410 protein-coding genes, 12 tRNA genes, 1 other RNA gene, 2 pseudogenes and 3 riboswitches (1 of these 428 cut by a window edge) are annotated in these 453,669 nt (G+C 67.1%); of the genes and pseudogenes, 152 read left to right on the forward strand and 273 right to left on the reverse strand.

The window, feature by feature from the left end:
* Positions 1-158: 158 nt before the first annotated feature.
* The 3 genes from AC06G6_RS10865 to AC06G6_RS10875 form a co-directional block, all read right to left on the reverse strand.
* Positions 159-704 (reverse strand): AAA family ATPase, encoded by a 546-nt coding sequence (locus tag AC06G6_RS10865; RefSeq protein ID WP_479821902.1) that lies wholly within the window; start codon positions 702-704, stop codon positions 159-161.
* 90 nt (positions 705-794) lie between these two features.
* Positions 795-1,811 (reverse strand): NAD-dependent epimerase/dehydratase family protein, encoded by a 1,017-nt coding sequence (locus AC06G6_RS10870; protein WP_479821904.1) that lies wholly within the window; start codon positions 1,809-1,811, stop codon positions 795-797.
* 46 nt (positions 1,812-1,857) lie between these two features.
* Positions 1,858-2,586 (reverse strand): SOS response-associated peptidase, encoded by a 729-nt coding sequence (locus AC06G6_RS10875; RefSeq protein WP_479828634.1) that lies wholly within the window; start codon positions 2,584-2,586, stop codon positions 1,858-1,860.
* A gap of 111 nt (positions 2,587-2,697) precedes the next feature.
* On the opposite strand from AC06G6_RS10875, the gene AC06G6_RS10880 reads away from it, so the two are divergent.
* From AC06G6_RS10880 to AC06G6_RS10895, 4 genes are all read left to right on the forward strand, one after another.
* Entirely contained in the window at positions 2,698-3,183 is a 486-nt protein-coding gene (locus AC06G6_RS10880; protein WP_479821906.1) for a P-loop nucleotide/nucleoside kinase family protein, read from the forward strand.
* 118 nt (positions 3,184-3,301) lie between these two features.
* Positions 3,302-3,559, forward strand: coding sequence for a mycoredoxin (locus tag AC06G6_RS10885; protein WP_056429693.1), 258 nt, complete (start codon positions 3,302-3,304; stop codon positions 3,557-3,559).
* A gap of 165 nt (positions 3,560-3,724) precedes the next feature.
* Positions 3,725-4,810 (forward strand): S-(hydroxymethyl)mycothiol dehydrogenase, encoded by a 1,086-nt coding sequence (locus AC06G6_RS10890; protein WP_479821908.1) that lies wholly within the window; start codon positions 3,725-3,727, stop codon positions 4,808-4,810.
* Positions 4,807-5,454: an MBL fold metallo-hydrolase gene (locus AC06G6_RS10895; protein WP_479821910.1), complete on the forward strand. Its 648-nt coding sequence runs from the start codon at positions 4,807-4,809 to the stop codon at positions 5,452-5,454. Before AC06G6_RS10890 ends, AC06G6_RS10895 begins: the two co-directional genes overlap by 4 nt.
* Before the next feature lie 87 nt (positions 5,455-5,541).
* Here AC06G6_RS10895 and AC06G6_RS10900 read toward each other — a convergent pair whose 3' ends face one another.
* Positions 5,542-6,315 (reverse strand): lipoate--protein ligase family protein, encoded by a 774-nt coding sequence (locus AC06G6_RS10900; protein ID WP_479821912.1) that lies wholly within the window; start codon positions 6,313-6,315, stop codon positions 5,542-5,544.
* Here AC06G6_RS10900 and AC06G6_RS10905 point away from each other — a divergent pair.
* Positions 6,308-6,691 carry a DUF2177 family protein gene (locus tag AC06G6_RS10905; protein WP_282383559.1) on the forward strand — a complete coding sequence of 128 codons (384 nt, stop codon included), beginning with the start codon at positions 6,308-6,310 and terminating at the stop codon, positions 6,689-6,691. The two genes, AC06G6_RS10900 and AC06G6_RS10905, sit on opposite strands and share 8 nt — an antisense overlap.
* Positions 6,692-6,759: 68 nt before the next feature.
* Here AC06G6_RS10905 and AC06G6_RS10910 read toward each other — a convergent pair whose 3' ends face one another.
* Both AC06G6_RS10910 and AC06G6_RS10915 read right to left on the reverse strand, forming a co-directional pair.
* Positions 6,760-7,563 (reverse strand): thioesterase family protein, encoded by an 804-nt coding sequence (locus AC06G6_RS10910; protein ID WP_479821914.1) that lies wholly within the window; start codon positions 7,561-7,563, stop codon positions 6,760-6,762.
* Positions 7,564-7,888: 325 nt separating this feature from the next.
* Positions 7,889-8,173 carry a DUF427 domain-containing protein gene (locus AC06G6_RS10915; protein ID WP_479821916.1) on the reverse strand — a complete coding sequence of 95 codons (285 nt, stop codon included), beginning with the start codon at positions 8,171-8,173 and terminating at the stop codon, positions 7,889-7,891.
* A 204-nt stretch (positions 8,174-8,377) separates the two neighbouring features.
* Between AC06G6_RS10915 and AC06G6_RS10920 the strand changes: the two genes are divergently transcribed.
* Both AC06G6_RS10920 and AC06G6_RS10925 read left to right on the forward strand, forming a co-directional pair.
* Positions 8,378-9,088 (forward strand): endonuclease/exonuclease/phosphatase family protein, encoded by a 711-nt coding sequence (locus tag AC06G6_RS10920; protein ID WP_479828635.1) that lies wholly within the window; start codon positions 8,378-8,380, stop codon positions 9,086-9,088.
* Positions 9,089-9,099: 11 nt separating this feature from the next.
* Entirely contained in the window at positions 9,100-10,794 is a 1,695-nt protein-coding gene (locus AC06G6_RS10925) for a SulP family inorganic anion transporter (protein WP_479821918.1), read from the forward strand.
* A 14-nt stretch (positions 10,795-10,808) separates the two neighbouring features.
* Here AC06G6_RS10925 and AC06G6_RS10930 read toward each other — a convergent pair whose 3' ends face one another.
* Positions 10,809-12,488, reverse strand: a complete 1,680-nt coding sequence (locus AC06G6_RS10930; protein ID WP_479821921.1) for a DUF5671 domain-containing protein — start codon at positions 12,486-12,488, stop codon at positions 10,809-10,811.
* Positions 12,488-13,069, reverse strand: a complete 582-nt coding sequence (locus AC06G6_RS10935; RefSeq protein WP_479821923.1) for an LpqB family beta-propeller domain-containing protein — start codon at positions 13,067-13,069, stop codon at positions 12,488-12,490. Before AC06G6_RS10935 ends, AC06G6_RS10930 begins: the two co-directional genes overlap by 1 nt.
* Before the next feature lie 181 nt (positions 13,070-13,250).
* On the opposite strand from AC06G6_RS10935, the gene AC06G6_RS10940 reads away from it, so the two are divergent.
* Complete coding sequence (locus AC06G6_RS10940; protein WP_479821925.1) at positions 13,251-14,708, forward strand: DUF5129 domain-containing protein; 1,458 nt, start codon at positions 13,251-13,253, stop codon at positions 14,706-14,708.
* Positions 14,709-14,713: 5 nt separating this feature from the next.
* On the opposite strand, the gene AC06G6_RS10945 is transcribed toward AC06G6_RS10940, so the two are convergent.
* From AC06G6_RS10945 to AC06G6_RS10960, 4 genes are all read right to left on the reverse strand, one after another.
* Entirely contained in the window at positions 14,714-14,905 is a 192-nt protein-coding gene (locus AC06G6_RS10945) for a DUF1918 domain-containing protein (protein ID WP_354350379.1), read from the reverse strand.
* A gap of 61 nt (positions 14,906-14,966) precedes the next feature.
* On the reverse strand, positions 14,967-15,977 hold the full coding sequence (locus AC06G6_RS10950; protein WP_479821926.1) for a serine hydrolase: 1,011 nt from the start codon (positions 15,975-15,977) through the stop codon (positions 14,967-14,969).
* Between the two features lie 171 nt (positions 15,978-16,148).
* On the reverse strand, positions 16,149-17,342 hold the full coding sequence (locus AC06G6_RS10955; RefSeq protein ID WP_479821927.1) for a type II toxin-antitoxin system HipA family toxin: 1,194 nt from the start codon (positions 17,340-17,342) through the stop codon (positions 16,149-16,151).
* The gene (locus AC06G6_RS10960) at positions 17,342-17,539 is read right to left on the reverse strand and encodes a helix-turn-helix transcriptional regulator (RefSeq protein ID WP_479821928.1); all 198 of its coding nucleotides are present in this window, start codon (positions 17,537-17,539) and stop codon (positions 17,342-17,344) included. The genes AC06G6_RS10955 and AC06G6_RS10960 overlap by 1 nt, the downstream gene beginning before the upstream one ends.
* A gap of 241 nt (positions 17,540-17,780) precedes the next feature.
* Here AC06G6_RS10960 and AC06G6_RS10965 point away from each other — a divergent pair, with 241 nt between their 5' ends.
* Positions 17,781-18,368: a dihydrofolate reductase family protein gene (locus AC06G6_RS10965; RefSeq protein WP_479821930.1), complete on the forward strand. Its 588-nt coding sequence runs from the start codon at positions 17,781-17,783 to the stop codon at positions 18,366-18,368.
* 57 nt (positions 18,369-18,425) lie between these two features.
* On the opposite strand, the gene AC06G6_RS10970 is transcribed toward AC06G6_RS10965, so the two are convergent.
* Positions 18,426-19,166 (reverse strand): C40 family peptidase, encoded by a 741-nt coding sequence (locus AC06G6_RS10970; RefSeq protein ID WP_479821932.1) that lies wholly within the window; start codon positions 19,164-19,166, stop codon positions 18,426-18,428.
* A gap of 4 nt (positions 19,167-19,170) precedes the next feature.
* Positions 19,171-19,339: riboswitch (cyclic di-AMP (ydaO/yuaA leader) on the reverse strand.
* A 203-nt stretch (positions 19,340-19,542) separates the two neighbouring features.
* Between AC06G6_RS10970 and AC06G6_RS10975 the strand changes: the two genes are divergently transcribed.
* The 3 genes from AC06G6_RS10975 (at position 19,543) to AC06G6_RS10985 (ending at position 21,178) form a co-directional block, all read left to right on the forward strand.
* Positions 19,543-19,812 (forward strand): hypothetical protein, encoded by a 270-nt coding sequence (locus AC06G6_RS10975; RefSeq protein WP_479821934.1) that lies wholly within the window; start codon positions 19,543-19,545, stop codon positions 19,810-19,812.
* Positions 19,813-20,068: 256 nt separating this feature from the next.
* Positions 20,069-20,611 carry a GNAT family N-acetyltransferase gene (locus AC06G6_RS10980; protein ID WP_479821936.1) on the forward strand — a complete coding sequence of 181 codons (543 nt, stop codon included), beginning with the start codon at positions 20,069-20,071 and terminating at the stop codon, positions 20,609-20,611.
* Positions 20,612-20,953: 342 nt separating this feature from the next.
* A complete protein-coding gene (locus AC06G6_RS10985; protein WP_479821938.1) occupies positions 20,954-21,178 on the forward strand; it encodes an ASCH domain-containing protein in 225 nt (74 codons plus the stop codon).
* Positions 21,179-21,293: 115 nt separating this feature from the next.
* Here AC06G6_RS10985 and AC06G6_RS10990 read toward each other — a convergent pair whose 3' ends face one another.
* The 3 genes from AC06G6_RS10990 to AC06G6_RS11000 all read right to left on the reverse strand — a co-directional run bounded on the left by AC06G6_RS10990 (position 21,294) and on the right by AC06G6_RS11000 (position 23,112).
* Positions 21,294-21,803, reverse strand: a complete 510-nt coding sequence (locus AC06G6_RS10990) for a hypothetical protein (protein ID WP_479821940.1) — start codon at positions 21,801-21,803, stop codon at positions 21,294-21,296.
* Positions 21,804-22,180: 377 nt separating this feature from the next.
* On the reverse strand, positions 22,181-22,648 hold the full coding sequence (locus tag AC06G6_RS10995; protein ID WP_479821942.1) for an NUDIX domain-containing protein: 468 nt from the start codon (positions 22,646-22,648) through the stop codon (positions 22,181-22,183).
* Complete coding sequence (locus AC06G6_RS11000; RefSeq protein WP_479821944.1) at positions 22,645-23,112, reverse strand: AAA family ATPase; 468 nt, start codon at positions 23,110-23,112, stop codon at positions 22,645-22,647. The genes AC06G6_RS10995 and AC06G6_RS11000 overlap by 4 nt, the downstream gene beginning before the upstream one ends.
* A 143-nt stretch (positions 23,113-23,255) precedes the next feature.
* Between AC06G6_RS11000 and AC06G6_RS11005 the strand changes: the two genes are divergently transcribed.
* Positions 23,256-24,188: an aminoglycoside phosphotransferase family protein gene (locus AC06G6_RS11005; protein WP_479821946.1), complete on the forward strand. Its 933-nt coding sequence runs from the start codon at positions 23,256-23,258 to the stop codon at positions 24,186-24,188.
* An 8-nt stretch (positions 24,189-24,196) separates the two neighbouring features.
* On the opposite strand, the gene AC06G6_RS11010 is transcribed toward AC06G6_RS11005, so the two are convergent.
* Positions 24,197-24,772, reverse strand: a complete 576-nt coding sequence (locus AC06G6_RS11010; RefSeq protein WP_479821948.1) for a GNAT family N-acetyltransferase — start codon at positions 24,770-24,772, stop codon at positions 24,197-24,199.
* Between the two features lie 156 nt (positions 24,773-24,928).
* Between AC06G6_RS11010 and AC06G6_RS11015 the strand changes: the two genes are divergently transcribed.
* The 4 genes from AC06G6_RS11015 to AC06G6_RS11030 all read left to right on the forward strand — a co-directional run bounded on the left by AC06G6_RS11015 (position 24,929) and on the right by AC06G6_RS11030 (position 28,164).
* The gene (locus AC06G6_RS11015) at positions 24,929-25,405 is read left to right on the forward strand and encodes an HIT family protein (RefSeq protein WP_479821951.1); all 477 of its coding nucleotides are present in this window, start codon (positions 24,929-24,931) and stop codon (positions 25,403-25,405) included.
* 685 nt (positions 25,406-26,090) lie between these two features.
* The gene (locus AC06G6_RS11020) at positions 26,091-26,687 is read left to right on the forward strand and encodes an RNA polymerase sigma factor (RefSeq protein WP_479821953.1); all 597 of its coding nucleotides are present in this window, start codon (positions 26,091-26,093) and stop codon (positions 26,685-26,687) included.
* Entirely contained in the window at positions 26,653-27,672 is a 1,020-nt protein-coding gene (locus AC06G6_RS11025) for a CU044_5270 family protein (RefSeq protein ID WP_479821955.1), read from the forward strand. The genes AC06G6_RS11020 and AC06G6_RS11025 overlap by 35 nt, the downstream gene beginning before the upstream one ends.
* Before the next feature lie 72 nt (positions 27,673-27,744).
* Positions 27,745-28,164: an SMI1/KNR4 family protein gene (locus AC06G6_RS11030; RefSeq protein ID WP_479821957.1), complete on the forward strand. Its 420-nt coding sequence runs from the start codon at positions 27,745-27,747 to the stop codon at positions 28,162-28,164.
* A 74-nt stretch (positions 28,165-28,238) separates the two neighbouring features.
* Here the strand turns inward: AC06G6_RS11030 and AC06G6_RS11035 are convergent, their stop codons facing one another.
* The 7 genes from AC06G6_RS11035 to AC06G6_RS11065 all read right to left on the reverse strand — a co-directional run bounded on the left by AC06G6_RS11035 (position 28,239) and on the right by AC06G6_RS11065 (position 33,315).
* Positions 28,239-28,778, reverse strand: a complete 540-nt coding sequence (locus tag AC06G6_RS11035) for an NUDIX hydrolase (protein WP_479821959.1) — start codon at positions 28,776-28,778, stop codon at positions 28,239-28,241.
* Between the two features lie 165 nt (positions 28,779-28,943).
* Entirely contained in the window at positions 28,944-29,837 is an 894-nt protein-coding gene (locus AC06G6_RS11040) for an aminoglycoside phosphotransferase family protein (protein ID WP_479821961.1), read from the reverse strand.
* Between the two features lie 119 nt (positions 29,838-29,956).
* Positions 29,957-31,030 (reverse strand): DNA polymerase IV, encoded by a 1,074-nt coding sequence (locus AC06G6_RS11045; protein ID WP_479821963.1) that lies wholly within the window; start codon positions 31,028-31,030, stop codon positions 29,957-29,959.
* A gap of 111 nt (positions 31,031-31,141) precedes the next feature.
* Entirely contained in the window at positions 31,142-31,792 is a 651-nt protein-coding gene (locus tag AC06G6_RS11050; RefSeq protein WP_479821965.1) for a DNA alkylation repair protein, read from the reverse strand.
* A gap of 85 nt (positions 31,793-31,877) precedes the next feature.
* The gene (locus AC06G6_RS11055) at positions 31,878-32,291 is read right to left on the reverse strand and encodes a DUF2750 domain-containing protein (RefSeq protein WP_479821967.1); all 414 of its coding nucleotides are present in this window, start codon (positions 32,289-32,291) and stop codon (positions 31,878-31,880) included.
* 50 nt (positions 32,292-32,341) lie between these two features.
* A complete protein-coding gene (locus AC06G6_RS11060; protein WP_479821969.1) occupies positions 32,342-32,662 on the reverse strand; it encodes a GYD domain-containing protein in 321 nt (106 codons plus the stop codon).
* 194 nt (positions 32,663-32,856) lie between these two features.
* Positions 32,857-33,315: a universal stress protein gene (locus AC06G6_RS11065; RefSeq protein ID WP_479821971.1), complete on the reverse strand. Its 459-nt coding sequence runs from the start codon at positions 33,313-33,315 to the stop codon at positions 32,857-32,859.
* Between the two features lie 257 nt (positions 33,316-33,572).
* Here AC06G6_RS11065 and AC06G6_RS11070 point away from each other — a divergent pair, with 257 nt between their 5' ends.
* Positions 33,573-34,130 (forward strand): hypothetical protein, encoded by a 558-nt coding sequence (locus AC06G6_RS11070; RefSeq protein WP_479821973.1) that lies wholly within the window; start codon positions 33,573-33,575, stop codon positions 34,128-34,130.
* Between the two features lie 2 nt (positions 34,131-34,132).
* Positions 34,133-34,672: a hypothetical protein gene (locus tag AC06G6_RS11075; RefSeq protein ID WP_479821975.1), complete on the forward strand. Its 540-nt coding sequence runs from the start codon at positions 34,133-34,135 to the stop codon at positions 34,670-34,672.
* Here AC06G6_RS11075 and AC06G6_RS11080 read toward each other — a convergent pair.
* Positions 34,669-35,181, reverse strand: coding sequence for a mycothiol transferase (locus AC06G6_RS11080; RefSeq protein WP_479821977.1), 513 nt, complete (start codon positions 35,179-35,181; stop codon positions 34,669-34,671). The two genes, AC06G6_RS11075 and AC06G6_RS11080, sit on opposite strands and share 4 nt — an antisense overlap.
* A gap of 117 nt (positions 35,182-35,298) precedes the next feature.
* Complete coding sequence (gene ggt / locus AC06G6_RS11085; protein WP_479821979.1) at positions 35,299-37,131, reverse strand: gamma-glutamyltransferase; 1,833 nt, start codon at positions 37,129-37,131, stop codon at positions 35,299-35,301.
* Positions 37,132-37,460: 329 nt separating this feature from the next.
* Here ggt and AC06G6_RS11090 point away from each other — a divergent pair, with 329 nt between their 5' ends.
* The 3 genes from AC06G6_RS11090 to AC06G6_RS11100 all read left to right on the forward strand — a co-directional run bounded on the left by AC06G6_RS11090 (position 37,461) and on the right by AC06G6_RS11100 (position 40,004).
* Positions 37,461-38,441: a methionine ABC transporter ATP-binding protein gene (locus AC06G6_RS11090; protein WP_479821981.1), complete on the forward strand. Its 981-nt coding sequence runs from the start codon at positions 37,461-37,463 to the stop codon at positions 38,439-38,441.
* Positions 38,438-39,139, forward strand: a complete 702-nt coding sequence (locus AC06G6_RS11095; RefSeq protein WP_307465493.1) for a methionine ABC transporter permease — start codon at positions 38,438-38,440, stop codon at positions 39,137-39,139. The genes AC06G6_RS11090 and AC06G6_RS11095 overlap by 4 nt, the downstream gene beginning before the upstream one ends.
* A 61-nt stretch (positions 39,140-39,200) precedes the next feature.
* Complete coding sequence (locus AC06G6_RS11100; protein ID WP_479821984.1) at positions 39,201-40,004, forward strand: MetQ/NlpA family ABC transporter substrate-binding protein; 804 nt, start codon at positions 39,201-39,203, stop codon at positions 40,002-40,004.
* Here AC06G6_RS11100 and AC06G6_RS11105 read toward each other — a convergent pair.
* From AC06G6_RS11105 to AC06G6_RS11125, 5 genes are read right to left on the reverse strand one after another with little or no spacing between them, the layout of a single operon-like run.
* Positions 39,976-41,019, reverse strand: a complete 1,044-nt coding sequence (locus AC06G6_RS11105; RefSeq protein ID WP_479821986.1) for a phosphotransferase enzyme family protein — start codon at positions 41,017-41,019, stop codon at positions 39,976-39,978. The two genes, AC06G6_RS11100 and AC06G6_RS11105, sit on opposite strands and share 29 nt — an antisense overlap.
* On the reverse strand, positions 41,016-42,044 hold the full coding sequence (locus AC06G6_RS11110) for a hypothetical protein (protein WP_479821988.1): 1,029 nt from the start codon (positions 42,042-42,044) through the stop codon (positions 41,016-41,018). The genes AC06G6_RS11105 and AC06G6_RS11110 overlap by 4 nt, the downstream gene beginning before the upstream one ends.
* 10 nt (positions 42,045-42,054) lie before the next feature.
* On the reverse strand, positions 42,055-43,992 hold the full coding sequence (locus AC06G6_RS11115) for an ABC transporter ATP-binding protein (protein WP_479821990.1): 1,938 nt from the start codon (positions 43,990-43,992) through the stop codon (positions 42,055-42,057).
* A complete protein-coding gene (locus AC06G6_RS11120) occupies positions 43,989-45,023 on the reverse strand; it encodes a phosphotransferase (RefSeq protein WP_479821992.1) in 1,035 nt (344 codons plus the stop codon). The genes AC06G6_RS11115 and AC06G6_RS11120 overlap by 4 nt, the downstream gene beginning before the upstream one ends.
* The gene (locus tag AC06G6_RS11125) at positions 45,020-48,697 is read right to left on the reverse strand and encodes a glycogen/starch synthase (RefSeq protein ID WP_479821995.1); all 3,678 of its coding nucleotides are present in this window, start codon (positions 48,695-48,697) and stop codon (positions 45,020-45,022) included. Before AC06G6_RS11125 ends, AC06G6_RS11120 begins: the two co-directional genes overlap by 4 nt.
* Positions 48,698-48,968: 271 nt before the next feature.
* On the opposite strand from AC06G6_RS11125, the gene AC06G6_RS11130 reads away from it, so the two are divergent.
* The 4 genes from AC06G6_RS11130 to AC06G6_RS11145 all read left to right on the forward strand — a co-directional run bounded on the left by AC06G6_RS11130 (position 48,969) and on the right by AC06G6_RS11145 (position 51,880).
* Positions 48,969-51,212: a transglycosylase domain-containing protein gene (locus AC06G6_RS11130; RefSeq protein ID WP_479821997.1), complete on the forward strand. Its 2,244-nt coding sequence runs from the start codon at positions 48,969-48,971 to the stop codon at positions 51,210-51,212.
* 152 nt (positions 51,213-51,364) lie between these two features.
* A complete protein-coding gene (locus tag AC06G6_RS11135; RefSeq protein ID WP_479821999.1) occupies positions 51,365-51,514 on the forward strand; it encodes a hypothetical protein in 150 nt (49 codons plus the stop codon).
* Entirely contained in the window at positions 51,511-51,780 is a 270-nt protein-coding gene (locus AC06G6_RS11140; RefSeq protein ID WP_479822002.1) for a hypothetical protein, read from the forward strand. The genes AC06G6_RS11135 and AC06G6_RS11140 overlap by 4 nt, the downstream gene beginning before the upstream one ends.
* A gap of 27 nt (positions 51,781-51,807) precedes the next feature.
* Positions 51,808-51,880: transfer RNA gene (locus tag AC06G6_RS11145), tRNA-Lys, on the forward strand.
* A 677-nt stretch (positions 51,881-52,557) separates the two neighbouring features.
* On the opposite strand, the gene AC06G6_RS11150 is transcribed toward AC06G6_RS11145, so the two are convergent.
* From AC06G6_RS11150 to AC06G6_RS11165, 4 genes are all read right to left on the reverse strand, one after another.
* Positions 52,558-54,582: a plasmid pRiA4b ORF-3 family protein gene (locus AC06G6_RS11150; protein WP_479822004.1), complete on the reverse strand. Its 2,025-nt coding sequence runs from the start codon at positions 54,580-54,582 to the stop codon at positions 52,558-52,560.
* Between the two features lie 147 nt (positions 54,583-54,729).
* On the reverse strand, positions 54,730-55,125 hold the full coding sequence (locus tag AC06G6_RS11155) for an Asp23/Gls24 family envelope stress response protein (RefSeq protein ID WP_479822007.1): 396 nt from the start codon (positions 55,123-55,125) through the stop codon (positions 54,730-54,732).
* Positions 55,118-55,732, reverse strand: a complete 615-nt coding sequence (locus AC06G6_RS11160) for an Asp23/Gls24 family envelope stress response protein (protein WP_479822009.1) — start codon at positions 55,730-55,732, stop codon at positions 55,118-55,120. The genes AC06G6_RS11155 and AC06G6_RS11160 overlap by 8 nt, the downstream gene beginning before the upstream one ends.
* The gene (locus AC06G6_RS11165) at positions 55,723-56,319 is read right to left on the reverse strand and encodes an RNA polymerase sigma factor (RefSeq protein ID WP_479822011.1); all 597 of its coding nucleotides are present in this window, start codon (positions 56,317-56,319) and stop codon (positions 55,723-55,725) included. Before AC06G6_RS11165 ends, AC06G6_RS11160 begins: the two co-directional genes overlap by 10 nt.
* A 254-nt stretch (positions 56,320-56,573) precedes the next feature.
* Here AC06G6_RS11165 and AC06G6_RS11170 point away from each other — a divergent pair, with 254 nt between their 5' ends.
* The 5 genes from AC06G6_RS11170 to AC06G6_RS11190 are packed head-to-tail and all read left to right on the forward strand — an operon-like array spanning position 56,574 to position 58,944.
* Positions 56,574-57,014, forward strand: a complete 441-nt coding sequence (locus AC06G6_RS11170) for an Asp23/Gls24 family envelope stress response protein (RefSeq protein ID WP_479828637.1) — start codon at positions 56,574-56,576, stop codon at positions 57,012-57,014.
* A 57-nt stretch (positions 57,015-57,071) separates the two neighbouring features.
* Positions 57,072-57,251, forward strand: a complete 180-nt coding sequence (locus AC06G6_RS11175; RefSeq protein WP_307465510.1) for a hypothetical protein — start codon at positions 57,072-57,074, stop codon at positions 57,249-57,251.
* A 26-nt stretch (positions 57,252-57,277) separates the two neighbouring features.
* Positions 57,278-57,694 (forward strand): Asp23/Gls24 family envelope stress response protein, encoded by a 417-nt coding sequence (locus AC06G6_RS11180; protein ID WP_479822014.1) that lies wholly within the window; start codon positions 57,278-57,280, stop codon positions 57,692-57,694.
* The gene (locus AC06G6_RS11185; protein WP_479822016.1) at positions 57,691-58,278 is read left to right on the forward strand and encodes a DUF6286 domain-containing protein; all 588 of its coding nucleotides are present in this window, start codon (positions 57,691-57,693) and stop codon (positions 58,276-58,278) included. The genes AC06G6_RS11180 and AC06G6_RS11185 overlap by 4 nt, the downstream gene beginning before the upstream one ends.
* Before the next feature lie 48 nt (positions 58,279-58,326).
* On the forward strand, positions 58,327-58,944 hold the full coding sequence (locus AC06G6_RS11190; protein WP_479822018.1) for an Asp23/Gls24 family envelope stress response protein: 618 nt from the start codon (positions 58,327-58,329) through the stop codon (positions 58,942-58,944).
* 524 nt (positions 58,945-59,468) lie between these two features.
* On the opposite strand, the gene AC06G6_RS11195 is transcribed toward AC06G6_RS11190, so the two are convergent.
* From AC06G6_RS11195 to AC06G6_RS11215, 5 genes are all read right to left on the reverse strand, one after another.
* Positions 59,469-60,191 (reverse strand): SDR family NAD(P)-dependent oxidoreductase, encoded by a 723-nt coding sequence (locus AC06G6_RS11195; protein ID WP_479822020.1) that lies wholly within the window; start codon positions 60,189-60,191, stop codon positions 59,469-59,471.
* 19 nt (positions 60,192-60,210) lie between these two features.
* On the reverse strand, positions 60,211-60,978 hold the full coding sequence (locus AC06G6_RS11200) for an SDR family NAD(P)-dependent oxidoreductase (RefSeq protein ID WP_479822022.1): 768 nt from the start codon (positions 60,976-60,978) through the stop codon (positions 60,211-60,213).
* Positions 60,975-62,369, reverse strand: coding sequence for an MFS transporter (locus AC06G6_RS11205; protein WP_479822024.1), 1,395 nt, complete (start codon positions 62,367-62,369; stop codon positions 60,975-60,977). The genes AC06G6_RS11200 and AC06G6_RS11205 overlap by 4 nt, the downstream gene beginning before the upstream one ends.
* Positions 62,369-63,256 carry a polysaccharide deacetylase family protein gene (locus AC06G6_RS11210; RefSeq protein WP_307465522.1) on the reverse strand — a complete coding sequence of 296 codons (888 nt, stop codon included), beginning with the start codon at positions 63,254-63,256 and terminating at the stop codon, positions 62,369-62,371. The genes AC06G6_RS11205 and AC06G6_RS11210 overlap by 1 nt, the downstream gene beginning before the upstream one ends.
* Positions 63,257-63,320: 64 nt before the next feature.
* On the reverse strand, positions 63,321-64,340 hold the full coding sequence (locus AC06G6_RS11215; protein ID WP_479822027.1) for an asparaginase: 1,020 nt from the start codon (positions 64,338-64,340) through the stop codon (positions 63,321-63,323).
* A 297-nt stretch (positions 64,341-64,637) separates the two neighbouring features.
* On the opposite strand from AC06G6_RS11215, the gene AC06G6_RS11220 reads away from it, so the two are divergent.
* Positions 64,638-65,651: a LacI family DNA-binding transcriptional regulator gene (locus AC06G6_RS11220; protein ID WP_479822029.1), complete on the forward strand. Its 1,014-nt coding sequence runs from the start codon at positions 64,638-64,640 to the stop codon at positions 65,649-65,651.
* 3 nt (positions 65,652-65,654) lie between these two features.
* Here the strand turns inward: AC06G6_RS11220 and AC06G6_RS11225 are convergent, their stop codons facing one another.
* A complete protein-coding gene (locus tag AC06G6_RS11225) occupies positions 65,655-66,152 on the reverse strand; it encodes a hypothetical protein (RefSeq protein WP_479822031.1) in 498 nt (165 codons plus the stop codon).
* Positions 66,153-66,542: 390 nt separating this feature from the next.
* Between AC06G6_RS11225 and AC06G6_RS11230 the strand changes: the two genes are divergently transcribed.
* Both AC06G6_RS11230 and AC06G6_RS11235 read left to right on the forward strand, forming a co-directional pair.
* Positions 66,543-68,690, forward strand: coding sequence for a transglycosylase domain-containing protein (locus tag AC06G6_RS11230; protein ID WP_479822033.1), 2,148 nt, complete (start codon positions 66,543-66,545; stop codon positions 68,688-68,690).
* Between the two features lie 133 nt (positions 68,691-68,823).
* A complete protein-coding gene (locus AC06G6_RS11235) occupies positions 68,824-71,235 on the forward strand; it encodes an alpha/beta fold hydrolase (protein ID WP_479822036.1) in 2,412 nt (803 codons plus the stop codon).
* A gap of 65 nt (positions 71,236-71,300) precedes the next feature.
* Here the strand turns inward: AC06G6_RS11235 and AC06G6_RS11240 are convergent, their stop codons facing one another.
* A complete protein-coding gene (locus AC06G6_RS11240; protein WP_307465534.1) occupies positions 71,301-71,516 on the reverse strand; it encodes a hypothetical protein in 216 nt (71 codons plus the stop codon).
* A 267-nt stretch (positions 71,517-71,783) separates the two neighbouring features.
* Here AC06G6_RS11240 and AC06G6_RS11245 point away from each other — a divergent pair, with 267 nt between their 5' ends.
* Positions 71,784-72,272, forward strand: coding sequence for an SRPBCC family protein (locus tag AC06G6_RS11245; protein ID WP_479822038.1), 489 nt, complete (start codon positions 71,784-71,786; stop codon positions 72,270-72,272).
* Positions 72,273-72,338: 66 nt separating this feature from the next.
* On the opposite strand, the gene AC06G6_RS11250 is transcribed toward AC06G6_RS11245, so the two are convergent.
* The gene (locus AC06G6_RS11250; protein WP_479822041.1) at positions 72,339-73,763 is read right to left on the reverse strand and encodes a phenylacetate--CoA ligase family protein; all 1,425 of its coding nucleotides are present in this window, start codon (positions 73,761-73,763) and stop codon (positions 72,339-72,341) included.
* A gap of 190 nt (positions 73,764-73,953) precedes the next feature.
* Here AC06G6_RS11250 and AC06G6_RS11255 point away from each other — a divergent pair, with 190 nt between their 5' ends.
* Positions 73,954-74,373, forward strand: coding sequence for a cupin domain-containing protein (locus AC06G6_RS11255; protein WP_479822044.1), 420 nt, complete (start codon positions 73,954-73,956; stop codon positions 74,371-74,373).
* Between the two features lie 30 nt (positions 74,374-74,403).
* Positions 74,404-74,829, forward strand: a complete 426-nt coding sequence (arr, locus tag AC06G6_RS11260) for an NAD(+)--rifampin ADP-ribosyltransferase (RefSeq protein WP_479822046.1) — start codon at positions 74,404-74,406, stop codon at positions 74,827-74,829.
* A gap of 21 nt (positions 74,830-74,850) precedes the next feature.
* Here arr and AC06G6_RS11265 read toward each other — a convergent pair whose 3' ends face one another.
* Entirely contained in the window at positions 74,851-75,585 is a 735-nt protein-coding gene (locus AC06G6_RS11265; RefSeq protein ID WP_479822048.1) for an NUDIX hydrolase, read from the reverse strand.
* Positions 75,586-76,015: 430 nt separating this feature from the next.
* On the opposite strand from AC06G6_RS11265, the gene AC06G6_RS11270 reads away from it, so the two are divergent.
* From AC06G6_RS11270 to AC06G6_RS11280, 3 genes are all read left to right on the forward strand, one after another.
* Positions 76,016-76,753 (forward strand): SPFH domain-containing protein, encoded by a 738-nt coding sequence (locus AC06G6_RS11270; RefSeq protein WP_479822050.1) that lies wholly within the window; start codon positions 76,016-76,018, stop codon positions 76,751-76,753.
* Positions 76,754-76,762: 9 nt separating this feature from the next.
* Positions 76,763-77,665 (forward strand): diacylglycerol kinase catalytic domain-containing protein, encoded by a 903-nt coding sequence (locus AC06G6_RS11275; protein WP_479822052.1) that lies wholly within the window; start codon positions 76,763-76,765, stop codon positions 77,663-77,665.
* Between the two features lie 209 nt (positions 77,666-77,874).
* Positions 77,875-79,749, forward strand: coding sequence for an HNH endonuclease signature motif containing protein (locus tag AC06G6_RS11280; RefSeq protein ID WP_479822054.1), 1,875 nt, complete (start codon positions 77,875-77,877; stop codon positions 79,747-79,749).
* 12 nt (positions 79,750-79,761) lie between these two features.
* Here AC06G6_RS11280 and AC06G6_RS11285 read toward each other — a convergent pair whose 3' ends face one another.
* The 7 genes from AC06G6_RS11285 to AC06G6_RS11315 all read right to left on the reverse strand — a co-directional run bounded on the left by AC06G6_RS11285 (position 79,762) and on the right by AC06G6_RS11315 (position 86,076).
* Positions 79,762-80,430, reverse strand: coding sequence for a DNA alkylation repair protein (locus tag AC06G6_RS11285; RefSeq protein ID WP_479828639.1), 669 nt, complete (start codon positions 80,428-80,430; stop codon positions 79,762-79,764).
* Between the two features lie 128 nt (positions 80,431-80,558).
* On the reverse strand, positions 80,559-81,143 hold the full coding sequence (locus AC06G6_RS11290) for an N-acetyltransferase family protein (protein ID WP_479822056.1): 585 nt from the start codon (positions 81,141-81,143) through the stop codon (positions 80,559-80,561).
* On the reverse strand, positions 81,109-81,501 hold the full coding sequence (locus tag AC06G6_RS11295; RefSeq protein WP_479822058.1) for a VOC family protein: 393 nt from the start codon (positions 81,499-81,501) through the stop codon (positions 81,109-81,111). Before AC06G6_RS11295 ends, AC06G6_RS11290 begins: the two co-directional genes overlap by 35 nt.
* Before the next feature lie 66 nt (positions 81,502-81,567).
* Positions 81,568-82,191, reverse strand: coding sequence for a carboxymuconolactone decarboxylase family protein (locus AC06G6_RS11300; RefSeq protein ID WP_479822060.1), 624 nt, complete (start codon positions 82,189-82,191; stop codon positions 81,568-81,570).
* Positions 82,192-82,434: 243 nt separating this feature from the next.
* Positions 82,435-83,523 carry a class I SAM-dependent methyltransferase gene (locus tag AC06G6_RS11305; RefSeq protein ID WP_479822062.1) on the reverse strand — a complete coding sequence of 363 codons (1,089 nt, stop codon included), beginning with the start codon at positions 83,521-83,523 and terminating at the stop codon, positions 82,435-82,437.
* 162 nt (positions 83,524-83,685) lie between these two features.
* A complete protein-coding gene (locus AC06G6_RS11310; protein ID WP_479822064.1) occupies positions 83,686-85,308 on the reverse strand; it encodes a helix-turn-helix transcriptional regulator in 1,623 nt (540 codons plus the stop codon).
* A gap of 162 nt (positions 85,309-85,470) precedes the next feature.
* On the reverse strand, positions 85,471-86,076 hold the full coding sequence (locus AC06G6_RS11315) for a cysteine hydrolase family protein (protein ID WP_479822066.1): 606 nt from the start codon (positions 86,074-86,076) through the stop codon (positions 85,471-85,473).
* Positions 86,077-86,464: 388 nt separating this feature from the next.
* Between AC06G6_RS11315 and AC06G6_RS11320 the strand changes: the two genes are divergently transcribed.
* From AC06G6_RS11320 to AC06G6_RS11345, 6 genes are all read left to right on the forward strand, one after another.
* On the forward strand, positions 86,465-87,232 hold the full coding sequence (locus AC06G6_RS11320) for a hypothetical protein (RefSeq protein ID WP_479822068.1): 768 nt from the start codon (positions 86,465-86,467) through the stop codon (positions 87,230-87,232).
* Positions 87,233-87,342: 110 nt separating this feature from the next.
* The gene (locus AC06G6_RS11325; RefSeq protein ID WP_479822070.1) at positions 87,343-88,218 is read left to right on the forward strand and encodes a PhzF family phenazine biosynthesis protein; all 876 of its coding nucleotides are present in this window, start codon (positions 87,343-87,345) and stop codon (positions 88,216-88,218) included.
* Between the two features lie 41 nt (positions 88,219-88,259).
* A complete protein-coding gene (locus AC06G6_RS11330; protein ID WP_479822072.1) occupies positions 88,260-88,739 on the forward strand; it encodes a DUF2087 domain-containing protein in 480 nt (159 codons plus the stop codon).
* Between the two features lie 222 nt (positions 88,740-88,961).
* Complete coding sequence (locus AC06G6_RS11335; RefSeq protein WP_479822074.1) at positions 88,962-89,756, forward strand: hypothetical protein; 795 nt, start codon at positions 88,962-88,964, stop codon at positions 89,754-89,756.
* Between the two features lie 256 nt (positions 89,757-90,012).
* Positions 90,013-91,335, forward strand: a complete 1,323-nt coding sequence (locus tag AC06G6_RS11340; RefSeq protein ID WP_479822078.1) for an alpha-amylase family glycosyl hydrolase — start codon at positions 90,013-90,015, stop codon at positions 91,333-91,335.
* 309 nt (positions 91,336-91,644) lie between these two features.
* Positions 91,645-92,100, forward strand: a complete 456-nt coding sequence (locus tag AC06G6_RS11345) for a hypothetical protein (RefSeq protein ID WP_479822081.1) — start codon at positions 91,645-91,647, stop codon at positions 92,098-92,100.
* 625 nt (positions 92,101-92,725) lie between these two features.
* Here the strand turns inward: AC06G6_RS11345 and AC06G6_RS11350 are convergent.
* The 3 genes from AC06G6_RS11350 to AC06G6_RS11360 all read right to left on the reverse strand — a co-directional run bounded on the left by AC06G6_RS11350 (position 92,726) and on the right by AC06G6_RS11360 (position 94,699).
* Complete coding sequence (locus AC06G6_RS11350; RefSeq protein WP_479822083.1) at positions 92,726-93,373, reverse strand: endonuclease/exonuclease/phosphatase family protein; 648 nt, start codon at positions 93,371-93,373, stop codon at positions 92,726-92,728.
* A gap of 567 nt (positions 93,374-93,940) precedes the next feature.
* Positions 93,941-94,183, reverse strand: coding sequence for a hypothetical protein (locus AC06G6_RS11355; protein WP_479822085.1), 243 nt, complete (start codon positions 94,181-94,183; stop codon positions 93,941-93,943).
* Positions 94,184-94,309: 126 nt separating this feature from the next.
* Entirely contained in the window at positions 94,310-94,699 is a 390-nt protein-coding gene (locus AC06G6_RS11360) for a hypothetical protein (RefSeq protein WP_479822087.1), read from the reverse strand.
* A 389-nt stretch (positions 94,700-95,088) separates the two neighbouring features.
* On the opposite strand from AC06G6_RS11360, the gene AC06G6_RS11365 reads away from it, so the two are divergent.
* The gene (locus AC06G6_RS11365) at positions 95,089-95,388 is read left to right on the forward strand and encodes an antibiotic biosynthesis monooxygenase family protein (RefSeq protein ID WP_307462801.1); all 300 of its coding nucleotides are present in this window, start codon (positions 95,089-95,091) and stop codon (positions 95,386-95,388) included.
* Positions 95,389-95,467: 79 nt separating this feature from the next.
* On the opposite strand, the gene AC06G6_RS11370 is transcribed toward AC06G6_RS11365, so the two are convergent.
* Positions 95,468-97,585 (reverse strand): AfsR/SARP family transcriptional regulator, encoded by a 2,118-nt coding sequence (locus tag AC06G6_RS11370; protein ID WP_479822093.1) that lies wholly within the window; start codon positions 97,583-97,585, stop codon positions 95,468-95,470.
* A 1,194-nt stretch (positions 97,586-98,779) separates the two neighbouring features.
* Positions 98,780-99,067: a hypothetical protein gene (locus AC06G6_RS11375; protein ID WP_479822098.1), complete on the reverse strand. Its 288-nt coding sequence runs from the start codon at positions 99,065-99,067 to the stop codon at positions 98,780-98,782.
* 76 nt (positions 99,068-99,143) lie between these two features.
* On the opposite strand from AC06G6_RS11375, the gene AC06G6_RS11380 reads away from it, so the two are divergent.
* Entirely contained in the window at positions 99,144-99,497 is a 354-nt protein-coding gene (locus tag AC06G6_RS11380; RefSeq protein WP_479822102.1) for a hypothetical protein, read from the forward strand.
* A gap of 220 nt (positions 99,498-99,717) precedes the next feature.
* Here the strand turns inward: AC06G6_RS11380 and AC06G6_RS11385 are convergent, their stop codons facing one another.
* The 4 genes from AC06G6_RS11385 to AC06G6_RS11400 form a co-directional block, all read right to left on the reverse strand.
* Positions 99,718-101,571 carry a DUF4209 domain-containing protein gene (locus AC06G6_RS11385; RefSeq protein WP_479822104.1) on the reverse strand — a complete coding sequence of 618 codons (1,854 nt, stop codon included), beginning with the start codon at positions 101,569-101,571 and terminating at the stop codon, positions 99,718-99,720.
* A 243-nt stretch (positions 101,572-101,814) separates the two neighbouring features.
* On the reverse strand, positions 101,815-102,009 hold the full coding sequence (locus tag AC06G6_RS11390) for a helix-turn-helix domain-containing protein (protein ID WP_479822106.1): 195 nt from the start codon (positions 102,007-102,009) through the stop codon (positions 101,815-101,817).
* 626 nt (positions 102,010-102,635) lie between these two features.
* Positions 102,636-102,845 (reverse strand): hypothetical protein, encoded by a 210-nt coding sequence (locus tag AC06G6_RS11395; protein ID WP_443195777.1) that lies wholly within the window; start codon positions 102,843-102,845, stop codon positions 102,636-102,638.
* Between the two features lie 115 nt (positions 102,846-102,960).
* Positions 102,961-106,983, reverse strand: a complete 4,023-nt coding sequence (locus AC06G6_RS11400) for an NB-ARC domain-containing protein (RefSeq protein WP_479822109.1) — start codon at positions 106,981-106,983, stop codon at positions 102,961-102,963.
* A gap of 138 nt (positions 106,984-107,121) precedes the next feature.
* On the opposite strand from AC06G6_RS11400, the gene AC06G6_RS11405 reads away from it, so the two are divergent.
* From AC06G6_RS11405 to AC06G6_RS11415, 3 genes are all read left to right on the forward strand, one after another.
* The gene (locus tag AC06G6_RS11405; RefSeq protein WP_479822111.1) at positions 107,122-107,697 is read left to right on the forward strand and encodes a KH domain-containing protein; all 576 of its coding nucleotides are present in this window, start codon (positions 107,122-107,124) and stop codon (positions 107,695-107,697) included.
* Between the two features lie 42 nt (positions 107,698-107,739).
* Positions 107,740-107,907: a hypothetical protein gene (locus tag AC06G6_RS11410; protein WP_479822113.1), complete on the forward strand. Its 168-nt coding sequence runs from the start codon at positions 107,740-107,742 to the stop codon at positions 107,905-107,907.
* Positions 107,908-108,036: 129 nt separating this feature from the next.
* Positions 108,037-108,606, forward strand: a complete 570-nt coding sequence (locus tag AC06G6_RS11415) for a RusA family crossover junction endodeoxyribonuclease (RefSeq protein ID WP_479822115.1) — start codon at positions 108,037-108,039, stop codon at positions 108,604-108,606.
* Between the two features lie 136 nt (positions 108,607-108,742).
* Here AC06G6_RS11415 and AC06G6_RS11420 read toward each other — a convergent pair whose 3' ends face one another.
* On the reverse strand, positions 108,743-108,919 hold the full coding sequence (locus AC06G6_RS11420; RefSeq protein ID WP_479822117.1) for a nucleotide-binding domain-containing protein: 177 nt from the start codon (positions 108,917-108,919) through the stop codon (positions 108,743-108,745).
* Between AC06G6_RS11420 and AC06G6_RS11425 the strand changes: the two genes are divergently transcribed.
* The gene (locus tag AC06G6_RS11425) at positions 108,918-109,202 is read left to right on the forward strand and encodes a hypothetical protein (RefSeq protein WP_479822119.1); all 285 of its coding nucleotides are present in this window, start codon (positions 108,918-108,920) and stop codon (positions 109,200-109,202) included. The two genes, AC06G6_RS11420 and AC06G6_RS11425, sit on opposite strands and share 2 nt — an antisense overlap.
* 766 nt (positions 109,203-109,968) lie before the next feature.
* Here AC06G6_RS11425 and nrdF read toward each other — a convergent pair.
* The 9 genes from nrdF to AC06G6_RS11470 form a co-directional block, all read right to left on the reverse strand.
* The gene (nrdF, locus tag AC06G6_RS11430) at positions 109,969-110,943 is read right to left on the reverse strand and encodes a class 1b ribonucleoside-diphosphate reductase subunit beta (protein WP_024368367.1); all 975 of its coding nucleotides are present in this window, start codon (positions 110,941-110,943) and stop codon (positions 109,969-109,971) included.
* 95 nt (positions 110,944-111,038) lie between these two features.
* The gene (nrdE, locus tag AC06G6_RS11435) at positions 111,039-113,159 is read right to left on the reverse strand and encodes a class 1b ribonucleoside-diphosphate reductase subunit alpha (RefSeq protein WP_307462838.1); all 2,121 of its coding nucleotides are present in this window, start codon (positions 113,157-113,159) and stop codon (positions 111,039-111,041) included.
* A gap of 38 nt (positions 113,160-113,197) precedes the next feature.
* Entirely contained in the window at positions 113,198-113,719 is a 522-nt protein-coding gene (nrdI, locus tag AC06G6_RS11440) for a class Ib ribonucleoside-diphosphate reductase assembly flavoprotein NrdI (protein WP_479822122.1), read from the reverse strand.
* A gap of 42 nt (positions 113,720-113,761) precedes the next feature.
* On the reverse strand, positions 113,762-114,007 hold the full coding sequence (nrdH, locus tag AC06G6_RS11445; protein ID WP_024368364.1) for a glutaredoxin-like protein NrdH: 246 nt from the start codon (positions 114,005-114,007) through the stop codon (positions 113,762-113,764).
* Positions 114,008-114,489: 482 nt separating this feature from the next.
* A complete protein-coding gene (locus AC06G6_RS11450; protein WP_479822124.1) occupies positions 114,490-115,386 on the reverse strand; it encodes a tetratricopeptide repeat protein in 897 nt (298 codons plus the stop codon).
* Between the two features lie 126 nt (positions 115,387-115,512).
* Positions 115,513-116,751 carry a class I SAM-dependent methyltransferase gene (locus AC06G6_RS11455; RefSeq protein ID WP_479822126.1) on the reverse strand — a complete coding sequence of 413 codons (1,239 nt, stop codon included), beginning with the start codon at positions 116,749-116,751 and terminating at the stop codon, positions 115,513-115,515.
* Entirely contained in the window at positions 116,748-118,121 is a 1,374-nt protein-coding gene (locus AC06G6_RS11460; RefSeq protein WP_479822128.1) for a class I SAM-dependent methyltransferase, read from the reverse strand. Before AC06G6_RS11460 ends, AC06G6_RS11455 begins: the two co-directional genes overlap by 4 nt.
* On the reverse strand, positions 118,118-118,849 hold the full coding sequence (locus AC06G6_RS11465; protein WP_479822130.1) for a DUF1365 domain-containing protein: 732 nt from the start codon (positions 118,847-118,849) through the stop codon (positions 118,118-118,120). The genes AC06G6_RS11460 and AC06G6_RS11465 overlap by 4 nt, the downstream gene beginning before the upstream one ends.
* Positions 118,846-120,231 carry an NAD(P)/FAD-dependent oxidoreductase gene (locus AC06G6_RS11470; RefSeq protein ID WP_479822132.1) on the reverse strand — a complete coding sequence of 462 codons (1,386 nt, stop codon included), beginning with the start codon at positions 120,229-120,231 and terminating at the stop codon, positions 118,846-118,848. Before AC06G6_RS11470 ends, AC06G6_RS11465 begins: the two co-directional genes overlap by 4 nt.
* Before the next feature lie 185 nt (positions 120,232-120,416).
* Here AC06G6_RS11470 and AC06G6_RS11475 point away from each other — a divergent pair, with 185 nt between their 5' ends.
* Positions 120,417-121,349 (forward strand): LysR family transcriptional regulator, encoded by a 933-nt coding sequence (locus AC06G6_RS11475; protein ID WP_479822135.1) that lies wholly within the window; start codon positions 120,417-120,419, stop codon positions 121,347-121,349.
* A gap of 32 nt (positions 121,350-121,381) precedes the next feature.
* Here AC06G6_RS11475 and AC06G6_RS11480 read toward each other — a convergent pair whose 3' ends face one another.
* Complete coding sequence (locus tag AC06G6_RS11480; RefSeq protein WP_479822138.1) at positions 121,382-122,788, reverse strand: aldehyde dehydrogenase family protein; 1,407 nt, start codon at positions 122,786-122,788, stop codon at positions 121,382-121,384.
* 118 nt (positions 122,789-122,906) lie between these two features.
* Between AC06G6_RS11480 and AC06G6_RS11485 the strand changes: the two genes are divergently transcribed.
* Both AC06G6_RS11485 and AC06G6_RS11490 read left to right on the forward strand, forming a co-directional pair.
* Positions 122,907-124,802, forward strand: coding sequence for a BCCT family transporter (locus AC06G6_RS11485; protein WP_479822139.1), 1,896 nt, complete (start codon positions 122,907-122,909; stop codon positions 124,800-124,802).
* A gap of 63 nt (positions 124,803-124,865) precedes the next feature.
* Positions 124,866-125,372 carry a DUF2004 domain-containing protein gene (locus tag AC06G6_RS11490; protein ID WP_307462763.1) on the forward strand — a complete coding sequence of 169 codons (507 nt, stop codon included), beginning with the start codon at positions 124,866-124,868 and terminating at the stop codon, positions 125,370-125,372.
* Between the two features lie 170 nt (positions 125,373-125,542).
* Here AC06G6_RS11490 and metE read toward each other — a convergent pair whose 3' ends face one another.
* Both metE and AC06G6_RS11500 read right to left on the reverse strand, forming a co-directional pair.
* Positions 125,543-127,885 carry a 5-methyltetrahydropteroyltriglutamate--homocysteine S-methyltransferase gene (gene metE, locus AC06G6_RS11495; protein ID WP_479822141.1) on the reverse strand — a complete coding sequence of 781 codons (2,343 nt, stop codon included), beginning with the start codon at positions 127,883-127,885 and terminating at the stop codon, positions 125,543-125,545.
* 28 nt (positions 127,886-127,913) lie between these two features.
* Positions 127,914-128,873, reverse strand: a complete 960-nt coding sequence (locus AC06G6_RS11500; RefSeq protein ID WP_479822143.1) for a methylenetetrahydrofolate reductase — start codon at positions 128,871-128,873, stop codon at positions 127,914-127,916.
* 496 nt (positions 128,874-129,369) lie between these two features.
* Between AC06G6_RS11500 and AC06G6_RS11505 the strand changes: the two genes are divergently transcribed.
* Positions 129,370-129,573 carry a hypothetical protein gene (locus AC06G6_RS11505; RefSeq protein WP_479822147.1) on the forward strand — a complete coding sequence of 68 codons (204 nt, stop codon included), beginning with the start codon at positions 129,370-129,372 and terminating at the stop codon, positions 129,571-129,573.
* Positions 129,574-129,607: 34 nt separating this feature from the next.
* On the opposite strand, the gene AC06G6_RS11510 is transcribed toward AC06G6_RS11505, so the two are convergent.
* From AC06G6_RS11510 to AC06G6_RS11520, 3 genes are all read right to left on the reverse strand, one after another.
* Entirely contained in the window at positions 129,608-130,810 is a 1,203-nt protein-coding gene (locus AC06G6_RS11510; protein ID WP_479828640.1) for an ROK family transcriptional regulator, read from the reverse strand.
* 134 nt (positions 130,811-130,944) lie between these two features.
* A complete protein-coding gene (locus AC06G6_RS11515) occupies positions 130,945-132,111 on the reverse strand; it encodes a class I SAM-dependent methyltransferase (protein WP_479822150.1) in 1,167 nt (388 codons plus the stop codon).
* A gap of 147 nt (positions 132,112-132,258) precedes the next feature.
* Complete coding sequence (locus AC06G6_RS11520; RefSeq protein ID WP_479822152.1) at positions 132,259-132,546, reverse strand: DUF3040 domain-containing protein; 288 nt, start codon at positions 132,544-132,546, stop codon at positions 132,259-132,261.
* A 263-nt stretch (positions 132,547-132,809) separates the two neighbouring features.
* On the opposite strand from AC06G6_RS11520, the gene AC06G6_RS11525 reads away from it, so the two are divergent.
* Positions 132,810-133,964: an FAD-dependent monooxygenase gene (locus AC06G6_RS11525; protein ID WP_479822154.1), complete on the forward strand. Its 1,155-nt coding sequence runs from the start codon at positions 132,810-132,812 to the stop codon at positions 133,962-133,964.
* A 36-nt stretch (positions 133,965-134,000) separates the two neighbouring features.
* On the opposite strand, the gene AC06G6_RS11530 is transcribed toward AC06G6_RS11525, so the two are convergent.
* Entirely contained in the window at positions 134,001-135,329 is a 1,329-nt protein-coding gene (locus tag AC06G6_RS11530; RefSeq protein ID WP_479822156.1) for a DUF2254 domain-containing protein, read from the reverse strand.
* Positions 135,330-135,492: 163 nt separating this feature from the next.
* Positions 135,493-135,846 (reverse strand): zinc ribbon domain-containing protein YjdM, encoded by a 354-nt coding sequence (locus tag AC06G6_RS11535; RefSeq protein ID WP_479822158.1) that lies wholly within the window; start codon positions 135,844-135,846, stop codon positions 135,493-135,495.
* A gap of 86 nt (positions 135,847-135,932) precedes the next feature.
* Here AC06G6_RS11535 and AC06G6_RS11540 point away from each other — a divergent pair, with 86 nt between their 5' ends.
* Positions 135,933-136,433, forward strand: coding sequence for a DoxX family protein (locus AC06G6_RS11540; protein WP_479822160.1), 501 nt, complete (start codon positions 135,933-135,935; stop codon positions 136,431-136,433).
* A 79-nt stretch (positions 136,434-136,512) separates the two neighbouring features.
* Here the strand turns inward: AC06G6_RS11540 and AC06G6_RS11545 are convergent.
* The 13 genes from AC06G6_RS11545 to AC06G6_RS11605 all read right to left on the reverse strand — a co-directional run bounded on the left by AC06G6_RS11545 (position 136,513) and on the right by AC06G6_RS11605 (position 150,450).
* Positions 136,513-136,585, reverse strand: a tRNA-Ala gene (locus AC06G6_RS11545).
* Positions 136,586-136,800: 215 nt separating this feature from the next.
* Positions 136,801-136,873, reverse strand: a tRNA-Ala gene (locus AC06G6_RS11550).
* Between the two features lie 140 nt (positions 136,874-137,013).
* Positions 137,014-137,415: a ribosome silencing factor gene (rsfS, locus tag AC06G6_RS11555; RefSeq protein ID WP_307462736.1), complete on the reverse strand. Its 402-nt coding sequence runs from the start codon at positions 137,413-137,415 to the stop codon at positions 137,014-137,016.
* A 115-nt stretch (positions 137,416-137,530) separates the two neighbouring features.
* Positions 137,531-138,943: a hypothetical protein gene (locus tag AC06G6_RS11560; protein ID WP_479822163.1), complete on the reverse strand. Its 1,413-nt coding sequence runs from the start codon at positions 138,941-138,943 to the stop codon at positions 137,531-137,533.
* 7 nt (positions 138,944-138,950) lie between these two features.
* Complete coding sequence (nadD, locus tag AC06G6_RS11565; RefSeq protein ID WP_370871286.1) at positions 138,951-139,595, reverse strand: nicotinate-nucleotide adenylyltransferase; 645 nt, start codon at positions 139,593-139,595, stop codon at positions 138,951-138,953.
* A 55-nt stretch (positions 139,596-139,650) separates the two neighbouring features.
* Positions 139,651-139,890: a hypothetical protein gene (locus AC06G6_RS11570; RefSeq protein WP_479822165.1), complete on the reverse strand. Its 240-nt coding sequence runs from the start codon at positions 139,888-139,890 to the stop codon at positions 139,651-139,653.
* An 80-nt stretch (positions 139,891-139,970) separates the two neighbouring features.
* Positions 139,971-141,365 carry a glutamate-5-semialdehyde dehydrogenase gene (locus tag AC06G6_RS11575; protein ID WP_479822168.1) on the reverse strand — a complete coding sequence of 465 codons (1,395 nt, stop codon included), beginning with the start codon at positions 141,363-141,365 and terminating at the stop codon, positions 139,971-139,973.
* A 26-nt stretch (positions 141,366-141,391) separates the two neighbouring features.
* Positions 141,392-142,603 (reverse strand): glutamate 5-kinase, encoded by a 1,212-nt coding sequence (gene proB / locus AC06G6_RS11580; RefSeq protein ID WP_479822170.1) that lies wholly within the window; start codon positions 142,601-142,603, stop codon positions 141,392-141,394.
* Positions 142,593-144,179 (reverse strand): GTPase ObgE, encoded by a 1,587-nt coding sequence (gene obgE, locus AC06G6_RS11585; RefSeq protein ID WP_479822172.1) that lies wholly within the window; start codon positions 144,177-144,179, stop codon positions 142,593-142,595. Before obgE ends, proB begins: the two co-directional genes overlap by 11 nt.
* Positions 144,180-144,294: 115 nt before the next feature.
* Complete coding sequence (gene rpmA / locus AC06G6_RS11590) at positions 144,295-144,558, reverse strand: 50S ribosomal protein L27 (protein WP_120949928.1); 264 nt, start codon at positions 144,556-144,558, stop codon at positions 144,295-144,297.
* A 61-nt stretch (positions 144,559-144,619) separates the two neighbouring features.
* Positions 144,620-144,928 (reverse strand): 50S ribosomal protein L21, encoded by a 309-nt coding sequence (gene rplU / locus AC06G6_RS11595; RefSeq protein WP_282380108.1) that lies wholly within the window; start codon positions 144,926-144,928, stop codon positions 144,620-144,622.
* Positions 144,929-145,282: 354 nt separating this feature from the next.
* Positions 145,283-146,938 carry a bifunctional hydroxymethylpyrimidine kinase/phosphomethylpyrimidine kinase gene (locus tag AC06G6_RS11600; protein WP_479822174.1) on the reverse strand — a complete coding sequence of 552 codons (1,656 nt, stop codon included), beginning with the start codon at positions 146,936-146,938 and terminating at the stop codon, positions 145,283-145,285.
* Positions 146,921-147,018, reverse strand: a riboswitch (TPP riboswitch). (Overlaps the previous gene by 18 nt.)
* Before the next feature lie 105 nt (positions 147,019-147,123).
* On the reverse strand, positions 147,124-150,450 hold the full coding sequence (locus AC06G6_RS11605; protein WP_479822176.1) for an Rne/Rng family ribonuclease: 3,327 nt from the start codon (positions 150,448-150,450) through the stop codon (positions 147,124-147,126).
* A 471-nt stretch (positions 150,451-150,921) separates the two neighbouring features.
* On the opposite strand from AC06G6_RS11605, the gene AC06G6_RS11610 reads away from it, so the two are divergent.
* Positions 150,922-151,590, forward strand: a complete 669-nt coding sequence (locus AC06G6_RS11610) for a vitamin K epoxide reductase family protein (protein ID WP_479822178.1) — start codon at positions 150,922-150,924, stop codon at positions 151,588-151,590.
* A gap of 119 nt (positions 151,591-151,709) precedes the next feature.
* Here AC06G6_RS11610 and ndk read toward each other — a convergent pair whose 3' ends face one another.
* The 4 genes from ndk to ileS are packed head-to-tail and all read right to left on the reverse strand — an operon-like array spanning position 151,710 to position 157,347.
* Entirely contained in the window at positions 151,710-152,129 is a 420-nt protein-coding gene (ndk, locus tag AC06G6_RS11615) for a nucleoside-diphosphate kinase (protein ID WP_479822180.1), read from the reverse strand.
* A gap of 40 nt (positions 152,130-152,169) precedes the next feature.
* Positions 152,170-152,613: a DUF4233 domain-containing protein gene (locus AC06G6_RS11620; RefSeq protein ID WP_479822182.1), complete on the reverse strand. Its 444-nt coding sequence runs from the start codon at positions 152,611-152,613 to the stop codon at positions 152,170-152,172.
* A 3-nt stretch (positions 152,614-152,616) separates the two neighbouring features.
* The gene (locus tag AC06G6_RS11625; RefSeq protein ID WP_479822184.1) at positions 152,617-153,975 is read right to left on the reverse strand and encodes a bifunctional folylpolyglutamate synthase/dihydrofolate synthase; all 1,359 of its coding nucleotides are present in this window, start codon (positions 153,973-153,975) and stop codon (positions 152,617-152,619) included.
* Positions 153,976-153,978: 3 nt separating this feature from the next.
* The gene (gene ileS, locus AC06G6_RS11630) at positions 153,979-157,347 is read right to left on the reverse strand and encodes an isoleucine--tRNA ligase (RefSeq protein ID WP_479822186.1); all 3,369 of its coding nucleotides are present in this window, start codon (positions 157,345-157,347) and stop codon (positions 153,979-153,981) included.
* Between the two features lie 328 nt (positions 157,348-157,675).
* Here ileS and AC06G6_RS11635 point away from each other — a divergent pair, with 328 nt between their 5' ends.
* Complete coding sequence (locus AC06G6_RS11635) at positions 157,676-158,734, forward strand: endonuclease/exonuclease/phosphatase family protein (RefSeq protein WP_479822188.1); 1,059 nt, start codon at positions 157,676-157,678, stop codon at positions 158,732-158,734.
* A 94-nt stretch (positions 158,735-158,828) separates the two neighbouring features.
* On the opposite strand, the gene AC06G6_RS11640 is transcribed toward AC06G6_RS11635, so the two are convergent.
* Positions 158,829-159,602, reverse strand: a complete 774-nt coding sequence (locus AC06G6_RS11640) for an SDR family oxidoreductase (protein WP_479822192.1) — start codon at positions 159,600-159,602, stop codon at positions 158,829-158,831.
* A gap of 245 nt (positions 159,603-159,847) precedes the next feature.
* On the opposite strand from AC06G6_RS11640, the gene valS reads away from it, so the two are divergent.
* Positions 159,848-162,466: a valine--tRNA ligase gene (gene valS / locus AC06G6_RS11645; protein WP_479822195.1), complete on the forward strand. Its 2,619-nt coding sequence runs from the start codon at positions 159,848-159,850 to the stop codon at positions 162,464-162,466.
* Between the two features lie 96 nt (positions 162,467-162,562).
* Here the strand turns inward: valS and AC06G6_RS11650 are convergent, their stop codons facing one another.
* From AC06G6_RS11650 to AC06G6_RS11685, 8 genes are all read right to left on the reverse strand, one after another.
* Positions 162,563-162,856, reverse strand: coding sequence for a putative quinol monooxygenase (locus AC06G6_RS11650; RefSeq protein WP_479822197.1), 294 nt, complete (start codon positions 162,854-162,856; stop codon positions 162,563-162,565).
* A gap of 145 nt (positions 162,857-163,001) precedes the next feature.
* A complete protein-coding gene (locus AC06G6_RS11655; protein WP_479822199.1) occupies positions 163,002-164,840 on the reverse strand; it encodes a glycoside hydrolase family 15 protein in 1,839 nt (612 codons plus the stop codon).
* Positions 164,841-165,254: 414 nt separating this feature from the next.
* The gene (locus AC06G6_RS11660) at positions 165,255-165,827 is read right to left on the reverse strand and encodes a mycothiol-dependent nitroreductase Rv2466c family protein (RefSeq protein WP_479828642.1); all 573 of its coding nucleotides are present in this window, start codon (positions 165,825-165,827) and stop codon (positions 165,255-165,257) included.
* Positions 165,828-165,968: 141 nt separating this feature from the next.
* Positions 165,969-167,249 carry an ATP-dependent Clp protease ATP-binding subunit ClpX gene (gene clpX, locus AC06G6_RS11665; protein ID WP_307462695.1) on the reverse strand — a complete coding sequence of 427 codons (1,281 nt, stop codon included), beginning with the start codon at positions 167,247-167,249 and terminating at the stop codon, positions 165,969-165,971.
* 213 nt (positions 167,250-167,462) lie between these two features.
* Positions 167,463-168,122 (reverse strand): ATP-dependent Clp protease proteolytic subunit, encoded by a 660-nt coding sequence (locus AC06G6_RS11670; protein ID WP_307462833.1) that lies wholly within the window; start codon positions 168,120-168,122, stop codon positions 167,463-167,465.
* Between the two features lie 38 nt (positions 168,123-168,160).
* The gene (locus tag AC06G6_RS11675) at positions 168,161-168,802 is read right to left on the reverse strand and encodes an ATP-dependent Clp protease proteolytic subunit (RefSeq protein WP_307462693.1); all 642 of its coding nucleotides are present in this window, start codon (positions 168,800-168,802) and stop codon (positions 168,161-168,163) included.
* A 245-nt stretch (positions 168,803-169,047) separates the two neighbouring features.
* Complete coding sequence (gene tig / locus AC06G6_RS11680) at positions 169,048-170,469, reverse strand: trigger factor (RefSeq protein ID WP_479822202.1); 1,422 nt, start codon at positions 170,467-170,469, stop codon at positions 169,048-169,050.
* Positions 170,470-170,538: 69 nt separating this feature from the next.
* Positions 170,539-170,613 (reverse strand) — tRNA-Pro (locus tag AC06G6_RS11685).
* 131 nt (positions 170,614-170,744) lie between these two features.
* On the opposite strand from AC06G6_RS11685, the gene AC06G6_RS11690 reads away from it, so the two are divergent.
* A tRNA-Gly gene (locus tag AC06G6_RS11690) sits at positions 170,745-170,815 on the forward strand.
* Between the two features lie 243 nt (positions 170,816-171,058).
* Here AC06G6_RS11690 and AC06G6_RS11695 read toward each other — a convergent pair.
* The 3 genes from AC06G6_RS11695 to AC06G6_RS11705 form a co-directional block, all read right to left on the reverse strand.
* Complete coding sequence (locus AC06G6_RS11695) at positions 171,059-171,997, reverse strand: Fpg/Nei family DNA glycosylase (protein ID WP_479822204.1); 939 nt, start codon at positions 171,995-171,997, stop codon at positions 171,059-171,061.
* Positions 171,997-172,437: a ribose-5-phosphate isomerase gene (locus AC06G6_RS11700; RefSeq protein WP_479828643.1), complete on the reverse strand. Its 441-nt coding sequence runs from the start codon at positions 172,435-172,437 to the stop codon at positions 171,997-171,999. The genes AC06G6_RS11695 and AC06G6_RS11700 overlap by 1 nt, the downstream gene beginning before the upstream one ends.
* A 170-nt stretch (positions 172,438-172,607) precedes the next feature.
* The gene (locus tag AC06G6_RS11705) at positions 172,608-173,609 is read right to left on the reverse strand and encodes a hypothetical protein (RefSeq protein ID WP_479822206.1); all 1,002 of its coding nucleotides are present in this window, start codon (positions 173,607-173,609) and stop codon (positions 172,608-172,610) included.
* Between the two features lie 146 nt (positions 173,610-173,755).
* Here AC06G6_RS11705 and pepN point away from each other — a divergent pair, with 146 nt between their 5' ends.
* Positions 173,756-176,311, forward strand: coding sequence for an aminopeptidase N (gene pepN / locus AC06G6_RS11710; RefSeq protein WP_479822208.1), 2,556 nt, complete (start codon positions 173,756-173,758; stop codon positions 176,309-176,311).
* A 128-nt stretch (positions 176,312-176,439) separates the two neighbouring features.
* Complete coding sequence (locus AC06G6_RS11715; protein ID WP_479822210.1) at positions 176,440-176,925, forward strand: OsmC family protein; 486 nt, start codon at positions 176,440-176,442, stop codon at positions 176,923-176,925.
* Here AC06G6_RS11715 and AC06G6_RS11720 read toward each other — a convergent pair.
* A complete protein-coding gene (locus AC06G6_RS11720) occupies positions 176,922-177,932 on the reverse strand; it encodes an NAD-dependent epimerase/dehydratase family protein (protein WP_479822212.1) in 1,011 nt (336 codons plus the stop codon). The two genes, AC06G6_RS11715 and AC06G6_RS11720, sit on opposite strands and share 4 nt — an antisense overlap.
* 137 nt (positions 177,933-178,069) lie before the next feature.
* Here AC06G6_RS11720 and AC06G6_RS11725 point away from each other — a divergent pair, with 137 nt between their 5' ends.
* Both AC06G6_RS11725 and AC06G6_RS11730 read left to right on the forward strand, forming a co-directional pair.
* The gene (locus AC06G6_RS11725; protein ID WP_479828645.1) at positions 178,070-178,735 is read left to right on the forward strand and encodes a mechanosensitive ion channel family protein; all 666 of its coding nucleotides are present in this window, start codon (positions 178,070-178,072) and stop codon (positions 178,733-178,735) included.
* Positions 178,736-178,739: 4 nt separating this feature from the next.
* Positions 178,740-179,198 (forward strand): globin, encoded by a 459-nt coding sequence (locus AC06G6_RS11730; protein WP_479822214.1) that lies wholly within the window; start codon positions 178,740-178,742, stop codon positions 179,196-179,198.
* Between the two features lie 38 nt (positions 179,199-179,236).
* On the opposite strand, the gene AC06G6_RS11735 is transcribed toward AC06G6_RS11730, so the two are convergent.
* Positions 179,237-179,944, reverse strand: a complete 708-nt coding sequence (locus AC06G6_RS11735) for a Pr6Pr family membrane protein (RefSeq protein WP_479822216.1) — start codon at positions 179,942-179,944, stop codon at positions 179,237-179,239.
* 39 nt (positions 179,945-179,983) lie between these two features.
* Entirely contained in the window at positions 179,984-180,643 is a 660-nt protein-coding gene (locus tag AC06G6_RS11740; RefSeq protein ID WP_479822218.1) for a DUF8185 domain-containing protein, read from the reverse strand.
* 63 nt (positions 180,644-180,706) lie between these two features.
* Here AC06G6_RS11740 and AC06G6_RS11745 point away from each other — a divergent pair, with 63 nt between their 5' ends.
* Complete coding sequence (locus AC06G6_RS11745) at positions 180,707-181,687, forward strand: acyl-CoA thioesterase (protein ID WP_479822220.1); 981 nt, start codon at positions 180,707-180,709, stop codon at positions 181,685-181,687.
* A 128-nt stretch (positions 181,688-181,815) separates the two neighbouring features.
* On the opposite strand, the gene ettA is transcribed toward AC06G6_RS11745, so the two are convergent.
* Both ettA and ssb read right to left on the reverse strand, forming a co-directional pair.
* A complete protein-coding gene (ettA, locus tag AC06G6_RS11750; RefSeq protein ID WP_479822222.1) occupies positions 181,816-183,498 on the reverse strand; it encodes an energy-dependent translational throttle protein EttA in 1,683 nt (560 codons plus the stop codon).
* 111 nt (positions 183,499-183,609) lie between these two features.
* The gene (gene ssb / locus AC06G6_RS11755; protein ID WP_479822224.1) at positions 183,610-184,176 is read right to left on the reverse strand and encodes a single-stranded DNA-binding protein; all 567 of its coding nucleotides are present in this window, start codon (positions 184,174-184,176) and stop codon (positions 183,610-183,612) included.
* A 262-nt stretch (positions 184,177-184,438) separates the two neighbouring features.
* Between ssb and AC06G6_RS11760 the strand changes: the two genes are divergently transcribed.
* Positions 184,439-184,514 (forward strand) — tRNA-Arg (locus AC06G6_RS11760).
* 85 nt (positions 184,515-184,599) lie between these two features.
* Here the strand turns inward: AC06G6_RS11760 and AC06G6_RS11765 are convergent.
* Positions 184,600-185,613, reverse strand: coding sequence for a magnesium and cobalt transport protein CorA (locus AC06G6_RS11765; RefSeq protein WP_479822226.1), 1,014 nt, complete (start codon positions 185,611-185,613; stop codon positions 184,600-184,602).
* Between the two features lie 215 nt (positions 185,614-185,828).
* Here AC06G6_RS11765 and AC06G6_RS11770 point away from each other — a divergent pair, with 215 nt between their 5' ends.
* Both AC06G6_RS11770 and AC06G6_RS11775 read left to right on the forward strand, forming a co-directional pair.
* Positions 185,829-186,374 (forward strand): LapA family protein, encoded by a 546-nt coding sequence (locus tag AC06G6_RS11770; RefSeq protein ID WP_479822228.1) that lies wholly within the window; start codon positions 185,829-185,831, stop codon positions 186,372-186,374.
* Positions 186,375-186,397: 23 nt separating this feature from the next.
* Positions 186,398-187,033, forward strand: coding sequence for a GNAT family N-acetyltransferase (locus tag AC06G6_RS11775; RefSeq protein ID WP_479822230.1), 636 nt, complete (start codon positions 186,398-186,400; stop codon positions 187,031-187,033).
* 20 nt (positions 187,034-187,053) lie between these two features.
* Here the strand turns inward: AC06G6_RS11775 and map are convergent, their stop codons facing one another.
* Positions 187,054-187,821 (reverse strand): type I methionyl aminopeptidase, encoded by a 768-nt coding sequence (gene map / locus AC06G6_RS11780; protein WP_479822232.1) that lies wholly within the window; start codon positions 187,819-187,821, stop codon positions 187,054-187,056.
* A 43-nt stretch (positions 187,822-187,864) separates the two neighbouring features.
* On the opposite strand from map, the gene AC06G6_RS11785 reads away from it, so the two are divergent.
* Entirely contained in the window at positions 187,865-188,545 is a 681-nt protein-coding gene (locus tag AC06G6_RS11785) for a DNA alkylation repair protein (RefSeq protein WP_479822234.1), read from the forward strand.
* Here AC06G6_RS11785 and mptB read toward each other — a convergent pair.
* A complete protein-coding gene (mptB, locus tag AC06G6_RS11790; protein ID WP_479822236.1) occupies positions 188,538-190,094 on the reverse strand; it encodes a polyprenol phosphomannose-dependent alpha 1,6 mannosyltransferase MptB in 1,557 nt (518 codons plus the stop codon). The two genes, AC06G6_RS11785 and mptB, sit on opposite strands and share 8 nt — an antisense overlap.
* A gap of 201 nt (positions 190,095-190,295) precedes the next feature.
* Between mptB and orn the strand changes: the two genes are divergently transcribed.
* From orn to def, 4 genes are all read left to right on the forward strand, one after another.
* Positions 190,296-190,910, forward strand: a complete 615-nt coding sequence (gene orn / locus AC06G6_RS11795; RefSeq protein ID WP_479828648.1) for an oligoribonuclease — start codon at positions 190,296-190,298, stop codon at positions 190,908-190,910.
* 191 nt (positions 190,911-191,101) lie between these two features.
* Positions 191,102-191,174 (forward strand) — tRNA-His (locus tag AC06G6_RS11800).
* Positions 191,175-191,280: 106 nt separating this feature from the next.
* Complete coding sequence (locus tag AC06G6_RS11805) at positions 191,281-192,435, forward strand: acyl-CoA dehydrogenase family protein (RefSeq protein ID WP_479822240.1); 1,155 nt, start codon at positions 191,281-191,283, stop codon at positions 192,433-192,435.
* A gap of 38 nt (positions 192,436-192,473) precedes the next feature.
* Positions 192,474-193,046, forward strand: coding sequence for a peptide deformylase (gene def, locus AC06G6_RS11810; protein WP_307462654.1), 573 nt, complete (start codon positions 192,474-192,476; stop codon positions 193,044-193,046).
* Positions 193,047-193,096: 50 nt separating this feature from the next.
* On the opposite strand, the gene AC06G6_RS11815 is transcribed toward def, so the two are convergent.
* Both AC06G6_RS11815 and ppk2 read right to left on the reverse strand, forming a co-directional pair.
* Positions 193,097-193,801 (reverse strand): alpha/beta fold hydrolase, encoded by a 705-nt coding sequence (locus AC06G6_RS11815; RefSeq protein WP_479822242.1) that lies wholly within the window; start codon positions 193,799-193,801, stop codon positions 193,097-193,099.
* 73 nt (positions 193,802-193,874) lie between these two features.
* Positions 193,875-194,789: a polyphosphate kinase 2 gene (gene ppk2 / locus AC06G6_RS11820; protein WP_479822244.1), complete on the reverse strand. Its 915-nt coding sequence runs from the start codon at positions 194,787-194,789 to the stop codon at positions 193,875-193,877.
* A gap of 136 nt (positions 194,790-194,925) precedes the next feature.
* Between ppk2 and AC06G6_RS11825 the strand changes: the two genes are divergently transcribed.
* The 4 genes from AC06G6_RS11825 (at position 194,926) to AC06G6_RS11840 (ending at position 198,143) form a co-directional block, all read left to right on the forward strand.
* Positions 194,926-195,906, forward strand: a complete 981-nt coding sequence (locus AC06G6_RS11825; RefSeq protein ID WP_479822246.1) for a 1-phosphofructokinase family hexose kinase — start codon at positions 194,926-194,928, stop codon at positions 195,904-195,906.
* On the forward strand, positions 195,903-196,424 hold the full coding sequence (locus AC06G6_RS11830; protein WP_479822248.1) for a hypothetical protein: 522 nt from the start codon (positions 195,903-195,905) through the stop codon (positions 196,422-196,424). The genes AC06G6_RS11825 and AC06G6_RS11830 overlap by 4 nt, the downstream gene beginning before the upstream one ends.
* 148 nt (positions 196,425-196,572) lie before the next feature.
* Positions 196,573-197,253: a haloacid dehalogenase type II gene (locus AC06G6_RS11835; protein ID WP_479822250.1), complete on the forward strand. Its 681-nt coding sequence runs from the start codon at positions 196,573-196,575 to the stop codon at positions 197,251-197,253.
* Between the two features lie 59 nt (positions 197,254-197,312).
* A complete protein-coding gene (locus AC06G6_RS11840; RefSeq protein ID WP_479822252.1) occupies positions 197,313-198,143 on the forward strand; it encodes a hypothetical protein in 831 nt (276 codons plus the stop codon).
* Positions 198,144-198,230: 87 nt separating this feature from the next.
* Here the strand turns inward: AC06G6_RS11840 and AC06G6_RS11845 are convergent, their stop codons facing one another.
* The 3 genes from AC06G6_RS11845 to AC06G6_RS11855 form a co-directional block, all read right to left on the reverse strand.
* Positions 198,231-199,034, reverse strand: a complete 804-nt coding sequence (locus tag AC06G6_RS11845; RefSeq protein ID WP_479822254.1) for an HNH endonuclease family protein — start codon at positions 199,032-199,034, stop codon at positions 198,231-198,233.
* Between the two features lie 129 nt (positions 199,035-199,163).
* Positions 199,164-199,373 carry a hypothetical protein gene (locus tag AC06G6_RS11850; protein ID WP_307462644.1) on the reverse strand — a complete coding sequence of 70 codons (210 nt, stop codon included), beginning with the start codon at positions 199,371-199,373 and terminating at the stop codon, positions 199,164-199,166.
* Between the two features lie 79 nt (positions 199,374-199,452).
* Complete coding sequence (locus tag AC06G6_RS11855) at positions 199,453-200,913, reverse strand: glyceraldehyde-3-phosphate dehydrogenase (RefSeq protein WP_479828651.1); 1,461 nt, start codon at positions 200,911-200,913, stop codon at positions 199,453-199,455.
* A gap of 299 nt (positions 200,914-201,212) precedes the next feature.
* Here AC06G6_RS11855 and AC06G6_RS11860 point away from each other — a divergent pair, with 299 nt between their 5' ends.
* Positions 201,213-202,064 carry a glycerophosphodiester phosphodiesterase gene (locus tag AC06G6_RS11860; RefSeq protein WP_479822256.1) on the forward strand — a complete coding sequence of 284 codons (852 nt, stop codon included), beginning with the start codon at positions 201,213-201,215 and terminating at the stop codon, positions 202,062-202,064.
* 5 nt (positions 202,065-202,069) lie between these two features.
* Here the strand turns inward: AC06G6_RS11860 and AC06G6_RS11865 are convergent, their stop codons facing one another.
* Together AC06G6_RS11865 and rnpB are read right to left on the reverse strand one after the other, a co-directional pair.
* Positions 202,070-203,680, reverse strand: coding sequence for a GMC family oxidoreductase (locus AC06G6_RS11865; RefSeq protein WP_479822258.1), 1,611 nt, complete (start codon positions 203,678-203,680; stop codon positions 202,070-202,072).
* Between the two features lie 161 nt (positions 203,681-203,841).
* An RNA gene (gene rnpB, locus AC06G6_RS11870) (RNase P RNA component class A) lies at positions 203,842-204,235 on the reverse strand.
* A 72-nt stretch (positions 204,236-204,307) separates the two neighbouring features.
* Here rnpB and AC06G6_RS11875 point away from each other — a divergent pair.
* Together AC06G6_RS11875 and AC06G6_RS11880 are read left to right on the forward strand one after the other, a co-directional pair.
* Positions 204,308-205,183 carry an alpha/beta hydrolase-fold protein gene (locus AC06G6_RS11875; RefSeq protein ID WP_479822260.1) on the forward strand — a complete coding sequence of 292 codons (876 nt, stop codon included), beginning with the start codon at positions 204,308-204,310 and terminating at the stop codon, positions 205,181-205,183.
* 89 nt (positions 205,184-205,272) lie between these two features.
* Positions 205,273-206,037, forward strand: coding sequence for a YaaA family protein (locus tag AC06G6_RS11880; RefSeq protein WP_479822262.1), 765 nt, complete (start codon positions 205,273-205,275; stop codon positions 206,035-206,037).
* A 60-nt stretch (positions 206,038-206,097) separates the two neighbouring features.
* Here AC06G6_RS11880 and AC06G6_RS11885 read toward each other — a convergent pair whose 3' ends face one another.
* The gene (locus tag AC06G6_RS11885) at positions 206,098-206,835 is read right to left on the reverse strand and encodes a zinc ribbon domain-containing protein (protein ID WP_479822264.1); all 738 of its coding nucleotides are present in this window, start codon (positions 206,833-206,835) and stop codon (positions 206,098-206,100) included.
* 123 nt (positions 206,836-206,958) lie between these two features.
* Positions 206,959-207,876 carry a Nif3-like dinuclear metal center hexameric protein gene (locus AC06G6_RS11890; protein ID WP_479822266.1) on the reverse strand — a complete coding sequence of 306 codons (918 nt, stop codon included), beginning with the start codon at positions 207,874-207,876 and terminating at the stop codon, positions 206,959-206,961.
* Positions 207,877-207,955: 79 nt separating this feature from the next.
* Between AC06G6_RS11890 and msrA the strand changes: the two genes are divergently transcribed.
* From msrA to epsC, 3 genes are all read left to right on the forward strand, one after another.
* Positions 207,956-208,480 (forward strand): peptide-methionine (S)-S-oxide reductase MsrA, encoded by a 525-nt coding sequence (msrA, locus tag AC06G6_RS11895; RefSeq protein WP_479822268.1) that lies wholly within the window; start codon positions 207,956-207,958, stop codon positions 208,478-208,480.
* Between the two features lie 68 nt (positions 208,481-208,548).
* A complete protein-coding gene (cysK, locus tag AC06G6_RS11900; RefSeq protein ID WP_479822270.1) occupies positions 208,549-209,484 on the forward strand; it encodes a cysteine synthase A in 936 nt (311 codons plus the stop codon).
* 38 nt (positions 209,485-209,522) lie between these two features.
* Positions 209,523-210,107, forward strand: a complete 585-nt coding sequence (gene epsC, locus AC06G6_RS11905; protein WP_479822272.1) for a serine O-acetyltransferase EpsC — start codon at positions 209,523-209,525, stop codon at positions 210,105-210,107.
* Positions 210,108-210,163: 56 nt separating this feature from the next.
* Here epsC and AC06G6_RS11910 read toward each other — a convergent pair whose 3' ends face one another.
* Positions 210,164-210,997, reverse strand: coding sequence for an oxidoreductase (locus AC06G6_RS11910; RefSeq protein ID WP_479822274.1), 834 nt, complete (start codon positions 210,995-210,997; stop codon positions 210,164-210,166).
* A 141-nt stretch (positions 210,998-211,138) separates the two neighbouring features.
* Positions 211,139-212,575 (reverse strand): NADP-dependent phosphogluconate dehydrogenase, encoded by a 1,437-nt coding sequence (gene gndA, locus AC06G6_RS11915; protein ID WP_479822276.1) that lies wholly within the window; start codon positions 212,573-212,575, stop codon positions 211,139-211,141.
* A gap of 237 nt (positions 212,576-212,812) precedes the next feature.
* Here gndA and AC06G6_RS11920 point away from each other — a divergent pair, with 237 nt between their 5' ends.
* Positions 212,813-213,541: a FadR/GntR family transcriptional regulator gene (locus AC06G6_RS11920; RefSeq protein ID WP_479822278.1), complete on the forward strand. Its 729-nt coding sequence runs from the start codon at positions 212,813-212,815 to the stop codon at positions 213,539-213,541.
* Here AC06G6_RS11920 and AC06G6_RS11925 read toward each other — a convergent pair.
* From AC06G6_RS11925 to AC06G6_RS11935, 3 genes are read right to left on the reverse strand one after another with little or no spacing between them, the layout of a single operon-like run.
* On the reverse strand, positions 213,538-214,596 hold the full coding sequence (locus AC06G6_RS11925; RefSeq protein WP_479822280.1) for an L-idonate 5-dehydrogenase: 1,059 nt from the start codon (positions 214,594-214,596) through the stop codon (positions 213,538-213,540). The two genes, AC06G6_RS11920 and AC06G6_RS11925, sit on opposite strands and share 4 nt — an antisense overlap.
* Positions 214,596-215,366, reverse strand: a complete 771-nt coding sequence (locus AC06G6_RS11930; RefSeq protein ID WP_479822282.1) for an SDR family oxidoreductase — start codon at positions 215,364-215,366, stop codon at positions 214,596-214,598. Before AC06G6_RS11930 ends, AC06G6_RS11925 begins: the two co-directional genes overlap by 1 nt.
* Before the next feature lie 13 nt (positions 215,367-215,379).
* Positions 215,380-216,297 carry an NAD(P)-dependent oxidoreductase gene (locus AC06G6_RS11935; RefSeq protein WP_479822284.1) on the reverse strand — a complete coding sequence of 306 codons (918 nt, stop codon included), beginning with the start codon at positions 216,295-216,297 and terminating at the stop codon, positions 215,380-215,382.
* A 63-nt stretch (positions 216,298-216,360) separates the two neighbouring features.
* Here AC06G6_RS11935 and AC06G6_RS11940 point away from each other — a divergent pair, with 63 nt between their 5' ends.
* Entirely contained in the window at positions 216,361-217,425 is a 1,065-nt protein-coding gene (locus AC06G6_RS11940) for a D-2-hydroxyacid dehydrogenase (RefSeq protein WP_479822286.1), read from the forward strand.
* Between the two features lie 789 nt (positions 217,426-218,214).
* Here the strand turns inward: AC06G6_RS11940 and AC06G6_RS11945 are convergent.
* The 9 genes from AC06G6_RS11945 to AC06G6_RS11985 form a co-directional block, all read right to left on the reverse strand.
* Positions 218,215-219,564 carry an MFS transporter gene (locus AC06G6_RS11945; RefSeq protein ID WP_307462613.1) on the reverse strand — a complete coding sequence of 450 codons (1,350 nt, stop codon included), beginning with the start codon at positions 219,562-219,564 and terminating at the stop codon, positions 218,215-218,217.
* A 166-nt stretch (positions 219,565-219,730) separates the two neighbouring features.
* Positions 219,731-220,528, reverse strand: coding sequence for an IclR family transcriptional regulator (locus AC06G6_RS11950; protein WP_479822288.1), 798 nt, complete (start codon positions 220,526-220,528; stop codon positions 219,731-219,733).
* Between the two features lie 209 nt (positions 220,529-220,737).
* Positions 220,738-221,568, reverse strand: coding sequence for a fumarylacetoacetate hydrolase family protein (locus AC06G6_RS11955; protein ID WP_479822290.1), 831 nt, complete (start codon positions 221,566-221,568; stop codon positions 220,738-220,740).
* A gap of 277 nt (positions 221,569-221,845) precedes the next feature.
* Positions 221,846-222,136, reverse strand: coding sequence for a hypothetical protein (locus AC06G6_RS11960; RefSeq protein WP_307462607.1), 291 nt, complete (start codon positions 222,134-222,136; stop codon positions 221,846-221,848).
* A gap of 82 nt (positions 222,137-222,218) precedes the next feature.
* Entirely contained in the window at positions 222,219-223,337 is a 1,119-nt protein-coding gene (locus AC06G6_RS11965) for an acyltransferase family protein (RefSeq protein ID WP_479822292.1), read from the reverse strand.
* Between the two features lie 96 nt (positions 223,338-223,433).
* A tRNA-Val gene (locus tag AC06G6_RS11970) sits at positions 223,434-223,509 on the reverse strand.
* 82 nt (positions 223,510-223,591) lie between these two features.
* Positions 223,592-224,485, reverse strand: coding sequence for an NAD-dependent protein deacetylase (locus AC06G6_RS11975; protein WP_479822294.1), 894 nt, complete (start codon positions 224,483-224,485; stop codon positions 223,592-223,594).
* 31 nt (positions 224,486-224,516) lie between these two features.
* Positions 224,517-225,035, reverse strand: a complete 519-nt coding sequence (locus AC06G6_RS11980) for a peroxiredoxin (RefSeq protein ID WP_479822296.1) — start codon at positions 225,033-225,035, stop codon at positions 224,517-224,519.
* Complete coding sequence (locus tag AC06G6_RS11985) at positions 225,032-225,448, reverse strand: DUF3052 domain-containing protein (RefSeq protein ID WP_226761795.1); 417 nt, start codon at positions 225,446-225,448, stop codon at positions 225,032-225,034. The genes AC06G6_RS11980 and AC06G6_RS11985 overlap by 4 nt, the downstream gene beginning before the upstream one ends.
* A gap of 397 nt (positions 225,449-225,845) precedes the next feature.
* On the opposite strand from AC06G6_RS11985, the gene aceE reads away from it, so the two are divergent.
* The 6 genes from aceE (at position 225,846) to fabF (ending at position 233,893) form a co-directional block, all read left to right on the forward strand.
* Positions 225,846-228,626, forward strand: a complete 2,781-nt coding sequence (gene aceE / locus AC06G6_RS11990; RefSeq protein ID WP_479822298.1) for a pyruvate dehydrogenase (acetyl-transferring), homodimeric type — start codon at positions 225,846-225,848, stop codon at positions 228,624-228,626.
* Between the two features lie 179 nt (positions 228,627-228,805).
* Positions 228,806-230,050, forward strand: a complete 1,245-nt coding sequence (locus AC06G6_RS11995; RefSeq protein WP_479822300.1) for a PucR family transcriptional regulator — start codon at positions 228,806-228,808, stop codon at positions 230,048-230,050.
* Between the two features lie 87 nt (positions 230,051-230,137).
* Positions 230,138-231,067, forward strand: a complete 930-nt coding sequence (locus AC06G6_RS12000) for an ACP S-malonyltransferase (RefSeq protein ID WP_479822302.1) — start codon at positions 230,138-230,140, stop codon at positions 231,065-231,067.
* Positions 231,064-232,125: a beta-ketoacyl-ACP synthase III gene (locus AC06G6_RS12005; protein ID WP_479822304.1), complete on the forward strand. Its 1,062-nt coding sequence runs from the start codon at positions 231,064-231,066 to the stop codon at positions 232,123-232,125. Before AC06G6_RS12000 ends, AC06G6_RS12005 begins: the two co-directional genes overlap by 4 nt.
* 131 nt (positions 232,126-232,256) lie before the next feature.
* The gene (locus AC06G6_RS12010) at positions 232,257-232,502 is read left to right on the forward strand and encodes an acyl carrier protein (RefSeq protein ID WP_079554778.1); all 246 of its coding nucleotides are present in this window, start codon (positions 232,257-232,259) and stop codon (positions 232,500-232,502) included.
* A 155-nt stretch (positions 232,503-232,657) separates the two neighbouring features.
* The gene (fabF, locus tag AC06G6_RS12015) at positions 232,658-233,893 is read left to right on the forward strand and encodes a beta-ketoacyl-ACP synthase II (RefSeq protein ID WP_479822306.1); all 1,236 of its coding nucleotides are present in this window, start codon (positions 232,658-232,660) and stop codon (positions 233,891-233,893) included.
* A 131-nt stretch (positions 233,894-234,024) separates the two neighbouring features.
* Here fabF and AC06G6_RS12020 read toward each other — a convergent pair whose 3' ends face one another.
* The 5 genes from AC06G6_RS12020 to AC06G6_RS12040 form a co-directional block, all read right to left on the reverse strand.
* Positions 234,025-234,528, reverse strand: a complete 504-nt coding sequence (locus AC06G6_RS12020) for a DUF3145 domain-containing protein (RefSeq protein ID WP_056426723.1) — start codon at positions 234,526-234,528, stop codon at positions 234,025-234,027.
* A gap of 301 nt (positions 234,529-234,829) precedes the next feature.
* Positions 234,830-235,756 (reverse strand): tyrosine recombinase XerC, encoded by a 927-nt coding sequence (locus AC06G6_RS12025; RefSeq protein ID WP_479822309.1) that lies wholly within the window; start codon positions 235,754-235,756, stop codon positions 234,830-234,832.
* A gap of 111 nt (positions 235,757-235,867) precedes the next feature.
* Positions 235,868-237,058: a DNA-processing protein DprA gene (gene dprA, locus AC06G6_RS12030; protein WP_479822311.1), complete on the reverse strand. Its 1,191-nt coding sequence runs from the start codon at positions 237,056-237,058 to the stop codon at positions 235,868-235,870.
* Between the two features lie 73 nt (positions 237,059-237,131).
* Positions 237,132-238,679, reverse strand: a complete 1,548-nt coding sequence (locus AC06G6_RS12035) for a YifB family Mg chelatase-like AAA ATPase (RefSeq protein WP_479822313.1) — start codon at positions 238,677-238,679, stop codon at positions 237,132-237,134.
* A complete protein-coding gene (locus AC06G6_RS12040; protein ID WP_479822315.1) occupies positions 238,680-239,036 on the reverse strand; it encodes a YraN family protein in 357 nt (118 codons plus the stop codon). It lies immediately after the preceding gene.
* 243 nt (positions 239,037-239,279) lie between these two features.
* Here AC06G6_RS12040 and AC06G6_RS12045 point away from each other — a divergent pair, with 243 nt between their 5' ends.
* Positions 239,280-239,900 (forward strand): hypothetical protein, encoded by a 621-nt coding sequence (locus tag AC06G6_RS12045; protein WP_479822317.1) that lies wholly within the window; start codon positions 239,280-239,282, stop codon positions 239,898-239,900.
* Positions 239,901-240,232: 332 nt separating this feature from the next.
* Positions 240,233-240,637, forward strand: coding sequence for a hypothetical protein (locus AC06G6_RS12050; RefSeq protein WP_479822319.1), 405 nt, complete (start codon positions 240,233-240,235; stop codon positions 240,635-240,637).
* 267 nt (positions 240,638-240,904) lie between these two features.
* On the opposite strand, the gene AC06G6_RS12055 is transcribed toward AC06G6_RS12050, so the two are convergent.
* Positions 240,905-241,075 (reverse strand): hypothetical protein, encoded by a 171-nt coding sequence (locus tag AC06G6_RS12055; RefSeq protein ID WP_479822321.1) that lies wholly within the window; start codon positions 241,073-241,075, stop codon positions 240,905-240,907.
* A 497-nt stretch (positions 241,076-241,572) separates the two neighbouring features.
* On the opposite strand from AC06G6_RS12055, the gene AC06G6_RS12060 reads away from it, so the two are divergent.
* Entirely contained in the window at positions 241,573-242,388 is an 816-nt protein-coding gene (locus AC06G6_RS12060) for a hypothetical protein (protein ID WP_479822323.1), read from the forward strand.
* A gap of 174 nt (positions 242,389-242,562) precedes the next feature.
* Positions 242,563-242,916 carry a hypothetical protein gene (locus tag AC06G6_RS12065; RefSeq protein WP_479822325.1) on the forward strand — a complete coding sequence of 118 codons (354 nt, stop codon included), beginning with the start codon at positions 242,563-242,565 and terminating at the stop codon, positions 242,914-242,916.
* 21 nt (positions 242,917-242,937) lie between these two features.
* Here the strand turns inward: AC06G6_RS12065 and AC06G6_RS12070 are convergent, their stop codons facing one another.
* The 12 genes from AC06G6_RS12070 to AC06G6_RS12125 form a co-directional block, all read right to left on the reverse strand.
* On the reverse strand, positions 242,938-243,264 hold the full coding sequence (locus AC06G6_RS12070; protein WP_069952106.1) for a DUF2469 domain-containing protein: 327 nt from the start codon (positions 243,262-243,264) through the stop codon (positions 242,938-242,940).
* A 99-nt stretch (positions 243,265-243,363) separates the two neighbouring features.
* A complete protein-coding gene (locus AC06G6_RS12075) occupies positions 243,364-244,035 on the reverse strand; it encodes a ribonuclease HII (RefSeq protein ID WP_479822327.1) in 672 nt (223 codons plus the stop codon).
* Between the two features lie 11 nt (positions 244,036-244,046).
* Positions 244,047-244,910, reverse strand: a complete 864-nt coding sequence (lepB, locus tag AC06G6_RS12080; protein ID WP_479822329.1) for a signal peptidase I — start codon at positions 244,908-244,910, stop codon at positions 244,047-244,049.
* Complete coding sequence (gene lepB, locus AC06G6_RS12085; protein WP_479822331.1) at positions 244,911-245,591, reverse strand: signal peptidase I; 681 nt, start codon at positions 245,589-245,591, stop codon at positions 244,911-244,913.
* 118 nt (positions 245,592-245,709) lie between these two features.
* Positions 245,710-246,069, reverse strand: a complete 360-nt coding sequence (gene rplS, locus AC06G6_RS12090; RefSeq protein ID WP_307462529.1) for a 50S ribosomal protein L19 — start codon at positions 246,067-246,069, stop codon at positions 245,710-245,712.
* Positions 246,070-246,298: 229 nt separating this feature from the next.
* Positions 246,299-247,108 (reverse strand): tRNA (guanosine(37)-N1)-methyltransferase TrmD, encoded by an 810-nt coding sequence (trmD, locus tag AC06G6_RS12095; protein WP_479822333.1) that lies wholly within the window; start codon positions 247,106-247,108, stop codon positions 246,299-246,301.
* A complete protein-coding gene (gene rimM, locus AC06G6_RS12100) occupies positions 247,109-247,753 on the reverse strand; it encodes a ribosome maturation factor RimM (RefSeq protein ID WP_479822335.1) in 645 nt (214 codons plus the stop codon).
* Between the two features lie 113 nt (positions 247,754-247,866).
* The gene (locus AC06G6_RS12105; protein ID WP_224046810.1) at positions 247,867-248,109 is read right to left on the reverse strand and encodes an RNA-binding protein; all 243 of its coding nucleotides are present in this window, start codon (positions 248,107-248,109) and stop codon (positions 247,867-247,869) included.
* A 1-nt stretch (position 248,110) separates the two neighbouring features.
* The gene (rpsP, locus tag AC06G6_RS12110) at positions 248,111-248,533 is read right to left on the reverse strand and encodes a 30S ribosomal protein S16 (protein WP_104175432.1); all 423 of its coding nucleotides are present in this window, start codon (positions 248,531-248,533) and stop codon (positions 248,111-248,113) included.
* A 204-nt stretch (positions 248,534-248,737) separates the two neighbouring features.
* Complete coding sequence (locus tag AC06G6_RS12115) at positions 248,738-249,175, reverse strand: hypothetical protein (protein WP_479822338.1); 438 nt, start codon at positions 249,173-249,175, stop codon at positions 248,738-248,740.
* A 444-nt stretch (positions 249,176-249,619) separates the two neighbouring features.
* Entirely contained in the window at positions 249,620-250,495 is an 876-nt protein-coding gene (locus AC06G6_RS12120) for a VOC family protein (RefSeq protein ID WP_479822340.1), read from the reverse strand.
* A gap of 80 nt (positions 250,496-250,575) precedes the next feature.
* Entirely contained in the window at positions 250,576-251,676 is a 1,101-nt protein-coding gene (locus AC06G6_RS12125) for an amidohydrolase family protein (protein ID WP_479822342.1), read from the reverse strand.
* A gap of 77 nt (positions 251,677-251,753) precedes the next feature.
* Positions 251,754-251,861: riboswitch (TPP riboswitch) on the forward strand.
* Here AC06G6_RS12125 and thiC point away from each other — a divergent pair.
* Positions 251,856-253,682 (forward strand): phosphomethylpyrimidine synthase ThiC, encoded by a 1,827-nt coding sequence (gene thiC / locus AC06G6_RS12130; RefSeq protein ID WP_479822344.1) that lies wholly within the window; start codon positions 251,856-251,858, stop codon positions 253,680-253,682. (Overlaps the previous riboswitch by 6 nt.)
* Here thiC and AC06G6_RS12135 read toward each other — a convergent pair.
* Positions 253,679-254,428, reverse strand: coding sequence for an alpha/beta fold hydrolase (locus tag AC06G6_RS12135; RefSeq protein WP_479822346.1), 750 nt, complete (start codon positions 254,426-254,428; stop codon positions 253,679-253,681). The genes thiC and AC06G6_RS12135 overlap by 4 nt on opposite strands.
* Before the next feature lie 58 nt (positions 254,429-254,486).
* Positions 254,487-256,073, reverse strand: a complete 1,587-nt coding sequence (gene ffh / locus AC06G6_RS12140; protein ID WP_479822348.1) for a signal recognition particle protein — start codon at positions 256,071-256,073, stop codon at positions 254,487-254,489.
* Positions 256,074-256,225: 152 nt separating this feature from the next.
* On the opposite strand from ffh, the gene AC06G6_RS12145 reads away from it, so the two are divergent.
* On the forward strand, positions 256,226-257,614 hold the full coding sequence (locus AC06G6_RS12145) for a glucose-6-phosphate dehydrogenase (protein ID WP_479822350.1): 1,389 nt from the start codon (positions 256,226-256,228) through the stop codon (positions 257,612-257,614).
* Between the two features lie 91 nt (positions 257,615-257,705).
* Here AC06G6_RS12145 and AC06G6_RS12150 read toward each other — a convergent pair whose 3' ends face one another.
* Positions 257,706-258,044, reverse strand: a complete 339-nt coding sequence (locus AC06G6_RS12150; protein ID WP_024366371.1) for a P-II family nitrogen regulator — start codon at positions 258,042-258,044, stop codon at positions 257,706-257,708.
* Positions 258,041-259,414 carry an ammonium transporter gene (locus AC06G6_RS12155; protein WP_479822352.1) on the reverse strand — a complete coding sequence of 458 codons (1,374 nt, stop codon included), beginning with the start codon at positions 259,412-259,414 and terminating at the stop codon, positions 258,041-258,043. Before AC06G6_RS12155 ends, AC06G6_RS12150 begins: the two co-directional genes overlap by 4 nt.
* A gap of 246 nt (positions 259,415-259,660) precedes the next feature.
* Between AC06G6_RS12155 and AC06G6_RS12160 the strand changes: the two genes are divergently transcribed.
* Both AC06G6_RS12160 and AC06G6_RS12165 read left to right on the forward strand, forming a co-directional pair.
* The gene (locus tag AC06G6_RS12160; protein WP_479822354.1) at positions 259,661-260,911 is read left to right on the forward strand and encodes an MFS transporter; all 1,251 of its coding nucleotides are present in this window, start codon (positions 259,661-259,663) and stop codon (positions 260,909-260,911) included.
* A gap of 98 nt (positions 260,912-261,009) precedes the next feature.
* Complete coding sequence (locus AC06G6_RS12165) at positions 261,010-262,701, forward strand: hypothetical protein (protein WP_479822357.1); 1,692 nt, start codon at positions 261,010-261,012, stop codon at positions 262,699-262,701.
* Between the two features lie 99 nt (positions 262,702-262,800).
* Here AC06G6_RS12165 and ftsY read toward each other — a convergent pair whose 3' ends face one another.
* The gene (gene ftsY / locus AC06G6_RS12170; RefSeq protein ID WP_479822359.1) at positions 262,801-264,012 is read right to left on the reverse strand and encodes a signal recognition particle-docking protein FtsY; all 1,212 of its coding nucleotides are present in this window, start codon (positions 264,010-264,012) and stop codon (positions 262,801-262,803) included.
* 245 nt (positions 264,013-264,257) lie between these two features.
* Between ftsY and AC06G6_RS12175 the strand changes: the two genes are divergently transcribed.
* Both AC06G6_RS12175 and AC06G6_RS12180 read left to right on the forward strand, forming a co-directional pair.
* Positions 264,258-265,169: a hypothetical protein gene (locus AC06G6_RS12175; RefSeq protein WP_479822361.1), complete on the forward strand. Its 912-nt coding sequence runs from the start codon at positions 264,258-264,260 to the stop codon at positions 265,167-265,169.
* Positions 265,170-265,270: 101 nt separating this feature from the next.
* Positions 265,271-265,660, forward strand: coding sequence for a hypothetical protein (locus AC06G6_RS12180; protein WP_479822363.1), 390 nt, complete (start codon positions 265,271-265,273; stop codon positions 265,658-265,660).
* A 164-nt stretch (positions 265,661-265,824) separates the two neighbouring features.
* Here AC06G6_RS12180 and smc read toward each other — a convergent pair whose 3' ends face one another.
* On the reverse strand, positions 265,825-269,430 hold the full coding sequence (smc, locus tag AC06G6_RS12185) for a chromosome segregation protein SMC (protein ID WP_479822365.1): 3,606 nt from the start codon (positions 269,428-269,430) through the stop codon (positions 265,825-265,827).
* A 367-nt stretch (positions 269,431-269,797) separates the two neighbouring features.
* On the opposite strand from smc, the gene AC06G6_RS12190 reads away from it, so the two are divergent.
* Positions 269,798-274,549 carry a DUF4082 domain-containing protein gene (locus tag AC06G6_RS12190; protein ID WP_479822367.1) on the forward strand — a complete coding sequence of 1,584 codons (4,752 nt, stop codon included), beginning with the start codon at positions 269,798-269,800 and terminating at the stop codon, positions 274,547-274,549.
* 96 nt (positions 274,550-274,645) lie between these two features.
* On the opposite strand, the gene AC06G6_RS12195 is transcribed toward AC06G6_RS12190, so the two are convergent.
* The 8 genes from AC06G6_RS12195 to coaD form a co-directional block, all read right to left on the reverse strand.
* On the reverse strand, positions 274,646-275,674 hold the full coding sequence (locus AC06G6_RS12195) for a TolB family protein (RefSeq protein ID WP_479822369.1): 1,029 nt from the start codon (positions 275,672-275,674) through the stop codon (positions 274,646-274,648).
* Complete coding sequence (locus tag AC06G6_RS12200) at positions 275,671-276,963, reverse strand: MFS transporter (protein ID WP_479822371.1); 1,293 nt, start codon at positions 276,961-276,963, stop codon at positions 275,671-275,673. The genes AC06G6_RS12195 and AC06G6_RS12200 overlap by 4 nt, the downstream gene beginning before the upstream one ends.
* Positions 276,964-276,967: 4 nt before the next feature.
* Complete coding sequence (locus tag AC06G6_RS12205; RefSeq protein ID WP_479822376.1) at positions 276,968-277,660, reverse strand: hypothetical protein; 693 nt, start codon at positions 277,658-277,660, stop codon at positions 276,968-276,970.
* 132 nt (positions 277,661-277,792) lie between these two features.
* Positions 277,793-278,767: a bifunctional DNA-formamidopyrimidine glycosylase/DNA-(apurinic or apyrimidinic site) lyase gene (mutM, locus tag AC06G6_RS12210; protein ID WP_479822378.1), complete on the reverse strand. Its 975-nt coding sequence runs from the start codon at positions 278,765-278,767 to the stop codon at positions 277,793-277,795.
* Positions 278,768-278,776: 9 nt separating this feature from the next.
* A complete protein-coding gene (gene rnc, locus AC06G6_RS12215) occupies positions 278,777-279,538 on the reverse strand; it encodes a ribonuclease III (RefSeq protein WP_479822380.1) in 762 nt (253 codons plus the stop codon).
* A gap of 21 nt (positions 279,539-279,559) precedes the next feature.
* Positions 279,560-279,763: a 50S ribosomal protein L32 gene (gene rpmF / locus AC06G6_RS12220; RefSeq protein WP_009356569.1), complete on the reverse strand. Its 204-nt coding sequence runs from the start codon at positions 279,761-279,763 to the stop codon at positions 279,560-279,562.
* A gap of 36 nt (positions 279,764-279,799) precedes the next feature.
* Entirely contained in the window at positions 279,800-280,324 is a 525-nt protein-coding gene (locus tag AC06G6_RS12225; protein ID WP_282380402.1) for a YceD family protein, read from the reverse strand.
* A gap of 174 nt (positions 280,325-280,498) precedes the next feature.
* The gene (gene coaD / locus AC06G6_RS12230) at positions 280,499-280,999 is read right to left on the reverse strand and encodes a pantetheine-phosphate adenylyltransferase (RefSeq protein ID WP_463902806.1); all 501 of its coding nucleotides are present in this window, start codon (positions 280,997-280,999) and stop codon (positions 280,499-280,501) included.
* A gap of 48 nt (positions 281,000-281,047) precedes the next feature.
* Here coaD and AC06G6_RS12235 point away from each other — a divergent pair, with 48 nt between their 5' ends.
* From AC06G6_RS12235 to AC06G6_RS12245, 3 genes and pseudogenes are all read left to right on the forward strand, one after another.
* On the forward strand, positions 281,048-281,905 hold the full coding sequence (locus tag AC06G6_RS12235; RefSeq protein WP_479822382.1) for an SDR family NAD(P)-dependent oxidoreductase: 858 nt from the start codon (positions 281,048-281,050) through the stop codon (positions 281,903-281,905).
* A pseudogene (locus AC06G6_RS12240) lies at positions 281,902-283,111 on the forward strand (aminotransferase class I/II-fold pyridoxal phosphate-dependent enzyme). The gene AC06G6_RS12235 and the pseudogene AC06G6_RS12240 overlap by 4 nt, the downstream one beginning before the upstream one ends.
* Positions 283,111-283,893 (forward strand): spermidine synthase, encoded by a 783-nt coding sequence (locus AC06G6_RS12245; protein WP_479822384.1) that lies wholly within the window; start codon positions 283,111-283,113, stop codon positions 283,891-283,893. The pseudogene AC06G6_RS12240 and the gene AC06G6_RS12245 overlap by 1 nt, the downstream one beginning before the upstream one ends.
* Here the strand turns inward: AC06G6_RS12245 and rsmD are convergent.
* The 4 genes from rsmD to thiL are packed head-to-tail and all read right to left on the reverse strand — an operon-like array spanning position 283,890 to position 288,889.
* The gene (gene rsmD, locus AC06G6_RS12250; protein ID WP_479822386.1) at positions 283,890-284,495 is read right to left on the reverse strand and encodes a 16S rRNA (guanine(966)-N(2))-methyltransferase RsmD; all 606 of its coding nucleotides are present in this window, start codon (positions 284,493-284,495) and stop codon (positions 283,890-283,892) included. The two genes, AC06G6_RS12245 and rsmD, sit on opposite strands and share 4 nt — an antisense overlap.
* A gap of 30 nt (positions 284,496-284,525) precedes the next feature.
* Positions 284,526-286,775 carry an ATP-dependent DNA helicase RecG gene (locus AC06G6_RS12255; protein WP_479822388.1) on the reverse strand — a complete coding sequence of 750 codons (2,250 nt, stop codon included), beginning with the start codon at positions 286,773-286,775 and terminating at the stop codon, positions 284,526-284,528.
* Positions 286,765-287,826 (reverse strand): DAK2 domain-containing protein, encoded by a 1,062-nt coding sequence (locus AC06G6_RS12260; protein ID WP_479828653.1) that lies wholly within the window; start codon positions 287,824-287,826, stop codon positions 286,765-286,767. The genes AC06G6_RS12255 and AC06G6_RS12260 overlap by 11 nt, the downstream gene beginning before the upstream one ends.
* A gap of 22 nt (positions 287,827-287,848) precedes the next feature.
* A complete protein-coding gene (gene thiL, locus AC06G6_RS12265) occupies positions 287,849-288,889 on the reverse strand; it encodes a thiamine-phosphate kinase (protein WP_479822391.1) in 1,041 nt (346 codons plus the stop codon).
* A gap of 168 nt (positions 288,890-289,057) precedes the next feature.
* On the opposite strand from thiL, the gene AC06G6_RS12270 reads away from it, so the two are divergent.
* The 9 genes and pseudogenes from AC06G6_RS12270 (at position 289,058) to AC06G6_RS12310 (ending at position 302,977) form a co-directional block, all read left to right on the forward strand.
* A complete protein-coding gene (locus AC06G6_RS12270) occupies positions 289,058-289,654 on the forward strand; it encodes a YdcF family protein (RefSeq protein WP_479822393.1) in 597 nt (198 codons plus the stop codon).
* Positions 289,655-289,722: 68 nt separating this feature from the next.
* Positions 289,723-290,004, forward strand: a complete 282-nt coding sequence (locus AC06G6_RS12275; RefSeq protein WP_479822395.1) for a hypothetical protein — start codon at positions 289,723-289,725, stop codon at positions 290,002-290,004.
* Positions 290,005-290,065: 61 nt separating this feature from the next.
* Positions 290,066-291,211 (forward strand): non-hydrolyzing UDP-N-acetylglucosamine 2-epimerase, encoded by a 1,146-nt coding sequence (gene wecB / locus AC06G6_RS12280; RefSeq protein ID WP_479822397.1) that lies wholly within the window; start codon positions 290,066-290,068, stop codon positions 291,209-291,211.
* Positions 291,212-291,446: 235 nt separating this feature from the next.
* Positions 291,447-292,145 (forward strand): phosphocholine cytidylyltransferase family protein, encoded by a 699-nt coding sequence (locus tag AC06G6_RS12285; RefSeq protein WP_479822399.1) that lies wholly within the window; start codon positions 291,447-291,449, stop codon positions 292,143-292,145.
* A 110-nt stretch (positions 292,146-292,255) separates the two neighbouring features.
* Positions 292,256-294,040, forward strand: coding sequence for a TIGR03767 family metallophosphoesterase (locus AC06G6_RS12290; protein WP_479822401.1), 1,785 nt, complete (start codon positions 292,256-292,258; stop codon positions 294,038-294,040).
* A gap of 281 nt (positions 294,041-294,321) precedes the next feature.
* On the forward strand, positions 294,322-297,927 hold the full coding sequence (locus tag AC06G6_RS12295) for a CDP-glycerol glycerophosphotransferase family protein (protein ID WP_479822403.1): 3,606 nt from the start codon (positions 294,322-294,324) through the stop codon (positions 297,925-297,927).
* A gap of 116 nt (positions 297,928-298,043) precedes the next feature.
* Positions 298,044-298,277 (forward strand): annotated as a pseudogene (locus tag AC06G6_RS12300) (tetratricopeptide repeat protein); the annotation flags it as partial.
* The gene (locus tag AC06G6_RS12305; RefSeq protein WP_479822405.1) at positions 298,278-301,832 is read left to right on the forward strand and encodes a CDP-glycerol glycerophosphotransferase family protein; all 3,555 of its coding nucleotides are present in this window, start codon (positions 298,278-298,280) and stop codon (positions 301,830-301,832) included.
* Positions 301,833-301,924: 92 nt separating this feature from the next.
* Complete coding sequence (locus AC06G6_RS12310; protein ID WP_479822407.1) at positions 301,925-302,977, forward strand: XcbB/CpsF family capsular polysaccharide biosynthesis protein; 1,053 nt, start codon at positions 301,925-301,927, stop codon at positions 302,975-302,977.
* A 64-nt stretch (positions 302,978-303,041) separates the two neighbouring features.
* Here the strand turns inward: AC06G6_RS12310 and AC06G6_RS12315 are convergent, their stop codons facing one another.
* From AC06G6_RS12315 to AC06G6_RS12360, 10 genes are all read right to left on the reverse strand, one after another.
* Positions 303,042-305,585, reverse strand: a complete 2,544-nt coding sequence (locus AC06G6_RS12315) for a fibronectin type III domain-containing protein (RefSeq protein ID WP_479822409.1) — start codon at positions 305,583-305,585, stop codon at positions 303,042-303,044.
* Between the two features lie 260 nt (positions 305,586-305,845).
* On the reverse strand, positions 305,846-307,363 hold the full coding sequence (locus AC06G6_RS12320; RefSeq protein WP_479822411.1) for a glycosyltransferase: 1,518 nt from the start codon (positions 307,361-307,363) through the stop codon (positions 305,846-305,848).
* A 16-nt stretch (positions 307,364-307,379) separates the two neighbouring features.
* Positions 307,380-309,167 (reverse strand): glycosyltransferase, encoded by a 1,788-nt coding sequence (locus AC06G6_RS12325; RefSeq protein WP_479822413.1) that lies wholly within the window; start codon positions 309,165-309,167, stop codon positions 307,380-307,382.
* Positions 309,168-309,354: 187 nt separating this feature from the next.
* Positions 309,355-310,629 (reverse strand): UDP-N-acetyl-D-mannosamine dehydrogenase, encoded by a 1,275-nt coding sequence (wecC, locus tag AC06G6_RS12330; protein ID WP_479822415.1) that lies wholly within the window; start codon positions 310,627-310,629, stop codon positions 309,355-309,357.
* Complete coding sequence (locus tag AC06G6_RS12335) at positions 310,616-312,523, reverse strand: glycosyltransferase family protein (RefSeq protein WP_479822417.1); 1,908 nt, start codon at positions 312,521-312,523, stop codon at positions 310,616-310,618. The genes wecC and AC06G6_RS12335 overlap by 14 nt, the downstream gene beginning before the upstream one ends.
* Positions 312,523-313,410: an ABC transporter ATP-binding protein gene (locus tag AC06G6_RS12340; RefSeq protein ID WP_479822419.1), complete on the reverse strand. Its 888-nt coding sequence runs from the start codon at positions 313,408-313,410 to the stop codon at positions 312,523-312,525. Before AC06G6_RS12340 ends, AC06G6_RS12335 begins: the two co-directional genes overlap by 1 nt.
* A complete protein-coding gene (locus AC06G6_RS12345) occupies positions 313,397-314,251 on the reverse strand; it encodes an ABC transporter permease (RefSeq protein ID WP_479822421.1) in 855 nt (284 codons plus the stop codon). The genes AC06G6_RS12340 and AC06G6_RS12345 overlap by 14 nt, the downstream gene beginning before the upstream one ends.
* 32 nt (positions 314,252-314,283) lie before the next feature.
* Complete coding sequence (locus AC06G6_RS12350; RefSeq protein ID WP_479822423.1) at positions 314,284-316,035, reverse strand: glycosyltransferase family 4 protein; 1,752 nt, start codon at positions 316,033-316,035, stop codon at positions 314,284-314,286.
* The gene (locus AC06G6_RS12355; RefSeq protein WP_479822425.1) at positions 316,032-317,294 is read right to left on the reverse strand and encodes a glycosyltransferase family 4 protein; all 1,263 of its coding nucleotides are present in this window, start codon (positions 317,292-317,294) and stop codon (positions 316,032-316,034) included. Before AC06G6_RS12355 ends, AC06G6_RS12350 begins: the two co-directional genes overlap by 4 nt.
* An 8-nt stretch (positions 317,295-317,302) precedes the next feature.
* A complete protein-coding gene (locus tag AC06G6_RS12360; protein WP_479822427.1) occupies positions 317,303-317,878 on the reverse strand; it encodes a hypothetical protein in 576 nt (191 codons plus the stop codon).
* A 263-nt stretch (positions 317,879-318,141) separates the two neighbouring features.
* Here AC06G6_RS12360 and AC06G6_RS12365 point away from each other — a divergent pair, with 263 nt between their 5' ends.
* Complete coding sequence (locus tag AC06G6_RS12365) at positions 318,142-318,645, forward strand: DUF3515 family protein (protein WP_479822430.1); 504 nt, start codon at positions 318,142-318,144, stop codon at positions 318,643-318,645.
* A 4-nt stretch (positions 318,646-318,649) separates the two neighbouring features.
* On the opposite strand, the gene AC06G6_RS12370 is transcribed toward AC06G6_RS12365, so the two are convergent.
* Genes AC06G6_RS12370 through murA form a run of 4 tightly spaced genes read right to left on the reverse strand, consistent with a single transcriptional unit; the run spans position 318,650 to position 322,977 of the window.
* Entirely contained in the window at positions 318,650-319,795 is a 1,146-nt protein-coding gene (locus tag AC06G6_RS12370) for a D-alanine--D-alanine ligase family protein (protein WP_479822432.1), read from the reverse strand.
* Between the two features lie 2 nt (positions 319,796-319,797).
* Positions 319,798-320,850 carry an NAD(P)H-dependent glycerol-3-phosphate dehydrogenase gene (locus AC06G6_RS12375; protein WP_479822434.1) on the reverse strand — a complete coding sequence of 351 codons (1,053 nt, stop codon included), beginning with the start codon at positions 320,848-320,850 and terminating at the stop codon, positions 319,798-319,800.
* Complete coding sequence (locus AC06G6_RS12380) at positions 320,847-321,641, reverse strand: lysophospholipid acyltransferase family protein (RefSeq protein WP_479822436.1); 795 nt, start codon at positions 321,639-321,641, stop codon at positions 320,847-320,849. The genes AC06G6_RS12375 and AC06G6_RS12380 overlap by 4 nt, the downstream gene beginning before the upstream one ends.
* 10 nt (positions 321,642-321,651) lie before the next feature.
* Positions 321,652-322,977 (reverse strand): UDP-N-acetylglucosamine 1-carboxyvinyltransferase, encoded by a 1,326-nt coding sequence (murA, locus tag AC06G6_RS12385; RefSeq protein WP_307462443.1) that lies wholly within the window; start codon positions 322,975-322,977, stop codon positions 321,652-321,654.
* 489 nt (positions 322,978-323,466) lie between these two features.
* Here murA and AC06G6_RS12390 point away from each other — a divergent pair, with 489 nt between their 5' ends.
* A complete protein-coding gene (locus AC06G6_RS12390) occupies positions 323,467-325,581 on the forward strand; it encodes a PIG-L family deacetylase (RefSeq protein ID WP_479822438.1) in 2,115 nt (704 codons plus the stop codon).
* A gap of 100 nt (positions 325,582-325,681) precedes the next feature.
* Here the strand turns inward: AC06G6_RS12390 and leuD are convergent, their stop codons facing one another.
* A complete protein-coding gene (leuD, locus tag AC06G6_RS12395) occupies positions 325,682-326,284 on the reverse strand; it encodes a 3-isopropylmalate dehydratase small subunit (protein ID WP_463903899.1) in 603 nt (200 codons plus the stop codon).
* Between the two features lie 9 nt (positions 326,285-326,293).
* Entirely contained in the window at positions 326,294-327,748 is a 1,455-nt protein-coding gene (gene leuC / locus AC06G6_RS12400; protein WP_307462438.1) for a 3-isopropylmalate dehydratase large subunit, read from the reverse strand.
* Between the two features lie 124 nt (positions 327,749-327,872).
* Between leuC and AC06G6_RS12405 the strand changes: the two genes are divergently transcribed.
* Both AC06G6_RS12405 and AC06G6_RS12410 read left to right on the forward strand, forming a co-directional pair.
* Positions 327,873-328,592 (forward strand): IclR family transcriptional regulator, encoded by a 720-nt coding sequence (locus AC06G6_RS12405; RefSeq protein ID WP_124092291.1) that lies wholly within the window; start codon positions 327,873-327,875, stop codon positions 328,590-328,592.
* 17 nt (positions 328,593-328,609) lie between these two features.
* Entirely contained in the window at positions 328,610-329,146 is a 537-nt protein-coding gene (locus tag AC06G6_RS12410; RefSeq protein WP_479822441.1) for a DUF1697 domain-containing protein, read from the forward strand.
* 107 nt (positions 329,147-329,253) lie between these two features.
* Here AC06G6_RS12410 and AC06G6_RS12415 read toward each other — a convergent pair whose 3' ends face one another.
* The 23 genes from AC06G6_RS12415 to AC06G6_RS12525 all read right to left on the reverse strand — a co-directional run bounded on the left by AC06G6_RS12415 (position 329,254) and on the right by AC06G6_RS12525 (position 355,949).
* On the reverse strand, positions 329,254-330,870 hold the full coding sequence (locus tag AC06G6_RS12415; RefSeq protein ID WP_479822443.1) for a GTPase: 1,617 nt from the start codon (positions 330,868-330,870) through the stop codon (positions 329,254-329,256).
* Positions 330,867-332,612: a dynamin family protein gene (locus AC06G6_RS12420; protein WP_479822447.1), complete on the reverse strand. Its 1,746-nt coding sequence runs from the start codon at positions 332,610-332,612 to the stop codon at positions 330,867-330,869. Before AC06G6_RS12420 ends, AC06G6_RS12415 begins: the two co-directional genes overlap by 4 nt.
* 96 nt (positions 332,613-332,708) lie before the next feature.
* Positions 332,709-332,781, reverse strand: a tRNA-Glu gene (locus AC06G6_RS12425).
* Positions 332,782-332,911: 130 nt separating this feature from the next.
* Positions 332,912-332,983, reverse strand: a tRNA-Gln gene (locus AC06G6_RS12430).
* Positions 332,984-333,139: 156 nt separating this feature from the next.
* Entirely contained in the window at positions 333,140-333,886 is a 747-nt protein-coding gene (locus tag AC06G6_RS12435; RefSeq protein WP_479828654.1) for an HAD family hydrolase, read from the reverse strand.
* A 2-nt stretch (positions 333,887-333,888) separates the two neighbouring features.
* Positions 333,889-335,421, reverse strand: coding sequence for a glutamate--tRNA ligase (gene gltX / locus AC06G6_RS12440; RefSeq protein WP_479822449.1), 1,533 nt, complete (start codon positions 335,419-335,421; stop codon positions 333,889-333,891).
* 35 nt (positions 335,422-335,456) lie between these two features.
* A complete protein-coding gene (locus AC06G6_RS12445; protein ID WP_479822451.1) occupies positions 335,457-335,696 on the reverse strand; it encodes a hypothetical protein in 240 nt (79 codons plus the stop codon).
* A gap of 11 nt (positions 335,697-335,707) precedes the next feature.
* On the reverse strand, positions 335,708-336,484 hold the full coding sequence (locus AC06G6_RS12450) for a fumarylacetoacetate hydrolase family protein (protein WP_479822453.1): 777 nt from the start codon (positions 336,482-336,484) through the stop codon (positions 335,708-335,710).
* Positions 336,485-336,511: 27 nt separating this feature from the next.
* Entirely contained in the window at positions 336,512-337,285 is a 774-nt protein-coding gene (locus AC06G6_RS12455) for an MBL fold metallo-hydrolase (protein WP_479828657.1), read from the reverse strand.
* A gap of 66 nt (positions 337,286-337,351) precedes the next feature.
* Complete coding sequence (locus AC06G6_RS12460; RefSeq protein WP_479822456.1) at positions 337,352-337,726, reverse strand: DUF1304 family protein; 375 nt, start codon at positions 337,724-337,726, stop codon at positions 337,352-337,354.
* A 174-nt stretch (positions 337,727-337,900) separates the two neighbouring features.
* Positions 337,901-339,013, reverse strand: a complete 1,113-nt coding sequence (locus AC06G6_RS12465) for a branched-chain amino acid aminotransferase (protein ID WP_479822458.1) — start codon at positions 339,011-339,013, stop codon at positions 337,901-337,903.
* Between the two features lie 124 nt (positions 339,014-339,137).
* Positions 339,138-340,190, reverse strand: a complete 1,053-nt coding sequence (locus AC06G6_RS12470) for a 3-isopropylmalate dehydrogenase (RefSeq protein ID WP_479822460.1) — start codon at positions 340,188-340,190, stop codon at positions 339,138-339,140.
* 85 nt (positions 340,191-340,275) lie between these two features.
* Positions 340,276-341,028: a class F sortase gene (locus AC06G6_RS12475; RefSeq protein WP_479822463.1), complete on the reverse strand. Its 753-nt coding sequence runs from the start codon at positions 341,026-341,028 to the stop codon at positions 340,276-340,278.
* 96 nt (positions 341,029-341,124) lie between these two features.
* On the reverse strand, positions 341,125-341,736 hold the full coding sequence (locus AC06G6_RS12480; protein ID WP_479822468.1) for a hypothetical protein: 612 nt from the start codon (positions 341,734-341,736) through the stop codon (positions 341,125-341,127).
* Positions 341,737-342,226: 490 nt separating this feature from the next.
* Positions 342,227-343,786, reverse strand: coding sequence for a methionine--tRNA ligase (gene metG, locus AC06G6_RS12485; RefSeq protein WP_479822470.1), 1,560 nt, complete (start codon positions 343,784-343,786; stop codon positions 342,227-342,229).
* Positions 343,787-343,795: 9 nt separating this feature from the next.
* Positions 343,796-344,563 (reverse strand): ABC transporter ATP-binding protein, encoded by a 768-nt coding sequence (locus AC06G6_RS12490; protein ID WP_479822472.1) that lies wholly within the window; start codon positions 344,561-344,563, stop codon positions 343,796-343,798.
* Entirely contained in the window at positions 344,560-347,349 is a 2,790-nt protein-coding gene (locus AC06G6_RS12495; protein WP_479822475.1) for an ABC transporter permease, read from the reverse strand. Before AC06G6_RS12495 ends, AC06G6_RS12490 begins: the two co-directional genes overlap by 4 nt.
* A gap of 203 nt (positions 347,350-347,552) precedes the next feature.
* Positions 347,553-349,148: a phosphoglycerate dehydrogenase gene (serA, locus tag AC06G6_RS12500; protein ID WP_479822477.1), complete on the reverse strand. Its 1,596-nt coding sequence runs from the start codon at positions 349,146-349,148 to the stop codon at positions 347,553-347,555.
* A 126-nt stretch (positions 349,149-349,274) separates the two neighbouring features.
* Positions 349,275-350,300, reverse strand: coding sequence for a ketol-acid reductoisomerase (gene ilvC / locus AC06G6_RS12505; RefSeq protein ID WP_463957349.1), 1,026 nt, complete (start codon positions 350,298-350,300; stop codon positions 349,275-349,277).
* A gap of 91 nt (positions 350,301-350,391) precedes the next feature.
* Positions 350,392-350,904: an acetolactate synthase small subunit gene (ilvN, locus tag AC06G6_RS12510; protein WP_282380452.1), complete on the reverse strand. Its 513-nt coding sequence runs from the start codon at positions 350,902-350,904 to the stop codon at positions 350,392-350,394.
* A gap of 2 nt (positions 350,905-350,906) precedes the next feature.
* The gene (locus AC06G6_RS12515) at positions 350,907-352,805 is read right to left on the reverse strand and encodes an acetolactate synthase large subunit (protein ID WP_479822480.1); all 1,899 of its coding nucleotides are present in this window, start codon (positions 352,803-352,805) and stop codon (positions 350,907-350,909) included.
* Between the two features lie 354 nt (positions 352,806-353,159).
* A complete protein-coding gene (ilvD, locus tag AC06G6_RS12520) occupies positions 353,160-354,881 on the reverse strand; it encodes a dihydroxy-acid dehydratase (protein WP_479822481.1) in 1,722 nt (573 codons plus the stop codon).
* Between the two features lie 129 nt (positions 354,882-355,010).
* Entirely contained in the window at positions 355,011-355,949 is a 939-nt protein-coding gene (locus AC06G6_RS12525; RefSeq protein ID WP_479822484.1) for a LysR family transcriptional regulator, read from the reverse strand.
* A gap of 104 nt (positions 355,950-356,053) precedes the next feature.
* Here AC06G6_RS12525 and AC06G6_RS12530 point away from each other — a divergent pair, with 104 nt between their 5' ends.
* The 3 genes from AC06G6_RS12530 to AC06G6_RS12540 all read left to right on the forward strand — a co-directional run bounded on the left by AC06G6_RS12530 (position 356,054) and on the right by AC06G6_RS12540 (position 358,561).
* Complete coding sequence (locus AC06G6_RS12530; protein WP_479822486.1) at positions 356,054-357,166, forward strand: sunset domain-containing protein; 1,113 nt, start codon at positions 356,054-356,056, stop codon at positions 357,164-357,166.
* A 48-nt stretch (positions 357,167-357,214) separates the two neighbouring features.
* Entirely contained in the window at positions 357,215-358,369 is a 1,155-nt protein-coding gene (locus AC06G6_RS12535) for a PQQ-dependent sugar dehydrogenase (RefSeq protein WP_479822488.1), read from the forward strand.
* Positions 358,370-358,485: 116 nt separating this feature from the next.
* A tRNA-Lys gene (locus AC06G6_RS12540) sits at positions 358,486-358,561 on the forward strand.
* A 118-nt stretch (positions 358,562-358,679) separates the two neighbouring features.
* Here the strand turns inward: AC06G6_RS12540 and AC06G6_RS12545 are convergent.
* From AC06G6_RS12545 to AC06G6_RS12555, 3 genes are all read right to left on the reverse strand, one after another.
* Positions 358,680-359,561 carry a hypothetical protein gene (locus AC06G6_RS12545; RefSeq protein ID WP_479822490.1) on the reverse strand — a complete coding sequence of 294 codons (882 nt, stop codon included), beginning with the start codon at positions 359,559-359,561 and terminating at the stop codon, positions 358,680-358,682.
* A gap of 403 nt (positions 359,562-359,964) precedes the next feature.
* Positions 359,965-360,105, reverse strand: a complete 141-nt coding sequence (locus tag AC06G6_RS12550; protein WP_479822492.1) for a hypothetical protein — start codon at positions 360,103-360,105, stop codon at positions 359,965-359,967.
* A 110-nt stretch (positions 360,106-360,215) separates the two neighbouring features.
* Positions 360,216-360,689, reverse strand: coding sequence for a MarR family winged helix-turn-helix transcriptional regulator (locus AC06G6_RS12555; RefSeq protein ID WP_307460564.1), 474 nt, complete (start codon positions 360,687-360,689; stop codon positions 360,216-360,218).
* Positions 360,690-360,806: 117 nt separating this feature from the next.
* Between AC06G6_RS12555 and bcp the strand changes: the two genes are divergently transcribed.
* The 7 genes from bcp (at position 360,807) to AC06G6_RS12590 (ending at position 369,452) form a co-directional block, all read left to right on the forward strand.
* Entirely contained in the window at positions 360,807-361,280 is a 474-nt protein-coding gene (bcp, locus tag AC06G6_RS12560) for a thioredoxin-dependent thiol peroxidase (protein ID WP_479822494.1), read from the forward strand.
* A 43-nt stretch (positions 361,281-361,323) separates the two neighbouring features.
* Positions 361,324-361,548, forward strand: a complete 225-nt coding sequence (locus AC06G6_RS12565; RefSeq protein WP_479822496.1) for a hypothetical protein — start codon at positions 361,324-361,326, stop codon at positions 361,546-361,548.
* A gap of 94 nt (positions 361,549-361,642) precedes the next feature.
* Positions 361,643-361,724, forward strand: a tRNA-Leu gene (locus tag AC06G6_RS12570).
* Positions 361,725-361,954: 230 nt separating this feature from the next.
* Complete coding sequence (locus AC06G6_RS12575) at positions 361,955-362,629, forward strand: fasciclin domain-containing protein (protein ID WP_479822501.1); 675 nt, start codon at positions 361,955-361,957, stop codon at positions 362,627-362,629.
* 305 nt (positions 362,630-362,934) lie between these two features.
* A complete protein-coding gene (locus AC06G6_RS12580) occupies positions 362,935-364,554 on the forward strand; it encodes an ABC transporter substrate-binding protein (protein ID WP_479828659.1) in 1,620 nt (539 codons plus the stop codon).
* Between the two features lie 79 nt (positions 364,555-364,633).
* A complete protein-coding gene (locus tag AC06G6_RS12585) occupies positions 364,634-366,139 on the forward strand; it encodes a malate:quinone oxidoreductase (protein ID WP_479822503.1) in 1,506 nt (501 codons plus the stop codon).
* 70 nt (positions 366,140-366,209) lie between these two features.
* Positions 366,210-369,452 (forward strand): efflux RND transporter permease subunit, encoded by a 3,243-nt coding sequence (locus tag AC06G6_RS12590; protein ID WP_479822505.1) that lies wholly within the window; start codon positions 366,210-366,212, stop codon positions 369,450-369,452.
* Between the two features lie 23 nt (positions 369,453-369,475).
* Here AC06G6_RS12590 and AC06G6_RS12595 read toward each other — a convergent pair whose 3' ends face one another.
* From AC06G6_RS12595 to AC06G6_RS12610, 4 genes are all read right to left on the reverse strand, one after another.
* Entirely contained in the window at positions 369,476-373,720 is a 4,245-nt protein-coding gene (locus tag AC06G6_RS12595) for a Pls/PosA family non-ribosomal peptide synthetase (RefSeq protein WP_479822507.1), read from the reverse strand.
* 96 nt (positions 373,721-373,816) lie between these two features.
* Entirely contained in the window at positions 373,817-375,214 is a 1,398-nt protein-coding gene (locus AC06G6_RS12600; protein WP_479822511.1) for an aspartate kinase, read from the reverse strand.
* A 209-nt stretch (positions 375,215-375,423) separates the two neighbouring features.
* Entirely contained in the window at positions 375,424-376,695 is a 1,272-nt protein-coding gene (gene ectB / locus AC06G6_RS12605) for a diaminobutyrate--2-oxoglutarate transaminase (RefSeq protein WP_479822513.1), read from the reverse strand.
* A gap of 321 nt (positions 376,696-377,016) precedes the next feature.
* Positions 377,017-378,033, reverse strand: coding sequence for a M20/M25/M40 family metallo-hydrolase (locus tag AC06G6_RS12610; RefSeq protein WP_479822515.1), 1,017 nt, complete (start codon positions 378,031-378,033; stop codon positions 377,017-377,019).
* 241 nt (positions 378,034-378,274) lie between these two features.
* On the opposite strand from AC06G6_RS12610, the gene AC06G6_RS12615 reads away from it, so the two are divergent.
* The gene (locus tag AC06G6_RS12615; RefSeq protein ID WP_479822517.1) at positions 378,275-379,405 is read left to right on the forward strand and encodes an LLM class flavin-dependent oxidoreductase; all 1,131 of its coding nucleotides are present in this window, start codon (positions 378,275-378,277) and stop codon (positions 379,403-379,405) included.
* The gene (locus tag AC06G6_RS12620) at positions 379,405-379,869 is read left to right on the forward strand and encodes a MarR family winged helix-turn-helix transcriptional regulator (RefSeq protein WP_479822519.1); all 465 of its coding nucleotides are present in this window, start codon (positions 379,405-379,407) and stop codon (positions 379,867-379,869) included. Before AC06G6_RS12615 ends, AC06G6_RS12620 begins: the two co-directional genes overlap by 1 nt.
* A 102-nt stretch (positions 379,870-379,971) precedes the next feature.
* Here the strand turns inward: AC06G6_RS12620 and AC06G6_RS12625 are convergent, their stop codons facing one another.
* The 6 genes from AC06G6_RS12625 to AC06G6_RS12650 are packed head-to-tail and all read right to left on the reverse strand — an operon-like array spanning position 379,972 to position 385,182.
* Positions 379,972-380,643 carry a PfkB family carbohydrate kinase gene (locus AC06G6_RS12625; protein WP_479822521.1) on the reverse strand — a complete coding sequence of 224 codons (672 nt, stop codon included), beginning with the start codon at positions 380,641-380,643 and terminating at the stop codon, positions 379,972-379,974.
* Positions 380,640-380,798 carry a PfkB family carbohydrate kinase gene (locus AC06G6_RS12630; RefSeq protein WP_479822523.1) on the reverse strand — a complete coding sequence of 53 codons (159 nt, stop codon included), beginning with the start codon at positions 380,796-380,798 and terminating at the stop codon, positions 380,640-380,642. Before AC06G6_RS12630 ends, AC06G6_RS12625 begins: the two co-directional genes overlap by 4 nt.
* Before the next feature lie 24 nt (positions 380,799-380,822).
* On the reverse strand, positions 380,823-381,884 hold the full coding sequence (locus AC06G6_RS12635; protein WP_479822525.1) for an NAD(P)-dependent alcohol dehydrogenase: 1,062 nt from the start codon (positions 381,882-381,884) through the stop codon (positions 380,823-380,825).
* Positions 381,885-381,926: 42 nt separating this feature from the next.
* On the reverse strand, positions 381,927-382,844 hold the full coding sequence (locus AC06G6_RS12640; RefSeq protein ID WP_479822527.1) for a carbohydrate ABC transporter permease: 918 nt from the start codon (positions 382,842-382,844) through the stop codon (positions 381,927-381,929).
* A complete protein-coding gene (locus AC06G6_RS12645) occupies positions 382,841-383,809 on the reverse strand; it encodes a carbohydrate ABC transporter permease (RefSeq protein ID WP_479822529.1) in 969 nt (322 codons plus the stop codon). The genes AC06G6_RS12640 and AC06G6_RS12645 overlap by 4 nt, the downstream gene beginning before the upstream one ends.
* Before the next feature lie 23 nt (positions 383,810-383,832).
* On the reverse strand, positions 383,833-385,182 hold the full coding sequence (locus AC06G6_RS12650; protein WP_479822531.1) for an ABC transporter substrate-binding protein: 1,350 nt from the start codon (positions 385,180-385,182) through the stop codon (positions 383,833-383,835).
* Positions 385,183-385,455: 273 nt separating this feature from the next.
* On the opposite strand from AC06G6_RS12650, the gene AC06G6_RS12655 reads away from it, so the two are divergent.
* On the forward strand, positions 385,456-386,394 hold the full coding sequence (locus tag AC06G6_RS12655; RefSeq protein ID WP_479822533.1) for an AraC family transcriptional regulator: 939 nt from the start codon (positions 385,456-385,458) through the stop codon (positions 386,392-386,394).
* Between the two features lie 18 nt (positions 386,395-386,412).
* On the opposite strand, the gene AC06G6_RS12660 is transcribed toward AC06G6_RS12655, so the two are convergent.
* Together AC06G6_RS12660 and AC06G6_RS12665 are read right to left on the reverse strand one after the other, a co-directional pair.
* Positions 386,413-387,219 (reverse strand): transglutaminase-like domain-containing protein, encoded by an 807-nt coding sequence (locus tag AC06G6_RS12660; RefSeq protein ID WP_479822536.1) that lies wholly within the window; start codon positions 387,217-387,219, stop codon positions 386,413-386,415.
* 74 nt (positions 387,220-387,293) lie between these two features.
* The gene (locus tag AC06G6_RS12665) at positions 387,294-388,121 is read right to left on the reverse strand and encodes a hypothetical protein (protein ID WP_479822538.1); all 828 of its coding nucleotides are present in this window, start codon (positions 388,119-388,121) and stop codon (positions 387,294-387,296) included.
* Positions 388,122-388,278: 157 nt separating this feature from the next.
* On the opposite strand from AC06G6_RS12665, the gene AC06G6_RS12670 reads away from it, so the two are divergent.
* Positions 388,279-388,953 carry a DUF1684 domain-containing protein gene (locus AC06G6_RS12670; RefSeq protein ID WP_479822540.1) on the forward strand — a complete coding sequence of 225 codons (675 nt, stop codon included), beginning with the start codon at positions 388,279-388,281 and terminating at the stop codon, positions 388,951-388,953.
* A 4-nt stretch (positions 388,954-388,957) separates the two neighbouring features.
* Positions 388,958-389,470 carry a GtrA family protein gene (locus AC06G6_RS12675; RefSeq protein ID WP_479822542.1) on the forward strand — a complete coding sequence of 171 codons (513 nt, stop codon included), beginning with the start codon at positions 388,958-388,960 and terminating at the stop codon, positions 389,468-389,470.
* 117 nt (positions 389,471-389,587) lie between these two features.
* Here AC06G6_RS12675 and AC06G6_RS12680 read toward each other — a convergent pair whose 3' ends face one another.
* From AC06G6_RS12680 to AC06G6_RS12705, 6 genes are all read right to left on the reverse strand, one after another.
* Entirely contained in the window at positions 389,588-390,745 is a 1,158-nt protein-coding gene (locus AC06G6_RS12680) for a cysteine desulfurase family protein (RefSeq protein WP_479822544.1), read from the reverse strand.
* Positions 390,742-391,764, reverse strand: coding sequence for a carboxylating nicotinate-nucleotide diphosphorylase (gene nadC, locus AC06G6_RS12685; RefSeq protein ID WP_479822547.1), 1,023 nt, complete (start codon positions 391,762-391,764; stop codon positions 390,742-390,744). The genes AC06G6_RS12680 and nadC overlap by 4 nt, the downstream gene beginning before the upstream one ends.
* Complete coding sequence (nadB, locus tag AC06G6_RS12690; RefSeq protein WP_479822549.1) at positions 391,761-393,509, reverse strand: L-aspartate oxidase; 1,749 nt, start codon at positions 393,507-393,509, stop codon at positions 391,761-391,763. Before nadB ends, nadC begins: the two co-directional genes overlap by 4 nt.
* Complete coding sequence (gene nadA, locus AC06G6_RS12695) at positions 393,506-394,807, reverse strand: quinolinate synthase NadA (RefSeq protein WP_479822551.1); 1,302 nt, start codon at positions 394,805-394,807, stop codon at positions 393,506-393,508. The genes nadB and nadA overlap by 4 nt, the downstream gene beginning before the upstream one ends.
* Complete coding sequence (locus tag AC06G6_RS12700) at positions 394,804-395,514, reverse strand: NUDIX hydrolase (RefSeq protein WP_307460573.1); 711 nt, start codon at positions 395,512-395,514, stop codon at positions 394,804-394,806. The genes nadA and AC06G6_RS12700 overlap by 4 nt, the downstream gene beginning before the upstream one ends.
* 207 nt (positions 395,515-395,721) lie before the next feature.
* Complete coding sequence (locus tag AC06G6_RS12705) at positions 395,722-396,195, reverse strand: Lrp/AsnC family transcriptional regulator (RefSeq protein ID WP_479822553.1); 474 nt, start codon at positions 396,193-396,195, stop codon at positions 395,722-395,724.
* A gap of 176 nt (positions 396,196-396,371) precedes the next feature.
* Here AC06G6_RS12705 and AC06G6_RS12710 point away from each other — a divergent pair, with 176 nt between their 5' ends.
* The 6 genes from AC06G6_RS12710 to AC06G6_RS12735 all read left to right on the forward strand — a co-directional run bounded on the left by AC06G6_RS12710 (position 396,372) and on the right by AC06G6_RS12735 (position 401,875).
* Entirely contained in the window at positions 396,372-397,784 is a 1,413-nt protein-coding gene (locus tag AC06G6_RS12710) for an amino acid permease (RefSeq protein WP_479822557.1), read from the forward strand.
* Positions 397,785-397,921: 137 nt separating this feature from the next.
* Complete coding sequence (locus AC06G6_RS12715; protein WP_479822559.1) at positions 397,922-398,956, forward strand: thiamine pyrophosphate-dependent enzyme; 1,035 nt, start codon at positions 397,922-397,924, stop codon at positions 398,954-398,956.
* 100 nt (positions 398,957-399,056) lie between these two features.
* Positions 399,057-400,040, forward strand: a complete 984-nt coding sequence (locus AC06G6_RS12720; protein WP_479828662.1) for an alpha-ketoacid dehydrogenase subunit beta — start codon at positions 399,057-399,059, stop codon at positions 400,038-400,040.
* On the forward strand, positions 400,033-400,362 hold the full coding sequence (locus tag AC06G6_RS12725) for a biotin/lipoyl-containing protein (RefSeq protein WP_056426240.1): 330 nt from the start codon (positions 400,033-400,035) through the stop codon (positions 400,360-400,362). The genes AC06G6_RS12720 and AC06G6_RS12725 overlap by 8 nt, the downstream gene beginning before the upstream one ends.
* Positions 400,363-400,366: 4 nt before the next feature.
* Positions 400,367-401,194 (forward strand): alpha/beta fold hydrolase, encoded by an 828-nt coding sequence (locus AC06G6_RS12730; protein ID WP_307459543.1) that lies wholly within the window; start codon positions 400,367-400,369, stop codon positions 401,192-401,194.
* A 24-nt stretch (positions 401,195-401,218) separates the two neighbouring features.
* Positions 401,219-401,875 carry a phosphoribosyltransferase gene (locus AC06G6_RS12735; protein WP_479822562.1) on the forward strand — a complete coding sequence of 219 codons (657 nt, stop codon included), beginning with the start codon at positions 401,219-401,221 and terminating at the stop codon, positions 401,873-401,875.
* 141 nt (positions 401,876-402,016) lie between these two features.
* On the opposite strand, the gene AC06G6_RS12740 is transcribed toward AC06G6_RS12735, so the two are convergent.
* The 3 genes from AC06G6_RS12740 to AC06G6_RS12750 form a co-directional block, all read right to left on the reverse strand.
* Complete coding sequence (locus tag AC06G6_RS12740) at positions 402,017-403,372, reverse strand: MFS transporter (protein WP_479822565.1); 1,356 nt, start codon at positions 403,370-403,372, stop codon at positions 402,017-402,019.
* Between the two features lie 193 nt (positions 403,373-403,565).
* Positions 403,566-405,020: a 4-hydroxyphenylacetate 3-monooxygenase, oxygenase component gene (gene hpaB, locus AC06G6_RS12745; RefSeq protein WP_479822567.1), complete on the reverse strand. Its 1,455-nt coding sequence runs from the start codon at positions 405,018-405,020 to the stop codon at positions 403,566-403,568.
* 36 nt (positions 405,021-405,056) lie between these two features.
* Positions 405,057-405,593: a flavin reductase family protein gene (locus tag AC06G6_RS12750; protein WP_479822571.1), complete on the reverse strand. Its 537-nt coding sequence runs from the start codon at positions 405,591-405,593 to the stop codon at positions 405,057-405,059.
* A gap of 172 nt (positions 405,594-405,765) precedes the next feature.
* Between AC06G6_RS12750 and AC06G6_RS12755 the strand changes: the two genes are divergently transcribed.
* From AC06G6_RS12755 to hpaD, 3 genes are all read left to right on the forward strand, one after another.
* A complete protein-coding gene (locus AC06G6_RS12755; RefSeq protein WP_463965040.1) occupies positions 405,766-406,482 on the forward strand; it encodes an IclR family transcriptional regulator in 717 nt (238 codons plus the stop codon).
* A gap of 115 nt (positions 406,483-406,597) precedes the next feature.
* Positions 406,598-408,103 carry a 5-carboxymethyl-2-hydroxymuconate semialdehyde dehydrogenase gene (hpaE, locus tag AC06G6_RS12760; RefSeq protein WP_479822577.1) on the forward strand — a complete coding sequence of 502 codons (1,506 nt, stop codon included), beginning with the start codon at positions 406,598-406,600 and terminating at the stop codon, positions 408,101-408,103.
* Between the two features lie 86 nt (positions 408,104-408,189).
* Entirely contained in the window at positions 408,190-409,263 is a 1,074-nt protein-coding gene (gene hpaD, locus AC06G6_RS12765; protein ID WP_479822579.1) for a 3,4-dihydroxyphenylacetate 2,3-dioxygenase, read from the forward strand.
* A gap of 80 nt (positions 409,264-409,343) precedes the next feature.
* Here the strand turns inward: hpaD and AC06G6_RS12770 are convergent, their stop codons facing one another.
* The 6 genes from AC06G6_RS12770 to AC06G6_RS12795 all read right to left on the reverse strand — a co-directional run bounded on the left by AC06G6_RS12770 (position 409,344) and on the right by AC06G6_RS12795 (position 417,022).
* Positions 409,344-410,750, reverse strand: a complete 1,407-nt coding sequence (locus tag AC06G6_RS12770) for an MFS transporter (RefSeq protein WP_479822581.1) — start codon at positions 410,748-410,750, stop codon at positions 409,344-409,346.
* Between the two features lie 124 nt (positions 410,751-410,874).
* On the reverse strand, positions 410,875-413,997 hold the full coding sequence (locus tag AC06G6_RS12775; RefSeq protein WP_479822583.1) for an AAA family ATPase: 3,123 nt from the start codon (positions 413,995-413,997) through the stop codon (positions 410,875-410,877).
* Entirely contained in the window at positions 413,994-415,172 is a 1,179-nt protein-coding gene (locus AC06G6_RS12780) for an exonuclease SbcCD subunit D (protein WP_479822587.1), read from the reverse strand. Before AC06G6_RS12780 ends, AC06G6_RS12775 begins: the two co-directional genes overlap by 4 nt.
* 73 nt (positions 415,173-415,245) lie before the next feature.
* The gene (locus tag AC06G6_RS12785) at positions 415,246-416,232 is read right to left on the reverse strand and encodes an MIP/aquaporin family protein (protein WP_479822589.1); all 987 of its coding nucleotides are present in this window, start codon (positions 416,230-416,232) and stop codon (positions 415,246-415,248) included.
* A gap of 80 nt (positions 416,233-416,312) precedes the next feature.
* Positions 416,313-416,669 (reverse strand): DUF202 domain-containing protein, encoded by a 357-nt coding sequence (locus tag AC06G6_RS12790; protein WP_479822591.1) that lies wholly within the window; start codon positions 416,667-416,669, stop codon positions 416,313-416,315.
* Complete coding sequence (locus AC06G6_RS12795; protein ID WP_479822593.1) at positions 416,666-417,022, reverse strand: YidH family protein; 357 nt, start codon at positions 417,020-417,022, stop codon at positions 416,666-416,668. The genes AC06G6_RS12790 and AC06G6_RS12795 overlap by 4 nt, the downstream gene beginning before the upstream one ends.
* An 88-nt stretch (positions 417,023-417,110) precedes the next feature.
* On the opposite strand from AC06G6_RS12795, the gene AC06G6_RS12800 reads away from it, so the two are divergent.
* Positions 417,111-418,226: an ADP-ribosylglycohydrolase family protein gene (locus tag AC06G6_RS12800; RefSeq protein ID WP_479822595.1), complete on the forward strand. Its 1,116-nt coding sequence runs from the start codon at positions 417,111-417,113 to the stop codon at positions 418,224-418,226.
* A gap of 69 nt (positions 418,227-418,295) precedes the next feature.
* Here the strand turns inward: AC06G6_RS12800 and AC06G6_RS12805 are convergent, their stop codons facing one another.
* Together AC06G6_RS12805 and AC06G6_RS12810 are read right to left on the reverse strand one after the other, a co-directional pair.
* Positions 418,296-418,847, reverse strand: a complete 552-nt coding sequence (locus AC06G6_RS12805; protein WP_479822597.1) for a DUF4395 domain-containing protein — start codon at positions 418,845-418,847, stop codon at positions 418,296-418,298.
* Between the two features lie 80 nt (positions 418,848-418,927).
* Positions 418,928-419,947: a 3'-5' exonuclease gene (locus AC06G6_RS12810; protein ID WP_479822599.1), complete on the reverse strand. Its 1,020-nt coding sequence runs from the start codon at positions 419,945-419,947 to the stop codon at positions 418,928-418,930.
* Positions 419,948-420,108: 161 nt separating this feature from the next.
* On the opposite strand from AC06G6_RS12810, the gene AC06G6_RS12815 reads away from it, so the two are divergent.
* Entirely contained in the window at positions 420,109-420,876 is a 768-nt protein-coding gene (locus AC06G6_RS12815; RefSeq protein ID WP_479828663.1) for a VTT domain-containing protein, read from the forward strand.
* 111 nt (positions 420,877-420,987) lie between these two features.
* On the opposite strand, the gene rdgB is transcribed toward AC06G6_RS12815, so the two are convergent.
* The 6 genes from rdgB to clpS all read right to left on the reverse strand — a co-directional run bounded on the left by rdgB (position 420,988) and on the right by clpS (position 425,412).
* Positions 420,988-421,665: an RdgB/HAM1 family non-canonical purine NTP pyrophosphatase gene (gene rdgB, locus AC06G6_RS12820; protein ID WP_479822601.1), complete on the reverse strand. Its 678-nt coding sequence runs from the start codon at positions 421,663-421,665 to the stop codon at positions 420,988-420,990.
* On the reverse strand, positions 421,662-422,420 hold the full coding sequence (rph, locus tag AC06G6_RS12825; protein ID WP_479822603.1) for a ribonuclease PH: 759 nt from the start codon (positions 422,418-422,420) through the stop codon (positions 421,662-421,664). The genes rdgB and rph overlap by 4 nt, the downstream gene beginning before the upstream one ends.
* Before the next feature lie 92 nt (positions 422,421-422,512).
* A complete protein-coding gene (locus AC06G6_RS12830) occupies positions 422,513-423,310 on the reverse strand; it encodes an MBL fold metallo-hydrolase (protein WP_479822605.1) in 798 nt (265 codons plus the stop codon).
* Positions 423,307-424,335, reverse strand: coding sequence for a glutamate racemase (murI, locus tag AC06G6_RS12835; RefSeq protein ID WP_479822607.1), 1,029 nt, complete (start codon positions 424,333-424,335; stop codon positions 423,307-423,309). Before murI ends, AC06G6_RS12830 begins: the two co-directional genes overlap by 4 nt.
* 149 nt (positions 424,336-424,484) lie before the next feature.
* Entirely contained in the window at positions 424,485-425,051 is a 567-nt protein-coding gene (locus AC06G6_RS12840) for a DUF2017 domain-containing protein (protein ID WP_479822609.1), read from the reverse strand.
* Entirely contained in the window at positions 425,044-425,412 is a 369-nt protein-coding gene (gene clpS, locus AC06G6_RS12845) for an ATP-dependent Clp protease adapter ClpS (protein ID WP_479822611.1), read from the reverse strand. The genes AC06G6_RS12840 and clpS overlap by 8 nt, the downstream gene beginning before the upstream one ends.
* 154 nt (positions 425,413-425,566) lie before the next feature.
* Between clpS and AC06G6_RS12850 the strand changes: the two genes are divergently transcribed.
* From AC06G6_RS12850 to AC06G6_RS12860, 3 genes are all read left to right on the forward strand, one after another.
* Positions 425,567-426,895 (forward strand): nicotinate phosphoribosyltransferase, encoded by a 1,329-nt coding sequence (locus tag AC06G6_RS12850; RefSeq protein ID WP_479822613.1) that lies wholly within the window; start codon positions 425,567-425,569, stop codon positions 426,893-426,895.
* On the forward strand, positions 426,895-427,590 hold the full coding sequence (locus tag AC06G6_RS12855; RefSeq protein WP_479822615.1) for an isochorismatase family protein: 696 nt from the start codon (positions 426,895-426,897) through the stop codon (positions 427,588-427,590). Before AC06G6_RS12850 ends, AC06G6_RS12855 begins: the two co-directional genes overlap by 1 nt.
* Before the next feature lie 61 nt (positions 427,591-427,651).
* Positions 427,652-428,002 (forward strand): hypothetical protein, encoded by a 351-nt coding sequence (locus AC06G6_RS12860; RefSeq protein WP_479822617.1) that lies wholly within the window; start codon positions 427,652-427,654, stop codon positions 428,000-428,002.
* 113 nt (positions 428,003-428,115) lie between these two features.
* Here the strand turns inward: AC06G6_RS12860 and AC06G6_RS12865 are convergent, their stop codons facing one another.
* From AC06G6_RS12865 to AC06G6_RS12900, 8 genes are all read right to left on the reverse strand, one after another.
* Entirely contained in the window at positions 428,116-429,894 is a 1,779-nt protein-coding gene (locus AC06G6_RS12865; protein ID WP_479822619.1) for a DEAD/DEAH box helicase, read from the reverse strand.
* A gap of 222 nt (positions 429,895-430,116) precedes the next feature.
* The gene (locus tag AC06G6_RS12870; protein WP_443094306.1) at positions 430,117-430,425 is read right to left on the reverse strand and encodes a DUF3039 domain-containing protein; all 309 of its coding nucleotides are present in this window, start codon (positions 430,423-430,425) and stop codon (positions 430,117-430,119) included.
* 91 nt (positions 430,426-430,516) lie between these two features.
* Positions 430,517-431,299, reverse strand: a complete 783-nt coding sequence (nagB, locus tag AC06G6_RS12875; RefSeq protein ID WP_479822621.1) for a glucosamine-6-phosphate deaminase — start codon at positions 431,297-431,299, stop codon at positions 430,517-430,519.
* A 144-nt stretch (positions 431,300-431,443) separates the two neighbouring features.
* Positions 431,444-433,015, reverse strand: coding sequence for a transporter (locus AC06G6_RS12880; RefSeq protein ID WP_479822623.1), 1,572 nt, complete (start codon positions 433,013-433,015; stop codon positions 431,444-431,446).
* Positions 432,997-433,803, reverse strand: coding sequence for an ABC transporter ATP-binding protein (locus AC06G6_RS12885; protein ID WP_479822625.1), 807 nt, complete (start codon positions 433,801-433,803; stop codon positions 432,997-432,999). The genes AC06G6_RS12880 and AC06G6_RS12885 overlap by 19 nt, the downstream gene beginning before the upstream one ends.
* 108 nt (positions 433,804-433,911) lie before the next feature.
* Positions 433,912-435,012, reverse strand: coding sequence for an NADH:flavin oxidoreductase/NADH oxidase (locus tag AC06G6_RS12890; RefSeq protein ID WP_479822627.1), 1,101 nt, complete (start codon positions 435,010-435,012; stop codon positions 433,912-433,914).
* Positions 435,012-436,022, reverse strand: a complete 1,011-nt coding sequence (locus tag AC06G6_RS12895) for a co-chaperone YbbN (RefSeq protein ID WP_479822629.1) — start codon at positions 436,020-436,022, stop codon at positions 435,012-435,014. Before AC06G6_RS12895 ends, AC06G6_RS12890 begins: the two co-directional genes overlap by 1 nt.
* A gap of 145 nt (positions 436,023-436,167) precedes the next feature.
* Positions 436,168-438,006 carry a hypothetical protein gene (locus AC06G6_RS12900; RefSeq protein ID WP_479822631.1) on the reverse strand — a complete coding sequence of 613 codons (1,839 nt, stop codon included), beginning with the start codon at positions 438,004-438,006 and terminating at the stop codon, positions 436,168-436,170.
* Between the two features lie 329 nt (positions 438,007-438,335).
* Here AC06G6_RS12900 and AC06G6_RS12905 point away from each other — a divergent pair, with 329 nt between their 5' ends.
* Positions 438,336-439,508, forward strand: a complete 1,173-nt coding sequence (locus tag AC06G6_RS12905) for an AI-2E family transporter (RefSeq protein WP_479828665.1) — start codon at positions 438,336-438,338, stop codon at positions 439,506-439,508.
* Positions 439,509-439,592: 84 nt separating this feature from the next.
* Here AC06G6_RS12905 and AC06G6_RS12910 read toward each other — a convergent pair whose 3' ends face one another.
* Both AC06G6_RS12910 and AC06G6_RS12915 read right to left on the reverse strand, forming a co-directional pair.
* Positions 439,593-440,405 carry an alpha/beta hydrolase gene (locus AC06G6_RS12910; protein ID WP_479822633.1) on the reverse strand — a complete coding sequence of 271 codons (813 nt, stop codon included), beginning with the start codon at positions 440,403-440,405 and terminating at the stop codon, positions 439,593-439,595.
* 47 nt (positions 440,406-440,452) lie between these two features.
* Entirely contained in the window at positions 440,453-440,806 is a 354-nt protein-coding gene (locus AC06G6_RS12915) for an ATP/GTP-binding protein (RefSeq protein WP_479822635.1), read from the reverse strand.
* Between the two features lie 59 nt (positions 440,807-440,865).
* Here AC06G6_RS12915 and nucS point away from each other — a divergent pair, with 59 nt between their 5' ends.
* Complete coding sequence (nucS, locus tag AC06G6_RS12920; RefSeq protein WP_307459645.1) at positions 440,866-441,561, forward strand: endonuclease NucS; 696 nt, start codon at positions 440,866-440,868, stop codon at positions 441,559-441,561.
* A gap of 29 nt (positions 441,562-441,590) precedes the next feature.
* Here the strand turns inward: nucS and AC06G6_RS12925 are convergent, their stop codons facing one another.
* Complete coding sequence (locus AC06G6_RS12925; RefSeq protein ID WP_479822637.1) at positions 441,591-442,115, reverse strand: P-loop nucleotide/nucleoside kinase family protein; 525 nt, start codon at positions 442,113-442,115, stop codon at positions 441,591-441,593.
* A 341-nt stretch (positions 442,116-442,456) separates the two neighbouring features.
* On the opposite strand from AC06G6_RS12925, the gene AC06G6_RS12930 reads away from it, so the two are divergent.
* Positions 442,457-442,660, forward strand: coding sequence for a cold-shock protein (locus AC06G6_RS12930; protein WP_024365900.1), 204 nt, complete (start codon positions 442,457-442,459; stop codon positions 442,658-442,660).
* Positions 442,661-442,739: 79 nt separating this feature from the next.
* Here AC06G6_RS12930 and AC06G6_RS12935 read toward each other — a convergent pair whose 3' ends face one another.
* The 11 genes from AC06G6_RS12935 to atpB all read right to left on the reverse strand — a co-directional run.
* Positions 442,740-445,100 carry a bifunctional lysylphosphatidylglycerol flippase/synthetase MprF gene (locus tag AC06G6_RS12935; protein WP_479822639.1) on the reverse strand — a complete coding sequence of 787 codons (2,361 nt, stop codon included), beginning with the start codon at positions 445,098-445,100 and terminating at the stop codon, positions 442,740-442,742.
* Between the two features lie 190 nt (positions 445,101-445,290).
* Complete coding sequence (locus AC06G6_RS12940; RefSeq protein ID WP_479822641.1) at positions 445,291-446,679, reverse strand: alpha/beta hydrolase; 1,389 nt, start codon at positions 446,677-446,679, stop codon at positions 445,291-445,293.
* A 5-nt stretch (positions 446,680-446,684) separates the two neighbouring features.
* Positions 446,685-447,116 carry a DUF2550 domain-containing protein gene (locus tag AC06G6_RS12945; RefSeq protein WP_282382449.1) on the reverse strand — a complete coding sequence of 144 codons (432 nt, stop codon included), beginning with the start codon at positions 447,114-447,116 and terminating at the stop codon, positions 446,685-446,687.
* A gap of 10 nt (positions 447,117-447,126) precedes the next feature.
* On the reverse strand, positions 447,127-447,411 hold the full coding sequence (locus AC06G6_RS12950) for a F0F1 ATP synthase subunit epsilon (RefSeq protein WP_307459655.1): 285 nt from the start codon (positions 447,409-447,411) through the stop codon (positions 447,127-447,129).
* Between the two features lies 1 nt (position 447,412).
* On the reverse strand, positions 447,413-448,867 hold the full coding sequence (gene atpD, locus AC06G6_RS12955; RefSeq protein WP_282382444.1) for a F0F1 ATP synthase subunit beta: 1,455 nt from the start codon (positions 448,865-448,867) through the stop codon (positions 447,413-447,415).
* 80 nt (positions 448,868-448,947) lie between these two features.
* Positions 448,948-449,841 (reverse strand): F0F1 ATP synthase subunit gamma, encoded by an 894-nt coding sequence (locus AC06G6_RS12960; RefSeq protein ID WP_307459658.1) that lies wholly within the window; start codon positions 449,839-449,841, stop codon positions 448,948-448,950.
* A 76-nt stretch (positions 449,842-449,917) separates the two neighbouring features.
* On the reverse strand, positions 449,918-451,555 hold the full coding sequence (gene atpA / locus AC06G6_RS12965) for a F0F1 ATP synthase subunit alpha (RefSeq protein WP_282382575.1): 1,638 nt from the start codon (positions 451,553-451,555) through the stop codon (positions 449,918-449,920).
* An 82-nt stretch (positions 451,556-451,637) separates the two neighbouring features.
* Positions 451,638-452,462 (reverse strand): F0F1 ATP synthase subunit delta, encoded by an 825-nt coding sequence (locus AC06G6_RS12970; protein ID WP_479822644.1) that lies wholly within the window; start codon positions 452,460-452,462, stop codon positions 451,638-451,640.
* The gene (locus tag AC06G6_RS12975; RefSeq protein ID WP_479822646.1) at positions 452,462-453,010 is read right to left on the reverse strand and encodes a F0F1 ATP synthase subunit B; all 549 of its coding nucleotides are present in this window, start codon (positions 453,008-453,010) and stop codon (positions 452,462-452,464) included. Before AC06G6_RS12975 ends, AC06G6_RS12970 begins: the two co-directional genes overlap by 1 nt.
* 57 nt (positions 453,011-453,067) lie before the next feature.
* Positions 453,068-453,271 (reverse strand): ATP synthase F0 subunit C, encoded by a 204-nt coding sequence (atpE, locus tag AC06G6_RS12980; protein WP_009356484.1) that lies wholly within the window; start codon positions 453,269-453,271, stop codon positions 453,068-453,070.
* 78 nt (positions 453,272-453,349) lie between these two features.
* Positions 453,350-453,669, reverse strand: partial view of a F0F1 ATP synthase subunit A gene (gene atpB, locus AC06G6_RS12985; RefSeq protein WP_479822648.1) — the final stretch only. It continues 481 nt past the right edge of the window; the window shows 320 of its 801 coding nt (coding positions 482-801); its start codon lies off the right edge, out of view; the stop codon is at positions 453,350-453,352.

The raw sequence follows: 453,669 nt of genomic DNA on the forward strand, positions 1-453,669 counted from the left end.
ACACGGCGGCACGCTTTTCGAGCCGGTGTGCAGTGGGCTACGAACAGCGGGGGTGCCGCGTCTCTACGGCGGCACCCCGCAGCTTCCGAAGCAACGGAAAGAAGGTTCCCGGGGGGATCGCGCCCCGCAGGTTGAGCAGCCGTCCCAGCTGTGTGGCCTTAGCCATCCGTCGCAGCCTTAAGTTCCGTCGGGATGGCCGCGGCAATGCCGGCGGCAACCTCCTGCGCTGTGAGTCGGGACGTGTCGATAACCAGGTCGGCGCCAGAGATCATCCAGTCCCGGGAGGCGGAATACTCTGCGATGTGGTCCATCCGCCACTGCCTGCCGGTTAATTCCAGCTGATCATTCTCAATCCGGTGCCGAAGGCTGGCTTCGTCCGCGTCCAGCACGACATGGAATATCTGCTCGCCGAGGCCGCTGAACGTCTCTTTCAGTTCTCCCCAGTACTCCTGCCGCAACACGGTCTGCACTGCCACGAGGTGTTGTCCGGTCTGCCGGCGGATTGCCACCGCAGTAGCCGGGACCAAGGCGCGCCACGCGGGCAGGTCCTGGAAGTCGGTGAATGCCTGGTCCTTCAAGCTGTGCACGAGCATGTAGCCGACCACCTCAGGATCAAAGTGCCGCAGAGCAGGAAGCCTCTCCACGAGCGCCGTACCAGCGGTCGTCTTCCCCACGCCGAAGGTTCCGTTGATCCAGATCATCATGCGCTCGACGGTACCTTCGCCCCGGGGAGGCCGGCGGACCGGACCGGGCGTGTCCCGGAAGCGACCGCCAGGCTCGTGCGGGCCGGGCCGTCACGAATTCAGGTGCCGGTCTTCCAGCCGGTAGTCGAGGAAGTGGCCGAAGAACGGATCGTGGGCCACCGGGTCCGCCCCGGACGCTGCCGTGTTCACGAGCCAGTCGATCTGCCGCGGAATTGTCCCGGCGTAGGTTCCGACCGGTTCGTAGCCGAGTTCGAGGGAAGCACCGGTACTCAGTACCACCGGCGGCCGGAAATCCCACGGATGGTCGCCCAGGCCCTCGGGAGCGGTTTCGTCGAGCAGTACTTCATCCCATTGGTGACCGAGGTGCCGGGCGATTGTCTGTGCGATCTGACGGGCATTCGGCGCGTCCGGGTCGGCACTGTTGAGAATGCGCACACCCGGCCTGGACGAAATGCATTCCACGAGGGCGGCCGTGTTCACCGCGGCTGTGGTGTGGTCGCCGCCGTGGCCGGCGTGCGCGAGGAACACCGCCGGGCGTTTGTCGAGGACCCGCTTCACGAACATCCATTCCCGGGGACGCCCGGCGCCTTCGCCGTGAACCTTGGACGCCCGGATCACGGTCACGGGATGGCCGCTATCCAGCAGGGCGTGCTCCGCGGCAACTTTATTGGCCCCGTAACCTTCGCGGGAGTCGTAGTCTCCCCCGCCGGGGTCCATGGTCGGGTGGTTCTCGGTGATGGGGGCCTCGAAGCGGGGAGCGACGTCGGAGTTGACGTGGTTGCCGGCGGCGTCGACATAGACGGCTTTGCTGGACAGCATGACGGTCGCGGTCACATCCCCCAGATGCGGTATGAGCGTCGCGGCATCGTCCGCCATGAAACACACACCGTCCACCAGGAGGTCGGCGCCGCGTCCAATCACCGTCGCCAGGGCCGCACTGTCGCGACGATCGGAGGCGAAAAAACGCACTCCCGCGTCCGCGAGGTCGGCCGGCATCCTGCGGCCGTCGCGGCCCGTGACGTCCACTGCCCACCCGGCTTTGATAAGCCGCCACGCGATGGCGCGGCCGAGCACTCCAGTGCCCCCAAGGATTACGGCCCGTTTCATCCGTCCACTCTAGGCGCGGCGCCACCGCCGGGCGCTTCGCTTCGGGCTAGAACAGGCTTCCCACCGGCTGGATGAGTTCCGGGGAGTCGTTCTTTACGTTTCCGACGGCGGTGCCGACGGCGTCGATCGTCCAGCCTTCCGCGACGTCGTGCGCCCCGGCACGGACCAGATCCACCAGTCCGGCGGCGTCGTCGGCCTGCGGGTCCAGCCACGCCTGCATCGTCCCCCGGTCCATCGGCAGAGGAACCCGGTCGTGCAGGGCCGTGAGTTCGGCCAGCATTCCCCCGGCATAGCCCTCCGGCGGCGAGTCAGTGGTCATAATCGACGTCGAGAGCAGCCAGCGCTCCGGGTCGTCCTCGGCCTTGGACGGGTCCTTCCACCATTCGTAGAGTCCGGCGAAGACGATCGGGCGGCCGTCCCTCGGGTGCACGTAGTAGGGCTGCTTGCCGCGGCCTTCGCCCTTCCATTCGTAGTAGCCGTCGGCGGGGACCGCGCAGCGACGGGCCCGGGTGGCCTTCCGGAACGCCGGCTTCTCCAGCACGCTCTCGCTGCGGGCGTTGATCATCTTCGAGCCGATCCGCGGGTCCTTGGCCCAGGAGGGCACCAGTCCCCAGCGCGCCAGGTGAAGCTGCCGGACCGGCTCCCCGTCCACCAGCCGTTCGAGCAGGATCGGCACGTCCGCCGTCGGGGCGACATTCCACGACGGCGGAACCGCGATCTCCTCCTCGAGTTCCGCGTCGAACTCGGCCAGCAGGTCTCCGACGGCCCGGGCCATCACGTAGCGTCCACACATGGCACCAGCATGCCACCGCGCCCAATCCCTGTCATCCGCCGCGGCGTCCTGCGTGCTCACTCGCCCAATCACACCGTCCCCTAGACTCCGTGCATGGCAAAGACTGCGACCGTGGTGCTGATGTGTGGACTGCCCGGCTCGGGCAAGACCAGCTACGCGAAGACGCTCGAACGCACCGGGTACGTCCGCCTCTCCGTTGACGAGGAGATGTGGCGCCTGGACCGGGCCCTGGCGGCCCGCTTCGGCACCCCGGAGTACTTCGAATTCACGCTCGCCGTGGAACGACAGGTGCGTTCCCGCCTTGTGGATCTGATATCAGAGGGCCGCGACGTCGTTGTCGACCTTTCCTTCTGGTCCCGCCGGCGGCGCGAGGAATACAAAGCGGTCATCACAGCCCACGGCGCCGCTTGGCAAGTCGTGTATCTGGACGTACCCCGGAACGAACTGCTCCGGCGTCTTGCGCTGCGTCAGCTGGACCCGGGACCGAACTCAGCGCCGGTCGGACCGGACGACCTGGACAGGTTTCTGGCCGGCTTCGAAGCCCCCGCGGATGAGGGCGAGACCATCATCCGCCTGTGACCGCGCCCGCCCTGCGGGAATACCGGTCCCCGGGTTACGGTTGTTGGCAGTAATGTACGATTTTTTGTCGCAAACGGCGCTGCCACCGCGCGCCGTCAACCAGCTTGAGGAGAACTTCGTGGACTTCACCCCCGAATCCGGCACCATCACCATGTTTTCGACCACCTGGTGCGGCTACTGCAACCGCCTGAAGAAGCAGCTGGACGCCCAGGGCATCGGGTACACCGAGATCAACATCGAGGAAGTGGACGGCACCGCAGATCTCGTGGAGAAGCTCAACGGAGGCAACCGCACCGTTCCCACCGTGCTGTTCCCGGACGGCACCGCCGCCACCAACCCCTCCGCTGCCGAGGTCAAGAGCCGCCTCGCGGCCTAAGGCGCACCCCTGAACAGATGACGACGACGGCGCGGCCACCCACGGGGGGCCGCGCCGCACCGCGTTGTACGGCAGAATCTTGCGTGAGCGAAGTCTTGCGTGACAGAAGCTTTGAGACACGAGTATTTGCGGCCAGAACCGCGACCGAGCAGAGGAGCTATTTCCATGGTCCATAAAGTCAAAGGCGCAGTAGTCCGCTCCAAGGGAGGACCCGTCACCCTGGAGACCATCCTGGTCCCGGATCCCGGACCCGGCGAGGCCCTGGTGGACATTCTCACCTGCGGTGTCTGCCACACCGACCTGCACTACAAGCAGGGCGCCATCAACGACGACTTCCCGTTCCTGCTCGGCCACGAGGCCACCGGTGTCGTCAGCGCCGTGGGCCCGGACGTCACCGAGGTGGCCCCGGGCGACCGCGTGGTGCTGAACTGGCGCGCCGTCTGCGGCGAATGCCGTGCCTGCGCCAAGGGCCAGCCGCAGTACTGCTTCAACACGCACAACGCCGCCCAGAAGATGACGCTCGAGGACGGCACCGAACTCACCGCGGCGCTCGGCATCGGCGCCTTCGCTGAGAAGACCCTCGTCGCCGCCGGTCAGTGCACCAAGGTGGATCCCGAGGCTGACCCGGCCGCCGTCGGCCTGCTCGGCTGCGGCGTGATGGCAGGCATCGGCGCCGCCATCAACACCGGAAACGTCAAGCGCGGCGATTCCGTCGCCGTCATCGGCTGCGGCGGCGTGGGCGTGGCGGCCGTTGCCGGCGCCGCGCTTGCCGGCGCCACCACGGTGATCGCCGTCGACATTGACCCGAAGAAGCTCGAACGCGCCAAGGACCTCGGAGCAACCCACACCGTGGACTCCTCCGCCGTCGACCCGGTCGAGGCGATCCGCGAACTGACCGGCGGCTTCGGCGCCGACGTCGTGATCGACGCCGTCGGTCGTCCCGAGACCTACAAGCAGGCGTTCTACGCCCGCGACCTCGCCGGCACCGTGGTCCTCGTGGGCGTACCCAGCCCCGAAATGACCCTGGAACTGCCGCTCCTGGACGTGTTCGGCCGCGGCGGCTCGCTCAAGTCCTCGTGGTACGGCGACTGCCTCCCCTCGCGGGACTTCCCCATGCTGATCGACCTCTACCGGCAGGGCAAGCTGGACCTGGACGCCTTCGTCACGGAGCGGATCACCATCGACCAGATCGAGGAAGCCTTCGACAAGATGCACTCCGGCTCGGTGCTGCGCTCGGTCGTGGAACTGTGAGCGGCGGGCCCGTGAACGGCCTCCGGATCGACCGGCTGGTCACCTCGGGCACCTTCTCGCTCGACGGCGGCACCTGGGACGTGGACAACAACGTCTGGGTCGTGGGCAACGACGCCGAATGCGTTGTCATCGACCCGGCGCACGACCCCGACGCCGTCGAGGCAGCGGTCGCCGGCCGCAAGGTCACCGCGATCCTGCTCACGCACGGCCACGATGATCACATCGCCGCCGTCGGCGAGGTCCGCCAGCGCGTCAACGCGCCCGTGTACCTCAACCGCGAGGACTGGATGCTCTGGGAGCGGGTGTTCCCGGGAACCGAACCGGACCACGCGATCGAGGACGGAGACACCTTCGACGTCGCCGGCGCACGGCTCGTGGCGCTGCACACGCCGGGACATTCCCCCGGCTCCATGTGCTTCTCCCTCGAGAGCGAGGGCACCGTGTTCAGCGGCGACACCCTGTTCCAGGGCGGACCGGGTGCCACCGGCCGGTCCTACAGCGATTTCCCCACCATCATCGAGTCCATCCAGGCCCGGTTGCTGACCCTGCCGGCGGAAACGGTGGTGCGGACCGGCCACGGCGATCCGACAACGGTCGGCGCCGAGGCGCCGCAGCTGCAGGAATGGATCGCCCGGGGCCACTAACTGACTCGCAGCAGGGGCCGTTTTGAGCGCTGAGAACGGCCCCTGCTGCCAGCTAGATGGACCCGCCGTTCCTGGCCCGCGCCGGTCTCAGCCGAGCAGGCTGCCGAAGTCGCAGTAGGCCAGGGTGGCGTAGCGGGCGTAGGTGCCGATCACGGCCGCCTCGATGGCGTCCACGTCCAGGTGCGGGACAAGGTCATTGACGGCACCTGCCGTGGCCGGGTCCCAGTCCAGGCCGAGGGCGGCGTAACTGGCCTCCAGCACCGCGCGGATCGGGGCCGAGTTCTCCACCACGATGACGGAGCTGAACAGCCAGCCGCCGGCGACCACCCGCTGGGCCGTGCCGATCAGCTTGAGCTGGTGCTGCGGAAACTCCGGGTCCTGGCCGTGGACACTGAATTCCCCGGGGCAGTACTCGCCGGGGATCTCCCCCACCGCGGCGTCGACGCCGGCGCTGCGCAGGGCACTGGCCAGCAGCTCGCCGAAGAAGGAAAACCGTCGCTTGGCCCCGGCGATCGCGTCCGAGTCCGGTTCCAGGTGGTCGATCACCAGGGTTCCCTGATGGTACGCCGCGGCGCGTCCCCCCGCCTTGCGGACCAGCGGTTCGAAGTCCAGTTCGCGGCAGGCCTGCGCGGCGGCCTCAAAACCCGGCAGGTGCGTGTCCCGCTGCCCGAAGGCCACGGTGGGCGCCGGCCGGTACAGCCTGATCATGGGGCCCACACCGCCGGTTTTGACCTTCCGCAGCAGCTCCAGGGCGAGGTCCAGGTCCGCGGCGGCGCCCAGGGATGCCTCCTGCCGGAATATCGTCAGCGTCCGCGCTGCGTCTGCGGCCTCCGGCATCTTGTTATGCTCCCATATGGTCATTTTGCAGTTCCTCGTTGTAGCCGCCGCGTTCGCCGTTATCGATTCCGTCTGGCTCAAGTCGATGAGCAAGTTTTACCGGCGCCATCTGGGGCACCTCATGGCGGACAAGCCCCATCTAGGGTACGCCGTCGCCTTCTATGTCCTGTACATCGCGGGGATCGTCTTCTTCGCCCTCCGGCCGGCGCTCGACGGCGGCAGCTGGCTCACGGCGCTCGGGTACGGTGCGGCGCTGGGCACCTTCGCCTACGCCACCTACGACCTCACCAACGCCGCGACCCTGAAGAACTGGCCGCTCATCATTGTGGTCGCGGACATTGCCTGGGGTGCCGTGCTGACGGGCCTGGCCACCGTAGTCGGCTGGCTCGTCTTCCACTAATACCGGCACCGGCCGGCCAGAGCCGGCCGCCCGGCCGCCGCGGGACGACCGGCGGGACCGGCTGAGCCCTACGACTTCCGGAGCGTCAGGATCTGCTCGGCGCGGCCGAACGGCCCGGTGAGGTCGTGGAGCACGGTCGAGGTCAGTCCGATCCCGTCCGTGCCGAAGGACACCTCGTTGTCCAGCCCCAGCCACTCCCCTTCGGGGCGCCGGTACATGTGGATCTGGAGGTCCAGGTTGGGGAAGGAGTAGCTGCCCTTGCCCGGGGGAACGCGGGCGGCAATGCCGTTGGCGGTGTCCACCAGGCCGACCAGCCGGGCGAGGTCGCTGTTGTCCTTCCGGTCCGTCAGCGGATGCCCGGTGTGCAGCCAGACCGTGCCCGACCCGGCGCGGTGCCCGGCGGCGATCCGCATGTCCAGCGACGCGATGTAGCCGCCCGGCCAGATGCTCGCGGCGTCGTAGGGTTCGCAGTCCTCCGGCGCGGGAATCCTGGGATCCTCAAAGGCCGCGATGGCGCTGGTGTCGGAGGTGATCATCCGCCACGCCGTGGCGCGGATCGCGGTGCGGCCGCCGGCGGTCAGCTCGGCCTGCACCAGTTCGATCGTCCGGCCCGGGCGGAGGGTCGTGGTGACGACCTCGAACTCGCCGCCGGGAATCAGGCCAAGAATCTCGTAGCTCAGGCGCGCCATCCGCATGTCGTCGCGCGGCTCATGCCGGTCCAGGCAGTCGGCCATGATGCCGGAGGCGGGAGCCATGTGCTGCTCGTGCTCATTCCAGGCGCCCTGGGCGTGGATGGTGGAGCGGAAACGCCCGCCGCCCAGTACCTCGTAGTAGAAGTCGCCCTCGGCAAGCTCCGGTTGTTCAGCAGTCATCAACGTCTGCCCTTTCGCGTGGCTGGTAATCCCAGAACACACTATCGCTTCCGTGCCGGGGCCAGGCCCACGGCGCAGCCAGCCTGCGCCGCCACTGCCGAACCTTTCACAACTTCCCCTATACCGGGGCCTCATGGCCGGTATAAGTCCGCCACCGTCAACTCACAGGGCGGCGGGACTCTCGACGGGGCGCAGGAGCAGGGCACCGTCGCCGCGGGCGAGTACACGGCAGCGCGGGGCCCCGGCGGCCGCTAGGCACACACGAAGGGGCCGCGCCCACTGCGCGGCCCCCGTCGTGCCATATGAAGCCCTGTGTGCCGGCGTGTCAGGCCTCGACGCGGACGCCCCGCCAGAAGGCCACATGGTCCTTGATATGCCCGGCGTCGGACTTCGGCTCGGCGTAGAACCAGGCGGCGTCCTGGTTCCGCTGGCCGTCCACCACAAGGCTGTAGTAGCCGGCCTGGCCCTTCCAGGGGCAGAAACTGCTGTGGCTGCTGTCCTCCAGGTACGCGGGGTTGACCGAGGAGCGCGGGAAATAATGGTTTCCCTCCACCATGACCGTGCTGTCACTCTCCGCGATGACCGCGCCGTTCCACATTGCCTTTGCCATGGTGTTGTCTCCTGCTCGTAGCCGGGAAGTGCATTACGCCGGGCAGCCGTGGCCGCCCGTCAGTGGCTCAACGACCGGGCCGACCCATTGATTCCGCTGTCTTCCCGCCCGCACGCGCGGCCGCCGGTCCCACTCGATTGGCTGGACTGGGTAGACTCGGAATCAGACTTTCCGCGACTATTCCACCGAAGAGGTGCTCCCCTGATTCGAGTCATCAGCTACAACCTGCGAAAGCACCATGCCATCGGTGAGCTGGTTGACCTGGCCCGCAATTTTGAGATTGATGCCCTGTGTCTCCAGGAGTGCGACACGAACGACCTTCCGGACACCATAGGTGACCTGCACCTTGCCGACGCCACCAAGGGCAACCGGCTGGGCCTGGCGATCTACTACCGCATGGACCGGTTCACGGCGTACGAGACGAAGACCTTCGCGCTGAAGAAATCGCTGCACGACCGCGTCCTGTCCCCCGCGCACGAGCGGCTGATCGGCACCCGGGTGATCGACAATGAGACGGACCACGACCTCGTCATCGCGTCGTTCCACGCGGCCCCGCTGACGGCGTCGAACTCGCTGCGGCGAAACCAGATCCATGCCGCGCACGCGGAACTGCTCAGCATGGGCGGGGGCCTGATGTCCCTGATGGTGGGCGACTTCAACTACCCCTTCTTCACCACGAAGCTCACGGCCCAGATGAAGGATGCCGGCTACGACCTGACCCTCAGTGACCGGCGGACGTACACGCGGTACAAGGTCTTCAAGGGCCACTTCGACTTCGCCACCTCCCAGGGGCTCAACATCGAGAATGTCGAAACCCTGCCGCGCGGGGCATCGGACCACCTCCCCATCCTTATTTCGGCGGAGTACGGCCAGGACGCGCCGGTGGCCGGCGACTCCGCGGCCCCTGCCGCGTAGCCAGGGCCACCGTGCGCGGCGCCAGGGCACTGAAACTCCCGCCCGGCCTCAGGATGATGCGGGACTATGAACGCCCCTGGCTGAAATCCGATCTGGCCTCCGGCGCCGCCCTCAGCGCGTTCCTTATTCCGGCCGGCATGGCCTACGCCGAGGCAGCCGGGCTGCCGGCCGTCACGGGACTCTATGCCTCGATCATCCCCCTGCTCGCCTACGCGGTCTTCGGGCCTTCGCGGGTCCTGATCATCGGACCGGATTCCAGCCTGGCACCGATGATCGCCGCCGCCGTCCTGCCGCTGGCCGGCAAGGATCCGGACGAAGCAGTGGCCCTCGCCGGCCTCCTGGCCCTGCTGATCGGAGGCCTGCTGCTGGTCGGCAAGGTCTTCAGACTGGGGTTCGTCACCGGGCTGCTGTCCAAGCCCATCCGCGTCGGCTACCTCAACGGAATCGCGATTGTCATCATGCTGAGCCAGCTGCCCAAGCTGCTCGGCATGTCGGGCACGGGCGGGTCACTGGTCAACAGCGCCACCGGGACGGCGCAGGCGGTGGCCCAGGGCGGCATCAATCCGTTGGCGCTGCTGTTCGGTGCCGGCACCATCGCCGTCATCGTCGGATGCCGCTTCCTGCCGTGGAAGCTCCCGGGTGTACTGCTCGCCGTCGTGGCCGCCACGGCGCTGACGGCCCTCCTGGACCTGACGGCGGCGCTCCCCACAGTGGGGGCCCTGCCCCAGGGCCTGCCGGCTCCGGCCCTCGGCGGTATCACCATGGACGACGTGATCGCCCTGCTCGGCCCGGCAGCGGGCATCGCGCTGATCGCCTTTGCCGATACCACGGTGCTCTCCAAGAGCTTCGCCGCCCGGAGCGGTGTCCAGGTGGACGGGAACCAGGAAATGGGAGCCCTCGGCGTGGCGAACATGGCCAGCGGCCTCTTTGGCGGGTTTCCGATCTCCGGCAGCACCTCCCGCACCCCGATCGCCGTCGAGGCCGGCGCCAAGAGCCCGCTGAGCGGAGCCGTTGCCGCCGCCCTGGTGGTGCTGTTCATGATCCTGGCACCCGGACTGACGACCTTCCTCCCCTCCAGCGTGCTGGCCGGAGTCGTGATGGTCGCCGCGGCGTCGATCCTCGACGTGAAAACGCTCCTCCGGCTGCTGCGGATGAGCCGGACCGAGGCCGCGCTGCTGGTCGCGACCTTCCTGGGCGTCGCCTTTGTGGGGGTGCTCGAAGGCATCGTGGTCGCGATCGGCCTGTCCCTGATCGCTTTTGTGCTGCGCGCCCTCGACCCTTACCGCACCGAACTGGGCAGTGTGGGAGACGTGCCCGGGTACCACGACCTGACCCGGCACCCCGAGGGCCAGCGCGTCCCCGGGCTCGTGATTGCGCGCTTCGACGCCCCGCTGTTCTTTGCCAACGGCGCCGTCTTCACCGAACACATCCGCACGCTCGTGGCCAACGCCCCGGAACCGGTCCGGTGGGTGATCGTGGCCTCGGAGGCCATCACCGGCCTGGACACCACCGCCCTGGATGACCTCGTGGCCCTCGACGACGAGCTGGCGAAGCGCGGCATCAGCCTGGTCTTCGCCGAAATGAAGGGCCCCATCAAGGACCGCCTGATCCGGTTCGGCGTCAGCAGCCGGTTCGGCGCGGACCATTTCTTCCCCACCGTCACCAACGCGGTGCGGAGCTACAAGAGGGCGTTCGAGCTGGAATAGGGCCCCCCGGCGCCTCAGCCCAGCAGCGGGATCACATCGATCCTGCCGTCCGGGCTGACCGTCACGAGCACCTGTTTTCCGGTGACACCCTCGAGTTCCCCGGCAAGCCGGCCGGCGAGCTGGCCGTCGTCGGCAGCGGCAGCGGCGCCGGCCCCGACGTCGGCCCGCCTCCAGACGGTCACCCCGGCCCCCGTGACGTCCTCGATGGCCCGGTGCAGCGGCGCCGGATCGGTGCCGGTCACCAGGACGACGTGGCCGATCGTCCGCTTCCGGGCGGGCTGCGCCGCCGCGAGGACGGCACGTTCGTGGCGCCACACGGCGAAGTGGTAACCGGCGACGAGGCCGGTGGCCACCAGCAGACCCAGCGGGGCCCGGATCCTGTCGACAACGCTGCCGCCCGAGATGTCGCCCAGGACGTACTCGAACATCCGGTAGCCGATGACCAGCAGGGTGATGACGGCGACCACGGCGCTGAGGCCGAACACCACAATCAGGTAGATCCGGCGGGCGTTCTGCCAGTTCCCGGTGTCGCCGGCAGGGCCGGGCGCCGCCGCCGAAGGGGTCCTCTCCAGGGGCTTCCAGGTGAGCCACCAGACCACGCCGCCAACCAGGAGCGAACTGATGCCGCCTAGCAGGAGGGTGCGTGCCCCCGAGCCCGCCAGCGGGTTCGCCGCCATGGCCAGGGCGGCGTTCACGATCACGCCGATCCCGGAGGCGGCGGCCACCAGGGCGACGCCGGACGTCACCAGCCGGCTTCCCTGCCGGATGGCTTCGGAACTGTCGCGGGCCAGGCCGCGGTGGTACACCCAGACCAGTGACCCGATCGCTGCGGCGGCGACGGCCGGCGCCAGCGGCTCGAGCAGCTGGTTCATCGGTTCGGTGCGGTCGAAGGCGAGCCGCAGCAGGACGAACACCGTGACCCCCGCACCGCCGAGGGTCAGCACCCCGGCGCCGAGGACCCCGACGGCGATGAGCCCGACGCTGGCGAGATCGCCGCGCAGCCGCCGGCCGCCGTCGTGCTGCCAGTGCCACCACCAGACCAGACAGCCGCCCGCGGCCCAGACGAGGGACTGCAGTGCGGACACCCACCAGGGCTTGCCCACCGCCGAGGCCGCCAGCGCGCCGCGGAGCGCGGCATCCAGCAGGACCGACAGGGCTGAGACGGCGCCGCTGACCCCGATCACGAGCCCGATGTAGCTGCTGAGGACCGTGGGGGCGTCGGCTATGTCCACGGGCCGCTTCCGCGGGTGCCGCCACATCCACCGGTGCCAGGCCCAGACGGCTGCCCACACCAGCCCGGTGGCCAGGGACGGGCGCCACTGCAGCGACCGGCCGGAGATCAGCGTGGTCACCGTGCTGAGCAGGTTGCTCGTCGCCAGCACCAGGGAAAGCACGTAGGCGCCGGTCACATACAGGCCCCAGCCGACGGACGCCCGCTCCGCCTCGTCGTCCAGGCGCCGCCAGACAACCCACCACAGGAGCGCGGCCAAGGGTCCGCCGATCAGGGCGAAGGCCAGGGAGCGGGCCAGCCCGGCCACGTCCCCGGTGGCCAGCACGGTGTCCGCCACGAGGAGCCGCCCCAGCAGTCCGCTGAGCCCGACGGCGGCGACCACCACGAGGGCGAAGAGCAGGAGGTAGGTGATGAGGCGGCGGACGGTCCGCTGGGCTCCGCCCACGGCGGAGACAGCGCTCATCACTTCACCGCCGGGTTCTGGCACACCGTCAGCTGCCAGGGGGCCCTGTCGATCAGCCACTTGTCCCCTGTCTTGACCAGGTCGAAGCCGTCCTCGATCTGGTACTCGGCACTTCCGAACGGCCCGCCGCCCTCGGACACGGTGATCAGCACCTTCACGTCCGCCGAGGCCGGCCGCTCGGTCGTTGAGACGAGGGTGACGCGGAGGTTGTCCCCCGGCATCCGTTCCATGGTGGTGCTGCAACGGTTCTTGGCGGCGTCGGTCAGGTAGGCGGCCGCGGCAGCCTCGTCCCCGGCGATCACGGCGGCGGAATACCGCTGGACCACCCCGGCGGGAGTGGCCTCGTCCACCGGTGCCGGCTCGCCACGGGTGAACACCACAATCAGGGCGACGACCACGATGACGGCAATTGCGGCAAGAATGGCTAGCAGCGTGCGGTCCGGCCGGCGCGGCTCTGCTGCGGTCCCCGCGCCCGGCGGTGCTTCCGTTGCCCGCCCGGCCGGTTCTGCTGCCGGTACTGCCGCCGGCGGTGCTGCCGGTTCGGGCACATCCGGCTCGGGTTCTTTAGCCTCTGGACTCATGCCGTCAGTATGTAGCAACCGGGGCGCGCCGTCATGGTGTCTTTCGGCCCGTCCCGCCCTGACCTGCATTGACGCCGGCGCCGGACGGCTCTGGCCATCGGCCGGCGCCACCCCCGAAAGACAGGTCCCCGCTCGGCGCGGGCACGTCGACGCGGCCCCCAGCAGGCACTACGCTCGGGAAATGGGTATCGTGCGGAAAGTCCTGGGCCTCCTCGCTCTGGTGCTGATCGGGCTGGTTGGGACCGGGCCGGTGGCGCAGGCCGTCACGCCGGTGGACATCGTCGTGGAGGACCAGGCCGGGGTGCTGGACCGGAACACCCTCCTGCCGGCCGTGCAGGCGATCGATTTCTACCAGCCCACCAAAGTGGCCGTCTACACCTACAACGGTTCGGCGTCGGACAACCTCAACGAGGAAGTGCTGCGCTTTGCCCGCACCGCGCATCCGGAATGGATCAGCGAGGACGGACAAAAGTGGGCGAACGGGCTCTTCATCTTCGCCCTGGACCCGGTGGGCCAGCACGTAGGGACGTACACGGGTGAGGACCGGAAGGTCTCGCCCGAACAGCGCGAGGACATCCAGGAGGCCTCCAAGGAACTCTTTCGCGATGCCCAGTGGACGGACGGCACCATCGCCGGGATCCAGCGCGGCGCGGAACTGATCAATCAGCCGTGGTACCGCTCCACGGCCTTCCTCGTCGTGGCGTGGGGCAGTGTCGCGGCCGCCGTCGCGGGCGCCGGCACCTGGCTGATCGTGCGCTGGCGGACCCGGGTGGACAGCCGCAAGGAACTGGCCCGCGGCGACGCCAGCTACTCCAACGTCAGCATGGACCTCCAGGTCACGGAGCTCAACGCCGGCACCATCCCGGAAGCCTCCCGCTACGGCAGCACCGTCCTCGAGAAGCACCGGACCTTTATGGCCAAGTACAACACCGCCACCGGCCTCGCCAACCAGGTCCATGCCCTGTCGCCCAAGGACCTGAGCAGGCGGCCGAACCTGAAGCTGGTCCGCCGCTACGCCGACGCCGCTGCTGAACTTGATGCCCTCGACGACGTCATTGCCGACACCAACGCCCTGTTGAACCGGGGCTCCGCCTGGGCCCCCGCCTGGGACCGGCAGCTGGCCCCCTTCCGCGCCGACCTGGCCGCGATCGAGCAGATGCTCAGCAAGCGCAACGCCGAGGGCGACTCCGCAACGGCCGCGGCCCTGCGCTCCTTCCGCGATGAAACCCACCGGGAGATCGAGCGGTGGACCACGGAACTCGCGGACGGAACCATCACGCCCGAGACGGCACTGGACCGGCTCCGGGACGCTCGCACCCACCTCTCCGAGCTGCTCAAGAACCACGCCGATACCGTGATTGCCGGCTTCGCCAAGAACGAGAAGGAATCCCGGCTCATGCACCAGGAGATGGAGGACGCACAGGCCGGAAGCAAGGCCAAGTACGGGCGCACGTACGAACCCAGCATCCTGGGCACCGTGTACCCCTCGTACTACTTCCTCTCCGTGCCGACGTTCAACTCAGGCTTCAACAGCGCTGTCAGCAGTGTCAGCAGCTCCCGCGGCGGCGGCGGCAGCACCACCGGCTACGGCAGCAGCGGCGGAAGCTTCTCCGGCTCCGGCAGTTCCTCGAGTTTCTAGCGCGGTCAGGCGCCCTTGCTGCTCTCGACGACGAAATCGCCGCCGGGGAACAGGATGGTCTCATGGCCGTCGTCAAATCTGACGTGATATGGCGGGGCCCCGTCGGCCCCCTTGACCTCCAGGATTTCGCCGTGCCGGTCCGATGACTCGACCGTTGTGCCACGGATGATGATGCGGTCTCCCTGGGCTGCTTTCATGGCATTCACCTCCCTTCTCCAGCGTACGGTTGTGTGTCCTCCGGGGGAACGGGCGCTTTCGTCAAAAGAGTCCGGTGGCGACTGTTTTGGTGAGTTCGTGGAAGACGCGGGCCCGGGTAGCCTCCCCGTCCCGGCCCAGCGTGTAGACGACAAACACATACGCCCGCTCCCCCTGCACCAGGATGCTCGCGTCGTGCAGGTTCCCGTAGAGCAGCCCGTACTTGTGGAAGACGCTGACCCCCGCGGGTGCGGCGGCCGGGATCAGTGTTTCGTAGTTGGTCTGCTGCATGTAGGACAGCAGCTGGGCGGTGTTGGCGGCGTTGAGCAGCCGGCCGCTGTACAGCTCAGACAGAATCGTGGCCATCTCGGCGGGCGTCAGGCTGTTCACGGTCCGGTCGTAGGGGATGCCCATCGAGGCGGCATAGTTGATCAGTCCCCTGTGGCCCACGGCGGCGAGGATCAGTGCCCACGAATCGTTGTTGCTCTGCTGGACCATTTGGCGGATCTGCTGGCCGGCGGTGGATGCCCCCATCGGGGTTGCCAGCGAGGCCTTGCCGGTTTCGACCAGATGGTAGTAGGCGGCGGCAGCGAGGATCTTTCCGGTGCTCGCGGCCACAAACTTGGTCTTGTCCCCGTATTCGTGCACCGTGCCGTCAGCCACATCGATCAGGGCCACACCCACCTGGTAGCCGCTGTTGGCCGCGATCACGGCATTGATTTCCGCGTCCAGCGCCGGCCCGATGGCGGGCGCGGGGGGCGTGACGACGGCGGGTGACGGCGTCGGAGGTGCTGCCGACGGCGTTGCGCCGCCGGACGCGGACAGCGGGTCGGCGGCACCGGCCGGGGCGGACACCGACGCGGCCGGCGCGGCCCCGGCGTCGACCGGATCCCTGGCCTGCATGGTGCCGTAAACAGCGCCGGCCGTGATCAGTCCGAGGACGGTCACCAGGGCAATCAGGAACTGCGGGCGGATCCCGCCCGTGAACCCCAGCAGGCGCGGCCCGGACCTACGGGTTGACTCTTGTGTGTGCCGGCCGCTGCTGTAGTGCCGGCCGGGTCCCCAGGATTCCACCGGTCTCAACCCCGGAACATCAACGGGGGCGCGACGTCGGCAGACGCCGCAGGCAGGCTCGTGGGCATGCTTTTCCTCCGAAAGTAACGAACCGCGGCGCGGCTCCAAATTTCCTGCATTCTTCTACCGGGCGGGCCGGAGTGCAAGTGGCCACGCCCGCGGGGTCCGGGATCAACCGGACAGCTCCCGTCGACGGAACCGGAGTTCCCGCAGGGCCCCGTGCAGCGGGGACCCCGTGAAAGGCAACTCCTCCAGTCTAATCCCGGCGGCCGCGGCAAGCGCGGTCCGGTTCGCTGCGACGGCGGCCCGCTCCGGCAGGCCCAGCGAACCGGCCAGCTCCGCCCAGTGCCTGGCCTTGAGGTGGCGGGTCTTGCCGGAGACCGGCAGCGCGAGGGTCTCGTCCCCGTACAGCAGGGTGCACGGGACATCGAAGACCGGGGCCATCACGAATCCGCGCGGGCTGCCCAGGACCGCGAGGTTTTTCGCGTGCAGGTCCCCGTTGCCCGTCAGCCAGGCAAAGACGAACTGCAAATAGAGGTTGCGGCTCGCGAGCAGCGGAGCCCTACACGCGGCGGCGAGTGCCGTTGCCACCTCCTCGGAGCTGACGCCGTACTTGGACGCCGGCGGCAGGCCCAGGACCTGCGTCCCGTCCTCCAGGGGCAGCCGGACCCAGGTTCCGGCCGGGCCCTTGACCCGGTCGAACCGTTCGACCAGCAGCCCCCGCAGGCCGTTCCGGTCCTGGATCACCGAGAATCTGGCGACCGGGATCTTCAGGGCCCGGGCCCCCTGCAGGTGCGCCGCCTCGTTCTCCACCAGGTGGGGATGCTCCGGCGGGTCGAGTTTGAGCAGGTAGCGGTGGCCCCTGACGGCCAGGGGCGTGGTCAGCATCGAGGCGCTGGTCTTGCGCTGGACGCCTGGCAGCCCGTGGAGGTCCACGGTGTTGACCAGGAGGGAGAAGTCCAGCGTCTCCGGCTTCGAGGTATCGGCCAGGGCCGGCGGGTCCGCCGGGATCTCGCCCGCCGGGACCACCTGGACGTCTCCGGGGACATCGGCCCCCACAGCCAGCAGCAGGGTCAGTTCATCGTCAAAGCTGGTCTTGGTCGCGTTCTTCAGCACGGAAAGCCGGTGACCCTCGGGAAGCAGCCCGGCGAAAAACGCCGGCAGTGCACCTCCCGGGGTTTCCACCGCCTCCCCGGTCCGCGGGAGGGAGAGGGCCACGGCCGGCCCGGTGCCGGCAAGGTACTCCGCGGTATAGCTGAACCGGACCCCGCCGAACCCGGTCCTGCTGAGGTGCCCGGCCAGGATCCCGCCCTTGTAGACGTCCGCATCCCGGACGAACTTCAGGTCCTGCAGTTCGGCTGCCATCAGCGCACTGTCAGCTGCAGGCCCAGGACATCGCTCACGGCCACCACGGCCCGAAGCGAGGGGTTGCCCGTCCCAGTCTCGATGGCCCGTACGGTGCGCACCGAGGTCCCGGCCAGATGGGCCAGGTCCTCCTGTGTGATCCCGGCATCCCTGCGGGCGCTCCGGATGCTGGCTCCAATCGACGACACATCACCCATTGGGCTGCTCCATTCGGCAGGATGTTGCCGGTTGCGGACATCCAGTCCTTCTATCGTGGGGCGTCGCTTCGGTTTCGGCAAGATGCTGCCGGTTCGGATCGCATTGCCCCGTTCGCCAGCGGCTGGACGTGCGGAACGGCAAGAAGCTGCCGCCCGGCGTCGGACGATCCCTCCCCTGCCGCGGCTGCAGGGTGCGGCGTACGCTGGGAGCCCGGCCGACAGCGAACAGAAGGAGCCCGTCATGCGCAAGGTCATCTTTATGATGCAGGTGTCCCTGGACGGATTTTTCGAGGGTCCGGAGCAGGATCTGAGCTGGCACCTGGTTGATGATGAACTGCACCGCCATTTCAACGACGAGCTGCGGACCATGGGCGGCTTCCTGGACGGCCGCGTCAGCTACCAGCTGATGGCCGATTTCTGGCCGACGGCAGACCAGGACCCCTCCAACCCGGCTCCGATGGTCGAGTTCGCGGGGATCTGGCGGGACATGCCGAAAATTGTGTATTCCAGAACCCTGGCGTCGGCCGGCTGGAATACCGAGGTGGTGCACGACGTGGTCGCCGAGGAGGTGGCCAGACTCAAGGACCAGCCCGGCGGTGATCTGGCGCTGGGCGGCGCCGATCTGGCGGCATCTTTCCGGCGGCTCGGGCTGATCGACGAGTACCGGATCTACGTGCACCCGGTCCTGATCGGACGGGGCAAGGCCCTGTTCCGCGAGACGGACGCGGTCACGCCGCTCCGGCTGCTGGAGGGCCGCACGTTCGGCAACGGCGTGGTGCTGCTGCGGTATGCGGTCGAGCCGGACCCCGGACACGCAGAAGACCGGTGATCCGCTGCCCCCAAGGCAACCGATCGACCGGCCTTCGACGTGCTGTTAGCGGTGCTGCTAGCCGGCGCGGACGAACGTCACGGAGCCGGTCGCGGTCAGCCAGGACAGCGGGTGCGTCATGGTGGCGTTGACGCCGTTCATTCCGCCGCTGATGGCCTGGCCGTTGCCGGCGTAGATCGCGACGTGGCCGGACTGGACGATGATGTCGCCGGGCAGGGGTGACGCGACGACCTTGCCGTACTTCAGGAAGGCCTGCGGGCCGATGTTGCCCACCGGGATGCCGGCCGAGTTCAGGGCCTTCTCCACGACAGCGGTGCAGTCCTGGGTGATGCCGATCTGGCCGTACGCCACGGCCAGCAGGGTGGCGTTCACTCCACCGGCTGCCGGGGCAGCTGCGGGGGCGGGTGCCGGTGCGGCCTGGACCTTGACGGTCGCCTTGGCAGCGGGGGCGGCGGCCGGGGCCGGCGCCGGTGCTGCGGGGGCCTTCGGGGCCGCCACGGGCTTGGGCGCCTCGACTACGGGCGCCGGCGTGGTGGCAACAGCCGGGCGCTCGAAGGTGATCTGGACTGTCGAGTCCGCCAGGACGGGCGCGGAGACCTGACCCTTGACGTCAACTGCCGACGCCGGTGCCGAGTCCCGCTCGGTCGGTACATCGGCTGCATTCGCGGCCATGGCGCCGCTGAGCACCATTCCGGAAGCGGCTACGAGAACCGCGGCCTGGCGGCCAATGGTGCTGGCGGTGCGGCGGTTGGTGCGAAGGGCGGCGCGTTTGGGCGCACGGGTATTGATAAAAGTCATTGAAAGAGCCTCTCCCAATGCCTGCGAGGTGAGCTGTCGGATTCGGATGGGAGGCACCCGGCCGCGTTGGCCCGTTCATGACGGACCGTGCGGCTTCACCCCAAGACCCCTGGAGAACAGCGGGTCAAAATTGGTTTCCCCGTCTCTGCCGGACGTTGCTGCGAGTTATCCCCAGGCCGCGGCAGAGTTAGGCAATCGGCTGGGAAGAGCCCGTCTCGGAAACAACAGGCACCTAACAACGGTAACGGAATGATTACGGGCTGTCACATCGAGCCCAGGTCGGCCTGTGGCCGCCGTTTGTGCTACGGACGCCGCTGGAACCTGCCCCGGGCATAGGATGATGCCATCACCGTTCGCCCGAAACGGAGGCCCGAAAATGGACAGCCCCGACCTCACCCGGCACTGTGTCGCCATCTGCCAGCTGAGCACTCAGCCGCAGGAGGACTTCAACGTCAACACCGAACTGCTGGTGCTGGAAAACGGGGAGGTCCACGTTTCCACCTGGGACGCCGAGCCCCGCGACGGAGGCTTCGACGTGCATGTCCTGAACGACCGTGTCGACGCCCTCGGCTTTATGGTGATTACCGACTGGGAGTTCTTTGACGAAAAGGCCTATGCCGTGGTGGAACGCCGGCCCGGAAGGTAAGTCCGATTCCAATTCGGCAGCAGGCCCGGTAAACCTCCGATTCCAATCCCGACGCGATTTTGACATATTGCAGGCGTCATTTAATTACACCTTGGAGATTGGACACGGAACGTATTAACGGAGCGGCCTCGGCTGTTGTCAATTTGAGAAGTCTTCTGGACGAAATGTCCAAAGTCGCCTGCACGGCCACCACAGGTGCGCAAGGGGAACGCTAAGCGGGCATCAATGGAGGGCAGGCCGCGAGTACTGTTGACTGGTGTTTGAACCGCGTCAGCTCAGTGAAAATGTCAGTATGCGCACATTGCGTGCGAGTGATGCGTCAGCGCTTGCCGATGCGTATGTGCGCAACCGTGAGTACCTTTCGACTTGGGAACCGGTGCGAACCGAGGAGTACTACACCGAAGCTTGGCAGGCTGCGGATATTGCGAGCCGCCTTGTTGTGGCTGGTGCCGGGGAAGGGTTCCCCTTTGGGTTATTTGCTGGCGACATTCTTGTCGGCCGATTCAACTTGTCCGGCATCGTGCGAGGACCCTTCCAGAGTGCAGGGCTAGGTTACTGGGTGGATAGCAACTACGCGGGCCGTGGTCTGGCATCCGCTGCCGTCCAGACGATCGTCGAAACGGCACGTGACGTACTTGGCCTGCACCGCTTAGAGGCGAGCACTCTCTTGCACAATGCTGGTTCACAACGGGTGCTATTAAAGGCGGGATTCCGGCAGATTGGGATGGCTCCACAGTACTTGGAAATTGCCGGGAAATGGCAGGACCACAACCTTTACCAGGTTGTCCTTCACGAATAGGACCCTGACCTGCCGTCTACAAAAATCCAGCGCTAATTACGACTCTCCCCGTTTAGGGATCCTTTCCCGGGCACTAGAACGCACCACTACGGCTCGCCTGTATGGCCGCGCCTACCGTCGCTTTGGACAACAAACCGTGGCCCATGCCGCCGCCACCTCTCAGCCTGTGCCGGACGCTGAGAAGCAGCCACTCTATAACTGGGCCGTCATGCTCAAGAAGGTGGGACAGTCTAGGATTTTCCGCATGCTATCTCCAGACGAAATTGCTGGTTTACCGGTCGAAGAGTACGGGTTTCCGGGCCCCCTGCGAGATGCACTCGTGGGGTGACCGAGGTCCGAGTAGTGCCTCTCGGCGCCGTTGATGCGGCTCACGCCATCGACGAAGGCGAGGGTTACCAGGCAGTCTCCGACTGGCGTGCAGGCCACGAGGAATTCTGGCACAGCCCCGATTTTCGGGCCGCCATGCGTGACCCCGCCTTTGCGGTCTCGGACTCGACGGAAGCTGTCTTAGTGCGCTTCCGTGTCCCGTCGAGCGCTGAACTCCCAGCAAAAGTCGGGCCTAGTTAGTGCGCAGGGAAGGATCCTTTCTCCGAGTTCGAATACGCCTGGGCGTGATGACCTCCCGTTAGTTCAGGCACATGCGGCAGGCCGTTCTAAGAAAGGTTCGCCACACATGTTTTCCCTACAGGCGCGGGAGCCAGCCGAGGTCGCGGACATGGAACGTCCGCGCAGGCGTCACGTACTCGGTCATGACCCCGTATTTGGTGTTAACGAACGCAGACCCGGTGACGCGGGGGTCTTCAGTGGAAATTAGGGCAAGCCTGGCTCCTTCATCTTCCGCTTCAGCTCCCGCCACCCGGAAGTCGTCCGGGATGCCGCCCCAGATGCGCATGGACAACGGGAAGAACAATGCGATTTCCGGGGGGAGGTAATCGTCCCGGTCCCGGGGCGCCTGATCGACCTTCCCGGTGGCGTACTCGATCCTGCCGCCAGTGGCGGGTGTGAATGACCAGGTTTTGTTTTCGTCGGTGACCGTCCAGATCCTGTCGTTGTAGCTGACCATGACCTCTGCCGACCGTGTGGCGCCATCTTCCAGGTTCACCTGATCGACGGTGCCGCCCAGCCTGCGCTGCATGAGGGAGCTGCGCACGGCGGTCAGAATCGACAACAGGGCCTCAAAGGATTCGTCCACAACGGGTGTCCTCTACATGGGGAACAGTTGACAGGATTTTGGATGCCAACCTATCCGAAAAGCTGTGACGTGCTGATCATATCTGCGTGACCCCGCGATATTCTGCTCCAAGCGGCTGAACCTTGCCCCCGGCCATGGCCTTGGGTGCGTTGCCCCACCATAGCGTTGTGGCTTCTGGGAAGCATGCTGGGTCTCGGCTGGCAGACCTGGCTGCTGACCCCAAGGGCCGCCGTTGGCGCAGCGGCCGCCATTGGCCGTTGGGCAATCCGCAAGGACGTCCTGTCCTCGGCTTCTACAACCGCCCCGACTGACCGCCCGCTGCACGATCCTTCACAGGCGGCGTCTGACTGCCACCGCTTGTACGAGTGGAAGCGGGATCAATCGGCGATACCTGCAGGGAATCCGAAGGAGATGATCCCCGGCATTCCTGACCTGAGTGACTCAAAAACGTGGAGCTCATGTGGAACCACCGATGTCGGCAAGTCATCGAGGTGGAACCATCTGAGATCGGAAGCCTTGCCTTGCTCCATAAGGCGTGGCTGGGACGGCCAGGCCGTGCACTGGAAGAAGAAGTCCACTCTCCCCATATGCGTTTCGTCCTGCTTCCGGTGCATGACGACCAATGGCAAAAGCGAATTCGCGGTGATTGCGACGCCAAGCTCTTCCTGGACTTCCCGGGCGGCTGCCTCATGAGCAGACTCATGGGCTTCAACGTGGCCGGCGGCCGCTGTGGCCCAATACCCATCAAGGTATCCAGTTCCCCGGCGCAGCTGCAGAAGTACAAAATCGCCGCGCCTGAAGATGACATAGCTGACTGGCGTTAGCTGCCGTCGGCCATCGTTCACCGGGCATCAGGCGCGATCGGCCGAGCGATGACGCGACGTTCAACCTCATCCGCAAGTTCTGCGACCGGCCGACGCCCATCGAGTTCGAGCGTTGCGCCGTTTCGGAGCAGTGGTTCGACGTCGAGAACATACCGGCGGATCGCAGACTGGTCATCCTCGGACCTGCCATATCGATTGTTCGTACGGACCGAGACCCGGTCAATCAGGACTTCCACCGGTGCGCTCAAGAGAACGACAGCAGCGAAACGGTCGTAGAAACGTCTTTGATTCTCGACAGTTCCCGAGACGACCAGGGACAAATCCGACGCGAGAAGTGCAGACATGCGTGGTTCATCCCAAGTGCCGTCCGGGAGCACCCAGCCGTCGTAGTCCGTGTCGATAGTTCGATAGCCCCGCCGGGACAACTCCTGCAGCACAGTCGTTTTTCCTGCCCCTGACATGCCGGTGATTAGAACTCGAGCCATGACAGCCAGCCTATTCGGTTCGTACCCGGTGTGACTGTTAACCCCGAACGGCGATTAAGTCGCAAACTTGAAATGGCGGTTTTGCCATTCCGTTTGCGGAACCCCTAGCGGGACATTTGCGTAAAGCAGCTAACGTAGCCAGCATGGCTATGCATGATGATGAGTTGCACATTGACGAGCAAGTCGCTCGCCAGCTAATCATCGACCAGTTTCCGGAATGGAACTTTAAATGTGTCCGTCGCATTACAACGGACGGAACTGAGAACGCCATCTTTCGAATAGGCGCCGGCCTTACGGCACGATTCCCGCTGCGCTCCGCCGATCCAACCGATTTGAGGGCGGAGCTCGCCCGGGAAGCTGCGGCAATGCGCGAGTTGGCCGCATGTTGTCCGGTCGCGACACCGGCGCCTGTTGCCATGGGCGATCCGGGTTACGGCTATCCATTGCCGTGGACTGTTCAGACCTGGATCCACGGGGCTGTTGCAGCACCCCACGACTTAGCGCACTCTGAAATGTTTGCCCATGACCTCGTGGACCTCATACGTTCGCTTCGCGCTGCCGACACTAAGGGAGGCCACTTCGCCGGCTCTGGGCGTGGTGGAGACCTTCATGATTCCGATGCGTGGATGGAAGTCTGTTTCCGAGAAAGTGATGGACTACTTCCGGTCGATCGGCTCCGCGCACTCTGGGCGGAATTCCGGAGCCTGCCAAATGACGCCCCCGAGGTGATGACGCACGGTGATTTGATTCCCGGCAATCTCCTCGTTGGGAACGGCCGATTGGTTGGCGTGCTGGATGGCGGGGGTTTCGCTCCGGCCGACCCATCACTCGATCTTGTCGCCGCATGGCACATGCTCGATGACGAGAGGAGGTCAAGCCTCCGCAGTGAGCTGGCTTGCGATGACCTTGAGTGGTGGCGCGGAGCCGCGTGGGCATTCCAGCAGGCGATGGGCCTGGTGTGGTACTACTGGGAGACGAACCCAAGGATGAGCGCGCTTGGGCAGGCCACCTTGGCGCGCATCCTCAACGACCCGGTACTTTCGGCGCTTACCTCCGCTAGCCCAGGTGCCCGTTAGCCGATCCTCTACTGACGCAGTGGTACGTCGGTTTCAAGAATCGACATGTAGTGAACATCAATCCATTGCTCGTCGAACCACAGCGCGTCCCGGCCCGTTCCTTCGTAGCGAAATCCTACTTTCTCATAGACATGCCGGGCGCGCGGGTTGAAGGCATAAACCTCAAGAGCTATTCGGTGAAGACCAAGCTCGTGTATGCCGTGCCGGACAATCAGCTCGGTCGCCTCACTGCCAAGCCCTCGGCCGCGGCCTTCGGCGCCAACGAAAGCACGGAAGCCGCAGGAGCGATTCAACTCGTTCCAGTCGTTAAGCACGACTTCTCCAACCATCGCGTCCGTCGCCTGATCGATCACGGCGAGGACGAGACGGTCATCAGCGGAGCTCCAGCGTTCATACGTCGCGCGGAGGTCATCAACAGTCCAAGGCAGCGTCGTCTGCCTGCTGGAGTGCACTGTTCCGGTCAGAATTGCGGCTTCGGCGTCCTGAAGTATCCGATGCATGGTAGGTGCGTCCTGAGCCTGAACCGGTCGCAGTTTGACGCGTCGGCCCTCGATTGTCGGCTTATGCGTGAAGATCGTGGTCATGCGGCTAGTTTGTCAGGAACTTTCAGAACCTCGCCCGAATGCCGGTCCTCTTAGGGAACCATCCTGTGGGGTCTAAATGGAACGCTCTTTGCAGAGCGCTGTGGCGTGTCCGGCGGCGGATCCGGGACAGCCCGGCCTTACTGGCAAAATTCCCTTATGCCCACGAACGAAAATGACTGCCTCTTTTGCCAGATAGTTAGAGGCAGCGTGCCCTCCAACATCGTCTTCGAGGACGATCTCGTCTTCGCTTTTATGGACACCAGTCCTATAAATCCGGGCCACCTCTTGGTCATTCCCAAAGACCACGCAGCCTACCTTGAGGAACTGGACGAGGAAACGGGGGCGCATATGTTCCGCATAGGCCACAGACTCGCCAAAGCGATAAGGCGAAGCAGACTTCGCTGCGAGGGCGTGAACCTTTTCCTGGCAGACGGCGAAGCCGCCTTCCAGGAGGTATTTCATGCCCATCTCCATGTCTTCCCTCGATACACCGGCGACAGCTTCCGGATCGATGCGGACTGGCAGCGTCGCAGCCTGGCGGACCTTGAAGAGTCAGCAAATCAAGTTCGCTCTGGGCTTCAGGGGCTGGCTTCTTCGGTCCAACTCACCCTGGGTGGAACATTCAGTCAATAGGCCTGCCTTTGAACCAACCCTCTGCGGGACAGCCCTCGCCGTCGTCCCGAGAAACTAGGGTCAAGGCTGGAGGCTAGGCTCGTCAGCGGCAGTACTACATGGACATCTGCTGGACCGCGCTCGGTATGAACCCCAGAGTGTTGATCAATGCCAGCGTGGCTATGCCATACCCAATGGACAGGGCAGCAACGGCTAGCCCGCGGCCTCGTTCGCCTCTTAGATGGATCTGATTGAGGGCAACGTGTGCTGCTCCCACTGCAAATACAGCGAGACCCGCGACGCCGAATACCCAGAATCCTGAGGCGGCGATGACGGCGAAAATGATGGCCGCAACGGCCAGTTTGTTTAGTCGGCCAGTTGATGTGCGAGCCGGCACCATAGGCGTACTCATCTCGGTTCCCCCAACCTCGTTAGTACAGGCGAGTTTAGCTGGCCCCGCCCGCAGACAGAACGGACCTGAAGCATTCAGTTTCGGGAACTCTGAATGGGACACCTTCGGTATGACGCTGGCCCGTCCCGACTTTCAGTTTTCCTCCGTGACCCGTGCGCGGCGCCCCCGGCGGTGCTGCGACGGTTGGGAATCGGAATTCCGCGTTAGTGGGTGTCGTTCGTGTCCTGGCTACCGTCGGAATGGCCCCGGCTAAGCTTCCGTGAACTCTTTTCCTCCGAAGGGGCAATACATCTTGTGACGACCGACAGTGAACTAATCCATAGATCTCGCGATGATCCCGGGGCCTTCGCTGTGCTGTACGACAAATATTGTCGCGCAGTGCACCGATACGCGGCGACCAGGGCAGGTGAGTCCGTTGCCGATGACGTGATGTCGCAGACCTTTTTGGTTGCCTTCGAAAGCCGGGAGTCCTTCGACCACGCGTGGGAGGACGCCAGGCCCTGGCTCTTCGGTATCGCAACCAACCTGCTTCGGCGCCATCACCGCACCGAAGCAAGAAGACTCAAGGCATTCGCCAGGGCAGCCGGCCGCGACAGCTACGGCGACGGAACGGAACGCGTTGCCGAACGACTTGACGCCGCCGCTGCTACGGCAAACCTTGCTGCGGCTGTGCGGAAGCTCAGCCCGGCCGACCGGGAATGCCTCCTGCTTTACGCCTGGGCCGACCTCACCTATGAAGGCATAGCCCTGGCAACTGGCGTGCCGGTGGGCACCGTCAGGTCACGACTCAACAGGGCCCGGCGCACTCTTCGTGATGCAGCCGCCCTCCACTACATCGATGACAAGGAGATTGATCATGAACGAGCTAACGCTCCTGCAGGCAATGCGTGACAAGACGCTTGTAGCCACCGACGCCGCAGTAGAAGACGGGCGCAGGAAGCTGCTCCACCGCATCGACCCTTCCCTGCCACACCACCGACCGGCTCCCCGCCGGCGGACTGCTATGAAAATCGGAATTGCCTCCTTAGCGACAGCTGCAGTGGTGGCCGTTCTCGTCGCGGGTGACGTAGTTGGCCCCACAGGCTGGCGCGGCGCTGCAACAGCCCAAGCAGCACAAGTACTCAACGAAGCCGCCCAAACCACCATCAAAACGGCGGACCCCGTAGTCAACCCAGGGCAGTACCTGAAAATTCAAAGCAGCAACCTCTGGGGCTCTTTCACCACCGACGAAAACGGCAAAGAGTTTCAGTGGCTCGACACGGAGCACATGACCATGTACATCCCCGCCGACCGCAACGATGAGTGGGTGTGGGAACGATCAGGTCGGATCCCGACAACGTTCTTTGACGAAGCATCCAAACAGCATGCTCAAAGCATCGACACGGGCGGACCCACGGCCCATGTACTGCGAGGCGCAAACGGGGGCTTCTACGGCCCCCCCGATCAATCCGGATTCCCCTCATCCGAGTACCTGAAATCCCTCCCCCGCGAACCGCACATGCTCCTGAACAACATCTTCAAAAGGACCCTCGGGCAAGGCCAGTCCATAGACGGCCAGGCGTTGGTATTCATCGCGGACCTGCTCCGCACGGGCATGGTTCCAGCAGATCTCCGAGCCGCCCTCTACAAGGCCGCAGCACTCATTCCCGGAGTCACGGTCACGGATGACCAAGCCACCCTGGATGGACGAAAAGGCATCGCAATCGGACGCGTGGAGGAAGTCTCACATACTCGACAGGACATCATCATCGATCCCAAAACCGGCCTACTAATCGGAGAACGCCAAGTTATCACCCAAGCACAAGGGACCATGCCAGCCGGAACAGCCATCACGTTGACGACCATCGAAACCTCAGTGGCCGACACCGCACCATAGGACCCGGGACCTAGCGCGACCCCCAACGAACGTGAGGGAGGGGCCCGGAAGCCGGTGCGGCATGATGGTGGCATGCTCGTGGAACAGATTCAGCACTGGGGTGAGGCAACTTTCGGTGTCCCAGCATCGGCGGACGCTGTCCGAGCGTGCGAAGCCCAACTTGGGCACAAGCTCCCTGACCAACTTCGACAACTCCTGGCAGAGACGAATGGCATCGAGGGTGAGTTCGGGCTAGGCCTGCTTTGGACCGCGCACCGAATCGCTGAGGACAACGCCTATTTCAGGAATAACTCAGACTTCCGGCGGCTCTATATGCCCTTTGCAGGACTCGTCTTCTTCGCTGACGCCGGCAACGGCGACCAATTCGCCGTCAGTCTCAGTGGAAATCACGAGGTCTACGTCTGGAACCACGTGGATGACAGCCGGGTGTGGGTCGCGCCGACCGTCATGCGCTATCTCGAGGATTGGATGACCGGAACACTCAACGTCTGAGGAGCACGATGTCGACGGTATCGTCTGACAGTTTGGAGAATCCCAGTGGACGACGGCTGTTCGCGGCCGATGCGTCAGCCAGTTAGTGAGATTGCCCTGCGCCGGACGTATTCCAAGCGCGCACCGAAGCCTGTTGGCACCTGATCGGGCAATTCGTCGATTGGGAACCATCGGACGTCGTCGCTTTCATCGCTCACGGCGATCTCGACATCAGGGTCGATGGTTGCAGCGAATCCAACATCCCAATGGGCGGTGCATGAGAATCCCGCGTGCAGATCGTGGCGGTCAAGATCAACGATCGCGGTAGATAGCAGGAGGACGTCGACAATTCCGGACTCCTCGCGGGCCTCCCTTTGTGCTGCTTCCGCCACCGATGCGTCGTTCGACTCGATGTGACCGCCGAACTGCACCCAGAACTGCCCCTTGCGATGGAAGCACAGAAGAACGCGGTCGAATGCAGGCGAAAAGACGAAGCAGGACCCTGTGACATGCTCCGGGCCGCCATCGCGGCGCAGCGCCGCGTCCCCGGCAAAGGTCAGGAACCGCAGATACGCGTCTCGCGATCCTGACTGAGGAACTTCCTGGAGGCTGGCGAGCAGATCGTCAAGAGGCATGGGGCCATTGTGGCGCACAAGACAACGAACAACTCAATGCCGCGACAAAGGGACCGGTGTCCGTTGTCGACTCGCGCCCGTTAGCCGGTCCCCCACCGGCGCAAGCGCCACGACCGGGCCACGGCGCCGGCCGGGCCTCATGGAGGCGCTGGCCTCGGCGGAAGCTCAGCGGGTGTTGGCCAGGTTGCGCATGAGGGTGACGTCCTCGGTCCTGATGCCCCGGCGGGCGAGTGAGACTGCCATGATCGGGGCGAAGTTGCAGCACCACTGCCACAGCCGGTCTGCGTTGACTTGGTCAGCAGTATCACTGAGCTGACGGCACCGGCGGCGGATGTCCGCTTCGCTGGCCGCTCCAGTTAGGGCGAGGTCGGTGAGGTCCATCGCTGGATCGCCGATACAGGGGCGCGGGTCGATCGCGACAATCCGACTACCGTTACCCGTCCGCAGAATATTCCCGGGATGAAGATCGCCGTGAAGAAGCGAATCCCCTTCATTTGCCATATCCAACGCAGCCTCGCGACATCGGCGCCAAACCTTTGCCCCAATCGGGGATTCCCTCAGGCTGCGCCGGCGTCGATCCCACAACTCGAAAACGAACCCCACGCGTTCACGGGCAAGGGGAACGCCAGCCGGCCGTGTCCTACGCGGCATGTAGAGGTCGCCGATGAGACCGGCAACGTCGGCGATTCCCCATGCACCGGCGGTGAGCTCAGCGGAGTCGGGAACCCATTCGAGCAGGATCGCACTACGGGTGGCGTCCACGTCCACCAGATCGACGACGGTGAGAGCGTCCGTCCAGTACGCCAGTGCAGCCGCCTCTTGCTCCGTGACCGCCCTGTCAGGTGAGAGCTTGAGTGCGTACCGTGATTTCGTCCTGGTCGAGACGCACTCGACAACGGCGCCCGTCCCGCCCGCGCGAACAGACTGAGGCTCGAGCGCCCACTCCTCACAGACCTCCTCAACAAGCGCTGCGAAGTCGTCGATCCAGGCCGCAGCCCCGGAGCCGAATCGATTGAGAAGTCGGTCACGGGCAGCTGTAGGCAGCGCAACCAGTGTCATGTAGCGATGTTAGGTGCTGCCGCGCCGCCGCTGCGAAGACGCTCCGGTCAGGCGTTGAGGCAGTTCACCCACGGGTTCCCCGGACGGGACGGAGGCGACGAATCAGACGAACGACGCCGTCACCAACCGCCGCGGGTCGGCGTATGTCCCTTGCGGGCATCGTCGGGCATTGCCATTTCGGCCCGCAGGCCCAGGAGCCGGATCGGACGGCCCGCTTCGATTCCGGCTGCGAGGTCCAGGGCCCGCGCGAGGATTTCGTTCCGGTCGAATGTCTCGGGGATCTTCCTCGCGTGGGTCTTGGTGAGGAACGGCGCGTACCGGACCTTGAGGGTTAGCCCAACCACGGGCCGTCCTTCGGCGGCAACGTCCTCGAGGACACGAGCTGTCAGGTCCCGTACGGCGTCGTCCACCTGGGCGGGCTCGGTCAGGTCCCGCTGGAAGGTGGTCTCCCGGCTATGCCCGCGGGCAACCCACGGGGTGTCGTCCACAACGCTGGCGCCGTCCCCGCGTCCGAGCTCCGCGTACCAGGGACCCATCCTGGGGCCGAACTCCGGGACCAGGTCTTGGGGGTCGGACGCGGCGAGCTCGGCAACTGTGTTGATGCCGAGCTTGGCCAGCCGGCCCGACACTTTGGTTCCGACGCCCCACAGCTCGCTGGTGGGCCGGCTGCCCATGACGTCGAGCCAGTTCCCTGCGGTGAGCCGGAAGACGCCGGCCGGCTTCCCGAAACCGGTGGCGACCTTGGCCCGGACCAGGGTGTCGCCGATGCCCACGCTGCAATGCAGCTGCGTTCGCGCCAGGACAGCGGCCTGCACCTCACGGGCGTAGGCTTCCGGATTCTCCGTCTCAATCCCTACAAAGGCTTCATCCCAGCCGAGCACCTGCACGGTGGCGCCGGGCTGCGCGCGCAGGGTGGCCATCACCGTTTCAGACGCCGCGAGGTAAGCCTCATGATCGACGGGCAGGATCACCGCGTCGGGCACTTTCCGGGCCGCGACGCGCAAGGGCATTCCGGAACCCACGCCGAACGCCCTGGCTTCGTAGGATGCGGTCGACACCACGGCCCGTTCCCTGGGGTCACCCCGGCCGCCGACAATGATCGGCTTGCCCGCAAGCTCCGGCCGCCGGAGCACCTCGACCGCCGCGATGAACTGGTCGAGATCGACGTGCAGCACCCACGGGATTCCGCTCACGCCACCAGTCTGCCCTAAACTCCCCTGGCAAGCATCGGCTCTCATCGAGCTTGGGTATTCACCTGGCCTCAGGTTTGCGGCCGGGTTTGGCTTAGTGTCTGATTCGCCGGGTCAGAATTCCAGGTCCGGGCGGTGTCTGGCGGTCTCGGCGAGCACGAGGGAGACCGCCTCGGCGGCGATCGCACCGCCGTCGTCCTCGTGGTTCTGTCCGGGCGGCGACGGCGGCACCAGGCGGGCGTGGCGCACGAACCGGGGCCAGTCGCCCGCGCCGGCGCGGAGCGCGCGGAGCGGGGACAGCAGGGCGGCCCGGCGCACCCAGCCGTCGGGGTCCCGCGCCCACCGGTCCAGGACACTGTCCGCGCGCACCCTGCCGACGACGTCGAGTCCCTCGATCAGGGGACCCACGACGTCGACGGCGAGCGGATCGACGAGGGCGCCCAGGCGTGCACTCCGCACGAAGCCCTCGACCCGGGTCAGGTCCGTGTTCGTCAGCAGACCGACGCTGGATTGCAGGAGCACGACGGCGGCGAGGCGGCGTTCGTAGACGGGCACCTCCCACAGCTCGGTGCTGAGGGCGGTGACCTCATCGTGTGTCAGCCCGGGGTGGCGGCGGAGGGCGTCGCGGACCGTCCCGCGCACGGCTCCGACGGATGCGCCGTAGTAACGGTGGCCGCGGCCGTGGCGTGCCTCGGACTCCTCCGCGCGGCTCCACGACGACTCACGCTGAAGCGCAAGATCGATGAAATCGCCGGCATCGCTCATGAGGACATTCTCCCGCCTGCCGCGGCGCGCGGGTGAAAATAGGCCGATCTGGGCCGGATGTGAATCCTCAGCGCATTAGTGGCTATTACCGTGGCTCCCCGGAGGATCCTTCGCGCGCTGAAATCGACGCCATAGCGGAAGCCGGCTTGACGTCGTATCCAGTTGCACGCGGCCCTGACCAGTTCAGCCCCAACAGCAAGCCATCCTGCTCGAGGCGCGGAAGCCATATCGAGCGCCACTCGCCGAGAGGAATCCCAGTGACTTCAAAACCGGTGTAAGCATCGACGCTGGAAACGATCTTTTCTGCACGAGAGGCCAAGGACCAGAACGGCATCGCCCGCCGTCCGCCCGCCCCCAACGGCGCCGGAAATCCTCCCGAATCACGAATTGTCCAAACCTGGCCCTCCCGCAGAACTTCTCGGTAGAACGCCTCAGCGTGTGCGGCACTAATGCTCATGCGCACATCATCCCAGACTGCTCTGTGATCGGTCGGCAGCATGAGGAATTCGAGGGGAACGCCCGGCACGCACGTCGCCCGCCGCCGGTGCCTTACTGTCCGGGTGCCCGGTAGGTCGGGGTCTTCTTGGCCGCGTCGTCAATATCCTCCGGCATCATGAGCGGTTTCAGGCGCACATTCACGGATCCCGTTGCGTTGATCATGAGCGACAGCGCGGCGGCGTCGGAGGCCTCCGGGACCTCGAAGACGCCCAGCACGTCGGTCTCCCCGAAGGCGTAGTAGAAGCACTCGAGCGAGCCTCCGACGGATTTGAGGGCGTCCACAAGCGCATCGCGGCGCTTCGTCCCGCCTTCGCGCATGAGGCCCTTAATGCCCTCGCCCACGTAGTTCGCTTCGAACAGATACTTGGTCATGGTTTTTCCCGTCCCGTGAAGTCCAGGACTCGGGCATCCGCAGGTGTGTCCAGAACTCTTTGCGGGTTGGTCCCGGAGTTGGTCCCCAGAGTGGGGCTGTGGCCACATCCTAGGCCCTCCCCGCACGCCCTTACAACGGGTTGCCGGTGGGTTCCCGGCCGCGAGGAAACCGGATTAGGCCGGCGGCCGGCAGCTCAGGAAACCTTGGGCCGGACCACGAGGACGGGACACGGCGCATGGGTGATGATCTGGGTGGCCGCCGACCCCAGGTCCAGGCCGGGAAATCCCCCGTGTCCGCGGGCGCCAACGACGACGAGATCCGCGTCCCTGGCGGCCTTGATGATGGCTGACGCCGCGGAATCGCTGTGAACGATCTGCCCGGTGGCGGCCACCCCCTCGCTTTCAGTGGTCGCCAGGGCATCAGCCTGGACCGTCTCGGCGATTTGTTGCGGGGATTCCTCGGCCACGATCTCGCCGGCGGCCGTTTCGAGCACGGCCGGAAACCAGGACAGCGGCGGCTTGCTCCAGACCGTGACCAGAAGGATCCGGCCGCTGCGCAGCTTGGCCTCGTCCATGGCCCACCTCAGTGCGTTTTGCGAATTCTTGGAACCGTCAAAACCAACCACAATCACGAACGAGCCTGTACTGGTCATTGTCTTTCCAATCCCTAGCCTCGGGGGCAGCCTGGATCTTTCAGTCTCGATGACCGTGAAAGTCAGTGTCAAGGTCCGCGCCATCGCTGTGGAGCCTCCCGGGTTCCCAGCAAAGTTGAACCACAGACCCTATGACAACCCGTCCGGAGCCTCTAGTCTCTTGCCATGAGAGTTGGGGGCGGATGTCGGCGGCTGGGTTCCCGCCGTCATGGGCAGGGTTGCCTCAACGGCGCGGCGCGACGGCGGGCGGGTGGCTCATGAAGACCGATACATCCCCGGGCCATGACAATTACGACGCCTTTCTGGCGAGGCTGGACGCTGCCACAACTTCCCTGAGCACCCGGGCGGCGTCGCTGGAGAAGGCACTGGCCGCCGTCTCGCTGCTCCTGGACCCTTACGAATCGGCCGTCACGAACTGGGAACGACGGCGCCTCCACGTCAGCGGGCAACTCGCCCGGCACTCCGGGTCGCAGCAGTCCCGCACCGCCCTGGGCGAACTCCACGACGTGGCGGTCAACATGGAAGCGATGTTCCGGGACCGTGCCCAGCGCATCAGGGACAAGTTGTCGGTGATGCAAGGCCGTCGCGAGGCAATCGACAAGTCTCTGCTGGAACTCGAGCTGAGCAGGGTCAAACTCACGTCGTCCCGGCTGCTCTCAGAGGACCGGGAAAAACTCAGCGCGGTCTTTTCCGCCCTCGCCGGTCCCGCCGTGGCCACCTCGGCCCCGCCCGACCGGGGTCTGCTGAGCGATCTCAAGGAAGCACGCAGGGCGGTCATTTTGGCGGAAGCGCTGATGGAAGTGAAGGGGTACTAATCATGGACAATCCACGGCACGATCAGTCCCGGCAGCACACTGTCGCCCTGGTCCGGTGGTCCAAGAAACCCGGCGAGAATCCCCTGGTCCGGTTCGTCATGTTCAGCGTCCTCGCCTTGATCCTGTGCCTCATCCTGATGATCTTCATCCACGGCCTGAGGAGCTTCGGGGCCATTGTGCTGTTCACGGTCATCGTCGCGGCCGTACTGACGGGTCCCTCGGTCTCGCGTCGAAGGGCTTTCATGACGGGGCTGACAAAACGGGTAAACGACACGATCGCCGAGGTGACGGGAACCCCTGGTGACCAGCTGTCGGTCAAGGAATTCCGGCGTATGGTCAAGAGCGGCGAGCGGCTGCCGCTCCTCGTTGGCGGGGTGCCCGGGCTGAACCTGCACGTGGAACGGGTGGCATCGGCGGAGACGGAAGCCCCGGAGAAATGGATGGCCGTGTTCACCGTGGTCCCTCCAGAAATCGGGACCGCCAGTTTCGATCGGCTGGTTGCCGCGGCGAACGACGCGCACCCCGGGACCAGAGGTTCCTAGGCGGCCGGCGCGGGCTTCAGGCCCCTGGCGTACGCGGCCTGCCCGGCGTGCTGGAGGCAATCGGCAATCGTGCTGACCAGCCGCACACCAAGCGTGACGGGCGGATCCCAGCGGGTGTCGACGATGCGGTCGAAGTCCGCATCGCCGAGGCTGGCCAGGAACTCCCCGGTCTGCCGGTGCACGGCGTCGTAGTAGTCGAGTAAGAGCCCGGGCGGTGCCTTCACGGCGTCGACCTGGCTGCTGGAATGGCCGTAGCCGGTGTCGCGCTCGGACAGCGGCAGCCCGAACCGCCCGGCAAACCCCTGCGAGGTCCAGACCTGTTTCAGGCCGGCGGCGGCGGCCACCTGTGCGTCCTCGACCCGGCTGAGGTGCCAGATCAGCCACGCAATGGAGTTACCGTTCCCCGAAGGCCGACGGAGCAGAACCTCGTCGTCGGCCCCGTCGAGTGTGGCGGCCACGGTCTCGCGGATCCGGGCGAATGCGTCGAGCAGCAGTTCGTTGGATTTCATCGGGTCCCCTCTCTGCGCATTTCAGGTGAGCCCCCATGCTTGCATGGATGCAGCACCACGAGATAGGGCGCTCCCCCGGGCTTTGTGGATCCGCCATGTGGCCCTCCCCGCCTCGTTTCACGGCTTCGGCGACGGTGTGAGCACCATCGCCGATCCGCCGCCGCGCCTCGCCGGCTCGGCCGCTGCGACCATGCGGCCGTCGGGCAGGAACTCGATGGCGGTCGCGGCCCCGATTTCTGCCGCCGAAGTGAAGGCATCCCCCGACGGTGTGAACTGATGGCCGTACCGCTTGAGCTCCTTGCCGTGCAGCGCGATGAATTTCGGCTCGGCCGTGACCGCGGCCGTGTTCCGTTGCGAGGCGCGGGGTGCCGCGATGGCCTTCGAGATGTTCATGCCCAGGTCCACGCGGTTCAGGATCGTCTGCAGGACGGTGGTGATGATGGTCGATCCACCGGGCGAACCGAGCGCGAGGAACGGCTTGCCCTCCTTCAGGACGAGGGTGGGCGCCATGGACGAGCGCGGGCGCTTGCCCGCCTGGATCCGGTTCGGGTCGGTCTTGTTGAACACGGTGGAGAAGTCGGTCAGCTCGTTGTTGAGCAGGAAGCCGCGGCCGGGGACCACAATGCCGGATCCTCCGGTCTGCTCGATGGTGAGCGTGTACTCGGCCACGTTGCCCCACTTGTCCGCGACCGTCAGGTTGGTCGTCGAGATGTTCTCGGTGTCCTTTTCATCGACGGGCGCCGCGGCGGTGGCGGGGCACACGCCGTCGTACGAGGACACGTCACCCGGCAGGACGGGCTTGGTAGCGGCCTTCCGGGGGTCGATCTGGCAGGCGCGCTCCTTCCCGAACAGCGGGTCGGTGAGTGCTGCGGTGGGGACGTTGCCAAATGCCGGGTCTCCCACGTAGTTGCCCCGGTCCGTGAAGGCAAGCGCGCTCGCCTCGAGGTAGTGGTGCAGCGCCCCGGGCGCGGACATCCCGGACAGGTTGAACGTGTCCAGGATGTTCAACGCCTCTCCCGTGGTCGTGCCGCCGCTGCTCGACGGCGCCATGCCGTAGACCTCCAGATCGCGGTATTCCACCTTCGTGGGCTCCTGGTCCAGGGCGCGGTAGGCGGCCAGATCCGCCGTCGTCATGGAGCCGGCCGGAACGGGCAGTGTGGTGCCGGCGGTTTTGGGCGGAGCCTGGACGGTGGCCGCGATCTCGGCGGCGAGCGGGCCGGCGTAGAAGCCGCTCGTGCCCTCCTTCGCGAGGAGCCGGTACGTCTCGGCGAGGTCATGGTTCCGGAAGACGCTGCCGACGGCGGGGGCGTCCCCGCCCGGGAGGAAGAGGCTGCTCGTCGAGGTGAACGCCTCGAAGCGTGCACTGTTGTCGAGGGTCTGCTGGCGGAACGTTTTGTCGACCACGAAGCCGCGGGTGGCCACCTTGATGGCGGGCTTGAGGGCATCGCCGAGGCTGACAGAGCCCCACCGGTCCAGGGCACGCTCCCACGTCGCCGGCGTGCCGGGAACGCCGACGGCGACGCCACTCGTGACGAGTTCGGGCGTGAAGTTGTAGGGCTTTTCCGTCGCTTTGTCGATGAACGCGTCTTCAGTGATGCCGGCCGGTGCGGTCTCGCGGCCGTCGATCGTGCCGACGTCGCCGGTCTCCGCGTCGAAGTACACGAAGTAGCCTCCGCCGCCGATACCCGCACTGTACGGCTCCGTCACTCCGAGTGTTGCGGCTGCGGCGACGGCGGCGTCGGCAGCGTTGCCGCCCCTGCGGAGCACCTCGATGGCCGCGGCGGATGCCTCCGGGTCTACCGTGCTCACGGCGCCGCCGTACCCGGTGGCGGTCGAGGTCTTGACCGTTTCCCGTGGATCCGCGAACGCGGGGCTGGCGACGGCGCCGCCCGTTACGCTCAGGGCCACGGCCGCCGTGACGGCAACCATCCGACGTGTCACATGTGTCATAATCGCTCCCGAGTATTTGTGATGCGCATTGACATTTCCTGTCACGCTACTACGCGGCGGTGAGACACTCAAGACTGCCCGCCGCGGCATCGGCACCCCGGGCATGGCCGGCCGGCCGCTTCCGGCCGGGCGCTTCCCGCGCTGGGGCTGCATCGGCGCCATCTCCCCGTGGCGGCGGAATTATTTCGCCGCGGCGGCAGATTTCGTGAAAAGAAGTTCGGATTAGGTGCCGCTATCTTCTGTTTGGCAGAATTTGTGACTCGTGCGCGGCAAAAAAGTCCGCCCTCACCCTGCGGAAGCGCGGGATTCCAGCCATCACAGGGAGAACCATGATTTCCGTAAGCCGGGTCTCGAAGAGCTATGGCTCCGGGGCGACGGCGGTCCGGGCGCTTGACGACGTCTCGCTGTCCGTCGGCCGCGGCGAAATATTCGGCGTCGTTGGCCAGAGCGGTGCCGGCAAGAGCACGCTGATCCGCACCATCAATTCACTGGAGCGTCCGGATTCGGGCAGCGTCAGCGTCGACGGCCGCGAGATGACCACGCTTGCCGGCACGGAGCTGCGCGCGGCCCGGCACAACATCGGCATGATTTTCCAGCACTTCAACCTGCTCAGCAGCCGGACCGTGCAGGCGAACGTGGAGCTCTCCCTGGAGATCACCGGCGCCGGGCGGGCCGCAAGGCGGGCCCGGGCACTCGAGATCCTCGAACTCGTGGGCCTGCACGGCAAGGCCGCCGCCTATCCCGCACAGTTGTCCGGCGGGCAGAAACAGCGCGTCGGCATCGCCCGGGCGCTGGCGTCCAGCCCATCGGTCCTGCTCAGCGACGAGGCGACCTCGGCGCTCGATCCGGAAACCACACGGCAGATCCTTGATCTCATCCGCCAGCTCAGCAAGGACCTGGGGCTGACCGTGCTGCTCATCACCCATGAAATGGATGTCGTGAAGCGGATCTGCGACTCCGCCGCCGTCATGAGCGGCGGGCGGATCCTGGAGCAGGGTCCCGTGGAAGAACTGCTCACAACCGAGAAGTCACTGCTGGGCCAGGCCCTCTTCCCCCTCGGGGAAATCCCGGAAACCTCCAGCGCCATCGTGGAGATCACGTTCAACGGCGTCACCACGGACCGCCCCGTGATCGCCCAGCTGGCACGCAAGCACGGCATCGACGTCGGCATCCTGGGTGCCGCCGTTGAAACCATCCACGGGCGCCAGACCGGACGCACCAGGCTCGAACTGCCCGGCGACACGAAGACCGTCGCCGGCGCCGTGGCCGATCTCCGTTCCCAGGGACTCTTCGTGGAGGTACTGCAGTGATCGACCGCAATGACCCGTACTTCTGGTCCGACCTCCTGGACACCATCCTCAAGGGTGCCGGTGAGACGTTCTACACCGTGGGCCTGAGCCTGCTGTTCACGGTTGTTTTCGGCCTCGCCGCGGGTGTCCTGCTCGTGACCACCGAGTCCGGCGGCCTGCTGTCGAAGCTCTTCGGGAGCCGGGCGCTGGGGTTCTTCGTCAACCGGGTGCTGGACGTCGTGGTGAACATTGGCCGGTCCATCCCGTTCATCATCCTCATGATCCTGCTGATTCCCTTTACCCGGCTGCTGGTCGGGTCCTTCATCGGACCGACCGCGGCCGTTGTCCCGCTGACCATCGCCGGCATTCCGTTCTTCGCCCGGCTGGTGGAGATCGGCATCCGCGAAGTGCCCGTCGGGCTTGTCGAGGCCGCCCAGTCCCTGGGTGCCACCCGCTGGACCATCCTGACCAAGGTCATGGTGGCCGAGGCGGTTCCGGCCTTGGCCCTCGGCCTCTCCACCACCGTGGTCGGCCTCATCGGCTACTCGGCCATGGTGGGCGCCGTGGGCGGCGGCGGCCTCGGGGATGTCGCCTTCCGCTACGGCTACCAGCGCTACAGCCCCGAATACATGTTCGGCGTCGTTATCCTCCTCGTCCTGCTGGTGCAGGTGTTCCAGTCCCTGGGCAACTTCGCGGCGCGGCGCCTGTCCCACCGGTAGCCGACCCGCCGGACCGAAAATTTCCTTCCTCCACACGTTCCATTCTGCGAAAGAGTTCCAAATGTTCCGTTCACATGTCCTGAAGGCCGCCGCCACCGGAGTGGCCGCCATCCTCGCCCTGTCCGCCTGCGGCGCGGGCACCTCCACCGGTTCGGCCGAGACCATCAAGGTGGGCGCCCTCGCGGTGCCGGCCGGGGACATGCTCAAGCATGTCCAGCGGGAGCTCGCCGCCAAGGAGGGCCTCACCGTGGATTACAAGGAGTTCAGCGACTACAACACGCCCAACCCCGCCGTGAGCGACGGCGACATCGACGCCAACCTGTTCCAGAACACGACGTTCATGGAGACCTACAACAAGGCTTCCGGCAAGGACCTCGTCAGCGTGGGCAAGGTCTACCTGCCGCCGATGGCCCTGTACTCCAACAATGTCCCCAGCCTGGAAGAGCTTCCCGTCGGCGCCTCGATCGCCATCCCGAACGACCCCACCAATGAGTCCCGCGCCCTGAAACTGCTGGCGTCCAAGGGGCTGATCGAGGTCAGCGACAACCCGATCACGCTCAAGGACGTCAAGGCGAACCCGAAGAACCTCCAGTTCACCGAGATCGAAAACGCCAGCCTGCCGCAGGCCCTCAACGACAAGGACGCGGCCATCGTCACCCTGGCCTTCGCCCTTCCCGCCGGCCTGAGCGCCGACAAGCAGCTGCTGGTCGAGGGCAAGGACAGCGCCTACTACAACGTCCTGGCCGTGAAGTCCGAGATGAAGGATGATCCGCGCGTGCAGAAGCTGTACAAGATCCTGACCTCGCAGGACATGAAGGATTTCCTGCAGACCAAGTTCAAGGGCCTGGTGATCCCGGCGAGCTGACGGGAATCTGGCGGGCGGCCTGGCGCAGCACCCCACGGCAGACGCCGGCCAGGGCGTCCCTGTGCCCGTCCAGCCAGGCCAGCCGCTGGTCCTCGAGGCGGATCTTGTCGTAGTCGTTGCCGGAGAGGTGCTCCCCGTCGAGGGCACGGCTGCGCCGCCCGAGGCCCCGCTTCAGCCGCTTGGCCTCCAGCAGCAGCGGCAGCGCCTCCATCTCCGCCGCCGTAGGGTGCATCTCCTGGCTGTAGGCGGCGAGCAGTTCAGTGACGCGGTCGAGATCGAGCGCCACCTTGTTATCGGCGTCCCCGGAGCCGGTGTAGACCTTGCCGACGTCGTGCACGGCGACGGCGAGATCCAGCACCCGCACGTCCGGGTGGGCGCTGTCGAAGTCCAGGACCCCCACCACCTGCCCGCCGTCGAAGACGAGGCTGCCGCGCCGGGCGCCACCGTGGACCACGGTCCGGGGCAGCTCCGGCAGCAAACCGGCCAATCGCCCGGCCACGTCCCCGGCACGGGTCCGCAGCGCCGGGTCCACACCCGGCTCCGCGGCCCTACCGCGCAACTCCCTGAGCAGGGCCGGCTCGGCCACCGGTGCCGGCTGGTCGGCGACGACCCGGTGGTAGCGGCCCAGCGTGTCCCCCAGCGCCCGCACGTGCGCGAGCGAGCCGTCGTCGAACGGCTCCCCCGCGACGCCGCGGGTGGCGATCCACCACCGGCCGAAGAGCTCGACATGATCGACGCCGGTGCGGGCCGGGACCAGTTCCGGCGCCGGGAACCCCCGCGCCCGGAGCAGCCGCATCAGGGCCAGCTGGCCGGCGAGTTCGTCGAGCGGCTTGGACCGGTAGGAGCGCCGCAGATAGTGGATGCCGTCCGCGGATGCCACGCGAAAGTGCTCGTTCTTGCCGCCCGGCACCAGGCTGATCGAGGCCCAGCCGCCCAGCGGCCACAGGGCGGAGAGCTCGGCCAACGGGAGTTCCTCCCCGGCACGGTCCAACAGCACGCCCGCCGCGGTGGTCATGCCCCGGCCCGCCCCTCTACCACCCGGTAGAACTCGTCCCGGTACAGCCTGAACTCGGCATCGCCGCCGTCCCGCCAGTCGGCCTCCCCGGACTTTATGCTGCGGTTGACGCTATGGAGGATGTAGCGCGCCCAGTGGAAGCGCAGGTTCCGCAACAAGTCTCCGCGCGTCGCCTCGCGGTAGGCGTCGAGGAACGCCGCGCTCGCCTCGTCGGCCCGCGTGATGTCGCCGGTGGCGTCATACACGCCCACCCGCATGCGGTGCAGGAATTCGGCGGCATCGCGGGCCGGGTCGGCCGGCGCGCTGCGGTCCAGGTCAATGACGGTCACGGTGTTCTCGGTCAGGAAGACGTGGATCGGCCGGTACTGCCCGTGGCTCTGGGCCTGGACGCCGTCCACCGTGTCATACGTGAGGCCATCCAGCCGTTGGAGCATGCCCAGTGCCGTGTCGACGTAGCCCGGGTCGTCGGCAACCACCTTGGCCAGGCGCTTGGCCAGGCTGGTCAGCTCGCCCGTCACGAGGAGGGACTGCGGCGCCCCGACCCGAAGGTCCACGCCATGCAGGTGGGCGAGCCAAGACCCGGCGCGGGCGGAGGCGCGGGTGAGGTCCGCGACGTTCCCGCCGAGCAGCTCAGACAACGGCCGGCCGGGCGCGCCCCGGCACAGCAGGACCTTTTCCTCTCCGTACCAGGCCAGCGGCTCGACGGCCTGGAAATCGGAGCCGGCCCCCAGCCCGGCGCCGCGCAGCGCCTGCAGCTTGGCGTGGACCGCGGGACCGTCCTCGAAGGGGAAGAGCTTGGCGAACACCGGGGGCCCGCCGTCGAGTTCGACCTGAACGGTGGCGGCCCCGGAGCCGTCCAGCTGGATCACCTGCGTGGTCCAGGCCCCGCCGCCGCCTGCGGCGTCCGCGCCCAGGTGGGGACGGACGTACCGGTTGAGGAATTCCGGGGTGCGGACACGGTCGGCACGATCGGCCTGCTGCTCCATCACCTGGCGCATCTGGGTGCGGATCTGGGTGCGGTTCATGCGTCCTCCTTTAGTGGAAGCTCTGGTCGGGTCCGATATCGAACGGCCTGGCGGCGTGGCGCCCGTAGCCGGCGGCGCCGCCGTTGAGGAAGGTCCGGGGGCCGGTGATCCCCTGGAGCAGGCACATCTCGGTGTAGAGGCCGCCCGCCGCGATGAGGCGGCGGTGCGTGCCGCGTTCCACCACCCGTCCCGCGTCGAGGACGACGATCTGGTCGGCGGCCATCGCGGCCGCCATCCGGTGCGTGATGATCACCGTGGTCCGTCCGGAGCTGACCTGCCGAAGGGCGCGCAGCACGGCGTCTTCGGAACGGGCGTCCAGGCCCGTCGTCGGTTCATCGAGCACGAGGACGGGGCAGCCCTGCAGGACCGCGCGCGCCAGGGCCAGGCGCTGCCTTTGCCCGCCGGAGAGGGTGACCCCGCGCTCGGCCAGGACCGTCTCGTAGCCGTCCGGCAGTGCCTGCACGAAGTCATGGGCCTGGGCCGCGCGGGCAGCGAGCACAACCTCGTCCATGGAGGCGTCGGGCCGGGCGTACGCGATGTTTTCCCGAACCGACGCCCGGAACAGCAGGGCATCCTGCGTGACGAGTCCCACCTGCGTGTGCAGGCTCGCGCCCGTCAGATCGCGCAGGTCCGCGTCGTCCAGGAGGACCCGGCCGCTGGTGGGGTCGTGCAGCCGGCACAGCAGGGCGGCGACCGTTGACTTCCCCGCACCCGTGGGCCCCACGACCGCGAGGGTGCTGCCCACCGGAACGGTCAGGTCGATGTCCTGCAGGACGGGGCGGTCCGCGGTGTAGGCGAACCCGACGCCGTCGAGGCTCAGCTTCTTCCGGGGTGGGCCGGCCGTGCGGGCTCCGGGCTTGTCCTGCACCGCCGGGCGCCGGTGGAGGGTGTCGGCGATGCGGGCGGCGCGGACGCCGGCGCGCGTCAGCTGGGCGGGCAGCTTGGACAACGACCGTGTGGGTCCGAAGAAGTCACGCAGGTATGACGTGAAGATCACCAGGTCGCCCGGGGTGAGGGCGCCCGCCAGCACCCGCTGGGCGCCGAGCCAGACGAGGCCGGCGATGGCCACCGCCACCACCGAGTCCACCGCGGCACTGAAGGCGACGCTGGTGCGCGCGGAGCGCAGCACGGCGGCGACCGAGGCGTCGGAACGCTCCCGGAAGCGCTGGGACTCGTGCTCTTCCCGCCCGGTGGCCTTGATCAGCTTGACCGCCACCAGTGACTCCTGCGCGAGCGCCGCCAGGTCGCCCTCGATCGCGCGGGAGTTCTCCTCCACCGCGCGGATGCGGGCGCGGAAGCTGGCGACCGTCAGCAGGAGCAGGGGGAGCACCAGCAGCAGCGCCACGCTGAGCTGCCAGTCCAGGACCAGCAGCACGCCCGCCATGCCGGCCAGCGTGAGGACGTTCGTCGCGGCGTCGACGAGCGTCACGGTGAGCAGCGCGCGCACCTTGTCGACGTCGCCCGTCAGGCGGGTGGTCAGTTCACCGGTCGGCGTCCGCTCGTGGTAGCCGAGCGGCAGCCGCTGCAGATGGTCGTACAGCTTGGTGCGGATGGCGGCGGCCACCCGCTCGCCGACCACGGTCTGGACGTAGCTGCGCGCGGCCCCGACCAGGGAGTCCAGGATGGCGATGCCGGCCAGGGCCACGACGACGAGGGCGAGGATGCGCTGCACGTCCTGTCCGCCCGAATCGCCGGTGGGCAGCAGCACTTCGTCGAAGAGATATTTCAGCGGCCACGGTTTGAGCAGCGCGACCCCGGTGCCGGCGACGGCCAGCAGCCCGGCCAGCACGCAGCCTGGCCACTGCGGCCGCAGGAACGGCCCGAACGTCCGCAGGATCAAGCGCGCGCTCATCACCGGCACGGAGGAGGCAGCGGAGGGATGCGCGGCGCCCGCGTGCGCGGCTGCCCCGGCGCCGGGACGGGTGCCCCGGGTGACCGACCCGCTCACCGGAATCCGCCCCCTGCCGCGGCCTCCACGGCCGCTTCCCAGGCGTCGAGCCAGTCCGGCACGAACGAGGAGTCACTGACCGGGCGGACCACGAGGCGGTAGAAGAGGACCTCGGCGAAGGTGCGGGCCACGTACGCCGGGGCGGACCCGACGGCCTCGGCGGCGCCGCCGCCGTCGGCGTAACCGTCCAGGAACGCCTCCACCCAGGGCACGGCCGCTGCCAGGTCCCCGTGCCGCGATGCGCCCATGGTCAGGGTCTGCCCGATGAAGTGGCCGAGGTCCCGCGCGGCGGGGGCCCGGGCGGCCCGGTCGAAGTCGATGACCACAACGCGGTGCTGGTCCAGATGGATGTTCTTGGGCTGGAAGTCCCCGTGGGTCACCACCGGCGGGCCGCCGGCGCTGGTGTTGGCGGCACGGGCCAGCACCGCCAGGGTCGCGTCCCTGAGCCGGCCCAGCCTGACGGCGGCCTGCGGCAGCAGCCCGGCCAGCGCCGCGGTGTACTCGGTGAGCTTGAGCTGTTCGAAATCCGCGGCCAGGTCCGGCACCTGGACGCCGCGGACACCGTGCAGCCGCGCGAGCCAGCGTCCGGCCCGCCCGGCCTCGGGTGCGGCCGCTCCCAGGTCCCCGTCCAGGAGCGAGTGGAGGGTTGTGGCCGGCGCCTCCTCCTGCGCGAGGAGCTGACGGGCCGGGTCGAACCCGTACGGGGCGGGAACCTGTAGTTCGGGGCCGTCGAAGCCTGCCCGGCGCAGGCTCGCCAGCAGCCGCCACGCCTGTTCCCCGCCTCCCGCCCGGAAGCCCTTTCCAATCACGGCCAGCGGGGCCGACGGGCCCTGGCCGGCGTCGAGCGTGACCGTCCACCGGACCACCGGCCGGCTGCGGGAAGGGTGCACAACCGAGCGGGCGAGCACCTGCGCCCGGCCCGGCGGCAGGGAATCGAGCGGGGGCGGCGCGGCGAGCAGCGACTCGGCGATCGCGAGCCGTTCGGCACGTGGAGTGCCGGCGGACGTGGCCGCCACGGCGCCGCTGCTCACCGCCGGCCTCCCACCGGGTCGCGGCTGCTGAGCACAGAGAGCCGTTCGCGGCCCGTCCGCAGGGCCCGCGCGGCCGCGTCGTCGTCGACGTCCCCGACCCCGATGAGCAGGTGAAAGAAGCGCGCGTCGGCGCGCACGCGCACGAGGACCCCGTGTCCGGGTTCGGGTCCGGCGGGGTCGCACCACGTGGTGTCCTCGTCGTCCGCCAGTGCCAGCCACACCCCGGCCCCGCGGTTGCGGGCGCCCTGCCAGTTCCGTCCCCCGCCGCGCATAAGGTCTGCCGAGCCGTGGCGGAGCAGCCGGTAGTAGTCCGGGGACAGGCACGTCTCGACGGTGATCCCGGCTGCCGCCGCGGGCAGTTCGTAGGCGACCAGCAGCGCGGTGCTGGCGTGGTCCAGGATGATCCGTTTGCGGAGCCCGTGCAGCGGACTGTCCGCCTGCACATTCACCAGCTCCACCCGGACCGCTCCGTCCCCGGTATGGATGGTCGCCTCGTGGCGGTCATGGACTCCCCCGACGTCGGCAAGCCCGCCGGGGTGGTTGCCGGGGACGTCCATGTAGCTGTTCAGGTCCTCCTGGCGGTTCCAGTCGTCGGTGGGGTTCCCGATCACCAGCACGCCGCCGTCCGGGCCGCGGCACGCCAGGTAGACCAGGCGCCCGCCGCACGCCGGGGACAGCACGGCGAAAAGGTGCTCGTTCCGCAGGACCAGCTCCTCCGTGCCGTCGTCGTCGATGTCGACCAGTTCGGCCCCGAGCGGGCGAACAGGGCTGCCGAACCACCGGGCGGCGGAGGCCAGCACGCCGGTGGCCCGCCCGTGGCTGGCCACCGCCTTGGCCCAGGCGGCCGGCGGCCGCTCCGGCTGCTCCGTGTCGTGCCACGCCGTCTCGTACCCCGAGGCGAGCAGGTGTTTCCAGGCCAGCGCCGTGAGGCGCGGTTCGGCGCCGGCACTTTCCGCACCGGCCACCGCGCGGCGGGCCCGGGCGAGGTGCTCCTGGTACGGGCGCCAGGCCTGGTCCTGGTCCCAGCCGCGGTAGTCCTCCCCCGCGTGCCAGTCCTGGGCCAGCTCCACGAACGTGCCGCGCTCGACGACGCGGACGCCGGGAATCCGCCGGCGCTGGCGGAGCCACGCGGGCAGATCCACCGGCAGCAGGTGCGGCTGGGTGGCCAGCCAGCGCAGGAACTCCTCATACCGTCCAAGGGCACTGGGGTGCCACGGGCCCACCCCGGCGCTCTTCTCCATGTCGTCGGCGTACACCAGGAGGGTGTCATCGCCGGGGGCGGTCGGGAGTTCTGCGGCGCGGGACAGGCTGCGCCAGTGCCTCCGGTCGTCCGGCGGAATCCAGTACCGCAGCCGGGTCGACATCGGCACCACCTGCATGCCGTTGCCGCCCTCGATGCAGTACGGGCGCAGGGCGTCGGCCGGTGGCGGACTCGCCGGATCCGCGCCGTCGAAGTCCGCCCTGTCGCTGCCCCCGTGCGCGCCGTCGGTGGGATAGAGCAACCGGTCGTCGAGCAGGACGTACCGGTAGCCGCCGTTGGGCAGGTCCGGGTCGGCCAGGACCCCGGCCAGGCGCTCGGTATCCCACACCCGTTCGGGGATCCAGCAGATCTCCAGGTCCTCCGGCGCGCACCCCAGGTGGCGGCGGTAGAGCCAGAACAGTTCGTGCAGCTGCCGCCGGTTGAACTCCGGGTCGAAGGCGGTGAGAACGTTCTCGGAATACGTTCCGCCGATGAGGGAGAGCAGGCCGACGTCGCGCAGCCGGCGTACCTCGGCGAGAAACCAGGGGTGGTGCCAGGCGACCGCCTCGACCATGGTCCCGGACAGGTGGAGGGCCACCGGCGTGCGGTATTTCTCGTGCAGCTTCAGCAGCGCCGCGTAGCCGGTCACGATCGCGGTGAGGCCTTCCCGGTCCTGATAGCCGTCGGTGACCAGGAACTGGTTGGCGTGATGGACGAGCGCCAGGGGAAGCGGTGCCGGGCGCGGCCTGCACCGGGACACCGGGGTCCCGGCCGGCGTGGCGCCGGGCCGCCCGGGACCCCGGACCAGGTCCTGACCCCGGGCAAGGTCCGGACCCCGGACGACGTCGGGACCCCGGACAAAGTCCGCGGCGCACCGCGAGCGCACCGCCTCGTCGTACAGTGCGATGTATTCACCGGCGGGCGCCCGCCAGGAGAAGTCCGCCTCCATCGCCCGCTGCTGCAGCCGGCGCCACTCGGGCCCGCGCCGGTACACCGCGAGGGCGCTGTCTACGGCCGAGAGCATCGAAGCGACGCGGCGCTGGACGAAGACGAAGCCCAGACCCGCGGCCGGATCGTCGGTGTAGTCCTTCACCGTGTCCGCGAGGCCGCCGGTCCGGCGCACGACGGGGATCGTGCCGTAACGCAGGGCGATCAGCGGTGTCAGCCCGCAGGGTTCGAAGACGGAGGGCGCCAGAAAAAAATCCGCCCCGGCGTAGATCTGTCGAGCCAGGGGTTCCTGTGTGGTGGGGTGGTACGCGACCTGGCCGGCGAGACGCCGGACCGCGGCCTGCAGCTCCCGTCGGTACCGGGGCGCCCCCTCGCCCATCACCACCACCTGGGCTCCACGGGCCACGATCTGGTCCAGTGCCGAGGTCAGCAGGCCCACCCCCTTCTGCGACACCAGCCGGGCGACCATGCCGAAGAGCGGACGGTCCGGGGCGCGCTCCAGGTTGCTGATCCGCTGCAGGACCTGCTTGTTCGCGGCTTTTCCGGCGAGGGAGGAGCCGTCATAGCGGGTGTCGATCCACGGATCCCGCCAGGGGTCGAACTCCTCGTAGTCAATACCGTTGAGAATGCCGCGGGCGGTGTCCCCCCGGGTTCGTAGCAGTCCGTCCATCCCTGCCCCCTGTGCCGGGGTGAGGATCTCCTGCATGTAGCGGGGGCTGACGGTGTTGACCCGGTCCGCGAAGGCGATGCCCCGCTCGAGCAGTGTCCCGGCCGGGGGCAGACCGATCAGCTGCTCGGTGGCGGCCCCGACCCTCCCCTGATAGGCGATGTTGTGGATGGTGAAGACGATCCCGGTGCGCTCGAGAACACGCCGGTGCGGTCCCTGCCGGGCTTCCTGGGCCACCAGGCCGCAGTGCCAGTCGTTGCAGTGGATGACGTGCGGACGCCATGCGTCCAGGGCCGCCAGCGTGGTGACCGCCTTGGAGAACAGCACGAACGGCATCACATCGTCGTCCTGGTAGCTGTACGGGACCTCGCGGTCGAACCACCCGGGGAGGCCGAGCGTAAAGACTTCCACTCCCCCCAGCGACGGCAGGCGCCGGACCATGACGGTCTCGGCTACGGGGCCCAGCGGCACCTCGAAGGTCAGCACCGGGATCCCGCCGAGCCCCCGGTACCCCGGGATCACGAGGCGGACGTCGAAACCCAGCCCGGCCAGCTTCTTCGGCAGCGCGCTGCTGACGTCGGCCAGTCCGCCGACCTTGACGAACGGATAGGCTTCCGCGCTGGCGAACAGCACGCGGTGCGTCCGTGGCGACGGGACGCCGGGGCGGAGTTCGCCGAGCTCGTCGGGATCGTCGACGTCGGTCATCCCCTGCGGCCGGGTCGGCCGGAGGTTCATCGGCTGCAGCGGGTTGTGGCCGCCGGCGAGCGCGGTGTCCATCACAGGGGTCCGCAAGTATTCGAATGGAGCCGGAATCTGCATTGTCCCACCTCACTCCAAGGCGCCGAAAAGGACCTTCAGCGTTTGTTGTGTGGAGTAAGTCTTGTCCCGTCCGAAGAGGGGTGTCAACATCTAAGCGAAATGACGGCCAGACCATCCGGTTCGGATGAGGTGCCGTCCGGCCCAGCGCCTCTACGGTCAGGAGACGGGCGGCGGAAGGTTCGACGGCGGCCCTACCAGTCGCGCCGGTCAGCCGAACCAGGGACCTGCGGCAGCGTGATCATAATTTTAGAGCGTGGCATATGGGGGAAACATGGCGCTGGCGAGTCGTGCAGGATCGAAGTCAGCCGCCGGCGTCGGCGCCGTCCTCGGCTACCTCGCTGTGAGCGTGATCTGCGGCGTTCTTGCCGCCGGCCTCGTGGTCCCCGCCGTCGCCGGGGTCGGCGTCGCCCTCCGGGAATCGGTGGGGTTCTACAATCGTCTCCCCACGGAGCTCACCGTCGACCCGCCGTCGCAATCAACAAAAGTCCTGACCGCTGACGGGAAGACCATCGCCACCTTCTACGCGGAGAACAGGGTGCGGGTGAGCCTGGACGAGATGTCGCCGTACATCAAGGACGCGATTGTCGCCATCGAGGACCGCCGCTTCTACGAGCACGCCGGTATCGACCCCCAGGGAATCCTTCGGGCCCTGTCGTCCAACCTGACCAGTGGCGGCAGGCAGGGCGCCTCCACCCTGACCCAGCAGTACGTCACCAACGTCCTCAACGAGTCCCTGGTGTCGGCGGACAAGGGAGACCGGATTATCCTCAACGGCCAGAAGGACATCGGCGACAAGGTGCGCGAAATGCGGCTCGCGATCGAGCTGGAGAAGAAGTACTCGAAGGACCAGATCCTGGAGGGCTACCTCAACATCGTGTTCTTCAGCCGGGATGCCTACGGCATTGAGGCTGCCTCGCGCCATTTCTTCAGCACGAGCGCCAGGAGCCTGAGCCTGCCGCAGGCCGCACTCCTTGCCGGCCTGGTGAAAAGTCCCAGCTTCTACAATCCCGCCGTCAACCCGGACAACGCCATCCAGCGACGCAACCACGTGCTCGACGCCATGCTCGACCTCGGCAAGATCTCCGAAAAAGAGCACGCCGCCGCCGCAGCCACCGGGGTGGAGCTCACCCTCAACCCGGGGAAACAGGGCTGCGCGGGGGCGGAGATGGCAACCTACTTCTGCGACTACGTTTCGCACCTCATCCTGAACAACCCGGCCTACGGCGTCGACCTTGCCTCCCGGGTGAGGAAGCTGTACCGCGGTGGCCTGACCATCACCACCACGCTGGACAGCCGGCTGCAGCAGGCCGCGCAGGCCCAGGTAGACGCCACGGCCGGGGCCAACCCGGACAAATGGGGCGCGTCGCTGGTATCCGTCGGGCCGGGCACCGGACAGATCCTGTCGATGGCCCAAAACACCGTGTTCCTCCCCGAACCGGAAAAATTCGATACCCAGCTGAATTTCAATGTCGATTCCAAGGACGCCGACGGGAATGACCTGAACGGCGCCGGCGGGTTCCAACCCGGGTCCACCATGAAGCCGTTCACCCTGGCCGAATGGCTCAACGAAGGAAAGTCCCTGGCCGACACGGTGGATGCTTCCCGGCGGTCTTATCCCCTTGATTTCAAGTGGAAATCCAGCTGCGGCAAGGTGCTCGGCGGCTACAGCACAAAGCAGAAGAGCCTCGGCGCCGCGGATGACCTGCAGAACAACGACGCCGGCTACTACCGGCCCATGCGCGTCGACTACGGGCTCTACAACTCCATCAACACCGCCACCTTCGCGGAGGCCGCCAAACTGGATTTCTGCGGAATCCAGAAGGTGGTGGATGCCGCAGGAATCCACAGCGGGCTGGATAACGCCCAGGTCAACATGCATCAGCTGGGCAACCTGCTGGGCGCGATTGGGGTGGCGCCGCTCGTGCTGGCCAATGCCTTTGCCACCTTCGCCAACGACGGCAGGTACTGCGAGCCCGTCGCCATTGTGGAGGTGACCGACGCGGCAGGGCAGCAGCTCCCGGCCCAGACCAAGTCCTGCCGTGACGCCATCAAGCCCGAGGTTGCCCGGGGCGTGAACTCCGTGCTCCAGGATGTGCTGAAAAAGGGGTCCGGCGTGTACATCAAACCCAAGGTCCACACCAGTTTCCCGGTCGCGGCCAAGACCGGCACATCCAACACCAACGGCGCCACGTGGGTGGTCGGCTACACCAGCGGCCTGGCCACCGCATCCTTCTTCGGGGACGCCCTGGAAGGCCAGAAACGGCCCGGGCAGAACATCACCGTCAACGGCAAGTTCTACAAGAGCATCGACGGTTACATGCTCGCCGGCCCGCAGTGGGCCAACTACATGCTCGAAGTCGCCGGACTCTATCCCGCCGAGGCCTTTCCGGCGCCGCCCGAGTCGATGACAAAAAAGTCCGATCGAAAGGACACTGCGTTGAAGACCACCAAGAAGTCGGCCCGAAAGGATGCGGATCGGCGGGACTCCGACCCACGGGATTCTGATCGGGACTGAGCGGCGGCAACGCCCCTGCGGACTTTCAGGACCACGCCGGGAAGAGGGGAAAGGGGCAATTATTATGGAATTGTGACGCCGGCTGTTCCGGAGTCGGTATTCTGGAAGTGGTCAGGCAGCGGCCACACGTGATTCGTAGAGAGATGGTGTCTATGGCAAGCAATCTGGATGTCACCGTCGCCGTGAACATGGATTCCGGCACCACCAACCCCACCCCTTTCGCAAAACCCACCCGCAACCATGGCCAGGCATTGGCCGCCGTGGCCCGCCGGACCTCACCCACTCTGGAGATGGCCGCTTGACGATCAACCGCCAGATTCCCCAAGGCGTGCCTTCCTCGCAGATCTTCGGCACTTTCCGTCGCTGGCCACTGGTACCGTCCGCCGAGCTGTACCGGCTCCAGGCCGCGCTGACGCAGTGTGTGGAGCTCGCCGGGTCCCAGGCGGCCCAAGAACTTCTGGCGCTTGTTTCGGAGGAACTCCGGCAGCGGAGCGCCAAGGAGCCTCCGGAAACCCGCAGCCCTTCCGGGCAGGCCCGGGCGCCGCGGAACCGGGCAAGCGAAAACTGACGCACCGTCACCGGCGGCGCGTTCCTGGCACCCGTAGCTCAGCTGGCAGAGCAGGGGACTTTTAATCCTCGGGTCGTGGGTTCGAATCCCACCGGGTGCACCGATGCGCATACCCGGGGGGCGCATCTCTCGAACAAGGTGGGGCGTACTCGGCCGGCCGCTGCGGGTCCAGGGCAGTTCCTGTGACCCGCCCTGGACCGAATGCCCGGCCTCAACAACAGTCGCAGCGGACCTTTCCGCCGTGGCAATACCTTTTATACTCCCAGGGCGTCCCGCCGGAAAGAGCCATTTTCCCGGGATGCAGCCGGACGCCGCACTCCGCCCGACCCGGTCGCAGGACAAACCGGTCGCAGGACAAAGCTGCGCGGATGTGGCCCGCCCCCAAAATAATGCGGGCCACACCCACGCCAGCCGGGTCCCTGAGTCCGCCGCCATGCTTGACGTGCGGAACCGGTCGGGGGCACGATGGGGCGGCTTTGCGGAGCATTTCGTCGCCGACTACTCAGCTGGTTCCGGGGCAGGCACGAAGGCCGGAGGCTCTGTGGGATGCGGGCGGGTCGGTCCGACGTGTTCCACCGGCCCGTGCCTGCACAGAGGTTGGGGCGGGGGGCGCGGCCCCGCAAGAGGCATCACCGTGGGTCTGGCTGTCATAGAGAACTCTCCACGAAGCTGAGAGGCCGACTGCCTGACCGCCATCAGGATAACAAAAGGTCCCGCCGGTAAGAAGGGCACGCGCACACCGCCGGAGGATCCTGATGGCGCGCCCGCGGGCAGCTGTCAGGACATGACGTCAGCGAGGTCCTCGTTGGCCGCTTCCACGTCGAACGCCTTCGGGTCCAGAGTGTCTCCCGGCAGCATTCCCAGCCATTCCCGGTACTCCTTGTGGTCCTCGTGGTGCGGATCGTTGACCGCCTGGACAATGTTCGCCCACCCCCAGGTGCCGCCGCTGTCCTCCGCCGGCGCCATGCCGCGTCCCGCGGTGCATCGCGGGAGCTGACCGCCGTCGTTCGCCAGAATCTTCTCCAGCTTTATGGCGAGCACCCAGTTGTCACCGAAGTCGTAGGTGTAGCCCATGCTGCTGCCCACGGTCGGCAGCAGCTCGCCGACGGTCGCCGCCGATTCGTCGCGGGAAGACTCGCCGTAGAACTCGTCGTCACCGTCCGGATTCACGGGCGCATAAGCGGTGCCGCGGAATCCCCCGACCCGGAACTCGTGCAGGTGATAGTCCAGCCACCCGAACACCGCCTGGATCACCTGGTGCAGCTGAGGGAGCGGCATGCCTGCGGGAACCAGGACGCGGCGCCAGATGGGCGGCTTCGAACCGTTGAGCGTAACCTTCAGCTGCAGAATCGTCGTCTCCGCCGGCGGCGGCACTTCCCGGACCACGGCCAGCACCGGGGCCCGACGTGCCGGCTCCGAATTTGCACGGCTCCCCTCGGTCGGCCCGAAGCCGGCCGAATCGAAGTCAGCCGGCTCGAAGCCGGTCGGCTCGAAGCCAGTCGGTTGAAAGTCAGTCGGCTCGAAGCCGGTCGGTTCGAAGCCGGCATCGTCCCGAGCCTGAACGATCCCCAGGTCCGCCAGCAACCATTCGTCGTCGAAGACATTCGCGATGCAGCGGACGAGGGGCGGCGGCACGCGGAAGTGGGTGTCGATGGCCAGCAGCCCCAGCTCCGCGAGCTCTTCGAGGCGGCTGACGGCCACGCCGGTCAGCAGCCCGGCCATGGCCCGTTCCGCAGGCGGCGCGTGGTCCGGGGCGGCCAGAACACGCGTTTTCTCCGGCGGATCCGAAGTTGCCGCCGCGAGCAGGAGCGATGCCTGCAGTCCCGATACCGTCCGTTCCCACGGCTGCGCCGGATCCCATCCGAGCACCGCCGTGTCCAGGAACTCGTCAACGAAGAACACCAGTTCCCCCAGCCGCTCCGAAGGCCCGCCGGCCAGGAACACACCGGAATCCGCAGAGGGAACAGCCTTCGTCGACGTGATCTCAAGGAGCTCGGTCGCCTCCAGCGCGTTCCAGAGCTGGGCCAGCAGCGGCACCTCGTACATGCTCCGGACCGTGGGCACAGGGCCCTCCGAACCGGCGGTGCCCGGCAGCGGGACCCCGGACTGTTTGGTGCCACCCCTGACGGTGACGCCGACGCAGGCAGCGGCGGCTTCAATGTCCCGCAGGCGAAGCGCGCCCGTGGCTGTGACGGGCTTCCCCTCGCCGATCCATCGCAGCAACGCCGTGGCGCGCCGGATGAGCGGCAGCTCGGAGAAGGCCGCCAGGGCCTCCTCATCGGGGATGTCCGGCACGTCGAGGAGGCTCACGCCACCGTCGTCCTCCCCTGTCGTGTCGAGGAAGTCCATGACTGCCGCCAGCTGATCCGCCGAGCCGCTCCACCGGCCGGTCTCAACGAGAAACTCGACGAAGGCGCCAACGGAGTGGACAACGAAGTGCGTGCTCTCGAAGAGACCTGCCTCCGCGGCCGCGGCGCCGGCAACGTCTCCGGCGTCGTCCAGCGTGGCCAGGATTTCGTCTGACACGGCCGCCGACAAGCCAGAAGGTTCAAGGCTTGTCACGTCGGCCGCGGCCGTTGTGTCCATGTAGCGGCCCAGGACGGCCTTGATCGGCTCCAGGCATTCCAGGGCGGCAACCGCCGAGCCGGGTGAGACCTCCTCGAACCAGCGGACAAATGCCGGTGTGAGCGCGTCCACGGCCCGGTCGGCCCGGACAGCGCTCAGGGATTGGGGCGCGGAGGCGCGGTTACCGGGACCCCCCGCGCCCTTGCCCTTGTGCCGGTTCCCGCCGTTCCTGCTCATGGTTCCCCCGCCTGTGTGCGCATTGGTATTACGACGACGGTACTAACCCTGCGGTCGGCGTGCCAGTGCCTCGCGGTACTCAGGCGCCGCAATGCTGCGGACGGCTGCGACTGCAACATGGTCGTGGAGCCATTGATTGCACGGGTGTTACCTGATCGTTGGACCGCGGTGGTGTTCTATGGCGAGGATGGTGATGTCGATCGCGCCCGGGGTCAGGCCGGTGTGGCTGATGCTTTCACGCACGCGTTGTTGTACCGCTTCGGCGACATCGAGGGCGGGGTAGGCGATGTCGGTGGCGATATCGAGGTGGACGCGTGCGGTGCCGTCGCTGATTGTCGCGGTGACGCCGTCGTGCCGGTACGTGCCGTTTTGGCTGCGGGGATTGCGTAGGTGCCGCAAGGCGGCGGGACCAAGCCGGGCCAGGAGGCCTTGGACAGTGGGTTCGAGTCTGAGGACTCCGGGTGTCTCCAGCGTGGTGCGGGTGGCGAGGGAGGCGATGAGCTGGCTGGTGATGATGGAGCCTTGGAGGGGCGGGTCAGACATCGTACAGGTCCTCCACGGTGATGTTGACGGTTCCGGCGCCAATACCGACGCCGGCCGGAATCGCGTTGCTGATCTCGTGTCGCAGCGCCTCCGCCATGAGGGGGATGTCGACGCCCGGGGCTGCGGCAACCCGAAGGTTGACTATGAGGCGAGGGCCGGCAGTGGTGGCAGTGCCGGTGGTTCCGGACGGGTGGTCTTCCCCGGTGAGGCTGGCGGCGGCCGGGCCTATTTCGATGCGGCAGCGTCGTGAGTGAACCCCGGGGATCGCTGCCGCCGCGAACCGGACGAGGGAGCTCAGGGCCTGTTCGCTGATCTCCGTGGTGCCGTTGTCTGCGCTGCGCAGGAGGATCCTGCTGCCGCGGCGGACTTCCGCGCGGGCCACGTCCATGATGGCGTCTTTGATCCCGGGGCCGGGTTTCAGCGCGGGATCGTGCAGGTCGCTTTCGCGCAGCGCACGGGTTGCTTCACTGAGTCTTTCGAGCCGGGTTCTGGCAGTCCGGCAATGTTCGCACTGTTCCTCGTGTGCGGTGGGAGGCCGCTCGATGGCGGCCCAGATGCTGTCGATGCTGCGGCCGCAGCCGAGCCGGGGGACGTCGTCTAACGCCATTGGCTCATCCCTTCTGCTATCTGATGGCGTGCCCGGGCGAGTGTGCCGCGAACTGCTGCCGGGCTGATCTTCAGTGTGACACCGATCTCGGCGTAACTGCGTCCGTGCATTTCCCGCAGCAGCCAGCAGGCCCGTTGTGCCGGGGGAAGCGTCTTCAGGAGTGCGGTCAGGCCGTCCTGTTCGGCGGACCATTCAGCCTCGTGGGCCGGATCCCATCCGGCCGAAACGAAGCGGGCGCGGGCTCCCGGCATGGCGTCCATGTCGTCCGAGTCGACGATGCTCTCGGCATGGGCGGACCGCTTGCGCAGCACGTCCAGGCACTTGTTCGTCGCCAGCCGGTAGATCCAGCCACCGAAAGCGTCGGCATCAGCGAGCATGGGGAGACCACACCAGCCCGTTGTCAGAGTCTCCTGCACGATGTCTTCGGCTTCGCCGCGGTCGTTGAGCATCCGGTACGCCAGCCGAAAGAGTCTGTACTGATACGTGAGCACCAGGTGTTCGAATGCTGCCAGGTCGCCGTCCTGGGCGCGGGCGACGATGCTCCCCTCGTCCAGGTCCGGTTCGAAGCCGGGGCTGTGATCACCCATGCGCTGTCCATCCCGTCCGGTGACTTGCCGGTGTCTGGCCCAATATGCCACAGCCAGGCAACGCCGGGAACAGTGAGGAGGTTCCGTTGCCCGGCGGGGAAAATAATTCGTGCCGTCACGTGACGATTCCGGTTGGGTTTCGTCCCTATCGGTGTACGTACGTTCACCAGTCCCACGAGGAGATGTTTTCCATGACAGAGACACCCAAAACCCCCGGAGTTGCGAGCGGCGTCATGGCAGCGCCTGACGAGCAGATGCGCGGCGGCGCGCTGGAACAAGTGAAGGCGAGGGACGCGCTGCACACAGACCGCGGCGACACCACAATCGAGGAAACCGTGGTGCAGAAGCTGGCAGGCATCGCCACCCGCGAGGTTCCCGGTGTGTACGCCATGGGCAGTGCCGGCCGGCGGGCCTTCAGCGCCCTGACCGAACGCATCCCCGGCTCCCAGACCAATGTCAGCGGCGGGGTCACCGTGGAAAAGGGTGAGCGTCAGGCCGCCATCGATGTCTCCATCGTCATCGACTACGGGTTCTCGGTGGTGGAGGTCAGCCAGGCGATCCGCCGCAACATCATCCAGTCCGTTGAGCGCGCCACCGGATTGGAAGTGCTGGAAGTGAACATCAACGTCACCGATGTTCACCTGCCCGAGGAGGAACACGACGAACAGCAGGTCCAGAAGACCCAGCTGCAGTAACCACCTCACTGTGTCCCCTGCCAGGAAATAACCGGTCGTTGAGGAAAAAGGATGGCTATGTCTACTACACGTTGGTGCGTGACCATAGGTCTCGTACTGGGAATCGTTTTGGGCTTCGGCGGCTGGCTGGCTCTTCTGGCCACGGTGGTCCTCGGATTCATTGGACTGCTGGTCGGCCGGGTCGCGGAAGGAAAACTCGATGTCCAGGCCCTGTTCGGTAGAGCATCGAGCCGATGAACCCGCCAGGAGCCCACGCTCTGCCCTTGCCTGGGGAAGGGGCCGGGGTCGGGGTCGGGGACACCGTCCCGGGCTTCGCCGAGACGGGCACACGAGGGCACACGGTCCTGGCGGCCAGGGTGATCGAGAAAATCGCCGCCCAGGTCGCCAGCGACGAATCCTCCGCCGGCGGGTCCTCCGGCGGATTTCTGGGAATCGGAACGCGTGCTGATCTCTCCGCCCGGCCCAAGGCATCCGTGGTAATCACCGGGAACATCGCGACCCTAAGCGTTGAGATCGGGATGCTGTATCCGGTGCCGCTGCGCCAGGCCACCGAGGAACTGCGCCGCCGGATCGCGACCAGGGTGACCGACCTGACCGGAGTAGACGTCCGACAGGTCGACATCAGGATCGCGTGGCTGACCACCGGAGCCGACACCAACGGCCGAAGGAAGCTGCTGTGAGCCGGCACGTCCAACGGTCCACGCGCCTGAGGCACCGGCCCAGCCGCGCTATCCCTGCCCTTATCGCCGGAATAGTGCTCCTGGCCGCCGGCGCCGCACTGGTCTGGCTGAGCGTCACCCGGCTGGTCACCGGGTCGTGGCCGACCGTGCTGCAGGGGCCCAGCGACTGGCTCGCCGCGCTGGCATGGAATGACCCCGCCGTGGGGCAGATCGGGATAGCCGCCGTCATCGCAGGGGTCATCCTCTTGCTCTGCGCCATCATTCCAGGAGGGTTCAGTGCCCTCACTATCGATGATTCGGGCACGGGCGCCGGGGTTGAGGCGCCACCGGTGCAGGAGCAGGAGACAGTGATGACCCGCCGCGCCGTCGCCCACCTGGCCAAGGCCCGGTGCGTGCAGATCGACGGCGTCGGCTCGGCCTCCGCGACAGCCACCACGCGGCGCGTCCACGTGAACGTGACGACTTCCCTGCACGAGCCGGGGGACCTGCGCCAGAGGATCACCGACGCCGTCCGGGCCCGTCTCGAAGAAACCGGGCTCTCGCCGGTGCCCCAAGTCACCGCCACGGTCCGGTCCAGAGACTGAAACCGTTCGCGCACCCGCCTACCGCGACTATATGAAGGACGGCTTCCGATGAGGCAGAACGCAGGAACACTGAACCGGATCTGGCTGGCAATTCTCGGCATCCTTTGCCTGGCCGCCGGCACCGCACTGCTCCTGCAGACGAACGGGACACTGCAAACTCTCCTCAGCACCGCCCCCGCATGGCAGTCCGTCATCGCCGGTGACCTGCAGGCATTCCTCGCGCAGCCGTGGGTGGCGGCCACCGTACTCATCATCGGAGTCATCATCGGGGTCCTGGGGCTGCTGTGGATCATCGCCCAGATCCCGAGAAGGAACAGGGCAGGCGCCTACCGCCTCCACGACGACGGCAGCCAGGGATTCACCCTCTGCGACCCGTCCGTCCTCGCCGCCGCCGTCGAAAAGCAGATCAACACCCTGCCCGGTGTCGTCACGTCCGCAGCCCTGCTGCGTGGAACCGCCATGGCCCCCGACCTGACCCTGAAGGTGACGGTCAATGACAGGGCCGACATCCGGGACGTTATTCACCGCATCCAAACAACCACCCTGCCGGAGCTGTCCAGCGCCCTGGAGGTGCCCCTGCAGAGCAGCCGGCTGCAGATCGACGTCAGCGGACGAACCCAAAGCACCGGAACCGTCGTGCATTCCACCGGCACCGTCGTCTACTAGCCACTGAGCAGCACCCAGGCGGAGCTCTCCGGCGCATCTGAAGTAAGTAAGGTTGCTGCCTCAAGTGCTTCGCTTTACGATCCCAGCGCAGTGTCCCTAGCGCGCGCCATCTGGTAGCCGAGGGTCAATACCCGGAGAGACAAGCCCTCCGGAGGCAAGTCCGCTGCCGCCAGGACCGACCCGTCGTCCGCACCCCCGATGTGCGCCGCGGCGCCAGGATTTTCCGCAGCACGGGGCTCGTGCGCAAATCCATTCAAATCCCAGGACCGCATTCCCGGGTTGCTAAGGAGAACAGCGGACCACACAGCCTCCACCGTCGTGATGGCCGCGGAGGCCCCCGTTGGTCCCGAAACCAGCCAGCCGTCGCTGGTGGCGGCCACTTTGGGGGCCCCGGGCCATGTTTGGCAGATGGCGTTGATCGTTTGGGCGACAATGAGGTGCTGTCGCATCGTTCGGTTCGACCCCAGTACGGGGTCGCTCACAACATTTCGTCCGCACGCGCCGCACATGTGAGGTATCCCTTCCTAGGGCATGACGTCGCCGGAATTTGGCCCAAGCGTCTGGCCGACATACAGGTTGCCGCCCGGATCGCTGGCGAGAAGCAGCGCCGTAGGCGCCACCTCGGCCGGAAGGCCGAAGCGCAGAAGCGGCAGTCCGGCACGCTTCGCCGTTTTCCATTCCTCGGAAATTCCTTCAACCAGGGGCGTCTCAATAGGGCCAGGGGCGATGCTGTTGACCAGCACGTTGTCGCCGGCCGTTTCCAGGGCCAGAGCCTTGGTCAGTCCGACGACGCCGGCTTTGGCAGCACTGTAGTGGCTGAGTCCCGTTCCGCCTTTGATGGCCAGCTGGGAGGCGATGTTGATGATACGGCCCCACTTCTGCTGCCGCATCTCCCCCACCACCTCCCGGCAGCACAGGAAGACACCCGTCAGGTCAACCGAAATCGTCTCGTTCCACATGGCCAGGGTCATGTCTTCCAGCCGCGATTCGGTCAGCAGGCCCGCGCTGTTCACGAGAATATCGATGCTCCCGATCTGGGCGCGTGCGGCGGCGAAGGCGACCCTTACACTGGCCTCGTCTGAGACGTCGACGGCGATGGTTCCCGCCACGCCCGACCGGTCCAGGACAGCCACTCTGTCGCCGTTGGCGGTGAAGGCGTCGGCGATGGCCCTGCCGATGCCGCTGGCTCCGCCGGTGACCACTACACCCCGGCCCTCTGTGGGACGCGAGGCTTCTGAGTTGTTCATTCCTGTCCTTCCAGGGCTTTCAGGCGCGCATCTTGATGGTGAGACCGCCGTCGACTATCAGTGACTGGCCGGTGACGTAAGAGGCGTCCTCGGAGGTCAGGAAGCCAATCACGCTGGCGACCTCCTCGGGCCGTCCGACCCGGCCCCACGGGATTTCCAGCCCGGCGCGTTGCAGCCCCTCAGGACCGAGCGAGTTCACCGGGTCCAAGGACTGGGGCGTCTCGATAAGACCGGGAATCACAGCGTTGGCGCGGATGCCGCGCGGTCCCAGCTCGGCGGCCACGCTGCGGATCAACCCGAGTACGCCGGCCTTGGCGGCCGCGTAATGGGCATGCTCCTCCCACCCGTAGACTCCCCCGGCAATAGAGGACACGGCCACCATCGCTCCGCCGCCGGTCATCCGCACGGACCCGGCCCGCAGGGTCCGCAGGACGCCGGTAAGGTCGACGTCGAGCATGTCGTCCCAGCGCTCATCAGTCATCTCGGCCAGGGGCGAGTTGCGCAGAATTCCTGCGTTGGCCACCGCGTAGTCCAGTCGGCCGTACTCCGCCAGGGCGCGTTCGGCGAACGCATCAACAGACGGTGTGCTGCGGACATCGACTTCGTGGACGACTCCCTGACCGCCTGCGTCCGTCACAAGCCGGAGGGTTTCTTCCGGGTCGTGCGGGTCACCGGGAAAGGTGCCGATCACCGAATGCACGCCCCGGTGGGCGTAGTGGACGGCAACGGACCGTCCAATGCCGCTGGCCGCTCCGGTGATCACGGCCACCCTTGTTTCCGGTGTCATGCTTCCACCTCGTGCGGGTGGTCCTCGAGCAGGGCCTCGACCGGGGGCTTCGCGGCGATCATCAGGAGGCCGGAGAACAGCGTTCCGGCCGCGCCGACCCACAGGGCTGCAGCGCCGGTTCCTGCGCTGGCGGCTGCCAGCGTGAACAGGAACCCGCCGAGAATGGTGCCGGGCTGGCTCATCGCGCCGATGAAGGCGGTGCCGGTGGCACGGCAGCTGACGGGGTAGCACTCGGCCATGAAGTACTGGATCGCGGCGTACGGTCCGACCAGGAAGAACAGTCCGGCACCATAGGTTGCGATGATCATGAAGGGGCTGGTGGCGATCGGGCTGAGCATGATGGTGAAGGAAATGCCGGAGAGAATCCAGCCCCCGATGATGGTCCGCTTCCGGCCGATCTTGTCACCGAGCCAGCCGTGGAAAACGTAGCCGAAGTACGCCAGCAGGTTGATGACGATCAGCATCCAGAAGGCATCGGTGAGTTCCACACCCTTGGCGTTCTTCAGGACGGAGCTGCCGAGAATGCTGAAGATCAGGATGCCGAAGAAGTTGAAGATCCAGGCCAGCGAGAAGACGATCGTGTTCCGGCGCAGGTGCGGCTCCCAGATTCGCTTGAGCGGGGCAGCGGAAGAGTGTTCGACGCCGAATGCGCGGGCCAGGGAGTGGGCTTCCTCGGTCTTGCCGCTCTTCTCAAGTTCGGTCAGCTTGTGGTGCAGCTCGAACTGCGGCGTCTCCTTGAGCTTCTTGGCAATGACCCACACGATGATGACGGCCGGAACGGTTGCCATGAGATAGAGGGCCCGCCAGCCAAGGGACGGAAGGAAGACGAGGGCGAGGGCACTGGCGAGCAGGAAGCCCAGCGGCCAGCCGCCCTGGATGAAGGAGTAGTGGAAGCCGGGGCGCTTGCGCTTATCGGCGACTTCGGTGACCTGGTAGACCTCGTTCATGTAGGTCGCGTTGACGGCCTGCTCGGAGAATCCGAGCCCGCCGAAGGAACGCACCAGCACGAGCAGGCCGTTGCTGAGGAACGGGATTCCGGTCGGGATCAGGGCCGTCAGAGCGGAGACGATGGCCGTTCCGCCGACGGTGGTCATCATGCCCTTGCGCCGGCCGAGCCGGTCAATGACCGGGCCGATGCCGAAGCAGACGATCGCGGTGCCGACGGCGATCCAGGTATTGATCGCATAGGCTTCGGATTCGGTCCAACCGAACTCTTCCTGCATGGCCGGCAGGAGGGTGCCGAAAAGCCCAAAGTCGAACACGGCGACGGTCCAGGCACACAGGGCCAGCACGGTGGCGGTGGTCGTGTGGTGCTTGGAGAATGTCGGGAAGCGGCGCTTCTCGTTGGGGGCGGGCTGCGTCAGGTCGACGGCGGGCTGCTGGGTGGTCATTACTGGTTTTCCTTTCGGGGGCTGCGTGCGAGGAAGGAGTCCGCGATCTGGTCGAAGGTGAGCCAACTGACGCCTTCGTGGGAGTTGATGTGTTCGATGAGGCGTTCGAGCATGAGCAGGACCTGGGGGCGGCCCGAGACATCCGGGTGGATCGTCATGGTGAAGGCCGCCTGGTCCATTTCGCGGTATACCCAGTCGAACTGGTCGCGCCACATTTGTTCGATGTCCCGGGGGCTGACGAAGCCGTGGGAGTTCGGGGCCGCCTTGATGAACATCATGGGAGGAAGGTCGTCCAGGTACCAGTTGGCGGGGATTTCGACGAGGTCGGTTTCCTTGCCCCGGACGAGCGGCTCCATCCAGGTCTCGGCGGCCTTGGTGTAGTCGATCTTCTTCCAGCTGTCACCGACGCGCACGTAGTAGGGCTCGAAATCGCGATGCATCAGGGAGTGGTCGTACTTGATCCCGCGTTCGAGGAGAATCTCGTTGGTGACCGGGGAAAACTCCCACCAGGGAGCGACATAGCCGGTGGGGCGACGGCCGGAGACCTTTTCGATGAGTTCGATCGACCGGTCCAGGATGGCCGTCTCCTGCTCGCGGGTCATGGCGATGGGGTTTTCGTGCGAGTATCCGTGCACTCCGATTTCGTGCCCCGCGTCCACGATCATCCGGGTCAGGTCCGGGAACGTCTCGATCGAGTGGCCGGGCACGAACCATGTGGCGGGCAGGCCGTACTTCTCGAAGAGGCGGATGAGGCGCGGGCCGCCGACCTCGCCGCTGAACAGGCCACGTGAGATATCGCACGGGGAATCCTCGCCCCCGTAGGAGCCGAGCATTCCGGCCACGGCGTCCACGTCCACGCCGAATGCGACTTGGATGTCCTTAGTCATGGGATCCACCTTTCATTGCGTTTTTGTTGAGGTTTTGTTGGTGCGGTTTTGGTTTGGGGCGAAACTAGTCCGGGAGCGTGCCCCGGCGGGCGAAGGTTTCCGCAATGCCGGCCGCGGGGGTATCAAGCCTGAGTAGCAGGCTGAGAAGGACCAGCGACTGGGATGGTCTGAGCAGACCGGAGGGTATGGCGCCGGCCGCGCGGAGGTCGGCACCGCCGCCGTCGCCGTATCGGGGAACGACTGCGCCGGCTTCCACCCGCGTGCTCGTCACCACCACGACCCCGGCCGCGATTGCGTCGGCGACGTCCCGGCACAGCACGCGGTTGGCGTTGCCCGTTCCGGTTCCTTGGAGCACAACCCCTGCCGCACCGGCCTGAAGGGAAGCCTGCAGGAGCGTGGAATCCGCTCCGGGATAGACGGCTATAAGGTCCACACGCGGTGAGCCGGCGCCGACGCCTGGTAACGGTAACGGGGCAAGGCCGCGCTGTGCTGCATGTATGTTGACCTCGCCGGAGCCGGACACTGACCCGGCCGTTCCGAAATCCGGGTCGGCGAACGCGTCGAGCCGGGTCGTGTGGCTCTTCCGAACTCCAGCAGCCGGGAAGATGGTCCCGGCAAACGCCAGCAGCACGCCCTTTCCCCGGGCGTGCGGAGAACCGGCAACGGCGATCGCGCGAGAGAGATTGCCGGGACCGTCCGGCGTCGGGGAGTCGGCCGCCTCCTGCGCCCCGGTGAACACCACCGGACGAGGATCATCGTGGGTGAGATCAACAAGATAGGCGGTCTCCTCCATCGTGTCCGTACCGTGGGTGACCACGACCCCCAGAACCTGCGGGTCGGCCAGGGATTGCCTGATGCTGGCGCAGATCGCGATCATGTCATCGACCGTCAGCAGGTACGAACCCTTGCGGAAGACGTCACCCACCCGGACCGGATACGAAGCTTGCACCCCCAAGCTGGCGAACACCTGCTCTCCCGAGTCCGACGCCACGGCGGCTCCCCCGGCCTCCGACGCACGGGAGGATATTGTTCCTCCGGTCGCCAGGAGCACCACATGGGGGCCAGCCAATTCTGTGAGAGTCATTTCCGCTCCATCTGTCCTGCATCTTCTGTCAGACGCTTACCCAATCGATTGGGTTGTGGGATAAAAATTATCCTTGCGATGTTTCCCGCGTATGCCTGCGGGTGTTTCGAGGGTGTAAACGCCTCGCCCTTGGGCCCGAACCACGCCTACCCAATCGATTGGGTAAGCGGTAAATTGACTATAGAATGTGATGTGTGGCACGTCAAGGGTCTTCCGAACCAGAGAGCGGCCTGATATTGGGCAGGATTAGTGGCGACATCTCTTTTGGCTGAGGCAGGTAAGCGATTGGAAGGAACCATGGCCGGGAACACGACCGTCACGTTGAGGGATCTGGCGGACGAGCTTGGCATCCACCCGTCGACCGTGTCCAGGATCCTTCACTCGGACTCCGCCGTGGCGCGAGGGGCGGCCTCCGTGGCGACGGCCGAACGTGTGCGGGATCTGGCACGGAAACGGGGGTACTCCCCAGACCCGCAGGCCGCCGGTCTGCGGACTCGGCGCACGCGCCTTATGGGAGTGATCGTGCCCCGGCTTTCGGACCTTGTCCTGGCAACCATGTACGAGGGCATGGATGAGGCCGCGGCGGCGCTGGGCTATTCGACTTTCGTCATGAACTCCCGCGACGACCCCCAGGAACAACGACGGAAGACTGACACCATGCTGGCCCGTCGCGTGGACGGACTGATCATCGGTGACGCGCACCTGGACGGTGACCTGCTGCGGGAGTTGACGGACCGGAAGGTGCCTTTCGTCCTCGTGAACCGCCGTGTCTCGGGCTACCCGTCCGCCACGTGCGACGACGTCCTTGGTGGCACACTTGTCGCCGACCACCTGTGGAGCAAGGGGCATCGGAACGTAGCTGTCATCGCCGGTGAGCCCTACGCCAGCACGGCCGTTGACCGGACGGCGGGCTTCGTGGACCGTTGGCGTACGCTGGGCGGCAAAATCCCCCAAGACTCCATCGTCTGGTCTCGGTTCGATACCGCCGGCGGACGGGAAGCGGCCGAAAATATCCTGACCCACTGCCACCCCGCCCCGACTGCACTGTTCGCCGTTAACGACTTTGCGGCGATCGGCGCCATGGGAGCACTGCGGTCCCACGGCCTCACTGTCGGCGACGACGTGGCGGTGGTTGGTTTCAATGACACCTCGCTGGCCGCGGAACTCCCCATTCCGCTGTCCTCGGTTCGCTCGCCCATGCTGGACATCGGGAGGACTGCGGTGCAACTCCTGAAACGGCTACTGGACGGCGAAATTCCCGAGCCGGTCAGGCTGGAACCAACCCTCTGCGTGCGGGAAAGCAGCGCCTGAAGCTCAGGCCCTTTCTGACTCTGCCCGGCGTTTGAGATTCGTAAACTGACGGGTCTGCATGACCCAGTGAGAGGGCTCCAGCAACAAGACACTCAGGATGGGCTGCAGCCACTTCGGCCGGAACGACCAGTACCCGCTGACGACGAGCCGGGTGCGCCCGCCTGCCTCGTCCTTCAGCTCGAACCCCCACAGCGAGTCGGTGAAGTATCGGGGACGCTGTCCCGCCGGATCGAACGGGTGGCCCCGCAGATCAAGCGACATGCGCAGACCCAGGAACCGCTCCGGTTCCATCGCCGCGACCTCCCACCACTGGCTGCCGTCCGGTGTGCCCGCCAGATGGTCGCCAACAAAGATCTCCTGCCACTCGGGGTGAACTGTCCAGGCGCTGGCGCGCCCGAAGTTGTCCAGCCTGTCCCAGCTGTACCACCCCGCCCGGTCGGTCCCCATCTGCGCCAGCCAAGCCCACACGCGCGAGCGGGGCGCGTCAATGGTCACGGCCATGGTTCCGCTGCGGGTCCCCTCCGGGATAAGCCCGTCCCCCGGATAGGGCCCGTTGGCTTCCGCTGCGGTGGCGCCGGCGCGCAGCAGGCGCGGCCGCACCACTGCCAAGTAGGCCGTCACAACAGCGGCTGCAATGGCAGCAGCTCCAGACCGGGAAGCCCAATTCGCCGCGCGGTGTGTCATCGTGTCTCCCCTCAGGGCTCGGGTGTTGCCGAAAGAATGCGAGGATGCGCCGGGACGTCCGCAGTGATTCCGAAGAGGGGTCCGGTCTATCAGTACGGGACTGGAGGCGGGAAGAGTCCTTGGCCCCTGGGGACTTCCGGCACTGGTCCCCCGGCGTCGTGGCGGCCTATTCTGGACGCACATTTTGAGCTCGACAGCTGGACAAACATGGCGCCGAAGAAGCGGAATCGATCTCGTCTGGCCGTGGCCCTGTGGAGGGTCCTCGGATTCCTGACAGTGAGCGCTGTCTGCGGTGTTCTGGTCGCCAGCCTGGCGGTCCCCGGCGTCGCTGCTGCCGGCGTTGCCGTCAGCAGGTCAATCATCTTCTTCAACAACCTCCCCGCGGAACTGGCGGTTGCTCCGCCGTCGCAGTCAACCAAAGTGCTGAGCTCGGACGGGAAGCCGATCGCCACCTTCTTCGCGGAGAACCGCGTGAGGGTGACTCTGGACGAGATGTCGCCGTACATCCGGGACGCGATCGTCGCCATCGAGGACAGCCGCTTCTACGAGCATGCCGGCGTCGACCCCCAGGGGATTCTCCGGGCGCTCACGACAAACCTGACCAGCGGCGACAGACAGGGCGCATCCACCCTGACCCAGCAGTACGTAACGAACGTGATCAATGAGTCCCTGGTGTCGGCGGAGAGGACCGATCAGGTCATCCTCAGCGGGCAGAAGAGCATCGGCGACAAGGTACGGGAGATGAAGCTCGCCCTCGAGCTGGAAAAGAAATTCACCAAGGACCAGATCCTGGAGGGCTATCTCAATATCGTGTTCTTCAATCGGGACGCCTACGGCATTGAGGCCGCAGCCCGGCATTTCTTCAGCACTCCCGCAAAGGACCTGACCCTGCCGCAGGCTGCCCTGCTCGCCGGCCTGGTCAACAGCCCCAGCTTCTACGATCCCTCAGTCAACCCGGACAACGCCATCAAGCGGCGCAACCAGGTCCTGGACAAAATGCTCAGCGACGGGAAAATCCTTCAGGCTGATCATGACGCGGCTGTCGCCAGCGGTGTCGAACTGAAGATCACACCTGCAAAGCAGGGGTGTTCGGCGGCTGACATGGCGCCGTACTTCTGCGACTACGTCTCCCACCTGATCCTCAACAACCCGGTGTACGGCATCGACGCCACCGCTCGCGAGAGGAAGCTGTACCGCGGCGGCCTGACCATCACCACGACGCTGGACAGCAGGCTTCAGGCTTCCGCGCAGGCGCAGGTAGACGCCACCGCTGGGGCCAACCCGGACAAATGGGGCGCGTCGCTGGTCTCGATCGGTCCCGGCACCGGCAGGATCCTCGCGATGGCGCAAAACACCGTGTTTCTGCCCGCCCCCGGAAAATTCGACACCCAGCTGAACTTCAACGTCGATGCAAAGGACGCCGACGGGAATGATTTAAACGGCGCCGGCGGGTTCCAACCCGGGTCCACGATGAAGCCGTTCACCTTCGCGGAATGGCTCAATGAAGGCAAGTCCATGGTCACCGAGGTGGATGCCTCCCGGCGGACGTATCCGCTGGACTTCCCGTGGAAGTCCAGCTGTGGAAAGGTCCTCGGGGCTTACAACACGGCCGAAAAGGCCCTCGGCGCCGCGGACGACCTGCAGAACAACGACGAGGGCTATTACCGCAAGATGCCCGTCAATTACGGGCTCTACAACTCCATCAACACGGCCACCTTCGCGGAGGCCGCCGAGCTGGATTTCTGCGGCATCCAGAGAATGGTGGATGCCGTGGGACTTCACAGCGGCGTGGATAATGCCCCGGTGAACATGCATCAGCTGGGCAACCTGCTGGGTGCCATTGGGGTTGCCCCGCTCCATCTGGCCAACGCGTTTGCCACGTTCGCCGCTGACGGCCGGTATTGCGCCCCGATCGCCATCGCGGGCGTGACCGATGCCGCGGGTCGGGAACTGCCGGCCCAGATCAGCGACTGCCGCAGCGCGGTGAAGCCCGAGGTCGCCCGGGGCGTGAACTCCGTGCTCCAGGATGTGCTGAAACTGGGGTCCGGCGTGTACATCGAACCCAAGGTCCACACCAGTTTCCCGGTCGCGGCCAAGACCGGCACATCCAACACCAACGGCGCGACCTGGGTGGTCGGCTACACCAGCGGCCTGGCCACCGCGTCCTTCTTCGGAGACGCCCTGGAAGGCCAGAAACGGCCCGGCCAGAACGTCACCATTAACGGCAAGTTCTACAAGAACATTGACGGCTACATGCTCGCCGGCCCGCAGTGGGCGAACTACATGCTCGAGGTCGCGGGCCTCTATCCCGCCGAGGCTTTCCCGCCTCCGCCCGAGTCCATGACCAAGCCGTGACCCGCAGTGTCCGTCAGGTCCTCCCGCAGCAGCAGGGCGGCGGCCGCCTGAACGCCGGATGAGTGGCGGCGGTGCCCGTCACCTCGCCGCCGGTGTTCTGCGCCCGGAAGTTGTTACTTGGTAACTTGGCCTCATGAGCGAACACGTTGATGTGTTGATTGTCGGAGCCGGGCTGAGCGGCATCGGTTTCGCCGGCCGGCTGAAGCGTGAAGCGCCTGGGAAGACCTTCACGATCCTTGAGTCCCGCGGCGCGGTGGGAGGCACGTGGGATCTTTTCAGGTACCCGGGCATCCGCTCCGACAGCGACATGTACACGCTCGGCTACTCCTTCCGGCCCTGGGCCGGCGCCAAGGCCATTGCCGACGGCGATTCCATTCGCGAATACATCGAGGCGACGGTCGCGGACGAGAAACTCGAACCGCGGATCCGGCTGCATCACCGGGTCGAATCGGCCGAGTGGTCAAGCGAAACCGCGCTGTGGACCGTCACGGCCGCCCGCACGTCCGGCGGCGAATATCGACGGGACGATCCGGCGTCGCCCGCCGGCCCGTCGGTCACGTTCACCTGCTCGTTCCTGTCCGTCTGCTCGGGCTATTACCGGTACGACGAAGGATTCACCCCGGCCATCGAGGGGGCCGGCACGTTTGCGGGATCGATCGTCCACCCGCAACACTGGCCCGCCGATCTTGATTACGAAGGCAAGCAGGTGGTGATCATCGGCAGCGGGGCGACCGCAGTGACACTCGTGCCCTCGATGGCGGGCTCGGCCGCCAAGGTCACCATGCTGCAGCGCTCCCCCACGTATATTGCACCCGTGCCGTCCCGGGATCACCTGGCCGACCTTCTTCGAGGCAAGGTGCCCGCGCAACTGGCTTACGACGTCGTACGGGCAAAGAACATCCTATTTTCGATGCTGACCTACCAGCTCAGCCGGCGGCGGCCGGAAACGATGAAGGCGATCCTCCGCAAGGCAGCCATCGCCAAGCTGCCGGAGGGCTTTGCGGTCGACACGCACCTGGCCCCGTCGTATCAGCCCTGGGACCAGCGGCTCTGCGCGATCCCCAACGGCGACCTTTACCGCGCCATCAGCGCGGGCACTGCCGACATCGTGACCGACGAGATCTCGCGGATCACTCCGAGCGGGCTTGACCTGGTCTCGGGGAGATCGATTCCGGCCGACGTGATCGTCACGGCGACAGGGCTGAACCTGCTCGTGCTCGGCGGGCTGACTCTCCGGGTCGACGGCGAGGCGGTGGACGTCGGCAGGACCCTGACCTATAAGGGCATGATGCTCGACGGCGTTCCCAATTTTGCGCTCACTGTCGGCTACACCAACGCGTCGTGGACGCTGAAAGCGGATCTGGTCGCCGGCTATATCTGCAGGCTGCTGAAGTACCTTGACCGGCATAACCTGCAGTGGGTCACGCCCAAGGCTCCCGCCGACGTCGTGAACGCTGAGCTGACGTCCCTGATCGATCTGAAGGCGGGCTACGTCCTTCGCGACGCCGACAGCCTGCCCCGGCAGGGCACCGGCTCGCCATGGCGGCTGCACCAGAACTATGTGCGCGATGTGGCCCTGCTCAGGGCCGGCAGGCTGACGGACCACGTTCGTCTCGGCCGGCGCGGGCAGCAGGTGAATGCGCCCGGACGGGAAACCCCGGAGGCATGCCGAGGCCCTCTCGACCTCCCGGGAACAGCGCACATCGACGTCGGAGGGACGCGTTTGCGCTACCGGAAAACCGGCGCCGGGAACCCCGTCCTGCTCCTGCACGGCATTGGCCAGAGCCTCGAGGACTGGAACGAGCAGCACCAGCGTCTCTCGGCACGCCATACCGTCTACAGCGTTGACCTGCCCGGCTTCGCGTACTCCGACCGGCTCTCCGGGACGGCGACTCTGGCGAAGCTTGCCGGCGCCCTGCCCGCCGTCCTCGACGCCCTCGGGGTGGCCGAACCCCTTTCGGTCATCGGCAATTCGCTCGGAGGTGCCGTCGCCATGAAGTTCGCGGCCGACCATCCCCACCGCGTCTCAGCCCTGGTGCTGGCCAACAGTGCGGGATTCGGCCAGGAGGTTGCCCTGGTCCTGCGCCTGCTCACGGTCAGGCCGCTCGCTGCGCTGCTCATGCGCCCGGACGAAGCAGCTTCGCGCCGCACGGTCCAGTCGCTCTTCTATGACAAGGAGCTGGCGACCGGCGCCCGCGTCGACCATGCATTCGCCCTGTCACAACGGGCGGCCCACAGCCGGACCACCCTCGACATTGCCCGCGATCTCGGAACGATCGTCGGCATCAGGACCGAATGGCGAACGGCCCTCGTCGAGGCTCTTGCGCAAACGGACATTCCGACGCTCGTGCTCTGGGGGGACCACGACCATGTCCTCCCTTACAGCCAGCTGAGGGCGGCGACCGCGGCGTTGCCCCGCGCCGAGTCGCACGTCTTCTCGAACACGGGGCACATGCCCCAGATCGAACGGCCCGACGAGTTCGCCGCGGTTGTGGAGCAGTTCCTGTCCCGGGTCATGGCGGGCCGCCAGACGGCAGACATCTGACACGAAAGGCGCATCTCTGTCATAGAGATGCGCCTTTCGTGTCAGCGTTACGACGTCGAGGTGGTTCAGGCGTTCGAGACCTCGGCCGCCTTTGAACGGATGAAGTCATGGTCCTCCTGGGATATGACCGTCTCGCCGTGCTGCCCACTGGCGAGATCCTCGCCCGCCGCCTTGGAGACAACCGCGGTGATGGTCCTGGGAAGGATCTGGCATCCGGGGTTGTCGATAAACCACTTCCGCGTTGCAGGGTCCAGACGGTCCCAATGGTCCTTAATGTGCATCTGACGATGCCGCCTTCCTTCTCGGTGTGCGGTTCGGGGTGATCATGGCGCGCTGCCAGAGGTCATGGTGCTCGCCCCAGCCCCACAAGTTAACGCCTTGCCCGGGAGGAAGACTAGGGCCAGAGTCCCTCTATTTTCGTGGGTGCCGTGCCTTCCCAAAAAGAACTTCAGTTTTCGGTGGAAAATTAGGCCCTCCGGCAGCAAGATCTAACTCAGAGGCCGGCGCGGGGATCAAGGTCGCACAACAGCCAAGGGGCACCGATGCTGGTGATCGAATCGAGGGTCGACGTGCCGGGTTTGACGGGCCGTGACGTCACCGACTTCATGGTGTCCTGCACCGATGAGCAGTACCGGAGGTGGTGGCCGGGCACCCACCTGCAGCTCCACGTGCTGGGGCGGGCCACCGGCGGGGTGGGTGACGTGGTGGTCATGGACGAGTTCATCGGCCGGCGCCGGTTGCGCCTGCGCGGAGTGGTGGAGGCGGTCGAGCCGGGCCGCAGGCTCGTGTGGCGCTTCCGCAAGCTCGTGCCACTCCCGGCGCGGCTGTCTCTGCAGCTCTCCGCGGTGCCGGGCGGGGTGTCGGTTCGCCACACGATCACCGCCGGGTGGCCGGGAATCGGCCGCGCGCTGGACCCGCTGCTGCGCCTGTACTTCACGCCCGGGTTCACCGCGGACCTGGATGCCCACGTGCGCACGGAGTTCCCCTTGCTGCGGGACTATCTCCGGCCCGGTTCCGCATCCCGCACTGATAGCTGACCGCCGCCCTCGGCCGGGTCCCGCTGCCGGTCCCTCAGGGCGCGGCCCCATCGGCGCGTTCACCGGTTATGGCGACGGCGGCCTCTGCGGCAGGGGGATCACGGTGCGGTACTTGCCGCCGGTGGTCTGCTCCGGGGGCTCCGGCGCAGATTCCACGGTGACGTTGGCCAGACCCAGGTTGGTGAGCACGGCGGCGATCCCCTCCCGTACGCCGGCCCGGACTCGTTCGGGGTCCGCGCCCGCGTCCGGGAGCAACCGCACGGACAGTCTGGTGGGGCCGGTCTGGACGATCTGGAACAGCTCCACCCCCGGGGTCCGGTCGACGACGGTCCCCAGCGCCAGCGGCGGGACCGTCACCACGCCGCTGCCGTCCGCGGCGGGGAAGCTGAGCACGTCCGAGGCCCGCCCTTGCACCCGGATCGCCGGTGCCGGGTCCCCGCACGGACAAGGATCGGGCCTGACCAGGACGCGGTCGCCGACGTCGTAACGAATGATCGGCTGGACGCGATTAGCCAGGTTCGTGATCAGAACCGTGGACGAGACGGTGCCCGGCGGCACGGGGCGGTGGTCGGCGTCGACCGGTTCGACGATCACCCAGTCCTCGAGCAGATGCAGCCAGCCCTGGGCACAGCCGTAGGCGGAGTAGCCGGACTCGGTGCATCCGTAGACCTCCCGCACGACCGCCCCGAAGGCCAGCTCCAAACGGTCCCGCTCGTCCGGCGGCAACCCCTCGGCCGTGCTGAGTACCAGCACCGGGTGCACCTGCAGCCGCCCGGCCTGCTGCTCAGTGGCCAGCAGGCGCAACACGCTGGCGTAGCCCCCAAGCAGCGCCGGGCCGAAGCCGTTGAGCTGGGCCACCAGCCGGGGCATGGGCGTGTGGACCGAGAACACGCCAAGGCTGCGGTGACGCCGTGGCTTCTCCCGTCGCTCCCGGGTGCTGGCGGCCACGGACAGGAAGTGCCCTCCGGTGGCAACCACCTCGGCGAACCGGGCCCCGCGGCGCACGAGCCGCAGCACGTCCCGCCAGGACAGCCACTTTGCGGCCAGGATGCCCATCAGCCCGGAGGTCACCGCCCAGTACCGGTCGTCGAGCACGAAAATGCCCCGGGTTCCGGTGGTGCCGGCAGTGGTGGCCACCAGGTACTTTCCGGCGAACCGGCCCCCGATCCGGACCGGGTCCGCCACGAACTCCTGGACCCCGGCCAGGGTCACTGCCGGATCGGTGGCCACCTCGTCGAAGTGGGCCATCAGCTCGCGTTTGTTTGTCACCGGCAGGGTCGTGACGTCGTCGATGTGCTCGGGCAGCCCCTGGTACCGGTCGCGGTAGAAGGCAGAGTGTTCACGGGCGTAGGCGACCAACTCGGCCAGGCGGGCCGTCTGCCGGCGCCGGATCTCTGCCGGGCCCTGCCGGTGGGCCCGGAGTGCGTCCCACCATACCCAGGCCGCGCTCCTCGCCCGGTCCCCCGCCACCGACCGCCGTCGTGTCTCCATGGCCTGACTCTAAATCTCATCCTCACCCCGGAACAGAGGCCTTGGACAGGTGGAGTCCTGCTGCTCCTGAGTGACGGGAGACGGGGGACCTTGGTCTCTGGGAGCGCAGCACGGCAATTCTTACCATGGGCAGGGACGGATGGCCGAGGCACACCGGCCGGGCACGAGTCACCGCGCTAAAGGAGAAGAGATGTCGAAAGTATCGAAGGCCACCGCTTCCTCACACCAATCGTTCCCAGGCTACGTGGACGTTTTTGAGCAGGAGATCGGCGACTGGACCGTAACTTTGGAAAGCAATTTTGTCGACATGGATCAGGCGCCGTTCTTCAAGGGTGCACCGAATGATCAGTGTCAGGCCAACCACCTCGGCTATGTGCTGAAAGGGAAGTTCGGTGTCCGGAGAAGCGACGGGGTCGAGGAGATCTTCGAGGCCGGTGACGCGTTCATCATCGAGCCCGGGCACATTCCAATCATGTTCGCCGGGTGCGAGTTTGTGGCCTTCACGCCCGCCAAGGAGGCGCAGGAGCAGAGCGCGGTGATGATGCCAAACATCGTGAAGTTCGCCCAGGACCACGGAATAGAACTGCCAGGCTTGGAAACGTCCACCTAGGATGGGAGCCCAACTCCGAGGAGCGTATGCATGGAGAACCACCGACCATCATCGGGGGCCAAAGACCCCGGGCCCTTCTACCACGGCACGAAGGCTGACCTTCAGCCTGGCGACCTGCTGAAACCCGGCCACACCTCGAATTTCGGGGGACGCAGGAGCGCGAACTACGTCTACCTGACTGCCACGCTGGACGCGGCCACCTGGGGAGCGGAACTCGGGGTGGGCGAGGGTCAGGGCAGGATCTACCGTGTGGAGCCCACGGGCCCGTTTGAGGATGACCCCAATCTGACGGACAAGAAGTTCCCGGGCAACCCGACGAGGTCTTACCGCACACAGGCGCCGCTGCGGGTAGTTGACGAGATCCTGGATTGGCAGCCGCACTCCCCCGAGGCGCTGAAGAACATGCGGGACCACCTTGAAGAGCTCAAGCGGCTTGGAATCGAGGCAATCAACTGAACCCCCGCGCGGTCCCTGGCGTCAGTCACGGGGCCGCATGAGTGGCGGGTTGAGCACCGCCCTGATCGGCTGACCAGCGGCCGGACGGGCGGCGGCGGCCAGCCGGAAAAGCGCCGCCGGGCGGCCCGTCTCACCCGTCGTCATCCGCCCCGTCTCTTCCAGGAAACCAGGCGTTCCCGTGGCCTTGCGGTGGAAATTCCGGGGGTCCAGGCGCGTGCCCCAGACGGCCTCATACACGGTCCGGAGCTGCGCGACGGTGAACTCATCGCCGCAGAAGGCTGCCCCCAGCGGCGAGTATTCGAGCTTCGATTTTGCTCGCTCCACCGCGTCCGCGAGGATCCGCCCGTGGTCAAAGGCGAGCTCCAATTCCCCGTCCAAGACCTGGCCGACCGGGTACCAAGCGGCGTGTTCGGCGTCGCTCCCGGCGGACAGGACGGGAAAGTTGGGTGCGAGCAGGAGGTGGGCCACGGTGAGGACATCCCCGCGCGGGTCCCGCCCCCGCGGCCCGTAGCTCCCCAGCTGTTCCAGGTGGCCAGGGACCTGCTCGACTCCGGTTTCCTCCGCCAGTTCCCGGCCCGCCGCCGTCACCAGGTCCTCACCGGGCAGCACGAAACCGCCCGGCAGCGCGAGCCTGCCACGGAAGGGCTCGATGAGGCGGGTGACCAGCAGGACGTTCAGGACGTCGTCGACCACGGTGAGGGCGGCGACGTCGACCGTCACCGGGAAGCAGGCAGGCGCCGGGTGGGATTCAGGCATGAACCCATAGTAGGGACTTATCGTCACCTTGACAATAAGCCGGAGGTGCCCCTAGGGTTTGGTTATCGTCAAGTTGACGACAATACTGAACGGATTAGGAGAATCCCATGGCCAGCATCAAGCGCTACCCCTGGATCAGCCACTTCCTGGGCAGCCCCACCGGCCACGTCGTCCACCTGCAGAAGGGCCAGGTCCGGCACCAGGGCGTGGGCCAGGCCTTCTGGTTCCGGCCGGCGAACTCCGTTCTCAGCGAGGTTCCTGTGGATGACCAGGAACTGCCCACTCTCTTCCACGCCATCACCCGTGACCACCAGGACGTGAGCGTCCAGGCCAACGTGACCTACCGCTTCATCGACCCGGTGTCCGTCTCTACCCGGCTCGACTTCGGCCTCCAGCCGGCGGCTCGGCCCAGGCAACCGGCAAGGAGCAGGTGGCGACCATCATCGGCCAGCTGTGCCAGAGCCACGCCATCGACCAGATCGCCACCACGACGCTCGCCGAGGCGCTGGAACGCGGAGTCAGCCAGCTCCGCAGCATTCTCACCCAAGCCCTCCGTGCGGACGCCCGGCTCCAGTCCACCGGCATCGAGATCCTTGCGGTGCAGGTCCTGGCGGTCCGGCCGGAAGCCGACGTCGAGCGGGCACTGCAGACGCCCGTCCGGGAACAGCTCCAGGCCGAAGCGGACCGGGCCGTGTACGAGCGCCGGGCCGTCGCCGTCGAACGCGAACGGACCATCTCCGAAAACGAAATGGCGAGCCAGATCGAACTGGCGACCCGCCGCGAACACCTGGTCACCCAGGAAGGCGCCAACGCACGGCGTCAGGCCGAGGAAAAAGCCGCCGCGGGGCTTATCGAGGCGCAGGCCTCGGCCGAGCGCCAGGGCATCAACGCCTCCGCGGAAGCGAACCAGATCCGACTCGTCGGCGAGGCAGCCGCGGCACGCGAGGCCTCCACCATGGACGTATACCGGGACGTGGAACAGGCCACCCTGCTGGCGCTGGCCCTGCGCGACGCTGCCGCATCACTGCCCAACATCGGGAACCTCACGATCACCCCGGACCTGCTCAGCGGGGCGCTCGCCGGGCTGTTCAGGGAGCCAGCGGCCAGCCCGGCTCCGGCTGCTGCGGCCGGCGGCAGGGCTGCGACAGCCGTCCGGGTCGGGAAGTAGCATCCGGTCATGGCAAACCCCCGTCTCGTCATCGTCCACCGGCGCACCGAGCTCCAGGAACTCCTAGACCGGCACGCCACCCGCGGCCAGGCCGAATTCTTCCTGCGGACCCGCGGCCGCACGCTCCAGGAGGTGCAGGAGCGCCATGACAGACTCACCGCGGCCCTGGCGACCGTCCGCGCCGCGGTTCCGGGCGAGTGGCGTCATGCCGAGGTGGAACGCGCCGACCTGAGCCGCTTCCTGCTCACCCCGGAGGACATCATCGCGGTGGTGGGCCAGGACGGGCTCGTGGCCAACGCTGCGAAGTATCTCAACGGCCAGCCCGTCATCGGGATCGACCCGGAACCGGGGGCGAATCCGGGTGTCCTGGTCCGGCACACGCCCGGCGCGGCGGCGAAGCTGCTCAGGGAGGCCGGCCTTGCCGGCCCGGTGAAACGGCTGCGCTGCCGGGAACTCGCCACAGTGACAGCACGGCTCGACGACGGGCAGGAACTCTCGGGGCTCAACGAGGTATTCATCGGGCACGCCTCGCACCAGTCGGCCCGCTACCAACTCACCACCCCGGACGGCCGGGCCGAACGCCACTCTTCCTCAGGCCTGATCGTCTCCACGGGCACAGGCGCCACGGGCTGGTGCGCCTCCATCGCCCTGGAGCGCGGAGGACGCGCGTTGCCCGCACCAACGGATCCCCGGCTCGCGTGGTTCGTCCGTGAGGCCTGGCCCTCCCCCATCACCGGAGCCTCCTTGACCGAGGGGATGCTGGCCGCGGGCGAAGCACTGCGCGTCACCGTGGCATCCGATCAGCTCGTGGTGTTCGGCGACGGCATGGAGGACGACCGGCTCACCGCGTCCTGGGGGCAGGAGATTCTGGTGCAGCTGGGGGAACGGCCGCTGCGGCTGGTGGATGTTTAAGCTGGCCAGGCTGGTCCGCGTCAGGAGTGGTCGGCGCCTCAATCGGAGGCCAAATTGGCCCCGCTCAGGGCGATGCAGCCCCGGGCTGAGCCTTCAGTTCCGCGATTTGTTCAGGCCGACGTCGGGAGGCACCGTGGTATTCCAGCAGTGAAGCATCCGCTGGGTCCGGGCGATCATAAATTGTCGTAGCCACCCGATAATCTGCGGGTATGGAAAGCACAGTGTGGAGTGCGGAGAGCAGGGCGGCCCTGGCGGCTGTCGCCGCATCCGTTGCCGCGCTGACCGCAATCAGCGGCGCCGGGGCAGACCACGCTGATCCGTCCGGCATTGATCAGTCCGGCATTGATCAGTCCGGGATTGATCAGTCCGGCGCCGTTCCGTCCCGGGACGCCGAGTCTGACCCGCTGTGGGCTGATCCGTTGCGGGATCGGGCGGATTCCTGCCTGGACGGGCTCTCAGGGTGGGCCGTTCTGGAAGCTAGTTCGGCCGCGCTGAAGGTGCATCTGACCGCTGATTACGCGGAGGCAACCCGGGCGATGGCGTCCCCGACCGCGTCCCTTCATGACCACACCGTCCAGGAGATGGCGATGGTCGCCGAGGTCGCGTGTGTCCTGACGGTGAGCGAAAACGCCGCCGGTGCCCTGCTGGGTCAGAGCCAGGCCCTGACAACGCAGCTGCCGCTGACCCTGGAGGCGTTGCAGGCCGGGACGATCTCCTGGTCCCACGCCCGGATCATGGTGGACGAAACGACGGACCTGGGCCCGGCCGGGGCGGCGGCGCTGGAAGCGCACTTCCTGGACCCCGACGCGCCCAGCCCGGCCCGCGGGTGCCCGGCCGGGGAGCTCGTCCCGGGCCGGTTCCGCGCCAAATCCCGCACCTGGCGCGAACGCCACCACCCGGACAGCATCGAGAAACGCCATGCCAAGTCCGCGAAGGACCGGCGGGTCGAGTTCGCCCCGGACCGGGACGGGATGGCCTGGTTCTCCGCGTATTTGCCGGCGGTGACGGCCGCGGGGATCTGGGAACGGACCACCGCCGCCGCCCGCGCCCTCCAGGGCCCGGAGGAGACCCGGACCCTGACCCAGCTCCGCGCCGACGTCGCAGCCTCCCTGCTCCTGGGCCCCGGTGCCGGCGCCGACGGCAACGGCGGCGCTGATGGCAACGGTCTAACCGGGGAGGTGCCGGTCCCGCGGGCGCAGGTCCTGATCACCGTCCCGGTCCTGTCCCTGCTCGGCGCCGGGGACGAACCGGCGATGCTGGACGGATACGGGCCGATCCCGCCGTCGATGGCCCGCCGCCTGCTCGCCGACGGCGCGGAGTCCTTCCACCGCGTCCTGACCGACCCCCGCGACGGCGCCCCGCTGGAAATCGGACGGACGAACTACCGCCCCACCAAGGCCATGCGGCTCTGGCTGCACCTCCGCGACGGCCGATGCCCGTTTCCCGGATGCAACAACCAGTCCCTGGACAACGAGGCCGACCACCTCCTGGCCTGGGCCGACGGCGGCACCACCGGCATCACCAACCTCGGCCAGCCATGCCATAAGCACCACGGCCTCAAACACGGCTCCGCCTGGACCCCCTCCGGGGCCAGCAAAGACAAACCACCCGGCTGGACCTCGCCCTCCGGCCGGTACTATCCCAGCGAACAGCAGGACTGGGAACCACCCGACTGGCCACCCCACCTCCAGCCCGACGGCGACGGCTTAGACGAAGAAGGCCCGCCCGCGGACGACGGACCGGGCCAGTACTTGCCCCCGGATCCCGGTCGGGATCCCGGTCTGGACCTGCCCGCGGAACCCGGCTGGGATCCCGAACTGGACCTGCCCGCGGATCCCGGCTGGGATCCCGACCTGGACCTCCCCGCGGACCTGGACTCGGACCCAAACCTGGAACTGCCGCCGGATCCCTTCCCCGACTGGCACGAAGTCACGGCCGGGCACGAAGTCCCCCCGACAGGTAAGCACGATCGGGGCTGGCCTGCCCGTTCCAAAGTGTCCGGCCATATCGGCGTCCAAGCCGTGTCGGTGGCCGAAACATTTGTCGCCGCGTTCTTGGCTGCTCACGAAGATGTCCGGACCTGAGCCTGAACTCTTCTACTTGTCGGGCAGTCGGCGCACCATTTCGATGATCCAGCTGGGCGCGAACGGGGACGTGCAGCCCGGGGAGGTCGGGTAGTCCTTGAGCACCTGGAGACGCTCACCGATGTCGATGGCACGAGTGCGGTGCTCTGCGTGCTCGATCCCGATCTGAGCCAAGCAATGGTTCATTGCCCACTGCAGGCGATCCGGAGAGTCTTTCATCTCCGCCTCGATGACATCGAGCAGTCCGGCGAGGTCGAGGCCCTCGGGCTTCTTCGCCACGCGTTCGGTGGTCAGTGCCCAGCCCGCACTCGCCACCACGGGATCCGGATCGGCGGACCAGGCCAGGCGCAGTTGTTCACACTGCGTGTTCTTCTTGACCACGTAGTTCACGAGCCAGTCGTGCACCTTGGGTACTCGCGACTCACGCAGCATGCGGTCCAACTCGTCAGGCTCGAACGCCTTCGGGCGGCAGATCAGGATCGCCAGCAGTCTCGCCGGGGTGTCATTTGTCGCCCACAGCCGGCGCGCGAGTTCCTGTTGTGTCTTCAGTCTCTTAGCCAGAGCGCGCAATTTGCTGAGATTCACACCGTGATCGTCACCGTGTTTCTCGTTCACCTCGCGTGCCCTCGGGTCCTCGAGCTGCGCCAGCTCGGCCATCACCTCGGCTACCGTCGTCTCCATCACTTCGGCCTCCTGTCGATTAGGTCAGAGATTCAGCCTACGACGGAAGCCGATCCCCTGTTGTACAGGCACGGCGGCAGCGTCCCGCATCGGGCTGCAAACCGGACGTGGCGAGCAAGCGACTGTTCCTATCTGACCATGCGGGCGTCGACAATCGCTGGAGCACCGGGGTCGGTCTGCTCCGCACCATCAAATTCGAACCCGTTGCGACGATAGAACGCCACCGCCCGATTATTGTCCCTGGCAACCCACAACATGGCGGGACCGTCCCCCGCCGTGGCATCAAGCAACGCCTGTCCTACTCCGGTGCCATAGCGCTCTGCCGCTACGTAGAGGCTGAACAACTGACGATCGCGCGGAAGTTCCTGGCCTTCCGGTCCAAAGCTGGGGCCGAAGAACGCGAAACCGATGATCTGCCCTCTGCACTCCGCAATCCTGATGCTCCATTCGGCACGCGGATTCCCGAGGATGTGACTCCACATCTGGTAGCGACTTTGGACATGCTCTTCGGTGAAGAAGTCCTCAGAGAGCAGATGAGAATACGTCTCCCGCCACGAGGCCACGTGCAATTCAGCGATCTGTGGTGCGTCGGGGAGCGCGGGCTCGCGCAGCGTGAACGGCATCACCACATCCTGCCAGAATCCCCGGCCCGGACGGCTGATGACGCCGAGCCGCCTGCTATGGGGCGAGTCCGGGTTCATAAGTTCCTGCACTCCACTCCTGTCCTTGTGGGTCCAGCACTCGTGCGCGACGAGCTCCCCACTCAGTGCTTTCGGGCTCGATCACGCTCGTTCCCCCAGCGGCCACGGCCTTGCGGTAGAAATCATCGACGTCGTCCACGAGCAGGTAGAGCCCCCGGCCGGTAGATCGACCGATCAAACCGGGTCGCTGGTACTCGGCATCATCACTGGCCACCATGAGGACAACGTCTCCGAGGCGAACTTCTGCGTGGAGGACCTCGCCCCCGGCCCCGGCCTGGCGGCGGACCACGTCGAAGCCAACCCGCCGCAACCAATCCAGTGCAGCCGGTGCATCCGGGTAACTGAGGTAGGCAAAGAGTTTTGCATCCATGACGGGAGCGTATTACGGCTCGCATCCCTTGAAAAGGAGAAGAATTGGAAGGCTTTATCCCCGGACTCAATCATTTCCGGAATCGCCGGAGTCGACGCCGGACCCGGGCCGATGAACCCGGACCAGCGGTGCCAGCAGCGCGTCTTGGAGCTCGTCGCTGATGCCTTCGGGGACGTCCAAGTCGACGCCCATAGCCAGCAATGCCCTGCTGAAGAAGTTTCGCGCGGCCGCTGCCAAGGTGATGTCGGCGATCTCACGGTCGCTGAAACCGACGTCGCGCAGTCGCTGCGCGTCGCTCTCGGTCATGGAAGCCGCATCTGTGCTGAGCTTTACCGCGTAGTCCATCATGGCCACCTCCGCCTCCGGAAGGCCCGCATAGTGGAAGTCCTTCGCGATGGCACGCAACTGCTCTTCGCCTATTATCCTGAGCGTCTTCTTCCCGTGAGCCAGCCTGCAATGACCGGATCCGATGGCCTGGGCCGCTGCCAGCGTCACCAACTCGTAACGGCGGATGCCCAAGGATGAGCTGATGGCTCGGGTGAGGGACTCCCAGGCGAGGTAGGCCTCCGGGTTCAGGCTCATGGCCTTCGTATGGCTCGGGACGTAGCCGAGCGTTCGGCGGTCGGCGTCGTAGATCTCCGCCGTCAGGCCGTAGGCCTTGGCCTCGGGCGTCATTCTCAGGATCGTCATCGGAGGCTCCTCAGATTGGCCTGCTGCGGCAAATGGTCGGCGCTGACCCTCCCGGCAGTGGGGGCCGCGATTCTGACCCATTTTGGCCTTGTGCCTGGCGTTTGTAAATGAATCACCCGCGAGCTGCTTTCAGACATGAAACTGCCCCCCCGAAAGTCAGAACTGGATTCTCAGTTCCAACTTCCGGGGAGCAGTTCAACGGTACGGCCGGGGCTCATCGGATTTGGGTTTGGCGTTAGCGAGCTACTTTCTGGCGATGAAGTAGGCGTTGAACGGATCCGATTCGATGTCCTTGGACTCCACGTTCGCGAAGCCGGCGTCGGCGAGCATCGACTGCGCGAGCTGTTCGCCCCAGACGGTGCCCAGCCCGTCGCCGTCGAGCCCGAGCGAAACGCTCATGCAGTGGAACGTTGAGATCGCGTACAGGTAGCTGCCCCAAGGGAGCGCAATGTTCTCCTCCACCTTGCTGGACGCCTTGATGTCCACCATCAGGAAGACCCCGTCCGGCCGCAGCGCCCGGTGGATGTTGCGCAGCACCGCCGCCGGATGCGCCTGGTCGTGGATGGCGTCGAAGGCCGTTACCGCGTCGAAGCGGGCCTCGACGTCGAGGCCGGTCACGTCAACGACGTCGAAGCTGGCGTTCGCCAGTCCCAACCGTTCCGCCTCGCCGCGGGCGGCGCGGATGGCTCCTTCGGAGAAGTCGTAGCCGGTGAACCTGCTGGCGGGAAAAGCCTGGGCCATGAGGTTGATCGCGTGGCCGCTGCCGCAGCCGATGTCGGCGACGTCGATGCCGGCCTTCAGCCGCGCAGGCAGACCGGGGACCAGCGGCAGGATCACGTCCAGCAGTGCTGCGTCGTGCACCGCGGCGCTGGTCTGGGCCATGTTCCGGTGGAAGTGGGGGTAGTCCTCGTAGGACAGCCCGCTGCCGTGCCGGAAACGCTCGATGATCTTCTGTTCAACTTCGCCCATCATGGAAATGTGCTGCATCAGAATCGCCATATTGTCCGGGCCCGCGGCGCTGGTCAGGACGGCAGCATGCTCGCGGGGCAGCCAGTACGTCCCGGCCGCAGGGTCGTAGTGGACCACGCGCGCCGCGGTCATTCCGCCCAGCCATTCGCGCACATAGCGCTCGTTGAGGTCGCTGGCGTCGGCTATCTGCTCGCTGGTGGCGGCAGGCAGGCCGGCCAGCGTCTCGAAAAGGCCGGTCTGGTGCCCGACGCTGGTCAGCAGGGCGGTCGCCGCATCGTTCAGGATCCCCACGAAGCGTCCGGCAAAAGCACTGGAGGCCTCGGCGTCGAACTCCGCCAGTGATGTTTCCAGCTCGATGGTCATTGTTGTTCCTTTCTTTGCTACAGGCGTCTGTGCCTGATTGATTCCAGCGTAGGAATTGCCACCTGCCGCCGGCATCGGGCGAACGATGTGTTCTGTGCGGAGTCCATGGGGCGAATCATGCAGACGCCCGTCTGGCAGGTGCTGGCCGGACGGCAGCGGTATTTAGCGGCGCCGCTTCAGGCCGTGGTCGTGAGCCCAGGCTGCGGCGGCCGTGCGCGAGGAGACGCCGATCTTGGCATAAATGTTCGCCAGGTGCCTGCCGACTGTCTTCTGGCTGATGAACAATGCCTCGGCGGTTTGCTTGTTGCTGGCTCCCGCGGCGGTGAACGCCAGCACGTCCGCCTCGCGCTCGGTCAGCCCGCCGGGAAGCCGGCCGCCGTCGAGCCTGCGGACATCCGGCAGGGCACCGAGTTCGCTGTAGATCGCCAGCGCGGTCGCGGAGTCCGCGGCGGCCACGCTGTTCTGTCCCAGCCCGCGGTGCGCCTGGGCGAGCAGTTCGTAGGCTCTGGCCGTGTCGTAGCGGGCGTGCAGGGTCCGGTACTCATGCACGACGGCCTGTAGCACGGGCAACGCCTCGGCGTGCTGGGACTGTGCGATCAGTATGGCGGCGCGGGCGTGCCCGGCCCAGGCACGGAAGCCGGCGGTGGCGAACATTGATGCGGTTTCCTCCAGCCGGGCGCAGAGCCGCTCGGCCTCATCAGAGTGTCCGAGAGCCAGGGCGATTTCGACGCCGGAGAGCAGCAGCCGTGCGCATGCCAGCCGGTCCCGCCCGGCCAAGGCGGCGCAAAGGCCGGCCCACGCGGCCTCGTTCTTTCCGGCGGCATGCTGGAGCAGCGACGCCCCCGGCTGCGGTTCGGTTCCCAACGCCGAAGCCCGGGCATAAGCTCTCTCAGCACCGTTGCTGTCCCCGCGAAGCCGGCGTATTTCGCCCAGTTGGTAGTAGGCCTCGCCCGCCACCCAGTTGTTCAGGCCCACGAGCTGCGCCCCACTCTGCTCGATTGCAGGTTCCGCCGCGTCCCAGCCGCCTTCGATGCTCAGCAGCTGCAGCCGGTGGATGCGGCAGATGCCGGCATACACCACGTCTCCCACGAACTGCTCGCCCCATTGCTCGGTGGCGTCGGTCCAGGCGCGCATCCGGTGCAGGTCGCCCAGCTCGTGGCACGCGTGGATCACGGTGCAGTAGATTTCTCCTGCCCATTCGGGCGGAAGACGGCCGGCGACGACCGGAAGCATTGCCTCGTCCAACTGGGCAAAGCCCGCGGCGGTCTTGCCGCTGCGCAGGTCTGCCAGGCCGGCGAGCACCAGACCGAAGGACTTAAGTGCGGGGACGCGGAGGCTCCGGCCCAAATCCTGCAACTTGGCCGCGGTCTCCCTCGCCGGGCCCAGGTCCGCAAGACTAAGCGAGAGGCAGGCATCGAGGTAGAGCAGATAGCCGTGCTCCGGACCTTCCGGAAGATCCTGCAGTAGTCCCCGGGCACGGTTCACCCAACCGGAAGCGATGACCACATCGCCGCGGATGAACCACAGCAGCCCCAGGTGCAGGGCCTTCATGGCCGCGTCGGATGCGTCGCCGTCGTCCAAAAAGCGGTGGTAGACGTCCTCGGAAACCTCTAGCGATTCCTTGATCTGCCCGAGCCACCACGCGGCTCTGCCCAGGAGACTCAGGTCCCCCGGCTCCAGTTCCGATAGTTCCCGGGCCTGAGTGAGCTGCCGGTAGGCGGCATGCCAGTCACCGCGGGCGTACGCCGTCCGCGCCGTGGCGAGCAACCCGTCTAAGTCGTCCATCCCAGACACCACTTCAACGGTAGCGCCGCGGATAGCCGCCGGTCGAGCCGCTCCCGGGGGCAATGCTGGTGACCGGCGGGACACCCGGTTCAGAGCGGAGTCAAAACAAGGGCCGCACCATGGCCTTGCGCCTGACAGTGCGGCCTTCGTTCTTCTGCAGGGCTAGGAGAGCTGGCTGGAGAATTCCTCGGCAGTCATTGGGGTGGAGAACATCGGGTAGTCATACGCGATCGCGTTGTCGTGTTCCTCAACCGATGTTGCAGCGACACAGTCACTCAGCGTGACGACCTGGTATCCGTTCTCGTAGCCACTGCGCATGGTTGATTCGACACAACAGTTGGTCAGGAACCCGCCCAGAACGATGGTGGTGATGCCTTTGCTGCGCAGGATGAAGTCCAAGTTTGTGCTTGCGAACGTGTCCAAACCCCGTTTGCCTTCGATGACGATGTCGCCCTCGACCGGCGCCAGCTCGTCGATGATGGCTGCACCCCAGGTTCCCTTGACGAACACGCCACCGTCCACGACCCCCTTGAGGATTCCGTACGGGTGCTTGCCAAGCTCGTTGTAGCCCTCGGCAAACATGATTGGTGCGTGCATTACCGTGACCCCGGCTGCACGGGCCGCCTCTACAACGCGAGCCGTGTTGGCGAGCATGTCCGTTTTTTCCATGACCGGTCGGACAGCGTCGTGCAATCCGCCACCCTCGGACGTGAAGTCGTTCTGATATTCGATGAGTACAACGGCGGTGGTGTTCGGATCAAGCTTCAAGGCATCCTCCTGGTCGGCCGCGAACCGTCCGCGGCAGTGCCGACGGTCGAGGTCAGAGTAGCTGCGGCCACTCCATAGAACAAGGGTCCGTCCCCGCCAGCCGCTGAAGCCCGAACCGGTCCTTGTCCTGGGTACCCGTCCTGGTCGGCTGCTCCCCACTCCGACGGCCCACGCCGCCGTCAGCCTTTAAACAGCGACGGCTCCAGCCGGTGGATGTGTCCGCAGCCGCAACCATTCGTCCGGCTCGTCAACGTCGCGACCCCTGTGCACCGGATCCGCCTGGCCGCCGTCAAACCAGACCAGAACTTTTCCGATCAGCTGCACGGGATCGCGCATACGCCGCCTCGGCATCCGTCGAGTGTCTGTGGCGACCGGTAGCCTCGTCATCATGACTGAAAGCCCGCAACTGGTGAACCAAGCACGCGATTGGATCGCAAGAGCACGTTCATTTCACTACCGACAGCTCACCCGGCACCGCAGGGTGCGGCGCCTCGGACGCATGAGATTCACCACGGGGCAGGCCGTAACCAACGCGACCGCCTTCTTTGTTGCCGGGTCGACGGGCACGGCAGGCCTTCCAGACTGGACCCTCTGGGGTGTTTTGCTCGCGGGCTTCCTGGGAGGCAAGTACGTGTTTCCCGTCCCGGACAGCAGCATCGCCAGTCGCAGAGGTCCTGCCGACGTCGTCAATAAAAGCGCTGCTGGGCTCGACAGGATGACACCGGACGAAATCCGGGCCTACGAAAACAACATGGTTCTAAAGCACCGGATCAAGGGCCCACCAGGGCTGGGCGCCGCACAGGCGCTGCAACGCCAGCGCGGCGCGACCCGGACAGCCGAAGAGGCCGCTGGCATAGCCCCTGGAAGGTTAGCCGGGCTGTCACTGGTTGACGCGCAGGCCTTTGGCGCCATTGCAGCACAGCATGAGCATCTGGAGAGCCGGTGGCTGGCCTATGAGGTTGACCCGCACCTGCAGTTCGACTTTCCGGCGATGTCCGACACTGCTTTCCCCGCTACTGCCGCGATGATCAGGGCGAGGCGGAACGCCGAGCAGGCAAAATCGGAAGGCAACCCGGCGAACTACCGGTCCGCTGTAGGGGCATTCGGTGCGGCGCTGACGGCCGCGGAGACCGCCGCCGGCGTTCCCCGGAAGTAGGCCACCGGACTACCGGAGGCGGGGGTCCATGGGCCTCCCGGGCGCCTGCCTGCCACTTGGTGACGATGGAGTAGGCGTTGAACGTGACCTGACATGGGAGGATCGGGGGTATGGAAAACACCCCCGAGGTCCTGCGTTATGCGGCCTTTTCCTCGACGCCGGACGGCGGCAATCCTGCCGGGCTGGTCCTGGATGCCCGCCACCTGGATGAAGCCGGGATGCTGGCGGTGGCGGCCGCCGTCGGGTATGCCGAATCGGCCTTTGTGACGGACAAGGGCGTCGACGGCGACCCGCGTCGGAGCCGGGTTCGGTACTTCTCGCCGATCGCCGAGGTGCCATTCTGTGGCCATGCGACGATTGCGTTGGCCGTGGCACTGAGCATTCGCGACGGGGCTGGATCATTCACCTTCGACACCCCTGTCGGTCCGGTCGTCATAGAGACAGCGGGCGAAGGAGCCGACATCACCGCATCGTTTACCGCCGTTGAGCCACAGGTGGCCGAATTCGACGACGCCGTCCTGGCTGAACTCCTCGGGTTGCTCGGCGTCGGGGTGGGCGATCTCAATCCGGCCTATCCGCCGCGGATCTCGTATTCGGGCAACTGGCATCCGGTGCTGGTCTTCGCCGACCGTACCCTTTTCGATTCCTTTGGCTTCGATCCGGAGGCAATGCGCCGCCTCATGGACGAACAGGGCTGGGCCGCAACGGTGACGATCCTGCACCGCATTGCCGACGGCGACTTCGAAGCCCGGAATCTGTTCCCGGTGGGCGCTATCACGGAGGACCCCGCAACTGGGGCCGCCGCGGCTGCGGTCGGCGCCTACCTGCGCATCCTGGGCTTGGTCGAGCCTCCGTCGAGAGTCCTGATCCACCAGGGACGGCACGTCGGCCGGCCGGGCTTGCTCACAGTGGACATTCCCGCTGCCGGCGGAGCAGTCGTCAGCGGCGGTGCCGTCCGGATCCCGAGCAAGGAAAAAACGCTGTGACCGGAGGGACAAGGCTAAGCGGACCGAACTGGCGGCGAGTGGTGGCAGCCCTTGCCAACAAGGACGCGCGGACCGCCTACGCACAAATCGTGCTGGGCGCCAGGCTCCCCGAAGTGGCTGCTGGGCTGAATGCCCGACGGCGAGACAGGGCCATCGCCGCCCTGCTGGAGTCCGGGCTCGTCGAACGGAATGCTGCCAGCGAACTGGAGGCGTCCGAGGCGATCTTCAGCGACCTGCTCACGCAGCAACCCCGACGACAGGCGCAGACCGGGGTGGCTCGCTTCATGCGACTGGGCAGGATCGAGCGGTATCCGGCCAACACGACGGAGCGGCGGGAGCTCCTCGCCTGGATTGTCAGCGAAGCCATCGAGCCCGGCGAGCACTTAACGGAAAAGCAGGTAAATGAACGGCTCCTCAGTTATTCCGATGACGTCGCATTGCTGCGCCGTTACTTGATCGACTTCGGACTGTTGGAACGGACGCCCTCCGGCTCCTCCTACTCACGGCACGACGAAACATAGGGTTGGAAGCGACGCCCGGCCCCGCCGGCCGTGCCCACCAACAACATCCCGATGTCCGTGGATCATCGATCCTTCTCCACCTCCACCGGAGGCGGCAGTGGACTGGACCCTGGCGCTCGTTTTGCGGGTGAGAAGCATCTCAAATAATTACGGCCCCCGTGGAGAACCAGCCGCAGGCAGGTAACGTTATCTATTCGTAACATTCCCTGACTGAAATGCGTTGTGAATATGCCTGCAGACTCCACTATCGAAGACAAGCCCAAACAGCTCCTCGGACTCAGTGGCGCCCAGACTATTGGATCGGCTCTGGCCGCGGTGACCTCTGCGTTGGTGGGGTCCTTTCTCGGCGTTGCCGGGACGCTAATCGGCGCCGCGCTCGGCTCGATCGTTGCCACGGTCGGCGCCGCGCTCTATGCCCGAACACTCAGTTCGGCGGCCACCGTAGCCTTGAAGAAGATCCCCCAACGACGCACGGGCGGACTTCCCGCTGACGACGGCGACATGCTCCCCGCCAGCGCGCCGGCCCAGAGCGACGAACCTCGAGCCAAACGTGGGAGGAGCAAGTTCACCCCCAGGACCTGGATCAGGGTCGGGGTGGTCAGTGCTGCCGCATTCGTTGTCGCGATGGTCGGTGTGACCGCTGTCGAATTCGGAACCAATCAGCCCATCTCCAGCCTTGTCTCGTCGACGTCGAGCATCGACGGCGGTGCGACCGGGCACACAACGACGCTGGGCAAAGCATTGACCGGCAATCCGACGGTCCCCGCCGAAACAGACGAATCGGCGGAGAACCTGGAGGAAGTGCCTGGGCAAGTCGAGGAAGACGCCAACGAAGAAGGCGGCCTGACAACGGACGGCAGCCCCAGCCTCGGGGACAGCGGCTCGGCCGGAACTGAAGACCCGGGAGCCGACGAATCAAGCGACACCATGCCGGGAGACCTCGCCCCAGAAACTGAACAGACTCCGGAGCCGGAGGTGCCCTCGGATTCGGGACCGGCCGAGCAGACCGCACCGTGACGGCGAAGATACCGACGCCGGCCCGATAGGAAGCCCGTCTTACTGGGCACTGCTCGAAAGGCGCTACCGAGCTCGACAGTATGACCCCAGAGGAAATCCGGGTTTACGAGAACAGCATGGTGCTCAAGCACCGGCTCTCACCTCAACACCGGGCGGCCGCCTCCCGGTCGATATAGGCTAGACGGGACGCCGGCCCCGCCCGGGCCAGCCCGCCGGCCTCTCGGCCGGCCGGAAACGGACGGAAGGCATCATCGCCATGAACGAACCTGACTGGGTCCAACACGCCATCTGGTGGCACGTGTATCCCCTCGGCTTCGTCGGCGCTGAGAAGACCGGAACTACGGAACCCGCCGCTGAACACCGCTTGCTGGACCTCGTCCCGTGGCTCGACTACGCGGTAAAACTCGGGGTATCGGGGCTCGCCCTTGGCCCCATCTTCGAATCGGAGACGCACGGCTACGACACCACGGACTACTTTCGGATCGATCCCCGGCTCGGATCCGAGCAGGACTTCGACACCCTGGTGGCGGAGGCACACCGCCGCGGGTTGCGCATACTCCTCGACGGCGTCTTCAACCACACCGGGCGTTCCTTCGCGCCGTTCCAGGAGGTCCTTGCCCGCGGGCAGGCGGCGGACACCGCCTCCTGGTTCTCGCTGGAGTGGCCCAACGGTGCCGCGGCCGGCGTCGAACCGACGTACCGCGACTTCGAGGGCCACCACCACCTCGTCGCGCTCAACCATGAGGAGCCGGCGGTCGCCGACTTCGTGGTGGACGTCATGGAGCACTGGCTGCGCCGTGGTGCGGACGGTTGGCGACTCGACGCCGCCTACGCCGTGCCGTCGTCGTTCTGGGCCCAGGCCACAGCACGCGTCCGGTCATCCCATCCGGCCGCGTACTTTGTGGGCGAATACATCCACGGCGACTACGCAGCGGAGGTTCGGTCCGGCGGACTCGATTCCGCCACGCAATACGAGCTCTGGAAGGCTGTCTGGAGTTCCCTCAACGACGCGAACTTCTACGAACTCGCAGCCGCCTTCGAACGACACAACGCACTCCTGGCCTCCTACGTACCGCTCACCTTCATCGGTAACCACGACGTCACGCGCATCGCCAGCAAGCTCACCGATGCAGCGCTCGTGCCGCACGCCGTCGTCGTCCTGCTCACAGTCGGCGGAACGCCGTCCATCTACTACGGCGACGAGCAGGGCTACCGGGGCGTCAAGGAGGACAGGGCAGGGGGCGACGACGACGTCAGGCCGCATTTCCCGTCCGCCCCCGACCAGCTCTCGGCGCTGGGAGGACCCATCTTCGCCGTGCACCAGGAGCTCATCGGGGTGCGGAGACGGAACCCGTGGCTGCACCGAGCAACCACGGAAGTCCTCCAGCTCGCCAACGAGGTGCTTGTGTACCGCGTCGCGCTCGACGGTGATGCACTCGTGGTCGCTCTGAATCTCTCGCATGACACCCAGCGGATCAGCTCGGCAGGCGCCGCCTCAGTGCTCGCCGGTCAGGCGGCACTGGATGTCGGTGCGAAAGCTGTCATGGTCCCGCCGCGAGGGTGGGCCGTCCTCGGCTAAGACGGTGACGAGGACAGACACACTCGATTACCGAATCCCATTTGGGTTCGCTCATCAGCGCGATTGGAAGAATGTCGACGTCGGGTCCCGGGCGAAAAGGCTCGCCCGGATGCACGGGGGTGTTTCTCCTTTTGTTGATCGCCGAGGACTACGTTGTGGTTGTGATTCCGATCTATTGGGACCATTCTGCAAAGTTGGACCATTTCCTCGATTGACAGTGACTTTAGGCACCAAATAGTCCCCTGGGCTGTTACGTTGTTCCCAGCTGGGGGGCATTGGGTACTCCCTGCACTCTCGAGGGGAACTCACATGAGCACTGAATATCCACGCCTCGGCTACCCGGCCATTGCTGCGGAACCTGAGGACGCCAGGCGCTCCCGTAAGGGACGGACAAGCATCGGAGTCGGGCTACTTGTAGTGGGCGCCCTTGCCGCGTTTGGCATGGTCTGGTTGTACATGCAGTACGGCTCTCTCATCGATACCCTCAGCGAGAGCGAGAGGGTCGAAGTCGTCACATTCGACGCCCTGAATATCCTCTTCATTCTCGGCCTGCTCGGAGTCGGGATTTGGAACATCGCAGCACGACGCAGCAAATCCCTGGCTCCCCCTATTGCGGCGCTGGCCCTGTCCGGCATCGGCCTTGCACTTGCCGTCACCAACCTCCTGGACACCTTGAATACGGAGGGAATGAGGCCAAACTATTTCGCGTTATTTCTCTACCTAGGCATCCTCGTGCAGACAGTCAGGCTCTTACGGGGGCGTTGATCAGCTTCAAGCCAATTTTCAGGTCCTTCGCCAGGGACGGGCCGACCCCAGCGGTCGCTCAGGAGTCTGCGGTCTATGTCGTCCTCATCCAGCCACTCGGCAGTGATCGGAACGTCTTGGGCCGGCGCCACATTCCAGCTCGGCGCAGTCGGGCTGCCCTCGCTCCCATTCCTTCCCGGTGGCCGTTAGCAGCGCCGCCGGAGGCTTGCCGGGGGAAGGCTCGGCAGGCGTGGGTAGGCCAACTTCTGTGAACCGTGACCATTTAGGTTAGGAAATGAACACGTAGCGTGGAATCTCACACGGAGTTTCGGAGACGCGTGAAGCCCCAGAGTGGCTACTCTGGGGCTTCAGCGGGGAAAGTTCCTCCGGTCGGTAGAGGAGGAGGAAAGATGTAGATGTACAGGCTACTTGGTCCTGAGGACCGTTCCCCTGTCCACTAATTTCACGGTGGCCTTGGCCTAGTCCCACCCCGTGGACAGGCAAGATGGTCCTTTTCTCCACGCGCAGGAAAGACCCGAAGGTCAGTCCAGGCGGGGCTCGCGGGAAGTCTCCACTTGCCGCCGCCAGTTCGGTGCAGCGCGCAGCAAGGTTGCCGAGCAGACTTCGGCGCCTCAAAACCCGCTTGTTACTGGGCGATGTCCAAGATCAACGGCATGTGGTCGCTATGCGCCAACCAGTCTTCGGAATTTCCTACTCGAAGATCGGCCGGGATGCCGTCGCTCAGGAATGCGAAGTCAATGTGATGCCCGAAGCGGAGGTTCCGGGTGTGAAAGTACGTTTTCGTCGGCTCCGCCCCTTGCTCGTTCACCGCGTCGCGGTGGTAGACGCTGCTGAGCCCAAGCCCAGAAAGCTTTTCGACCAGCATGCTGTGGTTCCTGCCCGGATGCGTCCTGTCCCAGACTGTGTTGCTGTTGAAGTCCCCCATGAGCAAGGCGTTGCCGCCGGTAAGGAATCCGGCGTGGCGGTCGACTATCTGATGGGTGACGCGAACATACCTTAGATCGCGATTCAACTGATGCGCCCAAAGGGCAATGACATTTAGGCCGTCGATCGAAAAGGGAAGATGCCAGGGCAAATTGGGATCCGCGTGTTCTGAAATTTTGTAGCGCGCGTTGGCGAATCCAATAACTCCGAGACCTTTGTTCAGGTTGCTGCCGGTCCATGCGGCGAAGGGTTGCTCAGCCGCGGAAATGTCCTTCTTGGCGACCTCTTGGAGTACGACGACGTCGGGCTGCAGCGCCTCGATCAGGTGCCGTTTCTTGTAGTACGCCATAGAGCAGTTCCACGAGACGATTCGCACTGGGTTCCTTTTTTGTGCTCGGCGAAGGTGCTGATGGCATCTTACCGGCGCCCCTTACCCCCGCGGCGACTCAGGGGTAAGGGGCGACGCCACGACAGCCGCGCGATGCCACAGGAGGCTCGTCGGGTCCGCCACTGCAGTCCCGCTGACGCCGCGACACAGGCTGATAACCACAGCGGGTGGCCGCGCGCAGGTGGGTGGTAGTTCCGCCCTCAGATCGAACGAAGTCGTTCTATCTGGCGGAGCTTATCGTCCTGCTTGACGTGAACACTGACAAGGACGCGACCGCCGTCTGACTTGTAGTGGATCCGTCCCATGTCCTCGCTGCCCGCTATACCGGTCGAAAGCTTAGAAACTTCCGCCAGCCGCGCATGCCTTCGAGGTCCTTCCCAACGAATTGTCCCATGTCGATCTGAACAAGTGACCGGAGCAGCAGGGGTGGATGCGCTGGGTGTCGACGAACATGTCTGGGCCACACCGGCCCGCCCGGCACCAGACACCGGGGACGTGGACCAAACCCGAGACGCGAACGGCGTTGCATCACGGGTGGACGCGAAGCTCACCGCCTGGGGGGATGCTGCGAGCGAGCTCGGGCTCTTTGAGCGACTTGACGCTGTCGAAGAAATAGATCCCGCACACATCGCCCGTCTCCGGGTCCCGGCCATACACCTTCTGAACAAGCCCTGGCACTTCCTGGAAGCGCGGGCGTCTCTCCAAGAGCCTTCTGTCGAACTCGCTCTGCTCGAGGTCGGACTTGATGCGTACGTAAAGGATGGCAGCCACGCTCGATCACCTCCGGGAACCGTAGCGGTTCTGTCAGTTTGTCGATAGGTTTTCGTACTCGGCACAGCCTCAAGTGGCACGTCCCTATCCGGCTCCTACCCGGCAAGCACCGCCCGGTAGAGAAAGCTAGCCACTGGCAAAACGGGCGAAACCGGCGTGAACGTCACGGACTATAACGGATCCGGTGCCGAGGAGCTGAGCCTTCGCTCGGAGTTGCGCCATCAAATCCTCGGTTGGGCGACCGAATACTTCGATTGTTCTTAGCTTGATGAGCGGTGCCACTGGCAGGAACTTGGGGCCCGCTACCATCATATGCAGCTCCAACGAAGCTACGTCAGGATGAAAATGGAGGACGCTCATGACGGATCCGTCCTCTGAGAAATAGACGCAGTATGAGATGATCCGCGGCTCGTTCTGCTCAACGAACGCGGCGAGCTCGGCCATGGCTGCCTTGAGCTCCTCTAGTTTGCCGGCGCGGACGTCGGAGGTATCAAGGTAAGCGATGGAATCACTCATGTCATCTCTCCGTTGACGGTCCCCCGCTGCCCCTAGGACCTGACTACTAGGCACAATTGTCCTCTCAATCCTGGACGAGAGTGCGGCGTTTTTGGAACTTCTTCCTGCCCCTTACTGTGCAAGACCCGCCGAGCTAATCCATTCGGAAGCAGACTAAGCCGATAGACCCGCCACCGAAAGCCGAAAATACTGCCGATTGCGGTTGAGGCAATTTCAGGAACTGAACGATTTCCCATGCCATTTGGGTATGCCGGGGGGCTTCCTTGGACCGTCCCGGTTTGGCAGACCCTGTGAGAGGCACCTTCCTGCTGCTGACGCGAAGCAGGGAACGCGTGGGGAACGGTCCACGCCTACGGTTAAAGGAGAGTTTCTGGAAGGAGGTGAGACCAATGGCAGACCACTATGCCTCGGGAACCTGGCAGGTGACCGAAGGCCGCGATCAGGAGTTCATAAACCGGTGGACGGAGTTCCTGCAGTGGTCCCGGGCGAACTACCCGTCGATCGTCGTGGCGAACCTCATTCGTGACCGACGTGTCCCCGGTCATTACGTTTCGTTCGCGGAATGGACCGATGAGGCGTCCCGGGACGCGTGGAAGCAGAACCCGGAGTTCGCGACCCACTTCGATGCCTGCGTTGCGCTGTGCGAGCACATGAGCGGTGCCGACTTCGACCGGGTGGCGACCGTATAACGCGTCGTCTGTACATCGGTTCCGAGTTCTCGCTGAGTCACGCCACGGTGGCCCGTGTGGCGGCCGGTTGGGTCGGCGATCAGGTCACCCGCCGCGCGGCAGCGAGCGTCCGTAGCGCGCCGAGTTGCTCGAACACAGTGGCAGCGTCGTCCAGCAGGTATCTATCCGCCGGGCCGCCCGCGCCGGTGGATGCGGCCTGCAGCCTGCAGCGGGCGGACCAGAACGGCTGATGGGCACTTTCGTAGAGGCGCGCCGCGGATAGGAATCGTTCGCGTGCCCCGACCGCGTCCGCGTCGGTCAGCGCCAGCGAACCGCGGGCGGACTCGGCCATGGCGGTCCAGGCCGAGCTTTGGAAGGATTGTGCAACCCGCTCGGCCGCCTGAGCGAACACGGCTGCTCCCGCCCTGTTGCCCAGCGCAGCGAACGCTTCGGCCGCCGTCGGATACAGCAGGGCGGTGCAGCTCGGACATTCGCCGTAGCGCGCCGCGGTCGCCGCCGCGGACCGGACTACGCGGACGGCCTCGGCCGGCTCGCCCTGCTCCAGCGCGTCCAACGCCGCGGTTGCATACAGCCGACCCCAGGCATGCCGGGCCAGGGGCGACACCACTGCGATCGCCATCCCGTGACGGAGGCACGCCGCCGCCGCCGTGCTGTCGCCTCGCATTACCGCGAGCTCGGCAAGCCGCTGCCAGGGCAGCGCGCCGGCGCGGGCGTCGAGCTCAGCGTACAGTTCCGTGCTGCGCTCCAGGCATCCGGCGGCTTCATCCCAGCGACCCCGCAGCAGCAGCGATTCCCCGAGCAGGCACCAGGCGAATGCCTGGGCGTGGCGCGCACCCCGGTCGATCGCCAGCGTAAGTGTGCCGCGGGCATAGTCTTCGACCGTCTCGCACAACCCGTCGCCGTACAGGTGGTATTCACCGATGCAGCAATGGAATTCGAAGATCCTTCCCAGCCGCGGATCGTCGTCGCCCGCATCTCCGAGCCGCCCGATCTCGGCCTGAAGACCGAGCCGCCAGGCTCCGCGGATATGGCAGATGATGGCGAGTGTTTCCTGCACCGCGGCGACGTCCTCGCCGGTTCCGTAGGCCTCGGCCGCCGCCAGGCTGGCTTCCGCTGCGGCTTGCGCCTCGGCGAAGCGACCCACGGCCCACAGCCAGTTCGCGCGCGCCTCCAGAACTCGGGCCTTCTCGGCATCGTCCTTCGTGCCCGCGAGCAGTCCCTCGGCCGCCCGTACGTGCCGCTCCGCAGCAGCAGCGTCCTGCGACATAAGGTAGGCCTGCGCGGCCTTGCGGTGAAGCCGCGCCGAGCGGAGATCAGTGCTGGAACCTTGCAGGCGCGCAATCGCCGCAGCGAACGCTTCGGCCGCGCCCTGAAAATCACCCGACACCAACCGCAGGCCACCGACCTGCTCCAAAAGCTCGCCAGCCAGCTCAGGCTCCGCCGGCCGGCCTGATCGGATCTGCTCGAACAACCGTTCCGTGGCAGGGTCGGGCTCGACGCCTAGTTCCAGGTTCAGAGCCGCACGCAGACGCTCGTGCTCCTGCAGCGCATCGTGTCGCCGGCCCGCCAGGGAATACACCCGCATCAAAGCGACGCCGGCCTCCTCGTGGAGGGGATCGGCTGCTATGACCCGGCGGAGCGCCGATACGGCGCCGTCGAAGTTCGCACGGGCCTCCAACAGTCGTGCCTGTTCGACCAACAACGCGAGAAAATCCGACCGGAGCGACGCTTCCTTCGTGATAGCCCAATCCTCGTAGCGGTCTTCCGGCAGCAGATCCCCGTCATACAGTTCTATGGCCGCCGAATACGCGGCCGGGTCGCCGGTCCGGCGCGCCGTCAAAACTGCAGTCTCGAACGCCTCAACATCAACCCACGTTGACTCGCGGTCCAGCCGCAGCTGCTCACCCGAGACGAGGTACCGGTCCAAGACCGACAGGCTCGGATCCAGGACCCGCCGCGCCTCGTGGACCACCTTGCGAAGCTGACCACCTGCCGCAGCCGGGTCCAACCCGGGCCACAAATAGTCCAGCACTTGATCCCGCTGCAACCGGTGACCGGGCGCCAACGCCAGAAGCTTGACCACAGCCTTCGACTTACGCAGACGCCACTCACTCTCCACGATGGACCGCCCACCCACCGACACCCGGAAGCCGCCCAGCAACCGGATTCGAACCACGCCATCGACGTCACCCGTCATTCATCTAGATTCCCACCGCAATGCTGTCAACGACAGTGCCCGGAACTGGCGAACCGAGCACGCGATTGGATTGCAAATGCCCGTTCATTTCACTGCCAGCAGCTCACCTCGCACCGCAGGGTGGGGCGCCTCGGAAAGACCCGCCTGACATTCGCCACAGGCAAGGCCATACCAACTTGAGCGCCCTGTTTGTTCTCGGGTCGACAGGCCCAGCAGGCTTACCGGATTGGGCTGTCTTCGGTGGTTTGCTCCGGGGCTTCCCGGGAGAAGGCACTACGGCGAACTACCAGTCCGCCGTGGCCGCCTTCGGCGGGACGATGACGGTAGCCGAGGCCGCCGCCGGAGTGCCCTAAAACTAGGCCACCGGACTACCAAATCTCATCTATTCGCTCACCCCGCGCATTGAAGTCAATTTCGTCGTCAGGTCCCGGCCGAAAAGGCTGGGCCCAGACGCATGCGAATGTTTTTCAAGGAACGACGAAGGCCCCGCACGTTGGATTCAACGCGCGGGGCCTTTTCGTTGACAGCCGAGGACCATGTTGTGGCAATCGGCAGGGATGGATCATCAACGACGACGAACAGGACTGTGAGATGTAGATCAATTTGGAAGATCTTCCAACAAGGAATCGCCGGGATCACGCCGAGGCACGTGCCTGCGAACCAGGTCATCGCGGCCAGTCCAATTGGAAGTTTGTGGCGCCGGTTCCGTAGTTTTGCCGAATCTGTCAGGTGCAGTTCCGACGCTTGAAACACCCTGCCCATGGTGCACAGATCTTCGCAACCACTGCATGTGCAGAGTTGGCGTGCACGGTGAACATACCGGGGCGCCCGGGCATTGCTCACGCAGCGCTGGGCCCCGGCTGCGCACTGCTAACTGTAGCTAGACAACTATTCTGATCTCCGCATTCGCATTTGGCTTGAACCATCAAATGTTGATGGCTGCGGTCTCGATTGTCAGAGAATCGGGACCCTCCCTGAGGTCTATGTTGTCCAGATGCTCGTAGAACGGTACACCGTCTGTGTAGCGGTCTATTTCTGTCCGTACCGCTGGACGGCACTCGATAATGATGTTCGGGGCCAATACTGGCATGTTGCCTAGTAATGTCCACGTGTTTGCCGGGCAGAATGTGTACCCTACGTAGCTCATTTTGCTACTCCAAATCGTTCTGGGCGTTGAGGACGGTCTCAAAATTCTCAAGCTGCTTGCGCAGGCTTTCGTGCCGGAAGCCGACCCATCGCCGCGTATATCACTGAAGCCAGATGAGGTTCGCTTTCGATGGGAAATTCTTTCGGGACGAGGTAGCTGAGGGCGGTCTCATCGCTAATTACGTGTCCGGCAATCAGGCCCAAAGGATGCTCGCGCAACAAAGCAGCGATCGTCTCCGGATTCGGGCATGGGTACTCTATGCGCTGCAATCGGGCGTGGCGCAGCGCCGCCGCCACGGCTCTCAAATCGGGGGCCAGAGCGAGGGCAATGTCCATGACTTCTATGTCGTCCGCTGTGAATTCGGCGCCCCGCGGACCTCCTGCCCAAGCCAGATATGAATCTGCTTCCCGCATGGACACACACTCCATTCATGTCACCCAGATCGAGCTCGGGTTTTCCAGAAACTTGGTGAATCCCAGAAGAGTAGCGGTTAGCCCGTTACTCCGCGACGGCCGCGGGGAAGAGTGCCTACATCCCCGGGACTCGGACGGCGGCCAACGCTCTGCCGCGCCGGGTGTATCTGTTCCTCATGTCGGGTTCAGGTGGCAGCGCAACGGTGTCGACATCAAGGGTGCGGGAGCAGCCACGTACAAGCTGACCGCGGCCGGCAGGGGCAAGTCCATCACCGTCATCTCATACTTCATCGTGGCCGGGACAACGATCACCGGGATGGAACTTTTCAGCGCACCGGTTACCGTCCGCTAGCTGAGACCACAGGGCCACTTGCTCAACAGGTTCCGAGCAGCTGGCCTTTGGCGTGTCCGGCGCCTGATAGCCCAAAAGTCCGGCTTCCCGTATGGCCTCGGCATTGAATACCCTGCCGACTCCAGGCGGGGACTTGTCCATGGGGGAAAATTGCAAAGAAAAATCATCCGTCTCGGCGCCGCCGGGGCACTCACCGCACTGGACGTTTCAGCCGTCGTGATTACGTCTCAGGCGTCTGCTGATCGGGCGTCCCTTGGCGTGACGACTTGTTGCTTCCCCGGCGACGGTTCCAGTAAGGGGCATACAATAAGCGCAGGACAAACCACCATGCGTAGAAGATTTCAGCAGTGTTATGGGAGGCGTCATCGAACAGGCCGTGGGCAGCTAGGTTACGGATATTTGGACCTATTGGTCCACAAAACAGTGCCCTAAGCTCATAGGCCAGATTCACTCCTAGGACATCTATCGCTTCATCCATCTGCATGAGAGCCGTTAGGCCAATTTCGTTTTCCACTCCAGTCGCGTCGATTGTACTGGTGCTAACACCGGCTTCGCGTAGCGCGTGGCGAATGAAGTGCTCGACCTGAGGGGTGAGGACATACACGGCGCTCGAAAAATCGCCGGTATATCCATGCATCAGTCCCCGTGCAACGGTCGCCACACGATCTCGAGGAACTATGGACGATCCGAGGGCAATGTTTTGAAAGTCCCCAATGGAAAGCGCGTGCTCATTGGACAGCTGATGGTATGCGGGCGCCAGCGCACCCTGAACAAGAAGCCTGATGCTGATTTCGAAATTTTGCACCATCTGGGTCCATACGCGCGTTTCAATCCCGTATGTTCTGCCGGTACTGTCAGTTCGGTGCACAACTCTGCCGTCGCGCGAATAGTGAACGCTGGGGAAAAGGCTGCTCAAGGGGTGGTCCCTAAGTAGCTGCTCAGCAAAGGCCAAGTCCTCTCGGAATGACCTGATGCCAGCCAATGACACGAACTCAAACATGGCCGTGACTGCGTCTTTTCCGGCTACTCGGTCCACCGAATCACGTGCGGCATCCCGCAGATCAACGGATTCGGTGGCAATTGTCTCCATCTCGGAGAGGCCGAGCAATCCGCAAGCCCGCGCTAAACTCGCGAGCTCATCTCCCAAGGCTTCGATGTCGAACGCTTGCCTCTGGGCTCGCGACAGTTGCCGGTATGTCTGCAGCGCCGACTCATAGAAGCTTGCTGCAGCCAAATTGCTTGAGTTATCTGCTGCTCTTTGTGATTCTGCTTCCCGAATCCAACTGTCAACTTGCTCTCGGACCATGGAAGCAGCATTTTGCGTATTTCGAGCTCGGGAGTACCAATCCTGCGCAAGACGTAAATATCGGCGCCTAAGGTTCTCCTGGCCAGGCAGGGCAGAAGCCACTGCTTCGAATTTTTGAGCGATGGTGGGGGCGAAGTCGACACCCAAGCGGTGGGTCAGCAACATTTCTCCGAGTTGCAACAGCTGGACACCCTCAGTCGCTTGTAACAGCTGCTCCCGGAGCCTTGACTCAATGGTGGCGAGCTGGTTACGACTCGCGCCTCCCAGTCTCTTGGAAAGATCTACAGCGCGACTCCAGGCTGCCCGTCCGTCGGCTGACCAATGAGACTTTTCGAGCGACCACATCTGGTAAGACTCAATGGCAGCCGCAGCAAACGTTGCACGCTCACGACGCTCCCCTAGGACCCAAAGCAGGTCCGCGGCACGGGCACGCACTCGATAGTCGTCGATGTGCTTCACGACATGCCGAAGGAAAGTGACCTCCTCCACAACAAAATCTTCCACGGCCATGGTTCGCCCTTGGGGCGTTGCAATCAGCACGCCGAAGGGGTTCGGTGAAGGATCGTTCGAAAGTCGGAGTGAACAGATCCGTGCAAGAAAGGCGAGGACAGAACTGGCCTCAGGATCAGATTCCGCGATTGTCTGCGCGGCCTGTGAAAAAGCCGACCACAACTGCGCATAGGATCGATCGGTCGTATCGGCTACCGTGTCCTCCCAGCGTGAGCGGAAGAGACCTGCAGCGGTCAGAGGTAAGGCAGAATTTTGCATTAATGTAGTATCTCAATCCTGGCGCTGATTCAGCGCAACCTTGAACCGACGGGCCCGCATCCGCGGCTCAATCGAACGTCCGCCGGGCCTCGTAGGAGCCCCCCGCTGGTGAACGACAGAGCATAGCGATCGTGTGAGTGGATGCTTGTGGTCAACGGGGGCCTCCTTTCGGGAATTGGGCAGTGGGTCAGGATATGTGGGCTGACATGCACTAACGTCGAGGCATTTTGAAGGGACAGCCAATCAGTCGGGAACGAGTGCCGATGCATCGGCGCCACCACCGCGGACCCAGTCGTCGATCTCGCTGGCTTGGAATTTCCAAAGGCGCCCGATCTTATGCGCGGGCATGCCTTTGTCGGCGATCCAGGAATAGACAGTGTCCTTCGTGATGCCGAGATGAACAGCGATGTCGTCAGCAGAGAGCCAAGGCTCGGGCATGTCGGTCCTCTCAGTACTTTTGCGGCCGCAGGGACACGCGACCCTGATAATACCTGAGAGTCCCCTTTTGACCCGGTTTGACCCGTCGTGGCGGGGTGACACCTATCCTCAAAGAGGTGTAAGGCTTATTGTGGTCCATTTCGGAACGCGATCAGAGGGTGAGCCGTGTGCCAGACGCTTAGGTGGGCGAACTGATGCTCCGCTCCGGGCCGGCCTACGCTCACCCCGTTGTACGCGAAGCGGCCGATGGTGGCGTGTATCTGGCAGGCGCATGAGACCACGCTGGTCCGTGACTGGATGCATGTCGGGCGACAGGAGACAGTACCTGTCCACGGCCTATAGAGCAGTTGCAACGTCGCGCGCGCTCTCTCCGATGGTGTGCTGGATAGGATGGCGTTCCTCCTAGCGGAGGGAGTCGACGAACTGTTTCCAGTGCCATGAGAATAGTGTGACGTTCACATCATGCGAACTGCATGTGGCGTGGGAAATCATCTGGGTGATGAAAGTTCACGAAGCGGGCCCTGCACGATTTGTGTAGATCGGCAGGCTACCTGGTCCCGAGGACCATTCCCCTCCCCTGCGCTCACGCGGCGGCATGAGCCCGGCCGCATCGTCCCGTGGTCAAGCTAGTTGGTCCTTTTTGCATCGGACTCGAGGCGGAGTTCGGCTACCAGGTCGTCGAACGGCATGCGCCGGTCACTGGCCAGACGGCGGCTGGCTTCCTCTTCCAGCCGGATCTCGCCGGGCTGCGCCTCGGTGTTCGTCTCGTTGGTCCCGATCGAGGTTAAGGGCCATCGTGCGTAAGTGTCCTTCTGTGAGTTCTTGGTCGTTCTCACTGACCTTCGCACGATGGCTTTTCACATCGCCGGAGCGACACATCAAGCCCGGGAATCCACACCACTGCCAGGGACGCTACCTGCAATTTTGTTGGCCAGGCGGTTCGGCTGGCACTCACGTGTCCTCGGCAGATTTCGGGAACCGCCGTCGAAGATCGTCCAGACGTGTCTGTGTTTCTTCTGCCTCGACGGAGAGTTCTAGGTCGCGAAGGTAAGTTCCGAGACGATCGAGAAGATGTATGAGGTGTTGCATGTGGTCATCTGGGTCTAGCTCAGCAGGCAACTGGAGATGGCCAACAGCTCGGGTAATTGCCTGCACGGCCTCATTACGACGGTCGAGTGCGCTTAACGATTCTCCGAGGAGACCAAGCGCGTGTGCGAGCGAGACTTGGAGTTCGTTGTCGCTGGGGTCGCCGTCAACTAGTGCCTGCCAAACGTTGGCTGACTGTTCGGCGGCGATAGCGGCTTCGGAATGCTCCAGTAGCTGGTTGTGGGCGTAGGCAAGCATGAAAAAAACAACCGCCATGCTCCTGCGTTGGTCCCTGGCTCCACTCGACATGGTGCGATAGATCGCGATGGTGTCCATTAGAGGTTGAATGGAATCTTGCCATCGGCCTGCGGCGAAAAGAGCCTTCCACAATTCTTGAAGGGCAACGCCGAGCGTTCTCATTGAATCGTGGTCATCGGGAGTCTCAGCAAGTGACGCCTGGCAGGATTGCACTCTTTGTGTCAAAGACACGACGGCTTCGTCCGTATCGCCCTTCTGGAGGAGGGCCTGCCCGAGAAGTGAAGTAGCTGCGCTTGAGAATATCCGTGCTTCATCTTCCAGTCCTTCGAGGCCTTCAAGGACTTCGAGGGCTCTTCGCGCGTGCCTCACCGCAGCATCCGGTTGGCCAGTCCCCGCGTGAGAGGAAGCCACCCAATAGAGTGATTGCCCGTACTCCAACCGTCTCTTGTGGTCTGCGGGAGACATCTGGCACAGCAATTCCGCGATGTTCGCCCGACTCGCGAAGTGCGTGGCAGCCACCTGAAAGCGGCCAGCCCTTAACGAGGCAAATCCGGCTTGGAAGTAGGCGTTGGAGAGTTCGATGGGATCTTCCCCGGGGGACGCGTCAGCCTTGGCTCGAGTGAGTTCGAGGCGTCCTTCTGCCAAGCCGGCTGCATCCTCCCACCGCTCGTGCTTCATTGCCGATTGAGCCAGCCTGACGAGCAAGAACGGGAGGTCGTCCTTAATCAATGCGCGAATCTTCGAGTCAACCTCCCGATCGTCGCGATCGGGGTTCTGATTTGAGCGGGCGGAGTATCTCGACGCTGAAGAATCGACGTTGGCTTGTGCCTCTCTGACTCGCCCCTGGTGCAACTGAACGCTGGCAAGGAGAAGAGGATCGCATCCCGTTCGTTCGAACCACTTTTCAGCTTCCCGCCACTCGCCCAACTGGGAGCACACGTACGCCAACCTTGTGTGGATACGCTTGAGTCGGACCAAGCGGCCAGATTCCGTCTTTTCGTTGAGGCGGGCTGCCTGAAGCAAATAACTCTTCGCCTCGGTGAGTCGTCCTGCTATTGCCAGCTGCTGCCCAAGCTTTGCGAGCGTTGATGCCTCCTCATCCACATCACGATCTTCAACTGCGCCGGCGGGCGGTCGGCTCTCCCAGAGTGATAGAGCGCTATCGAGCGCCGCCCGGGATTCGTTATCGTCCGATAGGTTCTGATAAATCTCGGCCAGTGCCAACCTGTCCGAAATCGGGGCGTCGCTCGTCGACTTTCGTGCGGCCCATCGTTTTAGCAGTTTTGCAGCCTTTCTACGACGTTCTAGAGACAGTTCGGGCTGATCCATTTCTGCCTCGATGTCTGCCAGGGAGACGAGGTATTCTGCCCGCAAATTGTCGTTGAGATCCGGGAGTGCCGCAAGGTCGCGGTATATCGAGGAAGCGGCATTCAGAATCTTGTGCGCTTCTGAGTGTCGTCCCAGTTCTCGTTGAGCGCATCCAATGTTCGCTAAGCGCTCCGCCAGGTCAGCACGCCCGACAGCACCGCCACGGACTAGGTGCGGTTCCAGTAGTTCCAGTTCCCACAGATCCCGCTTGATACTTGTTTGGTCCGTCGATGGCGCGGAGAACCCCACAAGCGCGGTTGCCGTGCTTCGCGTCAAAGCGTTCAGCTTGGGTAACGCCGCGATGGGTCCTACGGCCGCACGAATATTCTGGTGCTGTGCGTTGGCGGGATTCGACGTGAGCTCACGCAGCCACTGCTCGGCCAGAACGGCGCCAGCTAGGGCGAGTTCCTCGGGGGCTGAGGCCTCACGGATGGCGCGAGCTGCCAATTGATGAATCGCGAGGCGGCCAACCTGCCAGCTTCCTGTGAGCTGGATGATTCCGTAGTCAACGAGGCGTTTGACCCCAGGATGCATTCTCGTCCTGGTTGCCGGCAGATCTGCCTCACCTGCAATCCACTCGCAGACACTATCCCGCTGCCAGAGCCACGTGGGGTGTCCATCTGGATCCTGCAGGGCCGCGACCATTGCTGTCCGTTCCACCACACCGTTCGGCATGCCTCGAGCAGCTTTGTCTAATGCGACATTCCACGTGGCGCCTATAAGCGTTGGATAGCCTCCAGCATCAGAATAATCGGCCGCTTCATCCATTCGCGGGGACTCATGGAACTCTTTGACCCAGTCAGAGACAGTCATCCTGTTGGCGGCAATTGTGGAAGCCGCAATGGACAGCGCCAACGGGTGGTGCCTCACTGTGTCGGACAACCCGGCCCTGTCATGCGCGGACGTCTCGGGCAGGCGGGTATTGAGAAATTCTTCAGCCTCGCCCGGAGAGAACAGCTCCGCTTCGACCTGATGGCCAGAGCCGCTGAGCAGATGGGAGGCGCTCGATGTTGTGATGAGAACCCGTCCCCTCGGATTCGTCCCGGGTGGGACCAATTTGCGCTCGATTAGTTCTACGGCGTTCGCGTCGTCGAAGACGATCAGCCAGCGCATGTCGGCCGTTCTCAGATGATCGAGTAATCCGCGCGCAAGCTGGTCTTCGCGATCGCGGGCGTTTGCTACTACGGAGTTTTTGGGGCCACCATCAAGTCGTTCCGCTGCCCGTGCCAATTCTTGGGTTACGGCCACGGCATCGGCGGACTCCACCCAAATCAGCAGGTTGTGACGCTCGTCGTCTAAACTCCTGAGCGCTTCCTGCATGATCTTGCGAGCCGCGTAGGTTTTCCCCAAACCAGGCCCGCCACGCAACCACACACGCCGATCGCCGCTGTCGCCCCAATGGCGGTCAATCTCGTTGTCGAATGCACGAGGCTGATAGCGGTCCCCCACCTCCGCAAAGTTCCCAACAAGTATCTGATCGGTTGGCGATCCTTTTGATTGTTGCGGTAACGCGTCAGCTGGTACTTGGACCGCAGAGATGGGGAGGCCGGCGTCATCCACCTGGTCAGCAGTTGTCGATGCCCAAACAATCCTTCTGGTTCCTGACGTGGGGTCGTTCAGCATTTTCGCTTCCCCAACCGCTGGCGCTGACTTCGTATGGGAGCCGAGGAACCACTGGGCGGCTAGTACGGCGAGCCTAGCCGTCTGCCTGCGGAAAGTGGCGCCAGCAGATTTTCCTTGAACCCCTTTTTGGTTTCCACGATCGGTCCAATGCATCGTCGCAAAGTCCTTGTGGGCGCCGGGGACTGGAATGTCGGCCCAGACTTGCTTCCCATCCTTGAGGATTGGTCCTGGATGCAACGGCAGCGAAGGACGCTGGTCATTGTGTTCCAGATTCCAGGCCACCTGAGCCAGGAGAAGGACCTCACGCTGGCTCAGGGCGCGGTTCTTATTGAGAACGCTACGCACCGTTCCGTCATCAGCCAGACTCACGAAAGCCTCATAAAGCGAGTTCCTCAGCGATTCGGTGTTGGCGGAATCGACAAAGCTGTCGACAAATTGTCGCGCTGCGAAGGGCAATTCGGGGCGCTCGAACGCATTGGGATCGAGGTGTTGACTGTCCGTCAGGCCGTATCGTTCGACCAAACTATGCAGATAGGCGGCGAGAACCACCACAGGCTCCGCTGTGTTCGGAGAGTCTCCCAAAATGAATTCGATTGCCTGTGTGAGTGTGCCGTTAACACCAATCTCCGCGTTTCCCATGACTGGATTTTCTCACCTGTCGCACTTCATCTGCGCCAAGGCATCGCTAGGCATACGGGCGGTTGATGCCTAGCGGTGCCTCGTTCGATCGTGGAACCAGCGTCAACTGACGCATCTGGAACGGAAGGAACGCTGGACATGAACACAACCACTGCGGTGCTACTTATCGGGGCGGCTATTCTCGCTGCTTTTTCTCTTTGGATATTCACTTACCTGAGAATCCAACGGTCATCCCGGCCCCGATTTGCCGTACCGCCTGTTTACACGAATCATGCAAGGGAGCGGATGCTCGAACGCCAGGTGCAGCAGCGCCACATAGAAGAGGTTCTTGCCAAGCCCAGTCGACAGATCCCGGATCGGGATAATGAGAGCGTGCGGCTCGAGCGCCAGATTGATGGACGGATCCTGAAGGTCTGGGTAGTGGCAGAACCCTGGACAACCGCGAATGCGGCGACAGTTAAGTCGACGGCGTGGGCTGACGTAGTGCAGACGTTTCAGATCCCTGATGGTCAAACTGGAATCGTCATCGGGGTTGGGGGCTCTAGCATTCGCCAGATCGAGGCCGCGTCGAACTCTCGGATAAGTATCGGCAGGACTGGGATGGTGACAGTTTCGGCCAGCTGTGCTGCGTCCGTTGAGAAGGCCAAACAGATGATCTTCAGAGTCATCGATCGCGCCCATGGCGCGGGCTCCAGCGGCTATCGAGCAGCCTGAAGTGCTCGTGCGTAATCCTACGAAAAACGTAAGGAGGTGATCATGATGACCAGCAAGAATTCCAATGGCGCAGCTAAAGCGGGAGCCGTACCCCGCACGGTTTCTCCGGCGCGCCTCCAGCAGAAGACTGGCTCAGCCAACGCGTTCGGCAGCTACGAAAAGGTGAAGCATTCCAACAACACCTTCAGCATGCGTACAACGAAGAAGTGACTCGGAAGTAGGAAAGCGCCTCGTCCGGATAGCCACTAATGGCGGCCCCGGACGGGGCGCCATTCATAGGAAAGAAGATGCGTCCCCTCTAGATGAGATCAAGCCAATCCGGCACGAAAGCAGGCCTACATGAAGGAATTAGCGGCTGCCGTAGTGGAGGCCACGGACATCGTGAGGCTATGCGATGTAAAGGTTGAAATTGATTGGTACGTTGATTCGTGGGTCCGGTATGCGACAAGTCGAGTCGCGGACATCGATAACATCGTGAAGCCGACACTGGATGCTGTGTCAGGTGTAAACGGAATCATCGCGGATGACGGCCAAGTTCAGGCGGTTGACGTTCCGTGGATAGACAAACTTGGCATCAAACAGGACTTCCGTCTTCGTGTGGACCCACTCTCCAAAGCCGACATTGCATACCAGCGGCAGAGCCTTCGAATCGCTGAGTTCGGCCCCTCCCTGTGCTTTCCCGTCCCAGGTGATTTCACCGCTACACAAGTGTCACTTTGGCTCGGCAGCGTAAAGCACCTCGTAGATGCACGACAGCAAGCCATCGACCGCGGTGCTTCAGAGTACGAGCTTCAGAGGATGTCCCCCATACAAAGATTTTTTCCTAGTTCCTGGCTCAAACTAAACGGGTTCGCTCCAATTCCGTGGGAGCAGATGATAGAAGCCGATCCCCCGGACGGGACGGCCTAGGCCGCTATAGAACACCTACCGCAATACTTCTGCGTGAGCCCTGCAGCACTTGGATGTAAAAATCCGCTTTGGAAGGGCTGCCACGCTCCTGGCTGGCCGTGCAGTGGCTTATGCGCCACCCGGGCCAGCCGACGGATTAAGCGATCAGCACGGGCTCACGTGTCCTGGCCACGCAGACGCCATCCTTAACTATGTAGCACTCGACATAGTGGTTACCGGCGTACAGCGTCCGTGAGCCGAATGGGAGATTTCGCTGGTGGACTTGGGCCGGAGCCCGTGCCAACGCCGTCCTCGTCTCGGGGTTGCTTGACATGGCACCTGAGTTGCTGGACGAATCGCGGGCCTACAACAACTGGCAAATCGGATTGCGCGGCGACACCACCACTCCGGGTTTGGCTGAAGCCATGCGCGAGATCCGGAGTGTGCTTCAAGACGAGCCGCAAAGGCTCCTGCCACAGGTTGATGAGCGTGCTCTCAGGACACTGAAGTTTGCAGAACTCTTGCCCGCTTCATTGGCCGTGAGCACCTTCGCGGAGCGAAACAGCGACCATGAGGGTGCTTCGGTGGTCGCCGCAAGATCCATCGCGTCCGTCTGATTCGAGACCCGGAGAGTGTCAGCGCTGGTCGACGCCCTCCGGCACTAATAGGCTCGCCGTATGCCACGAGCAATCACCAACGACGGTACTGGACGTTTCCTGGTCACGACGGCTACAGGGAGCCAGTACGTCGTCAATCTAGACGACCGAACCATCTCGCGGAAAACGCCGGCGACCGCGCTGTTAGTGGATTTCTTGGATGCTGGGTTCTCGAAGCTTCCTCGCGATGGCGAAGCAATGGAACTCCTGATGCTTGAGTCATGTTAGGTCGGATCTTCGGCGGTCTTCTGGATCCAGGCGCGCGACGACCACATTCCCACCTTCCGTAGGACATCGCCCGTTGCCTGCATCGAACCGCTCGATTAGCGTGCACAATGCCTGCATTCCTAAAAACTCCGCTGAACCTAACTCCCTGCACGGACGACATCAAGCCATGGGCTGCTGAGAGCTCACAAAGCGGGCCCTGCACGATATACCGTGCAGGGCCCGCTTTGGTGGTAGCTACTTGGAAGACTCCCAACTAAACCGTCTACTTCATCCAAATAGTGACACTCTCTCAACGAGGTCGACCACGCTAAGGACCAAAAGACCGATTAGTTTGTCCAAGGATCTTTTAGCTCGTCCAAAGGACCAAGTTGCCTGTCCATCTACAATTTGCCGTGCAGGGCCGCTTTAGTGGCATCTACTTGGAAGACTTCCAACTCGGCGATGCGTTTCTTCCAAATAGGGTGCCATTCTTCCAATTAGGTCGACATCTCACAAGGACCTAGAAGTCCCAGTCGTCATCCTCAGTGTTGACAGCCTTGCCAATCACGTACGACGAACCCGACCCCGAGAAGAAGTCGTGGTTCTCGTCAGCGTTCGGCGACAGGGCCGAGAGGATGGCCGGGTTCACGTCGGTGACGGAGGCCGGGAACATGGCCTCGTAGCCCAGGTTCATCAGTGCCTTGTTGGCGTTGTAGTGCAGGAACTTCTTGACGTCCTCGGCCAGGCCGACGGAGTCGTAGAGGTCGTGCGTGTACTGGACTTCGTTTTCGTACAGCTCGAAGAGCAGCTCGAAGGTGTAGTCCTTGATTTCCTGCTTGCGCTCCTCGGACAGGCCTTCGAGGCCCTTCTGGAACTTGTAGCCGATGTAGTAGCCGTGGACGGCCTCGTCGCGGATGATCAGGCGGATCAGGTCGGCCGTGTTGGTCAGCTTGGCCCGTGAGGACCAGTACATCGGCAGGTAGAAGCCCGAGTAGAAGAGGAAGCTCTCCAGCAGTGTGGACGCCACCTTGCGCTTCAGGGGATCGTCGCCCTGGTAGTAGTCCATGACGATCTGGGCCTTCTTCTGCAGGTTCACGTTCTCAGTGGACCAGCGGAAAGCCTCGTCGATCTCCTTGGTGGAGGCCAGCGTTGAGAAGATGGAGGAGTAGCTCTTCGCGTGCACGGACTCCATGAAGGCGATGTTCGTGTAGACAGCCTCTTCGTGCGGGGTGATCGCGTCCGGAATCAGCGAGACGGCGCCGACGGTGCCCTGGATGGTGTCCAGCAGGGTCAGGCCCGTGAACACACGCATGGTGAGCTGCTGCTCGTCCGGGGTCAGCGTCGCCCACGACTGCACGTCGTTGGACAGCGGGATCTTCTCCGGCAGCCAGAAGTTGTTGACCAGGCGGTTCCAGACGTCCACGTCCTTGTCGTCCTGGATGCGGTTCCAGTTAATGGCTTCAACGTGGCTAAGCAGCTTGACCTTCTCGGTCATGTCATCCCCTAAAAGTTGGGTTGGTTCTTTAGTTAAAGCGTACGACGGCGGGCGGGCGCCCGCCGTCGTACTGAAACAAAATCAACCGATGTCGGTTACAGCATGCAGCTGACGCAACCGTCCACCTCAGTCCCTTCCAGCGCGAGCTGGCGGAGACGGATGTAGTAGATGGTCTTGATGCCCTTCTTCCAGGCGTAGATCTGGGCCTTGTTGATGTCGCGCGTGGTGGCGGTGTCCTTGAAGAACAGCGTCAGGGACAGGCCCTGGTCCACGTGCTGCGTGGCGGCTGCGTAGGTGTCGATGACCTTCTCGTAGCCGATCTCGTACGCGTCCTGGTAGTACTCCAGGTTGTCGTTCGTCAGGTACGGCGCCGGGTAGTACACGCGGCCCAGCTTGCCTTCCTTGCGGATCTCGATCTTGGACGCCACCGGGTGGATCGAGGAGGTGGAGTTGTTGATGTAGCTGATCGAGCCCGTCGGCGGGACGGCCTGCAGGTTCTGGTTGTAGATGCCGTGCTCCATGACGGAAGCCTTCAGCTCGCGCCAGTCATCCTGGGTGGGGATGTGGATGTTCTGGAACAGCTCGGCGACCTTGGCGGTCTGCGGGACCCATTCGCGGTCCGTGTACTTGTCGAAGAACTCGCCCGAGGCGTACTTGGACTTCTCGAAGCCGCCGAAGGTCTGGCCGGTCTGGATGGCCAGCCGGTTGGAGGCGCGGACCGCGTGGTACACCACCGAGTAGAAGTAGATGTTGGTGAAGTCCAGGCCCTCTTCGGAGCCGTAGTGGACCCGCTCGCGGGCCAGGTAGCCGTGCAGGTTCATCTGGCCGAGGCCGATGGCGTGGCTCTGGTCGTTGCCGCGGGCGATCGAAGGCACCGAGGTGATGTTGGACATGTCCGAGACGGCCGAGAGCGAGCGGATGGCCGTCTCGATGGTCAGGCCGAAGTCCGGCGAGTCCATGGTCTTGGCGATGTTCAGCGAGCCCAGGTTGCAGGAGATGTCCTTGCCGGTCTGGTCGTAGGACAGGTCATCGTGGTACGTCGTGGGCTGGGAGACCTGGAGGATCTCGGAGCACAGGTTGGACATGATGATCTTGCCGTCGATCGGGTTTTCCCGGTTCACGGTGTCCTCGAACATGATGTACGGGTAGCCGGATTCGAACTGGATCTCGGCGAGGGTCTGGAAGAACTCGCGTGCCTTGATCTTGGTCTTCTTGATCCGGGAATCGTCCACCATCTCGTAGTACTTCTCGGTGACCGAGACGTCGGAGAACGGCATACCGTAGACGCGTTCGACGTCGTACGGCGAGAACAGGTACATGTCCTCGTCCTTCTTGGCCAGCTCGAACGTGATGTCCGGGATGACGACGCCGAGCGAGAGGGTCTTGATGCGGATCTTCTCGTCCGCGTTCTCGCGCTTGGTGTCCAGGAAGCGGTAGATGTCCGGGTGGTGCGCGTGCAGGTACACCGCGCCGGCACCCTGGCGGGCACCGAGCTGGTTGGCGTAGGAGAAGCTGTCCTCCAGGAGCTTCATCACGGGGATGACGCCGGAGGACTGGTTCTCGATCTGCTTGATCGGCGCGCCGACCTCGCGGATGTTGGTCAGCGCGAAGGCCACGCCGCCGCCCCGCTTGGACAGCTGCAGGGCGGAGTTGATGGAACGGCCGATCGACTCCATGTTGTCTTCGATGCGGAGCAGGAAGCAGGAGACCAGCTCGCCGCGCTGGCGCTTGCCGGCGTTGAGGAAGGTCGGGGTGGCCGGCTGGAAGCGGCCCTCGATGATCTCGTCGACCATCTGCAGCGCGAGCTGCTCGTCGCCGCGGGCCAGGTGCAGGGCCACCATGCAGACGCGGTCCTCGTAACGCTCCAGGAAGCGCTTTCCGTCGAACGTCTTCAGCGTGTAGGAGGTGTAGAACTTGAACGCGCCGAGGAAGGTCTCGAAGCGGAACTTCTTCTTGTACGCGCGGTTGTAGAGCTCGCGGATGAAGTTCATCGTGTACTGGTCGAGGGTCTCGCGCTCGTAGTACTCGTTCTTCACGAGGTAGTCGAGCTTTTCCTCAAGGTCGTGGAAGAACACGGTGTTGTTGTTGACGTGCTGCAGGAAATACTGGTGCGCCGCCTCGCGGTCCGCCTCGAACTGGATCTCCCCGTTCGGGCCGTAGAGGTTCAGCATGGCGTTGAGCTCGTGGTAGCCCAGGCCCTGGAAGGCAGCCGGCATGGCCTGCTTCTCACCGGGGACGGTGTGCTTCTCGACGGCTACTTCTGTTCTTGCGACAGTCGTGTCCAAAATTCTTCCAATCCTTGTTGTACTCGGCTGACGTCTTCCGGCGTCCCCATGAGTTCGAATCGATATAGGTGCGGGACCTGGCATTTGGCGGCGATGATGTCGCCGGCCATGCAGTAGTTGTCCCCAAAATTCGTGTTTCCCGCCCCGATCACGCCCCGGAGCTGCTGCCGGTTGCGCGGATCATTCAGGAAGCGGATGACCTGCTTCGGAACTGACCCTTCTCCCCCGGTGCCGCCGTAGGTGGGAAGCACCAGCACGTAGGGTTCCGTTGCCACGAGCGCGGGTTCCCGCGAATGGAGCGGGATCCGGGCCGCGTCGACGCCGAGCTTCCTGATGAAGCGTGCCGTGTTCTCCGACGAGGAGGAGAAGTAGATGAGGTGGCTGCCGGTGATACGGACTGCACTTGAGTTCGGAGCGTTTGAGGTCCGGGCGTCTGCCGTCACCGGCTCGGCGCCGGTGGTCGGCGTCGTGGCGGCTGTTGCCAGTGCCATGGAGTCGCTCACCTCATCTGACGTGTTTTCGTTTGAAGCGGTTCAGGCTACGGCGACGGCGTAGGCCTGCGCCAGTTCTTCGATCTTGTCGGGGCGGAACCCGGACCAGTGGTCCTGGTCGGTAACGACAACCGGGGCCTGCATGTAGCCGAGGGCCTTCAGGCGCTCGAGGGCATCCGCATCCTGCGAGATGTCGACGCTCTGGTAGGTGATGCCCTTCTTATCCAGCGCGCGGTATGTCGCGTTGCACTGAACACAGGCCGGCTTCGTGTAAACCGTTACGGTCATGGTCCCTGTCCCCTTTGTTGAAGTCTTTGGTACTGCGAAATGTGTACTGCTCTGGAGCTGCGGCCGTTGAGCTGAGTCTCTGGTGCCAGTTGTCCGGGCGGGCCGCTCCGGGACAGGAATCCTGATCCGATACTGGCCTTGCCTGGCGAGCACTGCTGCTCCGCTGGAACTGTATGTCGATACTACATGTAGTGCAAGAGCCCGATGTGGACCCCAAGATGATGTATTACAAGTATGTCATTTAATGCACCGCCAGTCCACAGGCGGGGTGCCTCAAAATGTCCGGATTTCCGCCGTTTTACCGGACGAAATCCACAGGCTGTGGAGTACCTTTGCACAATTAACTCCCCTGCGTGTCGCGCGGAAGACGGCGTGTCGCGGCTGTGACCGCCGGGGGTCCGGAGTGCGCTTAAGCACTAGATATGGTGTCCGGAAACACGCGCAAAGCGGACACCGGGGGCACCCCGGGGTCTACCCGGGGTTCACCAGAGCAGATCGAGGCTGTGCATGTCGATTCCCGGCCTGCCGGCCAGCCACGCCTCTATCAGTTCACCAAGGTCTGCCTCGTGGCCGGCCAGTCCCAGCCGCCGCGCAACGGAGGATGCGGGCAAGTGGTCGTGTCCGTCCCCGGTTGCGCCGTGCGAGCACTCCGAACACATCAGTCGGATTCCGGACCAATCGTCGAGACCGAGCCCCCGCTGTTCAAGAAGGTCCGACAGTGCCTGGACGTCGTCAGCGGTCGCGCCGGTGACCTCGGCCTGCCACGTGGGCAGGCCGGACTCCTCAAGGCGTCCGAGTTGGTCGAAGACCGACACGTCCTGTCCGTCGAGCCGGCGGGTCCCCTTGGGTTCCCCGTCATGGAACACAACGTCCCGGAACCGGTGGCCGGACTCGGGCAGCGGAACGCTCGCGATGACCGCATGGGCCGGGCTCCGCCGCCAGCACCAGACCACCTCAGTGGCACCGGCCGCATACAGCACCTGATGGGGAAGACTCGGCCGGTCAGGGTTCAGCCGCACCGGCGCCATTCCGCAGTCGGCATCGATCGGCCCCGCATCGCCGCTGAACCCGTCCAGCCCATAGGCGACCCACGCGCGCCGGGCAGTGGCCCAGTCACGCAGCGCCGTTGAGGCGATGCCCAGGTTCCAGGCGGCGGGATTGGCCCCACTGAACTCTTCGGCATCCTTCGGGGTGAAAAGTTCCAGCGCCCGGGCGTTCCGGTCGAGGCCTTCCGCCCAGTTGCCCAAGGCCTTGGACAGCAGGCCCGCTTGAAACCAGCTGTAATACGAGGTGGGGGTCAGCTCCAGCAGCTCGGAGGCAAGCGCTGCCGCCCTTGCGGCGTGGCCCGTCTCGTCCGCGGCCTTCCAGTCTGACCACACGTCACGAGGCCCCCGTTTTTTCCCAAAGCCAGCCCAAATTTGTCCCATAATCCGTACAGTATGCGAAGGGTTTGGTCCCGCCGGGTCACCACGCGCGGAAGGCCGGCGTCATCCAGCCGTCGCTGCCTACCCGCCGGCCTCCGGCCTGCTGCAGAGGATCTGCTCCACGCCCATCCGGCGCTCGGCGAAACTGCGCAGCGCGCCCACGAGGTAGAGCCGCCAGACCCGGGCGATCTCCTCGCCCATCATCGCGACGGCGGCCGCGTGGTTCTCCTCGAACTTCGCGTACCAGGCCTCGAGGGTCCGGACGTAGTCCCGGCGCATGCCCTGCACGCCCTCGATCTCCAGGCCGGCGTCCTCCAGGAAGCCCAGCGTCTCCCCCACCGGACGCATGTGCATGTCCGGGGCGATGAAGGATTCGATGAACGGCCCGCCGCCGGGGTGTCTGCCGCGGCGGGACATCTGCTGGACCAGCACCCGGCCGCCGGGCGTGACGTTGTTGAACAGCGCGGCGGCATAGACGGGGTAGTTCCGCTGGCCGACGTGTTCGCCCATCTCCAGGGAGGCGACGGCGTCGAACGGCCCGTCGGGTATTTCCCGGTAGTCCTGGATCCGGATCTGCACATGCCCTTCGAGGCCGCGTTCGCGGATGCGGGCGTCGATGAACGCTTTCTGCTCCCCGGACAGGGTCACGCCGACCACCTCGGCGCCGTAGTGCTGCGCGGCGTGCAGGCTCAGCGAGCCCCAGCCGCAGCCGACATCCAGCAGCCGCATCCCCGGTTTGAGGCCGATCTTGCGGCAGACCAGGTCCAGTTTGTCCCGCTGCGCGTCCTCCAGCCCGTAGTTCGCTGAGGAGTTCGTCCAGTACCCGCTGGAGTAGGCCATCTGCGGGTCCAGGATCAGCGCATAGAAGTCGTTGCTGAGGTCGTAGTGGTGGCTGATCGCGGCGCGGTCGCGGATCAGGCTGTGCAGCCTGCCCTTGACGCGGGCCTGGCTGGCCGGCGGCGGGGGCGGCGCCCCGAGCGCCCCGGCAGCACGGGCAATCCGTGCGGCCCCGGCCAGCACCGCGGGGGTGGGCCGGATGCCGGAGAGGCCCCGGTCCCGGACCACCTTCCAGAGGTGCTCGAGGACGGAGTTGAGGTCGCCGTCGACGTCCAGCTCGCCGGTGACGTACGCCTGGGCGGCGCCGAGTTCGCCGGGCGCCCAGAGCAGCCGCCGGACGGCGTCCGGCGAGTTCAGCCTGACCACGGGGGCGCCGGCCGGGCCGGCCTCGCTGCCGTCCCAGACCACGAGCCGGACCGGGAGGTCCCCGCCGGCCAGCGGCCGCAGGACCTCCTCGATCAGGGCCGCGAGCGGCGCCGTCATGCGGCGGATCCGCCGGTCGCCTCGCCTGCTGTCCGGCGGTCCAGCACGATCTGCTGCACGTCGAGGTAGCCGGTCTCGAAGCCCGCGCGGGAGTAGCAGAGGTAGAACAGCCACATGCGCTGGAAGATTTCGTCGAACCCCAGCGCCTGGACGTCGGCGGAGCGGGCCATGAAGCGCTCCTCCCAGAGCCGCAGCGTCTGGGCGTAGTGCTCCCCCATGGCGAGGCGTTCGCGGACGCGCAGCCCGGTCTGCTTCTCCGTGATGTCCTCGATGGCCCGCACGGAGGGAATGACGCCGCCCGGGAAGATGTACTTGTGCACCCAGGTGTAACTGGAGCGGGTGGCAAGCAGCCGGTCGTGGGCGATGGTGATGGCCTGGATGGCGACCTTCCCGCCAGGCGCCAGGACCCGTTCAATCGTCTGGAAGTACGTGGCCCAGTACTCGAAGCCCACGGCCTCGATCATCTCCACGGAAACGACCGCGTCGTACTCGCCCTCCACCGCGCGGTAGTCCTTGAGCTCAATCGTGACCGCGTCCGTGTAGCCGGCGTCGGCGACGCGTTTGCGGGCCAGCTCCTGCTGCTCGCTGGAGAGAGTGACGGAGTAGACGGTGGCGCCGCGCTGGGCGGCCCGGAGGGCGAGCTCGCCCCAGCCGGTGCCGATTTCCAGCACCCGGGTGCCCTGCCCGACGCCGGCCTTGTCCAGCAGGCGGTCGATCTTTGCCTGCTGCGCGGCGGCCAGGCCGTTCCAGGCGACGCCCTTCAGCGCCTCGCCGGATTCCGGGAAGATCGCGCTGGAGTAGGTCATGGTGTCGTCCAGGAAGGTGGCGAAGAGCTCGTTGGAGAGGTCGTAGTGCCGGGAGATGTTGGAGCGGGTGTTCTGCTCGGTGTTGCGTTCCTTCCGCGGCTGGCGCGGCAGGTAGAGCGCGCGGAGTTTCTGCAGCGGCTCGGGCACCAGCGTCCCGACGCGGGCGGCGAAGACCTCCATGACGGCGGTCAGGTCGTCGGCGTCCCACTCTCCGGCCATATACGACTCCCCGAGGCCGATCAGTCCGCCGTCGCCGAGCCGGGCTGCGAACGCCTCGGGACGGTTCAGGGTCATTACGGGGTACGTCTGCCCGGGAGTGGCGGGCTTGCCCAGGACGGTGCCGTCCGGGTAGCGGACCTCCAGCGGCAGCCGGCGGACCGCGGCCTTGAAGATGGCCTCGGCCACCCGGCCGGCGACGGCGACCTTCAGGCCGGCGGGGACGGTGGCGATGCTGGGCCAGATGCCGGCGTCGACCACGGCGGGCGGTTGCGGGACGGTGTAGGGGGCGGCGGCCTCATTGGTCCGGCTCACAGCGCCGGATCCGGTCGCTTCGGTCATAGTCACTGAACTGCCTCCTGTGAAGGGTGGTGTGGTCGTTTTATGAGGGGCAGCCGGCGTGCCCAAAGCTTAATTCCCTGCCAGCGGATCTGCGCCGAGACGCGCAGGGGTGCCAGCGGGACCGCGAGCGCCGTGGCGAGGATGTTCCGCACGGTGGCGTCGTGGCGCTCGCCGTCCACGCTGGCGATAAAGGGCTGCTGCCCCTCGCGCTCCAGGACGATCGAGACGGCGAGCCGCTCGCCGGGTTCCGGGAGCTTCATCCGGTACTGGCCTGCGACGTCGTTGAAGGGTGAGACGTAGAACGCCTTCGGGACGCTGGCCCGGCCGGCGTCGTCCGTCTCCAGGAGATAGCAGTGCCGTTCGCCGTAGGTGTTGTGGACCTCGGCGAGGACGCAGCGCAGCTCCCCGGCTGCGTTGTGGCACCAGAACAGGCTCAGCGGATTGAACACGTGCCCGAACACCCGGGCGCTGGCGAGCATGGTGATCCGGCCGCCGTCGAGGTCTATCCCCCGGGTGGCCAGGAACGCCTCGACGTTGCCGCGGAGCGTGCCGTCCGGGTCGCCCAGGTGGTCCGCGACGTTGAAGCCGGCGAGGGGCCGGAGCAGTCGGGGCAGCACCGGCAGCCGGTCGACGTCGACGTACCAGCTGTAGCTGCGGTAGGTGAAGGCGTTCTTCAGCGGGGTGCGCCGCACATGCGCGATGGAGGTGCGGTAGATGGCAGCTGTGGCGCTCATGAGCCCTCCGCGGGGACGGTCTGCAGATCCGGGTCCAGGGAAACCGTACCAAGCGCGACGCCGGCGTCGTCCCACTCGCGGCCGAGCCGCGCCGCAGCCCGTACCCCGGAGAGGGCGCCGTCCTCGTGGAAACCCCAGCCGTGGTACGCGCCGGCGAAGGCCAGCCGGTCGTCGCCGAGGGCGAGGATCCGCTGCTGCGCCCGGAGGGAGTCCGGGGTGTACTGCGGGTGCTCGTAGACCATCCGCTCGATCACGGTGCTGTCCGCGATCAGCTCGGATTCGCCCAGGCTGACGATGTAGCGCCCGCCGTCCACGGGGGCCAGCTGCTGGAGCCGGGTCATGTCGTAGCTGACCAGGACCTTGTCCGGGCGGGCATCGCAGGAGGGCAGCCGGTAGTTCCAGGACGCCTTGGCGTTGTCGCTGGACGGCAGCACTGCGGCGTCGCGGTGGAAGACGGTGTGGTTGACCGAGTACGGCATCCCGCCGAGCGCGGCCCGCTCGGCTGGCGAGGCGTCGGTGAGCATGCCCAGTGCCTGGGCCGGGTGGGTGGCGATCACGACGGCGTCGAAGGTTTCCGTGGTCAGTGTTCCCGCACCGGTGCTGGTGGTCAGCACGACTCCGTCCGCGTGGCGGCGCACGCCGGTGACCGGGGTGGAGAGGCGGATTTCCGGCAGCGCGGCGGCAACCTTCTCCACGTAGCTGCGCGAGCCGCCGGTGACGGTGCGCCACTGCGGGGAGCCCGAGACGCCGAGCAGGCCGTGGTGGGCCAGGAAGGTGAAGAGGTAGCGGGCCGGGTAGGCCAGGGCGGTGGTGGGGTCGCAGGACCAGACGGCGCTAACAATCGGGGTCATAAAGTGCGAGATGAAGTAGCTGCTGAACTTCTCCCGTGCCAAGAACTCGCCGAGGGTCAGCTCCGGCCCGCCTGGACTGTTCTCCGCGGCGAGCAGGGCGCGGGCCCTGCGGTAGAAGCGCATCACCTCGAGCAGCATCAACAGGTAGCGTCCGCGCAGCAGCGTGGCGGGCCGGGGAAGGATGCCGCGGCCCTTGGCCCGGGCGCCGGCGTATTCCAGGCCGCAGCCGTCGCAGCGGACGGACATGCTCATCTCCGAGTCCTGGGTTTCGATGCCCAGTTCGGCGAAGAGCCGCAGCAGCGTGGGATAGGTCCGTTCGTTGTGGACGATGAAGCCGGTGTCGATCCCGAGCACGGGGCCGCCGGCCTGCGGCACGTCGTGGGTGTGGGCGTGCCCGCCGAGCCTGGAGTCGGCTTCGAACAGGGTCACGGAGTCCTGCCGGTTCAGCACGTAGGCGGCGGTCAGTCCCGCCACACCGCTGCCAATCACGGCTACGCGCCGGCCCTCGGGAATCCCTGCTGCATCTGACACTGATCTGCTCCTGTTGGCTGGTACATCGATTGCCTGGATCGTTCCGGGTGAATCGTCTTATGGACAATTCGTCGCCGGAGGGCTGACGGATGTGTGCGACTTTCCACCTTTTTACTTCGAACCAATGTGCCAGAATGAAGCGGGATTGCGGTCCCGCCTCACCGGAACCTGCGAAGGGCAGCCCTTTGATTAACCCCGTCCACCTGCGGACCCTCGTCGAAGTGACCCGGCTGGGATCGTTCGCGGCGGCCGCCACCCGGCTCGGCTACACGGCGTCGGCCGTTTCCCAGCAGATGTCCGCCCTGGAACGTGACACCGGCGTCGAACTGTTCCAGCGCTCGGCCCGCAGCATCCAGCCCACCGAGGCGGCCCTGGTCATGACCCGGCACGCGGCCAAGGTCCTCACGGACATCGACGCGCTGATGGCGGCGGCCTCGCGCACCGGGGACACCACCCGGCAGGAGCTCCGGCTGGGCATCTTCCCCAGCCTGGCGACGTATGTGCTGCCGCGGATCCTGGCGAACCCGGCATGGAAGAAACTCGGCATCGACCTGCGCGTCTCCGTGGCCGAGCCCGCCCAGACCATCCAGGGCCTGCGCACCGGCGGTGAACTCGACGTCGCCCTCGTTTACCAGGTGGGGCAGTCGGGCCTCGCGTGGCCGCACACCGTGAAGCGGCAGTGGATCGGCGACGACGACTTCCGGGTGGTGCTGCCGGCGGCGTGGGGAATCGGCACGGAGTCGAAGGTCGCGGCCGACCACCTCTCCGACATGCCGTGGATTGTGCACCACCCCGGCACGTCCGACGCCACGGTGATCGAGCGGCTCTTCGCCAGCTGCAACCTGCACCCCCGGGTCGTGGCGTACAGCGATGACTTCCACGCCAGCCTCGAAATGGCCGCGGCCGGGCTGGGTGCGGCACTGGTTCCCGAATTGGCCCTGCTGCACCGCCCGGCCGGGGTGGTGGTGCTCGACGTGCCCGAGATCCGGCTGGCCCGCAACGTCTTTGCCCTGCTGATCAACGAGAAGCAGACCGCTCAGGTCCAGCTCTTCGTCGAACTGCTGGCCGACACCTTCAACTCCCCGGCGCTGAAGCAGGCGGTCCCGCGCCAGGGCTGAGTCATGCAGTCAGCGCCGGATCAGCCCCGGGTTCAGCGGCGGCGGAGCCGCCTGCGGAGCCCGGTGCCCATCCCGGCGAGGGCGCTGATGATCCGGTGTTTGGTCTTGGTATAGGGCGGGTAGATCAGCTCCAGGGTGTCCGGCCGGAACGTTTTGGCGAGGGTGGACCGCTCGTGCGAGAACGTCCGGAGCGAATGCTCCCCGTGGTAGGCGCCCATGCCGCTGCCGCCGACCCCGCCGAAGGGCAGCCCCGGAACCATCAGGTGCGCCGCCGGGACGTCGAAGCACAGCGCCCCCGAGGAGGTGCGTTCGGCGAACGCCCGGCGGGTGTCGGCGTCGTTGCTGAACACGTACAGCGCCAGCGGCTTGGCGCCGTCGTTGATCATCCGGATCGCCTCGTCCCGCCCGGCGACCGGGACCAGCGGCAGCAGCGGGCCGAAGATCTCCTCCCCCATGACGGTGTCCCCGGGGGCGGGGCGCAGCAGGGTCGGGGCGAAGTGGCGGCTGGCGGCGTCCCGTTCGCCGCCGTGGACCACGGTGCTGCCGTCGGCGAGGGCGGCGATACGGGCGAAGTGCCGGTCGTTGACGATCCGGCCGTAGGACTCGCTGCGGGCGGAATCCGTGCCGAAGAGCGCACCGATCGCGCTGACCAGTTCGCGTTCCAGCGGAACCAGCACGTCCTCGGTGGCCAGGATGTAGTCCGGCGCCACGCAGGTCTGCCCGGCGTTCATGAACCGGCCCCAGGCGAGCCGCTTGGCCGCCTTCGCCAGGTCGGTGGTGGAGTCCACGTAGGCCGGAGACTTGCCGCCCAGTTCCAGGGTCACCGGCGTCAGGTGCTCCGCCGCGGCGCGCAGCACCACCTTGGCCGCGGCTTCCCCTCCGGTGAAGAAGATGTGGTCGAAGCGCAGCGCCAGCAGGGCCGTGGTTTCCGGGATGCCGCCCTCGACCACCTCCGCCGCGCCGGGCAGGTACTCCGGGATCCAGCGTGCCAGGGCCGCCGAGGTGGCGGGTGCGTGTTCGCTCGGTTTGAGCACCACGGTGTTGCCGGCGGCGAGGGCGCCGGCCAGCGGGGCGAGCAGCAGCTGCAGCGGGTAGTTCCACGGGCCGATCACCAGCACCACGCCCAGCGGGGTCAGTTCGGTCCAGGCCTTGGCGGGCTGGACGGCGAGCGGCACCGCGACGGGGCGGGGCCGCAGCCAGGCCTCGAGGTTCTTCTCCAGGTGCGCGGCCTCGGCGGTGACAAAGCCGATCTCCGTCAGCAGGGATTCCGTGGCGTGCTTGCCCAGATCGCTGGCCAGCGCGTCGGCAAATTCCGTCCGGCGCTCGGCCACCATCCGGCGCAGGCTGCCGAGTTGCTCCAGCCGCCAGGCCAGCGGGCGGGTGGCGCCGCTGTCGTAGATTGCACGGGCGCGGGCGACGGCGGGGGCAACGGTCTGCATCCGCTTAATGTACCGCCAACGGGCCCGATATCCCTCAGGTATGGAAGGACCCGGGAAGGATCCGTCAGGCCTGGAAGGAATTCAGGTGTCTTTTGGCCCTTGCGCGTAGCCTTGAAGAATGCCTGAGCAAACAAGAACGCGCATAGTCCAACCCTGGGTCTTCTGGCCCGCAGCCGTGACGGTGACGCTCTTCGCGGCGTTTGCCCTGCTGGCTCCCGCAACCGCCGAAGCGATGTTTGGTGCCATCCAGGCCACCATCATCAATTCGTTCAACTGGTACTACGTCCTGATTACAACCTTTTTCGTGGGCTTCAGTCTGTTTCTGGGATTCAGCCGGTACGGAGACATCAAACTGGGCCACGACGACGACGAACCCGAGTTCTCGCTGATGGCCTGGTTCGCCCTGCTGTTCGCCGCCGGCATGGGAATCGGGCTCGTCTTCTACGGCGTCAGCGAACCTCTTAGCCACTTCGCCAATCCGCGTCCGGGGGTCTCGGGAACGCCGCAGGAGCTGGCGGAGCAGGCCTTGACCCAAACCTATTTGCACTGGGGCGTGCATGCCTGGTCCATCTACGTGGTGATCGGACTGGCCCTCGCCTACGCCATCCACCGGCGCAAGCGCCCGGTGTCCATCCGCTGGGCCCTTGAACCGCTCCTGGGCAAAAGCGTCCAGGGCGGATGGGGCAACGTGATCGATGTTGTCGCCCTCGTCGGCACTCTCTTTGGCGTCGCCACCTCATTGGGCCTGGGCGTCCTGCAAATCAGCGCGGGGCTGGAGAGCATTAATCTGGTGCAGCCTAGCCAGGGTTCCGAAATCATCATTATCATCGTGATTTCCTTTTTCGTGTTGCTGTCTGTCCTCTCGGGAGTGACCAAGGGCATGAAGTGGCTATCCAGCGTCAACTTGATTCTTGCCGGAATGCTGGTGCTGTACCTGCTCGTCTTTGGACCGTCCACCTTCCTGCTCCGCGAGTTCGTGCAGTCCATGGGCTCGTATATCCAGAACTTCGTCAGTCTCTCCTTCAACGTCAATGCGTTCTCCGGAGATGCCGGCGCGGCCTGGCAGGCCTCCTGGACGTCGTTCTACTGGGGCTGGTGGATCTCCTGGGCCCCCTTTGTGGGTATTTTCATCGCCCGGATTTCCCGCGGGCGGACGGTCCGGCAGTTCGTTGCAGGAGTCATCCTGGTGCCCAGCCTGGTTGGCATCCTTTGGTTCAGTGTCCTCGGCGGAACCGCCCTGGCGGTGCAGCTCGGCGGAACGGGCAACCTCCTGGAGCCCGACGGCAGCGTCAACGTGTCCAGCGCGCTGTTCGACATGCTCTCCTACGTACCTGGCTCCTCGGTCCTGACTGTTGGCGTGATCCTCCTGATCACCATCTTCTTTGTCACGTCCGCCGATTCCGGCGCCCTCGTCATGGGCATGATCGCCACCGGCGGCCAGGTCAACCCGAAGAAGCGGGTGCGGACCTTCTTTACCGTCATTACCGCGGTGCTGGCCATTGCGCTGCTGATATCCGGTGGCCTAGTGGCGCTCCAGACGGCGGCGATCATCATCGCCCTGCCGTTCAGCATCATCATGCTGCTGATTTGTTGGGCCACCATCATCGCCTTCAGCAGGGAGCGCCGGGCCTACGAACGGGCCCGCCGCGCCCAATTGGTCGATCACATCGGCGACTTCTACAACCTGGAGGTCGAGGAGCTCTCCGAACACGGCATCCTCGGCAGCAGTCCCCGCTGGATGCAGATGCTCCGCCGTCGGGGCGCCCCGACCGGGACCGCCGTACCGGACGAATTCATGCCAAGCCCCGAGCCGTCCACCGCCGCCGTGGACACCGTCATGGCGGCCGGGCAAAGGCCCAGGCACGCCTCCGAGCGGGCGCTGGAGGTTGAAAACGCCGAAGCGGACGGCGTCCTCATCGCCGACGTGGACACCGTGGTGGAACATGACCCCATGGCTGCCCGAGACGTCCAGGACGTCCCCGATCGCGGGGACGCGACGCCGAGCCGGTGGTAGGCCAACCAGACAAAGACCGCCGGAATGCTGGAATGGGCCGGTTTTGAGGACTATGTTGAAGGTATGAACAAGGTAGCGAGCAAGCACTTCGGAGAGGTTGAGCTCAACCACGGAAGGGACCACAGTTTCACCGCCAAGCATGAACTGGCGGGCCAGACCGTGGAGCTTGACCTGAATGTCAACGCGCATGACCACTTCGATGAAGCGGCGATGCATAAAGTTGACTACCGGCTGCGCTTCCTGCCCGAACTCGTGGACCAGGTCCGGGAAATGATCGCCGAGGAACTGGAACAGGACGGCACAAGCCCGCAGGAGTACCGGCACTTCCACTGCAACGCGATCAAGGACGAACACCTGAGGAAGGTCTTCGGCGTCGAGGACAAGAGCCAGCTCACCGATGCGGTCTTCCTCAAGGCGCTCAAGCTCGGCCATGTGGGCATCTTCCCCGGCCAGCCGGAGCGCTACTTCGTCCTGGACTTCACGCTCGGCCAGCACTTCACCGACGAGGTCCTGGTCGCGTCAGCGGACGAGGACGGCGTCGTGGACGACGAGATCCTCTGGGAATCCTGAATCGACTGCTCCGCAACGGCCCTTCTGAACCCTCAAAAGGGCGGTTGCTCAGCACTCGATGAGTCAAACGTACGACGGCGGCCGGTCACCTTTGAAAGGTGGCCGGCCGCCGCTGTTGGTTCAGCTCCTCGCGTCAGTTCATCCGGTGGCCGGGTGAGCTGGGCTGCCTGCTACCTGGCGGCCTGCAGCAGTTCGGCGCGGACCGTCTTCGTGGCGTGGACCAGGTTGCGCAGGGACTCTTCGGTCTCGGCGTAGCCGCGGGTCTTCAGGCCGCAGTCCGGGTTGACCCAGAGCTGGCGGGACGGGACGTGCTTGACGGCGGTGCTGAGCAGTTCGGTGACTTCCTGCTCGCCCGGGACGCGCGGCGAGTGGATGTCGTAGACGCCGGGGCCCACGCCGCGGCCGAAGCCGTGGGACTCGAGGTCGTGGACGACCTCCATGCGGGAGCGGGCGGCCTCGATCGAGGTGACGTCGGCGTCGAGGCCGTCGATCGCGTCGATGATGGCGCCGAACTCGGAGTAGCACAGGTGCGTGTGGACCTGCGTGGCGTCCCCGGCGCCGGCGGTGGCGAGGCGGAAGGACTTCACGGACCAGTCCAGGTACGCGGCCTGGTCGGCCTTGCGCAGCGGCAGGAGTTCGCGGAGGGCGGGCTCGTCCACCTGGATGACCTTGATGCCGGCCGCTTCGAGGTCGGCGATCTCGTCCCGGAGGGCCAGGGCAACCTGGTTGGCCGTCTCGCCGAGCGGCTGGTCATCGCGGACGAAGGACCAGGCGAGGATCGTGACCGGGCCGGTGAGCATGCCCTTCATCGGCTTGTTGGTCAGGGACTGCGCGTACCGGGCCCATTCCACCGTAATGGGGGCGCTGCGGGTGACATCGCCCCACAGGATCGAGGGGCGGGTGCAGCGGGAGCCGTAGGACTGGACCCAGCCGTGCACCGTGACGTCGAAGCCCTCGAGGTTCTCGGCGAAGTACTGGACCATGTCGTTGCGCTCGGGCTCGCCGTGGACCAGGACGTCGAAGCCGAGCTCCTCCTGCAGCTCCACAACGCGCTTGATCTCTTCCTTCATCAGCTGCTCGTACTGTTCGGTGCTGAGCTCCCCCTTGTTGGCGCGGGCCCGGGCGGTGCGGATCTCGCCGGTCTGCGGGAACGAGCCGATGGTGGTGGTGGGCAGCGGCGGCAGGTGCAGGGCCTTGGTCTGCGCGGCCTCCCGGACGCTGTAGTCGGAGCGGCTGAAGTCGGCGTCGGTGAGGGCGGCGGTGCGGTTCCGGACCTCGGCGCGGCGGACGCCGTCGGCGGCGGCGCGGTCGGCGATGATGCGCGTGGCCTCGTCGATGGCCGGCTGGACGGCGGCCGGGTCGGTCAGCAGGCCGGCGAGGGTGACGACCTCGGTGGTCTTCTGGTCGGCGAAGGCCAGCCAGCTGCGCAGCTGCGCGGAGAGCTGGGTCTCCTCGTCGACGTCGTGCGGGACGTGCTGGGTGGAGGTGGAGGTGCTGACCGCCAGTTTGGCGACGGACTTCTTCAGCTCCGCGATCTTCTCCGCGGAGGCGGCAAGATCGTTGCGCCAGATGTTATGGCCGTCCACGACGCCGGCGACGAGGGTCTTGTTGCCCAGGGCGGTCAGGGCCGCGGCGGAGGGAACGGCGCCCTTGAAGACGTCCAGGTGCAGGGCGTCGATGCCGGTCGCGGCGAGCGTGCCGAGCTGGCCGTTGAGCGCGCCGTACGGGGTGGAGACGAACAGCTGCGGGCGGTTGGCGGCGGCGGAGAGCGCCTCGTAGGAACGGGCGACGGCGGCCTGGATCTCGGCGGCGGGGATGTCCTGGTCCACGACGAGGGCGGGCTCGTCCAGCTGGACCCAGCCGGCGCCGGCGGCGGCCAGCTTCTCCAGCAGGGCGGTGTAGACCGGCAGCACGTCCTCGAGGCGCGACAGCGGGCTGAAGCCGGCCGGGGCGTCGTCGGAGGCCTTGCTCAGCAGCAGGAACGTGACCGGGCCGACGATGTACGGGCGGGTCTGAATCCCGTTGGCGAGGGCGTGCTCGAACTCCTCGACGATGCGGCTGGAGGTCAGCGAGAAGCTGGTCTCCGGGCCGATCTCCGGGACGAGGTAGTGGTAGTTGGTGTCGAACCACTTGGTCATTTCCAGCGGCTGCTGGTCCTTGGTGCCGCGGGCGAGGGTGAAGTAGCCGTCGATGTCGAGCTGGCCCTCGGCGTTCAGGAGGTTGCCGAAGCGGGCGGGCACGGCGCCGAGATGTGCGGCGGCGTCGAGCACCTGGTCGTAGTACGAGAACGTGCCGGGAACGGCGGCGGCTTCGGTCAGGCCCAGGCCCTGGAGGCGCCGGGCGGTGCCGAGCTGGATCTCCTTGGCGGCGGCGTCGAGGGCGGCGGCGTCGATCTTGCCAGCCCAGTATGCTTCCACGGCCTTCTTGAGTTCGCGGCGGCGGCCGATTCGCGGGTAGCCGAGGATCGAGGCGGAGGGGAACGGAGCGGGGTTGATCTTGTTCTGTGCAGTCATGGGAAAGTCCTAAGCGTTGGGGGGGTGGTTAGCTGGCGAGCTGGCGGCGGCCGGCCGAGCGCTGGTAACTGCGGCGCGGGCGGGGCAGGGCGAGTTTGTCCAGCACGTCAAGGGCGGCGGTGTGTTCGTTGAAGGTGTAGATGTGCAGTCCGGGAGCGCCGGCGTCCAGGGCCGCGTTGGCCAGGTCCACGGTGGCGCTGACCCCAATCCGGGTGCGCTCGGCGTCGGTCTCGGCGGCGGCGAGCCGTCCGATCAGGACCGGGTCCGGTTCGACGCCGGTCAGCTCGCTGAGCCGGGCGAGCCGGCGGAGGCTGGTGAGCGGCATAACGCCCGGGATGATCGGGATGGTGACGCCGGCCCGGCGCGCCCGGGTCAGCAGGTCCGCGTACTGCTCGGTGTGGAAGAAAACCTGGGTGATGGCGAAGTCCGCGCCGGAGCGCTGCTTGGCCAGCAGCACCTCGACGTCGTGCGCCTCACTCGGGGATTCCGGGTGCCGGGTAGGGTAGGCGGCGACGCCGACGGCCACCTTGCCGGCGCAGAGCAGCGCGGAGCGGCGCTGTTCGACGCGGCGGATGAGCTCGATCAGATCCTGGGCGTAGCGCAGCGATCCCTCGGCAGGGGCAGCGCCGTCCTTGGGCTGGTCGCCGCGCAGGGCCAGGATGCCGCGCACGCCGACGTCGAGCAGTTCGCCGATGATCTCGGCGAGCTCCTCCGGGGAATTGCCCACGCAGGTCAGGTGGGCCAGCGGCCGCAGGGTGGTTTCCTGGACGAGGCGGTTGATAAGCTCGACGGCGGTGTTCCGGTTGGAGCCGCTGGCGCCGTAAGTCACGGACACGTAGTCCGGGTCCGTGGCCTCCAGCTCGCCGATGGTGGTCCAGAGAGATTCGGCGGCCGCGGGCGACCGCGGCGGGAACAGCTCATAGGACAGCGCGACAGGGGCCGTGCCGACCAGTTTTGGATGGGTGTCAATAAGGCTTGGTGGAGACATTTGCGTCCTTGGCTGTGAACACTGACAGCTGCGCCCGGGTGACGGGTGCCGTCGGTGAATTGAGTTTGGGGAACACGGAGGGAACTCCAGCAGGGCGCAGCCGCGACTGTTACGCCTGATACGAAGTTGTCCGTGAGCAAATGTCAGGCCCACATGGGGGCACCCACACCCTCCTGGGCCGCTGTGAGGCTGGCCGTGAGCGGAGGATCGCTGACACGTTACTGAGGTAACTTGGATAGAACTCTACGGGCGGTCCGGGAGGCTGTTCAAGTCGGCCCCCGAATTAAGACGCAGGTTTACGGCATATTTCGTCCCGGCACAGAATATTCTTCGTCCGGATGCTCACCAGGGCCTGTCCGTGAGCGGTCCGGTGCCGTTGCCGTTCAGATACTCTTCCTGCTGCAGGCCGCGGTTGCGCTCCTGCTGCGCGGACTGTCCGGAGTTACTGCAACGGGGAGCACTCCCCATCGCGACCGCGCAGGACTATCCTTTTGCCATGATCCAGCTTCCAGCCAGCTACCAGGAGTATCTCGCCGGCAAAAGCGAGAGTTTCATCAACACCGTCCGGCCGATCCTGATGCAGTCCGCAGCGGATAAGTCGCACGGTGTCCGGGTCACCTACAACCCCGGTCCCACCGGCCACCAGGCGCACGTGGACGAAACAATCCCGTTCGGCTCCGTCGTCGAGGACATCGACTGACGCCTGGGTCCCGGGACAGGTCTGCCGGCCGGCTCTAGCCCTCCAGCAGGAGGCGCTGCGAGCGGGGTGCCAGCGTGTGCTCCAGTACGAGGCAGGCGGCGCCGATCGCGCCGACGTCCTCGCCCACACCAGTGCCGACCACCTCGATCTCGTGGATCTTCCGGGTGGCGCTGCCTTCCCGGACCAGCTCCGGTATCCGTTCGAGATACCACTGCGACAGGCAGGTCCAGAACGGTCCGCCGAACACCACACGGTCCACGTCCAGGGCATTGGTGACGGTCGAGACGGCGCGGGCCACGAGGACGGCGGAGTGGTCGATGATCGCCTCCGCCCTCGGGTCGCCGGCGGCCGCGGCCGCACACAGCGCGGTGAAGCTCTCCTGGATGGCAGGACCCGTCACCGCTTCCACAGGACCGTCCAGGACCCCGGCCTCGACCGCCCGGGCCACTAGCACCTGGGGAATGCAGGTGGACTTGACGCAGCCGCGCATGCCGCAGTCGCAGGGTGCGCCGTCGGGATCAACGATGATGTGCCCGATCTCCCCGGCGTTGCCGGAGGTGCCGCGCACCACCTCGTCATTGAGCACGATCCCGCAACCGATTCCGGTGCCCATGTACATAAAGACGAAGCTGCCGGCGCCGCTGGGGCCGCCCGCCCAGGTCTCGGCCACGGCGGCACTGGTCACGTCCTTGTCCACGATGGTGGACAGTCCGGTGGCCTCGGCGAGGGCGTCGCGGAGCGGCACGCGGTCCCAGCCGAGCAGGAGCGGGGGGTCGACGACGGTGCCCTCCTCGAGGTCGATGGGTCCGGGCGAGGCGATCCCCAGGCCGGCGATCCGGGCCGGGTCCACGCCGGACTCCGTGATGAGCTGCTTGATTTCGGCGGCGATGGTGTCGATGACGGCTCCGGGGTCGCTGCCGCCCGGGGTCTTGATCCGGGAATGCTTCACCACGGCTCCGACCAGGTCCAGCACAACGAACGTTGTCACGGCGGGATCCAGGTGGACGCCGACGGCGTACATGCCGGAGGACTTGAGCCGGAGCATGGTGCGCGGCTTGCCCGGTCCGGTGCCCTCCTTGCCGGCTTCATAGATCAGGTCCTGGTCCAGCAGCCGGCGGGAGATGTTGGAGATCGTCTGCGGGGACAGCCCGACGATCTGGGCCAGTTCGACCCGGCTGAGGCCGGCCGGGGAACGCCGGATGGCATCGAGGATGACGGTGAGGTTGAAGTCCCCCATCCGGGGCAAATTGGTTCCGCGCCTCGGCGAGGGCTGGCGGATCTCAGTCACTGATACCCCTAAACGTCTTTGGCTATGCACTGCTTATCTCAGAATCGTACGTTACGCCCCTGTGACCGCCCACACGCCCCGCTTCACACTTCGGAGGTTTTCCGGATGCTGGCGGTCACCGTGAATTTCGGGTTCCTGCCGACCTCGCGGGTGGGGCCGATCAGCCGTTGCAGCGCGGGCCGGTAGTGCAGGTGGCTGTTGAACACGGTCCAGAGCTCCCCGCCCGGCGCGAGGACCCGCCCGGCCGCCTCGATCAGTTTGAGGCCGGCCCCGGCATGCACCGCGGCTCCGACGTGGAAGGGCGGGTTGAGCAGGATCAGATCGGCGCTGGCCTCCGGCAGCGAGGACATGGCGTCGTCCTGGAGGACGGTGACCTGGGCGGCGAGGCCGTTGACTTCCGCCGTCGCCCTGGCGGAGTCGACGGCGGAAGCGGACTGGTCCGTGGCCGTGACCCGGGCTCCGGGGTTGGCGCGGGCGTACACGGCGGCGAGGATCCCGGTACCGCATCCGAGGTCGATCACGTGCCGTGCCGGCGGCATCTCGGGCAGGAATTCCAGCAGGAACCGGGTCCCGATGTCCAGCCCGGTGCCGGCAAACACGGCGCCGCGGGCGCACACGGTCAAGCCAAGTTCGGTGTTGACCTCGGTGACCGGGAACGGCGGGGCGCCGGTGGCGGGCCTGGGGCCGCGGGCCAGCAGGATCCGGGATTTTTGCCGGGCACGCTGGGGCTGGACTTCGCTGAAGTGGCGCTCCAGCACCGCGTTCATGCCCAGGCTCATGTGCTTGACCCGGCCGCCGGCCAGCAGCACGACGTCGGGCGAGGCGTGGCGGGCGATGGCGTCGGCAACCTCCTCCAGCTCCGCCAGGGACTTGGGCAGCTGGAGGAGCACCACGCCGGCCCCGGACAGGAGCCCGGCGCCAAGCGGCAGCTGTTCGAAGCCGCCGGCGACGCCGAGGGTCCCGGCGTTGTGGCGGAGGGCGTGCTCACCGGTGATGAGGTCCTGGTGCACCCGGACCGGACCGGCCCAGCCGGCCGCGTCGAGTGCCAGTGCCCCGATGGTCAGCGCCCCGTAGCGGTCCCCCACAACGGCGAGCCGGCTGCCGGGCTGCAGCTCACCGGCAGCCAGAAGGTCCGCGGCGGTGTCCAGGAGGAGCCTGTCCGTGGCGTCCCAGGCCTGCAGGTTGGCCGCCTCCACGTCCGGGAACCTGCCCAGCCGGGAGAAGAGGGAATCAAGATTGGTGTCCGCCACGCGCGAGCTGCCGCCTTTTGTGAGTCAGGTTGTTCGGACCACGAAAATGAGGGCCCCTGCAAACTTATCCTGAAAGCGTCACGGTGCACGATGGAAACCAGCCGCGGGGCGGCGCTGACCGTGTCAGCCCGGCGTCGGCGAAGGGGCTCAAAACGGGTAGCCGGATCCATCGCGTGGCCGCAGGCCCCCGAGGAACCAGTTTGCACCTGCGCACATCAGCAGGAAACCGATGACGCCGATGATCAGGATCTGCGTGATGATCCCTGCAATGACCAGCACGAAGCCGGCCACCGTGGCCAGAATGCCCCAGACCGACCTGGCAGCCATACCGCGGGGCCGTCCCGACTGAAGTTCGAGGTTCAGCTCCGGATCGGTCGCAGCCAGGTCCTGCTCGAGCTTCTCCAGACGCCGGCGCTCTTCATCCGACAGCGGCATGGGAACCTTCCTCCCCCAGAACTACGGCGAGGAACCCGGCGCCGGGAATGGGCGCCGGTGACCCGGCCATCGGCACCGGCCGGGCACTGGACGGTGCTTGCGTTCATTATCTGCCTGTTCCCCGCCACTATCCATAGGGCCGTCGGGCGGCCGTCTGGGGCCAGGGGGACGGCCCGGCCGCCGCTCCGCGCCGCGTGACGAAGGAGGGCGCCCAGTCCTCCGGAGTGCTTGCCGGATCGCGCGGGCCCGGGAACACTGAGGCTATGAGGGCGGTCGTTTGCGGGGCCGGGATCAGCGGGCTCTCCGCCGCGGCGTTCCTGGCCCGCAACGGTTGGCAGGTGTCCTTGGTGGACCACGCGGAGGGACCGCGCCCGCAGGGTTACATGATCGACTTCTTCGGTCCCGGGTGGCAGGCAGCCGCCAGCCTGGGCATCCTCCCCCGGCTGCGTGAGCTTGGCTACGAGATCCAGAGGTTGGACTACGTCGGGCGGAACGGCAAGGCCCGGGCGAGCCTGCCGTTCTCCGGATTCGCCGAAGTCGTCAGGGGCAAGCTGACCAGCATCCTCCGCCCGGACCTGGAACTTGCCATCCGCGAAATGCTGCCCACCGCCGTCGAACTTCACTACGGCCGTACCGTGGCCGCTGTCGGGCAGAGCCGTGACGCCGTCACCGTGACCCTCGATGACGGGCAGGTCCACGACGCGGACCTGCTCATCGGCGCGGACGGTATCCACTCCGTAATCCGGGAGATCGTTTTCGGCCCGGAGGAAGAGTTCTTCCACTACCTTGGCTTCCAGGTTGGCGCCTACTCCTTCAGCGACCCGGAACTCGCCGAGCGCATCGGAGACCGGTTCGCCGTCACCGACACCCGCAATGCTGCGATGTTCTTCTACCGGCTGCGTGACGGCAGCATCACTGCGATGGCCGTGCTCCGCACGGACAACCCCGCACTCCCGGATGACCCTCAGGCCCTGCTGAGATCCAACTACCGTGACCTTGGCTGGATCTGTCCCGCCGCCCTCGACCGCTGCCCCGAAGACATCTACTACGACCACGTCGCCCAGATCAGGATGCCGCGCTGGCATACGGGCCGCGTGGTCCTGCTCGGCGACGCCGCCGCCGCGGTGTCCCTGTTGGCAGGCCAGGGCGCTTCCCTCGGGATGGCCGCCGCTTATGTCTTGGCTGAGGAACTGAATCAGCACCCCGGGATCAGCAGCGGGCTCGCGTCCTTCGAAGCACGGCTGCGCCCCCTGGTGACGGAACACCAGAAAGCCGGTGTATCGGCCGCCCATTGGTTCGTGCCGGCGACCCGGGGCGCGTCCTTCGTCCGCCGCACCGCCATCCGGCTGGCGAAAATTCCCGGGATGACGCGGGTGATCAGCTCAGCAGTTATCGGCAAATCGGGAGCCGCGCTCTAGGCCCCGGGACGGGGTCGAGGAAGCTCAGCCGGGGGGTTAGGTGGAGCCCACCGCAGCTGCCAGCTCCAACAGATGCTGCCGCTCGGCTGGTGAGTAATCTCCAGCGCTGATAGCCGCGCTCATCCGTTCCCGGTGGTCAAGGATCTCCGACCGGTACTGGCCATTCCGGTCGCACCACGTGATCTCCTGAAGGAGTCCCAAGAGGCGCGCGGCGACGTCGGGGTCCGCTGCACCATAAAGCCTGAGCTGGTTCATGGCCATATCCAAGAGGTCCTTGAAAGTGGGCAGTGCGAGGACCACCCTTACCCGCCCCTCGTCATCGGTGAGGTGCTCGGGGCCCGGGTTTCTCTCCGCCAGCCGACACAGTAGCGCGGAGAGGTGCCCGATGACGTGCACCGCCGTGGTGGGGTCGTTGATGCCCGGGGACAGTGCCCGTGCGGCGACGTCGACCAGCTGGCGGAATCCGAATCCGGCGTCCTGGACGCTGGTGCGTTCAAACCCCGTTGCGACGGCGGAGTTGACGCTTGTGCTCAGCCCTTGCCGGATTTCAGGGGTGAAGGGTGCACCGGCCGAGACCGGCCATGCGGTTGCAAAAGGGACGCCTTCCACCAGAGAACTTCCCGGTTGACGGTCCAGCCGTATTATTCCTCCCGCGTCGGCGGCCGCCTGCATGAGTGCTGACTTATCAGACGATGTCAGGAATCCGGAGTGGGCGGCCCTGATACGGAATGCCGGGTGAGCTGGTTCCGGTTCCGGTTCCGGCGCCGGTCCCCGGCCCGGGCGGTCCTGGGGAAAGACACGGTCCATGGTGCTCTGCGTTTCGACGTTGACCCGCCGCATCATCGTCTCCACTCGGATTTCGCGGGTGAGGTGAGCCAGGAAGAGCACCAGGCCGATAACGCTGGCAATGGCCAGGACGAAAGCCATCGTGACGGAGATTTCGGGAACAAACGCCTCATTCCCGTTGCCTTCATCGCGGACGCTTCGAAGGACAGTCAAGGAGAAAGCGTACGCCGCCAAGAACAGGGCCAGCGTGACGTGGACGAACCGGTCCGAGGTGAATGTCCGCAGCAACCGAGGGGAGAACTGGCTGCTAGCCAGCTGCAGCGTGACCACCGTCAGGGAAAACGTCAGGGACGTTACAGTGATGAGGGACCCGGCGATGGCCTGCAGGACGGCTCTTGCCGCCTCGGGTCCGCCGCTGAAGAGGAAAACAGAAATACCGTCGGGCAACCGGCCGTCAACAGCAGCGTCCAACGCGGGCAGCATTGTTCCCAGGACAACGGCCAGGGCTACTGCTGCCGTCGGGAGGGGCCACAACTCCGTGCGCAGCGCGTCGCTCCATCGTGCGGTAAGGCCGTTCATCGGCCGCAACCGGGAAGCAGCCAGGGCGTATCAGCCATAACTTCCTACTCGCGTGGGAGGGCTAGGTCTGAGCCATGTCTAACACGATGCGGGGCCTTGGCCAAACCACGGCCCGCGGTCACTGGACCCTCCATCCGCAGGGGACATGCTGATCAGATCCCGGTCAGCTCTTCTTGACCACGCTGGATTTGAGCTGCATGGGACCAACGCCGTCCACCTTGCAGTCGATGTCGTGGTCGCCGACGCCGTTCACGAGCCGGATTCCGCGGACCTTGGTGCCGACCTTGATCACGGTGGAGCTGCCCTTGATTTTGAGGTCCTTGACGACCGTGACGGTGTCCCCGTCGGCGAGGATGTTGCCGACCGCGTCCTTGATCGGTTTGGCTTCCTGGTCCTCGGACTCCGGTTCCGCGGCCGGTGACCACTCATGCGCGCATTCCGGACAGACCAGGAGCGCCCCCATCTCATACGTGTATTCGCTGGAGCATTCGGGGCACGGGGGCAGGGTCTCGTTCACGTGCCCAACTTTAGTCGAGCAGGCGGACGAGGGGCCGGTCAGGCCCGATTGCTAAGCTGATTTCCCCAGAGTGAAGGCGGCGCCCCATGGCCGACAGCCCAGTCCAATCCCCCGGTCCGGTTCCATCCCACCGACCGGCGCCGCCCCGCGCCGCGGACTCCCGGCTGCACTCAGGGTTGCGGACCGCCGGCCTGTTGCTGGGCGTCTTTCTGGTCCTGGCCGGTGTCAGCCATCTGGGATGGAGCCGTGAGGCGTTCTATGCCCAGGTGCCGCCCTGGCTGCCGCTGGACGTGGATTTCGTCGTGGTCGCGTCCGGGCTGGTGGAAATCGGCCTGGGGCTGGGCCTGCTGCTGCTCAGGCGGTGGCGGGTGGCCCTCGGCTGGATCGTGGCGGCCTTCTTCGTCCTGGTCTTCCCGGGGAACATCTCCCAGTTCGCCACCGGCACCGACTCGTTCGGACTCAATACGGACCAGAGCCGCGGGCTCCGCCTGCTGTTCCAGCCGCTCCTCGTGCTGTGGGCCCTCTGGTCCACCGGCGCGTGGCGCGCCTGGTACGAAGGCAGGAAATCCGGCCGGCGGGCCCGCTGAGAGCGCGGCCCGACCCGCGAGCCACAGGTAGGCACCTGCAAAACAAAGGAGGCCCTGCTCAGTGAGCAGGACCTCTTCGTGGAGCTGAGGGGACTCGAACCCCTGACCCCCTGCATGCCATGCAGGTGCGCTACCAGCTGCGCCACAGCCCCGAATTACCCGGCAAGACTTTCCTGAAAAGGACCGTCTTCCCTGAAGCAACCTGTTTATCTTAAACCACAATCCGTGCTGACGCGAATCGACACGCCGCCCCTGCCGACAGCCCGGAGAAACTTGGGACGGGCCGCGATCCTGCAGGGACGGCGGCCAGCGTCATCGGATAAAAAAATCCGCCGGAATCTTTCGATTCCGGCGGATCATTATTCGGTGGAGCTGAGGGGACTCGAACCCCTGACCCCCTGCATGCCATGCAGGTGCGCTACCAGCTGCGCCACAGCCCCGAATTTTCGTTGCTCCGACCCCGTCAGCAAATGCTTTCGGCCCCGGCTTTTTGGTCCGGATCTCTCCGAAGCAACTCAAATATCTTAGAACAGCCTTTCGGAAAATTCCAAATCGGGCATATTCCGTTGTGCTCCCGCTGCTACTCCGATTCGGAGGCTGCCGCGGCCTTGGCGGAGGCATCGTCCCCGAGCTGCAGGTCCACGACGGGGCAGTCCTTCCAAAGGCGCTCCAGGGCGTAGAACACGCGGTCTTCCTCGTGCTGGACGTGGATGACGATGTCGCCGTAGTCCAGCAGGACCCAGCGGCCGCCGGAGCGTCCTTCGCGGCGGATCGGCTTGAGCTCGAACTTGGAGAGTTCGTCTTCGATGCCGTCCACGATCGCGTTGACTTGGCGCTCAGACGGGGCGGAGGCAATCAGGAAGATGTCGGCCAGGGCCAGCCGTTCGCTGACGTCCATCGCGATGATGTCCTCGGCGAGTTTCTCCGCGGCAGCTCGGGCTGCGTGGCGGGCTGTAGCGATGGCTGATTCTGTTGCAGTCACGGGACTCCTTGTTGGGAAAAGCTGTTGTGAAAAGCTTGTTGGGTGAAAAAGCTGGTGTAGCGGAAAAATGTGCAATGGCCACCGGCCGCAATGGCGCGGTCAGGGACGGAGGTGCCTACCCGGAGAGGCCGGTGATGATCAGCATGATGCCGGCGATCAGCGCAATCACACCAAGGGCCAGCACCGCGAGCTGCACGAGGCGCAGCCGCCGCGCCCTGCCGAGGCCGGCGGTGTCCGCGTCGAGGGGATCAAGACCGTAGGCGGTGTTGGCGGCGACGGGTGACCTGCCGGCGAACTCCTCCTCGGGCGGGAGTGCGGCGGGGATCCCCGCCGTGGGGCTGGTGGGTGCCGGAGCTGCGCTGGCAGCCTTGGCGGCGGCCTCGGCGCGGGCCAGCACGCCGGCACGGCCGGTGGTGGCGCCCGCACCGCGCTGGCGGGAAGGACCCGGACGGCGGTTGCCGGACTTCCGGGGCTGCTCAACCCGGGGACCCGGGTTGGTGACGACTGGCACGTGGGACGTGGCAGGGCGCTTCAAGACGGGCCGCTCCACGCCGGGGACCTTGACGAATTCCAGGGGGGTGACCATGGCCAGGTTATTGGCCGTGGTGGGGTCATTCCGCACCGGTTCGGGCTTGCTGTTCTGCTCGGCGAGTTTCTGCTTGGCGGCGGCTCGGCGGTTTAGAACCGCGGCCCGCTCGGCCAGGGCGATCTGCTCCGCCAGCACCCCAGGGTCGACGGCTTCCGGGTCGGTGGCGTTGATGTGCTCCATTTTGGCCAGCTGGTTTTGGGCCTGCTGGGCCAGCAGTTCCCGAGCCGCGAGGGCCTGCTCCACGGTCATGCCCTCGGGTCCCTTGGCGCCCCGGCCGGCGGTGCCGCCGTCGGACTTCTGCCCGGGGGCTTGAGCGCCGTCTGCGGGAGCGCCGTCCACACCGGGCTGCGCGCCCGCCGCGTCCGGCGCAGCAGGGGTTGCCGGTGCAGCCGCGGCCGGCTGTGCGCCTGCGGGTGTGTTGGCCTGGCGGACGGCCGGGGTGGCCCGGGTTCGCGGGGAGGCGGGGACAATCAGGTTTGCGGAGGTTGCCGGGGCCGTTTCTGCAGCCAGCTGCAGCAGCCGGAGCTGGCGCCGGGTGGGCGGTCCGCCGCCGGAGAGATTGCCTTCTTTTTCGGCGAGTTCCTTGATGGTGCGCAGGGTGGCGCGGTCCCGGGCGCGGACCTGCGATGACCGCTCGGGGCCGGACGTGGTGCGGACCGTATCGACGGGGCCCGGATTCCGGCGCCGGCCGGTGACTTCGGCCTCCGTGGGCTCGCCGGGGTCGACAGCGCCGGAGGCAACTCCGCCGGCGGGGTTGTTTGAGGCAGGGTTGTTGGAGGCAGCGGTGTTGGAGGCGGGGTTGTCGGAGGCACCGGTGTTTGAGGCAGGGGGAACCGCGCCGGGACCTGGGGTGCCGGGCTCCTGGTTCGCTTCCAGGCGTTCATCTCTGGCCAGCCGCAATTGGCGGCGGCTGCGGATCGGTGGCTGTTCCTGACTCATTGAAAACTCATTCGGTGCTGGCGGGTTGGGCTATCTCGGTGCTTCGGTCATAGCGGGCGGCGCCATTGCCGGCGGAGGTGTTCCCGGTGTCCGGGTCGCCGCCGTAGAGCCCGTATTTGGCGATGTACTGCACTACGCCGTCGGGGACGAGGTACCACACGGGGTTCCCGGCCGCGACCCTGGTGCGGCAGTCCGTCGAGGAGATCGCCATGGCGGGGACTTCGAGCAGGCTGACGTCCTTGCGGCCCATGCCGTCCAGGACGTGCCCGGGCCGGGTGACCCCGACGAAGTGCGCGAGGGACCAGAGTTCGTCGATGTCCTTCCAGGACAGAATCTGGGCCAGGGCGTCGGCGCCGGTAATAAAGAAGAGGTCCGCGTCCGGACGCAGGGTGTGCAGGTCCCGGAGGGTGTCGATCGTGTAAGTGGGTCCGGGCCGGTCCACGTCCACCCGGCTGACGGTGAAGCGCGGGTTCGACGCCGTCGCGATGACGGTCATGAGGTAGCGGTGCTCGGCCTCGCTGACCTTCTTGCTCATCTTCTGCCAGGGCTGGCCCGTCGGCACGAAGACCACTTCGTCCAAGTCGAACTTGGCCGCGACCTCACTGGCCGCGACAAGGTGCCCGTGGTGGATGGGATCGAACGTGCCGCCCATCACACCCAGACGCAGGCGGCGCTTGGCGCCGCGCTGCTTCACGATCGCGGAAATATTAGTGCCCTTGGCCGTGATCGTGCTTGTTCGGGTGCTGGCGGTGCGGATCCGCATGCTCCTCCACGGCCTCGTGGCGCTTGCCCAGGTTGGAGTAGGACAGCGTGATGAACAGCATGACCAGAAGCACCGCGAACATCACAGCACCGACGACGAACGGCGGAGCGATAATCGGCGCGAGTTCCTCGTGGCCTGATTCGCCAGCGGCGCTGACGATGGTGGCGATCTGCTGCAACAGCATGTTCTCCCCTAGTGAGTTCAAGATTTGACGACGGCGGGAATCCCCGCCGTTACGGACTTCTGTTCCATGTTACAGCGTCGCTAGGACCTGATCTGGCCCTCGCCCTGGACGATCCACTTGGTGGTGGTTAGTTCCGTCAGGCCCATCGGTCCGCGGGCGTGCAGTTTCTGGGTGGAAATGCCGACCTCGGCGCCCAGGCCCAGTTCGCCGCCGTCGGTGAAACGCGTGGAAGCGTTGACGATAACGGCGGCCGAATCCACCTCCGCGATGAAGCGCTCGGCGTTGCCGAGGTCGTTGGTCAGGATGGCTTCGGTGTGGCCCGTGGACCAGGTACGGATGTGCTTGACGGCGTCGTCGAGGCTGTCCACCATGGCCACGGCGAGGTCCAGGTCCATGTACTCGGTGGCCCAGTCCTCCTCGGTGGCGGGGACTGAGTCGACCGTGGCCGGCAGCGCGGCGCGGATCCGTTCGTCGGCGTGCAGGGTGACGCCGGCGGCGCGCAGGGCCGCGGCGACGGCGGGCAGCACGGTCGACGCGGAGTGGACCAGCAGGGTCTCCACGGTGTTGCAGACGCTGGGCCGCTGGGTCTTGGCGTTCAGCAGGATCTCCACGGCCATGTCCTCGTTCGCGGAGGCGTCCAGGAAGATGTGCACGTTGCCTTCGCCGGTCTCGATCACGGGCACCTTGGCGTTGGTCACAACGGACTGGATCAGGTCCCGGCCGCCGCGGGGAATCAGGACGTCGACGCGGCCGCGGGCGCGCATCAGCGCGTTGGCGCCCTCCCTGCCGTACTGGTCGACGCTCTGCACGGCGTCGGCGGGCAGCCCTACCGAGTCGAGGGCGTCGCGGAGCACGGTGACGAGGGCGGCGTTGGTGGCAGCGGCGGCGGTCCCGCCGCGCAGGATGACGGTGTTGCCGCTCTTCAGGCCCAGCCCGGCAATGTCCACGGTGACGTTGGGGCGCGCCTCGTAGATGGCGGCGACGACGCCCATGGGCACGTTGACCTGGCGCAGCCGCAGCCCGTTGGGGAGGGTCTGGCCGCGGACCACGTTGCCGACCGGATCCGGCAGGTTGGCGAGGTTCTCCAGGGCGTCGGCGAGGCCCTGGATGCGGGCGTCCGTGAGGGTGAGCCGGTCCAGCAGGGCCGCGGACGTGCCGTTGGCCTTGCCGGCTGCGACGTCCTGGGTGTTGGCGGCAAGGATCTGGGCCTTGCGTTCCAGCAGCGCGGCAGCGATGGCACGGAGCCCGCGGTCCTTCCAGGCCCGGTTGGCGCGGGACATGCTGCGGGCAGCCTGGCGCGAGCGGTCGGCGATGGCGTGGACGGCTGCCTCGACGTCGCCGGCCGCACCGCTTTCCGCAGCGATTTCCGGGCCGGTCCCGCGGGTGGCGTCCGCCGGTTCGTCCGCGGGTAGCAGACCTTCGGCGAACAGCTTTTCGGCGAGCACGGCAGAGCGGGGGGTGAGGGCCTCAGTCATGCTTCCAGTTTAGGCGAGCGGCAGGCTCAGACCAGCACCAGATCGTCAACATGAACAACGACCCGGTCATAACCGCGGCCCAGGGCCTTGCCGAGCTCCTTCGTGGAGCGGCCCAGCATCTGCGGAAGTTCGGCAGCACCGTAGTTGACCAGGCCGCGGGCGATCACGGTGCCGTCGGGGGTGACCATTTCCACCGCGTCGCCGGCTTCGAAGTGCCCGTGAACCGCGGAAATACCGGCCGGCAGCAGCGAGGTGCGGCGGTCACGCACGGCGTTAACCGCACCGTCGTCGAGCACCAGGGTGCCTTCCACGGAGGCGAGGTGCGCCAGCCAGAGCAGGCGGACCGGCTTGCGGGAGCCGTTCACGGAGAACCAGGTGCCCACGTCCTGGCCCGCCAGAGCGGCGGCGGCGTTGTCCGTGGAGGTGACGAGGGCGGGGATGCCCGACCCCGCGGCGATAGTGGCCGCTTCGACTTTGGTGACCATTCCCCCCGTGCCGGTCCCGGCCGTGCCGGTGCGCCCGATGGTCACGCCGTCGAGGTCCTGGGGGCCGGTGACGTGGGAAATCCGCTTGGCGCCGTGCGCGGGGGGACCGTCGTAGAGGGAGTCGACGTCGGAGAGCAGCACGAGGGCGTCGGCGCGGACCAGGTGGGCGACGAGCGCCGCCAGCCGGTCATTGTCGCCGAAGCGGATTTCGTGGGTCGCGACAGTGTCGTTTTCGTTGACCACGGGCACGACGCCGAGGTTGAGCAGCCGGTCCAGGGCGCGCAGGGCGTTGGTGTGCTGGCTGCGGCGCATGAAGTCTTCGGCGGTGAGGAGCACCTGGCTGACCGTGACGCCGTGGGCCCCGAAAGCGTGCGTGTAGCGGGCCATCAGCAGTCCCTGGCCCACGCTCGCGGCCGCCTGCTGTGTGGCGAGGTCTCGGGGGCGCTTGGCGAGACCAAGCGGGGCGAGCCCGGCGGCAATCGCGCCGGAGGACACCAGAATGATCTCGGTCCCGGCGTTGCGCTTATGGGCGAGGGCGTCCGCGAGCTCGGTCAGCGCCTCTTCGGAGATGCCGCCCTTGATGGATGTCAGCGAGGACGAACCGACTTTAACGACGATCCGCCGGGCCCCGGACAGCACGGAGCGGTCGGGGGCCGGCGTGCCGCTTGCCGTGTCCGTTGGGCGGCTCTCCGCCGCACGGCGGTGATCCGGGGAGACTGCCGCACCGGGTGCAGTGACGGCTTTACTCGTCATCTGTTGCGCCCAGCCCACTCTCCTTGAGCGGCTTGTCACGGCGTCCGCTGACGGATTCGGTCCAGATTCCGGCCTTGCGCTCGGCTTCGAGTTCGGCGCGGGCGGCAGCCTTGGCCTCGCGGCGCTCGACCTGCTCGTCGCGCTTCTGTCCGCGGGTGGGGCGGTCGCCGATGTCGGCGAAGCGCACGTCGGTGCCGCGCGGGGCGGCCAGCAGTTCGGCGCCGGCCATCATGGTCGGCTCCCAGTCGAAGACAACGCCGTCGTCCTCGCCGATGACGACGGTGTCGCCCGGCTTGGCGCCCTGCTTGAACAGTTCGTTTTCGACGCCGAGCTTGGCCAGGCGGTCGGCGAGGTAGCCGATGGCTTCCTCGTTGGTGAAGTCGGTCTGCTTGACCCAGCGCACGGGCTTGTCGCCCAAGACGCGGAACAGCGGTTCGAGGTTCTTCTCTTCGCGGCGGATCTTGAAGCCGGATTCGTTGACCGCACGCGGCTTGAGGATGGGGGCGTGCACCTTCGGCGGGGCGGCGGCGAGCTCGTCGCGGGCTGCCTGGACGATTTCTCCCATGGCGAAGCCGAGCTGGCGGAGGCCCTCGTGGCTGGTTGCCGAGATCTCGAAGACCTTGTAGCCGCGGGATTCCAGTTCCGGACGGACAAACTCGGCCATGTCCTTGCCGTCGGGCAGGTCCACCTTGTTGAGGGCAACCAGGCGGGGACGGTGGTTCAGCGGCACAACCTCGCCGTCGGCTCCGCTGTAGCTCATGTCGACCGCGTACTTTTCCAGCTCGGCCTCGATGATGGCGAGGTCGGAGAGCGGGTCACGGTCCGATTCGAGCGTGCCGCAGTCAAGGACGTGCACCAGGGCGGCGCAGCGTTCGACGTGGCGCAGGAAGTAGTGGCCGAGGCCCTTGCCCTCGCTGGCGCCTTCGATCAGGCCCGGGACGTCGGCGATGGTGAAGCGCACGTCGCCGGCCTGGACCACGCCGAGGTTCGGGATCAGGGTGGTGAACGGGTAGTCGGCGATCTTGGGCCGAGCGGCCGACATGGCCGCGATCAGGCTGGACTTGCCGGCGGAGGGGAAGCCGACCAGGGCGATGTCGGCGATGGATTTCAGTTCCAGGACGACGTCACTGGATTCGCCTTCGATGCCGAGCAGCGCGAAGCCGGGGGCGCGGCGCTTCTGCGAGGAGAGCGAGGCGTTGCCGAGGCCGCCGATGCCGCCGGCGGCCGCGATGTATTCGGCGCCTTCGCTCACCAGGTCAGCGAGGACCTCGCCGTCCTTGGACTTGACCACGGTGCCGACGGGGACCGGAAGGATCAGGGTTTCGCCGTGTTTGCCGGCGCGCCAGTCGCCCATGCCGGGGCCGCCGTTGGTGGCGTGGCGGTGCGGGGCGTGGTGGTAGTCCAGCAGGGTGGTGGTCTGCGGGTCGACACGCAGGATGACGTCGCCGCCGTTGCCGCCGTTGCCGCCGTCGGGACCGCCGAGCGGCTTGAACTTCTCGCGGTGAACGGAGACACAACCGTGACCGCCGGTACCGCCGGATACGTGCAGTACTACCCGGTCTACAAAGCTGGCCACGTGGATCTCCTCAGTGCTGTTCCCCGGGGTCCAAAGACTCCCAAGATGATTGTAATGCGGTTAAACACCGGTGGAGCGGACCTAATGGCCCGCCCCACCGATTTAAGACTTGTTGTTACTCTGCAGCTGCAGCAGTCACAATGTTCACGACGCGACGACCGCGGCGGGTGCCGAACTCGACAGCGCCGGGGGTCAGTGCGAACAGGGTGTCGTCGCCGCCGCGGCCAACGCCGGCGCCCGGGTGGAAGTGGGTGCCACGCTGGCGGACGATGATTTCGCCTGCGGAAACTACCTGGCCGCCGAAGCGCTTGACGCCAAGGTACTGGGCGTTTGAGTCACGACCGTTGCGAGTGGAACTCGCGCCTTTTTTATGTGCCATTTGGAAATGCCTGCCTTAAAATTCTGGGGAATCTGCTGAAAACCTGAACCGTAACGATTAGTTACTTGATACCGGTGATCTTGACCTTGGTCAATTCCTGACGGTGACCCTGGCGCTTCTTGTAACCGGTCTTGTTCTTGAACTTCTGGATGACGATCTTGGGACCGCGAAGGTCCTCAAGGATCTCAGCCGTAACCTTTACCTTGGCCAGGTCCGTAGCTGCAGACGTGACCTTGTCACCGTCCACCAGGAGCAGTGCGGGCAACTCAAAGGTGCTGCCGGCTCCACCGGGGACGCGGTTCAGGGTAACGAAGTCTCCAACGGAAACCTTCTCTTGCCGGCCGCCTGCGCGGACAATCGCGTACACCACTGGGGAACTCACTTCTCTCGACGTTTATTACTAGATTTGCGTGCGGAACCTGGGTCCAAAGTTTCTGGTCCGGCTCACGCTGTGCCTCTACGCCGGTGGGTTCCCCGGGGGGACCCATGAGCTATCCCGTGGACAATCGCACTCGAAATCAAGTGGAGCGTCCTCAAGGTCATAACCCAAGTGTTGGCGTAAGCACCGAAGATCTAGACTACGCTAATTTTGCCTTCGGCCGCAAATGAGGCTGGTTCCGAAGGGAGGTACGTGATAGGCGCCACTCTGTATGGACAGGGTGTTGCCGCAACGACTTCCGGAACCGTGCCCACCTATCGTACAGGCTCCGCCCGGCTCCCCGGGTCAGGCGTGCAGCCGCGGCGCGTCGAAGAAGTCGACCTCGTAGCGTGCGGACTGCCGGAAGGCCACGGTCATGGCCTGCCGTTCACTCTCCGACGCCGCCCGTCCCGCCGCGTCGGCATAGGCGACCGCCTGCCGGGTGGCGGCGGCGAACTCCTCATCCGCGTAGGTGCGCAGCCACACCGCATAGGGGTGCGCGTCCGGGGCGCCGGCGGCGAGGAACTGCCCGTGCAGGGTCTCCCCGACCTCGGCATAGAGCCAGAAGCACGGCAGCACGGCGGCCACCAGCACCCCGTAGCTGCCGGAGACCGTGGCGGCCAGCAGGTGGTCCACGTAGGACTTGGTGACCGGCCCCAGCGTCACGTCGGCGGTGCGGGTGCTCAGCCAGGTCCGGTGCAGCTCCGATTCCACTTCCAGGCAGTTCTGGGCGGAACGGGCCCAGAAGAGCTGCTCGGCCTCCGTGGGTGCGATCGCTGCGGCGCGGGCCAGGACCCGGGAATAGCCGTTCAGGTACAGGGCGTCCTGGGCGAGGTAGTAGGCAAAGTCCTTCTCCGGCAGCGACCCGTCGGCCAGGGCCCTGATGAACTCCAGGCCGTAGATCGCGTCGAGGTCCCCGGCGGCCGCGTCCCGCAGCGCCGCGGCGAAGGCCCCCTCGGCCGGGACCCGGCCGGTCCCGCCATGGTGCTGGGTGTGCTGCTGGACGTGGTGGAAATGATGCACCGGGCCGTTGCCGGTGCCGACGTCGAGGTCCGCCGAGGCGCGCAGCGCCTCCTGCAGCCACGGCTTGACCTGGCGGAGCGCGGCCTCCCAGTCCCCCGGCCCGTCGTGTCCCATGATTCTGGCCTGCACTGTCGCCATCGCCGAGGACAGCGAGCATCCGGTGCCATGGCTGTTGCGGGTGGGCACCCGCTCCCCCGGCACCACAACGACGTCCTGGGCCAGCACCCCGACGGTGTTGACCAGCGCGTCCGGGCAGCCGGCGGCTCCATCCTGGTGGGCCCTGGTGCCCGAGCTGCCCTCGCTGCCTTCGTTGCCCGGGTGGCCCCCGGGGCCGCTGCCGCCGTCGAGGTGGCCGCCCTTCACCAGGACCGTGGCCCCCGTTTGGGCCGCGAGCCGTTTGCCCTGCTGCAGGGCCGCGGCCCAGGTCCCGGCGGCGGGCTCCCTGAGCAGGATCGCGAGTTCGGCGAGGTTGGGGGTGATCAGGTCCGCGTAGGGCAGCAGCGCCTTCAGGGCCGCCTCGGCGGACTCCTGCAGCAGCCGGTCCCCGCTCGTCGCGACCATCACGGGATCCAGGACCACGACGGCGGGCCGCGCCTTCTCCAGCCAGGTGCGGACGGCGTCGATCACCTCGGCGTCCCCCAGCATGCCGATTTTGACGGCGTCGATGGTGATGTCCGCGCTGATGGCGTCCAGCTGTGCGGCGAGGAACGCCGCCGGCGGGACATGCACGGCGCTGACGCCGCGGGTGTTCTGCCCGGTCAGGGCCGTGATGGCTGCCATGCCGTAGCCGCCGTGCGCGGCAATGCTCTTGAGGTCGGCCTGGATTCCTGCGCCGCCGGAGGGATCGGAGCCGGCAATCGCGAGCACCCGAGGGATCCGGGGCGCCGACGGGGCGGGGACACACGGAAGAAACGATGAGGTGGTGGTCAAGAGAGACATCCCTTCGCCGGTGCTAACCGGACAGGTTCAACGGGTCTGGATCTCAGCCGGCTCGATGCGCGGCACCCCGTGTCAGGGACCCAGCCTAGCCGGATCCCTTAACGAAGTCGCGGGCACGGCCCGAACCTGGTCGTATTGCTACGCCGTCCGGACCGCGCCCGCGGCCTTGCTGAACTGTTCCGGTGTTAGAGCTCCGAAGCCGGAACCCCGACACCGAGGATGATCGGCTCGCCGGCGGCAGGCTTGGCCGCCGGCGTGGTGGCTGCCGGGACCTTGGCCTCATGCACCGAAACGGCGGCGGTCTGCCGGGTTTCCTGGCGCTGTTCCACCGAGGTCTCGTTGGCTGCGCCCTGCGCGCGGCTGGCGCTGCGGTTGCGGCGTCCGCGGCGGGCCCGGGAGGTGCCGGCCTCGGCTTCAGCCTCGGTCTGGGAACCCGGAGCCTGGGCCCGTCCCGGTCCGGTTCCGCCCGTGCGCGCCGGAGCGGCCGTTGCGGTCCGGGCTGCCGGAGCCTTCGTTGCCGGGGCACTCACCGGCGCAGCCTTTTCCTGCGGAGCCTTTTCCTGCGGAGCCGGTTCCTGCCGAGCCGGTTCCTGCGCGGCCGGAGCCGCGGCTGCCTCGGCTTCACCCAGGTGGGCGAAGGCCTCGGTCAGGAGATCCAGGGTCAGCGAGGGCGCGCTCGTCTCGTCGGCGTGTTCCACGAACGGCAGGGCGACCTGCTCGCCGCCGAACGTCAGGACGGCTGCGGGACGTCCCGCAGCTTCCTCCGTCGCGGCCAGCTCGACGGCTGCCTCGAGGGCGGCCTGGCGGGTCCCGGCGTCGCGCGCGGTGGCTGCCTCGCCGTCATGGAGGTGGGCGGCGTGCGCCGCTGCCGCGATGTTCGCCAGCGCGGCGCGGGTGGCCTCGGCCTTGGCGTGGCGCTCGGCCTCGGTGGGCTCGGCGTGGACTGCTGCCGGGGCGGACTGCTCGTCCGCGCCCTGGCCGCCCCTGCCGCGGCGGCGGCTCTTGCGCTCCGTCCGGGCGGCGGGCTGGTGCTCGGTCCGCGGGACGTGGTGCTCGGCGGCCACGACGTTGGCGCGGCGGTGCTCCACCGGCTCGTCGTGGGTGACGATGCCGCGGCCGGCGCAGGTTTCGCACTGCTCGCCGAAGACTTCCAGCAGCCCGGTGCCCATCCGCTTGCGCGTCATCTGCACGAGGCCCAGCGAGGTCACCTCGGCGACCTGGTGCTTGGTCCGGTCCCGGCCCAGGCACTCCACCATGCGGCGCAGCACGAGGTCGCGGTTGGATTCGAGCACCATGTCGATGAAGTCGATCACGATGATGCCGCCGATGTCGCGGAGCCGGAGCTGCCGGACGACTTCCTCGGCCGCTTCGAGGTTGTTCTTGGTGACGGTTTCCTCAAGGTTGCCGCCGCTGCCGGTGAACTTGCCCGTGTTGACGTCCACCACGGTCATGGCTTCGGTGCGGTCGATCACGAGGGACCCGCCGGAGGGCAGGAAGACCTTGCGGTCCAGGGCCTTGTGGATCTGCTCGTCGATGCGCCACGCGGCGAAGATGTCCGTGTCCTTGGTCCACTTCTCCAGCCGGCCCACCAGGTCCGGCGCCACGTAGGTGACGTAGGCCTCGATGGTGTCCCAGGCTTCCTCGCCGGAGACGATCAGCTTGGAGAAGTCCTCGTTGAAGACGTCACGGACCACCTTGATGGTCAGATCGGGTTCGCCGTAGAGCAGCTCGGGGGCGAGGATCTTGGTCGAGGAGGACTGTCCCTCGATGCCTTCCCACTGGGCGCGGAGGCGGTTGATGTCGTGCGTGAGCTCTTCCTCGGACGCCCCCTCGGCGGCGGTGCGGACGATCACACCGGCATCTTCCGGCAGGCGGTCCTTGAGGATCCGCTTCAGGCGGTTGCGTTCGACGTCGGGCAGCTTGCGGGAGATTCCGGTCATGGAACCGCCGGGAACGTACACGAGGTAGCGGCCGGGCAGCGAGATCTGGCTCGTGAGGCGGGCACCCTTGTGCCCGACCGGGTCTTTGGTGACCTGGACCAGCACGGAGTCGCCGGACTTCAGCGCGTTCTCGATCCGGCGCTGCTTGCCCTCGAGGTTGACGGATTCCCAGTTGACTTCACCGGCGTAGAGCACGGCGTTGCGGCCACGTCCGATGTCAACGAAGGCGGCTTCCATGGACGGCAGCACGTTCTGGACCTTGCCCAGGTAGACGTTGCCGATCAGGGAATCCTGCTGGGTCTTTGACACGAAGTGCTCGGCCAGGACGCCGTCCTCGAGGACGCCGATCTGGATTCTGTCGTCGCGCTGGCGGACGATCATCTGGCGGTCGACCGATTCGCGCCGGGCCAGGAACTCGGCCTCGGTGATGACGGTGCGGCGGCGGCCGGTGTCGCGGGATTCGCGGCGGCGCTGCTTCTTCGCCTCAAGCCGGGTGGAGCCCTTCAGGGACGTGACGCGGTTGTTGACGGGCGCCTCGGTGGCTGCACGGGGCGCCCGGACGCGGGTCACCGTGTTGGGCGGGTCGTTGTCTTCCCCGCCGGTCAGTTCCAGGTCCTGGTCGCCACGGCGGCGGCGGCGGCGGCGGCGCGAGGTCACGCCCTCTTCGAGCTGCTCCTCGGAGTCCTCTTCCGCTTCTTCTCCGGTGTCCTCGGATTCGTTCTCGGCGCCGGGCTCAGTGTCGGATCCGCGGCTGCTGCGTCCACGGCGTCCGCGGCTGCGGCGGCGACGGCGGCTACCGGCGTCCTCGCCTTCACCTTCCTCGCCCTCTTCTTCATCGGCTTCCGCCACGACGGCGGCCGCCGGGGCCGGGCGCACGACGGTGGCCAGGTCGGGGGCCTGGAAGATCATCGAGGTGACCGCTCCCGGCTCGAGGAAGAGCGAGCCGGCGGAGGCTGCTGCGGCGGGTGTTTCTGTTGCTGCTGCTGCGGCGGGCGCAGCGGCGTCGGCTGGTGCTTCCACGGGGGCGGTTGCTGATGTTGCTTCCGGCGTCACGCCGGAGCCTGCCGCCGCAGGGGTCTCGGCGGCCGGGGTCTCAGCGGCCGGCATCTCCGCCGGGGTCTCAGCGGCGGGGGCAGCGGCCTTGGCGCGGCTGGCGCGGCGCCGGACCGGCTTCTCCACCGGAACGTCAGCGGCCGGTGCGGCGGCGGTCTCTGCCGGGGCGGCGGTCTCAGCGGCGGTTTCAGCTGCCGCGGCGTCGTCGGCGAAGGCCGGGAGGGGTTCGGCCGGCGCGGCGACCTTGCGGGTGCGGGAGCGGCGGACGGGTGCTTTGGCCTTGGCTTCCGCGGCCGGAGCCTCGGTTGCGCCGGTTGCCTCCGCGGGGACTGCTACGTCGGCTGCGTCCCCGGAAGCGGCTGCCGTGTCCGCTGCGTCCGCGGAGGCTTCCTTCTTCGGAAGGGCCTTGCGGCGGGTCCGGACCGGCCGCTTCGGCGGCGTTGCCGCGGCTGCGGCGTCTACGGGTTCCCCGGCACCGAGGGCGTTGTCGTTAGTCGTTACAACCTGGTCATTATCCATATGTGGCGACACTCCTGCCCCTGAGTGGCCGCCACATCCGGCACCCGTTGGGGCAAATATTTGTCAACACCCGCGGGCATTGACAGAAGTCAATTGGATACCCTCAGGTTCGCACCGGCAGTGGGGTGCGGCAGCCCTGGAGGGCCGGCGGAATTGTTCTGAAACCCGTTGATCTACACGTCACAACCAGGTGCCGTCCAATGGCATTGCGGGACAGCCTGGATCAGAGGATCCGTGGCTCCCTGCTCATCATTGGCGGTCTTGGGAACAAAGTCGCCGGACCGGAATCCGGATGTGGATCGGGTTCCAGCCACGATCATTGTCTCACAGGACCCGCGAAATCAGGCGTAAGCAGGCATCCGGCCCGCACCGTGGACCGAATCACTGGGGACCGCACAGCGCTTCCCGGGCTTCGTCCAGTCTCCGGCGATAGAATCGGATCAGTTGCACCGACCAAAGGACTTTCATTCCATGCCCACCATCTCCAGTGCCACCAGTGAGGCGGCCGAGCAGCAAGGCTCCAGCACGTCAGTCGCGGAACGGCCGTTGCCTCCGATGACCCGGGACCGCCCGTTCGCGTGGCTCCTGCTGATCACCGGCGTCGTCGGCTGGCTTGCCTCCGGGGCTCTGGTGCTGGAAAAGCTGGAGGTCCTCAAGGACCCCAGCCATGTGACGGTGTGCGATGTGAACCCCTGGATCTCCTGCGGGCAGGTCATGCAGACCTGGCAGGGTTCGGTGTTCGGCTTCCCCAACATGTTCATGGGGATCGTGGCGTTCGCGGTCATCATCACCACGGCCATGGGCATACTCGCGGGAGCCACGTTCGCCCGCTGGTACTGGCTGGGCCTTCAGGCCGGCGTGACGCTGGGCTTCGCGTTCGTGGTGTGGCTCTGGTCCCAGGCGCTGTACTCCATCCACATCCTGTGCCCGTTCTGCATGGTCGTCTGGGCCGCGATGATTCCCCTGTTCGTCTGGGTCACCGTCCGCAACGTGGCCCATGGCGTCATCCGCCTGCCCGCCGGCGCCACCAGGATCCTGGGCGACTCGGGCTGGATCATCACGGCGCTGCTCTACGTCGCCGTGGTCGCCACCATCTTCTTCGCCTTCATCCAGGTCTTCATCGGGACCTCCGGCTACTAGGCGCACCGCCCGCGCCGAACCACCGCGAGGTGACGGTCCGCCGAGGTGACAGTTAAGGCCCATGTTCGTGACGAACATGGGCCTTAACTGTCACCTCGGCGGGAGGATGGGTCCGGAAGTTAGTCCTGGAACCAGATTTTGATCTCGCGCTCCGCGGAGTCCACGGAATCCGAGCCGTGGACCAGGTTCTGCTGCACCTTCAGGCCCCAGTCGCGGCCGAAGTCGCCGCGGATGGTCCCCGGGGCCGCCGTCGTCGGGTCCGTGGTGCCGGCGAGCGAGCGGAAGCCCTCGATCACGCGGTGGCCCTCGAAGATCGCCGCGACGACCGGTCCGCTGAGCATGAACTCGACCAGCGGCTCGTAGAAGGGCTTGCCCACGTGCTCCTCGTAGTGCTGCTCGAGCAGTTCGCGGCTCGCGTTGACCTTCTTGAGCTCGGCCAGGGTGTAGCCCTTGGCCTCGATGCGGGCGATGATGCTGCCGGTCAGGTTGCGGGTGACGCCGTCGGGCTTGATCAGGACGAGGGTGCGCTCAATGCTCACAGCTGCTCCAATGTGTTGGGGGCGGGATTCGGAAATAAGTCTAGTTGCTTTGATCTTCGGGGTGGGCTGCGTCCCAGGCGGCCTGTTCGCGTTCGCGCTGCGCGGCTTCCCGGTCGATCCGGATGCCGGTGCGGATGCCGTACCACCAGGCCACGGCGAAGAGTCCGCCGACCAGGAACATGGCCGGTTCCAGGATGCCGGTCAGGATCAGCACGATCTGCAGGATCCAGCCCAGGGCCACTCCCCACGGTCTGGTGAGCACCGCGCAGGTCAGGGCGTAGACCAGGCTCAGCGTGATCCCGACCGAGAAGATCAGGACCGGCGGGAATTCGTCCCGGCGCAGCCCGAAGACGGTGAGGGTGCCGAAGAGCACCACGAAGGCCTCCAGCAGCAGCACCGTCGAGGCGAACAGGACTTTGGTGGAGCGGCGCTTCTTGGGCATGCCGGGCTGCCATTCGCGCTGGGCTTTGGTGAGTTTCGCCATGGGCTACGCCTCCGCCTTTCCGAGCAGGATCCGGGCTTCCGCGACGAGCGTGATGGACCCGGTGACGAGGACGCCGCCGGCGAGGTCGTCGTTGGCTTCGGCCCGTTCCACGGCCCATTCGAGGGCGTCGTCGAGCTTTTCGGCCACGTGGATGTTGTCCTCGCCGAAGCCGAGCTCCAGCGCGAGTTCCGCTAGGTCCTCGGCCGGCACCGCGCGGGGCGAGTTGGACTGCGTGAAGCAGTATTCGGCGGCCAGGTCCCCGAGGGATTCCTTGAGCTGCCGGAGGATTTCCTCGGCATCCTTTTCCCGCAGGACACCGACCACCACCACCAGCTTGGTGAAGCTGAACGCCTCATGGATCGCCTCGGCGGAGACCCTGATGCCTTCGGGGTTGTGCGCGGCGTCCACGATGATGGTCGGCGCGGTGCGCACCACCTCCAGCCGGCCCGGCGAGGTGACGGAGGCGAACGCCTCCTGCACCAGCCCGGCGTCGAGCGCCTTTTCGGCGCCGAAGAAGGCCTCCAGGGCGGCGATCGCGACGGCGGCATTCTCGGCCTGGTGCGCGCCGTGCAGCGGCACCAGCAGGTCCTCGTAGCGGCCCGCGATGCCCTGGATGGTGACCATCTGGCCGCCAACGGCGACGGTGCGGGATTCGACGCCGAACTCGACGCCTTCGAAGCGGAACGGGACGTTGGTTTCCTTGGCCTTTTCCAGCAGCACCTGGGCCGCATCGCGGGGCTGCGCCGCGCTGACGAGGAAGCCGCCGGGCTTGATGATGCCGGCCTTTTCGTACGCGATGTCCTCGGTGGTGTCGCCCAGCAGGTCCGTGTGGTCCAGCGAGATCGGGGTGACCACAAAGACCTGGCCGTCGCCGACGTTGGTCGCGTCGGTGATGCCGCCCAGGCCGACTTCGATGACGGCGACGTTGACTGGCTGGTCCGCGAAGATGGCGAAGCCCAGGATGGTGAGGCATTCGAAGTACGTCAGCCGGGGCTGGCCGTCGGCCTCGAGTTCGCTGTCCACGATGGCCAGGTACGGGCGGATCTCGTCCCAGATCCGGACGAAGGTCTCATCCGACACCGGGGCGCCGTCGATGCTGATCCGTTCGGTGACCTTGGACAGGTGCGGGCTCGTGTACCGTCCGGTGCTCAGCCCGTGCGCGCGCAACCCGGCCTCGATCATGCGGGCCGTGGAGGTCTTGCCGTTGGTGCCGGTGACATGGATGATCGGGAACGCCTTGTTCGGCTCCCCGAGGATGTCCATGGCCCGGTGCAGCGGGGCCAGCCGGGGCTCCATCTTGTTTTCCGGCGCCCGGCCCAGCAGCTCGGCGTAGACGCTTTCTACGGAGAATTCGTCGGTCATGGACTACGCCTCAACTTTCTTGGCAACGCTGACCTGGGGTTCCTTGACGTCGGCCGCAACAGTTGCCAGCTCGATGGTCAGGGTTTCGGTCTTGACGAGTTCCGCGTTGGCCAGCAGGGCCTCTACGACGTCCTGCCGTGCGGTGACAGTGGTGTGGATCCGGTCGCTGACGTTGAGTCCGGCGTCCTTGCGGGCCTGCTGGATGGCGCGGACCATGTCGCGGGCCGCGCCTTCGGCCTCGAGCTCCGGGGTGACCTCGGTGTTGAGGACCACGAAGCCGCCGCCGGGCAGGACAGCGGCCGCGCGCGATCCCTCGCCTTCCGCGGCTTCCGCCACGACGGTTTCCAGGGTGTATTCCTGCGGCTCCAGTTCGAGGCCGCCGGCGGTGACCACTCCGGCGTCGCTGAGCGACCAGTCCCCGGATTTGGCGCCCTTGATGGCCTGCTGGACGTTCTTGCCCAGCCGCGGGCCCGCGGCCCGGGCGTTCACCACGAGCTTCTGCTCGATGCCGAACTCCGCCGGGGAGGCGCTGTCGGCGTCGAGCAGGCGGACGGAGCGCAGGTTCAGTTCATCGGCGACGACGGCGGCGAAGCCTTCCAGCGCGTCCGCGCCGGGTGCCACGACGGTGAGTTCCTGCAGCGGCAGCCTGACGCGGAGGTTGGCGGCCTTGCGCAGCGAGGAGCCGGTGGAGCAGATCTGCTGGACCCGGTCCATGGCCTCGACGAGTCCGGGGTTGGCCGGGAAGAGGTCCGCGTCCGGCCAGTCGGCCAGGTGCACGGAGCGCCCGCCGGTGAGGCCGCGCCAGATCTCCTCGGAGATCAGCGGCAGCAGCGAGGCCGAGACCCGGCAGACCGTCTCCAGCGCGGTGTAGAGGGCATCGAAGGCGTCGACGTTCTCGTCGAAGAACCGCTGGCGGCTGCGGCGGACGTACCAGTTGGTGAGCATGTCCAGGTAGCTGCGCAGTTCGTCGCAGGCGCCGGAGATGTCGTAGCTGTCCAGCTGGGCGGTCATGTTCCGGACCAGGTCGCCGGTGTTGGCCATCAGGTACTGGTCCAGGGTGTCGGCGTAGCCGTCGTGGCGCAGCTTCGCGTCATAGCCCTTCCCGCCGTTAGCGGCGTTCGTGTACAGCGTAAAGAAGCTGTACACGTTCCACAGCGGCAGGATGACCTGGCGGACGCCGTCGCGGATGCCCTGCTCGGTGACCACGAGGTTGCCGCCGCGCAGGATCGGGCTGGACATCAGGAACCAGCGCATCGCGTCGGAGCCGTCGCGGTCCAGGACCTCGGAGACGTCCGGGTAGTTGCGCAGGCTCTTGGACATCTTCTGCCCGTCCGAGCCCAGGACGATGCCGTGGCTGATGACGTTGCGGAAGGCCGGCCGGTCGAACAGGGCGGTGGACAGGATGTGCAGCATGTAGAACCAGCCGCGGGTCTGGCCGATGTACTCGACGATGAAGTCCGCCGGGTTGTGGGTGTCGAACCATTCCTCGTTCTGGAACGGGTAGTGGACCTGGCCGTAGGGCATGGAGCCGGAGTCGAACCAGACGTCCAGCACGTCCTCGACGCGGCGCATGACGGACTGGCCCTCCGCCGGGGTGCGCGGGTCATCAGGGTTGGGCCGGGTCAGTTCGTCGATAAACGGCCGGTGCAGGTCCACCTCGCCGGCCTTGTTCAGCGGCAGGCGGCCGAAGTCGGCCTCGATCTCGGCGAGCGAGCCGTAGACGTCGGTGCGCGGGTAGTCCGGGTCCGTGGACTGCCAGACCGGGATGGGACTGCCCCAGTAGCGGTTCCGGCTGATCGACCAGTCGCGGGCGTTGGCGAGCCACTTGCCGAACTGGCCGTCCTTGACGTTGCCCGGGATCCAGTTGATGTCCTGGTTCAGCTCGGACATGCGGTCCTTGAACTTGGTGACCTCGACGTACCAGGAGGACACGGCGCGGTAGATCAGCGGGTTCCGGCAGCGCCAGCAGTGCGGGTAGCTGTGCTCATAGCTGGCCTGGCGGACCAGGCGGCCCTGGGCGCGGAGCACCTGGGTGATCGGCTTGTTGGCCTCGAAGACCTGCAGCCCGGCGATCTCGGCCAGCGGGCCGTGGCTGAACAGCGGCAGGAACTTGGCACCTTCGTCCACGGAGAGGACGACGGGGATACCGGCCTCTTCACAGACCTTCTGGTCGTCCTCACCGTAGGCGGGTGACTGGTGGACGAGGCCGGTACCGTCGGTGGTGGTGACGTAGTCGGCCACGAGGAAGCGCCAGGCGTTCTGGTTGCCGTACTTCTCGTCGTCCGCGAAGTAGTCCCAGAGCGGCTCGTACGTCAGGCCCTCGAGTTCGGTGCCGGTGTGGCTGGAGGTGACCGCGGCCTCGGCCGCGGCGGCACCCGCGGCGCCGTCGCCGTAGCCAAGATCCTTGGCGTAGGTGCCGAGCAGTTCGGCGGCCAGCAGGAAGCTGCCCGTGACGGGCGCGTCCGTGGAGGCGGCCTTGACGCCGTTGGGTCCGGCCGGCAGGACCACGTACCTGATGGCAGGCCCGACGGCGAGCGCAGCGTTGGTGGGCAGCGTCCAGGGCGTTGTGGTCCAGGCGAGCGCCTGCACGCCGGCGAGCTGCTGGGACAGCTCCGACTCCCCCGCCGTGATCGGGAAGGTGACGGTGACGGTCTGGTCCTGGCGGTTCTTGTAGACGTCGTCATCCATGCGCAGTTCATGGTTGGACAGCGGCGTCTCGTCCTTCCAGCAGTACGGCAGCACGCGGTAGCCGTTATAGGTGAGGCCCTTTTCGTGCAGCTGCTTGAAGGCCCAGAGCACGGACTCCATGTACTCGACGTTGAGCGTTTTGTAGTCGTTTTCGAAGTCGACCCAGCGCGCCTGGCGGGTGACGTAGCTCTTCCACTCGTCGGCGTACTTCATCACGGAGGCGCGGCAGGCGTCGTTGAACTTGTCGATGCCCATGGCCTCGATCTGGGTCTTGTCCGTCATGCCCAGCTGCTTCATGGCTTCCAGCTCGGCGGGCAGCCCGTGGGTGTCCCAGCCGAAGCGGCGCTCGACGCGGCGTCCGCGCTGGGTCTGGTAGCGGCCCACCAGGTCCTTGGCGTAGCCGGTCAGCAGGTGGCCGTAGTGCGGCAGGCCGTTGGCGAAGGGGGGACCGTCGTAGAAGACGAATTCGTTGCTGCCACGCTCTCCGCCGGGAAGATCGGAGGGGCGCTGGTCGATGCTGGCCTGGAAGGTGCCGTCCTCGTCCCAGTACTTGAGGATGCGCTCTTCGACCTCCGGGAACTTCACGGAGGCCGACACACCAGAGGTGTTGGAAGCTGCGTTGGAAGCAGAGGTGGAGGCGCCTGCGCCGGACGTGGCGGCGGAGGCCTTCGGGTAATAAGTCATCTCGACATCCTGGGTTGAGCTAGTGAATAAATGGATTCATTCAGGATGCGAGGACGGCCCCTGCACTGTCTTTCGACAACACCGGCACCGCGGTACCACCTCACTTACCGTCGCCGGGCCCCTGCAACGGGACAGAGCACCGGCGTCGGCCGCTCATTACTGCTGTGACGGGCTTACCCGTCCGGTTCTACCGGCCCTGGCGCACGATGTTGCAGGTAAGTCGTGGCGCCTGGGCGTTCTTCCGGAAGCTCACCGGTGATGGCCGGGTCAAAGCTGCTGTAAGAAGTCTAACAACTCGAACGGGCCCGCAATGCCTACACTGAATCCCATGATGTTCCGGACCCGTGGCCGCGTTGCCCCGCGAATGCCTGCCGGCGGGGCAGCGGCCGGCTGGCGGTGGCTGGCGGGGCTGGCGGCGGCACCCGTTGTGGTGGTCTCCGTCTTCCGTGCCGTGCCGCGGGAATGGCCCACCACCGCGGTCCAGCTGGTGTCCTTCACGCCGTGGCTGGTGCTGCCTGCCGGCGCCTCGCTGCTGTTCGCGGTGCTGGGCCGGCGGCGATGGATGGCGGGCGCAGCGGCCGGCCTCGTGGCCGTGCAGCTGTTCTGGCTGGTCCCGCTGGATTACGCCCGGGCCGCACCGGAGGCCGCGGCCGGCTCCGCGCCGGATGCCCTGGCTGACGCTGTGGACGGAACCGTGGAGCTGCGGACAATGAGCCTGAACGCCAAGCTGGGCAAAGCCGACGCGGCGGAGATCGTCCGGCTGGTCCGCGAGCACGGCATCACGCTGCTGGCGCTCCAGGAGTACACCCAGGCCCTCGAGGACCGGCTGGATGCTGCCGGCCTGCCCGCTCTGCTGCCGAACAGGATCAGCGATCCGGCGGACCGTGCCGCCGGCAATGCCGTGTACTCGGTCCACGAGCTGGTGCCGGCAGGCAAGGTTTCCGGATCCCATTTTCCGATGCCGATGATCCGGGTCATTGCGGAGTCCCAGGGGCAGCGGGCCGTCTTCGAACTGACGAACGTCCATGCCCGTGCTCCCGTGGGCGTGGGGCTGCCGAAGTGGCGCAGCGACCTCGCCGCACTCGGCCGGCTGGTGTTCCTGCCGGGGAATGTGGTGCTGGCCGGTGACTTCAACGCCAGCTATGACCATGCCGAATTTCGGCAGCTCCTGCAGGGTGGGGGCCGGAAACTGGTGGACGTGGGAATGGCCCAGGGCTCTCGCCTGATCCCCACCTGGCCCATGGAGGACCTGTTTCTTCCCGGCATCACGATTGACCACATAGTGACCACCCCCTCGGTGCGCAGCGCAGACTACGCTGTGCACCGTGTGTCCGGGACGGACCACGCCGCCATCATCGCCACGCTGACCGTCCGGGCCGACGGCTGAGCCAAAGCAACGCGGAGTCACCTACGGCCAATAAACCGGCGGTTTATGGGCCGTAGGTGACTCCGCGTTGCAGTTCCGGCGCCGGGGTACGCGGCTAGCCCTTGCGGATCAGCTTGTAGTTGGCGGCCTGCGCCACCGGGCGGATCACGATCTGGTCGAGGTTGACGTGGTGCGGCGCGACGACGGCGTAACGGACGACGTCGGCGACGTCCGCCGCGGTGAGCGGCTTCTCGACGCCCTGGTACACCTTGGCGGCGGCCGACTGGTCGCCGAGCCGGTTCAGCGCGAACTCCTCCGTCTGGACCAGGCCGGGGGCGACCTCGATCACGCGGAGATTGTGCTCGGCCTCCTCGAGCCGCAGGGCGCCGGTGAGTGCGTGCTGGGCGAACTTGGCCGCGTTGTAGCCGCCGCCGCCCTCATAGGCGGACAGTCCCGCCGTCGACGTCAGGTTCAGGACGGTGCCTTCACCGCAGGCGCGGAGCATCGGAAGGAACGCCCGGGTGAGCTTCATGGTGCCCAGGACGTTGACCTCGAACATCCATTCCCAGTCCTCGGTCTTGGCCTCGGCCACCTTGTCCGCGCCGCGGGCGCCGCCGGCGATGTTGATGAGCGTGTCGATGCCGCCGGCACCGGTCACCTCGTCCAGGAGCCGTGCGACGTCGGCGTCGTCGGTCACGTCCGCCGGAAGCGCGATGGCGCCGGTTTCCGCGGCGAGCGCCTCCAGCCGGTCCGCACGGCGGGCGACGGCGTACACGGTCCATCCCTCGGTCCGGAGCGCACGCACGGTGGCCTCGCCGATTCCGGTGCTGGCGCCGGTGACAACCGCTGCTTTGGCTGCTGATGCCTTGATGTCGATTTCCTCAGTCATGGCACCACCCTAACGGCTCAGCCCCGGTTCAATCCCGCGCGAGGAACTCCTGCAGCACCCGGGCATGGTTGGTCTGCTGGTCCCTTGCCCCGAACATAGATGCGCCTGATCGCGAAGATTCCGGCAGGACTTCCGCGGGAATTGCCCATCTGCGCATGCTACTTCACGTCACTTCCGCTGCGGCCAGACCCGGACAACCCCTCGGCGGTGTCTTCAGTGGTCGAAGTAATGGAAGAATTGGGCCCATGGCTGAAGACACGCAGGGTACAGACACGCCCACCACCGCCCCCATCAACGTTCCGGACAAGCCCGCCCTGGAGGGGCTGGAAGACGCCCTCACCCGGCGCTGGCTTGACGAAGGGACCTACAAGTTCAACCCGGACACCACGCGGGAGCAGGTGTACTCGATCGACACTCCCCCGCCCACGGCGTCGGGTTCGCTGCACGTCGGCCACATGTTCTCCTACACCCAGACCGACGTCCTGGCCCGCTACCAGCGCATGACCGGCAAAAACGTGTTCTACCCGATGGGCTGGGACGACAACGGCCTGCCCACCGAGCGCCGCGTGCAGAACTACTACGGCGTGCGCTGCGACCCGACCACCGCCTACGACGCCGGCTACCGCCCCCCGGCCGAGCCCGCCAAGAACCAGCGCGACTTCGACGTCGTCTCGCGCCGGAACTTCATCGAGCTGTGCGAGGAGCTCGCCGTCGAGGACGAGAAGGTCTTCGAGAACCTGTTCCAGACGCTCGGCCTGTCCGTGGACTGGGACCTGACCTACCGCACGATCGACGACAAGTCCCGCGCCATCTCCCAGCGCGCCTTCCTGGCGAACCTCGCCGCCGGCGACGCGTACATGGCCGAGGCACCCACCCTGTGGGATGTCACCTTCCGCACCGCCGTGGCCCAGGCCGAACTTGAGGACCGCGAGGTCGCCGGCGCGTACTACCGCTACCCCTTCTTCACCGAAGACGGCGAGGAGATCTACATCGAGACCACGCGCCCGGAACTGCTGGCCGCCTGCGCCGCCCTGGTGGCGAATCCCGACGACGAGCGGTACCAGCCGCTGTTCGGCAAGAAGGTCACCTCCCCGCTGTTCGGCGTCGAGGTGGAGGTCAAGGCCCACCCGCTCGCCAAGGCGGACAAGGGCTCCGGCATCGCCATGGTCTGCACCTTCGGCGACCTCACCGACGTCACCTGGTGGCGCGAACTCCAGCTGCCCACCCGGGCAATCGTGGGCCGCGACGGGCGCATCATCGGCGAGACCCCGGAGTGGATCACCACCGCCGAGGGCCGCGCGACCTTTGAGTCGATCGCCGGCAAGACGGTCTTCAGCGCCAAGGAAGCCGTGGTGGAGCTCCTGGCCGCCGCGGAACTCCTCGACGGGGAGCCGAAGAAGATCATGCACCCGGTGAACTTCTTCGAGAAGGGCGACAAGCCCCTCGAGGTCGTGACCTCGCGCCAGTGGTACATCCGCAACGGCGGCCGGGACGCCGAGCGGCGCGAGCGGCTCATTGCCCGCGGCCACGAAATTGATTTCCACCCGGCCTTTATGCGCTCACGCTACGAGAACTGGATCTCCGGGCTGAACGGGGACTGGCTCGTGTCCCGCCAGCGGTTCTTCGGCGTGCCGGTGCCCGTCTGGTACCCGCTCGACGCCGACGGCAACCCCGACTTCGCAGCTCCCCTCGTCCCGTCCGACGCGCAGCTCCCGGTGGACCCCGCCGCGGATTCGGCCCCGGGTTACGAGGAGGCCCAGCGCGATGCGCCGGGCGGATTCACCGGCGACGCCGATGTGCTGGACACCTGGGCGACATCCTCGCTGACCCCGCAGATCGTGGGCGGCTGGAGCACCGACGAGGCGCTCTTCGCCAAGGTCTACCCGTTCGACATGCGCCCGCAGGGCCACGACATCATCCGGACCTGGCTGTTCTCCTCCGCGGTCCGCGCGGACGCCCTGCAGGACTCCGCGCCGTGGAAGCACGCGGCGATCTCCGGCTGGATCCTGGACCCGGACCGCAAGAAGATGTCCAAGTCCAAGGGCAACGTGATCGTCCCCACCGATGTGCTGGAGGAGTACGGCTCGGACGCGGTCCGCTACTGGGCGGCTTCGGCCAAGCTCGGCGCGGACACGGCCTACGAGATCGCGCAGATGAAGATCGGCCGCCGGCTGGCGATCAAGCTGCTCAACGCCTCCAAGTTTGTGCTGAACCTGGGCGCCACGGAGAACTCGGTGGTGTCCGGTGACCTGTCCGTGCTCGGCAACCCGCTGGACCGGGCCGTGCTGGCGCAGCTCTCCGACGTGGTCCAGCAGGCCACGAAGGCGTTTGAGAATTACGACTACGCCCGGGCCCTGCAGATCACCGAGAGCTTCTTCTGGCACTTCACCGATGACTACGTGGAGCTGATCAAGGACCGCGCCTACGGCGCCGCCGGCGAGGCCGAGCAGGCGTCCGTCCTCGCGGCGCTGGCGACGAGCCTGGACACGCTGCTGCGCCTCTTCGCGCCGTTCCTGCCCTTCGCCACAGAGGAAGTCTGGAGCTGGTGGCGCACCGGTTCCGTGCACCGCGCCCCGTGGCCGTCCGCCACCACGATCGACGGCGACACGAACCTGCTGGCCACCGTCGGTACCGCGCTCAGCGGCATCCGCAAGGCCAAGTCGGAAGCCAAAGTCAAGCAGCGCACCGAGGTGCTGTCCGCGACCATCACGGCCTCGGAGTCCCTCACCATTCAGCTGAAGGCCGGCCTGGCCGACCTCAAGGCCGCGGCCAACGCCCGCGAGCTGACCCTGGCGGTGGGCGACGGCGACCTGACCGTCAGCGACGTCGTCCTGGCGCCGGCCGAGGAGCCCGCGCAGGCCTAAGGGCCGCCATAACGGCACCCACGACGGGGGCTCCCCGCCCGGCTCAGGCCGCGCGGGGAGCCCCCGTGCTCTTCCCAGGGTCGTGCGGGCCGGACCTCAGACTTCGAAGGAGGTCTCGAAGTGCGTCAGCACCGGTGGGGCGGACAGGAGCTCCCCCAGCCCGCTCGCGCCGTCGCCGGCCCGCCACTCGCGGTAGGCGGAGTCGTGCTCCAGCGACGCCCACTGTTCGACCACAAGAAAGTGCGCCGGATCCTTGCTGTCGACCAGCACATCGACTCCGAGGCATCCGGCGAACGCCCGCGTATCGGAGAGGATCTCGCGGAGCACGGCCGGCGCGGTGGGCAGGGCTTCCGCTGTGAGGGTCAGGTCAAGGTGGGCTGTAATGGGCATGGCGCTCCAAAGTTCGCAGGGGGTACGGGACACAGGACACTGCCGGGCGGGATGCCTGGAGCTCCCGGCCCGGGACCGGTGCCCTGCCATTGGAGGCAACAGCGCCGCCGCCGGGCTTGTTCCTTCGGATCTGCCCGGCGGGCATTTACCGCTGCTGCCTTCCGGATCCCCCGCTGCGCCGTTCCGCTTCGCTGATGGCCCAGGCGGCGTTGACCAGGCCGATGTGGCTGAACGCCTGGGGGAAGTTTCCCAGCTGCTCACCGCTGTCCGGAGCAATTTCCTCGGCCAGCAGTCCCAGGTCAGTGGCGAACCCGGCGGCCCGCGCGAAGACGTCGCGCGCCCGGCCGTTCTCGCCGGCGAGGGCCAGCGCCTGCGCCAGCCAGAAGGTGCATAACAGGAAGGTCCCCTCCTCGCCGGCGAACCCGTCGTCGGCGCGGTAGCGGTAGACCAGGCCCCGGGGATCGGTGAGCCGTTGTTCAATCGCCTCGATCGTGGCGCGCATGCCCGGATCGTCCGCGGGCAGGAAGCCCACGATGGCGAGCATCAGGGCCGACGCGTCCAGGTCCTCGGAGCCGTAGGCCTGGGTGTAGGCATTCGCTGCAGGGCTCCAGCCGTTGGCGCGGATAGAGGCCGCGATCTGCTCACGGGCCTCCGCCCAGCCCGGGATCCGGTCGGGCGTGCCCAGGATCGCGGCCAGGCTGATGGCCCGGTCGACGGCCACCCAGCACATGAGCTTGGAGTGCAGATAGTGGCGTGGCTCCCCGCGCACCTCCCAGATGCCGTGGTCCGCCGAGCGCCAGCGTTTGGCGGCGGCGTCGGCCGCGTCGGCCAGGAAGCGCCGGGTGTCCGGTGCGAGCCCGGCGAGGTACTCCGGCAAGGTGGCGGCGGCGTCGAGCAGTTCACCGTAGACGTCGAGCTGGCGCTGGTTCCACGCGCCGTTGCCAACCCGGACCGGGGTACTGGCGCGCCAGCCGGGCAGGTGCGCCAGCTCGCGTTCGGGCAGTTCGCGTTCCCCGCCGATGCCGAACATGATCTGCAGCTCCTCGCCGGCGGCCAGCTGGCGTGCTGCGGCCGTGGCGAGGAACTGGAAGAATTTCCCTGCCTCGTCCGGGCAGGCGGACACCCACAGTGCCTGCAGGGTCATGCTGGCGTCGCGGATCCAGGTGTAGCGGTAGTCCCAGTTGCGGGTGCCCCCGGCCACCTCCGGCAGGGACGTGGTCGGGGCGGCCACGATGGCTCCGGTCGGGTAGTAGGTGAGGGCCTGCAGGACCCGTCCGCTGCCGGCGACGAGCTCCTGCCAGGGTCCCTGGTAGTGCTGGTGGATGTCCGCCCAGCTGGTCCAGCCCTGAAGGGTGTCGGCGAGCCGGCGGCTGATGCCTGTCTGGCTCCAGCCAGGCTCGCCGTCGTCGGACGCGGCCTGGTGCTGGAGGGCGAAGCCGGCAATGTCTCCGGCGGCAAGCGTGAGCCGGGCCGTCGCGGTGCCGTCGTGGAGCGCGAAGGCGACCGGGCTGGACAAGGACAGCAGCCCGGTTCCCGCGCCGGCCACGAGTCCGCCGTCGACCGCGCGCAGCCGGGGACGGCTGAGGCCGTAGTCCGGGCGCGGGCTAAAGACGATGTCCACCTCGGCTGTTCCCGCGGTGCAGCTCACCTGGCGCAGCAGGGTTGCGGGTGAGTCCGCGCCCAGGTCGTGGCCCCGCTTCCCGTCGCCCATCACGAGGGCGTCGGTGACCGTGACGCTACCTTCCGCAGCGGTGTGGGTGGTCTCCAGGACCATCGTGGGGCCGACGTAGCGGCGGCTGGTGGTGTGGGGGCCGACGGCGCGGATTGACCAGTACCCGGCGTCAGGGCCGAGCAGCCGTCCGAAGACCGAAGGGCTGTCAAAACGCGGGAAGCACAGCCAGTCGACGGATCCGGAAACGCTGACCAGGGCTGCCGACGAGCAGTCGGAGAGCAGGGCGTAGTCGGCGATGGGTTCACTGCTCATGGGCACCCTGTTCGTGGGCTGAGCCGGTCCGGTGACACGCTGTGCTGTGCGAAAGCTGTTTTTGGCCGCTAACCCCTGTTTTTGGGCAAAGGGGAAGCCCCATCAGCGTGTTGCCGTTGGTGGGGCTTCGACTTTTCGATTGTCACGTGACGTCTTAGACAATCTGGCAGGATCCTTGGATTTTCAGGTCTTCCTACCTCGTCACTGGTAGCCATCATCTGACTTTGCCGAAGGCTGCGTCGGATGAGTGTCACTGAATCTTTGGTTCCTGCGTCCCGCTTCTTTCGAAGTGGGTAAGTTCTATTGTGATCCCGGCGTTGAGGATGCGCAAGAGCCCCGGAGGAACTACATCAGAGTAGTTCTTCCGGGGCTTTCCGCTGCTCTCCGGGCGCCGTTTATTGCCCGCCCGGGCGGCTAGTTGAAGACGGGGCTTTCGGTGCGGCTGCGCTTGATTTCGAAGAAGTACGGGAACGATGCGAGGGTCACCGAGGCGTCCCACAGGCGGCCGGCTTCCTCTCCGCGCGGGATCCGCGTGAGCACCGGGCCGAAGAAGGCGGTGCCGTTGAAGGCAACGATCGGCGTGCCGACGTCCTGGCCCACCAGCGCAATTCCGGCCTCGTGGCTGGTGCGCAGCGTGGCGTCGAATTTATCGCTCTCGCCTGCCGCCGCGAGTTCCGCCGGCAGGCCGACCTCGGCGAGGGACTTGGAGATGACCTCGGCGATGTCCTTGTTGCCCTCATTGTGGATTTTGGTGCCCATGGCGTCGTAGAGCGCCTTGACGTGCCCGGTGCCGTGCTGCTCGGCGGCGGCCGTGATGACCCGCACCGGCGCCCAGGCCTTGGTGAGGAATGCCTTGTACTCCTCCGGGAGTTCCTCGCGGCCCTCGTTGAGCATGGCCAGGCTCATGACGTGCCATTCGGTGCTGATGTCCCGGACGTCTTCCACCTCGCTGATCCAGCGGGACGTCACCCAGGCAAAGGGGCACATCGGATCAAACCAGAAGTCAGCTTTGTTGGTTTCAGGCACAGGTGTTCTCCTTGGGAAGTCTGGGGGAAGGGTGCACAGCGCTGGCCCAGCGACCGGCCGCACCACAGGTGACAGCGTGCGGCGGGGCTTGTTTATTCCGGATCAGGCGGACTTGCGGCGCTTGACGTCGTGGGCGATCATCGTGGGCGCGGCCTTCTTGGAGACCACGTCTTCGGTGATGACGACCGTGGCGATGTCGTCGCGGCTGGGCAGGTCGAACATCACCGGGAGCAGGACTTCCTCCATGATGGCGCGGAGCCCGCGGGCGCCGGTGCCGCGTTCCAGCGCCTGGTCCGCGATCGTGTTCAGCGCCTCCTCGTCGAAGACCAGCTCCACGCCGTCGAGCTGGAACATCTTCTGGTACTGCTTCACGAGGGCGTTCTTCGGCGTGGACAGGATCTGGATGAGCGCGGACCGGTCCAGGTTGGAGACCGTGGTGATCACCGGGAGGCGGCCGATGAATTCCGGGATGAGCCCGAACTTCAGCAGGTCCTCGGGCATGACCTCGCCGTAGGAGTCGGCGTTGTTCTTGACCTCATTGAGCGGGGCCCCGAAACCGATGCCCTTGCGCCCGGACCGTGAACCGATGATCTCCTCGAGGCCGGCGAAGGCGCCGGCGACGATGAAGAGCACGTTGGTGGTGTCGATCTGGATGAATTCCTGGTGCGGGTGCTTGCGGCCGCCCTGCGGCGGAACCGAGGCGACGGTGCCCTCAAGGATCTTGAGCAGGGCCTGCTGCACGCCCTCGCCCGAGACGTCCCGGGTGATGGAGGGGTTCTCGCTCTTGCGGGAGATCTTGTCGATCTCATCGATGTAGATGATGCCCTGCTCGGCCTTCTTGACGTCGTAGTCGGCGGCCTGGATGAGCTTGAGCAGGATGTTCTCGACGTCCTCGCCGACGTAGCCGGCCTCCGTCAGCGCGGTGGCGTCGGCGACGGCGAAGGGGACGTTGAGACGGCGGGCCAGGGTCTGCGCGAGGTAGGTCTTGCCGCAGCCGGTGGGGCCGATCAGCAGGATGTTGGACTTGGCGATCTCGACGTCGTCGTGATGGACGCCTTCGGCGAGGCTGCCGCTCTTGGGGGCGTGCCCGGCCTGGATGCGCTTGTAGTGGTTGTAGACCGCGACGGCGAGGGAGCGTTTGGCGGGCTCCTGGCCGATCACGTACTCCTGCAGGAAGTCGAAGATCTCGCGGGGCTTGGGCAGTTCAAAACTGCCCAGGTCAGCTACTTCGGCGAGTTCTTCTTCAATGATCTCGTTACAGAGTTCAATGCACTCGTCGCAGATGTAGACGCCGGGCCCGGCAATGAGCTTCCGGACCTGCTTCTGGCTCTTTCCGCAGAAAGAACACTTCAGCAGATCCGTGCTCTCGCCAATCCGAGCCATATGTGAACCCCTTTAGAATCTTGCTGCCGGCCGTGTTCCACTCCTGCGCAGCGCTGCACCCGTTACTGGAATCACGGACGCGCCTTGGAAGGCGCCAGCCGTGACATGTTCCACTCTAGGTCACTTTGGGCCTGATGGGTGGAAAGCCGACGCCGGTGCGGCCACAAAAGTGGGCCGCACCGGCGTCGGGTACTGCTTTGACGTGATGGCCTGCTACTTGGAAATCGCCTGGGGCTTCATCTTGCGGGAATCCAGCACCTGGTCGATCAGTCCGTACTGCATGGCCTCGGCCGCGGTGAGGATCTTGTCGCGCTCGATGTCGTTGTTGACCTGTTCCGGCGTCCGGCCGGAGTGCTTGGCCAGCGTGTCCTCGAGCCAGGCCCGCATGCGCATGACCTCGGCGGCCTGGATCTCCAGGTCGGAGGCCTGGCCGCCCTGGCCGCCGGAGAGCGAGGGCTGGTGGATCAGGACGCGGGCGTTCGGCAACGCGAGGCGCTTGCCCGGCGTGCCGGCTGCGAGGAGCACGGCGGCGGCACTGGCGGCCTGGCCGAGGCAAACGGTCTGGATCTCCGGGCGGATGTACGTCATGGTGTCGTAGATCGCCGTCATGGCGGTGAAGGAGCCGCCCGGGGAGTTGATGTAAAGCGTGATGTCGCGGTCCGGGTCAGTGGACTCGAGCACCAGCAGCTGCGCCATCACGTCGTCGGCCGAGGCGTCGTCGACCTGGACGCCCAGGAAGATGATCCTGTCCTCGAACAGCTTGGTGTAGGGGTCCTGGCGCTTGAAGCCGTAGGGGGTGCGCTCTTCGAACTGCGGCAGCACGTAGCGGCTGCTCGGCAGGTTACCGGCAGTCGAACCGAAGTTGTAGTTCATGTTCATTGCTCCTGAATTCATTGCTGTCTACGTGCCGGTCAGTTCTCGGTGTCAGCGTCGGTTGAGTCCGTGACTGAGGCGGTGTTGTCGGCGTTGGTTCCGCCGCCGCCGGCCACGGATCCCGCGTGCGCCGCGATCTTGTCGAAGAAGCCGTATTCGAGGGCTTCCTTGGCCGTGAACCACTTGTCGCGGTCGTTGTCCTTGAGGATGGTCTCGACCGTCTGCCCGGTCTGGTCAGCCGTCAGTTCGGCCATGACCTTCTTCATGTGCAGGATGAGCTCGGCCTGGATCTTGATGTCCGAGGCCGTGCCGCCGATGCCGCCGGAGGGCTGGTGCATCAGGATGCGGGCGTTGGGGGTGGCGTAGCGCTTGCCCTTGGTGCCGGAGGAGAGCAGGAACTGTCCCATCGAGGCGGCGAGGCCGGTGGCCACGGTGACGACGTCGTTCGGGATGAACTGCATCGTGTCGTAGATGGCCATGCCGGCGGTGACGGATCCGCCCGGGGAGTTGATGTAGAGGTAGATATCCTTCTCGGGGTTCTCGGCCGAGAGCAGCAGCAGCTGCGAGCAGATCGCGTTGGCGTTCTCGTCGCGGACCTCGGAGCCGAGCCAGATGATGCGCTCTTTCAGCAGGCGGTTGTAAATGTAGTTATCCTGGGCTGCCGGATCGACAGTAGCCATCCGGGGTGCCCCTGCTTGCTGTGACATATGTACTTACCTCTCGCTGGCGACGGTGACGCCACTGGACGACATCACTGAACTTTCCTACATGGACACTAACGGTTTTCCCGGCTCCATTGTGCTCAGGCGCGGGGCTGTTCGCTGACGGCGCACGATTGCCCGGGAGGGTTCATCACCGGCTTAAAAAGCCGCACCCCCGGATCAGCGATCCGGGGGTGCGGCAGGAACTGCGGGAACAGAAAGTGCTAGAACTTCACTGCTGCCGGGTCATCATTCTTCGCGGTCTCGGCTGCTGCTTCCTCGGAAGCGGCGTCCTCGACGACGTCCTCGGACTCGGCTGCCGCCTCGGCTCCAGCCTCGACCGGTGCCTCTTCGCCGCCGGGGCGGACGAAGTCGCTGAGGTCAACCTTGTTGCCCTCGGAGTCCGTAACCTCGGCCTGGCCGAGGACGACGGCCAGTGCCTTGCGGCGGCGGACCTCGGAGACCATCATCGGGACCTGGCCGCTCTGATCGATGATCTGGGCGAACTGGTTCGGGTCCATGCCGTACTGGCCGGCAGTGGTGACGATGTAGTCGATCAGCTCGTTCTGGCTGACGTTGACTTCTTCCTTTTCGGCGATGGCGTCAAGGATGATCTCGTTCTGGAAGGCGCGCTCGGTGTTGGCCTTGACCTCGGCGCGGTGCTCCTCCGTGTCGTGCTCGCCTTCGCCGTGGGCGTTCTCGGCGTTGAAGTGCTGCTCGAGCTGCTCTTCGACGACGGAATCCGGGACGGGGACCGCTACGAGCTCAACGAGCTTGTCGAGGACCTTGTCGCGGGCTTCGACGCCCTGCTCGACAACCTTGGACTCGGCAGCCTGCTTGGCGAGGTCCTCGCGGAGCTCGGCCAGGGTGTCGAATTCGGACGCCAGCTGGGCGAAGTCGTCGTCGGCCTCGGGAAGCTCGCGCTCCTTGACCGACTTGACGACAACCTTGACCTGGGCCGACTCGCCGGCGTGCTCGCCGCCCACGAGGGTGGTGTCGAAGATGGCGTCCTCGTCGGCGCTGAGGCCGGTGACGGCTTCGTCGAGGCCTTCGAGCATGGTGCCGGCGCCGACCTGGTAGGACAGGCCGGTGGCGGAGTCAACCTCGGCGCCGTCGATGGTGGCGGTGATGTCGATCGTCAGGAAGTCCTTGTCGGCGGCCGGGCGGTCCACGGACTTCAGCGTGCCGAAGCGGCCGCGGAGTTCGTCCAGGGCCTTGTCGACGTCGGCGTCGGTGGACTCCGCGGCGGCAACCTCAACCTTGATGCCGGCGTAGTCGGGCAGTTCGATCTCGGGGCGGACGTCAACCTCGGCGTGGAACTTCAGTTCACCGTCGGTGGCGGACGGGTCCGGGACCTCGGTGATTTCGACCTCGGGACGGCTCAGCGGGCGGATGCCGGTTTCCTGAACGGCTGCCTGGTACCAGCCGTTGAGGCCTTCGTTGATGGCAGTCTCCAGCACGTAGCCGCGGCCGACGCGCTGGTCAATGAGCTTGGAGGGGACCTTGCCCTTGCGGAAACCGGGGACCTGGATCTGCGAAGCAACAGTCTTGTATGCCTCTGCGATGCTGGGCTTCAATTCCTCAAAGGGGACCTCAACATTGAGCTTGACCCGCGTGGGGGTGAGGTTCTCGACAGCGCTCTTCACAGTCTAAGTACTCCTGGTTTTTAGGGGGTGGGGTTCTGCACCGCCAAGGGTCTGGCAGTACCTGCAGAGTCGGGGTGACAGGATTTGAACCTGCGACTTCCTGCTCCCAAAGCAGGTGCTCTAGCCAAGCTGAGCTACACCCCGTAAGTGCACAGAACAGTCTACGGTCAAATTGCGCCGGTTTGCACATTTGACACCGGGGCCCTGAATTAGGTTTAGTTGTATCCGGCTTCAACAGCCGCCCGGAAGTCTTGCTGAAGTTCCAGCATGTTCCCGGGGACGTAGCTTAGTGGTAAAGCCTCAGTCTTCCAAACTGATGATGCGGGTTCGATTCCCGTCGTCCCCTCCGAAATATGACAAAGAAGCCCCTCTCCGGAGGGGCTTTTTTCGTATCCGGGTCCCGCACTCCGGTGCTTGCGCACTCCGACTCCCTGGCGTCCGCCCTGGCACGTTCGGCCCGGCCGCGGATCGGGGCTACTTTGACACGGACACGCAGCAACTGGCGGGGCCAGGGACCGGAATCGCAGCCAAAGGCGCCCCGGAGGGACGCCGGCTCACGTCCGATCCGCAGCTGTCCCAGGCCGATGAGTCAGCCGCGCTGGCAGGACGGGCACCAGTAGAGCTTGCGGGCACCGAGGTCGGTCAGGGCCACGGGTGTGCCGCAGTCCCGGCAGTCCAGTCCCTGCCGGCGGTAGACGAAGTGGGATTCCTCCGGGGCGGGAAGGCCGCGGGATCTGCCGCCCGGCGCGGCGCCGGCGGGTCCGCTCCAATAGCGCGGGGGTGTGGTGATGATCCGGCCGTCGCGGACGCCGTCGGACATCATCGCGACGGTGTCGTCCCACAGCTGTCCGGCCGCCTCCGCGGCCAGTCCCCGCCCCGGCAGCCAGGGGTCCAGCCGCTGCCGGAAGAGGAGCTCGGCGCGGTACACGTTGCCGACGCCGGCGATGACCTTCTGGTCCATCAGCAGGGCCGCGAGCGGTGTGCGTTTGGCCAGGACCGCGGCGGCGAAGGCGTCCCGGTCGCCGGGGCCGTTCCGCAGCGGGTCGGGGCCAAGCCGTGCCAGCACGGCTGCCGCCTCCGCTTCCGTGACGGTCTCGCAGGTGGTCGCGCCGCGGAGGTCGGCCCAGCCGTGGGCCCCGGCGAGCCGGACGCGGACGGCGCCGACCGGGGCGGGCGGGCCCTCGTACGCGGCCGGCCCGTCGGCTCCGGCCGCTGCCCCGCCGTCGTCGTAGACCTCCCGCTCCCCCACTTTGCGGGGCGCGCCGATGCTGGACGCGCCCCGGAAACCGGCGTCGCCGCCGAAGTCCCAGGCACCGTACAGGCCCAGGTGGACGTGCAGCAGCAGCCCGTGCTCGAACTCCAGGAAGAGGTGTTTCCCGTGCGCCGCGGAGCCGGTGAGGGCGTGGCCGTCCAGCAGCGCCGCGCCGTGAACGAAGCGGCCCTGCGGGCTGGACACGGCGAGCCGCTCCCCCGTGAAGACGTCCCCGAACTGGCGTGCCAGCCGGTGGACGGAGTGCCCTTCCGGCACTAGGCGATGACCTCGCCGGTGCGCTCATACGCGGCAATCTTGCCGATCCGGCGGACGTGGCGCTCGTCGTTGCTGAAGGGTTCGGCCAGGAACGCCTCGATGATTTCCGTGGCCTCCTCGACGCTGTGCTGGCGGCCGCCGACGGCGACGACGTTGGCGTCGTTGTGGTCGCGGGCCAGCTTCGCGGTGGAGAGGTTCCAGGCCAGCGCCGCGCGCACGCCCTTGACCTTGTTGGCGGCGATCTGCTCGCCGTTGCCGGAGCCGCCAAGGACGATTCCGAGGGCGCTGGTGCCGGCTTCCTGGTCCGCCACGACCGCGAGGGCTGCGTTGATGCAGAAGGAGGGGTAGTCATCCAGGGCGTCGTAGACCTTGGGTCCGTGGTCGATGACCTCGTAGCCTTTGGCGCCGAGGTGGCTGACGAGGTGGGCGCTGAGTTCCATGCCGGCGTGGTCGGTGGCGATGTGCACGCGCGGGAGGTCAGAGGGGGTCACGGCGTATCCGTTCAGTTGGGCAGATCCGTGGAGTCACGTGGGCTGCAGGGCGGTTCTGGGGGCTGTTCCCAGCCTACTAGGGCACGGGCCGGCGGGCGGGCCTGGCCGCCGGGCGGGCTTCACACACCCGCGGCGCCGCCGGGCCGGTGCGCCCGCTCCGCCACCCGTGAGATCACCTGCGCGACATTGTCCGCCGTCGTGGCGCTCCCGCCGCTGACGGTCAGGGTGCGGCCGTCGGAACGGTCGACGACGACTGCCGGTCCGCTGCTGACGAGCAGCGCCGTCGTGGTGCCGTGGCTGCGGTATCCCCAGCCGCCGTAGTCGGCTGCCCTGACCTCTTTCGGCGTCGCCCCCTCGATGGCCGCGGCCGGCACGTCCATCACCCTGACGAAGCCGGCCGCGAAGACCCGCAGCCCGCTCCGGTCCACCCGGATGCGGGCGAACAGGCACGCAGCGGCCAGCAGGGCGAGGGCCACGAGGAGCGCGGCGAGCCACGGCACGGCGATGGTCAGGAGCGCGGCGGGAAGCAGGGTGGCGATCCCGAGCATCACGAAGACCGAGCTGCGGGCGTGGACCCACAGGCTCACCGAGTCGCGGGCCAGGTCGGGGTCGAGCTCGCGGGCCAGGGCTTCGGCCATGGCCCGGTCATCGTCCGTGGACCAGCGTTCGTCGGCTTTGAAGACAAAACCCATGACGACGCCCAGGCCCAGGGCGGCCCCGCTGCCCATGGCGAGGACGGCGACATCCACCCGGGCGTCCCTGGCGTCCGGCAGGCCGAGCTGTCCAACCAGCACGGCGGCGAGGACGGTGGTGACGAACAGGCTCACGAACAGCCCGGCACCCATCATGATCCGGCGCATGATGGCCGGACGGGACAGCGGCACTGCCTGCACCAGCACGGCCCCGCCGAACAGCACGATCATGGCCGCACCCACGCCGACGACCGCCCCAAACGGCGCGAAGTCCGCGGCGGCGCCCTCGACCCAGCGCACGGCCAGCGGCTCGGGCAGATCCGGGCGGAGCAGGACAGCGCACACCACAAACGCCGCGGCGAGCACCAGCGGGAACCCCACGGCGAAGCGCAGCGCCCGGACGTCTACGGAATCCCGAAGCTTTCCCATATCCCCAACGCTACCCCCGGTGATTCGGCCTTAGTACTGTGGTGTGACCCAGGCAACTTGCCAAGCGCCCAACAAGTGAAAGAATGATTTCACAGTACCGAGTTCTCCCATCCCCACGCATCCCTGGAGGCCCCACTTTGCCCGGAATGAACCTGACGCGCACCGAAGCACGCGAGCGCGCCGAACTGATCACCGTCGACTCCTACGAGGTCGAGCTTGACCTGACCCGCGGGGAAAAAGTCTTCGGCGCCACCACCGCCGTGAAGTTCACGGCCAGGCCGGGGTCCTCGACGTTCATCGACGCCGTCACCGACGCCGTGCAGAGTGTGACCCTGAACGGTCGTGAGCTGGACCCGGCGGAGGTGTCCGACGGGATCCGCATCCAGCTGCCGGATCTGGCGGCGGACAACGAGCTGCTCGTCGTCGCCGAGGCCCCGTACATGAACACGGGCGAGGGGCTGCACCGCTTCGTGGACCCGGTGGACCACGAGGTCTACCTGTACACGCAGTTCGAGGTGCCGGATTCCCGGCGGATGTTCGCCGTATTTGAGCAGCCCGACCTCAAGGCCAGCTTCACGTTCACGGTCATTGCCCCCTCGCACTGGGACATCGTCTCCAACTCCCCCACCCCGGTGCCGGTCGAGACGATCCCCGGCACCGACGGCGGCGCCCGCTCCGTCTGGGAATTCACCCCCACGCCGCGGCTCTCCTCCTACGTCACGGCTCTGATCGCGGGGCCGTACCAGTCCGTCCGCAGCGAAGTGGTCTCCGCCGAGGGGAAGGTCACCCCGCTGGGCATCTTCGCGCGCAAGTCCCTGATGCAGTACCTGGACGCCGACAACATTTTTCAGCTCACCCGCCAGGGATTCGAGTTCTTCGAGGCGCAGTTCGGCTGCCCGTACCCGTTCGAGAAGTACGACCAGCTCTTCGTGCCCGAGTTCAATGCCGGCGCCATGGAAAACGCCGGGGCCGTGACCATCCTGGAAGGCTACATCTTCCGCAGCAAGGTCACGGACGCCCAGGTGGAGCGCCGCGCCATCACCGTGCTGCACGAGCTCGCCCACATGTGGTTCGGGGACCTCGTGACGATGCGCTGGTGGAACGACCTCTGGCTCAACGAGTCCTTCGCCGAATACATGTCCCACCTGGCCGCCGTGGAAAACACCCGGTTCGACCGCGCCTGGACCACCTTCGCCTCGGTGGAGAAGTCCTGGGCCTACCGCCAGGACCAGTTGCCCACCACCCACCCGATCTTCGCCGAGATCAACGACCTCGAGGACGTCGAGGTGAACTTCGACGGCATCACCTACGCCAAGGGCGCCTCGGTGCTCCGCCAGCTGGTGGCGTGGGTGGGGCCGGAGGAGTTCATGGCCGGCGTCCGCGAGTACTTCCGCAAGCACGCCTGGCAGAACACCGAGCTCAGCGACCTGATGGCCGAGCTGGAAAAGGCGAGCGGCCGGGACCTGGACCAGTGGGGCCAGCTGTGGCTGGAGACCGCCGGCGTGAACACGCTCAAGTCCGAACTCGCCGTGGGTGACGACGGGACGATCTCGTCCTTCGCGATCCTGCAGTCCGCCACCGAGTCCCAGCCCACCATCCGCCCGCACCGGCTCGCGGTCGGCTTCTACAACCTCACGGCCGCCGGGAAGCTGGAACGGGTCCACCGCGAGGAGCTCGACGTCGCCGGCGGACGCACCGAGGTGCCGTCGCTGGCCGGGCTGGCCCAGCCGGACCTGATCCTGCTCAACGACGACGACCTCGCCTACGCGAAGGTCCGCCTCGACCCGAAGTCCCTCGCCACGGCCACGGCCCACCTCAAGGACTTCAGCCAGAGCCTTCCCCGGACCCTGGTGTGGGGCTCGGCCTGGGACGCGGCCCGCGACGGCGAAACCCCCGCCCGCCGCTACGTGGAACTGATCCTGGCCAACATCGCCGAGGAATCCGACTCCTCGGTGATCCAGGTCCAGCTGCGCCAGCTCGCGACCACACTGAATTTCTATGTGGCTCCGGATCACAAGGAAGCCACCGCGGTGGCCGCCGTCGACCGGCTCTGGGAACTCGCGTCCGGCGTCCCGGCAGGCTCCGACGCGCAGCTGCAGTTCGTCAAGTCCTATGCCCTGCTGGCCCGCAGCGCCGCACAGCTGGACACCGTCTCCGGCCTGCTGGAGGGCGGCCTGACGCTGGAGGGCCTCACCGTGGACCAGGACCTGCGATGGGAACTGATCACCTCCCTCGTCGCCGGCGGCCGCGCCGGGCAGGAGCAGATCGACGCCGAACTCGCGCGCGACAACACCGCCACCGGGCAGAACGCGGCGGCCCTCGCCAAGGCCGCCATCCCGACGGCCGAGGCCAAGGCAGCGGCCTGGGACTCGATTGTGGTCAAGGGCGAGCTGTCCAACGCGCTCCAGGGCTCAGCCGTCAGCGGCTTCACCCGGGTGCTGGACACCTCCCTGCTGGAGCCGTACGCGGAGAAATACTTCGACGCGGTCCCGGGCATCGTCAAGGAGCGCACGCACGCGCTGGCCCAGCAGATCGTCGTCGGGCTCTACCCGGCGCAGCTGACCACGCAGGCGACCGTGGACCGCACGGACGAGTTCCTGGCCGCGCTGCCGGAGGACGGTGCCGCCCTGCGGCGGATGATGCTGGAGAACCGCGACGGCGTCGCCCGCGCGCTGCGCGCCCGCCAGGCCGACGTCGACTAAGGGGTCCTGTCCCGGAGCCCCGCCATCGGTCCCACACCCCAAGTAGCTCGCAGCAAAGGACGTTCTGGGCGCTCTAAACGGCCCCTGCTGCGAGCTACTTGGGCGGGGACGTGTCCTAGGCTGAAGCCATGAGCCTCGACGAGCACCGCTATGCGCTGACAGTCCGCTGGACCGGGAACCTGGGCGAGGGGACGGCGTCCTACCGCGGCTATTCACGCGACCACGACATCGAGATCCCCGGAGTGCCGGTCCTGCACGGTTCCGCGGATCCGACGTTCCACGGCGACCGCACCCGCTACAACCCGGAGCAGCTGCTGCTGGCCGCCCTGTCCCAGTGCCACATGCTGTCCTTCCTGCACGTGGCGGTGAAGCACGGGGTGGTTGTCACGGGGTATGAGGACCGGGCTGAGGGGCTGATGCGGACCAACCGGGACGGCAGCGGACAGTTTGAATCGGTCACGCTCAGGCCCCGGGTCACCCTGGCGGCGCCGGCGGCCAAGGAGCTCATGGAGGAGCTGCACGCCGGGGCGAACCGGGTCTGCTTCATCGCCCGGAGCGTCAACTTCCCGGTGCTGCACGAACCAAGCACGGTGACCGAGGGCCAGGGCCCCTAACGGAGGGCCCGGTATTCGGCCAGGATCCGGCGTTCGGCCTCCTGGCTCATCCCGGCCCTGCGTTCGCGGCCGAGTCCGCGGCGGCGTTCGTCCGCCAGAGTGTCCCGCAGCGTGTCCGCCCAGGGTCGGATGAGCAGCCCGGCGGCCCGGGCCGCGGCACTGCTGCGGGTCGCGAAGCCCTCGTGGCCCGGCGGCAGCCACAACGGCAGCGAGTCCGGACCGGCCCAGTAGTTCGCCCCGCGGGACACCAGCCAGTCCTCCGGAGCGGCGACCACCTCGGCGGAACCGCCGGCGAGCTGGCGCGAGGCCTTGAGATACTCGGCGAACGGCACCGGCTCCCCAACAGCGTTCAGCGTCCCGGTGGTCCCGTTCCGGGCGGCGGTGAGGATCCAGGCCGCAAGGTCGCGGACGTCGATGATCTGGGTGGCGTCCGTGGGGATGCCCGGGACCAGGACGGGGTCCGCGTCCCGGGCGAAGCGGGCCGGCCAGTACCCGTAGCGGTCCGAGCCGTCGCCCGGGCCGCCGATGAGCCCGGCCCGGCAAATGTGGGCCCGGTCCCCGGCGAGTTCAGTGGTCCAGTGCTCGATGGCGGCTTTGGCTTCGCCGTAGTTCCCGGCGCTGAGTTCCGTCCCGGGCGGGAGCGGCGCCAGGACTTCGGCGGCTTCGTCCGCCCCGGCCACGGAATGGTCTGCGTAGACGGAGCAGCTGGAGATGAAGGTCCAGTGCCTGGCGGAGCCGGCCAGCGCCTCAAGTGCCTCCCGCGCCTGGTCTGGGTCCCGGGAAACGTCGACGACGGCGTCCCAGGCCCCCTCGGAGTCGGCGGCCCCGCGTGCGGCGGTATACGCGGCGGCGCCTTCCGCGCGGTCCGCCCGCAACCAGGTGGCGCCGTCCGGGGGCGCGCCAGCGGTCCCGCGCGCCAGGCACGTGACCTCGTGGCCAGCGGCCAGGGCCTGCCGGGCTGTTTCAGCTGAGAGGAAGGCCGTGCCTCCGAGAACCAGGATGCGCATGTGGCTACGCTACGGCGCTAATGTTGAATGAGACCAGAGCGTTATGCGCCCGGCGAACGTCGGCCGCCTCCCATGACGCCTTGCCCGGCGATACCGGCCGGCAGCAGATCCGCAGCAACAAGGAGTACCCCCGAACGATGTTCAGCATGACCACCGAACCCATCACCCCGCCGGACATGTCGGCCATGTCGGAGATCAACGTGGCCGGTGTCCTCATCAGCTTGGGCGTCGGCATCACCGTGTGGCTGGTGGCGTCTTTCATGATCTCCGTCATCACCAAACGCATCGCGGCGGGATCCACCCTGTTCAAGAAGCCGTACTTCCGCTGGGCGGCGCCCGCGCTCCGCGCACTGGACCACGAACGCCGCGTCCAGCGGGCCCACACCATCGGAGCGTTGCTCAGCAGCGTGGTGGGCGTGCTGGTGGCCGTCCTCACCAGCGTGTACGTGCTCAAGAGCCTGAACGTCGACGTGGCGCCGATCCTGACCAGCGTCGGTATCCTCGGTATCGCCATCGGCTTCGGCGCCCAGCAGCTGATCCGCGACTTCCTGGCCGGCATCTTTATCACCATCGAGGACCAGTACGGGATCGGCGACATCATCGAGACCTCAGAGGTGGTGGGCACGGTCGAGGCCATGAACCTGCGGATCACCCGGGTCCGGGCGGAGGACGGCGCCATCTGGTACCTCCGCAACGGCGAAATCCTGCGGGTGGGCAACCGTTCCCAGGGCACCTACATTCCGCCCGTCACGCCGCCGGCGGACGAGGCCGACAGCGCGCCCCAGCAGAAGGCCGGAGAATAGAACCATGACGATTCCCAGCGCCGGCGAACCCCGCCAGCCCAAGCAGCTGCTGCAGAACGACCCGTTCACCCAGCCCGGCTACACGGACAACTTCTACGACGCCGTGGGCGGCCACGAGACTTTCGTGAAGCTCGTCGACGTGTTCTACGACGGCGTGGCGACTGATCCGCTGCTGCGGCCGATGTATCCGGAGGAGGACCTCGGCCCCGCCAAGCGGCGCTTCCTGATGTTCCTGGAGCAGTACTGGGGCGGCCCGACGACGTACGGCGAGGAGCGCGGCCACCCGAGGCTGCGGATGCGCCACATGCCCTTCCGGGTCACCCCGGAGGCCAAGGAGCGGTGGCTGTTCCACATGCGCACCGCCGTGGATGCCCTGGAACTTCCCCCGCTGCACGAGGGGACGCTCTGGGACTACATGGAGCGGGCGGCCCTCTCCATGGTGAACAGCCCCTCCGGAGCCTGAGACCGGTCCGGGGGCGCCGGGTCCCTCGCGGACCGCGATCAGCGCCGCCCGTGCCCCGCGGCCAGCGCGGCGCGCCCGTTGCCGGCGGCATGTACGAGGACGGCGATCACGAGGAACGCGACGAGCACCTGCGCGGTCGTCGCCAGCGCGGCCGCCCAGCCGCCGTCGAGCGTCGGATCGAGGAAGTCGTAGACATACCAGCCGTCGACCGCCCCGCGCAGCCAGGAGAACACGAGGAAGGCGGCGGGGTAGCTGAGCCACAGAAGCGGCCGCGACCAGTTCCCGCGGACGGTCCGGGTGACGAGCAGCCAGTCGAGCGCGACGAACAGCGGAGCGAGCCGGTGGTGCGCGAGCTGGGGCCAGTACATGTCCCAGCTCCACCACGGCTCGTCCGGCGGGGCCACCAGCACGGCGTAGATGATGCCGGTCATCACCAGATAGAAGACCAGCGCGCCGAACAGGTGGTCCCACCACTCCGGCAGCCGGGTCCGGGGCCGGGCGGCGGATGCGATGAGCACGACCCCGAGGACGAGGTTGGACTGGACCGTGAATTCCGAATAGAGCTGGAAGATGTCCACGTCGCTGCCCGGGAGCGTCGCGTCGTATGTCTTTTGGGCGAGGGCGACAAGAACAAAGGCGCCGACCGCGCAGCGGAGCATGCGGATCCAGCCCCGGTCCGGATGCAGCGCATCATTGAAGCCGAGGTGTCGCTCGACCGGGGGATCCAGCACCGATATGCCGCTCATGCGCCCAGTCAATCAGGCCGGCCGCCGCTGTCGAAGGACCTAAAGTCCCGAACCGGTGCGGGCCAGGACGTGCCCGCGGGCGCCGCTGAGCCGGAACCAGCGACCGGCCCGGTAGAGCTGCTGCTCGCCGTCGGCGAGGAAGCCGAGGGTGAGGGCCGCGAAGGCGGCGCCCAGCGGAAGCCCGCCGGCGCCCGGCAGCTCCCGTCCCCAGACCGCGGCGCGGGCGTTGTTGACGATCAGGGCTCCAGGTTTGTCCGGGATGATGGCGGCGATCTCGGTAATGCCGGCTTCGGCAGACCGGCGCAGCGCGGCGTCCTGCAGCGTGGCCACGGCTTCCCACCCGGTGCGGGGCGCACCGACGCCGGCCCAGGATTCGGTGACGGTCACCGGCGGTAGCGGCAGCTCGACGTCGTTCTCCCCCGCGCGTGCCAGCCGGTCCAGCACCGCCGAGATCGGGACGGTGACATCCGTGTCCGCCGGCTGCGCCAGGGCCATGGTCCGCAGCCCGAGGATCGTCGGTGTCGATTCCCCCAGCAGCCGCGGCCGCAGCACACACACGTAGGCGGCCAGCACCGGGCCGGACGCCTGAAGACGGATGGCGCCGTCGTCGATGGACCTGGCACGGGTGGCGAAGGTGCGCAGATCGGCGAGGTCGCGGGGATCGGTGAACTGCAGGGGCTGGGTTAGGACGTCAGACACAATATCGACTCTACCGGCTGTGCCTCTTTGGGGCGGTGCCGGAGTGACGTCTAGAGTCGAACCATGACTGAAGCCGAAGCCGGATTGCAGGGGCCGCCGACACAGGACCCCACCTCCTCGCTCCTCCAACTGTTGAACCTCGGTGAGCTGGAGGGTGCCCGGACGGATGAGGACATTTTTATGGGTCCCTCGCAGCAGCAGCCCCGGCACCGCGTGTTCGGAGGCCAGGTGCTTGCCCAGTCCCTGATCGCCGGGAGCCGGACGGTTCCCGAGGGGCGGGGCGTGCATTCGATGCACGGATACTTCCTGCGCCCGGGAGACGCCAACAAGCCGATCACCTTCGGTGTCCAGCGGCTCCGGGACGGCCGCTCGTTTTCGGCGCGGCGTGTCCACGCATACCAGGAGGGCATGCCCATCCTGTCCATGATCGCCTCGTTCCAGGACGAGGACGAGGGAATCGAGCACCAGTCCGAGATGCCGGCCGGCATCCCCGGGCCGGAGTCGCTGCCCAGCACGGCGGACCTGCTGGGCAAGTACGACCACCCCGTGGCCCGCCACTGGGCCTACGAGCGGCCCTTCGACATCCGGCACGTCGACCCGGCCCTGTACGTCTCGGCCAAGGGCGACAAGGAACCGCGCAATGCCGTCTGGATGAAGACGTTCGGTCCCATGCCGGACGATCCGGGACTGCACCGCGCCGCCCTGGCCTACGCGAGCGACTACACCATCCTGGAGTCGATCCTCCGCAAGCACGGGATGAGCTGGATTACTCCGGGCATGTCGGTGGCGAGCCTGGACCACGCCATGTGGTGGCACCGGCCGGTCCGGGTGGACGAGTGGCTGCTGTACGTGCAGGAATCCCCCAGCGCCCAGGGCGCCCGCGGGCTGGCGACCGGCAGGATCTTCAGCCGCGACGGACTCCATGTGGCCACCGTGGCGCAGGAGGGCATGATCCGGGTTCCGACGGACCTCAAGAACAAGGTCAAGGGCGCCGTCCAGTCCAAGGTCCTGCAGCACCAGATGCGCAAGGCCGAACGCGCCTGAACCCACCACGCCTGATCCACCGCGCCTGATCCACTGCGCCGCGGATCCTGCCTACAGGTGACAGACGAAAGGCCGGCTCCCCCATTGGGGAGCCGGCCTTTTCCTGTTCCGCGTGGTGCCTTGCGGGCTTAGTCGCGGGTGAGGCGGCGGTGGGTCACGCGGTGCGGCTTGGCTGCATCCGGGCCCAGGCGCTCGACCTTGTTCTCCTCGTAGGATTCGAAGTTGCCCTCGAACCAGTACCACTTCGAGGGGTTCTCCTCGTCGCCTTCGTAGGCGAGGATGTGGGTGGCCACCCGGTCCAGGAACCAGCGGTCGTGCGAGACCACAACGGCGCAGCCCGGGAATTCGAGCAGGGCGTTTTCGAGGCTGCTGAGCGTTTCGACGTCGAGGTCGTTAGTGGGCTCATCAAGGAGCAGCAGGTTTCCGCCCTGCTTGAGGGTCAGCGCGAGGTTCAGGCGGTTGCGCTCACCGCCGGAGAGCACCCCGGCCTTCTTCTGCTGGTCCGGGCCCTTGAAGCCGAAAGCGGCGACGTAGGCACGGGACGGCATTTCGACGTGGCCGACCTGGATGTAGTCGAGACCGTCCGAGACAACTTCCCAGAGGGTCTTGTTCGGGTCGATGCCGCCGCGGCTCTGGTCGGCGTAGGAGATCTTGACCGAGTCACCGATCTTCAGCTCGCCGCCGTCGAGGGGCTCAAGCCCGACGATGGTCTTGAACAGGGTGGTCTTGCCGACGCCGTTGGGGCCGATGACACCGACGATGCCGTTGCGCGGCAGGGTGAAGGACAGCCCGTCGATCAGGGTGCGGTCCTCGAAGCCCTTTTGCAGGTTCTTCGCCTCCAGGACGAGGCCGCCCAGGCGCGGTCCCGGCGGGATCTGGATCTCTTCGAAGTCCAGCTTGCGGGTGCGGTCGGCTTCGGCAGCCATTTCCTCGTACCGGGCCAGGCGGGCCTTGGACTTGGTCTGGCGGCCCTTGGCGTTGGAACGGACCCACTCGAGTTCTTCGGTGAGGCGCTTGGCCTGCTTGGCGTCCTTCTTGCCCTGGACTTCCAGGCGGGCGCGCTTCTTCTCGAGGTACGTGGAGTAGTTGCCCTCGTAGGGGTACAGGTGTCCGCGGTCCACTTCGGCGATCCACTCGGCCACGTGGTCGAGGAAGTACCGGTCGTGGGTGACGGCGAGGACAGCGCCGGGGTAGCTGGAGAGGTGCTGCTCGAGCCAGAGCACGCTCTCGGCGTCGAGGTGGTTGGTGGGCTCGTCGAGGAGCAACAGGTCCGGCTTCTGGAGCAGGAGCTTGCAGAGGGCGACGCGGCGGCGCTCACCACCGGAGAGCAGGGTGACGTCCGCTTCCGGCGGCGGGCAGCGGAGGGCGTCCATGGCCTGCTCGAGCTGGGAGTCGAGGTCCCACGCGTCGGCGGCGTCGATCGCTTCCTGCAATTGACCCATTTCCTCAAGGAGGACATCGTAGTCAGCGTCGGGGCTGGCCATCTCTTCGGAGATCGCGTTGAAGCGCTGGATCTTGCCGATGATCTCGCCGACACCTTCCTGGACGTTGCCCAGGACGGTCTTGTCCTCGTTCAGCGGCGGTTCCTGCAACAGGATGCCTACCGTGTAGCCGGGGCTGAGCCGGGCCTCACCGTTTGAGGGAGTGTCCAGTCCGGCCATGATCTTGAGAATGGTGGACTTACCTGCACCATTCGGGCCCACGACGCCAATCTTGGCCCCCGGGAAGAAGGACATGCTTACGTCATCGAGGATGAGTTTTTCGCCAACGGCCTTGCGGGCCTTGGTCATTGTGTAGATAAATTCCGCCATGCCTACAAATCTAGTGGTTCCGCCGGGATAACTCACATTCATGCCGTCGGCATCCACCACCTGCCGCGGCCCGGTGCCGGCCCCACGGGGCGTGACGCCGGCGCTGGCCGGTCAGGCGGCCGCCCCTTTCAGTTCGCCGGTTTCCTCATCGAGCTCTTCCTCTTCGCCGCTGATGTCGTCGACGAAGACACCGCGGGCGGCGGGCCCGTCGTCGTCGTTGTTCTCGTCGTAGTCCTGGTCGCCCTCCTCGCTCCCCTCACGGTTGCCGTCCGGCGGGAGCGCCGGCGCGCCCGAGGGTCCGCCAGCGGCCTGCGGACCGCTGGCGGCCGTGCGGATGAAGTTGGCCGAACCCCACGTGAGGTCGTGACCGACGGAGTCGGCGTCGATTTCAGCCGAGTGATAAATCCGGCCGTCATGTTCCCAGCTCCGCAACTTGAGCCGTCCGACGACGATGACCTTCTGGCCCTTCTTGACGCTGCAACCGATGTTTCCGGCCAGTTGCCGGTATCCCTGGACCCTGAACCAGTTGGTGTTCCCGTCAATCCAGGCGTTCGTGGTGCGGTCGTAGCGCCGTTCGGTGGAACCCAACCGGAAGTTCGCCGTCGCCACACCGCCGGGCGTCGTCGAACTCTTGGGCTCGGTGGCAACGAAGCCACGGACCGTGATGTTCTCGCTCATGCTCATGTCCTGTCTCGAAATGTCGTGCCCTAGCAGGCTCTTTCAGCTTCGCGCCAAGGACGACCCTCGGCGAGGTCCCAGATGCGCCATGTGGATAACCGGCCCCCTTCCGTCGGCCAGGGCTAGCTGCCGAACGCCCATGCGCGTGCCGGCGAGGCCGCGCGTTTCGGAGCGGCCGGGTGTTGCTGACGGCGGACGCCCGCAGGGCAATGTAAACTTTTTGAGGCGTCCCCCGGCAGCAACCGGGCGGGTACGCCGGTACGCCCCAGTAGCTCAGGGGATAGAGCAGCGGCCTTCTAATCCGCCGGTCGGGGGTTCGATTCCCTCCTGGGGCACCAGAGCGCGGTTCTGGCCTGCCGGACTTTCCGCAGGCCAGAACCGCGATCCCCACAGGCCCGGGCGCCCACGCACGCAGCGGCGCCGCTAAATCCATTTGTTGCGCTTGAACGTCCAATAGAGCAAGCCGCCCATGACGATCATCAGTCCCAGTGCCATCGGGTAGCCGAAGACCCAGTCCAGTTCGGGCATGCTGCGGAAATTCATTCCATAGATCGTGCCGATCAGCGTCGGTGCGAACAGGATGGCCGCCCACGCGGAGATCCGTTTGACCTGCTCGTTCTGGGCGTAGCTCGACTCCGTCAGCAGGCGCATTTCGTCGTTCTGCCGCTGGGCCACGAGCGCTGCGTTGACGGCGAGGGCGTTTTGCAGCAGGGCGCGGAAGGCCGCGACCCGGTCACTGAGCCGCAGCACATGGTCCAGGACGTCCCGGTAGTGGTCCTGCAACTCGGGGCGCGGCTGGTGGTCCGGGGCTTCGGCCATCAGTGACTGCAGGATCATGGTCAGGGGTGCCGTCGCCCGCTGGAACATGATGACCTGGCGGGAGAGTTCGTAGATCCGCCGCGACACGCCCGGGTCGGCGGCGAACAGTTCATCCTCGATTTCGTCGACGTCGTTTTCCAGGCCGGCAGCGACCGGCTCGTACTCGTCCACGACCTGGTCCAGGATCGCGTAGAGCACGGCGTCCGGACCCAGCGCCAGGAACTCAGGCTGGGATTCCATCCGGCGGCGGACCCGGGCGAGGTCCGGTGATTCGGCCCGGCGGACGGTGACCACAAAATCCGCCCCGCGGAAGACGTGGATTTCGCCGAACTCAACCTTCTCCAGGTCGTCAAGGTAGCGGGCCGGGCGTAGCACCAGGAAGAGCGTTTCGCCGTAGTGTTCCAGCTTGGCCCGCTGATGGCCGGCGAGCGCGTCGTCCACGGCCAGGTGGTTGAGGTCGAATTCCTCGGCCACGGACAGCAGCTCTGCCGCGTCGGGCCGGTAGAGCCCGATCCACGCCATGCCCTGTCGCTGCCGCAGGATGAAGTACGTCTCGTCCAGGTTCTCCGGGTCCGCGGTCCGGTAACCGTTCACGTACACCGCGTTGTCGATAATCACGGCAGCGCCTCCTCCACCAGGCATTCCTTGGCTGCGACGCTATACCGTCGTCCGCCCCGTGCCAACAGCCCGTATCCGCTGCCCACCATCTGCCGCAGCGCGCCCTCCGCGCGCATAACCGCCCGTCAGGCATCGGCACTCTTAGGATGGAGTGGACCGGCAGGACACCAGGGACAGCCTGTGCGTTCTGCCCGCAACTGAAAGGTACGGCCGCCATGACCCAGACACCCCGCGGATTTGACCCCCACGATCCCAACAGTCCCAACGGCGCGTCGCCCACCCGCTCCCCCGGGGCGGCTGACCAGTATCCGGAGGCGGCTGACGTCCCGGCCGGGTCCGCCGAGGCGGGGTACACCACCGGCGTCCCCGCGGGCGGCACCGATCTTGTGTCCGGGGCGCCGGCTGCCGCAGCGCCGGCGCCGATCGAGGAACCCTCCCGGACCGGGACGCCCGAAACACCGGCGCCCGCCCCGGAACCGCGCCAGGTGACCCGCGCCGGTATGGTCTGGGCCGCGGTTGCCTGCGCGCTGGTGGTGCTGATCCTGCTCATCGCCTTCATCCTGCAGAACCAGGAATACGTGCAGGTGAAGTTCTTTGGCCTCCAAGGCTCCGTTCCGCTGGGCATTGCCCTGTTCATCGCGGCCGTCGGCGGCGGAGTGCTCGTCGCCATCGCCGGGGCCGCCCGCATCATTCAGCTGCGGGTCGCGGCGCATCGGGAACGCGCCAGCCGTCAGACCGGCACGGGGACGCGAAAGCGCTGACACCGGCAGGAGCTGACCTTTCCATGGGTGATCCAGACCCCCGCGGGCAGGGAGCCCTGAGCACCGCGGCGGCGGACTGGCCCGACGTCGAGCGCCTCTTCGGCGTCCGCGGCGAGCCGTCGGGCTGCTGGTGCCGCTTCTTCGCCCTCACGGGAACGGATTGGTCGGCGTCCACCCCGGAGCAGCGGAAAGGCCAGTTGCGGGCCAGGTTCGACGGCGGCGGCCCGGCTCCGGGGGTGCTGGCCTTCCGCGGCGGGAACCCGGTCGGCTGGTGCGCCGTCGAGCCCCGCGGCTGCTACCCCAGGATCCTGCGTTCGAAAGTTCTGACAACGGCGGCCCCTGAGGCGGTCCCGGACCCCGGCGGGCAACAGCTGTGGTCCGTGAGCTGTTTTGTGGTCTCACCCGGCCAGCGGCGGACCGGAGTGGCCCGGGCGCTGCTCGCGGCCGCCGTCAGGCACGCCTTCGCCCACGGCGCGACGGTGGTGGAGGGATATCCGGTCGACCCCGCGCAACGGCCCAAGGCCGGCTCTGCCGACCTCTATCACGGCACCCTGGGGCTGTTCCTGGCTGCCGGATTCGACGTCGTCAGCGACGCGGTGCCCGGCCGCGCCGTCGTCCGCCTGCCGGCGCCGCCACAGGGCGCCGCCACCGTTCCGTAAGGAGGCGCCGGCACCGTCCCCTAAGGCAGGGTCAGGATGACCGGCCCGTCCTTCGTGATGGCCACGGTGTGCTCGCTGTGGGCCGCGCGGCGGCCGTTGGCCGAGCGGAGGGTCCACTCGTCGTCGTCGTGGAAGTAGTCGTCCTTGCCGCCCAGGATCAGCATCGGCTCAATCGCGATGACCAGCCCCTCGGTCAGTTTGATGCCGCGGCCGGGCCGGCCGTCGTTGGGAACGTGCGGCTCGGCGTGCATGGTCCTGCCGATCCCGTGGCCGCCGTGGTCTGCCAGCAGCCCGTAGCCGGCGCGCCGGGATGCCCCGCCGATCGCGTAGCCCAGGTCCCCCATCTTGTTCCCGATCCGGGCAGCCTCGATGCCGCGGGCCAGGGCGGCCTCGGTGGCGTCGATCAGGGCCAGGTCCACGGGATCGGCGGTGCCCACGATGAAGCTGACCGCAGCGTCCCCGCACCAGCCTTCCAGGAACGCCCCGCAGTCCACGCTCAGCAGGTCGCCGTCCCGGAGCCGGTAGTCATTGGGGATGCCGTGCACCACGGCATCATTGACGGACGTGCAGATCACCCCGGGAAAGGGCACCGAGGCCCACCGCGGCTGGTAGTTCAGGAAGGCCGGCGTCGCCCCGGCGTCGGCAATGGCCGCCGCGGCCAGCTCGTCCAGTTCCTTCAGGGACACGTCGACGGCGGCAGCCTCCCGGACGCGTTCCAGCGTATTGGCCACCACCCTGCCGGCTTCGCGCATCAGGGCAATCTCGGCGGGACTCTTGATCATCGACATGCCTTCAACTCTAGGCCAGCCGAGGCGTGGCTAAAGTTGCCCCATGGCCAACCGTGAACTCATCTCCGCGATCCGATCGGCGCTGCGGGCCGCCGCCGATCCGGCCCGGGCTGCGGGGGCACAGGCCTACCTGAAGTCCGAGATGCCCTCGCTGGGCGTCCGCGTGCCTGAGGTCCGGCGGATCGTGAAGGACGCCGCCAAACAGCTGCCGCCCGGTTCCCTCCCAGAATTGCAGTCCACCGCGCTGGAGCTGTGGCGCGGCGCCAGCTGGCGGGAGGAACGCTACGCCGCCATCGACCTCACCGGCCTGAGGCTGGCCGCCGGTGAGATGAGCATGCTGCCGCTGTACGAGGAAATCATCCGCAGCGGCGCCTGGTGGGACCTGGTGGACGGGGTCTCACACCGGCTCTGCGAGCTGCTGCAGAGCCACCGGGAGGACATGTCCATCGTGCTCCGCCGCTGGAGCACGGACGCGGACTTCTGGATCCGGAGGGCGGCCATCACGGCGCAGCTGGGCGCCAAATCCGCGACGGATCCTGCCCTGCTCGCGGCCGTCATCGAACCCAACCTCGCCGACCGCGAGTTCTTTATCCGGAAGGCGATCGGCTGGGCCCTGCGTGACTACGCCGCGACGGATCCGGACTGGGTCCGGGCCTTCGCGGCGCGGCACGGCGAGGCGCTGAGCCCGCTCTCCCGCCGGGAAGCCCTGCGGAAACTCAGATAACCGGGCGGGTGGTGACCGGTTCCTCGGACTTGCTGAAGAGCAGCTTGGTCTTGGGGTCGAGGAAGATCAAATAGAGGGCGAAGAGCAGGGCAATGATCGCGGCGGCGTTGCGCGCCAGGGCCAGCGCCAGGCCGAGATCCGCTGTCTGCAGGTAGGGGAACACTTCCAGCTGGTCCGAAATCGCGTACACCATAAAGAACGACACGATGAAGTACAGGGCCTTGACCTGCCAGTCGTCGCGGATGCCGGTGACGGCGAAGAGCGGAATAAGCCAGACGACGTACCAGGACTGGATCATCGGGGCCAGGACGACGACGGCGGCGAACGCCAGGGTGAGGCGGCGGATCAGCCGGTCGTAGTCGCCGCGGAAGATCTGCCATGCGATGATGCCGAGCGCCAGCAGCTTGCCGGCGTCATACACCCACTTCGCCAGCCCCCAGCCGTCGAGTCCGAAGGCGTTGAAGATGGAGGCGACCACCAGGCCCAGCAGCCCGACCGGGGCGTACCAGATCCAGATGCTGCCCGGGGCGGAGAGGCCGTTGATCCAGCCGAAACCGAAGCCGTTGACCAGGCTCATGGCGTACAGCAGGCCCAGGCTGATCCCGGCGGTGAGCCCCCAGAACACGAACTTCCGCGGCCAGCTGGCGTTCTTTCCCGCCCAGAGGAGGCCGATGAAGGGCAGGAAGACGATGGTGATGGGCTTGACCGAGATGGACAGGGTGACCAGGACCAGGCCGAGGATGACGCGCCGGGTGGCGCAGTAGTACAGCCCGGCCAGGGCCAGTCCGATCATGAGGGCGTCGTTGTGGACGCTGGCGATGAAGTTGGTGAGGAAGAGCGGGTTGGCGGCGGTCAGCCACAGGGCGCGGTGCGGGTTGACCCCGTGCAGTTCGGCGAGCTTGGGCACGTAGATGATGCACAGCACGATGCCCACCAGTGCGGCGAGGCGGAACAGCATGATGCTGGCTTCCGGGTGCACGTTGGTGGACCAGACGACCAGCTGCTCGATCCAGAGGAAGAGCTGTCCGTACGGCACCGGCGCCTCGGTCCACATCTTGTCGGCCCCGAGCTGGAAATAGTTCGACAGCGCGGAGATGCCGTTTTCGTACGGGTTGAAGCCCTCCACCATCAGGCGGCCCTGCCCGATATAGGCGTACACGTCGCGGCTGAACAGCGGTACGGAGAACATCAGGGGCAGCCCCCACAGGACGACCGCCTGCAGCGTGGCCTTGCGGGCCTCCGCTCCCCAGACCCGCACCCGCTGGCCGAGCCTGAGCCAGGCGCGGACGAGCAGCATCCCGCCGACGGCCAGCAGCACAATGCACAGGGCGACGCCGACGGCTTCGGTACGCATCCAGATGAACAGCGGAATGCGGCGGAGCTCGGAAGCCGGCGCAAGCCAGCCCACGCCGAGCGAACCGATCGCCATCAGCAGGGAACCGACGAATCCCGCCAGCAGCGGTGAACGGGCATTGTCCACTTCAGCAGCGGTTGCCGCCGGGGACGTGCCGGCAGCCGTTTTCCCCGCCGCAGGCACAGGCACCGTCATCTCAGGATCGTCCAATCTGTTGTGGGGCTCTTCCGCGCGCTCTGCCAGCCGTGGGAACCGGCCCGGGGCACGCCGCGACGACGAAAAATTTTCGACGCCCGCGTACCCGAAATCCTAACATCGGGCTGCCCTGCGGTGCCGGAACGGTAGGCTGGGCGCGTGCCTATATCTAATGAACGCATCGTCTGGATCGACTGCGAAATGACCGGCCTGGACACCATCAACGACGCCCTCATCGAGGTGGCCGCGCTGGTGACGGACTCGGAGCTCAATATCCTCGGCGACGGAGTCGACGTCGTCATTAAGCCAGATGACGCCGCGCTGGCGCAGATGAACGACTTCGTCCGCGACATGCACACCCGCTCCGGGCTGCTGGCGGAACTCCCGCACGGCAAGACCATGGCGGAGGCCCAGACCATCGTGCTGGACTACATCAAGAAGTGGGTGCCGGAGCCCAAGAAGGCCCCGCTGGGCGGCAACTCGGTGGGAACGGACCGTGTCTTCCTGGTCCGTGACATGCCGGACATCGTGGAGCACCTGCACTACCGGGTCATCGACGTGAGCACCATCAAGGAACTGTCCCGGCGCTGGTACGCGCGGGCCTACTTCCAGTCTCCCGCCAAGCTCGGCGGCCACCGGGCCCTCGGCGACATCCAGGACTCCATTGACGAGCTGCGGTACTACCGCGAGGCCGTTTTCGTCCCCGCCCCGGGGCCGGACAGTGCCACGGCGCAGCGGATCGCCAGGAAAGTCATGGGCGGCGTCGCGGAGGAACCGGCACCCGCCGAGGCGTCCTCCGCGACCCCGTCGCAGTAGCGCCTGTGCCGACCTCGCGGCTGACCCCGCGGCCGGCCCCCGCCCCGCCCGCGGGAGTAATCTGCGCCACGTTTGCGGAAAATTTTGGTGAAAACCCGAAAAGTGGCAAAAGCAGCCCCGAAGAGCAGGTAAGCTATTTGTCGTTGCCTTTTCAGCCAGCCGGTTAGCCGGAAGGCATGGCGGGGCACATGGTGGGCGTAGCTCAGTTGGCAGAGCGCCTGGTTGTGGTCCAGGAGGTCGCGGGTTCAACCCCCGTCGCTCACCCTCATGAAGGACGGCAGTAATTGTCCGACCTTAGACGAAGGCCGTACCGGATATCCGGTGCGGCCTTTGTTGTCTGTCCATGGAACCGTGAACGGAAGGAACCGCAGTGAAGCGCACGCTTTTTGAAGAAGACCACGAGATGTTCCGTGAGATGGCTGCCGAGTTCAACACCCGCGCCGTGGCACCCCACTACGCCCAGTGGGACCAGGATCACATGATGTCGCGGGACCTGTGGACCTCGGCCGGCGAGCAGGGCCTGCTGGGCCTGGCCGTTCCGGAGCAATTCGGCGGCATGGGCATGAACGACTACCGCTTCCGCGCCGTGCTGGACGAGGAGTTCGCCAAGAGCAACCACCTCGCGGTGGGCCTGGCCTTCCACCTGCACGATGACATGGTCCTCCCCCACCTGCTGGCCTACGGCTCCGACGACCTCAAAGGCCGCTGGCTTCCCGGCATGGTCTCGGGCGAGACAGTCACCTCGGTCGCCTGGACCGAGCCCGGCGCGGGTTCGGACCTCCGCGGCATCCGCACCAAGGCGGTGCGCGACGGCGACGACTGGCTGATCAGCGGCCAGAAGACCTTCATCGGCAACGGCATCTCCGGCGACGCCTCCCTGGTCCTGGCCCGCACCGACGGCGGCAACGGCCGCGGGAACCACAACTCCTTCTCCCTGTTCATGGTCGGCAAGGGCGAGGGCTACAACACCGGCAAGCAGCTGGACAAGATGGGCCTCAAGGCCTCGGACACCGCGGAACTGTTCTTCGACGATGTCCGGGTTCCGCACGCGGACCTCGTCGGCGAGGAGGGCAAGGGCCTGCAGTACGCCGCCGAGCAGCTCCCGCAGGGCCGGCTCGCGATCGCAGTGGCAAGCTCCGCCGTCGTCCGCGCCATCTACGAGGAGACCGTCAGCTACACGAAGGACCGCAACGCCTTCGGGGAGCGGATCATCGACTTCCAGAACAGCCGCTTCGAACTCGCCGACATCCTCACCGAGGTCGAGGTCACCGAAACCTACGTGGACCAGGCCATCCGTGCCTTCAACGCCGGAGAGCTCGACGCCGCCTCCGCCGCCCGCGCCAAACTGTGGGCGTCCGAGCGCGCCAAGTCCGTCACGGACCGCTGCCTCCAGCTCTACGGCGGCTACGGCTACATCCTGGAATACCCCGTGGCGCAGGCCTTCCTGGCGGCCCGGCTGCTGACCATCTTCGGCGGCACCAACGAAATCATGCGCGACGTCGTCGGCCGCACCATCGCCGACTGACCCGCCGTTCACCACAGCACCAGAGGAACTTCACTGACATGACCGTTCTGCCCATCACGATCTGGGGCGAGCCCGTGCTCCACCGCCGGGCCGCCGAGGTTGAAGTCTTCGACGACGAGCTCCGGACCCTGATCGCCGACATGTTCGAGACCAACGACGCCGCCAACGGCGTCGGTCTCGCCGCGCCCCAGGTCGGGGTGGGCAAACGGCTGTTCATCTACAAATACGACAACGACGACGGCGCCCCGCCCTCCGGCGCCGTCGTCAACCCGGTACTGACCCTCTCCAAGATTTCCGGCGCCCTGCCGGATCCGGACGAGGAGGAGGAAGGCTGCCTGTCCTTCCCCGGCGGGCAGTACCCGCTCAAGCGCGCGGAATGGGCCCGGGTGCAGGGCTTCGACGGGGACGGCAAGCCGGTCGATTTCGAGGCGACGGGCTGGTTTGCCCGGGTGATCCAGCACGAATACGACCACCTCGACGGCAAGCTCTACGTCAACCGGCTGATCGACCGCTACGCCCGCAAGGCCATGAAACAGGCCAAGAAGAGCGGCTGGGGCGTTCCCGGGCTGACGTGGATGCCGGGCGTGGACCCGGACCCCTTCGGGCACTAGGGTCCGGTTTAATTCTCCCGATCTACTTCTCTCCGGTGACTTCTGCCGGCCTACGGCTCCCGGCCGACGGCGGCCAGGATCGCCGCCCCCAGTTCGGCCGGCCTGGTGAACTGGGGCCAGTGCCCGGTGGGCAGGTCCACGTAGTCGACGTCGCGGACCCGCCCGAGTTCGGCGACGTACGGGTGCCCGGCCGCGATCATTTCGATCAGCATGGCGGACGGGAACTCGCAGGCGATGACAGTGGCCGGGACGTCGAAGCGGGCCTCGTTGTGCAGCCGCTGCTGGTCCTGGGCCACGCCCTTCGGCTGTGGGACCGCGCGTGCCCGGAACATGGCCCGCAGCTCCTCGTTGAGGTCGGTGAGGTCCTCGTCCTCGAACAGCTCCCAGGGCGGGAGCGGCACGTCGTCGCCGTCCTCCGGCAGCTCGTCATTGATGACGCCGCCCTCGCCGAGCGGACCGCTGTCCACGTAGATGGCCCGGACCACCCGGTCCGGGCGGGCGTCGACGGCGCCGTGAATGATGGCACCCCCGCCCGAATGGCCCACCAGGACCACCGGGGCATCGAACGCGTCGATCGTGGCCACGACGGCGTCGATGTGGGTGCGCAGGCCGATGCCGGCGCGCGGCGCGTCGGCCGATTCCAGCCCGGGCAGGGTCAGCGGGTGGACCTGATGCCCGGCGGCGGCGAGCGGCGGAGTCACCTCCTCCCACGACGAGGCGTCCAACCAGAATCCGGGAACCAGGATGATGTCCATGCCGGTACCCTACCCGCCCCGGACCGCGGGCGGCACGGTCCGGGGCGAAAAACCTCCATCCGGCATAGGACAACTACCCCTCGCCGGATTTCTGCAGTATCGAGGCGTGGTCCGGAACGTACCGGAACAACTCCCGGGGCGGGCGCGTGTAGTTGACGGCCTTGGGCCTTTCCGGCAAGGTCACCTGCTCCGTCCGGACCTCCGTGTAGTCGATGCTGGAGAGCAGATGGGCGATCATGTTGATCCGGGCCCGGCGCTTGTCCTCCGCCTCGACCACGTACCAGGGCGATTCGGCGGTATCTGTCTGCATGAACATGTCGTCCTTGGCGCGGGAATAGTCCTCCCAGCGGAGGATAGACTCCCGGTCCATCGGCGAGAGTTTCCATTGCCGCATCGGGTCATCCAGCCGGGACTTGAAGCGCCGTTCCTGCTCCGCGTGGCTGATTGAAAACCAGTATTTGAACATCAGGATGCCGTCCTGGACCAGAAGGCGTTCAAAGACCGGGCACTGGGCCATAAAGCGCTTGTGTTCCGCGGGCGTGCAGAATCCCATCACGTGTTCGACGCCGGCCCGGTTGTACCAGGAGCGGTCCATCAGGACGATCTCGCCCGCGGCGGGCAGATGCTGCACGTAGCGCTGGAAATACCATTCACCGCGCTGCCGGTCCGTCGGCGCGGGCAGCGCCACGATGCGGGCGACGCGCGGATTCAGGTACTCCGTCAGCCGCTTGATCGCGCTGCCCTTGCCGGCGGCGTCGCGTCCCTCAAAGATCACCAGCACACGCGCCCCCGTGCTCCGGACCCATTCCTGCAGCGCGACGAGTTCGGCCTGGAGCCGGAAGAGTTCGGCCTCATAGACGCTCAGGGGCAACCGCCCCTTGCGTCCCTTGGCGCCCTTCCGGCCGGACTTATTCTTGCCGGCGCCGGACTTGCCGGCGGCGTCCTTGCCGGAGCCGGACTTGCCGGCGCCGTCCTTGCCATGTGCCATGGTTCCCGTTCCACTCGTTGCGGCGGACTTTCGTGTCGCCAGTCCTGCCGCGCCCATTCTCGCCGAGCGGGCGACTGCGGCACAAGGGGACCTCCTGCCGGGGACACCGGCAACCTCAGGCTCCTATGCTTGGGCCATGGAAGCCCCCCGACCGATGCCGATGCAGCCCATTCTCACACTCACCGTCAACCCCGCCCTGGACGTCAGCACCACGACTGAGCAGGTCATCAGCGGCCACAAGCTGCGCTGCGGCACCAGCCGCCTCGACCCGGGCGGCGGCGGTGTGAACGTGTCCCGGGTGGTCCAGCGCCTCGGCGGCCGGACCCTGGCGGTCTACACTGCCGGGGGACCCACCGGAGAGGCGTACCGCCGGCTCATCGAAGCCGAACGCGTCCCCACCCTCGCCGTGCCGATCCAGGGAAGCACCCGTCAGGACTTCACCGTCGATGAGACGACGACGGGCAAGCAGTTCCGCTTCGTGCTGCAGGGCCCCGAATTGAGTGAGCCCGAGTGGCGTCTGTGCCTGGCACTAGTGGCGGATTCGATTCCCGCGGGCGGGTATGTCGTGGCCAGCGGAAGCCTGCCGCCAGGCGTCCCGGAGGATTTCTACGCCCGGGTGGCCAGGCTGGCGCGGCAGCAAGATGCGCGCTGTATCGTGGACGCCTCCGGACCGGCCCTGGCCGAGGCCCTCGCCGAAGGGGTCTTTCTGGTCAAGCCGAGCCGGCGGGAGCTCGGGCTGCATTTTGGAACGATCCTGGAGAGCGCCGAAAGCCAGGTCGAGGCGGCCGCGGCGCTGGTCGCGGACGGCTCTGCGGAACATGTCGCGCTGACCCTGGGCGGCGAAGGTGCCGTGCTCGCCTCGAAATCCGGGATTCTGCGGCTGGCCGTGCCCCGGGTGAAGGTGACCAGCACCGTCGGAGCCGGCGACAGCTTCCTCGCCGCGTTCGTCCTCCGGCTGGCCCAGGGCCGTACGCTGGAGGAGGCGCTCCGGGCCGCGGTCGCCGCCGGAAGCGCCACAGTGACGACGCTGGCCACCGAGCTCTGCCACCGCGGCGACGTCGAACGGCTGGAGGCGCAGCTCACCGCCGAGGCCTTGGACGGGGGTACCGGACAGTGAAGACGGGTCCGGCCGGGCTGGCTGCGGCGCTGCTGCTGGCTGCCGCCGCCGCGGGCTGTTCCGGCTCCGAACCCAACGTCTGCCCTGCCATTGCGTGGTTCAACACCCTCACCGTGTCCCTGGATGGCAGCGTGGAGAAGGTCAGCCTGGTGGATTTCTGTGCGGAAGGCGTCTGCTCGGTCCGCGCGGACGGCCCGGCGCGTGTTCCCGAGACCTCCCTCACCCCGGGCGCCGTGCCCGCCCCGGCCACAACCCTGGCGGTCACCCCTGCGCCGTCCCGGTCCCTGCCGACACCATCCGCGCCGGGCTACAGCCCCTTCACGGCGGCGCGGGTGGACGACCGGACCTGGCAGGTCAGCCTCATGATGCAGTCCCCGAAGACGGTGACCATCAGGGCGTACTCGGCAGACGGCAGCGTTCTGGCGCAGCGCGACGTGGAACCGCGCTGGGCCCGGGTGGGCGGCAGCGAGGCCTGCGGCGGCCCGGAGACCGCCGGCCCCGTCAGGCTCTTTATCTAGGCGAACAGGGGTCCTTGTCCGGTTCCGTCGCCGGCGGGGCCTTGGGCCGGTGCGCCGTGACGCCGGCGATGGGCCTTGCATGGCTCCGGATGGACGCGGAAGGCGGCAGACTGGGACGGGAGACCTGCACACCACACCGGGAGAATCCATGACCACCGCCTTGCCAGTCATCGTCTTTGATGTCAACGAGACCCTCTCTGACATGTCCCCCATGGGGGTACGCTTCAGCGACGTCGGGGCACCGGCTGAACTGGCAAAGCTTTGGTTCGCGACGCTTCTGCGCGACGGCTTCGCACTTACGGCCAGCGGAGACAACGGATCATTCGCCGCCATCGGGGCCGAGGTACTCCGGGAGCTACTGACCGGGGTGGAGGTTGACCGCCCTCTTGACTCGGCGGTCGAACATGTCATGGGCGGCATGACCGGCCTCGCGGTGCATCCGGATGTCCCGGCCGGGGTCCGCGCACTCTCCGCCGCCGGGTTCCGGCTGATCACGCTCAGCAACGGCTCGGCCCAGATCGCCGGGAAGCTGTTCAGCGAGGCTGGGATCCGTGACGAGTTCGAGATGTTGCTTTCGGTTGAAGACGCGCCGGCTTGGAAGCCTGCGCGTGCATCCTACGAATATGCGGCCGGGGCCGCCGCAACCGAGACGTCGGCCATGCTGCTGGTCGCCGTCCATCCCTGGGACATCCACGGTGCGGCGCGTGCCGGATTGCGCACCGCCTGGCTGAACCGGACGGGAGCGGCCTACCCGGGGTACTTCGAGGCTCCGGAGATCACTGTCACCGCTTTGACGGAGCTTCCAGAATTTGTGGCGGCAACGGACTGACGCGGGCAGGTGACAACAGTGCGGCGGATTCAGGGACACCCGGATGTCATTCCGGCACCATGAAGTCCTACGCGGAGATGAGCAAGCAGGAGGCCGCCGCAGCGCTGCAGGAGTTTCTCGATGAGCGGCCACTCGCGTTGGAGCATCTGACCCGATATCTAGCCGAACATTCCGACGGTAGTGTCAACCTCGACGGGACAGTGGAGAGCCTCGTACCCCTCTGGCGCTGGGTGAAATCGGTACTGACCGAGAGGACGACGGAAACCGCGGAGTCTGATGCCTCGACCAGCCCCACATGGCTTCGGTATGGTATCGGCTCAGAGCCGATCCTGTCGCCCGAATCAATTGCGGTCATCGATGGGGTCATTTCCTACCTGTGCCGGGTCGTGGAGCAAGGAGCCCCCGAAGCCCGGTGGAGGGTCGGATACAACCGCATCAGGTCCTACATGTGGCAGAACCACCCCGTGCTCGCCCACGACAACGAGGAGGTACCCCTTCCTCACCTCGTCCCTGGACTTGCCCGAGGACAGGCCAGCGGGGGGCGCCCATCAGATGACGATAAGCTGGCCCGCATGGCTGCGGCGGTCATTGACGCGCTGAACGGTATCAACGAGGAATCAGCCGCCGAGGATGAACCGCTTGTCGAGGTCGAGGACCTGGGTGAAGACGAGCTCCGCGGGCGGGAGCTTGAGGTGTCGTTGCGCGAGGACGTCGCCCACGAGTACTCCCGCATGGTGGACCGTATGGTCAAGAACCTGGCGAGAGAGGACGGGATTACCGGCGTCGTCCGTGAAGACCGCGAAGTACTCCTTGTCACCACACCCGGCTGGAACACCGCGCAGCTTCAGGAATGGGTCACCCGGTACCTCCAGAACAAAATGCGTGGATAAGAATTTGCAGCGCTGTGAGTACGGCCTGTTGCCCGGTCAGCCACGAATCTCCTTACCGGCCGGCCCAGGCCTATCCATGGATGAATTCTACTGAGCGGCCGCGACAACCGTCTGCTGCCCCGGACAGGAGGCGAGGATCCGCTGCATGGCGTCCTTTTCCGCCGGAGTGACCCACAGCCGGTAGGCGCCCTTGACGGAGACCTGCCGGGCGACGTAGTGGCAGCGGAAGGCTTTGTTCGGGGGAAGCCAGGTGGCGGCGTCGGCGGCGCTTTTGTCCTGGTTGGCCGGGCCGTCGACGGCGATCAGGTTCAGCGGGTCGTTCGCCAGGGACTCGCGTTGCTCGGCGGTCAACTCCTGGGCGCCCTTCTGCCAGGCATCCCCCAGCGCCACCACGTGGTCGATCTGCACCTCCACGCTGCTCCCGGCTCCCCTGCGGAACGTGAGCCGGCGGCCGGTGTACGGTTCCCGGAAGGTGCCGCCGGCGACCTGGCAGCGGGAGTCCCCGGTGAACTCGGTGCCCGAAAGGTCGCGGCGCAGGATGTCGTTGCGGGTGTCACAGCCGTTGCGGTCCACGTCCAGCCAGGCCCGGCCGAAGGCGCTGCGGTCGTAGTTGTCCAGGCCCGCCCGGCCCTTGACCGGGAGCGTGTCCAGCAACGCCGCGGCGGGACCCCGGGGAACGGGCCGCACCGCAGGGACGGGGTTCATCCAGCCGGCTGCCAGCACCGGCACCTCGCGGGGTCCGTCTGTGGGCGGCTCGGCAATGACAAACTGCCCGGTGGTGAAGAACCAGCCGAGACCCGCGACAACGGCGAGTGCCGCGGCGCCCAGCAGGACCCACGCCTGGCGGGACCGCCGTCGTTCCCGCCGGAATTCCGGCCAGGTGAGCGTCAAGACGGCCCCCGGGCAGGGAGTCCGGGTCCGGAGCGTCCCGGGGCGGGCCGATTTCTTTCCACCCTTGAAGCCTAGGCCCGGCCACCGCCGCTGCAGGCGTTATCCACAGTGTGGAGGACGGGTGCCGTGCTAGTTCTCTTTCGTCACCCGCACCAGGTCTTCGTTGGCGAGGGCCAAAAGGGATTCAAGTTGCCGGACCCGTGCCTCGTCGACATCACCGGCCGCATGTTTGGCGCGGGCATCGTCGAGAAGCCGTTTGGCTTCCTTGGCGTTCCGCCGGGCAACGTCCAGGGCGTGTTCCAGAGTGGTTTCGTGCTCCACAGCCGAGTTCTGTTCCATTGCACCATTGTGGTGCCCTTTCCCGGCCGATTCCAGAGGAACCGGCCGGGAAAGGCGGAACAGATTCACGGAGGTGGGGTCAGGCCGTGACCTCGACGGGCAGGCCGGCTGCCTCCAGGGTTGCGGCTGCGTCCTTGGCGGGGAACGACGGCGGGTTCACGCCGGCCATTTCCTCCATCACGCGGACCACCTGGCAGCTGTAGCCGAACTCGTTGTCGTACCAGACGTAGAGGACGAGGTTCTTGTCGTTGGAGATGGTGGCCAGTCCGTCGACAATCCCTGCACGGCGCGAGCCGACGAAGTCCGTGGAGACAACCTCGGGTGAATCGATGTAGTCGACCTGCTTGCGCAGTTCAGAGTGCAGCGACATTTCCCGCAGGTAGTCGTTGACCTCGTCCTTGGTGGTGCCGTTTTCCAGGCTCAGGTTCAGGATGGCCAGGGACACGTCCGGGGTGGGGACGCGGATGGAGCTGCCGGTGAGCTTGCCGAGCAGTTCCGGCAGGGCCTTGGCCACGGCCTTGGCGGCACCGGTCTCGGTGATGACCATGTTCAGCGCGGCGGAGCGGCCGCGGCGGTCACCCTTGTGGAAGTTGTCGATCAGGTTCTGGTCGTTGGTGAAGGAGTGGACCGTCTCGACGTGGCCGTGCACGACGCCGTAGCGGTCGTTGATCGCCTTGAGCACCGGGGTGATGGCGTTGGTTGTGCAGGAGGCCGCGGAGACGATCTTGTCCGAGTCGGTGATGGTGCCGTGGTTGATGCCGTGCACGATGTTCTTCAGGTCGCCCTTGCCCGGGGCGGTGAGCAGCACCCGGGCAACGCCCTTGCTCTTCAGGTGCTGGGACAGGCCGTCGGCGTCGCGCCAGCGTCCCGTGTTGTCGACAACGAGGGCGTCGTGGATGCCGTAGGCGGTGTAGTCGACCGTGGCCGGGTTGTCCGAGTAGATGACCTGGATCTGGACGCCGTTGGCGGTGATGGTGTCGTTCTCGAGGTCCAGCTTGATGGTGCCTTCGAACGAGCCGTGGACCGAGTCGCGGCGCAGCAGGCTGGCGCGCTTGGTGAGGTCGTTGTCCGAACCGCGGCGGACCACGATGGCGCGCAGGCGCAGGCCGTGCCCGCCGCCGGCCTTTTCGATCAGGAGGCGGGCCAGGAGCCGGCCGATGCGGCCGAAGCCGTAGAGCACGACGTCGGTGCTCGTGCGGTCGTCGCCGCCGCGCTTGCCGACAACCTCGGCGAGTTCCTTGCGGAGGAACTCGTCCAGCGTGGCGCCGTTGCCCTCGACGCGGTACTTCTCGGTGAGGCGCGCAATGTCGATGGCTGCGGCGCCGAGCTCCAGTTTGGTCAGGGCATCCAGCAGCGGGGCGGTCTCTTCGAGACGCAGTTCTTCCTTGCTCATCCGGCGGGCGAAACGGTGTGCCTTGAGGATGTTCATGGTGGACTTGTTGATCAGGCTGCGGCCGTGGATGGACGTGACCACGTTGTTCTCGCGGTACAGCCGGCCGATCACCGGGATCATGGCCTCGGCGAGCGCCTCCCGGCCCATCCACGTATCAAGACAAGAATCTGACGTCTGGCTCACAGAAATACCTTCCTAGAATCCACCACATACGGCGTCGTATGCGGTTGTCGGCTGCCGGAGGGTGTCCGGAACCTCGGCGCCGGCAGGGATTCGGTCCACCCCGGGCGCCTGTGTCGAGCAAAGAAAAACGCCGGCTGCGAACGCAGACCCGGCGGCAGAACTTCTACGTTCACCGTCCAGTCTACCGGCGGCCCGGCACGGTCCGGTCCCCGGTGACGCGTGAAATGACTCACACAGAGCCGGGGGCCAGCTACGCTGGGGCGATGTTCAAGATTGGGGCTCTGCTGCTGGGCGTCGCGCTGTGCTCCGGCTGCGCAGCGGCGGCACCGCCGGCTAGCCCGGCGTCGTCAAGCCCGGCGTCGTCAAGTCCAGCGGCGGCGGCGCCGGCCGGCCCGGCGTCGTCGGGTCCAGCATCAGCGGCACCGTTCACCCTGGTGGCGCACCGCGGCGGAGCGCTGGTCTATCCCGAGTCCTCCGCGGAGGCCTTCGAGGCCGTGGGCAGGACGGCGTACCCGATCGAAACGGATCTGCGGCAGCTCCGGGACGGGACCCTCGTTCCGCTGCACGACGCCGCCGCCGAGCGGAGCATGTCCGGCCTGAGCGGCCCTCCCGCCGGCATCACCGCGGAGCAGTGGGCCGCGGCCCGCATCAGGCACCCGCTGGGCGGCGCCGAGGGCACCCCGACGACGTGGGAAGCCATGCTGGATCTGTACGGCGGGCGGAACATCCTGGTCCCCGAACTGAAGGACCCTGCGATCGATCCGGCCGCCTTCGCGGAGACCATCCTGGAGCGCGGCATCCAGGACAAGGTGGTGGTGCAGACGTTCAGCTTCCCTGCCGCCCAGGCCCTGGCCCGGTCCGGGCTGCAGGTGCTGTATCTCCTGCGGGACGGGGAGGAACCGGATCCGGCGTCGATCAGCTCCAGCGGCATCGGTCACGTCGGCCCGCACCAAAGCATCAGCCCGGGCTACCTGGGCAGGCTAAAAGACTCCGGGCTGACCGTGTGGCCCTATACCGTCAACGACGCAGCAACCGCAGCGAGGCTGCGGGCGGAAGGCGCGGACGGAGTCTTCACCGACACTCCGTGGGAGCTGGCGGAGCAGCTGGGCCTCTAGTCCGCCTACCGGGCGTCCTGGAGAATCATGTCGACGGCCTTTTCGGCGATCATGATGGTGGGCGCCTGCGTGTTGGCACTCACGAGCCGGGGCATGATCGAAGAGTCAACGACACGCAGCCCCTCGAGTCCATGGACCTTCAGCCTCGGCGAGACCACCGACTCATCGGTGGTCCCCATGGAGCACGTACCGACCGGGTGGTAAGAGGTCCTGCCGAAGGAACGCACGAATTTCACGTACTCGTCCCGGGTTTCCACCCGGCTGCCGTCGCCGATGTGCTCCGCCTTGGTCAGCGCCGCCATCGACGACTGCTCCATGATGCCGCGGCTCTGCTGCACCCCGGCGATGGCCATCTCGAGATCGTAGTCGTCGGCAAGGTAGTTCGGATCGATCAGCGGTGCCTTGGCGGGGTCCGAGGACGCCGGGCGGACCGTTCCCCGGCTCCGCGGCCGCAGGAAGTATGAGTTCAGCGTCGCCCCGAATCCGGGCTTCAAGGCCGTGGCGCCGGTCCCCACCCGCGCGGCCGGCAGGAAGTGGAACTGCAGGTCGGGGCTCGTCTCGTCCGTGTTCGCATAACTGAACCCCCCGGCCTCCACCAGGGTGGACGCGAACGGGCCCGACCGGAACGCGAGGTACTCGACGCCGGCCAGGACCGTGGCCGGGCGCACCTGGTTCAGCCGGTCCAGGCTGTGGTAGTCCGTGAGTTCGTAGACGATGTCGACGTCGCAATGGTCCTGCAGGTTCTTGCCGACGCCCGGCAGGGCGTGCACGGTCTCGATGCCGGCGGCGGCGAGGTCCGCCGGGTCGCCGATGCCCGAGAGCTGCAGCAGCTTGGGGGAACCGAACGCGCCGGCCGAGACAATCACCTCGCGGCTGGCGGTATACGTCCGCATGCTGCCGCCCTCGATCGCCTGGATTCCGACGGCCCGGCCGTTGCTGATGATCACTTTGGAGACGGTGACGTTGGCGCGGACGGTGAGGTTGGGCCGCCTACGGGCGGGCCGGAGGTAGGCGACGGCGGCGCTGCACCGGCGCCCGTTCTTCGTCGTGGTCTGGTAGAAGCCGACGCCGTACTGCTCGGCGCCGTTGAAGTCGCTGTTGTAGGGCAGCCCGAACTCCTGGCCAGCCTTGACGAAGGCCGCCGAGAGCTTGTGCGGACGCAGGAGGTCCGAGACGCCGAGCGGACCCTCGGTCCCGTGGTGCGGTGCCGAGAGCCGGCTGTTCGACTCCGAGCGGACAAAGTACTTGTTCACCTCGTCAGCGGACCAGCCCTCGCAGCCATAGTCCGTGACCCAGCCGTCATAGTCCTCGGCCACGCCGCGCGTGAAGACCTGGGAGTTGATGGACCCCCCGCCGCCCAGCACGCGGCCCTGGGCGAGCGGGATGCGCCGGCCGTTGCTGTGCTTTTGCGGCACGCTCGCGTAGTCCCACTGGTAGGGCCCGCCCTTCAGCTTCGGGAAGCCGGCCGGGACGTGAATGAACGGGTGGCGGTCGGATCTGCCCGCCTCGAGGAGCAGGACGCGGATTGAGGGGTCTTCGCTGAGCCTGCCGGCAAGGACGCTGCCGCCGCTGCCACCGCCGGCAATCACGTAGTCGTATGCTGCCTCGTCCGACACTCTTGCTCCTAAGCTTTCCGCTGACCCCACCGCTGCTTGAAACGCTCCCTGCAGTCTCTGGTCCCGCCGCGATGATGTCAAGCATTCGGGTCGGCCAGTATCCGCGCAGGCAGAGGGCCCTCGGCAGCGGAAACGGTGGCGGGGGTTCCCCGCGGTGTGAATGGATGGGTTGACCGATACGCCGGGTTCTGTGTTCCCGCGCCGTTACCGGGGCGGGAGTAGCGGCCATCCATCTACGAACGCCGTTGCCGACGCCCTCCAGCAGCCTACCCGGACACTCGGGCGAGCAGCCCTCAAACGTGCCCTGTCTGGCCTTGCTCCGGGTGGGGTTTACCTAGCCTTCCCGGTCACCCGGGAAGCTGGTGGTCTCTTACACCACCGTTTCACCCTTACCTGCCCTGCGGCCCGTGCACGCACGCGCCGCACGCAGGCGGTCTGTTCTCTGTGGCACTGGCCTGCGGGTTACCCCGAGTGGGCGTTACCCACCACCCTGCCCTGCGGAGCCCGGACGTTCCTCGAGCCACTTGCGTGACGCGCGGCCGCCTGGTCAACCCATCCGCTGTCCATTCTACGGTCAGGGCGGACCCGTCCGCGGACACCCCCGGCTGCTGAGCCTATGATCGGGGAATGGAGGATTCCGTTCTGAGCCGCCGCCGGCTGCTGGGGCTGGCAGGAATCGGGCTGGGCGCCTCAGCGCTCTCTGCCTGCACCGACGGACTCACACCCGTGGAGACGGCCCCTCCCGCCGTGACCGTCCCGCCGGCCGCTGCCGCCCCGTTGACAGTCCGGACCGCCACCGGCTCGTTCGTCTCGGCCTTCCGCCCGGGGGTTGCCAGCCACTGGTCGCTGGCGGCGCCTGACATGCCGCCCGGCGCGCATCCCGGCCTGCCCATCGCGCTCTTCCTGCACGGACTCCACGGCAGCCACTCCGTCCTGCTGGACGACCTGGCGGCCCACGAGGCCCTCCAGCGGCACCTCGACGCCGGCGGCGCCCCGCTCGCCCTGGCCGCCGTGGACGGCGGGGACACCTGGTGGCACCGCCGCGCCGACGGCAGCGACACCCAGTCGATGCTGGTGCAGGAGTTTGTTCCGTTCCTCGGCGGTCAGGGGTACGACCTCGGCAGGATCGGCCTCTTCGGCCTCTCCATGGGCGGCTTCGGTTCGCTCCTGCTGGCGTCCCAGGGCCGGCTGCCGGGCGTCAGGGCCGTGGCGGCCATGAGCCCGGCGGTCTGGGAGTCGTATGAACCAAGCATGGAAGGCGCCTTCGACGGCCCGGCCGACTTCGCGGCCCACGATGCGTTCGCGCTCCGGCCCAGCCTCGCGGCGCTGCCCAAGCGGATCGACTGCGGCACTGGGGACGACCTCTTTGCCACGGTCCGGGACTACCGCGCGGAACTCCCGGGAACCGTCGAAGGCGGCTTCCAGCCCGGCGGTCACGACTACAGCTACTGGCGTTCCATCCTGCCTGAGGTGCTGTCCTTCCTCGGCCGCAACCTCGGCTGAGCCGGCGTCCCCGCACGGGGTCTGCCGGTTTCCGGCAGCAGCCCGGGGGCGGTACCGTCCCGGCAACGGGCCGCCGCTAGGATTGGACGGTGCTGATTCTGCTGCCGCCCTCCGAAGGCAAGACGCCCGCCACCGCCGGCGACGCCGTCGACTGGACCACCCTGAGTTTCCCCGGACTGAACACCTACCGGGCCAAGGTGCTGGAGGGACTCGGAACGGTCAGCGCGCACGAGGACGCCCTGGCGCTCCTGGGCGTCGGCGCCTCGCTGCGGGCCGACGTCGAACGCAACACGAGGCTGCACGCCGAGCCGGCAGCGCCCGCCCACCAGGTCTACTCCGGGGTGCTGTACGACGCGCTGGACTACAACTCCCTGACGCCCGCGCAGCGGGGGAAGGCGGACGGGTGCGTGCTGGTCATTTCCGCGCTCTGGGGTGCCATCCGCTTCGGCGACCGGGTGCCCGCCTACCGGCTGTCGATGGGGACCGCCCTGCCCGACGTCGGACGCCTGGCGTCCTTCTGGAAGCCGCAACTCAATACTGCCCTCGCGGCCGCCGCGGAGGGCGAACTGCTGGTGGACTGCCGGTCCAGCACGTACGCCGCGGCGTGGGCTCCCCCGCCGACGCAGACCGTCGCCGTCAACGTGTTCACCGAGGTCAACGGCGTCCGGAAAGTGGTCAGCCACTTCGCGAAGCACACCCGGGGCGAGCTTGCCCGGCATCTGCTGACCCGCCGGGGCAAGGCGCCGCGGACGCCCGCGCAGCTGAGACAAGCGGCGGCCGAGAGGTGGGCGGCGGAACTGGTCGAGGGCACGGCGCGGAAGCCGCACACCCTCAACCTGATCCTGGCTAACTAGCTGGCAGCAGAGGCCGTTTTGGGGGCCCATAACGGCCCCTGCTGCCAGCTGGTTGGGTGGTCAGGCCCAGTCGGCGGAGCGGACCAGGATGCAGCCGGAGTCCGGGCAGAAAACTACGTCGTCCTCGGCCGCGGCCTTGATCTCGGCGAGGTCACCGGGGCTCAGCTGCATACCCGAGCCCTCGGAGGTTCCGTGGAAGAGGCGGGCCGCACCGACACCGCGCTTGGCCAGGGTCTTCTCGTAGATCGCCAGCAGGCCGGCGTCCATCCCCTCGGCGAACTCGGCGCGCTTGCCGCGCACCACGGTGGCCTCGGCGGCGATCTCCGCGAGCTGTTCGTCCAGTTCGGCGCGGATAGAACCGAAGGAGCCCTGGATGTCGTCGACAATCTGCTGCTGGCTGGCCTGGCGCAGGCGGAGGGAATCCAGCCGCTCCAGGACTTCGAGCTCAACATCTTCGAGGTCGGAGCGTCGCTTGTTCAGTGACACCAGGTCGCGCTGCAGGGCCACGAGGTCCTTGGAGAGGCCGGTGCCGCTGTTGAGCCTCGCTTCGTCGCGTTCAATCCGGGAGGCGACCTGCTCCACGTCCGCTTCGGCGCGCTTGAGCTCGAGTTCGGCGTCGTGGACTGCCACCTTCGCGGCACCGAGTTCGCCGTTGGCCACGCCGAGGGCTGCTTCAAGATCGGTGATCCGGGAGTCGCTTTCAAGGCTTCGGCGGCGGTTGGACAGGGATTTGAGCTTCGCATCAAGTCCCTGCAATTCGAGCAACTTCAACTGTTCCGCCGGTGCTGCCTTGGCCACTATTTACCTCCGCTTGTTCCCTGCCGGCTGGAGCCGGGCACCTATTCGGCGCTCCCTAGACTCTAGCGCCTAGCGTGCTCCCCGGCTTCGCTACGCTCACCCGGGGCCCCTCGCACGCCAGGCTTAGCCCGGAGTCAGAATGAAGTCCCATGGATCGCTGTTGGTGGTGCTGACCCGGATCTCGACGGCGTGCCCCTGGTCGCCCAGCACATTGCCCAGGGCCTCCGCCGCGGCCGGCAGCCACAGCCACTCGCTGGCGAAGTGGGAAACATCGATCAGGTACGGCCGGTCATTGACGGCTTCCTCCCGCGCTTCCGACGCCGGATGGTGCCGCAGATCCGCGGTCAGGTAGACGTCGGCGTTGCTCGCACGGACCTCTGCGAAGAGCGAATCCCCGGCGCCGCCGCAGAGCGCCACCCGGCGGACCAGCCCGTCCCGGTCCCCGGACACACGCACCCCGCCGGCGACCGCGGGCAGGATGCCGAAGACGCGGGCGGCGAAATCGCCCAGGGTCAGGACCTCCCCGAGGTCTCCGACCCGCCCGATGCCTTCCTCCGGCAGCCCGTTCGCGGCCGGGGTCAGCGGGGCCACGTTCTGCAGGCCGAGGGCGTCGGCCAGGACATCCGAGACACCGCCGACGGCGGAATCTCCGTTGGTGTGCACCGTCAGCAGGCCGGTCCCGGACTCAATCAGGCGGTGCACGGCCCGGCCCTTGGCGGTGGTCGCCGCGACCGAGGTGACACCCTTGAGCAGCAGCGGATGGTGGGTGATCAGCAGTTCCGCGCCGAACTCGATGGCCTCCTCGATCACCTCAAGGGTGGGATCAACGGCGAAGAGGATCCTGCTCACCCCGGCGGACGGGCGGCCGGCCACGAGGCCCACTTCGTCCCAGTCCTCCGCGAGCGATTCGGGCCAGAGCTCCTCGACGGCCAGCAGGACCATGCCCAGGGTGGGCGTCCCGGGTGTTTCCCCGGATCCGTTGCCGGCGGCGCCGTTTCCTTCGGAAGGGCCGGCTGAAACGTCGGTGTTTACAGGTTCCATACCCCCATTTTTACCCTATCGGGCGGCCTCCCCCGCAGACGCCGGGAATCATCGGGGCCCTTCAACCATTGAAGAGAGCATGAGAACTTTTGTCCTCGGCGGAGGCTGCTTCTGGTGCCTCGACGCCGTTTACCAGAAAACCAAGGGTGTCAGCGCCGTCGTTTCGGGCTACACCGGAGGCCATGACCGCGACCCCGACTACTACGCCGTCTGCTCCGGAACCACCGGCCATGCCGAGGTGGTGGCGGTGACGTTCGATGAGGAGATCGTCCCGGCGGAGGTCATCCTGGACATGTTCTTTGTCCTCCACGACCCCACCACGCTCAACCGCCAGGGCTACGACGTCGGAACGCAGTACCGCTCCTCGATGTTCTATGAGACGACCGAGGAGAAGATCCTCTTCGAGGAGGCGATCGAACGGAACCAGCCGCTCTGGGCCCATCCGATCGTCACGGAAGTCAGCCGGCTGCCGGTGTTCCACCGGGCGGAGGAAATCCACCAGGACTACTACGGCAAGTTCCCGGAGCAGGGCTACTGCCAGGTGATCATCAATCCGAAGCTGGCCAAGGCCAGGAAATATTACTCTGCATGGCTTAATCCTTAACGAGGGCCCGCGGGCCCTCGTTAGGCTGACCTCAGTATCCCCTCTTCAACAGACAGGCGCAGACACCCATGGCACGGATCTATGACGATGTTACCCAGCTGGTCGGCGGCACACCGCTGGTCCGGCTCAACCGCCTGGCCGAAGGTCTTGACGCCACCGTGGCCGTCAAGCTGGAGTTCTACAACCCGGCCAACAGCGTCAAGGACCGCATCGGTGTCGCGATCGTCGACGCCGCGGAGAAGTCCGGCGCCCTCAAGCCCGGCGGCACCATCGTCGAAGGCACGTCCGGCAACACCGGCATCGCCCTGGCCATGGTGGGCGCGGCCCGCGGCTACAAGGTCATTCTGACCATGCCGGAGACCATGTCCACCGAACGCCGTGTCATGCTGCGTGCCTACGGTGCCGAGATCGTGCTGACTCCCGGTTCCGAGGGCATGCGGGGCGCCGTGGAGAAGGCCCAGGAGATCGTCGCCAACACGGAGAACTCGATCTGGGCCCAGCAGTTCGCCAACGAGGCCAACCCCGAGGTCCACCGCCAGACCACGGCCGAGGAAATCTGGTCCGACACCGACGGCAAGGTGGACATCTTCGTCGCCGGAGTCGGCACCGGCGGAACCGTCACCGGCGTCGGGCAGGTGCTCAAGGAGCGCAAGCCCGACGTCCAGATCATCGCCGTCGAGCCGAAGGACTCCGCCATCCTCAACGGCGGCGCCCCGGGCCCGCACAAGATCCAGGGCCTCGGCGCGAACTTCGTCCCGGAGATCCTGGACACCAACGTCTACGACGAGGTCATCGACGCCACCCTTGAGGACTCAGTCCGCGTGGCCCGCGAACTCGGCGTCAAGGAAGGCATCCTCGGCGGCATCTCCTCCGGCGCGATTGTCTGGGCAGCCTTGGAGCTCGCCAAGCGCCCGGAGAACGCCGGTAAGCTGATTGTTGCCATTGTCTGCGACTTCGGTGAGCGTTACATCTCCACCGTGCTGTACGACGACATCCGCGGCTAAGTCCAGAACGCTGTCCACGAATTCGTAGAAAGGTCTTTGTGAGCTTTTTCGCAAGACTGAAGGAAGACCTCGACGCCGCCCGGTCACACGACCCGGCGGCTCGAGGTTCTTTCGAGAACTTCTTTGCCTACTCCGGCCTGCACGCGATCTGGTTCCACCGCGTGACGCACCGGCTGTGGCAGAATCCGGCGCTGCGCTTCCCTGCCCGGCTGATCTCCCAGCTGGCGAGGTTCCTCACGGGGATCGAGATCCATCCGGGAGCCACGATCGGCCGCCGCTTCTTCATCGACCACGGCATGGGCGTCGTCATCGGCGAAACCGCCGAAATCGGCGAGGACGTCATGATCTACCACGGTGTGACCCTCGGTGGCCGCTCCCTGGCCAAGGTCAAGCGCCACCCCACCATCGAGGACCGCGTCGTGATCGGCGCGGGAGCCAAGATCCTGGGCCCCATCACCATCGGCCGGGACAGCGCCGTGGGCGCCAACGCCGTGGTGGTCAAGGACGCGCCGGCAGAGTCGATCCTGACGGGCGTGCCGGCCACCTGGCGGCACCGGGACGCCCAGCGGGAGACCAAGCCCGCCGTCGACCCGGCCGAATACCTGATCGACTACCACATCTAGACTCAATACCGGATCAGACCGGTGATTCCTGCTCCCCCGGAAACGGGACGCTGACGCTACGCGGGGAACCGCTTGTAGACGTTCCAGATGACGACGTCGAAGGCCCGGTCCGGCAGCAGCCGGCGCAGCAGCAGGATGGCCCGGGCGCCCTTGCCCACCGGATAGCGCGTCTTGGGCTTCGGGGACGTCGCGGCGTGGACGATGGCGTCGGCAATGACGTCCGGAGGCGTGGACATGCTGGAGCCGACGGTGGACGCCAGCGCCGCGGCCACCACCTTCGCCTGGTCCATGTAGGGCCCGCGGCCGGACGTGGCCAGCAGGCTGTCGCCGGAGATGGCGCCCCACTCCGAGGCGGTTCCGGACGGCTCGATGATGGACACGTCGATGCCGTGCGGCTTGAGTTCGACCCTCAGGGAATCGCTCAGGCCCTCGACGGCGAATTTCGTCGCGTGGTACCAGGCGCCCAGCGGCTCATACATCTGTCCGCCGATCGAGGACACGTTGATGATCCTCCCCCGCCCGGCGGCCCGCATCCCGGGGAGCACCAGCTGGGTCATCCGCGCCAGCCCGAAGAGGTTGACGTCGAACTGCCGGCGCCCCTCAGCCAGCTCCACTTCCTCCAGCGAGCCGTAGGAGCCGTAGCCGGCATTGTTCACCAGGACGTCGACCCGGCCGTGGGCGGCAATCACCTGCTCGACGGCGGCGGTCATGGATTCCTCGCTCGTGACGTCCAGCTCCACGACCGTCACTCCGTGGGCCTTGAGGGGCTCCATTTTCTCGACCCGGCGGGCACCGGCGTAGACGGTGAAACCGCGGGCCGCGAGCTTCCACGCGGTCTCGTAACCGATTCCGGTGGAGGCACCGGTGACAAATGCTACGGGCTGGGTCATCTGCTGCACTCCTGGGACGCTGGCGGGAACGGTTGCTGGAACTGACACTGCATGACGGCCGGGACGGGATCCCGGGGAAACACGAACGGCCGGTGCTCCCAGAGTAACGGGGAGCACCGGCCGTCCGGCGTCAGTGGCGGACTAGTGGGTGTCCACTGCCTCGATTTCAGACTTGTCCTCGCCCCAGAGGGTGTGGAAGGTGCCTTCGGCGTCGACGCGGCCGTAAGTGTGCGCGCCGAAGAGGTCGCGCTGGCCCTGGATCACGGCGGCCGGCAGTCGCTTGCGGCGCAGGCCGTCGTAGTAGGCCAGCGAGGAGGAGAACACCGGCACCGGGATGCCGAGCTGGACCGCGGTCGAGACCACCCGGCGCCAGGCCGGGAGGACGTCGGCGATCGCCTTGGTGAACGCCGGGGCGAACAGCAGGTTCGCCGGCTTCTCCGCCGCGGCGTAGGCCTTGGTGATCTCCTTGAGCAGTTCGGCGCGGATGATGCAGCCGCCGCGCCACAGCGAGGCGATCTCGTCCAGCTTCAGGTCCCAGCCGTATTCCTTGGCGGCCGAGGTGAGCATGTCCAGCCCCTGCGCGTAGGAGACCAGCTTGGAGGCGTAGAGCGCCTGCCGGACATCCTCGACGAAGCTCTCGGGGACCTCGATGTCGGCCTCGGCACCGGCGAGCAGCTCCTGGGCCAGCTTGCGTTGCTCCGTCTGGGAGGACAGCGCCCGGGCGAAGACCGATTCGGCGATGCCCGAGGTCGGGGAGCCCAGTTCGAGGGCGGAGATGACCGTCCAGCGGCCGGTGCCCTTCTGGCCGGCGGCGTCCACCACGACGTCGACGAACGGTTTGCCGGTCTTCGCATCCACGTGGCCGAGGACCTCGGCGGAGATCTCGATCAGGAAGGAGGCCAGGTCGCCCCTGTTCCACTCTTCGAAGATCTTGGCCTGTTCGGCCGGCTCGATCCCCGCGCCGGAGCGCAGCAGGTCGAAGGCTTCACCGATGACCTGCATGTCGGCGTATTCGATGCCGTTGTGGACCATCTTGACGAAGTGGCCGGCGCCGTCGGTGCCGATCCAGGCGCAGCAGGGCTTGCCGTCGACGTGCGCGGCGATCTTTTCCAGCAGCGGGCCCAGGGCGTCGTAGGACTCCTTCGAGCCGCCGGGCATGATCGAGGGGCCGTTGAGGGCGCCTTCCTCACCGCCGGAGACGCCGATGCCGACGAAGTGCAGGTCCTTCTTGGCGAGCGCGGCCTCGCGGCGGCGGGTGTCCTCATAGTGGGAGTTGCCGGCGTCGATGATGATGTCGCCCGCTTCCAGGAGCGGCTCGAGCTGTTCGATCACGGAGTCGACCGGCTTGCCGGCCTTGACCATGATCAGCACCCGGCGCGGCTTCTCCAGGGAATCGACGAGCTCCTGCAGGGTCTCCGTGCGGACAAAGTCGCCGTCCGTGCCGTGCTTTTCCAGCAGGGCGTCGGTCTTTTCGACGGAACGGTTGTGCAGGGCAACGGTGAAGCCGTTCCGGGCCAGGTTGCGGGCGAGGTTGGCCCCCATCACCGCAAGGCCGGTGACACCGATGTGTGCTGACATCAAAACTCCAATTCATTTCTGTGCAACATGTGCAGTTCGTCCCGCGGGGAAGGCGGAACTGTCTTCTTGGGATCAGTGGCTGTCAATAAACCATATGTATTTCCGGCGGCTGCTGGAAAGCAGTGCCCACGTGGCGGAATATGGCGCGTCACAATCAGTCTATGATTTCCGGCCTGCCTGCGCCCGTCCGGGCCGAAACGGGGCTGGATCCGCGTCCGCCCCACTATGCTTACGACTATGTCAACCAGCCTCCACCACCGCGCGATTGAGCACCTCGGCACCCGCATCGTCGCGGGCGAGCTCCCGCCCGGACACATCATGCTGGCCGAGCACCTCGAGGACGAACTCAAGGTCTCCCGTTCGGTGGTCCGCGAGGCGGTGCGTGTGCTTCAGTCGCTCGGACTGGTCGAAACCACGAAGCGGGTGGGCATCCGGGTGCTGCCGGCCGACCGCTGGAACCCCTTCGACCCCCAGGTCATCCGCTGGCGCCTCGCCGGCGAGGGCCGCGGCGCGCAGCTGCGCTCCCTCGCAGAGCTGCGCACCGCCGTCGAACCCGTCGCCGCCGAACTGGCCGCCACCAACGCCCCCGAGGAGATCCGCCGCGAACTCGTGGAGGTCTCGCACGAAATGCGCGACGCCGGCCAGGCCGGGGACGTGCCGCGGTTCCTGGAGCTGGACATCCACTTCCATTCCCTGCTGCTGACCGGCTCCGGGAACGAGATGTTCGCCAACATGGTGGGTCAGGTGGCGGAGACGCTGACCGGGCGCACGGTGCACGGCCTGATGCCGGACCACCCCCGCGACACGGCGCTGCAGTGGCATGTGGACGTGGCTGAGGCGATCGCCGCCGGAAACCCGGCAGCGGCCCGCGAGGCCTCGGACCGGATCATGCGGGAGACCATCTCGGAGATGGAACCCGAATGGAAGGACCAGCCCAGGGTGTTCGTCCCGGTCCAGCGGCCCTAGCACCCCCGGAAGTCCAGCAGCACCTTGCCGGACACGGCCGCGTTCCGCGCCACCTCGAAGGCCTCCAGCCCCCGGTCCAGCGTGAACGTGTGGGTGACCACCGGGTCCACGAACAGTGACCCGTCCGCGAGGGCGGCCACGACGTCGTCGATTTCGTCGTTGAAGCGGAAGGACCCCAGTAGCTCCAGTTCGCGGGTGATCGCCAGCGAGATCAGGACCGGCTGCGGGCCCGAGGGCAGGAGCCCCACCATCACCACTTTTCCGCCCCGGGCGGCACCCTGCACCGCGGACGCCAGCCCGTGGTGGCTGCCGGAGGATTCGATGACGACGTCGGCCTCCACGGCCGCGATGGCCTCTGCCTCATCGCCCTTGAGGACCTCGTCCGCGCCCACGGCCCGGGCTATCTCCAGCGGCCGTGCGTGCATGTCCACGGCCACGATCCGCCGTGCGCCGGCCCGTTTGAGGACGGCCACCGCCAATGCGCCGATGGGGCCGCAGCCGATCACGAGTGCCGTCTTGCCCGCCACGTCGCCGGCACGCGAGACGGCGTGCCACGCGACACTGGCCGGTTCCACCAGGGCCGCGGTCCTGAGCTCCAGGCCCTCGGGCAGGGGACGGAGCATCCGGGCCGGAAGAGTGGCGTACCGGCTGAACGCCCCGTCGGTGTGGGGGACGCGCGCGGCGCTGCCCAGGTATGTGCAGCCCGGGGAGAGATTCGGGCGGTCCGCTGGATACCGGGCGGCGCCAGGGCCGGGCGTGGCCGGATGCACCGCGACGGCCGTGCCCGGCCCGGGCCCGGTGCCGTCACCGGCCGCCACGAGCACCGTTCCCACGATCTCGTGGCCGAGGACCATCGGCTGCCGGAGGACCGACTCACCGGCCGCACCGTGCATCCAGTAGTGCAGGTCCGAGCCGCAGATGCCGCCGAACGCCACTTCGACCACCGCTTCATCGGGAGCCGGTGCGGACACGGGTACGTCCTCGATCCGGAGGTCGCCGGCGGCATGGGCCACCACGGCGGCCGCTGTTGCCGGCAGTTCCGGGACGCCGCGCATCAGACCACCACCGTCATTCCGCCGTCGATGAAGATGGTCTGGCCGTTGACGAAATCCGAGCCGTCGGACGCGAGCCACACCGCCGGGCCGGCCAGGTCCTGCACGGTCCCCCACCGGTGCGCCGGGGTCCGGCCCAGGATCCAGGCGTTGAACCCCTCATCGTCGACGAGGTTCTGCGTCATTTCGGTGTGGATGTAGCCGGGCGCAAGGCCGTTGATCTGCAGGCCGGACCCCGCCCATTCGGCCGTCATGGCACGGGTCAGGTTCCGGAGCCCGCCCTTGGCGGCAATATAGGGGGCGATGGTGGGCCGGGCCAGGTCCGCTTGCACCGAGCAGATGTTGATGATCTTGCCCCGGCCGCGGGGAATCATGTGCCGTGCGGCCGCCCGCCCCACCAGGAATGCGCTGGTCAGGTCCGTGGAGATCACCCGGTCCCAGTCGGCGACGTCCAGGTCCAGCATCGGGACACGGTGCTGGATGCCGGCGTTGTTGACCAGGATGCCCAGCGGTCCGACGTTCTCTTCCACCCAGGCCACCCCTCCGGCCGCCTCGGCGTCGCTCGTGACGTCGAAAGCGCAGCTGTGCACCCGGCCGGGCGGATAGTCCGCGGCCATGGCGGCCTCCGCTGCCTTGAGCCGTTCGGGGTTGATGCCGTTGAGCACCACCGTGGCACCGGCGTCGGCGAGCGCCCGGGCCAGGGCGTTGCCGATCCCCCGGCTGGAGCCGGTGACCAGTGCGGTCCGGCCGGTCAGGTCAAAAAGTCCACTCATGGTTCGCTGATCCTCAATTGGTCGTGGCTGCTGTGTTGCCGCTGAGATTCGAGATGGTCTGGCGGACGACGGCAAGGTCCTTCTCGCCCAGCCCCTGGCGCAGCAGTTCCGCATACAGCTCGACGCCGGCCGCCGCCATCGGCGCCGCGGAGTGCACGGCGGCGGCGCTCTCCAGCACAAAGGAAAGGTCCTTGTGCATGAACTTGGCGGGGCCGGTGGGTTCGTAGTTCCTGGCGGCGAGCCGCGGCCCGACATTGTCCAGGACGCGGCTGCCGGCCAGTCCGCCCGCGAGCACCTCATACAGGGCGGCGACGTCCAGGCCGGAGCATTCGGCGAGCTCCGCGGCCTCGGCGAGCGCCGCCGTCGTGGTTCCGACGATGAGCTGGTTGCACGCCTTGGCCAGCGATCCGGCGCCCAGCGGACCGAGCCTGCGCACGGTGCTGCCCATGGCGGCGAAAAGCGGCTGGAGCCGCTGGAAGTCCCCTTCGCTGGCGCCCGCCATGATGGCCAGGGTCCCGTCCACGGCGCCTTGGGTGCCGCCGCTGACGGGGGCGTCGACGACGACGGCGTTGCCGCCGCTCGCCCGGCCCACCCTGGCACCGAACTCCTGCACCGCGGCGGGCGAGACGCTGCTCATGACCACCACGGCGGTGCCGGCCGCCGGCGGGGCCGCGGTCCAGGCCGCGAGGAGTCCGGCCGCGGCGTCCTCGATGTAGGACAGGTCCGGAAGCATAAAGATGATGACCGGCGTGTCGCGGAGTTCCTCGACCCCTGCCACGCGCGCGCCCCCGAGGGCTGCGAACCGGTCGAGGGCGCCCGGGGACCGGTTCCAGGCGGTGACGGCCCACCCTGCGTTGAGGAGATTTGCCGCCATTGGCGCCCCCATCAGGCCCAGGCCCACAAAGCCGGCTTCCCTACGGTCCCGTTCCATGCTGCCTCACTTCGTCGTGGATTACTCTCCGAAATCTGTTCAGTATCCTAGCCTCCATTCAGTATGATGAACAGCATGACGCCTAAAACCACCGTCGCGATCGCAGTCCCGCTCGAAGCAGAGCTTGTGGAGCGCATCCGCGCAGTAGATCCCTCCGTTACCGTCCTCTACGAACCCGAACTGTTGCCTCCGGAGCGCTTTCCGGCAGACCACTCCGGAGATCCGGACTTCCGCCGGACGCCGGAGCAGGAGGAACGCTACTGGGACATGCTCGGCAGGGCACAGGTCCTGTACGGGATCCCCAACGAGAGCCCGGCGGGCCTCGCGCGGGTTGCCCGCAGCAACCCCCACCTCGAGTGGATCCATGCCATGGCGGCCGGCGCCGGCGGTGCCGTGAAGGCCTCGGGGCTCGACGCCGGGGCACTGCAGAAGTTCCAGGTGACCACGTCGGCCGGTGTCCACGCCCTGCCGCTCGCCGAGTTCGCCGCGCTCGGAATCCTCAACGGTTTCAAGCGCAGCGCGGAAATGGCCCAGGACCAGGCGGTCCGGGTCTGGCCCGAGCTGCGCACCCCCACCCGGCTGGTCAACGGCTCCCATCTGGTGGTCACCGGGCTCGGCGAGATCGGGCTCGAGACTGCCAGGATCGCCCGTGCGCTGGGAATGACTGTCAGCGGCACGAAGCGGTCCGTTGAACCCATCGAGGGCATCCGGGAGGTCGCCGGCAACGACGGGCTCGCCGGCCTGCTGGCCACGGCGGACGCCGTCGTCAACACCCTTCCCGGCACGCCCTATACCGAGAGGCTGTTCAGCCGCGAGGTCTTTGCGGCGATGAAGCCCGGGACGGTCATGGTGAACGTGGGCCGCGGCACCGTCGTGGACGAGGACGCCTTGCTGGAAGCACTCGACAACGGCCAGGTTTCGTATGCGTGCCTCGACGTGTTTGCCGTCGAGCCGCTCCCGCAGGACAGCCCGCTGTGGCACCACCCCCGGGTGATGGTGTCCCCGCACACCTCGGCCCTCAGCGCGGCCGAGAACCGGCTGATCACTGAACGCTTCTGCAGCAACCTGCGGACCTTCCTCGACGGCGGCGAACTCCCCCACGTCGTCGACACGGTCCACTTCTACTAGGCCGCGGCTTCTCAGCGGTCCGGGCCCTGCGGCTCCAGGGACTCCGGCGGCTCCGGCGGCTCCGGCGGCCTGGACCTGAGGACCGCGCCGGCCTGCGGCGGCCTGGACCTGAAGACCGCGCCGCGCGGCCGGTTCCGCACCCAAAAGGGCGGCCCCTCCGAAACGCACTGCAACCCAAGGAACTGGATTCGGACTAGGAATCTGGCTTTCGGAGGGGCAGTTCAAACGGCGGGGCCGCTTTTTTCTGTGCAGGTGTGCGGGAGGAATTGCGCCCCGGCTCGTCCGCCGCGACGGACCTTCCGCTCCCCGACGCGCGGCTTGCCCGGCGCCCCGGTCCGTCCCCGGCGACGCACTTTCCGCTCCCCGACGCACGGCTTGCCCCGCGCCCCGGTATTCCCGCGTCACGTGGAATTTGCTGCGTCATGAGGCCTTCTCCGCGTCGCCATACCACTCCGGAGCCCACGACGTCCGGGCCGCGACACGACTTCTTTCCCGCGACGCGACGCCTTCTCAGCGATCTGAGGCCTGATCGGCGTCCCGCTAGTCCCGTGTCACCCGACATTTCCCGCCTCACCGGGCCTTTGCGGCATCGCCAGGCGGTGCTGCGGCTGTGCGATTTCCCGCATCCCCAAACCTCTGCCATCCCGCGCAGCCAACGCACCCCCCGCGTCGCCGCCAATCCGCACACCAGGTCGCCCCGAAAAACGCGGGAAGGCCGCAGCCCTTCCTGAAGGGAAGGGCTGCGGCCTCGGGTCCGGCGCCGGCGGGCGGCGGAATGCCCGGGAGCGCCTAGCTGGCATCCTCCGTCAGAAGAAGGTCGCGCCCCACCGTTTCCGGGGTGAAGAACGTGGTGACAAAGGAGATGGCAGCAAGAACCAGCGAGTAGATGGCGAGCACCAGCCAGGAATGATCAGTGGCGGCCAGGAGGGCGGCGCCCACCAGCGGCACCAGCCCGCCGGCGAAGACAGCCGAGAGTTCGCGGCTCATGGCCACACCGGTGAACCGGTACCGGGAGCCGAAGAGTTCGGGCAGGAGCGGGCACTGCGGGCCGAGCATGGACTGAACGCCCAGGGCGATACCCACCACCATGACGATCCAGACGAGCGTGACGTTGCCCAGCGTCACCAGGTAGAACGCGGGCAGCGCGATGAGGGCCTGGAAGAGTGCCCCATAGCGGTAGACGGGCACCCGCCCGAACCTGTCCGAGAGCGCACCGAAAGTCACCACCATAATGGCGGCGAAGCCGGCGGCGATGAGCAGGCCCACCGGGCCGATGAACTTGTCCCCCGGGAATACACCGTCCTTCGACGCCATGAAGGCGATGAGCAGGGCGGAGTAGATCGAGGAGTTGCCGTTCTCGCCCATCCGCAGGCCGATGCCGATCAGGACGTTCTTCTTGGAGTGCTTCCAGAGCTGGCCGAGGGGGTTCTTAGCCACGCTCTTGTGCTTCTCCAGCTCCTGGAAGACGGGCGTTTCCTTCAGCCGCAGCCGGATGAAGACGGCCACCGCAATCAGGACCACGCTGGCAAGGAACGGCACCCGCCACAGCCAGCCCTCCAGGACGTCCTTGTCAGCCATGGCAATCAGGGCAAACGTTCCGGCACCGAGCAGCGTACCCAGCTGGATCCCGACAAACGGGAGAGCAGCGAAGAAGCCCCGGCGGTGGCGCGGCGCGACTTCGGAAATCAGTGTCGTGGCGCCCGCCTGCTCGGCGCCGGCGCCCAGTCCCTGAAGGATGCGCAGGGTCACCAGCAGGACCGCTCCAAGCATGCCGGCCTGTTCGAAGGTCGGAAGCAGTCCGATGGCAAAGCTTGCCGTGCCCATCAGGCCGATCGTGAGGATGAGGACCAGTTTCCGGCCGAACCTGTCGCCGATGTGGCCGAAGATCATCCCGCCGAACGGCCGGGCCGCGAATCCCACCCCGTAGGTGGCAAACGAGGCGATCAGGGCGCCGTCCTCGCCGAGCGGCGAGAAGAACAGCGGGCCGAAGATCAGCGCCGAAGCCAGGCCGTAAATGTAGAAGTCGTAGTACTCCAGAGCGGAGCCCACGGAGCTGGCAAGAGTTGCCCTTCGCAGCTGTTCCGGATCGACGACGGCGCCGTCCGCTTTAGCCAGCGGTGTATTAGTACTAGTTGTCACAAGCACTCCCTCAAGAACACTCCAGACCCCCGTTGGCCTGGTGGGATGTGAGCAACCCCTGAGGGGCCGATCACCATGTTGAACAGCGTACAACAGGCTGATCGATTCGCCTACGTAATATCGGATTTATTTTTGGTGCACGTTTCGTGGACGGCGGCGGCCGGCGCTACCCCATGGGGTTGCCCAGGGACCGGGCCAGTTCTTTCAGTTCCTTCACCATCAGTGCACCCTGCTCGTCCGAATAGGTCGCCTTCAGCGCGGTGACGGACAGGCCCAGGCTGGGTCCGTGCGCGCCACGGGTGGGCACGGAGACGGCCAGGCAGACGACGCCGGTGGTCGATTCCTCATCCTCGAAGGCGTAGCCCTGTTCCCGAATGACGGCGAGCTGGGCCTTGAGCTCCGCCCCGGTGCGCAGGGACTTCGGCGTCAGGACGGGCAGCTGGGCGTCATCAGGAAACATCTCGGCCACGTCGTGGTCATGCAGCCGCGCAATCAGCGCCTTGCCGACGGCGCAGAGGGAAACCGGCATCTTGTCGCCGATGTTGGAGGTGAGGCGAACCGCGGGATGGCCTTCGTAACGGGCCAGGTAGATGACATTGGTCCCATCGAGCATGGCGATGCGGACCGTCTCGCCCGAGAGGGTGGGCGCCTGCTCACAGAAGCGGTAAAACTCCTGGACCTCGTCCAGCCGGCTCAGGTACGCAGCGCCGAGCTCAACCAACTTTCGCCCAAGGGTAAATTCGGCACCCTGACGGTTGATGAGCCTTGCCTCCTCGAGGGCAAGCAGGAGGTTCGAGGTCGAGGATTTGGGGATGCCCAGTTCCCTGGCGAGGTCGCTCAGCGTCAGCCGCCCGGTCGCAGAGGAGGCCAGCGCCTCCAGCACAGCAGCGGCGCGGGTGACCGCCGGCGCGGGTGAGGCGCTCCCCGATCCGTCAGTCGTGCGGGCAACTCGGGAATCGGCCATGATTCTCCTTCAGGGATCGCGTGCAGGGCGCCGGCGCCCTGCATTCGGGGCTGTTCAGTCAGTTGAACACTAACCATCATAGTGTCGGGTGCGCCGAACCGCCTCCCCCGGGGCTGCGATTAGCAGCCAGGATCGGAGGCGGCGGCGTGCGCGGGAGGCGGAGGGTGCGCGTCAGGCGGTGGCTTGCGCGTCAGGCGGAGGTGTGCGCGTCAAGCGACGGCGGCCACCGGATTCGTCAGCTCACCGATGCCTTCAATTCGGCACGTCACGGTGTCACCGGCGCTGAGGCTTACGCACTCGGCAGGGAAGCCCGTCAGTACCAGATCGCCAGGGTGCAGCGTCATGAAAGACGTCAGGTAGACGAGGATTTCATCCACGCCCCAGCCGAGATCGGCCGTACTGGCGGCCTTGAGCTCGGCGCCGTTGTGCCTGATCCCGATCGCCAGGTCTGCACCGTTGAGGCCCGTGACGATCCATGGCCCGGCCGGAGTGAAGGTGTCCCGGCTCTTGGCGCTGGTCCACAAGGCGTCCGACTGCTGCAGGTCCCGGGCGGAGACATCATTTCCAATGGTGAAACCCAGGACCGCGGTCCGTGCATTGCTGAGCGTCAGTCCCCGGACCTTGCTGCCGATGACGATTGTCAGTTCCGCTTCCGGGTCAACACGGCCCACCCCCGGCCCCAGTTCAATTGCATCTCCCGGGCCGACCACACTGGTCGCGGCCTTGTGGAAAGCCTGCGGCGGGAGATCCCGGCCCGCCTGGCCGGTGTTGTGCGCCATTCCCAGGACGTTGGCCGGGACACTTGGCGCCAGGAAAATGAACGAGCCCTCGCCAACGGTGTCGCCGGCTTCCCAGCCCCTGCGGGCCGCACTGCCGGCATTCGCCGGAGAACCCGGGAACGGCGACCCGATCACCGTCCACACTCCTCCTGCTTCGCTGTCGAAGTCCGGGGCCTCGTTGGCGACGAAAAAGTGCTCGTCCCCGGAATCCTCGGACAGCGGGCGGACCCGGGCAATGCGGCGGGCGATCGTGGGAACCATGAAGACATCCTAGGCCGCCGTCGCGGGCCGGGACGGAATGTGTCAGACCGGTCCTGCCCCAGGCCGGGCGGTCAATGAGCCGCCAATTTCCCCATCGAATAGGCATTTGTGCAGCTCAGAGTCGCCGCGGCGTGTTTCACATTTCCGATTATTCACGGTATATTCATACACAAGCCTTCCACCGCGGCATCCCCCAATAGTCGCGGTGGAAGGCTTTTCCAATGCCCCGGCACCTGTTGCACGCGACGCCGTTGGGCATGCCGGGAAGATGCTTGGGTCATGCCGCGTCCGCGATCGCCTCCCGGAGCCGCCAGCCCCCGCCCAGGCCGTCACGGATGATTTCCATCGTGGTGAGGGCAGAACCCGAGTTGCGGCCCAGTCTCGCCTGGACCTGCCAGACCTCGACGTCGACCCGGCTCAGTCCTTTGGGCATCCGCCGCTCTGCCTCCCACCAGCTCACCCGCTCGAACCAGCGGACGGGCTCCGCGCCGACAATCCATTCCCGGCCGGCGCGCACCACCGCCTGGGGCCGTCCATCCGGGCCTGATTTCACCATCACGTGTTCCATGTCCGCAACGGTAGGGTGAGGCTCCGACATTCCGGCGGCGCGGCTGACGGGAGTCCGGGTTCTGCCGGCAGACCGGTCGAGGCTAAAGCCGGGCGACAGTCTCCCGCTGGTCAGGGACGGCGCCTTGCCCGCCGCCCCCGGCATCGGCCTTGCGCACGGCCACCAGCGGCCGCAGCCGCTTCTCCAGGGGACGTTCGACGAGCTGGTAAAGGAGCGCCGACAGGGCGATGGATACGACCAGGACGCCAAAAGAAATGCCAACTCGTTGGTGGAGGCGGAGCGGGTGCAGCATCAAGGCCACCCGGATAACCAGTTCGTGGATGAGGTAGAGGGAAAACGACCACTCTCCCAGTCGGACCATGACAGGCGTGCTGGACAGTCCCGTTCCGCCGGCAAGGTCGCGCTTGGCAAAACCCGCCACCAGGGCAGCGATGCCGGGCATCATCAGAAGTGTGGCCGTTTCCGGCCGGAAGATTTCCGGAACTATCGGAACGACCGCCTCCAGCAACACGAAGGATCCACCTGCGATCAGCGCCCCGGTCGTTGCTCCGAACCGCGGCCGCCAGCCCCTGCGGAATGCGAACGCCAGGCACACGCCGATGGTGAAGTCCACCAACCTGAATGCCGGCAGGATGTACAGAAGGTCCCCCCACGGCACGGCCGTCCAGAAGGTGAACAGCACCCAGTAGGCGACAGCAGCAGTGCCGAAGACCGCTGCCGCTGCGCCCAGGACCGCTTTGACGTTGTAGCGGGACAGCCACGCGGCAAGAAGCGGGAAACACAGGTAAAAGAACGCCTCGGCCGACAACGACCATGAAACCCCGTTGAAGGCGTTGGCCCATTCCTGATTCCACGCTTGCACCAGGAGGAGTACGGCCGGAAGCCGCTCCAGGGACACGGCGCCGTCGTTGACGGATAAATAGGCCGCGGCCAACAGTGTCGTCAGTGCGTGGAGAGGCCAAATCCTGGCAAATCTACGCCAATAGAACACGCGCTTACTGGTCGTTGGCCGGAAGGACCACGCGAGAACGAAGCCAGACAGCACGAAGAAAAACGCGACGCCCGTATACCCGAGCACTATGAAGGGTCCTATTTCAGGAAGCACGAACGCCGAGATGTGGTAGAGCACTACGATCAGCGCGGCGATGAACCGCAGGCCGGTCAACGAGTTCAAACGAATTTCCGACACTGGCGGGCTCACAGGGCTTCCTAGCGTCAGGGATTGAGGTAAAGGGCTACCGGAGTATGCAAAACCCCGCCGTGCGGGCCGGTCAGCCTGCAGCAGCGGGGTTTTCTTTGGTGGGTCCTACCGGGATCGAACCGATGACATCCACGGTGTAAACGTGGCGCTCTACCAGCTGAGCTAAAGACCCAAACAGCGGTTTTCCACGCCTCAGCGCTTGAACCAACGAAGAGTTACTGTACCGGATGCGGCGGGCAGAATGCCAATCGGGTTCAGAGCGGCGGGAGCTCGTCGGCGAGCCACCGGAGCGACTCGCTGACGCCGGCGTTGAGCTTGACCGTGGCCAGCTCGTCCCCGCGGGTCTGGCCCCGGTTGATGATGACCACGGGCTTTCCGTGTTTGGCCGCGTGCCGGGCAAACCGCAGGCCGCTCATCACCGTCAGCGAAGAGCCGGCCACCAGAAGTGCGGCGGCCTCATCCACCATGGCGTAGGAGCGTTCCACCCTGTCTTTGGGCACGTTCTCACCGAAGTAGACGAAATCGGGCTTGAGGGTGCCGCCGCAGGCCGGGCAGTGGGCGACGATAAAACTCGCAATCAGGTCCTCGTCCTCGACCGTGGCGTCGGCATCCGGGGCCATTTCCACCACACCGGCGGCCAGGGCCCGTTCCAGGAAGCCGGGGTTGAGCTCCGTCAGCACGCCCGCCAGCAGCGTCCGGCTGTACCGCCGGTGGCAGGCGAGGCAGACGACCTGGTCAAAACGGCCGTGCAGGTCCACCACGTTGACGCTTCCGGCATCCTCATGCAGCCGGTCCACGTTCTGGGTGATGAGGCCGGTCAGCAGCCCGCGGTGCTCCAGCCGGGCGACGGCGGTGTGGCCGTCGTTGGGGTCGGCCCGGCGCAGGTGGGACCAGCCGATGTGGTTGCGGGCCCAGTAGCGGCGGCGGTTGTCCGGCTCGCCGATGAATTCCTGGTACGTCATGGGCGCCCGGGGCGCAGCGCCTGGTCCTCGGTAGTCCGGGATGCCGGAGTCGGTGCTCAGGCCGGCGCCGGTCAGCAGCGCGAACCGCTCCCCGGCCAGAATGCCGTGGATCTCCTGCAGGACTTCGAGCTCGTCGCGGGCCGGTTCCGCGGCGGGGACCGGGGGCAGGCTCGCAAAGCCAGTCATGCCGATCCCGGGCCGCCGCGTCCTCACCGCGTCAGTTTCCTGCGAGTCCTGCCAGGGCGGCGCGGTAGCCGGCGAAGTCCCGGGCCTGGCCGCGGGGGTTCACCACCACGTAACGCACGATTCCGCTCGCGTCGATGATGAAGGTTCCGCGCTTTGCCATCCCGCTTCCGGGATCGAACACCCCGTATTGTTCGGCGACGGCCCCGTGCGGCCAGAAGTCGGCGAGCAGGTCGAAAGCGTAGCCTTCCTTCTCCGCGTAGGCCCGCTGGGCGAACTTGCTGTCCACCGAGATACCCAGCACGACGGCCTCGGCACCCTCGAACAGCGCCAGGTTGTCCCGGATTTCACACAGTTCCCCCGTGCAGATGCCGGAGAAGGCGAACGGGAAGAACACGAGGACGACGTTGCGTCCCATCAGTTCGGAGAGCCTGACGGGTTCGCCGTACTGGTTCAGCAGCTCGAAGTCCGGGGCTGACTCGCCGACGGCGGGCACAGTCCGCCCGTCAACTGCCTGGTCCGCGATCACGCGAACCGCGGCGGCTTGGGTCACTTGTTCTTCCGCGTGACCCGAGTGGCGCTCCAGTCCTTGGAGACGCCCGCAGAGGTCGTGTAGTGCAGGCCGGCGGTGGGCGCGGCATCCTGGATGTCGGCCGGCGAGACGTAACCCACCCGGCCGGACTTCGGGGTCAGCACCCAGATAACGCCGCCTTCAGCCAGGGTGGTCAGCGAGTCAACCAGGGTGTCAACGAGGTCACCGTCGCCGGAACGCCACCAGAGAATGACGGCATCTACTACTTCATGGTCGTCCTCATCGAAGAGTTCCGAACCGGTGAGATCTTCGATGTCGTCGCGCAAGTCGAAGTCGACGTCGTCGTCATAACCGAATTCCTGAATCAGGTCCCCGGTTTTGAAACCCAGTTTTTCCGCCACATTTACCGAAGTGGCGGCGTCGGCCTCGCTCACGTGTTGCTCCTATGCTTGGTGTTTTCAATAGCTCTAGTGATTTCCATTACTCCAAGCCAACACCCTTTGCGCCTGCGCTTCAAGCTGTTGGCCCCGCGATCCGCCATATTCTGCGTCACACACGGCGATCCGAGTACCGCCGGGCGGCACATCGTCACACAACCAGTATGCCGGTCAAATACGACAGGACCCCCATGCGACAGCTACGCATCCCCGAGCGGTCACAGCTAGAGTGGCTGATGACGACTACGCCCGAGAGGGCGAACGCCCCGCTGACGCAGGCGGGCATAGTTGTGATTGGACCTTGCCCGGCGCACATGACCGGGCAGTTGTAACCGATACGTCGCACACGTCGCGTTCACGCCAGGCAGTTACCCTGCCGGAGCTGAGGGCGCCGATGAATGCGCTCAAAGAGAGGTTGGACGTGGCTGCAGGAGAAGAGACCTCCCATATCCTCAGCGGGTTGACTAACCAGCTGCCTGATCGTGATCCGGAAGAGACCGCCGAGTGGCTGGAGTCCCTGGACACGCTGATTCAGGAACAGGGCACCGAGCGTGCCCAGTACATAATGCGCAGCCTGCTCCAGCGGGCCGGCGCGCAGTCCGTGGGTGTTCCGATGGTCACGACCACGGACTACGTCAACACGATCCCGGTGGACCAGGAAGCGGAGTTCCCCGGGGACGAGGAAATCGAGCGGAAGTACCGGGCCTGGCTGCGGTGGAACGCCGCGGTCATGGTGCACCGGGCGCAGCGGGCCGATATCGGCGTCGGCGGGCACATCTCGACCTATGCCGGGGCCGCGACCCTCTACGAGGTCGGGTTCAACCACTTCTTCCGCGGCAAGGACCACCCCGGCGGCGGGGACCAGGTCTTCTTCCAGGGCCACGCCTCCCCCGGCATGTACGCCCGGGCCTTCATGGAGGGCCGGCTCTCCGAGGAGGACCTGGACGGGTTCCGGCAGGAGAAGTCCAAGGAAGGCCATGCCCTCTCCTCGTACCCGCACCCGCGGCTGATGCCGGAGTTCTGGGAGTTCCCCACGGTCTCGATGGGCATCGGGCCGATGAACGCGATCTACCAGGCCCAGTCCAACCGGTACCTGCAGAACCGCGGCATCAAGGACACCTCGGACCAGCAGGTCTGGGCGTTCCTGGGCGACGGGGAAATGGACGAGCCCGAGTCCCGCGGCCTGCTCCAGCTCGCCGCGAACGACAAGCTGGACAACCTGAACTTCGTGATCAACTGCAACCTCCAGCGCCTCGACGGGCCCGTGCGCGGCAACGGCAAGATCATGCAGGAACTCGAGGCGTTCTTCCGCGGCGCGGGCTGGAACGTCATCAAGGTCGTCTGGGGCCGGGAATGGGATGACCTGCTGGCCAAGGACGAGGACGGCTCGCTCGTGAAGATCATGAACGAAACCGTCGACGGGGACTACCAGACCTACAAGGCCGAGTCCGGCGCGTTCGTCCGCGAGCACTTCTTCGGGCAGACCCCGCAGACCAAGGAAATGGTCCAGGACCTCACGGACGACCAGATCTGGAACCTCAAGCGCGGCGGCCACGACTACAACAAGGTCTACGCCGCGTACAAGGCCGCGACCGAGTTCAAGGGCAAACCCACCGTCATCCTGGCCCACACGGTCAAGGGCTACGGCCTGGGCACCCACTTCGAGGGCCGCAACGCCACCCACCAGATGAAGAAGCTCACCCTCGCGGACCTGAAAGCCTTCCGCGACCACCTGCGCATCCCCATCACCGACGACCAGCTCGAAACGGACCTCTACCGGCCCCCGTACTACCACCCCGGCATGGACTCCCCCGAGATCCAGTACCTCATGGAACGCCGCCGCGCCCTCGGCGGCTTCGTCCCCGAACGCCGCTCCAAGCACACCGACGTCACCCTGCCGGGCGACAAGGTCTATGAAGTGGCGAACCGCGGCTCCGGCAAGCAGCTGGCGGCCACCACCATGGCCTTCGTCCGCCTGCTGAAAGACCTCATGCGGGATAAGGAATTCGGCCAGCGGATCGTTCCGATCATCCCGGACGAGGCCCGCACCTTCGGCATGGACGCGTTCTTCCCGACGGCGAAGATCTATAACCCGAACGGCCAGAACTACCTGTCCGTGGACCGCGAGCTCGTCCTGGCCTACAAGGAGTCCATCTCCGGCCAGATCGTGCACGCCGGAATTAACGAGGCCGGTTCGGTGGCGGCGTTCACCGCCGCGGGCACGTCCTACTCCACCCACGGCGAACCGCTGATCCCGATCTACGTCTTCTACTCGATGTTCGGCTTCCAGCGCACCGGAGATTCCTTCTGGGCCGCCGCGGACCAGATGACCCGCGGGTTCATCATCGGCGCCACCGCCGGCCGCACCACCCTGACCGGCGAGGGCCTGCAGCACGCCGACGGGCACTCCCCGATCCTGGCCTCAACCAACCCGGCCGTCGTCACGTACGACCCTGCCTACGGCTATGAGATCGGCGTCATCATGCGCGACGGCCTCAACCGTATGTATGGTCCCGGCCTGGCGGACAACGACCCGTCGCGGAACGTGATGTACTACATCACCGTCTACAACGAGCCGATCTCCCAGCCGCCGGCACCGGCGGAACTCGACGTCGAGGGCATCATCAAGGGCATTTACCTGCTGGCACCGGCCAAGATCGACGGCCCGCGCACGCAGATCCTTGCCTCCGGTGTGTCCGTCCCCTGGGCCCTCGAAGCCCAGCGGGTCCTCGCCGAGGACTGGGGTGTCTCCGCCGACGTCTGGTCCGTGACGTCCTGGACCGAGCTGCGCCGCGACGCCATGGCCGCCGAGGAAGAGGCCTTCCTCAACCCCGGCCACCCGGCCCGCGTCCCGTTCGTCACCGAACAGCTCGCCGGCGCGACCGGTCCGATCGTGGCCGTCACCGACTACATGAAGGCCGTCCCGGACCAGATCCGCCAGTTCCTGCCGAACGAGTTCGCCTCGCTCGGCGCGGACGGCTTCGGCTTCTCCGACACCCGCGCCGCGGCCCGCCGCTTCTTCAAGAACGACATCCACTCCGTGGTCGTCCGTTCGCTGCAGATGCTGGCCCGCCGCGGCGAGGTTGATGCCCAGGCTCCGGCCCAGGCGATCGAGAAGTACCGCCTGCACAACGTCAATGCCGGCACCACCGGCAACGCGGGCGGCGACTCCTAGAGTCATCGCGGCAAATGCGACGGCGGTCCCCACCGAAAGGCGGGGGCCGCCGTCGGCGTTTGATCCCCGGGACCCTTCCGGCGCCGGACCCCGGGAGGGGCGCATTGTGATCCAGCACAAGGTGACTTGTAGCCTTTGCACAAATGGAGCTTGGACCGCGGGCACCGTATGCTCGATGCATGGCCGAGCCGATCACCACTCCCGCAAAACGCAAGCCCACCTCGAGGGGGATGCCTCCGGAGAAGGTTGAGACGCTCAAGAAGCTCCGGGCGAGCGTCGGCCAGCTCTCCACGACGACGCTGCGCCAGCTCGAGAAATCCCTGCCGTGGTACAGCCGGCTGAACTCCGACGAGCGCTCCGCCCTGGGCATGGTGGCCCAGAACGGCATCGCCGCCTTCGTCACCTGGTACGAGCGCCCCAGCTCGCCGTCGTGGATCCTGTCCGACGTTTTCGGCACGGCCCCGACCGAGCTCACCCGCTCCATCAGCCTGCAAAAGGCCCTCCAGCTGATCCGGATCGTAGTGGAGGTGGTCGAGGACCAGGTGCCTGTGATCGCTCCGGAGGCGGACCAGGGCGCACTGCGCGAGGCGGTGCTGCGGTACTCCCGGGAGGTGGCGTTCGCCGCCGCCGACGTCTACGCCCGGGCTGCCGAAACCCGCGGTTCGTGGGACACCCGGCTGGAGGCGCTCATTGTGGACGCCATCCTGCGCGGCGAAAACACCGATGCCCTGCGGTCCCGGATTGCCGCCCTCGGCTGGAAGGCGCAGGAGCGCTTCACCGTTATGGTCGGCAATTCGCCGTCGGAACCCAACGCCAGCTACGTCAGCGAGCTGCGCCGCACGGCCGGCCGGTTCGCCGAAGACGCCCTCGTCGGGATCCAGGGCGACCGGCTCATCCTGATCCTCGGCGGGGTCCACGACCGCGAAACCGCCTACCTGAAGCTGGCAGAGCTCTTCGCCCCGGGCCCGGTGGTCTACGGCGCCGAAGCGGGTTCCCTGCTGGAGGCCAGCGGCTCCGCCCAGTCCGCGTTCGCCGGGCTGACCGCCGCCCGCGCGTGGCCCGCCGCGCCGCGCCCGGTCGCGGCCGATGATCTCCTGCCGGAGCGTGTCATCTCCGGCGACGATGCCGCCCGGCGCTCCCTCGTCAAGAACATCTACCGTCCCCTGCTCGCGGCCTCGAACGGCCTCGTGGAGACGCTCGGCACCTACCTCGAACTGGGCCATTCGCTCGAAGCCACGGCCCGCGAACTCTTTGTCCACGCCAACACCGTGCGCTACCGGCTCAAGCGCGTCTGTGACGTCACGGGCTGGGATCCGCTGCTGCCGCGGGAGGCCTTTGTGCTCCAGACGGCCCTCGTCGTCGGCCGGCTCGCGGCCCCGCCCAGGCCCGCCACGGAACGACAGCCTTCGCGGAATAGCCCCTGAGAAGTTGTAGACTTCCTACAAAGTGACCCTGTGAGCTTGGTGCATGAATGCACCGATAATCTCGCCGTAGTTTGGAAAGCTGGATACGTGCTTGCAATCGTCTGCCCTGGACAGGGCTCCCAGACCCCTGGTTTTCTCGCCCCCTGGCTGGAACTGCCTCCCGTCGCAGGCCACCTGGCCTCCCTCAGCGAAATCGCAGGCATCGACCTCACCGCCCACGGAACAACCTCCGATGAGGAAACCATCAAGGACACCGCGGTTGCGCAGCCGCTGATCGTCGCGGCCGGACTGGTGGCCGCGAGGTCCCTGTTCGACGTCGAACTCGGCACCCTGCCGGTCATCCTCGCCGGCCACTCCGTCGGCGAAATCACGGCGTCCGCCCTGGCCGGTGTACTCACTGAAACCGAAGCCATGACGTTCGTCCGCGAACGCGCCAACAGCATGGCGGCTGCCGCTGCGGCCACTCCGACCGGCATGAGCGCCGTGGTCGGCGGCGACCCGGCCGAGGTCCTGGCCGCGATCGAGGCCTGCGGTGCCACGGCAGCCAACGTCAACGGCGCCGGCCAGACCGTCGCGGCCGGGACCCTGGACCAGCTCAAGGCCCTCGCGGAGAACCCTCCGGCCAAGGCTCGGGTCATCCCGCTAAAGGTCGCCGGCGCATTCCACACCCAGCACATGTCCCCCGCCGTCGCGGCGCTGCAGGCGCTGCGGCCCACACTGCACCCGCGGAACCCGCAGGTCCCCCTGCTCTCCAACTTCGACGGCGCGGAAGTCACCAGTGGTGACGCCGCCGTCGAGAGCCTGATCGCCCAGGTGTCCCGCCCGGTCCGCTGGGACCTCTGCGTGGAATCGCTCGTCAAGCGCGGCGTGACCGGCGTGATCGAACTGGCTCCGGCCGGGACGCTGGCCGGACTCGCCAAGCGCGGCATGCCGGGTGTAAAGACCGTGACCGTCAAGACCCCGGATGACCTGTCCGCCGCCCTGGCCTTATTCGCAGAACTGGAAGGACAGGCATGAGCGTGCCCACGTTGAAGCAGGCCCCCCTGCACGAGAACACCCGCATCATGGGGGTCGGCGCATACCGGCCCAGCGTGATCGTCACCAACGATGACGTCTGCCAGTGGATCGACTCCTCCGACGAGTGGATCCGCCAGCGCACCGGCATCATCACCCGGCACCGCGCCCCCGCCGACATCAGCGTGATCGACATGGCCGAGGGCGCTGCCCGCGAGGCCCTGCAGAAGGCCGGCATCGAGGCCTCCCAGCTCGGCGCCGTCATCGTCTCCACCGTGACGCACCCCTACGCGACGCCGTCCGCCGCCGCGAGCCTCGCCGACCGCCTCGGCGCGACGCCGGCGCCGGCGTTTGACATCTCCGCCGCGTGCGCCGGGTACTGCTACGGCATCGCCCAGGCCGACGCGCTGGTCCGCTCCGGCGCGGCAAACTACGTCCTCGTGGTCGGTGCGGAAAAGCTCTCGGACGTCATCGACAACACCGAGCGCACCATCTCCTTCCTTCTCGGCGACGGCGCCGGCGCCGTCGTGATCGGCCCCTCCGACACCCCGGGCATCGGCCCGTCGGTGTGGGGCTCGGACGGCAGCAAATGGGACGCGATCGGCATGACCGGCTCCATGCTGGACCTCCGCGAACTCGCCGCGGCGGGCAAGCAGGGCGCTGCCCTGAGCGCCGAGGAAGCCGCCGTCACCGACGCGGCGGTCTGGCCGACCCTGCGCCAGGACGGCCAGACGGTGTTCCGCTGGGCAGTCTGGGAGATGGCCAAGGTGGCCCAGCAGGCGCTGGACGCCGCCGGCATCAGCGCCGATGACCTCGCGGCCTTCATCCCGCACCAGGCGAACATGCGGATCATCGACGAGATGGCCAAGAAGCTGAAACTCCCGGAGACCGTCATCATCGCGCGGGACATCGCCGACGCCGGCAACACCTCCGCAGCGTCCATTCCCCTTGCCACCCACCGCCTGCTGCAGGAAAACCCTCAGCTCAGCGGCGGGCTTGCACTGCAGATCGGCTTCGGTGCCGGACTGGTTTTCGGTGCCCAAGTGATCGTGCTTCCGTAGGCGTCCTTGTCTTCCCCGTCTTTCCCCCAGCTTCAAACCCCACAGCAAACCGAACCCTCGGTTTGAACCATTTCCGCCCGAAGCTGCCGGCACACCGGCAGCCCACGGCAATAACAAGAAAAGGAGCCATCATGGCTAGCAACGAAGAGATCCTGGCCGGCCTGGCTGAAATCGTCAACGAAGAGACCGGTCTGGCCACCGAGGCTGTCGAAATGGACAAGTCCTTCACCGAGGACCTGGACATCGACTCCATCTCGATGATGACGATCGTCGTCAACGCCGAAGAGAAGTTCGGCGTGCGCATCCCGGACGAAGAGGTCAAGAACCTCAAGACCGTCGGCGACGCCGTCAGCTTCATCTCCAACGCACAGGCCTAAATTCGGCCCCGGCCGGTCCGGGGGCGCAACTGCACCCCCGGACCGCGCCATTTGCAGCACCATCCAGTGCAACACCCCAGAGTTTTTCAAACGCAGGCCCCGGTAACCTTTCCCAAGTCCCGGATACGGCAGGCGCACCGACAGAGAGTGATCCCATGGCACGCAAAGTAGTCATTACCGGTCTGGGTGCCACCACACCCATCGGCGGCGATGTCCCCACAATGTGGAAGAACGCGCTGAAGGGCGTCTCCGGAGCGCATACGCTCGAGGACGACTGGGTGGCGAAGTACGAGCTCCCCGTCCACTTTGCCGCCCGCGCTTCCAACGCCGCGACCGAGGTCCTGAGCCGGGTCGAGGCCAAGCGCATGGACCCGTCCACGCAGTTCGCGGTTGTCGCGTCCCGCGAGGCCTGGGCCGACGCCGGCATCACCGAGGTCGACCATGACCGCCTGGCCGTGGCTTTCGCCACCGGCATCGGCGGCGTCTGGACCCTCCTGGACGCCTGGGACACCCTGCGCGAAAAGGGCCCCCGCCGCGTCCTGCCCATGACCGTGCCCATGCTGATGCCCAACGGCCCGGCTGCGGCGGTCAGCCTTGACCTGGGTGCCCGCGCCGGCGCCCACACCCCCGTCTCCGCCTGCGCGTCCGGCACCGAGGCCGTTCACATGGGCCTGGACCTGATCCGATCCGGCAAGGCCGACGTCGTCGTCTGTGGCGGCGCCGAAGCCGCCATCCACCCGATGCCGATTGCCGCGTTCGCGTCCATGCAGGCACTCTCGCGCCGCAACGACGACCCCGAGCACGCCTCGCGTCCCTACGACCTTGGCCGCGACGGCTTCGTCATGGGCGAGGGCGCCGGTGCCCTGGTGCTGGAGGCCGAGGAGCACGCCCTGGCCCGCGGCGCCCGGATCTACGCCGAACTGGCCGGCACCTCGGTCACCGCCGACGCCTACCACATCACCGCCCCGGACCCCCAGGGCCTGGGCGCCACCCGCGCGCTGAAGGCTGCCATGTTCGACGGCCGGATCCAGCCGGAGGACGTCGTGCACGTCAACGCGCACGCCACCTCCACTCCGGTCGGCGACAAGCCCGAATACGCGGCCCTCAAGGCCGCCCTGGGCAAGCAGCTCGACAGCGTCGCAGTCTCGGCCACCAAGTCGCAGATGGGGCACCTGCTGGGCGCCTCCGGCGCGGTCGAAGCCGTGCTGACCGTCATGGCCATCTACGACCGCAAGGCGCCGGTGACCATCAACCTCGAGAACCAGGATCCGGAGATCCCGCTCGACGTCGTCACGACGGCCCGTGACCTGCCGTCCGGCAGCATCTCGGCGCTGAGCAACTCCTTCGGCTTCGGCGGCCACAACGCCGTGATCGCGGTGCGGAGCATCTAGCTCCAACTGCCCGCAGCACGCCAACGACGGATGGCGGCAATGTTCCTGGTGGACATTGCCGCCATCTGTCGTTTGGCGCTGCTATGGAGTGTGTTTGCGGCGGGATCTGGCGGTCCGGCCGGCCCGGTGGTCTAGCCGACCTGGTGGAGCCAGCGCACGGGGGCACCTTCGGCGGCGTGCCGGAAGGGCTCCAGTTCCTCGTCCCAGGCCTCGCCGAGGGCCAGGGAGAGCTCATGGTAGACCGCTGAGGGGTCGCCGGCGCCGGATTCGTAGGCGTAGCGGATGCGGTCCTCGGAGACCATGATATTGCCGTGCACGTCCGTGACGGCGTGGAAAATACCCAGTTCCGGCGTGTGCGACCAGCGGCCGCCGTCCACGCCCTGGCTGGGCTCTTCCGTGACCTCGTAGCGCAGGTGCGCCCACCCCCGGAGGGCAGACGCCAATTGAGCCCCCGTGCCCGGGTTCCCGGTCCACGACAGCTCGGCCCGGAACATTCCGGGCGCAGCTGGCTGAGCAGTCCACTCGAGGTCCGTCCGCTTGTCCACAACAGAACCTATGGCCCACTCAACGTGGGGGCACAGGGCAGTTGGGGCCGAGTGAACGAACAACACACCGCGGGTCAGTGCAACAGACATTCCATCCTCCATAGCTGTAGGTACGTCTTCCCCAACGACCTCTGCCTGGATGTCTGTCTGTTGCGCGGGTCCGCCGTGAGACGGGTGGTCCTTGCCAGACTATTAAGCTATTGCCCGGTTCCTGGGTGGAACTTGATGCTCAAGAGCTTCAAGCGACACTTGAAAGTTGCCGGGCGTGACTCCTATTCTGCCGTACGCCTCCGCATTACGCCAGTGTAATTCGGCGCGTCTTCCCCGGCGCGCCGCGCGGCATGCCGTAAAGGGCCATTTCCGTGAACAGGCCCGGCCCGCAGCGCCGGGCTCAAGCCCGGGGATGGGCCTGCTGGTAACTTTGCCGGAGCCTCTCGACGGAGACATGAGTGTAGATCTGGGTGGTGGCCAGGCTGCTGTGGCCCAGGATTTCCTGCACCGCCCGGAGGTCGGCCCCGCCGTCGAGCAGGTGGGTGGCGGCGGAGTGCCGCAGGGCGTGCGGACCGGTGGCCGCGGTATCCCCCAGGGCCTCCAACAGATCGTGGACAACACTGCGGACCTGCCGCTGATCCACGCGTTTGCCGCGGGCACCGAGGAAGAGCGCCGGGCCGGAGGCGTCCGAGGCGAGGGCGGGCCGGCCCCGGCGCAGCCAGTCGTCAACGGCGAGCGCGGCGGGCACGCCGTAGGGCACAGTGCGTTCCTTGTTGCCCTTGCCGAGCACCCGCAGGGTCCTGCGGTCGGGATCGAGGTCGTCCACGTCGAGGCCGGCCAGCTCGCCGACCCGGATCCCGGTGGCGTACAGCAGCTCCAGCATGGCGCGGTCCCGCAGCGGCAGGGGACCGCCTTCGGCGGCCGCGGACTCCGCGCCCTCGACCAGCCGGAGGACCTGCTGCTGATGCAGCACACCGGGCAGGGACTTCTCCCGCTTCGGCGCCTTCAGCCGCAGGGCGGGGTCCGAGTCGATCAGTTCCTCGCGGATGGCCCAGCCGGTGAATGCCCTGGCGGTGGCCGACCGGCGGGCCAGTGTGGCGCGGGACATCCCGGCTTCGCTCTGCGAGCCGAGCCAGCGGCGCAGGGTGCCAAGTTCCAGCCCGGCGAGGTCTTCCACCCCTTCGGACGCCGCGTGCTCCAGGAGGCTCCCGACGTCGGAGAGGTAGGCGCGCACCGTGTGGGCCGAGCGCCCGCGTTCCGCTTCCAGGTAGCGGCCGAAACCCTGGGCCGCCACGGCCAGCGCGGCGGGGATCTGTTGTGTGGACACCCCCTTACTCTCGCAGGAATCGCCGGCTGATCAAGGAGCCCGACGGCGAGCCGCGGTCCGGTGCCGGGCCAGGACCTGCCGCCGCACGCCGCCGCGGACGCCGGCGGCCGGTCAGCCCGCCGTGCCGGACCGTTTCCAGCCGCCGCGGCGTGATTCGGCCAGACCCAGCAGCCCGAGGCGGCCCAGGCCCGCCCGGACCGAATCCGCGGACAGGCCCGCGACGGCGGTGAGCTTTTCGACCGTGGTGGTGGCCCGCAGTGGCAGGGCGTCCAGCAGGATGAGATCCTCCAGGGTCAGCCCGTCCTGGACTGCCGCCCGGCCTGCCTTGACCTCGGGCAGTGATTCCCCGCTGGGCGAGGCGAGCTCCGCAACCTCCCCGGCGTCGGTGACGCAGACCGCCCCTCCTTCCCGGAGCAGCCGGTGGCAGCCCGCGGAGTTGGCACTGTGCACCGACCCAGGCACCGCACCGACGGCTCTGCCCAGCGTTTCCGCGTGATGCGCCGTGTTCAGCGCGCCCGATCTCCACCGGGCCTCCACGACGACCGTGACGGACGCCAGCGCAGCGATGAGCCGGTTGCGCTGCAGGAACCTGTAGCGCGTCGGGGCGGAACCCGGCGGGACCTCGGCCAGGACCGCTCCTTGGTTCGCGACGGTCCTCAGCAGCTCCTCGTTGCCGGAGGGGTAGAAGCGGTCCACTCCCCCGGCCATCACGGCGATGGTGGGCATGCTGCCAGACGAGCCGCCGGCGAGGGCTGCCCGGTGCGCGTGCGCATCAATGCCGTAGGCGCCGCCGGAGATGATCGTGAAACCCCGCTGTGCCAGCGAATATGCGAGGTCGCCAGTGACGGAGGCGCCATAGGAGGTGCTGTCCCTGGACCCGACCAGCGCAACGGACTTGGCGGCCGCGGGCAGCTCCTGTTCGATGCCGCGCCACCACAGACAGATTGGTTCCTGGAGTCCGAGGTCCGCCAGCTGGCGGGGCCATAGTTCGTCCGAAGGAATAATGAGGCGGCCGCCGAGCCGCTGCATTGTCGAAAGGTCCCGCGCCGGTGCCAGATCAGGGACCCTCGGTGCCCAGCGCTGCCGGGCGGTCGCCAGTCCCGACCAGCCGCTGCTGGAGCTGTTCTCGTCCAGCACCTGGAAGATCTCCCGCTCCAGCTCGGCTCCGGGGGCCAGCTGACCGGTGGCAATCTTCAGCGCGTCCTCCGCCCCGGCGATGCGTACGAGCGCGAGGCCTGCAGCGTCCTGCGGTTCAAACAGGCGGGACAACGCTGCCCGGGCCGTCCGTTCGCTCTCTGTCATGGTGTTGTCCTTTCGCAGGCTGGCGGTCAGTGATGGCGCCGCGCTCCTGCGGCGGCGTCGGCGGAATGTTCTGCTAGGCGGCGACGGCCGCCTGCCGGAGATTGAGGGCGAGTCCGATATCGTCCGGCTCCGGGACGGCCCGCAGGGCCAGGTCGGCCAGGGTCCACGCGAGGCGCAGCACGCGGTCGTAGCCGCGGGCCGTCAGCACGCCGCGTTCCATGGCGTGGTCAAGGATCCGGGTGGTGGGGGCGCCGAGCCGCAGGGCGCCCCGCAGGACGCGCCCCGGGACCTGGGCGTTGGTTTCCATGCCGAAGGGCAGCAGCCGCTTGAGCTGCCGCTGGCGTGCAGCGTGGACGCGCGCCGCGATGGTGGCGGTGTCCTCCTCGGCCCCGGGCACTCCAAAGTCGGCCAGCGACACACGCTCAACCTGCAGCTGGATGTCGACTCTATCCAGCAGCGGCCCGGACAGTCGGGCAAGATACCGCCGGCGCATTGTCGGGGTGCAGATGCAGTCGACGCCTTTGCCCGTGGCTTTGCCGCAGGGACACGGGTTAGCCGCGAGCACGAGTTGGAAGCGGGCAGGGTACGCCGCTGTTCCTGCCGCACGGTGCAGCACGAGCTCACCGCTCTCCAGAGGCTGCCGGAGGGCATCCAGGACCCGGCGCTCGTATTCCGGAGCCTCGTCAAGGAACAGCACTCCCCGGTGGGCCCGCGATGCGGCCCCGGGCCTCGGCAGCCCTGAGCCGCCTCCGATGATGGCCGCTGCGGTGGCGGTGTGATGCGGGTTCTCGTACGGGGGCCTGCGCACGAGCTGGAGTGAGGCTGAGGTCAGCGAGCAGAGCGAATGGATGGCCGTCACTTCCATGGCCTCGGCGTCACCGAGGTCCGGCAGAAGGCCGGGCAGCCGTTCGGCCAGCATCGTTTTTCCCGCACCCGGAGGGCCTGTCAGCAGCAGGTGGTGAGCGCCCGCGGCGGCGACTTCCAGGGCCCGCCGGGCGTCCCCCTGCCCGGAGACGTCCCGCATGTCCGGCGGTGAATAGGGCAACGTCTCAGCTCCGTCCTCCGGTTCGCCCGGGTCAGGGGCGGGGTCGAAGTCCAGGGCCAGATCCCGCGGATCGGCGCCGAAATCGAAGGCCAGGCGGGCCAGCGTGGTGTATCCCTGCACGCGGGCGCCGGGCACGAGCCCGGCTTCGGCGGCGTTGGCCTCCGCCACAACGACGTCGGCGTAGCCTGCCCGCACGGCGGCCATCACGGCGGGGAGGACGCCGCGGACCGGCCGCAGCCTGCCGTCCAGGCCCAGTTCTGCGATGAAGACTGTCCGGCCGGTGGAGCGAACATCGTTGGAGGCCAACAGGGCGGCCATGGCGATGGCCAGATCGAAGCCGGAGCCGCGTTTGGGCAAGGACGCCGGGATGAGGTTGGCCGTGATCTTCCGGCGGCTCAGCGGTATCCCGGAGTTCTGGGCGGCCGAGCGGATCCGTTCCTTGGCCTCGTTCAGCGAAGCATCCGGAAGCCCCAGGATGATGAACGCCGGCAGCGTCTGCCCGATGTCCGCCTCCACTTCGACGATGTAGCCGTTCAAGCCGACGAGGGCCACGGCGTAGGTCCGGCCGAGTGTCACCTATCCCACCCCTTTGAGGTGCTCCACGGCGGGGTCGCCAATGCCGTCGTCGAGCACGGCGATCACATCGACCCGGCGCAGCGGCATCCGGAGTTCATGGTCGCGGCACCACGCGGAGCCCAGCCGGTGAAGCCGGGCCAGCTTGTCCACACCGACGGCCTCGAACGGATGCCCGTACGCGAGGGACCTGCGCGTTTTCACTTCGGCGATGACCAGAGTGTCGCCGTCGAGGGCGACAATATCGATTTCACCCTCGGAACACCGCCAGTTGCGGTCCACGACCCGCATCCCCTGGGCCTTGAGGTAAACGGCCGCGAGTTCCTCCCCGCGCCGGCCCAGCACGTCCTTTGCTCTCATGGAACCAGCGTGTTCCCGAACGGGGCAACGGCACAGGAGCTCACCGCCCTATGTGGGTAACTTCCGAAAGTTGCCGCGGGACGCGGAACCATCGCCCTCTGCATCATCGGGACAGGGTCATGCGCACGGAACGTGCTCATCTAACGGGACACAGCGAAGGGCCGTTCCGGCGGATTGGGCGGGCACTATCTTTCGTATCTTGACGACTAGCGTAAGACGCCTCGCTCGGTTTACCGTGGGTACATGAATTCGACTACCGCCCTCAACGACTTGCAGAGCCAAGCTGTGAGCTCGCTGAGGCGCTATTACACGGTCGCAGACAACGAGCGGACCGAGACACTGCGCGAGACCGCCCGCGCCTTCATTTCGGCGCGCGAGCACTTCTTCACCCGGGAGGGGGCTCCAGACTGGCTCGGCCGGACCTATGCTTACCGCAGCTGGGTCCGCGAGGTCATGAGTCAGGCGAGCGTCCCCGGCAGCGATCTCTCGACGATCCAGGCGGCTATCCGCTATCACACCGGAAACGTCCTTCGCGATCGCCTGGATGACGGCGCACTGGAAGAACTCGGTCTCCGCTCGGCGAGCCCCCGTGAACGGTCCGTCGAAAAGCGCGAGCGCAACAGCGAAACCCTAGCCCTCTTCGGCGCCGGAGCCCCGATCTCCGACCCCGAGGTCGTCGAGTCTGCAGCCGCCCTGGTCGGGACGTTCCTACGCCGAATTGCCTTGGACGACCTCTCCGCGAAGGACCGCAAGCGGATCGCAGCGGCCCTTCGTGACATGTGTGAACGCGCCAGCCTCGTCGCCGACGAGGCAGAGCGCCACGGAAGCAGCCCTTCGAGGCACGAAGCGACGCACAGCAGGTAACTTGCGTCCCCTCGTCATCATCGACCCCTTGGACCTTCCCGGCTGAGCAGATTAACCCTCCCTGGCCCCCTTCTGCTTTGTCCAGCTGAAGGACAAGGCAGAAGACGTCCCGGAACGACGACCCGGCCTGATGCGGGTTGTGGCGTAGGGCGCCTCGCGCCAGGGAATGTAATTTTGCCTCCTGCCGGGGCCGCCGCCGCCTCCTGGACACTGCCTGCGTTGCATCCCTGCCTGGCGGGGAGACGTCCGGCGCCGGCGCTGAGGCGACCGTCGCCAAGCAGTCGGCATCCCGGCACAGACCATTGGCAACTATTCCGAAGGGACCCTGCGAAATGATCCACGGCGACCGAGACGACCTCCTCTGGCTGGCCGGACTCCTGGAAGGTGAAGGCACCTTCGATGCCCACTGCGGGAAGTATCCTCGCATCCGCCTTGCCATGACCGACCGGGACGTGGTCGGCCGCGCAGCATCCCTCATGGACACGACGCTTCGCTTGTCCCTTCACCCCGCGCCGATCAAGGCGACCTGGCACTCCGAAATCTCCGGTCCCCGGGCCGCCGAGATCATGCGGGAAGTCCTGCCCCATATGGGCGCCCGCCGTTCGGCGAAGATTGCCGAAGTCCTCGGCGTCGTTGCCTTCCTCGCCCAGGCCACGGCCTCGAAACGGGGCGCCTCGGCTCCCGGCCCCCGAGTGACCAGACCCGCCGGCATCCCGAAGCCGGAGTCAGCCGCGTAAGGCGCTTTCCGAAAGGATTATGTCAGTGGAGGTTCGGGATCCTGGCCGCCGGAAGCTCCCTGCCGCAGCATCTGTCGGGATCGCAGCTAGTCCCTAGATCTGAGACGCTCCCCGGAATCACCATGCGGCAGTGCTGTCGATGCCTTCGCTCAGCGTCCCGTGAGGCCAGGGCGGGCGGAGCGCTGCCTGGAAACAACGCTCCCCGGAGAATCAACGACCTTCACGTCGACGAGACCCTGCCGACGCCGGGGAGCCGTTTCCCGGGCCCTAGGACGGTACCCAGTCCCTCACATAGGAGCCGTCCGTGAAGACGGCGATCCAGTGGCCGGGAGCTTCGGGGACGGGGAGGACGACATACCCCTCTGGAACCTTCCCCAGAAAAGATTCGTCGTCCTCCGCGCACTCGCGGGACGGCTCCGGCCCTGTCATTTCACTCATCGGCGATACCCCCCAGGTGTACCGATATTTCTTGCGTGAGGCGCCCCACTGCTTGAGCCCTCGGCGCAAGTCTAGGCCACAAGCAAGGAGAGCACTAGGGCCGGGGCAGGCCCTTCCTTTTCGAAAATAGTCACGAACTTCCGTCGCGCAGATATGAATCCCTGGCGCTCCGGCCCGGGGTGAGCAACCGCAGCTGGCCGAGGCGGGAAGGTCCGCAGGGCCGTCGCCGCCGGCCCGGTTGGCTCATGACGGGTCCGGACCGCGGCCAGATCCGACTCCGGGGCGGGGCGCCTCCGAAGCCGGCCTGGAGGTTCTCCGCCCCGCGCTACGCCGGAGTGAAACCGTTATCGAACGCGGGCGAGGTTGCGGCTCAGTAACCTTTTCCCCAAGGAATTCACGCGAGACGCCTTGCGCAAGTACCTTCTAAATTATAGCAATCACCCGAGCCCCAGCGCCCGTCGCGCCGGGCTCTTGACGCCAGAACAGGACACGAGAACATGTGCAACTTCGACAAGGCGCTCTGTGACATCTTCGACCGCCGCGTGACGACCGGCAAGCTTCCCCTGAAGAAGGAACGTGAGGCAATTCGCGCGGCGAAGTGCGGCGACGACGCGGCGACCCTGAAGCTCCTCTACGCATACGCCTGCGCACTTCGCAAGGTCTCCGGCAGGTACCGTGGCGCCGGCGGCGCCTGGGCCGGCGGGCCTTGGGACTCCGGGCTCGCGGCCGACCGCCGGATGGCCGCCGTCGAAGGATTCCTGGAAGCTCTCTACGCCTTCGACCTGGACGGCATACACTCACGGCTCGCCGCCACTGTCGAGGGCTACGTCGCCAACTCCATCAGTACGGCCGTTCTCGCTCCGGTCGCCATGAACGTCCCCGAGCGGACCCTGAAGCGCTTCTACTCAATCCTCCGCAAGGCCGACGGTGACCCGGTCAAGGGCGCCATCCTTGCTCCGCGGTACAGCATGACCGCTGAGACCTTCAACTCCGTTCTAACGGCCCTCCGGGGCACCCGGTCCCTCGACGACCCGGGCGACGACGCCCCCAGTGGCGGCCCGAGCCGGATTGAAGCCTCGGTCTGCGGCCCGGACTACTATGACGACGTCGAGGATAGGCTCCTCGTCGAAGCCGCCTTCGCCGCAGTAGACGACCTGGAAGAGGAAGTCTGCCGCCTCGCCTACGGATTCTCAGACTGCGACCCGATCCCCGACTCCGAAGTCGGATACCGCCTTGGACTCTCACGCCCGAAGGTCCAGCGCGTCCGCGCCTCCGCACTCGGCAAGATGCGCGACGCCGTCGGTGTCACGTGAGGCGCTTCCCGCGAAAAGGTTTGATTCGAGTGCTGTGCGTGCGTCGGCTACCGGAGAGGTGATAGACGTCCAGACCGGCACAAAGTGTCGTGGCCCCGTCGTAGCCTGCAAATGCCGGCGCCCACCAGGCCGCCGGCGGAGATCGTCAGTTGTTCCAGAAGAAGGAGACCGAAAATGACCACGAAGTCAACCTGCGAGCCGTGGTGCGACGAGCACAATGAAGCTGCAGGCGAGTGCCTGACGCTACGCTGCCTGTACCCACACTGTGCTCACCACACATGGCCATCCGGCGCCCCTGAATCCGCGGCCTCGGCCGCGCAGTTCAAGGCCATGGCTGGCTTCCCGGATCACGTCAACTCAATTTTCATCGAGGTCAGCTACGTCCCGGCAGAGGAGGACCGCCCGGAGATGGTCCTTCGCTTTCGGGACATCAGCAAGGACGCGGACTCGGCGACGCTCAGCACGACAGCACTCGGTCTCAGGCAACTGCACGCCGGCCTTGGCAACTTTCTGCAGGAGCTCGAATAGCCGGCCCGCGGGGACTCCGGGTCAGTTCCCGAGATCCCCGGCCTTGGGCAGGGCGAGTTCCTCGCTGCGCGGCAACTCTTCGACGTTGACGTCCTTGAAGGTGATCACGCGGACGCTCTTGACGAAGCGGGCGGAGCGGTAGACGTCCCAGACCCAGGCGTCCTGCAGCGTCAGATCGAAGTAGACCTCGCCGTCGGCGCTGCGGGCCTGCAGGTCAACGTGGTTGGCCAGATAGAAACGCCGTTCGGTCTCGACCACATAGCTGAACAGCCCGACAACGTCGCGGTATTCGCGGTAGAGCTGTAGCTCCATGTCGGTTTCATAGTTTTCAAGGTCCTCGGCACTCATGGTTCCATCTTGCACCATCCGGCGAGCCCCGTGCGCCACCGCCCGTCGCTCGCCACCGCCGCCGGCGCCGTCGTCGTCCGCGCGGGAGCGGTGCCGACCTCAGTCAGCGAGCAGCTGCCAGCTCACTCGGTGATACGGTGTGGGCCCGGCGGCGCGGAGCGCCTCCTTGTGCGTGGCGGTGCCGTAGCCCTTGTTCTCGTCCCAGCCGAAGGCGGGGTACTCGTGGTGCAGTTCGCGCATCATGCCGTCGCGCTCGACCTTGGCCAGGATGGACGCCGCGGCGACGCTCAGGCATTGCATGTCAGCCTTGACCAGCGTGTGCACCGGCGCGTCGCAGCCGGGCTCCGCCGGGCCGTCGTCGAACAGGGACGGCTGGGTTTCGGGCGACAGCCAGTTGTGGCTGCCGTCCAGCAGCACGACGTCCGGGATCACCCCGGCGGCCAGGACCGCAAGCCAGGCGCGCGTTCCGGCGAGCCGGAGCGCGGCGATGATGCCGAGGGCGTCGATCTCATTCGCGGAGGCATGCCCGACGGCGGAGGCCACACTCCAGCTCCGGACCAGCGGCACCAGGCGCTCGCGGTCCGCCACTTTGAGCAGCTTGCTGTCCCGCACATCGGCGAGCAGCTTCTGCTGCTGGAGGTCCACAACGGCGATTCCCACACTGACGGGCCCCGCGAGGGCGCCGCGGCCCACCTCGTCGACGCCGGCAAGCAGCCGGGCGCCGGAGCTGCGGAAGCGCCGTTCGTAGTCGAGCGTGGGGGCCTCGGACATGGTGTCAGCCGCTACTTTCCGGCCGGGTCGGGCACGTCGCGGAAGACGTCCGGGTAGTTGTCGAGGGCGGTGATGCGGTTCAGCGGCCAGGCAATGACGGCGGCCTTGCCTTCGATGTCGGCGATGTCGACGAAGCCGCCGTTGCTGTCCGTGTGGGCGCGCGAATCGGCCGAATGGTTCCGGTTGTCACCCATCACCCAGACCTTCCCCTCGGGGACCACGACGTCGAATTCGCGGACCTGGGGCACTTCGGCGGGGTTGATGTAGGGCTCGTCCACGGGTGTGCCGTTGACCAGGAGCCTGCCGCCGGCGTCGCAGCAGGCCACGCGGTCCCCCGGCAGGCCCACGACGCGCTTGACGAGGTGCTGCTCCGAGTTATCCGGCAGCAGGCCAATGAACGTCAGCCCGTCCTGTACCCAGGTGAAGGGACCCGCTTCCTTCTCCGCCATGGGAACCAGCCAGCCCTGGGTGTCCCTGAACACCACGACGTCGCCGTGCTCCAGGGCGAACGGCTCCGGGACCAGGAGGTTCACGAAGATGCGGTCGTTCACGTCGAGGGTGTTGACCATGGACTCCGAGGGGATATAGAACGCCCGGAACAGGAAGGTTTTGATCAGGAAGGACAGCACGATGGCGACCAGCACCACGGTGGCCACCTCCTTTGCCCAGAGGAACAGCGGGCTGTGCCGCTCCCGGGACTTCGCCCGGCGCGCACGCTTCGACGCGTCTCCCGCATGGGCCGGACCGCCTGTGAACCCTCGATCCGCGCGGACGTCAGGCACAGCCGGGTGCTCCGCGGCGGGGACCGCTGAGGAGGCAACCCGGGGCTGGTCCTGCCCCTGCGGATCTGGAGTCCGGGGTCCGGTCTCGGGCATTTACTGTCCGTTCTTCGCTGTTGTTATGGCGGCCTCCGCGGGCCGTCCTACTGCTGTAAATCTATCAATCGGCCAGATGATCTGGACCGGTCTGCCGATCACCCGGTCCAGCGGCACCATGCCTCCGCCGGGGGCGCCGAGAAGACTGCGGGAGTCGGCCGACAGTGCGCGGTGGTCCCCCATCAGCCAGAGCCGTCCGGCGGGCACGATCACGCTGAATTTCAGCTCGCTCGGGGCGTCACCCTCGTAGAGATAGGGTTCCGCAATTTGCTGGCCGTTGACTGTGAGCCTGCCGCCGGCGTCGCAGCAGACCACGTGGTCGCCGGGGAGCCCGATGACGCGTTTGATGTAGGTGGTGTCGCCGCCGGAGAGTCCGACCCAGTGCCCGACGCCGCCGAAAAAGTCCAGGAGCGGACCGTTGCCGCTGTCCAGCGGGGCGAAGGAGCCTCGTCCGTCGAAGACAACAATATCGCCGCGGCCCACCGGCTCGGTGCGGAAGTCCGTGCGCGAGACGAGGATCCTGTCCCCCTCGCGGAACATCGGCTCCATCGAGGCGGAGGGGATGTAGTAGACATCAAGCCACAACGAGCGGACCAGGCCGCTGATGAGCACAGCCAGCAGCACGGCCAGGAACGCAAAACGCCAGCCGAGTTTCCTGGGCTGGCGTTTTGTGTGTTCCATGATCCGTATCCTCTAACGCTTTTCTGAACTGAACAGCGCTGTTGCGGATGCTCCGTCGCTGGCCGGACACGGTCCGTGGGACCCGCGTTGGAAGCCTGCGGTGGAAGTCGGAAGAGTCCTACTTCTTGGGCTGGAAGTCGCGCTTTTCCTTGATCTTCGCAGCCTTGCCGCGCAGATCGCGCATGTAGTACAGCTTCGCGCGGCGCACGTCACCCTTGGAGACGAGCTCGATCTTGTCGATGATCGGGGAGTGCACCGGGAAGGTACGCTCCACGCCAACACCGAAGGAGACCTTGCGAATGGTGAAGGTTTCGCGCAGGCCATCGCCGTGGCGGCCCAGGACGAAGCCCTGGAAGACCTGGACGCGGGAGTTCTTGCCTTCGATGATGTTCACGTGAACCTTGAGGGTGTCACCCGCGCGGAAGACAGGAACATCGGTGCGCAGCGAGGCTGCGTCTACTGAATCGAGGATATGCATTGATTCACTCCTGGTGAACGCCACAGGTCCTTCACGTGGGGTCACGACGGCCAAGCCCGGGCGCAAACGCGGCCCGGAAATTCCCGCCGAAAATTTGTGAATCCGGATCCGTCAGGAATTGACGGGCCCGGGGTGCCGCGCTGTTGGTGACGCTCCCCCTGTGGCAGGTTCGCACCCAGCAGGCACAAGCACTAATTTTGCCACATCCGGGGCCGTCCAGCCAATCCGGTCAGGCGGAATCCCCGCCGGCGTCCGCCCTGCGCATGAGATGGCCATCGACGATGTCGTAGCCGAGGTCCGCGAAGGCGGTGCGGTCCGCGCGGGGCAGCTTGGCGGCGTCGAACTGCTCCAGCAGGTCAGGGCGGCGTTCAGCGGTGCGCCGGTACTGCTCGTGCCGGCGCCACTGGGCGATCTTGCCGTGGTTGCCGCTGAGCAGCACCGCAGGGACCTCGCGGTCCCGCCAGCTGGAGGGCTTGGTGTAGACGGGGTACTCCAGGAGACCGTCCGAGTGCGACTCCTCCACGAGCGACTCGGGGTTGCCCACGACGCCGGGCAGCAGGCGCCCGATGGCCTCCACCATCGCCAGCACCGCCACTTCGCCGCCATTGAGGACGTAGTCGCCCAGGCTCATGGGCCGCACCGTGAAGTGCCCGGCCGCCCATTCCATCACGCGCTCATCGATGCCCTCGTAGCGGCCGCACGCGAACACCAGCCGCTCTTCCCCGGCGAGTTCATGGGCGGTGGCCTGGGTGAACCGTTCCCCCGCCGGTGACGGCACAATCAGGACCGGCTTGGCCGCGTCGCCGGGGCGGTCCGCCGCGACGGCGGCCAGGGCCTGCGCCCACGGCTCGGGTTTCATGACCATGCCGGCGCCGCCGCCGTACGGGGTATCGTCGACGGTCCGGTGGCGGTCCGTGGTGAAGTCCCTGAGATCGTGGACGTTAAGCTCCAGCAGACCGTCCTGGCGCGCCTTGCCAATCAGCGACAGTTCCAGCGGCGCCAGGTACTCGGGAAAGATGCTGACGACGTCGACCCGCATTTAGGCCTTGTCCCCGGTGTCTGCGTGGCCTTCGGCGCTGTCACGGTCGTCGGCGCCGGCGGCAGCTGCGGACGCCGGCTTGTCCCCGGATGGCTCATCCGCGGCCGGCTCACGGACGGGATTGGCCTCGTCCTCGACGTTCACCTCGAAGAGTCCCGGCGGTGGCGTGACCAGGATGTAGCCCTCCCCGACGTTGACCTCGGGGACAATCTGCTCGACGAAGGGGATCAGGACTTCCTTGCCGTCCGTGGCGGTGACGACGAGCAGGTCCTGGACCGGGAGGGTGCGGAGGCCGGAAACCTTGCCGACAACCTGGTCACCGACGCGGACTTCCAGGCCCTCGAGCTCGTGCTCGTACCAGCCCTCGTCGTCGTCATCGGCGTCGAGTTCCTCGGTTTCGATGAACAGTTTGGCTCCGCGGACGGTCTCCGCCTCGTTGCGGGTCTCGATCTCCTCGAAGGCGAGCAGCAGGATGTCCTTGTTCCAGCGGGCGCTGAGGATGGTCAGCGGGCCCGCCGAGGCAGGCTCCACCACGAACTGGGTTCCCGGGACGAAGCGGTCGCCGGGCGCATCGGTGAGCACCTGGACGGTCACCTCGCCGCGGATGCCGTGGGGCTTGCCGATTCGTGCCACCTGAAGCTGCATCTGTTCCTCTGTTCGGGGTTGGTGTGTGGGTGGGGCTGCGGGGGAAAACAGTCCGGCCCCTCCACCATTATCTGGTGAAGGGGCCGGACTCAAGAAAAGTTTTGCTGGAAGCGTTACCGGCGGCGGTCGGTGTCGACGACGTCGACCCTGACCGGCTCGCCGTCCGCCAGTGCTGCCACCACAGTGCGCAAAGCGCGTGCGGTGCGGCCCTGGCGACCGATCACCCGTCCGAGGTCGTCCTGATGAACGCGCACTTCGAGGGTGTCCCCGCGGCGGTTGTTCTTCGCACTGACCTTGACATCGTCAGGACTGTCAACGATCCCGCGGACGAGGTGTTCGAGCGCTTCTGCCAGCAATTTACTCAGCCTCGGTGGTCTCTGCTGCGGCGTCGGCGGGAGCCTCGGCTGCATCGTCCTTCTTGGCCTTCTTGGTGATGGCTTCCGGGATGATCACGGAACCCTTTTCCGGGGTAACGAAGGCAGCCTTGGGAGCCTTGGTCTTCAAGGTGCCCTCCTGGCCCGGGAGACCCTTGAACTTCTGCCAGTCACCGGTGATCTTGAGGATCGCGGCAACCTGCTCGGACGGCTGTGCGCCGACGCCGAGCCAGTACTGGGCACGGTCCGTGTCGACCTCGATGTACGAGGGCTCTTCGGTCGGGTGGTACTTGCCGATCTCTTCGATGGCACGGCCGTCACGCTTGGAGCGTGCGTCCATGACGACGATGCGGTAGTACGGTGCGCGCATCTTGCCAAAGCGCTTAAGGCGAATCTTTACGGCCACTTTTGTGGTCACTCCTGTTTCTGAAACGGGGTCGAGCCCGGCGTTCTGCACCCGTGGGGCGGGCCGTACTAGGGGGTTCTAAAAGGACAAGATCCGGACGCGGAGAGAGGGGCCACGCAGATCGAGTACCTGTTTATTGTGCCAGATCAGCGGCGGGAATTCGACTTGACACCCGCAACCGGTCGATTTGGGGGCTGAAACGGGTCAGGAAGTCCAGACGTAGAGGCCGGATTTGCTGGCGGGGTCGACCTCGGCGGCCAGCTCGGCGAGCTGCCGGACGTAGCGGGCGGCCTGCTCCGCACCGAAGGGCATGTCCTCTTCGGCGGCCCAGCTTTCGGCGACGTCGTCCAGGACGTTGCCCTCGCCCTCGGTCTCGTAGCTGAGCAGCTCGGCCAGGGCACGGATCATCGCCGGCGGCACGCCGAGCAGGGAGTCGCTGGCGACATCGACCATCGCGAGCTCGTAGTCGGCGCCGGAGGCGTGGACGGCAGTGCCGGCCAGGTCGCCCAGGCGTTCGACCTCGAAGTCGGTGATGTCCGCCATCCGGACGGCCCCGGAGCCAGCCGCCGCCCCGCCGTCGAGGGCGGCAGCACGCTTGAGGGCTTCATCGTGGGTGGAAACAAAGACTTCGGTGAATCCCATGGAGCTCGTCCTTAGCTGTCCGGCGGCGCTGGGCCGCTGTTTTTTGGCGTCACTTCAGCCTAGCCGCTCCGGCCCGGCCGGCATTCAGGCGGGACATGCCCTCCCCTGACTGTGACCACTGGACGTAAAGCCACTATGTCCGTTCCTGGCCGCGAGCGGTGGACATGCCCCACGGGCCTGCCAGCCAAAAACGGACATGCCCCACGGGCCTGCCAGCCAAAAACGGACATGCCCCACGGGCCTGCCAGCCAAAAACGGACATGCCCCACGGGCCTGCCAGCGAAAAACGGACATGCCCCACGGTGCCGTCAGCGATATGTGGGCATGCCCTCCGCTGACCTGCACCAGTGGACATATGGACACTATGTCCATTCGCTGCCGCCTGCGCGGGGCATGTCCGCGGGGGCGGGTAGCCGCGGAAGGGGTGGCCGGCCCGGCGGGCACTCAGCGGACGGCGACGCGGATGCGGTTGCGCCACGGGTCCTCGAAGCGCAGCTCGGCGCCGGTGTGGTGGGACTGGACCCCGGCGGTCCTGAGGCGGTCGGCGAGGGCTCCGACGTCGTCTCCTGCGGGGACTTCGATCAGCACCTCGCCGAGGCCCAGGGTGTCGCGGCGGGGGCCGGCGCCGCGGCTGTTCCAGACGTTCATGGCCATGTGGTGGTGGTAGCCGCCGGCCGAGACGAACAGCGCCTGCCCGTGCCATCCCGCCGTCTTTTCGAACCCGAGCGTTCCGACGTAGAAGTCCTGCGCGGACTGGACGTCGCCGACCTGCAGGTGGACATGCCCGACGCCGGCCCCGGCCTCGCGCTGCCCGGTCACGGATTCCTCGGTGAGGTGCTGCTCGAGGTAGCGCTGCGGCGGCAGGGCCAGGCTGTCCATCACCACGGTCTTGCCGTCCCAGGACCAGGCGTCGCGGGGACGGTCCCAGTAGAGCTCGATGCCGTTGCCCTCCGGATCGGTGAAGTAGAAGGCCTCGCTGACGAGGTGGTCCGCGCTGCCGGCAAAGGACTGCGGCTCGAACTGTGCCGCACTGGCGACGGTGGCGGCCAGGGAGGGCTGGTCCTCGAACAGCAGGGCCGTGTGGAAGAGTCCGGCCTCGCCGCGGGACGGGACGCTCAGCCCGGGCGCCGGAGCCAGGTGGACCAGCGGCTTCTGCCGGCGGCCGAGATAGAGCCCGCCGTCCTGCTCGGCCACGACGTCAAGGCCCAGGGCGCGCTGGTAGTAGTCCGTCATGAGCTTCATGTCGCCGACCTTGAGCATCACGGTGCCCATGGCGAGTTCGGCGGGAAGAAGATCCTGGGTGCTGGTGTCTGCAGTCATGTGATCGCTCCGGTGCTTTGCTGGCCACCGACCGTCGATGACCCTCATAGAGTTAAATTACTTGAAGCTTCAATTTATTCCTAATGGGCGGGCTGGTTCCTGGGGACCAGTTCTCCGCGCAGGACGATGTGCCGGAGGTCCTGCAGGGTGGCCAGGTCGTGGCGCGGGTCCTCGGCGCAGACCAGGACGTCGGCGCTGGCGCCGTCGGTGATCCCGTCCGCCCCAAGCCAGTTCCGGGCGGCCCAGGCGCCGGCGTCGAGGGCCGCTGTGGCGGGCAGTCCGGCGGCGTGCAGCGCCCGGAGCTCGTCCACGATGCGCCCGTGTTTGATCACGCTGCCGGCGTCCGTCCCGGCGTAGATCGTGACGCCGGCCTCGAAGGCCGCCAGCACACGTTCTGCCCGGCGCTCCCACAGGGCGCGCATGTGGGCTGCGTAGCGGGGGAACTTGGCCGCTGCCTGCGCGGCAATGTCCGGGAACGTGGCGATGTTGATGAGTGTGGGGACGATCGGCACGCCCTGTTCGACGAAACGCGGCAGGTGCCTGGGGAGCAGGCCCGTGGCGTGCTCAATGCAGTCGATCCCGGCGTCGAGCATGTCATCGAGGGTGTTCTCCGCGAAGCAGTGTGCCGTGACGCGGGCGCCTTCGTCGTGGGCGGCGGCGACGGCGTCTTTCAGCGTCCCGGCCGGGAAGCTGGCGGCGAGGTCGCCGGCGTCGCGGTCGATCCAGTCCCCGACGAGCTTGACCCAGCCGTCGCCGGCGCGGGCCTGTTTGCGCACGGCCTCGACCAGGCCCTCGGGTTCCACCTCGACGGCGAAGCCCCGGAGGTACCGCCGGGTCCTCGCGATGTGCCGGCCCGCGCGGATAATGCGGGGCATGTCGGCGCGGTGCTGGAGCCAGCGGGTGTCGTGGACGGCGCCGGCGTCGCGGACGAGCAGGGTTCCGGCGTCGCGGTCGGTCCGGGCCTGTTCTTCCGCCAGCCCGTCCGGGACGTCCCCGCCGGGGCCGAGGCCGATGTGGCAGTGCGCGTCGACCAGCCCGGGGATGACCCAGCCGTCCAGCACGAGGTCGGGCGCGGCGGCCGGACGGTCGAAGGTCAGCAGGCCGTCCACCGACCAGAGCCCGCGGCGTTCCTGGTCGGCTGCGGTGAGGATGGTGCCGCTGAACTCGATGATGCTGGTCATGGCTTCAAGCTTAAACCTCGGCCTGGCCGGGCGCCGTCATACGCGGCGGCCGTCCGGACGGCCTGTGGTAGCTTCGTCTACGACCACACGGGAGCCCTTGCAGGGGCTGAGATCGGGCTGACGCAGCCTGCGACCGTTGAACCTGTCCGGGTAATGCCGGCGAAGGAAGTGAGTATTCCGTGAAGACGCAATTGACACAGCACAGCCCTGTCCAGAATGACGCAGCCCCGGGCCTGCCCGGCCAGGATCAGTCTCCGGCCCCCACGCAGTCGCTGAAGTCCCACTCCCTGGCGTTCGCCACCGACGCCGAGCACGGCATCCGCGTCCCGGTGACCGAAATTGCGCTGGCCGACTCGCCGGGCGGCGCCGCCAACGCCCCGTTCCGCGTGTACCGCACCGCCGGCCCCGGGAGTGAACCGGTCCGGGGCCTGGCGCCGTTGCGCGCCCCGTGGATTGCCGCCAGGGAGGACACCGGGCCTTACGAGGGCCGGGCCCGGGAGCTGCTCGATGACGGCAGGTCGGCAGTGCGCCGCGGCGCAGCGTCGGCCGAATGGAGGGGCGCCCGCCCGGCGCCGCGCCGCGCCGTCGACGGCAGGACGGTCACGCAGATGCGGTACGCGCGGGACGGGGTGATCACCCAGGAGATGCGGTTTGTCGCGTTGCGCGAGAACTGCGACGTCGAGCTGGTCCGCTCCGAAGTGGCCGCAGGCCGCGCCATCATCCCCAGCAACATCAACCACCCCGAATCCGAGCCGATGATCATCGGCAAGGCGTTCCTGGTGAAAATCAATGCAAACATCGGCAACTCGGCCGTGACCAGCTCCATCGCGGAGGAGGTCGACAAGCTTCAATGGGCCACCCAATGGGGCGCGGATACCGTCATGGACCTCTCCACCGGGGACGACATCCACACCACCCGCGAATGGATCATCCGCAACACCCCCGTGCCTATCGGCACCGTCCCGATCTACCAGGCGCTGGAAAAGGTCAACGGCGAGGCCAACGCCCTGACGTGGGAGCTCTTCCGGGACACCGTGATCGAGCAGTGCGAGCAGGGTGTGGACTACATGACCATCCACGCCGGGGTGCTGCTGCGCTACGTGCCGCTGACGGCCAACCGGGTCACCGGCATCGTGTCCCGCGGCGGAGCGATCATGGCCGGCTGGTGCCTGGCCCACCACCGGGAGAACTTCCTCTATACCCACTTCGATGAGCTCTGCGCGATCTTCGCCCGCTACGACGTCGCGTTCTCGCTGGGTGACGGTCTGCGGCCCGGCGCGACGGCGGATGCCAACGATGCGGCGCAGTTCGCCGAACTGGACACCCTGGCCGAGCTCACCCAGCGGGCCTGGGCTTTCGATGTCCAGGTCATGGTGGAAGGGCCCGGGCATGTGCCGTTCCATCTGGTCCGGGAAAACGTCGAGCGACAGCAGGAACTCTGCAAGGGAGCCCCGTTCTATACGCTGGGGCCGCTGGTCACCGACATCGCACCCGGCTATGACCACATCACTTCGGCGATCGGCGCCACCGAGATTGCCCGCTATGGAACAGCCATGCTCTGCTACGTCACGCCCAAGGAACACCTGGGGCTGCCCAACAAGGACGACGTCAAGACCGGCGTGATCACCTACAAGATCGCGGCCCACGCCGCGGATCTCGCCAAGGGCCACGCCGGTGCGCATGAACGCGACGACGCCCTGTCCAAGGCACGGTTCGAGTTCCGCTGGCGGGACCAGTTCGCGCTGTCCCTGGACCCGGTGACGGCCGAGGCGTTCCACGATGAGACGCTCCCCGCGGAGCCGGCCAAGACGGCACATTTCTGCTCGATGTGCGGACCCAAGTTCTGTTCCATGCGGATCAGCCAGGACATCCGGGACGAATACGGCTCAGCGGATCCGGAAGCCGCGATGGCGGCCGGAATGCGGGACAAGAGCAACGAGTTCATCGCCTCCGGCGGCAAGGTCTACCTGCCGGTGCCTGCCGTCGGCGGACCCGCAGCAGGCTAGGATGCCTCGGCGTGGTGCTGCCGGCCGACGTCCGCGATGAACGCCCGGATGATCCGGTTTCCCTCCGCCGAGTCCTGGGGCCGGTGTCCGCCCGGCGCGGTGCGGTGCACGGCGCCGGTCTCACGCAGGTAGCCCGCGATCTCTTCATAGAGCGGTTCCCAGCCGCCGGTCAGGACCAGGGTGGGGACGCCGGGGACAATCTGCAGCGGGGCTTCCCAGGGCGGGACCTGAAGCCGCAGACGGCGGGCCTCCCGCTGGTCTTCCGGGCTGGGGGCGCCCAGGGTCGCCTGGGCCGGGGTGTGGGCCGCGAACACCCGGCGGACGAATTCGCGGTGGAAATCCTCATCGCTCAGGTGGTGGCGGACCTCGAAGAGCGGCTGCATCAGGGCGCGGTGCGCCGCCGTCGCCGGGAGCTCCGCGGTGAGCGAGAGGCAGGCCGGTTCCACCAGGGTCAGCGACTGCACCAGGTCCGGGCGTTCGACGCCGGCCATCATCGCGGCGATGGCACCCTGCGAGTGGGCGACGACGTGGCCGCCGGCCGTGCCGCGGCCGTCATCGGCCAGCGCACGAAGGACGATGGCGGCGTCGGCGGCGAAGTCCGTTTCGAGCGGCTCGGCGACGGGGTCATACCCGTGGCGGCGCAGGAACAGTGCGTCGTAGTCCAGCGCCATTCCGTGCTGTTTCGGCCACGCGGCAGCACCGAAGCTGCCTGCCCCGTGGACGAAGACTACGCGTGGCTTGTACATGGTCTAACCCTATGACACCGGCCCGGCAATGGGCCGGCGGCATCTCGGCCGTCAGGGCCTATTTGCCGCCGCCGAGGAACTTGTCGAAACCCTTGGGCAGGTTTAGCTGGGAAGGATCGAAGTCGCCGCCCTGCTGGCCGAACGCGGCGCCGGTCGGGAGGGCCTTGGCGCCCTCGGCCCGACGGGCCTGGGCCTCCTTCAGCTCCTGCGCGGCCTTGGCCGGGTTGCCGGAGCGGGCCTTCTTCTTGGGTGCGCTCTTGGCGCCCTTGCGGGCCCCGCCGCCGCCCATGCCGGGCATCCCCGGCATCCCCGGCATGCCGCCGCCGGCAGCCATCTTCTTCATCATCTTCTGGGCCTGGGCGAAACGTTCCAGCAGGCCGTTGACCTCGGAGACGTGAACACCGGAGCCGCGGGCAATCCGGGCCCGGCGGGAACCGTTGATGATCTTCGGCGCCACGCGCTCATGCGGGGTCATGGACCGCACGATCGCCTCGACGCGGTCGATCTCACGCTCGTCGAACTGCTCGAGCTGCTGCCGGATGTTCTGCGCTCCGGGCATCATCATGAGCATCTTCTTCATGGACCCCATGTTGCGGATCTGCTGCATCTGGGCGAGGAAGTCGTCGAGCGTAAAGTCTTCCTGGTCGGCGAACTTCTGCGCCATCCGGGCGGCTTCGTCCTTGTCCCAGGACTTCTCCGCCTGCTCGATCAGGGTGAGCACGTCACCGAGGTCGAGGATGCGTGAGGCCATCCGGTCCGGGTGGAAGAGCTCGAAGTCGTCCAGGCCTTCGCCGGTGGACGCGAACATCACGGGCTTGCCGGTGACCGAGGCGACGGACAGGGCGGCACCGCCGCGCATGTCGCCGTCGAGCTTGGAGAGCACGATGCCGGTGAAGTTGACGCCCTCGTCGAAGGCCATGGCCGTGTTGACGGCGTCCTGGCCGATCATGGCGTCGACCACGAACAGCACTTCGTTCGGAACGATGGCGCGGCGGATCTGGCGCGCCTGTTCCATCATTTCGGCGTCCACGCCGGTCCGGCCGGCGGTGTCAACGATCACGACGTCGTGCAGGGTGCGGCGGGCTTCCTCGACGCCGGCACGGGCAACCGCGACCGGGTCGCCGGCCGGGTGCTCCAGCTCGGTGGAGGTGGCGCCCGGGTGCGGGGCGAAGACCGGCACCCCGGCGCGCTTGCCGACCACCTGGAGCTGGGTCACGGCATTGGGGCGCTGCAGGTCGCAGGCCACCAGCAGGGGGCTGTGGCCCTGCCCCTTGAGGTGCTTGGACAGCTTGCCGGCCAGGGTGGTCTTGCCGGCACCCTGGAGGCCGGCGAGCATGATGATGGTGGGCCCGGTCTTCGCGAGGCGGATCCGGCGCGTCTCGCCGCCGAGGATCTCGACGAGCTCCTCGTTGACGATCTTCACGATCTGCTGGCCGGGGTTCAGGGCGGCCGAGACCTCGGCGCCGAGGGCACGTTCGCGCACGCGGCCGGTGAATTCGCGGACCACGGGCACGGCAACGTCGGCGTCCAGGAGGGCACGCCGGATTTCGCGGACCGTGGCGTCAACGTCCGCCTCGGTCAGGCGGCCCTTGCCACGGAGATTCTTGAAGGTTGCTGTCAACCGGTCAGAGAGTGAATTGAACACGCGCCGTGCACTTCTTTCAGTGGATCTACAGATGGCGGCCGGTCCGGCACGCCAGCGTCGCGACTGATGTTCGCCGGAACGAACTGCCTCGACAACGGGACTCGACTATCTAGGGTACCAAGACACGCCTTCAAGATGGCATGCTGACGTAGGTGACCAGCCAAACAACCGTAAAAACCCTGCTCATCCTCGGCGCCTCGGGCGACCTCACCGGCAGGCTCCTGCTGCCGGGCCTGGCCCGGCTCGTGTCCCGGGGCCGCGCCGACGGCCTGACCCTGGTGGGCGCCGGCTCCGATGCCTGGACCCCCGGGCAGTGGCTGGAACGCATCGAGGAATCATTCGCGGACGCCAACTCCCAGGCCGAGGCCTACGGCCGGCGGGAGCTGAAACGGATCCGCGACACCACGGCGTACCACCAGCTCGACGTCACGGCCGACGGGCAGCTGGCCGGGCTGCTGGCCCGGCTGGAGGGGCCCGTGGCCATCTACTTCGCGCTGCCGCCGCGCGTCAGCCAGCTGGCCTGCGAGGCGCTGCACCCCGGCCAGGTGCCGGCCGGGACCAGGCTGGTCATGGAGAAACCGTTCGGTTCCAGCGAGGAGTCGGCCCGGCACCTGAACGAAACCCTGTTGTCGCTGGTCCCGGAGGACCACATCCACCGGGTGGACCATTTCCTGGGCAAGGCGACGGTGCTGAACATCCTGGGGCTGCGCTTCGCCAACACCTTCCTGGAGCCGGTGTGGAACCGCGAGCACATCGAAAAGGTCGAGATTGTCTTTGACGAGGACCTCGCGCTGGAGGGGCGCGCCCGTTACTACGACGGCGCCGGCGCGCTGCGCGACATGATCCAGAGCCACCTGTTGCAGATCATGGCCCTGATGGCCCTCGAACCGCCGGCCTCGGTGGACGAGCGGGACCTCCGCGACGCCGTGGCCACGGTGCTGCGGGCCAGCAGCATCAAGGCGCCCTACGCCAGGAGCACACGGCGCGCCAGGTACACGGCGGGATCGGTCGACGGCCGGAAGGTTCCGGACTACGCGAGCGAAAACGGCGTCGACCCGGCCCGGGGCACCGAAACCCTCGCCGAGGTGGAAGTGCAGATCGACAACTGGCGCTGGCAGGGCGTCCCCTTCATCCTGCGCTCCGGAAAGGCCCTGGGCGTTAAGCGCAAGGAGGCCGTGGTGACCTTCCGCCCGGTGCCGCACCTGCCCCGGGGTTTCACCGGGGTGGACTCCCCCAACCAGCTGCGGATCGGCTTCGGCCCGGACACGCTGCAGTTCGACGTCGATGTGAACGGCCCCGGCGATGTCCTCAGCCTGGACCGCGCCACCCTCGAGGCCGAGCTCAGCGCGTCCGAACTGCTGCCGTACGGGGAGGTCCTGGAGGGTGTCCTGACCGGCGATCCCCTGCTCTCCGTCCGCGCCGACACCGCTGAAGACTGCTGGCGGATCCTGGAGCCCGTCCTCAAGGCCTGGGCCCGGGACAGCGCACCGCTGGAGGAGTACGCCGCCGGGAGCGCCGGGCCGGAAGGCTGGCGGGCCTGACCGGCGTCGCCGTCGGTTGCGGCGGTCGGGCGCACAAAAGCGGGCCGGGTACCTTTTCAGGTTCCCGGCCCGCCTTGTTGGTTGAGGCTGGCTAGATAGCCGCCGACCCGCGTTCTCCGGTGCGGACCCGCACCGCTTCGAACACATCCATCGTCCAGACTTTGCCGTCACCGGCCCGGCCGGTGTTCGAGCTGGCGATGATGACATCGAGGATGTCGTCCGCCTGTTCGTCGGTGGCCAGGACCTCTACCCGGATCTTGGGCAGCAGGTCCACGTTGTACTCGGCGCCGCGGTACACCTCGGTATAGCCCCGCTGGCGGCCGTAGCCGCTGGCCGCGCTGACGGTGAGGCCCTGCACTCCGTAGGCCTCAAGGCCCTCGCGGATGGTGTCGAGCTTTTCGGGCCGGACGATTGCTGTGATCAGTTTCATGCCTCCACACTTTCCTTACCTGCTGCTGCGGTCTTCTTGCCGTTGGACGTGGCGTCCACCGGCTCGGCGGCCGGGGCCGCCCCGGCGTCGCTCTGGGCCTTGCCGGTGATGAGTTCGTGCAGCGGGGTGAAGCTTCCACCGTGGCCGCCGACACCGAATTCGTAGGCGGTTTCGGCGTGCAGGCTGAGGTCCACGCCCACGACTTCCTGCTCCTGGGAAACCCGGAAGCCCATGGTCTTGTGGATGGCGAAGGCGATGAGTGCGGTCATCACTGCCGAGTAGGCAATGGCAATACCGGCTGCCGCGAGCTGGGCCCACAGCTGGGTGAGGCCGCCGCCGTAGAACAGGCCGCCGCCGACGCCGTCGGCCGGGAGGGCGATGAAGCCCAGTGCCACGGTGCCGATGATGCCCGAGACGAGGTGGACACCGACGACGTCGAGCGAGTCGTCAAAGCCCCAGCGGAACTTGAGGCCGACGGCCAGGGCGGAAGCCGCACCGGCGATCAAGCCGAGGCCCAGGGCGCCGATCGGGCTGACGTTGGCGCAGGCCGGGGTGATGGCGACGAGGCCGGCAACGACACCGGAGGCGGCACCGAGCGAGGTCGGGTGACCGTCGCGGATACGCTCCGTGATGAGCCAGCCGAGCATTGCCGCGGCCGGGGCTGCCAGGGTGTTGACCCAGATCAGGCCGCCCTGTTCTGCCGTTGTAGCTGCGCCGCCGTTGAAGCCGAACCAGCCGAACCACAGGATCGCGGCACCGAGCATAACGAACGGGATGTTGTGCGGGCGGTGGTTGGGGTCCTTGCCGAAGCCCTTGCGGTTGCCGATGATCAGCACGAGGATCAGCGCGGCAACACCGGCGTTGATGTGGACAACCGTGCCGCCGGCGAAGTCGATAGCCGGGCCGAGGGCCTGGCCGATGGCGCCTTCCGGGCCGAACAGCCCGCCGCCCCAGACCATGTAGGCCAGCGGGCAGTACACCAGGGTGACCCAGACCGGCACGAAGACCGTCCAGGCGCCGAACTTGGCGCGGTCAGCGATCGCGCCGCTGATCAGGGCGACGGTGATGATCGCGAAGGTGGCGGCGTAGCCGACCTTGATGAGTCCGTCAGGAGTGTCGATGCCCTCCAGCCCGAAGGTGGCGAACGGGTTTCCGACCATCTGCATGAAGCCCTCGCCGGAGCTCATCGAAGCGCCCCAGAGCACCCAGACCACACCGACCATGCCGATGGAGATGAAGCTCATCATCATCATGTTCAGTGCGGCCTTGGCGCGCGTCATGCCGCCGTAGAAAAATGCGAGTCCTGGTGTCATGAACAGCACGAGTGCTGCTGCCACCATCAGCCATACGTGACCTGCGGTAAGTTCCATGGTGCACGTCCTCCCTTGCTTAGATGCGATCTAAAAGATGTTGCGGAGTTCTCCGCGTGCCTCAACGCGGTTTGCGTTCTAAGAAGAGTTTGTCGTCGCCGTGTTTCGCCGGCGGAGGATTTAGATTGCCGGGTTGTTACAAGAACCTCCCGGAAGTAAATGGTGCAAATCCTTCTTGTTACGGTTATGTTTCACGCGTTCCAATATCCCCTCCCGCATCGCCCGCATCACCAGGAAGCCACCGCCATGAGTAAGACCCCCCGCCCCGCGGGATCCCCGCCGCAGGGCGGTACCCGGACCCACGGCAAGCCGGTGCTGCCCCGGGACATCAAGGTGATGTTGGTGGCTGCCTTCCTCATCGCCCTCGGCTTCGGTCTGGTGGCACCGGTCCTCCCCCAGTTCGCCACCACTTTCGACGTCGGTGCGACGGCGGCCGCCGTGATCGTGAGCATCTTCGCGTTCATGCGTCTCGTGTTCGCCCCCGCGGGAGGCGCGCTGATTGTGCGGCTCGGGGAACGGCCGGTCTACGTGGCCGGGCTGTTGATTGTTGCGGCGTCGACGGCGGCGTGTGCCTTCGCCCAGGACTACTGGCAACTGCTGATCTTCCGCGGCCTCGGCGGGGCCGGCTCGGTGATGTTCACGGTGGCGTCGATGGCCCTCGTGGTCCGGCTGGCCCCACCGGAGAGCCGCGGACGGGTCTCCGGGGCCTACGCCTCGGCATTCCTCATCGGCAATGTGTGCGGGCCGGTCGTGGGCGGGCTGCTGGCCGGCTTCGGCCTGCGGGTGCCGTTCCTCGTCTACGCGGCCGCCCTGGTCCTGGCGGCCCTCGTGGTGCAGACCCAGCTGAGCCACGTGCCGGCGGCCTCCCGCCCGGACGGCACCACGGCGCCGGCGATGGAGCTGCGCGAGGCACTGCGGGACAGCGCGTACCGGGCAGGGCTGTTCTCCAGCTTCGCCAACGGCTGGGCGACCTTCGGGGTACGGATGGCCACGGTGCCGCTCTTCGCCGTCGCCGCCCTGAATGCAGGACCCGAATCGGCGGGCTGGGCCCTGGCCATGTTCGCCGCGGCCAACGCGGCGGCGCTGACATTCTCCGGCAAACTCGCGGACAGCCTGGGCCGGAAACCCATGATGGTCTCAGGACTGCTGGTCACCGGAATCGCAACGGCAGCCATCGGCTTCACCCACGACCTGCTCTGGTTCCTTGTGGCGACCGCTGTCGCCGGCATCGGTTCGGGACTGCTCGGTCCCGCGCAGCAGGCAGCCATGGCCGATGTGATCGGCAACGAGCGCTCCGGGGGCCGGGTCCTGGCCATCTTCCAGATGACCGCGGACAGCGGGGCAATCATCGGACCGGTCCTTGCCGGGCTCCTCGCGGACCGGCTGGGCTATGGCTGGGCCTTCGGCGTCACCGGCGGCGTCCTGGTGGCGGCTGCCGCGGGCTGGCTGCTGGCCCGGGAGACCTTCCACCGGCCGGCGACCCGCCGCGGCGCCTGACTCGGCCCTGTGCCCGTCCGCCCGCCCGGGTCGAACGGCACGGGCGGACTTCGTTAGGCTGTTGGGAGATCCCACCCAGAAGCTGGAGAAGTCTTTACATGCCACCCACTGAACGTTCGCCCGAACCCACCGCCGACAGCAGACCGGAGAACGCGGCCGGGGCAAAGCGCAAGAACCTCCGTCCCGCCGTCGTGATCTCGGTACTTGCGGTCATTGCCGTGCTCGCGTCGCTGGTGCTTTTCCTCGGGCCGGGTGCCGGAGGAAACACGGCGGCGCCCGCCGCGAACCCGGCGCCCACCTCGGCCGCGCCGGAGGCGTCATTGCCTCCGGCCCCGGCCGTCACGTACTACAAGCAGCCGGGCCCGCCCGCCGGCTCACCCCTGGATGCGGTGGAGCCGCTTGAGGTGAATGTTTCGCAGGATCCGGTGGGCACCTCGCTGACCAAGGGCCTGGTCGGCATCTCGCTCGAAGCCACCGACCTCGCCGATCCCGCCCTGAGCAGCAGCAACGCCTCGACGGTCAAACTGCTGCAGGAAGCCGACCAGCCGGTGCTCCGGTTCGGCGGCAACGCGGTTGACCGCCGCTTCTTCTGGACGTCAAGCAACGAAGCCGTCCCGTCCACCGGCTACCGCGGAGATGCGGCACACCCGGTCAGGGCTGTGGGCCCGGCGGACCTGGCGCGGCTGAACACTCTGCTGGAAGCTGCCGATGCGACGGTCAGCCTCACCGTGGACCTGGGCCACTATGACCCGGCGCGCGCCGCGGACATGGCCAAGCACGCGGCGGAGACCTTCGGCCCGCGGCTGCTGAGCATCACCGTCGGCAATGAGCCGAACGGATTTGGGCTCAATGGTGTCCGCCCGGGGGGCTACAGCACCGGGCAGTACGTGGAGGAACTCAAGGCCTATGCGAACGCGATGAACGCGGTGGCCCCGAACGTGCCCATCTCCGGCCCCGGCGCCTACGACCAGAAATGGTGGCAGCCGTTCATCGATGCCGACATCCCGCAGAAGAAGATCCTGTCCTTCCACAACTACCCGCTGCACAGCTGTGAGGGAAGCGACCCCAAGAGCTCGCCGACCATCGCCAACGTGATGAGCCAGCTGATGCATGACCGCGCCGCCGACTACCAGCAGGCCGCCCTGACGGCCGGCCAGGCGGCGGGCATTGAAACCTGGCTTCCCGAGACGGGAATCGCGGCCTGCCCCGGCTCCAATGAGACCTCCCGCACCCACGCGTCCGCCCTCTGGACGGCGGACTACGCGCTGAACGCCGCACAGCTGGGCATTACCCGGATCGGCTTCCACAGCTCGATGCTGACCTGCAAGGGTGGTCCCCCCATGTCCGCCGTCTGCACCGGCGGCCCCTACCTCAAGCCCAACGGCGTCGTCTCCGGCCGGGCCAACTTCTTCGGCATCTCCATGGTCGCCGAGCTGGAGGCCGGCAAGTTCCTGAAGCTGGATTCGAAGGGCGGCGGCTTGATGTTCAGCTACGCCCTGCAGAACGCCGACGGCAGCACAACCGTTGTCCTGGTCAACGAGAACGACCCCGAGAAGGCGGCCCAGACCGACGTCACGGTCAAGCTGCCCGCGCGGGCACTGACCGGAACCATGACCCAGATGACCGGGCCCAGCTACGGGGCCGAGGACAGTACGGTGATCGACGGCGCCAAGTCCGAACCGATTCCGCTCGCAGACCGTGCCACGGTTGAGGGTTTCGCCTACGGTTCACAGACGCAGACGTTCAAGCTGACGGCCGGCACCGTGACGGTGCTGAACTTCAAACACTAGGCAGCACACAAACAACTGGCTCCCAGCCGGTGGCGTTCCGGTAGATCCGGGCGACTCCGGCTGGGAGCCAGTTGGGTTTATGGCGTTACCGCGGTGGGGCTAGTTCAGGATGGCGTCGACGAAGCTCTCGGCGTCGAACGGGGCGAGGTCGTCCGCCCCTTCGCCGAGGCCGATCAGCTTGACCGGGACGCCGAGCGACTTCTGGATGGCCACGACGATGCCGCCCTTGGCCGTGCCGTCCAGCTTGGTCAGGACGATGCCGGTGATGTTCACGACCTCGGCGAAGACCCGCGCCTGGTTCAGACCGTTTTGTCCCGTCGTGGCGTCGAGGACCAGAAGCACCTCGTCAACCTCGGCGAGCTTTTCGATGACACGCTTGACCTTGCTGAGCTCATCCATCAGGCCCACCTTGTTCTGCAGGCGCCCGGCGGTGTCGATCATCACGACGTCGACTTCCTGGTCGATGCCGGCCTTGACCGCCTCATAGGCGACGGACGCCGGGTCCGCACCGTCGACGTCGGACTTCACCGTGGCGACGCCGACGCGCTGGCCCCAGGTGGCCAGCTGTTCGGCGGCAGCGGCGCGGAACGTGTCCGCCGCACCCAGCAGCACGTCCTTGTCCTCGGCGACGAGCACACGGGCGAGCTTGCCCACCGTGGTGGTTTTGCCAACGCCGTTGACGCCCACCACCAGCACAACGGCGGGTTTGTCGGCGTGCCGATCGACGCGCAGGCTGCGGTCCATCGTCGGGTCGACCATCTTGATGAGTTCCTCGCGGAGCAGGGCTTTGACCTGCTCCGGGGAGCGGGTGCCGAGCACCTTGACTCGTTCGCGGAGGGCGTCCACGAGCTGCAGCGTCGGCTCGGTGCCGAGGTCGGCGAGCAGGAGGGTTTCCTCCACTTCGTCCCAGACGTTTTCATCGATTTTGTCGGCGGACAGCAGCGCCAGCAGGCCCTTGCCGAGGATGTTGTTGGACCTGACGAGGCGTTCGCGCAGGCGGATCAGGCGGCCGGCGACCGGCAGCGGCGTTTCGACCGGGACGGTTTCCAGGCCGGCCACGTCATCCGGGACTTCGACTGTTTCCGGCGCCTCGAGGCCGACAGAGTCCGGTGCCTTGCGTTCGCGCGTGGGCGCCGGGCGGTCCTCGAGGAGTGTCCCGCCGCCTGCACCGGGCGTCACTGGATCGTTCTCGTCACGCTTTCCGGGGTAGTTGGTGATGTTCTTCCGGGCCTTCATCAGGACCGGAATGAGTGCACCGAGGACCACCAGGGCGGCGAGAATGGGCAGAAGAATGGGGAGGATGTCGTTCACTCCCCTAGCTTCTCACAAACCCCAAACGCGACGCGGGGCGCGTTCAGCCCGAGGGTCCGGCCTCGACATTCCCGGCGGCGACGGTCCAGGGTGCTAGGATCGGGGCGCTGTTCAGCTCCATGGTCGACTCGATTGCCTGGGACCCGATCCCGGATCCGCCACTCGACCGAAGGCCGTCACTCCATGCCGCACACAGCACTTCCCGTGACACTCACCCGTTCCACGGTCCGCACCGGAGCCGGCGGATGACCACCGAACTGACCGAAGCCGAAGCAGAAGCACTCCGGGCCCGCAAAACCTACGTTGCCACGGCCAACAGGCGCTTCGGCAGGCGGCTCTCCATCGCGGGCGTCGTCCTGGTGGCGCTGTGCCTGGTCGTGCTGTTCGGAGGCGGACTGGTTCTGACCCGGGTCGACCAGGCCGCGGCGGCCGGAATAGCCCGTGACCAGCTCGACGGCCTGGCCGGTATCGCCAAGGGAAGCCTGGCCGCATTGCCGGCGCTTATCCTGCTTTTTGCGGTGTGCTGCCTGGTCACGGGGGAACAGCTTCGCCGCGGTTCGATGGCTCCGTCGTCGAAGCCTCAGACGGACCCGCTGCCGACGGCGTCGATGGTGTCGGAATTCCGAGTGCTCGGCGTTGGCTGGCACCTGCTTTGGTCGACGACCGGCCTCGTGGTGGCTGCCCTGCTCAGTGGCATCCCGGTGGTCTCGTGGTTCACCGGTGCGTGGCCGGAGACGGTCTCCGACGACCACAGCTTCGGCGGGCTCTGGATGATTTACGGATCCTTTGCCCTGGGAATCACGCTCGCTTCGTTCACATCGCTCATCAAGAAGCTCGGCTACCTGCGGCAGTACCGTATTCGGGGCGGAGCGATCAGCGACGGCGGCCCGGGCAAGTCCTTCTGGCGCTGGGTGGACTATCGCTGGCGTTTGGACCTCTGGCTGACCGGCGCCGGCGGGGTGCTGCTGGGGCTTTCTCCGGTGAACCTCTCCATGGCCGTGGGGCCGTATGGCTCGGCGGACGCGCTGTCAGCCGAGCTGCCGGGCTTCTTCCGGCTGGCTGGTCCCGGAGTGATGCTAGTGAGCCTCGGCATTGCCGCCGCCCTCAACTTCTGGCGCGCGGGTGAACCCCTCGGCAGCGGAGAGTCAGCCGCCTAGCCCCGCGTCACGGCATGGTGTGCGGGTGTTCCGACAACGGAACACCGAGTTCCTCGGCCCGAACCCCTACAACGACTTCAGTGTCACGAGAGGCTAGATCGATGGCATCAGTATTCAAGAAAGCCCTGTTGAGGGGCGTGGGCGCGGCACTGATCATGCTTGCGTCGCTGGGCGTGTCCGGATGCTCCCAGAACCATGGCGCCGGTGACGTCAAGGACGCGGTCTCGGCCCTGCACGCGTCGCTTGTCTCCATCGAAGGAGTCGACGAGGCCGAGGTCAATGGAAGCACCGACGGCGCTCCGGACCGGCGGCTGGTCAACATCACCCTCTATCTGGACAACCTGTCGCCGCAGGCGGTGACTCCCGCGGTCGAGCAGGCGCTGGCACAGACCTGGGAATTCGACGCGTACATCCCGGTGGGCTACTCCGTCCAGGTCTGGCCGGCCCCGTCCCGGCGCCCCCGCGCGACGCCGACACTATGGTCGACCTGACCACGACCCAGGCGGAGCTGGGGCTGGGCGGCTACGTGTACAACCGCCAGCTCTTTATCACCGCCGAGGAACTCGAAGCCACACTCGGAGCCAGGAAATGACCGTTCCGGGGCAACCGCGGATGGCCCGGACCCGGCACTGGTCCTAAAACGCAGCGCCCCGCCTCAGACCTGGGCGCCGAGACGCTGGCTGATAACCGTGGAGACGCCGTCGCCGCGCATGGTGACGCCGTACAGGGCGTCGGCGACTTCCATGGTGCGTTTCTGGTGCGTGATGATGATGAGCTGGCTGGATTCGCGCAGCTCCTCGAAGACGGTGATGAGCCGGCCCAGGTTGGTGTCGTCCAGGGCTGCCTCCACCTCGTCCATCACATAGAACGGTGAGGGCCGGGCCTTGAAGATCGCCACGAGCAGGGCGACCGCGGTCAGCGACCGTTCGCCGCCCGAGAGCAGCGAGAGCCGCTTGATTTTCTTGCCGGCCGGGCGCGCCTCGACCTCGATGCCGGTGGTGAGCAGGTCCGAGGGGTCGGTGAGGACCAGCCGTCCCTCGCCGCCGGGAAACAGCCGTGCGAAGATCCGGACGAACTGCGCCGAAGTGTCCTCGAACGCCTCGGCAAAGACCTTCTGGACGCGCTCATCGACTTCCTTGATGATGTCCAGCAGGTCCCTGCGGCTGGACTTGAGGTCTTCGAGCTGGGTGCTGAGGAACTGGTGGCGTTCCTCGAGGGCTGCGAATTCCTCTAGCGCCAGCGGGTTGACCCGGCCCAGGGCCGACAGGTCCCGTTCGGCCCGCTTGAGCCGCTTCTCCTGCTCCTCGCGGACGAAGGGTTTGCCGGCCACGATCTCGCGGCCGTCCTCGTCCACCGGGGCGCGCAGGGCAGCCCACTTATCCGCCGATTCCGCGGCGGGCACGGGTACGGGCTGGTCCGGTCCGAAATCCGCGACCAGTTGGTCGGCGGTCAGTCCCAGCTCCTCGACGCTCCTGAGTTCAAGGGCTTCGATGCGGAGGCGCTGCTGCGCGCGGGCCAGTTCATCGCGGTGCACCGAGTCGGTCAGTTCGGCCAGTTCGCGGGCGAGGGCATCATTGCTGCTGCGCAGGGCGGCCAGCTCGCCGTCCATTTGTTCCTTGCGTTCCTCGGCGCTGTCCCGCTCCTGCCGGGCGAGTTCCACGGACACGTCGAGGAAGCCGACCACCTGGGCGACGGCGGCGGAGACGGCCGCGGCGCGTTTGGCCTGGAGCCTGCGGCGGCGGGCCCGTTCGGCCGCTTCCTCGCGGGCGCGCCGCTCGGTGGCGGCGGCTCGTTCCAGCGACATTGCCCGGTTGCGGGTGGCTGAGAGTTGTTCCTCGGCGCTGCGCAGGCCGAGCCGGGCCTCCATTTCGGCGCTGCGGGCCAGCGACGCGGCCAGGGCGAGGGCATCCCGGTGTTCCGGGGAGGGTTCCTCCTCCGCCGGTCCTTCCTGGGCGGCGGCGAGCCGTGCCGCCACAGCCTCCAGCGCCTCCTGTTCGAGGACGATGTTGGCTTCGGCTTTGGCCAGGGATGCGGCGAGCCGCTCGCTTTCCCCGACGGCGCTGCGCAGCACGGAGTTCAGGTGTCCCAGGCGTTCGGCGACGGCGGCCAGCCGGGCATCCGAATCGTGGAGTTTCTCCAGGGCAGCATCGGCACGGTCCTGCGCCGCGGCGCGGCGGGCCCGCGCGGCGGCGAGGGCGAAACGCTGGCGTTCCAGCGCGGCGGTCACCGCGGCCAGCCGGGAGGCTGCGTCGTCGACGGCGGCCTGCACCTCGATCAGCGACGGCGCCTTCGCGGAGCCTCCACTGACTGTCAGGACGGTCAGGACGTCGCCGGCAAGGGTCACGGCGGTCAGTTCAGGGCGCGCCGCCACCAGCTCGGCCGCAGCGTCCAGGCCCTCGACGATGGCGATGCCCGCCAGCATCCCGGACACGGGCAGCCGGGAGGCGGCCTCCTCGGTGCCGGACGCCGTGACGAGCTGCGAGGCCCACCGGGCGCCCGCGGGGAGCTCCCCGCCGGCAGCGGGCCGGGTCTCGGCTGGGGTGGCAGCCGCGGCGGCGAGCAACAGCGAGGCCCGGCCGGCGTCGTCGTCCTTCAGCCGCTGCACGGCGGTCGCCGCGGTCTCGCTGTCCTGCACGACGATGGCGTCGGAGGAAGCCCCCAGGGCCGCCGAAATGGCTGCTTCGAAACCGGGTTCCACCCTGATCATGGATGCGAGGGCTCCGAGCACCCCGGGGAGTCCTGCGCCGAGGACGTGGTCCGAGCCGTCCTTGCGGTTGAGTCCAAGCTGAAGGGCGTCGCGGCGGGCCTGGAGGGCGCCGCGCTCCCGTTCGCCGTCGCGTTCGGCCGCCGTGAGCGCGTCGATTTCGGCGACGATGCCGTCGAGGGCGGCGCTGGCGTCCTCGTAGTCGGCGTCGAGCGTTTCCTCGCCGTCCTCGACGCCGGCAACCTGGGATTCGAGGGCGGCGAACTCGCTGTGGGCCTGCCTGCGGCGTTCCTCCCCTGCCTTGAGGGATTCCCGGAGCCGGCCGAGTTCCGCCTGGGCGGATTCGACCCGGGAGCGTGCGGCACCCACCTGTCCGGCCAGTTTGGCCAGGCCTTCGCGGCGGTCCGCGGCGGCGCGGAGCAGTGTGGCGAGCCGCTTGTCCTCCGCGGCGGCGGCGTTTTCGGCGTCCTGTTTGGCGGCGGCGGCGGCCTCCAGGGCGCCGCGGCGGTCCACGATCTGGCGCTCCAGCCCGGCTTGTTCCTCCCGGACGCGGGCTGCCTGCCGGTCGAGCTGCTCGGGGTCCCGGCCGGAATCGGGGACGTTGTCGGAGGCGCCGAGCAGCCGGCGGCGTTCCTCGGCCAGCGATCCCAGCGAGCGCAGCCGTTCCCGTCCGGCGGAGAGCTGGTACCAGGTGTCCCGGGCGGTGTTGAGCCTGGGCGTGGCTTCGGCGGCGAGTTGCTCGAGGCGGGCCTGCCGCTGCCTGCCGAGTTCGAGTTCCTGCCCCGCGACGCCGCGGCGGGCCTTGAGCGCGCTCTCGTCCGCCACATCCTGGGCCAGGGCCTGCTGCAGCTGGACCAGGTCGTCCGCGAGGAGGCGGGAACGCGCGTCACGGACCTCAAACTGGACGGTCTGGGCCCGGCGTGCCACTTCGGCCTGTTTGCCCAGCGGCGTCAGCTGCCGCCGGATTTCGCCGGTGAGGTCGCTGAGCCGGGCGAGGTTGGCCTGCATGGCTTCGAGTTTGCGGACCGTTTTTTCCTTGCGGCGGCGGTGCTTGAGGATGCCGGCCGCTTCCTCAATGAAGCCCCGCCGGTCCTCCGGGGTGGCGTGCAGGACCTTGTCCAGTTGCCCCTGCCCGACGATCACGTGCATTTCGCGGCCCAGTCCGGAATCGGAGAGGAGTTCCTGGATGTCCAGGAGCCTGCAGCCGGCGCCGTTGATGGCGTACTCCGAACCGCCGGTGCGGAACAGCGTGCGGGAAATCGTCACTTCGCTGTACTCGATCGGCAGGGCGCCGTCGCTGTTGTCAATGGTGAGTGAGACGTGGGCCCGGCCCAGCGGCGGGCGCCCCGACGTGCCCGCGAAAATCACGTCCTCCATCTTGCCGCCGCGCAGGGTCTTCGCGCCCTGTTCGCCCATCACCCAGGCCAGGGCGTCCACGACATTGGACTTGCCCGAACCGTTAGGGCCGACCACGGCAGTGACGCCGGGTTCGAATTCGAAAGTCGTCGCCGAAGCGAAGGACTTGAATCCCCGGACGGTCAGGGTCTTGAGGTGCACGGTGGTTCGGATCTCCTGGCTGGCGGAAACGGCTGTTCCTGTCCTAAATCTACCGCCACCGCGCGAAAATCAGCGGATTTAGGCTTTTCCCAAGGAAATCCTTTGGTGCCTTTCCGGGCGCAACCTTACGATCGCGGCTAGGAGTTGCTTGACGCTGCTCGGGCCGGTGGTCTCACACCGTTCCGACGTTGGCAGGGCGCAGCTGATGCTGAGCCCCGCCGCTGGCGCAGGGGGGCGCATGCCGCGCAACACCGGTATTGGGGAGAACTGAATACAGTGGTTGGCTGCGCCGGGGGGTGGCGGCACGGGGCGGGGCACGATGCGCCGGCCCGACACCGCGACAGCGAACTCACTCAGGAGTCCACACATGTCCGTTTCCTCAGCCGCCCGCCCGCTGACATCGCTGAAGCGAGTCGTCATCCCGCTGGCTATCGCACTGGTTGCGGCGCTGTTGCCGGTTGCTGCGCCGGCGGGTCTCCTGCCTGCGGCCAGCGCCGCGGATCCCTGCGCCCCGCTCCTGAACGCCGTGGCCTGTGAAAATTCGAAGCCCGGGGCGCCGCCCGAGGAATGGGACATCGCCGGCGCCGGCGATCCGGACATCCAGGGATTCTCGACCGAGATCAGTGTCAATGCCGGCCAGCCCATCCGCTTCAAAGTGGACACCAACGCGGCCAGCTACACGATCGGCATCTACCGGACCGGCTGGTACCAGGGGCTCGGCGCCCGCAAAATCGCCGACGTCACCCCGGCCGTGCTGCGCCAGAAGCAGCCCCAGTGCCTCTCCGACGTCAGCACCGAACTCTACGACTGCGGAACGTGGGCCGTGTCCGCGACCTGGCAGGTTCCCGCGACGGCTGTCTCCGGTGTGTACGTCGCCCTGCTGACACGGCCGGACAACGGCAGCCGCAGCCACATCACCTTTGTGGTCCGTTCCGACGGCAGCCGGTCCGACGTCGTCTTCCAGACCTCCGACACCTCCTGGCAGGCCTACAACGACTACGGCGGCTCGGATTTCTACCAGGGCGCCCAGAACGGCCGGGCCTACAAAATCAGCTATAACCGTCCGGTCAATACCCGCGGCGTCGCGGACGGCCGCGACTTCTACTTCAGTAACGAGTACCCGCTGGTCCGGTTCCTGGAAAAAAACGGCTACGACGTCAGCTACATCAGCGGGGTGGACACCGACCGCAACGGTGCCCAGCTCCTCAACCACAAGGTCTTCCTCTCGGTGGGCCATGACGAATACTGGTCCGGCGCCCAGCGGGCCAACGTGGAGGCGGCACGCGACGCCGGTGTGAACCTGCAGTTCCTCTCCGGCAACGAAGTGTACTGGCGGACGCGGATCGAGCCCTCGCCGGTGGATGGTGCGGCCGGCCGCACCATCACCTCCTACAAGGAGACCTGGGCCAACGGCAAGATCGACCCCAGCACGGAATGGACAGGCACCTGGCGCGACCCGCGCTACGCCGCCCCAGCCAACGGCGGCGGCCTCCCCGAAAATGCCCTGACCGGCACGATGTATGTGTCCAACTTCACCGATCTGCCCATCACGGTCAGCGCCGCGGAGGGTAAAGCGCGGCTCTGGCGCAACACCTCGCTGGCGACGCTCGCCTCCGGCGCCTCCGCGCAGCTGGCGCCGCACACCGTGGGCTACGAATCCAACGAGGACCTGGACAACGGTTTCCGGCCCGCCGGGCTGATCCGGCTGTCCACCACGTCGGGGGCAACACCGCAATACCTGCAGGATTTCGGGAACACCGTCGCGCCGGGGTCCACCACCCACCACGTGACCATGTACCGTGCCGCCAGCGGGGCACTCGTCTTCTCCGCGGGCACGGTCCAGTGGACGTGGGGCCTGGACCAGGAACACGACGGCGACGGTGCGGCCGCGGATCCACGGATGCAGCAGGCGCAGATCAATCTCCTGGCCGACATGGGCGCCCAGCCCGCCACCCGGGACACGGCGCTTGCAGCCGCGTCGGCCAGCAGCGATACGGCCGGCCCGACCGTGGCGGTCGCCTCCCCCGGGGAGGGAGCGACCGTTCCGCACGGCACAAGCGTCACGGTGTTCGGAACGGCCAGCGACACCGGAGGCCTCGTGGCCGGCGTCGAAGTCTCCACCGACGGCGGAAGCAGCTGGCATCCTGCCCAGGGCACCCAAAGCTGGACCTACACGTATATCCAAAAGGGCCTCGCCACGGCCACCATCCAGGTGCGCGCCGTCGACGACAGCGCCAACATTGGGGCCCCCTTCACCCGTCAGCTTCAGCTCACCGGGCCCTACTCCGTTTTCGGGCAGCAGAAACCGGAGGTGCCGGATTCCCAGGACGGCGGGGCCTACGAGCTGGGCATGAACATCACGCCGGGCGTGGACGGCTTCATTACCGGGGCGCGGTTCTACAAGAGCGCAGCCAATACCGGAACCCACAGCGGCTCGCTCTGGAGTTCCGCGGGCGAGCGGCTCGCAACAGCCACGTTCACAGCGGAGACGGCGTCCGGCTGGCAGAAAGTCCTCTTCAGCCGACCCGTGGCAGTCGCCGCCGGGCAGAAATACGTCGTCTCGTACACCGCTCCGAACGGCCACTACGCCAGCAAGGACTACCAGTGGGCCAGCTTTGGCCTCACCGCCCCGCCTTTGACCGTTGCAGGCGGGTTCGGGAGCCCTCCGGCCGGGGTGTACGCCGGTCCGGGTTCCTTTCCGACCAACAGTTACAACAACGGCAACTACTTCGTCGACGCCCTGTTCGACACCGCGGACACCTCCGAGCTGACGGCGTCCGGACAGTGGCCCCTGGACGGCTCATCGAGCGTCCCGCGGGATACAACGGTGGGGGCGGTGTTCTCCAAGGCCGTCACGGATTCGAGCGTGGAACTGACGCTCACGGCAGCCGGGTCGGCGGTCGCTGGCACCACCGGCTACGATCCCGCGACCCGGAAGGCGACCTTCACCCCTGCCGCCGGCCTGGACCCCGGCACCACGTACACGGCAACGCTCGACGCCGCGGACGCGACCGGCGGTTCCTTGACCAGCGGAGGGAGCTGGTCCTTCACCACGGCGGCCTCTCCGCCGGCGGCCGGGAGCTGCCCCTGCAGCCTCTACGACGACGCCGTTGTCCCAGGTATCCAGGAGGTCCGGGACGGTGTGCCGCTGAGCCTCGGCGTCCGTTTCTCCAGCACCGCTGCCGGGACCGTCACCGGCGTCCGCTTCTACAAGTCGGCGGGAAACACCGGCACGCACACCGGCACGCTTTTCTCCGCATCCGGGCAGCAACTCGCCACCGTCACCTTCGCGAATGAGAGCACGTCCGGCTGGCAGACGGCCACCTTCAACCAGCCGGTTGCCATCACAGCGAACACCGAATACGTCATGGCCTACAAGAGCACCACCGGATCCTACTCGGCGACCGTGAATGGCTTCGGGTCCGGGCTGAGCGTCGGCAACCTGCGGACCCCGGCTGATGCCGGAGCCTACTCCTACACGGGCGATTTCCCGGCCAACCGTTCCAGCGCCAGCTACCTGGTGGACGTGGTCGTGCAGTACGCGGATACGCCGTTTGTGGCGAGTGCACAGACACCCCTGCCCGGCTCGTCCAGCGTCGCTCTGGATGCCACGGTCTCCGCTGCCCTGTCCAAGCCGCCGGCGGGGTCGGGTGCGGTGGTGACCCTGACCGGTCCCGACTCCGGGGACGTCCCCGGCACGGCCGGCTACGACGGGACGACGGGCCGGGTGACCTTCACGCCGTCGGGCCCGCTGGACCCCGCGACCAGCTACACGGCCACCGTGACCGCCACGTCGGCCACGGGTCAGGCGCTCAGCGGCGGCACCTGGACCTTCACGACCGTTCCGCCGCCGCGGACCGAGGGCGTCTGCCCGTGCTCGCTGTACCAGGACACCGTGACTCCGGGCGCGGAATTCAATGACGGGGTGCCGCTGGCCCTGGGCGTCCGCTTTGCCAGCGACTCGCCGGGCCAGGTCACGGGCATCCGCTTCTACAAGTCCGCGGGCAACACCGGGACCCATACCGGGGGCCTGTACACCGCCGCCGGGCAGCAGCTGGCGGCTGTCACCTTCACCGGGGAATCCTCCTCCGGGTGGCAGACAGCGTCCTTCAGCCAGCCCGTGGACATCGCCGCGGACACCGAATACGTGGCCGCCTACCGCACGCCCACCGGCGTGTACTCGGCGACAGCAGGCGGTTTTGGTTCCGGAATGACCAGCGGACCGTTACGGACGGCGTCCGATTCCGGGGCGTTCACGTACAGCGGCGACTTCCCGGCATCATCCTCGAGCTCCAGCTACCTGGTGGACGTGGACTTCGTCGCTGCCGTGCCGCAGCTCAGCGTGACATCGCAGGTGCCGGCGGCGGATTCCGTGGGCTTCCCGCTGAACTCGAAACCGGCGGTGACATTATCGGAGCCGCTCCAGTCCGGCTTCAGCTTCGGCGTGTCCGCCGGTGGTGCCGCCGTCGCCGGTTCCTCGGCCCTGTCGGCGGACGCCAGGACGATCACTTTCTCGCCGGCGGCGCCCCTGCCGGCCGCGACCGTGATCACCGCCAGCGTCAGCAACCTGGTCTCCGCCCAGGGCGCCGTGCTGGCGCCGTTCAGCTGGGAGTTCACAACGGCCGGCCAGACCGGCGCCGACCAGACACTGTTCGGATCCCTGCTCCCGGCCGTCCCGGCCGCGACCGGAGATACCTCCTCCATCGAGCTCGGCACGGCCTTCTCAGTCTCGGTGGCCGGCAGTGCCACGGGCATCAGGTTTTACAAGGGCGCCGGCAACACCGGAACGCATGTCGGCTCGCTGTGGACTGCCGCCGGGGAGAGACTGGCCCAGGTGACGTTCACGAACGAGACAGCCACCGGCTGGCAGACGGCCCCGCTGTCTGCTCCCGTCGCGCTTGAGCCGGGACAGGGCTACGTCGTGTCCTACCTGGCTCCGAACGGCAACTATCCCTATACCGCGGCGTTCTTCGCCGAGCCCTGGATCAACGGTGTCCTGACGGCGCCGGGACCGCGCAACGGCCTGTACCAGTACGGCTCCGGCGGGTCTGTGCCGACGAACTCCTGGAACTCCACCAACTACTTCGTCGATATCCTCTTCGCCCCTGCTTCGCCCTGATGGTCATCCGTTGCTCCACAACGGCCCTTTTGAGGGTTGATAACGGCAGTTATGGAGCACTCGACGGGTATTAATTGGTCCGCGGCGGGGCTCCGGTCAGCGCAGCACCGACGGGGACCAGGCGTGTTCGATGTAGAGGGAGGAACGGGACGCGGGATCCGCGCTGATCTGCCAGATGTCGCTGTCGCCGGGGGCGCCGTCGCGGGCGAGTCCGTAGAGCAGTGTCTGGTCGTCCCGCCACTCAATCTGGTCGTCGACGCTCCGCGGCTCGGACAACACGGTTTCCTTCCCGGTGGCCAGGTCCAGGAACGCGACACGCCAGTGCGCGGCCAGCGGGCTGCCGGTGTTCTTCTTGTACGCGATCCGGGTGCCGTCGGGCGAAAGCGACGGGCACTCCACGCCGTCGTGGATTGCCGTGAGGGTTCGCGCCGAGATGCTTCCCTGCACCAGCCAGATGCGGCCCGATGATGCCGCCGTCGCGTAGAACGTGTCGCTGTGGCCCGGGGCGAAGGTCACACCCCAGATATTGCGGTCTGCCGCGGTGACGCGGGTGCCGTTGACCAGGAGGGCGAAGTCCTCCAGGTTCCCGGTCCCGCCGCTGCCCTGCGCGGCGGTGATGGACGTCTCCGTGGAGAAGCCCCCGCCGCCGTAGGAGTGTCCCGTGACAAACACCGTGGTGGCCACCAGGGTCCCGTCGGCACTCAACCGGGTGCGGCTGGGGATGCCCGGCACGGCCCAGCTCCTGGCCGGCTGCCAGTCCGGGTTCAGCAGGACGGCTTCGAAGCTGGTCACAAGTCCCCGGCTGGTCTTCAGGCAGACGATGTTCTGCAGGGTGCCGTACACCCGGTCGCAGGCCACTCCTGCCAATGACCGCTCCCCGGCAGGGTCCGACAGCGGTACGGTGCCAATCATCCCGTACCCCTGGCCGGGCGCCGTATTGCGGAACACGACAGAGCCCTTCGCCAGCACGGCGGCGCCGGACGCCACCCGCGCCGTCGATACCGCCGTCCGGGACTCCTGAAAGCGCTGGAATGCGAGGGCCGCGTAGGCTCCGGCGGCGCCCAGCACCAGCGCCGTCACCACCAGCAGAATCCCCCACCGCAGCCTGCTCCCGACGGCGGTCAAGCTGCCGGCCTCTGCCGCAGGCCGCCGCGCAGGATGAACCAGGCCGCCACAACGCCCACGGCCAGGCAGCTACCGACCACCACCATCGCCGCGGGCGGTCCCAGCGCGAACCACAGGACACCAAAGCCGACGGAGGCGGTCATCCGGCTCAGCGCCACCACTGTCTGGGCGGCACCAAGACCCGTGGCGAGTTTGTCCGGCGGCGTCAGTTGGCTCGCCAGCGCCGCCAGCACCCCGTCGGTCGCGGCATAGAACGCTCCGAGCAGAACCAGGCACGCCACGGTGGGTCCCAGGCCCCCGGCCGGGGCCGCAGCCAGCAGGTAGCAGGCTAGAAGGGCGACGTGCCCGGCAATAAAGACCCGCGCCTTGCCCCAACGGTCCGCGAGACGGCCCAGCGGGACGGCGAGGATCAGGAACACCACGTTCGTGCCCACGTACAGCAGCGGGAACCACTGCACGGCGAAGGAGTCCCGGTCCTGCAGTACGAGGTAGATGAAGCCGTCCCCCACCGTGAGCAGGCCCAGGAGGCCGGCGGCGACCAGCAGACGGCCAAGGCCGGGCTCACGCAGGAGACGCCAGCGGAATCCCCTCCCCCGCCCGGTCCTGCTCTCCGGCGTCGCGCCGCCCGGCTGCCGGGTTTTCAGGTTCGGGACCAGAAGCGCGAGCACTGCGACACCGATGATGGCGAAGGCCAGTGAGACGACGAAGACGGTGCCGTACCCGTTGGGCATCAGCATGAGGATGAAGAACGCCAGCAGGGGACCGCCCGCTGCCCCGATGTTGTCCAGCATCCGGTGCACGCCGAAATGCCGCGCCAGGTGTTCCGGCTGGGCTGACACCGTGATGAGAGCATCGCGCGGGGCCGTCCGGATGCCCTTGCCGATACGGTCGCCCGTCACGACGGCGCTCAGGGCCCAGAATCCGCTGGCGAACAGCAGGCCGATCCGGGCCACCATGGAAAGGCCGTAGCCTGCCAGGGCCACCCGTTTGGGGCTCCCGATCCGGTCGGACGCATAACCGGCGGCGATCCGGACGACGGCGCTGGCGCCCTGGTTGATTCCATCAAGGATTCCAAACGCAATGGCGGACAGGCCGAGGAACCCGGTGATGTACAGGGGCATAATCGCGGACACGGACTCGGACGATACGTCGGTGAGCATGCTGACCACGCCCAGCCAGAGAATGACCGGGGAGAGACGGAAAGGCGTCTGCAGCGGTCCGGCCGGGCCGGTGGCCGGCGGAGCCAGGTCCTTTTTGCCGCCGTTGCGGTCCGACATGGACAGGTACACAGCGTTACCCGCCCGCCGCCGGGTGCAGATTCCCCAACAGCATGAACCGCGTGCTCCCCGTTCCGGTGGCTGCGGTGGTGAGCGTCACCGTATCTTTGCCCCTGCTGAACCGCATGGACTGCTGCCCCGCCGCGGCCGGTACGCGTTCAGACCAGAACTTCAGGGGCCCCAGGATCTGCTGGAAGTGGCCCACGACCGAGTCCTGGCTGGAAGTGACGATGGCGTCCGCGGAAATCTGCAGGGATCCATCCGCCGGGGAGACACTCGTCGACACAACGACCGCTCCGTCCGGGAACGAGATCACGTCCCCGGGGAATCCGTCCACGATTTCTCCCCGGGCTGATGCCATGGCGGGCAGGGGCAGGCTGACGAGGGGAACCGGAGGCGAGGGCAGGGGCAACCCGGAGGGCGACGCGCTCACGGGCGGCAGGACTTCCCGCCCGACGGGTGCCGGGGTGGAGCCGTCGGCGGCTCCGCCGTCGGGCGCGGCCGCGCCACCGCCTGCCTCCGCCTGCGCCGCTCCGTCGGCCGCGACGGGACCGGCGCTGGATCCGGCGGTCGTCGGACTGCTGCCGGCCACCGGCGTGGAACGCGACTCAGCGGACTGGCCCGCCGTTATCTGGTCCAGCACGACGGCGGTGCCCCCGAGGATCGCAGCCACGCCGATCCCGGCGATGACGAGCCGCTTGGCTCTCACCGGCTGTCCGCAGCCCGCGCCGACGCATCCATCGCCACCACGGTTCCCGATCCCCTAGCACCCATCGCCACAGTCTTTCAGCGTGGTGCACGGTTCGGAAAGGAGTAGGACTACCTGTTTTACGGGTGCCGGCTACCAGCGCCCGTTGCGCGGCCGGGGCTGGCAGACCGGGCACGAGTAGGAGGAACGGTTCATGAACTGGTCCCGCCTCATCACGCTGGCCAGGCCGGCGGCGGCGCAGCGTTTGCATTCCCTGCCCTCGCGGCCGTAGGCGTTGAGCGAGCGGTCGAAGTAGCCCGAGGCCCCGTTGACGTTGACATAAAGCGAGTCGAAGCTGGTGCCGCCGGCCGCCAGGGCCTCGGTCATGACCTCGCGCGCGGCGTCGAGGACACGCGCGGCCTCCGCCCGCCGGAGCGTGTCGGTGGGCCGGGCGAAGTGCAGCCGGGCCTTCCAGAGTGCCTCGTCGGCGTAGATGTTGCCGATTCCCGAGACGAGGCCCTGGTCCAGCAGCGCGCGTTTGAGGCCTGTCTTGCGGGTCCGCAGACGGCGGTAGAACTCGTCGAAGGAAAAGTACGGGTCCAGCGGGTCGCGCGCGATGTGGGCGGCTTCCTCGGCGATCAGCGGCAGCGGCGTTTCGGCGAGTCCGCCGGGGGCGCCGTCGGCCGTGGGGATCAGGGAAGTGAGGAAGAGCCCGCCGAAGATGCGCTGGTCCACGAACCGGAGCTGTTCCGGCATGCCGTCAGCGGCGCTGAGCTGCAAGCGCACCTTCAGGTGCTTCTCGTCCGCAGCGGAGGAGTCCTGCATCAGCAGTTGGCCGGACATGCCCAGATGCGCCATCAGGGCCACGGAGGGCTGAATGGTTCCGGCGGCGGGTCCGGCACCGGGCCCGGTGGCGGGAGTGTCCGCCAGCGGAAGCCAGAGGAACTTGCCCCGGCGCACCACGTCCAGGACGCGGGCGCCCTCGAGATTCCCGGCGAAGTCCTCCGGGCCGAGTGCGTGCCGGCGGACGGAGCGCGGATCCACCACTTCCACAGCGGTGATGGTCCGGCCCCGGACCCAGCTCACCAGGCCGCGGCGGACCACTTCGACCTCGGGCAGTTCAGGCACGGTGCGTGCCTAGGTGCCGGTCTGGGACTGCAGCTGCTGCGCTTCGGGCTCAACGGCTTCGACTGGCGCCACTGGTTCCGGCGCGGCAGCCGACGGCGCCGACAGCCTGCGCCAGGCGTCCGCGGCAGCTTCCTGCTCGGCCTCCTTCTTGGAGTTGCCCGAGCCGGTGCCGTAGTCGTTGCCGCCGATCCGCAGAATGGCCTCGAACGTCCGGGCGTGGTCCGGCCCGGAGCCCTCCACGGCGTAGTTGATCGTTCCGAGCTGCCGGCTGGCCGCCAATTCCTGGATGCTGGTCTTCCAGTCGGTGCCGGCGCCGAGCGCGGCGGCGTCCTTGAGCAGCGGCCCGATCAGGCGCATGACCAGCTGGCGCGCCGTCTCGATGTCATTGGAGACGTAGGTGGCCCCGATCAGCGCCTCCATGGTGTCCGCAAGGATGGAGGCCTTGTTTTTGCCCTCGGTGAGCTTTTCGCCCTGCCCGAGGTAGATGTAATCCCCAAGGCCGATGCTGCGGCCGATGCCCGCCAGGGCCCGGGTGCTGACGACGGCGGAGCGGCGCTTGGCCAGGTCCCCTTCGGGCAGCGTGGGGTTGTCACGGTACAGCGCGTCGGTTACCGAGAACCCCAGAATGGAGTCGCCCAGGAACTCGAGGCGTTCGTTGGTGGGGATGCCGCCGTTTTCGTAGGCGTAGGAACGGTGTGTGAGCGCAAGACGAAGCGTCCCGGCGTCAATAGTGACACCGAGACGCTTCAGAAGCTCTTCAGTTGAAGACATCTTATTCAGCCAGTTGGCGGATTAGACGTCTGCTACCTTGCGGCCCTTGTATTCAAGGAACAGCGCGGTGCCAGCCGAGTCGGTTACGACCTTTGCCTGGTGCGGCAGGCTGTACGTGACCTGGCCGTTCTCGACAGTCTTCACCAGGTGGGGGGCAGTTGCCTTCCACTGGGAGCGGCGGGCGCGGGTATTCGAGCGAGACATTTTCCGCTTCGGGACAGCCACGGCTAACTCATTTCTCTCTAGAAAAACACTTACAAATCAGTTTTGCCGGTCAGGCTTAGCCAAGTCAGCTAGGGCAGCCCAGCGAGGATCTACGATCTCGTGGTGATGCCCCGGCTCGTCTTCCAGGCGTACTCCACATTCGGAGCAAAGGCCCTGGCAGTCTTCCCGGCACACCGGCTGGAACGGCAGCATGGTTACAACTGCGTCCCGCAACACCGGCTCAAGATCGATCAGATCGTGCTCGACTCGACGTTGCTCTTCTTCGTCTTCTTCATCCGAGAACTCAGCGTCCTCGTAGAAGAAAAGTTCTTGCACATTGACCTCCAGGTCATACGCAAGGGGATCCAGGCATCGGCCGCATTCGCCAGTAACTTCGACGTTTGCGATTCCTGATACCAAAATTCCTTCGTGTACGGCCTCGAGCCGCAGATCCAGCTCGACATCCGAGCCTTCCTGCACGCCAATGAGTGCCACACCGAGATCACCCGGTGCGGGTACATGTTCCGTCAGCGTCCGCATGCTTCCCGGACTGCGTCCGAGGTCCTTGACGTCGAACGCCAGGGGCGAACTAGCATCTCGTTTAATGAGAACTCCTGTTGAACATATGACCGACGTACTATCTTAGCCTGATCTTCCGGGCGGACTCAAACCGGGGGCACGCCTGCGGTTCACACCGCAGGCCGCTTTGGATTTGGGCCTCGCAACCGGCAGCAGGCCGCCGAGTACCGATCAAGCTTACCCTCTGCGCGGCTGATCCCGGACCGGCTCGCCGGAGGTCAGCCGTTTCAGCACCGAGCGGGGCACGAACTCGGACACATTGCCGCCCAGGGTGAACACTTCCTTGATCAGGGTGGAGGACAGGTGGAGGTAGTGGCCCTCGGCGGGCAGGAAGACCGTCTCGACGCCGGTGAGCTGGCGGTTCATCGTCGCCATCGGCAGTTCGTAGTCAAAGTCGGAGGAGGAACGGAGCCCCTTGACGATGGCGTCCACACCCCGCTGCCGGCAGTACTCGGCGAGGAGCCCGTCCCCCACCGGCTCCACCACGATGCCGCGCAGGGAGGCCAGGGTTTCCCTGGCCATGTCGATGCGTTCCTCGAGCGTGAAGCGGTACTTCTTGGCGTAGTTCGTGGAGACGCCAACGATGACCTCGTCAAAGAGGCCGGCCGCTCTGGCAATGACTTCCAGGTGGCCGTTGTGGATGGGGTCAAAGGAGCCAGGGCATACGGCGCGTCTCATGCTCCGAACCTACCGTATTGGTGCCGCGGGCCGGGATAACATGGCTGAATGTCAGCAACCAGCATTCCTTTCACCGTGTCCGGAGGCGTGGTTCTCGTGACGGGAGCCGCCATGGGCATGGGCCGTCTGTACGCCCTGCGGGCGGCCCGCGAGGGCGCCGGCGTCGTGATTCTCTGGGACGTCGACGCCGACGGCCTGGCGAGGACCGCCGCCGAAGTGACCGCGCTCGGCGCACGCGCGGTCGTCCGCCAGGTGGATCTCGCCGACCGCGCCGCCATTGCCGACGCCGCCGAGACGTGCCGGGAGGAGGGCCCGCTGACGCTGCTGGTCAACAACGCCGGCATTGTCCGCGGCGCACTCTTCTGGGAGCACCGCCCGGAGCGGGACATTGCCCTGACCATGGAGATCAACGCGCTGGCGCCGATGTACGTCACCCACGCCTTCCTGCCCGGCATGATGGGCGACGCCGGCCGGCCGCGCCGGATCCTCAACATCGCCTCCGCCGCGGGCACCGTGTCCAACCCCAGGATGAGCGTTTATGCGGCGTCCAAATGGGCCGTGATCGGCTGGAGCGATTCGCTGCGGCTCGAACTCGAGCAGCAGGGCTTCGGCCACCTCGCCGTGACGACGTTCTGCCCCAGCTACATCTCCACCGGGATGTTCGACGGCGCCCGCGGCCCGCTGCTGACGCCGCTGATGACGCCGGAGGACGCCGTGGACCGGGCCTGGCGCGCCACCGCCGCCGGACGGCCCCAGCTGATCGCCCCGGCCACGGCGCAGCTGGGCAAGGTCCTGCGCGGCCTGCTGCCCGTGCGGGCGTGGGACTTCGTGGGCGGGAAGGTCTTCGGGATCTACTCCACCATGGACAAGTTCACCGGCCGCGGCGAGAAGGCGGGCACCCGATGAGCTCCCCGAAGCAGTCCCCGTGGCAGCGGACCGCGACCGGCGCCAACCTGCTCTCCCCCGACGGTACGCTCGGCGTCACCATCTTCGAGGAAATGACCACCCTCGCACTCCAGACCGGCGCCATCAACCTTGGCCAGGGCTTCCCGGACGAGGACGGCCCGGTGGAGATCAAGGCCGCCGCGCAGGCGGCCATCGCCGCCGGCGCCAACCAGTACGCCCCCGGCAAGGGCATCCTCGAGCTGCGCGAGGCGATCTCCCTCCACCAGGAGCGCTTCTACGGCCTGGAACCGGACCCGCAGACCGAGATCATCGTCACCACCGGCGCCACCGAGGCCATCGCAGCCTCGCTGCTCGCCCTGGTCGGCCCGGGCGATGAGGTCCTCACCTTCGAGCCGTTCTACGACTCCTACGGCGCCATCATCGGCCTCTCCGGCGCCCGCCACGTCACCGCCCCGCTGCTGGCCCCCGACTTCATGCCGGACCTGGAGGCCCTCGAAGCGGCATTCAGCAGCCGCACCAAGGTTGTGCTGGTCAACAACCCGCACAACCCGACCGGCGCGGTGTTCCCCCGCGAGGTGCTGGAACGCGTCGTCGAACTCGCCGTCCGGCACGACGCCATCATCATCACCGACGAGGTCTACGAACACCTCACCTTCGGTGCCCGGCACATCCCGGTGGCCACCCTGCCGGGCGCCGCGGACCGCACCCTGACAATTTCCTCCGCGGGGAAAACCTTTTCCTTTACCGGCTGGAAAATCGGCTGGCTCAGCGGGCCGGAGCACCTGGTCTCCGCCGCCCGCACGGTCAAGCAGTTCCTGAGCTACAGCTCGGGCACTCCTTTCCAGAGCGCCATCGCGGCCGGGCTGGGCCTGCCGGATGAGTTCTATGCCGGCATCGCCGATACCCTCCAGCTCAAACGCGACATCCTCAGCGAGGGCCTGCGGGCCGCGGGCCTGGACGTCTTCACGCCGCAGGGCACGTACTTCGTCAACGTGGACACCGCGCCGCTGGGCATCTCCGACGCCGTCGACCTGGCCCGCCTGGCTGCCCGCCCTGGTGGGCGTCGCGGCGATTCCGGTGCCGGTGTTCTGCCACCCGGAAGGCGCCGAACGCACCCGGAGCCTGCTGCGCTTCGCGTTCTGCAAACGGATTGACGTGCTGCAGGAAGCCGCCGAACGGCTCGCGACGCTCCGCGACCGGCTCTGATGGCGGACACGCCCGCCGCCGCGCGCTACCTGCGCACCACCGGCCAGCACGCCACGATCGAGCCCGATGCCTTCACCGAGGGCGGCTTCGTGCTCAGCATCGGCGGGGCCGAACAGTCGCACGTCAACCTGGCGGACCCCTCGGACATCTTCTACGAGTACCTGCGCCGGATCGGCCACGTGGTCGATCTTGCGGCACCGTGGGGCGAACCCGTTGCCGCCCTCCACCTCGGCGCCGGGGCGCTGACCCTGGCGCGCTATATCCAGGCCACCCGCCCGGGCTCGGTGCAGTACGCGGTGGAGCTGGAACGGGAACTGCTGGACTTTGTGCTGCAGCAGCTCCCCCTGCCCGAAGGCACGCAGCTGCACCCGCTGATCGGTGATGCCCGGGACGCCCTCGCCGAGCTGCCCCCGGACCTGCGCTTCGACGTCGTGATCCTGGACATCTTCTCCGGGCCGGAGGCGCCCGAGCACATCGCCTGCACGGAGTTCTACCGCGAGGCGGCGGCGAAACTCAGTCCCCGCGGCGTGCTGATCATCAACGTCGGCGACGAGCCCGGGCTCACGCTGGTCCGGAGCCAGGTGGCCGCGCTGCGCCGGGCGGTGGCCGATGTGGCCGCCTTTGCCGAGGCCGGCATGTTCAGCGGCCGCTACCCCGGCAACATCATCCTGACCGGAACGCAGAGGCCCTGGCCGGACGTATGGACGGCGGCGCTCACCGCCCGCGGACCGCACCCCGCGAAGGTGCTCTCCGGCGTCGGCCTCGACGCTTTCGCTGACTAGGTGATGTCCTCCGCCCCGGTGTCCGGGCCTTCTTCCGGGCTGGGTTCGGCAAACCAGAGCTTCGTCTCCCCGTACTTCCGTTCCGCAAACCGTTCCATCCCGTCGGGCCAGGACGGCTCGGGGGTCCGGGATGAGCGCTCCACGACGACGACGGCACCCTCGGCCAGGTGCGGGAGCAGCTTGGCGAGCACGCCGGCCAGCGCCGGTTCGTCCAGCGGGTAGGGCGGATCGAGGAAGACGAGGTCCCAGCGGACGGCCTCCTGGGTCCGGTCCAGGAACGAGTCGACCTTGGAGCGGTGCACCGTGACCACCTTGTGCCGCGCGACGGTGTTGACCAGGTCCGCGTTGCGCTGGCAGACCTCGCTGGCCTTGCCGTCGGATTCCACCAGGTCCACACTCTTCGCGCCGCGGCTGGCGCTTTCCACCCCGAGTGAACCGGACCCCGCGTAGAGGTCCAGCACCCGGGCGTCCGCGATCACCTCGAAGGCGTCCAGCCGGGAGAACAGCGCCTCCTTGACCCGGTCCGTGGTGGGCCGGGTCAGGGACCCCGGGACGCTGACCAGGGTGGTTCCGCCCGCGGCCCCGGCAATGATGCGGCTCATGGCCGGGCCGCCCTGGATGCATGGATGGTGTTAGCCGCGTTCAAGGAACGCCTCCTTTTCCGGATTGAGGTATTCGTCGATCGCCGCGGCGAGGACGGGGTGGGCACCCAGTGACGGGTCGCCGCCGACGATCGCCTGCGCGTCCTGCCGGGCCCGGGCGATCACGTCCTCGTGTTCAAGGACCCGCAGCAGCTTCAGCGTGGACCGGCCGCCGGACTGGGAGGCGCCCAGGATGTCGCCTTCACGGCGCAGCTTGAGGTCCTCCTGGGAGAGTAGGAAGCCGTCGGTGGTGGCCGCGACGGCGTCGAGCCGGCGGCGGCTCGGGTGGCCGGGTTCCAGGCTGGTGACGAGCAGGCAGGTGCCCGGCAGCCCGCCGCGTCCCACCCGGCCGCGGAGCTGGTGGAGCTGCGAGATGCCGAAGCGGTCCGCATCCAGGATCACCATGAGCGTGGCGTTGTGGACGTCCACTCCCACTTCGATCACGGTGGTGGAGACCAGGAGCTTGGTCTGGTTGGCGGTGAAGGCGGCCATGGTCTCGGACTTCAGCACCGGGTCCAGCCGGCCGTGCAGCGGCGCCACCGGCACGCCCGCCAGGGCCGGTTCGTCCCGCAGGAGTTCGACGACGCCGGCCACGGAGGCCAGCTCGCGGGCCCCGTTGTCGCCGGCCAGGTCCGCGGCCGACGGTTCGGCCTCGCCGGGACTGAAGTCGCCGTCGTCGTCCGAGCCGATCTTGGGGCAGACGATGTACACCTGGTGGCCCGCGTCGATCTCTTCCCGGGCGCGGCTCCAGATGCGCGTGGCCCACGCCGGGTGCTCCGCGAGCCCGACGACATGGGTGGTGATCGGTGCGCGGCCGGCCGGGAGTTCGTCGAGGACGGACGTTTCGAGGTCGCCGAACACGGTCATGGCAACGGTCCTGGGGATGGGGGTGGCGGTCATGACGAGCAGGTGCGGGGGCTTGCTGGCCTTGGACCGGAGCACATCGCGCTGTTCGACGCCGAACCGGTGCTGCTCGTCGACCACGATCAGGCCCAGGTCGTAGAAGGAGACGTTGTCGCTGAGCAGGGCATGCGTGCCGATGACGATCCCGGCGGTCCCGGAAGCGGCGTCCAGCATCGCCTGTTTCCGGGCCGCCGTGGGCATGGACCCGGTGAGCAGCGTGACCTGGACCGCGTCGGGGCCGAACCCGCCCAGCATGCCGTCGCGGGACAGCGGCCCGAGGGTGCGGCGGATCGATTCGTAGTGCTGCGCGGCAAGGACCTCGGTGGGGGCCAGCAGGGCGGCCTGTCCCCCGGCGTCGACCACCTGCAGCATCGCTCGCAGGGCCACGATGGTCTTGCCGGAGCCGACCTCGCCCTGGAGGAGGCGGTTCATCGGCGAGTCCTGGGCGAGTTCCGCGGCCAGGGTCTTGCCGACGGCGGCCTGGCCGGCGGTCAGGGTGAACGGCAGCTGCCGGTCAAAGGCGGCCAGCAGCCCCTCCGGCACGGGGCGGCGGGCGGTCGCCTCCTCGGCGGCGAGCTGGGCGCGGCGCCGGGCGAGGGCCGACTGGAGCACCAGGGCTTCCTGGTAGCGGAACCGGTCGCGGGCGTGCTGCCAGTCCGCGGGCCCGTGCGGGGCGTGGATGAGCCGGTACGCGTCGGCGACCGGCACGAACTTCTCCCGCGCCGTGATCTCCGCCGGCAGCGGGTCGGGCACGGCGTCCAGATCCGCGGTGTCCAGCAGCGTTTCGACGACCTTCTGAATGGACCAGCTGGTCAGTTTGGCGGTGGCCGGGTACACCGGGATGGGCATGGCGGCGAGCTTCTCCGGGTCCATCCCGGGCGTGTCCGGGTCCTTGTCCAGCAGCTGGAAGTCGGGGTTGGTCAGCCCCAGGGCGCCGCCGTAGCGGGTGATTTTTCCGGAGAACAGGGCCCGGCGGCCCGGCTGCAGCTCCGCCTTCGCCCGGTGGCCGTTGAAGAAGCTCACCTTCAGCGTGCCCGGCCGGCCGGTCCCGGCGCCGGCGTCGTCGGTGATCACAACGTCCGTCAGAAAGCCGCGGCGGGTCTTCATGAACCGGGTGCTGCTGGAGACCACCCGGGCAATCAGGGTGACTTCCTCGTCGAGCGGAACCTCGCTGATGGGTGTGAGTTCGCCGCGGTTCATGTAACGGCGGGGGAAGTAGTTCAGCAGCCCGCCGACGGTGGTGATGCCGAGGTGTTTTTCGATGACCGCCGCGGAGCGCTTGCCGATCCGGCGTTCAAGGTCCAGCCCCAGTTCGGCGTTGGCCAGGTCAGCGTTCATGTCCGTCGGGGACCTGTCCTGCGGGTTCACGGTCGCCGGCGCCGAGGGGTTCGGCGTCCGGCACGGCAAGTTCGCTGACGCTGATGTCCGAGGGTTCGCCGAGCGAACGGATCAGGGCCACGGCGGGCCCGGAGTGCAGCACGTGGACGTGGACGCGCCAGCGGTAGGCGCCGGAGGCGTCAGCTGCCCCGCTGACCTGGCTCATGATGACGGAGTCGCCCATTTCGTCGAGCCGCTGGCGCATCATGGCGGCGTCCAGCGGTGACAGGGTGATGGTGCACATGACTTCCACGCCGTCATCCCGGGGCATGCCGGCGTGGATGTGCGGGTCCTGGACGTCGTAGCCGTGCAGGCCGTCCAGCAGCTGGTCCTGGAGTTCCTCACCGAGGACGGCGGAGCGGAGGCAGTCGAGGATCAGCAGCATCCCGACCCCGCCGGCATCCACCACATGGGCGGCGTGCAGGGCCTCCAGCTGGTCCTCCGTGCGAACTACGGCCGCGAGGGCGGCTTGCACGGCGGCGTCGAGGGCCAGGCCCAGGGTGTGGTTGCTGTCGTCGCCGTCGTGCGCCGAATCCACGGCGGCCGCGGCCCGCGCGGCGGCTTCCATCACGGAGAGCATGGTGCCGGGAACCGGGTCGCTTAACGCTGACCAGGCCCGGAGCTGGGCCCGGTTCAGCGCGGCGGCCAGCAGCGGGGCGCTGAGACGGGGGTGGCCGGCGAGGGGTTCGGCGGCTGCGCAGAGGAAAACGGCGAACAGCGTGCCGGAGTTGCCGCGGGCCTTTTCCATGGCCGCCAGGCCCGCCCTGGCGAGAATGGCGCCGACGTCGTTTTGGGCCGGATCCGGCGGAGGAACGGAATGGACCGGTGGGTCCGCGGCGACCTGGGGTATCGCGGCGGTGTCAAGGCCGTGGAGTGCCTGGGTGGCGGCACGCACCGTGAGGTAGAGGTTGGTGCCCGTGTCGCCGTCGGCGACGGGGAAGATGTTGATGGCGTTCAGGCGGTCGCTGTGGTTTCCAAGCGTCGTTTCTGCCTTGCTCAACCACCGCTTCATCGCTTGCGCGTTGGCGGCAATTTTAGTCTGCAAAGTGATCCCATCCGACAGTGTCTACGGGCCTGCCCGCTATCTTGACGCCCGTGCTGTCCGTTGCTGCAGGGGCTTCTACCGAGCCTATCGCAGTGAAACCGTGAGGCAGCTGAAGACCTGGGGGGAATGTGGCCAGCAGTCCGTGGTCCTCCCCGCCGCCCAGGATCCACGCCATCGGATCGGTGCCGAGCAGTTCGGCGGCGGGCAGGAGCGGAACGGCCAGTTGCTCCAGTACCGACGCGTCCAGGTTCAGGACGGCGTGGCTGGCGGAAGCCATCCGGTGGCCGTCCCGGACCAGCCCGTCGGAAATGTCCATCATCGCCGTCGCGCCGGCATCCCGGGCCAGTGGACCTGCCGCCAGCGGCGGCAAGGGCCGGCACTGCGTGTCCATCAGGGCGCGTTGTTCCCTGGTCAGCGCCTCGACCGGGACTGCCGATTCCAGCAGTGCGAGACCCGCCGCGGCGCGCCCCACGGTGCCCGCCAGCGCCAGAATATCCCCCGCGCGGGCGCCGGAGCGCAGCACGGCCGAGCCGCCGTCGAGGGTGCCGAGGATCGCCACGCTGACAGCCAGTTCGCGGCCGCGGCCGAGGTCGCCCCCGGCCACGGCGCAGTCCGGGGCGCCCAGTTCCCGGATGCCGGCACTGAGTCCATCGGCGAAGTCCTCGACCCAGGCGACCCGGGTGTCCGGAGGCATGGTGAGGCTGACGACCAGGGAGGTGGCGCGGGCCCCCATGGCGTTGATGTCGCTGAGGTTCTGCGCGGCCGCCTTCCAGCCGACGTCATAGCCCGTGGTCCGGTAACCGTTGTTCCATTCGAGCCGGAAGTCCTGGTCGGCCACCTGGGTATCGATACTGAGGACTGCCCGACCGTCCGGGGCCGCCACGATGGCGGCGTCGTCGCCCGGGCCCAGGATCAGCGACGGGTTGTGTTCCTGGCCGGAGTGCAGGCGCGGGAAGATGCGTTCCAGGAGCCCGGATTCGGAGAGCTCCCCTACGGTCAGGGGCGCTTTGGGCAGGATCGCTTCAGGCACCGTCGCTTCAGAGACCGTCGCTTCAGGCACGGTCGCGTCAGGCACGGTCGCGTCAGGAGCAATGGCTTTACACGGGGGGACAGTCTGGTGTTCAGGCACAGCCCTAACGCTACCGCGAGGGGACGACAACGGAGGAGGTTCGTTGTTGCGCGTGCGAGACTCGTAGGCATGCCCCCGCCACTGCCAGCGCTGAACGCCGCACCCCGGCGTGTCCGCGGGGTTCTGGCTGGCGTTTCCGGCGCCGCGATGCTGTGGCTGGTGGTGGCAATTCAGTTATTCGTCAACGTGGATCCGTTGAGCCTGCACCGCACGGACGCTGTGATCATGCTGGGCGGGGCCGCGTCCGAACGCCTGCCGGTGGCGCAGAAGCTCCAGCGCGAGCTTGAAGCACCGGTGCTGGTGCTGTCCCACACGGACACCCTGGGCAATGCGGCGGCCGACGACATCTGCAACTCGGCCGTGTTCCCCCGCCCGGGACTGGTCTGTTTCCGCCCCAGCGGCATGGACACCCGGAGTGAGGCAGACATCATTGCGGACCTTGCGGACGCCAACGGGTGGAAGTCCGTCACCGTGGTGACGTCCAGCTACCACGTCACCCGTGCCGGACGGCTAATTGGCCAGTGCACGACGGCGGACGTTCAGATGGTTGCCTCCCGTCCCGTGCTGAGTCCGGGGCAGTGGCTGCGGCGGTTTGTCATTGAAACCGGGGGCCTGATCGATGTGTCCCTGCGCCCGGAATGTACGGATCAGCGGGCGGGAATGTAAGAATTGGAGGCGATCAGGTTGAGTCCCTCAGCCTGGTGACGATGTATTGAGGCGAGGAGGACCGGCTGTTGGGTGATCCTGACGACGATGCTCCCCGGCTTGTAGCGGCCCCGCGCCACCTGCGGCGCCGCGCCCTCCGCGAGGAGATTCCGGACACGCTCCTGGTTCCCGGTGTGGAGCCCATCCCTTACGCCCCCCGGAACGCCGCCCCAGCCAAGCGCGCTGCCGAGCTGGACCCCGACGACGAGGAAGTGGCCTACCGCCGCAAGCGCCTGGCTGCGCTGGTAGCAGTCATTCTCGTCGCTGTCACCGTGCCCGCCCTGGTCATCGCCCTTCTGCTTCTGGGCTAAGCCCCCCCGTCCGATCAGTCTTGCCAGACCGCACTGCCCGCGTCTTTTTGGGGGAACATCCATGCACAGCATCATGCCGATCTTCGGCACCAGGCCCGAGGCGATCAAAATGGCGCCCGTGATCAATGCCCTTGAGCTCTCGCCGCATTTCCGCTGCATCGTTACGGTGACCGGCCAGCACCGCGAAATGCTGGACCAGGTCAACGAGCTCTTTGGGATCGTGCCCGACCACGATCTGAACATCCTCCAGCACGGCCAGTCGCTGTCCGCCATCCTGACCAGGACCATCGACGGGCTGGAGAAGCTGTTCACGCACACCCGGCCGGATGCCGTGGTGGTCCAAGGGGACACCACGACCTCCACCGCCGCCGCGATTGCGGCGTTTTACCACGGGATCCCCGTGGTGCATGTCGAGGCAGGGCTCCGCAGCGGGGACCTCCGCTCCCCCTTCCCGGAAGAGGCGAACCGCAAGATCACAAGCCAGATCGCGAGCCTCCACCTGGCGCCGACGAGCGTCAGCAAAGGCAACCTGGTGGCGGAGGGTATCAGGCCGGAAAACGTCGTCATTACGGGCAATTCCGTCATTGACGCGCTCCTGGCCACCGTAGGCAAGTCCGTTGCCTTCACAGACCCGCAACTCGAGGACCTGGCAGCCAGCGGCAGGAAAATCCTTCTGGTCACAACCCACCGCCGGGAGAACCAGGGAGATGCCATGCGCGGCGTGGCCCGGGCCTTGGCCCGGATCGCCGACGCCGAGCGCGACCTGGTGATAGTCCTGCCGGCCCACAAGAATCCCGTCGTGCGCGAAGCGTTGCTGCCGCTCCTCGAAGGAAAAGCCAACGTCGTGGTCACCGAGCCTCTCCCGTACGGCGAGTTCACGCGGCTGCTGTCCATGGCGCACTTCGTCATGACGGACTCGGGAGGCGTGCAGGAGGAAGCTCCCAGCCTCGGCAAGCCTGTGCTGGTAATGCGGGACAACACAGAACGGCCGGAAGCCGTCAAAGCCGGGACCGTGGCGCTCATCGGCACGGATGAGGAGCGGATTGTTGCCGAGGTGACACGCCTGCTCAGGGACCCCCAGCACTTCGCAGCCATGGCGAACGCCGTCAACCCTTACGGGGACGGCGAGGCTGCCAGCCGAACCGTTGCAGCCATTGCGGAACTGCTCGGCGTCGGGTCCCGCATCGGCGAGTTCGCCGGCGGGTAGTGCGGCACCGCACCGACGACCCGACGGCCCGGGAAAGTTAACATACGGGGCCGGAGCGGTTAACGCAGGGATAACGTAAGGTTGCTGGCTTTCTTGGGCCGACGGGGGCAAACCGGTATGCTTGGCTGCGGGGGACGCTCACCTTGGCCCGTTTTACGGTGCCGAGACGCCTGATCGAGTGATGCTACGGCTCGCCGCTCCCCGTCCCAAAGCACACTCGTTGAAGAGGAAACCAATGAAAATTCAAGCCGTAATTCTGGCTGCCGGAATGGGCACACGTTTGGCGCGCCCGCACCCGAAGCCCATGACGGAGCTCAGTGATGGCAGGACCATCATGCACCAGCAGGTCCAGAACCTGCACAACAAGTTCGGCAAGAAGCTGCGGCTGACCATTGCGGTCGGTTTCAAGCTGGAGATGATCCTCGAACACGTACCGAACGCGTCTTTTGTCTACAACGAGAACTTTGACCAGACAAACACCTCGAAGAGCCTCCTGAAGGCGGTCCGGAACTCCGCCAAGGGCGGCGTGCTGTGGATGAACGGCGACGTGGTCTTCGACCCGGATATTCTCGAGATGCTGTTGCCCTATATCCAGCGTGACGAGTCGTTTATCACCGTGGACATTTCCTCGGTCTCCGACGAGGAAGTCAAATACACCACCGACGCGGATGGCAAGATCCTGGAACTGTCCAAGATTGTCCCTGCCGACGTGGCCCACGGCGAGGCTGTCGGCATCAACTTTGTCAGTTCGAAGGACAAGAAGAAGCTCCTCAAGCGACTGATTGAAGTCGATGACCAGGATTACTTCGAGAAGGCCATCGAGCTGACCATCAAGCAGGACGACGTCAAGTGGACTCCGGTCGACATCAGCGATTTCTACGCCGTCGAGGTTGACTTCCCGGACGACCTGGTCAGGGCCAACGCCAGCATCTAGGGCCAGCCCCAGCGACTCCGGCAAACCGTTTGGCGGACACCGGGCCTGACGATTGCCCCGCCGACTCCAACAGCAAAGGGCCACACCAGCACGTGCGACAAAAAGGCAGGATGCAAGTATCGCGACGGGAGGCCATCAAGTGGTCACTCACCGGCGCGACCGGAGTCACCCTGCTGGGATTGTCCGACTCCACCGGCCCCGCAGGCACCGGCTCCGGCGGCTCACACCTGAAACCTTCGCCTGTCTCACCGAGGACAACCCTGGACGCGACGGTTGTCCTCGGACCGCAGCGTGTGCCCCGGCTGCCCTACCGGCGCCTTGCCCCAGGGCCGGCCCTCGCAACCGAGGTCCGCGAGGAGCTGTGCGCGCGCAACAGCAGTGCCAGCGGCCAGCGGACGGCGCTGGCCGCTTTTGGGCAGCTGACGGACAGCCACGTTCTCGACGCGGCCAACCCGGGGCGGCTGTCCTTCTTTTGGCAGTACTTCGATTTCGCTGACGGGTTCCCCGCCTCCGGGCTGTTCCGGCCGCAGGACCTGCTCACCGTTCATGTGCTGGACGCGACGGTCCGGAAGCTCAACGCCGTCGGACGCGGCCCCATCAGCCAACGACCTCTGGATTGCCTCGTCACCACGGGGGACCTCACGAACGCCTTCGCCCTCAGCGAATTGTCCGCCGCGGTCAGTGTGTTTAAGGGCGCTCTGGCGACATCGCACCCGGCCGGCACGTACGAGGGTGTCCAGGACCACGGACCGGCCCCCCTCGAACTGTCCCAGAACATCTGGCATCCGGAACCGGAACCCGAGCTGGCACCCCAGGATGACTGGAAAGCCGTTCACGGGTATCCCACTGTGCCGGGGCTCCTCGAGGCGGCCATCAGACCGGTAAACGCCGAGGGCTCGGACTTCCCCTGGTATATCGGCGTCGGAAACCACGACGAAGCCGGGCGTTCAGGCGGGGATCCAGTCTCAGCGAAAACCGACTTCGTCGACACGCTCCGTGTCGGCGACCGGCTTCCGATGCGGCTGCCCCCCGGCCTCGACGAACTGGACTTCTGGGAAACAGTCAATGAGTCCAGCGCGAACGAACGCCGGGCCCTTATGGCATCCATGCCTTCGCGAAAGGTGCAGGCTTCGAAACTCCGCCGCGAGTTCAGCAAGGAAGACTTCATGGATTCCATTGCAGGCAACGGCGGGCACGCCGGCGCGGCCGCCGGCCGCCGTCCCGAACGCCAGCCGTACTACACCTTTGACATCTCACCGCAGGTTGTCGGCGTCATGCTGAACACGGCCAGCCCGGACGGCGGCGGTGGCGCAGTGCTCGACGCCGCCCAGGCGGCGTGGCTGGAGGAGCAACTTGAGAGCGTGTCGGCGCAGTCCTACGATCCGAAGGGCAAACTCACCGCGAGGGCCGTTGAAGATCGACTTGTGGTCTTGTTCAGCCATCACCCGCTGCCTTACTTTGACGAGGCCACGCGTTCGCCGGACGACGGTGAACCTCCCCTGGACCGTTCAGCGGTGCTGCGGCTCATCTCCCGGTTTCCGAACGTGGTGGCCTGGCTGAACGGCCACACGCACAAGCACCAGGTGACGCCGCACGAATCCGAATTTGACCTGGGTGGATTCTGGGAAATCACGACGGCGTCGCTCATTGACTATCCGCAGCAGTCGAGAGTGCTTGAGCTCATGGACAACGGCGACGGAACGCTGTCCATTGCCGCCACACTGGTGGACCATTCGGCTCCGGAGAGTGTGCTCCATGACGGACCTCACAGTCCGGCATCCCTGGCCGCCTTGAGCCTTGAGCTCGTGTTGAACCGGCCCGGCCTGGACCCCGCCGAGGTGATGGGATCCGCCGGGGACCAGAACGTCGACCTGGTATTGCGGAAACCCTTTTGACGCTGGCACCACAACGGCACCACGAGGTGGCGTGCCAGTATTGACGGAACGCGCCGGGCCACTGCGCCCGGCACCACCAATGACTTGCAGCAATTGAAATTGAAGTGACAACCACCGGTTGGATCCAGACGAGGGAAGCGAATCCAAGAATGCCAGGTCCCAAGCAGAGCCAAGCTATAGCTGCGTTGAAAGCTGCCGCCGAGAGAAATCTCCGTCGTGTGTGGCGGGCGTTGCCCCCGGAGCAGCGGAAACAGATCCGCAAGGTGGCGCACCCTGCCAGCGTGGCAAAGCTCCAGAGAACCGCCGCGGCGAAGCCCGTGGCAGCCCTGCAGCGGCCCCAGCTCGCCGTTGTCGTCCTCCTGACCGACGACGCCGGCGATCCCGCCGTGACGTTGCGGAGCCTGGTGGGCCAGGAGCCCGCCGCGCTGGAAATGTTTGTCGTGGACACCTCCCTGGCCGGTCTGGGCCGAGCGCAGGTCCGGGAGTTTGCGAAGCGCGACGGGCGGGTCAAGTACCTTGCGCTTGCAGGCTCCGGTGAAGAGGCCGCCCGTGGCCACGCCGTCGCGCAGAGCCACGCCCCCTATTTGATGTTCCTGACTGCCGGGGACATGATCGAAAAGGCCAGCCTGGATCCCATGCTCCGGTCGCTGCGCACGAGCGGTTCGTCCTTCGCCGTCGGTATGACCGGAATCGTCAAGGGCAAGGTCAGCTCGACGCCGGTATGGCAGCGGGACATCCATGCAGAGCCGCGGCCGGCCGCGGCTGTGTCGGAGCTTCCGGCCATTCTGCGTGACGGCGCCCTCGCCAACAAGGTCTTTGGGCGGAAGTTCTGGACGTCAGCAACCGCCGATATTACGACCGGACGTGAGCACTGGCAGTACGAGGCGGTCCCCACCCTTTACTCCCGGGCAGAGTCCTTCGACATCCTTGACCTCAAAGTCGTCAATACTTCCGCGGACGCCTCTGTCCGCCCCCTGGCACGCGAGCTCCTCTGCCAGATGCAGTATCTGGAGGACCGTCTCGCCAGGCTTGAATCCCTCACCGCCAGATTGCGCCCCACACTGGCCCCGGAAGCCTATCGGCGGGTGCTTTCCCAGGAACTGGGCAACGGCCTCTTCCGCTTCTACGAAGTGGTCCCCCGCACCGATCAGGCGTTCTGGGACAGGCTCCACGCCACGGTCCGCCGCCTCAGTGACGGCGTGGAGTTGGACTGGGACGGCATCAGAATTCACAACCGGCTGATCCTCTCGGCTGTCCTCGCGGACCGGCGGGAGGATGTCGTCCGGATCTGCAACCACCGGAGCGACTACAACTCCAGCTTCCCCACTCAGGTCACCGGGGACGCGCTGTTGGCGCAACCCAAGTATCTGGTCGAGCTCTCCCATTACGAACCGGAGCTCCTGCCCTGCCGCGAGATCGACCTCCGGTTTGTCAGCAAGATGACGCACTTCGCCTGGCAGGCTGACGGCCGGCTGGAAATCGGCGGTCACGCGTACATCTCCTCCGTCGATCCCGTGGAGGGGAACCTTTCGATCGGGGTGTCCCTGGTCAACGCCGACGGCGGAGAAGTCCCGCTGGCGGTGCAGCGCCACACGGACCAGTCCATCGACTGGGAATCCAACGACAACTGGACCTCCTACGCCGATGCCGGTTTCCGTACCGTCATTGACCCGGCCGCGATGCTGGAAGGACCCGGGGCCGGCGGCCCCGCCGAGTGGCATGTGGTTCTGACGGTCACCGCCGCCGGCCGGAGCTTCGAGGCCCCCCTGACGCGCCGGGACGCCAACGGTTCCACCGGCACACTGCCTGTGGGCCCCCTGCTGGACACATCCCGGATTGCCGTGGAAATGCGTCCCGCCACGACCGGCCTGACCTTTGTGCCGGTAAGGCCCTTGTATGTTGCCACCTCGCTGGAACTGACGGGGCGGACCCTGACGCTGGCAGTTGAAGCCCATTCCGCCCCGGTGGCCGCAAAGGTCTCCCTCGAGTCGCTCAAGTTCGGTATCCGCGCCACGGCCACCTGCCTGAGCGTCGACGGCGCCCGGGCGCTCTACGCCATCGACGTGCCCGACCTGGCACCAGGTGCCGCCGCGACAGCCGAGTACGAGTGGCAACTGCGCCTGGACAGCGGCTTCAAGACCCCCCAGCCGGTTGCCTGGCCGGAAGGCTCTTCGGAGCTGGAGGCCCAGTCCGACCAGACCCGGAGCCTCAGGCTGGGCCTGACCGGTTACGGGTTTGTGACCCTGAAGGAGCGCAGGACCCGCGTTATCGCCTCCTCCGTGGAGGTGTCAGCGGATCAGCGCACCCTGCGGATCGAGGGCACTGCGGATCTGCCGGTCATTCATGCTCCCCGATTCGTCCTCTCCAGCGGGAAAGCAGTCATCCCCGCAACTGACGCTGCGCTGACGGTGCGGACCAACAACGGAAGCAACACGTTCACCGCCGATTTCCTGCTCCCCCAGAACCCGTGGGACGGCGAGGAAGTGATGCCCGAGGCCGGCGCGTACAGCGTGCGCTTCGTCGCCCCGGGAGTCGCCGACCACCAGGGGTACTGGATCCCGGCGTCGTCCGGGCTGCAGTCCCAGATGCCCCGGCGGATAGCGGCCGACCGGGTGGAAGTCGGAGTGAGCCGCACCCCCAAGAACGCCGCCCTGGCGATTCACCTTCGGCCGCCCCTGGCGGCGGATGAGGTGGGACGGTTCGGCCAGCAGCTGCTCCGCACCCCGGTCACGGTGGGCGGCGAGGCGGAACTCAAGGACGCCATCCTCTTCATGTGCTTCGGCGGACGGCGCGCCACGGACAGCCCGCGGCGCCTGCTGGAGGAATTCCAGCGCCGGGGCAGCCAGTGGCCGATGTACTGGGCCGTTGCTGACTTCTCGGTGCCGGTGCCCGCAGGAGCCGAACCGGTGCTCATTGGATCCCGGCGTTGGTACCAGCTCCTGACCGAGTCCAGGATCCTGATCAACAACAACAACTTCCCGTTCTACTTCCGCAAGCGCGAGGGACAGGTCTACATCCAGACCTGGCACGGGACGCCTTTGAAGAAGCTCGGCAACGACGTCGCCCGCACGAACTTCTCGCTGTCCTACTGGAACCTCATGTGGCGCGAGGCCGAGTACTGGGACGCCCTCCTGGCGCAAAACGAGTACGCCGCCGGCGTTCTGGCCAAGTGCTTCGGCTTTGACGGGCGTGTTGTCGCCGACGGCTATCCCCGCAACGACAGCCTCACCCGCGAGCGGATGGAGCAGGACCGGCCCGCAATCCGCCGCCGGCTCGGCATTCCCGAGGGAAAGACCGCGATTCTCTATGCCCCCACCTGGCGCGACGACGCCAAGAACGCCTCGCGGCAATACGAAATGGTCACGTACCTCGACTTCGAGAAGGCGCAGCAGCAGCTGGGCGACGACTACGTGCTGCTGCTCCGCGGGCACCACAACATCGCCGGCCAGCGGCAGACCGCGGCCAATGAATTTGTCATCGACGTGACCGAGTACCCGGAAGTCAACGACCTGTACACGGCCGCGGACATCCTGGTCAACGATTATTCCTCCGTCATGTTCGACTTCTGTGTGACTGGCAAACCGATCATCTTCCTGACGCCGGACATCGCCCAGTACCGGGACGAGACCCGGGGCTTCTACTTCGATCTGGAGGAAAAGGCACCCGGCCCGCTGCATAACACCACCGAGGAAGTCGTGCGGTCCATCAAGACCATCCCGTCGGTCTCCCGCCGTTACGAGGCCAAGTATGCTGCGTTCGTCGAGATGTTCGCGCCCTACTGCGACGGCGGCGCCACCAGCCGTGTCTTTGATGCGCTGTGGCCGGACGGAGCGGAGCGTCCGCTGGCGCTTGGTTCGGGCCAGTCATCGTCGCCCTCGGAGGGCTAAGCGGCCGAGGGCGCACCAACGAAGCAACCATTGCCGGGCGCCAGCCAGCCCTGCCACATTTCCAGCAACAACATTAGGACGCAGTAATAATCAGCATTAGCCCCGAACACAAGACAATCGAGCACGGCCTTCTTCTTGAGGAGCGCAGAGACTGGGCAGCCGCCGTCGAGACCTACACAGCACTGCTCGACGGCGGAATCGGTGCCAATGCTGATCTTGCCTTCCGGCTGGGGCATGCCCACTTCCACCTTGGGCAGTATCAGGAATCGGCGGCCCTGCTTCAGGAAGCCACAGCGCAGGAGCCCGGCGCAGCAGCTTGGCACTACCGGCTGGGTTTCGTCCAGGAGCAGTTGGGAAACTACGAAGCCGCCGTTGCGGCTTACAGTTCCGCGCTGGCCTTGGAACCCGGCCGCACCCGGTGGGCGCATCGCTTGGCCGAAGTGGAGCCTCTGGCAGAACGGGCCGCGGCGGCAGCCCTCGAAGTGCGGCGCTCGGAGGGCCGCCGTCACCGGGAACGGCTTCAGGAACTCGTGGCCGGCAGGGCGCCGTTGTGGCAGCGGCTCGGCGCGCTGTATGACGGTTTGCACGCCAACGACGACGATCCTGCCTGGCTCATGCAGCTGGCTGATGCCCAGTTTTCCATGAACCGTTTCACCGAAGCGGCCGAGAACTACGCGGCGGCTGCACGATTGAAGCCCGAGCAGGCGGATCTCCACTTCCGGGCCGGCTGGTGCTGGGAACTCGTTGAAGAACCCTTGGTTGCCCGCCGCGCCTACCAGCGGGCGATCGCCGCCGACAAGGAATTGGGGGCCAAAGTCTTCGGAGTGGGAGTGTTCTTCCAGAAGAGGGGTCGGTGGGTGGAGGCAGCGGATGCCTTCAAAAAAAGGCTTCGTCATGAGAGATCCTCCGCTGAGCTGCACTACAAACTCGGCAATGCTCTCATGCGTTCATATAACTGGCGGGAGGCGTTGGAATCGCTCCGCGCCGCCGTGGCCATGGACCCTACCGTCCCGCAGTGGCACTACCGCCTGGGCTTCGCCCACGAACGTCTCGCCGAGTGGACCGAGGCTGCTTCCGCCTACGAATATGCGATTCTTCGGAGCACTCCCGCCCCCACGTACTGGTGTTATCGCTTGGGATATGTCCTTACCCAGGCACACGACTACGAAGGGGCTTGCAGGGCCTTCGCCACCACGCACAAACCAAAGTCCCGTGTTGGCGCTGTTGGGGACAGCCCGGCCGTCAGCGCGTATGAGGAACGACTTCTGCTGGACGGGTTCGACTCAGCGCTGCGGTCGCAGTCGGCCCAGAGGTGCCTGGAGGCCGGGGAACGCCTGGAACTTCGCGGCATGCACTCCCACGCCGCCCAAGCCTTCGAGGCCAGCGTCAGGCGATTGGAGAGCCACTCCCCCACTGCCTATCACAGACTGGGACGGGCGCTGCAGGATCTTGGCGACTTTGAGGCGGCCTGCGCCGCGTACCTGGACACACGGCTACTCAAGCGGGCTCACGGTGTCGATACGTCTGCTTACCTAAAAAACCCAGATCTGAAGCAGTCGATGATTTACACGGAGTACCTGGAGACACTGCCGTTGGCACCGACGACAGTGCTGTATGAGAGCAGCCACGGTAATTCTGTTGCCTGCAACCCGCTGCAGATTTCTCGAAGCATGCTGGCCGATCCGCGCTTCGACTCTTGGACCCACGTCTGGGTACTCAATGAAAAGGACCGGATCCCGTTCGAGTTGGCCGGGCGGCCGAATGTTATTTTTGTGGCACGCGACTGCGACCTTTATCTGCGCTACCTGTCCACGGCGTCGTACCTGATCAACAACAACACCTTCCCGCCCTATTTCGTCCGACGTGACGGCCAGAAATACCTGAATACGTGGCATGGGACGCCGCTTAAGACCTTGGGCCGGGATATCCAGAATGGCTTCATGGATCATCGGAATGCTGCGAGGAACTTCCTGCATACGACCCACATGATTGCTCCGAACAAGTTCACCGCTGACTGCCTCATCGATAAGTACGACGTCACGGGGCTTTTCGCCGGCAAGCTTGCCGTCACGGGTTACCCGCGTGTTGACGCCACCCTCGGAGCCAGCGAGCAGGAGAGGTTGGAGCTGCGGCATCGTCTGGGGATTGAGGATGGCGAGAAAGTCGTGCTCTACGCGCCAACGTGGCGCGGCTCCCTCGGCACGCTCGAGGAAACAAGCAGTGCCGACGTTCTCACCGTCATGCGGCAGCTTGCGGCGCTGGACTGCGTCCCCCTGTACCGGGGCCATGCGCTGACATCCCCCGCCGGAGCCGCCGGATCGCTGGACGAGTTCGCCGTCCCGGACGACATTCCCACCAATGACCTCCTGGCCGTGGTTGACGTGCTCATCACCGACTACTCCAGTATCTTCTTTGATTTCATGGCGACCGGGCGCCCCATTGTCTACTTTGCCTATGATCTCGACGAATACGCCTCCGAGCGTGGGTTGTACTTCGATCTGGACTCGTTGCCCGGCCGTGTGTGTGGTGAAACTGCTGGGCTGCTGACCGAAGTCTCCTCCGCCCTCAGGCAAGATGGGTCGCCCGACGAGAAGTACGTGCGCGGCATGGAGACCTTCTGCGCTATGGAAGACGGATCGTCCTCTCAGCGGGCGATCGATTTCTTCTTCTTCGATGCGGCCGAGTGCGTAGTCCAGCCGGAGCCGGATCCGAGGCAGAAGGTGCTGTTTTATCAGGGTTCATTCATCCCTAACGGCATCACCACCTCCTACCTGAATCTTGTCGGCAACCTGGACGCCGCCAACACCCGCATGTTCCTCGCGGTCGAGCCGTCCAGCGTAAAGTCCGAAGAACGCCGCCTGGAAAAGTTTGCCCAGCACCCCGGGCATGTCCAAGTCCTGGCGCGGGTGGGAACGCAGCTCATGACGGCGGAAGAACGATGGGTGATCGACAAGTTCAACCTCACCGGCGATCTCGCATCCGCCGAGCTCTGGGATATCTATGACGGCGCCTTCAAACGGGAATTCCGCCGAATGTTCGGTGACGCGGCCTTTGATTCAGTGGTCTGCTTCGAAGGATATGCGCGGTACTGGGCGGCGCTGTTCGCAAACACGACCAGCCCGGGCGCCAGGAAATCCATCTACCTGCACAACGACATGCACCTCGAGTGGCGTCATCGTTTCCGTTATCTGGAGTCAATGTTCCGGCTCTACCGGAATTACGACCAACTCGTGTCCGTGACGAAGAGCGTCCACGAAGAGAACGTCAGGCAATTATCCGAGTCGTTTAGCCTCCCGCCGGCGAACTTTGACTACTGCAATAACGTGGTCAATGCCGCTGAGGCGAAGGAATTCGCAGCTGAACCGCTCGACGATGATCTGCACCAGTGGATGGACGCAGGGTCCACGCAATTCGTTACTCTCGGGCGCCTCTCGCCGGAGAAGGGCCACGCCAAGCTCATCCGGGCGTTCGCCGAACTGACCAAATCGCACCCCGCCTGCAAGCTCACGATTCTCGGCGACGGCCCGCTGAGGGACGACCTGGAGTTCCTGATTGAAGAGCTGGCGCTGGAGTCCAACGTGTTCCTCGCCGGGCTGCGCATCAATCCATTTCCAGCTCTTCAGCGTTCTGACTGCTTCGTTTTCTCGTCCGACTATGAGGGGCAGGGTCTCGTTGTCCTGGAAGCGCTCATTCTCGGAAAACCGGTAATCTCCACAGATGTCGTGGGCCCGAGAAGTGTGCTTGAAAACGGACACGGCATGTTGGTCGAAAACAGTGTTCGAGGTCTCGTGGCTGGAATGCATGACTTTCTTGACGGCCGACTTCCGACGCCTGACTTTGACTACGATCAGTACCAAAAAGACGCCATCACGAAATTCGAGCGGGTGGCACTGGGACGCTCATAAAGCACCCGTTCCCGCACAACATCTGGAGCCGTCCGCTGCGCGTGCGTGCGGAATATACCCAGTACCGAACATCTTGCTGCTGAGGAGTCCCATTGAAAGAACTTGTTCTAGACCTGACGGAGGACCTGAGTCCGGTCATCGACGGGACGCTACCTATCGATCCGTCGACCAGTTACGCACTCGTGAACCACGGTCCGTCCTCGGTTCCGGGAGAAAGCCTCATCACGATAGCCAGAAGGAACCCCGTTGCCAAGGGGCTGATCAACCGTCTCGCGATGGACGGATTCTACCTGTACCGGGTTACCGAAGATGGCAGCCGGTTCGTCCGGGACCACACGATATCCAGGTTGTGGCATCGCGTGAAGGACGGCGATTTCTCGACGAACGAGGACGGCCTGATCTACTCCTTTACCCTGCCGGCAGTAAAGACTGAATTCATGCGGATCCTGGTGATCTTTTCTTCAATGAGCACGAGTATTTACACCCCCAGCATGATGCGCTATTTTGAGCAGAATTTCCGGTCGGCACAGAAGCATGTCCCCCCTAACACCGCCATACTTCGGATAGCAGACATTGGTGGCGTTGTCGGCGCTTTTTATCTCAACACGGCGCGGAACCCGAATAATGCGGAGAGGGTACGTCGCCTGATCACGGAAACCGCCTCAGCCCACAATGTATCTTCCAATGATGTTGTACTGTACGGCGCGTCCAAGGGCGGAACCGGGGCTCTCTATCATGGCTTGACTGGCGGCTTCAAGTGCCTGGCCGTCGACCCGGTCATATCCGACGACTACTATGTCTCGACCTACCAGGATTCGCACTTTACCACCGGTGGCGTATTCCCTGAGTCCAAGCAGGATGTGTTTGCCCGGGTCATAGACAGCGCCCTTGATTCAGATTCGAGGACCAGCGGCGAAGGCACCACGACCGCAGTTATTTACTCCGAAAGATCGCCGCAGTATGGAGCTATCCAGGAGATAGCGGTGCGAAAGCTCCGTGATCGCGCAGCCTTTTTCAACTGCATCAATCCGGAGATTGCTGATCATCCGGACGTGAGTCCGAAGTCACTGAATACGGCCGCAATGTTGATGAATATGTTCTTTTATGACATCGATCTCAAGCCCGGCGTTCGCAGCGTGTTCTAGTGGCACCGGGAGCTGCCGGCTGTCACCCGTCAGCTCCCGACGCAGGCCATCCCGGGACCTCTGGTCAGGGCAGCCCCACCTTCGCCACCAGCATGTTGTGGTCCGAGGGAATGATTCCAGCGAAGTTGCCGGCGCTGTCGATGTTGGCCACGGTTTCCCACTGCGATACGCGCATCTTGGACGTCAGGATGTAATCGATGTAGGAGCCGTTTGCCGACTTGTTGTCCACACCCGGTGCGAGGGTCGCAAAACCGTTCCAGCTGTCGAGGTGCGCGTTGATCCGTTTCTCGGCCGTGGCCGCCATGCTGGGGAAGTCCTCCCAGTAGTCATTGCCCAGCGGATCGACGAGTCCGAAGGTCGTGAAGACGTCGTACGGCGCGTTGGATGGCTTCTGCCACTTACTCGAATTGAGGTCGCCGGTCATCACGACCGGTAGGCCAGCGGTGTTTTCCTGCTTGATAACGCTGACAATAGCGTCAGCCTGTTGCTTCCGGAGTTCATAGAATCCGTCGGCTTTGCTGGTGGAAAGGTGGGTGTCGCCGAAGAAGAAGAGTTTTCCCGTGGATTTCTGCTTGGCAATGGCCCAGGCGAAAAACCGGGGATTTTCCGGGACGCTGGCGAGCGGAAGTGCTTTGCTGCCCGTCTTGACGAGCTCGACGGTCGCCGCGTTGTAGAAGATCCGGGTCCCCTGGGAAGCTCCCTGGTCTGCATAGACGCAATTGGTGGGGGTCGTGGAGTCGATGCAGTTATTCCGCTTGGTGTTGCTGAGCGCGTAGTTGGCTCCGGCGTTGTTAAGTCGCTGCTGAAGATCCTCGAACTGCGACAGCCCGCCTGCCTGGCCCGGCTCATTCAGCCAGCCCTGGGAGGCCTCCTGGACACCGATAATGTCCGGCATCCGTGACTTGATGTTGTCGACGACGGCGGTGCGCCGCTCGGACCACGGAAGGGCATTGGTGGTGTCGCTTTCGGCGCTGCAGTTTGCACACATCACGTTGTAGCTTGCCACCGTCAACGGGTTGCTGAGGGCGGGCGGGGCTGGCGGTTCTGCCTTGGTGGTCAGGTTCAGCACCGGGGTATACGCGCTGAGGCTGGTTCCGGCCTCGTCAATCACCCTGACCTGGAAGTAGTAGGCGGTGAGCGCGTCCAGCCCACGGAGTTCCGCAGTGTTTGTCCCGTAATAGCGGTGCCATGCGGCATCGGACATATCCGCCTTCGTTGCGACTGCCAGCCGGTATCCCGGCGCGTTGGGGACAGGGTTCCAGCTCAGGTCCACTGTCCGGTGGGTTGAAGTCCCGGTGAAACCCGTGGGGGTCGTAGGGGCTGTTGGGACCGTTGGGGAAACAGACGGCGTGGTGAACGTGACAGCCGGGGAATAGGACGTGAGGTTCTCCCCCGCAGTACCAATGACCCTGACCCTGGCGAAATAGGCCGTCGTGGGAGCCAGCCCGGTCATGACACCGGACACCTCCGTGAAGCGCTTATAGACCGAGTCGCTCATGTCGGACTTGCTGTAAACCTGCACCCGGTATCCCGGCGCACCGGTCACGGGGTTCCAGGACACTGCGATGGCGTCCGGACCCGTAGCCGTTGCCTGCAGCCCTGTCGGCACCGTGTAGGCGGCCGCGGGCGCGGCGGCAGTAGTTGCGGTGATCGCCGCGGAGTACGCCGTGAGGGATACCAGGCCGTCGGCACTGATCCCCCGTACCCGGAACTTGTACTGCGTGCTCTTCACAAGATCCGGTATCACCACAGCCGACTCTGTGAACCGGTAATACACCGCATCACTCATGTCCGCTTTCGTGTACACCTGCACCCGGTACCGCGGCAAATTCGCCGACTTGTCCCAGGACAGGCTCACCGTCGTATCCGTCTGCGCCGTGCTCTTCAAGCCCGTCGGCACGGTGTAGACGGGCGCACTTGAAGTGGCCGCGGTGATCGCCGCGGAGTACGCCGTGAGGGATACCAGCCCGTCGGCACTGATCCCCCGCACCCGGAACTTGTACTGGGTGCCCTTCACCAGATCGGGTATCACCACAGCCGACTCGGTGAACCGGTAATACACGGCATCACTCATGTCCGCTTGCGTGTACACCTGCACCCGGTACCGCGGCACGTTCGCCGACTTGTCCCAGGACAGACTCACTGTCGTGTCCGTCTGCCCCGTGGACTTCAGTCCCGTCGGCACCGCATAGGTCGGCGCAGTGTAGACCGGCGCGGCCGCAGTCGTTGCGGTGACCGCCGCGGAGTATGCCGTCAGGGATACCAGCCCGTCGGCACTGATCCCGCGCACCCGGAACTTGTACTGCGTACTCTTCACCAGATCGGGTATCACGACTGCCGACTCAGTGAACCGGTAATACACGGAATCACTCATGTCCGCTTTCGTGTACACCTGCACCCGGTACCGTGGCACGTTTGCCGACTTGTCCCAGGACAAACTCACCGTCGTGTCCGTCTGCCCTGTGCTCTTCAATCCGGTCGGCACCGCGTACGCAGGATCGTAGGCAACGGATGCGGGGGCAATCGCAAGGCCGGAGAGGAGCAGGAGCGCTGTCAGTACCGCGATGGCGGACTTCCGAAGCGCCTGGGGCAAGCGTTTGGTCTGCATCTGACACCCTTAATTAGGGATCACCCTCGCCGGAATCGTGTTCCGAAGCGATCCATCGTCCACTTCTGGCGACGATTCAGAAAGAACCTGGCAGGTACTTTCTAACCAACCGTCGGCAGGCAGCGAGATGATGGTATCGACCCAAGGCCCAGAGGAGACGCAGGGTAGGCGCAAATTTGGCGCAGGCTAGTGTGAGGGCAAGCTAGCCGCCGTCCGGCCATAACGGACGGCGGCGCCGGCCAGCACAGGGCCGTGAGGGCCTAGCTGGAGACCTTTGCAGCCGGGGTGACCGGCATGGCCCACAGCTTTCGTTCTATCGCATCCCGCATGGCAGCGCCCCACTTCGAGACGACCATCTCGTCATTGAAGGCATGAGCCCGGGCGACGGCCGCACGGCGCATGTCTTTGAGATCTTCCTCGCCCATGGTGCTGAGTTGACGGATCCGCTCCGACATCGCCGAAATGTCGCCCGCCTTCACGAGGAACCCGTTGACGCCGTCCTGGATGATGTCAGCAGGACCGTACGGAACGTCATAGGAGATGGGGATGCATCCGGCGCTCATGGCCTCGATCAGCACGAGCCCCTGCCCCTCGAGTTTGCTGGTCAGAAGGGTGAATGAAGCACGTTCGAATTCCTGCCGGGCATCGATGGAGTAACCCCGCAAGGCGACGTGGTCCCCCATGCCGATCGAGTCGATCAGTTTCGCAAGCGCGGCCTGTTCCGGGCCCTGGCCGTAGATCTCCAGCAGGTACCCGACGTCAGAGGACTTTCTCGCCTCGGCCACGGCGCGGATGGCGTGGTCAAGTCTTTTGCGGCCGGTCAGGCTCCCCAGGATGATGCCCAACTCAGGAGTGTGGCCCTCTTCCGGGTCCGACACCGCGGGAAGAGATCTGCTGTTCGGGATGACGCAGGTGTTCCGGGGATTATCGAAGACCAGATCCACGTCCTTCTTCTGGCTTTCGGTCAGGAAGACGACGGCGTCAAAGGAACTCAGACGCTCGAACACATACCGCCGGGTCGGGCTGAGCTCCCCGTACGGGGGAAGGGCGCCGCTGGCCATGTGGGAGTTGTGCACCAAGTGCATGGTGACGACGTTGTCGCGACGGTACCTGGTCATGAAATTGGCGGTCGACTTGCTGTCAACAATCATGAAGGCTTCGCGGCCTTCGACCACGCAGTCGAGCCAGAAAAGGTAGAGCGGCCAGATCTGGTTCCACGAGGCCACGGGTCGGCCGTCGGGACCGCACAGGGTTACCAGCCGCCCTCCCTCGACTCCCTTGACGGAAACGTCCCGGCGATCAGAGGCCACAACGGTTCCATCCGCCCGGAAATAATCCACTTGGAGGACCGTCTTCCCGTCGGAGGCATACCGGACCCGGCGGCGCAGGACCCCGCCGCTTGCTTCGTCCGTCGCCTCCTCCTCCGCGCCGATCGCCGAAAACTCGCCGACGACGTTCTTGCCGGGTTTCGACGACGCCAGCTGGCTTTCCGTGAGCTGGCCCAGTTCATCCCAGAGGTTTCGCAGCCGCAGCCCGGGTATCAGCTCACCGGCGGCTTCGAGCTCGCAACGGATATCGCCGTAGTCAAGTGACCAGGCAAAGGTCAGGACATCCACGGGCGCACCGGCCTCCTGCATAAAAGCCCGCGAACGGTGCAGGAGGGCATTCGTCATTCCGCCGTACTCCGTGGGTATACCCCAGGTGATGGCACAGTGGTACCCCGCGGGCAGGGTCGGAAGGCTGCGGGCCTGGTCGTGGCGCACGTCCTGCTGATTCATAACGATCTCCGAAAACTCAGACTGCATTGGCTGTGGATGTTGCGGGTGCGGGACTCAACGGGCGAAGGCTCAGGTTGCCGTGCACGGTTCCATAAACGTCCATGGGTCTCGGGACCGGGGCCCGGAAGGGCAGCCGGGACGACACGCGGCGGCCCAGCAGTTGGGTCTCGAGGGTGGCGTCCACGACATATTCGCTCAGGGCCTTCATGACGTCAGGACCGAAGTGGAAGATGCTGGAAAACTCGCCGTCGGCTGTGTGTCCGGTCACCTCGCCGGACGCCCTGAAGAACGACTCGGTGCCCCGGATTCTCAGCCGGCACAGGAAACGCGGTGTATCCGCGTCGAGGCTATCGCTCTCGGCGGTCAGCCGGGCGGTTACCCGCAAATCGAGGGCCCCGTCCGACCATGTTCCCCAGACGGTGTCCGTGACTGCCACGTGGAGTTCCGGGGCGGGGATGGCCTTGCTGGCCGCCGCGGCCGTCAACGCTTCGGACCACATGGAGACGACGGGGGCGTCGGAGAAGTCGACGGCCCTGGAAATCGCGGCTTCCCGCATTTTGGCCTTTTGTTCGGCCGGCAACCCCAGAAATGCCGCCACACACTCGGCCAGCGCCTGCTCATTCCCGTATTCAACAATGTAGCCATTGACGCCGTGCGTGATGATCGAGGACGGGCCGTAGTGGATGTCGTAGGCGATGGGCACACAGCCGGCGGACATGCTCTCCAGAATCACCAGGCCAAAGGATTCGGACGAACTCGTCAGCAGCGAAAAAGAGGATTCGCCGAACACCTTGGCCGGCGAATGGGTGTGGCCCTTGAGCTGGACCAAGGAGGAAACGCCCAGCCGCTGGATGAGGCTTTCCAACTTGGCGCCCTCGTCCCCCTCGCCGTAGATGCCCAGGGTAGCGGTTGTCTGAAGGCGGTGGTTCACGTCGGTGACCGCCCGGATGGCGTGATCTATCTGCTTGAGGGGCCGCAACTGGGCCAACAACACACCGGCCGTCGGGTCGCGGTCGCCTTCCACGGGCTGGACGGGCAGCGCCCGGCTGTTGGGTATGACATGGATGTTGCCGATGTCCCCGACGCGTGCTCTGATGTCCTCTGCCTGCATCCGGGTCAGGATTGCCACGCCGTCGAAGTTGTCGAAGCGGGGCACGACCACGTCGCCGGAACCCGAGAGCGGCGAGGCCGGCCCGTCAACCGCGGTGGCGAGGTGGGAATCATGGACCATCAGAAAGACGGTCGCCGACGGCCGCCGGTAGGTCTTCATGAACGTCGCGGCGTGCTTGTTATCCACGATGAAGAACGAGTCGTGGCCGTCAGTCAAGTGATCCAGCCAGGACCGGTACATTTCCCACGAAGAACGCCACTGCTCCACCGGCAGACCCTGGGCATTGCAGAGAGTGAGCGACCTGCCCCCGTGCTGGCCCGGGGTTTCGACATCGTTGCGGTCCGAAAGGAAGAGAGTTCCGTCCTCACGCAGGTAGTCCGTCTGCAGCAGCGTCGTGCCGTCAGCAGCAAATCTCTGGGTCCGCCCGCTCGGACCGCCTTCCACCGAGGTGACGGGCGTTCCCGTCTCGCCGAGCGGAGTGAACCCGGAAAGTTCCTCCGCCGGGAGAACGGGGGCGTCTCCGGCAAGGTGGGCAAGGTCTTCCCAGATGTTGCGAAGGGTGACCCCGTCGGTCAGTTTCCCCTGTTCGGTGAGCGTCTTCCGGATGTCCGGGTAGTCGCGGAAATTATCGAAGGTGAGAATTTCCACCGGCGCCCCGCCCTCGGCGGCGAAGGCCCGGGAGCGGTGCAGCATGGAGTTCGTCCTACCGCCGTGCACCACAGGCACGCTCCAGGTGACGGCAAAATGCTTGCCGGCGGGCAGCCGCGCTGATGTGTCACTTCGGTTATGCATTGATCTCCCCTGGGCCGGCCGCCGTGAGCGGCCCCACCCTCATCATTCGTTTACGTACAAAGCGTCGTTGACGCCTGCGCCGACTGCTTCAGCGCCAGAAACCCCGGGTGTCGATGATCTTCTTGCCCTCAAGGCTCGACGGTTCAATGTCACGGAACTTGTCGTGATCGACCAAAAGCACCACGACGTCGGCCGCCTCGATCGCCTTGTCGGTCTCCATCAGCCGGACGTTGGCACACTCAGCCAACTCCTTCGGCAGCTGATTCTTGTGCGGCGCCGCGACAAGAATATCCGCATCGGGCTGCAACGTTGCCACCCGCCGGACGATCTCCACTGCCGGTGACTCCCGGACGTCATCAATGTTGGCCTTGAAGGCCAGGCCCAGGCAGGCAATCACCGGACGGCTGATACCGCTGGCAGCCTTGCGGACCTGTTCCACCACGTGGCCGGGCTTGCGGTCGTTGACTTCGCGGGCTGTACGGATCAGGACGGAGTTATCTGGATCCGCGGCCACAATGAACCAGGGGTCCACGGCGATGCAGTGGCCGCCGACGCCGGGGCCGGGCTGAAGAATGTTGACCCGGGGATGGTGGTTGGCCAGCCGGATGAGTTCCCAGACGTCGATGTCCAGGTTTTCGCTGATGACGGACAGTTCGTTCGCGAACGCGATGTTCACGTCGCGGTAGGCGTTCTCCACCAGTTTCGACATCTCGGCCGTCGCGGCGTCCGTGAGGTGGATTTCGCCCTGGCAGAACACCCCGTACAGCGCAGCCGCGGCCTCGGCAGCCTCCGCCGTGAGGCCGCCCACCACACGGTCGTTCGTTACCAGCTCGATCATGATCCGGCCCGGCAGCACCCGTTCGGGACAGTGCGCCACCAGAAGGGCAGGCTGGCCGTCCCGGCCGTCAAGGCTCAGGTCCGGGCGGATGCCGAGAATCAGTTCGGCGAGCCGGCGGGTGCTCCCGGGCGGTGAGGTCGACTCCAGAATCACGAGCTCACCGCCGCTCAGCTGGGGCGCGATGGCCCGGGCGGCGGCGGCGATGTAGGACATATCCGCGGACTTGTCGGCGTTGAACGGCGTCGGCACGGCAACGATGTAGGCATCCGCGCTGGGAGTGTCGCGTTGGGCTCGAAGCCTTCCCTGGCTGACCGCGCCCGCGACGTGGATGCCCAGGTCAGGTTCCACAAACGGCACGTCACCGTTGTTGACGGCGTCCACGGTGTCCTGGTTCAGATCGACGCCGATGACCTCCAGACCGTTGGTGGCCAGGATGGCTGCCGTGGGCAGCCCGATGTAGCCCAGGCCGACGACGGCGACCGTCCTGATGCCCGTCCCGGTCTCGGCGGTTCTAGATGTCAACATGTCCATGTAGCTTTCCGTAGAATTTAATGTCGCCCGAAGCAAGCAGCTCGGCATCATCTACCTGCCAAGTGTGTCCGTCTCCCGTGCGTACCTGGAAGTAGTTGAAGCGGTCCGACGAATAGATGACCTTACCTGCGGCATGGACGGCGCGGAGAAATCCGGTGTCCTCCCCGACCGTGACCTGCGCGAACGGATGGTCCGTGAAAACGTCCCGGCGGGCCATGATGGTCGGTCCCATCACAAAGTCCGTGAACCGGTGCTCCCTGGTTGCGAACCTCAGGATGGCGGCGTCGGACGTCTCGAGGTGCATGTAGTGCGCCTGCTTCCCCACAACGTCCGCACCCGAGTACGACAACGCGTGCAGCTGGTCGCTCAGGTAGTGCGGGCCGTAATGGTCGTCGTCGTCCATCTTGGTGAGGACCTGGCCACCGGCTGCGGCGACGCACCTGTTCAGGCACTCCCCCAGCGAAACATCCCGCGACGCCTCCAGGAGCACCACGTTCCGGAGCCCGGACTGGCCGGAGAGCTCCGCCAGCCGTTCGGTGGAGAGTCGGAAGCCGTGGGTGAGCAGCACCAGTTCCGGTTCCACGCCGTGCTGTCCTGCCAGGGTTCGGAAGACACTCTCAAGGTTCTGCGGCCTGATGGTGGGCAACAGCACCGAAAGCGACGGCCGCCGCACGCCGGTTTGAAGGCCGGGGAGTGCGTGCTGCAGGACAGTCTCCGCCCGGTGGGCGTAGGTGTGGCCCGCCCAGATGGTGCGCTGGGCCAGGTGCGCGGTGCGGTCGTTCAGCTCCGGGTTGGAGACCAGCGCGCGGGTCAGGTGTTCGGCGTCCTTGCGGGTGGCGGCGACGGGCACCGCCGCGGGGGTGAAGAACTGCTCCATGGCCAGGCTGGGCGCGGTCACGACAGGCGTGCCGGATGCCGTGATCTCAAAGATCCGCCGGGCACACATGCTGGGCGAGTCAACCACCGAATTGACGTTGAGGAAGACCTTGTACGCCTTGTACGCGGACAGCGTCTGCGGGTAGCTCAGCGAGCCGACAACGCGCCTATCCAGCGGCGCCGGGAACTGGTACTCGGCGTTGCCGCCGAGCTGGCGCGAGAAGATTTCCAGGCCCGTCCGCATCCTTGCGGACGCGTCCAGCGCGCCGCCGAGGAGGAAATCCATCTGGGCCCTGCGTTCGGGATACTTGTGGGCAAAGTACATCCCCGCGAACGCAACATCCCTGCTGTGCCGGCCGTGTCCGGGCCTGACCGGGTTATGGATGGCGGGCTGGGCGGCGAACGGAAGGGAACTGACCCGGTCGTGGCCCAGATCCACCCGGTACTGCGGAATGCGGCCCGAATCGGAGGTGAACACCCGGTCAAAGAGCCGGGCGGCGGGGAGGAAGTCGTCATAGTGGGGCGGGTCTTCCTTGTTCCAGAAGACGGTCGCGATGCCCTGCTCCCGGCACCAGCCGACGAGTTCGCGGAACTCGGCACTCGGACCGTTCGGGCCCGCCAGTTTGCCGCGCCACAGCCCGCTGTTCCCGGCCCACGCCGATTCCACGAACAGCAGGTCGACAGCGGCGGCTGCCAGGTCGGTGCGCCAGGTGTGCGGATGGACCGGGACGGTGGACCATTCGTAGCCGAAGGCCAGCGCCGAAAAATCATCCAGGATGACTGCTGCACGCACATCCGGCCGGGTTGGCTGCTGCTGCGGCAGGATCGCCGGCAGGAGCGAGAGCCGCCGCTTGTTTCCGCGGCCGGTCCAGGCCGCCTCGACCCCCTGGACGTTGCGCGGCGCGGCGAAGCCCTGTTCAATGCGCCGGCGGGACCGCCAGGACTTGAACTGCGCCGGCCCGCCCCTCCGCAGATGCCACAGTCCTGTCCGGATCTCCCGGAGACCCGCCATCAGCCCCGGCTCCGGCGTGAGGACCGGCCGCGGACCTCGGTGGCCACGAGATTCGCCTTGGCCTCGTCGAGGATCCTGGTGGCCGAAATGTTGTTGCCCTTGGAGAGGTGACGGGTGAACTCCTGGTAGGCCTTGATGGCTGCCTCAGGATCACCGTCCATGATCAGGTCGCCCTTGTCGAGCCAGATCACCCGGGTGCACATGTCCTTGATCGTGTCCAGGCTGTGGCTGACCAGGAACACGCAGCCCGCCTGTTCACGGAGCTCATCCATCCGCAGCTTGCTGCGGTCCGCGAACTGGGCATCACCGGTGTTGAGTGCTTCATCCACCAGGAGGATCTCCGGGTCGACGCTCGCCGCGATGGCAAAGCGCAGGCGGGATGCCATGCCTGAGGAGTAGGACTTCATCGGCAGGTGGATGGACTTCTCGAGTCCGGACAGTTCCACGATGCTGTTGAACTTCTCGTCCACCTCGGCCCGGCTCATGCCCATGGCGAGACACCCGAGGATCACGTTCTGGTCGCCGGACAGGTCCTGCACGAGAGCCGCATTGACGCCGAGCATGATGGGGGTGCTGGAGGCGAAGACAGCGCCCTTGGACGGCTTCGACTGGCCGCTGATGATCTTCATCAGCGTGCTCTTGCCCGAGCCGTTCCGGCCGATGATGCCCACCGACTCGCCGCGCTCAACCACGAGCGACAGCCTGTTCAGGGCGTGCACGGTCACCATGTTGGGTTTGCGGACTGCGCGGCGGAAGAGGCGCGGGGCTGCCTCTTCCGCGTCAGCGTCCGAGGCCGCGCTGGAGGCCACGCGGTACCGCATCTCCACGCTGTCCACCACCACGCAGGGGTGACCCTCGATGTAGAGCTCCTGGTCATCCGCGTCCATAGGATTCCTCCCCCTTCCAGAAGTAGACCAGGCCCACGCCCAGCGTCCCGAGGGCCCAGACAGCAAGAATGGCCCATGACTGCCACTGGGGAACCCTGGCGTAGAGGACACAGTCCCGGACGATGTCGATCACATTGAACAAGGGATTGAGCTTGATGACCGCCAGGATTTCGGGATGCGTGACGAACCGGTCGTAGGAAAAGAAGATGGCGGAACCGTACATCCAGGCCCGGAGCGCGAAGGGCAGCAGGTGCGTGACGTCGTGGACCCGGGAGATGATGCGGGCCAGGATGAGTCCCACCCCCAGGTTGAAGAGCGCCTGCAGCATGATGGCCGGTATCACCAGAATCCAGAGCCAGGTGATTTCCTCCGCGGGAGGCAGCACCACCACAATCAGCAGCATGGCGAGGATCAGGGGAACAGCCCTGAGCAGTTCCCGCACGTTGGCACCGATGGGCAGCGCCGCCCGCGGGAAGTTGAAGGCCTGGACCACGGATTTGTTGTTCCGGATCGAGCGTGCGCCGGACGTGATGGCACCGGAGCTGTACTGGAACACAAAGATGCCCACGACCAGGTAGCCCACGAAGTTCTCGATCCCGCGGCTGGTGTTCAGCAGCAGCCCGAAGATCAGAAAGTAGGTCAGGCCGTTGAAGACAGGGTTCAGCAGCAGCCAGGCGCTGCCCAGCCGGTCCCGGCGCGTCCCGCTTTGAATGCGGGCACGGGCGTCGTAGAACATGAACTGCCTAAAGTCCCAGAGCCGGACGAGATAATCCAGGAACGATGGCCGCGAACCGACTCGGGTCAGCCGCCGCATGTCCACGGAGAGAGGCTGAACGGCCACCGTCTCCGGGTCTATTGCACTATCTGCGGACACTACTCGTTCTCCTCATGGTCATGGTGCAGCCCAGCGTAGCGGGTGGTCAGGGCCTTGGCGTTGGCCGCCCAGGTCCTCCCGGCCAGCACCGCTGCACGGCCCGCCTGCCCCAACGCCGCCCTGTAGCCAGCGTCGGAGAGCAGCGTGGAGATCGCCTGGGCAAGCTCACGGGGGTCCTCGGCGGGGGCAAGAAGCCCGTTACCGCCGTCGTCTATTATCTCCCGAAGTGCGGGCAGGTCGCTCCCGACCACCGGCCGGGCACTCGCCAGGGCCTCGACGGGCTTGAGCGGAGTCACCGCCCGGGTCACGTCCAGGTCCTTGCGCGGGACCACAAAGACGTCGAGGGCCTGGTGGTAGAGCGGGGCCAGATCCCGCGGCACCCTGCCCGTAAATATTGCCCGGTCGGACAGCCCCAGGGCACTGATCTGATCCTCCAGGGCGGGCCGGGAAACACCGTCGCCGACGATCAGCAGGCGCAGCTGCGGGTAGTCCGGCGCGAGGAGCGCGAAGGCCCTCACGAGGTCATCCAGGCCTTCATAGGCGACAAGACTGCTGACGGTGCCGATGTAGAGTCCGTCCTCCGGCAGTCCCAGCTCGCGGCGTGCCCCGGCTGGATCCAGCGGCGTCCGGAGGAAGGCCCCGCCCACCGCGTTGGGTGCGAGGAGCACCTTCTCCCCGGGGATGCCCGCCGCGACGATGTTGGCCTTCATGGCCTGGCCCAGCGTCACTACGAGGTCGGCGTCGCGCATGACGGCGCTTTCCCGTGCCCGGAACAGCCGGTACTTTTCGCTGTCCCGGGCCTCGGGTCCGTGCGTGGCCGCCCACGTGTCCGCCAGCTGCCCGCGGACCTCGTAGACCCAGGGGATCCCCAGCGCGTCCGCCACCGCCCGGACCACCAGGCCGTTGACGAAGTGGGTGGTCGTGTGGAGGATGGCGGGCTTGAATTCCAGCGCCACTTTCAGCAGTTCCTCGGCCTGTTGCTGCAGTCGGGCGTCCATGGCCGGCGCCAGCCGCGCCGGGAGCAGACGGCGGTATTCGACGCCGTCCACGACGTCGCTGGCCCGGGCCAGGAGCTTTCCGACCTGTACGGGGTAGGCCAGCCGCGTGACGGCGAGCACGTCCCAGCCTGCCTCCTGCTGGGCCGCCATGACCGAGTGGGACCGCTGGGCGTAGCCGCTGGCGGTGTGGGGCAGGGAATTGGTCAGCAAATGCAGCACCCGGCCGGGTACGGGGGTGAACACCTGCCGGGGCAGTGAGGGCCCCGCGCCGGCGTACACGGCTGCCTCGCCGGCGAGCCGTGCCTGCTGCTGCCGTCCCGCGCGGTTGGACCCTTCAAGGACGGCGACGGCGCCGGTGAGGTCCCCGGCATACCAGAGCCTGCGTGCCTGCGCAGACTTGAGGCCGGGCGCATTGCCTGCACCGGCCAGCAGGAGGTCCGAGAGCTCCGGCAGATTGGCCACGAGAGCGATGTCCGCAAGCTTCCGGGCCTTTTCACCGGAGACGCTGCGGCCTGCGGCGATCCGCAGCCGTCGTGAGACGTCGTCGGTGTCGCCGCGCGTGAGGGATGCGAGCAGCACGGGCACGGCTGTGGAGCCTTTGGGGGCCGCCGCGCAGGTGAGCCGGGCCAGGGGACGGACCACCGAGGACGGGACGCGCCGGGATGCTTGCAGGAAAAGCAGCACCGGGTCGTCCGAGAGGTGCTGTCCTGCCGTGTGCGCGGCGAGCCGCAGGTTTCTTAGGGCCTGGATCATCGGGGGTCTACGGATGCCTTGCCCAGGAGCTCAGCGATGATGTCCACGTACCGGCCGGCCAACAGCCCGTACTCGGCGTGGGTCTTGACCCACTGCCGGCTGTCACCGTTGCGGACGAGCCGGCCCCGGTCGGCGGCCAGTTCGCGCCACAGGGCTGCCAGGGCTTCCGGGTCGCTGGCCACGATATCGCCGGCATCGGCGTCGGCAATGACCCGCGCCGCCTCGCCGCGCACCATGGCCGTCACGTGGCGGCCTACGGCCAGGACCTCATAGGTCTTGGACGGAACGGTGGTTTCGAATGATTTCCAGTCGTCGCGGAGCGACACAAGGCATGTGTCCGCCGACGCGTAGCGCTCCATCATGGCCTCGCCGTGCAGCGGCGCGTGAAAGGTCACCGGCGCCTTCAACTCCCGGGCGAGCTTCTCAAGGGCCCGGCGCCGGGTCCCGTGTCCCACCATGTGCAGGTGCATCGAGTCGCCCACCAGGGCACTCGCCCGGATCGCCACCTCCAGCCGCTGGCTCTCGCCGTGGTTCCCGAGGTACAGCGCCTCAAAAACGGGACGCTCCAGGTCCGGTGCATCGAGGACCGGGATGGCGTCCAGGTGCAGGCCGTTGCTGATGGTGGCCACCCTGCGGACTCCGCGTGAACGAAGGGTTTCAGCGAAACCGTCGGTCACGGTGACCACGAGGTCTGCCCGGTGCTGGACGAAATCAACGACGTGCTCCACGACGCTCTTGACACTTCCCTGGACGAGCCGGGCGTCGCGGGCAAGATCGGGCCACGCATCCCGCATTTCGACAATCAGCGGTACTCTCCGCAACTTCGCGAGAGCGTACCCGGCAAGCAGGGACGGCAGGGCCGGCGCGGTGACAATGACGACGTCGGGCTTCCGGAGAAGCATCCCGGCGGGCACGGAGAGCGCCGCCGAAAAGCACTGGTCCACCAGCCGGGCGGCACGGGAGTTGCCGTGGCGCAGATACGGCACCCGGAGGATCTTCTCGGTGAATTGTCCGTTTTGCAGCACGAACGGCCTGCCTGCCAGCCGCCGTGGCAGGGCACGGCGGCCGAAGGGGTAGTGCGCTACGGGCGCCACGACGTCGACGTCCCAGCCGGCACGGGAAAATTCCTTGATCATGGCGGTCCACCGGCGCTGGGGCGGACTGTGCTCGGGCCAGTAGGAGTGCGTCAGCAGCGTGATGCGCACCGGGGAGCGCTTGGGTTCAGGGCGGGCAGGGTCCAGCCCGGCGTGTTTTCGCATGCGGGTGCTTACTCCCCGGCCTTGGAGGCGAAGCTGGCGCTCTTCCCGCCGAGGAACCTGAAGTACGCGAACCCGGCGGCGAGCAGGATCAGCACCGTGATCAACTGGACCGCCAGCGGGCTGCCGGTGGCGACGGCCACCGCGGCCTGGATCTGCGCCTGCATGACTGCCGGAGGCTCGGCCGGAGGCGCAGCGGCGGGTGCCGTCGACTGCAGGGGCTCGGGAGTGGGCGACGGCGTCTGCGTCGCCTCGGCCGGGACTGCCTCGGCTCCTGCGGTCCCGGTCGCGCGGGCCGGGGCTGGTCGGGTCGCGTCCGGCGGAGTGACCGCCGCGGGGGCGGCCGGAGCCGGAGGGACTGCTTCTGCGGCCGGCGATTCGGGGACGGCCGGCGGCTGCTCAACCACGGGGTCGGACGGCGGAGTCTCGGGAGTGGCCGTCTCGGAGGGAGCCGGCGAAGGCTCCGGCTCCGCCGTCGGCGGCGCCGGAAGCGCCGGCGTGGGCAACACGATTTCCGGCACCGGGCCGGGTGAGGGCTCATCCGCGGCCTGCGCGGCGGGGACCGCCGCCGACAGGGCGAGGGCCACCAGCAGTGCTGTCAGACCGGGGCGTGCAATGTTAAGTTTCAGGCTGCGCGACGTGATGGCCGTCCCTCCCCCAGTTACATGAGCTAAACGAGTGTGCGTGGTTCTGGCCAGAAAGGACGTCATTGCCGGCAGCGCCCCAGAGTTGCACGATCGCCCCAGTCTACTCGACTGCCGACTCGGGCCGTTCACCTAAGGTTCATCCGGCGTGCTGGCGGGCGCCCCACCGTGCTGCAGCGCGTGGCGGGCCGGGATAGGCTTAATCAATGCATCAGCTCCGCTTCCCGGCTTCCGCACGTCCGCTCCGCCTGCTGGCTGTGGCGGCGGCCGCAGGGATTGTACTGAGCGCCTGCGCTCCGGTTGTCGACGTCGCGCCCGCCAAGGACGCGGCGAACGCCGCGTGTGCCCCCATGATGGTGGCGCTGCCGGACGCTATCGGCGAGGCAAAACTGCGGAAGACCAACAGCCAGGCCACCGCGGCGTGGGGCGACCCGTCCCTGGTCATCCTGCGCTGCGGGGTGAATGTTCCGGGGCCGACGACGGACCGCTGCGTCAGCGTGAACGGCGTTGACTGGGTCATCAAGGAGGGCGACCCGGTGTGGACCCTGACCACGTTCGGGCGCGAGCCCGCCACGGAAATCCTGATGGACCCGGACAAGATCAGTTCCGCCACCGTGCTCGCGGACCTCGCCGCCGCCGCCGCGAAGTTACCGGCGGGGCGGAACTGCGTGGGCCAGGCGGACCTGCAGAACCTGCCCCCGAGCCAGTAGGGCCCTAGCGCAGGCCGGTCTTGCGGTGCAGCGCCAGGTAGATCAGTTCATCGATCAGCTCCGCGTAGCCTAGGCCGGAGGCCTTCCACATCTGCGGGTACATGCTCTTGGGTGTGAACCCGGGCATGGTGTTGATCTCGTTGATGATGAGTTCACCCTCGGGGGTGTAGAAGAAATCGACCCGGCTCAGGCCCTCGGCTCCTACGGCGTCGAAGGCGACGGCGGCCAGCTCGCGGACCCGGGCGGTGGCTTCGTCCGGGAGGTCGGCGGGGCAGCTGAGGGCTGCGGCGTCGTCCACGTACTTGGCGTTGAAGTCGTAGAACTCGTGCCCGCCGCCTGCCACGGAAATCTCTCCGGGCATGGACGTCCGGGGCGCGTCGGTCCCCCGTCCTTCCAGGACGGCGCATTCGATTTCGCGGCCGACGATGCCAGCCTCGATCACAAGTTTCGGATCATGTTCGCGGGCGGCCTCAATCGCGGCGTCCAGGCCTTCGAGCGAGTCCACCTTGGAAATGCCCATGGACGAACCCGCCCGCGCGGGCTTGACGAAGACCGGAAAGCCGAGCTGGTCCACGCGCTTGCGGACGGTCTCGGGGTCGTTGCGCCACTGCCGGTCCGTCACGGCGATGTAGGGGCCCACGCGGAGCCCGGCGGATTCGAACACCACCTTCATGAAGTGCTTGTCCATGCCCACGGCGGACGCCAGCACGCCGGCGCCCACGTAACGGGTGTCGGAAAGTTCCAGGAAGCCCTGGACGGTGCCGTCCTCGCCGAACGGACCGTGCAGCAGCGGGAATACCACGTCCACGGCGCCCAGTTCCTGGGGAATCTCGTTCGGGGAGGCCACGATCAGCTGGTGTTCGCCGCCGATTTCGGTCAGCGCCACGGTCCGGGCCGAGGAGGCGACCTCGGGCAGGGATGAGGCCGAGAGCGACCAGTCATGGGTGTCCCCGGAGGCCAGCACCCACTGGCCGGTTTTGGCGATCCCGATCGGGATGACCTCGTACTTCGTCTGGTCGATGGCGCCGAGGACCCCGGCGGCCGTCACGCAGCTCACCGCGTGTTCGCTGGAGCGGCCGCCGAACAGCACTGCCACCCGGGGCCGTGCCTGGGCGGGTCGTCCCGTGGTGCTCACGTTATCTTCAGTCACGCTCAGTAATCGCCTTCAGGTTTCAGGTCCCGGGACAGCAGGAGCGGCCCCAGTTGGTCGACGGACAGTTTTCCTGCCAGCACGGCTACGACCGCCGCGGTGATGGGCATCTCGACGCCGAGCTTGCCGGCCAGCTCCTGAACGGCCTGGGCGGATTTGATCCCTTCGGCCGTCTGCGTCATTTCGGCCGCGACCTCGTCCAGCGTCAGCCCTTTGCCCAGCAGCCGTCCGGCCGTGTGGTTCCGGGACAGCGGCGAGGAACAGGTGGCCACGAGGTCGCCGAGGCCGGCGAGGCCGGCCATCGTCTGCGCCTCGCCACCCAGGGCCAGCGACAACCGGGAGGTCTCCGCGAGGCCGCGGGTGATGACCGAGGCCTTGGTGTTGTCGCCCATCTGCTTGCCTTCGCAAATGCCGACGGCCAGGGCAATGATGTTCTTGACGATGCCGCCGATTTCGACGCCGACAACGTCGCCTGTGGTGTACGGGCGGAAGTACGGGGCGGTGCAGCTGCGGGCGATCCAGCCGGCCGCGATCGGGTCGGAGCAGGCCACAACCGAGGCGGTGGGTTCCTCCCGGGCGATTTCCATGGCCAGGTTGGGTCCGGACACCACAGCGATCCGGTTGACCGGAATGCCGAGCTCCTCGGAGATCACTTCGCTCATCCGGGCATCGGTGTGCAGTTCGAGTCCCTTCATCAGGGAAACCACCAGGGCGCCGGGCGCCAGCAGGTTCTTCCACTGGCGCAGTTGCAGCCGCAGGGTCTGCGCCGGAACGGCCAGGACCACGAGCTCAGCGCCGTCAAGGACCTCGGCGACGTCGGTTGAAGCGGTGATGCTGGGCGGAAGGGCAACATCTTTGAGGTATTGCTCGTTCCGGTGCTTCAGGTTGATCTGGTCGACGACTTCACCGCGACGGCCCCAGAGCCGGATGTCGCGTTCGACCCCGGAGGCAGTGGCCGCGTCAGCGAGCACCTTCGCAAAAGTGGTCCCCCAGGATCCGGCGCCGAGTACAGCAACCCTCGTGGCCGACAGCCCCCGCGTTTGATCGAATGTCATTCGTCGCTATCCCCACGTTTCTCTTCTGGTTTTGCTGAACCGCCTGTTTTTCCGCCTTGCTCAATGAAGCGGCCGTGGGTCGACTGGTTATGGGCAGCAGGGTCCCAGCGGACCAGCGGAGGCTGTCCCCCGCGGAGCGTGGCCAAAAGTTCCGTAATGGCCGCCATGATCACGTTGGTCGCCTCGGCGAGGGTGGCCTTGTCCAGTGGACGCCCGGCGAAGGCGCTCAGGTCCACCGGATCGCCCACTACCAGGCGCGATGTCTTCCGCGGAAAGAGGTGGAGCCGTTTGGCATAGCGCGGCAGGACCTCGTGCGCACCCCAGTGAGCGATCGGCACCACGGGGATTCCGCTTTGCAGCGCCATCCGCGCGGCACCGGTGTGGCCCTTCATCGGCCACAGCTCGGGGTCCCTGGTGAGCGTGCCCTCAGGGTAGATGATGATGGCTCCGCCCCCGTCCACCACTTCCTTGGCGATCTGCAGCGAGCGGTTGGCGCCCGCCGTCGAGCGTTCCACCGGGATTTGTTTGGTGGCGCGCAGCACGAATCCCAGCACGGGCACCTTGAAGAGTCCGGCCTTGGCAAGGAAGCGCGGCATCCGCTGCTGGTTGTAGAGCATGTGCGCCACCACCAGCGGATCAATTTCGGTGCAGTGATTGGGCGCGGCGATGAAGCCGCCGGCAGGCAGCTTCTCCAGGCCGATCCATTCCTTCCGCATCAGAAGGTTCATGACCGGACGGACAATCGCGGCCACAACAACGAAAGTGATGTGGCTCTTGGCCGATTCCTTCACGTGGTACCCGCTACTCGGACGAAGTGATGTCGAAATCGGCGCCCAGGCCCGCGAGCTTCTCCGTGAAGCGCTCGTAGCCCCGGTTGATGATGTCGATGCCGGTGACCCGGGAGGTGCCGTTGGCAGCCAGCGCCGCGATCAGGTGGCTGAACCCGCCACGCAGATCGGGTACGTCGATGTCGGTGCCGGTCAACTGGGAGGGCCCGGAAATCACGGCGGAATGCAGGAAGTTGCGCTGGCCGAACCGGCACGGCACACTGCCGAGGCATTCACGGTGGACCTGGATGTTGGCGCCCATCCGGATCAGCGCCTCGGTGAAGCCGAAGCGGTTCTCGTACACGGTTTCGTGGACGATCGACACGCCTTCGGCCTGCGTCAGGGCAACGATGAGCGGCTGCTGCCAGTCCGTCATGAAGCCGGGGTGCACGTCCGTTTCGAGGACCAGCGGGTTGAGCTTGCCGCCCTTGTGGTAGAAGCGGATGCCGTCGTCGCCGATGTCCATCCCGCCGCCGACCTTGCGGTAGGTGTTGAGGAAGGTCATCATGTCGCGCTGCGTGGCGCCCTCGACGAAGATGTCGCCGCGCGTCACCAGCGCCGCGGACGCCCACGACGCCGACTCGTTGCGGTCCGAGAGGGCGCGGTGGTTGTAGCCGCCGAGGTCCGGGACACCCTCGATCCGGATGGTGCGGTCCGTCTGGACACTGATGATCGCGCCCATTTTCTGCAGCACAGCGATGAGGTCGACGATCTCCGGCTCCGTGGCCGCACCGGAGAGCTCGGTGATGCCTTCGGCCCTCGTGGCACTCAGCAGCACCTGCTCGGTGGCGCCGACGGAGGGGTACGGCAGCGAGATTTTGGCGCCCTTAAGGCCGCCGGGCGCGGAGATGTGGATGCCGCCGGGACGCTTCTCCACCACGGCACCGAACTGCCGCAGCACGTTCAGGTGGTAGTCGATCGGGCGGTCACCGATCTTGCAGCCGCCCAGGTCCGGGATGAATGCCTCGCCGATCGCGTGGATCAAGGGACCGCACAGCAGGATCGGGATCCGGGAATCGCCGGCGTGCGCATCGATCGCCGTATGGGACGCGGTCTTCGCGTTGGTCGGGTCGAGCGTCAGATCCCCGGTGACGGGGTCCTTCTCGACCGTGACGCCGTGAAGCTGAAGCAGGCTGGTGACAACCTCGACGTCCTTAATTTCAGGGACGTTGCGCAGCACGGATGGCTCGTTGCCCAGCAGGGCGGCCACCATGGCCTTCGGGACCAGGTTTTTGGCCCCCCGCACGGTGACGCGGCCAGTCAGCGGGACGCCTCCGCGGATTGTCAGAACACTACTCATATACCGGTTTCCTCACGACTACTCGCCCCCAAATCCTTAGAAAGGCTCCAGCTAAGCATAGGAGCTTGCGTTACCGATCTGAAATACAGGGCGCGCCGGGTCGTCGTCGCCGCCGCCGCGACCGCCGTCGGAATCAAAGCGTCTGCCGTTCAACGCTACCTGCTTCCCCCTGTCCCGGGGCCGAGTAGCCGGCACCAAAAGACGGGTGCTGCAGCGGCCTAATCGAGTAGCCGCCCTCGTGGTGTGAGGTGCCACACGGCCACCATCCTCGACAGTAAGGGCTCGTGTGGGAGCTGGCGGCAACGGGCAGCTCGGTTGTCACCAGGAGCTATTGCTTGATGACCAGTGAGGGTGAGTCAAATGCCGTTTTCCCGGCTTCGTCAATGGTCCCTAGTCTTGCTTGCGTCAGCGCTGGTCGCCGCGCTCACCGGGACAGTGGCGACCGCACCCAATGCTGCTGCTGCTCCCGGGTGCCCTGCGGGAACTGCGATGAACATCGTCGCCCATCAGGATGATGACCTGATATTCCAGAGCCCCTGGCTCCTCTCGGCCATCCGCGACGGGTTGTGCGTGCGCACTGTCTATCTCACGGCCGGCGACGCCAATGACGACGCGGACTACTGGGGCGCGCGGGAGGACGGTGTGAAGGCCGCCTACGCCCACCTCGCCGGGACCGGCGACTCCTGGACGACTTCGGATGCCGGTGTCGCCGGGCACCCGATTCCGGTGGCCACCCTGGACGGGGCCCCGCAGCTGTCGCTGGCCTTCATGCGGCTGCCGGACGGTCACCGCGATGGAAGAGGCGGATCCAACTACGGTTACCAGAGCCTGCAGAAGCTCTACAGCGGCGCGATCGGCACGATCACTGCCGTCAACGACTCCTCCTCGTACACGCTTCCGGCGCTTCAGGACACCCTGCTGGCGTTGATGAACAGCTACCAGCCGGACCGGATTTCCACGCTGGACTTCGCCGGCAGCTTCGGCGACGGGGACCACAGCGACCACCACTCCGTCGCCTACCTCGTGCTCGGCGCGCACCAGCAGTACACCCTGGCCCACTCGATTACCGGCTACCAGGGCTACGGCACCTCCCAGCGCCCGTCCAATGTGGCCGATCCCGACCTGACGGCCAAGACCGACGCCTTCCTGGTCTACGCCCAGCATGATTCCAAGACCTGCACCACGGCCGCTGAATGCGCCGACAATTCGATCGGCAAATGGCTGTCCCGCTCCTACACCGTCGCTGCGACTGCAGCGGCTCCGGCTGCCGGCCCGGACCCCGCCAACGTTGCGGCCTCGGCGTCGGTCACGGCCAGTTCCCAGAACACGGCCTCGGGCCAGACCGCGGTGAAGGCCGTGGACGGCGTCATCGCAGGCCACCCCATCGACGCCACCAGGGAATGGGCCACCGTCGGCGGCAAAGCCGGGAGCTATCTCAACCTCGCCTTCCCGTCCGCCGTCACCCTGAACCGGGTCGTGCTCTTCGACCGGCCCAACGCCAGCGACCAGATCACCGGCGGCACCCTGACCTTCTCCGACGGAACCACCGTCCCGGTGCCGGCGCTGGACAACGCCGGGCAGGCGACCAGCATCAGCTTCCCCGACCGCGCCACCACGAGCCTGCGGCTGACCGTCACCACCGTCAGCGGCACGACCAAGAACGTCGGGCTCGCCGAACTCCAGGCCTTCCCGGGCACCGCCGCCCCCGCGCCCGCTCCCACGGCCAGCAACGTTGCGGCCTCGGCATCGGTCACGGCCAGTTCCCAGAACACGACCTCGGGCCAGACCGCGGTGAAGGCCGTGGACGGCGTCATCGCCGGCCACCCGGTCGACGCCACCCGGGAATGGGCCACCGTCGGCGGCAAGGCCGGCAGCTACCTCAACCTCGCCTTCCCCGCCGCCGTCACCCTCAACCGGGTCGTGCTCTACGATCGGCCCAACGCCAGCGACCAGATCACCGGAGGCACGCTCACCTTCTCGGACGGAAGCACCGTCGCGGTGCCGGCCCTGGACAACGCCGGCCAGGCGACCAGCATCAGCTTCCCCGACCGCGCCACCACCAGCCTGCGGCTGACCGTCACCACCGTCAGCGGCACCACCAAGAATGTCGGGCTCGCCGAACTCCAGGCCTACCCGGGCACCGCCGCCCCCGCGCCGGCCCCGGCTCCCGCTCCCGCCCCCGCCGCCAGCAACGTCGCGGCCTCGGCGTCAGTCACGGCCAGTTCCCAGAACGACACCTCGGGCCAGACCGCTGTGAAGGCCGTGGACGGCGTCATTGCCGGCTACCCGGTCGACTCGACCCGGGAATGGGCGACCGTCGGCGGTAAGGCCGGCAGCTACCTCAACCTCGCCTTCCCCGCCGCCGTCACCCTGAACCGGGTCGTGCTCTACGACCGGCCCAACAGCAACGACCAGGTCACCGGCGGCACCCTGACCTTCTCCGACGGAAGCACCGTCGCGGTCCCCGCCCTGGACAATGCCGGCCAAGCAACCACCATCAGCTTCACCGGCCGCGCCACCACCAGCGTGCGGCTGACCGTTACCACCGTCAGCGGCACCACCCGCAACGTCGGGCTCGCCGAATTCCAGGCCTACGCGAATTGACGCCAACCGCCGTCGAAAACAAGGCAGCGCGGGGATCCTTCCATGGTGTGTGACAACCATGGAAGGATCCCCGCGCTGCCTTGAAGGCGGGGCGGGCCGGTCAGGACAGTTTGGCCGGCAGGGTCTTGGGCATAAACGCCGGCCGGGTGGCCTCGAACGCGGTGATGTCTTCCTCGTGCTTGAGGGTCAGGCCAATGTCGTCCAGGCCCTCGAGCAGGCGCCAGCGGGTGTAGTCGTCAATCTCGAACGGTGCCACGATGTTGCCGCACTGGACCGTCTTGGAGAGGAGGTCCACGGTGACCGCCGTGCCCGGGGCGTTCTCCAGTTCCTTCCAGATGAGCTCGATGTCATCCTGGGCCAGTTCCGCGGCGAGCAGGCCCTGCTTGCCGGAGTTTCCCCGGAAGATGTCGGCGAAGCGTGAGGACAGCACGGTCTTGAATCCGTAGTCCTTGAGCGCCCAGACGGCGTGCTCGCGGGAGGATCCGGTGCCGAAGTCGGGTCCGGCCACCAGGACGGAGCCCGCGTTAAACGGCTCCTGGTTCAGGATGAACGCCGGGTCCTTGCGCCAGGCTGCAAAGAGCGCGTCCTCGAACCCGGTGCGCGTGATGCGCTTGAGGTAGACGGCCGGGATGATCTGGTCCGTGTCGACGTTGCTTTGGCGCAGCGGGACGCCGATGCCGGTGTGGGTGGTGAACTTTTCCATGGCGATCTCCTAGGCGGCGTCGGTGCGGATGGCGGCGGACTCGGGCGCGGGGTCCAGGTCCGACGGCGAGCTCAGGGTCCCGCGCACCGCCGTCGCCGCTGCCACCACCGGTGAGACCAGGTGGGTGCGCCCGCCCTTGCCCTGGCGGCCCTCAAAGTTGCGGTTGGAGGTGGACGCGCAGCGCTCCCCCGGTTCCAGCTGGTCCGGGTTCATGCCCAGGCACATGGAGCAGCCGGCAAAGCGCCATTCGGCGCCGAAGTCCTTGAAGACCTTGTCCAGGCCCTCGGCCTCGGCCTCGAGGCGGACGCGGGCGGAGCCGGGGACCACCAGCATCCGGATGTTGGGGTCCTTGGTCCGGCCGCGGATGATGTCCGCGGCGGCGCGGAGATCCTCCATCCGGGAGTTGGTGCAGGAGCCCAGGAAGACCGTGTCCACCCGGATGTCCTTCATCGGGGTGCCGGCTTCCAGGCCCATGTACTGCAGCGCGCGTTCCGCCGCGGCCTTGGCGTTCTCGTCGCCGAAGTCCTCGGGCGAGGGCACCCTGGCGGACAGGGACACGCCCTGGCCGGGGTTGGTTCCCCAGGTCACAAAGGGTTCCAGCATGTCGGCGTCGAGATCCACCTGAACATCGAACGTCGCGTCGTCCTCGGAGCGCAGGGTGTTCCAGTACTCGACGGCGGCATCCCACTCGGCGCCCTGGGGCGCGTGCGGGCGGCCGAACATGTAGTCGTAGGTGGTCTGGTCCGGGGCAACGAGTCCGGCGCGGGCGCCGGCTTCGATGGACATGTTGCAGATGGTCATCCGGGCTTCCATGGACAGCGCACGGATCGCGGAGCCGCGGTACTCCAGCACGTAGCCCTGGCCTCCGCCCGTGCCGATCTTGGCGATCACGGCCAGGATGATGTCCTTGGCGGAAACACCGGGACGCAGGGTGCCCTCGACGTTGATGGCCATGGTCTTGAAGGGCTTCAGCGACAGCGTCTGGGTGGCCATGACATGCTCCACCTCGGAGGTGCCGATGCCCATCGCCAGGGCGCCGAACGCGCCGTGGGTGGAGGTGTGCGAGTCGCCGCAGACCACGGTCATGCCGGGCTGGGTGAGGCCCAGCTGCGGGCCCACGACGTGGACGATCCCCTGTTCGGCGTCGCCGAGCGAATGGAGCCGGACACCGAATTCCTGGCAGTTGTTGCGCAGGGTCTGGATCTGCGTGCGGCTGGTGAGGTCGGCAATAGGCTTGTCGATGTCCAGCGTGGGCGTGTTGTGATCCTCGGTGGCGATGGTGAGGTCCGGCCGGCGCAGCGGGCGCCCGGCCAGCCGCAGTCCCTCAAAGGCCTGCGGCGAGGTCACCTCGTGCACCAGGTGGAGGTCGATGAAAAGAAGGTCGGGCTGGGCATTGGCTCCTTCGCCGTCGCCTTTGCGCACCACGTGCGCGTCCCAGACTTTCTCGGCCAGTGTCTTTGCCACGGCCTGCTCCCTTCACTGCGGTGTCCGTACTTGCCGGCTTGTTCTCTCCACTGAATCAGCACTCCCGCGTAATGCGCCAGCGAGTTGACTTGCATCTCAGATAATGAGACGGCAATATCATTACATGGACAATTCTAGTGGAGTCGGTGTCATCGATAAAGCGGCCCATGTGCTTGACGCACTTGAGGCCGGCCCTACCACCCTGGCGCAGCTTGTTGCGGCCACGGGACTGGCGAGGCCGACCGTGCACCGGCTGGCCCTGGCGCTGGTCCACCACCGGCTGGTCAGCCGCGACATCCAGGGCCGCTTTGTCCTGGGCAGCCGCCTCGTGGAGCTCGCGTCCGCGGCCGGCGAGGACCGGTTGATCGCCTCCGCCGGACCGGTCCTGATGCAGCTGCGCGATGCCACCGGCGAAAGCGCCCAGATCTTCCGCCGGCAGGGTGACTGGCGGGTCTGTGTGGCCTCCGCCGAGCGGCCCATCGGCCTGCGCGACACCATTCCGGTCGGCACCCAGTTGTCCATGAAGGCCGGCTCCGCCGCCCAGGTGCTGCTGGCCTGGGAGGACCACGACCGGCTCCTGGAGGGCCTGCAGTCCGCCCGCTTCACGCCCACCGTCCTCGCCGGCGTCCGACGCCGGGGCTGGGGCCAGAGCCTCGGCGAACGCGAGCCGGGAGTCGCCTCCGTGTCGGCCCCCGTGCGCGGTCCCTCCGGCCGGGTCATCGCCGCCGTCTCGATCTCCGGGCCGATCGAGCGCCTGACCCGCCAGCCCGGACGGCTGCACGCCGAAGTGGTCTGCAACGCGGCCCGCGTGCTGACCGAGGCACTGCGCAAAACCAACGATTAGCGGCATAGGCTGTCCGCATGAGCAGTTATGCGGTGTTCCTGCGCGGGGTCAACGTTGCCGGCATCACCATTAAGATGGCCGATCTGAAGGCGGTCCTGACGTCCCGTCCGTTTTCGGACGTGACGACGCTGCTCGCCAGCGGAAATGTTGTGCTGACCAGCGAGCTGTCCCCCGCCGGCGTGAAGAAGGAATTCGAAGCCTGCCTCCGCGAGTCCTTCGGCTACGACGCGTGGGTGGTGGTCCTGGCCGCGGACCGGGTGGGCGAACTGGTGGCGGCGTGCCCCTACCCCGCGGACGACGCGTCCACCCACACCTACCTCACGCTCGGCTCGGACGCCGACGTGCTGGCGGAGCTGTATGACGCCGGCAGCGCCCTGGACGGCGCACAGGTGACCATGCTGGGTCCGGAGGCGCTGGCCTGGCTGGCGCCCGCCGGCGGCACGCTGGACAGTCCGTTCAGCAAGCTCTCCTCGAAGCCGAAGTACAAGGCCTCCACCACCACCCGCAACCTGCGCACCATGATCAAGGTCCGTGACGCGGCAGCGCTTCTCTAGGGCACCCCCACGGCAGCCGCAGCGCTGCTGTAGGCGCAGCACCACGGCAGACCCGGCGCCGGCGTAGGCGCACGGGAGTCCGGCTGCGCGGCACTGCCGGGGAACGGTCAGCGCGCCGCCGCCTGCAGGGCTCTGTTGAAGGACGCCAGGCGGCTGACCTCAAGCGCCACGGGCTCCACCACATAATCCTCCGCCACGGCCGCGACGGACGCCTTGAGCCGCTTCCGCGCCGCCGCGCCCCGGGCCCGGGCAGCGGCTCCCGCGATGACCTTCGCGAGGATGGCAAGGACGATCCCGAGCAGTGCGCCGCCGGCGATCATCACGGTCGGCACAGGCCAGCCCTGCACCAGCGGGACCTCCGGGACGGGGAGCTGGAAATAGCCCAGCGCGGCGAGCACGCCGAGCCAGGCGAAGCCGCCGAGGGCCGTCAGCAGCGCCAGCCACTGCACGGTGTTGAACGGCGTCCACCACCAGGCCTTGCCCGCGGCCTTCAGATCCGTGGCCGCGATGGCCTGGTCCAGCGCATCGGGCAGCTGCTCGCGGCCCTCCCGGGCGGCGCCGCGGATAACGGCCCGCCAGGGGCCGGGGGCGCCGTCGGATGCGGCATCGGCAAATTCCCGGACGGCGGCATCCGTGCGGGCCCGCTCCGGGGCGCCGGCGGGCGGCAGCGAGGTGCGGTTCAGGTCAGGCCGGGCGCCCTCCCGGCGCAGGTTGAGCCGGCGCAGCGGGTCCGGCCGGAAGCGGACCAACCAGCGGGTGACCGGCCAGCCGGTGCGGCGGGTCGACTCCAGCTGGTACGACCGGACGACGGCTTCCGCGACGAGCGGGACGTTGGCCGCGACCGCCAGCTCCTCGGCCAGCAGGGACTTTGACCCCGCTTTGACGCCGGCCGCCTCCCCCGCTCCGGATGCCTCGGCGAGCCGGGCGCAGGCGCGCGTGACATCGGCGCCGAGGCGCTGGGACTGGGCCTGCCGCTGCGTGGCCACCTGCCGGATGGCGGCCCGGACCTGGTCCACGCCGGTTCCCACCACGGCGGAGGCGCCTATGACCTGCACCTTGCCCAGCCCGTCCCGCGCCAGGATGGCTTTCAGGGACTCCAGCACCGGGGGAATATCCCGGTCCGGAAGCCGGTCGATCTGGTTCAGCACCACCAGGGTGACGGCGCCGTGGGAGGCCAGCGGAGCGAGGAAGTCGTTGTGCACCGCGGCGTCGGCGTACTTTTGCGGATCGAGCACCCAGACCAGGACGTCGACCAGTCCCACCATCCGCTCCACGATCTCGCGGTTGGCGGCCCGGGTGGAGTCGAAATCGGGGAGATCCAGGAGGATCAGGCCCGTGCCGTCGTCGGCGAAACCGGGGACCGGGGTGGCGTGGTGCCGGTTGCGCACCTCCAGCCAGTCCAGCAGCTCGTCGCTGCCCTCGGCGCCCCAGATGCCGGCGAGCGGCTCGGAGGTCGTGGGCCGCCGGGCTGCCGCCGTCGCGATGTCCTCGCCGCTGACGGCGTTGAACAGGGACGACTTGCCGCTCCCGGTGGCCCCGAAGAATCCGACGACGGTGTGGTCCCCGGACAGGGAGCGCCGCGAACTGGCCCGCTCCAGCACCTGGAGCACACCGTCCAGGACCTCGTCCGGGAGCGCCCCGTCGGCCAGTTCGCGGGCCTCGTTCAGGGCCTCAAGCCGGCGGTCCAGACGGGAGGCCTCGGCGGCGGCGCCATGGCGGCTCACGCGGAGGCCGCCAGACGGCGCAGCGCCGCGGCATGGCCGGCGAGCACGGCCGGGGTGACCCCGCCGGAGACCTCGAGCCGGGCCAGAAAGCGCTGTTGTTCGTCCCGGAGCAGGCTCTGGCAGCGGGTGTGGAGATCCTCGCGGGCCGTCCTGGCCAGCCGGCGCACGGCGTCCTCACCGAACACCGCCTCCAGCAGCCGCTGCCCGGCGACAGCGGTTCCGCCGGCGACGCCGACCTCCAGCCCGGTGAGTCCGGCGGTCATGGAGAAGACCACGATCATCAGGGCGGCACCGAGGCCGTTGATGCCGAAGGACAGCCAGCGGGCCTGGGTCCGCTTGCCCTGGCCTTCGGTCCGGATCAGCTCCATGAGGCTCCCCTGCCAGGCCCGGATCTCGGCAGCAGCCTTCTCGGCGAAACCGTCGGAGGTTCCGGAGAGGTCGTCGCTGCCCAGCAGTTGCCGGCCGGCCGGATCGGAGCGCCAGCGGCCGTCCGCATCCTCGGCGGCGTTGGCGGCCTCATCGATAATGACGGCCTGCAGGCCGGTTTCGATTGCCGTCTCCACCCGTACCGCCGGTGCCGGTTCGCCGCGGAAGAAGGCGCCCACCCGGTCGCGGAAGCGGCCGACGTTCTGCTCCACGGCCCGGAAGAACTCGCCGGTGCCCACGAAGTCCTGCCAGCGGGCCAGGACCTCGCCCCGCAGCAGGGCGCCGTCACGGGTGGCCTCCAGGATTCTGGCCACGGCGTCCCGGTAAGCGTCCCGGGCGTCCCCGGCGAGGACGTCGGCGGCGTGTTCCTGCTCTTCGGCGGCCTGCGCCACCGCCTCGACACGGCTCCCCAGGGCCCTGACGGTCCCGTTGAGCGTCCGGCGGGCGATGTCGGCGCGCCCGGCCGCGTCCGCGGCGAGTTCCTGCAGCCAGAGCCGCAGCGGATCCACGGCGGCGGGCGGAAGCATCCCCAGGTGGTCCAGGTCCGCCTCGGGGACGACAAACAGGCGGGCCCCGCCCAGGCCCTCCCTGCTGAGCATCGACTGCAGGTCGGCACTGACCTCGGCTTCGGCGGCCGCCGGCACGCGGTCCAGGACCACGGCGACCATGATGTCCCGGGAGGCCGCATCCAGCAGCAGGCGCCACGGAACGGCGTCGGCATACCGGTTGGCGGTCGTGACGAACACCCACAGGTCGGCGGCTGCCAGCAACTGGCCGGCCAGCTTGCGGTTGTCGGCGGAAATCGAGTCGACGTCGGGAGCGTCCAGCAGCGCGATTCCCTGGGGCACCGCTGCATCGGCGACCAGCACCAGTGACGTGATCGCGGCCGGGTCAGGGGTAGGGCCCGCCTGGCTGGCGGGCAGTGGCTCGCGGTTCACCGTGCCGCGGATCCGGCTCAGGCTCGGCAGGACCCGCTGGTCCTCGAACCAGCGTCCGTCGGCGGGGTGGTGGAGCAGGATGGGCTGACGCGTGGTGGGCCGGATGGCACCCGCGCGGGTGACGGCGTGCCCGACGAGCCCGTTGACGAGGGTCGACTTTCCGGCGCCGGTGGAACCGCCCACCACGGCCAGCAGGGGTGCGTCCAGGCTCCGGTAGCGCGGCAGGATGTAGTCCTCGAGCTGGGCAAGGGCGTTGCGAATGTCCCTCCGGGCCTCGTCCGAGCCGGGCAGGGCCAGGGGCAGGGCGGCGGCAGCCAGGTCGCGGTGGACGGCTTCCAGCAATTCAACGGCCTGGCCGGTGGTTTCTTCGGGGCTCACCGCAACATCATGCCAGTTCCGGGTCCTGCCGGCTGGGCGCCGCAGTGCGGACAACGAAAAACGGCCCCGGGCTGATGCCCGGGACCGTTTCATTTGTGACCCCAGCGGGATTCGAACCCGCGTTACCGCCGTGAGAGGGCAGCGTACTAGGCCGCTATACGATGGGGCCGCGTACTCTCCAGAACGGCATTCCTGCCATTCGCGCTAAGCGATTATTTCATACACTCAGCAAGTGTTTCAAATCGGCGAACCGACCGGAAACCCCTGATCAGCCGCGGAAATCCGCGGATTTTTCAGAGCTGGGATACCAGGACTCGAACCTAGAATGACGGTACCAGAAACCGTAGTGTTGCCAATTACACCATATCCCAATGGAACTTTCGGGCCGGATCCGTGGGTCTAAACCCGCGCTCCCGGCGCCTCAGCACGAGTAATTACTTTACCCGAGAGTTTTCGTCTGCACAAATCGGGCCGTCCTGCCCCGCGGATGAGTGTCCTGCATCACAGCCGCGGGGTGCGTTCCGCCGTTACGCCAGCAGCTCCAGCAGGGAACCGATCTCGCGGCCGGCAAAACCCGTGGCAGGCTCCCCGCCGCGGTTGAGCCAGACGCCCAGGAGGCCTGCCGCCGTCGAGCCGTCGGCGTCGAGGAGGCGGTTGTCCCCCACGTAGAGCGTTTCGCCGGCGCCGGTGCCGAGCCGGCGGACGCCCTCCAGGTAGATGGCCGGATCGGGCTTCGCCGCACCAACGGTGTCCGTGCCGACGAGCACACTGATGCGCGCCAGCCCGGCGGCGTCCAGCTTGACCCGCTGGTAGTCGTGGACATTGTTGCTCACGGCTCCGTAGGGGATGCCGGCGGAGTCCAGCGCGTCCAGCATCGGGGTGACGTCGTCGAAGGCGCGGATGTAGCCGTGCTGCCGGCTGGCGTAGGAACTGACCCAGTGGTGGGCCTGCTCGCCCTCCTCCAGCTCCACGCCGAAGTGCCCCAGGGCGGCCCGGCCGCGGAGCAGGCGCTGTTCGTTGAAGCTCAGCTCACCGGCCAGGTACCGGTCGTAGAAATGGGTGGTCTCGCGGGTGAAGATCCGCCCGAACTTCTCCCACCCGGCCTGGTCCAGGCCGGGCAGGAGATGTTCACTGACGTCGCGGAGCGCCGCGGTCATGGCGAACTCGAGATCCACGAGCGTGTCGTCGATGTCGAACAGCACGCCGCGGACGCCGCCCAGGCCGGCGGCCAGGGCGCTGGTCCTGGCGTTGTTCTGCGCTGAGGGCGAGCCCATCATCAGCCGCGGAACGCGCGCAGCCGGGCCAAGGACGAGTCCTTGCCCAGGATCACCATGGATTCGAACAGCGGCGGCGAGATCCGGCGGCCGGAGATGGCCGTGCGGACCGGGCCGAAGGCCAGCCGCGGCTTGACGCCGAGGCCCTCCACGAGGGCCTCCTTGAGCGCGGCCTGGATGCTCTCGGCATGCCAGTCGGCCAGCGGCTCGAGGGCGGCCAGGGCGGCGTCGAGCACCTCCGTGAGGTTCTCCGGAAGCCCCTTGCGGGCGTCGTCGGCGACGTCGATCGCGTCGTCGGCCTTGAACAGGAAGGCGAGCAGCTCGGGGGCCTCGCCGAGCAGCGAGATGCGCTCCTGGATCAGCGGGGCGGCCTCGGTGAGGATCTCCTCCTGGCGCGCGGTCAGGGTGTCGCCGACAAACCCGGCGGTGCGCAGGTACGGGACCAGACGGCCGCGGAAGTCCTCGGCGCCGAGCATCCGGATGTGGGTGCCGTTGATGGCCTCGGCCTTCTTGATGTCGAAGCGGGCCGGGTTGGCGAGCACGTCGTTGACGTCGAAGTGCTCGATCAGCTGGTCCACCGTGAAGATGTCCTCGTCGGCGGAGAGGCTCCAGCCGAGCAGCGAGAGGTAGTTCAGCAGGCCCTCCGGGATGAAGCCGCGGTCCCGGAGCAGGAACAGGTTGGACTGCGGGTCGCGCTTGGAGAGCTTCTTGTTGCCCTCTCCCATGACGTACGGCAGGTGGCCGAAGACCGGCAGGTAGCTGGCGACGCCGATGTCCATCAGCGCGCGGATCAGCACCACCTGGCGGGGCGTGGACGAGAGCAGGTCCTCGCCGCGGAGCACGTGGGTGATGCCCATCAGCGCGTCGTCGACCGGGTTGACCAGCGTGTACAGCGGGGATCCGTCGGCGCGGACGATGACGTAGTCCGGGATGCTGCCGGCCTTGAAGGTGATGTCGCCGCGGACCATGTCGGTGAAGGTGACGTCCTCATCGGGCATCCGCACCCGGAGCACCGGCTGGCGGCCCTCGGCCTTGAACGCGGCCAGCTGCTCCGCGGAAAGCTCGCGGTCGAAGTTGTCATAGCCGAGCTTGGGGTCGCGGCCGGCGGCGCGGTGCCGCGCCTCGACTTCGTCCGGGGAGGAGTAGCACTCGTAGGCGTAGCCGGCCTCGATCAGCTTGGCGACGACGTCCTTGTACAGGTCCAGGCGCTGTGACTGGCGGTAGGGCTCGTGCGGTCCGCCGACCTCGACGCCTTCCTCCCAGGTGATGCCGAGCCACTTGAGGGCCTCGAGCAGCTGCTGGTAGCTCTCCTCCGAGTCCCGCGCCGCGTCCGTGTCCTCGATGCGGAACACGAAGGTGCCCTTCGTGTGTCGGGCGTGGGCCCAGTTGAACAGGGCGGTGCGGATCAGGCCGACGTGGGGGGTGCCGGTGGGCGACGGGCAGAACCGGACACGGACCGGGGTGTCGGCGGTGACTTCGCTGGTCAGGCTGGGGGCGGAGCTGGAGACGGCGTCGGGCGCAGAGGGAGTAGTCATAGTGACTCCAACTTTACCGCCTGCCGCCAGTCGCTCTACCGCCTGCGGCCGCGCGCCGGTTGCGGGCGCGACAGCGCCTTCACCAGGTAATATCCGGCGAGCACCAGGCCTGCCGCGAGGAAGGCCAGCGCCAGCCACAGCGGCCCGTCCAGCCAGTTGACGGCGCGTGCCGCCATCGAGAACGTGCCGATCGAGCCCAGGGCGAAGAACACGAAGGAACGGCGGTTCCGGGGACGCTGCAGGGCACGAATCAACCCGCGGATCAACATCTGCATTCCCGCTCCGCCTAGCGGCGGACGACCGGGTTGGAGAGCCGGCCGATGCCCTCGATCTCGACCTCGAAGCGGTCACCGGCCTGGACCAGTCCGACGCCGGCCGGGGTGCCGGTCATGATGACGTCGCCGGGCAGCAGGGTGAAGGCCTGCGAGACGATGGAGACGAGCTCACGGACGCCGCGGATCATCTGGCTGGTGCTTCCGTCCTGGCGCAGTTCGCCGTTGAGGCGGCCCTGGATCTGCAGGTCCTCGGTGTTCAGTTCGGTCTCGATCCACGGCCCCAGCGGCGCGGAGGTGTCGAAGCCCTTGGCCCGGGCCCACTGCAGATCCGTCTTCTGGACGTCGCGGGCGGTGAGGTCGTTGCCGCAGGTGTAGCCGAAGATGACGTCGTCAACGCGCTCCTCGGGGACGTCCTTGCAGATCCGGCCGATCACGACGCACAGCTCGGCTTCAAAGGACACCTCCTCGGAAAACTCCGGCAGGACGATCGGATCGTTGGGCCCGATCACGGAGGTGTTGGGCTTGAGGAAGAGCAGCGGCTGCTTGGGAACCTCGTTGCCGAGTTCCCGGGCGTGTTCCACGAAGTTGCGGCCGACGCCGATGACCTTGCTGCGCGGGATGATCGGGGCGAGCAGGCGCACATCCTCCAGCTTGTGCCGCGCGGCGGTGCGTTCCACGCCATGGAAGAAGGGGTCGCCGTTGATGACAGTGACTTCCTCACTGCCAGGCTCACCTTCAACAATGCCGTAGAGGGGATCAGAATCGACTACAAACCGGGCGATACGCATGGCCCCTAGCGTACCGTCTCCGGCGGGCTAGGACGTGCTGCTGTCCAGGCGCAGGTAGTGCAGCTGGGCGGCCACGGAGAGTTCCGCCGCGGGCCGCACGGCGGGGTCGACGGCGGCATACACGGCGTCGGCCACGTCAGCCACCTCGGCGCCGGACCCCAGGTTTTCGAGGGCGGAGCGGATTTGCCCGAGGCGGTCCTGGCGGTGGTCCCGGTAGGCGCGGACGATCGTGTCCAGGGCGGGCAGCATCGGCCCGTGGGCCGGGAGGACCGTCGCGGAGCCCAGGGATTCCAGCCGGTCCAGCGAGGCCAGGTAGTCGCCCAGGGTGCCGTCGGGATAGTCCAGGACCGTCGTTCCCAGGCCCAGGATCGTGTCGCCGGTGAGGACCGAGCCCCGGGCGCCGTCCTGCGGCAGGTGGAAGCAGACCGAGTCGGAGGTGTGTCCCGGCGTCGCCAGGACGCGGATCTCGGCTCCGGCGGCGTTGATGACCTCGCCGTCCACCAGGGGGCTGCCCCCGTGGCAGTGCGCGGGGTCCTTGGCGCGCACGGGTGCTCCCGTCAGTTCGGCGAATCTGGCCGCCGCGGCGGTGTGGTCCGCGTGCCGGTGCGTGATCAGGATGAGCTCGACGGCGCCAGCCTGGGCCAGTTCCTGCAGGTGCGGCTCATCCAGCGGGCCGGGATCCACGACGACGGTGCCGGCCGCCCCGGGTGCCGCAATCACATAGGAATTGGTCCCGTGCAGGCTCATCGGCCCCGGGTTGGGGGCCAGCCTGAAGCGGGTCAGCTCTGTGCTGCGCACCATGGCGCGGGGGTCGTCAGGGATCACAGTTCCATCTTCCCACCGAAGCGTCACCGGCACGAGCGGCCGTCACAGGATCAGCAGCGCCGCGATGACGGCCGGCAGGAGGGCCTCGGCGATGGCGCTGGCCCACAGCCGCCGCTCCGACAGCAACAGGATGATGCCCAGCAGCACGTGGCCCAGGCTCGTGAAGAGCAGCAGGACGCGCCCGGCGGCCGGCTCCGCCCCCGTCAGCATGAGGGCGCCAACGATCGCTCCCACTCCCCAGATCATGTTGTAGAACCCCAGGTTGAACGTCCACATCCGGACGGCGTCCGTGTCCTCGGGCTTGATCAGGAACAGCCTGTGGAGGCGCTGGTCCCGGAAGAAGAAGGACTCGAGGATTCCCACGAGGATCAGCACAACCCCGAAAATGACACCCAGAACCTGAATAAGTCCAGTCATGCGCCATATTGTGCCCCCTGCGTCAGGGCGGGGCTAGGGGCTTGCGGCCGGTCGCACCGGCTCTTTGCCCGGGTCTTTCCCCGGGCTTTTGCCCAGCCGTTAACGACGACGGCGGCCCCGCACCGGAAGGTGGGAGCCGCCGTCGGACGCCGCCTCTGACGGAGGCGCTGACGCCTACGCCAGGCGGGTCAGCCAGCCGTGGGTGTCCTCGATGGTTCCGGTCTGGATGCCCAGCAGCTGCTCGCGGATGGCCATGGTGGTCTCCCCTGCCCTCGCGTCCTCGGAGCCGATGAATTCGGTGTCGTCCTTGAGCACGCCGATCGGGGTGATCACGGCGGCGGTGCCGCAGGCGAAGACTTCGGTGATCTCGCCGGAGGCCACGCCGTCGCGCCATTCAGCCAGGGTGATCTTGCGTTCGGTGACCTCGCGGCCCATGTCCTTGGCAACCTGGATGACGGACATCCTGGTGATGCCCTCCAGGATGGTTCCGCTCAGTGCGGGGGTCACGAGCGAGCCGTCCTTCATCACGAAGAAGACGTTCATGCCGCCGAGCTCTTCCACGGCGTTGTCGTTGAACTGGTCGAGGAAGAGCACCTGCTTGCAGCCGTGGGCCTCGGCTTCCTGCTGCGCGATCAGGGAGGCGGCGTAGTTGCCGCCGCACTTCGCCGCGCCGGTGCCGCCGCGGCCGGCGCGGGCGTACTCGCGGGAGATCCAGATGGAGACCGGCTTGAGCTCGCCGCCGAAGTAGTTCCCGGCCGGGGAGGCGATGACGCGGAAGGACACTTCGCGGGCGGCCCGGACACCGAGGAACGCTTCGGTGGCGATCATGAACGGCCGCAGGTACAGGGCTTCGCCGTCGCCGGAGGGGACCCAGTCCTTGTCCGCCGAGACGAGTTCACGGATGGCGCCGAGGAAATACTCCTCCGGGAGCTCGGGGAGCGCCAGGCGGCGGGCCGACTTGTTCAGGCGGGCGGCGTTGGCCTCGGGGCGGAACGTCCAGATAGAGCCGTCGGCGTGCCGGTAGGCCTTGAGCCCTTCGAAGATTTCCTGGCCGTAATGGAGCACCGCGGCCGAGGGGTCCAGGGAGATGGGGCCGTAGGCCTCCACCCGGGCATCGTGCCAGCCGCCGTTGCCCTCGGCGTCGACGCTGTAGTCGACGATGGCCGTGTGGTCGGTGAAGTAGTTGCCGAAACCCGGGTTCGCCAGGATGGCAGCACGTTCTTCAGCGGATTTCGGGGTGGCCGAAAGATGCTGGGTGAATTCGACGCCATGGGCAGTCTGAGTCATGGTTCCTCCACGGTCGGCTGCCTGGCGTATGACGTGGTTCAGCGTCGGACCACGGCAGCATATTGGTGATTCGAAACAAGCTTACGCCCGTTGGCGGGGCCGCCGTCCCGCGCCGCTGACGGGCCTAGAGGGCGGCGGCGATGGCGTCGCCGATCGCGCTGGTGCTGCGGGCCGCGGTGCCGCGCCCCGCGACGTCGGCGACCACGGCCGCTTCGATCTTGCGGGCGGCGGCGCCGTAGCCGAGGTGGTCCAGGAGGAGCGCGGCGGAGAGGATGGCCGCCGTCGGATCCGCCTTCTGCTGGCCGGCGATGTCCGGTGCCGAGCCGTGGACCGGTTCGAACATGGACGGAGCGGTGCGTTCCATGTTGATGTTTCCCGACGCGGCGAGGCCGATGCCTCCGGTGACCGCGGCGGCGAGGTCTGTGATGATGTCGCCAAAGAGGTTGTCCGTCACGATCACGTCGAACCGCGCCGGGTCGGTGACCATAAAGATCGTGGCGGCATCGATGTGCAGGTAGTCGTGGGTGACCTCGGGGAACTCCTGGGCCACAGCCTCCACGGTGCGCTTCCAGAGGTGGCCGGCGAAGACCAGCACGTTGTGCTTGTGCACCAGGGTGAGCTTCTTGCGCGGGCGGCCGTTGGCGCGGCGGAAGGCATCCCGGACCACGCGTTCGACGCCGTGGGCCGTGTTGAGCGAGACCTCGGTGGCCACCTCGTGCGGGGTGCCGGCGCGCAGCGTGCCGCCGTTGCCGACGTAGGGGCCCTCGGTGCCTTCGCGGACCACGATGAAGTCGATGTCGCCGGGGTTCGCGAGCGGGCTGGCGACGCCCGGGTAGAGGCGGGACGGGCGCAGGTTGACGAAGTGGTCCAGGCTGAAGCGCAGCTTGAGCAGCAGTTCACGCTCGATGATGCCGGAGGGGATCCGGGTGTCGCCCGGGGCTGCCCCGACCGCACCGAAGAGGATGGCGTCGCGGGTGCGGAGATCGGCGAGGGTCTCCTCCGGCAGGGTCTCCCCTGTCTCGAGCCAGTGCTGCGCGCCGAGCCTGTAGTGGGTCTGCCGCAGGACAATGCCCTCGGCGGCGGCAGCCTTCTCAAGGACCTTCACGGCCTCGGCGGTGACCTCGGGGCCGATGCCGTCGCCGGGAATAACGGCCAGATCAATCGTGGATGCACTCATGTTTTCAGCGTAGCCAAGAGATCCACATGCTGGTCAACTTGTCTCATTATTCGAACAGCCGAGTCTCCCGGTTACGGCACCATAGTCACGGGCCGCGGGCCGGCGTGGCGACCACCACGACGTTCTTTCCCCACGGATCCTCCGTGTAGCAGCTGATCAGGACGAGCCGGTTGGGGACGGCGTCCCAGACGGGGCTGTCCTTCAGGGTGGACTTTGAGTACGTGGTGACCGAGTCCACGGCGTAGCGGAGAACGCCCGTCTCCGTGGCCACGGTGAATTCCTGTCCCGGCGCGGCGGCCGAGCTCAAGTGGTTGAACGGTGCGTCCAGGCCTTCCCAACTGTGGCCGATGACGTAGGTGGTGTTCTCGGAACCCACTCCCGGGACGCCGAAGGGTGTGAGCCAGTATCCGTCCATCGTCTCCGGCGGCACAATGCTCCGGCTTTCAGTGGCGGAGTTCTCCGGTGCCAGGGGGTGGACGACGACATCCATGCCTGCTGCCGGGTAGGTGATGCGCTGCGGGCTGGACGCCGCGGCGCCCTGCGCCGCGGGCGCCGGAACCGCGTCCGGGGCGGGCTCCTCGGCCGGAACCAGCCCGGCGCTGGTGCCGGTGGTGCCGGACGACGCCGGCTGCTGGTCCGGCGCAACCCAGGACCCGGTTGCCGCTGCCTCCGGGCCGTAGCCCGGGACCGTGTTCCCCGGCCCGGATGCTGCGTAGAAGAGCCAGGCGCTGACGAGTCCGAGCACGCAGCCGGCCAGGATGAGCATGTCCCTCGCGCTGAGCACCAGGCCACGGATGCCAGGTACCCGGCCCTGGCGGATCCGACGGTGACTGCCCATGAGTGCTCCTGTTGACGTGCCCGCGCTGTGAGGGCTGAAATTGCAGGACGGGTGCTGCACCGCAGCACCCGTCCTCGTTACTGCTTTACCGCTGTGCTAGTTTTCGGTGCTCCAGGCGCGTCGTCCGCCCTGCCAAACCACCGTTGCCGCTCCCGCGGTGAACACTCCGGTCAGCGCCATCAGCCACACGGGAACGCCGGTGTCCGACGAGCCGCCTGCCGCGGTCTGGACGTTGTAGCCGGCGTTCGTCTTTGTGACGGCAGCTGCGGGCTTCGCAGCCGGAACAGCCGCCTTCGGAGCCAGGACAGCCGGCGCCGGCGTATTAGTCGTGTCCGTTCCCGGGGCTTCCGCCTCCGGATCCGGGGTCTCCGCCTCCGGGTCCGGGGTTTCCACCTCCGGGTCCGGATCAGCCGGCGTGATAACAACGGCGACGCAGTTGTTGGCCAGCAGTGCGAGATTGGCGGCGGTCAGGTTCTGGCCGTCGGGGTAAATGTCCCCGTCGTTGGCCGGGACGATGTCGAGCGTGTCGTCCGCGTGGGCCACCAGCGCGTTGAGGCTGATCGTCTCCGAAACGAAGGCGTTTCCCGCCGCGCTGGTCGCATGGCAGATCGTGATTTTTTTGTCTTCCGCGGGAGCCGCGTTGGCAGTGACAGCGGCCGACATGAGCCCCAGCCCCACAACCCCCAGTGTGGCAATTGTTTTTCTCATTTGTCCGTCGCTCCGTCCAGTCAGATTTAAAACTGGCTTGACCGCGCGGAGTAACCGTCTTCGAGACCCAAGAAAAATCAACTATTCGAGACCTCAACAGCGAATTGAATGGTGACAGTTACTCCCCAGCAGTGTCGTCAGTTCGCTTGCTATCTCAGGCTAGGCGGGGCATGCCCGCCGGGTCGTGAGTAGGAGGTACTTGTCTAATCGATGGACTAATACCCTGTTTCTGCCCGCGGTACTCAGTACCGGGGACATTAACTACCTGCTGGTAGCTTTTTGCCGCAGCCGGCCCTCTCCCAGGGCTTCCGGCCCGGCTTAACTACTCGGATTGGCCCCCGCACTCCCGCGAGTACAACGCAAACACTCCCCCACCCCGGTCAGGGTGAGGGAGCATGTCGAGGTGAGACTTGGCGCCCATGTTGCGCAGCGGCATCGGCGCGTAGTCTCACTTCGGCGGACGCGGCGGACGCGGCGGACGCGCCGGTGGTCAAGCCTCGGCCGGCTCCTCGTACTTCGGGAAGACCGGGGCGGGGGCGGGCAGCGCCGTTCCGGCTGCGATCGGCGTGGCCAGGGCGGTGAACTCCCGCGCCTGCCCCTCGGGCTGGCCCAGGGTGTCCAGGATGGCCGCCGTGGCCGCCGGCATGACCGGCTGCGCGAGGATGGCGACGATCCGCAGCACCTCAAGCGTGACGTACAGGACGGTGTTCATGCGTTCGACGTCGGTCTTCCGCAGCACCCAGGGCGCTTGCTCGGCGAAGTACGCGTTCGTGTCGCCCAGGACAGTCCAGATCGCTTCCAGGGCGCGGCTGAATTCCTGCTTTTCGAAGGCGGCGCGGGAGATGCCCAGCAGCCCGTTGGCCTGGCCCAGCAGCGCGGCGTCCTCTGCGGTGAAGCCCCCGGGGGCGGGGACGGCGCCGTCGCAGTTCTTCGCGACCATGGACAGCGAACGCTGGGCCAGGTTGCCGAAGTTGTTGGCCAGGTCCGCGTTCATCCGGCCCACGATCGCGTCGTGGCTGTAGGAGCCGTCCGCGCCGAAGGGAACCTCGCGGAGCAGGAAGAATCGCACCTGGTCCAGGCCGTACTGGGCGACCCAGTCCGCCGGCGCCACCACATTGCCGAGCGACTTGGACATCTTCACGCCCTGGTTGTGCAGGAACCCGTGGATCATGACGCGTTTGGGCAGCTCCAGCCCGGCCGACATCAGGAACGCCGGCCAGTAGACGGCATGGAACCGGGAGATGTCCTTGCCGATCACGTGGACGTCCGCCGGCCAGTACTTCCGGAACAGTTCGGACTCGGTGTCGGGGAAGCCGACGCCGGTCAGGTAGTTGGTCAGTGCGTCCACCCAGACGTACATCACGTGGTCCGGGTTCCCCGGGACGGGGACGCCCCAGTCGAAGGAGGTACGGCTGATGGACAGGTCTTCGAGCCCTCCCTTGACGAAGCTGACGACCTCGTTGAAGCGGTTGTGGGGGGCGCCGAAGGAAGGGTGGTCCGCGTAGAGGGCCAGCAGCCTGTCCTGGTAAGAGGAGAGCTTGAAGAAGTAGCTCTCCTCTTCGGTCCAGGTCACCTCGGTGCCGGTTTCGGACGCGTAGCGCAGCCCGTCGGCCTGCACCTCGGTCTCGTCCTCCACGAAGTACCGCTCGTCGCGGACCGAATACCAGCCGGCGTACTTGGAGAGGTAGATGTCCCCGTTGGCTTCCATCCGCTGCCAGAGCGCCTTGGCCGCCTCGTAGTGGTCCGGGTCCGTCGTGCGGATGAAGCGGCTCAGCGAGATGCCGAGGTCATCGCTCATCTGGCGGAAGGCGGCGGAGTTGCGGTCGGCCAGCTCCTTGACCGGGATGCCTTCCTTTTCCGCCGTCTGCTGCATCTTGAGGCCGTGCTCGTCCGTGCCCGTCATGAAGAAAACGTCGTAGCCGTCCAGGCGCTTGAAGCGCGCCATCGCGTCGGTGGCGATGACCTCGTAGGCGTGGCCGATGTGCGGCACGCCGTTGGGGTAGCTGATGGCCGTGGTGATGTAGAACGGGGTCTTTTCAGAAGTTGTCACAGCTATAACCTAGATCAGTTCGGTGAGGGTATCGCTCTGGCGGACAAGTTCGTGGTCATGTGAAGCCACCAGGACGGCGATCCCGTCCGAGGTGGTGTCCTTGAGGATGCTGATGATGCGGTTGGCCGAGGCCCGGTCCAGGCTGGCGGTCGGCTCGTCGACGATCAGCACCCGGGTGCCCAGGATCAGGGCCCGGGCGATCGCCACACGCTGGCGTTCACCGCCGGAAAGCTGGGCCGGGCGGTGGCGCATGCGCCGGCCCAGGCCGACGAGGTCCAGGAGGTCCTTGGCCATGTCGCGGCGCTTGTCCACCTCGCCGTCGGGCACGGCGGGCAGCAGCACGTTCTCGAGCGCGCTCATGCCGTCGATCAGGGCACCGCCCTGGTCGACGTAGCCGATCAGGGCACGGCGGCGGTCGGCGATTTCGTCGTCGCCCATCGTCTCGAGCGAATCGCCCTCCCAGAACACCCGGCCCGACGTCGGCAGGGTCAGTCCCGCGCCGACCGTCAGGATGCTGGTCTTGCCCGAGCCGCTGCGGCCGGCGACGCAGTGCATCTCGCCGGCGTGCAGCGTCAGGTTGAAGTCATCCACCACGTTGACGGCTTCAGCCCCGCCCTTGCCGCCGCCGTAGTGGATCGTGATGCTGCTGAGCTCCAGCGGTGTGGCGTGGTCCGCGGCCTTCACGATCGTGTTGGCGCGCGTCTGGTGGCCACCGCGGCGGGTGCTCGCCGTCATCCGCTCGTGAGCCTCACGGTCAAGGTTCAGGTCGTTGTTCATCGGACCACTTTCGTTGCAATTGGAATCCAGCAAAGTACAGCCACGAGCCCGGCGACGGCGGCCCAGAGCGCGGCATAGGGGGCGAGGAGCAGACCCACGCCCAGGGCGCCGAGGACGCCCAGCGGCAGCGCGACGGTCCCCACCATGGCGTTTTCGAAGAAACGGACCTGGCCCAGCATGTCCGGGTTCCAGCCCATGGCCTGCAGCGTGCCGAGGTACTGGCGCTTGGCCTGCAGCTCGAAACGGCCTGTGACCATCGTCAGGAGCAGGCCGACGGCGACCCCGGACAGACCGAGGATGATGCTCGGCAGCGTGATGCTGGCGGCCGCCAGCCCGCTGAGCGCGCTCGCTCCGGCGGCCCGGGGAATGTCGATCAGCAGGGCGACCATTCCGCCGACCGCCGCAGCGAAGACGCCGACGGCGACGGCCAGGGAAATGGTGTTGAACTTATTGGTGCTCAGCTGCCGGTTGGCGAAGGTCAGCGGTGAGTCCACGGCGATGAGCCGTTCGTCGTGCTGCGGTTCCTGGTCCACCACGTCGCGGTGGCGCAGCTGCTGGGCGGCGAAGAAGGCCGCCGCCGCGTAGAGCACCAGCACGGAGGCCGAGACGATCGCCGTGGCCGGGTTCCAGCTGAGCAGGCTCAGGACGATTCCGGCAACGGCCAGCAGGGCCGCACCGACACCAAATTCGGCCAGCACCCAGGACCGGATCCGTGCCTGGGTCCAGCCCATGGCGCGCAGGGTTCCGGCCTCGCTGCGGCGCTTGCGGACGTAGCTGACGGTGGAGGCGCCGGTCAGCAGGGCGGCACCGATAAGGGTCAGGAACAGCAGGGTCAGGTTGGTGCCGGTGAGCGACCCGGAGACGGCGTCCGCGGCGTCCTGCCGGACCCACGACTGCTGCACGGTGCCGAGCGGGGATTCCTTGCCGGCGTCGTCCTTGGAGTACCCGGGAACGAAGATGCTGGCGTCCTCGCGGGCCGAGCCGGCCACAATGGTTGCCTGCAGGCCCATGTCCCGGATCTCGTTGGCGAGCTGCTCCACCTCGGGCTGCGCCTCTTTCCAGCTGCCGGGCACCTTGGCCCGGACCCGCACGGCGTCGATCACGGAGGCGTTGTCCTCGTAGCCGCGGGCGGCGGCGAGGCCGTAGTAGTCGGTGATGGCGCCGGCGGACTGGCTTGCCAGGCCCGTGGCGCTCAGCGAGGGCTTGAGCTCGGTGTTCTCGACGTCCTTGCCGGACGCGTCCTTGGTCAGCGTGAACGGCGTGGGGTCATAGCCGCCCAGGGGCAGGCGGTTGACGTCGCCGGCCACGTCCTTGACCTGCTCGGCGTCGAACGTGCCGTAGACCATGGCGAGCGGCGTGGCGAGCTTCTGGCCGGTCTCGAGGTCTTCGCGGTAGGCGCGCTCATCCACGGGCTTGCGCTGTGTCTGGTCCACGGGGGCGCCGTTGGGGGCTTTCTCCGGGAGGCGGTTCACGGTGACCCACTCGCCCGGGATGGCGCTCTTGTCCACGGCACCGTTGCCGGCGGTCGCACCGTCCTCGTACTTCGGGGCGGAGGCGAAGTCGGTGCTCCAGGTGGCGGGGTTGTAGAGGCCCTGGCTGAAGCCTCCGGTGTCGCCGAGCAGCTGTGCCAGGTCCTTGGACCCGGGCCAGGCCAGGGCGAACGGGGACTTGGAGACGAACGGCAGGTAGTCCTTGTCCAGCGAGCGGCTCACGGTCCCGACGTCCTTGACGACGTTGCCGGAACCGTCGATTTCCTCGATCTTGACCGAGTACTCGAGGTCCAGGGAGGTGCCGGAGCGGACAATCAGCGGAATGGCCTGCGAGTCTTCGGTCAGCTGGCCGCCGCGCTTGGCCTGCTGGTACTGGCTCATCAGCGGAGCCCAGTACTTGAGCTTGACGCCGAGGAAATCGGGGCCTTCCTTGAGTTCGTCCATGCTGATGCCGGTGGTGAAGAGGCTTTCGAAGTGGCGGCCGATCGCGCTGGCGTTGCGCGCGTCGGCCGGCGGGGCCTTCTCCAGCGGGGCGAGGAAGTCGCCGGCGGGCCCGAGCAGGGCACGCTCGGCGACGGGGTCGACGGCGACGACGGATTCCGTCACCTGCGGGGCGAGCGGCAGGGACACCGAAAGGTTGAAGAGGCTGTGCTCGGAGCCGCCGGCCGGGGCCGGGAACTTGACGCCGGTCTCCCCCTCCGGGCCCGCGATGCGGACGTTCTTGCCGCCCTCGACCTGCTCTTCAACGAGCTGGGCCTTGCCGAGGGACCCTTCGGCCATGGTCTTGAACAGGGTGTGCTCGGACTGCCCGTCGGAGCTGACGGCGCTGGCGGTGAGGCGGTAGTTCTTCGGGGTGTCGGACAGGACCGATTCCGCGGCCGGCCATTCGACCGGATCAGTGGCGCTGGGGTCCCCGGCGGTGCCGACGAGTCCGGCGTTGTAGCCGAGGTAGTCGGTGGCATCCAGGCGCGGGGACTCAAGGTTCTGGGTGACGCGGGAGACGAGGCTGATGGGGGCCGCCACGGAGGTGCCGGAGAGCTTGCGGAGGGAGTCCAGCTGGTCGAAGCTGATTCCGCCCTGGCCGGTGGCGATGTCCGGCTGCATAAGCCCGCCGTTGTCGTCGGCCCTGGCCTGGACAAGGATGTCGTAGAGCCCGCGAGAGTTCTGGTCGACGGTCCGGTTCAGAGCGGCCTGCGACTGACCCTGCACGAGGACCGAAAGGCACATGGCCGCGATCAAAATGGACGCGGTCAGCAGAAGCACTCGGCTTCTGATGAACCTCTGGACGGCGTTCATTGGGCTCCTGAAAGCTGGATTGCGTGCGCACACCGAAGTTCATTCCATGCGGAAGTGAAGGCGTCCCCTGCCGGGTGTGCAAAAGTAAAGGCCGGGCTGCCGGCCGGATCCGAAATTCGGACCTAGCCATTGTACGCAGACCGGCCATGTGCCCGCGGACACCGGCAGCGGCTTGACCGCCACCGGTGTCCACGGTGAAGACATCAGTCCTCGAGGTCGACCTCGCGCACCATGTCGGCGCCGATTCCGGCCTTGATGGCGTCCAGGACCTGCTGCGGGACGGAGCTGTCGATGGTCAGCAGGGCGAGCACCTGGCCGCCCTCGTCCTGCCGCGCGACCTGCATGCCGGCGATGTTGATGTTGTTCATGCCGAGGATATGCCCGATGGTGCCGATCACGCCGGGGCGGTCCGAATAGGCGACCACCACGAGGTGTTCGCTGATCGGGATCTCCACCTCGAAGCCGTTGATCCCGACAAGCTTCTGGACCTGCTTGGGCCCGGTCAGGGTGCCCGCGACGGAGATCTGCGTGCCGTCGCTGAGGGCGCCGCGGAGGGTCAGGACGTTGCGGTAGGACTCGGTGTCCGGCGTCGTGATCAGGCGGACGTTGATGCCGCGCTGCTCGGCGATCACGGGGGCGTTGACGTAGGAGACCTGCTCGGTCACGATGTCGGCAAAGATGCCCTTGAGCGCGGCCAGTTCGAGCACCTTGACGTCGAGGGAGGCGATTTCCCCGGCGACCTCGACGTCGAACTGGGTCAGCGAGGCGTGGGTCATGGCGGTGAAGATGCGGCCCAGCTTCTCCATCAGCGGGATGCCCGGGCGGACATCCGGGGCGATCACGCCGCCGGCGACGTTGACCGCGTCGGGAACGAGTTCCCCGGCCAGGGCCAGGCGGACGGACTTGGCGACCGAGACACCGGCCTTTTCCTGCGCTTCGTCCGTGGACGCGCCCAGGTGCGGTGTGACCACGACGTTGTCGAGCTTGAAGAACGGCAGGTCGGTGCTGGGTTCCTTGACGAACACGTCGACGCCGGCTCCGGCGATTTCGCCGGACTCCAGCGCGGTGTAGAGCGCCTCCTCGTCGACGAGGCCGCCGCGGGCGACGTTGACGACGTACGCGGTGCTCTTCATCTTCTTGAAGGACTCGGCGCCGAGCATGCCGACGGTCTCCGGCGTCTTGGGCATGTGGATGCTGATGAAGTCCGACTGCGCGAGCAGCTCGTCCAGGGTCACCAGCTGGACGCCGAGCTGGGCGGCGCGGGCCGAGGTGATGTAGGGATCGTAGGCGAGGATCTTCGTGTCGAAGCCCTTCAGGCGGGCGGCGACCAGGGCGCCGATCCGGCCCAGGCCGATGATGCCGATCTTCTTCTCGAAGAGTTCGATGCCGGTGTACTTGGAGCGCTTCCACTCGCCGTCCTTGAGCGCGGCGCTGGCCTGCGGGATGTGGCGGGCGAGGCTCAGGATGTGGCCGACGGTGAGTTCAGCGGCGGAGACGATGTTCGAGGTGGGGGCGTTCACCACCATGACACCGGCCTGGGTGGCGGCTTTGATGTCGACGTTGTCGAGGCCGACGCCTGCGCGGGCGATCACCTTGAGGTTTTTCGCGGCGGCGATGGCTTCGGCGTCGAGCTGGGTGGCGGAGCGGACCAGGATCGCGTCGACGTCGGCGATCGCAGAGAGCAGCTGGGAACGGTCGGCGCCGTCGGTCTGCCGGATTTCGAAGTCCGGGCCAAGGGCCTCGATCGTGGCGGGCGAAAGTTCCTCAGCGAGGAGTACTACAGGTTTGGTGCTTGTCACCGGTGACCTCTTTAGCTCTCTTGTATATCAGGTGGGGATTTTGGTGCAACGGGTGGTGCGGGTGGTGCCCTGCAGCAGGGAAGCCGGACCCCAGTAATGGTGTCCGGCTTCCCGGCCGGTCAGTGCCTAGCGGGCGACTGAGCCTTCGGTGTAGTCGTCTTCGTTCTTGATCCAGGAGAACAGCTTGCGCAGTTCGCGGCCGGTGGCCTCGATCGGGTGGTCCTCACCCTTCTTGCGCAGCGCCTTGAACTCGGGGGCTCCGGCGTCCTGGTCGTCGATGAAGCGCTTGGCGAAGGTGCCGTCCTGGATGTCCGCCAGGACAGCCTTCATGTTTTCCTTCACGTCCGGGGTGATCACGCGCGGGCCGGAGACGTAGTCGCCGTACTCGGCGGTGTCGGAGACGCTCCAGCGCTGCTTGGCGATGCCGCCCTCGACCATGAGGTCGACGATGAGCTTGAGCTCGTGCAGCACCTCGAAGTAGGCAACCTCGGGCTTGTAGCCGGCCTCGGTGAGGACCTCGAAGCCGTACTGGATCAGCTGGGAGGCGCCGCCGCAGAGGACAGCCTGCTCGCCGAACAGGTCCGTTTCGGTCTCTTCGGTGAAGGTGGTCTCGATGACGCCCGCACGGGTGCCGCCGATGGCCTTGGCGTAGGACAGGGCCAGTTCCTTGGCCTTGCCGGACGGGTTCTGCTCGACGGCGATCAGGTCCGGCACGCCGCGGCCGGCTTCGAACTCGCGGCGGACGATGTGGCCCGGGCCCTTGGGGGCAACGAGGGCGACGTCGACGTCTGCCGGGGGCTTGATGTAGCCGTAGCGGATGTTGAAGCCGTGGCCGAAGAACAGGGCATCGCCCGGCTGCAGGTTCGGGGCGATGTCCTCGGCGTACACGTGGCGCTGGACCTGGTCCGGGGTGAGGACCATGATCAGGTCGGCTTCGGCGACGGCGTCCGCGACGTTCAGGACACGCAGGCCCTCGGCCTCGGCCTTGGCGCGGGACTTGGAGTCTTCCTTGAGGCCGACGCGGACGTCGACGCCGGAATCGCGCAGGCTGAGGGCGTGCGCGTGGCCCTGGGAGCCGTAACCGATGACGGCGACGGTGCGGCCCTGGATGATCGACAGGTCGGCGTCGTCGTCGTAGAACATTTCAGTCACTGGGGTGTCTCCTTTTGAGTGGATTCTTGGTGCTTGTCGGTGAAAACTTGTGTTTCGCGCAGTGTCTTACCGCGCTGTCTTACGCTGTGTCTTACGCGCTGCGTAGGGCCCTGTCGCTCATGGAACGGGATCCCCGCCCAACGGCCAGGGTGCCGGACTGCACGATTTCGCGGATGCCGAAAGGCTCCAGCACTGAGAGCAGTGCGGTGAGCTTTTCGGGGTGGCCCGTTGCCTCAATGACAACCGACTCTGTGGAGACGTCGACCACTGATGCGCGGAACAGGTCTGCAGCCTGGGTAACCTGCAGCCGTGTTCCGGCATCCGCACGTACCTTGACCAGGATGTGGTCGCGCTGTACGGAAGATTCGGCGGTGAGCTCAACGATTTTGATCACGTTGACCAGCTTGTTCAGCTGTTTGGTGATCTGTTCGATCAGCTCACCATCGGCGTCGACGACGACGGTCATCCGGGACATGCCCGGAACTTCCGTCGGCCCGACGGCCAGGGAGTTGATGTTGAAGGCCCGGCGGGCGAAGAGGCTGGCGACGCGGGTCAGCACACCGGGCTTGTCTTCGACCAGAACGGACAGTGTGTGGCGGGTCATGTTCAGTCCTCCTCTTCCCATTCCGGGGTCATGTTGCGGGCAACCTGGATCTGGTCGTTGCTGACTCCGGAGGGGACCATCGGCCACACCATGGAGTTGGGGCTCACGACAAAGTCGATGACCACGGGGCGGTCATTGATCTCCAGCGCCTTCTGAATGGTGGCGTCGATGTCCTCGTCGCGGTCGCAGCGGAACGAGGCGCAGCCGTAGGCGTCCGCCAGCTTGACGAAGTCCGGGATCCGGACGGTGTCGTGGCCGGTGTTGAGGTCGGTGTTGGAGTAGCGGCCCTCGTAGAACAGGGTCTGCCACTGCCGCACCATCCCCAGCGAGGAGTTGTTGATGATGGCAACCTTAATCGGGATCTTGTTGATCGCGCACGTCGCCAGTTCCTGGTTGGTCATCTGGAAGCAGCCGTCGCCGTCGATGGCCCAGACCACGCGGTCCGGGTTGCCCACCTTGGCGCCCATGGCGGCCGGTACGGCGTAGCCCATGGTGCCGGCCCCGCCGGAGTTCAGCCAGGCGTGCGGGCGTTCGTACTTGATGAACTGTGAGGCCCACATCTGGTGCTGTCCCACGCCGGCGACGTAGACGCCTTCGGGCCCGGTGAGGGCACCGATGCGTTCGATCACGCGCTGCGGGGCGCTGAGGCCGTCGTCGGGTTCGGTCCAGCCCAGCGGGTAGGTCTCCTTGAGGTTGTTCAGGAAGGCCCACCAGTTGGTGTAGTCCGGGGTGCCGGAGACTGCGAACACGGCGCGCAGGGCCTCGCTGAGTTCCGGAATGATCTCCTTGACCGAGCCCACGATCGGGACGTCGGCGGTGCGGTTCTTGGAGATCTCGGCCGGGTCGATGTCCGCGTGGATGACCTTGGCGTTCGGGGCGAAGGTCTTCAGCACGCCCGTCACCCGGTCATCGAAGCGGGCCCCGAGCGTGATCAGCAGGTCTGACTGCTGCAGCGCGGTCACGGCGGAGACCGTGCCGTGCATGCCCGGCATCCCGACATGCTGCGGGTGCGAGTCCGGGAAGACGCCGCGGGCCATCAGGGTGGTGACCACGGGGGCGCCGGAGAGTTCAGCGAGCTCCAGCAGTTCCGCCGAGGCGTGCGCCTTGACGACGCCGCCGCCCACATAGAGCACGGGCTTGCTGGCTGCCGCGATGAGACGGGCGGCCTCGCGGACCTGCTTGTTGTGTCCCCGGAGCACCGGGTGGTAGCCGGGCAGGTCGATCTTCGGCGGCCAGGAGAAGGTCATCTGACCCTGCTGGGCGTCCTTGGCGACATCGACCAGGACGGGGCCCGGGCGGCCGGTCGAGGCAAGGTGGAAGGCCTCGGCCATGACATGCGGGATGTCGTTGGGGTCGGTCACCAGGAAGGAGTGCTTCGTGATCGGCATCGTGATGCCGACGATGTCCGCTTCCTGGAAGGCATCGGTGCCGATGACTCCACTGGAGACCTGGCCGGTGATGGCCACCATCGGCACGGAGTCCATGTGGGCATCCATGATGGCGGTGACGAGGTTGGTGGCACCCGGACCCGAGGTGGCGATGCAGACGCCCACCCGTCCGGTGACCATGGCGTAGCCTTGCGCGGCGTGGCCGGCTCCCTGTTCGTGACGGACCAGAATGTGGTTCATTCGGGAAGCCATCAAGGGGTCGTAGGTGGGCAGGATCGCGCCACCGGGCAAACCAAAAATATCGTCCACGCCGAGTTCTTCGAGCGAGCGGACAATTGCTTGTGAACCGGTCATCACCGTCGGGGGTACGACGTTGTTCGGTCCAAGGACAGGAGAGACAGCAGCAGTGTCGACGCCGGCGTCAGCCGGACGCTCGACGCGTTCCGAAGCCTTGTGGGCTCCAGCGGACTTAGTGGCCATCAGCGAGGGGCTGATCGGCGATCCTTTGCTCATCGGACTCTTCCTTAGTGGATCTTCGGTTGGATCTTCGGTGATCGGGGTACTGATGGTGCTGCGTGATGCTGGTGAACCGGTGGTGCGGAAATAAAAAAACCCCTCAGCCTGGCGGCTCTTCGAGGGGTTTGCGCGTGACGGTTCGTTACCAGTCGGGCTATGGAGCCACGCGCTTGGTAAGGACGACGGAGACACCTGCAGTGGCGCCGGCGGTAACGAATGCGATCATGCGTTCAGTTTTCCCTCTTAGTGAGACGTGTGTCAACGAGCCTGCGCCCTGTCTCACTATCTGGACTCCATTGTCCACGGACTGGTCCTGCTGAGGAGGCTACTGCCGCCCCAGCAGGGCAGGAATCACCCGCAGTAGGCGCCGGTGGACGCGCTGTGGACGAGCTTGGCGTACTTGGCGAGCACACCTTTGGTGAACTTGGCCGGGAGCGGCTCCCAGCCGACCTTGCGGGCGTCGAGCTCCGCCTCGTCGACCAGGAGGTCGAAGCTGCGGGCGGCGATGTCCACGCGGATCCTGTCGCCGTCCTGGACGAAGGCGATGGGGCCGCCGTCGACGGCTTCCGGGGCAACGTGGCCGATGCACAGGCCCGTGGTGCCGCCGGAGAAGCGGCCGTCGGTCAGCAGCAGCACGTCCTTGCCCAGGCCGGCACCCTTGATGGCGCCGGTGATGGCGAGCATTTCGCGCATGCCCGGTCCGCCCTTGGGGCCCTCGTAGCGGATGACGACGACGTCGCCGGCCTTGATCTGGCCCTTGTCGAGAGCGTCCAGGGCACCCTGCTCGCGTTCGAAGACGCGGGCGGTGCCCTCGAAGACGTCGGCGTCGAAGCCTGCGCTCTTCACGACGGCACCCTCCGGAGCCATCGTGCCGTGCAGGATGGTGATGCCGCCGGTCTTGTGGATCGGGTTGTCCATGGCGCGGAGGATCTTGCCGTCCAGGTCCGGCGGGTTGATCGCCGCGAGGTTCTCCGCGACGGTCTTGCCCGTGACGGTGAGGCAGTCCCCGTGCAGCAGGCCGGCGTCGAGCAGCGCCCGCATGATGACCGGCACGCCGCCGATCTTGTCGACGTCGGTCATAACGTAGCGGCCGAACGGCTTCAGGTCCCCCAGGTGCGGGATCCTGTCGCCGATGCGGTTGAAGTCATCCAGGGTCAGCTCGACCTCGGCCTCGCGGGCGATGGCGAGCAGGTGCAGCACGGCGTTGGTGGAGCCGCCGAAGGCCATGGTCACGGCGATCGCGTTTTCGAACGCCTTCTTGGTCATGATGTCGCGGGCGGTGATGCCCTTGCGCAGGAGGTTGACCACCGCTTCACCGGACTTGCGGGCAAACTCGTCGCGGCGGCGGTCGGCCGAGGGCGGTGCGGCCGAGCCGGGAAGGGACATGCCCAGCGCTTCGCCGATGCAGGCCATGGTGTTGGCGGTGTACATGCCGCCGCAGGCGCCCTCGCCCGGGCAGATCGCCTTTTCGATGCGCGTCAGGTCTTCAAGGCTCATCTTGCCGGCGGCACAGGCGCCCACGGCTTCGAAGGCGTCGATGAGGGTGACTTCCTTTTCGGAGCCGTCCTCCAGCTTGACCCAGCCGGGCATGATGGAGCCGGCGTAGAGGAAGACGGCGGCGAGGTCCAGGCGGGCGGCGGCCATGAGCATGCCGGGCAGGGACTTGTCGCAGCCGGCCAGCAGGACGGAGCCGTCGATGCGCTCGGCCTGCATGACGGTTTCCACGGAGTCGGCGATGACCTCGCGGGACACCAGCGAGAAGTGCATGCCCTCGTGTCCCATGGAAATGCCGTCCGAGACGGAGATGGTGCCGAACTGCATCGGGAACCCGCCGCCGGCGTGCACGCCTTCCTTGGCGCCCTGGGCAAGCCGGTTCAGGGAGAGGTTGCAGGGAGTGATTTCATTCCAGGAGCTCGCCACACCGATCTGCGGCTTGGCGAAGTCGTCGTCGCCCATGCCGACCGCCCGGAACATCCCGCGCGCGGGCGCGGCGTGGATTCCGTCGGTAACGACCCGGCTGCGGGGCTTGATGTCCGGTTTTGTGTCTGTCGCTGTTTGGGTGTCCTCACTCATGGGTCAAAGTCTAGGGCTCCGTCGCGGGGCCCAACGACCCGGAGGGGCGCATTAAGCGCAAAACCGGGAATGTTTCGACCAAATGGTGGACTTCCGTCTCATCTGATGGACTCACCGCTGCGGAACGGCTCAGTTGAGGTGAGCGGCGTCACGCAGTTCCGGTGCTTCGGCGACGGACTGCGCTTCGGCTTTGAGCAGTGTGAGCACCTGCTGGATGGTGGTCCGGGCCGCCACGTCAGGGCGTGCGAGCGCGACGATGCTGCGGCTGGCCTTGACCCCGGCCAGCGGGCGCAGCACGAAGCCGCGGCCCTGGTTTTTCAGGGCCGTGTAGCGCGGCAGCAGGCTGAGCCCGTGTCCGGCGCTGACCAGGGCCTCGAGGACCCGGAGGTCGGGGAACGTCTGCGCCCGGACCGCCGGGGAGTCGGCCTGCACCTCGATCTGGCGGAGCACCGTGTCGAAGGGGAACCCCTCGGGAACTCCCATCCACGGGAAGCCGATGACGTCTTCGGCGCGCAGCGTCGCCTTTCCCGCGAGCGCATGGCCCTCTGGGATCGCGACGTCCAGCGGCTCGTCGAGGAGCGGCACGACCGTCAGTCCCAGCCGGGCAAAGACGTCCGGCCCGTCGACGCTGTGTGCCAGCACAATGTCATAGTCGGATGTCAGGCCCGCGAATCCAGCCACGTTGGGGTCCTCGAAATGGGCCTGGAAGCGGAGGCCGTCGATGGACTTGACGCGGTGCAGGAGTCCGGGGAGGAACATCTCCGCGGCGCTGGGGAAGAACGCGGCCTTGACATGGGTCTGCCAGCCGCGCCGGTAGGTGTCGATGGTGGCCTCCGCGCGGGCCATGGCGGTGGAAACCTCGGCGGCCGCCCCCGCCATCGCGAGTCCGGCCTCGGTGAGGCGCACCCCCCGGCCCGACTTCTCCACCAGGACAACACCCAGCTCCTCCTGCAGGGTCTTGAGCTGCTGCGAGACGGCGGAGGGCGTGACGTTCATGGCCTCCGCCGTGGCGCCGACCGTGCCCCGGTCGGCGAGCTCGCGGAGAATACGCAGTCTCTTGAAATCCATGAAATGAGGCTACAGGGCGGCGACACGGAGGCTGGACAGCCCCCTTCGGGCAGACGTACCGTCAAGCGACGGCAACCTTGCCTCATGGACAGAAAGGCTCTGCTATGGATTGGATTATCTGGCTCGTCGTCATCGTGGCGATTGTCGCCATCGTCTGGTGGCTACTCAACCGCAACAGCTCCCGCAGCAGCACCGGCTCCGCGGGAACCGGGACGGCCGCCCACGATTCCGGCGCTCCCCACGCGCACGACGTCGACCACGACGCCTCCCACCGCGGCGCCCTCTCCGGCGGCGGGTCTGCCGCTTCGGCGTCGGCAGCCGGCCTTGCCTGGATGCCCACGGCTGCCGGTTTCAACCAGGCCGAACCCGAAGCCGAACCGGAACCCAAGCCCGACGCCGGCGCGACCGCCGAGGATGCGGCGGCCGCTGAGGCGCGCGCCGCGGCGCGCGCGGCCGCGTCGCGTCCCGCCACCACCCCCGCCGCTGAACCCGCCGCCGAACCCGCGGCTGAACAGGCGGCTGGACCGGCCGCAGCGGCAGCGGAGGCTGCCCCGGCCGGGGCCAGCCCCGAATGGGAAACCCAGTGGTCCGAGACCCCGCCGGCCGAGCCGCATGCCGAGCTCCATCAGAAGCCGGGCGCCGGCAGCCCTGGCGACCACACGGCGGCCGCAGCCGCTGCTGCGGCAGCGGCGACCGGCGCGACAGCAGGCAGCGTCCCGGTGCACCACCCTGAATACACCGAGCCCCACGCCCCCACCCTGCCCGGCGCCGAATCCGCCGCGGCGGAGACTGACGCGGAGGCTGGTCCGGACACGAAGGCCGAACGCGGGGCTTCCGTGCCCACGCCGCCGCCGGCAGAGGAGCCGGCCCGGGAGCAGGGGCAGGCACCGGCGCAGGCACCGGGTGAACCCGGCCCTGCCCAGGCCGAGACCCGGCAGGCAGCCATGTCCTCGGCGGCGTCCGAGACGGCTGTGGGCCACACCGCCGAACCCGCCGGCCATCTCGCCGTCGACCAGCCGTACGGCGAGGGATCGGCAGCACCGGCGCCTGACGGCAGCGGACCCGAGGGTTTCACCGTCAAGGGCAACGCCTCCTCGATGGTCTACCACGACGAGACCAGCCCCGCCTTCGAGGAGACCCGGGCCGAGGTCTGGTTCCTGTCCGCGGCGCATGCCGAGGCGGCGGGTTTCCGGCCACCGCGGCGGACGCGGCAGTAGCCCGGTGAACGGGCTGCTGGAAACCCGGGAACGGACCCCGGTGCACCGATGACGGGGACACGAGCAGGGCGGTGGGCGGGCCTTTCGGTGGCTGCCGCCATGCTGCTGAGCGGCTGCACCCCGGGTGACGGGGGCGGCAGCACCGCACCTGCCACGGCTCCCCCGGCCGGCGGAGTCACCTTGTCCCCGGGCCCGGAGGGGTCCTCCCCCGCCGGGACCCGACCGGGCGTGGACCAGCCGACGGTTGTAGGGAAGATCGACGCCGAACTGCAGGTGCCGTGGTCCACGGTCTTCCTGCCCGACGGCACAGCCGTCATCTCCGAACGCGAGACCGCCCGGCTCCGGAGCATCGCGCCCGGCTCCGGCAACGGGAGAGCCGGCACGATTGGCAAGGTGCCCGACGTCGATGCCGACCGCGAGGGCGGGCTGTTGGGGCTGGCGCTGTCCCCGGATTTCGCGAGGGACCGGTACCTCTACGCCTACTTCACCTCCGCAGGTGACAACCGGATCGCACGGTTCCGCCTCGAGGAGCGTGCCGGAAAGCTGGAACTGGGGCCGTCGGAGGTCATCTTCTCCGGAATCCCCAAAGCCTCCACGCACAACGGCGGGCGGATCCGGTTCGGACCGGACGGCCTCCTGTACGTCGGCACCGGCGATTCGCAGCGCCGCGGGCAGCCCCAGGACGTGAACGCCCTCGGCGGCAAGATCCTGCGCATCACACCGGAGGGACGCCCCGCGCCGGGCAATCCGTTCGGCGACAACCCGGTGTACAGCCTGGGCCACCGCAACGTCCAGGGGCTCGCCTGGGACAGCGCCGGCCGGCTGTGGGCCAGCGAATTCGGGCCCGACGTCGACGACGAGTTGAACCTGATCGTGCCCGGCGGCAACTACGGCTGGCCGGAAGTCACCGGCGCCCCGCGCCGCGCCGGCTTCCTCGACGCGAAGGTGGTGTGGCCATCGACGTCGGAATCCTCTCCCAGCGGGCTTGAGATCGTCGGCGACACGGCCTACCTCGGCGCGCTCCGCGGCCAGCGGCTCTGGGCCGTTCCCCTGGAGGGCGAATCCGCCGGTGATCCCGTGAGCTATTTCACACGAATGTACGGGAGGATCAGAAACGTCTCGCTGGCCCCGGACGGCCGCCTGTGGGTGCTCAGCAACAACAAAAACCCTGATTTTGTGCTGGTTTTGCAGCTGCCGGAGTAGCTCCCGGACCGCCTTCCGGTCCGATTTCACACTCCGCCCAAACTCGTGTAGAGTTTCATGTCGTTGCGGAGAACAACGCGGGAACAAAAAGACCGCGGTGAACGAAAACAACAGATGCACCTCTAGCTCAACTGGCAGAGCAATTGACTCTTAATCAATGGGTTCCGGGTTCGAGTCCCGGGGGGTGCACCACCAAAGAAAACCCCGTCTTCACTGGCCAAAGGCTGTGAAGACGGGGTTTTTTGCTCTGCACGAAATCACCCCAAGGGAAAGGTCATGGGACAACACGTACCAACCGTCGCCGGCCCCTTTACTCCTGCCGGAACCTGCGCATCAAGGCGGAGATCCACCCGGTCTTGATACGCGGCGCCAACCACGCCTCGAGGTCGCCGGCGCTCCAGGATGGTGCCCGCACCAGGATCAGTTCCCGGTCCTCACGGACAGCCTCAAGGATGCCGTCCTGACGGGCCAGCTTGCGGACCAGCCCATCGACCTTGAGTGAGTAGACGTGGGCGATTTCATCGCTCAGCCCGATCTCGAAGTCGATGCCGCCCGGCTCGTCGCGGACTTCCTCAATCTCGAAGGGCGGTTCCTCTTCCATCGGGGCGTCGGTGACTTCGGTGGGCCCGTTCAGCCGCTCGATGAGCCGCAGCGTGTAGTCCGCCATCCTGTCATCTGGTGACTCCCGGACCCCGTTGAGGGCAGCGCGTGCGTCAACCGTGGGGACGCCGGGCAGAAAGTTATGGTCCTCGCCCTTGCCGCTGACCAGGACTGGGTGGTTGTTGTAGGCGTAGCGCTTGATGGGATGGCGGACTACCTCCCAACGGGCCAGTGGTGCACGCTCCTGCACCACTGCCGCGACATAGGACACCAGCCCGTCCAGGAGCGTCAGGGACTCCACGGACAGCGTCGGCTCCTCCTCAAATGTGTACCGCTCCCATGAAGGCCACGCCTGCCGCGGCACGGAACCGGGGTCTGTAGCGCCGGGGGTGTCCAGGCTGGTGAAGCGCGACAGCATCCAGCGCCACAAGGGAACAAGGCTCTCCGGCGTCCCGTCGAGGAGCGCATCCGGGTCCTGGCCGTCGGCCACCAGCTGCTCCCGGAGTCGCTCCAGTGCCGGTCCGCGCTCGTCCAGAAACTCCTGCAGGGCGGCGGCGGCCTTGGCTTTGCTCAGGTCAAGATAGTTAGTCATGAAATCCCCCAATGTCGTTCTCGAAGAATACACAGCACGCGATGAGAGACGGCTTCTGTCCATTCAGGCACGCCGTTGCCTTGACAGGAGTTTGTGGCAGCAGGGGGCGGCGACGTCCTCCCCTGGGCCGGATGGCTTGCCACCCGGTCTCCGGAACGTAGACTCGGCGCATGTCTGGTCCTGGGGGAACACGAACAGTCCGCCGCACGGCGGAAACTCATTGTTGTCATACTGCTGACCGGCTGTCTGGCCGCCTGCGCCTACGACGGCGACGGCGACCCGCAGCTATCACCGTCCAAGGAGGCTGACGACCCGGCAGCGGTCCTCAGACGAGTTCCCAGATGACGGCCGGGATGGTTGGCGGCTGCGGCCGCAGGCAGCGCGCCCGGGCGGGGCCTACCGTTCAGGATTCACGCCGGACCGCTGCGGCCAGCTGGAAATGGATGGGAAGCGTCAGCTGCACCGGCGATGCCCCGACGGGCTCGTCGAGCAGCTCGTTGATCGAGGTCTGCCCTTCCAGCTGAACGGTCGGGTTTGTGTCCATCCCTTGAGCCTATGCGCAGCCGGTGCCCGGTCCGTTGAGGGACACGGAAACTGCCCGGACTCGGAAGGTGAGGAGTCCCGGGCAGGTCTTGCGGCGGCTGGAGCCCCGGCTTAGTTGGCCTCGACCGGCAGGCTGGGTTCCCCCGCGGGGACAATCGTCTTCACGTCAGTCGAGGAGATCCTGGTTGCCAGTTCCCTGACAACAGCCTGGAGCTCCTGCCGCAGGACATCGGGGTCGATGGAGGCGGCAGCAAGGACGGATCGTTCCATGTCCGCGGCTTCAGCAACCGCCTCGCGGCCCCGGTCGGTCAGGGACACAACATGGCTGCGGCGATCCGAGGTGCTCCGCTGCCGGGAGATGTGGCCGTGGGCTTCCAGCCGGCTGAGGGTCTTGCCCATGGTCTGCGCCTGTACGCGCACCAATTGGGCAAGTTGCGCCTGGGTCATGGGTCCGTTGACGGAGAGCACCTCCATGGCGATGACCCCGGCATGGGTCAGGCCAATGGCCCCCAATTTTTCATTCCAGGAGTGTTCAACAAGGCGTGCTGCCGTGGACAATAGGCGCCCAGTGGGCCAGCGATCCATATCAGGCATACCCAAGAGTATAGCGAGCATAAGATTCGGCGCTGCCACCTACGCTCATTAGGCTGGTATTTCGCCACCCCGGGACCACCCGGTGTCCACCCCGAGAAGGAGCACAACTTGTCTGAACGACTCATCCCCGGTGACACGGCGCCGGCATTCACGCTGCGGAACGCGGAAGGGCGGGAGGTCTCCCTCGGAGATTTCCGCGGCCGCAGCACCGTCGTCTACTTCTACCCGGCCGCTTCCACCCCGGGGTGCACGAAGGAGGCCTGCGATTTCCGGGATTCCCTGGCGTCGCTGCAGCAGGCCGGCTACGAGGTGGTGGGGATTTCCCCCGACCCCGCGGACAAGCTCGCCAGGTTCGCGGCCGCGGAAGGGCTCACCTTCCCCCTGCTGTCAGACCCGGACCACACCGTCGCCGAGGCCTATGGGGCCTGGGGTGAGAAGAAAAACTATGGCAAGACCTATGAAGGACTGATCCGGTCCACGGTGGTCGTCGACCCCGACGGCCGGGTCGCCGTCGCGCAATATAACGTCCGGGCCACCGGGCATGTCGCCAAACTCCGCAGGGACCTCAAAATCGACGTGTAGACCACGTGTTCACCCGCTGCGGGTGATGCGTGCAGGGTTTCTGGTGACCGCGGCCAATCCGAAGGAACTGATCTTCGGCATCGCGGCCGGCGTCGTGATTGGCAGCGCCACGCTCCCCTTCGGCATGGTTGCCGCAGCCGTGCTCACCTATACGGCGATCGCTCATCATCGCGGCGGTGCTCGTATTCATGGGCGCAGTCATGATCGGCAAAGGCCTCGCAGGCTTCTAGTTGTCGTTCATATCAGCGTGGACGCCCGTTCTTCTTAATGCGCGGGCGGACGCTCCCTGTCCCGTGAAATGTACAATGGAGGCTGGCATCCGCCCTCGACGGTCTGAGGACCCAACAGATGACGGGCGCCGCGCGCGAGTGGTGAAATTGGCAGACACGCAGGATTTAGGTTCCTGTGCCTTCGGGCGTGGGGGTTCAAATCCCCCCTTGCGCACACTAATGAGCCCCGGTCTTCGGACCGGGGCTCATTCCTTTTAAGCGCCTGATCGGCGGCTAATCCTGCGCATAAAAAAGAAATGTCATCCTGCACCCATCCGTTTCCCCGGACCCCGCGAATACCCATTGAGACACCAACCAAGGGTCGGTGCCCAACAAGTCGGAAAAGGGCCAAAGCGGCAACAGTTCGCCGCTGGCAACGATCGGCACAACAAAGGAGAAACCGAAATGCAGACCATCAAGCGCACGACTCTTTCCGTTGCAGGAATCGCTGCTGCAGCCATGCTCAGCCTCACGGCCTGTGGCGGAGCAGCCTCCACGGCACCCGCTTCCTCGGCTCCCGCCGCCACGCCGATGGCATCAAGCATGGCACCGTCGCCGTCCACCAGCTCGGCAGCAGCCATGGACCCGGCCGCCAACCTCGTAGGGGCAGGCTGTGCAGGCTACGCCGCCCAGGTCCCCAGCGGCGCCGGCTCCGTCTCCGGAATGGCCCTTGACCCGGTAGCGGTCGCGGCGTCCAACAACCCGATCCTCACCACCCTGACCGCCGCCGTGTCCGGCAAGCTCAACCCGAAGGTTGACCTGGTGGACACCCTGAACGGCAGCGAGTTCACGGTCTTCGCTCCGACGGATGACGCCTTCGCCAAGATCGACGCCGCCACGATCGAAACGCTGAAGACGGACGATGCCCTGCTCAGCAAGATCCTGACCTACCACGTTGTTCCGGGCAAGATCAGCCCGGACGAGATCGTCGGCACGCACGCCACGGTCCAGGGTGGTTCCGTGACGGTCACCGGCACCAAGGACGCCCTCATGGTCGACGACGCCAACGTCGTCTGCGGTGGCGTCATGACCGCCAACGCCACCGTCTACATGGTCGACTCCGTCCTGATGCCCAAGTAGGCAGCACCAAGCGCTCCTGCTGCGGTTCCAGCCTGACTCACTGGACCAACTAGGAGAATCGAAGGCCCGCACCGGTGGTGCGGGCCTTCGTTTTGTCCTCACAGCGAGCGTCCGGGCCGGTCAACTACAATGGCCGTGTTCCGCAGCCGGCGGTCCATCCAGTCCACCGAGGTGATACCCGAGTGCCCACACGTACAGTGTCCAGCCGTACCGCGCGCCCCAGCAATGCCAGTCCAGCGAGGGCCAACGGAGCGCGGACCCGTGCAGTGCGCCGCATCGCAGCCGGCGTCGGTGCAGTGCTGCTAATGCTGCCGCTCGCCGCCTGCACCGGAACGCCCGGACCGGGCCCCGGCTCGGCCACCGCCGCGCCCAGTTCCACCGCCGCCGCGCCCAGCGCCGTGTTCACCTTCGGCACCGCCTCGCAGCCGCTCGGGCTGGATCCCGCCGTCGTCTCCGACATCGAGTCCTACCGGATCACCCGCCAGGTCCTGGAAGGACTCGTCGGTGTCGACCAGACCACCGGAGAGCCCACGCCGCTGCTGGCCACCGAATGGACGACCAGCGACGATGGCCGCGCCTACACCTTCAAGCTCCGGGAGCAGGTGACCTTCCAGGACGGCACCGCCTTCGACGCCGCGGCCGTCTGCAGCAACTTCAACCGCTGGTTCAATTTCCCCGACACGCTGCGCCAGCAGGCGCCGGGGACGACTTTCAAGGGCGTCTTCAAGGCCCACGCCGATCAGGCGTCGCTCTCCATCTACAAGGGCTGCACCGCCGTGGCCCCGGACAACGTGACGATCGAGCTGACCCAGCCCTTCACCGGGTTCCTGCAGGCCCTCACGCTCCCGGCCTTCGCCATCTCCTCGCCCCAGGCCCTCGCGACCCGGAACGCCGACCAGCTGGACCAGAGCCGTGACGGCCAGCCCGTCTCCGGCTACGGGCTCCACCCGGTGGGAACCGGCCCGTACGTCTTCAGCTCCTGGGACCCGGACAGCATCACCCTCGCCAGCAACAAGGACTACTGGGGGGACAAGGGCCAGATCGGCACGATCAACTTCGTCACCTACGATCACACCCAGACCCGGATGCAGGCCCTGCTCGACGGCAAGATCGACGCCTACGACGCCGTGACCGTTGGCAACTTCGACCAGCTCGTCAAGCGCGGCAAACAGATCATCCAGCGGGATCCCTTCTCCGTTATGTACCTGGGCATGAACCAGGAGGTCCCCGTCCTGCAGAACCTCAAGGTCCGCCAGGCCATCGAAATGGCCCTGGACAAGGACACCCTGATCCGCAGGTTCTTCATTGACAACACCGCACAGGCCACACAGTTCGTCCCGCCCAAGCTCAGCGGCTTCAACAACAATGCCCCGTCCCTGGGCCACAATCCGGCCAAGGCCAAGGAGCTGCTCACCGAGGCCGGCTACCAGGGCGAGGAGCTGAAGTTCTACTATCCGCTCAACGTCACCCGGCCCTACCTCCCGACGCCGGAGAAGGTCTATGCGGAAATCAGCAAGCAGCTGACCGCCATCGGGCTGAACATCAAGCCGGTGCCGGTCGAATGGTCCGAAGGCTACCTCCAGCAGGTCACTTCCCCCGGCGACCACGCCCTCCATCTGCTGGGCTGGAACGGCTCCTACTCCGACCCGGACAATTTCGTCGGGCCGCTCTTCGGCGAGAACACCGGCGAGTTCGGCTATCAGGACCCGCAGGTCTTTTCCAAGATCGCCCGGGCCCGCGGCCTGCCGGACGGCAAGGAGCGGACGGAGCAGTACCAGACCATCAACGCGCAGATCGCCGCGACGGTACCCGCCGTGCCGATCGCCTACCCGATCTCGGCCCTGGCCCTGTCGGACCGTGTGCTGAAGTACCCGGCGTCGCCCGTTCTGAATGAAGTTTTCACGAAGGTCGAGCTAAAGCCTTGACGGACGGAGCCAATTTCAGTATGAGGCGGGTCCGGGGATATTCTGTGACAGCCAGACCCGCTGCTATCGGAGACTGATTGTGACTTTCATTTCCAAGACCCAACATGCCGACGTCGTCCTGATTGGCGGCGGCATCATGAGCGCCACGCTCGGTGCTTTCCTGAAGCAGCTTGAGCCGAACTGGACGATTTCCCTGTTCGAGAAGCTCGACGAGCCGGGTCTGGAGAGTTCCGGCCCCTGGAACAACGCCGGCACCGGACACGCCGCGCTGTGTGAGCTGAATTATTCCCCCGCAGCCAAAGACGGCTCCGTGGACCCCGCCAAGGCAATCCTCATCAACGAGCAGTTCCAGCTGTCCCGCCAGTTCTGGTCCCACCTCGTCACGAACGGCATGATCGGCTCCCCCAAGGGCTTTATCAACACCGTCCCGCACATGAGCTTTGTGATCGGCGAGGACAACACCAAGTTCCTGCGCACCCGCTACGAGGCGCTCAAGCCGAACCCGCTGTTCCGCTCGATGGAATACTCCGAGGACCACGCCCGGATCGCCAAGTGGGCCCCGCTGATCGTCAAGGGCCGCGACCCGAAGCAGCGGATCGCCGCCACCCGCGCCGCGGAAGGCACCGACGTCGACTTCGGTGCCCTGACGCGGGAGCTGACCACTTACCTCGGGAACAACGGCGTCGAGGTCAACTACGGCCACAACGTCTCCGGCATCAAGCGCGCTTCCGACGGCGGCTGGGACCTTTCGCTCAAGCACCCCCACTCCGGCGAGCACGGCTCCATCCACGCGAAGTTCGTCTTTGTAGGCGCCGGCGGCGGGGCTCTGCACCTGCTGCAGGCCTCCGGGATTCCGGAAAGCAAGGGCTACGGCGGTTTCCCGGTCTCCGGCCAGTTCTTCCGCTGCACCGACGAGACGCTTGCAAGCCAGCACAGCGCCAAGGTCTACGGCCAGGCCTCCGTTGGCGCCCCGCCGATGTCAGTCCCGCACCTGGACACCCGCTTCGTCAACGGCAAGCGCTCCCTGCTGTTCGGCCCCTACGCCGGCTTCTCCACAAATTTCCTGAAGAACGGCTCCTACCTGGACCTGCCGCGTTCCATCCGGCCCTCCAACATCATCCCGATGCTGGCGGTGGGCAAGGACAACATGGACCTCACCGCCTACCTGATCAAGGAAGTCGCCAAGCGGCACGGCGCCAAGGTCGAGGCCCTGCGCGAGTACTACCCCGCCGCCCAGGACGGCGACTGGGAACTCATCACCGCCGGCCAGCGTGTACAGATCATCAAGAAGGACCCGAAGAAGGGCGGCGTGCTGCAGTTCGGCACCGAAGTCATCGCCGGCCGCGACGGATCCATCGGCGCCCTGCTCGGCGCGTCCCCCGGCGCGTCCACGGCGGTGCCGATCATGATTGAACTGCTCCAGAAGTCCTTCCCGAAGCAGTTCAAGGGCTGGCAGCCCCGGTTCAAGGAGATGATGCCCGGCTATGGCATCAAGCTCAACGAGAACCCGGACCTCGCCGCCCGGCTCGAGGCCGACACGGCCAAGGCACTGCAGCTGGAACCGGTCAGCGCCGAGCGCAACTGACGCCCGCTCCGGGTTGCGGCCGGTTTGATCCCTTGGAAGCACGTCCGTCAACCCATCAGGAGACTTTGAGATGTTCCGGCTCGCAAAGCTGTCACTGGCCAACCGGGCCCTGATCGCGCTGGTGACCGTCTTCGCGTCGGTCTTCGGCGTGATCACAATGTCCTCGCTCAAGCAGGAGCTCATCCCGTCCATCGAGTTCCCGCAGATCACCGTCCTCACGTCGATGCCGGGCGCCTCCCCCGAAGTCGTGGACAAGCAGATCAGCAGCCCGCTGGAGACGGCGCTCAAGGGCGTGGAAGGCCTGGAGACGACGTCGTCCACCTCGCGCAACGGCGTCTCCCAGATCAGCCTGGTCTTCACCTATGGTTCGAACCTGGACCGTGCCCGGAACCAGATCGACCGTGCCATTTCCAATGCCAAGCGGTCGTTGCCGGACGACGTCCAGCCCCAGGCGATCGCCGGAAGCATCAGCGATTTCCCGATCGTGTTCCTCGCCGTCTCCTCGGACAAGCCGCTCAGTGAACTGAACGCCGATCTGGCCCGGCTCACGGTCCCGCGGCTGCAGAAGCTCGACGGCGTCCGCGGCGCCGAGGTGACCGGCGGCGCCACGCAGCACATCAAGATCCTTCCCCGCCCCGAGGCCATGGCGGCCTCCGGCGCGGGCATCCAGTCGATCAGCGAGGCCCTCAGCAACAACGGGGCGCTTGTTCCGGCCGGCACCATCGAGGAGCAGGGCAAGACGCTGTCGCTTCAGATCGGCAGCCCGGTCGATTCGCTCGACGCCATCAAGGCGCTGCCGCTGGGCGGCACCAGGAACTCCGCGACCGTTGGCAGCGTGGCCGATGTCAGCATCGCCGAGGACGCACGCACCTCGATCACCCGGACGAACGGCCAGGAAACCCTGGCCCTGTCCGTCACCAAGAAGCCCGAAGGCGATACCGTGGGCATCTCCAACGCGGTGAAGGACTCCATCCCCGAGCTGGAGGCCGAGCTCGGCTCCAATGCCCGGTTCACGCCGATCTTCGACCAGGCGCCGTTCATCGAGAAGTCCATCAAGGACCTCACCACGGAAGGCCTGCTGGGCCTGGGCTTCGCCGTCGCGGTGATCCTGGTGTTCCTGATGTCCGTCCGCGCCACCCTGGTCACGGCCGTCTCCATCCCGCTGTCCCTGCTGATCACCTTTATCGGGCTTTCGGCCACCGGCTACTCGCTGAACATCCTGACCCTCGGAGCGCTCACCATCGCGATCGGCCGTGTGGTGGACGACTCGATTGTGGTGATCGAGAACATCAAGCGGCACCTGAGCTATGGCGAGGCGAAGATCACCGCGATCCAGACCTCCATCCGGGAGGTCGCCGGTGCCATCACGGCATCGACCCTCACCACCGTGGCCGTCTTCCTGCCGATCGCCTTCGTGGCCGGCCTGGCCGGTGAACTGTTCCGGCCGTTCGCGCTGACCGTCACCATTGCACTGTTGTCCTCGCTGCTGGTCTCCCTGACCATCGTGCCGGTGCTGGCGTACTGGTTCCTCCGGAACCCCGCCGACAAGGGGGGCACCGCGGTGGAATCCTCTTCCCGGGAGATCGCGGCGAAGGCCCACGAGGCGGAGCAGCGCACCGTCCTGCAGCGCGGCTACCTTCCGGTCCTGACCAAGACGCAGAAGCACCCGGTGGTGACCCTGATCGCGGCCGTGCTGGTCCTGGGCGGCACCGCCGCCATGACGCCGCTGCTGGCAACCGATCTGCTGGGCAACTCCGGGGAAAACAGCATGACCGTCCGGCAGGCGCTCCCCGCCGGCACCAGCCTGGCCGAGGCCAACGCCTCGGCCGTCAAGGTCGAGGAAGTCCTGCGGGAGATCGACGGCGTCAAGGACGTCCAGGTCACCACCGGCAACGCCCAGACCGGCTTCTCCGCGCTGCTGTCGGCCGGGGCCTCGAACTCCAGCTTCACCGTGGTGACGGAGGAAAAGGCGAACCAGAAGAAACTCAAGGACACCGTCCGCAGCGAACTTGCCGGCATCCCTGAGGCCGGCAAGCTCACGGTGGGCTCGCAGCAGGGCGGCTTCGGCACGTCCTCGACCGTGGACATCACCCTCAAAGCTGCCACGACCGCGGATCTCCGGACCGCGAGCGATGCCATGGTCCAGGCCATGGACGGCGTCCCCGGCTCCTCCGAGGTGGCCACCAACCTGGCCGCCAGCCAGCCCGTCGTGCAGGTCAAGGTGGACCGGGCGAAAGCCGTCGCCGCGGGCCTGAGCGAGGAACAGGTGGCCGGAGTGCTCGCCTCGACCGTCAGCCCCATCCCGGCCGGAACCGTGCGGATCGACACCAACGACTACCCGGTCCGCATCGGCGAAGGCACCCGCTTCACCAGTATCGACGCCGTCCGCCAGACCCCGCTGCCGACGGCGGCCGGTCCCGTGCCCTTGGTGAGCATCGCCTCCGTGGAACAGGTCGACGTCCCCGTCTCCATCACCGCCAGCAACGGCCAGCGGACCGCACGGGTGTCCATCACACCGTCGGGCGCCAACCTCGGCGCGGTCAGCACCGAAGTGCAGGCCCGGCTCAAGACCGTCCAGCTGCCGCCCGGTGTCACGGCAGAGATCGGCGGCGCCACGACCCAGCAGGCGGAATCCTTCGCCCAGCTCGGACTCGCCCTGCTCGCCGCCATTGCGATTGTCTATGTGATCATGGTGGCCGCGTTCAAGTCGCTGATCCAGCCGCTGATCCTGCTCGTCTCGGTGCCGTTTGCGGCCACGGGTGCCATCGGGCTGCTGCTCATCACCGGTGTGCCGCTGGGCCTGCCGTCACTGATTGGCATGCTGATGCTGGTGGGCATCGTGGTGACGAACGCGATTGTGCTCATCGACCTCATCAACCAGTACCGCCAGCCGCAGAACGGCGAACCCGGGATGAGCGTGGCGGACGCGATCACCCACGGCGCCCGCCAGCGCCTCCGGCCGATCCTGATGACCGCGCTGGCCACCGTCTTCGCGCTGACGCCGATGGCCCTGGGCCTGACCGGCGGCGGGGGATTCATCTCGCAGCCGCTCGCCATCGTGGTGATCGGCGGCCTGATTTCCTCCACCGCCCTCACCCTGGTGCTGGTGCCGGTGCTCTACCGCCTCGTCGAGGGACGGCGCGAGCGGAAAGCCCTGGCCAAGGCCGGGCCCCGCGCCGGTTCCGGGAACGAGGCCGGGGCGGGTGCTGCCCGTTCCCGTGGCCGGGGCCGCCGGGCTGCCCCCGGGGCCGTCCCCGACGACTTTCCGGATGACGTACCCGACGACGCACGGGTCCCCTCGGGCTCGCATTAGCGTCCGCCGGTCCGCGGCACCCGTCAGATCCGGACCGCCTTGCGGCGGCGCGGGGCATGGGTGCTGTGGGCGGCCCGCGCCGGCGTCGTCAGCGGCCTGCTGGCCCCTGCCGTCAGTGCCCGGTGTCGGGGTCCGCTGGGGAGAGGGACGGGTCGCTGGCCACCCTGCGGGGAGATGATCTCGCGCGCCGGGTTGCCGACGTACGTCGCATTTTCCGGGACGTCCTCGCCTTTCATCAGGAATGCGTCAGCCTCGAGGGTCGAGCCGTCGCCCATGGTCACGCCGTAGTGGACGAAGGCTTCCACGCCCACCGTGCAGCGGTCGCCGAGGACAATCCGGCCGGATTTGAAGGTTCCGTCTTCCAGCGAATGGCCCTGGATGACAGTTCCTTCGTTGAGCGCGCAGTCATCACCGATGGTCACGAGGGTCTTCTCCGGTATGCCGCAGCCTGCATCGTAAAGCCGCTTGCCGACCTTGATGCCGAGCAGTCGCATGAACATCGACTTGAACGGAGTCCCGCCGAAGGGCGCTCCGGTCAGCAGCTTCCAGAGCAGTTCGTGCCGCCAGAAGTAGCGGTCGTAGATGGAACAATATTCCGGCTTCAGGCGGCGGAAGCCCATCACGGAGCGCTCCACCAGGATGGAGACCAGGGTGCTGAAGAGCATGAAACCGATCATGGCGCCGGACACCGCCAGCACGCCGATGTAGCCGTGCGCCGTCACGGCGACAGCACCGGCGAGCGTCCCGGTATACAACAGGAACCAGCGGAAGCCCAGGAATAGTGCCATGGTCCGGATGTTGTACCGGTTCTTCGCCGGGAGGAGCCGGTCTTTCGCCTCCTCCAGCTTGCTTTCATCGAATTGGGCGTCGCGCTGCACCGACCGGGGAATCTCGAACGGGGGTGAGCCCAGCAGGCCTACGTCCGACCTGGTGGGTCCGTCGATCGGAACCATCACTTTCGTTCCCAGCAGGCAGTTCTCCCCCACGCGGGCGCCGATCGGGAAGGTGATGTCGTTGCCGAGGAAGTTGCGGGCGGCGACGCTGACACGCGAGAGGCGGAATGAGGTGCTCGTGAAGTCGGCGTTCATCATGTTGAGACCGTCCGAGGCCATGGTTCCCGATCCTACGGTGCTCAGGAACGGCGACTCGTGGGCCACGGCCGGACCGAAGTTGGATCCGGTCTGCACCACTTTGCCCAGGTCGTAGCCCAGGGCCTGCAGGTAGTGCACGATGTAGGAGCTGTCGCCGAAGAGGTTCTTGTAGATGCCGGCGTTGGAGATCCCCGCCATCATCCGCTGCAGTGAATAGTGCACCCCGTACAGCGGATAGACCTTGTCCGGCGTGAGGAAGAGGTTCAGGAGCCGCGGAACGGTGAGGACAAAGATCAGTCCGCCGATCAGCCCGCCAATGAACATGAGCATCGTCACGGCCGCCGTGTCAATAAAGAACTCGAGGGCGCCCAGTTGCAGGTGCTCGGTGTCCAGATACGACGGCAGCAGGGCGGCCAGCCCGAGGACTCCGACCGGGAGGACGAGGACAAGGCGGTTGAACAGCTGGAGCAGGCTGAAGATGACCCGCCGGCGTGTGCTGCAGTTTGCGGCGGGAACCCTCCTGTAGTCGGTGCTCGTGCGTTCGGCGGGGGAACCGTGCCAGCTCTGTCCGTCGGGCACGGCCTGCCCCGTTTGCAGTGCCGAGGCATGCGCCAGCTGGCTGTCATCCCCCATCGAGGTGCCGATGTCGAAGGTGGTCTTCTCCGAAACCAGGACGTTCTTGCCAAATGTCACGGGGCCCTTTTCGAGGACCCCCGGGCGTGCCCGGTAGCAGAGGAAGAAGGAGTTCTTATGAATGACGGTATTGTCGCCGATGGTGAGCAGGTCCGTGCAGACGGGCACCGTCCGGGAGAAGATCACCACCCCTTTGCCGATCTTCGCCCCGAGGAGCCGCAGGTACAGCACGTAGATCGGTGAGCCTGCAAACAGTGCGAGCGGATTGGCCCGCGTCAGGGTTTTGACAGCCCAGAACCGGACGTAGGCGAGGCTCCAGATGGGAATCAGCCCGGGCTTCCATCTCCCCACCAGAACCCATTTCACGAGGACCGGGGTCAGGGACAGGATCAGGAAGGTCGCGATCCCGAAGCCGATGGACCGCAACCACATTTCGAGGGGCGTGGTTCCCCCGGACACCCATTCGAAGCCGAACACCAGCAGCCAGGCGGCGTACGTGGTGTAGCCCAGGAACACGAGCAGCTGAATGGCACCGCAGAGAAAGTATTCGAAGGAGCTGGCGCGGGGCAACGTTGCCGGCGGCGCAGGGTCGGCCCCCGGCACGGCCGGGATCAGTTCTGCTTCGATGCTCCTTGCCTGGAGGCACTCGGCCAGCTGACGCACCGTCGGGTGCTGATAGACGTCCTGCATTGCCGCGGGCGGCAGCCCGGTTTCTTTCCGGAGACGGGCGCAGAAGTGTGCCATCAGCAGGGAGTCGGCGCCCAGGTCGTTAAAGAAGTGCGCGTCCGTCGACACTTTCTCCAGGCCCAGCACGGCCCCAAGCTGTTCCGCCATGGCCTCCTCGGCCTCCGTGGCCGGCGCTGTATAGGACCCGTCGCCGGCCAGGCTGAGCCGGTGCGTCGGCTGGGGCAGGCGCTTCCGGTCCACCTTGCCGCTGGCCATCATGGGCATGGACTCCAGCTGTTCAAAATAGCCGGGAACCATATAGCCGGGAAGCCGGGTGCGGAGCATCTGCCGGATGTCACGGGCATCGATGCTCATCACGTCCTGGCGGAGGGTGTAGTAGGCGGCGAGCTCCACCGATCCGCCCTCCGGTTCAAAGGTCTGAACCACTGCCTGGGCGATCCCCGGAAGCTGCAGCAGGAACGATTCAATCTCGGTCAGCTCGATGCGGTATCCGCGAATTTTGACCTGGGTGTCGATCCGACCGAAGTATTCGATCTCCCCCGCGACATTTATCCGGCCCAGGTCCCCGGTACGGTAAATGCGGCCGGAGGGATTGTTTCCTATCCCCAGGAAATCCGGAATGAACGCCCGCTCGGTCAGATCCGGACGGTTGACGTAGCCCCGCGCCAGGCCCACGCCTGCGAGTCCGATTTCCCCCGATTCTCCGGGCGGCAATGCCCGGGACTCCTGCGGATCCAAAATGACCGCCGAGTAGGTGGGCAGGGGCACCCCCAGCGACACCGGCCTGTCGGGGTCAAGGAGTGCCCACGTGGCAGTGACGGTCGCCTCGGTGGGGCCGTAAACATTCAGGAAGCGGCGGCCGGGGCGGTGCCAGCGGATGACGAGGTCCCGCGGGCACGCCTCACCGGAGACCAGCAGGAACCGCAGTCCCGGCAGGTCCTCGTCAAGGGTCGCCAGAAGGGTCGGAACACAGCAAAGGGCGGTGACGCGCTTCTCTTGCAAGTATTCAGCCAGCTCTGCCCCCAGCAGGCTCGGTCCGCCCGGCTTGGGCACCAGGGTGGCCCCTGCCATCCAGGAGACCCAGATTTCCTCCACGGAAAAATCAAAGGCGATCGTCATTCCCTGGTAGACCCGGTCCCTGGACTCAATGCCGTAATACGCGGACGCAACACGGACAAAATTGCAGATGCTGGCCTGCTCCACGGCCACGCCCTTCGGCCTTCCGGTCGAACCCGAGGTGTAGATAATGTAGGCCAGTTCATCCCTTTTCCCGCCCATCTCCACCCCGTTCAACCGTGAGGGGTCTTCCGAGTCGACATGCGCCTGCACATGGTCAAGGCAGACGGTCTGGGCGGCGACTTCCGGCAGCAGGTCCTTGAGATGTGACAGGGACAGAACCACAGCCACATCGGCGTCCTCAACAATGTACTTGAGGCGGTCAGGGGGGAACCCCGGGTCCAAAGGCACATAGGCCGCGTGGATCTTCAGCACCGCCAGCATCGCCACGTAGGCGCGCCACGGCTGATCGAACAGCAACGCGATGCGATCCCCAGGCCGGGCTCCGCAGGCCAGGAGGTGGCGGGCCAGCTGATTCGCCCGCGCATCCAGCTCCGCGTAGCTCAAGACGACATCCCCCGCGTCCACGGCAATCTGGCCGCCCAGTCCTTCGTCACGCAACCGGTCACAGCGATCCTCGAAGAGCTGGTCCAGCCGCTCGCCCTGCTGCCAGCGGGCGGTCTGGTCGGGAGTGGCCGATGTCAGGACCGATCCCTCCACCGCACCGCCGTCCGAGAAGATCTTGCCGCGCAACTCAGCGGGGGCGGTGGCGCCACTCTGGACCTTCACCTTTTTACTCATGTTGCCTCTTTCGCATGACGTGACGTGTCGCGGACAAACCGCTGATTCCCTCGGGACTCCGACCTGCCGGCCGTGGCCGGATGATCCGCCGCGCCGTCAGCTGCCCCGCGACGCGGGACTGGTCGCCAAACCGCGGAGGTCATAGCCCCACCGGATGTCGCGGTCCAAGGGACGGTCGTGGGACAGCGGGGGGACGGACCGGGCCGGATCCTCCGCTGCCGGGGCCATGCCAAACGCCAGCCGGACGGCGCGCTCGGCATCGGCGAGCTGATCGGCGCCGGTAATGGCCGCCACATAGGTCTCCGATATTTCGACCAAATCGACGTCGATGCCGGCTTCTGACAGCGTCCACAGGAAGGTGCAGACGACATCCGGCGAGGACCGCATGCCCACACCGGTGACCGACACCCGGCCGACTTCACCGCGGTGCTGCAGGCCCTCGAATCCGATGGTTCCCTGGGCAGCGCCGAGCACGGCGAGGGCGGGAGACGCCTCCAGTGCCGGCACAATCAAGGCCACGTCAGAACGCCTGGAACCGGAATTTGCCGCGCTCTGGACGATGGTCTGAACGTTCACCCCCGATCGTGACAGCACGTGGAACAGCCGCGCCATGCTGTCCGGTTTCTCCGGCACTCCCATAACGATGACTTTTGCGGCCGAATTGACTCCGCCGACGCCGGTCACGACGGGCTGCTCCCGCACGGGCTTGCGGAAGGGGTGGCGGTCGAGGCCGGGCAGGATCAGCGTTCCCGCAGCCGGCACGAACGAGGACCTGACATGGATGGGAATGCCGAACCGGCGGGCGTATTCAACGCACCTCAGGTGCAGCACCTTGCACCCGGAGGCCGCGAACTCAAGCATCATCTCGCTTGAGAGGACACTGATCTTGCGGGCCTTCGGGACAATGCGCGGGTCCGCGGTGTAGACGCCGTCCACGTCCGTGTAGATCTCGCAGATCCCGGCACCCAGTGCCGCGGCCAGTGCCACGGCGGTCAGATCCGAACCGCCCCGGCCGAGGGTGGTGACCTTCTTGCCCTTCTTCGTCCGGCCTTGGAATCCCGCCACGATAGGGATTTCCCCGCGGGCAAGGCAGGTGCGGATGCGGTCGGGTCGGACGTCGGTGATCTGCGCTTTGCCGTGAACGTTGTCGGTGATGAGCCCCGCCATACTGCCCGTGAAGGTGACGGGTGCCTGGCCGAGGTCTGCCAGGGCGATGGCCAGCAGGGCCGAGGACACGAGTTCGCCGGTGCTCAGCAGGGCATCAAGGTCGCTGGGGCGCGGCCGAGGGGACACCCCGGCGGCGAGGTCGCACAGTTCGTCGGTGGTGTCCCCCATGGCGGAGACCACGGCTACTACCTGGTAGCCGTTGTCCCGTGTCTTGGCTATCCTCCGGGCAGCTCGAAGGATTCCCGAAGGATCCGCCAGGGACGAGCCGCCAAACTTCTGGACGACGACGGACCCCTGGGGAATCGTGTTGTCTCTTTCGTCTACCACGAGCCGGAACCCAACGGTCGTGCCGGAGATACCGACAATCGCTCCGGGAATTCCGGCGTGGTCTCCGGTCCAGCCGAGAAATGCCGCAACTCCGGGGCGGGTGCTGCGCTGAGTCCAATGTGGTTAGGCGCTGCTTTGTGGGTGCTCATTTGCCGTTCCTAAAATCTGATCGGTCGCTTGTAGCTGTTTAATTCCCTGTGCAACATTTCCTAGGCAATGGACTTCACCGCGACCTTCCCGCCGGCCACGGACTCGGCGGCGTCGGCCAGAATGTCGAGTCCCCGCGACAGCTCGTCGGCGTCGATGGTCAGCGCAGGCATCGTCTTGATGACCTCGCCTTCGGGCCCGGAAGTCTCCACCAGGAGGCCGCGGGCAAACGATTCGGCTGCGATCTTCCCTGCCATTTGGTGGTCGGGGTAGTAGATGCCCGCGAGCAGGCCCCGGCCCCTAACGCGGGCGCCGTCGGTTCCCGCTGCGATCTGTGTCAGCCCCTCGTGCAGCTGCGAAGCAAGACCCGCCACCTTCGACTCGATGGTCCGGTCCCCCCAGTAACGCTCCAGGGCCGCCGTTCCCGTGACGAACGCCGGGTTGTGTCCGCGGAAGGTTCCGTTGTGTTCACCCGGCTTCCAGATGTCGTGCTCCGGCTTGAAGAGCGTCAAGGACAGTGGCAGCCCGAAGCCTGAAATGGACTTCGACAGGCAGACGATATCGGGAGTTATGCCGGATTCCTCAAAGCTGAAGAACGTCCCTGTACGTCCGCATCCGGCCTGGACGTCGTCAACAATGAGCAGGATGCCGTGCTGGCGGCACAGTTCCGCCAGGCCTTGGAGCCAGGAGGCGCGGGCCGCTCTGAGCCCGCCCTCTCCCTGGACGGTTTCGACGATGACGGCGGCGGGTTTGTCGACGCCGGAGCCGCTGTCCTCCAGGGCGTGGCGTAGCCACAGGAAATCCTCCGCCTGGCCCTCAAGGAATCCGTCATAGGGGAAGCTGGATGTGTTCGTGAGCGGAACGCCGGCGCCCGCCCGCTTCATGGAATTGCCCGTCACCGCCAAGGATCCAAGGGTCATCCCGTGAAATGCATTCGTGAAGCTGAGGATTTGGGTCCTGCCGGTCACTTTTCGGGCAAGCTTCAAGGCAGCTTCCACCGAATTAGTTCCGGTTGGTCCGGGAAACATGACTTTATAGTCGTACTTCCTGGGCTTCAGGATCAGCTCGTGGAATGTTTCGAGAAAGCGCCGTTTGGCGACTGTTTTCATGTCGAGGGAATGGACGATTGCTCCGGAGAGGAGATATTCGACGAGCGGTCGAAGCAGGTCGGGATTGTTGTGACCGTAGTTGAGTGCCCCTGCGCCGGAAAAGAAATCGAGGTAGTCCCTGCCGTCCTCACTGAAGAGGGTGCTGCCGGATGCGCGGTCGAAGACCGTATCCCAGGTGCGGCAGTAGGTGCGGACTTCTGACTCTAGGATTTCAAAAATATCCATCAGTATTTTTCCTTCGTTCTATTCCCCGGCCCACATACGGCTCAGACATCCGGAAATCGGTCACGGGCAACAATGGATTGCGGCAGCAGTGCCGCAGTCAGGAAGCGTGACCGGTAATGATTCCAAGCTATGTAACGCCGCTAAGTTACGGATCCGTAGGCCGTACTCGAATCCTTGATCGATATCCGGCCGGGTCTACTTAGCTGTACTTACCCCGCAAGACGTCCGAATCAAGTAGTCGGGGATCAGGCGGAAGGCGCAGCCCACCGGGCCCTTCGCCGCGCAGCGGGGCGGGGCCGCCCCTGTCCAGGTGCCGGGAAGTCAGCCGCGCGGGGCCAGTGCGTAGGTGGCGGTGGCGTAGGCCAGGGCGGCGGACATTTCCTTGAGCAGGTCCGCGTTGGTGTTGCTGATGGTGTCGCAGGCCTCGTGGTAGCAGGAGTCAAGATCCTTGCCGGCCACGCCACCGTAGGCCTGCATCTGGGCTTTGGTCTTGTTTTTCACGTCGCCGCTGAACAGCCCGCCGCCGGGGATGCCGGCCTGCAGGAACGGTTCGTAATCGGACCCGCCGTCAAAGGGCGTGGTCTCCGCCGGCAGCGAGTTCTCCTCAAAGAACCGGAAGAAGACGTCCTCGATCTGTTTTGAACCCGACGGCCCGGCCTGCTTGAAGTCCGACCCGTCGCCGTCGTGGACGGACCGCACCCCGTTCGGGGAGGCCAGCATGTCCACGTTCAGGTTCGCCGCGGTCTGCTCTTTCTCGGACCGGCTCAGCTCGTCGACGTAGTGCTGGGAACCGTAGAGGCCGTCCTCCTCGGCCCCCCAAAACGCGAACCGGACCCGGTTGGCCGGGGTGATGCCGCTCTCTTTCAGCCAGGCGGCGATCTCAAGCATCGCCGCGACCCCGCTGGCGTTGTCGTTGATCCCCGGACCCTCACGCACCGAGTCCAGATGGCCGCCCACCACGATGGTGTTCTCGGCGCTGCCGCCGGTGTCGGCGAGGATGTTGAAACTCTTCACCTGTTTGCGGTTCTTGCCCTCGCCCCGGAAAGTGAAGGCCTGCCGGACCGGGGTGTACCCGGCGGCGCGCAGCTGGTCCTCGACGTAGCGGGCGGATTCCTCATAGCCGGAGGTCCCCGAGGCGCGGTTGCCGTCATTGTCATCCGCGATGCGCTGCAGCGCCTTCAGGTGTTCCACCATGCCCCGGCCCTTGAACTCCTCCAGGACCGCACGGGCGTCCACCCCACCCGCCGGATCCAGCCGCGAGGCGGTGCATCCCGAGAGCACGAGGCTGATTGCGAGCAGGATGGCGGCGGCCGCAGCCGTTCCGGTGCTTTTCATCATGTGGGTATCCTCCAGGCTACGAAGATAACGCCCAGGCCGTTCCAGAGAAAGCCTCTGCCCTGGGTGGAGCGGCTCCCTTCAGCGTTGAGGTTGCCTCCGGCACCCCGTCCGGCCCGCGGCAGCGCAGCCGGGGGAATATTCGGACCCGGTGGACGTTATACCGATCGATAGATGCAAATGCATGTATATCGGCTATAGTTGAAGCAGCTCCCGGAAGTCTCCGGCCACGGAAAGGCACATCATGCAGATCGGCGTATTCAGCGTCAGCGACATCACCACCGACCCCACCACGGGCCGCACGCCTACGGAGCACGAACGCATCAAGGCGTCCGTGGCGATCGCCAAAAAAGTCGAGGAAATCGGGATGGATGTCTTCGCCCTTGGCGAGCACCACAACCGGCCGTTCTTCTCGTCCTCCCCCACCACCACCCTGGCCTACATCGCCGCCCAGACGGAGCGCATCATCCTGTCCACGGCCACCACGCTCATCACCACCAATGACCCGGTGAAGATCGCCGAGGACTTCGCCATGCTCCAGCACCTGGCCGACGGGCGCGTGGACCTCGTCCTGGGCCGCGGCAACACTGCCCCCGTCTACCCCTGGTTCGGCAAGAACATCCAGGACGGCATCGAACTCGCGATCGAGAACTACAGCCTGCTGCGCCGCCTGTGGGACGAGGACACCGTCAACTGGTCCGGCAAGCACCGCACGCCGCTGCAGAACTTCACCTCCACCCCGCGCCCGCTCGACGGCGTGGCCCCCTTCGTCTGGCACGGTTCGATCCGCACGCCGCAGATCGCGGAAGTCGCCGCCTACTATGGTGACGGTTTCTTCGCGAACAACATCTTCTGGCCCAAAGAGCACTACCAGCAGCTGATCGGCCTGTACCGCGAACGCTACGAGCACTACGGCCACGGCAAGGCCGACCAGGCGATCGTGGGCCTCGGCGGACAGTTCTTCATGCGGAAGAACTCGCAGGACGCTGTGAAGGAGTTCCGCCCCTACTTCGACAACGCCCCCGTCTACGGCCACGGGCCGTCGCTCGAGGACTTCACCTCGCAGACGCCGCTGACCGTCGGCAGCCCGCAGGAAGTCATCGAAAAGACACTGACCTTCCGTGAATACTTTGGCGACTACCAGCGCCAGCTCTTCCTCATCGACCACGCCGGCCTGCCGCTGAAGACCGTGCTGGAACAGCTGGACCTGTTCGGCGAAGAGGTCCTGCCGGTCCTGCGCAAGGAATACGCCGACAAGACCCCCGCCCATGTCCCCGAACCGCCCACCCACGCCGGCCGCGTCGCCGCATCCCTGGCCGCCGCCGGCCAGTCCCCCAGCGACGCCGCCAGCCACGCCGGCACCCAGGGCGTGTGATGTCCACCAAGACCTCCGAGTCGCCGGTGCGTCTGGCCGCGGAAACCTGGGAATCCCTGTTCCGCGCCCAGGTGGCGGTCATGCGCCGGCTGCAGACCGGCCCCGCCTTCAAGGGCCTGGCCATCAACGAGTACGACGTGCTCTTTACGCTCTCGCGCTGTCCCTCCGGCTGGCTGCGCCAGAACGAGCTCAACGACCATGTGCTGCTGAGCCAGTCCAGCCTGAGCCGGCTCGTGGAGCGCCTCGAAAAGCGCGGCCTGGTGGAGCGGATGCCGGCTCCCGACGACGGCCGCGGCGTCCTGGTCAAGCTCACCGAAGCGGGCTGGGACCTCCAGAGGCAGATCGGCCGGGAGCACGTCCGTGACATTGCCGCCCTGGTGGTTCCGGCGCTGACGGCGGCCGAGCAGCAGGAGCTGCTGCGTCTGACAGAGAAGCTGCGGGCCTCGGTGGCGGCGCGCTCATAGGACCGAGTTCGTCCTTCCCGGGAAGATTTGCGCCGGGCCGGGAACAGGTCACCGCTGCCGCGCGATTGGCATAGGCGGCCACCGCCCGCAGTTCCGCCAGCGTCAGGCCTTCCAGCCGTCGCCTGCCGCCCGCACCAAGGGCACCCAGTTGGGAGAGACCGGAGTCGAGGGCTGCCATGTAGGAGTCACCGGCGCCGTGTCGGCAACGGCGACGGGCTCGGCCGCCATTTCCACCCTCCCATGACGGGACAGGATGACCGGTCCGGAGGCTCCCCGCGTCAGGGCCACGATCGCCGGGCCGAGTCCCAACCATGCTGCCAGGGTTTCCTCCGGATTTTGGTCCGGGTAGGGCCAGCGCAGGTCTTCATCGCTGGCTTTGACAACATCGCTGGCTGCGACGAAGCGTTCCGCCTGTCGGCGCGCTGCGGCCGCGTCGGGGCTGATGGCGGGCCGGCAATTGGGATCGTAGCTGATCGTTGCGTGCCCACCGGCTGCCCTGACGATGTCCAGCGTGGCCTGGTCCCCCGGCGGCAGCGCCGCAGCGATTGATCCGGTGTGGATGTGGGTGGAATCCCGGATGGCCGTCAGGGCCCGCAGGGAGGTGTTGCTGACGTCCCAGGTGACGGAGAACGTGTAGTCGGCGGCGCCGTCGGGCCCCAGCGTTGCGAGGGCCGTCGACGACGGTGAGGTTCCGCCGTTGATCACGTGAACTCCGTTCGACCGGAGGTGCTCTCCGATCAGGAGCCCGTGCCGGTCAGCGGCAAAACGGGTCACCAGGCTCGTTTGCAGGCCAGTCGCGCTGCCCCCACCGCCACATTGAGGGGGCTGCCGCCCGGGTGGACCTGGACCGCCTCCGGCTGCCGGGGGTCGCTGATGATGTCGACGAGGGACTCGCCGATGACGACCACCGTGTCTTCGTGGGCTGGCATGGCTGCCTCCTTCGGGTCTTCTGGTCAGCGGCCCGGGTAGACGACGGCTTTGAGCTGTCCGGGCTGCCTGCCGGCTTTGAGTGCATCTTCGGAATCGGCCAGGGCGAACCTGCCGGTGACCAGGATGTCCAGGTCCACCTTGCCGTCCGCGATCAGCTGGATGGCCAGCGGCCAGGTGTTGGTGTAGCGGAAGACGCCGGAGAGCCAGATTTCCCGGTTCTGGATGTAGGAGACGGGGAGTTCGACGTCGTCGGCCCCGAGCCCGACCAGGATGACTTTCCCTGCCGGTCCGACGGCTTTGATGCCGGAGCGGACGGCCTGCGGGGCGCCGGAGGCGTCGATGAAGGCGTCGACGTCGAGTCCTTCGACACTGTCCGTCCTGGCGTTCAGGGCGTGGGTGGCGCCGTATTCCAGGGCGAAGGCCAGCCGGTCCTCGGCGATGTCGGAAATATAGATTTCGGTGGCGCCGTAGGCTCGGGCGGCCTGGGCGGCGATGATGCCGATCGGGCCGGCGCCGGCGATCAGGACGCGGCTGCCCGGCCTGATCCCTGCGCGTTCACAGGCCCAGAGGCCGACGGAGAGCGGTTCGATGAGGGCTGCCGCCTCGTCGCTGACACTGTCCGGGATCTCGTAGGCGAAGTCGCCCTGGATTCTCACGTATTCGGCGAAGGCGCCATCGACCGGCGGCGTGGCGTAGAACTCGATGTCGGGGCACAGGTTGTACCGGCCGGCCCTGCACTGCTTGCACGTGCGGCAGGGCCGCTGGGGCTCGACGGCGACGCGCTGACCGATGCGGGCGGCGTCCACGGCGCTTCCGACGGCGGCGATCCGTCCGGAGAGTTCGTGGCCGAGGATCAGCGGGTGGTCCAAGACGTAGTCGCCGATCCGGCCGTGCTCGTAGTAGTGGACGTCACTGCCGCAGACACCGACGGCGGCGACCTGCACCAGGACCTGGTCCGCTTCCAGCTGCGGGACAGCCAGGGTTTCCATGGCCATGTCACCCTGGCGTTTCAGGACGGCGGCGCGCATCGTGGCCGGTACGGCCGGGGGCCCGGGGGTGCGGGCCGCTGCGGTTGATGTTGTCATCGAAGTTCTCCTATTTCTGTACGGATCGGGGGCGGTGGCCGGTTACTTGACGGCGCCGAGGGAGAGGCCCTGGACGAGTTTGTCCTGGGCGGCGAAGCCGGCGAACAGCACCGGCAGGGAGACCACAACGGCGGCCGCGCAGACCTTTGCGAGGAACAGGCCCTGGCCCGAGACGAAGCCGGTAAGGAAGACCGGGGCGGTGCCGGCGACGACGCCGGTGAGGACCCGGGCCAGGAGCAGTTCGTTCCAGCTGAAGATGAAGCAGATCAGGGCGGTGGCGGCGATGCCGGGCATGGCCACCGGCGCGACGACCTTCCGGAGCGTCAGCAGCAGGCCCGCGCCGTCGATCTGGGCGGCCTCCAGCATTTCGACCGGCACTTCGTCGAGGAAGGAGCGCATCATCCACACGGCGATGGGCAGGTTCATCGATGTGTACATCAGGACCAGGAACCAGATGTTGTCCAGCGCGCCGATGTTTTTGGCGACGAGGTAGAGCGGCAGCACCGCGGCAACGACGGGCATCATCTTGGTGGAGAGGAAGAAGAACATCACGTCGGACCACTTCTTCACCGGCCGGATGGACAGGGCGTACGCCGCCGGGATCGCCAGTAGCAGCACCAGGACGGTGGAGAAGACCGAGGCGGTGGCGGAGTTAATCAGCGACGGCCACGGGCTGACACCGGATGTTGCCCCGAAGAACTCCTGGTATGCGTCCAGGGTGAGGGGGGCGGCGATGGAGGGCGGGTTGGTCGCCGCGTCCGTCTCCGAGTGGAACGAGGTCAGGATCATCCACAGGACCGGCACGGCGAACAGCAGGGCCAGCAGCCAGGCCGCGATGCCGGCGGCCGTGTTGTTCCGGGTGGGGTCCATGCGGGACTTGCCGCGGCGCCGGGGACCGGTGGTGCGGGCTTGCGGGCCGGGGACGGACGCCCGGGGCTCGGTGGGGGTGAGCGTGCTCATCGTGCTGCCTCCTTCTTGAAGAGCGAAAATACGGTGCGGAGTGCGAAGGTCGCCACGATGATGGTGCCGATGACCACCACGACGCCGGCGGCGGATGCCAGGCCGTATTCGTTGGCGTAGTAGAACGTCTCGTAGATGGCGTAGGGCAGGTTGGCCGTGCCCAGGCCGCCGGAGGTGAGGGTGAAGACGGCGTCGAAGTTCTGGACGATGTAGATGGCCCCGAGCAGCCCGCCGAGTTCCAGGTACTGCCGCAGGTGCGGCAGAGTGAGGTGGTGGAAAATTCCCCAGGGAGTGGCACCGTCCATCTGGGCGGCTTCGACGGTGTCCATGGGTCGGGACTGCAGACCGGCGAGCAGGATGAGCATCATGAACGGTGTCCACTGCCAGACCAGGGAGATGATGATGGCCAGCAGGGGCGCCGAGGTCAGCAGGTCCGTCTGGGGCGGGGTGTCGCTGCCGAAGAGTGACCAGAGCCAGGTGAGGGTGCCGTTGATCAGGCCGTAGACGGGGTTGAGGATGGCGTGCTTCCAGATGAGCGCCGCAGCCACCGGCACCACGAGGAATGGTGCGATCAGCAGGGTCCGGGCCAGTCCGCGGCCGATGAACTTCTTGTCCAGGAGCAGGGCCAGTCCCAGGCCGAGGACCAGGCTGGCCAGGACCACGGAGACGGTCATGATGATGGTGGTGACGATGGCCTGCTGGAAGTAGGGATCGGTCAGGACCTGGACGTAGTTCTCGACCCCGGCGAACCCGGTGGTGTCCGGGCTCATGCTGTTCCAGTTCATGAACGAGATGACCAGAGTCACCACGAACGGTAGCTGGGTGACGATGATGAGGAAGATCAGGGCCGGCAGCAGCGGTGCACGCCGTACCCAGGCCACAGCCCGTTCCCGCGCCCTGGGATCCCTGGAAGGTATGGCTGTGGTGCTCCCGTGCCGGGAGACGCGCGCCGTTGCGTTTGTCATGATGTTCTCCTGCGGTTGGGTTGTTACTTCTTGTACTTGTCGCCGACTTTTTGGGCGGCTTCCTGTCCCTGGGCCACCGCGTCGGCGACGGTTCCCTGGCCGGCGATGGCGGAGCTGACACCCTGGGAGACCCTGGTGCCCAGGGCGGCGAACTCGGGAATCCCGACAAACTGGATGCCCACAGCCGGACGCGGCTGCACACCGGGGTTGGTCGGATCGGCGTTCTCGATGGCGAAACGTTCGGCTTTGAAGAACGGCGCGGCCTGCTGGAACTCGGTGTTCTCGTAGGTGGAGATGCGCTTGCCGGACGGGACCTTGGACCAGCCGAGTTTGGATGCAACGAGTTCCTCGTACTTCTTCGAACTGGCCCAGGCGATGAACTTCCCGGCGGCATCCTGTTTCTTGGACGCCGCCTGCACGGCCCAGGACCAGGTCCACAGCCAGCCGGAGGACTTGGTTTCCTTCACCGGGGCCTGGGCGTAGCCGATTTTGCCCTTCACCGGTGAGGCCTCGGCTTCCAGGGCGCCGGCCGCGGAGGTGGCGTCGTACCACATGGCGACCTTGCCCTGGCTCATGTTGTTCAGGCACTCGGTGAACCCGGCCTGCGCGGCCCCCGCCGGTCCGTGGTCCCGGACCAGTTTGGTGTAGAACTCGACCGCCGCGGTAAATTCCGGGGCGTTGACCTGCGCGTTCCAGTCCTTGTCGAACCAGGTTCCGCCGAAGGTGTTCACCACCGTGGTCAGCGGCGCGAAGACCTGGCCCCAGCCGGGCTGGCCGCGCAGGCAGATCCCCTTCATGCCGGGCGCTGCACCGTCCACCTTCGAGGCGAGAGCGGCGACCTCTTCCCAGGTCGGCTTCTCCGGCATCGTCAGGCCCTTGTCCTCAAAGATGTCCTTCCGGTACATCAGGAAGGAGGATTCGCCGTAAAACGGTTCGCCGTAGAGCTTGCCGTCTTTGCCGGTCAGCGACGCCGTGTAGGCCGGCAGGATGTCGGCCTGGTTGAACTCGGCATCCTTGGCCACATGGTCCAGCGGTGCCAGCCACCCGTTGGCGGAATAGAACGGGATCTCGTAGTTGGACAGTGACGCCACGTCGTACTGGCCGGCCTGGCTCGAGAATTCCTGGCTGATTTTGGCGCGGACGTCGTTTTCGGGCAGGACGGTGTAGTTGACCCTGATGCCGGTTTCCCTGGTGAAGTTATCCGCCGTGAGCCGCTGCAGGTCCTCCATCTGGGGGTTGTTGACCATGAGGACATTGATGGCGTTCGGGTCTCCTGCGGAGTTGCCGCCGCCGGCACCTGCACAGGCCGAGGCGCTGAGCGCCACGCACAGGGCACCTGCGGCCAGTGCGGCGACGCGTGTTTTTGCGCGCATTCAAGGACTCCTTTGTTCTTCGGGGGATGCGATGCGACCTGCACTCCGACTGCTGTGTCGGGGTGCGGCGCCGGGAGCGGGACCGGGGCTGGAAGCCTGGGTGCCTCGCTGGTGTTCCTCAACATTAGGCCTGTGGGACAGGGCACAACTAGCGCCGTGGTTGCCAGTTTCTGATACTAATTTTCCTGGCCTGCCCGCAGCGGGGCGTTACCCTAGGAGGAGGCAGCCGGAATGCTGTCCACATTTCACAACCCCATTTCAGGGAGGACCACGATGAGCGCGGACCCCGGCGACGGCGCAGGCACCATGGACAGCGCAGCGGCCCGGCTCGCGGAACGGCTCCTGGGCATGCGCGCCAACCGGGAGGTCATCCCGGAGGACCCCAACCATTCAGTCCGGTGGCACGAGCACGACTATCCCAGCCCGGTGGCACGCTGGAACTACCACCCGGAATACGAACTGCACCTGATCCGGAAAGGCACCGGAAAATTCATCGTGGGAGACCACATCGGCACCTTCGAGGCCGGACACGTGGCCCTGGTGGGACCGGGATTGCCGCACGACTGGGTCAGCGACCTCGACCCCGGAGAAGTCCTCCAGGGCAGGGACGCCCTCATCCAGTTCGACGGAAAATGGGTTGAACAGGCTGCTGCGGTCATTCCGGAAATGGCCGAAGTCAAACCCCTGCTGGAACAGTCCTCCCGCGGGATCGAGTTCCTGGGACCGTCAGCCGGGGCTGCCGCCGCATGCATCAATGCGATGGGCACATCGACGGGCCTGGAGCGCCTGCACCGCCTTTTTGAGCTCCTCACGGTCCTGGCCCGCGCACCCCAGGAGGAACGGCGCTACCTGGCCGACGAATGGTTCAGACCCCAACTGGACGGCCAGGCCGCGGCCGTGGTGGACCTTGTCCTCGAGTACGTCTTCAGTAACCACGCCGGCAGCGTCAAAATGTCCGAGGCTGCGGCGCTGGTCGGTATGTCAGAGCCGACGTTTTCGAAATACTTCAAACGCGCCACCGGCCAGAACTTCAGTGACCTGGTCCGCAAACTTCGGCTCGCCCACGCGCGGCGCCTGCTGGAACACAGCGACAAAGCCATCTCCGACATCTGCTACGAAGTCGGCTTCTCGAACCTCTCCAACTTCAACCGGCACTTCCTCAAGGACGCGGGCGTTACACCACGCCACTACCGCCAGCGAGCCCAGCTGTGACATATCTCCAGAGCGTCCCTACTGGAGGGTGACCAGCTTCTCCGGGTCCTCGTCCGGCAGGTCGCCGTCGACGACGGCGGTGACGCTTAACTGCGTCAGCGACAGGCTGCCGCCTACCGTCGACAGGAACGCGGTGTCCGAGGAATCCCTGCCCGCGGTGATCCGCAGCATGCTCTCGCGCGGTGCCAGGCCTGTGGGGTCGATGACGCACCAGGCACCATTGATGTGGGCTTCGGCCACCGCGTGGAAGTCCATGGGGCTCAGTCCCGGCGCGTACACCGCAGCCAGCCTGGCGGGAACATTCTTGGCGCGCAGCAGCGAGACCGCCAGGTGGGCAAAGTCGCGGCAGACCCCGCGGCGGTTCAGCAGGGTCTCGACGGCCCCGTCGGTCCCCCGGGAGGACCCGCTGATGTAGCGCAACTCGCTGAACACCCAGTTGCGCACCGCGAGCACCAGCTCAGCACCCTGCATGCCGCCGAATTCCGCGTAGGCCGTCGGCAGGAGCCGGTCGGACTCGGCATAGCGGCTCGGCCGGACGTAGCGGATGAGTTCCATCAGCCGGGGTTCCTCCGGCAGCGCGAAGCCGGTGACGGTGGCCGTGTACTCCACGAGCACCTCGGCGGGGTCGGCGAATTCCATATAGTGGAAGCGCCCGCCGTGGTGGTCCGAGAGTTCGGTGAGCGGGACATCCTCGCCGCCGGAGGTCACGGACAGGGACTCCTGGAACCCGCTGTAGCCGGAATTGCGTGCCACGGACACCGCCAGGGCGACCTTCGTGTCGGCCACGGTCTTGAAGGCCATGCGGGCGGCTACAGAGCGTTCCATGTATCTCCGGGGTGTGAGGGTAACGGCGGGTGACGTCGCCGCTCCCGGCCCGGGTGTGTGCGGGCGGTGCGGGACTAGTTTTTGATCTCCAGAGACATTAGCATCCGCTGGACGTTGGCGAATTCCGGGCCTTCGTTGACGTATTTGGCCGCCTGGTCGAGGGTGTCAAATGCCTTGGCCGGCGCAACCTTCTCGTCCGGGGCGAACGCCTTCAGCTCCGTCAGGTCAGCGAAAGAGTAGTCCCCCTTGCCCTCGGGACCGCGGACCAGGTTCTGCAGCGCGCAGGACTTTCCTTCCGTGCCGCCGACGACGTTGGTGATGCCGTAGGAGCCGAAGTATTTGTAGCCCTGGATCACCCTGTACACCGCCCGCGGGTCGATAGTGCCTTCGCCGCCGCGGTGCGGCAGGTCCACCGGGACACTGCTGACGACGACGTACGGTTTCGCGGCGTCGTCAGCGCACGCCGGGGCGGGCCGGGGCGGGAGCCCGGTCTGCAGGGTGGCGAGGTAGCCGCCGTCGGCGTCCTTGACCTCGATCTTGAGGGCACCGGGCAGGGTTCCCTGCTCCGGGGTCACCGACTGGGCGATCCACTCCTGCGGGAGCTCGAAACTGACGGTCTTCGCCGGGTCGGTGAAGACCTTCCAGGCCGCCGCCGTCGAGCCGGGTTCCGCCGCGCCGGAGGCGGTGGACCCCGGTGACGAGCCCGGCGTCGCGCTGCCCGCGGACGGATCGGCCGGGGACCCTGTCCCGTCGGCGCTGGGGCTCGGGGTGCCGGCCGTCCAGGCGGGGGCGCCCTTGCCTTCGCTGCTGCAGCCGGAGAGTGCGGCGACGGCGAGCGTAAGGGCAGCAGCGATGCCGACGCCGCGGGCCGACGTCCGCCGGAAGCTCTCCGTCCCAGTCATGGTGCCAGCGTAGCGGGACATCTGTCCGCCCCCGGTTCCCGGATCAGCGTTTCGTGGAAGCACCCGGAAAACGGCGGTGAAGTCCAGTCCGGGCGGGGCCCGGGACCCGCCGCGGGAAGCGCGGTTCGTCACAGGGAAAGCGGGATACGCTGGGGACATGGCGGATCAGGATTTAGGCTCGACGGATTTCGGAGCCCAGGACGGCGAGGGGGACATCTCCGCCGTCGACATCGCGGACTGGCGGCTCAGGACCTTTGCGCTGTACGCCAACGTGCGGAAGATCGCGGCCGAGGACCCGGCCGAGGCGCATTCCTACTGGCGCCAGGAGCGGGACCGGATGTTCGGCACGCACCCCGCGTCGCCGCTCACGGAGGCCGCCAAGTCCAGCTTCGCCGGGCTGAAGACGGCCGACTACGATCCGATCTACCGCTTCCACATCCCGCTGACGAGCGAGGGTGCAGGGCGGGAAATGAACGTCGAGACCGGCACCGACGGCGTGGTCCGGTTTGTCCGGCTGGGCACCTTCGACCTGCCGGAGCTGGGCCAGCTCGCCGTGTGGAAGCTTCATGGCTACGGCGGCGGCATCTTCGTGCCGTTCCGTGATGCCACCGCCGGGCAGCCCGGCGGCAGCTACGGCGCGGGACGCTACCTGCTGGATACGATCAAGGGCGCCTTCCACGGCGTGCAGGGGTCCGGCCCGGAGGCCGAGTTCGTGGTGGACTTCAACTTCGCGTACAACCCGTCCTGCGCCTACAACGAGGCGTGGGCATGTCCCCTCCCCGGCCCCTCCAACCGCCTCGCCGTGGAGATCCCTGTAGGCGAGCTGTACTGAGCGGATGGATGCCCAGCTCGAGCAGCACTCCCCTGCCCCCGCTCCCGCCTCTGCCTCTGCACCTGCACCTGCACCTGGCGCGTCGTCTTCCCGCCGCCACCGCGGCGTCCTCCGCTACCCGCTGGTCCGGCAGCTGCTGCGGTTCACCGTCGTCGGCATTGTCTGCACCGCAACATCGCTGGCGCTCTATGCCTTCCTGCGTCCGCACCTCGGCTCGCAGCCGGCCAACGCGACGGCACTCATCCTCACGTCGCTGATGAACACGGCCCTGAACCGGCGGCTGACCTTCAAGATCACCGAACGCCACCGGATGAAGCGCGACCACCTCAACGGCCTGATCGTGATCCTGGTGGCGCTGCTGATCACCGGCGGAAGCCTCGGCGTCCTGCACTGGATCAATCCCGCTGCCACCGTCGCCGACGAGCTGTGGACCACCACGCTCTCCGGCTTCGCGGCGACGGCCGTGCGCTTCACCCTGCTGCGGCACTGGATCTTCCGCCGCGCCCGGCACCGCTAGGCTTTCCGCACCCCGCCCCGGAAACACCCCGCTTGCGCTGTCAGATATCGTCCCTTGGGAGGACTCTGAACAGCATTAAGTGACAGGGCAATGGGGGTTAGTCAGGGCGTGCCGGGGTCAGGGGGCGCCGAGGGCCTGGACGCTGCCGACGGCGGCGCGGACCGCGGCGGCCGCCTCCTGCAGCTCGTCGGCCGTGATGGTGGAGTCGAAGCTGAAGCGGACCGCGGTCTGGGCAACCTCGGCGCCGATGCCCATCGCCCGCAGCACCGGGGACGGCTCGTCCGAACCCGCCGCGCAGGCCGAGCCGCTGGAACAGATGACCCCCAGCCGTTCGAGCTCCAGCAGCACGGATTCGCCGCTGGTCCCCGGGAAGCAGAAGGAGGCGACCGAGGGCAGCCGTTCGCTCGGATGGCCGGTGAGGACGGCGCCGGGGACCTGGGCCTGCACCGCGCGGATGAAGTCATCGCGCAGGGCGGCGACGTGTGCCGCCCGCTCCTCCTGTGAGTTCCGGGCGAGGGTGAGCGCTGTCGCGAGGGCCACGGCCCCGGCCACGTTCTCGGTCCCCGACCGGCGCCCGCGTTCCTGCCCGCCGCCGTGGATCACCGGTTCCAGCCGGGTCCGGCTGCGCACGAACAGGGCCCCGCTGCCTTTGGGCGCCCCCAGTTTGTGTCCGGAGATGCTCAGGGCATCCACACCCAGTGCTGCGGTGTCGAGCGGGAGCCAGCCGGCGGCCTGGACGGCGTCGGTATGGAAGGGGATTCCCTGCGCGCGGGCCAGCGCGGCCAGCCGGGCAATCGGCTGCACCGTGCCCACCTCGTTGTTGGCGTACATGATGCTGACCAGGGCGGTCTCCGGCCGGAGCGCAGCGGCGAGGGCCTCCCCGGTGACGCGGCCGCAGGCGTCCACCGGCACCACGTCGACGGCGAAGCCGTGCACACGCTCCAGGTAGCGGGCCGACTCCTCCACGGCGGGATGTTCGACGGCGCTGATCACCACCCGGTCCAGCCGCGGATCCGCCGCCCGGCGGGCCAGGGCGATGCCCTTGACGGCCAGGTTGTCCGCCTCCGTTCCCCCGGAGGTGAACACCACCTCGCCCGGGCGGCAGCCCAGGGCCCGGGCCGTCGCTGCCCGTGCCCCGGCGAGCGCCGTGGCGGCCGCGTCGCCGAGCGAATGGTGGCTCGAGGGGTTCCCGAACTCCCCGGAGAGGAACGGCCACATCGCTTCGAGGACCTCGCGGCGGACCGGGGTGGTGGCCGCCGCGTCGAGGAAAATCATGGCGCCGCCAGGCCGGCCGCCTGCCCGGTCGTCTGCCCGGTCCCGGGTGCACGGCCCTGTCCTGCGCCGAGCCCCGGTTCGGTACCGAGCCCCGGTTCGGTACCGAGCCCCAGCTCAATGTCGAGCCCCAGGTCCAGGGCGGAAACGCTGTGGGTGAGTCCGCCGATCGAGATGACGTCCACTCCGGTGCCGGCGATGCCCGCCACGGTGGCGAGGTTGACGTTGCCGCTGGCCTCGACCCGGGCGCGGCCCGCCACCAGCGCCACTCCGGCGGCCAACTCGGCCAGGCTGAAGTTGTCCAGCATGATGGTGTCCACCCCGGCGGCCAGCACCGGTCCGATCTGGTCCATGCTGTCCACCTCCACCTCGAAGTGCGTGGTGTGCCCGAGCCGGGCCCTGGCCTCCCGCAGCACCGCGGTGAGCTTTGCCGGGTCTCCCCCGGTCAGGACTGCCAAGTGGTTGTCCTTGGCCAGGACCGCGTCCGAGAGTCCAAAGCGGTGGTTGGCTCCGCCGCCGCAGCGGACGGCGTACCGCTCCAGCACCCGCAGCCCCGGCGTCGTCTTGCGGGTATCGGTGATCCGCGCCCCGGTGCCCTCCACGAGGGCGACGAACTCCGCCGTCCTGGTTGCGATGGCGCTCATCCGCTGGACCAGGTTCAGGGCCACACGTTCGGCGAGCAGCACGGCCCGGGCGTTCCCGCTGACCCTCGCGAGCGCCGTGCCGGCGGTAAAGGCGGCACCGTCGGCCACCAGGAGGTCGACGGCGGCGTCCGGGTCGGTGAGCTTCATCGCCGCCGCGAACACCTCCCCGCCGCTGAGCACGCCGGGCACCCGGGCGGCCAGGACCGCGCTCGCCCGCGCGTCCGCCGGGATGAGCGTCTGCGAGGTGATGTCACCGTACGGCGCATCCTCGTCCAGGGCCGCCCGCAGCACGGCGTCGACGGCGGCGGCGGGCAGGGTGCCGGCGAGCGCGGTCGCCGGGAGGGCGCCCTGGCGGGCGGCGGCGGGTGCTGCTGTCATGAGGAGATCCTTTGTTTTGTTCGGGTGCCGGTGGCGTGCCGGTGGCCGTGCGCGCCGGCCTGCGGGGTGGATCGGGCAGGGGCCACGAGCAGGGCGGGGCGGGCGGCAGCGGGGTCAGGGTCCGCGCGGTAGTGGGCACCCACCGAACCGGTCCTCTTCCGCGCCCCTGCCACGAGAAGCCGGGCGGCCAGCAGCAGGTTCCGGTCTTCGTGGGCGGCCTGGTCAAGGGCCTGGCCCCGGTCCGGATTAGCGGACGCCGCGGTGAGGGCCGCAGCCCACTCCGCGAGACGGGCGGCGGCGTCGTCGAGGTCGGCTCCGGTGCGCATCACCCCGGCCGCACCGGTCATGAGGCGCCGCAGGGCGTCCCGGCTGAACGGGACAGGTCGCTGCCCCGCCTCCGCAGCGGGAAGTTCGTCCCTGGCACCGGCGGCCGATGCCGCCGGAGCGGGTTCCGTACCCGCCGCGCCGAGGATCGCCTCGACCGCGCGGCGGCCGAAGACCAGCCCTTCCAGCAGTGAATTGCTCGCCAGCCGGTTGGCGCCCTGCGCGCCCGTGCACGCGACTTCACCGGCCGCGTACAGTCCCGGCACGGAGGTGCGCCCCCAGAGGTCGGTGGACACGCCTCCCATCCAGTAGTGCGCCGCCGGGGATACCGGGAGCGTCTGTGTGGTCCAGTCGTAGCCGGCGGCGCGGGTAGCCGCGGTGATGGTGGGGAAACGCCGGGCCAGGAATCCGGGGCCGCGGGCGGCCTCGATTCCCCGGGCGTCCAGGAAGACGGGGCTGTCCGCCGGTGCACCGGTCGCGGCGAGGTGCAGGGCAATGCTGCGGGAGACGACGTCGCGCGGGGCCAGTTCGGCGTCCGGGTGGTAGTCCGGCATGAAGCGGTAGCCGGCGGCGTCGAGCAGGACAGCGCCCTCGCCGCGGACCGCCTCGGAAATGAGCAGCGCAGGGGGACCCCCGGGGATCTCGTCCGCCGCGAGCGTGGTGGGGTGGAACTGGAAGAATTCCAGGTCCCGGACGGCCGCCTCCGCCCGCCAGGCCAGGGCCAGGCCATCGGCAGTGGCGACGGAGGGGTTGCTGGTCCGGGCGAAGAGCCGTCCGGCCCCGCCGGTGGCCAGGAGCACCGCGTCGGCGTCCAGCCGCCGGGGCTGTCCGTTGCTGGCCAGGTAGGCGACGCCGGTGACCCGGGCGGCGCCCGCCGGGCCCTGGCGGGGGTGTTCGGTGAGCAGGTCCGTGACGAAGGCGCCGGTCTCGACCCGCAACCGGCCGTGGACGGCGCGGTCCAGGACGGCGGCGACGAGGGCGCGGGCGATGCAGGCACCCGTCGCGTCCCCGCCGGCGTGCAGGATGCGGGCTGCGGAGTGAGCCGCCTCGAGGCCGAGCGCCGGGCCCCCGCCGGGTCCGGCGTCAAAGTGCACGCCGTAGCGGCCCAGGCCGGCGATGTCCCGGACGGCCTCGGTGCACAGGACCCGGACGGCCTCCGGGTCGTTGAGGCCGGCGCCGGCGGCGAGGGTGTCGGCGATGTGGGCCGCCACGGAGTCCCCGGGCGCCGCCTCGCCCGGCGCGAGCACGGCCGAGACCCCGCCCTGGGCGTAGAAGGTGTTGCTCTGCTCGAGGCTTCCCTTGCTCAGGAGCACCACCTCGCAGGCCGGCCCGCCGTCCAAAACCGCATCGGAGGCGAGCAGCGCGGCGTACAGCCCGGCAAGGCCGCTGCCCACCACCACTACACGCGGCTGCCTGGTCACGGCCGCGCCGCCAGCATCCGCTCGAGGGCGACGCGTGCCGGGGCGGCGACGGCGTCCTCCACCGTGATGCGGTTGACCACCTCGCCCCGGACCAGCGCCTCCAGGACCCAGGCGAGGTAGCCGGGGTGGATGCGGTACATCGTGGAGCACGGGCAGATCACCGGGTCCAGGCAGAAGATGGTGTGCTGCGGATTCTCCGCGGCCAGCCGGTTCACGAGGTTGATCTCGGTGCCGACGGCGAACGTGGTGGGCTCTGTCGCGGCGGCGATGGCCTTGCGGATGAAGTCCGTGGAGCCCGCGGAGTCAGCCGCGTCGACGACTTCCATCGGGCATTCCGGGTGCACAATCACCTGGACGCCCGGGAACTCGGCGCGGGCCTTCTCGATCTGTCCCACGTTGAAGCGCTTGTGGACAGAGCAGAAGCCGTGCCAGAGGATCACCCGGGAATCAAGCAGGGTCTGTCCGTCGTTGCCGCCGAGGTCCTTGCGCGGGTTCCACATCGGCATCTGCTCCAGAGGCACCCCCATGGCCTTGGCGGTGTTGCGGCCCAGGTGCTGGTCCGGGAAGAACAGCACGCGCTGACCGCGCTCAAAGGCCCACTCCAGGACCGTGGCGGCGTTGGAGGAGGTGCAGACGATCCCGCCGTGCTCGCCGCAGAAGCCCTTGAGGGCGGCCGAGGAGTTCATGTAGGTGACCGGGATGACCGGGACCCGGCCGTCGGCGTCGGGCTCGGTGCCGAACAGTTCCTCGAGCTGTTCCCAGCACTCGGTCACGGAGTCGATGTCCGCCATGTCCGCCATCGAGCAGCCCGCGGCGAGGTTGGGCAGGATCACGGCCTGGTCCGGCCGGGACAGGATGTCCGCGGTCTCGGCCATGAAGTGCACGCCGCAGAAGATGATGGCCTCGGCATCCGGGCGGGTCAGCGCGGCGTTGGCCAGCTGGAACGAGTCCCCCACGAAGTCGGCGTACTCCACCACCTCGTCGCGCTGGTAGAAGTGGCCCAGCACCACGGCGCGGTCCCCGAGCGTTGCCTTGGCGGCCCGGATCCGCGCGTCGAGTTCGGCGTCGCCCGCACGCTTGTACTCCTCGGGCAGCTGGCCCTGCCGGGGGGTCGACGCCGGGGCGAGATCCGCGACGGAGGCGCCGGGGCCGTAGGCGGGCACACCGGCGAGGGCCTCGGCGAGGTCGTAGTCCCAGGGCCCGCGGGCGAGCGCCGGGCTGCAGGTGGAGGCCGTTGCCCTGCTGCTGGCGGCCTGTTCGCGCGTGATCAGCTGGATGGCCGTGTTGACGCTGCTCATGGTGTGCTCCTGTTGTCTGGGTCAAGGCCTGGGCGGCCGGTGAAGCGGTAGAGGCGGGGCGGGCGGTGTTTGCCGCCCTGAAGGTACTGGTCGGTTTCTTCGATTTCGGGCGTGGCCTTGACCTGCCGGCGGAAGTTGGCCGGGTCCAGCTCGCGGTCCAGGACGGCCTCGTAGACCTCCCGGACCTGGGCCAGCGTGAAGTACTCGCCGAGCAGGTGGTAGGCGATGGAGCCGTAGGCCATCTTGTTGCGCAGCCGCCAGAGCGCGTAGTCGATGATCGCGTTGTGGTCGAAGGCCAGTTCGCCGAGCCGGTCCGCGCGGAACCAGCGGACGTTTTCGGATTCGTCGGCGAGCGCGGCCTCGGTGGGCTGCACCAACGCCCAGTACACAATCGAGACGACGCGCTGGGTGGGCGAGCGGTGCAGGCCGCCGAAGGCGTAGAGCTGTTCGAGGTAGCTGGGCGCCAGCCCGGTGGTCTCCTGCAGGTTCCGCGAGGCGGCGTCCTGCAGGGACTCGGAGTGGGTCAGCGGCCCCCCGGGCAGGGCCCACATCCCCTTGAAGGGTTCGCGGATCCGGCGCACCAGCGGGATCCAGAGGGTGGGGCGTCCGGAACGCTCACTGGGGCGGAGGGCGAAGATCACCGTGGAGATGGCCAGCGACGGCGGCGCGAGCTGGCGCTCGGCAACGTTGGCAGCTGTGGTGTAGATGGCGATTCACCCCCGCATTTCCGGGCTCCGGGCGGTCCCCTGGGGCTGCCCGGACGGTCCGGCCGACCGCCGGAGTAGTTATAGTCAAATTGACTAGAACTAATTCTACGACGTTGCCCGCCGGGCGCAAAATGTTTCCTCCCACACCGCCGTCCGGGCGTTCCGGCGTTCGGGCCGCGGCGTGCGCCGGCCGGGAGCGGGCCGGGCTCACCGCCCCGCGGCGGCGGCTTCCAGCAGCGGCAGGGTGCGGCCCTGGAAGTGGGTGTTGAGCACAATCACCGAGGACGAGCGCAGCACCGTCCGGGTGGCGATCATGGCATCCAGCACGCGCTGCAGGTCCGGGTTGGAGCGGGCCGCAATGCGGGCCATCAGGTCCGAGCCGCCGGAGACGGTGTGGATTTCGATCAGTTCCGGGATCGCCGCGAGGGCCTCGACCACCGCGTCGTGCCCGAGGTCCTGGTTGATCGTGAGGGAGCAGAACGCGACGACGGGAAACCCGAAGTGGGCCGGGTCCGGCTGCGGCACCCAGGAGCCGATGACTCCGCTGTCCTGCATCCGGTCCAGCCGTGACTGCACGGTGGCGCGGGCCACGTTGAGCACGCGGGAGGCCTCCAGAACCGAGGCCCGGGGCGAATCGGTGAAGAATCGGACAATCTTCGCATCCAAGGCATCAACGTCCATCGAATATTCCTCCTGCCGACGCATTCGCATCACAAACCGTTCCGGAAACATCGCTCCGGCCTAACAAACTGTCACCATGCTCTCACGGCCGGAGTGCCCGGAAACCGCTCCGGAGCGGTAAATTCAATAGGTCCCATAAGGACTTAGAGATCCAAACCACACGAAGGTTCGCAAGCATGACAATGAAGTCCACCGCGGAGCGCCCCGGCCTGAAACTCGGCCACAGCATGAAGCCACGCCAACTCACCATGATGGGACTCGGCAGCGCCATCGGCGCCGGCCTGTTCCTCGGTTCGGGGGCCGGAGTCCAGGCCGCCGGCCCCGCCGTCCTCATCTCCTACCTCGTCGCCGGAACGCTGATCATCCTCGTGATGTGGGCCCTGGGCGAAATGGCCGCGGCCAACCCCAACAGCGGCGCATTTTCCGTCTACGCCGCCAAGGCCATGGGCAGGACGGCCGGAGCCACCGTGGGCTGGCTCTGGTGGCTTCAGCTGGTGGTGGTGATCGCCGCCGAGGCCCTCGGTGCCGCCGCCCTGCTGTTCACGGTCTGGCCGGTCATTCCCGTCTGGGCCCTGTCACTGATCTTTATGGTCGTGTTCACCGTGATCAACCTCGCCGGGGTGAAGAACTTCGGCGAATTCGAATTCTGGTTCGCCATCCTCAAGGTGGCCGCCATCCTGCTGTTCCTGGGCATCGGCACGGCCCTGCTGCTGGGCTGGCTGCCGGATGTCGAGTCCCCCGGCCTCAGCAACTTCACGACCGATTTCGCCCCCGCCGGCCTAGGCGGCATCGCCTCCGCGCTCTTCGTGGTGATCTTCGCATTCGGCGGCACCGAGATTGTCAGCGTGGCCGCCGCCGAGACCGAGAACCCCCAGCACAGCGTGGGCCAGGCGATCCGCACCGTCGTGTGGCGGATCCTGGTCTTCTACATCGGCTCGGTGTTCGTCATCGCCGCGGTCCTTCCCTCCACCTCGGAGGCTCTCGCCTCGCCGTTCGCCGGCGTCCTGGACATCGCAGGCATCCCCGGCGCCGGCGCCGCCATCACGCTCGTGGCCGTGGTCGCGCTCCTCTCGGCGCTGAATGCGAACCTCTATGGCGCGTCCCGGATGGTCTTCTCGCTGTCCGAACGCGGCGAGGCCCCCCGGTTCCTGTCGAGGATCAACAAGGCGCGGGTGCCGATGCTCGCCGTCGGCGTGTCCGTGGCGTTCGGGTTCCTGGCCGCCGTGCTGGAGCTGCTCTTCCCGGAGAAAATCCTCCCCGCGCTGTTCCAGCTGGTCGGCTCGACCTGCCTGATGGTCTGGGGCTCCGCGCTGGTGTCCCAGCTGATCCTGCGCCGCCGCGCGGACCGCGACGGCACGGTCCTGCCGCTGCGGATGAAGGGCTTCCCGGGCCTGACGATCTTCGGCCTGGTGCTCCTGGCCCTGATCTTCGCCGTCGGCTTCAGCAGCCCGGAGAGCAGCAAGCAGCTCGTCAGCACCATTATCCTGGTCGCCGGCATCGCCGCGGCCTGCTGGATCGGCGCCCGGCTCACCCGCAACCGCGGCACGGCACCGGCCGAGCAGGTTGAACACGCCGACGCCGGGAAGTAGCAGGCCCAGGCCGCACACCTGACCAGACTGCACAGACTGCAATGCCGGTAGCCTATCCGGCTGGCACTCTTGTGCAGTCTGGTCAGTGATTTAACCGCTGATTGCACAGCACTTGCCGGGTGACTAGGGTCACAGGCATGGACACACTTCCCGTGGATTCCGGCGATGCCGCCGGACCGCTCACTCCCGCCCAGCTCCGCGAACTCTATTCGCTGATGGTGGCCGTCCGTCACCTCGATACCTCGGCCATCGCCTGGCAGCGCCAGGGCATCATCCCCGGCTACGCGCCCGAACTCGGCCAGGAGGCGGCCCAGGTGGGCAGCGGCTACGCCGTGGACACCACCCGGGACTTCGTTTTCCCCACCTACCGGGAGATGGGCGTGGCCCGCACCATGGGCGTGGACATGGTGGCCTACATGTCCACCCACAAGGCCACCTGGCACGGCGGCCTCTACGACCCGCTGGAATCCCGGCTCGCCCCGATCCAGGCCGTTGTGGCCGGCTCCGTGCTGCATGCGGTCGGCTGGGCCCACGGCCAGACGCTGGACGGCACCGACGGCGTCGCGCTGACCTACTTCGGCGACGGCGCCTCCTCCCAGGGCGATGTCCACGAAGCCCTGAACTTCGCCGCGGTGATGAAGGCCCCCGTGGTGTTCTTCGTCCAGAACAACGGCTGGGCGATCTCGGTTCCCACCGAACGCCAGGTTGCCGGCGGCTCCGTCGCCGCCCGCGCCGCCGGCTACGGCATGCCGGCGCTGCAGGTCGACGGCGACGACGTGGTCGCCGTCGTCGAGGCCACCCGCCGCGCCTTCGCGCACGCGCGGGCCGGGAACGGCCCCGTGCTCATCGAGGCCATGACCTACCGCCGGGGTCCGCACTCGACCTCGGATGACCCGGGACGCTACCGCTCGCTCGACGAGGAGCGCGACGGCGCCGGCACCGACCCGCTGGAGCGCTTCCGGCAGCGGCTGCTCGCCGACGGCATCGCCGACGAGGCCTTCTTCGCCGGGGCCCTCGCCGCGGCCAAGGCCGAGGAGGAACAGATCCGCACCGGCATCCAGGCGCTCGGCTCCCGCCCCGGCACCGAAATGTTTGACCTGGTCTTCCAGGAAACCACCCCTGCCCTGCAGGCCCAGGCCGCCAACTGGCGCGAGGAGTCCGAACATGTCTAACTCGATTCTCGAAGGCGCAAACGCTACCGGCGAAAGCACAGGCAAAAAAACTGCCGAGAAAACTGCCACAAGCGCCGGCACGCCGGCTTCCACCACGGTGATGTCCATGCAGCAGGCCCTCAACCGGGCCCTCGACGAGGTGCTCGCGGAAAACCCGAAGACCCTGATCTTCGGCGAGGACTGCGGCCGGCTCGGCGGCGTCTTCCGCATCACCGACGGCCTGCAGGCCAAACACGGCGAGCAGCGCGTCTTCGACACACCGCTGGCCGAATCCGGCATTCTCGGCATGTCCGTGGGCCTGGCCATGGCCGGCTTCCACCCCATCCCGGAGGTCCAGTTCGACGGGTTCGCCTACCCCGCCATCAACCAGATCGTCTGCCAGATCGCCCGGATGAACTACCGCAGCCGCGGCACCCTCCCCATGCCCATCACCTTGCGGGTTCCCAGCTTCGGCGGCATCCGCGCTCCCGAACACCACGGCGAAAGCCTCGAGGCGCTCTTCGCGCACGTCCCCGGCCTCAAGGTGGTGTCCCCGTCGAACCCGCACGAGGCGTACCACCTGCTCAAGTACGCCGCGACGCGGCCGGACCCGGTGATCTTCATGGAGCCCAAGTCGCGGTACTGGCAGAAGGGCGAGGTGGTTCCCGCCCGCCACGATGCCGCCGGCGGCTCCCCCACCGGGGCGAAGGTCATGCGCGAGGGCCGGCACCTGACCCTCGTCGGGTGGGGCGCCATGGTGGCCCGGTGCCTCCAGGTGGCCGAACTCGCCGCCGAGGACGGGATCGACATCGAGGTCCTGGACCTGCGCTGGCTCAAGCCGATCGACGCCGCGGCCCTGGCCGCCTCCGTGCGCAAGACGCGCCGTGCCGTCGTCGTCCACGAGGCGCCGCTCACTTCCGGCCTGGGCGCCGAGGTGGCCCAGCTGATCACCCAGAGCTGCTTCGACACGCTCCGGGCCCCGGTGGAAAGGGTCACCGGCTTCGATGTCCCGTACCCCTCGGGTGACCTGGAGGACGAATACATCCCGAACATTGACCGGATCCTTTTCGGGATCCAGCGAGTATTGGAGTACAAACGTGGCTGAAATTTCCTTCCCGCTCCCGGATCTCGGCGAGGGCCTGATCGAGGCAACCGTGCTCGAATGGCTTGTGGCCCCGGGCGACCAGGTGGAGCGCAACCAGCCCCTCGTCGAGGTCGAAACCACCAAATCAGCGGTTGAATTGCCCAGTCCGCAGGCAGGTAAAGTGGTGCGTATCCACGGCGGGCCCGGCGACAAGATCAATGTCGGCGAGCCCCTGATTGTGTTTGAGGTGCCGGACAACACCGCCGGCATTGTGGGCACGGTCCCGAAGGAAGAGGCACCGAAGCGCCGGGTCCGCCTGAGCGCCGTACTTGATGAGGACTGACACCATGAGCGGCAGACACACCGGCGAACAGCATTCCCACACCGTCGAGGGCACCGACCCCCAGCTGTACGTCGGGGTGCACGAGCCCGGGTCCGACGCCGGACTGCGCCCGGTGCTGCTGCTGCACGGGTTCTCCTCCTCCTCCAAGCTCAACTGGGAGGACACCGGCTGGCTCACCGCGCTGCTGGAGGCCGGCCGCCGCGTCATCACCGTGGACCTGCCCGGCCACGGCCGCAGCGGCGCCCCCGAGGACATGGACTCCTACACGCCCAGCAGGATCCGGGCGGATCTGCTGCAGATCGCGTTCGACGCCGGCGTCCGTCCCCTGCGCGACGGCGACCCGTCCAGCGGGCTGGACCTGATCGGCTACTCGCTCGGCTCCCGGCTCGCCTGGGAGTTCGGCGCCACCCAGCACGAGCTGGTGCACCGGCTCGTCCTGGGCGGGCCCAATGTCTCGGATCCGCTGGCCGACTTCGACCTCGTCGCCGCGCAGCGCCACCTGGCCGACGGCACCCCGATCGCGGACGCATCCACCGCCGGACTGCTGAAGATGGCGCAGGCGCTGCCCAGCAACAACATCTTCTCGCTGCTGTCCCTCGTGGAAGCCGTCAAAAGCGAGCCGTTTGACCCCGCCGAGGCCGTGCCGCATATGCCGATGCTGCTGGTGGCCGGGGAAAAGGACGACCGTGCCGCGTCGATGCCGGAACTCGCGGCGCTGGGCGCCAAGGCCGGCGCCATGGTCGAGCAGCTGGTCCTGCCGGGCCGGAACCACACCAACGCCATCACCAGCCGCGCGTTCAAGCAGGGGGCCATCAGCTTCCTGGGCGTCTGATCCCGGAACCGGAAGAGGCTCTCCATGGGCATGCGCTTCACCGACCGCGGGGAGGCCGGCAGGCTCCTGGCCGCCGCCCTCCCCCAGTTCCGCGGGCGCCCGGACGCTGTGCTGCTGGGCCTGGCCCGCGGCGGTGTCCAGGTCGCCGCCGAGGCCGCCGCGGCGCTCGGGCTGCCCTGGGACGTGCTGCCGGTGCGCAAGCTGGGGATTCCCGGGCACGCGGAAACGGCCTTCGGTGCGCTGGCCGCGGTCAACGGCCGGGTGGTGCAGGTGCTGAACCGGCCCTTTGTGGACCAGCTCCTGGACCTGGGGATCACCCAGGCGGCCCTCGATGAGGTTGCGCGGGTCGAGCAGGCGGAACTGGAGCGCCGCGCCGGCGCGTATCCCGGGCCGCGGCTTCCGCTGGCCGGCAGAACCGTGATCGTGGTCGACGACGGAATGGCCACCGGAGCGACGATGCGGGCAGCCGTCGAGGCGGTGCGGGCGGCCGGCGCGGCGGCCGTCGTCGTCGGGGTCCCGGTCGCCTCGCTGGAGGCACAGACCTCCCTGCAGCAGATCGCGGACGCCGTCTTTGCCCTGTTCATCCCCGGCCAGTTCCGGGCCGTCGGCAGCTACTACCGCGCCTTCGGCCAGGTGCGGGACGGCGACGTCGTCCGGCTGCTGGATGCCCGTCCCGAATGATCGGCACCGCGGGGCCACGGACCCGCGCGGAAGCCCCGGACGGACCGTGTCTGACCCCGCGTTGGATTGGCACGTTGGGTTAACGACGGGAGGGGCACGGACCTTTCGGCCCGCGCCCCTCCCGTGCTTGCATGCTTGCTGCTAGTGCCTAGCCGCGACATCCGTTGCGCCGTGGCTGACGCCGAGCGGACGGCCCCTGGTTTCCCCGGCCAGCAGGACGCCGGCCGCGGAGATAACGCAGAGGATCATGATGTAGATGCCGATGGAACCGGTCCACCCGGTGCCCTGCAGCAGGGCCTCCGCGATGGTGGCCGCGAACGCACCGCCCAGGATGGCGCCGAAGGCGTAGCCGATCGAGATGCCCGAGTAGCGCACGTTCGCCGGGAACATCTCGGCGTACATCGCGGACATCGGGCCGTAGGACAGGCCCAGGCCGATGGTCAGGACGAACAGCGCGACGCCGTAGAGCAGGATGTTCTTGGTGTCGATCAGGGCGAACATCGGGATCATCCAGGCGAAGACGATGCCGTAGCCGATCAGGAAGGTCTTGACGCGGCCGATCTTGTCCGACAGCCAGCCGCCGACCAGGGTGAAGATCAGCCAGCCGAAGGAGGCCAGCGTGGTGGCCAGCAGGATCTGCGCGACCGGCATCTTCAGGGACTTGGTGGCGTAGGAGATGAAGAAGGCGATCAGCAGGTAGCCGGCGGCGTTGTTGCCGATGAAGATCATCGTCGAGTAGAGGACGGCCTTCTTGTGCTTGCGGATGAGCTCGCCGAGCGGAGCCCGGCTCTCTTCCTTGCGTTCCTGCATCTCCTTGAAGACGGGGCTCTCGGCCACGGCGCGGCGGATCAGGTAGCCGACGACGATCAGCACGATGGACAGCAGGAACGGCACACGCCAGCCCCAGGAGGCGAAGTCTTCCTTGGACATGGACGTGTTGAGGAAGTACAGCAGGCCGGTGGCGAGGATCATGCCGACCGGAACACCGATCTGCGGGTACGCGCCGAACAGTCCGCGCTTGCTCTTGGGAGCATGCTCGACGGCCATCAGGGCGGCGCCGCCCCATTCACCGCCGGCGGAGAAGCCCTGGATGATGCGGAGCAGGATCAGCAGGATCGGGGCCCAGACGCCGATCTGGGCGTAGGTCGGCAGCATACCGATCAGCGCCGTGGCGGCACCCATCATGATGAGGGTGAAGACCAGCATGGCCTTGCGGCCCAGGCGGTCACCCAGGTGGCCGGCGACGATGGCGCCGAGCGGGCGGAACAGGAAGCTGATGCCGATCAGGGCAAAGGACAGGATCTGTGCCAGGCCGGGGTTGGAGGCGTTCAGCGGCGCCAGGAACAGCGGTGACAGCAGCGTGGCTGTCAGCTGGGCGAAGATGAAGAAGTCGTACCACTCGATGGTGGTCCCGACCAAGGTGCCCGCGAGGACCTTGCGTTCCTCATGCTTGCTGCTGGGGCCTGCCTCAGAATCGACACGTGAAGTTGCGGTCATTGGAACTCCGTTGCTGGGGGCAGAGGTACTGCCCGGGTGGGTGCGGTGCGAATAACTGAATGCCTCTAGCATTTACTGATCGAACGGTCAGTTAGTATTCAGAATCTTACTATGAAATGTGTGATAGGGCACACATCCCTGGGAAAAAAGCTTTGCCGCTGCCAAAAGTGACGGGAAAGCCTGTCTCCGGGGGTCAGTCGGTGCGGTTCAGGAACTCCCGCACCCGGGCCCGAACGGGCCCGCGGTCGTAGCTGTTCACCATGGCGCCGGCCATCCGGACCGGGTCCCCGAAGAAGAAGTATTCATAGAGCGACTGCCGGCCGGAGAAGCCGGAGACCGAGGCGTCGAAGGCGAGCTTGAACAGCCGGACGCGCTCCGGGCCGGTCAGCGACTTGCCCTGCAGGTACATCTCGATGTCAGCCCGAGCGTCGCTGTTGACGTCCGCCTCGCCGGGGAGCGCCATCAGGCCGGAAGCGGAAAACTTGCGGATGATCTGCGGGAAGCGCTGGGCGACCTTCGGGTACCAGTTGCGGGCGGCGTTCAGCGTGGACCACTTCGGCAGCATGACGCCGGCGTCGTTGAGCGCCGCATCAGCCTCCGAGGCCCGGACCAGCGCCCGGCCGATTTCGACGTCGACAATCAGTTCGGCGATGTCCTCCTGGATGTGCTGGAAGCCGTCGATGCCGATCGAGTCGGCGAGTTCGGAGGCCAGGCCCAGGAAGAACTCGCTCTTGGCGATGGTGCGCGTGACCACCTGGTGGGTCATGAGGGCGCCGGCCCCGGTTTCGGAGTAGAAACCGTTGCACAGCTGCGGGTTGCCGAGCATGAAGATGCGCTCATTGGGGACGAAGACATGGTCAAAGACCGCGACGGCGTCCATTTCCTCATAGCGGGACGCGAGCGGCTCGTCGTGGGTGCTGCCGCCGTTGTACAGCGAGGTCCGGCACAGGTAGCGCAGGCCCGGCGTGTCGTTGGGGATGGCGAAGGCGTAGGAGTACGGGGCGTCCTCCGGGGTGCCGCGGAGCACCGTGGAGGGGAAGACGAGCAGCTCGTCCGCGATTGGGGCGATGGTGGCCAGCATCCGGGCGCCCTGGATGACAATGCCGTCCTCGCGCTCCTCGACAATCCGGGCCGACAGCTGGCCGCCGAGCTGCTCTGAGCCGGAGACGGAGCGGTTGGCCTGCGGCGGGATCAGCGTGTGCGTGGCAAGGATGTCATTTTCCCGGGCCCACTCGTAGTAGTTGCGGATGTTCTCGCCGAATTTCGGATCGGCCTGGGAAAACCACTTCCCGGCGGTGCTGAGGGCGGTGAGCGAGGAGTTCATGTAGTCGCCGGAGCGTCCCAGGAAGCCATTGGAGTACTCGGCCCAGGTCGAAATGGCACGGCGGCGGCGGGTGAGGTCCTCGACGGTCTTCGGCACCAGGAAGGAGGCGTTGACGAGGTCGCCGCTGGTGGGCGAGGTGTACGTCAGCGCGTCCTGGTATTTCGGGTCATGCTGCATGTCGAAGAGCCTGGCGTAGGAGCGCGCCACGTTGCGGAACGCGGGGTGCTCGGCGACTTTTTCGCTGACAACCTCACCGTCGATCACCACGTGGGGCGTCATGGCGTTGAGTTTGTCCAGGTACTGCTGTCCGGTACGGATACCCATTGTTGTTCCTCCAGTCGTCGTTGAGCTGAATCGAAATCAGAGCAGGTCTTCCATGCCCAGCTGGCTCTCCGGGATGGTGGTGAACGTACTGTTCGCGTAGGCCAGCGCATCGCCGTTGCGGTAGTTGAAATCCACGACCTCACCGAGGTAGAGCGTGTGGTCGCCGCCGTCGTACGCCGCCCAGGGCTTGCACTCAAAGTAGGCGAGCACATGGGAAAGCCGCGGGGCCGTTCCGCCCTCCACCCACAGCGGCTCGGGTCCGGGACGGCCGGCAAAGTGCATCGCGAGGTGCCGCTGCTCCGCACCCAGGATGTTGACCGTGAAGGGCCGGCCGGCAAGCTCGTCGTGTGCCTTCGCGGTGCGGGCGATGCTCACGAGCACCAGGGGCGGCTCCATGGACACCGAGGTGAAGGAGTTGACGGTGATGCCGTGGCGCTTCGTGGCGCCGTCAAAGGTCACAATCGCCACCCCGGTGGCGAACCGGCCCAGGCTGCCGCGGAAGTGGTGGGCCCGCTCGCCGGGCGTGCGACCCGGCTCAACCGGGACAGGCCCAGTGCGGGGCTTGGCAATCATCAGTGATCCCTTGCGTTGCGTGACGGCTGGTTGCTGGGGGTGCGGATCGTCGGTAGAAGTTCTATAATCGAACGAGTAATTCCCATATAGAACGCTAACTCACTGTTAGGCGGAGCACAAGGGCCGAACGGCGCATCCAGGCTTCACCGCCGCCCCCACCTAGGATGGACAAATGACCCCGACAGCCGGCAGCGCCCAGGCTTCCCCGTCCCAGACGTTGTCGCGCGGCATCCGCGCCCTCGAAATCCTGGCCGATGCCCAGCACCCGCTCACCATCGCCGAACTGGCCGACGCCATGGGTGTGCACCGCTCCGTGGCCTACCGCATCCTCCGCACCCTTGAAGACCACTCCCTGCTGGTGCGCGACGACGGCGGCCGGGTCCAGCCGGGCCCCGGCCTTGCCGTCCTGGCCCGGGGAGTTTCGCGGAACCTGCAGACGGCGGCGCTGCCGGAGCTCACCCAGCTCGCCAATACGCTGATGATGAGCGCCTTCGTTGCCGTCTGGGACCACGCGGAATGCGTCACGCTGGTCACCGTGGATCCGCGGCACACCGGCGCCACCGTCGTCCAGCACCCGGGCTCCCGGCATCCAATCAGCGCCGGCGCACCCGGGATCGCGATCCAGTCGGCGCTGTCTGAAGAGGAATGGGCCGCCGCCGCCCCCGGCATTCCCTACCGGGCCGAGGCGGCCGAGGCGCGCCGCCGGGGTTATGCCGCCAGCCACGATGAGGTCATCTCCGGCGTGTCCTCGCTGGCGGTACCGGTCCGGGTTCCGGGCGGGCGTCCGGCGGCTCTCGCGGTTGTGTATATCCGCGCCGCCCAGGACCCCGGCGAGGTCGCCGCGGCCCTGGCCGCCAGCGCCCGGCGCATCGAGAGCCAGCTGGGCTGACAGCGGCGGGGGCGCTCCCCCGCCGGCCGCGGACTCCTTCCGGGAATGCTTGACAAGCGGCCCCGTCTCGGGCAGTTTGTATCGTATACGATTTCATACTCAATGAGGAGATGTGATGGCCGAGCACTACATTCCAGACGACCTTCCGACCCGGATCCGCCACTACATCGACGGCGAGTTCGTTGACTCCGTCAGCGGCCGGACCTTCGATGTCCTGGATCCGGTCTCCAACACCAACTACGCCACCGCCGCGGCCGGCCAGAAAGAGGACATCGACCTCGCCGTCGCGGCCGCCCGCAAGGCCTTCACCGCCGGGCCGTGGCCGAAGATGAAGCCGCGGGAACGCGCCCGCATCCTGAACAAGATCGCCGACGCCGTCGAGGCCCAGGAGACCCGGCTGGCGCAGCTGGAGACATTCGACACCGGCCTGCCGATCACCCAGGCCAAGGGCCAGGCCCTCCGCGCGGCGGAGAACTTCCGGTTCTTCGCGGACCTGATTGTGGCGCAGTTCGACGACGCCATGAAGGTCCCCGGCGCGCAGATCAACTACGTGAACCGCAAGCCGATCGGCGTCGCGGGCCTCATCACGCCGTGGAACACCCCGTTCATGCTGGAGTCCTGGAAGCTGGCCCCGGCGCTGGCGAGCGGCAACACCGTGGTGCTCAAGCCGGCGGAGTTCACGCCGCTCTCCGCCTCGCTGTGGGCGCAGATCTTCAAGGACGCGGGCCTGCCGGACGGGGTGTTCAACCTGGTCAACGGCCTCGGCGAGGAGGCCGGCGACGCGCTGGTGAAGCACCCCGACGTGCCGCTGATCTCCTTCACCGGTGAGACCACCACCGGCAAGACGATCTTCCGCAACGCCGCGGAGAACCTCAAGGGCCTGTCCATGGAACTGGGTGGCAAAAGCCCGGCCATCATCTTCGCGGATGCTGACCTGGACGCCGCGATCGATTCCACCCTGTTCGGCGTCTTTTCCCTGAACGGCGAGCGTTGCACCGCCGGCTCCCGCATCCTCGTCCACCAGGACATCTATGAGGAGTTCTGCGAGAAGTACGCCGCCCGGGCGAAAAACATCGTGGTCGGTGACCCGCACGATCCGAAGACCGAAGTCGGCGCCCTGGTCCACCCCGAGCATTATGACAAGGTGGCCCGGTATGTGGAGATCGGCAAGACCGAGGGCCGGCTGCTGGCTGGCGGCGGGCGGCCCGAGGGGCTTCCGACCGGCAATTACATCGCCCCGACCGTCTTCGCCGACGTCATGCCGGACGCGCGGATCTTCCAGGAGGAGATCTTTGGTCCCGTCGTCGCGATCACCCCGTTCGCGGACGACGCCGAAGCCCTGACCCTGGCGAACAACACCCGGTACGGGCTGGCCGGCTACGTCTGGACCAACGACCTGACGCGCGCGCACAACTTCTCACAGAGCCTCGAGGCCGGCATGGTCTGGCTCAACAGCCACAACGTCCGCGACCTGCGCACGCCCTTCGGCGGGGTCAAGTCCTCCGGGCTCGGCCATGAGGGCGGCTACCGCTCCATCGACTTTTACACCGACCAGCAGGCCGTCCACATCACCCTCGGCACCGTCCACACCCCGAAGTTCGGTGCCGCGGCGGCGCAGTAGCGCCCGGCACCTGCCTCCCCCGCCTGCGCCCCCACCGGCGCACCACTCCATCCCGTCTGCCCCACACTCAATGAGGAGTCCCGATCATGGCCACCGATATCATCACCCCGACCGTTCCGGCACCGGACATCGTCCGCTGCGCCTACATGGACCTTGTGGTCACCGACCTGGCGAAGTCCCGAGCGTTCTATGTGGACCTGCTCGGCCTGCACGTGACCTACGAGGACGAGGATGCCATCTATCTGCGGTCCCTGGAGGAGTTCATCCACCACAACCTGGTTCTGCGCAAAGGTCCGGTGGCCGCCGCCGCGGCATTCGCCTACCGTGTCCGCACCCCCGGGGATGTGGACAAGGCCGAGGCATACTTCGCTGAGATGGGCTGCCGCACGGAACGCCGCAGGGACGGCTTCGCCCGCGGCATCGGCGATTCCGTCCGCGTGGAGGACCCGCTGGGCTTCCCCTATGAGTTCTTCTACGAGGTGCAGCACGTGGAACGGCTCACCCAGCGCTACGATCTTTACTCCGCCGGCGAACTGGTCCGCCTGGACCACTTCAACCAGGTCACCCCGGACGTGCCGCGCGGCCGGAAGTACCTCGAGGACCTGGGCTTCCGCGTCTCCGAGGACATCAAGGACTCCAACGGCGTGACCTACGCGGCGTGGATGCACCGCAAGCAGACCGTGCACGACACCGCGCTGACCGGCGGCGACGGGCCGCGGATGCACCACATCGCCTTCTCCACCCACGAGAAGCACAACATCATCCAGATCTGCGACAAGATGGGCGCGCTGCGCATCTCGGACCGGATCGAGCGGGGTCCGGGCCGGCACGGGGTGTCCAACGCCTTCTACCTGTACATCCTGGACCCGGACGGCCACCGGGTGGAGATCTACACGCAGGACTACTACACCGGTGATCCGGACAATCCCACCATCACCTGGGACGTGCACGACAACCAGCGCCGCGACTGGTGGGGCAACCCGGTGGTCCCCAGCTGGTACTCCGAGGCCTCCCTGGTCCTGGACCTCGACGGGAACCCGCAGCCGCTGGTGATCCGCACCGACAGCAGCGAGCTGGCCGTGACGGTCGGCGCCGACGGTTTCGCCTACACCCGGGAACCCGGCGAGGAGCGCGGCTTCAAACTCGGCACCCAGCTCTAGCCCCGGTTGCCCTGTCACTTATGGTCCTTCTCAGCGCTCAGAGCAGCTCCAAGTGATAGGGCATCCGAGGGCTCGTGGGGTCAGCCGGCGGCCGCCGTCCCGTTCCGCCGGTGGAGTACGACGGCGGCTGCCGCTCCGAGCAGGAACAGGGCCGTGGCGGCGCACACCGGGACCAGGAATGCCGTGGCGTAGCCCTGGTGCTGCGCCAGCTGCCCCGCGATGGACGAGCCGATCGCGGTGCCGGCCACGATGCCGCTGGCCAGCGCGGTCATGACGCTGCCGAGTTTTCCCGCCGGGGCGACGAGCCCGCCGATCGCGAAGACCGTGACCATCAGCGGACCCACCGGGAGGCCCAGGACCAGGAGCACCAGGATCATGGGCAGCGCCGTCGAGGGCAGCAACAACAGCAGCGCCAGTCCGGCCATCAGCGCCGCGCAGGCCAGCCAGCGGGCATTGGCGGTGAACCGCCGGGGCCAGTAGGCCACCGACAGGGCTGCCGCGGCGGAGCTCAGCCCCATCACCGCGTAGAGCAGGCCCGCCAGTTCGGAGGTCGCGAAGCTGGCCGAGAAGGAACTCAGCGACGTCTGGGTGGAGCCGAAGAACGTGCCCATGCAGACCATGGCCAGCACGGGTAGGGCGACGGCCGCGAAGGCGCCCGCGCGCTGGCCGGCCGGCCGCGACGCCCGGCGCTGTTTCTCCCGGGCGGCACCGGCCGCGGTCCGCGCATGCGTCCGGACCACGGCGTGATGGGTGGGGTGCACGGCGAAGGCCGGAACGAGCGTGATGGTCAGGACCGCGGCGAGGGCGAGCGGCAGCCACGGCGCGACCACGCTGGCCAGGATCCCCACCAGCGCCGGGCCCAGGACGAAGGTCAGTTCGTCGGCGGTGCTTTCGTAGGACAGCGCCGTGTCCAGGTCCGCGGGGCCGGCGTTGCGTCCGCCGCGGGAGGTCAGGGCCATCCACCGGACCCGGGCCAGCGGTCCCACCTGCGGGCAGCTGGCCCCAGCGGCGAAGCCGGCCAGCAGGACCGGACCGGCGGCGGCGGTATCCTGTCCGCCGGGAATCAGGTAGGCGGCGAGGATCAGTACGATGACGGCGACGGTGTTCAAGACGGCGGCGACCACGAGGACGGGGCGCTGGCCCCGGCGGTCCGCCAGGGCGCCGAGGATGGGGGCGCCGAGCGCCGAGCCGATGCCGACCGCGCCGGCCGCCATGCCGCCGACGGCGTAGGAGCCGGTGACGGCGGTGACCAGGGTGAGGGCCCCGACGGTGAGCATCGCGAGCGGGAGCCGGGCGAAGAGCCCCAGGGGGATGAAGCTTCGGCCGGCCAGCAGCGGCAGCCGGGCGTACCGCCCGGGTGCGCGCGGTTCCGGCGGGCCGGAAGCAGGACCCGGCGGGCCGGAGGCCGGTCCGGCAAGGGCTGCGGCGTTTTCAGGACAGGATGGCGCCGCCGAAACGGGCGCCTGGGAGGGCGTTGAAAGGGTCATGATTCCGGGTTCGTTCAATGGTGCGCATCGTCCCTCCTCCCGATGCGCGCGACCCGGTAACTCACCCATTGTAGCCGCAGGCGTGCCCGCTCGCGCAGGCCCGGCGGCCGGGCGCGGGCGCGGATCAGACCGGGGCGTCGTCGGAGATGTGCAGGGTGGAACCGTTGCGTCCCTTGACCACCTGGAGCTGGGTGCCGATGCGCTGTTTCATTTCCCCGACATGGCTCACCAGGCCGACGACGCGCCCGCCGTCCCGGAGCCCCTCCAAGGCGTCCATGACCTGCTCGAGGGCCTGTTCGTCGAGGCTGCCGAAGCCCTCGTCGACGAACAGCGTCTCGATGTCCACACCGCCGGATTCCTGCTGCACCACATCCGCCAGTCCCAGGGCCAGCGCGAGCGAGGCCATAAAGGACTCGCCGCCGGACAGGGTTGCGGTGTCGCGCCGCTGCCCGGTCCATTCGTCCACCACCTCCAGGCCGAGGCCGGACTTCGCGCCGCGGGCCGCCTTGGCGTCCGTGTGCTGCAGGGTGTAGCGGCCGTCGCTCATCCCGATCAGCCGCTCCGAGGCCGCCACGGCCACCTGTTCGAGCCTCGCGGCGAGCACGTAGCTGTTCAGGCTCATGCGGTAGCTGTTGTCTCCCGTGCCGCGGGCCGCGTCGGCGACGGCGGTCAGCAGCTGCGCCCGTCTGCGCGGTTCCCGTCCGGACTCGGCAAGCTGCGCGTAGTTGGCGGCGATGGCTCCCAGGGTCCGCACGGATTTTTCCGCCAGGCCGGCTGCGAGCTCCGCGTCCCGGGCTGAACGTTCCGCCGCAGCGGCGTCTGCGCGGAGCTGGTCCACGAGCCCCTCGACGAGAGGTCCCTCTGTTTCCAGCTCCTGCGAGGCCAGCACAAGTTCCTCGCTGGCGAAGAGTTCCTCGATCCGGGCCGCTTCGTCCTGGCCGGAGCGGACGGCGGCTTCCAGTGCCGCGGCGTCCGCGGCCGGGAGCAGCACGGCCCGGGCCGCGTCCGCGGACTCGAAGCCGGTGCCCGGAAGCGCCAGCTCCAGCTGCAGCCTGGCGTCGGCGGAACGGGCCGTGGCCTGTTCCAGCCGGGTCCGCGCCGCATCGGCGCGTTCCAGCACGGCGGCGGTGCCGTCCAGCGCTGCGATGCGCCTGGCCAGGACCGTGTGGCCCGCCCGGAGTTTGTCGAGGGCCTCCTCGAGGGAGTCGGCCTGGTCCCGGACTTCCGTGAGGGTGGATTCGGTCTGGGCGATGCCTGCCGCCGCGGCCGCCTGGTCCTGTTCGGCGCCGGCGATCTCCTGTTCCAGTTCGGTGTGCCGTGCGCGGCTGGCGGCAAGCTCCGCCGCGGCGCGGCGCGCCTCGGCGGCACGTTCCTTTGCCAGGCTGGCCTCGAGGGTGGCGTCCTCGGGCTCGGTGTCGCCTCCCTGGGCCGCCAGCACGGCGAGGGCCTGCCGGGCCTCGGAGAGTTCGCGGTCGAGCGCCGCCAGCGCGGCTTCCGCCACCTCGCAGGCGCGCTGCGCGGTTTCCTCGGCCTCGGCCACGGTCAGGGCGGAGGCCGCAGCCGGGGCAGGTGCCGGGTGTTCGGGGCTGCCGCACACGGCACACGGGACGCCGGGCTCCAGCTGGGACGCGAGTTCCGCGGCAGCGTTGGCCAGCCGTTCCTCGCGGAGATCGAGCCACCGCTGGCGGCGGTCCTGGTACTCTTCCCGGGCGCGGCCGTGACGTTCGGCGACGGCTCCGCAGTTCTTCCCGGCCGCGGCGTAGCGCCGGACCAGGACCAGCAGTTCCTCCGCGGCGGCGGCCTCTTTCGTCCGCAGCTGCACTTCGGCGGCGAGTTCTTCGAGCGGACGCAACCCGGCGGCCAGGGCGTCGGACTCCCCGCGCAGGGCGGCCAGGGCCGCCGCCCCGGAGGTCCGTCCCTCTTCCAGCTGCGCGAGGCTGAGGCGCAGCTGTGCGGTGCGGCTCCTGAGTCCGGCGAGCCTGGCCTCGTCGGGCAGCCGCTCGTCCAGCACCGCGCGCAGGGACCGCAGCCCGCGCAGCGCGGTCCGCAGCGCGTCCCCGTCGAAGGCGGAGCTGCCGGAGGCGGAGCCGTCGAAGGTGGTCTTGCCGGTGCCGCCGGGGCTGTCAGGCTCCGGGTCGGCGGTGCCGCCCGGGGTCCCGTTCCGCAGCGCGGCGAGTTCGGGGTCGGTGAGGGCCGCGGTGCGCAGGTCTTCCGCGGCGGCGGCCATGGCAGCGGCAGCCAGGGCCTCGGCCGTTCCGGCGCTATCCACCGCGTGCAGTTGGCCGCTGAGGACTTCGGCCTGGCGGTGCAGCCTTAACTGTCCGTTCTTTGCGGCAGCTGCGGGGGCGGCGGCCTCAGCCTCGGCGCGACGGCGTTCCGCCGCCGCCAGCTTGGCCTGGCGGGCGGCACGCGCTGTCTCGGCGTCCCGGGCGGACAGGCGGCCGGCCCGCAGCACCTCGGCCTCCAGCGCGGCGGCGCGGCGCTGCTCTGCGGCGGTGCCGGCCTGCACCTGGAGCCAGGCGAGGAAGGCATCCGGGTCGGTCCGGTCCGGGGCGGCGGTGGGGTCAAGCTCCAGCGTGGCCGTTTCGGATTCCGCCTGGGCGAGCAGGAGCTCCAGCTGATTAGTGAGGCTGGCGACGTCGGTGCGGGCAGCCTGGGCCTTCCGGCCGAGTTCCTGTTCCACGGCCTCGAAACGCTGGGTGCCGAAGAGGCTCTGCAGCAGTTCGAGGCGGTCGGCGGCCTTGGAGCGCAGGAAGGCGGCGAAGTCGCCCTGCGGGAGCATCACCACGCGGGTGAACTGGTCCCGGTTCATGCCCAGGACGTCGGTGATCTCGGCGCCGGCTTCGTCGTTGCGGCCGGACTTTTCGATCCATTCGCCGTCGACGCGTTCGCGGAGCAGGGTGTTGGCCTGTTGGACGGTGAACCCGTTCCGGCCCCTGGCGCTGGGTTTGTCCCAGGCGGGGGAACGGGAGACTTCGAAGTGCCGGCCGCGGGCGGAGAACTCGCAGGTGACGCGGGGCTCGGCCGCGGCCTCGGCGTGGTCGCTGCGCAGCCGCTTGCCGTCCTGCCGCGCCCCGGGCACGGACCCGTAGAGCGCGAAGCAGATGGCGTCCAGCACGCTGGTCTTGCCGGCCCCCGTGGGACCGTTCAGCAGGAACAGCCCGTGGGCGCTCAGCCGGTCAAAATCAATGTGTTCGGTAGCGGCGAACGGTCCGAAAGCGGAAATCTCGAGACGGTGGATCCTCACAGCGAAATTCCTTCCAGGCGCACGGATTCCAGGGCTTCGGCGAGGATCGCCGCCTCACCGTCGTCGGCGGCCCGGCCGCGGACGTGTTCCAGGAAACCGCAGCAGACGGACAGGTCGTCCTCGGCCTCGGCAAGCCTGCTGCTGTAGGTGGTTTTGGCGGCGGCGCCTGCACCTTCAGGGTCGAACCCCAGCACCAGGGTGTCGGGGAACCGCGAGCGCAGCCGTTCCATCGCCTGCGCCGGACGCTGGGCGTCCGTCAGGGTGATCTGGCAGTAGGCGGATTCCGCCCAGGCATGGTCCTCGGCCGCGAGCAGTTCCTCCAGTCTGCCCCTCAGCACGGCCAGCGTCCGGGGCGCCTCCCACAGCACCTCGCGGACCTCTCGGACGCCGGCCGCATCGACGTCCACGAGCCAGCTGCCTTTTTTGTGCTTCGCTTCGGAGAAGGAGTACGCGAGCGGTGAACCGGAGTAGCGGACAGCGGGCGAGAGTTCCTGCCGGCCGTGCAGGTGGCCCAGTGCCGTGTAGCCGAAGCCGTCGAAGAGGTCCAGCGGGACGGCGCCGACGCCGCCGATGCTGAGGTCCCGCTCGCTGTCGGAACTGATGCCGCCGCTGGCGAAGGTGTGCGCGAGCACCACGGAATGGACGGTCCGGGTTCCGGCCCGGGCCGCGAGGTCGGCGCGGATCCGGGCGGTGGCGGCCCGGGTCACCTCGAAGTGGCTGGCGGTGTCGACGCCGAGCTGTTCGGCCACGAGCCGCGGTTCCAGCCAGGGGATGCCGTAGACGGCGAGTACCGCTCCGGCGTCCGGATCAGCAGCGTCGAGCGGGAACAGCACGGGCTGGTCCAGCTCGCTGAGCCGGGTGCGCAGGTGCACTCCCCCGCGTTCCAGCAGCCGGGAGGCGAAGCCCAGCCGGATGGCCGAGTCGTGGTTGCCGCTGGTCAGCACCACCTCGGCGCCCGCGCCGGTCAGGCCCACCAGGGCGTCGTCGAGCAGGCGGACGACGTCGACTCCGGGCAGGGCGCGGTCGTAAACGTCGCCGGCGATCAGGACGACGTCGATTGCCTCGTCCCGGACGAAGGTGACGAGCTGGTCGATGAACGCGCGCTGGGCGTCGAGCATCCCGACGCCGTGGAACGACCGGCCCAGGTGCCAGTCCGATGTGTGCAATAACCGCATGTTCCTACGGTATCGGCTGGCACCGACAGGATTGCGCCACCGCACCGGGGCGGCAGCGGGAGCGGGGGGCGGACTAGTCGCCGCGCTTGTCGAAGAAGTCGCGGGCCTCGTCCTGGCTGGCAGTGCGGGCCTCCCCGGCCGTGCGGCTTCCGGGTGCTGGCGTGGCTGTTGTGACCGCCGGTGCCGCGGCCACGGCCTCAGACCCGGCCATACCGGACTCGGCCAGGAGGGCGGCGTCGTCGTCCACCGCATCAGCCGTGTCCGGTGTGCCCGCCGTGTCCGGCGCCGGAACCGCTGCCGGCGTCAACAGGCCAAAGCCGCGGAACACCAGTCCGGCCAGGGCCGCGCCCAGCAGCGGGGCAACCCAGAAGAGCCACAGCTGCCCGAGCGCGTCGGGACTGCTGAAGAGGGCCGACGCGGTGGCTCGGGCCGGGTTGAAGGGAGTGTTGCCGGCCGCCTGGCCGATCTGCAGGAGCACGGCCATGGTCAGGCCGACGGCGAACGGTGCCGCGAGCCGCGACGGGTTCCGGGCCGCCGTGCTGCCCAGGTAGACGGCCACCAGCAGGGCGGCGCCGACCACCTCGATGAGCAGCACACCGGCCAGCGGCACCTGGATGATCGAATTCTCGCCGAACCCGGCGGTCACCGTGTCAAAGGCGGTCCTGGTGTCGGCGATGTTGGGGACGGTGCTCAGGATCGCGAAGAGTGTCACCCCGGCGAGCAGCGCACCCACCAGCTGCGCGCCCACGTACGCCGCGGCGTCAGCGGGCCGGAGGCTGCCCGCAATGGCGCTTCCGGCCGTCACCACGGGATTGAAGTGCCCGCCGGAGAGGTACCCGAACGCCAGCATCGCGGCGGTCAGCGCCAGCCCCGCAGCCAGCGAGGCGGACAGCGCGTTCGACTGCGGAATGGTGAACAGCGGAACGCCCAGGCCGGCGACCACCACGAAGAAGGTCCCAAAGGCCTCGGCGGACAGCCGGCCCCACCGCCCGGGACGGGCCGGGTCGGGGGTGGCGGCCGGCCCGTCGGGTGACGCGGGGGCTGACGCAGGCGTGATCATGTGCGGGAATTCCTTTGCTTGGGGTCAGCGAGCAGTCTGCCAGCGGAGTCTGGACGTTGGCTGGACCCGGGGTTAGCGGCTCAGCGTCCCAGCGCAATCGCGGCGACCGCAGTGCCGCCCAGCACGACCACCCCGGCGGCGGCCCAGCGCATCAGCGAGCGCGGCGGCGCGTAGGAGGAGTGCCGGAGCTGCCGTGCCCGGGCCAGGACACAGAGGCACAGCACCACAGTGGCCACCACCGCCGTCAGGGCGCAGACCCCCAGATAGTCCGTGGTTCCCGTCCCTGCCCGGGTGGCGGGGGCGGGATCGGTTGCCGCGACCGCCCAGCTGCGCCAAATCAGCACGTCGGCCGCAAAGAGCGCCAGCAGCGTCCGGCTCCACGACAGCGAGGTCCGCTCCGGCTGCAGCCCGGGGTCGCGGACGGCCCCGGCGCTCACCGCGCCACCAGGAGCAGTACGGCCAGGACGAACGCCGCGGCCGCAACCCCTACCGTCATCACTAGCATCACACCGGAAAACGGCAGCTCGCGGTTGTTGCGCATGGCCTCTTCCATCTGCGCCCAGCGGCGGTAGGCCACCACGGCCAGGACGGCGCCGATGACCGCCAGCGCCACGCACAGGGAGATCCGCAGCGGGGCCGGGGCGATGTCCGGGAACAGCTGGTCGATGGCCAGGGCCCCCACGATCAGCGCCAGGGAGGTCCTGATCCAGGCCAGGAACGTCGTTTCATTGGCCAGCGAGAACCGGTAGTCAGGGGTGGATCCGGTCTTCCGCCACGCTGGTTCGCGCATTCGTCCCCTGCTGTCCCGGTGTTGACTTTTGCGGCGCCGTACGCTGATGGCCGGCTCCTGTCCGGGGCCGGGGGTAAAATTCTAAGTCATGAGCACCGAGCCCGTCACTACCCCCGGACCATCACCGACGCCGTCGCACGCCTCCCGGATCCACGGGTGCCTGCTGGGCGGCGCGCTGGGTGATTCGCTCGGGTACGCCGTCGAATTCGACGACATCTCCGCCATCCGCGGGAGGTTCGGCCCGGGCGGGCTGCAGGACTTTTCCGCGCTCGACGGCGGCAGCCACTTTTCGGACGACACGCAGCTCACGCTCTACACCGTGGACGGGCTGCTGGAGGCGCTGGAGTGGGCCAACTCGGGCGTGGCCGCGGACACGAACGCGTGCCTGTGGCTCGCGTACCTGCGCTGGCTCGCCACCCAGGATGTTCCCGTCCCGGAGGCCGCGCCGTTCCAGCCGCCCCGCTGGATCGATTCCCACGGCGTCCTCAAGCACCGCCGCGCGCCGGGGAACGCCTGCCTGAGCGGGCTGGCCACCGGGGAAATGGGAACATTCTTCCGGCCGGTCAACCCGGACTCCAAGGGATGCGGCACGGTGATGCGCTCCGCCCCGTTCGGCCTCATCCCCTACATCGCCGCCGACGCCATCTACAAGCTCAGCGCCGACGCGGCCTCGCTCACCCACGGGCACCCCGCGGCCCGGCAGAGCGCCGGGATCTTCAGCCTCGTCATCCATGCCCTGACCGCCGGGCAGGGCCTGCGGGAGGCAGCGGACTACGCCCTCGGACAGCTGGACGCCGGCCACCTGCGCAAGGGTGAGGAACCCGACCCCGATGTTGTCGCCCGGCTGGAGGCCGCCCTCCGGCTTGGCACCGCCGGCGTGGTGCTGGAGCCCGAGGACCTGGTCCGCGAGCTCGGCGAAGGGTGGGTGGCGGAGGAGGCACTCGCCGTCGCGCTGTACGCGGTCCTGGCCACCGCGCCGGGTCCGACGGCGGCTGCCGGGCACCCGGAGGCCCACTTCCGCGCGGCCATCGCCGTCGCGGTGAACCACAGCGGCGACAGCGACTCCACCGCCTCGATTGCCGGCAACATCCTCGGAACGTTCTACGGGGAGGACTGCCTTCCGGCGCAGTGGCTCGAAGCCCTGGAGGCCCCGGAGGTCATCCGGGGCATGGCGTCGCAGCTGGCAGCGGTCACCGGAGCCTGACCGGGAAGTGACCCGGCGCCTGCCGATACCCGGCGCCGGCTGGTGCACAGGGCGGGGTGGCCCGGGACCTCAGGCGCGGCGGAGCGAAATGTTGTTGCAGGCCTCGCACACGTCCTCGGGGATCAGGCCGCGGCGCTGCAGGAAGCCGAAGATGGCGCAGCCGAGGCAGAAGCCCGCGAACGCTTCCAGCGACGCGGCGACAATCAGGACCGTGAGCAGGATCCAAGCGGCCGGCGCCAGCCCCAACGCCAGCAACAGGGCCGCCGCGGTGGACACGGCGGCGCCGATGCCCTGGGCGAAGCGCTTCGGCGGGCCCGGGACCAGCCGGGTCTTGCCCAGCCGCGGCGTCAGGACCTTCACGGACAGCTGGGCCAGCGGCGAGATCCGCGGGCCGAACAGGACGCGCAGCCAGAACCCCGCGGCGATGACGGCCAGGCCCCAGCCGAAGCCGGTCAGCAGCGTCAGCACGGACAGCAGCACCACAAGCCCGGCCGTGATGCGGGCCGCATACTCATTGACCGGGTTCGGAAACGCGAAGACCCTCCGCCAGCTTATGCCGCCCCTACCTGCAGTCGACGATGCAGGCGCGGGCGTGGGAGGTGCCGCGGTCAGTTTGCTCATCGTCCAAGGCTAGGAGCAGGACCGCCCCGGGCGGAATGATTGTTGCGCAGTATGACCCACGGCGCCCTCGACCGGCAGGGTCAGGCAATCGCCGCGGAGGCGACGTGGCCGCCCACCATCTGCAGGAATTCGCCCTCGGAGAGGACCTCGATCCGCTGGCCCCGTTCGTGGAGCTCCAGCACGCGCCGGGCCTTGCCGGTGAGGCGGCCGGAGCGCAGGTCGGCGGCCACGAAGCCGTCCCCCACCACCAGGACGGTGGTGCGGGCCGTCACCCGGCTCTCCGGCCTGGCGCCGAGTTCAGCGGACCGGATCTTCGCCTCGGGGCGGGGGATGGCGAGTTCGCCGGTGAACACCACGGTCTGGCCGAACAACGGGTGGCCGGTTTCCGCGAAGGCGTTCGGCAGCGGGTTGGCGCCCTCTTCCGGCCAGCCGGGCTGGTAGGCCCGGGCCGGAGCCGCTGCAGCCGGTCCCCCGGCGAGGGCGTCCAGGGCTGACTGGCTGGCCTTGGAGAGCGGGTCCCGCAGCGGGTCGAACGCCGGCTGGCGGGACACCGTCAGTCCCAGGGACAGGAACAGCTCCGCGATGCTGCCGGCACCGTTGCGCGCGGCAATGTCGATCAGGATCCCGGCGCAGGCGCGCGCGTCCTCGGCGGCGTCGTGGTGGTTGACCAGCGGAACTCCGGCCTCCTCGGCCGCGTAGGGCAGGGAATTGGACACCAGGGAGTAGCAGCGGCGGGACAGCATCACCGTGCAGACATAGTCATACGCCGGGCCGGCCAGTCCGGAGACCTCCAGGCCGGAGCGGATCACACCGAGGTCGAAGGCGGCATTGTGGGCGGCGAGCACGTCGCCGCCGATGAACGCGCCGATCTCCGGGAAGAGCTCACCGAAGCGCGGCAGCCCGGCCACCTGTTCGGGCCTGATGCCGTGTATCCGGACGTTGTTGTGGTCGAAGCGGTCGTGGTTTTCCGGCGGCCGCATCAGCCAGGAGGCCTCCTCGACCACCACGCCGCCGCGCACTTTGCTCAGGCCAACAGCGCACGGTGAACCGCGGAAGCCGTTCGCGGTCTCAAAGTCGATCGCTGTAAAGTCCAAACCCACGCTCCAACATTACCGCCGGATTCCGGCCCGCCCCGCCCAGGCCTCGCCCGTGCCGTGCCCGTGGCACCGCCCATGCCGCGTCATTTACCTGCCCTTCGCCCGCCCGCCGGGAGCGCCCGACGGCGGCCGTCCAGTACCCTTGACAGGTGAACCTTTTAGCTTTGAGCGACTTTGCCGTGTCCACGATCGGCGGCGCAGGCCCGGTACAGCCGCAGCTGGCCTCCTTCCTGCCCGACTGGCTGAACCCCCAGGTCTTCCTGGCCGACCCCGCCCTCGCGCCCTGGGTGGTGCTGCTGGTCTGCGGCATCATCTTCGCTGAGACCGGCCTGCTGATCGGCTTCTTCCTGCCGGGCGACTCGATGCTCTTCACGGCCGGGCTGCTCGTGGCCACCGGAACCATCAAGTTCAACATCTGGGCTTTTGTCGGACTGATCATCATCGCAGCCATCATCGGGAACCAGATCGGCTACCTGATCGGATCCAAAGCCGGCCCGGCCATCTTCAACAAGCCCAACTCCCGGCTTTTCAAGCGGGAAAACGTCGAAAGCGCCCATGCCTTCTTCGAGAAGCACGGCGGCAAGGCCCTGATCCTGGCCCGTTTCGTGCCGATCATCCGGACCTTCGTCCCGGTGATCGTGGGCGTCGCGCAGATGGACAAGCGCAAGTTCTTCTTCTTCAACGTCATCGGCGCGCTGCTGTGGGGCGGCGGCGTCACCCTGCTGGGCTACCTGCTGGGCGACACGTTCCCCTGGGTCCGCGAAAACCTGGACATCATCTTCATCGTGATCGTCCTGGTCTCCGTGATCCCGATCGGCATTGAGGTCGCCCGCGGCTTCATCGCCAAGCGCCAGGCCGACAAATACGGCACGGACCTCGTCGAGGAGTTCATCGAGGAGCACGAGCCCGAAGAGGAACGCAAGACCCCGTAACTCCGGCACCGGTCGAGCTGGCCCGGCTAACAGCCCAAAAGGAAGGCGCCCCACAATGTGGGGCGCCTTCCTTGCTTAACTGTCCGTTGTCGGACACGACGGCGGCAGCGGCTACCGCCCGGACAGCGCCTCCACAATCGCCGGGAGCAGCGCCCGGAACGCGTGCCCGCGGTGGCTGATGGCGTTCTTCTCCGCCGGGCTCAGCTCCGCGCAGCTGCGTTCCAGACCGCTCGGCTGCAGCACCGGGTCGTAGCCGAAGCCCCCGGCCCCGCGCGGTTCGCGCAGCAGCGTCCCCTCGAGCTGCCCGTACTCGACAACTTCCCGGCCCTCGTCCGGGCTTGAACCAGGCACCGCCAGCGCCGCGGCGCAGACAAACGCGGCGCCGCGGTACTCGTCGGGAACGTCGGCCAGCTGGTCCAGCAGCAGCCTCAGGTTTGCGGCATCGTCCCCGTGGCGGCCCGCCCAGCGGGCCGAGAAGATGCCGGGCGCCCCGCCGAGCACGTCGACGGCGAGGCCGGAATCGTCGGCGATCGCCACGAGCCCGGTCGCCTGCGCCACCGCGCGCGCCTTGAGCAGCGAATTCTCGGCGAAGGTCACACCGGTCTCGGCGACGTCGGGGGCGCCTACCGCGCCCGCATCCACCACCTGGGTGTCGACGTCGAGGCCGGGCACCTGCCCGCGCAGCAGTTCTCGAAGCTCCCGGAGCTTGCCCTGGTTGTGCGTGGCGAGCACCAGCACCGGCGCGGCGGCGCGCTCGGCCGTTTCCTGCCCGGCAGCGCCGGCTGTCACGGGGCTTCCGCCAGGGTTTCGCGCTGGATCGCGGCGAGCTGCTCGGTGCCCATCAGCGCGAGGTCCAGCAGTTTGTTGAGCTCGTCGCGGTCGAAGGGGGCGCCCTCGGCGGTGCCCTGGACTTCAACGAACTTGCCGGAACCGGTGACGACGACGTTCATGTCGGTCTCGGCCCGGACGTCCTCCACGTACGGCAGGTCCAGCATCGGGACTCCGTCGATGATGCCCACGGAGACGGCGGCGATTGTGTCGACCAGGGGCTGGGCGTTGCGGGCGATCATCTTGTTCTCGCGGGCGAAGCGGATGGCGTCGGCCAGCGCCACGTAGGCGCCCGTGATGGCGGCGGTGCGGGTTCCGCCGTCGGCCTGCAGGACGTCGCAGTCCAGCACGATCGTGATTTCGCCCAGGGCCTTGGTGTCAATGATGGAACGCAGCGAGCGGCCGATCAGCCGGGAGATCTCGTGGGTGCGGCCGCCGATTTTGCCCTTGACGGACTCGCGGTCGGAGCGGGTGTTGGTGGCGCGCGGCAGCATGGCGTATTCGGCCGTGACCCAGCCGCGGCCCTCGCCCTTGAGCCAGCGCGGAACGCCCTCGGTGAGGGAGGCGGTGCACAGCACCCGGGTGTTGCCGAACTCGATCAGGGCCGATCCCTCGGCCTGCTTGGACCAGCCGCGGGTGATGCTGATCGGACGGAGCTGATCGGGGGTACGGCCATCGGCGCGGATGATAGGGGCAGTCAGGGCTTCGGAAGTCATGCCACCAGCTTATCGACCCTTAGCGGGCCAACAGAGCACGCCCGGCCCGCCCGGGCCGCCCGGAGCAGTCCGGACCAAGGAGGGGCGCGGGCTCAAATCGTGTAGTGCACGCCTGCCACGGCCACTGCCACGTGCTGGCCGAAGACGCCCTTGGCCTCGGCCATAACGGTGGTCGGGGACGTCCAGACCGGGATGTGGGTCAGCAGCAGCCGCCGGGCGCCGGCGGCGACGGCGGCCTCCCCGGCCCGCTTGCCGGTCAGGTGCACGTCCTTGATGCCGTCGTCGCGGCCTTCCTCGAACGCCGCCTCGCACAGGAACAGGTCGGCGTCGCGGGCCGCGTCCTCCAGCCCGCCGCAGGAGTCGGTGTCGCCCGAATAGCTCAGCACCCGGGTGACGGGGTTGCCGTCCTTATCCGGCTCGGTGACCTCCACACGGAGCGCGTACGCCTCCTCCACCGGGTGGTTGACGGCGTACGGGGTGACCGTGAACGGGCCCATCGTCACGGGCTTGCGCTCGGACCAGTTGCTGAAGTCGAATTCCTCGTGCATGCCCGGGTCCAGTTCCAGGCCGTAGGCGGTGGCCATCCGGTCGGCGGTGGCGGCGGGCCCCCAGACCGGGATCCTGCCCCGCCCCCAGCCGCCGGGCTTCCAGCGCACCGCGACGTGGAGCCCGCACAGGTCCATGCAGTGGTCAGGATGCAGGTGGGTGAGGAAGATCCCGTCAATGTCCTCAAGGTCCGTGTACCGCTGGATGGCACCGAGCGCGCCGCTGCCGAGGTCCAGGACGATCTTCCAGTTCCGCTCGCCGTCGCTGGCGGTCAGCAGGTAGCACGACGCCGGCGAGCCGGGCCCCGGAAAGGATCCGGTACAGCCCACGATGGTCAGCTTCACAGCAGTGTTCCCCCGCCCGCGGATCCGCCCACGAAGTTGGAGATCCGGGGGCGTCCCGCGCCGGCCTGCGCGGCGGCGATCATTTCCGGCGTGATCCGGGCCAGGCTGCCCGTGGGGTACTGGGCCGCGACGTGGTCGACGTGGCGGACGCTGAGCACTTCGGGTCCGAGGAAGCGCCGGGCGAGGTGCTCGAACTGTGCGGCGTCCCCCGTGGCGATGAAGTTGTGCGACGGGGCCGAGGCGTCGGTCCGTTCCAGCCCGCGGGAGGCCAGCGCCCGGTAGACGTCCTTGGCCGTCTCCTCGGCGCTGGAGACGAGCGTGACGTCCTCCCCCATCACATAGGAGATGACGCCGGTGAGCAGCGGATAGTGCGTGCAGCCCAGTACCACGGTGTCCACCCCGGCGGCCCGGAGGGGCTCGAGGTATTCTCGGGCGACGGCGAGCAGTTCCGGCCCGGTGGTGATGCCGGCCTCGACGTAGGGCACGAAGGCGGGGCAGGCGGCGGAGGTGATGTGCAGGTCCGGGGCGGCGGCGAAGGTGTCCTCGTAGGCGCGGGAGCCGACGGTGGCCGAGGTGCCGATCACGCCGACCCGGCCGCTGCGCGTGGCGGCGACAGCGCGGCGCACGGCCGGCTGGATCACTTCGATGACGGGGATCCCGTAGCGGGCCGTGTAGCGTTCCCGGGCGTCGCGGAGCACGGCGGCGGATGCGGAGTTGCAGGCGATGGTCAGCAGCTTCACGCCGGAGTCCACCAGCTCATCCATCACGCCCAGGGCATTGGCCCGGACCTCGGCGATGGGGAGCGGACCGTAGGGGCCGTTGGCCGTGTCGCCGACGTAGAGGATGGATTCGTTGGGCAGCTGGTCGATGATGGACCGGGCCACGGTGAGTCCGCCGACGCCGGAATCAAACACACCGATGGGACGCGATCCCATCCGGGTGGCGGTCTGGCTGCTGGTGCTGTTGCTCGCTGGGGAGTCCGCAACAGCTCCCGCTGCCGGATCCATGCTCGATGCTGAAGTCATGATTATTCGAGGATAGGGCTTAGCCGGGGGTGCGGCCATCTCATTGTGTCGTCCGACTCATGTCGAATGTGTCACACGCCGCGGCAGGCTGCGCGGCCCGCCGTCACCCGGCGGCACTCAGCCGGCACTCAGCCGCTACCGGCCGCAGCTCAGCCGCGCGTCTCCAGCGACTGCAGCATCGCCTGGACGAGGGATTCCTGCAGCCAGGTGGTGAAGTTGTAGACTAGGGCCAGGTAGCTTTCGACGTCCTCGGCCTGGGACCAGTCCTGCATCAGGTGCACGTGCCCGGCGTCCTCGTCGTCGCGGATGTCGAGGCGTTCGGCCAGCACCAGCCGGACATCGTTGAGCGCCATGGACCAGTGCCGCGCGTCGGCGGGAGTCAGGACCAGCTCGTCCTTGTCCAGTCCGAGGGACGCGGCCTTCAGCGCGCCGATCTTGCTTTCGCGCAGCGACCGCTCGGTGTACCGGCGGAACTCCAGCGAGGCGGCGTCGTCGTTCTTCGAGACGTTCGGGAGCAGCCGGCGCAGGGCACGGTCCGAGGGTTCGCGGGCCTCCGCGTCGAGTCCGACGAGCGCGGCGAGGGGGTCCTGGTTGGCGCGTTCCTCCGGTTCAAGCATGGACACAACGTCGCCGAAGAGGCTGCGCAGCAGTTCCCGTTCGGCCGGTTCCAGGTAGCCCGTGATGCCCTTGACGCCGTATTTGAATGCCTTAGCCACGTTTTCCTTTGCCCTTGCCTGATCCTCCGCCGGAGCCGCCGCCGGTGGCCTTTTCCACCGTGGCCCAGAGTCCGTAGCCGTGCATCGCGACCGCGTGCTGCTCCACCTGCTCCTTGCTGCCGTGCGCGACGATGGAGCGGCCTTTTTTGTGGACTTCGAGCATGAGCTTGTTCGCCTTGGCCTCGGAATAGCCGAAGTAGCTGCGGAACACGTAGCTCACATAGCTCATCAGGTTCACCGGATCGTTCCAGATCACAAGGTTCCAAGGGATGTCCGGGGCGGACAGGACGTCGGTCGACGTCGCTGTTCCGGTCTGGGTGCTCTCCTGGGTGTCAGGGCCGAGCGCAACGCTGAGGGTCATCTGTCCATTCTATGGGGATGATGGGCCCACGCCGGCAAGGGCCCCGCGGCGAAGCGAAGCGAGACGTGGGAGCCGGTGGGTGGGCCCACGCCGGCGAGGGCCCCGCGGCGAAGCGAAGCGAGACGTGGGAGCCGGTGGGGACTAGAGTGAATTCGTGAGTTCATCAGCTGGCTGGGACCGTCCCCGCACGTCCCTGTACACCGACCATTACGAGCTGACCATGCTGCAGGCCGCGCTGCATTCCGGCGCCGCCCACCGCAAGTCAGTGTTCGAGGCCTTCGCCCGGCGCCTGCCGGACGGGCGCCGCTACGGCATTGTGGGCGGCACCGGCCGGCTGCTGGAGGGCATTGCGGACTTCCGCTTCGGCGACACCGAAATCGATTTCCTCCGCCGCACCAAGGTGGTCAACGAGGAAACCCTGGACTATCTGGCCGGGTTCTCCTTCTCCGGGGACATCTGGGGCTATGCGGAGGGCGAAGCGTACTTCCCGAACTCCCCCATCCTGATCGTCGAATCCACCTTCGCCGAAGCCTGCATCCTCGAGACCTACATCCTCTCCATCCTTAACCACGACAGCGCCATCGCCTCGGCGGCCTCGCGCATGATCACCGCCGCCGGCAGCCGCCCCTGCGTGGAGATGGGCTCGCGCCGCACGCAGGAGGAATCCGCCGTCTCCGCCGCCCGCGCGGCCATCATCGCCGGCTTCGACAGCACCTCGAACCTGGAGGCGGGCCTGCGCTACGGGCTCAAGACCGTAGGCACCGCCGCGCACTCCTTCACCCTGCTGCACGACACCGAGCGCGAGGCCTTCGAAGCGCAGATCGCCTCGATGGGCGCCGGCACCGCGCTGCTGGTGGACACCTACGACGTCGAGGCCGCGGTGCGCACCGCCGTCGAACTGGCCGGTGACAAGCTGGGTGCGGTGCGCCTGGACTCCGGCGACCTGGTGGCGCAGGCGCAGTGGGTGCGCCAGCTCCTGGACGACCTCGGCAACGAGCGGACCCGGATCATCGTCACCTCCGACCTGGACGAGTTCGCCATCGCCGCCCTGCAGTCCGCCCCGGTTGACTCCTATGGCGTCGGCACCTCCCTCGTCACCGGCTCCGGCGCCCCGACGGCCAGCATGGTCTACAAGCTGGTCAGCCGGACGGACGACGACGGCGACTTCGTGTCCGTGGCCAAGGCCGCCAAGAACAAGACCAGCAAGGGCGGGCGCAAGTACGCGTTGCGCAAGCTCAACGAGCGCGGCACGGCCACGCAGGAGATCGTCGGCGTCGGACACCGCCCGGAGGACGACGGCAACGACCGGCCGCTGCTGCAGCAGTTCGTCAAGAACGGCGGACTCCTGCCCGGCTGGACCGGCGCGGAGGGTGTCCTCCGCGCACGCCAGCGCCATGCGGACACCATGAAGGAGCTTCCCGCTGTCGTCAACCGGCTGCAGCGCGGCGAAGCGGCCATCCCCACCATCTACGAGGAGAACTGATGTCCCGCGCCCTGATTATCGTCGACGTCCAGAACGATTTCTGCGAAGGCGGCTCCCTGGCCGTCGAGGGCGGGGCGGCGCTCGCCGGCGCGATCAGCGAGTACGTCGACGCCCACCACGGTCAGTTTGACCACGTCGTGGCGACCCAGGACTGGCATATCGACCCGGGCGCGCATTTTTCGGACGACCCGGACTTCGTCGACAGCTGGCCGAGGCACTGCGTGGCCGGAACCCGCGGCGCGGAGCTCCACCCGGACCTCGATACCGAATACATCCAGGCCTACTTCCGCAAGGGCCAGTACACCGCGGCCTACTCGGGTTTTGAAGGGCTGCTCGCGCCGGAGGACGCCGTTCCCTCCGGGGACCGGAAGCCCGGGGCCATGCCGGTCGCCGGAAGTTCGTCCGGCAGCGCGGCGGGGGCCGACGACGCCGAGGCCGCCGCCGGTGATTTCGCCGCGGGCGACTTCGCCGCCGGCGAGGATACGATCGGGCTCGACGACTGGCTGCAGAGCCACGACGTCGAGGACGTCGTGGTCGTCGGGATCGCCACCGACCATTGCGTCAAGGCAACCGCGCTGGACGGGGTGCAGGCCGGCTACTCCGTGACCGTGCTGCGGGATCTGACCGTGGGGGTCGCCGAGGATCTCGACGACGCCGTCGCGGAGATGGAACTCGGCGGGGTCGACATCGCCTGAGCGAAGTAGACTCGAAATCCCTGCCAATATCGTCTGACCCGTAAGAACCCCGGAGTACACCATGAAGAAGACCCTGACCGTCCTGATCGTTGCCGGGGCCCTGCTCGGCGCTGCCGGCTGCTCGGCCGCCCCGCAAGACACCACCGCCGAGACCTGCGCCCGGGTCCAGACCGTCGGCGCGGGTCCGACGTCCGCCGAGGACAAAGCGGGAATGATCCGCCTCGCCAACCGGCTGCGGCCCATCGAGGCCAGCGCGTCCGGGGAACTCCAGGCCCCGCTGCACTCCATCATCGAATTCCTGGACGAGTCGGCCAAGGAAACTCAGGACACCGCCAAGCTCGAAGGGATGCAGGGCAGCTACACCGCTGCCGGCCAGACCCTCAGCGAGCTCTGCGGCGCGGGCGGCCAGTAGCAGCACGCCTTCGCCGGCGGGAGTCGCAGAGAAGTTGCACAAAAAGGGACCGGGGCCGGACTGTACAGTCCGACCCCGGTCCCTTTTGTGTGCCGCGGCTGTGTGTGCCGCCGCTACTTCCGGCCGATGAACCAGTCCTGAAGCTTCCGCAGCCGGGTCTGCAGCTGTTCCTCATTGGCCTGGGCCACCGCGGGGCCGCCGCAGACCGTCCTGAGCTTGGTGTGGATGACGCCGTGAGGGGTGCCCGTGCGCGCGGACCAGGCCGCGACATTCTTCGCCAGCTCGGTGCGCAGGTCCATCAGCATGCGGTGGTCCGGCACGGCCGGTACCGCAGCCGCCGCCTGCGGGGCGCGCGCGTTCTTGCGGTTGAGCTGCTCGTGCTGGCGCTGGCGCAACAATGTGCCCACCTGATCGGCGTCGAGCAGGCCCGGGATCCCGAGGAAGTCCAGCTCGTCCTCCGAGCCCACCTCGCCGCCGGTGCCGAACTCGCCGCCGTCGAACAGCACACGGTCAAAGGAGGCCTGCGAATCCAGGGCCTCAAACTTGCCCTTCGTCAGCGAATCGGAGGCCTTCTCCTCGCGGTTCGCCTCGTCCATCAGCGAGTCCTCCGGATTGAACAGGCCGTCGCCGTCCTCCTTTTCCGGACGGTCCAGGGCGTGGTCGCGCTCGGCCTCCATGGAGTTCGCCAGTGCCATCAGCTGCGGCACGGACGGCAGGAAGACCGACGCCGTCTCCCCGCGTTTCCGGGCGCGCACGAAGCGCCCCACGGCCTGGGCGAAGAACAGCGGCGTGGCGATGGACGTCGCGTACACGCCGACGGAGAGCCGCGGCACGTCCACGCCTTCGGAGACCATGCGCACGGCCACCATCCAGCGCTTCTCGCTGGCGGTGAACTCCTCGATCTTGCTGGAGGCCTTGACGTCGTCGGAGAGAATCACCGTGGGCGACTCGCCCGTGATTTTCTTCAGCTGCCCGGCGTAGGCGCGAGCGTCCTCATGGTCGGTCGCGATGACCAGCCCGCCGGCGTCGGGAACGGTCCGGCGCACCTCGCTGAGGCGCTTGTCCGCCCCGGCCAGCACCGCTGGGATCCATTCGCCGGCGGGATTGAGCGCAGTCCGCCAGGCCTGGGACGTGACGTCCTTGGTGACCGCCGACTCGCCGAGGGAGGCCGCCATCTCCTCGCCGCCGCTGGTGCGCCAGCGCATCTGCCCGGAGTAGGCCATGAACATGACGGGCCGGACCACGTGGTCCCGGAGGGCCTTGCCGTAACCGTACGTATAGTCCGCCTTGGAGCGCCGGATCCCGTCCCGGTCCTCGGCGTACTCCACGAACGGGATCGGCGAGGTGTCGGAACGGAACGGCGTACCGGTCAGCGAGAGCCGGCGCGCCGCCGGCTCAAACGCTTCGCGGAGCCCGTCGCCCCACGACAGGGCCTCGCCGCCGTGGTGGATTTCGTCGAGGATGACCAGGGTGCGGGCCGCCTCGGTCTTGGCCCGGTGCAGCATCGGCTTGCTCGCCACCTGCGCGTAGGTGACCGCGACCCCGATGAAGCCGCGGCCGTGCTGGCCGTCGGCGTTCTTGAAGTTCGGATCGATGGCGATGCCCACCTTGGCGGCGGCATCCGCCCACTGCCGCTTCAGGTGGTCCGTGGGAGCCACAATGGTGACTCGGTTGACTATGTTGGCCTCGATCAGCATGGAGGCCACTCGGAGCGCAAAGGTGGTTTTACCGGCGCCGGGCGTGGCGACCGCAAGGAAGTCCCTGGGATGGGTGGTGAAGTAGCTGTCCAGGGCCTCCTGCTGCCAGGCACGGAGTTTGGGCGCGGTGCCCCAGGCTGCCCGCTCGGGATACGCGGGGGGAAGCACGGGTCCGCCAAAAAGTGTCTCTGTCACTTAGGTGCCCTCCATTCCGCGCACTGCTGCCGCTGCCGGAGAAACCCAAGTAAGCACAAAAAAACACCAATCTTTTCGGATGAACCGTAAGCAATCACCGGCCAGCATGGGCCGGGCATCATTCACCGGGAGAACAGGGGTCCCCGGCGCACCGCGGCACGCCTGAGGGCCAGGGGCGCGGTGACCCGCAAGGCCCTGGCACCGCCGCCTTGTCTGGCCGCGCTACTTGTCGCCGGAGCCCTTGCCGCCGTCGCCGCCCGGCCGGAGGCCCTCATAGACCTCTTTGCATTCCGGGCAGACGGGGAACTTCTTCGGATCGCGGCCCGGAGTCCAGACCTTGCCGCACAGGGCGATCACGGGCTCGCCAGACAGCGCGGATTCCATGATCTTTTCCTTGCGGACATAGTGCGAGAAGCGTTCCCGGTCACCGGGTTCCACTTCCTGGCGCAGTTCCTCGCGCTCGATTGTGGCCGTCGACGTCCCGGCTCCGGAGAGCTCGCGCATCGGGTCGTTTTCGAGAGGATCGGTCATGCTGTTCATGAGACCCATCTTAGCGGCTGGATCGGACGGCGGTGCGACGGACGGGCGGCGGCACGGCGGCGTCACCGCGAAAAACGGTGGGCTACAGGCCCTGCCACGACGGCTTGTTCTCGTAGCTGTGCCGGTAGTAGTCGGCGAGCCGCAGCGACGACGCCGCCGCCTCGTCGAGCAGGACTGTGGCGTGCGGGTGCAGTTGCAGCACGGAAGCCGGACAGATGGCGGCGACCGGTCCCTCCACGAGGTCGCGGACCGCCTGGGCCTTCTGCGCGCCGGTGGCGATAAGGATCACATGCCGGGCCTCCAGAATCGTTCCCAGCCCCTGCGTGACGACGTGGTGCGGAACCTTGGACAGGCTCCCGAAGAACCGGGCATTGTCCCGCCGGGTCTGCTCGATCAGGGTCTTGATCCGGGTCCGCGAGGCAAGGGAGGAACCGGGCTCGTTGAACCCTATGTGGCCGTCGGTGCCGACGCCCAGCAGCTGCAGGTCCACTCCCCCGGCCGCGCGCAGGGCCTCCTCGAAGGACCGGCAGGCGGCCGGGATGTCCGCGGCCGAGCCGTCCGGCCCCAGGACGTTCGCCGGGTCGATGTTCACGCGCTCGGTGAATTCACGCCGGATCACCTCACGGTAGGACTCCGGGTGCCCGGGCGGCAGCCCCACATACTCGTCGAGGGCGAAGCCGCGCACCCGGCTGAAGTCCAGGCCGTCCCGTTCGTGCCGCAGCGCCAGTTCGTTGTAGACCGGCAGCGGGGATGACCCGGTTGCCAGGCCCAGGACGGCGTCGGGCCTGCGCCGGAGCAGCGCCTCGATCGCGTCCGCCGCGAGGGCGGCGGTCGGCTTGCTGCCGGAGAGAATGACGACTTCCATGGCTCTGCCTTTTGCCCTTGCCTTGCCGTTCCCGTTGCCGGATGTGCCCGGTGCCGGATAAACGCTGCCGGATAACCGCTGCCGGATGTCCGCTGCGGATGTGCCCTAGGGGCAGGGTATCCCAGTCCCGGCCAGCGCGCGCGGTCAGCGGTTGACGGTCAGCTGGGCCAGCAGTTCCGGTCCCCGCGCGTCGAGCCATTTCCCGCCCAGCCGGACCCCGGCGGCGAACAAAGCGAGTCCCAGGACCGGGCCGAGGACCAGGTTGATCCAACCCGGGACAGCGCTGCCGGTGATGAACTGTGCCACCAGCAGCGCCGTTTCGGGGAGCACGAGCAGGAGCAGGACGCCCATGCCGCCGAACTGCACCGCCATGGTCTGCGCCACATTGCCCGGCGGTTTTTTGAAGGGGCTGTCCCCGGGAAGCGGCACGGCGACGGTATAGCGCGCGGACACCACGGAGGACAGGCCCATCCCGCTGAACAGCACCCCGAGGGACAGCCCGAGCACACCGGGCAGCAGCTGCCAGTCCGCGCCGAACAGGAACGGCAGGACGCTGAGCGCCAGCACCGCCGGCAGGGCAAAGACCAGGCACGCCACGGCGCGGCCCAGCCGGTCGTGGGCCCCGCTGACTCCCGTGGAAAGGTGCAGCGCGAAGGCGGTGTTGTCATAGGAGACATCTGTTGAGATGGACCAGGCAAGCAGGAAGGCGGTCAGCGGACCGACAAAGAGGAGCATTGTGTAGGATCCGGTCTGGGCGGCCTGGAACAGGAACAGCACCGGCAGCAGGGGCACGACGACGAGGGCGCCCGTGTAGCGGGGGTCCCGAAGCCAGTAGCTCAACGACCGCGCCGCGACCGCGCCCGCCGGCGTGGCGGGGAACAGACCGAAGAAGCCCAGCCCGCCCGCTCTTTTCTTGGACGAGCCGGCGTAGGGCGGCGTCACGAGCGCCCGCTGCAGCAGGAGCTTCCAGCACAGCGCGAGCCCGGCCAGGGTGGCAACCGCGATCAGGAATTTGATGGCCGCGGCGCCGTAGCTCCCCGCCGCCAGTTCGCCGCCGAGGGACCACGCGGCACCGGCCGGGGTCCAGGACAGCGTCCGGGCCAGTCCGGTCAGGAAGTCCCCGGAGCCCGCAATCCCCTCGGCGACACCAGCCACGATCGGTCCCATCAGGACCAGCGGGATCAGGAAAACCATGGCGCTGGCATCCTTGAACCGGCGCGAAGTCGCCAGCCCCGCGGTGGCGGTGGTGACCACTTTGGACAGCACAATGCAGCTCAGCACCCCGAGGGCCGCCCCGACCAGGGCGCCCGCCGCACCGGGAAGGTTCCGGGACCAGGTCCCGACGGTGCCCAGCGCCACCAGTGTGGTCGCCGTGCCCGGGATGCCGATCAGCCCGCCCAGGGCCAGCCCGGTCAGCAGCTGCGGCATCGGCACGGCGAAGGTGGTGAACCGTGCCGGGTCCAGGGTCAGGTCGGCGGCGGAGGCAGCGACCGGGACGACGGCCCAGCCCAGGAGCGCCGCGGCACCGCCCAGCACGACGACAGTCTGCGCCACGCCGGGCTCCGCCCCGCGCAGGAACAGCAGCCCCGTGATGCCGAGCGCCACGAGCCCGAGGGCGTACAGGGTGCCGATGCCAAGGCCCACGAGCTGCCACGGGCTGCGCCGGACGCTGTTGCGCAGCAGGGTCAGCTTGAGCCTTAGAAGGTGCGCAACCATTCCAGCCCCTCCGTGTGGTTGCGGCCTCCGACTAGCTGGACGAAGCGGTCTTCGAGGGTCGCCCCCGCGCGGACGGCATCCACCGTCCCGGCGGCGAGCACCCGCCCGGCGGCGACGACGGCGACGTGGTCGCACATCCGCTGGACCAGGTCCATGACGTGGCTGGAGACAATGACGGTGCCGCCGGAGGCCACGTAACGGTCCAGGATGTCGCGGATGTTGGCGGCCGATACGGGGTCCACGGACTCGAACGGCTCGTCCAGGACCAGCAGCCGGGGCGCGTGGATCAGCGACGAGGCGAGGGCGATTTTCTTGGTCATGCCGGCGGAGTAGTCCACCACCAGCGTCCCGGCATCCGGACCCAGGTCCAGGGCGGCGAGCAGTTCCCTGACGCGGGTGGCCACCACGTCCTTGTCCATGCCGCGCAGCAGGCCGGCGTAGCTGACCAGCTGCTCGCCGGTCAGCCGGTCGAAGAGCCGGACGCCGTCCGGGAGGATGCCCATCAGCTTCTTGGCCTCCAGCGGCCGCTTCCAGACGTCCACGCCGTGCACGAACGCCGTGCCGAACTCGGGCCGGAGCAGGCCGGTGGCCATCGACAGTGTGGTGGTCTTGCCGGCGCCGTTCGGGCCGACGATCCCGTAGAAGGAACCCGCCGGAACGTCCAGGCTGATGCCGTCGACGGCGATCTTGTCGCCGAAGCGCTTGGCGAGCCCGCGCAGCGACAGGGCGGGAACAGCCTGACCCGCCTGGTTTTCGGGGGCAGGCGGATGCGGTTGCTCGAAAGTCATGTCGTTAGACTAACCGCCCGGGTCCGCGGAAGGGATCGTCCGCAAGGCGTACCCCCGCCGGCGGACCGCCGCGCCGTTGGGTGGCCGTGCCGTTGGGCCCGCGTGCCGTTAGAAGGAGTGGCGGGGGATGGCCCGTTCGTACTGCGGCGGCCACGCCACGTCCTGGCCCAGTTCGAACGCGGCCCGCAGCCACCAGTGCGGATCCCGGAGGGCGGCGCGGGCAATGAAGACGCCGTCAGCCTGGCCGGTGGCGACGGCGTGCTCCGCCTGGCCGGCCGAGGTCAGCAGCCCGACAGTGCCGGTTTTGACCCCGGTTTCACGCCGGATCCGGGCCGCGAAGCCGGTCTGGTAGCCCGGTCCCACCGGGATCTTCTGGTAGGCGACGGCGCCGCCGCTGGAAACGTCCACGAGGTCCACGCCGTGGTCCGCGGCCGCCCGGGCCATCCGTACCGAGGCTTCGACGTCGATGCCGCCCTCGGCCCAGTCGGAGGCCGAGATCCGGAGCAGCAGCGGCATGGTGTCGGGAATGACGTTGCGTACGGCGTCGACCACGGCGAGGGTCAGCCGGTTCCGGCCGGTCTCGTCACCGCCCCAGCGGTCCGTGCGGTCGTTGACGAGCGGGCTCTGGAACTGGTGCAGGAGGTAGCCGTGGGCGCCGTGGATTTCGATCGTGTCGAAGCCGGCTCCGACGGCCCGGACCGCAGCGGCCGCGAAGTCGGCGATGACGCCGTCGATCTGCCCTTCCGTCATCGCCGAGGGGGCCTCGTAGCCGTCAAAGGCTCCCGCGCCGGGTCCAACGGTGGGCCAGCCGCCGTCGGCGGCGGGCACCGTGCCCTGTTTGCCGGAGAAGGGCCAGTAGGAGGAGGCCTTCCGGCCGGCGTGGGCCAGCTGGGTGCCGATTTTGGTCTCCGCGGTGCCGTGGCGGTGCACAAAGGAGGTGATCCGTTCCCATGCTGCCGCCTGGTCGTCGTTGTAGATCCCGGCGTCCCGGGGGCTGATCCGTCCGGCGGCGTTCACGGCGGCGGCCTCGGTGAGGATCAGGGCAGCCCCGCCCGTGGCGAAGGAACCCAGATGCATCAGATGCCAGTCGTTGGGGACACCTTCCCCGGTTTCCGGCTCGCAGCTGTACTGGCACATGGGCGACACCCAGCCGCGGTGCTGCAGGTGCAGGGAGCGCAGTTCCAGCGGCGTGAAGAGGGCGGAGCCCACTAGAAGAGCACCCGGGCGAGGTTCTGGCGCGCCTTCGCCACCCGGTCGTCGCCGGTGCCGACGACGTCGAACAGTTCCAGCAGCCGGACCCGTGCCGTTTCCCGCTCCGGGCCGAAGTTCCTGCCGATGAACGCGACAATCCGGCCGAGGCCGTCCTCCACGTGTCCGCCGGCGATGTCCAGGTCGGCCACGCTGAGCTGGGCCTCCAGGTTGTCCGGTTCGGTGGCGGCCTGCTGGCGCAGCGCCTCGGAGTCCGCGGCGGCGAGCGGCTGGAGCCGGCCCATCAGCTCCACCTGCGCGAGCCCGGCCTTGGCCTCGGCATCGGCGGGCATTTCGAGCAAGGCCTGGCGGTAGGCGTCGGCGGCCGCAGCGTAATCCCCGGCCTCGATGGCGTCGAACGCCTTCTGGTGCAGGGGCGGCAGCGGCGGGGCCTCGGGCTCGCCAGCGCCGGGTTCGCCCGTGCCGACCTGTCCGGCCACGCCGTTGGCGGCGGCGACCTTGAGCAGTTCGTCCAGCAAGCTCCGGACCTGCAGTTCCTCGGCTCCGCCCTGGAAGAGCGGAATCGGCTGGCCGTTGACGAGGGCCACGGCGGTGGGAACGGCCTGCACCTGGAAGGCCTGGGCCAGCTGCGGGAACACTTCGACGTCGGCGGCGCCGAGGACGAGCCGGCCTGCATAGCTGTCAACGATCCGTTCGAGCACGTCGACCAGTTCGGCGGAACCGGGCGAGTAGGCCGCCCACAGCGCCACGACGACCGGGACCTGGGCTGAGAGCTCCACGAGCTCCTGGAAATTGGCTTCGGTGATGTCAACCCGGAGCGGACGGCGCGGGTGCTCCGCGTCGCCGTTGCCCGCGGCGGGCACTCCGGGCATCCCCGGTGCGCCGGCGGCACCGGGCGCGGCCGGCGGCGCCGCAGGGCGCTGTTTCAGGGAGGACAGGTCGACCGCACCGCGCAGGTTGAGCGGGTTGGCGGCAGCTGGCGGGACCGGGCGGGAGGCTGGCGAAGTCATGGTTCCACTCTAGCCATATCGGCACGGTCCGGTGCCACCGGAAGGAGAGCGGGCAGCAGAAAAGACCCGGCCTGCTGGCCGGGTCTTTTCCGTTGGCACTGGTTCTGCCGGTGCTACTGGTGACTTTGTGGAAGCCGCTGCTGGCCTACTTGAAAGTCGCTCCCACGAGGCCGCGGGTTGCGGCGACGAGCCTCATCGGGTCCTGGGACCCGGCCGGCGGGATGTAGACGGCAACGGACTCAGCGAAGTTCAGGACCATGCCGGTGCTGGTCTCCTTGCCGCCGGCCAGGGCCGCAGCGTCGTCGCCGATCGTCAGCTTGTCGCCGGCGGCCTTGGGGGTGCCATCGAACGCGAAGTCCAGGCGGCCCATGGCCAAGGCCCCTCCGTCGGCGGTCCGGAACACCACAACGCTGCCCGGGACCATCTTGTGGGTGAAGGAGAAGGTGCCGTTGACACCCGAGTTCACGACATCGGCCTGGTAGGCCAGCGTGTCCGCAATATACGGGGACGACTCTCCCTCGGCGAGCTTGTCCTTGAACGTGGACTCGGCGGAGTTCAGCCGGTCCCCCAGCCCGCCCAGCGCTTCTTCACCGCTGTAGAGCAGACCCGACTTGTCGGTGGGTGCCAGCGTCTCGGTGCCGCCGCGGGCGATCCCCGGGAAGGTCGTTCCCGGCTGCAGCGGGGTGGTGAGGACGAGCTTGTAGTTCTCCCGCGGGGAGGCCTGGGTCAGGGTGAGCAGCTGCGGAACGACGTTGCCCTCGCCCTGGGTGACAGCCATGACCGTACGCGGCCAGCTGCGCTGCTCGGTGACCACGGTGGTGAGGAGCTTGGTGGCACGGACCGGCATCCGGGGCTCGTACGAGCCGACCTGGGAGCGGATCTTGTAGTTCTGCGTGCGGACCTCGAGTTCAGGACCGGCCACACGCGGCTCCAGCTTGCTGGCGTCCTTGGCCGCGTCCCCGGCGTCGACCGCGCTGGCAACCTGTTCCAGGATGCGGCGGAACTGGACATCAACCAGGACCGGTGACGCCGGAGCCTGCTCCGCTGCGGCGGAAGAAGTGGCCGGTGACGGGGCCGGCGTCTGGCTGGCCTGGGCCGCCACGCCGCTGCCGGCGACGGCGGTGGCGGTCAGCACGGCCACGACCACTCCGGAGCGCCGCAGGCGCTGTCCGACGGTTCCCGGTGCGGCGGTGAGCGGCTGGGAGGCGTTCTTCGGGGCAGTGTCCTTGGGGGCAGTGGCCGTCGGGGCAGTGTCCTTGGGCGCCGCCGCCGTCGGGGCGGCGGACTGGACCTCGGAGCCCCGGGGGGCGGTGTCCTTGGAGCCGGCGGCCGGCTCCCCGCCGTTGCCGGAAACGCCGTCGCCGGTTCGGGTGCCGGACTTGGGCTTGAGCACCAACAGCACGGCGCCGGCCAGGATCAGCAGGCCGCCGATGACCATCAGGGGAATGGCCCACGGGGTGGACGTGTCGTTCGGGAAGGTCATGGTGATGGACGCGGGGGCCGGCTTGGTGCCGTCCGTCGCGAGCAGCAGCGACCAGTCGCCGTCGGCCGGCGCGGTCCAGTTGTACTTCAGCTCGCCGCTGGCGTTCTCCGTGCTGACCCAGAGGTCCGAGCCGGCCGGCGAGGGCGCGGCCGCTTCCCCGTCAGCATGGGTCAACTGCAGCGCCTTGCCGTCCTCGGAGACCCCGGAGACGGTGTTGTGCGCGGTGGCGCCAACCCAGGCATCGACGTCGTCAGGGCGGCCGGCGGCCAGCATGAAGCTGCCCTCGCCCTTGACGTTGATCGTCACTGTGCCGTCGTGCAGCGTGCGGAGCTTCTCGTCAAAAACGGTCAGCGGCGCGGCGGTGGCACCTGAGGGGGCGGTGGCCGTCACGGTCTCCGGTGGAGCCCAGAAAGTCTTCTGGCCGATTCCGGCCAGCAGTGTCAGGAGGCCCAGCAGCACTAGTGCAACTGCAGTCTTGAAACGCAAAATATTACCTATCATCAGCGGACACGTAGCTTCAATAGTAACCGTTTTGTTACCACAGAGTCAGATCGGGCTGTTTGTCAACCCCTTCCGGGGTCCCCGCGGCAGCCCCAAAAGAGCGCCGTAACAAGCCTGCTGATAGTGTTTGCGGTGATCATCACACTGGGGCCGCCGCAGCGCCTCGGCCGGGGATATACAGAGAATAAAGGGCTTTCAACGCATTGACTGGACACACGGACTCGTCCCCCTCAGGACCGGAAGAAACCAAGGAATCCGGCAGCACGGTGGACAGTCCGCAGGAGCAGGTTTCCCCCCGCCGGGTGGCCCTGGCCGGGGTCCTGAACTCGATGGCCCACCGCTTGCGCCAGCCCCTGCCGGGCGCCCAGCCGCGGCTCCGCTTCGAGATGCCCCCGGAGCAGGTGGACGACGAGATAACGCCCGAGACCGAGACGGGCACCCGCTTCGGCAACCCAGGTCCGCGGATGTCCTCCCAGCACCCCCTCTACGTCGGGTTCATGGGGACGGTCGGCGTCGGCGTGGCCCTGCTCGTCTACTGGATCGGCTCCAACACCACCCAACTGATCCTCTGGATCGTGGCGGCACTCTTCATCGCCCTGGGCCTGGACCCGGTGGTGCGCTGGCTCGAGGGGAAAAAGCTCCCCCGCGCCGCCGGCATCGTGGTCGCCGTTTCCACCCTGGCACTCGGCGTCGCGGCCTTCTTTGCCACGCTGATCCCCACGATCGTCCAGCAGGTCACGCAGATCGTCGAAGAGGCGCCGCGATGGATCACTGATTTCATCAACTCCGACTTCTTCCGCAGCATCGACAACCAGTACGGGGTGCGCGAACGCATCACCCAGGAGCTGGAGAAGTTCGTCAACGACCCTGAGGCGATGGGCGGCATCTTCGGCGGTGTCGTCGGTTTCGGCTCCACCGTGGCCAACGGGCTTTTCGGCGCCCTGATTGTGCTGGTGCTGAGCCTCTACTTCCTCGCCGCCCTGCCGGCCATGAAGAAGTGGGGCTACCGGCTTGCCCCGCGGTCCCGCCGGGCCAGGGTCGAGGCCCTGTCCGAGGAAATCACCGGGTCAGTCGGCAACTACGTGATCGGCCAGGCCGTCGTCGCGCTCGTGAACGCAACCTTCGCCTTCATTGTGATGACGATCGTCGGCGTCCCGTTCGCCGTCCTGCTGGCCTTCGTGGTGGCCCTGCTGGCGTTCATTCCCCTGGTTGGCGGGCTGATTGCCGGTGTCATTGTCACGCTGATCGCCCTCACCGCGGGCTGGCAGACCGCGGTGGTCTATGCCGTCTGCTACTTCGCCTACCTGCAGTTCGAGGCCTACTTCATCTCCCCGCGCATCATGCAGAAGGCCGTCGCGGTGCCCGGCGCCGTCGCCGTCATCTCGGTGATCGCCGGCGGCAGCCTGCTCGGTGTCCTGGGCGCGCTGATCGCCATCCCCACGGCGGCCGCCATCCTGCTCCTGGTCAAGGAGATCTTCATCGTCCGCCAGGACAACCACTGACATTTTCCGCTACGGAGAAGGACAGCCGCTGCGTGGATCCACGCGGCGGCTGTCCTTTTCCGTAGCGGAAACTCCAGAGGGCGCTCAGGCGTGCGCGGTGGCCACCGGACCGGCCCACTCGTGCGGCAGTTCGGTGCGGGTGACGCCGTCGCCGGCACGGCCCGGGAGTACTTCATCGACGATTTCGTTGAGCACCCGGCCGGCGTACTTCTCCCCCACCCACAGGTGCTTGGCGCCGTCCACGCCCACGACGCGGGCCTGCGGCACCACCTTGAAGCGCTCCGTGGCCCCGGCCGGCTGGAGGTAGTCGTCCAGCTCGGGAACCAGGACCTTGAGCGGTTTGCCGGAGGCTGCCCATTCCTTGAGGTGCACCTCCGTGGCCCGGTGCAGCGGCGGCGAGAGCAGGATGGCACCTTCGACCTCGGAGGCCACCGGTTCCGACGCCCCGTACATCAGTGCGAGCTCGGTGCCGAACGACCAGCCCACGAGCCAGCGGTTCGGCAGGCCGCGGTCGACGGCGAACTTCACGGCCGCCTCGACGTCGAGGCGTTCACCGATTCCCTCCTCGAACGCTCCCTCGGAAGTTCCCCGCGGTGAACCGGTGCCGCGGGTGTTGAACCGGAGCACGGCGATTCCGGCCAGGGCGGGCAGCCGGTAGGAGGCTTTCCGGTACACATGCGAGTCCATGAAGCCGCCGTGTGTGGGCAGCGGATGGAGCGTGATCAGGGTGGCCTTCACCTCGCCGGACTCCGGGAGCGCGAGCTCGCCCACGAGCCGGTGTCCGTCACTCGTGCGGAGCACCACGTTCTCCCGGCGGGCCGGGAGAACGGTGGAGGCGCGGATTGCGGTCGGTGCGGAAGGCTGGCTGAAGACGTACGACGCCGGGTCAAAACTCATGCGTCCAGCTTAGCGAAAGCCGCCGGCGAAGCAGTCCGTGCCGGCACTCAGCGGTACCGGTAGCTGCGTGAGGTCCAGCAGTTCGTGTGCCAGTGCCGCCGCTCCGCGAGGCCAGCGGCGGGCCCGAAGAGATGGGATTCGGACCACACGACGAGATGCGCCACGCCGGGCAGCACCGCCGTCGAACAGCCCGGACAGATGTAGGTCTTTTCCGCACGGCCGGCGGTCACGGGCCGGACCGACCACTCGCCGTCCGGCGCACTTTCCCGCCGCGCAAAGCCCGAGCGCGCGCGTTCCAGGTCCAGCTCCGGCACGGGTCCGCCCTTGACGCCGGGCTTGGGGGCCTTGCCCGGGCCGGCTCGTCCTGACACGGCTCGGCGGGGGCGGTTGGAACGGGGCATGGTTCCATTCTGCCCCAGTCCGGGTGCCCGTTGTCCCTGCAGGCGGTAGTGTTGACCGGGTGCGTTTAGTCATAGCCCGTTGCTCCGTTGATTATGTCGGCCGGCTCAAGGCCCATCTCCCGCTCGCCACCCGGCTCCTGTTGGTCAAGGCCGACGGTTCCGTTTTGGTCCACTCGGACGGCGGATCCTACAAGCCGCTGAACTGGATGAGTCCCCCGGCGTCCCTGCGGGTCTCCTCCCCGGACGAGGTCGACGTCGAAATCGGCGTGGTCGAGCAGTGGACCGTCCAGTCGGCCAAAACCGACGACCGCCTGATCATCAACATCCATGAGCAGCTGCACGACACCTCCCATGAGCTCGGCCAGGACCCCGGGCTGATCAAGGACGGTGTGGAGGCGGACCTGCAGCGGCTGCTGGCGGACCAGATCGAACTCCTCGGCGCCGGGTTCTCCCTCATCCGCCGCGAGTACTTCACCGCCATCGGTCCGGTGGACATCCTGGCCAGGGACGCCAAGGGCGCCACGGTGGCCATCGAGCTCAAGCGGCGCGGTGACATCGACGGCGTCGAACAGCTCACGCGCTACCTCGAACTGCTCAACCGGGACCCCCTCCTGGCTCCGGTCCGCGGGATCTTCGCCGCCCAGCAGATCAAGCCGCAGGCCAAGGTGCTGGCAAACGACCGCGGCATCGACTGCGTCACCCTCGACTACGACGCCATGCGCGGCGTCGACGACGTCGAGTCCCGGCTCTTCTAGAACCCACTGCGCCGGCCCTCGGCCCCCGGCTATGAGCCCATTGCCAGTGCCAGCTGTTCCCTGAGCCCGGCAAGGTGAACAGGCCCCGATGTGTCCACCGTAATTGTTGGGCCGAGCGACAGGGGACCTGCCTGCGCCGTCCAGTCGGCCCAGGCCGTTTCCGCCGCTGCCCCCATGGAATGAATCCTGTGCCGCCGCCGCGACTCATAGCGGCCCCGGGCCAGCATCGGGTCGATCTCGCACCAGATCTCCACCACGTCCGGGCTCCCCGATTGAGCGATGCCTTTGGCCACGTAGTCGAGGTCTCGTGGCCGGTACCACCACGATTCGACAATGGCGGTCCCCGGGATCGAAGCCGCCAACTGCCACATGGTTTCAGACGCAAGCTGTCCCAGCCGGCCGCTGGCAACGGTGCCCCCGGCGATGTCGGCCAGCATTTCCTTCAGCTCGTCCTTTGAGACGACCGGCACGGACAAGGCCGCGCCCAGTTCCCGGCTCAATGTGGTCTTCCCTGAGCCAGGGAGACCATTTACCAAAATAAGGGATTCAGCCATAGTCCATTGTGGCGTCAGAACAGAGCGCTGCCGGGAAGCGGTGGTCGACCGTGGGTGAAAGGGCCGTACGGTATTCGGCCGTGAAATCATTCGTCGATACTTTGTACAAATTTTATGAAATTGTGCGCCGGGCCCGTTGACCTGACGCAAATGACATGAAATTCTTAGACCAGTCTTTGTGTAGGTGTTTTTTCATGCTCGCAAGACATGTTGCGAGCGTGAAGCTCCTGCCGCCGAAGTCCGGTTGATCCGGTCCCACAGCCAAGGTTCTTCTCGCGGAGTGACCAAGTCCGGCACGAAGTGTGCCGGCCTTAACCAAGATCCATAATGAGGAGATATACATGGCACAGGGAACCGTCAAGTGGTTCAACGCTGAAAAGGGCTTCGGCTTCATCACCCCGGATGACTCCGATGGCGATGTCTTCGTTCACTACTCTGAGATCCAGACCGGTGGCTTCAAGACCCTCGACGAGAACGCACGCGTTCAGTTCGAAATCGGCCAGGGCGCCAAGGGCCCCCAGGCTACCGGCGTGACGCTGGTCTAGTCCCCCGCAGCGGAACTGCCAGCGGCAGTCTCCGCGCAGAAATGGTCCCCGGCCTCCGTGCCGGGGACCATTTTTTGCCTCAGCGCACGAGCGTCCGCAGCAGCCGCGCGCTGTGCCGCACGGACAACCCGGGCAGATAGGCCCGGCTCAGCGCCCTGCCCATGGCGGGCAGCTGCAGGGGGTCCTGGTAATAGAGGTACAGCGTCCGGTAGTCGGGTTTGAACCTGGACTTGAACGTGGCCAGGGAGCGGAAGCCGTAGACGGGCTCGAGAGCCTTCCCGACGACGTCGAGGATTCTGGCCAGCGACTCGGGCCCGGCCTCATCGCCGGGGCCCTCCGCCACCGTGTCAGCTTCCTTCGCCAGCGGGGATCCGGACAACGAGATGACCTCCACCGAGCTCCGGAGCTCCTGGACCGCCGACGCGATCAGGAACTCCATGACGCCGGGGAAGGCGTCCCCGCGCCGGCGCATGAAGTCCAGCGTCCAGCTCACGAGGCGGCCGTCCGCGTAAACCGGCAGCCAGCTGGTGACGCCCTGGACCTGCCCCTCGGCGTCCACCGCGAGGCAGCAGAGCACTTCCGGGTCCTCAAGCTCATCGATGCCGCCGAGCGTGAATCCCATCTCGGGGATGCTCTTCTGGGCGGCCCACTCCTCCGAGACCTCGATCAGCTGGGCGCGCACCGCCGGCGCGAAGTCGGCGTAGCGGCCCCACACCGCGCGCACCCCGGTCTTCTTGGCCCGGTTCAGGGCGGTCCGGACGTTCTGCCAGTCCTTGCCCTTGAACTCGAGCGAGCGCACGGCCAGCCGGGTCTCCTGCGCCACGGCCACCCGCCGGAACCCGCGGCCCTTCAGCAGCGGCCACAGCTCGTCGGTGCAGGAGTAGAAGCAGGGAATGAGGGCATGCTCGGCGCAGTATTGGATGAAGCCCGCCGCGGTCTCCTCGTGGGACGCCGCCGGGCCGAAGGGGCCCGCCAGGGTCAGCGCGACGTTGCCATGCTGCTGGTAGGCCACTCCCCCGCGGCCGTCCGGCGCGAACCAGTACTTGTTGGGCTCCCACAGCGCCATCCAGGACAGGGAGTCGCCGCCCTGGCGGATCAGGCTGCGGGCCACGTCACGGTCCCCTGCACCTGCGTCGCTGAGGTGCAGCCGGCGCTGCAGGACCAGCCAGACGGCGGCCAGTGCGACCGCCCAGAAGATGATGCCGGAGGCGGCGAAGAGGAAGGCCTCCACGGCGTCGCGGCCCTGGAAGAAGCGGCTGTAGATTCCGGGGATGGGCAGCGGCAGGTACTGGCGGGAGAGCTCGGCGGCCAGGCCCAGCAGGCCGCCGTCGCGGTCCATCCCGCCGGCGGCCAGCCAGACGCCGGTGTAGAGGGACGCCAGCACCAGCCAGGTGCCGCCGACCACCGCTGCGAGGGCCCGGCGGGCCCGGGGGCTGGTCTCGACGCGGAACTGGCGGCGGTTCGCCGCAAGCAGGACAACAAGCACGAGCGGGACCACCACCAGGGGCAGCACGTGCACGAACCCGGACCCCATCACGCCGGTGTGCGGCCGGCTGGCGTACTGCGGAATCCTGGCGAACAGGGACAGGTAGACGGCGGCCATGGCGGTCACGGCGAGCTGGAGCGTGATCGCGATCCGCAGGGCGAGCCGGCGGCCGTGCCGCATGCCGTCGGCGCAGATGAGCAACAGCACCACGGGCACCACCGCCAGCGCGAGGCCCAGCGGCCCGGCGAACCCGGCGCGGCCGGCCTCAAGGCAGGTGGCGTCGATAGTGCCGCCGCAATTCTGCTCCAGTTGGTTCAGCGTGGGCAGCGGGTTGAGCACGACGTCCCGCAGCAGTGCCAGCGGCCCGGTGGGGGTCCGGACCGTGGCAGTCAGGATGGGTCCGACGGCGAAGATCGCCACGGTGAGGGCGAGCAGGTTCCGGGTTTCGCGCCCGGTGGAGCGGTGCCGGTGCAGGGTGCCTTTGTCGCCCTGGATCCACCAGCCGGCCGCCAGCCCCGCCAGGGCCCCGGCGAATCCGACGACGGTCTCGGCGTGCCCCACGTACAGCACGAGCATCAGGGAGACGGAGACGACGCCGGTGCGCAGTCGCCGCTGCCACAGCGTGGGCAGCAGCCCGCTGGACGCCAGCGACACGGCCAGGACGGCCGCGTACGGGCCCATGAGCCGCGCGTCCACCATCCGGCTGAGCCAGCCGTCGTCGGCGTAGCGGGCGAGTTGTGTCACCAGCAGGAACAGCGTCACCGCCGCGAACTGGGCGGCGAAGTAGAAGACGGCCGTGCGCCGCGTACCGAGCTGCCGCTCGGCGAGGCCCAGCAGGAGGAGGATCATCAGTGCGGCCGAGAAGTAGGCCAGCAGGTTCGTGGCGAAGAACATCGAACTGAACAGCGACCACCAGTTCCCGGCCTTCAGTTCGGGGGCACTGACCGACGCCACGTCCAGCAGTGATTCCGGCGGCCCGGAGAGGAAGCTTCCGGTGGCCGCGCCGGTGATCAGGAAAACCGCGAGGACGCCGAGGGTGAACGGTATGGCCCGCAGGTGGCCCAGCGACTGCCGCAGGCCCTCGCGGCCCAGGCCCTGGAGGGGGCCGGCCCGGTCCCCCGCCGCCCTGCCGTGGCTGCCGGGCTCACTGCCGGATGCCCCAGCGGGACGCCAGGAAGTCCAGCCCGGCGGGCAGCCCCTTGGACCCGGTCTCCCAGGAGTGTCCCGCGTCGGGGACCAGCCGCGTTTCCACGGTGAACCCGGCCGCGCGCGCGGCGTCGGACAAGACCTCCAGGTAGCCGACGAATTCGGGGTCCCGTTCGCCGGCGGCAAAGTAGATGGCGTGATCCTCAAAGCGGTGCTCCCGCATGAGCCGCAGCGGCGTCTGGCGGTCGAAGGCCTCGGTGTCGCCGCCATAGGCGGCTGCAATGGTCTTTTCCCGCTCCTTGGCGAGGGCGGGTTCCTGCTCGCTCGAAAAGGCCAGGGCGGAGCTGTAGACGTCCGGATGCCGGGTCACCATCTGCACGGCGCAGGTCGCGCCGAAGGAGAATCCCCCGGCCGCCCACTGCTGAGGGTCCGGATCCACGTCCAGCGTCCGGTTGATCCAGGCCGGCACGTCCTCGGCCAGGAACGTGTCCGCCCGGGCGATCATGCTGTCCATGCAGAGGGTGTTGCCCGAGGCGGAGCCGTTCGGGTCCACGACGACGACCACCGGAGCCACCCCCTGGTGCGCTGCCGCGTACTGGTCCATGCGGCTGCGCAGTGCCCCGCCGGTGAGCCAGTCTGCCGGTGCGCCCGGCTGCCCGGCGAAGAGGACCAGGACGGGCAGCGCCGGGCGGGGCGAGGCCTGGTAGGCCGGCGGAAGATAGACATAGGCTTCCCGGCTGGCAAAGCCTGAGCTGGTGCCGGGGATTCCGGCCCGCCGCAGCACGCCGCCCCCGGGCAGGTCAGCCGGCGGGTTCCACCCGGAAAGGCTGACGGCGGCGGAGGGTCCGGGGGCGCGTTTCAGCCCGTCTTCCAAGGGCTGGATGCGGGCCAGGGCGGTGCCGGTCAGGTCACTCACCGTGTGGTTGAGGCCAAAGTAGCCGTTGATCTGGACCGCGGAGAGCAGCACGACGCCGAACAGGGCGGCCGTGGCCACCGCCGTCGTCCGGACCGGGCGCCGGGGACCGTTGGGGCCGGGCGCCCGGGCCGCGCGCGTGGGCCCCCAGATTCCCCACAGGCGCATCAGCCAGAGCAGCAGCGCCGCGACGGCGGGAAGGGACCAGGCCAGGACCTCGCGCGGAAGTTCCCCCGGGAAGACGGAGAAAACGTAGATCAGTGCCCAGTGCGCCCCGGCAAGCAGCGCGGCGGCGGCCAGGACCGCGGCGACGGGGGGAAGCAGGAAGGCCAGCCGGCGGGGGGAGGTTTTGCCGCCGTTGGCAGCGCGTCGCCGTCCCTGCCACAGCAGGTAGAGCAGGCCCGCGGTGCCCGCGATCCAGGCGATCCAGAGCACCGGCCCGTCGACGACCCTGAGGTCTTCGATGAAGTCCACCGGGGCTAGCGCCAGGTGCCGACGCCGACGACGGGCCCGGCCTCAAGCCAGGACGAGAGCCCCGTGTAGGCGTCGAACCGCATCGCCAGCAGGACGTCCTGCCCTTCGTACCGGAGTTCGACAATCACGGCGTCGGGCTGGACTTTGACAAGTTCGGATTCGGTGGGTTTGCGCCGGCCGATCAGCTCAAGCGAACTGCGGCGGAAGGTGTGCTTCGGCCGCATGCTCAGCGAGGCAAGGCGGAACCACTCAAGGTCGTTGTCCTGATAACGACAAACCCCCATCTGCCAGCTGTTTCCAGCCGTGCAAATGGAGGCGTCCACCGTGCCCAGGGCGCGCCGCAGATTGAAGCGGCGCACCCCGGAAAGGCACAGTGCAAATACCAGCAACGCAAAGACCGTTGCCAGGGCGATGAACGGAAAAACAGTATCGTTCATCAAGGTCGTGCTAGCGGATCCCCGCAGTAGCCGCGTCGCCCATTTGGGCGTTGTCAGCAACAATGACGACCCGGTTGTTGTCGACGGAGAAGAACCCGCCGTCGACAACTACGGCAATACGGTCACCGGAAACCGGCTGGATTGCCAGCTCACCTTCGGCCAGAATCGCCAGCAGGGGCGCGTGGCCGGGCAGGATTCCGATTTCACCATCGCTGGTGCGGGCCTTGACCATCGTGGCCGCTCCGGACCACACGAAGTGGTCCGCTGCGACAATCTCAACCTCAAGCTCAGCCATATTACTTGGTCTGTTCCTGGATCTTGGCCCACTGGCGCTCAACGTCATCCAGGCCGCCGACGTTGAAGAACGCCTGCTCTGCAATGTGGTCGAGCTCGCCGTCGCAGATCGCGGTGAAGCCTTCAACGGTGTCCTTGATGGTCACGGTGGAGCCCTCGACGCCGGTGAACTGCTTGGCGGTGTAGGTGTTCTGCGAGAGGAACTGCTGGATGCGGCGTGCACGCGACACGACGATCTTGTCTTCTTCAGAGAGCTCGTCAACGCCGAGGATGGCGATGATGTCCTGAAGTTCCTTGTTCTTCTGCAGGATCTGCTTGACGCGGACGGCCGTGTTGTAGTGGTCGTTGCCGATGTACTGCGGATCCAGGATGCGGGAAGTCGACGTCAGCGGGTCAACGGCCGGGTACAGACCACGGGAAGCGATTTCACGGGAAAGTTCCGTGGTCGCGTCGAGGTGTGCGAAGGTCGTGGCCGGGGCCGGGTCGGTGTAGTCATCTGCGGGAACGTAGATGGCCTGCATCGAGGTGATCGAGTGGCCCTTGGTGGACGTGATGCGCTCCTGCAGGAGGCCCATCTCGTCAGCCAGGTTGGGCTGGTAGCCCACGGCCGACGGCATGCGGCCGAGGAGGGTGGAAACCTCGGAGCCTGCCTGGGTGAAGCGGAAGATGTTGTCGATGAAGAGCAGCACGTCCTGGTTCTGCACATCGCGGAAGTACTCCGCCATGGTCAGTGCGGACAGGGCCACGCGCAGGCGCGTTCCCGGCGGCTCATCCATCTGGCCGAAAACAAGGGCGGTGTCCTTGAGGACGCCTGCCTCTTCCATTTCAACCCAGAGGTCGTTGCCTTCACGGGTACGCTCGCCGACACCGGCGAACACCGAGGTGCCGCCGAAGTTGCGGGCAACACGGGTGATCATTTCCTGGATCAGCACGGTCTTGCCGACACCGGCACCACCGAACAGACCGATCTTGCCACCCTTGATGTACGGGGTGAGAAGGTCGATGACCTTGATGCCGGTTTCCATCATCTCGGTGGAACCCTCAAGCGTCGCGAAGGCCGGAGCCTTGCGGTGGATGGGCCAGCGCTCGGTGATGCCGAGTTCCGACTCAGCCACGTCCAGCGGCTGTCCGAGGACGTTGAAGATGTGTCCCTTGACGACGTCGCCGACAGGAACGGAGATGGGGGCACCCGAGTCCACTACAGCGGTGCCGCGGACGAGTCCGTCGGTTGCCTGCAGGGAGATGGCGCGAATGACGTTGTCGCCGAGGTGCAGGGCAACCTCGAACGTGATCGTCTTGGTCTCACCGTTGAGAGTAATCTCGGTGGTGAGTGCGTTGTAAATCGAGGGGATTGCGTCAGCCGGGAATTCGACGTCGACAACCGGGCCAATAACACGTGCAATACGGCCGGTAGCACCGGTCGTCGCGGCTACGTGTTCGGTAGCAGTGGCAGTCATCTCTCTCACTTCACTCAGTAGATGGCGTTGGGGTTAAGTTTACCTTGGTGCAGGTACAGCAGGATCCGAGCCCGTGGTGGCTAGGACGCGTTCAACGCGTCGGCACCGGCCACGATTTCGGAAAGCTCCTGCGTAATTTCAGCCTGGCGGGCAGTGTTGCGCAGACGCGTGAACTTCTTGATGAGGTCCGTGGCGTTGTCGCCGGCGGACTTCATCGCCCGCTGGCGGGCAGCCAGCTCCGAAGCTGCTGCCTGCAGCATCGCGGCGAAGATGCGTGATTCGATGTAGCGCGGCAGCAGAGCGTCAAGAACCTGCTCCGTTTCCGGCTCGAATTCGTAGAGCGGCAGGAGGTCCGATTCGGACGCAGCCTGCTCTTCGACAACCTCAAGCGGGAGAAGACGGATAACCGTCGGCTCCTGGGTGACCATGGACTTGAAGCGGGTGTAGACGACATGGATCTCGTCGACGCCGCCCTCTGCGTAGTCCGTCGCAAAGTCAGCCAGCAATGCCTCGCCGATTTCCTGTGCGGTGGCAAACTCCGGCGCATCCGTGCCGCCGGTCCAAACGCGCCCGTAGGGACGGTTCCGGAAGTCGAAGTACGCCTGCGCCTTGCGGCCGACCAGGTAGAACTTGACTTCTTTGCCCTCCTCGACGAGCAGCTCGTTGAGGCCTTCCGCCTGCTTGAGCACGCTCGCGGAGTACGAACCTGCAAGGCCACGGTCCGAGGTGATTACCAGGACGGCGGCCCGGCGGATCTGCTCCGGCTCGGTGGTCAGCGGGTGGTCGATTTCGCTCTGGCTTGCGACAGCAGAAACGGCACGCGTGATGGCGTTTGCGTAAGGCAGTGAAGCTGCTACGCGTGCTCGGGCCTTCCCGATGCGCGAGGTAGCGATCAGTTCCATCGCCTTGAAGATCTTGCGCATCGACGTCGTCGAGCTGATCTTCTGGCGGTAGACCCGGATCTGGGCTCCCATACTTATCCTTTCCTAAGATCCCGATGGCCGGGACTGCCGGAACCTAAGTGGGCTCCGGCAGTCCCTGCCAGCGAAACTAGCGCTTCTGCTTGACGATTTTTTCCTGGTCGACCTGTGCCTCGTCGATGGGGGCGTGCTCTTCGTGCCCTGCACCAACCAGGTGGTTGTCTCCCTCGCCGAAGAAGCCCTTCTTGAAGTCCACGATCGCGGTCTTCAGTGCTTCTGCAGTGTCATCGCTCATGACGTTGGTCTGGGCCAGCGTCGTCAGGATGGAGGACTTGTGCTTGAGGTGCTCCAGGAACTCGGTCTCGAAGCGGTTGATGTCCTCAACCGGAACGTTGTCGAGGTGCCCGTTGGTGCCGGCCCAGATGGAGACGACCTGGTTCTCGACCGGGAACGGCGAGTACTGGCCCTGCTTGAGCAGTTCCATCAGGCGTGCGCCACGGGTCAGCTGCTGGCGCGATGCGGCGTCGAGGTCCGACGCGAACATTGCGAACGCCTGCATGTCGCGGTACTGAGCCAGTTCCAGCTTCAAGGTACCGGAGACCTTCTTCATGGACTTGACCTGGGCGGCGCCACCCACGCGGGAAACGGAGACACCCACGTCGACGGCCGGACGCTGGTTGGCGTTGAAGAGGTCCGACTGCAGGAAGATCTGGCCATCGGTGATGGAGATCACGTTGGTCGGGATGTAGGCGGAGACGTCGTTTGCCTTCGTCTCGATGAGCGGCAGGCCGGTCATCGAACCTGCACCGAGCTCGTCGGAGAGCTTGGCACAACGCTCCAGCAGGCGGGAGTGCAGGTAGAACACGTCGCCCGGGTAGGCTTCGCGTCCCGGCGGGCGGCGGAGCAGCAGCGACACTGCACGGTAGGCCTCGGCCTGCTTGGAGAGGTCATCAAACACAATGAGGACGTGCTTGCCGCCGTACATCCAGTGCTGGCCGATGGCCGAACCGGCGTAGGGTGCCAGGTACTTGAAGCCTGCGGGGTCGGACGCGGGGGAAGCCACGATGGTCGTGTATTCCAGGGCGCCGTTGTCCTCAAGGGTCTGACGGACGGCCGCGATCGTGGATGCCTTCTGGCCGATGGCTACATAGATGCAGCGCACCTGCTTGTTGACATCCCCGGAGGCCCAGTTGGCCTTCTGGTTGATGATCGTGTCGATGGCGATAGCCGACTTGCCGGTCTGACGGTCACCGATGATCAGCTGACGCTGGCCGCGGCCGATCGGGATCATGGCGTCGATAGCCTTGAGGCCGGTCTGCATCGGCTCGTGGACCGACTTGCGCTGGGTCACGCCGGGCGCCTGGAGTTCCAGGGCACGGGTGGTTTCGGCCTTGATCTCGCCAAGGTCATCGATGGGCTCGCCCAGCGGGTCGACGACGCGGCCGAGGAAGGCGTCGCCCACCGGTACGGACAGAACCTGTCCGGTGCGGTGAACTTCCTGGCCTTCTTCGATGCCGGTGAAGTCACCGAGGATGATAACGCCGATCTCGCGGACGTCGAGGTTCTGGGCCAGGCCCAGGGTGCCGTCTTCGAAGCGAAGCAGCTCGTTCGCCATGACCGAGGGAAGGCCCTCAACACGGGCGATGCCGTCACCTGCGGTTGTTACACGGCCGACCTCTACGCGCTCTGCGTTTCCGGGTTCGTAGGACGCCGCGAACTCGTTCAACGCATTACGGACGTCGTCGGCGTTGATGGTCAATTCGGCCATCTGCAGTCCCTGCTCTCCTGTTTTCGTGATCATCGTTGCTCACGATGACCGGGGTTTCGTTTAGTTGTGCTGGTCCGGCTGGCTAAGCAAGCTGGCGGTGGAGCTGGCCCAGGCGGGCGAGGACCGAAGCGTCTACCACTTCGTCACCAACCTGAATCCGGATGCCACCGATCAGTGCCGGGTCAACGTTCATGTTGATCTTGAGCTCGCGCCCGTAAAGGGCATTCAGCCCCGCCTGCAGACGGCTGGTCTGTGTCTCCGTCAGCGGACGGGTGACGCTGACCGTTGCAATCCAGCGCTGCTGGCGCTTGGCTGCGAGCTCCGCGAAACGACGGACGAGCTTAGTTACCTTGAGGCCACGCGGCTGCGAAACCGCCTGTCCGATAAGGACCTTCGCTTCCTCGCTTGCACTCGGTACGAGCTTTTCGGCGAGAGCGACCTTGGCGGCCGCGCTAGCCTGCGGCTCGGACACAGCACGCTGTACCTCGTGGTTGGACTCGACGGCCTGGTTGAAGGAGAACAGATCGTTCTCCAGCGTTTCCAGGCCAGTGATGCCCGAGGCAGAGACGGCAGACTTATTCTCAGCAACGGCAATTACCACCGAAGCGGCAAGAGTCTCGAGTGCATCGCCGATATCCCGGGCCGACGCCCAGCGCGAGCTGGCCAGTCCGCTCGCGATATCCACAGCATCCGCGGAGACTTTCCCGCCGAAGAGCTGCTTGATAAGCGCCGACTTTTCGTCACCGCTGCGGGACGGGTCAGTCAGGGCGCGGCGCAAGCCAGCCGAGCTGTCCACCGTTCCCAGGATTCCGAAGAGTTCCTTAGCCAACTGCAGCGAGGCGAATGGAAGCTTGGCTTCCAGCGCCACCAAGGCCGCGGTGAGCGATTCGCTCGATACACCTGCCATTACTGAGCTGCACCTGCGTTCTGGTTCTCCAGATCTGCCAGGAAGCGGTCAACCACACGGGCTGAGCGCGCGTCGTCCTCGAGGGACTCGCCAACAATGCGGCCCGCCAGGGTGGTGGCCAGTGTGCCAACTTCCGTGCGCAGCGACACAACGGCCGCCTGGCGCTCGGACTGGATCGCCGCGTGCGCCTGGGCCGTGATGCGGGCAGACTCGGCAGCTGCCTTCTCCTTCAGGTCCGCAAGGATCTGAGCGCCTTCGGCACGTGCTTCCTCGCGGATGCGGTTGGCCTCGGCACGGGCATCGGTGAGCTGCTGCTTGTACTCTTCGAGAGCAGCGGAAGCCTCTGCCTGGGCCTTTTCAGCCTTGGCGATGCCGCCTTCAATGGCCTCCGCACGCTCTGCGAAGGTCTTCTCGAACATCGGGACAACGTACTTGACCACGATGAACATGAGAACAGCGAAGCCGGCGAAGACGACAAGCATTTCCCAGGGATTGGGAACCAGAGGGTTAGTGCCCTCTGTGGCGGCTGAGATGATCAGCTGATTCATAATTCACCCGTCCTTATCTACTCGGTTCTGGATGTTCGCTTAGTTCTAAAGTTCAGACTAAAGAACGAACGCGAAGACCAGGCCGAGGATGGCGAGGGCTTCAGTCAGCGCGAGGCCGAGGAATGCGATCGGCTGGAGCACACGCTGTGCCTCCGGCTGACGTGCTACGCCGTTGATGTAAGCGGCGAACACGAGACCAACACCGATACCACCGCCGATTGCGGACAGACCGTAACCTACGAGGTTGAGATTGCCTTCCATTTTTTTCCTTTCAAGATGCCATCTATGTGGCAGGTTGTTTGGTGTACTTCATCCCCCGAGGGGAAGATTTTTGGGTGCCTAGTGGCTATCCGCGTGCAGCGCGCCTTCGATGTAGATCGCGGTCAGCAGCGTGAACACGTACGCCTGCAGGACCATGATCAGCGCTTCGAGCATGTACATGGCAATCGCGCCGCCAAGTACGAGAACTGAGGTGCCCTTCAGCAGGAGGTTCTCCTGCATGACGAGGAACTCGATGCCCGAACCGGCGATCATCACGATCAGGTGGCCGGCCAGCATGGTCGCGAACAAACGGAGGCTGTGCGTGACCGGGCGGACGAGGAAGTTGGAGATGATCTCGATCGGAATGACGATCGGAAGAATGTAGCCCGGGACTCCGG

The sequence above is a fragment of the Arthrobacter sp. CJL-S3 genome, from assembly GCF_056711635.1.

Excerpts from the sequence above, each read along its gene's own strand:
- AC06G6_RS10865 (WP_479821902.1), bottom strand. The coding sequence starts at position 704 with ATGATGATCTGGATCAACGGAACCTTCGGCGTGGGGAAGACGACCGCT.
- AC06G6_RS10870 (WP_479821904.1), bottom strand. The coding sequence starts at position 1,811 with ATGAAACGGGCCGTAATCCTTGGGGGCACTGGAGTGCTCGGCCGCGCC.
- AC06G6_RS10875 (WP_479828634.1), bottom strand. The coding sequence starts at position 2,586 with ATGGCCCGGGCCGTCGGAGACCTGCTGGCCGAGTTCGACGCGGAACTC.
- AC06G6_RS10880 (WP_479821906.1), top strand. The coding sequence starts at position 2,698 with ATGGCAAAGACTGCGACCGTGGTGCTGATGTGTGGACTGCCCGGCTCG.
- AC06G6_RS10890 (WP_479821908.1), top strand. The coding sequence starts at position 3,725 with ATGGTCCATAAAGTCAAAGGCGCAGTAGTCCGCTCCAAGGGAGGACCC.
- AC06G6_RS10905 (WP_282383559.1), top strand. The coding sequence starts at position 6,308 with ATGGTCATTTTGCAGTTCCTCGTTGTAGCCGCCGCGTTCGCCGTTATC.
- AC06G6_RS10900 (WP_479821912.1), bottom strand. The coding sequence starts at position 6,315 with ATGACCATATGGGAGCATAACAAGATGCCGGAGGCCGCAGACGCAGCG.
- AC06G6_RS10910 (WP_479821914.1), bottom strand. The coding sequence starts at position 7,563 with ATGACTGCTGAACAACCGGAGCTTGCCGAGGGCGACTTCTACTACGAG.
- AC06G6_RS10915 (WP_479821916.1), bottom strand. The coding sequence starts at position 8,173 with ATGGCAAAGGCAATGTGGAACGGCGCGGTCATCGCGGAGAGTGACAGC.
- AC06G6_RS10930 (WP_479821921.1), bottom strand. The coding sequence starts at position 12,488 with ATGAGCGCTGTCTCCGCCGTGGGCGGAGCCCAGCGGACCGTCCGCCGC.
- AC06G6_RS10935 (WP_479821923.1), bottom strand. The coding sequence starts at position 13,069 with ATGAGTCCAGAGGCTAAAGAACCCGAGCCGGATGTGCCCGAACCGGCA.
- AC06G6_RS10940 (WP_479821925.1), top strand. The coding sequence starts at position 13,251 with ATGGGTATCGTGCGGAAAGTCCTGGGCCTCCTCGCTCTGGTGCTGATC.
- AC06G6_RS10945 (WP_354350379.1), bottom strand. The coding sequence starts at position 14,905 with ATGAAAGCAGCCCAGGGAGACCGCATCATCATCCGTGGCACAACGGTC.
- AC06G6_RS10955 (WP_479821927.1), bottom strand. The coding sequence starts at position 17,342 with ATGGCAGCCGAACTGCAGGACCTGAAGTTCGTCCGGGATGCGGACGTC.
- AC06G6_RS10960 (WP_479821928.1), bottom strand. The coding sequence starts at position 17,539 with ATGGGTGATGTGTCGTCGATTGGAGCCAGCATCCGGAGCGCCCGCAGG.
- AC06G6_RS10965 (WP_479821930.1), top strand. The coding sequence starts at position 17,781 with ATGCGCAAGGTCATCTTTATGATGCAGGTGTCCCTGGACGGATTTTTC.
- AC06G6_RS10970 (WP_479821932.1), bottom strand. The coding sequence starts at position 19,166 with ATGACTTTTATCAATACCCGTGCGCCCAAACGCGCCGCCCTTCGCACC.
- AC06G6_RS10975 (WP_479821934.1), top strand. The coding sequence starts at position 19,543 with ATGGACAGCCCCGACCTCACCCGGCACTGTGTCGCCATCTGCCAGCTG.
- AC06G6_RS11000 (WP_479821944.1), bottom strand. The coding sequence starts at position 23,112 with ATGGCTCGAGTTCTAATCACCGGCATGTCAGGGGCAGGAAAAACGACT.
- AC06G6_RS11005 (WP_479821946.1), top strand. The coding sequence starts at position 23,256 with ATGGCTATGCATGATGATGAGTTGCACATTGACGAGCAAGTCGCTCGC.
- AC06G6_RS11010 (WP_479821948.1), bottom strand. The coding sequence starts at position 24,772 with ATGACCACGATCTTCACGCATAAGCCGACAATCGAGGGCCGACGCGTC.
- AC06G6_RS11015 (WP_479821951.1), top strand. The coding sequence starts at position 24,929 with ATGCCCACGAACGAAAATGACTGCCTCTTTTGCCAGATAGTTAGAGGC.
- AC06G6_RS11025 (WP_479821955.1), top strand. The coding sequence starts at position 26,653 with ATGAACGAGCTAACGCTCCTGCAGGCAATGCGTGACAAGACGCTTGTA.
- AC06G6_RS11030 (WP_479821957.1), top strand. The coding sequence starts at position 27,745 with ATGCTCGTGGAACAGATTCAGCACTGGGGTGAGGCAACTTTCGGTGTC.
- AC06G6_RS11035 (WP_479821959.1), bottom strand. The coding sequence starts at position 28,778 with ATGCCTCTTGACGATCTGCTCGCCAGCCTCCAGGAAGTTCCTCAGTCA.
- AC06G6_RS11040 (WP_479821961.1), bottom strand. The coding sequence starts at position 29,837 with ATGACACTGGTTGCGCTGCCTACAGCTGCCCGTGACCGACTTCTCAAT.
- AC06G6_RS11050 (WP_479821965.1), bottom strand. The coding sequence starts at position 31,792 with ATGAGCGATGCCGGCGATTTCATCGATCTTGCGCTTCAGCGTGAGTCG.
- AC06G6_RS11055 (WP_479821967.1), bottom strand. The coding sequence starts at position 32,291 with ATGCTGCCGACCGATCACAGAGCAGTCTGGGATGATGTGCGCATGAGC.
- AC06G6_RS11060 (WP_479821969.1), bottom strand. The coding sequence starts at position 32,662 with ATGACCAAGTATCTGTTCGAAGCGAACTACGTGGGCGAGGGCATTAAG.
- AC06G6_RS11065 (WP_479821971.1), bottom strand. The coding sequence starts at position 33,315 with ATGACCAGTACAGGCTCGTTCGTGATTGTGGTTGGTTTTGACGGTTCC.
- AC06G6_RS11070 (WP_479821973.1), top strand. The coding sequence starts at position 33,573 with ATGAAGACCGATACATCCCCGGGCCATGACAATTACGACGCCTTTCTG.
- AC06G6_RS11075 (WP_479821975.1), top strand. The coding sequence starts at position 34,133 with ATGGACAATCCACGGCACGATCAGTCCCGGCAGCACACTGTCGCCCTG.
- AC06G6_RS11080 (WP_479821977.1), bottom strand. The coding sequence starts at position 35,181 with ATGAAATCCAACGAACTGCTGCTCGACGCATTCGCCCGGATCCGCGAG.
- ggt (WP_479821979.1), bottom strand. The coding sequence starts at position 37,131 with ATGACACATGTGACACGTCGGATGGTTGCCGTCACGGCGGCCGTGGCC.
- AC06G6_RS11090 (WP_479821981.1), top strand. The coding sequence starts at position 37,461 with ATGATTTCCGTAAGCCGGGTCTCGAAGAGCTATGGCTCCGGGGCGACG.
- AC06G6_RS11100 (WP_479821984.1), top strand. The coding sequence starts at position 39,201 with ATGTTCCGTTCACATGTCCTGAAGGCCGCCGCCACCGGAGTGGCCGCC.
- AC06G6_RS11105 (WP_479821986.1), bottom strand. The coding sequence starts at position 41,019 with ATGACCACCGCGGCGGGCGTGCTGTTGGACCGTGCCGGGGAGGAACTC.
- AC06G6_RS11110 (WP_479821988.1), bottom strand. The coding sequence starts at position 42,044 with ATGAACCGCACCCAGATCCGCACCCAGATGCGCCAGGTGATGGAGCAG.
- AC06G6_RS11125 (WP_479821995.1), bottom strand. The coding sequence starts at position 48,697 with ATGCAGATTCCGGCTCCATTCGAATACTTGCGGACCCCTGTGATGGAC.
- AC06G6_RS11130 (WP_479821997.1), top strand. The coding sequence starts at position 48,969 with ATGGCGCTGGCGAGTCGTGCAGGATCGAAGTCAGCCGCCGGCGTCGGC.
- AC06G6_RS11135 (WP_479821999.1), top strand. The coding sequence starts at position 51,365 with ATGGCAAGCAATCTGGATGTCACCGTCGCCGTGAACATGGATTCCGGC.
- AC06G6_RS11150 (WP_479822004.1), bottom strand. The coding sequence starts at position 54,582 with ATGAGCAGGAACGGCGGGAACCGGCACAAGGGCAAGGGCGCGGGGGGT.
- AC06G6_RS11155 (WP_479822007.1), bottom strand. The coding sequence starts at position 55,125 with ATGTCTGACCCGCCCCTCCAAGGCTCCATCATCACCAGCCAGCTCATC.
- AC06G6_RS11160 (WP_479822009.1), bottom strand. The coding sequence starts at position 55,732 with ATGGCGTTAGACGACGTCCCCCGGCTCGGCTGCGGCCGCAGCATCGAC.
- AC06G6_RS11165 (WP_479822011.1), bottom strand. The coding sequence starts at position 56,319 with ATGGGTGATCACAGCCCCGGCTTCGAACCGGACCTGGACGAGGGGAGC.
- AC06G6_RS11170 (WP_479828637.1), top strand. The coding sequence starts at position 56,574 with ATGCGCGGCGGCGCGCTGGAACAAGTGAAGGCGAGGGACGCGCTGCAC.
- AC06G6_RS11175 (WP_307465510.1), top strand. The coding sequence starts at position 57,072 with ATGTCTACTACACGTTGGTGCGTGACCATAGGTCTCGTACTGGGAATC.
- AC06G6_RS11190 (WP_479822018.1), top strand. The coding sequence starts at position 58,327 with ATGAGGCAGAACGCAGGAACACTGAACCGGATCTGGCTGGCAATTCTC.
- AC06G6_RS11195 (WP_479822020.1), bottom strand. The coding sequence starts at position 60,191 with ATGAACAACTCAGAAGCCTCGCGTCCCACAGAGGGCCGGGGTGTAGTG.
- AC06G6_RS11200 (WP_479822022.1), bottom strand. The coding sequence starts at position 60,978 with ATGACACCGGAAACAAGGGTGGCCGTGATCACCGGAGCGGCCAGCGGC.
- AC06G6_RS11205 (WP_479822024.1), bottom strand. The coding sequence starts at position 62,369 with ATGACCACCCAGCAGCCCGCCGTCGACCTGACGCAGCCCGCCCCCAAC.
- AC06G6_RS11210 (WP_307465522.1), bottom strand. The coding sequence starts at position 63,256 with ATGACTAAGGACATCCAAGTCGCATTCGGCGTGGACGTGGACGCCGTG.
- AC06G6_RS11215 (WP_479822027.1), bottom strand. The coding sequence starts at position 64,340 with ATGACTCTCACAGAATTGGCTGGCCCCCATGTGGTGCTCCTGGCGACC.
- AC06G6_RS11220 (WP_479822029.1), top strand. The coding sequence starts at position 64,638 with ATGGCCGGGAACACGACCGTCACGTTGAGGGATCTGGCGGACGAGCTT.
- AC06G6_RS11225 (WP_479822031.1), bottom strand. The coding sequence starts at position 66,152 with ATGGCCGTGACCATTGACGCGCCCCGCTCGCGCGTGTGGGCTTGGCTG.
- AC06G6_RS11230 (WP_479822033.1), top strand. The coding sequence starts at position 66,543 with ATGGCGCCGAAGAAGCGGAATCGATCTCGTCTGGCCGTGGCCCTGTGG.
- AC06G6_RS11235 (WP_479822036.1), top strand. The coding sequence starts at position 68,824 with ATGAGCGAACACGTTGATGTGTTGATTGTCGGAGCCGGGCTGAGCGGC.
- AC06G6_RS11240 (WP_307465534.1), bottom strand. The coding sequence starts at position 71,516 with ATGCACATTAAGGACCATTGGGACCGTCTGGACCCTGCAACGCGGAAG.
- AC06G6_RS11250 (WP_479822041.1), bottom strand. The coding sequence starts at position 73,763 with ATGGAGACACGACGGCGGTCGGTGGCGGGGGACCGGGCGAGGAGCGCG.
- AC06G6_RS11255 (WP_479822044.1), top strand. The coding sequence starts at position 73,954 with ATGTCGAAAGTATCGAAGGCCACCGCTTCCTCACACCAATCGTTCCCA.
- arr (WP_479822046.1), top strand. The coding sequence starts at position 74,404 with ATGGAGAACCACCGACCATCATCGGGGGCCAAAGACCCCGGGCCCTTC.
- AC06G6_RS11265 (WP_479822048.1), bottom strand. The coding sequence starts at position 75,585 with ATGCCTGAATCCCACCCGGCGCCTGCCTGCTTCCCGGTGACGGTCGAC.
- AC06G6_RS11275 (WP_479822052.1), top strand. The coding sequence starts at position 76,763 with ATGGCAAACCCCCGTCTCGTCATCGTCCACCGGCGCACCGAGCTCCAG.
- AC06G6_RS11280 (WP_479822054.1), top strand. The coding sequence starts at position 77,875 with ATGGAAAGCACAGTGTGGAGTGCGGAGAGCAGGGCGGCCCTGGCGGCT.
- AC06G6_RS11285 (WP_479828639.1), bottom strand. The coding sequence starts at position 80,430 with ATGGAGACGACGGTAGCCGAGGTGATGGCCGAGCTGGCGCAGCTCGAG.
- AC06G6_RS11295 (WP_479822058.1), bottom strand. The coding sequence starts at position 81,501 with ATGGATGCAAAACTCTTTGCCTACCTCAGTTACCCGGATGCACCGGCT.
- AC06G6_RS11300 (WP_479822060.1), bottom strand. The coding sequence starts at position 82,191 with ATGACGATCCTGAGAATGACGCCCGAGGCCAAGGCCTACGGCCTGACG.
- AC06G6_RS11305 (WP_479822062.1), bottom strand. The coding sequence starts at position 83,523 with ATGACCATCGAGCTGGAAACATCACTGGCGGAGTTCGACGCCGAGGCC.
- AC06G6_RS11310 (WP_479822064.1), bottom strand. The coding sequence starts at position 85,308 with ATGGACGACTTAGACGGGTTGCTCGCCACGGCGCGGACGGCGTACGCC.
- AC06G6_RS11320 (WP_479822068.1), top strand. The coding sequence starts at position 86,465 with ATGACTGAAAGCCCGCAACTGGTGAACCAAGCACGCGATTGGATCGCA.
- AC06G6_RS11325 (WP_479822070.1), top strand. The coding sequence starts at position 87,343 with ATGGAAAACACCCCCGAGGTCCTGCGTTATGCGGCCTTTTCCTCGACG.
- AC06G6_RS11340 (WP_479822078.1), top strand. The coding sequence starts at position 90,013 with ATGAACGAACCTGACTGGGTCCAACACGCCATCTGGTGGCACGTGTAT.
- AC06G6_RS11345 (WP_479822081.1), top strand. The coding sequence starts at position 91,645 with ATGAGCACTGAATATCCACGCCTCGGCTACCCGGCCATTGCTGCGGAA.
- AC06G6_RS11350 (WP_479822083.1), bottom strand. The coding sequence starts at position 93,373 with ATGGCGTACTACAAGAAACGGCACCTGATCGAGGCGCTGCAGCCCGAC.
- AC06G6_RS11360 (WP_479822087.1), bottom strand. The coding sequence starts at position 94,699 with ATGAGTGATTCCATCGCTTACCTTGATACCTCCGACGTCCGCGCCGGC.
- AC06G6_RS11365 (WP_307462801.1), top strand. The coding sequence starts at position 95,089 with ATGGCAGACCACTATGCCTCGGGAACCTGGCAGGTGACCGAAGGCCGC.
- AC06G6_RS11370 (WP_479822093.1), bottom strand. The coding sequence starts at position 97,585 with ATGACGGGTGACGTCGATGGCGTGGTTCGAATCCGGTTGCTGGGCGGC.
- AC06G6_RS11375 (WP_479822098.1), bottom strand. The coding sequence starts at position 99,067 with ATGGACATTGCCCTCGCTCTGGCCCCCGATTTGAGAGCCGTGGCGGCG.
- AC06G6_RS11380 (WP_479822102.1), top strand. The coding sequence starts at position 99,144 with ATGGACACACACTCCATTCATGTCACCCAGATCGAGCTCGGGTTTTCC.
- AC06G6_RS11385 (WP_479822104.1), bottom strand. The coding sequence starts at position 101,571 with ATGCAAAATTCTGCCTTACCTCTGACCGCTGCAGGTCTCTTCCGCTCA.
- AC06G6_RS11390 (WP_479822106.1), bottom strand. The coding sequence starts at position 102,009 with ATGCCCGAGCCTTGGCTCTCTGCTGACGACATCGCTGTTCATCTCGGC.
- AC06G6_RS11400 (WP_479822109.1), bottom strand. The coding sequence starts at position 106,983 with ATGGGAAACGCGGAGATTGGTGTTAACGGCACACTCACACAGGCAATC.
- AC06G6_RS11405 (WP_479822111.1), top strand. The coding sequence starts at position 107,122 with ATGAACACAACCACTGCGGTGCTACTTATCGGGGCGGCTATTCTCGCT.
- AC06G6_RS11410 (WP_479822113.1), top strand. The coding sequence starts at position 107,740 with ATGATGACCAGCAAGAATTCCAATGGCGCAGCTAAAGCGGGAGCCGTA.
- AC06G6_RS11415 (WP_479822115.1), top strand. The coding sequence starts at position 108,037 with ATGAAGGAATTAGCGGCTGCCGTAGTGGAGGCCACGGACATCGTGAGG.
- AC06G6_RS11425 (WP_479822119.1), top strand. The coding sequence starts at position 108,918 with ATGGCACCTGAGTTGCTGGACGAATCGCGGGCCTACAACAACTGGCAA.
- AC06G6_RS11420 (WP_479822117.1), bottom strand. The coding sequence starts at position 108,919 with ATGTCAAGCAACCCCGAGACGAGGACGGCGTTGGCACGGGCTCCGGCC.
- nrdF (WP_024368367.1), bottom strand. The coding sequence starts at position 110,943 with ATGACCGAGAAGGTCAAGCTGCTTAGCCACGTTGAAGCCATTAACTGG.
- nrdE (WP_307462838.1), bottom strand. The coding sequence starts at position 113,159 with ATGCCGGCTGCCTTCCAGGGCCTGGGCTACCACGAGCTCAACGCCATG.
- nrdI (WP_479822122.1), bottom strand. The coding sequence starts at position 113,719 with ATGGCACTGGCAACAGCCGCCACGACGCCGACCACCGGCGCCGAGCCG.
- nrdH (WP_024368364.1), bottom strand. The coding sequence starts at position 114,007 with ATGACCGTAACGGTTTACACGAAGCCGGCCTGTGTTCAGTGCAACGCG.
- AC06G6_RS11455 (WP_479822126.1), bottom strand. The coding sequence starts at position 116,751 with ATGACGGCGCCGCTCGCGGCCCTGATCGAGGAGGTCCTGCGGCCGCTG.
- AC06G6_RS11465 (WP_479822130.1), bottom strand. The coding sequence starts at position 118,849 with ATGAGCGCCACAGCTGCCATCTACCGCACCTCCATCGCGCATGTGCGG.
- AC06G6_RS11480 (WP_479822138.1), bottom strand. The coding sequence starts at position 122,788 with ATGCAGACCGTTGCCCCCGCCGTCGCCCGCGCCCGTGCAATCTACGAC.
- AC06G6_RS11485 (WP_479822139.1), top strand. The coding sequence starts at position 122,907 with ATGCCTGAGCAAACAAGAACGCGCATAGTCCAACCCTGGGTCTTCTGG.
- AC06G6_RS11490 (WP_307462763.1), top strand. The coding sequence starts at position 124,866 with ATGAACAAGGTAGCGAGCAAGCACTTCGGAGAGGTTGAGCTCAACCAC.
- metE (WP_479822141.1), bottom strand. The coding sequence starts at position 127,885 with ATGACTGCACAGAACAAGATCAACCCCGCTCCGTTCCCCTCCGCCTCG.
- AC06G6_RS11500 (WP_479822143.1), bottom strand. The coding sequence starts at position 128,873 with ATGTCTCCACCAAGCCTTATTGACACCCATCCAAAACTGGTCGGCACG.
- AC06G6_RS11505 (WP_479822147.1), top strand. The coding sequence starts at position 129,370 with ATGATCCAGCTTCCAGCCAGCTACCAGGAGTATCTCGCCGGCAAAAGC.
- AC06G6_RS11510 (WP_479828640.1), bottom strand. The coding sequence starts at position 130,810 with ATGGGGGACTTCAACCTCACCGTCATCCTCGATGCCATCCGGCGTTCC.
- AC06G6_RS11520 (WP_479822152.1), bottom strand. The coding sequence starts at position 132,546 with ATGCCGCTGTCGGATGAAGAGCGCCGGCGTCTGGAGAAGCTCGAGCAG.
- AC06G6_RS11525 (WP_479822154.1), top strand. The coding sequence starts at position 132,810 with ATGAGGGCGGTCGTTTGCGGGGCCGGGATCAGCGGGCTCTCCGCCGCG.
- AC06G6_RS11530 (WP_479822156.1), bottom strand. The coding sequence starts at position 135,329 with ATGAACGGCCTTACCGCACGATGGAGCGACGCGCTGCGCACGGAGTTG.
- AC06G6_RS11540 (WP_479822160.1), top strand. The coding sequence starts at position 135,933 with ATGGCCGACAGCCCAGTCCAATCCCCCGGTCCGGTTCCATCCCACCGA.
- AC06G6_RS11560 (WP_479822163.1), bottom strand. The coding sequence starts at position 138,943 with ATGAGTCAGGAACAGCCACCGATCCGCAGCCGCCGCCAATTGCGGCTG.
- nadD (WP_370871286.1), bottom strand. The coding sequence starts at position 139,595 with ATGGGCGGCACGTTCGATCCCATCCACCACGGGCACCTTGTCGCGGCC.
- AC06G6_RS11570 (WP_479822165.1), bottom strand. The coding sequence starts at position 139,890 with ATGCTGTTGCAGCAGATCGCCACCATCGTCAGCGCCGCTGGCGAATCA.
- AC06G6_RS11575 (WP_479822168.1), bottom strand. The coding sequence starts at position 141,365 with ATGACTGAGGCCCTCACCCCCCGCTCTGCCGTGCTCGCCGAAAAGCTG.
- proB (WP_479822170.1), bottom strand. The coding sequence starts at position 142,603 with ATGACGAGTAAAGCCGTCACTGCACCCGGTGCGGCAGTCTCCCCGGAT.
- rpmA (WP_120949928.1), bottom strand. The coding sequence starts at position 144,558 with ATGGCACATAAAAAAGGCGCGAGTTCCACTCGCAACGGTCGTGACTCA.
- AC06G6_RS11600 (WP_479822174.1), bottom strand. The coding sequence starts at position 146,938 with ATGTCTCTCTTGACCACCACCTCATCGTTTCTTCCGTGTGTCCCCGCC.
- AC06G6_RS11605 (WP_479822176.1), bottom strand. The coding sequence starts at position 150,450 with ATGGATAATGACCAGGTTGTAACGACTAACGACAACGCCCTCGGTGCC.
- AC06G6_RS11610 (WP_479822178.1), top strand. The coding sequence starts at position 150,922 with ATGCCCACCATCTCCAGTGCCACCAGTGAGGCGGCCGAGCAGCAAGGC.
- AC06G6_RS11620 (WP_479822182.1), bottom strand. The coding sequence starts at position 152,613 with ATGGCGAAACTCACCAAAGCCCAGCGCGAATGGCAGCCCGGCATGCCC.
- AC06G6_RS11625 (WP_479822184.1), bottom strand. The coding sequence starts at position 153,975 with ATGACCGACGAATTCTCCGTAGAAAGCGTCTACGCCGAGCTGCTGGGC.
- ileS (WP_479822186.1), bottom strand. The coding sequence starts at position 157,347 with ATGACTTATTACCCGAAGGCCTCCGCCGCCACGTCCGGCGCAGGCGCC.
- AC06G6_RS11635 (WP_479822188.1), top strand. The coding sequence starts at position 157,676 with ATGATGTTCCGGACCCGTGGCCGCGTTGCCCCGCGAATGCCTGCCGGC.
- AC06G6_RS11640 (WP_479822192.1), bottom strand. The coding sequence starts at position 159,602 with ATGACTGAGGAAATCGACATCAAGGCATCAGCAGCCAAAGCAGCGGTT.
- valS (WP_479822195.1), top strand. The coding sequence starts at position 159,848 with ATGGCTGAAGACACGCAGGGTACAGACACGCCCACCACCGCCCCCATC.
- AC06G6_RS11650 (WP_479822197.1), bottom strand. The coding sequence starts at position 162,856 with ATGCCCATTACAGCCCACCTTGACCTGACCCTCACAGCGGAAGCCCTG.
- AC06G6_RS11655 (WP_479822199.1), bottom strand. The coding sequence starts at position 164,840 with ATGAGCAGTGAACCCATCGCCGACTACGCCCTGCTCTCCGACTGCTCG.
- AC06G6_RS11660 (WP_479828642.1), bottom strand. The coding sequence starts at position 165,827 with ATGTGCCCCTTTGCCTGGGTGACGTCCCGCTGGATCAGCGAGGTGGAA.
- clpX (WP_307462695.1), bottom strand. The coding sequence starts at position 167,249 with ATGGCTCGGATTGGCGAGAGCACGGATCTGCTGAAGTGTTCTTTCTGC.
- AC06G6_RS11670 (WP_307462833.1), bottom strand. The coding sequence starts at position 168,122 with ATGAACTACAACTTCGGTTCGACTGCCGGTAACCTGCCGAGCAGCCGC.
- AC06G6_RS11675 (WP_307462693.1), bottom strand. The coding sequence starts at position 168,802 with ATGGCTACTGTCGATCCGGCAGCCCAGGATAACTACATTTACAACCGC.
- AC06G6_RS11700 (WP_479828643.1), bottom strand. The coding sequence starts at position 172,437 with ATGGAACTCAGCGCCCACCTCGTCAGCCACCTCGGCGCCAAAGGCTAC.
- AC06G6_RS11705 (WP_479822206.1), bottom strand. The coding sequence starts at position 173,609 with ATGGGAAAGCTTCGGGATTCCGTAGACGTCCGGGCGCTGCGCTTCGCC.
- pepN (WP_479822208.1), top strand. The coding sequence starts at position 173,756 with ATGAACCTGACGCGCACCGAAGCACGCGAGCGCGCCGAACTGATCACC.
- AC06G6_RS11715 (WP_479822210.1), top strand. The coding sequence starts at position 176,440 with ATGAGCCTCGACGAGCACCGCTATGCGCTGACAGTCCGCTGGACCGGG.
- AC06G6_RS11720 (WP_479822212.1), bottom strand. The coding sequence starts at position 177,932 with ATGCGCATCCTGGTTCTCGGAGGCACGGCCTTCCTCTCAGCTGAAACA.
- AC06G6_RS11725 (WP_479828645.1), top strand. The coding sequence starts at position 178,070 with ATGTTCAGCATGACCACCGAACCCATCACCCCGCCGGACATGTCGGCC.
- AC06G6_RS11730 (WP_479822214.1), top strand. The coding sequence starts at position 178,740 with ATGACGATTCCCAGCGCCGGCGAACCCCGCCAGCCCAAGCAGCTGCTG.
- AC06G6_RS11735 (WP_479822216.1), bottom strand. The coding sequence starts at position 179,944 with ATGAGCGGCATATCGGTGCTGGATCCCCCGGTCGAGCGACACCTCGGC.
- AC06G6_RS11745 (WP_479822220.1), top strand. The coding sequence starts at position 180,707 with ATGACTGAAGCCGAAGCCGGATTGCAGGGGCCGCCGACACAGGACCCC.
- ettA (WP_479822222.1), bottom strand. The coding sequence starts at position 183,498 with ATGGCGGAATTTATCTACACAATGACCAAGGCCCGCAAGGCCGTTGGC.
- ssb (WP_479822224.1), bottom strand. The coding sequence starts at position 184,176 with ATGAGCGAGAACATCACGGTCCGTGGCTTCGTTGCCACCGAGCCCAAG.
- AC06G6_RS11770 (WP_479822228.1), top strand. The coding sequence starts at position 185,829 with ATGACCCAGACACCCCGCGGATTTGACCCCCACGATCCCAACAGTCCC.
- AC06G6_RS11775 (WP_479822230.1), top strand. The coding sequence starts at position 186,398 with ATGGGTGATCCAGACCCCCGCGGGCAGGGAGCCCTGAGCACCGCGGCG.
- map (WP_479822232.1), bottom strand. The coding sequence starts at position 187,821 with ATGTCGATGATCAAGAGTCCCGCCGAGATTGCCCTGATGCGCGAAGCC.
- AC06G6_RS11785 (WP_479822234.1), top strand. The coding sequence starts at position 187,865 with ATGGCCAACCGTGAACTCATCTCCGCGATCCGATCGGCGCTGCGGGCC.
- mptB (WP_479822236.1), bottom strand. The coding sequence starts at position 190,094 with ATGACGGTGCCTGTGCCTGCGGCGGGGAAAACGGCTGCCGGCACGTCC.
- orn (WP_479828648.1), top strand. The coding sequence starts at position 190,296 with ATGACCGGCCTGGACACCATCAACGACGCCCTCATCGAGGTGGCCGCG.
- def (WP_307462654.1), top strand. The coding sequence starts at position 192,474 with ATGACCGTTCTGCCCATCACGATCTGGGGCGAGCCCGTGCTCCACCGC.
- AC06G6_RS11815 (WP_479822242.1), bottom strand. The coding sequence starts at position 193,801 with ATGGACATCATCCTGGTTCCCGGATTCTGGTTGGACGCCTCGTCGTGG.
- ppk2 (WP_479822244.1), bottom strand. The coding sequence starts at position 194,789 with ATGGCACATGGCAAGGACGGCGCCGGCAAGTCCGGCTCCGGCAAGGAC.
- AC06G6_RS11825 (WP_479822246.1), top strand. The coding sequence starts at position 194,926 with ATGGAAGCCCCCCGACCGATGCCGATGCAGCCCATTCTCACACTCACC.
- AC06G6_RS11835 (WP_479822250.1), top strand. The coding sequence starts at position 196,573 with ATGACCACCGCCTTGCCAGTCATCGTCTTTGATGTCAACGAGACCCTC.
- AC06G6_RS11840 (WP_479822252.1), top strand. The coding sequence starts at position 197,313 with ATGAAGTCCTACGCGGAGATGAGCAAGCAGGAGGCCGCCGCAGCGCTG.
- AC06G6_RS11850 (WP_307462644.1), bottom strand. The coding sequence starts at position 199,373 with ATGGAACAGAACTCGGCTGTGGAGCACGAAACCACTCTGGAACACGCC.
- AC06G6_RS11855 (WP_479828651.1), bottom strand. The coding sequence starts at position 200,913 with ATGGGCCGGGAGGCGCTCGCCGAGGCCATGATCCCGGTGATCGGCCGG.
- AC06G6_RS11860 (WP_479822256.1), top strand. The coding sequence starts at position 201,213 with ATGTTCAAGATTGGGGCTCTGCTGCTGGGCGTCGCGCTGTGCTCCGGC.
- AC06G6_RS11875 (WP_479822260.1), top strand. The coding sequence starts at position 204,308 with ATGGAGGATTCCGTTCTGAGCCGCCGCCGGCTGCTGGGGCTGGCAGGA.
- AC06G6_RS11890 (WP_479822266.1), bottom strand. The coding sequence starts at position 207,876 with ATGGAACCTGTAAACACCGACGTTTCAGCCGGCCCTTCCGAAGGAAAC.
- msrA (WP_479822268.1), top strand. The coding sequence starts at position 207,956 with ATGAGAACTTTTGTCCTCGGCGGAGGCTGCTTCTGGTGCCTCGACGCC.
- cysK (WP_479822270.1), top strand. The coding sequence starts at position 208,549 with ATGGCACGGATCTATGACGATGTTACCCAGCTGGTCGGCGGCACACCG.
- AC06G6_RS11910 (WP_479822274.1), bottom strand. The coding sequence starts at position 210,997 with ATGACCCAGCCCGTAGCATTTGTCACCGGTGCCTCCACCGGAATCGGT.
- gndA (WP_479822276.1), bottom strand. The coding sequence starts at position 212,575 with ATGTCAGCACACATCGGTGTCACCGGCCTTGCGGTGATGGGGGCCAAC.
- AC06G6_RS11920 (WP_479822278.1), top strand. The coding sequence starts at position 212,813 with ATGTCAACCAGCCTCCACCACCGCGCGATTGAGCACCTCGGCACCCGC.
- AC06G6_RS11925 (WP_479822280.1), bottom strand. The coding sequence starts at position 214,596 with ATGCGCGGCGTCCCGGAACTGCCGGCAACAGCGGCCGCCGTGGTGGCC.
- AC06G6_RS11930 (WP_479822282.1), bottom strand. The coding sequence starts at position 215,366 with ATGAGTGGACTTTTTGACCTGACCGGCCGGACCGCACTGGTCACCGGC.
- AC06G6_RS11935 (WP_479822284.1), bottom strand. The coding sequence starts at position 216,297 with ATGGAACGGGACCGTAGGGAAGCCGGCTTTGTGGGCCTGGGCCTGATG.
- AC06G6_RS11940 (WP_479822286.1), top strand. The coding sequence starts at position 216,361 with ATGATGAACAGCATGACGCCTAAAACCACCGTCGCGATCGCAGTCCCG.
- AC06G6_RS11950 (WP_479822288.1), bottom strand. The coding sequence starts at position 220,528 with ATGGCCGATTCCCGAGTTGCCCGCACGACTGACGGATCGGGGAGCGCC.
- AC06G6_RS11955 (WP_479822290.1), bottom strand. The coding sequence starts at position 221,568 with ATGGTTCCCACGATCGCCCGCCGCATTGCCCGGGTCCGCCCGCTGTCC.
- AC06G6_RS11960 (WP_307462607.1), bottom strand. The coding sequence starts at position 222,136 with ATGGAACACGTGATGGTGAAATCAGGCCCGGATGGACGGCCCCAGGCG.
- AC06G6_RS11975 (WP_479822294.1), bottom strand. The coding sequence starts at position 224,485 with ATGACTGGCTTTGCGAGCCTGCCCCCGGTCCCCGCCGCGGAACCGGCC.
- aceE (WP_479822298.1), top strand. The coding sequence starts at position 225,846 with ATGAATGCGCTCAAAGAGAGGTTGGACGTGGCTGCAGGAGAAGAGACC.
- AC06G6_RS11995 (WP_479822300.1), top strand. The coding sequence starts at position 228,806 with ATGGCCGAGCCGATCACCACTCCCGCAAAACGCAAGCCCACCTCGAGG.
- AC06G6_RS12005 (WP_479822304.1), top strand. The coding sequence starts at position 231,064 with ATGAGCGTGCCCACGTTGAAGCAGGCCCCCCTGCACGAGAACACCCGC.
- AC06G6_RS12010 (WP_079554778.1), top strand. The coding sequence starts at position 232,257 with ATGGCTAGCAACGAAGAGATCCTGGCCGGCCTGGCTGAAATCGTCAAC.
- fabF (WP_479822306.1), top strand. The coding sequence starts at position 232,658 with ATGGCACGCAAAGTAGTCATTACCGGTCTGGGTGCCACCACACCCATC.
- AC06G6_RS12020 (WP_056426723.1), bottom strand. The coding sequence starts at position 234,528 with ATGTCTGTTGCACTGACCCGCGGTGTGTTGTTCGTTCACTCGGCCCCA.
- dprA (WP_479822311.1), bottom strand. The coding sequence starts at position 237,058 with ATGACAGAGAGCGAACGGACGGCCCGGGCAGCGTTGTCCCGCCTGTTT.
- AC06G6_RS12040 (WP_479822315.1), bottom strand. The coding sequence starts at position 239,036 with ATGAGAGCAAAGGACGTGCTGGGCCGGCGCGGGGAGGAACTCGCGGCC.
- AC06G6_RS12045 (WP_479822317.1), top strand. The coding sequence starts at position 239,280 with ATGAATTCGACTACCGCCCTCAACGACTTGCAGAGCCAAGCTGTGAGC.
- AC06G6_RS12050 (WP_479822319.1), top strand. The coding sequence starts at position 240,233 with ATGATCCACGGCGACCGAGACGACCTCCTCTGGCTGGCCGGACTCCTG.
- AC06G6_RS12055 (WP_479822321.1), bottom strand. The coding sequence starts at position 241,075 with ATGAGTGAAATGACAGGGCCGGAGCCGTCCCGCGAGTGCGCGGAGGAC.
- AC06G6_RS12060 (WP_479822323.1), top strand. The coding sequence starts at position 241,573 with ATGTGCAACTTCGACAAGGCGCTCTGTGACATCTTCGACCGCCGCGTG.
- AC06G6_RS12065 (WP_479822325.1), top strand. The coding sequence starts at position 242,563 with ATGACCACGAAGTCAACCTGCGAGCCGTGGTGCGACGAGCACAATGAA.
- AC06G6_RS12070 (WP_069952106.1), bottom strand. The coding sequence starts at position 243,264 with ATGAGTGCCGAGGACCTTGAAAACTATGAAACCGACATGGAGCTACAG.
- AC06G6_RS12075 (WP_479822327.1), bottom strand. The coding sequence starts at position 244,035 with ATGTCCGAGGCCCCCACGCTCGACTACGAACGGCGCTTCCGCAGCTCC.
- lepB (WP_479822329.1), bottom strand. The coding sequence starts at position 244,910 with ATGCCCGAGACCGGACCCCGGACTCCAGATCCGCAGGGGCAGGACCAG.
- lepB (WP_479822331.1), bottom strand. The coding sequence starts at position 245,591 with ATGGAACACACAAAACGCCAGCCCAGGAAACTCGGCTGGCGTTTTGCG.
- rplS (WP_307462529.1), bottom strand. The coding sequence starts at position 246,069 with ATGCATATCCTCGATTCAGTAGACGCAGCCTCGCTGCGCACCGATGTT.
- trmD (WP_479822333.1), bottom strand. The coding sequence starts at position 247,108 with ATGCGGGTCGACGTCGTCAGCATCTTTCCCGAGTACCTGGCGCCGCTG.
- rimM (WP_479822335.1), bottom strand. The coding sequence starts at position 247,753 with ATGCAGCTTCAGGTGGCACGAATCGGCAAGCCCCACGGCATCCGCGGC.
- AC06G6_RS12115 (WP_479822338.1), bottom strand. The coding sequence starts at position 249,175 with ATGGGATTCACCGAAGTCTTTGTTTCCACCCACGATGAAGCCCTCAAG.
- AC06G6_RS12120 (WP_479822340.1), bottom strand. The coding sequence starts at position 250,495 with ATGACTGCAGACACCAGCACCCAGGATCTTCTTCCCGCCGAACTCGCC.
- AC06G6_RS12125 (WP_479822342.1), bottom strand. The coding sequence starts at position 251,676 with ATGACCAGCATCATCGAGTTCAGCGGCACCATCCTCACCGCAGCCGAC.
- AC06G6_RS12135 (WP_479822346.1), bottom strand. The coding sequence starts at position 254,428 with ATGTACAAGCCACGCGTAGTCTTCGTCCACGGGGCAGGCAGCTTCGGT.
- AC06G6_RS12150 (WP_024366371.1), bottom strand. The coding sequence starts at position 258,044 with ATGAAACTGATCACAGCAATCGTCCGGCCCGAAAAGCTCGACACCATC.
- AC06G6_RS12155 (WP_479822352.1), bottom strand. The coding sequence starts at position 259,414 with ATGGAACTTACCGCAGGTCACGTATGGCTGATGGTGGCAGCAGCACTC.
- AC06G6_RS12160 (WP_479822354.1), top strand. The coding sequence starts at position 259,661 with ATGAGTAAGACCCCCCGCCCCGCGGGATCCCCGCCGCAGGGCGGTACC.
- AC06G6_RS12165 (WP_479822357.1), top strand. The coding sequence starts at position 261,010 with ATGCCACCCACTGAACGTTCGCCCGAACCCACCGCCGACAGCAGACCG.
- AC06G6_RS12175 (WP_479822361.1), top strand. The coding sequence starts at position 264,258 with ATGACCACCGAACTGACCGAAGCCGAAGCAGAAGCACTCCGGGCCCGC.
- AC06G6_RS12180 (WP_479822363.1), top strand. The coding sequence starts at position 265,271 with ATGGCATCAGTATTCAAGAAAGCCCTGTTGAGGGGCGTGGGCGCGGCA.
- AC06G6_RS12190 (WP_479822367.1), top strand. The coding sequence starts at position 269,798 with ATGTCCGTTTCCTCAGCCGCCCGCCCGCTGACATCGCTGAAGCGAGTC.
- rnc (WP_479822380.1), bottom strand. The coding sequence starts at position 279,538 with ATGTCTTCAACTGAAGAGCTTCTGAAGCGTCTCGGTGTCACTATTGAC.
- coaD (WP_463902806.1), bottom strand. The coding sequence starts at position 280,999 with ATGAGACGCGCCGTATGCCCTGGCTCCTTTGACCCCATCCACAACGGC.
- AC06G6_RS12235 (WP_479822382.1), top strand. The coding sequence starts at position 281,048 with ATGTCAGCAACCAGCATTCCTTTCACCGTGTCCGGAGGCGTGGTTCTC.
- AC06G6_RS12245 (WP_479822384.1), top strand. The coding sequence starts at position 283,111 with ATGGCGGACACGCCCGCCGCCGCGCGCTACCTGCGCACCACCGGCCAG.
- rsmD (WP_479822386.1), bottom strand. The coding sequence starts at position 284,495 with ATGAGCCGCATCATTGCCGGGGCCGCGGGCGGAACCACCCTGGTCAGC.
- AC06G6_RS12255 (WP_479822388.1), bottom strand. The coding sequence starts at position 286,775 with ATGAACGCTGACCTGGCCAACGCCGAACTGGGGCTGGACCTTGAACGC.
- AC06G6_RS12260 (WP_479828653.1), bottom strand. The coding sequence starts at position 287,826 with ATGAAGCGGTGGTTGAGCAAGGCAGAAACGACGCTTGGAAACCACAGC.
- AC06G6_RS12270 (WP_479822393.1), top strand. The coding sequence starts at position 289,058 with ATGCCCCCGCCACTGCCAGCGCTGAACGCCGCACCCCGGCGTGTCCGC.
- wecB (WP_479822397.1), top strand. The coding sequence starts at position 290,066 with ATGCACAGCATCATGCCGATCTTCGGCACCAGGCCCGAGGCGATCAAA.
- AC06G6_RS12285 (WP_479822399.1), top strand. The coding sequence starts at position 291,447 with ATGAAAATTCAAGCCGTAATTCTGGCTGCCGGAATGGGCACACGTTTG.
- AC06G6_RS12290 (WP_479822401.1), top strand. The coding sequence starts at position 292,256 with ATGCAAGTATCGCGACGGGAGGCCATCAAGTGGTCACTCACCGGCGCG.
- AC06G6_RS12315 (WP_479822409.1), bottom strand. The coding sequence starts at position 305,585 with ATGCAGACCAAACGCTTGCCCCAGGCGCTTCGGAAGTCCGCCATCGCG.
- AC06G6_RS12320 (WP_479822411.1), bottom strand. The coding sequence starts at position 307,363 with ATGAATCAGCAGGACGTGCGCCACGACCAGGCCCGCAGCCTTCCGACC.
- AC06G6_RS12325 (WP_479822413.1), bottom strand. The coding sequence starts at position 309,167 with ATGCTGCACCGCTCCCGGGCCTTCGCCGCCGAGGGCGGGGCGCCGGTG.
- wecC (WP_479822415.1), bottom strand. The coding sequence starts at position 310,629 with ATGTTGACATCTAGAACCGCCGAGACCGGGACGGGCATCAGGACGGTC.
- AC06G6_RS12335 (WP_479822417.1), bottom strand. The coding sequence starts at position 312,523 with ATGGCGGGTCTCCGGGAGATCCGGACAGGACTGTGGCATCTGCGGAGG.
- AC06G6_RS12340 (WP_479822419.1), bottom strand. The coding sequence starts at position 313,410 with ATGGACGCGGATGACCAGGAGCTCTACATCGAGGGTCACCCCTGCGTG.
- AC06G6_RS12350 (WP_479822423.1), bottom strand. The coding sequence starts at position 316,035 with ATGATCCAGGCCCTAAGAAACCTGCGGCTCGCCGCGCACACGGCAGGA.
- AC06G6_RS12355 (WP_479822425.1), bottom strand. The coding sequence starts at position 317,294 with ATGCGAAAACACGCCGGGCTGGACCCTGCCCGCCCTGAACCCAAGCGC.
- AC06G6_RS12365 (WP_479822430.1), top strand. The coding sequence starts at position 318,142 with ATGCATCAGCTCCGCTTCCCGGCTTCCGCACGTCCGCTCCGCCTGCTG.
- AC06G6_RS12375 (WP_479822434.1), bottom strand. The coding sequence starts at position 320,850 with ATGACATTCGATCAAACGCGGGGGCTGTCGGCCACGAGGGTTGCTGTA.
- murA (WP_307462443.1), bottom strand. The coding sequence starts at position 322,977 with ATGAGTAGTGTTCTGACAATCCGCGGAGGCGTCCCGCTGACTGGCCGC.
- AC06G6_RS12390 (WP_479822438.1), top strand. The coding sequence starts at position 323,467 with ATGAACATCGTCGCCCATCAGGATGATGACCTGATATTCCAGAGCCCC.
- leuD (WP_463903899.1), bottom strand. The coding sequence starts at position 326,284 with ATGGAAAAGTTCACCACCCACACCGGCATCGGCGTCCCGCTGCGCCAA.
- AC06G6_RS12405 (WP_124092291.1), top strand. The coding sequence starts at position 327,873 with ATGGACAATTCTAGTGGAGTCGGTGTCATCGATAAAGCGGCCCATGTG.
- AC06G6_RS12410 (WP_479822441.1), top strand. The coding sequence starts at position 328,610 with ATGAGCAGTTATGCGGTGTTCCTGCGCGGGGTCAACGTTGCCGGCATC.
- AC06G6_RS12435 (WP_479828654.1), bottom strand. The coding sequence starts at position 333,886 with ATGGGCTCGCCCTCAGCGCAGAACAACGCCAGGACCAGCGCCCTGGCC.
- gltX (WP_479822449.1), bottom strand. The coding sequence starts at position 335,421 with ATGACTACTCCCTCTGCGCCCGACGCCGTCTCCAGCTCCGCCCCCAGC.
- AC06G6_RS12445 (WP_479822451.1), bottom strand. The coding sequence starts at position 335,696 with ATGCAGATGTTGATCCGCGGGTTGATTCGTGCCCTGCAGCGTCCCCGG.
- AC06G6_RS12450 (WP_479822453.1), bottom strand. The coding sequence starts at position 336,484 with ATGCGTATCGCCCGGTTTGTAGTCGATTCTGATCCCCTCTACGGCATT.
- AC06G6_RS12455 (WP_479828657.1), bottom strand. The coding sequence starts at position 337,285 with ATGGTGCGCAGCACAGAGCTGACCCGCTTCAGGCTGGCCCCCAACCCG.
- AC06G6_RS12460 (WP_479822456.1), bottom strand. The coding sequence starts at position 337,726 with ATGACTGGACTTATTCAGGTTCTGGGTGTCATTTTCGGGGTTGTGCTG.
- AC06G6_RS12465 (WP_479822458.1), bottom strand. The coding sequence starts at position 339,013 with ATGACTCAGACTGCCCATGGCGTCGAATTCACCCAGCATCTTTCGGCC.
- AC06G6_RS12470 (WP_479822460.1), bottom strand. The coding sequence starts at position 340,190 with ATGAGTGCATCCACGATTGATCTGGCCGTTATTCCCGGCGACGGCATC.
- AC06G6_RS12475 (WP_479822463.1), bottom strand. The coding sequence starts at position 341,028 with ATGGGCAGTCACCGTCGGATCCGCCAGGGCCGGGTACCTGGCATCCGT.
- AC06G6_RS12480 (WP_479822468.1), bottom strand. The coding sequence starts at position 341,736 with ATGAGAAAAACAATTGCCACACTGGGGGTTGTGGGGCTGGGGCTCATG.
- AC06G6_RS12490 (WP_479822472.1), bottom strand. The coding sequence starts at position 344,563 with ATGAACAACGACCTGAACCTTGACCGTGAGGCTCACGAGCGGATGACG.
- AC06G6_RS12495 (WP_479822475.1), bottom strand. The coding sequence starts at position 347,349 with ATGAACGCCGTCCAGAGGTTCATCAGAAGCCGAGTGCTTCTGCTGACC.
- ilvN (WP_282380452.1), bottom strand. The coding sequence starts at position 350,904 with ATGACCCGCCACACACTGTCCGTTCTGGTCGAAGACAAGCCCGGTGTG.
- AC06G6_RS12515 (WP_479822480.1), bottom strand. The coding sequence starts at position 352,805 with ATGAGCAAAGGATCGCCGATCAGCCCCTCGCTGATGGCCACTAAGTCC.
- ilvD (WP_479822481.1), bottom strand. The coding sequence starts at position 354,881 with ATGAGTGAGGACACCCAAACAGCGACAGACACAAAACCGGACATCAAG.
- AC06G6_RS12525 (WP_479822484.1), bottom strand. The coding sequence starts at position 355,949 with ATGGATTTCAAGAGACTGCGTATTCTCCGCGAGCTCGCCGACCGGGGC.
- AC06G6_RS12530 (WP_479822486.1), top strand. The coding sequence starts at position 356,054 with ATGGATTGGATTATCTGGCTCGTCGTCATCGTGGCGATTGTCGCCATC.
- AC06G6_RS12535 (WP_479822488.1), top strand. The coding sequence starts at position 357,215 with ATGACGGGGACACGAGCAGGGCGGTGGGCGGGCCTTTCGGTGGCTGCC.
- AC06G6_RS12545 (WP_479822490.1), bottom strand. The coding sequence starts at position 359,561 with ATGACTAACTATCTTGACCTGAGCAAAGCCAAGGCCGCCGCCGCCCTG.
- AC06G6_RS12550 (WP_479822492.1), bottom strand. The coding sequence starts at position 360,105 with ATGGACACAAACCCGACCGTTCAGCTGGAAGGGCAGACCTCGATCAAC.
- AC06G6_RS12555 (WP_307460564.1), bottom strand. The coding sequence starts at position 360,689 with ATGGATCGCTGGCCCACTGGGCGCCTATTGTCCACGGCAGCACGCCTT.
- AC06G6_RS12575 (WP_479822501.1), top strand. The coding sequence starts at position 361,955 with ATGCAGACCATCAAGCGCACGACTCTTTCCGTTGCAGGAATCGCTGCT.
- AC06G6_RS12580 (WP_479828659.1), top strand. The coding sequence starts at position 362,935 with ATGCTGCCGCTCGCCGCCTGCACCGGAACGCCCGGACCGGGCCCCGGC.
- AC06G6_RS12590 (WP_479822505.1), top strand. The coding sequence starts at position 366,210 with ATGTTCCGGCTCGCAAAGCTGTCACTGGCCAACCGGGCCCTGATCGCG.
- AC06G6_RS12595 (WP_479822507.1), bottom strand. The coding sequence starts at position 373,720 with ATGAGTAAAAAGGTGAAGGTCCAGAGTGGCGCCACCGCCCCCGCTGAG.
- ectB (WP_479822513.1), bottom strand. The coding sequence starts at position 376,695 with ATGGATATTTTTGAAATCCTAGAGTCAGAAGTCCGCACCTACTGCCGC.
- AC06G6_RS12610 (WP_479822515.1), bottom strand. The coding sequence starts at position 378,033 with ATGATGAAAAGCACCGGAACGGCTGCGGCCGCCGCCATCCTGCTCGCA.
- AC06G6_RS12615 (WP_479822517.1), top strand. The coding sequence starts at position 378,275 with ATGCAGATCGGCGTATTCAGCGTCAGCGACATCACCACCGACCCCACC.
- AC06G6_RS12620 (WP_479822519.1), top strand. The coding sequence starts at position 379,405 with ATGTCCACCAAGACCTCCGAGTCGCCGGTGCGTCTGGCCGCGGAAACC.
- AC06G6_RS12630 (WP_479822523.1), bottom strand. The coding sequence starts at position 380,798 with ATGCCAGCCCACGAAGACACGGTGGTCGTCATCGGCGAGTCCCTCGTC.
- AC06G6_RS12635 (WP_479822525.1), bottom strand. The coding sequence starts at position 381,884 with ATGACAACATCAACCGCAGCGGCCCGCACCCCCGGGCCCCCGGCCGTA.
- AC06G6_RS12640 (WP_479822527.1), bottom strand. The coding sequence starts at position 382,844 with ATGAGCACGCTCACCCCCACCGAGCCCCGGGCGTCCGTCCCCGGCCCG.
- AC06G6_RS12645 (WP_479822529.1), bottom strand. The coding sequence starts at position 383,809 with ATGACAAACGCAACGGCGCGCGTCTCCCGGCACGGGAGCACCACAGCC.
- AC06G6_RS12650 (WP_479822531.1), bottom strand. The coding sequence starts at position 385,182 with ATGCGCGCAAAAACACGCGTCGCCGCACTGGCCGCAGGTGCCCTGTGC.
- AC06G6_RS12655 (WP_479822533.1), top strand. The coding sequence starts at position 385,456 with ATGAGCGCGGACCCCGGCGACGGCGCAGGCACCATGGACAGCGCAGCG.
- AC06G6_RS12660 (WP_479822536.1), bottom strand. The coding sequence starts at position 387,219 with ATGGAACGCTCTGTAGCCGCCCGCATGGCCTTCAAGACCGTGGCCGAC.
- AC06G6_RS12665 (WP_479822538.1), bottom strand. The coding sequence starts at position 388,121 with ATGACTGGGACGGAGAGCTTCCGGCGGACGTCGGCCCGCGGCGTCGGC.
- AC06G6_RS12670 (WP_479822540.1), top strand. The coding sequence starts at position 388,279 with ATGGCGGATCAGGATTTAGGCTCGACGGATTTCGGAGCCCAGGACGGC.
- AC06G6_RS12675 (WP_479822542.1), top strand. The coding sequence starts at position 388,958 with ATGGATGCCCAGCTCGAGCAGCACTCCCCTGCCCCCGCTCCCGCCTCT.
- AC06G6_RS12680 (WP_479822544.1), bottom strand. The coding sequence starts at position 390,745 with ATGATTTTCCTCGACGCGGCGGCCACCACCCCGGTCCGCCGCGAGGTC.
- nadC (WP_479822547.1), bottom strand. The coding sequence starts at position 391,764 with ATGACAGCAGCACCCGCCGCCGCCCGCCAGGGCGCCCTCCCGGCGACC.
- nadA (WP_479822551.1), bottom strand. The coding sequence starts at position 394,807 with ATGAGCAGCGTCAACACGGCCATCCAGCTGATCACGCGCGAACAGGCC.
- AC06G6_RS12705 (WP_479822553.1), bottom strand. The coding sequence starts at position 396,195 with ATGGACGTTGATGCCTTGGATGCGAAGATTGTCCGATTCTTCACCGAT.
- AC06G6_RS12710 (WP_479822557.1), top strand. The coding sequence starts at position 396,372 with ATGACAATGAAGTCCACCGCGGAGCGCCCCGGCCTGAAACTCGGCCAC.
- AC06G6_RS12715 (WP_479822559.1), top strand. The coding sequence starts at position 397,922 with ATGGACACACTTCCCGTGGATTCCGGCGATGCCGCCGGACCGCTCACT.
- AC06G6_RS12720 (WP_479828662.1), top strand. The coding sequence starts at position 399,057 with ATGTCCATGCAGCAGGCCCTCAACCGGGCCCTCGACGAGGTGCTCGCG.
- AC06G6_RS12730 (WP_307459543.1), top strand. The coding sequence starts at position 400,367 with ATGAGCGGCAGACACACCGGCGAACAGCATTCCCACACCGTCGAGGGC.
- AC06G6_RS12735 (WP_479822562.1), top strand. The coding sequence starts at position 401,219 with ATGGGCATGCGCTTCACCGACCGCGGGGAGGCCGGCAGGCTCCTGGCC.
- AC06G6_RS12740 (WP_479822565.1), bottom strand. The coding sequence starts at position 403,372 with ATGACCGCAACTTCACGTGTCGATTCTGAGGCAGGCCCCAGCAGCAAG.
- hpaB (WP_479822567.1), bottom strand. The coding sequence starts at position 405,020 with ATGGGTATCCGTACCGGACAGCAGTACCTGGACAAACTCAACGCCATG.
- AC06G6_RS12750 (WP_479822571.1), bottom strand. The coding sequence starts at position 405,593 with ATGATTGCCAAGCCCCGCACTGGGCCTGTCCCGGTTGAGCCGGGTCGC.
- AC06G6_RS12755 (WP_463965040.1), top strand. The coding sequence starts at position 405,766 with ATGACCCCGACAGCCGGCAGCGCCCAGGCTTCCCCGTCCCAGACGTTG.
- hpaE (WP_479822577.1), top strand. The coding sequence starts at position 406,598 with ATGGCCGAGCACTACATTCCAGACGACCTTCCGACCCGGATCCGCCAC.
- hpaD (WP_479822579.1), top strand. The coding sequence starts at position 408,190 with ATGGCCACCGATATCATCACCCCGACCGTTCCGGCACCGGACATCGTC.
- AC06G6_RS12770 (WP_479822581.1), bottom strand. The coding sequence starts at position 410,750 with ATGACCCTTTCAACGCCCTCCCAGGCGCCCGTTTCGGCGGCGCCATCC.
- AC06G6_RS12780 (WP_479822587.1), bottom strand. The coding sequence starts at position 415,172 with ATGCGGTTATTGCACACATCGGACTGGCACCTGGGCCGGTCGTTCCAC.
- AC06G6_RS12785 (WP_479822589.1), bottom strand. The coding sequence starts at position 416,232 with ATGATCACGCCTGCGTCAGCCCCCGCGTCACCCGACGGGCCGGCCGCC.
- AC06G6_RS12795 (WP_479822593.1), bottom strand. The coding sequence starts at position 417,022 with ATGCGCGAACCAGCGTGGCGGAAGACCGGATCCACCCCTGACTACCGG.
- AC06G6_RS12800 (WP_479822595.1), top strand. The coding sequence starts at position 417,111 with ATGAGCACCGAGCCCGTCACTACCCCCGGACCATCACCGACGCCGTCG.
- AC06G6_RS12805 (WP_479822597.1), bottom strand. The coding sequence starts at position 418,847 with ATGAGCAAACTGACCGCGGCACCTCCCACGCCCGCGCCTGCATCGTCG.
- rph (WP_479822603.1), bottom strand. The coding sequence starts at position 422,420 with ATGACTTCCGAAGCCCTGACTGCCCCTATCATCCGCGCCGATGGCCGT.
- murI (WP_479822607.1), bottom strand. The coding sequence starts at position 424,335 with ATGACTTCAGCATCGAGCATGGATCCGGCAGCGGGAGCTGTTGCGGAC.
- clpS (WP_479822611.1), bottom strand. The coding sequence starts at position 425,412 with ATGACCCTCAGCGTTGCGCTCGGCCCTGACACCCAGGAGAGCACCCAG.
- AC06G6_RS12855 (WP_479822615.1), top strand. The coding sequence starts at position 426,895 with ATGTCCCGCGCCCTGATTATCGTCGACGTCCAGAACGATTTCTGCGAA.
- AC06G6_RS12860 (WP_479822617.1), top strand. The coding sequence starts at position 427,652 with ATGAAGAAGACCCTGACCGTCCTGATCGTTGCCGGGGCCCTGCTCGGC.
- AC06G6_RS12870 (WP_443094306.1), bottom strand. The coding sequence starts at position 430,425 with ATGACCGATCCTCTCGAAAACGACCCGATGCGCGAGCTCTCCGGAGCC.
- nagB (WP_479822621.1), bottom strand. The coding sequence starts at position 431,299 with ATGGAAGTCGTCATTCTCTCCGGCAGCAAGCCGACCGCCGCCCTCGCG.
- AC06G6_RS12880 (WP_479822623.1), bottom strand. The coding sequence starts at position 433,015 with ATGGTTGCGCACCTTCTAAGGCTCAAGCTGACCCTGCTGCGCAACAGC.
- AC06G6_RS12885 (WP_479822625.1), bottom strand. The coding sequence starts at position 433,803 with ATGACTTTCGAGCAACCGCATCCGCCTGCCCCCGAAAACCAGGCGGGT.
- AC06G6_RS12895 (WP_479822629.1), bottom strand. The coding sequence starts at position 436,022 with ATGACTTCGCCAGCCTCCCGCCCGGTCCCGCCAGCTGCCGCCAACCCG.
- AC06G6_RS12900 (WP_479822631.1), bottom strand. The coding sequence starts at position 438,006 with ATGATAGGTAATATTTTGCGTTTCAAGACTGCAGTTGCACTAGTGCTG.
- AC06G6_RS12905 (WP_479828665.1), top strand. The coding sequence starts at position 438,336 with ATGGCCCACCGCTTGCGCCAGCCCCTGCCGGGCGCCCAGCCGCGGCTC.
- AC06G6_RS12910 (WP_479822633.1), bottom strand. The coding sequence starts at position 440,405 with ATGAGTTTTGACCCGGCGTCGTACGTCTTCAGCCAGCCTTCCGCACCG.
- AC06G6_RS12915 (WP_479822635.1), bottom strand. The coding sequence starts at position 440,806 with ATGCCCCGTTCCAACCGCCCCCGCCGAGCCGTGTCAGGACGAGCCGGC.
- AC06G6_RS12925 (WP_479822637.1), bottom strand. The coding sequence starts at position 442,115 with ATGGCTGAATCCCTTATTTTGGTAAATGGTCTCCCTGGCTCAGGGAAG.
- AC06G6_RS12930 (WP_024365900.1), top strand. The coding sequence starts at position 442,457 with ATGGCACAGGGAACCGTCAAGTGGTTCAACGCTGAAAAGGGCTTCGGC.
- AC06G6_RS12945 (WP_282382449.1), bottom strand. The coding sequence starts at position 447,116 with ATGAACGATACTGTTTTTCCGTTCATCGCCCTGGCAACGGTCTTTGCG.
- AC06G6_RS12950 (WP_307459655.1), bottom strand. The coding sequence starts at position 447,411 with ATGGCTGAGCTTGAGGTTGAGATTGTCGCAGCGGACCACTTCGTGTGG.
- atpD (WP_282382444.1), bottom strand. The coding sequence starts at position 448,867 with ATGACTGCCACTGCTACCGAACACGTAGCCGCGACGACCGGTGCTACC.
- AC06G6_RS12960 (WP_307459658.1), bottom strand. The coding sequence starts at position 449,841 with ATGGGAGCCCAGATCCGGGTCTACCGCCAGAAGATCAGCTCGACGACG.
- atpA (WP_282382575.1), bottom strand. The coding sequence starts at position 451,555 with ATGGCCGAATTGACCATCAACGCCGACGACGTCCGTAATGCGTTGAAC.
- AC06G6_RS12970 (WP_479822644.1), bottom strand. The coding sequence starts at position 452,462 with ATGGCAGGTGTATCGAGCGAATCGCTCACCGCGGCCTTGGTGGCGCTG.
- AC06G6_RS12975 (WP_479822646.1), bottom strand. The coding sequence starts at position 453,010 with ATGAATCAGCTGATCATCTCAGCCGCCACAGAGGGCACTAACCCTCTG.
- atpE (WP_009356484.1), bottom strand. The coding sequence starts at position 453,271 with ATGGAAGGCAATCTCAACCTCGTAGGTTACGGTCTGTCCGCAATCGGC.